This is a genomic window from Halobacillus sp. AWM4_238 (genome assembly GCF_056158265.1).
This window is the reverse complement of the sequence record NZ_JBSWSY010000002.1, coordinates 1851502-2312874: the sequence shown is the minus strand read 5'-3', so window position 1 is coordinate 2312874 and position 461373 is coordinate 1851502. Positions and strand designations below refer to the sequence as shown.

431 protein-coding genes, 1 tRNA gene, 3 rRNA genes, 1 other RNA gene, 1 pseudogene, 6 riboswitches and 2 other annotated features (1 of these 445 only partly in view) are annotated in these 461373 nt (G+C 43.5%); of the genes and pseudogenes, 333 read left to right on the top strand and 104 right to left on the bottom strand.

Annotation, left to right across the window (positions count from 1 at the left end):
* Nucleotides 1-250: the 5' portion of a cell wall-binding repeat-containing protein gene (locus tag ACXACN_RS11770; RefSeq protein ID WP_474964638.1), read on the bottom strand. It extends 1178 nt beyond the left edge of the window; only the first 250 of its 1428 coding nucleotides appear in the window; its start codon is at nt 248-250; its stop codon lies off the left edge, out of view.
* Nucleotides 251-713: 463 nt separating this feature from the next.
* Between ACXACN_RS11770 and ACXACN_RS11765 the strand changes: the two genes are divergently transcribed.
* The 5 genes from ACXACN_RS11765 to ACXACN_RS11745 all read left to right on the top strand — a co-directional run bounded on the left by ACXACN_RS11765 (nt 714) and on the right by ACXACN_RS11745 (nt 6826).
* Nucleotides 714-932, top strand: a complete 219-nt coding sequence (locus ACXACN_RS11765) for a hypothetical protein (RefSeq protein WP_474964636.1) — start codon at nt 714-716, stop codon at nt 930-932.
* Nucleotides 933-1645: 713 nt separating this feature from the next.
* A complete protein-coding gene (locus tag ACXACN_RS11760) occupies nt 1646-3280 on the top strand; it encodes a cell wall-binding repeat-containing protein (protein ID WP_474964635.1) in 1635 nt (544 codons plus the stop codon).
* A gap of 334 nt (nt 3281-3614) precedes the next feature.
* The gene (locus ACXACN_RS11755; protein WP_474964633.1) at nt 3615-4985 is read left to right on the top strand and encodes a hypothetical protein; all 1371 of its coding nucleotides are present in this window, start codon (nt 3615-3617) and stop codon (nt 4983-4985) included.
* 242 nt (nt 4986-5227) lie between these two features.
* Entirely contained in the window at nt 5228-6112 is an 885-nt protein-coding gene (locus tag ACXACN_RS11750) for an MORN repeat-containing protein (protein ID WP_474964632.1), read from the top strand.
* 261 nt (nt 6113-6373) lie between these two features.
* Complete coding sequence (locus ACXACN_RS11745) at nt 6374-6826, top strand: hypothetical protein (RefSeq protein WP_474964631.1); 453 nt, start codon at nt 6374-6376, stop codon at nt 6824-6826.
* A gap of 97 nt (nt 6827-6923) precedes the next feature.
* Here ACXACN_RS11745 and ACXACN_RS11740 read toward each other — a convergent pair whose 3' ends face one another.
* Nucleotides 6924-8336 carry an alanine/glycine:cation symporter family protein gene (locus tag ACXACN_RS11740; RefSeq protein ID WP_474964629.1) on the bottom strand — a complete coding sequence of 471 codons (1413 nt, stop codon included), beginning with the start codon at nt 8334-8336 and terminating at the stop codon, nt 6924-6926.
* A gap of 330 nt (nt 8337-8666) precedes the next feature.
* Here ACXACN_RS11740 and ACXACN_RS11735 point away from each other — a divergent pair.
* The 8 genes and pseudogenes from ACXACN_RS11735 to ACXACN_RS11700 all read left to right on the top strand — a co-directional run bounded on the left by ACXACN_RS11735 (nt 8667) and on the right by ACXACN_RS11700 (nt 16297).
* Nucleotides 8667-8872: pseudogene (locus ACXACN_RS11735) on the top strand (YrhK family protein).
* 258 nt (nt 8873-9130) lie between these two features.
* Complete coding sequence (locus ACXACN_RS11730) at nt 9131-10150, top strand: LacI family DNA-binding transcriptional regulator (protein ID WP_474964628.1); 1020 nt, start codon at nt 9131-9133, stop codon at nt 10148-10150.
* A gap of 122 nt (nt 10151-10272) precedes the next feature.
* Complete coding sequence (locus ACXACN_RS11725) at nt 10273-11037, top strand: sugar phosphate isomerase/epimerase family protein (RefSeq protein ID WP_474964626.1); 765 nt, start codon at nt 10273-10275, stop codon at nt 11035-11037.
* Between the two features lie 25 nt (nt 11038-11062).
* The gene (locus tag ACXACN_RS11720) at nt 11063-12331 is read left to right on the top strand and encodes an ABC transporter substrate-binding protein (RefSeq protein WP_474964625.1); all 1269 of its coding nucleotides are present in this window, start codon (nt 11063-11065) and stop codon (nt 12329-12331) included.
* A 45-nt stretch (nt 12332-12376) separates the two neighbouring features.
* Nucleotides 12377-13324, top strand: coding sequence for a carbohydrate ABC transporter permease (locus ACXACN_RS11715; RefSeq protein ID WP_474964624.1), 948 nt, complete (start codon nt 12377-12379; stop codon nt 13322-13324).
* Nucleotides 13321-14142: a carbohydrate ABC transporter permease gene (locus ACXACN_RS11710; RefSeq protein ID WP_474964622.1), complete on the top strand. Its 822-nt coding sequence runs from the start codon at nt 13321-13323 to the stop codon at nt 14140-14142. The genes ACXACN_RS11715 and ACXACN_RS11710 overlap by 4 nt, the downstream gene beginning before the upstream one ends.
* An 18-nt stretch (nt 14143-14160) precedes the next feature.
* Nucleotides 14161-15243 carry a Gfo/Idh/MocA family protein gene (locus tag ACXACN_RS11705; protein ID WP_474964621.1) on the top strand — a complete coding sequence of 361 codons (1083 nt, stop codon included), beginning with the start codon at nt 14161-14163 and terminating at the stop codon, nt 15241-15243.
* 4 nt (nt 15244-15247) lie between these two features.
* Nucleotides 15248-16297 carry a Gfo/Idh/MocA family protein gene (locus ACXACN_RS11700; protein WP_474964619.1) on the top strand — a complete coding sequence of 350 codons (1050 nt, stop codon included), beginning with the start codon at nt 15248-15250 and terminating at the stop codon, nt 16295-16297.
* A gap of 84 nt (nt 16298-16381) precedes the next feature.
* On the opposite strand, the gene ACXACN_RS11695 is transcribed toward ACXACN_RS11700, so the two are convergent.
* Together ACXACN_RS11695 and ACXACN_RS11690 are read right to left on the bottom strand one after the other, a co-directional pair.
* Nucleotides 16382-17254, bottom strand: a complete 873-nt coding sequence (locus ACXACN_RS11695; RefSeq protein ID WP_474964618.1) for a 5'-methylthioadenosine/S-adenosylhomocysteine nucleosidase — start codon at nt 17252-17254, stop codon at nt 16382-16384.
* Between the two features lie 153 nt (nt 17255-17407).
* A riboswitch (purine riboswitch) is annotated at nt 17408-17511 on the bottom strand.
* Nucleotides 17512-17952: 441 nt separating this feature from the next.
* The gene (locus tag ACXACN_RS11690; protein ID WP_474964616.1) at nt 17953-18330 is read right to left on the bottom strand and encodes a PilZ domain-containing protein; all 378 of its coding nucleotides are present in this window, start codon (nt 18328-18330) and stop codon (nt 17953-17955) included.
* 216 nt (nt 18331-18546) lie between these two features.
* Between ACXACN_RS11690 and ACXACN_RS11685 the strand changes: the two genes are divergently transcribed.
* Nucleotides 18547-19596 (top strand): lactonase family protein, encoded by a 1050-nt coding sequence (locus ACXACN_RS11685; RefSeq protein WP_474964615.1) that lies wholly within the window; start codon nt 18547-18549, stop codon nt 19594-19596.
* Between the two features lie 273 nt (nt 19597-19869).
* Here the strand turns inward: ACXACN_RS11685 and ACXACN_RS11680 are convergent, their stop codons facing one another.
* The 5 genes from ACXACN_RS11680 to ACXACN_RS11660 all read right to left on the bottom strand — a co-directional run bounded on the left by ACXACN_RS11680 (nt 19870) and on the right by ACXACN_RS11660 (nt 26518).
* A complete protein-coding gene (locus ACXACN_RS11680; RefSeq protein WP_474964613.1) occupies nt 19870-21396 on the bottom strand; it encodes an AbgT family transporter in 1527 nt (508 codons plus the stop codon).
* A 67-nt stretch (nt 21397-21463) separates the two neighbouring features.
* Entirely contained in the window at nt 21464-22771 is a 1308-nt protein-coding gene (locus ACXACN_RS11675; RefSeq protein WP_474964612.1) for a hypothetical protein, read from the bottom strand.
* Nucleotides 22768-24015 (bottom strand): M20 family metallo-hydrolase, encoded by a 1248-nt coding sequence (locus ACXACN_RS11670; protein WP_474964611.1) that lies wholly within the window; start codon nt 24013-24015, stop codon nt 22768-22770. The genes ACXACN_RS11675 and ACXACN_RS11670 overlap by 4 nt, the downstream gene beginning before the upstream one ends.
* Complete coding sequence (locus tag ACXACN_RS11665; protein ID WP_474964609.1) at nt 24012-25319, bottom strand: amidohydrolase; 1308 nt, start codon at nt 25317-25319, stop codon at nt 24012-24014. The genes ACXACN_RS11670 and ACXACN_RS11665 overlap by 4 nt, the downstream gene beginning before the upstream one ends.
* Nucleotides 25319-26518, bottom strand: coding sequence for a M20 metallopeptidase family protein (locus ACXACN_RS11660; protein WP_474964607.1), 1200 nt, complete (start codon nt 26516-26518; stop codon nt 25319-25321). Before ACXACN_RS11660 ends, ACXACN_RS11665 begins: the two co-directional genes overlap by 1 nt.
* Nucleotides 26519-26836: 318 nt before the next feature.
* Between ACXACN_RS11660 and ACXACN_RS11655 the strand changes: the two genes are divergently transcribed.
* The 4 genes from ACXACN_RS11655 (at nt 26837) to glpK (ACXACN_RS11640) (ending at nt 30460) form a co-directional block, all read left to right on the top strand.
* Nucleotides 26837-27457, top strand: coding sequence for a hypothetical protein (locus ACXACN_RS11655; protein WP_474964606.1), 621 nt, complete (start codon nt 26837-26839; stop codon nt 27455-27457).
* Between the two features lie 123 nt (nt 27458-27580).
* Nucleotides 27581-27745, top strand: coding sequence for a hypothetical protein (locus ACXACN_RS11650; RefSeq protein ID WP_474964605.1), 165 nt, complete (start codon nt 27581-27583; stop codon nt 27743-27745).
* A 363-nt stretch (nt 27746-28108) separates the two neighbouring features.
* Complete coding sequence (locus ACXACN_RS11645) at nt 28109-28939, top strand: MIP/aquaporin family protein (protein ID WP_474964603.1); 831 nt, start codon at nt 28109-28111, stop codon at nt 28937-28939.
* 27 nt (nt 28940-28966) lie between these two features.
* Nucleotides 28967-30460 carry a glycerol kinase GlpK gene (gene glpK, locus ACXACN_RS11640; protein WP_474964602.1) on the top strand — a complete coding sequence of 498 codons (1494 nt, stop codon included), beginning with the start codon at nt 28967-28969 and terminating at the stop codon, nt 30458-30460.
* Between the two features lie 95 nt (nt 30461-30555).
* Here the strand turns inward: glpK (ACXACN_RS11640) and ACXACN_RS11635 are convergent, their stop codons facing one another.
* Nucleotides 30556-32292, bottom strand: a complete 1737-nt coding sequence (locus ACXACN_RS11635) for an ABC transporter ATP-binding protein (protein WP_474964601.1) — start codon at nt 32290-32292, stop codon at nt 30556-30558.
* A gap of 127 nt (nt 32293-32419) precedes the next feature.
* Between ACXACN_RS11635 and ACXACN_RS11630 the strand changes: the two genes are divergently transcribed.
* The 14 genes from ACXACN_RS11630 (at nt 32420) to ACXACN_RS11565 (ending at nt 53510) form a co-directional block, all read left to right on the top strand.
* On the top strand, nt 32420-33349 hold the full coding sequence (locus ACXACN_RS11630; protein WP_474964599.1) for an aldo/keto reductase: 930 nt from the start codon (nt 32420-32422) through the stop codon (nt 33347-33349).
* A 278-nt stretch (nt 33350-33627) separates the two neighbouring features.
* A complete protein-coding gene (locus ACXACN_RS11625) occupies nt 33628-34272 on the top strand; it encodes a GntR family transcriptional regulator (protein WP_474964598.1) in 645 nt (214 codons plus the stop codon).
* Between the two features lie 17 nt (nt 34273-34289).
* Nucleotides 34290-35303: a DctP family TRAP transporter solute-binding subunit gene (locus ACXACN_RS11620; protein ID WP_474964596.1), complete on the top strand. Its 1014-nt coding sequence runs from the start codon at nt 34290-34292 to the stop codon at nt 35301-35303.
* 90 nt (nt 35304-35393) lie between these two features.
* Nucleotides 35394-35894 (top strand): TRAP transporter small permease, encoded by a 501-nt coding sequence (locus tag ACXACN_RS11615; RefSeq protein WP_474964594.1) that lies wholly within the window; start codon nt 35394-35396, stop codon nt 35892-35894.
* Nucleotides 35891-37177 (top strand): TRAP transporter large permease, encoded by a 1287-nt coding sequence (locus ACXACN_RS11610; protein ID WP_474964593.1) that lies wholly within the window; start codon nt 35891-35893, stop codon nt 37175-37177. Before ACXACN_RS11615 ends, ACXACN_RS11610 begins: the two co-directional genes overlap by 4 nt.
* 6 nt (nt 37178-37183) lie before the next feature.
* A complete protein-coding gene (locus ACXACN_RS11605) occupies nt 37184-38137 on the top strand; it encodes a D-2-hydroxyacid dehydrogenase (protein ID WP_474964591.1) in 954 nt (317 codons plus the stop codon).
* 16 nt (nt 38138-38153) lie between these two features.
* Nucleotides 38154-39860: a M20/M25/M40 family metallo-hydrolase gene (locus tag ACXACN_RS11600; RefSeq protein ID WP_474964590.1), complete on the top strand. Its 1707-nt coding sequence runs from the start codon at nt 38154-38156 to the stop codon at nt 39858-39860.
* A gap of 12 nt (nt 39861-39872) precedes the next feature.
* Nucleotides 39873-41150, top strand: coding sequence for an aspartate aminotransferase family protein (locus tag ACXACN_RS11595; RefSeq protein ID WP_474964589.1), 1278 nt, complete (start codon nt 39873-39875; stop codon nt 41148-41150).
* A 12-nt stretch (nt 41151-41162) separates the two neighbouring features.
* On the top strand, nt 41163-42593 hold the full coding sequence (locus ACXACN_RS11590; protein WP_474964587.1) for an NAD-dependent succinate-semialdehyde dehydrogenase: 1431 nt from the start codon (nt 41163-41165) through the stop codon (nt 42591-42593).
* A gap of 11 nt (nt 42594-42604) precedes the next feature.
* Nucleotides 42605-44008 carry an FAD-binding oxidoreductase gene (locus tag ACXACN_RS11585; RefSeq protein ID WP_474964586.1) on the top strand — a complete coding sequence of 468 codons (1404 nt, stop codon included), beginning with the start codon at nt 42605-42607 and terminating at the stop codon, nt 44006-44008.
* Nucleotides 44001-45332: a (Fe-S)-binding protein gene (locus tag ACXACN_RS11580; RefSeq protein ID WP_474964585.1), complete on the top strand. Its 1332-nt coding sequence runs from the start codon at nt 44001-44003 to the stop codon at nt 45330-45332. Before ACXACN_RS11585 ends, ACXACN_RS11580 begins: the two co-directional genes overlap by 8 nt.
* Nucleotides 45333-45425: 93 nt before the next feature.
* Entirely contained in the window at nt 45426-46544 is a 1119-nt protein-coding gene (locus ACXACN_RS11575) for a M20 peptidase aminoacylase family protein (protein ID WP_474964583.1), read from the top strand.
* Between the two features lie 484 nt (nt 46545-47028).
* The gene (locus tag ACXACN_RS11570; protein ID WP_474964582.1) at nt 47029-51000 is read left to right on the top strand and encodes a cell wall-binding repeat-containing protein; all 3972 of its coding nucleotides are present in this window, start codon (nt 47029-47031) and stop codon (nt 50998-51000) included.
* A gap of 32 nt (nt 51001-51032) precedes the next feature.
* Nucleotides 51033-53510, top strand: a complete 2478-nt coding sequence (locus ACXACN_RS11565; RefSeq protein ID WP_474964580.1) for a cell wall-binding repeat-containing protein — start codon at nt 51033-51035, stop codon at nt 53508-53510.
* A gap of 90 nt (nt 53511-53600) precedes the next feature.
* On the opposite strand, the gene ACXACN_RS11560 is transcribed toward ACXACN_RS11565, so the two are convergent.
* Complete coding sequence (locus tag ACXACN_RS11560; RefSeq protein WP_474964578.1) at nt 53601-56144, bottom strand: cell wall-binding repeat-containing protein; 2544 nt, start codon at nt 56142-56144, stop codon at nt 53601-53603.
* A 342-nt stretch (nt 56145-56486) separates the two neighbouring features.
* Here ACXACN_RS11560 and ACXACN_RS11555 point away from each other — a divergent pair, with 342 nt between their 5' ends.
* The 15 genes from ACXACN_RS11555 to ACXACN_RS11485 all read left to right on the top strand — a co-directional run bounded on the left by ACXACN_RS11555 (nt 56487) and on the right by ACXACN_RS11485 (nt 77073).
* A complete protein-coding gene (locus ACXACN_RS11555) occupies nt 56487-56996 on the top strand; it encodes a BsuPI-related putative proteinase inhibitor (RefSeq protein WP_474964576.1) in 510 nt (169 codons plus the stop codon).
* Nucleotides 56993-59056 (top strand): S8 family serine peptidase, encoded by a 2064-nt coding sequence (locus tag ACXACN_RS11550; protein ID WP_474964574.1) that lies wholly within the window; start codon nt 56993-56995, stop codon nt 59054-59056. The genes ACXACN_RS11555 and ACXACN_RS11550 overlap by 4 nt, the downstream gene beginning before the upstream one ends.
* A 315-nt stretch (nt 59057-59371) precedes the next feature.
* Nucleotides 59372-63613: a cell wall-binding repeat-containing protein gene (locus tag ACXACN_RS11545; protein WP_474966859.1), complete on the top strand. Its 4242-nt coding sequence runs from the start codon at nt 59372-59374 to the stop codon at nt 63611-63613.
* 375 nt (nt 63614-63988) lie between these two features.
* Nucleotides 63989-64936: a GNAT family N-acetyltransferase gene (locus ACXACN_RS11540; RefSeq protein ID WP_474964573.1), complete on the top strand. Its 948-nt coding sequence runs from the start codon at nt 63989-63991 to the stop codon at nt 64934-64936.
* 50 nt (nt 64937-64986) lie between these two features.
* Entirely contained in the window at nt 64987-66039 is a 1053-nt protein-coding gene (locus ACXACN_RS11535; RefSeq protein WP_474964571.1) for a hypothetical protein, read from the top strand.
* The gene (locus ACXACN_RS11530; RefSeq protein WP_474964570.1) at nt 66014-67177 is read left to right on the top strand and encodes a glycosyltransferase family 4 protein; all 1164 of its coding nucleotides are present in this window, start codon (nt 66014-66016) and stop codon (nt 67175-67177) included. Before ACXACN_RS11535 ends, ACXACN_RS11530 begins: the two co-directional genes overlap by 26 nt.
* A 207-nt stretch (nt 67178-67384) precedes the next feature.
* Nucleotides 67385-68161, top strand: a complete 777-nt coding sequence (locus ACXACN_RS11525; RefSeq protein ID WP_474964569.1) for a YveK family protein — start codon at nt 67385-67387, stop codon at nt 68159-68161.
* Nucleotides 68130-68834 carry a CpsD/CapB family tyrosine-protein kinase gene (locus ACXACN_RS11520; protein WP_474964567.1) on the top strand — a complete coding sequence of 235 codons (705 nt, stop codon included), beginning with the start codon at nt 68130-68132 and terminating at the stop codon, nt 68832-68834. The genes ACXACN_RS11525 and ACXACN_RS11520 overlap by 32 nt, the downstream gene beginning before the upstream one ends.
* A gap of 17 nt (nt 68835-68851) precedes the next feature.
* Nucleotides 68852-69616 carry a tyrosine-protein phosphatase gene (locus tag ACXACN_RS11515; protein ID WP_474964566.1) on the top strand — a complete coding sequence of 255 codons (765 nt, stop codon included), beginning with the start codon at nt 68852-68854 and terminating at the stop codon, nt 69614-69616.
* Between the two features lie 27 nt (nt 69617-69643).
* A complete protein-coding gene (locus ACXACN_RS11510; protein WP_474964564.1) occupies nt 69644-70903 on the top strand; it encodes a lipopolysaccharide biosynthesis protein in 1260 nt (419 codons plus the stop codon).
* Nucleotides 70900-72240: a hypothetical protein gene (locus tag ACXACN_RS11505; protein ID WP_474964563.1), complete on the top strand. Its 1341-nt coding sequence runs from the start codon at nt 70900-70902 to the stop codon at nt 72238-72240. The genes ACXACN_RS11510 and ACXACN_RS11505 overlap by 4 nt, the downstream gene beginning before the upstream one ends.
* Nucleotides 72241-72298: 58 nt before the next feature.
* Nucleotides 72299-72910, top strand: a complete 612-nt coding sequence (locus ACXACN_RS11500; RefSeq protein WP_474964561.1) for a sugar transferase — start codon at nt 72299-72301, stop codon at nt 72908-72910.
* 18 nt (nt 72911-72928) lie between these two features.
* The gene (locus ACXACN_RS11495; protein ID WP_474964560.1) at nt 72929-74014 is read left to right on the top strand and encodes a lipid II:glycine glycyltransferase FemX; all 1086 of its coding nucleotides are present in this window, start codon (nt 72929-72931) and stop codon (nt 74012-74014) included.
* 26 nt (nt 74015-74040) lie between these two features.
* A complete protein-coding gene (locus ACXACN_RS11490; RefSeq protein WP_474964559.1) occupies nt 74041-75216 on the top strand; it encodes a DegT/DnrJ/EryC1/StrS family aminotransferase in 1176 nt (391 codons plus the stop codon).
* Nucleotides 75217-75261: 45 nt separating this feature from the next.
* Nucleotides 75262-77073 carry a polysaccharide biosynthesis protein gene (locus tag ACXACN_RS11485; protein ID WP_474964557.1) on the top strand — a complete coding sequence of 604 codons (1812 nt, stop codon included), beginning with the start codon at nt 75262-75264 and terminating at the stop codon, nt 77071-77073.
* On the opposite strand, the gene ACXACN_RS11480 is transcribed toward ACXACN_RS11485, so the two are convergent.
* Complete coding sequence (locus ACXACN_RS11480) at nt 77026-77349, bottom strand: VanZ family protein (RefSeq protein WP_474964556.1); 324 nt, start codon at nt 77347-77349, stop codon at nt 77026-77028. The two genes, ACXACN_RS11485 and ACXACN_RS11480, sit on opposite strands and share 48 nt — an antisense overlap.
* Before the next feature lie 232 nt (nt 77350-77581).
* Between ACXACN_RS11480 and ACXACN_RS11475 the strand changes: the two genes are divergently transcribed.
* Nucleotides 77582-78523 (top strand): LCP family glycopolymer transferase, encoded by a 942-nt coding sequence (locus ACXACN_RS11475; protein ID WP_474964555.1) that lies wholly within the window; start codon nt 77582-77584, stop codon nt 78521-78523.
* A gap of 319 nt (nt 78524-78842) precedes the next feature.
* Here ACXACN_RS11475 and ACXACN_RS11470 read toward each other — a convergent pair whose 3' ends face one another.
* The 3 genes from ACXACN_RS11470 to ACXACN_RS11460 form a co-directional block, all read right to left on the bottom strand.
* Complete coding sequence (locus ACXACN_RS11470; protein ID WP_474964553.1) at nt 78843-80201, bottom strand: GntP family permease; 1359 nt, start codon at nt 80199-80201, stop codon at nt 78843-78845.
* Between the two features lie 17 nt (nt 80202-80218).
* The gene (locus tag ACXACN_RS11465; RefSeq protein ID WP_474964552.1) at nt 80219-81340 is read right to left on the bottom strand and encodes a glycerate kinase; all 1122 of its coding nucleotides are present in this window, start codon (nt 81338-81340) and stop codon (nt 80219-80221) included.
* A gap of 122 nt (nt 81341-81462) precedes the next feature.
* Nucleotides 81463-82509: a CdaR family transcriptional regulator gene (locus tag ACXACN_RS11460; RefSeq protein ID WP_474964551.1), complete on the bottom strand. Its 1047-nt coding sequence runs from the start codon at nt 82507-82509 to the stop codon at nt 81463-81465.
* A gap of 153 nt (nt 82510-82662) precedes the next feature.
* Between ACXACN_RS11460 and ACXACN_RS11455 the strand changes: the two genes are divergently transcribed.
* Complete coding sequence (locus tag ACXACN_RS11455; RefSeq protein ID WP_474964549.1) at nt 82663-83268, top strand: pyroglutamyl-peptidase I; 606 nt, start codon at nt 82663-82665, stop codon at nt 83266-83268.
* A 52-nt stretch (nt 83269-83320) separates the two neighbouring features.
* Here the strand turns inward: ACXACN_RS11455 and ACXACN_RS11450 are convergent, their stop codons facing one another.
* The 4 genes from ACXACN_RS11450 to ACXACN_RS11435 all read right to left on the bottom strand — a co-directional run bounded on the left by ACXACN_RS11450 (nt 83321) and on the right by ACXACN_RS11435 (nt 87614).
* A complete protein-coding gene (locus ACXACN_RS11450; RefSeq protein WP_474964548.1) occupies nt 83321-84520 on the bottom strand; it encodes a M14 family zinc carboxypeptidase in 1200 nt (399 codons plus the stop codon).
* Nucleotides 84521-84533: 13 nt separating this feature from the next.
* Entirely contained in the window at nt 84534-84692 is a 159-nt protein-coding gene (locus ACXACN_RS11445; RefSeq protein ID WP_474966858.1) for a M4 family metallopeptidase, read from the bottom strand.
* A gap of 435 nt (nt 84693-85127) precedes the next feature.
* The gene (gene ald, locus ACXACN_RS11440) at nt 85128-86258 is read right to left on the bottom strand and encodes an alanine dehydrogenase (protein ID WP_474964547.1); all 1131 of its coding nucleotides are present in this window, start codon (nt 86256-86258) and stop codon (nt 85128-85130) included.
* Nucleotides 86259-86363: 105 nt separating this feature from the next.
* Nucleotides 86364-87614 (bottom strand): PucR family transcriptional regulator, encoded by a 1251-nt coding sequence (locus ACXACN_RS11435; RefSeq protein ID WP_474964545.1) that lies wholly within the window; start codon nt 87612-87614, stop codon nt 86364-86366.
* 237 nt (nt 87615-87851) lie between these two features.
* Between ACXACN_RS11435 and ACXACN_RS11430 the strand changes: the two genes are divergently transcribed.
* The 12 genes from ACXACN_RS11430 (at nt 87852) to ACXACN_RS11375 (ending at nt 100613) form a co-directional block, all read left to right on the top strand.
* Entirely contained in the window at nt 87852-88928 is a 1077-nt protein-coding gene (locus ACXACN_RS11430) for a YkvI family membrane protein (RefSeq protein ID WP_474964544.1), read from the top strand.
* 129 nt (nt 88929-89057) lie between these two features.
* Entirely contained in the window at nt 89058-90707 is a 1650-nt protein-coding gene (locus tag ACXACN_RS11425; RefSeq protein ID WP_474964543.1) for a glycoside hydrolase family 13 protein, read from the top strand.
* 127 nt (nt 90708-90834) lie between these two features.
* Entirely contained in the window at nt 90835-91245 is a 411-nt protein-coding gene (locus tag ACXACN_RS11420) for a nuclease-related domain-containing protein (RefSeq protein WP_474964541.1), read from the top strand.
* Entirely contained in the window at nt 91190-91588 is a 399-nt protein-coding gene (locus ACXACN_RS11415) for a topoisomerase DNA-binding C4 zinc finger domain-containing protein (protein ID WP_474964540.1), read from the top strand. Before ACXACN_RS11420 ends, ACXACN_RS11415 begins: the two co-directional genes overlap by 56 nt.
* 247 nt (nt 91589-91835) lie before the next feature.
* The gene (locus ACXACN_RS11410) at nt 91836-92786 is read left to right on the top strand and encodes an N-acetylglucosamine kinase (protein ID WP_474964539.1); all 951 of its coding nucleotides are present in this window, start codon (nt 91836-91838) and stop codon (nt 92784-92786) included.
* Nucleotides 92787-92800: 14 nt separating this feature from the next.
* The gene (gene murQ, locus ACXACN_RS11405) at nt 92801-93703 is read left to right on the top strand and encodes an N-acetylmuramic acid 6-phosphate etherase (protein WP_474964537.1); all 903 of its coding nucleotides are present in this window, start codon (nt 92801-92803) and stop codon (nt 93701-93703) included.
* 60 nt (nt 93704-93763) lie between these two features.
* On the top strand, nt 93764-95137 hold the full coding sequence (locus ACXACN_RS11400) for an ABC transporter substrate-binding protein (protein WP_474964536.1): 1374 nt from the start codon (nt 93764-93766) through the stop codon (nt 95135-95137).
* A 146-nt stretch (nt 95138-95283) separates the two neighbouring features.
* On the top strand, nt 95284-96177 hold the full coding sequence (locus ACXACN_RS11395) for a carbohydrate ABC transporter permease (RefSeq protein WP_474964534.1): 894 nt from the start codon (nt 95284-95286) through the stop codon (nt 96175-96177).
* Nucleotides 96178-96196: 19 nt separating this feature from the next.
* Entirely contained in the window at nt 96197-97033 is an 837-nt protein-coding gene (locus tag ACXACN_RS11390; RefSeq protein ID WP_115893665.1) for a carbohydrate ABC transporter permease, read from the top strand.
* A gap of 14 nt (nt 97034-97047) precedes the next feature.
* Nucleotides 97048-97926, top strand: a complete 879-nt coding sequence (locus ACXACN_RS11385; RefSeq protein WP_474964533.1) for a MurR/RpiR family transcriptional regulator — start codon at nt 97048-97050, stop codon at nt 97924-97926.
* Nucleotides 97927-97939: 13 nt separating this feature from the next.
* Nucleotides 97940-99343 (top strand): FAD-binding oxidoreductase, encoded by a 1404-nt coding sequence (locus ACXACN_RS11380; RefSeq protein WP_474964532.1) that lies wholly within the window; start codon nt 97940-97942, stop codon nt 99341-99343.
* Nucleotides 99336-100613, top strand: coding sequence for a (Fe-S)-binding protein (locus ACXACN_RS11375; RefSeq protein ID WP_474964531.1), 1278 nt, complete (start codon nt 99336-99338; stop codon nt 100611-100613). The genes ACXACN_RS11380 and ACXACN_RS11375 overlap by 8 nt, the downstream gene beginning before the upstream one ends.
* Before the next feature lie 167 nt (nt 100614-100780).
* On the opposite strand, the gene ACXACN_RS11370 is transcribed toward ACXACN_RS11375, so the two are convergent.
* Nucleotides 100781-101731 (bottom strand): nuclease-related domain-containing protein, encoded by a 951-nt coding sequence (locus tag ACXACN_RS11370; protein ID WP_474964529.1) that lies wholly within the window; start codon nt 101729-101731, stop codon nt 100781-100783.
* 120 nt (nt 101732-101851) lie between these two features.
* On the opposite strand from ACXACN_RS11370, the gene ACXACN_RS11365 reads away from it, so the two are divergent.
* The 4 genes from ACXACN_RS11365 (at nt 101852) to ACXACN_RS11350 (ending at nt 105026) form a co-directional block, all read left to right on the top strand.
* Entirely contained in the window at nt 101852-102529 is a 678-nt protein-coding gene (locus ACXACN_RS11365; RefSeq protein WP_474964528.1) for a response regulator transcription factor, read from the top strand.
* On the top strand, nt 102526-103869 hold the full coding sequence (locus ACXACN_RS11360) for an ATP-binding protein (protein WP_474964527.1): 1344 nt from the start codon (nt 102526-102528) through the stop codon (nt 103867-103869). The genes ACXACN_RS11365 and ACXACN_RS11360 overlap by 4 nt, the downstream gene beginning before the upstream one ends.
* 25 nt (nt 103870-103894) lie before the next feature.
* Nucleotides 103895-104416, top strand: coding sequence for a PepSY domain-containing protein (locus ACXACN_RS11355; protein ID WP_474964525.1), 522 nt, complete (start codon nt 103895-103897; stop codon nt 104414-104416).
* A gap of 88 nt (nt 104417-104504) precedes the next feature.
* Entirely contained in the window at nt 104505-105026 is a 522-nt protein-coding gene (locus tag ACXACN_RS11350; protein ID WP_474964524.1) for a PepSY domain-containing protein, read from the top strand.
* 82 nt (nt 105027-105108) lie between these two features.
* Here ACXACN_RS11350 and ACXACN_RS11345 read toward each other — a convergent pair whose 3' ends face one another.
* The gene (locus ACXACN_RS11345) at nt 105109-105969 is read right to left on the bottom strand and encodes a GAF domain-containing protein (RefSeq protein ID WP_474964523.1); all 861 of its coding nucleotides are present in this window, start codon (nt 105967-105969) and stop codon (nt 105109-105111) included.
* Between the two features lie 271 nt (nt 105970-106240).
* On the opposite strand from ACXACN_RS11345, the gene ACXACN_RS11340 reads away from it, so the two are divergent.
* The 3 genes from ACXACN_RS11340 (at nt 106241) to ACXACN_RS11330 (ending at nt 108542) form a co-directional block, all read left to right on the top strand.
* The gene (locus ACXACN_RS11340) at nt 106241-107050 is read left to right on the top strand and encodes a glutamine ABC transporter substrate-binding protein (protein ID WP_474964522.1); all 810 of its coding nucleotides are present in this window, start codon (nt 106241-106243) and stop codon (nt 107048-107050) included.
* A 113-nt stretch (nt 107051-107163) separates the two neighbouring features.
* Nucleotides 107164-107820 (top strand): amino acid ABC transporter permease, encoded by a 657-nt coding sequence (locus tag ACXACN_RS11335; RefSeq protein ID WP_115822824.1) that lies wholly within the window; start codon nt 107164-107166, stop codon nt 107818-107820.
* Nucleotides 107820-108542, top strand: coding sequence for an amino acid ABC transporter ATP-binding protein (locus tag ACXACN_RS11330; protein WP_474964520.1), 723 nt, complete (start codon nt 107820-107822; stop codon nt 108540-108542). The genes ACXACN_RS11335 and ACXACN_RS11330 overlap by 1 nt, the downstream gene beginning before the upstream one ends.
* Nucleotides 108543-108579: 37 nt before the next feature.
* Here the strand turns inward: ACXACN_RS11330 and ACXACN_RS11325 are convergent, their stop codons facing one another.
* Entirely contained in the window at nt 108580-109545 is a 966-nt protein-coding gene (locus tag ACXACN_RS11325) for a sodium:calcium antiporter (RefSeq protein ID WP_474964519.1), read from the bottom strand.
* A 399-nt stretch (nt 109546-109944) separates the two neighbouring features.
* Entirely contained in the window at nt 109945-111138 is a 1194-nt protein-coding gene (locus tag ACXACN_RS11320) for a S8 family peptidase (protein ID WP_474964517.1), read from the bottom strand.
* A gap of 466 nt (nt 111139-111604) precedes the next feature.
* On the opposite strand from ACXACN_RS11320, the gene gvpQ reads away from it, so the two are divergent.
* The 16 genes from gvpQ (at nt 111605) to ACXACN_RS11240 (ending at nt 120946) form a co-directional block, all read left to right on the top strand.
* A complete protein-coding gene (gene gvpQ / locus ACXACN_RS11315; protein WP_474964516.1) occupies nt 111605-112135 on the top strand; it encodes a gas vesicle protein GvpQ in 531 nt (176 codons plus the stop codon).
* Between the two features lie 17 nt (nt 112136-112152).
* Nucleotides 112153-112440: a gas vesicle structural protein GvpA gene (gene gvpA, locus ACXACN_RS11310; RefSeq protein WP_474964514.1), complete on the top strand. Its 288-nt coding sequence runs from the start codon at nt 112153-112155 to the stop codon at nt 112438-112440.
* A gap of 95 nt (nt 112441-112535) precedes the next feature.
* Nucleotides 112536-112796: a gas vesicle protein GvpO gene (gene gvpO, locus ACXACN_RS11305; protein WP_474964513.1), complete on the top strand. Its 261-nt coding sequence runs from the start codon at nt 112536-112538 to the stop codon at nt 112794-112796.
* An 11-nt stretch (nt 112797-112807) separates the two neighbouring features.
* Complete coding sequence (gene gvpN / locus ACXACN_RS11300) at nt 112808-113713, top strand: gas vesicle protein GvpN (RefSeq protein WP_474964511.1); 906 nt, start codon at nt 112808-112810, stop codon at nt 113711-113713.
* 9 nt (nt 113714-113722) lie between these two features.
* A complete protein-coding gene (locus ACXACN_RS11295; protein WP_474964509.1) occupies nt 113723-114484 on the top strand; it encodes a GvpL/GvpF family gas vesicle protein in 762 nt (253 codons plus the stop codon).
* The gene (locus tag ACXACN_RS11290; RefSeq protein WP_115822815.1) at nt 114481-114735 is read left to right on the top strand and encodes a gas vesicle protein GvpG; all 255 of its coding nucleotides are present in this window, start codon (nt 114481-114483) and stop codon (nt 114733-114735) included. Before ACXACN_RS11295 ends, ACXACN_RS11290 begins: the two co-directional genes overlap by 4 nt.
* 12 nt (nt 114736-114747) lie before the next feature.
* Nucleotides 114748-115566, top strand: coding sequence for a GvpL/GvpF family gas vesicle protein (locus ACXACN_RS11285; RefSeq protein ID WP_474964508.1), 819 nt, complete (start codon nt 114748-114750; stop codon nt 115564-115566).
* Complete coding sequence (locus ACXACN_RS11280) at nt 115567-115815, top strand: gas vesicle protein (protein ID WP_474964507.1); 249 nt, start codon at nt 115567-115569, stop codon at nt 115813-115815.
* Nucleotides 115802-116101 carry a gas vesicle protein K gene (locus ACXACN_RS11275; protein WP_474964505.1) on the top strand — a complete coding sequence of 100 codons (300 nt, stop codon included), beginning with the start codon at nt 115802-115804 and terminating at the stop codon, nt 116099-116101. Before ACXACN_RS11280 ends, ACXACN_RS11275 begins: the two co-directional genes overlap by 14 nt.
* Nucleotides 116102-116116: 15 nt before the next feature.
* The gene (locus ACXACN_RS11270; RefSeq protein WP_474964504.1) at nt 116117-116431 is read left to right on the top strand and encodes a gas vesicle protein; all 315 of its coding nucleotides are present in this window, start codon (nt 116117-116119) and stop codon (nt 116429-116431) included.
* A 15-nt stretch (nt 116432-116446) separates the two neighbouring features.
* Nucleotides 116447-116920, top strand: a complete 474-nt coding sequence (locus ACXACN_RS11265; RefSeq protein ID WP_474964502.1) for a YtxH domain-containing protein — start codon at nt 116447-116449, stop codon at nt 116918-116920.
* A 27-nt stretch (nt 116921-116947) separates the two neighbouring features.
* On the top strand, nt 116948-117313 hold the full coding sequence (gene gvpU / locus ACXACN_RS11260; RefSeq protein ID WP_474964500.1) for a gas vesicle accessory protein GvpU: 366 nt from the start codon (nt 116948-116950) through the stop codon (nt 117311-117313).
* A gap of 268 nt (nt 117314-117581) precedes the next feature.
* Nucleotides 117582-119318, top strand: a complete 1737-nt coding sequence (locus tag ACXACN_RS11255) for a carbon starvation CstA family protein (RefSeq protein ID WP_474964499.1) — start codon at nt 117582-117584, stop codon at nt 119316-119318.
* 59 nt (nt 119319-119377) lie between these two features.
* Nucleotides 119378-119743, top strand: coding sequence for a hypothetical protein (locus ACXACN_RS11250; RefSeq protein WP_474964497.1), 366 nt, complete (start codon nt 119378-119380; stop codon nt 119741-119743).
* A complete protein-coding gene (locus ACXACN_RS11245) occupies nt 119722-119985 on the top strand; it encodes a cory-CC-star protein (protein WP_474964496.1) in 264 nt (87 codons plus the stop codon). Before ACXACN_RS11250 ends, ACXACN_RS11245 begins: the two co-directional genes overlap by 22 nt.
* A gap of 13 nt (nt 119986-119998) precedes the next feature.
* A complete protein-coding gene (locus ACXACN_RS11240) occupies nt 119999-120946 on the top strand; it encodes an ArsA family ATPase (RefSeq protein WP_474964494.1) in 948 nt (315 codons plus the stop codon).
* A gap of 73 nt (nt 120947-121019) precedes the next feature.
* Here ACXACN_RS11240 and ACXACN_RS11235 read toward each other — a convergent pair whose 3' ends face one another.
* Nucleotides 121020-122390 carry an MATE family efflux transporter gene (locus ACXACN_RS11235; RefSeq protein ID WP_474964492.1) on the bottom strand — a complete coding sequence of 457 codons (1371 nt, stop codon included), beginning with the start codon at nt 122388-122390 and terminating at the stop codon, nt 121020-121022.
* A gap of 17 nt (nt 122391-122407) precedes the next feature.
* The gene (locus tag ACXACN_RS11230; RefSeq protein ID WP_474964490.1) at nt 122408-124144 is read right to left on the bottom strand and encodes a glycoside hydrolase family 13 protein; all 1737 of its coding nucleotides are present in this window, start codon (nt 124142-124144) and stop codon (nt 122408-122410) included.
* A 262-nt stretch (nt 124145-124406) separates the two neighbouring features.
* Between ACXACN_RS11230 and ACXACN_RS11225 the strand changes: the two genes are divergently transcribed.
* The 6 genes from ACXACN_RS11225 to ACXACN_RS11200 all read left to right on the top strand — a co-directional run bounded on the left by ACXACN_RS11225 (nt 124407) and on the right by ACXACN_RS11200 (nt 131295).
* Entirely contained in the window at nt 124407-125705 is a 1299-nt protein-coding gene (locus ACXACN_RS11225) for an extracellular solute-binding protein (protein ID WP_474964489.1), read from the top strand.
* 96 nt (nt 125706-125801) lie between these two features.
* Complete coding sequence (locus ACXACN_RS11220) at nt 125802-127148, top strand: carbohydrate ABC transporter permease (protein WP_474964487.1); 1347 nt, start codon at nt 125802-125804, stop codon at nt 127146-127148.
* Between the two features lies 1 nt (nt 127149).
* On the top strand, nt 127150-127989 hold the full coding sequence (locus ACXACN_RS11215; protein WP_474964486.1) for a sugar ABC transporter permease: 840 nt from the start codon (nt 127150-127152) through the stop codon (nt 127987-127989).
* A 123-nt stretch (nt 127990-128112) separates the two neighbouring features.
* A complete protein-coding gene (locus ACXACN_RS11210) occupies nt 128113-129153 on the top strand; it encodes a LacI family DNA-binding transcriptional regulator (RefSeq protein WP_474964485.1) in 1041 nt (346 codons plus the stop codon).
* 395 nt (nt 129154-129548) lie between these two features.
* Nucleotides 129549-130562: an SEC-C metal-binding domain-containing protein gene (locus ACXACN_RS11205; protein ID WP_474964483.1), complete on the top strand. Its 1014-nt coding sequence runs from the start codon at nt 129549-129551 to the stop codon at nt 130560-130562.
* 271 nt (nt 130563-130833) lie between these two features.
* Entirely contained in the window at nt 130834-131295 is a 462-nt protein-coding gene (locus ACXACN_RS11200) for a hypothetical protein (RefSeq protein WP_474964482.1), read from the top strand.
* 38 nt (nt 131296-131333) lie between these two features.
* Here ACXACN_RS11200 and ACXACN_RS11195 read toward each other — a convergent pair whose 3' ends face one another.
* Complete coding sequence (locus ACXACN_RS11195; RefSeq protein ID WP_474964481.1) at nt 131334-134087, bottom strand: alpha-amylase family glycosyl hydrolase; 2754 nt, start codon at nt 134085-134087, stop codon at nt 131334-131336.
* Nucleotides 134088-134201: 114 nt separating this feature from the next.
* Nucleotides 134202-134795 carry a YdcF family protein gene (locus tag ACXACN_RS11190; RefSeq protein ID WP_474964479.1) on the bottom strand — a complete coding sequence of 198 codons (594 nt, stop codon included), beginning with the start codon at nt 134793-134795 and terminating at the stop codon, nt 134202-134204.
* Nucleotides 134796-134988: 193 nt separating this feature from the next.
* Between ACXACN_RS11190 and ACXACN_RS11185 the strand changes: the two genes are divergently transcribed.
* The gene (locus ACXACN_RS11185) at nt 134989-135198 is read left to right on the top strand and encodes a YkvS family protein (RefSeq protein WP_115822794.1); all 210 of its coding nucleotides are present in this window, start codon (nt 134989-134991) and stop codon (nt 135196-135198) included.
* 493 nt (nt 135199-135691) lie between these two features.
* Here ACXACN_RS11185 and ACXACN_RS11180 read toward each other — a convergent pair whose 3' ends face one another.
* Nucleotides 135692-136720, bottom strand: coding sequence for an LCP family protein (locus ACXACN_RS11180; protein WP_474964478.1), 1029 nt, complete (start codon nt 136718-136720; stop codon nt 135692-135694).
* 137 nt (nt 136721-136857) lie between these two features.
* Complete coding sequence (locus tag ACXACN_RS11175; protein ID WP_474964476.1) at nt 136858-138318, bottom strand: APC family permease; 1461 nt, start codon at nt 138316-138318, stop codon at nt 136858-136860.
* Nucleotides 138319-138557: 239 nt separating this feature from the next.
* On the opposite strand from ACXACN_RS11175, the gene ACXACN_RS11170 reads away from it, so the two are divergent.
* Nucleotides 138558-139604 carry a glycosyltransferase family 4 protein gene (locus ACXACN_RS11170; protein WP_474964475.1) on the top strand — a complete coding sequence of 349 codons (1047 nt, stop codon included), beginning with the start codon at nt 138558-138560 and terminating at the stop codon, nt 139602-139604.
* Nucleotides 139605-139637: 33 nt separating this feature from the next.
* Here the strand turns inward: ACXACN_RS11170 and ACXACN_RS11165 are convergent, their stop codons facing one another.
* On the bottom strand, nt 139638-140624 hold the full coding sequence (locus ACXACN_RS11165) for an LCP family protein (RefSeq protein ID WP_474964473.1): 987 nt from the start codon (nt 140622-140624) through the stop codon (nt 139638-139640).
* A gap of 18 nt (nt 140625-140642) precedes the next feature.
* On the bottom strand, nt 140643-141281 hold the full coding sequence (locus ACXACN_RS11160) for a YigZ family protein (RefSeq protein WP_474964472.1): 639 nt from the start codon (nt 141279-141281) through the stop codon (nt 140643-140645).
* Nucleotides 141282-141441: 160 nt separating this feature from the next.
* Between ACXACN_RS11160 and ACXACN_RS11155 the strand changes: the two genes are divergently transcribed.
* The 34 genes from ACXACN_RS11155 (at nt 141442) to ACXACN_RS10990 (ending at nt 174403) form a co-directional block, all read left to right on the top strand.
* Nucleotides 141442-142581 carry a sensor histidine kinase gene (locus tag ACXACN_RS11155; protein ID WP_474964470.1) on the top strand — a complete coding sequence of 380 codons (1140 nt, stop codon included), beginning with the start codon at nt 141442-141444 and terminating at the stop codon, nt 142579-142581.
* Nucleotides 142582-142748: 167 nt separating this feature from the next.
* Nucleotides 142749-143426: a response regulator gene (locus tag ACXACN_RS11150; RefSeq protein WP_474964468.1), complete on the top strand. Its 678-nt coding sequence runs from the start codon at nt 142749-142751 to the stop codon at nt 143424-143426.
* A gap of 290 nt (nt 143427-143716) precedes the next feature.
* Nucleotides 143717-144562, top strand: a complete 846-nt coding sequence (locus ACXACN_RS11145; RefSeq protein WP_474964467.1) for a DegV family protein — start codon at nt 143717-143719, stop codon at nt 144560-144562.
* A gap of 62 nt (nt 144563-144624) precedes the next feature.
* Complete coding sequence (locus ACXACN_RS11140; protein WP_474964466.1) at nt 144625-146040, top strand: ATP-dependent helicase ComFA; 1416 nt, start codon at nt 144625-144627, stop codon at nt 146038-146040.
* Complete coding sequence (locus ACXACN_RS11135; protein ID WP_474964464.1) at nt 146037-146702, top strand: phosphoribosyltransferase family protein; 666 nt, start codon at nt 146037-146039, stop codon at nt 146700-146702. Before ACXACN_RS11140 ends, ACXACN_RS11135 begins: the two co-directional genes overlap by 4 nt.
* 75 nt (nt 146703-146777) lie before the next feature.
* The gene (locus tag ACXACN_RS11130; protein ID WP_474964463.1) at nt 146778-147191 is read left to right on the top strand and encodes a TIGR03826 family flagellar region protein; all 414 of its coding nucleotides are present in this window, start codon (nt 146778-146780) and stop codon (nt 147189-147191) included.
* Nucleotides 147192-147277: 86 nt separating this feature from the next.
* Entirely contained in the window at nt 147278-147538 is a 261-nt protein-coding gene (gene flgM / locus ACXACN_RS11125; RefSeq protein ID WP_474964462.1) for a flagellar biosynthesis anti-sigma factor FlgM, read from the top strand.
* Between the two features lie 18 nt (nt 147539-147556).
* Nucleotides 147557-148048, top strand: coding sequence for a flagellar protein FlgN (locus ACXACN_RS11120; RefSeq protein WP_474964460.1), 492 nt, complete (start codon nt 147557-147559; stop codon nt 148046-148048).
* 18 nt (nt 148049-148066) lie between these two features.
* Complete coding sequence (gene flgK / locus ACXACN_RS11115) at nt 148067-149623, top strand: flagellar hook-associated protein FlgK (RefSeq protein ID WP_474964458.1); 1557 nt, start codon at nt 148067-148069, stop codon at nt 149621-149623.
* A gap of 11 nt (nt 149624-149634) precedes the next feature.
* Complete coding sequence (flgL, locus tag ACXACN_RS11110; RefSeq protein ID WP_474964457.1) at nt 149635-150528, top strand: flagellar hook-associated protein FlgL; 894 nt, start codon at nt 149635-149637, stop codon at nt 150526-150528.
* Between the two features lie 66 nt (nt 150529-150594).
* Complete coding sequence (locus ACXACN_RS11105) at nt 150595-151146, top strand: DUF6470 family protein (RefSeq protein WP_474964455.1); 552 nt, start codon at nt 150595-150597, stop codon at nt 151144-151146.
* Nucleotides 151147-151148: 2 nt separating this feature from the next.
* Nucleotides 151149-151595 carry a flagellar assembly protein FliW gene (gene fliW, locus ACXACN_RS11100; protein WP_474964454.1) on the top strand — a complete coding sequence of 149 codons (447 nt, stop codon included), beginning with the start codon at nt 151149-151151 and terminating at the stop codon, nt 151593-151595.
* Complete coding sequence (gene csrA, locus ACXACN_RS11095) at nt 151582-151809, top strand: carbon storage regulator CsrA (protein ID WP_474964452.1); 228 nt, start codon at nt 151582-151584, stop codon at nt 151807-151809. Before fliW ends, csrA begins: the two co-directional genes overlap by 14 nt.
* A gap of 122 nt (nt 151810-151931) precedes the next feature.
* Nucleotides 151932-153179 carry a flagellin N-terminal helical domain-containing protein gene (locus ACXACN_RS11090; RefSeq protein WP_474966856.1) on the top strand — a complete coding sequence of 416 codons (1248 nt, stop codon included), beginning with the start codon at nt 151932-151934 and terminating at the stop codon, nt 153177-153179.
* 498 nt (nt 153180-153677) lie between these two features.
* A complete protein-coding gene (flaG, locus tag ACXACN_RS11085) occupies nt 153678-154037 on the top strand; it encodes a flagellar protein FlaG (protein WP_474964450.1) in 360 nt (119 codons plus the stop codon).
* Between the two features lie 12 nt (nt 154038-154049).
* Nucleotides 154050-155591 carry a flagellar hook-associated protein 2 gene (locus ACXACN_RS11080; RefSeq protein WP_474964449.1) on the top strand — a complete coding sequence of 514 codons (1542 nt, stop codon included), beginning with the start codon at nt 154050-154052 and terminating at the stop codon, nt 155589-155591.
* 22 nt (nt 155592-155613) lie between these two features.
* Entirely contained in the window at nt 155614-156003 is a 390-nt protein-coding gene (gene fliS, locus ACXACN_RS11075; RefSeq protein WP_474964447.1) for a flagellar export chaperone FliS, read from the top strand.
* Complete coding sequence (gene fliT, locus ACXACN_RS11070) at nt 156003-156353, top strand: flagellar protein FliT (RefSeq protein ID WP_474964445.1); 351 nt, start codon at nt 156003-156005, stop codon at nt 156351-156353. Before fliS ends, fliT begins: the two co-directional genes overlap by 1 nt.
* 13 nt (nt 156354-156366) lie before the next feature.
* Complete coding sequence (locus ACXACN_RS11065) at nt 156367-156750, top strand: DUF8042 domain-containing protein (RefSeq protein WP_474964444.1); 384 nt, start codon at nt 156367-156369, stop codon at nt 156748-156750.
* A gap of 137 nt (nt 156751-156887) precedes the next feature.
* Nucleotides 156888-158294 carry a cell wall-binding repeat-containing protein gene (locus ACXACN_RS11060; RefSeq protein ID WP_474964443.1) on the top strand — a complete coding sequence of 469 codons (1407 nt, stop codon included), beginning with the start codon at nt 156888-156890 and terminating at the stop codon, nt 158292-158294.
* A gap of 208 nt (nt 158295-158502) precedes the next feature.
* Nucleotides 158503-159060, top strand: coding sequence for a ribosome hibernation-promoting factor, HPF/YfiA family (gene hpf, locus ACXACN_RS11055; protein WP_474964441.1), 558 nt, complete (start codon nt 158503-158505; stop codon nt 159058-159060).
* A gap of 195 nt (nt 159061-159255) precedes the next feature.
* Nucleotides 159256-159438: a hypothetical protein gene (locus ACXACN_RS11050; RefSeq protein WP_474964440.1), complete on the top strand. Its 183-nt coding sequence runs from the start codon at nt 159256-159258 to the stop codon at nt 159436-159438.
* A gap of 120 nt (nt 159439-159558) precedes the next feature.
* A complete protein-coding gene (secA, locus tag ACXACN_RS11045; RefSeq protein WP_474964439.1) occupies nt 159559-162072 on the top strand; it encodes a preprotein translocase subunit SecA in 2514 nt (837 codons plus the stop codon).
* Between the two features lie 68 nt (nt 162073-162140).
* A protein-coding gene (prfB, locus tag ACXACN_RS11040; RefSeq protein ID WP_474964438.1) for a peptide chain release factor 2 occupies nt 162141-163245 on the top strand; the annotation gives its coding sequence in 2 pieces (ribosomal slippage) (nt 162141-162212 and nt 162214-163245; 1104 coding nt in all).
* Between the two features lie 103 nt (nt 163246-163348).
* Entirely contained in the window at nt 163349-164230 is an 882-nt protein-coding gene (gene galU / locus ACXACN_RS11035; protein ID WP_474964436.1) for a UTP--glucose-1-phosphate uridylyltransferase GalU, read from the top strand.
* Nucleotides 164231-164457: 227 nt separating this feature from the next.
* Nucleotides 164458-165297 carry a YitT family protein gene (locus ACXACN_RS11030; RefSeq protein WP_474966855.1) on the top strand — a complete coding sequence of 280 codons (840 nt, stop codon included), beginning with the start codon at nt 164458-164460 and terminating at the stop codon, nt 165295-165297.
* Nucleotides 165298-165348: 51 nt separating this feature from the next.
* Entirely contained in the window at nt 165349-165759 is a 411-nt protein-coding gene (gene cccB, locus ACXACN_RS11025) for a cytochrome c551 (protein ID WP_474964435.1), read from the top strand.
* 226 nt (nt 165760-165985) lie between these two features.
* Nucleotides 165986-166672, top strand: coding sequence for a cell division ATP-binding protein FtsE (gene ftsE / locus ACXACN_RS11020; protein WP_474964434.1), 687 nt, complete (start codon nt 165986-165988; stop codon nt 166670-166672).
* Between the two features lie 497 nt (nt 166673-167169).
* A complete protein-coding gene (locus tag ACXACN_RS11015; RefSeq protein ID WP_474964432.1) occupies nt 167170-168669 on the top strand; it encodes a S41 family peptidase in 1500 nt (499 codons plus the stop codon).
* A gap of 110 nt (nt 168670-168779) precedes the next feature.
* Nucleotides 168780-169967 carry a PDZ domain-containing protein gene (locus ACXACN_RS11010; RefSeq protein ID WP_474964431.1) on the top strand — a complete coding sequence of 396 codons (1188 nt, stop codon included), beginning with the start codon at nt 168780-168782 and terminating at the stop codon, nt 169965-169967.
* A gap of 133 nt (nt 169968-170100) precedes the next feature.
* Nucleotides 170101-170283, top strand: coding sequence for a hypothetical protein (locus ACXACN_RS11005; protein ID WP_474964430.1), 183 nt, complete (start codon nt 170101-170103; stop codon nt 170281-170283).
* Between the two features lie 138 nt (nt 170284-170421).
* Nucleotides 170422-171078, top strand: coding sequence for a hypothetical protein (locus tag ACXACN_RS11000; RefSeq protein ID WP_474964428.1), 657 nt, complete (start codon nt 170422-170424; stop codon nt 171076-171078).
* A 252-nt stretch (nt 171079-171330) separates the two neighbouring features.
* Nucleotides 171331-172176, top strand: a complete 846-nt coding sequence (locus tag ACXACN_RS10995) for an ABC transporter ATP-binding protein (RefSeq protein WP_474964426.1) — start codon at nt 171331-171333, stop codon at nt 172174-172176.
* A 154-nt stretch (nt 172177-172330) separates the two neighbouring features.
* Nucleotides 172331-174403 carry a sensor domain-containing protein gene (locus tag ACXACN_RS10990; RefSeq protein WP_474964424.1) on the top strand — a complete coding sequence of 691 codons (2073 nt, stop codon included), beginning with the start codon at nt 172331-172333 and terminating at the stop codon, nt 174401-174403.
* 31 nt (nt 174404-174434) lie between these two features.
* On the opposite strand, the gene ACXACN_RS10985 is transcribed toward ACXACN_RS10990, so the two are convergent.
* Nucleotides 174435-175085: a haloacid dehalogenase type II gene (locus tag ACXACN_RS10985; RefSeq protein WP_474964423.1), complete on the bottom strand. Its 651-nt coding sequence runs from the start codon at nt 175083-175085 to the stop codon at nt 174435-174437.
* 75 nt (nt 175086-175160) lie between these two features.
* On the opposite strand from ACXACN_RS10985, the gene ACXACN_RS10980 reads away from it, so the two are divergent.
* Nucleotides 175161-175721, top strand: coding sequence for a zinc dependent phospholipase C family protein (locus ACXACN_RS10980; RefSeq protein WP_474964421.1), 561 nt, complete (start codon nt 175161-175163; stop codon nt 175719-175721).
* A 103-nt stretch (nt 175722-175824) separates the two neighbouring features.
* Nucleotides 175825-176712 carry a COX15/CtaA family protein gene (locus tag ACXACN_RS10975; protein ID WP_474964420.1) on the top strand — a complete coding sequence of 296 codons (888 nt, stop codon included), beginning with the start codon at nt 175825-175827 and terminating at the stop codon, nt 176710-176712.
* Between the two features lie 154 nt (nt 176713-176866).
* Here ACXACN_RS10975 and ACXACN_RS10970 read toward each other — a convergent pair whose 3' ends face one another.
* Entirely contained in the window at nt 176867-180070 is a 3204-nt protein-coding gene (locus ACXACN_RS10970; protein WP_474964419.1) for a DEAD/DEAH box helicase, read from the bottom strand.
* A gap of 316 nt (nt 180071-180386) precedes the next feature.
* Between ACXACN_RS10970 and ACXACN_RS10965 the strand changes: the two genes are divergently transcribed.
* The 35 genes from ACXACN_RS10965 to ACXACN_RS10795 all read left to right on the top strand — a co-directional run bounded on the left by ACXACN_RS10965 (nt 180387) and on the right by ACXACN_RS10795 (nt 217123).
* Nucleotides 180387-181976 (top strand): peptide chain release factor 3, encoded by a 1590-nt coding sequence (locus tag ACXACN_RS10965; protein ID WP_474964417.1) that lies wholly within the window; start codon nt 180387-180389, stop codon nt 181974-181976.
* A 215-nt stretch (nt 181977-182191) separates the two neighbouring features.
* On the top strand, nt 182192-184171 hold the full coding sequence (gene uvrB, locus ACXACN_RS10960; RefSeq protein ID WP_474964415.1) for an excinuclease ABC subunit UvrB: 1980 nt from the start codon (nt 182192-182194) through the stop codon (nt 184169-184171).
* A 7-nt stretch (nt 184172-184178) separates the two neighbouring features.
* Nucleotides 184179-187055, top strand: coding sequence for an excinuclease ABC subunit UvrA (gene uvrA / locus ACXACN_RS10955; RefSeq protein ID WP_474964413.1), 2877 nt, complete (start codon nt 184179-184181; stop codon nt 187053-187055).
* A gap of 66 nt (nt 187056-187121) precedes the next feature.
* The gene (locus ACXACN_RS10950) at nt 187122-187493 is read left to right on the top strand and encodes a YojF family protein (RefSeq protein ID WP_474964411.1); all 372 of its coding nucleotides are present in this window, start codon (nt 187122-187124) and stop codon (nt 187491-187493) included.
* Entirely contained in the window at nt 187486-188142 is a 657-nt protein-coding gene (gene bshB2 / locus ACXACN_RS10945; protein WP_474964409.1) for a bacillithiol biosynthesis deacetylase BshB2, read from the top strand. The genes ACXACN_RS10950 and bshB2 overlap by 8 nt, the downstream gene beginning before the upstream one ends.
* A gap of 100 nt (nt 188143-188242) precedes the next feature.
* A complete protein-coding gene (locus ACXACN_RS10940) occupies nt 188243-189274 on the top strand; it encodes a DUF4097 family beta strand repeat-containing protein (protein ID WP_474964407.1) in 1032 nt (343 codons plus the stop codon).
* Nucleotides 189275-189308: 34 nt separating this feature from the next.
* A complete protein-coding gene (locus tag ACXACN_RS10935) occupies nt 189309-189662 on the top strand; it encodes a phage holin family protein (protein ID WP_474964406.1) in 354 nt (117 codons plus the stop codon).
* A gap of 895 nt (nt 189663-190557) precedes the next feature.
* Nucleotides 190558-191490: an HPr(Ser) kinase/phosphatase gene (gene hprK / locus ACXACN_RS10930; protein ID WP_474964404.1), complete on the top strand. Its 933-nt coding sequence runs from the start codon at nt 190558-190560 to the stop codon at nt 191488-191490.
* Between the two features lie 15 nt (nt 191491-191505).
* Nucleotides 191506-192339 carry a prolipoprotein diacylglyceryl transferase gene (gene lgt / locus ACXACN_RS10925; RefSeq protein ID WP_474964403.1) on the top strand — a complete coding sequence of 278 codons (834 nt, stop codon included), beginning with the start codon at nt 191506-191508 and terminating at the stop codon, nt 192337-192339.
* Nucleotides 192340-192352: 13 nt separating this feature from the next.
* On the top strand, nt 192353-193309 hold the full coding sequence (locus tag ACXACN_RS10920; RefSeq protein WP_474964401.1) for a nucleoside recognition domain-containing protein: 957 nt from the start codon (nt 192353-192355) through the stop codon (nt 193307-193309).
* Complete coding sequence (gene ppaX, locus ACXACN_RS10915) at nt 193284-193922, top strand: pyrophosphatase PpaX (protein ID WP_474964400.1); 639 nt, start codon at nt 193284-193286, stop codon at nt 193920-193922. The genes ACXACN_RS10920 and ppaX overlap by 26 nt, the downstream gene beginning before the upstream one ends.
* Nucleotides 193923-193926: 4 nt before the next feature.
* On the top strand, nt 193927-194448 hold the full coding sequence (locus ACXACN_RS10910) for an acyltransferase (protein WP_474964399.1): 522 nt from the start codon (nt 193927-193929) through the stop codon (nt 194446-194448).
* Entirely contained in the window at nt 194445-195005 is a 561-nt protein-coding gene (locus ACXACN_RS10905) for a glycerol-3-phosphate responsive antiterminator (protein WP_474964397.1), read from the top strand. The genes ACXACN_RS10910 and ACXACN_RS10905 overlap by 4 nt, the downstream gene beginning before the upstream one ends.
* Before the next feature lie 108 nt (nt 195006-195113).
* A complete protein-coding gene (locus ACXACN_RS10900; RefSeq protein ID WP_474964395.1) occupies nt 195114-195932 on the top strand; it encodes an MIP/aquaporin family protein in 819 nt (272 codons plus the stop codon).
* Entirely contained in the window at nt 195929-197428 is a 1500-nt protein-coding gene (glpK, locus tag ACXACN_RS10895) for a glycerol kinase GlpK (RefSeq protein WP_474964393.1), read from the top strand. Before ACXACN_RS10900 ends, glpK (ACXACN_RS10895) begins: the two co-directional genes overlap by 4 nt.
* Nucleotides 197429-197660: 232 nt before the next feature.
* Nucleotides 197661-199328, top strand: a complete 1668-nt coding sequence (locus ACXACN_RS10890; RefSeq protein WP_474964392.1) for a glycerol-3-phosphate dehydrogenase/oxidase — start codon at nt 197661-197663, stop codon at nt 199326-199328.
* Between the two features lie 109 nt (nt 199329-199437).
* Entirely contained in the window at nt 199438-200256 is an 819-nt protein-coding gene (locus tag ACXACN_RS10885; protein ID WP_474964390.1) for a hypothetical protein, read from the top strand.
* Nucleotides 200257-200605: 349 nt separating this feature from the next.
* Complete coding sequence (locus ACXACN_RS10880) at nt 200606-200998, top strand: MerR family transcriptional regulator (protein WP_474964389.1); 393 nt, start codon at nt 200606-200608, stop codon at nt 200996-200998.
* Nucleotides 200995-202512 carry a class I adenylate-forming enzyme family protein gene (locus ACXACN_RS10875; RefSeq protein ID WP_474964387.1) on the top strand — a complete coding sequence of 506 codons (1518 nt, stop codon included), beginning with the start codon at nt 200995-200997 and terminating at the stop codon, nt 202510-202512. Before ACXACN_RS10880 ends, ACXACN_RS10875 begins: the two co-directional genes overlap by 4 nt.
* A gap of 12 nt (nt 202513-202524) precedes the next feature.
* Nucleotides 202525-204186, top strand: coding sequence for an acyl-CoA dehydrogenase family protein (locus ACXACN_RS10870; RefSeq protein ID WP_474964386.1), 1662 nt, complete (start codon nt 202525-202527; stop codon nt 204184-204186).
* A gap of 309 nt (nt 204187-204495) precedes the next feature.
* Nucleotides 204496-205680 carry an ATP phosphoribosyltransferase regulatory subunit gene (locus ACXACN_RS10865; protein WP_474964384.1) on the top strand — a complete coding sequence of 395 codons (1185 nt, stop codon included), beginning with the start codon at nt 204496-204498 and terminating at the stop codon, nt 205678-205680.
* Entirely contained in the window at nt 205673-206308 is a 636-nt protein-coding gene (gene hisG / locus ACXACN_RS10860) for an ATP phosphoribosyltransferase (RefSeq protein ID WP_474964382.1), read from the top strand. Before ACXACN_RS10865 ends, hisG begins: the two co-directional genes overlap by 8 nt.
* Complete coding sequence (gene hisD, locus ACXACN_RS10855) at nt 206308-207582, top strand: histidinol dehydrogenase (protein ID WP_474964380.1); 1275 nt, start codon at nt 206308-206310, stop codon at nt 207580-207582. The genes hisG and hisD overlap by 1 nt, the downstream gene beginning before the upstream one ends.
* Nucleotides 207579-208172, top strand: coding sequence for an imidazoleglycerol-phosphate dehydratase HisB (gene hisB / locus ACXACN_RS10850; protein ID WP_474964378.1), 594 nt, complete (start codon nt 207579-207581; stop codon nt 208170-208172). The genes hisD and hisB overlap by 4 nt, the downstream gene beginning before the upstream one ends.
* The gene (hisH, locus tag ACXACN_RS10845) at nt 208172-208801 is read left to right on the top strand and encodes an imidazole glycerol phosphate synthase subunit HisH (RefSeq protein WP_474964376.1); all 630 of its coding nucleotides are present in this window, start codon (nt 208172-208174) and stop codon (nt 208799-208801) included. Before hisB ends, hisH begins: the two co-directional genes overlap by 1 nt.
* A 12-nt stretch (nt 208802-208813) precedes the next feature.
* Nucleotides 208814-209545, top strand: a complete 732-nt coding sequence (gene hisA / locus ACXACN_RS10840; RefSeq protein ID WP_474964374.1) for a 1-(5-phosphoribosyl)-5-[(5-phosphoribosylamino)methylideneamino]imidazole-4-carboxamide isomerase — start codon at nt 208814-208816, stop codon at nt 209543-209545.
* Nucleotides 209546-210304, top strand: coding sequence for an imidazole glycerol phosphate synthase subunit HisF (hisF, locus tag ACXACN_RS10835; RefSeq protein WP_474964373.1), 759 nt, complete (start codon nt 209546-209548; stop codon nt 210302-210304).
* Entirely contained in the window at nt 210301-210924 is a 624-nt protein-coding gene (gene hisIE, locus ACXACN_RS10830) for a bifunctional phosphoribosyl-AMP cyclohydrolase/phosphoribosyl-ATP diphosphatase HisIE (RefSeq protein ID WP_474964371.1), read from the top strand. The genes hisF and hisIE overlap by 4 nt, the downstream gene beginning before the upstream one ends.
* A gap of 88 nt (nt 210925-211012) precedes the next feature.
* Nucleotides 211013-212029, top strand: a complete 1017-nt coding sequence (locus tag ACXACN_RS10825; protein ID WP_474964369.1) for a tetratricopeptide repeat protein — start codon at nt 211013-211015, stop codon at nt 212027-212029.
* Between the two features lie 117 nt (nt 212030-212146).
* Nucleotides 212147-213097 carry a thioredoxin-disulfide reductase gene (gene trxB, locus ACXACN_RS10820; RefSeq protein ID WP_474964368.1) on the top strand — a complete coding sequence of 317 codons (951 nt, stop codon included), beginning with the start codon at nt 212147-212149 and terminating at the stop codon, nt 213095-213097.
* 325 nt (nt 213098-213422) lie between these two features.
* Complete coding sequence (locus ACXACN_RS10815) at nt 213423-213890, top strand: NUDIX domain-containing protein (protein ID WP_474964366.1); 468 nt, start codon at nt 213423-213425, stop codon at nt 213888-213890.
* 16 nt (nt 213891-213906) lie between these two features.
* A complete protein-coding gene (gene rapZ, locus ACXACN_RS10810; RefSeq protein ID WP_474964364.1) occupies nt 213907-214791 on the top strand; it encodes an RNase adapter RapZ in 885 nt (294 codons plus the stop codon).
* A 3-nt stretch (nt 214792-214794) separates the two neighbouring features.
* Nucleotides 214795-215748 (top strand): gluconeogenesis factor YvcK family protein, encoded by a 954-nt coding sequence (locus tag ACXACN_RS10805; RefSeq protein WP_474964363.1) that lies wholly within the window; start codon nt 214795-214797, stop codon nt 215746-215748.
* A 33-nt stretch (nt 215749-215781) separates the two neighbouring features.
* Entirely contained in the window at nt 215782-216738 is a 957-nt protein-coding gene (gene whiA, locus ACXACN_RS10800) for a DNA-binding protein WhiA (protein ID WP_474964361.1), read from the top strand.
* A gap of 130 nt (nt 216739-216868) precedes the next feature.
* Entirely contained in the window at nt 216869-217123 is a 255-nt protein-coding gene (locus tag ACXACN_RS10795; RefSeq protein WP_146816853.1) for an HPr family phosphocarrier protein, read from the top strand.
* 100 nt (nt 217124-217223) lie between these two features.
* On the opposite strand, the gene clpP is transcribed toward ACXACN_RS10795, so the two are convergent.
* Entirely contained in the window at nt 217224-217811 is a 588-nt protein-coding gene (gene clpP / locus ACXACN_RS10790) for an ATP-dependent Clp endopeptidase proteolytic subunit ClpP (protein WP_474964360.1), read from the bottom strand.
* Between the two features lie 825 nt (nt 217812-218636).
* Here clpP and ACXACN_RS10785 point away from each other — a divergent pair.
* From ACXACN_RS10785 to ACXACN_RS10725, 13 genes are all read left to right on the top strand, one after another.
* Nucleotides 218637-218712: transfer RNA gene (locus tag ACXACN_RS10785), tRNA-Arg, on the top strand.
* 248 nt (nt 218713-218960) lie between these two features.
* Nucleotides 218961-219146 (top strand): SAP domain-containing protein, encoded by a 186-nt coding sequence (locus ACXACN_RS10780; protein WP_474964358.1) that lies wholly within the window; start codon nt 218961-218963, stop codon nt 219144-219146.
* 718 nt (nt 219147-219864) lie between these two features.
* Nucleotides 219865-221016 carry a restriction endonuclease gene (locus ACXACN_RS10775; RefSeq protein WP_474964357.1) on the top strand — a complete coding sequence of 384 codons (1152 nt, stop codon included), beginning with the start codon at nt 219865-219867 and terminating at the stop codon, nt 221014-221016.
* A gap of 503 nt (nt 221017-221519) precedes the next feature.
* On the top strand, nt 221520-221744 hold the full coding sequence (locus ACXACN_RS10770) for a hypothetical protein (protein ID WP_474964356.1): 225 nt from the start codon (nt 221520-221522) through the stop codon (nt 221742-221744).
* A gap of 233 nt (nt 221745-221977) precedes the next feature.
* Nucleotides 221978-222199, top strand: coding sequence for a glutaredoxin family protein (locus ACXACN_RS10765; RefSeq protein ID WP_474964354.1), 222 nt, complete (start codon nt 221978-221980; stop codon nt 222197-222199).
* A 152-nt stretch (nt 222200-222351) separates the two neighbouring features.
* Nucleotides 222352-223380 (top strand): sugar-binding transcriptional regulator, encoded by a 1029-nt coding sequence (locus tag ACXACN_RS10760; protein WP_474964353.1) that lies wholly within the window; start codon nt 222352-222354, stop codon nt 223378-223380.
* Nucleotides 223381-223418: 38 nt separating this feature from the next.
* Nucleotides 223419-224426 (top strand): type I glyceraldehyde-3-phosphate dehydrogenase, encoded by a 1008-nt coding sequence (gap, locus tag ACXACN_RS10755; protein WP_474964351.1) that lies wholly within the window; start codon nt 223419-223421, stop codon nt 224424-224426.
* A 179-nt stretch (nt 224427-224605) separates the two neighbouring features.
* On the top strand, nt 224606-225787 hold the full coding sequence (locus tag ACXACN_RS10750) for a phosphoglycerate kinase (protein WP_474964350.1): 1182 nt from the start codon (nt 224606-224608) through the stop codon (nt 225785-225787).
* Between the two features lie 19 nt (nt 225788-225806).
* Entirely contained in the window at nt 225807-226568 is a 762-nt protein-coding gene (gene tpiA / locus ACXACN_RS10745) for a triose-phosphate isomerase (protein ID WP_474964349.1), read from the top strand.
* Nucleotides 226561-228099, top strand: coding sequence for a 2,3-bisphosphoglycerate-independent phosphoglycerate mutase (gene gpmI / locus ACXACN_RS10740; RefSeq protein WP_474964347.1), 1539 nt, complete (start codon nt 226561-226563; stop codon nt 228097-228099). The genes tpiA and gpmI overlap by 8 nt, the downstream gene beginning before the upstream one ends.
* A gap of 13 nt (nt 228100-228112) precedes the next feature.
* A complete protein-coding gene (gene eno, locus ACXACN_RS10735; RefSeq protein ID WP_226591942.1) occupies nt 228113-229399 on the top strand; it encodes a phosphopyruvate hydratase in 1287 nt (428 codons plus the stop codon).
* Between the two features lie 91 nt (nt 229400-229490).
* Nucleotides 229491-230072, top strand: coding sequence for a YdcF family protein (locus ACXACN_RS10730; protein WP_474964346.1), 582 nt, complete (start codon nt 229491-229493; stop codon nt 230070-230072).
* 12 nt (nt 230073-230084) lie between these two features.
* On the top strand, nt 230085-230675 hold the full coding sequence (locus ACXACN_RS10725; RefSeq protein ID WP_474964344.1) for a nitroreductase family protein: 591 nt from the start codon (nt 230085-230087) through the stop codon (nt 230673-230675).
* Nucleotides 230676-230683: 8 nt separating this feature from the next.
* Here the strand turns inward: ACXACN_RS10725 and ytzI are convergent, their stop codons facing one another.
* The 6 genes from ytzI to ACXACN_RS10695 all read right to left on the bottom strand — a co-directional run bounded on the left by ytzI (nt 230684) and on the right by ACXACN_RS10695 (nt 236544).
* Nucleotides 230684-230845, bottom strand: a complete 162-nt coding sequence (gene ytzI, locus ACXACN_RS10720) for a YtzI protein (RefSeq protein ID WP_474964343.1) — start codon at nt 230843-230845, stop codon at nt 230684-230686.
* 81 nt (nt 230846-230926) lie between these two features.
* On the bottom strand, nt 230927-232645 hold the full coding sequence (gene ptsP / locus ACXACN_RS10715; protein ID WP_474964342.1) for a phosphoenolpyruvate--protein phosphotransferase: 1719 nt from the start codon (nt 232643-232645) through the stop codon (nt 230927-230929).
* Between the two features lie 4 nt (nt 232646-232649).
* Nucleotides 232650-232916 (bottom strand): phosphocarrier protein HPr, encoded by a 267-nt coding sequence (locus ACXACN_RS10710; RefSeq protein ID WP_474964340.1) that lies wholly within the window; start codon nt 232914-232916, stop codon nt 232650-232652.
* 53 nt (nt 232917-232969) lie between these two features.
* Entirely contained in the window at nt 232970-234868 is a 1899-nt protein-coding gene (locus ACXACN_RS10705) for a PTS fructose transporter subunit IIABC (RefSeq protein WP_474964339.1), read from the bottom strand.
* A 6-nt stretch (nt 234869-234874) separates the two neighbouring features.
* Nucleotides 234875-235798 carry a 1-phosphofructokinase gene (pfkB, locus tag ACXACN_RS10700; RefSeq protein WP_474964338.1) on the bottom strand — a complete coding sequence of 308 codons (924 nt, stop codon included), beginning with the start codon at nt 235796-235798 and terminating at the stop codon, nt 234875-234877.
* Nucleotides 235795-236544 carry a DeoR/GlpR family DNA-binding transcription regulator gene (locus ACXACN_RS10695; protein ID WP_474964336.1) on the bottom strand — a complete coding sequence of 250 codons (750 nt, stop codon included), beginning with the start codon at nt 236542-236544 and terminating at the stop codon, nt 235795-235797. Before ACXACN_RS10695 ends, pfkB begins: the two co-directional genes overlap by 4 nt.
* A 340-nt stretch (nt 236545-236884) precedes the next feature.
* On the opposite strand from ACXACN_RS10695, the gene secG reads away from it, so the two are divergent.
* From secG to rnr, 3 genes are all read left to right on the top strand, one after another.
* On the top strand, nt 236885-237118 hold the full coding sequence (gene secG / locus ACXACN_RS10690) for a preprotein translocase subunit SecG (RefSeq protein ID WP_474964335.1): 234 nt from the start codon (nt 236885-236887) through the stop codon (nt 237116-237118).
* Nucleotides 237119-237880: 762 nt separating this feature from the next.
* Complete coding sequence (locus ACXACN_RS10685) at nt 237881-238624, top strand: alpha/beta hydrolase (RefSeq protein ID WP_474964334.1); 744 nt, start codon at nt 237881-237883, stop codon at nt 238622-238624.
* Between the two features lie 39 nt (nt 238625-238663).
* Entirely contained in the window at nt 238664-240961 is a 2298-nt protein-coding gene (gene rnr / locus ACXACN_RS10680) for a ribonuclease R (protein ID WP_474964332.1), read from the top strand.
* Between the two features lie 42 nt (nt 240962-241003).
* Here rnr and ACXACN_RS10675 read toward each other — a convergent pair whose 3' ends face one another.
* Nucleotides 241004-241423, bottom strand: coding sequence for a Thoeris anti-defense Tad2 family protein (locus ACXACN_RS10675; RefSeq protein WP_474964331.1), 420 nt, complete (start codon nt 241421-241423; stop codon nt 241004-241006).
* A gap of 87 nt (nt 241424-241510) precedes the next feature.
* Nucleotides 241511-242383 carry a GNAT family N-acetyltransferase gene (locus tag ACXACN_RS10670; protein ID WP_474964330.1) on the bottom strand — a complete coding sequence of 291 codons (873 nt, stop codon included), beginning with the start codon at nt 242381-242383 and terminating at the stop codon, nt 241511-241513.
* Between the two features lie 157 nt (nt 242384-242540).
* Here ACXACN_RS10670 and smpB point away from each other — a divergent pair, with 157 nt between their 5' ends.
* From smpB to ACXACN_RS10655, 3 genes are all read left to right on the top strand, one after another.
* Entirely contained in the window at nt 242541-243005 is a 465-nt protein-coding gene (smpB, locus tag ACXACN_RS10665; protein ID WP_474964328.1) for an SsrA-binding protein SmpB, read from the top strand.
* A 97-nt stretch (nt 243006-243102) separates the two neighbouring features.
* Nucleotides 243103-243465: a transfer-messenger RNA gene (gene ssrA, locus ACXACN_RS10660) on the top strand.
* Nucleotides 243466-243821: 356 nt separating this feature from the next.
* On the top strand, nt 243822-244247 hold the full coding sequence (locus tag ACXACN_RS10655; protein WP_474964327.1) for a universal stress protein: 426 nt from the start codon (nt 243822-243824) through the stop codon (nt 244245-244247).
* A gap of 129 nt (nt 244248-244376) precedes the next feature.
* On the opposite strand, the gene ACXACN_RS10650 is transcribed toward ACXACN_RS10655, so the two are convergent.
* Entirely contained in the window at nt 244377-245318 is a 942-nt protein-coding gene (locus ACXACN_RS10650) for an arginine deiminase family protein (protein ID WP_474964326.1), read from the bottom strand.
* Between the two features lie 118 nt (nt 245319-245436).
* Here ACXACN_RS10650 and ACXACN_RS10645 point away from each other — a divergent pair, with 118 nt between their 5' ends.
* Nucleotides 245437-246753 (top strand): amino acid permease, encoded by a 1317-nt coding sequence (locus ACXACN_RS10645; protein ID WP_474964324.1) that lies wholly within the window; start codon nt 245437-245439, stop codon nt 246751-246753.
* On the opposite strand, the gene ACXACN_RS10640 is transcribed toward ACXACN_RS10645, so the two are convergent.
* The 3 genes from ACXACN_RS10640 to ACXACN_RS10630 form a co-directional block, all read right to left on the bottom strand.
* Complete coding sequence (locus tag ACXACN_RS10640) at nt 246742-247497, bottom strand: YqcI/YcgG family protein (protein ID WP_474964323.1); 756 nt, start codon at nt 247495-247497, stop codon at nt 246742-246744. The genes ACXACN_RS10645 and ACXACN_RS10640 overlap by 12 nt on opposite strands.
* A 61-nt stretch (nt 247498-247558) precedes the next feature.
* Nucleotides 247559-248176: a LysE family translocator gene (locus tag ACXACN_RS10635; protein WP_474964322.1), complete on the bottom strand. Its 618-nt coding sequence runs from the start codon at nt 248174-248176 to the stop codon at nt 247559-247561.
* Nucleotides 248177-248894: 718 nt separating this feature from the next.
* Nucleotides 248895-249521, bottom strand: a complete 627-nt coding sequence (locus tag ACXACN_RS10630) for a spore coat protein (RefSeq protein ID WP_474964320.1) — start codon at nt 249519-249521, stop codon at nt 248895-248897.
* Between the two features lie 360 nt (nt 249522-249881).
* On the opposite strand from ACXACN_RS10630, the gene ACXACN_RS10625 reads away from it, so the two are divergent.
* The gene (locus ACXACN_RS10625; RefSeq protein ID WP_474964319.1) at nt 249882-250487 is read left to right on the top strand and encodes a YpjP family protein; all 606 of its coding nucleotides are present in this window, start codon (nt 249882-249884) and stop codon (nt 250485-250487) included.
* Nucleotides 250488-250516: 29 nt separating this feature from the next.
* On the opposite strand, the gene ACXACN_RS10620 is transcribed toward ACXACN_RS10625, so the two are convergent.
* Nucleotides 250517-250888, bottom strand: coding sequence for a winged helix-turn-helix transcriptional regulator (locus ACXACN_RS10620; RefSeq protein ID WP_474964318.1), 372 nt, complete (start codon nt 250886-250888; stop codon nt 250517-250519).
* A gap of 152 nt (nt 250889-251040) precedes the next feature.
* On the opposite strand from ACXACN_RS10620, the gene ACXACN_RS10615 reads away from it, so the two are divergent.
* Both ACXACN_RS10615 and ACXACN_RS10610 read left to right on the top strand, forming a co-directional pair.
* Entirely contained in the window at nt 251041-252021 is a 981-nt protein-coding gene (locus ACXACN_RS10615; protein ID WP_474964316.1) for a zinc-binding dehydrogenase, read from the top strand.
* Nucleotides 252022-252037: 16 nt separating this feature from the next.
* Nucleotides 252038-252532, top strand: a complete 495-nt coding sequence (locus ACXACN_RS10610; protein ID WP_474964315.1) for a lactoylglutathione lyase family protein — start codon at nt 252038-252040, stop codon at nt 252530-252532.
* Between the two features lie 125 nt (nt 252533-252657).
* Here the strand turns inward: ACXACN_RS10610 and murB are convergent, their stop codons facing one another.
* Nucleotides 252658-253578 (bottom strand): UDP-N-acetylmuramate dehydrogenase, encoded by a 921-nt coding sequence (murB, locus tag ACXACN_RS10605; protein ID WP_474964314.1) that lies wholly within the window; start codon nt 253576-253578, stop codon nt 252658-252660.
* A 255-nt stretch (nt 253579-253833) separates the two neighbouring features.
* Here murB and ACXACN_RS10600 point away from each other — a divergent pair, with 255 nt between their 5' ends.
* The 3 genes from ACXACN_RS10600 (at nt 253834) to ACXACN_RS10590 (ending at nt 257076) form a co-directional block, all read left to right on the top strand.
* Complete coding sequence (locus ACXACN_RS10600) at nt 253834-253992, top strand: DUF1540 domain-containing protein (protein ID WP_089651397.1); 159 nt, start codon at nt 253834-253836, stop codon at nt 253990-253992.
* A 196-nt stretch (nt 253993-254188) separates the two neighbouring features.
* On the top strand, nt 254189-255889 hold the full coding sequence (gene ilvD, locus ACXACN_RS10595) for a dihydroxy-acid dehydratase (protein WP_474964312.1): 1701 nt from the start codon (nt 254189-254191) through the stop codon (nt 255887-255889).
* A 614-nt stretch (nt 255890-256503) separates the two neighbouring features.
* On the top strand, nt 256504-257076 hold the full coding sequence (locus ACXACN_RS10590) for a histidine phosphatase family protein (protein ID WP_474964311.1): 573 nt from the start codon (nt 256504-256506) through the stop codon (nt 257074-257076).
* 32 nt (nt 257077-257108) lie between these two features.
* Here the strand turns inward: ACXACN_RS10590 and ACXACN_RS10585 are convergent, their stop codons facing one another.
* The gene (locus ACXACN_RS10585) at nt 257109-257519 is read right to left on the bottom strand and encodes a VOC family protein (protein ID WP_474964310.1); all 411 of its coding nucleotides are present in this window, start codon (nt 257517-257519) and stop codon (nt 257109-257111) included.
* An 81-nt stretch (nt 257520-257600) separates the two neighbouring features.
* Nucleotides 257601-258140, bottom strand: a complete 540-nt coding sequence (locus ACXACN_RS10580) for a flavodoxin family protein (protein ID WP_474964308.1) — start codon at nt 258138-258140, stop codon at nt 257601-257603.
* A 108-nt stretch (nt 258141-258248) separates the two neighbouring features.
* Between ACXACN_RS10580 and ACXACN_RS10575 the strand changes: the two genes are divergently transcribed.
* The 4 genes from ACXACN_RS10575 (at nt 258249) to hpaB (ending at nt 264166) form a co-directional block, all read left to right on the top strand.
* A complete protein-coding gene (locus ACXACN_RS10575) occupies nt 258249-259130 on the top strand; it encodes a LysR family transcriptional regulator (protein WP_474964307.1) in 882 nt (293 codons plus the stop codon).
* A 413-nt stretch (nt 259131-259543) separates the two neighbouring features.
* Nucleotides 259544-261136 carry a malate synthase A gene (gene aceB, locus ACXACN_RS10570; RefSeq protein ID WP_474964306.1) on the top strand — a complete coding sequence of 531 codons (1593 nt, stop codon included), beginning with the start codon at nt 259544-259546 and terminating at the stop codon, nt 261134-261136.
* Nucleotides 261137-261149: 13 nt separating this feature from the next.
* Complete coding sequence (gene aceA, locus ACXACN_RS10565) at nt 261150-262442, top strand: isocitrate lyase (RefSeq protein WP_474964305.1); 1293 nt, start codon at nt 261150-261152, stop codon at nt 262440-262442.
* Nucleotides 262443-262726: 284 nt separating this feature from the next.
* Nucleotides 262727-264166, top strand: coding sequence for a 4-hydroxyphenylacetate 3-monooxygenase, oxygenase component (gene hpaB, locus ACXACN_RS10560; RefSeq protein ID WP_474964303.1), 1440 nt, complete (start codon nt 262727-262729; stop codon nt 264164-264166).
* Between the two features lie 11 nt (nt 264167-264177).
* On the opposite strand, the gene ACXACN_RS10555 is transcribed toward hpaB, so the two are convergent.
* Complete coding sequence (locus ACXACN_RS10555; RefSeq protein ID WP_167356006.1) at nt 264178-264315, bottom strand: hypothetical protein; 138 nt, start codon at nt 264313-264315, stop codon at nt 264178-264180.
* 126 nt (nt 264316-264441) lie between these two features.
* Here ACXACN_RS10555 and ACXACN_RS10550 point away from each other — a divergent pair, with 126 nt between their 5' ends.
* Nucleotides 264442-264648 carry a DUF4025 domain-containing protein gene (locus ACXACN_RS10550; RefSeq protein ID WP_474964302.1) on the top strand — a complete coding sequence of 69 codons (207 nt, stop codon included), beginning with the start codon at nt 264442-264444 and terminating at the stop codon, nt 264646-264648.
* Between the two features lie 2 nt (nt 264649-264650).
* Entirely contained in the window at nt 264651-264908 is a 258-nt protein-coding gene (locus ACXACN_RS10545) for a small, acid-soluble spore protein, alpha/beta type (protein ID WP_474966854.1), read from the top strand.
* 45 nt (nt 264909-264953) lie between these two features.
* On the opposite strand, the gene ACXACN_RS10540 is transcribed toward ACXACN_RS10545, so the two are convergent.
* Nucleotides 264954-265340 carry a hypothetical protein gene (locus tag ACXACN_RS10540; RefSeq protein WP_474964301.1) on the bottom strand — a complete coding sequence of 129 codons (387 nt, stop codon included), beginning with the start codon at nt 265338-265340 and terminating at the stop codon, nt 264954-264956.
* Between the two features lie 137 nt (nt 265341-265477).
* Between ACXACN_RS10540 and ACXACN_RS10535 the strand changes: the two genes are divergently transcribed.
* Nucleotides 265478-266074 carry a serine/threonine protein kinase gene (locus tag ACXACN_RS10535; RefSeq protein WP_474964300.1) on the top strand — a complete coding sequence of 199 codons (597 nt, stop codon included), beginning with the start codon at nt 265478-265480 and terminating at the stop codon, nt 266072-266074.
* A gap of 66 nt (nt 266075-266140) precedes the next feature.
* Nucleotides 266141-266380, top strand: coding sequence for a hypothetical protein (locus ACXACN_RS10530; protein WP_474964298.1), 240 nt, complete (start codon nt 266141-266143; stop codon nt 266378-266380).
* A gap of 37 nt (nt 266381-266417) precedes the next feature.
* On the opposite strand, the gene ACXACN_RS10525 is transcribed toward ACXACN_RS10530, so the two are convergent.
* On the bottom strand, nt 266418-267176 hold the full coding sequence (locus tag ACXACN_RS10525) for a TrmB family transcriptional regulator (protein ID WP_474964297.1): 759 nt from the start codon (nt 267174-267176) through the stop codon (nt 266418-266420).
* Nucleotides 267177-267893: 717 nt separating this feature from the next.
* On the opposite strand from ACXACN_RS10525, the gene ACXACN_RS10520 reads away from it, so the two are divergent.
* Nucleotides 267894-269066 carry an MFS transporter gene (locus ACXACN_RS10520; RefSeq protein ID WP_474966852.1) on the top strand — a complete coding sequence of 391 codons (1173 nt, stop codon included), beginning with the start codon at nt 267894-267896 and terminating at the stop codon, nt 269064-269066.
* A 37-nt stretch (nt 269067-269103) separates the two neighbouring features.
* Here the strand turns inward: ACXACN_RS10520 and ACXACN_RS10515 are convergent, their stop codons facing one another.
* Complete coding sequence (locus ACXACN_RS10515; RefSeq protein WP_474964295.1) at nt 269104-270846, bottom strand: glycoside hydrolase family 66 protein; 1743 nt, start codon at nt 270844-270846, stop codon at nt 269104-269106.
* Nucleotides 270847-270901: 55 nt separating this feature from the next.
* Complete coding sequence (locus tag ACXACN_RS10510) at nt 270902-273973, bottom strand: glycoside hydrolase family 31 protein (RefSeq protein ID WP_474964294.1); 3072 nt, start codon at nt 273971-273973, stop codon at nt 270902-270904.
* A 389-nt stretch (nt 273974-274362) separates the two neighbouring features.
* Here ACXACN_RS10510 and ACXACN_RS10505 point away from each other — a divergent pair, with 389 nt between their 5' ends.
* The 8 genes from ACXACN_RS10505 (at nt 274363) to copZ (ending at nt 279602) form a co-directional block, all read left to right on the top strand.
* Entirely contained in the window at nt 274363-274539 is a 177-nt protein-coding gene (locus tag ACXACN_RS10505; RefSeq protein ID WP_474964293.1) for a YfhD family protein, read from the top strand.
* Nucleotides 274540-274726: 187 nt separating this feature from the next.
* Entirely contained in the window at nt 274727-275638 is a 912-nt protein-coding gene (locus ACXACN_RS10500; protein WP_474964291.1) for a glycine betaine ABC transporter substrate-binding protein, read from the top strand.
* A 488-nt stretch (nt 275639-276126) separates the two neighbouring features.
* Nucleotides 276127-276933, top strand: a complete 807-nt coding sequence (locus ACXACN_RS10495) for a VLRF1 family aeRF1-type release factor (RefSeq protein ID WP_474964289.1) — start codon at nt 276127-276129, stop codon at nt 276931-276933.
* A gap of 244 nt (nt 276934-277177) precedes the next feature.
* Nucleotides 277178-277483, top strand: a complete 306-nt coding sequence (locus tag ACXACN_RS10490) for an antibiotic biosynthesis monooxygenase family protein (RefSeq protein ID WP_474964288.1) — start codon at nt 277178-277180, stop codon at nt 277481-277483.
* Nucleotides 277480-277848, top strand: coding sequence for a hypothetical protein (locus ACXACN_RS10485; RefSeq protein WP_474964287.1), 369 nt, complete (start codon nt 277480-277482; stop codon nt 277846-277848). The genes ACXACN_RS10490 and ACXACN_RS10485 overlap by 4 nt, the downstream gene beginning before the upstream one ends.
* Before the next feature lie 11 nt (nt 277849-277859).
* Nucleotides 277860-278513, top strand: a complete 654-nt coding sequence (locus tag ACXACN_RS10480) for a cobalamin B12-binding domain-containing protein (protein WP_474966851.1) — start codon at nt 277860-277862, stop codon at nt 278511-278513.
* Entirely contained in the window at nt 278500-279264 is a 765-nt protein-coding gene (locus tag ACXACN_RS10475) for an STAS domain-containing protein (RefSeq protein WP_474964285.1), read from the top strand. The genes ACXACN_RS10480 and ACXACN_RS10475 overlap by 14 nt, the downstream gene beginning before the upstream one ends.
* 131 nt (nt 279265-279395) lie before the next feature.
* Complete coding sequence (gene copZ / locus ACXACN_RS10470; RefSeq protein ID WP_474964284.1) at nt 279396-279602, top strand: copper chaperone CopZ; 207 nt, start codon at nt 279396-279398, stop codon at nt 279600-279602.
* A gap of 56 nt (nt 279603-279658) precedes the next feature.
* Here copZ and ACXACN_RS10465 read toward each other — a convergent pair whose 3' ends face one another.
* Together ACXACN_RS10465 and ACXACN_RS10460 are read right to left on the bottom strand one after the other, a co-directional pair.
* Nucleotides 279659-279988 (bottom strand): spore coat protein, encoded by a 330-nt coding sequence (locus ACXACN_RS10465; protein ID WP_474964282.1) that lies wholly within the window; start codon nt 279986-279988, stop codon nt 279659-279661.
* Nucleotides 279989-279999: 11 nt separating this feature from the next.
* Nucleotides 280000-280260 (bottom strand): hypothetical protein, encoded by a 261-nt coding sequence (locus tag ACXACN_RS10460; protein WP_474964281.1) that lies wholly within the window; start codon nt 280258-280260, stop codon nt 280000-280002.
* A 241-nt stretch (nt 280261-280501) separates the two neighbouring features.
* Here ACXACN_RS10460 and ACXACN_RS10455 point away from each other — a divergent pair, with 241 nt between their 5' ends.
* The 8 genes from ACXACN_RS10455 (at nt 280502) to ACXACN_RS10420 (ending at nt 289102) form a co-directional block, all read left to right on the top strand.
* Entirely contained in the window at nt 280502-281419 is a 918-nt protein-coding gene (locus ACXACN_RS10455; RefSeq protein ID WP_474964280.1) for a proline dehydrogenase family protein, read from the top strand.
* A 217-nt stretch (nt 281420-281636) separates the two neighbouring features.
* The gene (locus ACXACN_RS10450) at nt 281637-284036 is read left to right on the top strand and encodes a 3-hydroxyacyl-CoA dehydrogenase/enoyl-CoA hydratase family protein (RefSeq protein ID WP_474964278.1); all 2400 of its coding nucleotides are present in this window, start codon (nt 281637-281639) and stop codon (nt 284034-284036) included.
* Nucleotides 284037-284060: 24 nt separating this feature from the next.
* Nucleotides 284061-285236 (top strand): acetyl-CoA C-acetyltransferase, encoded by a 1176-nt coding sequence (locus ACXACN_RS10445; protein WP_474964277.1) that lies wholly within the window; start codon nt 284061-284063, stop codon nt 285234-285236.
* Nucleotides 285237-285255: 19 nt separating this feature from the next.
* Nucleotides 285256-287037, top strand: coding sequence for an acyl-CoA dehydrogenase family protein (locus tag ACXACN_RS10440; protein ID WP_474964276.1), 1782 nt, complete (start codon nt 285256-285258; stop codon nt 287035-287037).
* Between the two features lie 447 nt (nt 287038-287484).
* Entirely contained in the window at nt 287485-287844 is a 360-nt protein-coding gene (locus tag ACXACN_RS10435) for an arsenate reductase family protein (protein ID WP_474964274.1), read from the top strand.
* Between the two features lie 82 nt (nt 287845-287926).
* Nucleotides 287927-288310, top strand: a complete 384-nt coding sequence (gcvH, locus tag ACXACN_RS10430) for a glycine cleavage system protein GcvH (protein ID WP_474964273.1) — start codon at nt 287927-287929, stop codon at nt 288308-288310.
* A 122-nt stretch (nt 288311-288432) separates the two neighbouring features.
* Nucleotides 288433-288780: a toprim domain-containing protein gene (locus tag ACXACN_RS10425; RefSeq protein ID WP_474964271.1), complete on the top strand. Its 348-nt coding sequence runs from the start codon at nt 288433-288435 to the stop codon at nt 288778-288780.
* 10 nt (nt 288781-288790) lie between these two features.
* On the top strand, nt 288791-289102 hold the full coding sequence (locus ACXACN_RS10420) for a thioredoxin family protein (RefSeq protein ID WP_474964270.1): 312 nt from the start codon (nt 288791-288793) through the stop codon (nt 289100-289102).
* Between the two features lie 139 nt (nt 289103-289241).
* Here the strand turns inward: ACXACN_RS10420 and ACXACN_RS10415 are convergent, their stop codons facing one another.
* Entirely contained in the window at nt 289242-289670 is a 429-nt protein-coding gene (locus ACXACN_RS10415; RefSeq protein ID WP_474964269.1) for a TlpA family protein disulfide reductase, read from the bottom strand.
* An 85-nt stretch (nt 289671-289755) separates the two neighbouring features.
* Nucleotides 289756-289861: riboswitch (SAM riboswitch) on the top strand.
* Between the two features lie 211 nt (nt 289862-290072).
* A riboswitch (SAM riboswitch) is annotated at nt 290073-290181 on the top strand.
* Nucleotides 290182-290264: 83 nt separating this feature from the next.
* Between ACXACN_RS10415 and ACXACN_RS10410 the strand changes: the two genes are divergently transcribed.
* The 16 genes from ACXACN_RS10410 to ACXACN_RS10335 all read left to right on the top strand — a co-directional run bounded on the left by ACXACN_RS10410 (nt 290265) and on the right by ACXACN_RS10335 (nt 307034).
* Nucleotides 290265-291290, top strand: coding sequence for a methionine ABC transporter ATP-binding protein (locus ACXACN_RS10410; RefSeq protein WP_474964267.1), 1026 nt, complete (start codon nt 290265-290267; stop codon nt 291288-291290).
* Nucleotides 291283-291951, top strand: coding sequence for a methionine ABC transporter permease (locus tag ACXACN_RS10405; RefSeq protein WP_474964266.1), 669 nt, complete (start codon nt 291283-291285; stop codon nt 291949-291951). Before ACXACN_RS10410 ends, ACXACN_RS10405 begins: the two co-directional genes overlap by 8 nt.
* 26 nt (nt 291952-291977) lie before the next feature.
* Entirely contained in the window at nt 291978-292835 is an 858-nt protein-coding gene (locus tag ACXACN_RS10400) for a MetQ/NlpA family ABC transporter substrate-binding protein (RefSeq protein WP_474964265.1), read from the top strand.
* Nucleotides 292836-292901: 66 nt separating this feature from the next.
* Complete coding sequence (locus ACXACN_RS10395) at nt 292902-293267, top strand: carboxymuconolactone decarboxylase family protein (protein WP_474964263.1); 366 nt, start codon at nt 292902-292904, stop codon at nt 293265-293267.
* A gap of 226 nt (nt 293268-293493) precedes the next feature.
* A complete protein-coding gene (locus ACXACN_RS10390) occupies nt 293494-293634 on the top strand; it encodes a YuzK family famiily protein (RefSeq protein ID WP_474964262.1) in 141 nt (46 codons plus the stop codon).
* Between the two features lie 241 nt (nt 293635-293875).
* Nucleotides 293876-294655 carry a Fe-S cluster assembly ATPase SufC gene (gene sufC, locus ACXACN_RS10385; RefSeq protein WP_089654165.1) on the top strand — a complete coding sequence of 260 codons (780 nt, stop codon included), beginning with the start codon at nt 293876-293878 and terminating at the stop codon, nt 294653-294655.
* Between the two features lie 19 nt (nt 294656-294674).
* Nucleotides 294675-295982, top strand: coding sequence for a Fe-S cluster assembly protein SufD (gene sufD / locus ACXACN_RS10380; RefSeq protein ID WP_474964260.1), 1308 nt, complete (start codon nt 294675-294677; stop codon nt 295980-295982).
* The gene (locus tag ACXACN_RS10375; RefSeq protein WP_474964259.1) at nt 295982-297202 is read left to right on the top strand and encodes a cysteine desulfurase; all 1221 of its coding nucleotides are present in this window, start codon (nt 295982-295984) and stop codon (nt 297200-297202) included. The genes sufD and ACXACN_RS10375 overlap by 1 nt, the downstream gene beginning before the upstream one ends.
* Nucleotides 297192-297635 (top strand): Fe-S cluster assembly sulfur transfer protein SufU, encoded by a 444-nt coding sequence (gene sufU, locus ACXACN_RS10370; protein WP_474964257.1) that lies wholly within the window; start codon nt 297192-297194, stop codon nt 297633-297635. The genes ACXACN_RS10375 and sufU overlap by 11 nt, the downstream gene beginning before the upstream one ends.
* Nucleotides 297636-297665: 30 nt before the next feature.
* Nucleotides 297666-299063, top strand: a complete 1398-nt coding sequence (sufB, locus tag ACXACN_RS10365; protein ID WP_474964256.1) for a Fe-S cluster assembly protein SufB — start codon at nt 297666-297668, stop codon at nt 299061-299063.
* Nucleotides 299064-299953: 890 nt separating this feature from the next.
* On the top strand, nt 299954-300766 hold the full coding sequence (locus ACXACN_RS10360) for a sulfite exporter TauE/SafE family protein (RefSeq protein ID WP_474964255.1): 813 nt from the start codon (nt 299954-299956) through the stop codon (nt 300764-300766).
* Nucleotides 300767-300777: 11 nt separating this feature from the next.
* Entirely contained in the window at nt 300778-302163 is a 1386-nt protein-coding gene (locus tag ACXACN_RS10355) for a bifunctional metallophosphatase/5'-nucleotidase (protein ID WP_474964253.1), read from the top strand.
* Between the two features lie 136 nt (nt 302164-302299).
* Nucleotides 302300-303070: a sporulation protein YunB gene (gene yunB, locus ACXACN_RS10350; protein ID WP_146816690.1), complete on the top strand. Its 771-nt coding sequence runs from the start codon at nt 302300-302302 to the stop codon at nt 303068-303070.
* A 54-nt stretch (nt 303071-303124) separates the two neighbouring features.
* Nucleotides 303125-303308: riboswitch (Lysine riboswitch) on the top strand.
* Between the two features lie 135 nt (nt 303309-303443).
* Nucleotides 303444-305003 carry a Na+/H+ antiporter NhaC family protein gene (locus ACXACN_RS10345; RefSeq protein WP_474964252.1) on the top strand — a complete coding sequence of 520 codons (1560 nt, stop codon included), beginning with the start codon at nt 303444-303446 and terminating at the stop codon, nt 305001-305003.
* 404 nt (nt 305004-305407) lie between these two features.
* Nucleotides 305408-306934 carry a sodium-dependent transporter gene (locus ACXACN_RS10340; protein ID WP_474964251.1) on the top strand — a complete coding sequence of 509 codons (1527 nt, stop codon included), beginning with the start codon at nt 305408-305410 and terminating at the stop codon, nt 306932-306934.
* Between the two features lies 1 nt (nt 306935).
* Complete coding sequence (locus ACXACN_RS10335; protein WP_115822646.1) at nt 306936-307034, top strand: MetS family NSS transporter small subunit; 99 nt, start codon at nt 306936-306938, stop codon at nt 307032-307034.
* A gap of 35 nt (nt 307035-307069) precedes the next feature.
* On the opposite strand, the gene ACXACN_RS10330 is transcribed toward ACXACN_RS10335, so the two are convergent.
* Both ACXACN_RS10330 and ACXACN_RS10325 read right to left on the bottom strand, forming a co-directional pair.
* A complete protein-coding gene (locus ACXACN_RS10330) occupies nt 307070-307972 on the bottom strand; it encodes a M23 family metallopeptidase (protein WP_474966850.1) in 903 nt (300 codons plus the stop codon).
* Nucleotides 307973-308086: 114 nt separating this feature from the next.
* Nucleotides 308087-308716 (bottom strand): YhcN/YlaJ family sporulation lipoprotein, encoded by a 630-nt coding sequence (locus ACXACN_RS10325; protein ID WP_474964249.1) that lies wholly within the window; start codon nt 308714-308716, stop codon nt 308087-308089.
* 135 nt (nt 308717-308851) lie between these two features.
* Between ACXACN_RS10325 and ACXACN_RS10320 the strand changes: the two genes are divergently transcribed.
* Entirely contained in the window at nt 308852-309127 is a 276-nt protein-coding gene (locus ACXACN_RS10320; protein WP_474964247.1) for a YutD family protein, read from the top strand.
* Between the two features lie 45 nt (nt 309128-309172).
* Here ACXACN_RS10320 and ACXACN_RS10315 read toward each other — a convergent pair whose 3' ends face one another.
* Both ACXACN_RS10315 and ACXACN_RS10310 read right to left on the bottom strand, forming a co-directional pair.
* Nucleotides 309173-309460 (bottom strand): cytosolic protein, encoded by a 288-nt coding sequence (locus ACXACN_RS10315; protein ID WP_474964246.1) that lies wholly within the window; start codon nt 309458-309460, stop codon nt 309173-309175.
* 56 nt (nt 309461-309516) lie between these two features.
* Nucleotides 309517-309783, bottom strand: coding sequence for a DUF3055 domain-containing protein (locus ACXACN_RS10310; RefSeq protein WP_160911694.1), 267 nt, complete (start codon nt 309781-309783; stop codon nt 309517-309519).
* Nucleotides 309784-309949: 166 nt separating this feature from the next.
* Here ACXACN_RS10310 and ACXACN_RS10305 point away from each other — a divergent pair, with 166 nt between their 5' ends.
* Nucleotides 309950-310387, top strand: a complete 438-nt coding sequence (locus tag ACXACN_RS10305; RefSeq protein ID WP_474964245.1) for a DUF86 domain-containing protein — start codon at nt 309950-309952, stop codon at nt 310385-310387.
* Between the two features lie 14 nt (nt 310388-310401).
* Nucleotides 310402-311196, top strand: a complete 795-nt coding sequence (locus ACXACN_RS10300) for a TIGR01457 family HAD-type hydrolase (protein ID WP_474964244.1) — start codon at nt 310402-310404, stop codon at nt 311194-311196.
* Between the two features lie 33 nt (nt 311197-311229).
* On the opposite strand, the gene ACXACN_RS10295 is transcribed toward ACXACN_RS10300, so the two are convergent.
* Together ACXACN_RS10295 and ACXACN_RS10290 are read right to left on the bottom strand one after the other, a co-directional pair.
* Nucleotides 311230-312789: a hypothetical protein gene (locus ACXACN_RS10295; protein WP_474964242.1), complete on the bottom strand. Its 1560-nt coding sequence runs from the start codon at nt 312787-312789 to the stop codon at nt 311230-311232.
* A 281-nt stretch (nt 312790-313070) separates the two neighbouring features.
* On the bottom strand, nt 313071-313577 hold the full coding sequence (locus ACXACN_RS10290; RefSeq protein ID WP_474964241.1) for a phosphatidylglycerophosphatase A family protein: 507 nt from the start codon (nt 313575-313577) through the stop codon (nt 313071-313073).
* Nucleotides 313578-313763: 186 nt separating this feature from the next.
* On the opposite strand from ACXACN_RS10290, the gene ACXACN_RS10285 reads away from it, so the two are divergent.
* Entirely contained in the window at nt 313764-314729 is a 966-nt protein-coding gene (locus ACXACN_RS10285; RefSeq protein ID WP_474964239.1) for a 2-hydroxyacid dehydrogenase, read from the top strand.
* A gap of 681 nt (nt 314730-315410) precedes the next feature.
* Here ACXACN_RS10285 and ACXACN_RS10280 read toward each other — a convergent pair.
* Nucleotides 315411-315632 carry a NifU family protein gene (locus ACXACN_RS10280; protein WP_035511544.1) on the bottom strand — a complete coding sequence of 74 codons (222 nt, stop codon included), beginning with the start codon at nt 315630-315632 and terminating at the stop codon, nt 315411-315413.
* Nucleotides 315633-315798: 166 nt separating this feature from the next.
* Here ACXACN_RS10280 and ACXACN_RS10275 point away from each other — a divergent pair, with 166 nt between their 5' ends.
* The 3 genes from ACXACN_RS10275 (at nt 315799) to ACXACN_RS10265 (ending at nt 316926) form a co-directional block, all read left to right on the top strand.
* A complete protein-coding gene (locus ACXACN_RS10275; protein WP_474964238.1) occupies nt 315799-316137 on the top strand; it encodes a YuzD family protein in 339 nt (112 codons plus the stop codon).
* Nucleotides 316138-316205: 68 nt separating this feature from the next.
* Nucleotides 316206-316436: a YuzB family protein gene (locus tag ACXACN_RS10270; protein ID WP_474964237.1), complete on the top strand. Its 231-nt coding sequence runs from the start codon at nt 316206-316208 to the stop codon at nt 316434-316436.
* 130 nt (nt 316437-316566) lie between these two features.
* Nucleotides 316567-316926: a HesB/IscA family protein gene (locus tag ACXACN_RS10265; protein WP_160913082.1), complete on the top strand. Its 360-nt coding sequence runs from the start codon at nt 316567-316569 to the stop codon at nt 316924-316926.
* A gap of 96 nt (nt 316927-317022) precedes the next feature.
* Here ACXACN_RS10265 and ACXACN_RS10260 read toward each other — a convergent pair whose 3' ends face one another.
* Nucleotides 317023-318009 carry an NAD(P)/FAD-dependent oxidoreductase gene (locus tag ACXACN_RS10260; protein ID WP_474964235.1) on the bottom strand — a complete coding sequence of 329 codons (987 nt, stop codon included), beginning with the start codon at nt 318007-318009 and terminating at the stop codon, nt 317023-317025.
* Between the two features lie 296 nt (nt 318010-318305).
* Between ACXACN_RS10260 and ACXACN_RS10255 the strand changes: the two genes are divergently transcribed.
* The 3 genes from ACXACN_RS10255 (at nt 318306) to ACXACN_RS10245 (ending at nt 321293) form a co-directional block, all read left to right on the top strand.
* Nucleotides 318306-319526 (top strand): NAD(P)/FAD-dependent oxidoreductase, encoded by a 1221-nt coding sequence (locus ACXACN_RS10255; protein ID WP_474964234.1) that lies wholly within the window; start codon nt 318306-318308, stop codon nt 319524-319526.
* 656 nt (nt 319527-320182) lie between these two features.
* Complete coding sequence (locus ACXACN_RS10250) at nt 320183-320500, top strand: YuiB family protein (RefSeq protein ID WP_474964232.1); 318 nt, start codon at nt 320183-320185, stop codon at nt 320498-320500.
* A gap of 91 nt (nt 320501-320591) precedes the next feature.
* Complete coding sequence (locus tag ACXACN_RS10245; RefSeq protein ID WP_474964231.1) at nt 320592-321293, top strand: 3D domain-containing protein; 702 nt, start codon at nt 320592-320594, stop codon at nt 321291-321293.
* 42 nt (nt 321294-321335) lie between these two features.
* Here the strand turns inward: ACXACN_RS10245 and ACXACN_RS10240 are convergent, their stop codons facing one another.
* Nucleotides 321336-321812: a divergent PAP2 family protein gene (locus tag ACXACN_RS10240; protein ID WP_474966849.1), complete on the bottom strand. Its 477-nt coding sequence runs from the start codon at nt 321810-321812 to the stop codon at nt 321336-321338.
* A 282-nt stretch (nt 321813-322094) separates the two neighbouring features.
* Between ACXACN_RS10240 and ACXACN_RS10235 the strand changes: the two genes are divergently transcribed.
* Nucleotides 322095-323570 (top strand): leucyl aminopeptidase, encoded by a 1476-nt coding sequence (locus tag ACXACN_RS10235; RefSeq protein WP_474964230.1) that lies wholly within the window; start codon nt 322095-322097, stop codon nt 323568-323570.
* Between the two features lie 113 nt (nt 323571-323683).
* On the top strand, nt 323684-323911 hold the full coding sequence (locus ACXACN_RS10230; protein ID WP_474964228.1) for a hypothetical protein: 228 nt from the start codon (nt 323684-323686) through the stop codon (nt 323909-323911).
* 34 nt (nt 323912-323945) lie between these two features.
* On the opposite strand, the gene deoD is transcribed toward ACXACN_RS10230, so the two are convergent.
* A complete protein-coding gene (gene deoD / locus ACXACN_RS10225) occupies nt 323946-324656 on the bottom strand; it encodes a purine-nucleoside phosphorylase (protein WP_089654133.1) in 711 nt (236 codons plus the stop codon).
* 91 nt (nt 324657-324747) lie between these two features.
* Complete coding sequence (kapB, locus tag ACXACN_RS10220) at nt 324748-325128, bottom strand: kinase-associated lipoprotein KapB (protein ID WP_474964227.1); 381 nt, start codon at nt 325126-325128, stop codon at nt 324748-324750.
* A 125-nt stretch (nt 325129-325253) separates the two neighbouring features.
* On the opposite strand from kapB, the gene ACXACN_RS10215 reads away from it, so the two are divergent.
* A complete protein-coding gene (locus ACXACN_RS10215; RefSeq protein ID WP_474964226.1) occupies nt 325254-325448 on the top strand; it encodes a hypothetical protein in 195 nt (64 codons plus the stop codon).
* Nucleotides 325449-325504: 56 nt separating this feature from the next.
* Nucleotides 325505-326110, top strand: coding sequence for a superoxide dismutase family protein (locus ACXACN_RS10210; protein ID WP_474964225.1), 606 nt, complete (start codon nt 325505-325507; stop codon nt 326108-326110).
* Between the two features lie 27 nt (nt 326111-326137).
* Here ACXACN_RS10210 and ACXACN_RS10205 read toward each other — a convergent pair whose 3' ends face one another.
* Together ACXACN_RS10205 and ACXACN_RS10200 are read right to left on the bottom strand one after the other, a co-directional pair.
* Nucleotides 326138-327316 carry a MalY/PatB family protein gene (locus ACXACN_RS10205; RefSeq protein WP_474964223.1) on the bottom strand — a complete coding sequence of 393 codons (1179 nt, stop codon included), beginning with the start codon at nt 327314-327316 and terminating at the stop codon, nt 326138-326140.
* 770 nt (nt 327317-328086) lie between these two features.
* Complete coding sequence (locus ACXACN_RS10200; protein ID WP_474964222.1) at nt 328087-328443, bottom strand: helix-turn-helix domain-containing protein; 357 nt, start codon at nt 328441-328443, stop codon at nt 328087-328089.
* Between the two features lie 165 nt (nt 328444-328608).
* On the opposite strand from ACXACN_RS10200, the gene yugI reads away from it, so the two are divergent.
* Nucleotides 328609-328992: a S1 domain-containing post-transcriptional regulator GSP13 gene (gene yugI / locus ACXACN_RS10195; RefSeq protein ID WP_474964221.1), complete on the top strand. Its 384-nt coding sequence runs from the start codon at nt 328609-328611 to the stop codon at nt 328990-328992.
* 73 nt (nt 328993-329065) lie between these two features.
* Here yugI and ACXACN_RS10190 read toward each other — a convergent pair whose 3' ends face one another.
* A complete protein-coding gene (locus ACXACN_RS10190; protein WP_474964219.1) occupies nt 329066-329305 on the bottom strand; it encodes a DUF378 domain-containing protein in 240 nt (79 codons plus the stop codon).
* 138 nt (nt 329306-329443) lie between these two features.
* Here ACXACN_RS10190 and ACXACN_RS10185 point away from each other — a divergent pair, with 138 nt between their 5' ends.
* The 3 genes from ACXACN_RS10185 to ACXACN_RS10175 all read left to right on the top strand — a co-directional run bounded on the left by ACXACN_RS10185 (nt 329444) and on the right by ACXACN_RS10175 (nt 333247).
* On the top strand, nt 329444-330610 hold the full coding sequence (locus tag ACXACN_RS10185; protein WP_474964218.1) for an iron-containing alcohol dehydrogenase: 1167 nt from the start codon (nt 329444-329446) through the stop codon (nt 330608-330610).
* Nucleotides 330611-331396: 786 nt separating this feature from the next.
* Complete coding sequence (locus ACXACN_RS10180) at nt 331397-332746, top strand: glucose-6-phosphate isomerase (protein WP_474964216.1); 1350 nt, start codon at nt 331397-331399, stop codon at nt 332744-332746.
* A gap of 84 nt (nt 332747-332830) precedes the next feature.
* Nucleotides 332831-333247 carry a YugN-like family protein gene (locus ACXACN_RS10175; RefSeq protein ID WP_474964215.1) on the top strand — a complete coding sequence of 139 codons (417 nt, stop codon included), beginning with the start codon at nt 332831-332833 and terminating at the stop codon, nt 333245-333247.
* On the opposite strand, the gene ACXACN_RS10170 is transcribed toward ACXACN_RS10175, so the two are convergent.
* Nucleotides 333230-334228 (bottom strand): potassium channel family protein, encoded by a 999-nt coding sequence (locus ACXACN_RS10170; protein ID WP_474964213.1) that lies wholly within the window; start codon nt 334226-334228, stop codon nt 333230-333232. The two genes, ACXACN_RS10175 and ACXACN_RS10170, sit on opposite strands and share 18 nt — an antisense overlap.
* A 98-nt stretch (nt 334229-334326) precedes the next feature.
* The gene (locus tag ACXACN_RS10165; RefSeq protein WP_474964212.1) at nt 334327-334878 is read right to left on the bottom strand and encodes a thioredoxin family protein; all 552 of its coding nucleotides are present in this window, start codon (nt 334876-334878) and stop codon (nt 334327-334329) included.
* A gap of 118 nt (nt 334879-334996) precedes the next feature.
* Here ACXACN_RS10165 and ACXACN_RS10160 point away from each other — a divergent pair, with 118 nt between their 5' ends.
* Entirely contained in the window at nt 334997-336055 is a 1059-nt protein-coding gene (locus tag ACXACN_RS10160; protein ID WP_474964210.1) for a M20/M25/M40 family metallo-hydrolase, read from the top strand.
* Between the two features lie 105 nt (nt 336056-336160).
* Nucleotides 336161-336373: a hypothetical protein gene (locus ACXACN_RS10155; RefSeq protein ID WP_474964209.1), complete on the top strand. Its 213-nt coding sequence runs from the start codon at nt 336161-336163 to the stop codon at nt 336371-336373.
* Between the two features lie 155 nt (nt 336374-336528).
* Here the strand turns inward: ACXACN_RS10155 and ACXACN_RS10150 are convergent, their stop codons facing one another.
* Nucleotides 336529-336702 (bottom strand): hypothetical protein, encoded by a 174-nt coding sequence (locus ACXACN_RS10150; protein ID WP_474964208.1) that lies wholly within the window; start codon nt 336700-336702, stop codon nt 336529-336531.
* 157 nt (nt 336703-336859) lie between these two features.
* Here ACXACN_RS10150 and ACXACN_RS10145 point away from each other — a divergent pair, with 157 nt between their 5' ends.
* Nucleotides 336860-337129, top strand: coding sequence for a hypothetical protein (locus tag ACXACN_RS10145; protein WP_474964206.1), 270 nt, complete (start codon nt 336860-336862; stop codon nt 337127-337129).
* A gap of 134 nt (nt 337130-337263) precedes the next feature.
* Nucleotides 337264-337410: riboswitch (FMN riboswitch) on the top strand.
* Between the two features lie 150 nt (nt 337411-337560).
* Nucleotides 337561-338154 (top strand): ECF transporter S component, encoded by a 594-nt coding sequence (locus tag ACXACN_RS10140; protein ID WP_474964204.1) that lies wholly within the window; start codon nt 337561-337563, stop codon nt 338152-338154.
* 31 nt (nt 338155-338185) lie between these two features.
* On the opposite strand, the gene ACXACN_RS10135 is transcribed toward ACXACN_RS10140, so the two are convergent.
* The 3 genes from ACXACN_RS10135 to ACXACN_RS10125 form a co-directional block, all read right to left on the bottom strand.
* Complete coding sequence (locus tag ACXACN_RS10135) at nt 338186-338563, bottom strand: TraR/DksA C4-type zinc finger protein (protein ID WP_474964202.1); 378 nt, start codon at nt 338561-338563, stop codon at nt 338186-338188.
* A gap of 35 nt (nt 338564-338598) precedes the next feature.
* Nucleotides 338599-338994 carry a hotdog fold thioesterase gene (locus ACXACN_RS10130; RefSeq protein ID WP_474964200.1) on the bottom strand — a complete coding sequence of 132 codons (396 nt, stop codon included), beginning with the start codon at nt 338992-338994 and terminating at the stop codon, nt 338599-338601.
* A 715-nt stretch (nt 338995-339709) separates the two neighbouring features.
* Nucleotides 339710-340654, bottom strand: a complete 945-nt coding sequence (locus tag ACXACN_RS10125) for a 1,4-dihydroxy-2-naphthoate polyprenyltransferase (RefSeq protein ID WP_474964198.1) — start codon at nt 340652-340654, stop codon at nt 339710-339712.
* Nucleotides 340655-340882: 228 nt separating this feature from the next.
* Here ACXACN_RS10125 and ACXACN_RS10120 point away from each other — a divergent pair, with 228 nt between their 5' ends.
* From ACXACN_RS10120 to ACXACN_RS10090, 7 genes are all read left to right on the top strand, one after another.
* Nucleotides 340883-342286, top strand: a complete 1404-nt coding sequence (locus ACXACN_RS10120) for an isochorismate synthase (protein ID WP_474964196.1) — start codon at nt 340883-340885, stop codon at nt 342284-342286.
* Complete coding sequence (gene menD / locus ACXACN_RS10115) at nt 342274-344010, top strand: 2-succinyl-5-enolpyruvyl-6-hydroxy-3-cyclohexene-1-carboxylic-acid synthase (RefSeq protein ID WP_474964195.1); 1737 nt, start codon at nt 342274-342276, stop codon at nt 344008-344010. Before ACXACN_RS10120 ends, menD begins: the two co-directional genes overlap by 13 nt.
* The gene (menH, locus tag ACXACN_RS10110; RefSeq protein ID WP_474964193.1) at nt 344007-344804 is read left to right on the top strand and encodes a 2-succinyl-6-hydroxy-2,4-cyclohexadiene-1-carboxylate synthase; all 798 of its coding nucleotides are present in this window, start codon (nt 344007-344009) and stop codon (nt 344802-344804) included. The genes menD and menH overlap by 4 nt, the downstream gene beginning before the upstream one ends.
* Nucleotides 344805-344870: 66 nt before the next feature.
* Nucleotides 344871-345689: a 1,4-dihydroxy-2-naphthoyl-CoA synthase gene (gene menB / locus ACXACN_RS10105; RefSeq protein WP_089654878.1), complete on the top strand. Its 819-nt coding sequence runs from the start codon at nt 344871-344873 to the stop codon at nt 345687-345689.
* A 106-nt stretch (nt 345690-345795) separates the two neighbouring features.
* Complete coding sequence (locus ACXACN_RS10100; protein WP_474964192.1) at nt 345796-347250, top strand: o-succinylbenzoate--CoA ligase; 1455 nt, start codon at nt 345796-345798, stop codon at nt 347248-347250.
* Nucleotides 347247-348344 carry an o-succinylbenzoate synthase gene (gene menC / locus ACXACN_RS10095; protein ID WP_474964190.1) on the top strand — a complete coding sequence of 366 codons (1098 nt, stop codon included), beginning with the start codon at nt 347247-347249 and terminating at the stop codon, nt 348342-348344. Before ACXACN_RS10100 ends, menC begins: the two co-directional genes overlap by 4 nt.
* 62 nt (nt 348345-348406) lie before the next feature.
* A complete protein-coding gene (locus ACXACN_RS10090) occupies nt 348407-348718 on the top strand; it encodes a hydrolase (RefSeq protein ID WP_474964189.1) in 312 nt (103 codons plus the stop codon).
* A gap of 210 nt (nt 348719-348928) precedes the next feature.
* Here ACXACN_RS10090 and ACXACN_RS10085 read toward each other — a convergent pair whose 3' ends face one another.
* Entirely contained in the window at nt 348929-349156 is a 228-nt protein-coding gene (locus ACXACN_RS10085; RefSeq protein ID WP_474964187.1) for a hypothetical protein, read from the bottom strand.
* A 201-nt stretch (nt 349157-349357) separates the two neighbouring features.
* Between ACXACN_RS10085 and ytkD the strand changes: the two genes are divergently transcribed.
* Nucleotides 349358-349825, top strand: a complete 468-nt coding sequence (gene ytkD / locus ACXACN_RS10080) for an RNA deprotection pyrophosphohydrolase (RefSeq protein ID WP_474964185.1) — start codon at nt 349358-349360, stop codon at nt 349823-349825.
* A gap of 212 nt (nt 349826-350037) precedes the next feature.
* On the opposite strand, the gene pckA is transcribed toward ytkD, so the two are convergent.
* Nucleotides 350038-351630, bottom strand: coding sequence for a phosphoenolpyruvate carboxykinase (ATP) (pckA, locus tag ACXACN_RS10075; RefSeq protein WP_474964183.1), 1593 nt, complete (start codon nt 351628-351630; stop codon nt 350038-350040).
* Between the two features lie 891 nt (nt 351631-352521).
* Nucleotides 352522-352631: riboswitch (SAM riboswitch) on the top strand.
* A gap of 281 nt (nt 352632-352912) precedes the next feature.
* Here pckA and metK point away from each other — a divergent pair.
* The gene (gene metK / locus ACXACN_RS10070; protein WP_474964182.1) at nt 352913-354109 is read left to right on the top strand and encodes a methionine adenosyltransferase; all 1197 of its coding nucleotides are present in this window, start codon (nt 352913-352915) and stop codon (nt 354107-354109) included.
* 62 nt (nt 354110-354171) lie between these two features.
* Here metK and ACXACN_RS10065 read toward each other — a convergent pair whose 3' ends face one another.
* The gene (locus ACXACN_RS10065) at nt 354172-354684 is read right to left on the bottom strand and encodes a gamma carbonic anhydrase (protein ID WP_474964180.1); all 513 of its coding nucleotides are present in this window, start codon (nt 354682-354684) and stop codon (nt 354172-354174) included.
* Nucleotides 354685-354739: 55 nt separating this feature from the next.
* On the opposite strand from ACXACN_RS10065, the gene ACXACN_RS10060 reads away from it, so the two are divergent.
* Together ACXACN_RS10060 and ACXACN_RS10055 are read left to right on the top strand one after the other, a co-directional pair.
* Nucleotides 354740-355516: a lysophospholipase gene (locus tag ACXACN_RS10060; protein ID WP_474964178.1), complete on the top strand. Its 777-nt coding sequence runs from the start codon at nt 354740-354742 to the stop codon at nt 355514-355516.
* A 56-nt stretch (nt 355517-355572) separates the two neighbouring features.
* Nucleotides 355573-356613: a tetraprenyl-beta-curcumene synthase family protein gene (locus ACXACN_RS10055; protein ID WP_474966847.1), complete on the top strand. Its 1041-nt coding sequence runs from the start codon at nt 355573-355575 to the stop codon at nt 356611-356613.
* Between the two features lie 26 nt (nt 356614-356639).
* Here ACXACN_RS10055 and mnmM read toward each other — a convergent pair whose 3' ends face one another.
* The gene (gene mnmM / locus ACXACN_RS10050; protein ID WP_474964177.1) at nt 356640-357215 is read right to left on the bottom strand and encodes a tRNA 5-(aminomethyl)-2-thiouridylate-methyltransferase MnmM; all 576 of its coding nucleotides are present in this window, start codon (nt 357213-357215) and stop codon (nt 356640-356642) included.
* A 115-nt stretch (nt 357216-357330) separates the two neighbouring features.
* Nucleotides 357331-357546 (top strand) — a binding site (T-box leader).
* A 52-nt stretch (nt 357547-357598) separates the two neighbouring features.
* Here mnmM and leuS point away from each other — a divergent pair.
* The 7 genes from leuS (at nt 357599) to ACXACN_RS10015 (ending at nt 366513) form a co-directional block, all read left to right on the top strand.
* The gene (leuS, locus tag ACXACN_RS10045) at nt 357599-360013 is read left to right on the top strand and encodes a leucine--tRNA ligase (protein ID WP_474964175.1); all 2415 of its coding nucleotides are present in this window, start codon (nt 357599-357601) and stop codon (nt 360011-360013) included.
* Between the two features lie 121 nt (nt 360014-360134).
* Nucleotides 360135-360446, top strand: a complete 312-nt coding sequence (locus ACXACN_RS10040) for a rhodanese-like domain-containing protein (protein ID WP_474964173.1) — start codon at nt 360135-360137, stop codon at nt 360444-360446.
* 439 nt (nt 360447-360885) lie between these two features.
* A 16S ribosomal RNA gene (locus ACXACN_RS10035) occupies nt 360886-362450 on the top strand.
* A 171-nt stretch (nt 362451-362621) separates the two neighbouring features.
* A 23S ribosomal RNA gene (locus ACXACN_RS10030) occupies nt 362622-365537 on the top strand.
* Between the two features lie 89 nt (nt 365538-365626).
* A 5S ribosomal RNA gene (gene rrf, locus ACXACN_RS10025) occupies nt 365627-365740 on the top strand.
* Together the 16S, 23S and 5S rRNA genes form the textbook arrangement of a ribosomal RNA operon.
* Before the next feature lie 196 nt (nt 365741-365936).
* A complete protein-coding gene (locus ACXACN_RS10020; protein ID WP_474964171.1) occupies nt 365937-366206 on the top strand; it encodes a hypothetical protein in 270 nt (89 codons plus the stop codon).
* A 67-nt stretch (nt 366207-366273) separates the two neighbouring features.
* Nucleotides 366274-366513: a hypothetical protein gene (locus tag ACXACN_RS10015; RefSeq protein WP_474964169.1), complete on the top strand. Its 240-nt coding sequence runs from the start codon at nt 366274-366276 to the stop codon at nt 366511-366513.
* Nucleotides 366514-366656: 143 nt separating this feature from the next.
* On the opposite strand, the gene ACXACN_RS10010 is transcribed toward ACXACN_RS10015, so the two are convergent.
* On the bottom strand, nt 366657-367916 hold the full coding sequence (locus ACXACN_RS10010) for a BaiN/RdsA family NAD(P)/FAD-dependent oxidoreductase (RefSeq protein WP_474964167.1): 1260 nt from the start codon (nt 367914-367916) through the stop codon (nt 366657-366659).
* Between the two features lie 103 nt (nt 367917-368019).
* On the opposite strand from ACXACN_RS10010, the gene ACXACN_RS10005 reads away from it, so the two are divergent.
* Nucleotides 368020-369627, top strand: a complete 1608-nt coding sequence (locus ACXACN_RS10005) for a putative polysaccharide biosynthesis protein (RefSeq protein WP_474964165.1) — start codon at nt 368020-368022, stop codon at nt 369625-369627.
* Between the two features lie 18 nt (nt 369628-369645).
* Nucleotides 369646-370371: a pseudouridine synthase gene (locus ACXACN_RS10000; protein ID WP_474964163.1), complete on the top strand. Its 726-nt coding sequence runs from the start codon at nt 369646-369648 to the stop codon at nt 370369-370371.
* Nucleotides 370372-370438: 67 nt separating this feature from the next.
* Here the strand turns inward: ACXACN_RS10000 and ACXACN_RS09995 are convergent, their stop codons facing one another.
* Nucleotides 370439-370657, bottom strand: a complete 219-nt coding sequence (locus tag ACXACN_RS09995) for a DeoR family transcriptional regulator (RefSeq protein ID WP_474964161.1) — start codon at nt 370655-370657, stop codon at nt 370439-370441.
* A gap of 163 nt (nt 370658-370820) precedes the next feature.
* Between ACXACN_RS09995 and ACXACN_RS09990 the strand changes: the two genes are divergently transcribed.
* The 5 genes from ACXACN_RS09990 to ACXACN_RS09970 are packed head-to-tail and all read left to right on the top strand — an operon-like array spanning nt 370821 to nt 375888.
* Nucleotides 370821-371840, top strand: coding sequence for a potassium channel family protein (locus ACXACN_RS09990; protein WP_474964159.1), 1020 nt, complete (start codon nt 370821-370823; stop codon nt 371838-371840).
* Nucleotides 371841-371842: 2 nt separating this feature from the next.
* Nucleotides 371843-373216 carry a dipeptidase PepV gene (pepV, locus tag ACXACN_RS09985; RefSeq protein WP_474964158.1) on the top strand — a complete coding sequence of 458 codons (1374 nt, stop codon included), beginning with the start codon at nt 371843-371845 and terminating at the stop codon, nt 373214-373216.
* A 17-nt stretch (nt 373217-373233) separates the two neighbouring features.
* The gene (locus ACXACN_RS09980) at nt 373234-374415 is read left to right on the top strand and encodes an MFS transporter (protein WP_474964156.1); all 1182 of its coding nucleotides are present in this window, start codon (nt 373234-373236) and stop codon (nt 374413-374415) included.
* Nucleotides 374412-374969 carry an RNA 2',3'-cyclic phosphodiesterase gene (thpR, locus tag ACXACN_RS09975; protein ID WP_474964154.1) on the top strand — a complete coding sequence of 186 codons (558 nt, stop codon included), beginning with the start codon at nt 374412-374414 and terminating at the stop codon, nt 374967-374969. The genes ACXACN_RS09980 and thpR overlap by 4 nt, the downstream gene beginning before the upstream one ends.
* A gap of 1 nt (nt 374970) precedes the next feature.
* Nucleotides 374971-375888, top strand: coding sequence for a nuclease-related domain-containing protein (locus tag ACXACN_RS09970; protein WP_474964152.1), 918 nt, complete (start codon nt 374971-374973; stop codon nt 375886-375888).
* Here ACXACN_RS09970 and ACXACN_RS09965 read toward each other — a convergent pair.
* Complete coding sequence (locus ACXACN_RS09965) at nt 375875-376894, bottom strand: EAL domain-containing protein (RefSeq protein ID WP_474964151.1); 1020 nt, start codon at nt 376892-376894, stop codon at nt 375875-375877. The genes ACXACN_RS09970 and ACXACN_RS09965 overlap by 14 nt on opposite strands.
* Before the next feature lie 88 nt (nt 376895-376982).
* On the opposite strand from ACXACN_RS09965, the gene ACXACN_RS09960 reads away from it, so the two are divergent.
* Together ACXACN_RS09960 and ACXACN_RS09955 are read left to right on the top strand one after the other, a co-directional pair.
* A complete protein-coding gene (locus ACXACN_RS09960; RefSeq protein ID WP_474964149.1) occupies nt 376983-377912 on the top strand; it encodes a diacylglycerol/lipid kinase family protein in 930 nt (309 codons plus the stop codon).
* A gap of 158 nt (nt 377913-378070) precedes the next feature.
* The gene (locus tag ACXACN_RS09955; RefSeq protein ID WP_474966846.1) at nt 378071-378877 is read left to right on the top strand and encodes a phosphotransferase; all 807 of its coding nucleotides are present in this window, start codon (nt 378071-378073) and stop codon (nt 378875-378877) included.
* A 674-nt stretch (nt 378878-379551) separates the two neighbouring features.
* Here the strand turns inward: ACXACN_RS09955 and ACXACN_RS09950 are convergent.
* A complete protein-coding gene (locus tag ACXACN_RS09950) occupies nt 379552-379725 on the bottom strand; it encodes a hypothetical protein (protein WP_474964147.1) in 174 nt (57 codons plus the stop codon).
* A 261-nt stretch (nt 379726-379986) separates the two neighbouring features.
* On the opposite strand from ACXACN_RS09950, the gene trmB reads away from it, so the two are divergent.
* The gene (gene trmB / locus ACXACN_RS09945) at nt 379987-380631 is read left to right on the top strand and encodes a tRNA (guanosine(46)-N7)-methyltransferase TrmB (protein ID WP_474964145.1); all 645 of its coding nucleotides are present in this window, start codon (nt 379987-379989) and stop codon (nt 380629-380631) included.
* 69 nt (nt 380632-380700) lie between these two features.
* Nucleotides 380701-381555, top strand: coding sequence for a YtnP family quorum-quenching lactonase (locus tag ACXACN_RS09940; protein ID WP_474964143.1), 855 nt, complete (start codon nt 380701-380703; stop codon nt 381553-381555).
* Nucleotides 381556-381588: 33 nt separating this feature from the next.
* On the opposite strand, the gene ACXACN_RS09935 is transcribed toward ACXACN_RS09940, so the two are convergent.
* Entirely contained in the window at nt 381589-381906 is a 318-nt protein-coding gene (locus tag ACXACN_RS09935) for a PepSY domain-containing protein (protein WP_394218044.1), read from the bottom strand.
* A gap of 151 nt (nt 381907-382057) precedes the next feature.
* Between ACXACN_RS09935 and ACXACN_RS09930 the strand changes: the two genes are divergently transcribed.
* Both ACXACN_RS09930 and ACXACN_RS09925 read left to right on the top strand, forming a co-directional pair.
* Nucleotides 382058-383125: a M42 family metallopeptidase gene (locus ACXACN_RS09930; protein WP_474964142.1), complete on the top strand. Its 1068-nt coding sequence runs from the start codon at nt 382058-382060 to the stop codon at nt 383123-383125.
* A 148-nt stretch (nt 383126-383273) separates the two neighbouring features.
* Nucleotides 383274-383774 carry a DUF84 family protein gene (locus ACXACN_RS09925; RefSeq protein WP_474966845.1) on the top strand — a complete coding sequence of 167 codons (501 nt, stop codon included), beginning with the start codon at nt 383274-383276 and terminating at the stop codon, nt 383772-383774.
* 748 nt (nt 383775-384522) lie between these two features.
* Here the strand turns inward: ACXACN_RS09925 and ACXACN_RS09920 are convergent.
* A complete protein-coding gene (locus tag ACXACN_RS09920) occupies nt 384523-384963 on the bottom strand; it encodes a YtoQ family protein (RefSeq protein WP_474964140.1) in 441 nt (146 codons plus the stop codon).
* 92 nt (nt 384964-385055) lie between these two features.
* Nucleotides 385056-387215 (bottom strand): methyl-accepting chemotaxis protein, encoded by a 2160-nt coding sequence (locus ACXACN_RS09915; RefSeq protein ID WP_474964138.1) that lies wholly within the window; start codon nt 387213-387215, stop codon nt 385056-385058.
* A 191-nt stretch (nt 387216-387406) separates the two neighbouring features.
* Here ACXACN_RS09915 and ACXACN_RS09910 point away from each other — a divergent pair, with 191 nt between their 5' ends.
* The 14 genes from ACXACN_RS09910 to motS all read left to right on the top strand — a co-directional run bounded on the left by ACXACN_RS09910 (nt 387407) and on the right by motS (nt 402265).
* Nucleotides 387407-388435 (top strand): PTS sugar transporter subunit IIC, encoded by a 1029-nt coding sequence (locus ACXACN_RS09910; RefSeq protein WP_474964136.1) that lies wholly within the window; start codon nt 387407-387409, stop codon nt 388433-388435.
* Nucleotides 388436-388469: 34 nt separating this feature from the next.
* Nucleotides 388470-388787, top strand: coding sequence for a thioredoxin family protein (locus ACXACN_RS09905; RefSeq protein WP_474964134.1), 318 nt, complete (start codon nt 388470-388472; stop codon nt 388785-388787).
* A gap of 334 nt (nt 388788-389121) precedes the next feature.
* Nucleotides 389122-389940 (top strand): DUF1444 domain-containing protein, encoded by an 819-nt coding sequence (locus ACXACN_RS09900; RefSeq protein ID WP_474964132.1) that lies wholly within the window; start codon nt 389122-389124, stop codon nt 389938-389940.
* Nucleotides 389941-389943: 3 nt separating this feature from the next.
* On the top strand, nt 389944-390549 hold the full coding sequence (gene ytpR / locus ACXACN_RS09895; RefSeq protein WP_474964131.1) for a YtpR family tRNA-binding protein: 606 nt from the start codon (nt 389944-389946) through the stop codon (nt 390547-390549).
* A 152-nt stretch (nt 390550-390701) separates the two neighbouring features.
* On the top strand, nt 390702-393689 hold the full coding sequence (locus ACXACN_RS09890; RefSeq protein ID WP_474964129.1) for a DNA translocase FtsK: 2988 nt from the start codon (nt 390702-390704) through the stop codon (nt 393687-393689).
* A 106-nt stretch (nt 393690-393795) separates the two neighbouring features.
* Nucleotides 393796-394911, top strand: a complete 1116-nt coding sequence (locus tag ACXACN_RS09885; RefSeq protein ID WP_474964128.1) for a nicotinate phosphoribosyltransferase — start codon at nt 393796-393798, stop codon at nt 394909-394911.
* A gap of 197 nt (nt 394912-395108) precedes the next feature.
* On the top strand, nt 395109-396404 hold the full coding sequence (gene murC, locus ACXACN_RS09880) for a UDP-N-acetylmuramate--L-alanine ligase (protein ID WP_474964126.1): 1296 nt from the start codon (nt 395109-395111) through the stop codon (nt 396402-396404).
* Between the two features lie 418 nt (nt 396405-396822).
* Nucleotides 396823-397242, top strand: coding sequence for a DUF948 domain-containing protein (locus ACXACN_RS09875; RefSeq protein WP_474964124.1), 420 nt, complete (start codon nt 396823-396825; stop codon nt 397240-397242).
* A 14-nt stretch (nt 397243-397256) separates the two neighbouring features.
* A complete protein-coding gene (locus ACXACN_RS09870; protein WP_474964122.1) occupies nt 397257-397679 on the top strand; it encodes a YtxH domain-containing protein in 423 nt (140 codons plus the stop codon).
* A gap of 61 nt (nt 397680-397740) precedes the next feature.
* A complete protein-coding gene (gene ytxJ, locus ACXACN_RS09865; RefSeq protein WP_474964121.1) occupies nt 397741-398058 on the top strand; it encodes a bacillithiol system redox-active protein YtxJ in 318 nt (105 codons plus the stop codon).
* Nucleotides 398059-398255: 197 nt separating this feature from the next.
* Complete coding sequence (locus ACXACN_RS09860; protein ID WP_474964118.1) at nt 398256-399314, top strand: bifunctional 3-deoxy-7-phosphoheptulonate synthase/chorismate mutase; 1059 nt, start codon at nt 398256-398258, stop codon at nt 399312-399314.
* A 304-nt stretch (nt 399315-399618) separates the two neighbouring features.
* Nucleotides 399619-400617: a catabolite control protein A gene (ccpA, locus tag ACXACN_RS09855; RefSeq protein WP_474964116.1), complete on the top strand. Its 999-nt coding sequence runs from the start codon at nt 399619-399621 to the stop codon at nt 400615-400617.
* A gap of 51 nt (nt 400618-400668) precedes the next feature.
* A complete protein-coding gene (motP, locus tag ACXACN_RS09850) occupies nt 400669-401493 on the top strand; it encodes a flagellar motor protein MotP (protein ID WP_474964114.1) in 825 nt (274 codons plus the stop codon).
* The gene (gene motS / locus ACXACN_RS09845; protein ID WP_474964113.1) at nt 401483-402265 is read left to right on the top strand and encodes a flagellar motor protein MotS; all 783 of its coding nucleotides are present in this window, start codon (nt 401483-401485) and stop codon (nt 402263-402265) included. The genes motP and motS overlap by 11 nt, the downstream gene beginning before the upstream one ends.
* A gap of 38 nt (nt 402266-402303) precedes the next feature.
* On the opposite strand, the gene ACXACN_RS09840 is transcribed toward motS, so the two are convergent.
* From ACXACN_RS09840 to ACXACN_RS09825, 4 genes are all read right to left on the bottom strand, one after another.
* A complete protein-coding gene (locus ACXACN_RS09840; RefSeq protein WP_474964111.1) occupies nt 402304-403476 on the bottom strand; it encodes an acetoin utilization protein AcuC in 1173 nt (390 codons plus the stop codon).
* Nucleotides 403473-404120 (bottom strand): acetoin utilization AcuB family protein, encoded by a 648-nt coding sequence (locus ACXACN_RS09835; protein WP_474964110.1) that lies wholly within the window; start codon nt 404118-404120, stop codon nt 403473-403475. The genes ACXACN_RS09840 and ACXACN_RS09835 overlap by 4 nt, the downstream gene beginning before the upstream one ends.
* Before the next feature lie 4 nt (nt 404121-404124).
* Complete coding sequence (locus ACXACN_RS09830; protein WP_474964109.1) at nt 404125-404772, bottom strand: GNAT family N-acetyltransferase; 648 nt, start codon at nt 404770-404772, stop codon at nt 404125-404127.
* 137 nt (nt 404773-404909) lie between these two features.
* Complete coding sequence (locus ACXACN_RS09825; RefSeq protein ID WP_474964108.1) at nt 404910-408011, bottom strand: transglycosylase domain-containing protein; 3102 nt, start codon at nt 408009-408011, stop codon at nt 404910-404912.
* A 120-nt stretch (nt 408012-408131) separates the two neighbouring features.
* Nucleotides 408132-408339, top strand: a binding site (T-box leader).
* Between the two features lie 88 nt (nt 408340-408427).
* Between ACXACN_RS09825 and tyrS the strand changes: the two genes are divergently transcribed.
* Entirely contained in the window at nt 408428-409696 is a 1269-nt protein-coding gene (gene tyrS, locus ACXACN_RS09820; RefSeq protein ID WP_474964106.1) for a tyrosine--tRNA ligase, read from the top strand.
* 149 nt (nt 409697-409845) lie between these two features.
* On the opposite strand, the gene rpsD is transcribed toward tyrS, so the two are convergent.
* On the bottom strand, nt 409846-410448 hold the full coding sequence (gene rpsD, locus ACXACN_RS09815) for a 30S ribosomal protein S4 (RefSeq protein ID WP_160916284.1): 603 nt from the start codon (nt 410446-410448) through the stop codon (nt 409846-409848).
* 494 nt (nt 410449-410942) lie between these two features.
* Here rpsD and ACXACN_RS09810 point away from each other — a divergent pair, with 494 nt between their 5' ends.
* Complete coding sequence (locus tag ACXACN_RS09810; RefSeq protein WP_474964104.1) at nt 410943-412826, top strand: sensor domain-containing diguanylate cyclase; 1884 nt, start codon at nt 410943-410945, stop codon at nt 412824-412826.
* A gap of 43 nt (nt 412827-412869) precedes the next feature.
* Here the strand turns inward: ACXACN_RS09810 and ACXACN_RS09805 are convergent, their stop codons facing one another.
* Nucleotides 412870-413349 (bottom strand): GAF domain-containing protein, encoded by a 480-nt coding sequence (locus ACXACN_RS09805; RefSeq protein WP_474964102.1) that lies wholly within the window; start codon nt 413347-413349, stop codon nt 412870-412872.
* 123 nt (nt 413350-413472) lie between these two features.
* Here ACXACN_RS09805 and refZ point away from each other — a divergent pair, with 123 nt between their 5' ends.
* Nucleotides 413473-414072: a forespore capture DNA-binding protein RefZ gene (gene refZ / locus ACXACN_RS09800; RefSeq protein ID WP_474964100.1), complete on the top strand. Its 600-nt coding sequence runs from the start codon at nt 413473-413475 to the stop codon at nt 414070-414072.
* Here refZ and hisJ read toward each other — a convergent pair.
* Complete coding sequence (gene hisJ / locus ACXACN_RS09795) at nt 414050-414865, bottom strand: histidinol-phosphatase HisJ (RefSeq protein ID WP_474964098.1); 816 nt, start codon at nt 414863-414865, stop codon at nt 414050-414052. The two genes, refZ and hisJ, sit on opposite strands and share 23 nt — an antisense overlap.
* Nucleotides 414866-415024: 159 nt before the next feature.
* Here hisJ and ezrA point away from each other — a divergent pair, with 159 nt between their 5' ends.
* The 5 genes from ezrA (at nt 415025) to ACXACN_RS09770 (ending at nt 421333) form a co-directional block, all read left to right on the top strand.
* Nucleotides 415025-416716 (top strand): septation ring formation regulator EzrA, encoded by a 1692-nt coding sequence (ezrA, locus tag ACXACN_RS09790; protein WP_474964096.1) that lies wholly within the window; start codon nt 415025-415027, stop codon nt 416714-416716.
* A gap of 12 nt (nt 416717-416728) precedes the next feature.
* Complete coding sequence (locus tag ACXACN_RS09785) at nt 416729-417061, top strand: hypothetical protein (protein WP_474964094.1); 333 nt, start codon at nt 416729-416731, stop codon at nt 417059-417061.
* Between the two features lie 121 nt (nt 417062-417182).
* A complete protein-coding gene (locus tag ACXACN_RS09780; protein WP_474964092.1) occupies nt 417183-418322 on the top strand; it encodes a cysteine desulfurase family protein in 1140 nt (379 codons plus the stop codon).
* 5 nt (nt 418323-418327) lie between these two features.
* On the top strand, nt 418328-419539 hold the full coding sequence (gene thiI / locus ACXACN_RS09775; protein ID WP_474964090.1) for a tRNA uracil 4-sulfurtransferase ThiI: 1212 nt from the start codon (nt 418328-418330) through the stop codon (nt 419537-419539).
* Between the two features lie 204 nt (nt 419540-419743).
* Entirely contained in the window at nt 419744-421333 is a 1590-nt protein-coding gene (locus ACXACN_RS09770) for an amidohydrolase (RefSeq protein ID WP_474964088.1), read from the top strand.
* A 656-nt stretch (nt 421334-421989) separates the two neighbouring features.
* Here the strand turns inward: ACXACN_RS09770 and ACXACN_RS09765 are convergent.
* On the bottom strand, nt 421990-422793 hold the full coding sequence (locus tag ACXACN_RS09765) for an NAD kinase (RefSeq protein WP_474964087.1): 804 nt from the start codon (nt 422791-422793) through the stop codon (nt 421990-421992).
* 255 nt (nt 422794-423048) lie between these two features.
* Between ACXACN_RS09765 and ACXACN_RS09760 the strand changes: the two genes are divergently transcribed.
* From ACXACN_RS09760 to ACXACN_RS09745, 4 genes are all read left to right on the top strand, one after another.
* Nucleotides 423049-424041 (top strand): class I SAM-dependent methyltransferase, encoded by a 993-nt coding sequence (locus tag ACXACN_RS09760; protein WP_474964085.1) that lies wholly within the window; start codon nt 423049-423051, stop codon nt 424039-424041.
* A 123-nt stretch (nt 424042-424164) separates the two neighbouring features.
* Nucleotides 424165-425355, top strand: a complete 1191-nt coding sequence (locus ACXACN_RS09755) for an acetate kinase (RefSeq protein WP_474964084.1) — start codon at nt 424165-424167, stop codon at nt 425353-425355.
* A gap of 93 nt (nt 425356-425448) precedes the next feature.
* Complete coding sequence (locus ACXACN_RS09750) at nt 425449-426279, top strand: EcsC family protein (RefSeq protein WP_474964082.1); 831 nt, start codon at nt 425449-425451, stop codon at nt 426277-426279.
* Nucleotides 426280-426792: a MogA/MoaB family molybdenum cofactor biosynthesis protein gene (locus ACXACN_RS09745; RefSeq protein WP_474964080.1), complete on the top strand. Its 513-nt coding sequence runs from the start codon at nt 426280-426282 to the stop codon at nt 426790-426792.
* Nucleotides 426793-426815: 23 nt separating this feature from the next.
* Here ACXACN_RS09745 and ACXACN_RS09740 read toward each other — a convergent pair whose 3' ends face one another.
* Complete coding sequence (locus tag ACXACN_RS09740) at nt 426816-427280, bottom strand: universal stress protein (protein WP_474964079.1); 465 nt, start codon at nt 427278-427280, stop codon at nt 426816-426818.
* 273 nt (nt 427281-427553) lie between these two features.
* Entirely contained in the window at nt 427554-428864 is a 1311-nt protein-coding gene (locus tag ACXACN_RS09735; protein ID WP_474964077.1) for a purine-cytosine permease family protein, read from the bottom strand.
* A gap of 87 nt (nt 428865-428951) precedes the next feature.
* Here ACXACN_RS09735 and ACXACN_RS09730 point away from each other — a divergent pair, with 87 nt between their 5' ends.
* Complete coding sequence (locus ACXACN_RS09730; RefSeq protein WP_474964076.1) at nt 428952-429710, top strand: SDR family oxidoreductase; 759 nt, start codon at nt 428952-428954, stop codon at nt 429708-429710.
* Nucleotides 429711-429851: 141 nt separating this feature from the next.
* Nucleotides 429852-430970: an alanine dehydrogenase gene (gene ald / locus ACXACN_RS09725; protein WP_474964074.1), complete on the top strand. Its 1119-nt coding sequence runs from the start codon at nt 429852-429854 to the stop codon at nt 430968-430970.
* A 192-nt stretch (nt 430971-431162) separates the two neighbouring features.
* Here the strand turns inward: ald (ACXACN_RS09725) and ACXACN_RS09720 are convergent, their stop codons facing one another.
* A complete protein-coding gene (locus tag ACXACN_RS09720) occupies nt 431163-432131 on the bottom strand; it encodes a bile acid:sodium symporter family protein (RefSeq protein WP_474964073.1) in 969 nt (322 codons plus the stop codon).
* 222 nt (nt 432132-432353) lie between these two features.
* On the opposite strand from ACXACN_RS09720, the gene ACXACN_RS09715 reads away from it, so the two are divergent.
* The 7 genes from ACXACN_RS09715 (at nt 432354) to ACXACN_RS09685 (ending at nt 438579) form a co-directional block, all read left to right on the top strand.
* Complete coding sequence (locus tag ACXACN_RS09715) at nt 432354-432866, top strand: DUF4178 domain-containing protein (protein WP_474964071.1); 513 nt, start codon at nt 432354-432356, stop codon at nt 432864-432866.
* 12 nt (nt 432867-432878) lie between these two features.
* Nucleotides 432879-433550, top strand: a complete 672-nt coding sequence (locus tag ACXACN_RS09710; RefSeq protein WP_474964069.1) for a PspA/IM30 family protein — start codon at nt 432879-432881, stop codon at nt 433548-433550.
* Between the two features lie 146 nt (nt 433551-433696).
* The gene (locus ACXACN_RS09705; protein WP_474964067.1) at nt 433697-434365 is read left to right on the top strand and encodes a DUF4247 domain-containing protein; all 669 of its coding nucleotides are present in this window, start codon (nt 433697-433699) and stop codon (nt 434363-434365) included.
* Nucleotides 434366-434379: 14 nt separating this feature from the next.
* Nucleotides 434380-434775 carry a DUF350 domain-containing protein gene (locus ACXACN_RS09700; RefSeq protein WP_226591449.1) on the top strand — a complete coding sequence of 132 codons (396 nt, stop codon included), beginning with the start codon at nt 434380-434382 and terminating at the stop codon, nt 434773-434775.
* Nucleotides 434776-434859: 84 nt separating this feature from the next.
* Nucleotides 434860-436407, top strand: a complete 1548-nt coding sequence (locus tag ACXACN_RS09695) for a polyamine aminopropyltransferase (RefSeq protein ID WP_474964065.1) — start codon at nt 434860-434862, stop codon at nt 436405-436407.
* 31 nt (nt 436408-436438) lie between these two features.
* Nucleotides 436439-437119, top strand: a complete 681-nt coding sequence (locus ACXACN_RS09690) for a metal-dependent hydrolase (RefSeq protein ID WP_474964063.1) — start codon at nt 436439-436441, stop codon at nt 437117-437119.
* 146 nt (nt 437120-437265) lie between these two features.
* A complete protein-coding gene (locus tag ACXACN_RS09685; RefSeq protein ID WP_474964061.1) occupies nt 437266-438579 on the top strand; it encodes a DRTGG domain-containing protein in 1314 nt (437 codons plus the stop codon).
* Between the two features lie 38 nt (nt 438580-438617).
* Here the strand turns inward: ACXACN_RS09685 and ACXACN_RS09680 are convergent, their stop codons facing one another.
* Nucleotides 438618-438920, bottom strand: coding sequence for a YtpI family protein (locus ACXACN_RS09680; protein ID WP_474964059.1), 303 nt, complete (start codon nt 438918-438920; stop codon nt 438618-438620).
* A gap of 118 nt (nt 438921-439038) precedes the next feature.
* Here ACXACN_RS09680 and ACXACN_RS09675 point away from each other — a divergent pair, with 118 nt between their 5' ends.
* Entirely contained in the window at nt 439039-439998 is a 960-nt protein-coding gene (locus ACXACN_RS09675; RefSeq protein WP_474964058.1) for a DHH family phosphoesterase, read from the top strand.
* A 14-nt stretch (nt 439999-440012) separates the two neighbouring features.
* Here ACXACN_RS09675 and ytrI read toward each other — a convergent pair whose 3' ends face one another.
* Both ytrI and ACXACN_RS09665 read right to left on the bottom strand, forming a co-directional pair.
* On the bottom strand, nt 440013-440510 hold the full coding sequence (gene ytrI / locus ACXACN_RS09670) for a sporulation membrane protein YtrI (RefSeq protein ID WP_474964056.1): 498 nt from the start codon (nt 440508-440510) through the stop codon (nt 440013-440015).
* Complete coding sequence (locus ACXACN_RS09665) at nt 440510-440842, bottom strand: YtrH family sporulation protein (protein WP_474964054.1); 333 nt, start codon at nt 440840-440842, stop codon at nt 440510-440512. The genes ytrI and ACXACN_RS09665 overlap by 1 nt, the downstream gene beginning before the upstream one ends.
* A gap of 130 nt (nt 440843-440972) precedes the next feature.
* Here ACXACN_RS09665 and dnaE point away from each other — a divergent pair, with 130 nt between their 5' ends.
* The 8 genes from dnaE to ACXACN_RS09625 all read left to right on the top strand — a co-directional run bounded on the left by dnaE (nt 440973) and on the right by ACXACN_RS09625 (nt 451759).
* Nucleotides 440973-444326, top strand: coding sequence for a DNA polymerase III subunit alpha (gene dnaE / locus ACXACN_RS09660; RefSeq protein ID WP_474964052.1), 3354 nt, complete (start codon nt 440973-440975; stop codon nt 444324-444326).
* A 120-nt stretch (nt 444327-444446) separates the two neighbouring features.
* On the top strand, nt 444447-445685 hold the full coding sequence (gene ystJ, locus ACXACN_RS09655; RefSeq protein ID WP_474964050.1) for an NADP-dependent malic enzyme: 1239 nt from the start codon (nt 444447-444449) through the stop codon (nt 445683-445685).
* 80 nt (nt 445686-445765) lie between these two features.
* The gene (locus ACXACN_RS09650) at nt 445766-446362 is read left to right on the top strand and encodes a FadR/GntR family transcriptional regulator (protein ID WP_474964048.1); all 597 of its coding nucleotides are present in this window, start codon (nt 445766-445768) and stop codon (nt 446360-446362) included.
* A 103-nt stretch (nt 446363-446465) separates the two neighbouring features.
* Entirely contained in the window at nt 446466-447326 is an 861-nt protein-coding gene (gene accD, locus ACXACN_RS09645; protein WP_474964046.1) for an acetyl-CoA carboxylase, carboxyltransferase subunit beta, read from the top strand.
* Nucleotides 447323-448285, top strand: coding sequence for an acetyl-CoA carboxylase carboxyltransferase subunit alpha (locus ACXACN_RS09640; RefSeq protein WP_474964044.1), 963 nt, complete (start codon nt 447323-447325; stop codon nt 448283-448285). The genes accD and ACXACN_RS09640 overlap by 4 nt, the downstream gene beginning before the upstream one ends.
* A 221-nt stretch (nt 448286-448506) precedes the next feature.
* A complete protein-coding gene (gene pfkA, locus ACXACN_RS09635; RefSeq protein WP_474964043.1) occupies nt 448507-449466 on the top strand; it encodes a 6-phosphofructokinase in 960 nt (319 codons plus the stop codon).
* Between the two features lie 28 nt (nt 449467-449494).
* Nucleotides 449495-451258, top strand: coding sequence for a pyruvate kinase (gene pyk / locus ACXACN_RS09630; RefSeq protein WP_474964042.1), 1764 nt, complete (start codon nt 449495-449497; stop codon nt 451256-451258).
* 108 nt (nt 451259-451366) lie between these two features.
* Complete coding sequence (locus tag ACXACN_RS09625; RefSeq protein WP_474964040.1) at nt 451367-451759, top strand: FxsA family protein; 393 nt, start codon at nt 451367-451369, stop codon at nt 451757-451759.
* Between the two features lie 884 nt (nt 451760-452643).
* Here the strand turns inward: ACXACN_RS09625 and ytvI are convergent.
* Nucleotides 452644-453756, bottom strand: a complete 1113-nt coding sequence (gene ytvI, locus ACXACN_RS09620) for a sporulation integral membrane protein YtvI (RefSeq protein ID WP_474964038.1) — start codon at nt 453754-453756, stop codon at nt 452644-452646.
* A 267-nt stretch (nt 453757-454023) separates the two neighbouring features.
* On the opposite strand from ytvI, the gene citZ reads away from it, so the two are divergent.
* The 6 genes from citZ (at nt 454024) to pnpS (ending at nt 460759) form a co-directional block, all read left to right on the top strand.
* On the top strand, nt 454024-455142 hold the full coding sequence (citZ, locus tag ACXACN_RS09615) for a citrate synthase (RefSeq protein WP_474964037.1): 1119 nt from the start codon (nt 454024-454026) through the stop codon (nt 455140-455142).
* 110 nt (nt 455143-455252) lie between these two features.
* Entirely contained in the window at nt 455253-456527 is a 1275-nt protein-coding gene (gene icd / locus ACXACN_RS09610; protein ID WP_474964035.1) for an NADP-dependent isocitrate dehydrogenase, read from the top strand.
* A 23-nt stretch (nt 456528-456550) separates the two neighbouring features.
* A complete protein-coding gene (gene mdh, locus ACXACN_RS09605; RefSeq protein ID WP_474966843.1) occupies nt 456551-457489 on the top strand; it encodes a malate dehydrogenase in 939 nt (312 codons plus the stop codon).
* 75 nt (nt 457490-457564) lie between these two features.
* Nucleotides 457565-458041: a MaoC/PaaZ C-terminal domain-containing protein gene (locus ACXACN_RS09600; protein WP_474964033.1), complete on the top strand. Its 477-nt coding sequence runs from the start codon at nt 457565-457567 to the stop codon at nt 458039-458041.
* Between the two features lie 267 nt (nt 458042-458308).
* The gene (locus ACXACN_RS09595; RefSeq protein ID WP_474964031.1) at nt 458309-459004 is read left to right on the top strand and encodes a response regulator transcription factor; all 696 of its coding nucleotides are present in this window, start codon (nt 458309-458311) and stop codon (nt 459002-459004) included.
* On the top strand, nt 459005-460759 hold the full coding sequence (gene pnpS, locus ACXACN_RS09590; protein ID WP_474964029.1) for a two-component system histidine kinase PnpS: 1755 nt from the start codon (nt 459005-459007) through the stop codon (nt 460757-460759). It abuts the gene before it with no gap.
* The last annotated feature ends 614 nt before the right edge of the window (nt 460760-461373 follow it).

Sequence of the window (461373 nt, the reverse complement as noted above, 5' to 3'; positions counted from 1 at the left end):
TAGCGATGTCCTCTAGGGTAATCAGATTGGCTTGAGCCATTGTGTTATTCGGCTCTTCCTCTTCAAATTCTCCCCATTCATTATAGCCAAGCAGTTCCACTTCCTGCGCGTTAGGAACCTGCTTTTGTTTCTTGAAATCTTCCAAACTTTTAAATGATGTTTCGCTTGTTGCAAGGACTGGAGTGGTGATGATTGTAGACGTCAATAGAGCAGCAACTGTAAAACCGATGATTTTTTTCAACTGTTTCATTTTCCCCTTTACTTTTTTCTAGACTTAAGATTCACAGCAACATTTAACCGCTTCCTTTACCTCTCTCATCACCTTCCGTTCGAGTTCACTAAGAGGATTATAAACCAGCCTTCAAGGTAAATCTATTGATTTCTTTTGACAAATAATGACAACGAATAATCTGGCATTTTACACTACTAAATAATAGTGCCAAAGGGGCTGGCAATCTTTTTTTATCCGTTTTTTCATTACGTAAGTACTATATGGTGTAGTTCCAAAGTGAGTTTGTCTCGTTCCTCTTAAAAACTCTTTCTTGGAGCATCTGATCTTCTGTATGTGAGCAGGAATTTGGAAGGATGATGTAGTAAATAATATAGACAAGAATCTTTTATTCTTGTTTTCTTCCGTTCCTCACCTTTTAATGACTAAAAAGAGATTGTCGGGTGAAATGTGCACAAGACTATGAAGTTAAGGGGGCATACACATGGCAGAAGTTTCTTCAATGAAGCAAGCCGTAGATGTATTACGTAAAAAGGGACTTTCCAAGCGGGAGATCTTGTCGAATGTAGATAACAGTCATTTTCCGTTTGAGGATGAAGAAATTGTGATGACCTTTATTGATCTTCAGATTGAGTGTTCTTCTGATGAGGAATTTAACAAGTTGGTCGCTTATTTATATGGATTTAGCTCGAACGTATCATAGGTGGTTCCAATCACATTTTCAATAAATATCGGTCAGCCCCGATATCCGAGGTAACAACAATTAGAGAATCAGTTTTTAGTGAGTGGTATCGGACTGATTTTCTTACATGCCTATTTATACTAAGGAAGGTCAGCCCTGATTTCCAGGACTGACCTTCTTCAACTTTTTTGTTATGAATTTAAAGTGTATGAAAGGTGTAATCAAGGAAACCTTCACCATTAGGAGTAGTATAAGTAATCGCCTACATCCACACGTTTTCCAAATTCATTCGTATTTTAAAAGGTAAGACAATATGGATTTGGATGGGGGAGATTTGATCCCTTTTGGGAGGACAGGAAATAAAGAAATTTACGAGGCTATTCTAAAGTTTCATATGCACATAAGTAAGATGCAGAACGCAAGGTCAGGAGCAAAAATTGAGTACCATTATAATGTGGCGGTGTTGGCTCTGAATGATGCGCGTTCAAAAAAGAAGTTTGATGATCTTGGAGAGCGTAGCATCGTATTTCGATGCTACGTTTTCTTTTAATAGTAGGCTTACTCATCAAACACCTTTTACTTTTTTAGACAAAATAACTTACTCCATAACGATCCATAAAATATAAATCTTGAGAAATTTGCAGGATTAAAAGAAAAAGAGGCTAATTATATTAGGGAATGTTCTTTATTGGACTACATAACGTTCGTTAAAGAGCAAAAAAGGAGGGGACATGTTGGACCAAACAGTAATTGGTAGGAAAAAAATCCGGTTATTTGCCATTCTGTCACTTGTTTTCATGTTAGTAGCCCCGTCGTTCGCTTTTGCAGAGAAGGCCGACCATTCTGAGAAAGAGTGGAACTATGTCGCACTTGGAGACTCGTTAGCCTTTGGTATTCAATCAGACAGTACGGCAGGTATAAGTTATGCTGATTATATTGCTGAAGATTTAGAAAACATCTATCGGTTGGATTCTTTTACAAAGGAATTTGCTGTCCCGGGTTTAACGTCTGAAGGACAGTTAACTCAGCTGCAAACCGATTCAATGGCTCAGGCTGCTGTCAGTAATGCCGACCTCATTACTTTAACCATAGGAGCGAATGACTTTCTAGAAGTTCTTAAAAACAACCCGGAGGACTTAGAGGATCCTGAGGTTGTCAAAGCCATGCTTGAACATGTGAAGAACAACTATATAGGGATCATGGGGACAATTCGAACTTTGAACCCTGATGCCCAAGTTTTTGTGATGGGGTATTACAATCCTTTCTATGCTTACCCTGCTGAGCAGCAAGCAACTTTTATTCAGTTAATGACTGCTTTAAACCAGATCATTCAAGCCGTTGCTACCCAATCTGGTAGTGGTTACGTCCCAACCTTTGACGCCATAGCTGAAAATTATCCAAAATATTTACCAAATCCTCAGAACGTCCACCCAGGTCAAGAAGGATATGAGAGGATTGCGGAAGAATTCTGGCAATCCATCAAACCGATCATCCCTATCTCTTCTGAAAGAATTGCAGGACTGGACCGCTATGAAACAGCCGTGGAAATTTCCCAAAATGGATGGGATACATCAGAAACCATCTTCATCGCTCGTGGGGATGACTTCCCTGACGCACTTGCGGGAGCGCCATTAGCTTATCATATGGATGCACCGATCTTACTTACAGGTGCTACTCTTTCTTCCACCGTAAAAGATGAAATACTGAGATTGGGAGCAACTGAAGCGATCATTCTAGGAGGAGAAGGAGCCGTAACAACATATGTGGAAGACCAATTGAAAGGCATGGGTCTTGAAACAGAACGCATTGGAGGAAAAGACCGCTTTGAGACGGCAGCATACATTGGGGCTGTCTTAAACGGAGAGCCGGGCAAAGCGGTTGTAGCCAACGGACTGAACTTCCCGGATGCTTTATCCATTGCTTCTCATGCAGCAGAGAACGGCTACCCTATTTTATTAACTCGTCCAAACGAACTTCCTGAGGTTACGAAGACAGCATTATCAAGCTTTGATTCGAGCATCGTCGTCGGGGGAAGCACCGTTGTTTCTGATGCGGTCCTGCACGAACTTCCTGATGCTGTGCGCTACGGCGGTGAAAACCGTTACGAGACATCTGCGCAGATTGCGACTACGCTGAATCCTGCTGACAAAGCTTTCGTTGCAACAGGCGCTGATTTTGCCGATGCGCTTACAGGATCCGTCCTTGCAGCGAAGACCAATAGCACGTTCCTGCTTGTGCCTCCAACTAGAGTAGATGAATCCATTTTTGAAGCAGCTGAAATGCTCGGTATACGTCACTTCACCTTATTAGGTGGTACGGTGGCCATTGATGAAATGGTCGAAGAGGCATTACTTGAAGAAGTGCAATAAAGAATCAATGGGGAGAAGTATACATGATGTCCCCAATCTAAACGGCTAAGGTCTGAATATATGCGTGGCATCAAAATTTGTCATTGATGCCACGCTTTTTAAAAGTAGTGGTTAATTCACTATGTATAATCTTGATATTTCGCCTTGTTGAGGTTTGTTTCAACGAGAAATATTAATGTTGAATTGAGTTTGTTGGTTACTTCAATAGGATGATTTCTAGGTTGCTTTTCCTTAATGCCAAAACTTCAATAAATTGTCACAAAACAGTTCATAGTTAAATGGAACAGTCCGATAATAGTGTTAATATAAGAAAAAAGACTTAGGTGGGATGGATGTGGAGTACATATTATTTATTTTATTAATACTGAGTACAATGCTCTTTGTGCTTGGATTAATCGTTCCTAAATGGACACTTTTGGGAGAAAAGCACGGTAGGAAGAGAAAAAAAGTAATTAAATACCATGGATCATTGACGATCGTTTTCTTTATTTTGTTATTGGTGTCCATACCGACTCCAGATACAGGCAACGTAGAGGAAGCTAAATCGCAAAAAGAGCCTATCTTAGCTGATCAAGAACGTACAAATGATCAACTTGCGGAAGCAGATTCAAAAAAGGAATTAAAAGTAATTCCATCAAAGGTGTCAAAAGCAACGGACACAAATGACGAGGGTGAGGAGTCACAATTTCTGACCCGAGAAGATGCCATTATTTTGGCATCTGAACATTTTCCAGGTACAACATTCTCAAGCGATAAAGCGGCAGACATTGAGGCTGAGGGTGAAAGGTATTTCTTTTTGAATGGAGTGAGTGAACATTCACCAGCTTTCGAAATTTTTGCTCATGAAAAAAACGGCCAGTTGTATCAATATCTTGAAGGGAAAATGCAATTATTATCAGTAGAGTCTCTAGTAAATGAAGAAAGTGAACATCTAAAAGAGGGTGGTGAGCTTTTCATTGAGGTTAAGGATGTCTTTTATGAAACATATGGAGATAGGATATATGTAGAAGGAAAAACCAATCTCGAAGATGGAATTGAAGTGATTGTAGAAGCTACCCGCAAGTCTGATGACTTTTCTATGGAACCTTATGTGGCTACCATTCATGAGGGAGGATTTGTAGCTGAACTAGGGACTGCATCCTATATTATAAATGGAGAGTATAAAATTTCAATTCAGATTGTATCTAAAAACAACCCAGAACTCATTAATCAATATGGTGAATATGAACATCTTGTTGAGGCGTATTCATTGAAAAAATTGAAAATTGAGAAAAGTGGGTGGTTCAGTGGAAACTATACGATAGAGAATGATTCTTTCTACGAACTAGAAGTTATGGATGGCTGGACAGAAGAATCTATCATAAATCATGAAAACCAAGAGAAAATGGAGAGTGCGGTTTTCATAGAGTATCCTCAACTTGTTAAAAGTCCAGACCGTTATAAAGGGGAGTATGTAACCTATACAGGAGAAATTTCAACTCTCTACGAAAGTAGCTCATCTTCTTATATGGTTATTGCTGTCACAACTGATGAGTGGGGTTACAATTATATGGATACAATTGTTGCTGAATACACTGGATACACGGAATATGGAGAGGGGGATATCGTGACTGTTTTTGGACCTGTCAAAGGTACTGAGCACTTAGAAAATGCTTTCGGGGCAGTATCTATGCATCCTCTCATACAGTTGGACATCATCCAGTAAACAAGTAATGCCACAAGTTGAAGGCTCAAAGGAGAGAGAGGATGAAGTTTATATATTTCTTATTAAAATTACCATGGATTCTAATGAAATACTTTCTTCTGTTGATATGGTGTGGGATGAAGTACTCGTTTTTACTTTTGTGGTGGATTGTAAAATTACCATTTCGCATTTTTGGAGCTATATTTGGTAAAGGGTTCTTTTTTATTTTTTGGGAAGATTGATTTGAAGGAAGGAGGGATGAAATGGAACTTTTTTTCACAATTGTGTTATTGATGTCAGTATTAGGGCTTTCCATTGGTTTAGTAAAGCCTAAGTGGATAGTGTTATGGCACAGGTCACAGGGAAGAACACGAAAAAAGGTCTTATTAGAAGTAGGCTTGATTATTTTAGGAAGTATAATCATACTTTTTGGTCTGATCTTCAGTTGGATATTATCTCTGATTATTCTCATTCTTGCCGTTGGAACTATTGTGTTGATTAGTATGTTGATTGGGTTTGTTTGTCCTTCAGTCATACGGACATTAGGAAAAAGAACGAGGAAGAATATAGCTATTCAATACACAGGTTTTCTAATTCTGTTACTAACTTCATTCGTTTCTGTCACTTACGTTGGCGTGTCTATTGTTGAAGACGATGAAGAAATCATTTTAGGAAAATATGTTGGAGATCGTTCTCAGGGGTTGAAGAGTGGGCAAGGACATTTATTTAATCAATCCTCCTATTATGAAGGTCATTGGGCAGATGATCAGAGGAGCGGTTTTGGTAAAGAAGTAGTCGACTTAGGGTTATTAGCCTATTTTGAATATGAAGGTCAATGGAAAAACAATCAGGAGCATGGAAAAGGAAAAGGGATCATAAAGGTTCTGTGGATGTCCACAGAATACGAAGGAGAATGGAGAAATGGGAAACGCGAAGGATATGGGAAATTTATTGATAGAAATGGGAATACATATCAAGGAGAATGGGTAAATGGTTCTCCTGAAGGTAAAGGTGAAATGACATTATCAAATGGTGAAACATATAGAGGAGAAGTATCCGGTTTTCAAAGACACGGTTTCGGTAAGGCTGTGTTGGAAGGTGGAGAAGTAAAAGAGGGCGAATGGATCGAGGGAGAGTTTGTGGAATAAAGATTCTGACCCAATTAATATACTATTGGTCATCTCTGGGGGTGAATCGAAAACTCATGGGTGACTTGCATTTTACAAAGAAAGATAGCTTGTTTGAACAAGGGGGTTGGAATGATAAAAGGATCCATGAATTCCATTTGAAGTGAATACATGAAAGGTTGTTGAGGACATACTAGCATATGAATCCAGATGGTTGGATACATATGCTTTTTTGTTTGTCTTTCAAAATTTACACTAGCATGAACGGGATGTGGACAAGGGATGAAAACTGTTTTCTGCTATTACAGAAAGTCTATAAACTTTGGAAATTCATGGTCTCCGGTCCAACGCATTGTTCACCAGGATAAAGTGTTGTTTGATTACTGTTCTTCTAATAACTTGACTGTCCTTAAAAGGTTCAGTGATTTAGGGTATTTAGGTTCACCCTTTCAACGCCCTGAATTGCTTCAGATCAGAAAAATAATAGATAAGCCTAAGAATAAAGCCGATGTACTTTTGTTTTATAGTATTGCAGGCTTGAGAACAGAGATGAAATCGAACGCTGAACTTCTTTTAGAAGTGGTGGAAATCATAGGGAAGATACATTTTTATAGAGAAGGACTGACGCTGGATCATAAGAGGTTCGAGCTGTACTTGAAGGGTGCTGTGAACAGTGAATTGTATAGCGGTGACCAGAATATGTTTCCTCACACGGGTAAGATAGAGGAAGCTTGAAGAAACTTTAAATACATTGGATTATAAGGAAAGCAAATTCTTGTACTAGTAAGTAAAAGAACAACCTGCCATTAGACAGGTTGTTCTTTTCGTTTTGTCAGCTTGCTTTACGTGTGTACTTATACTGATGGATGTAATCATTAAAGTAGTTGTTCGTTTCATTCACAATCACTTTATAAAGAAGCAGTAAGGCGATCAAGTTCGGAATCATCATCAAGGCATTGGCCATATTCGCAAACGCCCAAACAAGATCAAGCTGCATAACGGCACCCATAAAGGTCGCGGTGATGTATATGAACCGGTATGGAATGATGTAGCGAAGGCCAAGCAGGTATTCAAAACACTTCTCTCCGTACATGTACCAGCCGACGATGGTTGAAAAGCCGAAGAAGATCACCGAAAAGGCTACGATGTATTCTCCTATAGTTCCTAAAGCATGCCCGAATGCAGCACTCGTGAGCGCGCCACCGTCAAGGCCGGTCGCGTGTTGAACACCCGAAATCGCTCCACCAGATGGATCCCAGAATCCCGTCATGATCAGCACAAGCCCTGTCATCGTACAGACGACGATGGTTACGATGAATGTACCTGTCATCGATACAAGCGCTTGTTTTACTGGATGATCGGTTTTGGCATTTCCTGCGATCAATGCGGCTGTACCTAATCCAGCTTCGTTAGAGAAGATGCCGCGTGATACACCGCTTCTGACGGCTTCCATCACGACAACACCTGCAAATCCTCCAGCTGCAGAAACGGGACTGAATGCGTATTGGAAGATCATTTCAAAAGCGGGGAGGATGGCTTCGTAATTGGCGATGATGATAAATAAAGCTCCGCCAATATATAGAAAGGCCATGATTGGAACAAAGAATCCTGCTACAGTACTGATCCTCTGGATGCCTCCGAAAATAATCAGTCCCGTCAGCACTGCAAGAACCGCCCCTGTAAACCACCCATTAATATGAAAGCTTTCATCCATCACATCAGAAATGGTGTTGGATTGCACACTGTTCCCAATCCCTAAGGCAGCAAAAGCCCCGAAAAATGCAAAGGCAACGGCTAGCCATTTCCACTTGCTGCCTATGCCTCGTTCCACATAATACATCGGTCCACCGGAATACTCTCCGTTTTCATTTTTCACCCGATACTTCATCGCAAGGAGGGCTTCAGAGTATTTGGTCGCCATGCCCAACAGGCCGACCACCCACATCCAGAAAATCGCTCCGGGTCCACCAAGCGTCAAAGCAGTGGCGACACCTGCGATATTCCCGTTTCCGATGGTCGCTGATAGCGCTGTCATTAAAGTTTTAAAATTACTAATATCCCCTTGGGAATCCTGTGATGATTCGGTTTTTTCCTCTTTCGTAAAAGCAAGTTTAAAAGCATAGAATAGCTTGCTGAACTGCAACCCTTTTAACATGATGGTCAGAAACAATCCTGTTCCGAATAACAGGATCAAACTCGGGGTTCCCCATAATACATCATTGATCTGGTTCAATACGTCTAGCATCATTATCCTCCTAATCCTGGTGTGCAAGTTTATGTATGTGGTCTTTTACAATGTCCATGTTCTACCCTATCACGTTTTCATCTATAAACGTTCGTTGAAACAACAGAATATAAGCGCTTACATTTGTGCATAATGAACAAGTGTAAGCTGAAAATCCAATCAATTATTTTTTAGAAAAGCAAATGAAGAATTTGTCGGTATAAAACGAGTAAGGAGAGGAAATGAATTTTAATAGGAGGTGAGAGGGTGTCAAACCAAAGGTCAGACAAACAGAAATACATCGATCATCATGTAGGGAAACATGATGTCTTTTTTTAAAAAACGTACGACATTCTTTACACGATCAATGACGTTCTTCTAGGTATCTGGTTTCTAATTGGTAGTATCTTTTTTATTTCGACATGAAAACCTTGGGCGTGACGCTCTTTGTCCTCGGAAGTACACAAATGCTCATTCGACCGACGATACGGCTTGTTCATTACTTTCATATGCGGAAGGAATATGGAAATCAGTATGAGAAAACCCGTGGTTCATGATAGTCTATATACGAAACTTAGAAAAGATCTATTTTCTAAGTTTAAAGAGCTGTAGAATAGTACAGCATCCATGTCTGATTGTGGATGCTGCACTATTCTTGGGGATTTGCAACCTTTGGTGTCAGTGAAAAATGCCATGTAAGACTGCATGTGAATGACTTTAGTATAAAAAAACCTAAATAGTCTTGCAATTCAGAAATATATGCTATAAACTGAATGTAATCGATTACATTGGTGGTAAGAACAGGAGAATTAGATATGCCAAAGATGAGTGATGTAGCAAAATTAGCTGGTGTTTCAACCGCAACGGTATCGAGGGTTCTGCGAACACCGGATACTGTAACTCCAAGTACGAAGGAGAAAGTACTGGATGCTATTAATCAATTGAACTATCAACCGAATATGCTGGCCAGGCATTTTCGACGAACAGAAACAAACACGATTTTGGTTCTAGTTCCCAACATTAGTAACACCGTTTTCTCTGAAATTGTCGGGGGGATTGAAGAAGAAGCAGCAAAAAATGGCTACCGTGTACTGCTTCGTAATACCAATAATCAATTGGAAAATGAATATGCGTCCATTGAACACTTGAAGCAAAGACAAGTCGATGGCATGATTATGCTTTCCCCTAAATTAGATGAGGAAACCTTGATTGAAATCAGCCAACAATACCCGATTGTACTGGCGACAGCGCACTTGGAAACCCCTACGATCCCATTTGTATCCATCGACAACGTAGGAAGCAGCGAAAAAGCAACGGAGCATTTAATACGTCTCGGGCATCGAAAGATCGCTCATATTTCTGGACCTACGTATTCATTAATTTCTAGAAATCGTCATGAAGGCTATCAAAATGCAATGAAGAAACACGGGCTGAATCCGGAAGATAAGTTTGTACGAGAAGGAGAATTTACTTACGAGTCTGGCTATGAACACATGTTGGATTTGCTTTCTCAAAAGGAAGTGCCGACCGCAGTGTACGCAGCGAGTGACGATATGGCTATCGGGGCAATCAATGCTGCGAATGAACTCGGGGTGAAGGTTCCTGAAGATCTTGCAGTCGTTGGATTTGATAATATTAAGTTTGCTTCGATGTTCAATCCTTCGTTGACGACGATTGCTCAGCCATTACATGGAATGGGAGAGAGGTCGATGGAGCTTCTTTTGAAAAAGCTGACCGGCGAAGCAATTTCTCAGACTGAACATGTTCTCCCGGATGAATTAATCATTCGTGATTCTTGCGGGGCTAAGCACAAAGAAAAATTGCTACACATGTGAAAAAATTTTAAGTAACAATGTAATCGATTACAAAAAGTGTGTGTTAGGGAAAGAGGTGGAGAGATGTTTACTTTATCACAAAATGTAATCGATTACATTCATAATAAAAGGAGTGGTCGCTGATGACAAACATACCTGTTGCGCTTCAAATGTTTACATTACGAAAAGAGAGTGAGAAGGACTTCAAAGGTGTATTGGAAAAAGTCGCGGAAATTGGGTTTGATGGAGTGGAATTTGCCGGGTATGGTGGATTTCAACCAACAGAACTCAAGCGTTTGATTGATCATTTAGACTTGAAAGCAGCTTCCAGTCATATCCCTCTCCCTTCATTAGAAAACGAACTGGAAAAAGTGATTGAAACCCAAAAGATTCTTGGGAGTTCACACATTGTATGCCCGCATTTGCCACCGGAAAGAAGAACGGATGAAGACTACCATCATCTTGTATCCATCTTGAATGAAGCAGGGAGGAAGTCCTCTGAAGAAGGAATCTCGTTATCCTACCACAACCATGATTTTGAACTATATCCAATGAAAGATGGAAGGACACCGTTGGAATTTCTCCTCTCAGAAACAAACCCTGAATGGGTGAAAGCGGAGTTTGATATTTATTGGTTAACGAAAGCTGGAGAGTCCCCTCGATTGTGGTTGGATCAATATAAAGGCCGCACTCCTCTCGTCCATTTGAAAGACATGACGACAGATGGGGAACAGTTTTTTGCAGAATTAGGAACAGGCGGAGTAGATATCGAAGGTGTTTTAGAGAAAGGCGCAGCGAACGAAGTGGAATGGTGGGTCGTGGAACAGGACCAGTCGAAAGGTTCTGCCGTGGATAGCATACAAAAGAGTTTTCGTTATCTACAAAGTCAAAACGTTACATCTATTTAATTTCAAGTAAAAAGGAGAGGTTACTTTGAAAAAATTATGTAGTTTGATGATGATTGGCTTGATCCTTGTATTAGCAGCATGTGGAGGCGAATCTTCTAGCACTGCAGGTGGAAGTGAGAAGAAGGTTCTTGAATTTTGGCATATCGATCCAGGTGAAAAAGAAAAAATCTATGAAGAAGCCGTAGAGAGATTTGAAGAAAAACATCCGGATGTGGATGTCAAAGTATTAAGAATCCCGAATGATGCCTATAAACAAAAGCTTTCCGTTGCGATGTCTGGTGGGAACCCTCCCGATGTCTTCCATAGCTGGGGAGGCGGTTGGTTGAAACAGTTTGTCGATCAAGACAAAGTGATGGATCTTACGGAAGGTATCGAACCATCTAACTTCAATGAACTGGCCCTTGCAAATGGGACCTTTGATGACAAGGTTTACGGGCTCCCATTAGGACTTTCCATTGATGTCGTTTTCTATAATAAAGAAATCTTTGAAGAGTATGGTCTGGAAGAGCCGGAAACGTATGAAGAATGGCTGACGATCATTGATACATTGAATGAAAATGAAATTATTCCGATTGCTTTGGCTAATAAGACTAAATGGCCGGGTGCGTATTACCTGATGAACTTTGCAAGTCGTATTGCGGGTCCAGAGCTTTTTGACAGCGCTTTTAATCGTGAAGGGAAAGGATTCGATGATGAAGCGTATGTACAAGCTGGAGAGTACATACAGGAAATGGTGGAGAAAGATGCCTTCAATGAAGGGTTTAACGGTGTTCCTTACGATGAAGGGACAGGCAGACAGCTCCTGTACTCTGGGCAGGCAGCCATGATGGATATGACCATCTCCTTCTTGAACAATGTCCGAAGTGAAGCGCCCGATTTTGAAGAAAAATTGGATTTCTTCGTCTTCCCGAAAGTTGAAGGCGGCCAAGGGGACCAAACACACGTAGGGGCAGCAACAGGCCCGGTCTGGTCCGCAGCGAAAAACACAGAACATCCAGAACTTGTGAAGGAACTGATCCAAGAACTGACCAGTGAAGAAACGGCACGGAATTATACGGATCGGACTGGCTCGCTGACTGCTGTAAAAGGAGTCGTTCCATCCGATGAATTCACGAGTGAGTTCTATGAAGTTGTCGAGCAGGCCACACATTTACAAATGCCTTATGACCAGACACTTCCACCGGAACTTGCTGAGCTTCACAAAGATACCACACAAGCGATTTTTGGATTGGATATGACACCAGAAGAAGCGGCGAAAAAGATGGAGGAAAAGGCACAGGAAGAGCTGGAATAAAGGAGGGGGATTTCCCCTCCTCTTATCAATGAAAGGAGAGGTCATGTGCAAACACTTGTGAATAAAATGGCGCGAGCACGAACAGTGTCCAAGTCAAAGACAAAAAGTACGAACGTCAAGTTCAGAGATATACTCACCATCCTGCTTTTCATTGCTCCTGCTTTCATCGTTTATGCGGTGTATGTTCTCTATCCGATTTTCTCCACATTCCGATATAGTCTTCACCAATGGGATGGTATGAGTGAGATGACGTTTGTGGGTTTAGCCAATTACATTCAATTGTTTCAGGATGCTGTCTTTTGGACGTCATTGACCAATAACGCCTGGGTTGTGATCGTATCGGTCTTTGTACAAATTCCCTTAGGACTCTTGATGGCATTAATGTTATTTGCCCCAATCAAAGGCATTCGTTTTATGAGCAGTGTTTACTTTTTCCCTTTTCTTATGTCAACGGTCGCAATTGGACTATTATGGGTCCTCATGTATGACCCGATCAACGGAATTATCAATCAACTCGTGACACTCTTAGGCTTTGAAAGTGTCTCCTGGTTAAGTCAGGCAGATACTGCTATGTTTGCCGTCCTGCTTGTCGTCGTTTGGCAGTTCGCCCCTTTCTATATGATTCTGTTCAAAGCGGCGATTGTCGGCATTCCGGAAGATTTGTATGAAGCGGCGAAAATGGATGGAGCGAATGCGTTAACGAAATTTATTCATATTACTCTCCCTATGCTTATGCCTACGATCGTGAGCTCATCGATTTTAGCAATTGTTGGTTCATTAAAAGCTTTCGACATCTTTTATATTATGACTGGTGGTGGTCCGAACCATGGTACGGAGTTGATGGGAACGTATATGTTCAAACAAGCCTTTATCAATTTCAACATGGGCTATGCAAGCGCCATTGCTTTCCTAATGTTTTTTATCGCTCTAGTTGTAACAATCATCATTCAAATGTTGGACTTCTATCGTAAAAAGAAAGGAGCGTATTCATGACAGCTACATTCAAGAAAATCCCCCTGTATGTAATTGCTTTGCTTCTGCTCGTTTTCACAGGTTTCCCTTTTCTTTATATGCTGTCGACGGCATTGAAGGATCAGACAAGCTTTTTTGAAGCTCCATTTTCTTTCTTTACTTCATTTAATCTTGAAAATTTTGCTTCAGTTTTCGAAATGGGATTAACCCGCTATTTTTTTAACAGTATCTTGATCAGCTTCCTTGCAGTCATCATTGTCATGTTCATTGCGTCCCTAGCTAGTTATCCATTAAGCCGTATGAAATTCAAATTCAACCGTGTGTTATTTCTGATTTTTATCTCTGGGATGATGCTCCCGATTCATGCTACATTGATTCCCATTTTTAAATTGACGGAAAACATTGGTCTCTACGATACCCTGTGGGCTCTGCTTGGTCCATACATTGCCTTTAGTTTACCGATCTCTATCTTTATTTTGACACAGTTCATGCAGGAAATCCCGAAGTCGCTCGAAGAAGCCGCAAAGATGGATGGTTGTACGCATTTCGGTGTGTTCTGGCGCGTTATTCTCCCGATGCTTACTCCTGCTTTGATGACCGTGTTGATCTATAACTTCATCCACTTATGGAATGAATTTATTTTTGCATTGGTGCTCATTTCCAGTCCTGAAAGTATGACTCTTCCTCTTGGACTCCAGGACTTCAGAGGCGAATTTTCTGTCAACATTCCAGGTCTTATGGCAGCGTTAACGCTTGCTAGTCTGCCAATCCTTATGATTTATCTTTTTTCTCAGGAAAAAGTGGTCAAAGGACTGGCTGGAGGAGCAGTAAAAGAATAGCAAAGAGAGGTGTTTTTAGTGAAATCCCTTAACATTGGTGTCGTCGGGTGCGGTCACATCAGCGATATCTATTTTAAAAATTGTGCGGACCATCCGACTTTTAATATAGTCGCATGTGCTGATCTTGACGGAAACCTAGCGAAAAATAAAGCAGATCTCTACCACCTATCACACGTTTCCGTTGAAGAAATGATGAACCGGCTGGATATCGATCTGATTGTTAACTTAACTCCCCCAGCGGCTCATGCTGAAGTCACTCTAAAAGCTTTAAATCATAACAAGCACGTGTATAGTGAAAAACCATTGGCTGTTGATTTAAAAGACGGTCGCAAAATAATAGACTTAGCAGAAGAGAAAAACTTACAAGTTGGTGTAGCACCGGACACTTTCCTTGGCGCAGGCATTCAAACATGCCAGGACTTGATTACAGGAGGCGCAATTGGAAAACCAATAGCAGGATCTGCGTTTTTGCTTAAACTAGGCCCTGAACGCTGGCACGAAAACCCGGAGTTCTTTTATCAAAAGGGCGGAGGTCCTCTTTTCGATATGGGTCCCTATTATCTAACAACTCTTGTTCAATTGTTGGGCTCGATACAATCCGTCATGGCGATCGCTATAAGGAATCCAGCGGAAAGAAGAATACTTAGAGGTGCAAAAAAGGGAACCAAGCTGAACGTGGAGACACCGACGCATTACTCCGGAATCTTGCAATTTGAAGAAGGTCCTGTTGTAACGATGACGATGAGTTTTGATGTACCTGCGACCGACACGCCGTTAATTGAAATTTATGGAGAAACGGGCACGTTGAAAGTGCCGGACCCTAATACCTTTGGTGGTCCTGTACTTATGAAGAAAAAGGAAAACGATCAGTGGACGGAGGTAGAGCTCACCCACCCGTTCTCACACAACAGTAGAGGACTAGGAATCGCTGAAATGGTGGACGCCATTCAGCATCAAACGCTTTTAAAAGCCAATGGTCGTCAAGCATTGCATGTGCTGGAAGCAATGCATGCTTTCCACGAATCATCGGCATCAGGAAAACAAGTACAATTACAAAGTTCTGAACGGCAATCAACCTTACTCGAATCGAAAGGGTGGTAACTGTATGGGAAATTTAAAAATAGGTGTCATTGGTTGTGGAAGTATTGCTCAGAAACGCCATTTACCTGAATACCAGGCAAACGAAAATGTAGATATTGTGGCGGTATGTGATGTGGTTGAAAGTAGAGCAGAAAAAATGGCGCAAAAATATGGTGCCAAAGCTTACACCGACTATAAAGAGGTTTTAAAACTGGAAGAAGTCGATGCGATTAGCGTCTGTCTGCCCAACTACTTACACGCACCAGTTACAATTGACGCTTTAAACGAAGGGAAACACGTGCTTTGCGAAAAACCAATGGCTGTCTCTTTAGAAGAAGCTCAGGCTATGAACCAAGCTGCCAAGTGGAATCAGAAAACCTTAATGATCGCCCACAACCAACGTTTCGTCTCTTCGCACCAAAAGGCGAAAAAAATCATTGAAAACGGCGACTTGGGCAAAATTCACAGCTTTCGAACGACTTTTGGACACGGTGGACCTGAAAAATGGAGCATTGACGGAGCGTCCAGCTGGTTTTTTGAGAAGGAGAAAGCATTCGTGGGGGCCATGGGTGACCTCGGTGTACATAAGGCGGACCTCATCCGGTATTTGTTAGGCGACGTTTCTGAAGTTGGGGCTTTCGTCCAAACCACCGCCAAAGAAGATACAGACGTTGATGACAATGCTGTCTGCATTTTAAAAATGGATTCAGGATTGATTGGTACCTTAACAGCTAGTTGGTCTTACGTCTCAGGCAACGATAACTCTACCGTGATTTATGGAGAAAAAGGTATGCTGGAGCTGGAAAACGATCCAGATTCCTCGCTGAAAGTCACCTATAACAATGGAGAAAGTGTTCACTATCGTTTAGATAAAATTCAAACAAATGAAGCAGGGGGACAAACTACCACCCACGTGATTGATCACTTTGTTGAATCGGTTTTGATTAAACGTCCGCCTTTAATTACAGGGGAAGAAGGGATGAAGTCATTGCAGGTGATTTTGTCCGCTTTGGAAGCGAATGAAACGAAACGGATTAAAAAAGTATCAAGTGAAGGTGTTTCTTCCGGTACCTGAACCTATTTTAGATGGACTCTTGGATATCTTGGTTTAAACACTAAAAACAAAGCGCAACCCATGGTTAGGTTGCGCTTAACTTGTTTATTTAGTTCCCTTGGAAATATACTCTTTGACAACTTCATAAACATAATCCTGGTTCGCTTCTGCTGTATCAGGATTGTATTCTCCGCCATTCACTTTATTATTGGATAACGTACGAATGCCAAGGTAAGGAACGTCATAGGCTTTGGCGATCTGCGCACCGGCTGCCCCTTCCATTTCCTCTACAGAAGTTCCGAAGTTCTCATGGAACCACTGGATGCGGTCGACTTCATTGTTCCATACGTCTGCAGAACCAATCGTACCTTCAACAACTTTACCTTCTTCATGCGTATCTTTAACGGCTTTCGCAGCTTCTAACAGTCCTTTGTCTCCTTCAAAATAACGGATGTTTTCAGCGTCAGGGTCTTCTCCGGCACTGCCTTCTGATGCCATAAGGTCCATAGGAATCCATTCTTTCGGAGCGATGCCTTCTTCATCTTCTCTGTGTCCTGTTTTCAAAGAACCGATGTTGACCGTTCTCTCACCCAGGACGATATCGAACACATGCAGGTCAGGATCGTGACCGCCTGATGTTCCTTGGTTGATGATAGCAGCAGGATCGAATTTCTCTATCGCAATCGCTGTAGCAGCGGCTGTATTTTCCATACCTTTTCCTGTCTTCATGACAATAACAGGGTAGTCCTCGACTTTACCTTTATAAAAGAGGAAGTTTCCAGATGTTTCTTCTTCTACATCTTCAAGCTTTGCTGCGAAATTTTCTGCTTCAATAGGCATTGGTCCCTGGATCAAGATGGGCTGCTGTTCGTTTTCCTCAGCAGATGCTTCTCCTTCTGTAGAACCTTGGCACCCGGCCAGGAAAGAAAAAATTAGAGTGATGAATAGTAAGAATGCAATGTTTCGAGTGTTTTTCATGAGTAGCTCTCCCTTGATGTAGTACTCAATCACATCGTTGTCCTGCGTTTATCCCAAATAAAAAAGCCTAGAAAGTAAACGTTCTACCTTCTAGACTACAAAAAGTTAAAGCATAGATTAGCGGCATCGCTAAAATGGCTGCATCTGTCCTGCAGCTGTATGACTTCAACTCGTAGTCTAGTTCTTTCAATGGGAACCAGGTAGAAACGCTCAGACCTTATTACTGAGAATATACGAGTACGTTATGTAATTGGCTGTGGTGTAACTATAGCAAACTTGATAGGAATAAACAAGGTAAAATCGAACATATATTTAAATTTAATAGATAACGTTCGGTATTTAAGGTATTAATTTGATTCTTATGGTGTAATTAACATTATTTTACATAATAAAACCGAATGAAGGCATTGTGCTTGGTGAGTGTTTGATCCTGACTGAAGATATGTTCCATTGACGGACTTCAGTGAATGACTCCTGTGCGAAATGGATGGAGTAAGAAAGGAAAAAGTAGGAGATAAAGGGTTGATGAATCAATGCTCAGGAGAAAGCGCAGGGTATCAAGATCTCGTTAACCCTGCGCTTATTTTTCCAACAGATAAATGCGTGCATTCTGCGGAGGGTCTTACGTGATTAAATGCGAAGAAGTTTATTTGGTTTTATGTATGTTCATGGTGTGAGGAGGCGTAGAAAGGCAGAGGTTACGCTTCTTTGATATTCCCTTGGGTGGAGGCGTAAACTTTGAGTGCTTCAACCAACCTTTTCCTTTCGTCTTCTTCTACGTCCATATGGATCCCATAATTAAATCCGACGACTTTTTTCTTCCAAACAATCGATCCGGGGAGTTGGAAGTGTTCTTCATTTAGATGGAAGCTGATGAATAATCGAACTTCATGTTCCTCACCGTAGGGAAGGTCCAGGTTTGAATTCAACTTCATCCCTTGTGGGCTGATATTGATAATCCTTGCCTCTCCTTGAGAAGTAGTCACCTCTTTTTTGCCTACTTTTTTAATGCGGAAGAAGGCATCAAGTGGTTTTTTGAACTCATAACGGAAGTAATCTTTTCTTCTATATCTCATGCTCGTCGTCCCTCCCAGTGTGTTCATTTTCTCTTTTGTATGATTATCATACTTTTCTAAGGCTGGTATGACAAGAGAAGGATGTAGCATAAGGAGAGTGATATCCGGGTATGGGGGAAGGAAGTGATTTTAGAAGCGGGTCAGTTTATGAGATAATGATGGAGGACAGGCAATAGGAATAAGCAATTACATACCACCGATAAAGGAGTTTTTTAAATGGCAAAGTATGTTGGATATGTTGGAACTTATACGAAACAGGATAGTAAAGGTGTATATCAATTCACGCTGGATACAGACAATAAAAAGTTGGAAGATGTTACATTAGCTGCTGAACTCGAGAACCCGACGTATGTGACGGTGAGTGACGATCACAAGAATTTATATGCGGTTTCAAAAGAAGGAGAAAACGGCGGCGTTACCGCTTTCTCTATCCAAGGGGATACAGGTGAGCTGACAAAATTAAATAGTCAAACCGGTGCAGGCTCCCCGCCGTGTCACGTGAGCGTTGACCATGATAAAAACACGGTGGTAACAGCGAATTATCATACAAAAAATATCGTCTCTTACTTAACAAATGAAGATGGCTCTTTGAACCCAGCTACTGCAGAGATCGAACATGAGGGTACGGGTCCACATGAGCGTCAGGAAAAACCACACATGCATTATGCAGGCTTCACACCGGACGAAATGTATGTCATTGCGATTGACCTTGGAAGTGACCGGGTGATCACCTATGCCGCTGATCAAGGTGAATTAACGCAGGTGCAGGTGTTGAACACGGCTCCTGGAAGCGGTCCAAGACACATCACTTTCCATCCGAACCAAAAGTACGCCTACGTGATGACAGAACTGAGTTCAGAAGTCCTTGTGCTTCACTATGATGAGAAGGATGGAAGTTTCACAGAACAACAATCGATCAAAACCATTCCGCAAGATTTCAACGAAACGAATGACGGAAGTGCGATCCACATCTCTTCCGACGGACAATTTGTTTACGCTGGAAATCGCGGACACAACTCTGTTGCGTCCTATAAAGTGGATCAGGATACGGGTCAGCTAACCTTTGTTGAATGGACGTCGACAGAAGGAAATTGGCCGCGTGACTTTGTGCTCGATCCTTCTGAGGAATTTCTGATTGCGACGAATCAGAAGTCTAACACGATGACGTTGTTTGAAAGAGACAAAGAGACAGGGAAACTCACACTCGTTCAATCGGATGTACATGTTCCTGAACCTGTTTGTGTGAAGTTTATGGATAAACAATAATGAATCACCGAAAGGAAGAGGGAAGCTTTGGGGAGTGGAGACCAGTTCTTCATCTTCACCAGGGGTCCAGAAACGGCCTCACAAACCAATGCCTCTCGTTTTCCTTCGGATAAATTAAAGAGACCAGGATAGCAGCAGAGGCTGCTATCCTGGATTTTTATCGGTTCCTGTGCATGAGGAGGTATGACCATTTTTTTTAAATGGTCGTCTATCTTTTTGTATAGAAAAAAGATGGCTCCGTATAAGAAGCCATCTTTCATAATTACAGGTGGTTTAGTTGATATACATGCCTACACCAGGACCAAATGGAATGCCTAGAAGTGCAAAGGCAAGTAATAGAACAATCCAGACACTCAAGAAGATCAAAGCATAAGGAAGCATGAGTGCAATTAAAGTACCAAGGCCGGCTTTCTTATCATATTCTTTCATGAACGCAAGAACGATGATGATGTAGGGGTTCATCGGTGTAATGATGTTTGTTGATGAATCCGCAATACGATAAGCCGCTTGGATGAAGGCCGGGTGATAGTCTAATAGATAGAACATTTTCAGGAAGATGGGTGCTTCCAGCGCCCACTGGGCAGATCCACTGAAAATGAACATGTTCATCACTGCAGTCAATAGAACGAAGCCAATGATAACAGGAATGCCCGTCATATTTATGGAGCCTAGGAAATTCGCTCCGCTGACGGCAATCCATGTACCGATGTTTGTCCAATCAAAGTAAGCGATAAACTGTGCGGCAGCGAAGATCAAGACGATAAATCCTGACATTTCTTTGATCGCTTCGCCCATATACCCGGAGATATCACGTGTCGAAGTGATTTTCTTCACCGTCACTCCATAAGCCACGCCAATCGTAATGAAGAATAATAGGATGATAGGGACAATTCCACTTAAGAATGGGGATGGAATGATTCCGCCTTCTTCGTTTCTTAGAGCTGATCCAGGAATAACAATCGCGATAATCAATAGCGCAATAAATCCAAGAGCCGCGAACACGGCATTTCTGAAGCCACGTTTTTCAAGTTTTGTACTTTCCTCTAGTTCCGTACCGCCTTCTCCTTCATATTTTCCTAGGCGGGGTTCTACAATTTTCTCTGTAATCAATGCACCCGTGACAGATAAAACGACAACGGAGGCAATCATGAAGTACCAGTTATCTACAGGTGTAACGACAATATTAGAATCAAGGCTTTCCATGACTTCTGTGGAAATTCCAGAAAGCAATGCATCGGTTCCTGCAATGATAATGTTTGCTGTAAAACCAGAGCCTACACCAGCAAAACCGGCAGCAAGTCCTGCTAATGGGTGACGGCCGAGTGTATAGAAGACCATGGCAGCAAGTGGTGGAACGATAACGAACGCAGCATCTGAAGCTAAGTTACCTAAAATACCTACGAAAATAACCGCATAAGTGATTAATGATTTCGGTGCTTTTAAAATTGTACTCTTAATCGCTGTTTCTAATAAACCGACTTTATTAGCCAAGCCAATACCAAGCATCATGGCCAACACGAGGCCGAGCGGCTTGAATCCAGTGAAGTTTTCGAGCATCGAAGTAAGAATATACTGTAAACCTTCACCTGAAACTAAACTTTTGATTGGGATTTCTTCCCCAGTACCAGGCTGGGTTGTCGTGACTCCGAAAAGGGAAATGATCCAGGAACCTATGATGGTAAAGACAGACAGGTAAACAAACAGCATGAATGGATCGGGCAGTTTATTTCCTACTTTTTCTACACCGTTTAACAACCTGGAAAAACCTTTTGCTTTCTTCGTTGAGCTTTGTTCGCTCATGTTCATCATCCTTTCTATATTTAGGAAATATTCCTTTATTGTTCCGTAAAAAGGGGAGGAGGAGGATTTATTCCTCCTTGACGAAGCGATACACCTTTCTTGGTCTTCCGCGTTCGCCTGACTGTCGTTCACCCGCTTGTTCTACAATGTGGACGCGTTCTAATTCAGTCAGGATCCTCCGGCCATTCCGCTCGGTACTTTTCAACCAGCGGGATAAGTCTTGAGAAGAGAAATGATCGCGGTGATACTGTTTGGAATAAGCCAACAGCTTGGAAATCACCCCTGGACTTAAGTTCGCTTCTTTCATCTTGCTTTGCAGGGTATGACCAATTTCGGTCGTATGATAACTCAATGTCTTTTGTTGTTGTTTTAGTGAGATGGATTGATCTTCATCGACAATAAGGAGCAGTGGTTCTTGTTCTTCTTTGATATGACGGAATCCGATTCGGACATGGTTTTCAGCCTGAGAAACGGTTTCACCGAATCCGATGGACACGCGGGCAGTTAAGCTGGTTTGGAGGCGGATGTCTTCAATGAGTGTGAAAAGATCAGCTTCCGATTCTTCGCTTAATTCACCGCGTGTCGTAAAGATGAAAAATAGTCCATCTCCAAGCTGCATGACAGATCCGTTTGTTTTTTCTGCAAAGGAGAGCAATTGACGACGCACATCGAGCTCTTGATATTTCGTTTTGAATGAGTAGTAGTTTTCTTCTGAGTGGGAGGTGTTCATCTTGACACGACAGCCGATGATAGCCACTTGTGAATTGCGGAAATGTTTGGATTGGGCACGCTCCTCTAAGAACTGAATGATCATTTTAATGGATAGATAAGAGGGGGTCACCCGAAAAACAGGGATGTTCTTTTCTTTTAATTCTTTATAGACGGACTTGATTGAAGTGATGACGACTTCTGTTTTCCCTTGTTCATACAACTGAGTATGAAAATCTGTCAGTTCATCTGTATGACGGACTTTTTCAAAGGGAAAGTTTTCGTATTCCAGTGCGTCCAGTTGGTAATAGGATAAGATCTTATCAAATTCCTCATGGGCAATTGTATCGATGCTGACTTTTCGGTAAACATGGTTCGTCGTCAGTTGGGCCTCCAGTAAAATACCGAAAAAGCTCGAGCCGTGAAGGGGAGGGTAAGCACTCTCCTCTTCTGTAATCAAGCCATTTTCTATAGCGTAGGTGTGGTTGAGGACCCCTGAGAAGAACCATTGGTCGACTTCGTGTCTGTGCTCTTTAAGGATATCTGTGACGTCCGAGAGCTTTTCGTAAGCAAAAGGGTAGAACGTAATCTGCTTGAATTCCTCGGCAACATACATAATCTGTTCGACAGAATCTTTCGGGCCGATGACGCCAATTTTTGTTTTCATTGATGGTCCCCCGCAACGGTTTCCATGTAAGCGGCCAGCACGTTTGTCCCTTTATTCAAATCCTCGATGGATGCAAATTCTTTAGGGTGGTGACTGATTCCGTCCCGGCAAGGAATGAAAATAAGTCCTGAAGGCCAGCGTGTCGCCATGTTCATCACATCATGACCGGCTCCACTGTCCATGGCATGAACACGGTAGCCTGCGTTCTCCGTAATCTCCTGAAGCTGTTCTTGAATGGAAGAATCGAGATGAATCGAATCATTATCAACGAGAGTGTGGACATGAATGGTTACATCGTTGGATGATTGAATCGTTTCACAATAGCTTCGGATTTGATCAGCGAGACTTCTTTTTAGGTCATCATCTACGCTCCGAATGTCGATCCCTAATTGAACTTCTCCTGGAATGACATTCATGACGTTCGGGGAAAGTTTTACTGTACTCGTGGTTGCGACAATCGGTGTCGGCTGTACATCATTCAGTTCTCGTGCTTGTTCTTCCACATACGTGATGATGGGAGCAGCAGCAACAAAGGCATCGGCACGATTGTTCATCGGGGTCGTCCCTGTATGGTTGGCCATCCCTTTAACAGTGACCTGCAACCTTACAGGGCAAGCCACTCCGCGGACGATCCCGATCTCTGCCTCGTTGTCTTCGATTTGGGTCCCTTGTTCGATGTGTAATTCAAGGAAACTCTCTAGATCGTTCGGTGACTTTTCTGCTTGATGGATGTCGTCCCAGGATAAACCGTACGTCTCAACTGCTTCTTTCACAGACACTCCGTCACCATCCACGACACGACCGAGTTCGTCTTTTTCAATCATGCCGGCTGTCGCCTTGCTTCCAATGGTCGAAACGCCGAAACGGGCCGATTCTTCGGAGGCGAAACAGACAATATCGATGTTTTTCTCTGGTTGGAAGCCCTTATCTTTCAAACGTTTGACGGCAGCAAGTCCTGTCAATACACCTGCAGCTCCATCATACCCACCGCCATTACTGACGGTATCCAGGTGGGACCCGACGGCGATAGCTGGTGCATCCTCTTTGCTTGCCTTCCATCTTGCCCACAGGTTTCCGGCCTCGTCTTGAGTTACATCAAGATTCAGTTCATTGGCGACGCTGATAAACGCTTCGTGTGCCTGTTTTTCTCCATCGGTATAACTGAGTCTGGTGAATCCGTTCTCTTCATCCATACTTTCGGTTACATTGAGTTGTAATAATTTTTCTTCTAACCATTGCTTCATTGGACATTTCCTCCTTTTAAGACGTGAGCATAGGCAGCGAGTGCGACAGGTAGTACGTTTTCTTCAAAATCAAAGGTAGGAGAATGGTGGTTGGATGGCAGAGATGTACCAAACAACATGTACGTTGCTTTCCCTCCATGTTCCTGAACTGCATTCATCATAAAACTGGCATCCTCGGATCCTGAAACAAAAGCAACAGGATCTATTTGATTGATCAAGGAACTTTCATGACAGTGTTGTTCAATGAAGGGGATCAAGGATTCATCACACTGCATTTGTTCGGTTTCTCCGACAAATTCGATATCGACACTTACGTCATATAACGAAGCGCAGGATTGGATGATGCGCTTGGCTTCGTTTTGCATGAATGCGTTAATCGACTTCGATTCTCCCCGTGTCTCCAGCTCCATGTATCCGCGGTCAGCAATAATGTTGCGACCGCTACCCGCTAGGAGTTTCCCTACATTGACCCTGCTGATGCCTTCACTATGCCGGGGAATGGCATGTAGTTGAGTAGCAGCTGTAGCAGCCGCCAGCAAAGCGTTCCGTCCATCTTCAGGCTTCATCCCTGCATGGGAAGATTGTCCGCGGAAGGTCACGTTCCATTTGGAGGACGCAAGAAAGCCTTGCGTCGTTGAGGCAATGGTACCTACAGGAAGGGAGTTGATTCCGATATGACCGGAGTAAAATTGGTCGATTTCATCCAGCCATCCTTGATCGACCATCGCTTTCGCTCCTCGACCACCTTCTTCAGCTGGCTGGAACAAGAGAGTGAACTTTCCTTTCAACTGCTCCTGAAAATGGGAGATCAGATGCGCAAGTCCAAGACCGATGGTTGTATGGCCGTCATGTCCACAAGCGTGCATCACTCCTTCGTATTGGCTACGAAACTGCTGCTCGTAAGGAAAGTGTTCTCCGTCAGTTGCTTCCAAAATCGGAAGGGCATCGATATCAAAACGAAAAGCGAGGTGGGGGCCGTCTTTTCCAGTATCCCACTGTGCAACCACACCGGTATGACCTCCTGCCATTCGATCAATCCATTCAGTGGGGACGCCATTTTCATGGGCTCGCTTTTCTGCTTTTTGAAAATCATGATGTTCCGGAATCCCATATCTGGACTCGCTTTTGACTGCTTCTTTTCCAATATGGGTGATGAAACCGAGTTTTTCTACTTCCTTGCCGATTTTGTACGTGGTTTGATATTCAAGAAATCCGAGCTCAGGCTTTTGATGAAGCTCCCGTCGCCATGACGTTAATTCCGGCTCAAGTTCTTGAATGAACGAATCGATTGCATCAATCACCATTATCCCTCCTGATTGGATAAAGAATGTAACGTGTCTAGAGCAACTTCCGCTAAGAAGCGGCTTCCCATAGGAAGGGCTCTTTCATCTAATTGGAATCCAGGGTCATGAAGCGGCTTTTGCTCGGATGCCTGCTCAATTTGTGTTCCAAGCCACAGGAAAGCACCTGGATATTGAAGTAAGAAACGAGAGAAATCTTCTCCAGCAAGAGCAGGCTCGACTTCAGGTGTCGCATGCTCTCCGAAAAGCCTTTGAGCTGTTTTGCGAGCTTGCTTTGCATATTCAGGTGTGTTGATGGTAGCCGGATAGCCGTCCAAGTATTCAATATCAATGTCCGCATCAAATGCATCTGCGGTTTGATTGAGGATTGTGTGGAAACGGTCTTTAATTTTTTGTTTCACTTCAGGCTTGTAAGTTCGAATAGTTCCTTCAATGGTCACCTCTTTGGGAATGACGTTGTAGCGGTGACCACCTTCGATTCTGCCGATGGTAACTACAGCGGAATCTAATGGATTGATGTTACGGCTGACAATGGTTTGAAGGCTTGAAATCATTTGATTTGCAATGATGATCGCATCGTTTCCTTCGTGAGGCATGCTTGCGTGTCCGCCTCTTCCAGTAACTTTTACAGTGAAGCGATCGGAGGCGCCCATCATTTCCTTGTCACGAATTCCCATCTCGCCTACAGGCAATCCTGGCCACACATGTTGTCCATAAATCACGTCCGGTTTGTACTCAGCGAATACGCCATCTTCCATCATAGGACCTGACCCTCCGACGGGAGATGCTTCTTCTGCTGGTTGAAATACGAGAAGAACCGTTCCTTCCATCTGGTCTTCCACCTGCTTGAGCGCATACCCAGCCCCAAGGAGCATTGCTGTGTGGGCATCGTGACCGCAGGCATGCATCTTTCCATCTGCTTTGGAAACGAAGGCGTGATCATTCGTCTCTTGTATAGGAAGGGCATCCATATCGGCTCTTAAAGCAACGGTTTTCCCCGGCTTCTTTCCTTTAAGGATTCCGAGTACCCCTGTTTTGGCAAACCCATTTTTATAAGAGATGCCATATTCCATAAGCTTCTCTTTTACTAGAGCAGAGGTATTTACTTCTTCCCCGCTCAATTCTGGATATTTATGCAATTGTCTTCGGATTTGATAGATGTCATTTTCAATTTCATTGATGTATGATTGTAAGGTTTCCAAAAAGGACACCCCTTCATTTATATTTTGGACATTGTCCTTAAATGTTCCGTTATTTATGTACTATAACAAAACTTTCATGAAAATGCACGATGACTTGTGAAATTTTCTGATTTTTATCTTTGTTCTTTCTTACTTTCCGGTTACTGGATTTCTAGCGCATGGTACGGGCATGTACGCTTAAAAGCTGCTTTCATCCATAGTCTTCGTCCTGAATTGAAGGGGGGAGTAAAGGTGATCATGTTTGAAGAATGATAAAGATGGGTATCTGGGATACATTTCAGACTGCTGTTATTTATGGAAGGAAAGGTAGGTGAAAAGATGAATTTACGGCAAGTTTTATTTTTAGCTGGATGGATGGTTTTTATCGTGTATGCACTCTTCCTTGCTCCTGATGGAAACTTAGGATACTTAGATCAATTGATTACTATGGATGAACCAGATCCTTTTCTTTTGATGGTTTTCAGCTTTCTTGGCATTTACCCACTCGTTTTTGTTGCTTTGATGATCGGGGAAGATCGCAGTCGTCTTCCATTATGGCCCTTCCTTTTGGGGATGTTCATGCTGGGAGCTTTTGCTTTGATGCCTTATTTTTTCTTGTCAAAAGCAACGGATAAAAATAAACAGAGGATTCCGGGCAAGTTGGTGAAGGTCTTCCATACTCGCTTTTTCATTTTTGTTCTTATAGCGGTTACTGCCATTCTATTAGGGTATGGAATGTTCGAGGGGGATTTTTCTTTCTATATGGGTGCGTTCGAAACGTCTAACTTTGTACACGTCATGACCATTGATTTTATCGTGCTTACCTTATTGTCCGCGTTCGTCATCCACTGGAAGGAGCGCAGGGGAGGCAGAGCTAATCAGCGACACTGGATCGGAGTGATTCCTCTATTCGGAGCGCTTGTCTATCTGCTATGGAAGAAGGAAGAGAAATCTGTATAATAAATTTTGTGTGTTTGGATGTTTGAAAACTCAAAAGGCTGGGTAATTAAATTCTATGCAATCATAAACCGTCATTTTTCTACAATTTTACAAAATTCTCGAGTTTATGAAAGGAGAACGAAAATGAGAGAAGATATGATAAGAGTGTTGGATCAAAGGGATTTGCTTGTCAAAGAAAATCAGAGACTTCAGGAAGAATTGGAAATAGAGCGAAATAAGGTTCAGCAGATGAAAAAAGAACAGACACAACAAAAAAATAAACGTGCTCTATCATCGATGGGTGCATAAAAAATAAAGCGCTACTGTTAAAGCAGTGGCGCTTTATTTTTATGTATTGCACGTAGTGGTGTATGGTTTCACGTTCCACTATTCGTTCCATTCTTGCTAGTATTATAGAATTTGTCCTTATTTAAGAACGCATAAGAAGATGGTGTGATGAAGTTTTTATCTATTAACTTAGATAGAAAAGTCTTCTAAATAGGTTATTGACACCGCTTACATAGTGTCATATAATAAGCTACAACAAGTTAAGTATGTGATGGAGATTTGGAGACTCACACGTTTGCCGGACGTTTATCGTTCAGGCTTTTTGTGTGGGTCTTCTTTTTTGTGCATATACTTCCTGAATCTCTTAAAAAAGGAGTGTTACGTATGTCAGAGTTTGTCGCGGAACTGATTGGTACCATGATTTTAATTATCTTTGGTGGCGGTGTAGTTGGTGGCGTTGTATTAAAGAATTCAAAGGCAGAAGGAGCTGGCTGGGTGGTCATCACAATTGCCTGGGGTCTTGCCGTTACGATGGCAGTCTATGCTGTCGGTGGATTCTCCGGAGCGCACATCAACCCAGCGGTTACATTAGGATTGGCGTCCATCGGAGATTTCCCATGGTCCAAGGTACCGCTTTATATTACAGCTCAGATGATTGGTGCAATGATCGGGGCGGGCATTGTTTTTCTTAACTATCTGCCTCACTGGAGAGCTACGAAAGATCAAGGCGCAAAGCTGGCAGTTTTTTCTACAGACCCAGCCATTCGCAGTCCTTTTTCCAACTTAGTAAGTGAAATGATTGGGACATTTGTCCTTCTTATGGGACTATTATTCATTGGTGCTAATGAATTCACGGAAGGTTTGAATCCACTTATAGTGGGTGCGCTCATTGTAGCGATCGGGATGTCCATCGGAGGAACAACCGGTTATGCCATTAACCCTGCGCGTGATTTGGGGCCAAGAATTGCCCATGCCCTTCTTCCGATTCCAGGAAAAGGGGGTTCAGATTGGAGCTACGCCTGGATTCCTGTCGTAGGACCGATTTTAGGTGGGATCTATGGAGCTCTCTTCTACAGAGCGATCTTCATGCAGGAATTGTCCATCGCTTTTTGGGTACTGTCTGTGTTCGTCGCGTTCATCCTTATTGGTGCTGCAAGTTCTGAACTGAAAAAAGAACAAACCTACAGCGACAAATTAGAAAATAAAGTGAGCTAATTAAATTTATATAAGGAGATGTTTGATATGGAAAACCAATACATTCTTTCAATTGACCAGGGGACAACGAGCTCTCGAGCGATTCTTTTCAATAAAACGGGGAAAATTGTAGAGACAGCTCAAAAAGAATTTGAGCAGTTCTTTCCAAAACCGGGCTGGGTGGAACACGATGCGAATGAAATCTGGACTTCTGTCCTTGCTTGTATTGCGGACGTATTAAGAAAATCTGATGTAAGTGCGCATCAAATCGCAGGAATTGGCATTACCAATCAGCGTGAAACAGCTGTCGTATGGGATAAGAATACAGGAAAGCCGATTTACAAAGCTGTCGTCTGGCAGTCCCGTCAGACAGAAGACATTTGTAAAGAGCTTCGAGCGGCTGGTCACAATGACCTTTTCCGTGAGAAAACCGGGTTGCTGTTAGATCCATATTTCTCTGGAACAAAAGTAAAATGGATGTTAGACAACGTTGAAGGAGCAAGAGAGAAGGCGGAGAATGGAGACCTTTTATTCGGAACCATTGATACATGGCTTGTGTACAAGCTATCTGGAGGGAAGGCTCATATTACGGACTACTCTAACGCCTCCCGGACATTGATGTACAACATTTATGACTTAAAGTGGGATGAAGAACTCCTGGACATTCTAGGTGTCCCAGCGTCTATGCTTCCAGAAGTAAAACCATCATCAGAAATTTATGCTCATACCGTTGATTATCATTTCTTCGGTCAGGAAATTCCTATTGCAGGGGTCGCAGGTGACCAACAAGCCGCTCTATTCGGCCAAGCCTGTTTTGAAAAAGGGATGGCGAAAAATACGTACGGCACAGGCTGCTTCATGCTGATGAACACAGGAGAAGAAGGTGTAGCTTCTGACCACGGTCTTTTGACAACGCTTGCATGGGGCCTTGATGGAAAAGTCGAATATGCCCTTGAGGGAAGCATTTTTGTTGCTGGATCAGCAATTCAATGGTTGAGAGATGGGTTGAAGATGATTGAGGATGCTCCACAAACAGAAGCCCTCGCCACATCTGTAGATTCGTCCGATGGGGTATACTTAGTTCCGGCCTTTGTTGGGCTTGGAACACCATACTGGGATAGTGATGCAAGAGGCGCGATGTTCGGGCTGACACGTGGCACAACGAAAGAACATTTCGTCCGCGCAACGTTAGAATCTCTCGCTTATCAAACGAAAGATGTCCTGGATGCGATGATCGCTGATTCAGGAATTGATTTGAAAGCCCTTCGTGTAGATGGTGGCGCAGTAAAAAACAATTTCCTGATGCAGTTCCAAAGTGATATTTTAGGCGTACCGGTGGAACGCCCGGTCGTTCAGGAAACTACTGCTTTAGGTTCAGCCTTTTTGGCAGGATTAGCGGTTGGTTATTGGAAAGATAAAGAAGAAATCAAACAGCAATCGGAAAATGACCGAACTTTTACGGCTGAGATGAATGAAGAAGAGCAGCAAGAGCTCTACAAAGGCTGGCAGAAGGCAGTCGAAGCGACAAGACAGTTTAAATAATTTAAAAGTGAAGAGAGCGTCCTTTTATGGAGGACGCTCTCTTTTTAATTCGTATTCATAAAAAGGAGTCTAATCATGTTGAATGAAGAACGCCTCTAACTGGTTCCTACATCAGTCCTTAGCTGTTGTCTGGCAAAATCACGATAGAGCGTGTGCTTTTGGAACAACTCCTCATGGGAACCGATGCCTGTCACTTTTCCTTTTTCCAAGAAAACGATTTGGTCTGCATCGACAATCGTGGAGAGTCGATGGGCGATGACAAGTGTCGTGCGTCCTTTCATGAGATTCTTCAAGGCTTGTTGAACAACGATTTCTGATTGACTGTCGAGACTCGAAGTGGCCTCATCCAGCATAAGGATTTCAGGATCTCTGAGAAGGGCGCGCGCAATGGCGATCCGTTGCCTTTGTCCGCCGGATAATTTGATGCCTCGCTCCCCAACTTCCGTTTCATATCCTTGGGAAAGCAATTCGATAAACGTATCCGCATAAGCCATTTTCGCAGCGGCGCGTATTTTTTCTATAGGGATGTCCCCTTCCAACCCATAGGTCAAGTTGTCCATGATGGTCCCGGCATACAGAGGGCTTTCCTGAGAGACGTAGCCGATCATGGTACGCCAGGATTTCAGGTTGTACGTTGAGATTGGTTCTTCGGCGTATAGAATATTTCCGCTAGAAGGGGAGTAAAACTGTTCAATCAGAGAAAACATGGTCGTCTTCCCACTTCCACTAGGACCGACAATCGCTGTTACGGACCCTTTCTTCGCTGTAAAGGAAACCTCCTCTAAAATCGGTTCTTCAGGCTGGTAGTTGAAAGATACGCCCTGCACAACGAGGTTGTGATCGAATGACTTTACCTCTCTTCCACCCTGCAGATCTTCCCCATCCAATGATAGGATCGAAAGCACTTTTTCCGTTGCCCCGACCGTCTTTTGGAATTGAGTTGTGAACACAACAATCTGTGTGATCGGCATGATGATTTGGAACAGATAAATGAAGAAAGCGGCAAGTTCCCCTGGCGTCATCGCACCTGAAGTGACCCGGACACCACCGAAACCGATGATCAAAACAAGGACCACAATGATCAGCGAAGAAACGAGTGGCGACATCAATGCCTGAATGACACCTTCCCGTAAGCCGAGAGCATACAGCTTTTTGATCCCTGACTTTCCTTCGCTCCACTCCCGCTCTTCAGCATTCGAAGCTTTTACGAGTCGAATTTCCGAGATGACCCGGGTCAAATGTGCAGAAAATCCGGCCGTTTCTTTTTGCAGATTCCGTGAGATGTTTGCCATCTTTTTTCCAATTGGAATGAGAAAAAGCAGGGCTAGCGGAATAATGGAAAACATGACGAGCGTTAACGGCCAGTCCAAGTAAAAGAGAATCACAATCGCACCGACCACGGAAATGATGCCGGTGATAAAACCTGTAAAATGCTCGGTGATCAAGTTTTTGATGACGCCTGTATCGTTGGTCATTCGACTGACCGCATCGCCGGTCTCGTGCGAATCATAGTACGAAACAGGAAGCACGAGGAGTTTTTTCCATAACTGCTCCCGCAAAGAAGCAATGATGTGCTGTCCGACTTTGGCAAGGAAATAGACAGACACACCTCCAGCCAAAGCCTGGATAAAGAAAGCGATAACGATGCCTGCAATCACGGTTGTATTTAAGTCATTCAAGTCAAAGTTGTCGATCAATCGGCTGGCAAGTAACGGAATAGCAAGCCCCGCCATTGTTGTTAATAAACTTAAAAATAATGCGACGGAAAAGATCAGTTTTGGTGGATGGGTCGCACGGATCAAATGTAAGAGTTGTTTCCATTTCGGCTGCATAGGGAGTCATCACCTTTGGTTATATAAGATAGTCCTATTATATCGTATGCGGTCGGCTGTATGGTTTCTTCCTGCTCACGTTGTGGAATGTACATAACACCAACCAATAAAAAGGGGACATGGATCTATGCATAGACAAACACGACTGGGAAAATCAGAACTCAACGTTAACCCGATCGGTCTTGGAACCAATGCCGTCGGGGGTCACAACCTTTACCCGAACCTGGATGAAGAAGCAGGAAAAGATGTCGTGCGGACAGCACTGAACCATGGAATGAATTTTTTGGACACGGCATTCATCTATGGTCCTGAACGGTCGGAAGAGCTGGTCGGAGAAGTGATGAAGGAATACAAACGTGATGACATCGTTCTTGCTACGAAAGGTGCGCACCAGTTCAAAGGGGAAGATGTCGTTTTTAACAATGCACCAGATTTCTTGAAGAAATCCGTAGAGGATAGTTTGCAGCGTCTCCAAACCGATTATATCGACTTGTACTACATTCACTTTCCCGATGAAGATACACCAAAAGACGAAGCGGTCGGCGCCTTGAAAGAGTTGAAAGACGAAGGAAAAATTCGATCGATCGGCGTTTCCAACTTTTCAGTAGCTCAGTTGAAGGAAGCGAATCAGGATGGTTATGTGGATGTTATTCAAAGCGAATACAACCTGTTCAAACGCGAAGCGGAAAAGGAGATGCTTCCTTATACAGCTGAACATCAGATTTCCTTCGTTCCATACTTTCCATTTGCTTCTGGACTTCTGGCAGGGAAGTATGATGAACATACGACGTTTGATGATTTCCGCACGAAGAATCCACTTTTTCAAGGAGAACATTTCAAACGGAATTTAGAGAAGGTGGAGAAGCTGCGGCCTATAGCGGAAGAGAAGCATGTGAAGATTCCGCATATCGTTTTAGCGTGGTATTTGAACCAGCCATCAATTGATGCAGTTATTCCTGGAGCAAAGCGCACCGAGCAGGTCGTCGACAACTTGAAGACACTTGATGTGGAGTTGACGGATGAAGAGTGGAGGCAGATCGACCAGGTATTTTCTTGAATGTCCATCGATTATCACTTCAATGACCATTATAGGAATTAGGAAATGACTAGTAACATGAGAAAGAGTGTACCCGTTGGTGGTGCACTCTTTTTTGTATTCCTAAATATTAATCGATGGATTTTGATAGAGAATGAGAGTATCAAAACACTTCCTGTTTAAATTTTCAGAAAAGTGTTGACATTCAGTCATTTAAACAGGACAATAGGACTTAAGATTTCTGTATACAGTATACAGAATACGAGATACAGAATACTGAAACGATGGAGGAAGGTTTCGTGGAAAGAATTGCTCGTAAAGAAACATTGATGGAACAAGCCTACAAGGCGATAAAAGCTTCCATTATCAACAATGAAGTGGTTCCGGGAGATTACTTAACCGAAGATAAGATTGCTTCGAAGCTCGGGATCAGCCGGACGCCCATCCGGGAGGCTTTAAAGAAGTTAGCCTTTGAAGGGCTTGTGGAGGTGAATAAGGGAAGTAAGGCACGGGTCAGTTCGGTTTCACCGGAGAATGCCCATGATTTTATGCTCGTGCGAGAGCGATTGGAGTCGATGGCGGCAGGATTGGCTTGCCACTTGGCCACCGAAGAAGATGTGAAAGAGCTGCGCCGGTTGACGGACATGCAGCGTGCATCCATTGATGAACAGAATTTTCATAAGTTCATTGATTTGGATTATGCGTTCCACTCGTACATTGCAGAAGTGTCCGGAAACAAGAAACTGAAAGAATTCATCGAGAACTTGAACAGTCAGATTCAGCGTTTTCTAATCTTGACGAGCACGCTCACGGATAGTGCGATTGGCGCGGTGGAAGAACATTATGATGTCATTGATGCCTTTGAAAAAAAAGATCAGAAACAGGCAGAACTTGCCATGGAGACACACATTCAACAAGTCACGAAAAGAATTATCAATCATTAAGGGGAGGCCTTTATAAAATGAAAAAATGGTTATTGCCGATTGCTGGTTTGTTAGTATCTTCTGCGTTGGTAGGGTGTAGCAGTGATGAAGCGAGTTCAGAGGGCGAGGATACATACGAGATTCAAGTCGCCCACCTCGTCAGTGAAGAACAATCAACACACGTAGCATTGGAATCATTCATTGAGCGTGTCGAGGAACGCTCGGATGGACAACTTCAGATTGAAGCTTATCCGAACGGATCGTTATATGCTTCAGATCGTGAAGCTATTGAGGCGGTACAAATGGGGAACCTTGAGATGACGATCCCTGCCGTTGCTCCTCTTTCCGGTTTCAACAGTAAATTCATGGTGTTTGATCTTCCGTTCCTTTTCAAAACAAAAGAAGCCGCTTATTCTGCGCTTGACGGGGAACTTGGGAATTCTTTGTTGAAAGATTTGGAAGATGAAGGGTTCAAGGGTCTTGCTTTCGGTGAGAATGGCTTCCGTCATATTCTCAATAATGAAGGTCCGATTGAAACCCCTAGTGATTTGGAAGGGTTGAAGCTGAGAACAATGGAAAACCCTGTCCACACGGATACATTCAATGCCTTAGGTGCAAATGCTTCTCCATTTGCCTTTGGTGAACTTTATACCTCTTTGCAGCAAGGTACTTACGATGCGATGGAAAGTCCCGTATCCCTTGTCTACACAAACAAATTCTACGAAGTCCAGGATTATTTGACCGTCAGTGGCCACTTCTATGCCGCTACGATTCTACTTATGAACAAAGATTTTATGGACAGCCTCCCAGAAGAACTACAGACGATCCTCCAAGAAGAAGCAGAAACCTACAGAGAAGAACAACGTAAACTCGCAAGTGAGCAAGATGAACAATTCCTGAAAGAATTGCAGGAAAATGAAGGGTTGAACGTCAATGAGTTGACTCCGGAACAGAAGGATCAGTTCATTCAGGCGACTCAATCCGTCTATGACGAATATGAAGATGAAATTGGTGCTGACTTGATCGAACAGGCGAAAGCAGCGAACGAATAAAAAGAGAGAGCGGTGGGGTGATGAGCCTCACCGGGCTCTTTTCATTTATTCAAAAACGGAAAGAGGCGTGATTATCAAAGGAGAGACACGATGAAGACATTTATAGATGAAAGGTTAGAAGAAATACTTATTGTCATCACGATGGCCTTAATGGTACTTCTCATTTTTTATCAAGTAGTATCGCGTTACGTGTTTAATGACTCGATGAGCTGGACAGAAGAATTGGCTCGTTACATACATATTTGGCAGGTGTGGATTGCGGCAAGCTTTGCGGTTCGCAAAGGCAAACACATTAAAGTGGAGATGTTCAAAGATCTGCTGCCCCCGCTCTATCGAAGAATCATAGACTTCATTGCCCTTGGTCTTTGGTTCTTTGTTGCGGTGACGCTTGCCTATGTCGGGAGCGATGTAATTCTCAGCTTGATTGAGCAAGGACAAGTATCCCCGGCGATGAGGGTCCCGATGTGGTGGGCGTATCTTGCAATTCCCGTAGGTGGTTTGTTGATGTCCATCCGTTTGATTCAACAATTCATCCTCCTCATCAAGAATCCGAATCGAGACTACTCCTCTTCGGAAGGTGAACAATTATGACGATATTAATCTTATTTGGTACGTTGTTTCTATTTATCATCATCAATGTTCCGATTGCGATTGCTCTCGGGTTGTCATCGATCTTTACGATTTTATTTACAACCAACATGAATTTGACGATTGTCGCCCAGCGAGCCTTTACCTCGCTCGACTCCTTTCCATTAATGGCCATCCCGTTTTTTATGCTGGCAGGGATCTTAATGGGAAAAGGGGGAGTGTCCAAGCGGATTTTAAACTTCGCCAGTGCGCTCGTCGGTTGGATTGTCGGTGGACTGGCGATGGTCACGGTTGTAGCGTGTATGTTTTTCTCCGCCATTTCAGGATCTGGGCCGGCAACGGTTGCCGCTATTGGTTCATTCATGATTCCGGAAATGAAGCGCAGAAATTATGGGGAAGGGTTCGCTTCTGCCATTACGGCCGCTTCCGGTTCCATAGGGGTCATTATCCCGCCTAGTATTCCCTTCGTTCTGTACGGGGTTGTCGGAAGTGTTTCTGTCGGAAGCATGTTCTTAGCAGGAATCATCCCGGGAATTATCATCGGAATATGTCTGCTTGCGATTTCGTACGTCATTTCAAAAAAGAATGATTACAAACCGGCTGTTGAATCCTTTTCATTCAAGGATGTTGTTCGCACGTTTTGGGAAGCGAAGTGGGCGTTGCTCATTCCTTTCATCATTCTTGGCGGGATTTACGGAAGCGTTTTCTCGCCCACGGAAGCAGCCGTAGTGGCCGTCGTTTATGCCATCGTCGTCGGTCTGTTCGTTTACAGGGAACTCAGCTGGAAAGATGTCTATGACGCGCTGTCTGAGGCAGCCGTTATTAACGGGGCAACGATGATTATCATCGGCTTGTCCATTTCGTTTTCTTTCCTTATGACGTCAGAACGTGTTCCGATGACGATTGCCGAGTTCTTGACGAATTTGTCACAGAATCCGTTTGTCATTCTGCTTTTGATTAACATTTTACTTCTGATTGTCGGAGCGTTCATTGATACGATTTCCGCGCTTGTTGTTCTGGCACCGATTCTGTTGCCGGTGGTCACGGCGCTTGGTGTTGATCCTGTCCACTTCGGTGTGGTGTTGGTCGCGAACCTTGCGATTGGGTTTATTACCCCACCTGTAGGCGTCAACTTATTCGTTGCTTCAAATATAAGCGGAACAAGAATTGAGAGCATTTCTAAAGCGATTCTGCCAATCTTGTTGGTCTTGATTGTGTCGCTCTTAATCATTACCTTTGTTCCTTCCTTATCTCTATATCTACCAGAACTTTATGATGGGAGGTAAACGGACATGATCGTAAGTACTTCAGATGAATGGAGACAAACCCATGTAGAAAGCTGGCAGCGGGAGAACAATGAAGACGTTCTCATTTATTCGTGTCTCGATGACGTCCCTCAAGATGTCCGCAAAGAAACGGATGTTTTGATTACCTTCGGAAATGATTTGACGAAAGAGAATATCCACCATTTTGAGTCATTGAAATGGATCCAGCTGTTAAGCGCAGGCTTAGAAGATCTTCCTTTTGAAGAATTACGGGGTAAGCAGCTGTTGATTACAAATGCCAGAGGTGTTCACTGCCGGTCTATGAAGGAATACGTGATCGGGGCGATGCTCCATTTTGAAAAACACTTCCACCGCTTCCTGCAGTTAAAGGAAAACCGGGTCTGGGAACGAGAGACCTTGGTCGGTGAATTGGTCGACCGCAGGGTCCTGGTCTTCGGTACAGGCACGATTGGATGCGAAATTGGGCAAGCCGCTCAATTTTTCGGGATGAGGATCGATGGGGTGAACACAAAGGGGAGCTTTAAGGAACCTTTTGAACGGGTGTACACGATGGAGGAAGGGCTTGATCGGCTTGGTGAATACGATTATGTCCTTTCGGTTCTTCCCTACACACCGTCAACGAAAAACATTTTCTCTCATGAAAAGCTCGGTCGTCTCCATCACGAGGCTGTATTTATGAACCTGGGTCGTGGAGGTGTCGTTGATGAAGAGGCGCTTGCTGCTTATTTGAAGCAGGAGAAAATAAAAGGCGCGGTGCTGGATGTCTTCGTTGAAGAGCCCCTCCCCCGTGACCATGTTTTTTGGGAATTGCCTAACTTGTTGTTAACTCCTCACATGTCAGCGAAATCGGATCATTATATGACGAGGTGTATGGAGATCTTTTTGGAGAATTATCGCAAATTCACAGGAAACGAACAGCATCGAATGAGAAATCTCGTCGACCTGGCCAAATACTATTAAAGGAAGGAGCGTTCCTATGAATCTATCTTCTCATGCAGATGCGCTGGAACCGAAGAGTCCGGAAACTCTCTACAACGAAATCCGCGACCTCCAGGATGCAGACAAGATCGAGCGATTGACGAAGGCTTTCGTACATATTCCAAGCATTAACGGTACCTCAGGAGAAGTCACAATCGCGGAGTATCTGGAAGCGTTCATTCGAACGATTCCCTATTTTAAAGAACGTCCAGAATCTGTATGGACACAACCGCTGCACAACGATTCTCTAGGAAGAAAAAATGTGTACGCGATCATTCGGAATCCGAAGTATGAAGAAACGGTACTTTATCACTCCCACATGGACACGGTGGGCATCGATGATTTTGGGAAATTGAAGGGGCTTGCGTACAATCCGGATCAACTGAAAGAACATTTTGCCAAACATGCCCCAACGCCTGAAGTTCGTAGTCACGCACGAAGTGGCGATTGGATGTTCGGGCGCGGTTCTGTGGATATGAAAAGTGGGATTGCTGTTCACTTAGTGAACCTTATCCATTTTTCCCAGCGGGCGGAGGAGCTTGAGGGAAATATTCTCCTTATGCTGAATCCCATTGAAGAAAACGAGCACACCGGGATCATAGACTCGGTGGGGGAGCTTCAGCGTCTCCAAGAAGATTGGAAGTTGGAGTTGAAGGTTGCCATCAACAATGATTTTGTAACGGAGCTGTACCCTGGGGACCCGAACTACTACATGTATACCGGGGCTATCGGAAAATTGCTTCCGTGTTTCTCTATATACGGGCGGGAAGCCCACGTTGGGGAAACGCTGACAGGGGTCGATCCAACGTTGATTTCAGCAGAGATCAACCGGCGCATCAACAACAATATGGAATTTTCAGAGCGGATCAGTGGTGAACATATGCTTCCACCGACCTGTCTGCATCAGCGTGATCAGAAAGATTTCTATAATGTACAGACGCCTCTCGCCAGCCGGCTCTACTTCAATTATTTCATCTATGAATCTTCACCAGATGAAGTGATGGCGAAGCTCGTTTCCAAAACGGCTGAAGCCTGTGCGTCCACACAAAGGCATATGGAGAAGCAGTACCAAACGTTTTTAAATACGGGGAACTACCCGGACCACGAAGGACTCAGCTGGGATGTTTCCATTTATACGTATGAAGAATATGTCCGTCACCTTGAAGGACAGGGGATCGATGTCAAAACTTTCATTAAGGAGCTCGATTACTCTCAGGAGACGATGGACAAAAGGGAAATCGCCTTCCATGTCGTAGAAAGCTTACAAAGTATCGACCCTGACAAACACCCTAAAGTCGTCATATTCTTTGCACCGCCTTACTGCCCGCACAATTTTTTGCGGGAAGAGGTCGATAGTGAAAAGAGAATCATAGATGTGCTTCGAGAAGTAACGGACCAAAACAGGGAACAGGTGGAAGGAACTTTTGCCGTCAAAAAGTTCTTTCCGTTCTTATCGGACAGCAGTTACTTATCGCTGCACGATTCAGAGGAAGAAGTGCAGGCCTTGATTGATAACTTTCCAGAGTATCATGAAATCTATCCGGTACCGATCCAGGAGATTCGTAAGTTGAATATCCCATCCATCAACATGGGTGTCTATGGAAAGGATGCGCACAAATATACGGAACGCGTGTATAAACCCTACACGTTCAAAACGTTACCGCAGTTGACTCGTCAGGTTACGGAGAAAATTTTTCAAAACTAGGAGGTACGACCAATGGTGCAAATGACAAAAAGCTTATATGAACGTGCGAGTGAAGTAACGCCACCGACAGCTTCCCGGGCAACGACATTAGGAATGGTGAAAGCCGAAGGCCATTATTTATTCAGTGAGGATGGAACGAAGTATTTGGATTTTGCGAGTGGTGTAGCCGTGACGAACGTTGGTCACAACCACCCGAAAGTCGTGGAAGCAGCCAAAGCACAGCTCGATGAAATGATCCATGGCGGACACAATGTCGTCTACTACCCGTCGTATGTGAAGCTTGCGGAGAAGCTGAACGAGTTGAACGGTGGAGATCAGATGGTGTATTTCAGCAACAGCGGGGCCGAAGCGAATGAAGGCGCGATTAAACTTGCGAAAAAAGTGACGAAACGTCCAGCGGTGATCTCCTTCAAACGAGGCTTCCATGGTCGTACGATTGCGGCAACGTCCATTACCGCTTCGAACGCGGCGTACCGTAAGGATTATGAAGGGCTGCTTCCGAGTGTCTACTATGCCGACTACCCTTATGCTTACCAGACGGGACTTTCAGAAGAAGCGGAAGTCGAGCGCTGCCTCGCACAACTGCAGGAACTGTTCGATTTCCAAGTCCATCCTGAGAGTGTTGCTGCGATCATTCTCGAGCCTGTTCAAGGCGAAGGCGGATATATCGTTCCACCGAAGAGCTTCCTGGAAAAACTTCGTACCCTTTGTGATGAGCATGGCATCCTTCTTATTTTTGACGAAATTCAAACGGGTTTCGGACGTACGGGTGAAATGTTCGCCTATCAGCATTTCGGTGTAAAACCAGACATTTTAACGCTTGCGAAAGGGATTGCAGCAGGCTTCCCACTCAGTGCGATTGTGGCACCGAAAAAAATCATGGAACAGTGGCCGGCCGGCACCCACGGAGGGACCTACGGAGGAAACCCTGTAGCATGTGCTGCGTCTCTTGCTTCGATCGACATTTTAGAAAAAGAAGGTTTGCCAAATGCCAAAAATCAAGGCGCTTACTTCAAGGAAGCTCTCATCCAATTGAAAGAACGGGTGAAAGGGATCGGAGATGTTCGAGGTGTCGGACTGATGCTTGCCATCGAACTTCGTAAAGAAGATGGTTCTCCAGATTCCGATATGCTTTCTAAAATCAGAACAGAAGCATTGAATGAAGGTATCATTCTACTGGGTTGTGGAACGAAGAAGAATGTCCTGCGTTTCATTCCACCAACAACAGTTAAGCGTGAAGAAATTGATCGAGTGATCAACGTCGTTGAACAAGTTTTGACGGAAAAATAGGAGGGACCTTTCATGTTATATATCGATGGAGAATGGACAAACAGCCAGTCGGGAGAACTGTTGGATGTCACGAACCCTGCGACAGGAGAAGTGATTCAACAAGTGGCGAAAGGCGGATCCGAAGATTCTTTACAGGCCATTGATGCCGCCGATCGTTCGTTTTCAGGATGGAAGAAGTTGACCGCCAAAGAGCGCGGTGCCTATCTTGTGAAGGCAGCAAACATCCTGCGGGAACAAGCGGATGAACTTGCAGAAACCGTTACAAAAGAAATGGGCAAACCGTTGAATGAATCGAAAGGCGAAGTGAATCTTGCGATCGATTATTTGGACTGGTACGCCGAAGAAGCCAAGCGGGTGTATGGAGAGACGATCCCGGCTTCTCATCCTTCCAAGCGTCTGCACGTATTCAAAGAACCTGTCGGGGTGACCGCAGCCGTCACGCCTTGGAATTTTCCGGTGGCGATGATCACGAGAAAAATCGCCCCGGCACTCGCGGCCGGCTGTCCGGTCGTCGTCAAGCCTGCTTCCGCTACGCCTTTGTCTGCGATGAAAGTGTTTCAAGCTTTCCATGAAGCAGGACTACCTAAGGGCGTCGCCAACTTGATCATTGGTTCAGCTTCCAAAGTAGTCGGTGAAATGACGAAGAGCCCGAAAGTGAAGAAGATTACGTTTACCGGTTCCACGGAAGTCGGTAAAAAGTTGATCCGTGATTCGGCAGAGACGGTTAAAAAAGTATCGATGGAGCTCGGAGGTCACGCGCCTTTTGTCGTTTTTGAGGATGCGGACTTGGATCTCGCTGTCGAAAGTGTTGTAGGCAGTAAGTTCCGTAATGCCGGACAGACTTGTATATGTACCAACCGGATCTATGTGCAGGATACAATCGCCGAAGAGTTTTCCAAACGTTTTGTTGAGAAAGTCCAGGTCCTTTCGATTGGAAATGGATTGGACGATGGAATTGAAATCGGTCCACTAATTGACGGAGGTGCCGTAGAAAAGGTCGAAGAACAAATCAAAGATGCGACAGAAAAAGGAGCCGTCGTTTTATGTGGTGGCCAGCGAGTGAATGCAGCTGGACAAGAAGGCGGCAGCTTCTTTGAACCGACAGTGTTAGGGGACGCAACAGATGACATGGTCATTACAAAAGAAGAGACGTTCGGCCCTGTCGCTCCTATCTACACATTTTCTTCAGAGGAAGAAGCCATCAAACGGGCGAACCATCCGGAATACGGGCTGGCCGCTTATGCATTTACAAAAGATATCTCCCGCTCTTACCGACTAATGGAAGGTTTGGAATACGGCATTATCGGTCTGAATGATCCGATTCCGACTACCGCTCAAGCACCTTTCGGGGGAATGAAAGAAAGTGGGACCGGACGTGAAGGCGGACGTCAGGGGATCGAGGAATACCTGGAAGATAAATTTGTTTCCATCGGGAATATATAGGAGGAAAAAACATGGAGAAGTGGATGGAAGTACTGTCAGAGAAAATCCCCAGTCAGCAGCTGATTGCCGACCTGGCCGGACGCTACAGTTACAGCTTCGACGCCTCTTTCGGTGAACATCTTCCGGAACTGGTCGTGCAGGCGAAGAACCGGGAGCAGGTCATTCATGTGATGAAGGTAGCGAACGACTTCCACATTCCAGTTTATCCAAGAGGACAAGGGACTTGCTTAAGCGGCGGTCCCTTGCCTGTTCATGGGGGGATCGTTCTTGATCTGTCCCAGTGGCCTGAAGAGCTGGAGGTAGCCGTTGAAGACCTTACGGTGACGGTTTCCCCCAGTGTGTTGACAGCGAGGATTAATGAAGAAGCTGAAAAGCATGGACTGATGTATCCCCCGGATCCAAGCAGTGCCCATGTGGCAACCATCGGTGGAAATCTGGCAGAGAATTCAGGAGGACCAAGAGGGCTGAAGTACGGAGTGACGAAAGATTACGTGCTTGGACTTGAGCTGGTCACCCCGGAAGGCGAAGTGATCCGAACAGGAGGAAAGACGATCAAGAATGTCACTGGTTTTGACTTGACCAAACTGATTGTTGGATCTGAAGGGACCTTAGGAGTAATCACACAAGCGACCTTGAAGCTCGTCCCTAAACCGTTGGCGAAACGGACAATGATGGTGGAGTTTGCTGATGTGCGCACAGCTGGGGCAGCTATTTCACGTACGCTGACCACCGGCATCTTACCTTCCAAGCTTGAGATCATGGATCAGGCCTGTATTGTCGCGGTAGAAAACTTCAGGCCATCAGGGCTTCCGCAACAAGCAGAAGCGATCGTCATCGTTGAACTGGATGGGCATCCGGAAACGTTGAAGATCGAAATGGATTCGCTTCATGAAATTATGACCACCATTGGAGCAACCGGGATCACCGTGCCGCAAACTCCAGAAGAAGAGGCAGTGATTTGGTTTGCTCGTAAACAAGTGTCGCCTGCGATTGCTAAGATCAAGCCTACCAAAGTATCCGAAGATGCCACGGTACCAAGAAGCAAAATTCCCGATATGATGGACCGATTGGCACAAATCAAAGAGAAATACCATCTGTCTCTTGTTGTATTCGGCCACGCCGGCGATGGCAACCTGCATCCAAACATCCTTTGTGACAAAAAGGATAAGGAAGAAATGAAGCGCGTGGAGCAGGCCGTGAAGGAAATATTTGAAGCGGCGGTCGATTTAGGAGGGACCCTTTCAGGCGAGCACGGCATCGGCACGATGAAAGCTCCGTTCATGGAATACGAACTAGGCGCTATAGGCTTGGATATGATGAAACGCATTAAAGATAGCTGGGATCCGAATGGCATTATGAATCCTGGCAAAATATTTCCGGAAAAAGACCAGAAGCTGGTGCTGACGGATGGATAATCTTAAGCAGCTTCAGCAAAAACTCAGCTATGATCAAACCTTTGATTGTGTCCAGTGTGGCTATTGCCTTCCTGCCTGTCCAACCTATGAAACGATGGAGCGGGAGACTCATTCTCCAAGAGGACGGATCAACCTTGTAAAAATGGTCGCAGAAAATAAAGCTTCCATTAAAGACTTGGAGGACCCCATTGAGAAATGCCTCGGATGCATGGCTTGTACGACCGTTTGTCCTACGAACGTTCAATACGGCCAAATCTTAGAAAGTGCGAAAGAAGTTATCGAAGAGAACAGATCTAAGGGACCATTACAAAAGAAGACAGAGGACTTCCTTTTCCGTACGTTCTTCCCTTCTAGTAAATGGATGGACACCTTAGGGAAAGCAACCTGGTTTTATCAAAAGTCCGGAATCCAGCGTTTAGCCAAGCTGATGAAGCTCACCGAGGCTGCTCCTCTTCATTTAAGTGTGTTTGAAAAAGTCATACCCGAACAACCATCACCGAATAGACGGAACGAGCGGGTGAAGCGGTACATAAGGAACCGTCCAGCCAAAGCAAAGGTTGCCTTTTTTACCGGCTGTGTCATGGATGGTGTCTTCTTTGAAACCAATCAGAAAACGATTGAACTGATGTTGAGAAGTGGTCTTGAAGTCGTACTCCCTGAAGAGCAGACCTGTTGCGGTGCGCTTCATGCTCATTCAGGAAAAGTGGAAGAATCCAAAGAGCTGGCAAAGAGAAACATTGCTGCTTTTGAAGAGGAAGAGATCGATTATATCGTTAACAATGCGGGCGGGTGCGGCGCATGCCTTATTGAATATCATCATCTTTTCGAGGAAGGATCAGAATGGTACAACAGAGCTCTAGTCTTTACAGAGAAAGTGAAAGACATTTCAGAAGTGCTTGTCGAGGTGGACGGTCTGGATTTCCAAGAACCCGTAAATCAAACGATTACTTACCAACCATCCTGCCACATGACGAATGTGCAGAAGGTAACCTCTCCGCCGTTGGAGCTGTTGGGTAAAATCCCTGGACTGACTTTCAAGAAACTGGATCGTCCTGAATTTTGCTGCGGATCAGCCGGGATTTACAACATGGTGAACTATGACGAGTCGATGAAAATCCTTGATGTGAAGATGAACGATGTGTGTTCAAAGAATCCTGACACAGTCATAACGACCAATCCAGGCTGCTTGCTGCAAATGAAAGTTGGTATTGAGCGAGAGGGGAAAGCGGAGGAGATGTCTGCGGTTCACTTGGTAGATTTATTACTTCAAGCGAATCCAAGAAGCAAAGAGAGTTCAATAGCATCTGAGGTTGTTCATAAATAAACCAGAGCGGGAGAAATCTTTGCTCTGGTTTCATTTTTTATTAAGATGGAACAAAAGGAATTGACCATACACTGTTTTTAAAGGAGTAAAGCTATGGCGAAAACGAATCGACCGAACGTGCAGGAAATCTTTGAGCATCTTCATCAACATCCAGAAGTGAGTTGGAAGGAAACAGCGACGACGGATTATATCGCGTCTTTGCTTGAGGGAACGAGCGCGAGAGTCCAACGGTTTGATGATTGCACAGGCTTAGTAGCGGATCTCGGTCAAGGCGAACCTCAAGTAGCTGTTCGTGCAGACATAGATGCCCTGTGGCAGGAAGTGGGAGGGGAATTCAAAGCCAATCATTCCTGCGGTCACGATGCCCATATGGCCATTGTTTTGAACACTTTGTTTAAGTTAGAGGAACGAGAGGACTTCAAAGGGAGCGTCCGCTTCATTTTTCAGCCGGCAGAAGAGAAAATTGAAGGTGCTTTGAAGATGATTGATCAAGGAGTCATAGACGCTGTGGAGTCCCTCTATGGTTTACATCTCAGGCCGGTTCAGGAGCTTCGGACGGGTGAGTATGCACCAGGTATCCAGCATGGTGCTGTCCGCTTCCTTGAAGGTGAAATTAAAGGAGAAGATGCCCACGGAGCCCGTCCGCATTTAAATACGAATGCGATTGAGCTGGGGTCAAAGCTGGTACAAATGGTGAATGCGATTCATTTAGACCCCAAGGTTCCCTACTCGGCGAAGCTGACTTCTTTCCATAGTGGTGGAAGTAGCACAAACATCATTCCAGGGAACGCTACTTTTTCTATCGACTTACGTGCACAGACCAATGAAGTGATGGCACAACTGTACTCAAAAATCGAAACGGTCGTGGACTGTCTTTCGAATCTTCATGATTCAGAGATTCAATTGAAAGTGACCTCTGATGTCCCGGCGGCCATCCTTAACCAAGAAAGTATACAATTCATGGAACAGGCCATTCAAAATATAAAAGGCAAGGAGCATGTGAAGCCTGTCATACAAACGACAGGTGGAGATGATTTTCATTATTATTCCATTAAAAAGCCTGAACTCAAAGCGACGATGCTAGCTGTTGGATGCGATTTGCAGCCGGGTCTCCATCACCCCAATATGACCTTTGATCGAACGGTTTTAGAAGAAGCTTCAGATATTCTTGTTGAAACCGTTCTGCAAGATAACCGCACCTATAACAGGTAAAGAAGGTGTGGCTTAGCTCAGGTATTTTTGTGGAATAGTAGAACACAGCGTTCACAGGAAGAGGGTGATATCCGCGATTTCTTATAAGAAGCACGTGATGGTCCATACCCTTATTGCCGCTGGGTTTCTCTTGTTCTTCTTTATCGTTGACCGGTTTATTTATGCCATTGATGGATATATTCCGCTTATTCTCATATTGTATTTGGCCAGCCTTACTGTGAATAGATATGTAGGTCATTTTATTCATAGAGAAAAATGAACGAGGACCACGAAATCCATGCATTGGTTTCGTGGTTTTTTTAAGGAAAATGGATGGGGGTCCATACTTTTTCATGGCTGAATTTATTAAACTACAATTGTAAGCGTTTACTTTTTATTTAGCAAAGATTTACACAATTAACACAAATGAGACAAAATTTCCTATATAATGGAGGGTGTTGAGGAATTATGTAGAAATATAAATAATATTGGGAGGTTATCTCTTTTGAGAAAGAAAAACTTCGTACGTGGCGTCAGCTCTGTCGTTGTCGGTTCAATGGTTCTTGGGATGTTCTCTGTCCCCGCTTCTCCGGTAAAAGCAGAGCCTACATCTGCCGAGACTATGCTCATCTCAGAGTATATTGAAGGAAGTTCCAGGAATAAAGCTCTTGAGTTATTCAATGGTACAGGAAGTCCTATAGACTTATCTCAATACTCTCTTGTTCAGTACAACAATGGGGATACAAATCCTACATATACGCTGCCATTGGAAGGAACACTTGCTGATGGGGAGACCTTTGTCGTTGCTAACCAGAGTGCGGACCAGGCGATTCTTGACGCTGCTGATTTAAGCACAGGGGACAGCGTGGTCAATTTCAACGGGAACGACGTCCTTGTTCTGAAAAAAGGGGAGCAGGTAATTGATTCGATTGGTCAGATTGGTACCAGTTCAGACTTTGCCAAAGACGTGACCCTGACGAGAAAAGCTGATGCCCTTGCAGGAGATACAAATCCTGACGACGCTTTTGATCCAAATGCATCTTACGTCAATCAGGGAACCGATGTATTTTCCTACCTTGGTCAATTCCCAGACGAAGCCTCTGAAGAGAAACCCGCGGATCCCGTTGAACTTTCCAGTATTGCTGATGCTAGAAATTCCGAAGAAGGTACGGTTGTCAAAGTAAAAGGGATCGCTACCGCAGCCTTTGTAGCTGGTGACAAAACGAACGTATACATACAAGACGATACAGGCGGCATTGTCGTTCGGACATCCCAAAATGTCATGATTGGTGATGAGTTTACAGCAGAGGGCTCCTTGGGGTCTTTTTATGGTCTTGAACAAATCCAGACGGAAGATATTGAGATCACAGAAAAAAATAAGGGAGTTCCAAATGCTCTTCAAGTCGATGCCTCTGATTTCAGCAAGGGATCTGGTGAAGCGATCGAAGGAGAGTTCGTTGAACTGACAGATGTGGAAATTACCGGTGAAGCGGACCGCGGAGATTATTCGGCTGTGTCCGGCGGTAATAAATTCCTTATTTCTCCTAATGAAGGCAATGTCGATGTTCAAGTAGGAAAGACGTATGAACGATTCCGTGGTGTCGTGACCTACAGCTTTGGTGAATATCGTTTAATCCCTCGCGAACAAAGCGATGTCATTGAAAAGATTTTCTCAGTCACAGCCTCATCGGCATCCGGCAACTTTGCTAAAGGTTCCGAAGTTACGCTAAGCACCGCTCAGCCTGATGCTTCCATTCATTATACGATAGATGGATCAGAGCCAACGAGTGCGAGCCAAGTCTATGAATCTCCGATTACGATCAACGAAGATACGACTATTAAAGCTGTCGTCATTAAAAAGGGTGGAGAAACGAGCGAAGTCTATACGTTCTCCTATGATGTGCTGAAGGCTGTTGATTCATTGAAGATCCATGATATTCAAGGGTCCTCCCATACCTCTCCATATGAAGGGATGAATGTAGAAAAGGTCACCGGAGTTGTTACAGCTTTGGATGGTTCTTATGGGTACTACATTCAAGAACCAAGCCCTGATAACGACGTAGCAACATCCGAGGGGATCTATGTTTATGACAAAAACTCTGGTGTGAGTATCGGAGATGAAGTTTCTGTAGATGGTGTTGTCAAAGAATGGCGCGAAGATGGATTTGATGATGCGGATGATCTATTGACCACCCAAATTACGGCTTCTGATTCTACAATTCTATCGTCAGGCAATGACCTGCCGGCAACGACTGTCCTTGGTGAAGACCGGATCCAGCCAAAAGTGACGATTGAAGACGATGGAATGGAAAACTTTGATCCTGAGACAGACGGGCTTGATTTTTATGAAAGCCTTGAAGGTATGCGGATTGAAATGAAAGATGCACACGTCTCATCTCCACCAAAATACGATGAAGTGGCTGTCTACGTAGATACCAACGAAGGACAAGCGCTGACAGATGCAGGCGGCTTGTTACTGACTGAAGAAGATGCAAACCCTGAGCGCGTTCTGTTGGATGTGGATGGATATGACGTCAACGTCAAAGTCGGAGATCAGCTGGATGGGTCTGTCACTGGGATCGTCAGCTACGACTACAGCAATTTCAAGGTTCGTACGACTGGAGATTTCCCGGCCATCATTGATGGTGGAACAGAAAGGGAAACGACAGACCTTGCTGTTGAGGAAGCGAAGTTGAACGTAGCCACGTACAACATGGAAAACTTCTCAGCAGAAACTTCTGACGACAAAGTAAATCGTATTGCAGAATCTATGGTCAATAACTTGAAGCAGCCGGACATCGTTGGGTTGGTTGAAGTCCAGGATAACAATGGTCCGACAGACGACGGAACTGTTGAGGCGGATCAGTCTTATCAGAAGTTAATTGATGCTATTGAAGCGAATGGTGGCCCAACGTACGAATATACAGATATTGCCCCTCAGGATAAAACAGATGGCGGCCAGCCGGGAGGAAACATCCGTGTCGGATTCATTTACAATCCGGAACGTGTGTCTCTCGTTGATAAACCAAGTGGAGATGCGACGACAGGCGTTGAAGTTTCTTCAGAAGGACTGAACCTGAACCCGGGTCGGATCGATCCGATGAATGAAGCCTTTGAAGATTCTCGTAAAGCCTTAGTCGCAGAGTTTGAATTCAATGGACAAAAGGTGATGTTGGTCACCAACCACTTCAATTCCAAAGGTGGGGACGATTCGCTATTCGGGGCGAACCACCCGAGAGAGCTTGGAAGTGAAGTGCAGCGTCTGAAGCAGGCCCAGGTACTCAATGATTTTGTCGATGAATACGAAGAAAAAGTAGAAGATGCGAACATCGTTGTCATGGGTGATTTGAATGACTTTGAATTCTCTGACCCGATCCAAACCTTAAAAGGAGATGTTCTTACGAATTTAACGGAAGAACTTCCTCTAGAGGAGCGGTATTCCTACAACTACCAGGGGAATTCTCAGGTTCTCGATCATATTTTGGTCAACAACTCTCTTGCGGAACAAACAAAGATTGATAGTGTCAATATCAATGCGGACTTTTCAGAAGCGGATGGCCGCGCAAGTGACCACGATCCAATGCTTGCTCAAATTGAATTCGGAACAGATGTTGAACGGATCTCAGGAGTCGACCGTTACGAAACAGCCATTGAAGTTTCGAAGAAAGGCTGGGATCAGGCCGACACCGTTGTCATAGCGAGAGGAGACTCTTTCCCGGATGCTTTGGCGGGAGCACCACTTGCTTATAAACTGGATGCCCCGATTTTATTGACGAAATCAAACACCCTTCTGTCTAAGGTGAAAGCTGAAATTGAGAGACTAGGTGCGAAGCATGCTGTGATTTTGGGTGGAGATGGAGCGATCTCCGATTATGTGAGTTACCAGTTAGAAGGAGAAGGGTTGTCTGTTGAACGGATCTCCGGAAGTGACCGCTATGAAACAGCGGCCAACATTGCTGCCCGCCTGGACGGTTCACCAGAGAAGGCGATCGTAGCGGATGGAAGAAATTATCCAGATGCTATATCAGGTGCTTCTTATGCCGCAGAGAATGGCTATCCTGTCTTATTGACGAAGTCGAAGAAACTGCCATCAGAAACGAAACTGGCTTTGTCTGACATTGAAGAAACGGTTGTTCTTGGCGGAACGAATGCGATTAGTGAAAAAGTGCTGAAAGGTCTACCGAATCCAACGCGCTACCATGGATCGGACCGTTATGGGACATCAGCAGAGATTGCGGCGAAATTGGTTGGCGATACAGACTCTGCCTTCATCGCTACAGGCCGGGAATTTGCGGATGCTTTAACGGGATCTGTACTTGCAGCGAAAATGAAAGCGCCGATGCTTCTTGTGAAGCCGGATGATCTCCCAGATGAAATGGAAGCTCTAATCCAAGAACAGAAATACACAAACTTCCATGTTCTTGGTGGCACAAATGCCGTAAGTGATGAAGTGAAGAACGAGCTTGATGACGAATAAAAAAACTTTGAAACTGTGAAAGGATGTTTTTAATGAAACTAGTAAAACCACTTGCAACTGTAGCTGCATCAGGGGCGATTGCTCTTGGTACGTTGGCTTTCCCTTCCGGGGAAGTCAAAGCAGCTGATGGAGATTTTGATTTGACGATTATGCACAGCAATGACACTCATGCTCACTTGGAAAACGTGCCAAAGAAGGTTTCCCTTGTAGAACAACTTCGTGCTGAGCGTGAGAATTCCGTATTACTGGATGCGGGTGACGTGTTTTCAGGTACGCTTTTCTACAATGAATTCAAAGGTCTTGCCGACCTACAATTCATGAACATGATGGAGTATGATGCGATGGTTCCAGGTAACCACGAGTTTGATGATGGCACAGAGCCCCTTGCTGATTTTGTTAAAGAAGCCGAATTTCCAATTGTTAGTGCGAACATTGACTACAGCAAAGATGTTAGTCTGAAGGATCTGTTCAAAGATGAAATTGGTAAGCCGGGTGAAGGCGGAAACATCTATCCAGCTTCCATTATTGACGTGGATGGAGAGAAGGTTGGTGTATTCGGACTAACGACAGAAGAAACTGCTTTTCTATCAAACCCAGGAGAAGACATTGAATTCCAAGATTACTTGCAAAAAGCAGAAGATACAGTGACGATGCTTGAAGGAGAAGGCGTCAACAAGATTGTTGCTCTTACTCATATCGGTGTCACTTACGATCGTACACTTGCCGAATCAGTCGAAGGTATTGATGTCGTTGTAGGTGCTCATAGTCATACGACAGTAGAAGAAACAGAGGTTTTGAATGATGGTGAAGGTGACGAACCTACCCTTGTTGTACAAGCAGGAGAATATAACGAATACTTAGGTGACCTTCAAGTTTCTTTCGATGATCAAGGTGTCCTTCAAGAATGGGACGGAAAGCTGATCGATATTGAAGAAGCAGATGTAGAGCCGAATGCAGAAGCGCAAGCATTACTTGAAAAGTTCCAAGAGCCTCTTGAAGAGCTTAAGAACGAAGTGGTAGGAGAAACGACGGTTGCTTTAAATGGAGAGCGTAGTGACGTACGTCAAGGCGAGACCAACCTTGGGAACTTAATCACAGATTCCATGCTTGCAAAAGCGAAAAAAGTGCTACCTGAAACAAGCATTGCGATTCAAAACGGTGGAGGGATTCGTGCATCCATCGATGAGGGCGAGATCACTATGGGTGAAGTCTTGACGACGATGCCTTTTGGTAACCAGCTTGTCACTTTGGAATTAACCGGTGAGCAGCTTAAGGCAGCTCTTGAAAATGGAGTGAGCGATTTAGAGAACATGGGTGGACGTTTCGCTCAGGTTTCCGGTTTGAAGTACACGTTTGATCGTAACCAGCCTGCAGGTGACCGCATTGTCGACGTGCAGACGAAAACAGATGATGGGTATAAGGCTCTTGACATGAACGGTACGTATACAGTGGCAACAAACGCCTTCATCGCTGATGGTGGAGATGGCTACGAAACTTTTGCTGAAGCGAAAGCAAACGGAAAAATGAAAGAACTTTTCTTCGTTGATTATGAAGTCTTCAATGAATACTTAGAGGAACAAGGGACGGTTTCTCCAGAAGTTGAAGGACGGATCATTGATCAAGTCGCTGAAGAATCGAATGATGTGGAACGCATCTATGGTCAGGATCGTTACGAGACTGCTATTGAGATCTCCAAGGAAGGCTGGGAGCAAGCCGATACGGTTGTCATCGCGAGAGGAGATCAGTTTGCGGATGCCTTGGCTGGTGCACCTTTAGCTTATAAACAAGACGCACCAATTCTTCTTACGAAATCCAATAAACTTGATTCCAGAGTGAAAGAAGAGATTGAGCGCCTGGGTGCTACGAAAGCAATCGTCTTAGGTGGAACGGGTGCCATTTCCAACTATGTAAAATATCAGCTGGAAGGTTTAGACCTTGATGTTGAGCGTATTTCAGGGAAAAACCGTTATGCTACCGCTGCAAGTATTGCTGCAAGACTTGGAGGCAACCCTGATAACGTGATTGTTGCTGATGGCCGTAATTACCCTGATGCCCTGGCTGTAGCTTCTTATGCAGCTAAAGAAGGATACCCGATTCTTCTTTCTCAGACAGATAAGTTGCCTGGCATTACGAAGACAGCCCTTGGTGGATTTGATCAGAGCATTATTGTCGGTGGAACGAATGCCATTTCTGAAAAAGTAGAATCCATGCTACCTGAACCAACACGGTATAAAGGTGCAACACGCTATGAAACAGCTGCTGTTATTGCTAAAGATTTGATGGGAAGTAAAGAGAATGCTTTTGTTGCTACTGGAACAAACTTTGCAGATGCGCTTGCAGGTTCTGTTCTTGCAGCGAAGCATGATGCATCCATGCTTCTTGTGAAAGAAGACCAACTTCCTCATGTTACAAAAGAAGTAATCGAGGAAATGGGACTTCGTAACTTCCACGTCCTTGGCGGTACAGGAGCTGTCAACGAAGACGTAGAAAAAGAGCTCAAAGAGAAGTAATTGTTGTAAAAGGAAGGAGCCACCGCTATATGTAGCGGTGGCTCCTTTTTTCTTATCCCTGCCTTTTCATTTGGTTCACACAACCCACATCTAGTCTGAAGTCAATTGCATTAAATGGGCACCGACTTCTTCATTTACCGCGCCAAATCCACCCAGGATGGTGTAGGATCGGGGTTGATGTTGATCAATGAATTTCGCCATTTCCTCAGGAATTTCATCTGTTCGTACAAGGAGGATTGGTTGTTCACGATTGGCTGCCAGGACAGACCCTGTTAATGCATCTGCAAATGCCTGACCGGTGACCACAAAAACTTCATCGGTATTCATTTGAAGACCTTCCAAAATGTCAACAGCTGTCGCATAACGGTTGCTTCCAGAGAAACGAACGGCATTCGGTAAGTCTTTAAGAATTTCCTCACTTACCACCCCTTGCCCCCCGACAACAAAAGCTTGATCCACACGCTCCGCAATCGGACGGATTTCTTCTGGCAAAGCCTTCGTTCTTGTTAATAAAATTGGATAGCCTTTTTGTGCTGCATAAGGAGCAGAAGCCAGGGCATCAGGGAAGTTTTGACCATAAGAAATGAAAGCTTTTTCGAATGACGGTCGTCCTTGTAGCTTGAGAAGCTCTTTGGCGATTTCAGCAGAGGTTTGATAACGGTCTGTTCCTGAGATCCTTGTGACTTGCATCCCCATCTGCTTTAATTCACTTTCCACATCTGTATGAACGGCCCCTGTTCCACCGAGGATGTAAACTTGTTTTGCTCCCAGCCTGTCTATTTCGTCTTTCGTTTCATCAATAAGGTCATTCGAACGTGTCAATAAAACGGGAGCATTCAGCTCATAGGCGAGTGGAGCTCCTGAGAGCGCATCAGGAAAGTCATGGCCCTGGGCCAGAACGATGGCATCGGCACCGTTGGCAAACCCTTCTTTTGATATTTCAATGGCTGTTTCATAACGGTTCTTCCCATAAATCCTTGCTGGTTGATCGAACTGCCGCTTCACATCCAGTGTATAAGCTGTTCTGGACCAGTTTGCATAATAATCACTTACACCAAAATAATAGTTTCCTTCCTCTGCGTAAAAGGAGAAGGTTTCCGGCTCACCTTCGTAACGACTGTCGATCGTGTATAGGTCATAGATTATACCGTCGATTTCTTGAAACACGTGAATGACAGAGTCGATATGCTTCTCCGGATGAGAAAGGGAGATGGAAAGTTCTCCTGGATCAGTCATTGTAAAGGAATACAAATCATTGTCATTTGGAAAGTTGAACTTCTCATTATAGGTACCGGTCTTAATTTTCTTCGCACCATCCACCGACCATGTGGATGTGTCTCTGCCCATATCAGAAAGAGATGTCTGGAGTGACTGGTGGCCATCGACTTGGCCAAAGCCGACATAGGGGTGGGATTCCTGACTGTAAATCTGTTTCGCTCCATTTTGTAGAGCAAATTCTACTTGTATGGGACTCCAATCCGGATGTTTTGTTTTGATCAAGGATGCCATACCACTCACAATCGGAGCTGAGAAGGAGGTCCCGTCACCAATTCCGTAACCACCAAAATGATCGGTACTCGCAATATCTACTCCAGGAGCTGCCAGGTCAATATGTGGACCATAATTGCTGAAGGACGCCACAGTCGTTGAACTTCCGGTTGTATCTGTTGCTCCTACTGCAATTACCCATGGGTATCCGGCAGGAAAGGAAAACGCGGAGATGTCATCATTTCCTGAAGCAGCAACCAGAACAATTCCTGCTTGATGAGCCTGCAGAAGAACTTCTCCAAGAAGTGGATCGGGTGTATATCCACCAAAACTCATGTTGATCACATCGACATTTTTGTCCATCGCATATTGGACACCGTGAATGATGGCCGTCGTAGATAAGCCGTCATTTGTACCAACTTTAATCGGCTCAATGGTCACCTTGGGAGAAACACCAATGACTCCTTTTGAGTTCGCATTCGCGGCGATGATTCCTGTCACGTGTGTCCCGTGACCAACTTCATCGGATCGGACAGGTCCTGAGGCGACCCCGTCAAAACCTTCTGTCAAACGGTTGGTCAAATCCTCATGAGAAGGGTTAATGCCGGAGTCCATGACGGCAACTTTCACCTGACTTTCCCCTCTAGTAATCTCCCAGGCCCTTTCCATTCCTATTTCACTCAGGTACGGTTGGTGACTCTTGTATAAAGGATCACTCGGCACATAACTATGTTGATAGATTTGATCCGGCGAAGCGGTAGCTACTCCTGGTAGCTGTTGAATGGCGGAGAGTTCTTTATGATAATCCAATGAAGTAGGAATCCTGACAGTCATCCATCGATCAGGGGCTATCTTCTCTAACACATCGGTGTCTACAATCTCGTATTTATGTAAGTCGAGAGTGACCCCGGTATCTACTTTTTTAATCATAACTTGTCTATCATTGATCCGGTCTAAAGGAATCGGTTTGGCGGATTGGGATGTCACTTTTTTCGGTTTGAATTGAGCTCTCATGTTTTCTTCTTCATGTTGGAAACTCTCAATTTTTTCAGGTGCAGGTTGAGCAAAAACGGAGGAAGGATTATGGGAAACAGACAGAATGGAGAAGAAGATCAGCGTGACAATTACTTTCATTAAATTCTTCATTGTTCGTCCCCTCTTCTATTAGAATTGGTAAGCCTATAGAGTATATTCCCTAATATACATAAAATTCCAAATGGTTTCCATCTTTTTTTTAGGGAAACCAATCCAGGGATTCATAGAATAAGTGTTTGAGATTATGTCAGATACTCACATTTATAAACGATCGACTGTTTATTTATAATGAACCGTCCACACTTTCTATGCGCGGGGCGAGAAATCGATCTCGCCATTAACTTGATGATTCATACAGGACCCTCACTGAGAAGATGGTCACAAAAGTAACTTCATATATTTAAAAATCTTTCATTTGAGTGTAAACTGTAAGAAAATGAGAGGGGGGAAGATTTGGCGAAAATATGGAGTTTCTTGTCACTTATACTCATAATCGGCGCGGCAATCTGGTGGGTAAATGCTTCCTATATGAACCCTCAACAGCGTTCTCAAACGGAAACAACCAGCTCCAGCACCCCGGTATCCCAGGATACTAAGAAAGAGGCTTATGCTACTTTGGAGTGGAAAGGGGATAACCGTTTCGAGTACACCATTCATAATGGAACGGAACAGCCGATCACTCTACCCTTCCGTTCTGGCCAACGATATGAATACTATGTGAAAGATCAGAAGGGGCACCGGATAGACACGTATTCAGAAGGCAAAATGTTTACCCAGGAAGTTACAGAGAAAACGATCCAACCTGGAGAAACCTATAAAGAGAAGATTATGATCTCCTCACCTCCACCAGGCTCCTATACCTTAGAGGTGGAGTCAGCATCCTCATATCAAAATAAATTTAAGCAAACGGTTAAATTCAAGGTAGAAGATCAAGACCATAAAAAAGGGGAAGAAACAACATGAAGCTTTATCAATACCCAGCTATTCTGCTGATCCTTTTAGGATCTGTTTTTTTTGCTTTCACAACAGCTGCACAAGCAGAGGCTGACCAGGTGAATATCATCGTGAAATATAAAGACAAAGTCACTACGTCCTCTCAGTCATCTTCTTTTCCGGTAGAAGTTATCCAGACATCTAAGGGTCAGGTCCAAAAGAAAGTGGACGCTCTAAAGAAAGATCCTCACATTGAATACATAGAAATGGATACGAAAGTTTACGCCCAAGGCCAGGTGCCGGATGACCCTTTTTACGTTAAACAAGAACGTACCCTTGAAGCGATTCACGCTCCTGCTGCTTGGAAGGAATTCCATGACGAAAAACGTAGTGAAGATACAGTCGTTGCGGTCATTGATTCTGGTGTTCAGTTGCAACACCCGGATTTGAAGGGGCAACTCTTAGAAGGAAAGAATTTTGTAGATCCCGAACAGCCACCGGAAGATCAATATGGACATGGAACCCATGTCGCAGGGTTGGTCAGTGCGATCACGAATAATCAGGAAGGCGTGGCTTCGGTCTCCCAGGGGGAAGCGAAAATACTCCCTGTGAAAATCATGGAGCAGAATGAAGGGAATGTGTCGGACCTGATTGATGGCATTATGTATGCGGTGGAAGAAGGAGCAGATGTCATCAATTTAAGCCTCGGTACCTATTCCTATAAGTTTGGGCTGGCAGATGCGATCCAATATGCTCAAGAGCAGGGTGTGCTCGTCGTTTCAGCTGCCGGGAACGATAACCGCAATCAGACTTTATATCCAGCAGCACTCGAAGGGGTAGTGGCTGTTGGTAGTTATGACATAGAGAAACAAACAAAGTCCTCCTTCTCCAATTATGGATCAGATGTCGATGTGGTCACACCAGGTGATGACATTTGGAGTACGTATAAACAAGATAGCTACAAAGCTATGGAAGGAACTAGTATGTCCACGGGACATGTAAGTTCACTAGCAGCTTTGTTGATGGAAGACTCTCCCTTCTTAACAGGTGAACAAGTCGGGAGATTGATTCAAGCTTCCTCTACAAAGTTGAATGATGATTATGTTTTAGGGGATGGAATCATCCATGCCGGCAACACACTGCAAAATGTGGAACAATACCAAAGGTTATCAGGTTCCACTTCAGTTGAAACCTCTGTCGAAGTCTCTCAAAGAGGTTGGAATGGTTTAGAGGAAAAGGAACTTTCCATTGATGGAAAGAAAGTGAAAGGAAAGTTTGCTATTCTGGCGACCGCAAAGGATTTCCCTGACAGCTTAGCTGCATCGCCGCTGGCTTCATATTTAAACAGTCCTGTGCTGCTTGAACTGAAGCAGGAAGTCTCTCCTGCCATATTAAAAGAACTGAAAAGGTTGGGTGCGACGGATGTGCTACTGATCGGGGGGACGAATGCTCTTTCAGAAGAGGTGGAACCTTCGCTGTCATCTAAGGGGTACCACACACATCGGATTTCCGGGGAAGATCGATACCAAACCGCTGTTTCTGTTAATCAGTTGATCCCTTTTGATACGAACAAAGCTTTCGTCGTTTCTGGACAAGAATTCCCTGATGCTCTTTCTGCTTCCGGGTACAGTGCGATGAATGGCTATCCGGTGCTTTATGTGCGACAGGACCGGATTCCGAACTCGGTGATGGACTATATGAAAACAGAAGGAATAACGAAAAATTATATTGTAGGCGGCACTGTTCCTATCTCCAAGGAAGTAGAGAATAACCTGCCAGATGCGAGCCCTCTCAGGGTAGCTGGAGAAAACCGTTATGAGACGAATTATGAAATGCATCGGACCTTTGGCAATGATGATGCCAGGAAGATCTATTTTGTAACCGGGCGTAACTTCCCTGATGCGATGGCAGCGGCACCTCTAGCCGTTCAATCACAAAGCCCTGTAGTGATTACTAACGAAAACCAAGGGGCCATGACGAGTAAAAGTATTCATTTGTTTGACCGTAGGCACGATTATCAAATTGTAGGTGGAACCGTTCCAATCTCTGCGCCTTATGCATGGAGGATTGACCAGATTTTCCACCAGTAAAAACGAATCCACAACTCATTCACCCTTTAACCTTTAGTAGAGGGAAAAAAATGCAGATAAAAGAGCAGAAAGACCTGGTGATATCAGGTCTTTCTGCTCTTTTTCTGTCTTAAAAAAGGTCTGACGTATTCATTTATCATTCAGAGAACCTAAGTATTAAAAATTATCTAAATTGAATGAATATTCATTGACGGCACCTTCACTATAACGTACAATAAAAATGTAAATTTTTGAAATTGTTTGTTAAAAAAGGAGGTTCGGGTCTTAGTAGAATTGCACCGATTCATAGAAAAAATTGGGAGGTCATACACTTTGGTGTCTAACAAAAAGAACAAAAAGAATGCTAAGAAAAAAGCCTTATGTGTGTTTGCAAGTGCTGCCATAGTCGCTTCTTCTTTCGCTGGAATTAGTACATATAGTCCAGGAGCCGTTCAAGCTGAATCAAGCGTTGTGAAGAAGTTCAACACTCTATTAAACTATAACGAAGTGGTTTCTCTTGCCAACAATGAAGAAGCTGTTCAGGAGCTTGTCATTATTGGTAACGGAAAGACTGATGCGACCAAGCAACTTGAAAAGCTTGGAGTGACAGTCAAACAAAATCATAAGAACTACGGATATCTCGCTGATGTCCCTACAAATAAAATCTTTGATGTCGTGAAATTGGACGCTGTCCGTACAGTGGGAGACAATGCGGAGTTGAAGCTTGCCCCTCCTCCTGAAGATGCTGAATCAAAAGGACAAGGCGATGTCGATACGGAAAGTACGGTAAGCCCTGATCAGTTGGAAACGCATCCTGCTGCAGGTGTCGATGATTTCCATGGGAAATTTGATGGGGAAGGCACAACCGTTGCCATTATCGATTCCGGACCAGACCCAGGGCATGAATCCTTTACCGATCTCCCTGAGGTAGAAGAAGGTGAAGATCCGAAAGAAGAATTTGCAGAGACCAGGAAATTCGGAGAATCAAAGATTGTTAACGTAAGAGATTACACAATCTCTAACTACTGGACCTTTGAGGTAGGAGCCGCTTATCCTGTAGAAGAAAGATATCAGGAATTTATTGAAGGTGCGGAGGTTAACTACTTATCTGAAGGAGATGTCCTTTTCACGGCTTTGACTGAAGAGGAGAAGGCTGCGATGGGTATCACTGAAGAAGGCACGGCCTATTACGGTCAGACTCACTTCAATGCTGCTGCTGACCTGAATGCTGATGGTGGAGAAGATCAAGATAACTTTGCCGTTATCCTGATTGGGGACACTGTATATGTCGATACGGACTATGATGGTGAATTCTCTGATGAAACAGGCTATAAAGAAGGACAAGCAGGTACCTTTGATGTGGATGTAAGCGATGATGTGGTCGGTGCAAACTTCCGTGTTAACGACCTGGATCATATTAAGGATACGACAGGTGTCCGTACAGTTAACTTGTTTACTGACTTTAATGGTCACGGTTCCCACGTGGCAGGGATTACAGCTGCCAATGGTCCTCTAAGAGATAATGCAACAGGAGCCGTAGCTGGTGAAGGTGTTGCACCTGAAGCTGACCTCGTTGGTATGCGAGTGTTTGAAGAAGAAGGTGGCGCTTATACATGGAGCATCCAAACCGCTATGATCGATGCGGCTCTTCCTGAAGACAAAGGTGGGTTCAATGCAGATGTAGCCAACCTGAGCCTTGGTTCATTGCCTGATTTGAACATCGGTGAAGGAAGCTATGGAGAGCTCATGAATGTCCTAAGTGATGATTATGATATCGTCTTCGTTACTTCCGCAGGAAATAGCGGACCTGGTATTGACACCGTAGGTTCACCAGGGGATGTCGGTAGTGTCATCTCCGTAGGGGCATACATCAACTCTGATATGTGGGCCAAAGAGTATGGAAGCTATCCATATGGCAAGGATGCAGAAGGAAATCCTCTTGATGGAGAAGGCCTATGGTATTTCTCCTCTGTAGGACCTAACGAACTAGGAAATCAGAAACCGGATGTTGTAGCACCTGGTTCCGCACTTGCTGCGTATCCAGCCCACTATTTCAATGACAGGGAAGGTGCATACGCAGTCCTTCAAGGAACAAGTATGTCTGCACCATATGTTGCAGGTGCCGTTGCTTTGCTTAAATCCGCTGCATTGAAAGATCGTATGCCGTTTGATTACGAGCTGGCTAAAGAGGCATTGGTTCAAACATCAAGAGAACTTGATGGGTATGACCGTGCTCAGCAAGGGGCTGGATTGATCGATGTACCAGCAGCGTATGAGTATATGCGTGAAAACTTTGTTAATGAGGTCAAGGATGTAGAAGTAACCGTTTACCACGGAGAGAAAGTCGCTGGAGGACCGGGACTCTATGTTCGTAACAAAGATATCCCTGAAACAGTCGAAGTACTTGTGGAAAACCCTTCAGATGAAGAGAAAAATCTAGAAATCTCAGCCAGCCATGATTGGTTCACACCTTCCGTTAGTGAATTGACTCTCGGAGCAGGGGAGCACAAATACATTACTGTAAGTTACGATGCTTCCAAGCTTGAAATGGGTGTGAATGCAGGGAATCTGATTTTCAATGATCCGTCCACTCCTTATGTAGAAGCAAGAAGTGCGCAGACGATCATGACCGGATATGAGTTCAACGAAGACAATAAACACCGCTTCCGCGCGACAGATGAAGTTCAATCTTCTCAAACGAAAGGGTACACGTTTGATGTGGAAGCCGGATTAAGTGAGTTGCGTTTCTCATTGAATGCATTGGCTGAGAATGGCGATTATGAAGGTCGCGTCCGTATGCTGGTCTTCAATCCAGATGGAACTCAAGTCAATGACTATGTGGGTTATGCTGGATATGGATCCAACGGCTTAGAAGTGGAGGACTTTGTTGTTCCATCTCCTGAGCCAGGCGTATGGGAAGTCCATGTTTATGGAACAACCGCTCCTGAAGAAGGAAAAGAAGTCAATGAATACACGTTTGAAGCTGTAGCACAGGATGTGGTAGCTAGCCCGGGACGTATTGATCTTGGCAAAGTGTCTACTTCCCAGAAATTTGATGAAGAAGTGACTTTCACCAACTACTTGAAAGATTCTGCTGAGGTTAAGTTTGAAACAGTAGGATTCTCAGGACCTATTTCAAAAACAATCACTGGTGAAGTAACCCAGGATTCCGCTGACATTCCGAATGATGGAGACTTAATCGATGTCAAAATCGAAAACAACGTTTCCCTCAGTGTCGATGTAGCACCAGAAACATCTGCGGATTTGGATCTGTTCCTATTTAACGAAGATGGAGACATGGTGGCTTCAAGTGCAACAGCTTCTGATAGTGAAGCTTTCTCTGTCACAGGTCTTCCTGATGGAAACTACCAAATCGCTGTAGATTATTTCGGTGATGGTTCTGGTACTGTCAATTACACGCTGAACATGACAGAAGAAAAAGTACAATCCTATGATTCTAGTGAAGAAACAGAAGGATCCGTATCTACAGATGCTGGCAAGACTACAATTGGAGTAGGAGAATCTGTTGATATTCCAGTTTCTATCACAACACCGGATGAGCCAATCAAAGGGTATGCGGCATTGTATATGATAGATGCCAATACGGATGAAGTGCTGGATCTTGTACCGATTACCACGGATGCTGATGTCGTAGACGTGCTTTCTGGTCCGACGCGTACAGAGACAGCCATTGAAATTTCCAAGGATCTTTACCCTGATGGTGGAGCCGAAACAGTCATCGTTACGACTGGATACGACTTCCCGGATGCATTGTCAGCTGGACCTTTAGCATCTGCGACGAATGCACCGATTATTCCGGTTAACAGCAAAGGGATGCTGGATGATAATGCCCTTGAGGAAATCGAACGCCTTGGTGCTGAAAATGTTTATGTCCTGGGTGGAACAGGCGCTGTGAAACCTGAAGTATTCACTCAGTTGAACTCGATCAGCATTGCAGCCGATAATATCAAACGTCTTTCTGACGACACTCGTTACGGCACAAACCTTGAGATTGTCAAAGAGTTGCAAAGCGAGTTTGGTTTCGAAGGGAATGGCGTATTCCTGGCTACTGGTAAAAACTATGCGGATGCGTTAAGTGCAGCATCTCTTGCAGGTGCAAACGGTATGCCGATTGTTCTTACAAATGGTAAAGAACTTTCTGATGAAGCTCTTGAAGTACTGGAAAACGAGGATGTGTACATCGCTGGTGGTACAAGCGTCGTTTCTGATGACGTCTTAGCTCAAGCGAAAGAAGTAGCGTTGTCTGTGGAAAGACTTTCTGGTCCGAATCGTTACGGCACGCTTGTAGAATTGCTGAAAGAATTTGGTCACAATACAGACCATCTTTATGCAGCAAGCGGAAGTAACTACCCAGACGCCCTGGCAGCTGCTCCTCTTGTGACTGGCAATGACGGCTTGCTTCTATTGGTAGATGATGAAAGATTACCGAAAGAAGTCGACGCTTACCTTACGAAGTACGTGTACACGAACGATGTTTCTTCTGTGACCGTACTTGGTGGCGATGGAGCTGTGAGCCCTGAAGTAAGAGAAGCTCTTCAGAAGAAAGTAACAGAATAAGTTTTGTTGAAAGAGCCGTTCTTTTAAGAACGGCTCTTTTATTTCATCCCTTTTATGTAAGAGTTGATTTCCTCAGATCACCAGGTGGGGGACGGTTAGAGATTTGGTCATTGAATTATGAATGAAGGGTTTGATTGTGATGTAGAAGTAGGTTTGGGCTATAGTCTTTAGATCCCAGACACCTGCGTCTTTTGTGTTTACTTATCTTAAGAAATCGTCAGTTTCATACATGAAAACACTTTATTTATTTATCTAACACGTTTATACTATACATAAGTTCTTTATAATGAACAAAAAGTAAAGAAGGTTCGTTTTCTGATCCTAAAGAGGTATTGTAGGACATTGTAAGGAGGAAAAGGCATGAGGAGTATCTACATGCATGATAAATGGGGGATGGTTCAGGAGCCGAAAGAACATGGGAAGGCTCATGTGTTCGTTTTTGAGAAAGATAATCTGAAAATCAAATACCCGTTCATTAAACGAAAAGCAGGTAGGGTTGATGGAGAAGAATACTACGATCTTGTGACGCCAAGAGGGGAATGCGGGCCCTGGATTGAAGGTGATGGGGGAGTTGACCGACAGGAGCTTGTTCATTGTTTCAATGAAGCATTTTCTACCTATTGTAAAAGGGAGAAGATTGTAGCGGAATATATTCGTTTCAGCGCGTGGGACCCGGAGGTATCACTTTTTACCCCGCTTTATAACACTCGGTTTTACGGTTATGTATTCTGTAATGACCTTTCCATTGACTTTTTTAATGAAGAATATAAAGCTACCAAGCGTAGAAACGTAAGAAAAGCAAGGAAGAATGGAGTAGATATTGTTTTTGACGATACTCCGAATTCGATCGACGACTTTATGAACCTGTACACGTATACAGAAGAGAAGTACGCCGTATCCGACTACCATAAACTGGGCAGGGATTTTATCGAAGGGTACTGCCGGATGCTTCCAGATGAAACGGTTTTTGCGAAGGCGATTTATGACGGAAAAGTGATTTCAGCCAGTCTGCTTCTGTTAGGTGAGGATATTGCTCACTATCACTTTGGTGCCAATCATCCGGACTATCGCTCCATTCAAGCGAACAGTCTGCTATTCTATCAATCTTCTCTTTATGCCAGAGGTCAGGGGAAAAAGTATTTCGATCTGGGGACAGCGATCGCTGGGAGTCCACTTCACAAGTATAAGGAGGATATGGCTATAGGATATCCATCGACCTTAGCTACTTGTGTAAGAAACGAAGAAATCTATAATCGCCTTATAGAGCTTGCGGGCGGCCCAAGGAAAAATTATTTCCCGGCTTATCGTCGAGGTGTTGTATAAATATACACCCTCTCGTTCGTTATATAGAAATATACGTAAAGGTGTGGATGATGGACTTGTATTATTTTGAGGTTGTAAAAAATTTGCTTGCTGTCAAATGTAATGTCCGTGATTTTTCATGGTCGTTCGGGTCCGCGATGCCTCTTGTCGATAAGGAAGATTATAAGAATTGCAGGATTCAACTGGACGTTCACATTGGAGACTTTGACCATCCCAAAACCGTTGATCATCAATCCCAATACCACTTTTTTTCGAGCCTCCCGGAAGAGAATGGGCTGGTGTACATCAGGGATTTCCTTTTCGGAAGCCAGTTGAAATGGAAACTGGTGAACGGGAATTCTCGGCAGCCGAAAATGTATATCAATCGTGCCTATTTCAGGTATGTGAAATATCGTTTTATGAACATTCATTCCGCCCCTGATCTCCTTGTGGATCTGACGACATTCTTACTGCTGAGAGAAGGTTTTGCCCCCGTATATGCCTCTTCTTTTCAATGGCAGGGGAGGACATCATTAGCATTCGCGCCACCAAATACCGGGAAAACACTCACTTGTCTGAAGGCGTGTGCGGATTCTGATGCGATGTATATTTCGGAAGATATGGCCTTGACGGATGGGAAGAATGTATATGCTATGCCCTGGACCTGTTCTTTTCGGTCTTATGGGAAACAAGCTTGCTGGAATGATAAATTCAAGAAATTTTTTCCTTTTCAAGAGCTTTTTCGAAAGGGAAAGCCATCCTTGGTGGAAGCACTCGCACAAAACAATCGCGTCCTTCATGAATCCGTAAACCATAACCTGATTATCCTCGAGCGTAGTCCCGTTTCTCAAGTCGATGATCTTTGCCCGGAAGAAGCGCTTAGAAAGATTCAAAACCTGAATCGTTATGGTTTTTATTATATGAAATCTCCCATGCTTATGGCCTATACTTATTTTTATCCTGAATTCACGATTGAGGAAGCAGAGAAAGTAGAAAAAATGATCCTGAGACGTTTAGTAGAAAACGCAGCGAGAACCATCACAGTCTCAGATGCTAACGCAGGAAACTTTTTGAATTTAATTCAAGGAGAGATCAAAAATGAAAAAAGAAAAAAGATCTCCTAAAGTCCTTCATGTAGCTACCGTTCCTGAGTTTTTATTTTTTCTCGACAAGCAGCTCGGTTACATGAACAACAATGGTTTTGAAGTACACGTGATGTCTTCACCCGGAGAAGACTTTGATACATTTATAAAAACAGAGGGAGTCATCCCCCATGAGGTTTCGATTGAGCGTGAGATATCTCTGCTGAGGGACATAAGATCTTTATGGAACATATGGAAGGTCCTGCGAAGAGAGAAATTCGATATTGTTCATGCCCATACGCCAAAAGCGGGCCTTCTAGGGATGGTGGCGGCTCTTTTATCGGGAGTAAAGGTGAGAATCTATCATATGCATGGATTGACGTATACAACCAGAAAAGGCTGGAAGAGAAAGCTGCTCTACTATAGTGAAAAGTTATCATGTTTCCTTTCCTATAAAACTTACGCCGTCAGCCCTTCGTTAAAAAGGTTTGTCGTTGAGGAGAAAATCATACCCGATCATAAAATCGGGCTGATCAAAAACGGATCCATCAACGGTTTGGATGTTCAACATCGTTTTAATCGCACGTTATATCCAGAGTCTAAAGTACAAAACATCCACGGCATACGGAAAGAGGATTATGTGTTGGGATTTGTCGGTAGAATCGTAAGGGAAAAAGGGGTCATCGAACTCTTTGATCTTTATAACCATTTGAAGCAGGACTATCCCAATGTAAAACTTCTTATAGTCGGCAAAATGGAGAAAAAGGAAGAACTTCCTAATGAGTTGCTGCATCAGCTGTACAACGATAAATCAATCACCTACGTAGGTTCGGTCGATAATCCAGCCCCTTACTATTCTTTAATGGATGTCCTTGTTCTGCCTACGTATCGCGAGGGGTTTGGATTAGTAGCTATTGAGGCGATGGCGATGGGTGTTCCTGTCATTGCCAGTGCAGTCCTTGGTTGTGTGGACACAGTAGAAAACGGGAAAAACGGATTTCTTGTTCCTGTCAAAGATGTTGAGCAGATGGTCGAAAAGGTTGAATACTATATGGAAAATAAAGAGGATCGAAAAAGGCATGGGGATTACGGGAGAGAAAGCGTGAAGCAGAAATATGAACAGACGTCCATTTGGAGAGATCAGATTAAAGACTATCGGAATTTTCTAGAACGGATTTGAGTGTGTGTTCTTTATTGAGAAACTATGAAATCGACAGATAAGAGAATATAATTGAAGGAAATCTTCACTTAATGTCAATGTATGTCTCAAAACGAACATTGATTCTCTTCGTACAACTACTATAATGAGTGAAAAGCTCATGGACTGGAAGATATTTTTTTACACTCTTGTTCTTTTTTGAGAACTGAAGGGAAGGTGATGAGAAGAATGGACCGGTCATTCAGAGATGTGTTCCTGCTTATGAAAAAAAGGTTATGGCTTATTTTCGCAGCTATCGTTTTGTCTGTCCTGGCCACGGCTATCCTGAGTTTCTATATCATACAACCAAAATACGAAGCGACATCTCAATTTATCGTAAATTCCGACCTTGAACCTCAGGCGTCCCTGGCGGATGTGAACATCAACAACATCCGTACAAATGTGGAATTGATTAATACGTACAATGTTGTTATTAAAAGTCCAGCTGTTCTGGATAAAGTGATCCAGGAACTGGGTATATCTTTAGAAACAGAAGAATTGGCTTCCAAGATGAGTGTGACCAGTGCCGAGGATTCTCAAGTCGTTGCAGTCACAGTCACTGATGAAAACCAGGCTCAGGCAGCCCGCATCGCCAATGCTACGGTGGACGTTTTTAAAGGGGAGATCACGTATCTCATGAAAGTGGATAACGTCCGTACGTTATCGGTTGCGAAAGTAGACAATAATCCAATCCCTGTAAATCTGAATCCAATGTTGAATATGGCGATCGGCGTCTTTCTTGGGTTGATTCTCGGTGTTGCGATCGCACTTTTGAAGGAGTACATGGACTTATCCGTTCGAACGAAACGTGACTTGGAGGAAAACATTGATATTCCGGTTGTAGGAATCATATCCACCATTGACGAGAAAGACGTTTTAAAGAAGGAACGTTCAAAGTCTGCTACAACCGATCAACACAAAGGAGGGCGTCTCCATGTGGTTAAGAAAAAAGAAAAAATTGTCTAATCAGAAGGGTCGCACTCTCATTACACAAAGAAACCCGCGTTCTCCGATTTCAGAACAGTATCGGGCGGTAAGGACCGATATGCAAATTGCCTCAGCTCAAAAAGAAATCAAGTCCCTTGTCGTTACATCAGCTAATCCATCAGAAGGAAAATCACTGACGATATCCAATCTGGCCATTACATTTGCTCAGCAGGGCAAGAAAGTGCTTTTAATTGATGCTGATTTAAGGATGCCGACACTGCAGTATACATTCAGACTTGATAACCACGTTGGACTCAGTAGTGTCTTGACAGGTGAATACCAATTACACAAACAGGTGATCCGCACCAGCGATATCCCCGGATTGGATTTGCTTCCTTCAGGACCTGTACCGGAAAACCCCTCAGAATTGCTTGCATCGGACATGATGAAGAAGCTTTTACGCGTCTGTTCTGCACATTATGACATGGTCATGATGGATACCGCGCCGTTGCTTGCTGTCACAGATGCACAGATATTAGCCAATTTATCTGATGGAGCCTTATTGGTTACACGAAGCAAGAAGACACATGTGGAATCTGTACAAAAAGCGGTCGATTTGCTTAAACAGTGCAGGGTTCATTATTTAGGAGCCATTTTAAATGATGTGAAACAAAAGAAATCAGATCACTATTACTATTACGGTTCTAAATAAAGGAAAGGGTGAAGGAAATGATCGATTTACACAGTCATATTTTACCGGGACTCGATGATGGGGCAGCCACGATGGAAGAGAGTATTGAAATGGCGAAAGCAGCGGTTGAACAAGGCATCGATACCATTGTTGCGACACCGCACCATTTTCACACAAGGTATCATAATCCGAAACCACTTGTTCTTCAGAAAACGGCACAATTGAATGATGAACTTTTTCAACAAGGGATCCAGCTCACCGTACTTCCTGGTCAGGAAATAAGAGTAAACGGAGACGTGGATGCTTTTGAAGCAGACGATGTGCTTACTATCAATCAAAAGAGTGGCTACGTGTTTTTAGAACTCCCGAGTCATGATGTTCCACACTTCGCAAAGAAAATGATTTACGATATCCAACTGCTTGGTTATAAGCCGATCATCGTACACCCGGAAAGGAACAAAGTCCTTCGTCAACAACCTGATCAGCTTTACAATTTTGTGAGAAATGGAGCCATCACTCAAGTAACAGCGGCCAGTGTCGCAGGGAAGTTTGGGAGGGAAGTGCAGAAGTTCTCTTATCAGATGATCGAGTTTAATCTCACGCACCTGGTAGCTTCTGATGCACACGATACGAAGAAACGCGGGTTCTTTATGAAAGAGGCTTACAACAAAATTCAAAAGAAGTTTGGTACCGATATGATGTATCAATTCATGGAGAACGCTCATGTCATACTCGATGGAGAAATGGTTTATACAGACCCGCCTGAGCGCATTCGAACGAAGAAACGTCTTGGGCTTCTCTAACTAACACGAAGGATAGAGGTTCAATCTATGGAAAAAGCGCTGCAAGTAGGGTTGAAGAAGCCGTTATCAATGAAAATGAACTCCATCTGGAACGTGAGTGGAGTCGTTTTATATACGTTGTCTCAATGGGGAATATTAGTAATTATTGCAAAAATAGGTACACCCTCGATGGTAGGGATGTTCACACTGGGCTTAGCTTTGACAGCTCCGATCATGATGATGATGCGTTTCAATCTGAGAGTGGCCGTTGCTTCAGACAGGGAAGATGAATATAAGTTCAGTGAATATTTCACATCAAGGATCCTCACGACCTTGCTTTTTCTATTCGTGATGTTCATCGTTTCTCTCTTTTATCTCAGCAACATCTACACATTCATGATCATTGTATTGCTCAGTGTAGCGCGTTCGATTGATTCTATCAGTGATATTCTACATGGACAGTGGCAAAAAGAAGGAAGACTTGATCTTTCTGCAAAGTCGATGATGGCAAAAGGCGCGCTCTCTTTTCTCTTGTTCACGGGCTTCATGTATGTATTTCAAAGTCTAGTGATTGCAACGATTGGCATGATTTCAGGGTGGCTGATCGTCCTTCTGGTGTATGAGTTCCCAAGCGTGCGTCGTTTCGCAACCATCCGATTTTTGTGGAACCAAAACGTTCAACGGTCTATTTTTATTATGACTCTGCCACTGGGCCTTGCCCTTTTGGTAGACTCCCTTGTTGCTAATATTCCGAGGTATTTTCTTGAAGCCATGCACGGGGTGGACGCTCTCGGTTTTTACGCGGCCATCATCTATATCATTCACGCGGGTGGAAACGTCATTTATGCCATCAGCAATGCGGTCATTTCTCCGCTGTCTGCTGATTATCAGAAGAAGAGGATCAAGAGTTTCTTGAAGACGTTGCTTTTCTTACTATCCGGTTTACTCGTATTGGGAGTCGCAGCCATTTTCACCGTAATGTCCACCGGTGAATTTCTTTTGACGCTTCTTTATACAGAAGAATACGCATCTTATCATACGCTGTTTATCCTTTTAACGATTGCCGGAATCATTAAGTATATGAGTAAGTTTATCGAGACGGCATTATTTGCAACCAGAAGATTCAACATCCAGCCCTATATCAATGGTGTCGGATTATTATTAATCTTAGTCTTCTCCTTCTTGCTCATCCCAGACTATGGCGTCCATGGAGCAGCCTATGCGCTGATCATTGCTGAACTCATTCAAATGGTTGTGAGAACAGTGATCTTGGGAGTCTTTTTAAGAAAGGTGGAGGGAAGTCAATGAGGCTCATTTGGTTGGTCTTTATTTCAGAATTGCTGCTCTACTACCTGTTCAAGCCTATGATTCCCGAAGCGGAATACGTACCGATGGTCTTTTTATCCATTCACCTTCTCATCGTCCTATTCGTCATATCAAGCTTTGAAAGAAAGGTGGCCGGTCTTTTACTCCTCGCTTTTGCCATACGGGTGTCCTTCATGTTTTGGGATATTTATGCAAGATCCATCTACATTCTGCCGCATAGCGGATCGGACACGGAAGGATTCCTTGCTTCTGGGTTGCAGGTGGGCAGAGATTTATCCCTAGTCTTTCAAGATATTTATGGTGGGTTGTATACAAAGATTTTAGGGGTTTTATTTTTCCTAGGTCCTGAAGATCGTGTGATGGGGCAATACGTCAATGTGCTTTTGGGGCTGACAGCCATTCTGGTTTTATTGAAAATCTTTGAAGAATGTCAGGTGCGATCTTCTATTCAAATCGGAAGTTTGTGGGTGGTCGCTCTGTTTCCGACAGGGGTCATTTTTTCCGGCATCCTCCTAAGAGAAGCATTAATCAGTACGCTTGTGATTGTTTCGTTCTACTATTGCCTGAAATGGTACAAAACGAATCATACAGAACAAATGTTGTTAGCCGTCGGTCTTCTATTGATTGGCGCAACGCTTCATTCGGGAGTCATTGGAGTAGTTGTCGGATATGTTTTTCTGTTCATTTTCTACAATCACTCAAAAAAAGCGCTGGTATTCTCGCCAAGGTCCGTCGTTCCATTTTCATTGTTCAGCCTTTCCTTACTCTCGTTGATGGTGTTGCCGTTACAAAACATTCCTTTCTTAGGGAAATTCGCTTTTTACATGAATCGGGACAGAGGGTTGTATGAAATGGCTTCAGGCGGTGAAGGCGAGGGCGCTGGAGGATCTGCTTACTTGACGGGGCTCAGTATTGATACCCCGTGGGAAATGATGGCCTATGCTCCAGTGAAAATGTTCTATTTTATGACATCCCCGTTGCCGTGGGGATGGCGTGGTTTTTCAGACGTTGCTTCATTTTCCTATGATGGGGTCGTTTATCTGGGTTTCATGCTTTTCCTGGTTTTCAAGTTCCGGGATCATATCAAGTCTCATCCACTCTTGTTGGCTGGATTCATTATGATCATGGCTACGGTGTTCGTTTTTGGAATTGGTGTAGATAATGCCGGGACATCGATGCGCCACCGCTTCAAAATCTTTTATCTGGTCATTTTGTTATCAGGTTTAGTCATGAATCAACTGGATAAGGTAAAAGCTCCTGTAACTAAATTCCGATCAAGCATGAGGGATTTAACGTCTATGAAGGATACCAGTGTGTAGGTTCGTTCTTTATAAAGAATGGAAGTGGTTTAAAAAGTACGTGAGGAGTGGATCGAAAATGAAAAGGTTGTTTGACATCATTTTTTCTCTTATCATGCTGGCTGTTTTTTCTGTCATCATGGTGGTCGTCTCCTTGTTGATCCGTTGGAAAATGGGAGCACCGATCTTATTTAAGCAAGAAAGAATCGGTTACAAGGAAAGGCCTTTTTCCATTTACAAGTTCAGGACCATGCTGGATGAAACGGACGAACATGGAAGAGTGTTGGGTGAAGAAGAACGAATGACCAAACTGGGAGTCTGGATCCGCCGGTACAGTTTGGATGAGCTTCCACAGCTATTTAACATTCTAAAAGGAGATATGAGTTTGATCGGTCCGAGACCCTTGCTTCCGGAATATCTTCCTTATTATACAGACATCGAGCGGATGCGCCATCAAGTGAAACCTGGAATTACGGGACTGGCCCAAGTGGAAGGGCGCAATTATTTATCCTGGGATCAACGGTTTGAATTGGATGTCTATTATGTCAAAAATCGCTCTGCTGCTTTTGATACAGAAATCTTCTTCCGAACCGTTGGGAAAGTGCTAAAAACCGATGAGATTGAAGAGTTTCCTGGACAGAGTATGTTGGATTTTGATGTGGAACGCAAGAGTAAACAAAACCGCCAATGAAGAAACGGAGGGCTCAACATGGGAAGTCATGTTTATAAAGCAGATGACCGTAAGATTTGGCACGATTATTTGAAACAGGTCAATGACAAAGACATTTATTTTACTCCTGAATACGGAAAATTGCACGAGTTGAATGGGGAAGGCGAAGCAACTCTCTTCATCTATGAAGAGGGAAAAGACTTCATTTATTATCCTTTTTTGAAGCGGAAGCTTAGCGAATTGCCGCACTTGAACTTGAACGCAAATCTCTTTGGAGAGGTGTACGATATAACGAGCCCATACGGGTATGGAGGTCCCATCTCCAATATAGCTGATGGAAAGAGGAAGGTGGAGTTGTTCAAAGGCTTTTCGGAAGCTTTTGACCATTATTGTCAGACTGAAAGAATTGTTACAGAATTTGTTCGTTTTCATCCGTTACTTGGAAATCATGAAGACTATCGATCATTGGAATCGATCTACCTTCGTAATACGATTCATATTGACCTTACAAAAGATGAGGAGGATATTTGGGCTCATTATGACAGCCCCAATCGAAACCGTATCCGCAAGGCAAGAAAACATGGACTCGAAGTGATCCACAAGCCTTTACATCATCGTAAAGATTTCCTGCGCATTTACTATGCCACGATGGATAAAAACAAAGCTCAGGCCTATTACTACTTTTCAGAGCAATACTTTCAAAATAAAGCCGACCTGCTTGGAGAGAAGGCCGAACTCTTTGAGGTCCTGTACCGGGGACAGACGATTTTCTCAGGAATTTTTATGAGATATGGAGATTTTCTCCATTACGACCTTGTCGGTTCCGACCTCAACTATTTGAAGATATGCCCGAACAATTTTGTCATTGACTATGCAGCCAGATGGGCAAAAGAAAGAGGATTGAAATCTCTTCATCTTGGCGGGGGGTACTCGGGTGAGGATAACTTGTTCAAGTTTAAGAAGAGGTTCAACAAACAAGGAGAACGTCCATTTTATATCGGAAAAAGAATACACAATGAAGAGCTCTATCAAGTGCTGACGGAAGGGATGGAAGAAAGAAATGGCTTCTTTCCTGCCTACAGAGATCCTTCTGTTATAGATAATAAAGCGACTGTCGTCGGTTAAGCACACCTCATGGAGGAGGGAACCTAATGGAAAAAGTACCGAATAAGATTTATTTATCTGCCCCACATATGACAGGCAAGGAAACAGAATATATGAATCAAGCCATTGCTTCCAACTGGATTGCCCCCCTTGGTCCGAATGTCGATGCTTTTGAAAAAGCGGTGTCAGAATACGTTGGAGTGAAACGTGCACTGGCATTAAGCTCAGGGACAGCAGCCATCCATTTGGCCTTACGGGTGCTAGGGGTGAGGGAAGGGGATACCGTCTTCTGCCCGAGTTTCACTTTTGTAGCGACAGCCAATCCGATTCTTTATGAAAAAGCAGAGCCTATATTCATTGATTCAGAAAGAGACACGTGGAACATGTCTCCAGGAGCTCTAAAAAAGGCGTTTTTTGACGCTGATCGCAAGGGCCATCTGCCTAAGGCAGTCATTGTCGTTAACCTTTATGGGCAAAATGCCAAAATGGATGAAATCCTGGCTATTTGTGATTCTTATGGAGTGCCGGTCATAGAAGATGCAGCCGAATCACTGGGGGCTGTTTATAAAGGGAGAAAGAGTGGATCAATGGGGAAATTCGGAATCTATTCTTTCAATGGAAACAAAATCATTACCACGTCAGGTGGCGGTATGCTTGTTTCGGATGATGAGGAAGCCATTCAAAAAGCAAAATTCCTCTCCACTCAGGCGAAGGATCCGGCTCCTTATTATCATCATCATGAACAAGGATACAATTACAGGATGAGTAACTTGCTTGCAGGCGTGGGTCTCGCGCAAATGGAAGTATTGGATGAAAGAATTGCCCAAAAAAATCGTGTATACGACCGCTATGTGAAGGAATTCGAGGGGCTGCCAGGGTTTTCGTTTGTCCCGGAATATCCAAATGCTACGCATACCCATTGGCTGACGACTGTCCTTTTGGAAGATGAGTTTCCAATCTCCCCTCTTGATGTGGTCGATGCCCTTGCTCTAGAAAACATTGAAGCCCGTCCGGTATGGAAGCCGCTCCATACTCAGCCTCTTTTTGCAGGTTGCCGCTATTACACACATGAGGAAAACGTAAGCGTAAGTGATGAACTTTTTGACAGAGGGTTGTGTTTACCCTCAGGCACCAACATGACAGAAGGAGAATTTGAAAGAGTCATTGATGCCCTTCAAGCATTTGTAGGAGTAAGTCAAATGAAGAAAAGTGTAAACTTATAACCTTTCGTTCTTTAATAAGAACGAAAGGTAAAGGGGGATGAGATCATGAGTAAGCCAAAACGAATGCTATGGTTCGGTATGCTGGATTCCATCATCGTATTTACGGCGAGTTACATCAGTATCCTATTAATGTTTCCGTCTTCTCCTGTCTTTTCAGAACAGATGTATCTGTTGTCGGCCATTCTAGTAGGTTCCCACCTCTCTTTTGCTGCATATTATAAAATTTATGTGCGTGCGTGGGAATATGCCAGCGTGGAAGAAGTCATGGTGCTTGTGAAATCCGTGACTTTCTCTGTCATCGTGGCTGCTTCGCTACAATTCTTACTAGCAGCGGATGTCTATTTCCGCGTTCTAGCTTCCACGTGGATGCTGCAAGTATTATTCATCTGTGCCTCAAGGTATTCTATGAGACTCTACCACGACCGGAAGCACAAACCATTAAATGAAGGCAAACGTACATTGATTATCGGCGCAGGTACAGCTGGAACCTTAGTGGCTAGACAACTCGGACAAAAAGGGGATTGTGATTTGAAGCCGGTTGCTTTCCTTGACGATGACCTGCGGAAACATCACCTTCATATCTTCAACATCCCTGTTGTGGGAGGAATCGGTGATCTGGCGGATCAAGTGAAAGATTTGAACATCGAACAGATCATCATCGCTATTCCTTCCCTGAGTAAAAAAGAGTCGAAGGTCATTCATGCGGCTTGTCTCGCTACTGGGGTTGAAACGAGAATGGTTCCGATGTATGAAGACCTTGTTACCGGACGCTTACGTTTTGATGAGATGAAGAAAGTGGATGTGCACCATTTACTGGGGCGCCCACCCGTTGATCTGGAAACACAGTCGATGGCAGAGATGATTGAAGGATGTACCGTCCTTGTGACGGGAGCAGGAGGATCGATCGGCTCAGAAATTTGCCGTCAAGTCGCGAAATTTCATCCATCCACTGTTATTCTGCTTGGTCATGGAGAGAACAGCATTTATACCATTCATAGAGAAATGATAAAGAATGCAGGGCAAGAGATTCAATGGCATACAGAAATTGCAGATATTAAAGACCGTGACCGCATGATTGAAATCATGAGTTCCTATCAACCGGACGTCGTCATTCACGCGGCTGCCCACAAACACGTTCCATTAATGGAAAAGAACCCTGTCGAAGCGATTACGAATAATATTTTCGGCACCAAACATGTAGCAGAAGCAGCTGATTTATGTGGCGTCCATACCTTTGTCATGATTTCATCCGACAAAGCCGTCAACCCAACGAGCGTGATGGGGGCGACGAAACGCATTGCAGAGATGGTGATCCAGGATTTAGATAAGAAGAGTTCTACCCGTTTTGTAGCGGTCCGCTTTGGGAACGTTCTCGGTAGCCGCGGGAGTGTCATCCCTCATTTTCTCGATCAAATCAAGGAAGGCGGACCCGTGACCGTAACGGATCCAGCGATGACCCGCTATTTTATGACGATTCCTGAAGCATCGAGACTCGTGTTGCAGGCAGGAGCCCTAGCTCGTGGAGGGGAAGTGTTTGTTCTCGACATGGGTGAACCTGTGAAGATCATAGATCTCGCTCGTAACCTCATTCAACTATCCGGGTTTACAGAAAAGGAAATCGGCATTCAATTTACAGGGGTTCGTCCTGGTGAAAAGCTTTACGAGGAACTGTTAAATGAAAACGAAGTCCATGATAAAGCGGTACACCCACGCATTTACGTCGGCAAAACCGTAGAGTTCGACTTGAATGAAGTGCTTCAAAGGGTCGAAGACGCGGTTAGTAAAGGTCGCGATTTCCAGAGAGAAGTGCTATTGAGCGTCGCTACGAGACCAACGTCTGCTGTTGCTGCTGTCTAAAGTTTCTTTCTTTGAGAACTTGCGGAGGGTGATGATGGTGTACGTAGACCAGACGCCCACCCAATTTTTTACCAGATCAATGACCGTAAAGGATCGTCCATCAACGAATAGTTGATGCACTTCATCAACCAACCCATAAAAAGAGGCAAAAATAGCCGCAAGGAGATTGGTCACTTTCGTGAAGCGGTTATGGACTTGGAGGGCGAGTACGATCAAAACGTAGAGAATGGCGAACTCGATGAGATGCAGGCTTTCCAGGAATGTTCCCAGTGTCATATCAACCACTCCTTGATTGTTTCAATTGAGAGACTCGATTGAATCCATATGAGGATCATGTACAGGATGGGCAACAAAGTGAATAAGGTTTTTCTCATCAGTGACATCTCCTTCGTTAAATTCTTTAGTAGTATGGGAGATTTTGAGAGATTTTATAATTATAGAATTGTAAGTCTTTGACTCTCGCTATATAATAGAATGAAATGCTGATATAAGGTGGAGAGATTTGTAGATGAAACGAACGGATAAACACAAGAAGAAAAAAATGCGATGGTGGAAAGTGTCGCTTGTATTGCTGGTATTGTTATTGATTCCCGCAGGTGTATATAGTTACTCCCTTTACAGCGGGGCGAAGAACACCGTGGACTCTAAGATGCACAAAGAAGTCGCTTCCATTGATCACGAACTGACAGAGAAAAAAACGAAGCAAAAAGAACCGCTCAACATTTTATTGATGGGCGTTGATGAAAGAGCCGGAGATTCCGGTCGTTCAGATGCATTGATGGTCTTGTCTGTCGATCCGAACAACAATCGCAGCCAAATCATAAGCATTCCTCGTGACACACGCACAGAGATGGTCGGCAACTCATCTCATTCAGGAAACCTGGACAAAATCAATCATGCTTACGCCTTTGGTGGAGCGGATATGGCCATCCAGACGGTCGAGAACTTCCTTGATATTAACTTAGACTATTATGTACAAGTGAATATGGAAGGATTGGAAGAAATGGTCGATGCCGTTGGAGGCATTACCATCCAAAACGATATCGAATGGTATGGAAAGGACAATTTCCATTATAAAAAAGGTGAATTGACCATGAATGGGGAAGAAGCCCTCGGTTATGTTCGCATGCGATATGATGACCCAAGAGGGGATCTTGGTCGTAACGAACGTCAGCGTAAAGTCATCCAGGGCATTGTAGATAAAGGGATGAATGTAGGGTCTATCAGTAGAATTGGTGAAGTGATGGACGTGCTTGGAAAGAATGTTTCTACCAATATGGACTTCAGTACGATGCAGGATCTGATGAAGAACTATAGTAGCGCCAGAGAGAATTTGTCTACCTATCAGATGACGGGTACAGGCACTAAGATCAATGGCATTTATTATTTAGAAGTTCCTGATCAGGAAGTACAGGATGTCCGGGAAATGATTCTTGACTATAATTCGTAAGCTGCTCTTTCATAGAGCAGCTTTTTTTATGCAAAATTCGATGAGAAGCAAAGAAAGTGTGTTATTCCCTGGGAAATACGCGTCGGAATTTGTGAAATAATCTCAAGTAAGTTTATGTTTATCTGTGTCCATACTGTAACTAAAGAGGTGATGGTATGGAGCATTATGAGGGGAACTTTTTCAAAGGTCTATTATGGGCGAGTCTTTTGTCTCTACCGATTTGGGGATTGATTGGTATGGTTGTTTATCTAGTTTGGTAGGAAAGATAAATACGATAAAAAAGGTGGTCACCTCTCATTTGAGAGATGACCACCTTCTTTTATACTAAAATAAACCAGAGGATGGAGGTGACAATGATGGCTGTCGTCCCTTGCAGGAGTGTTCCCATCGTTTGAGCTTTGTAGGCTTGTGTGATGGACATGCCACTGAACTCTTTGACGACCCAGAAATAGCTGTCGTTCACGTGGGAGACGACCATCGCGCCTGCACCAACGGCCATGACGACGAGTGCCAGTGGTACCGCTCCTTCGATTCCGATTTGCGGAAGAAGAGGTGCGATTAATGTTGATGTAATGACAATGGCTGCTGTGGACGATCCTTGTGCACTCTTCAAGGCGGCTGCGATGATGAATGGAATGAAGATGAACACGGCTCCGACAGCCACTTCATTCCCTGCGATTCCTTTAATAAGGTCAGCGATGCTTGTTGAACTGATCACAGATCCGAATGCTCCGCCAGCCCCTGTGATCAATAGGATCGGAGCTGCTTCCTTAATTCCGATTCCGACCCATTGGGTGAGGGTTTCCTCATCAAACTTTGGCAGGAGGGAGAATGCGAACAAAACACCTACAAGAAGAGCGACAACTGGTGATCCGAGAAATAGGAAGAATGAAAATACTGGACCTTCCCATCCTGCGAAAGTGATCACAGAGCTGAATCCGATCAATAGAATAGGAACGAGTATAGGAGCAAATGATTTTGCAGCCGATGGCATATCACCAAAACTGCTGACGACCTCGTCGTAATCATACAGAGCATCATCTTCACTCTGATCAATATGAATGTTAGCGCCGGCTTTGACAGCCCAAAGGTATCCAATTAGGATCGCAGGGATGGCGACGATGATTCCAAATAAGATGACCGTTCCTAAATAGTTCTGGGCACCAATATTTCCTGCTGCTGCGATAGGTCCTGGTGTAGGCGGCACGAGGGTGTGGGTCGCGAACAGGCCGGTAGATAAAGCGATGGCCATGGATGCGACGGTCACTTTCGTTTTATTTGCAAGCGCTTTCTTTAATGACGATAAAATGACGTATCCGGAGTCACAGAAAACAGGGATACTGACAATACTGCCGATTGCGCTCATGGCAAGCTGAGGTCTCTTTTCTCCGACGATTCTTAAGACGACTTCTGCCATACGTAAAGCGGCACCCGATTTTTCTAAAATGACACCAATGATCGTACCAAATACGATGACAAGCCCGATGCCTCCCATCAAGCCTCCAAATCCTCCATTGACCGCCGCTACGACATCTCCAAGCGGCATACCGGATAAAATTCCGATAGCAAAGGCTGAAATCAAGAGGGAAAGGAAAGGGTGGAGGTTGAATTTCGCTGTAGCTACAATGACGAATAAAACACCAAGTAAAATAATAAGTACAAGTCCGAATCCGTCCATAGACATTTCACTCCTTTTTATTGTTTCGTGAGTAATCGTGCAATTTGTTTCGTTGTCTCAAATAAATACGCATCTGCATTCTTCAGGCACTCCTCTAGTGAAGAAGGACCTGGGGCTATAGAAAAACAACTCGTAAATCTCTCATTCAAAGCAGTATAGTCTCCATCCAGACTTCCTGAGATGAGGATAACGGGCGTTTGCTTTTTTTGCGCCAGTTCGGCTACATACCCTGGTGCTTTACCATAAAGCGTTTGTTCATCGCTTTGTCCTTCACCTGTAATGACAAAATCAGCATTACGAATGGTATCTTGAAGCTGGATCGCTTCGCCGACTAACTTTGCCCCCGATTCAAGCTTGGCACCGATGGTTAGAAAAGCAAAACCGAGACCACCAGCTGAACCGGCCCCAGGTGTGTTCATGATGTTTTCACCCAGATCTTGTTCAATGAGTTTTCCATAATGGCCTAAGGCATGATCGTATGCTTTCACTTGCTGTTCTGTCGCCCCTTTTTGCGGCCCATATATATGACTTGCTCCTTTAGGTCCCGTCAGTGGATTATCTACATCAGAAGCGACGCGGATGGTGATATCTTTCAGGCGTGAGTCCATCTTGGACATGTCCACTTTTTCGACGTCGTGCAGATCTTTTCCATATATGCCAGTTTCCTGCCCATATTCATCAAATGCTTTCATTCCTAAGGCCTGCAGCATACCAAGTCCACCATCGTTGGTAGAGCTCCCGCCAATGGCTACGATGAAGTTGGTGCATCCCTCATCTAAAGCATGCGTAATGGCCTGCCCGATGCCATAGCTTGTCGTGTGATCGGGATTGCGTTTTTCTGTTGGCACGAGCGGTAAGCCGGCAATAACTGCTCCTTCGATGACAGCTCGGTGATCGTCCAGTTTTACATACCAGCTCTCCTTCTCTTCACCTAAGGGTCCTTTGCAGGAAAAGGTGATCTTTTCGTGAGAGACAGCTGCAGAGAATACGTCTAATGTGCCCTCTCCACCGTCAGCCATTGGCTTCATAATCGTTTCCACATCGGGATTGACCGAGTGAAAAGCTTTTTTCATGGTTTCAGCAACCTGAATGGAAGATAAACTTCCTTTATAGGAATCCGGGGCGAAAACGACCTTCATCATTTTCCCTCCTTTTATTTTTTGGTTACCTTCTATTCAACAGGAAATAGGGTTTGATAACAATTGGTGAGTTGTACAAAATATCAGAAAAATGTAAGCGTGTTCTTGTGCAAATGCACAAATCAATGCTTGATTAAAATTGCTTGTAGAATAATCGCATCTTTGAAATGACGGGCATCCAGTCCAACTTTTTTATATATTTGATCCAAGCGGTAAAGGAGAGTATTACGATGAATGTGCAACTCTTCAGCCGTCCGGTTCATTTTCAAGTCGTTGTTGAAAAAAGAATGGAGTGTTCTCAAATAAGGTGCTTCTAAACGGTTCAGGCGATTGGCATACAGTTCCGAAATGTCTTTGTACGTTTCAGTGGCAATGCTTGAAAGCAGGCGTTCCATCTTCAGGGACTTACTATGAATAATGGTTCCGTTTTTTCCTGCGATGTCGATGGACTGTTTTGCCTGTTGGAAAGATGCATAAATCCCTTTGGCGCCGTACCCTGGTTCCCCTACAGCTGCAGGACCCTCTGTTTTTATGAGGGGAACACGCTCTTGAAAGGGTACAGGCATGACGACTACATTTTCTTGAAAAGGGAGAATGAACAGCGGTTGCAGTTTCAGCTGTTCGGTCTGTCTGCGGATGTCCTCCGTCAAATCATGAGGGGATTCGTCTTGAAAAACGAGCACTTGCCATGTTTTTTTGAGGTCTGTTCGTAAAGAGTAGCTCGCTTCTTTTTCTAAATCATTGGTTTCCCGATCCGTCATGAGCTGATGAAACCAATGGCTCCACTGTCTTTCCTGATAGAAACTCTGTTTTTGGATGTAGATTTGTTCCAGAGCAATTTCAACAGACCCTTGAGTCATTCCAGCGGCTTGGTAAACTTGATCCGGATCTCCTGTCAAACCGACAACACCAGCAAGTTCTCCTCTATGAAAAATAGGAAGATTAACTCCTGGCTTCGTGTTAGAAAACTGATCCGCCACTTCTTTTGTCATTTGTAGAGGTTCCAGCGTTTCTATGACTTTTTGCGCTCCACCATGAATTTGGTTGATGCGATTGGCATCTGTGCTCGCCACAATTTTACCCGTGGGATCCATGAGATTGATGGCCACGTCGATATATCTGGAAAGACGATGGATGATTTCTTGTCCTAGTTGATCCGTAAGTTCCATGTCGGTTCCCTCCTTTTTCTATTATTCTATCAGAATGAGATTTTGGCTTATGTCTGATGATAAACAAATCGTTAAGGTTTAGAATGGTTGCTAAGGAGAGGTAACTAAAGTCAGAGAAGGCACGTGACTATTGAAAAACAAGGAGGAGTATAAGTGAAAAAACTATTACTTACTGGTTTTGAGCCTTTTTTACATTACTCGATCAATCCCACTCAGGAAATGGTAAAGGCATTAGATGGAGCTAGGATTGGTTCGTATTCGATCGAAGGGAGAGTCCTTCCTGTAGATTATCATAAATCGGGGGACAATTTGGTTTCCTATATCAAAGAAGTTCAGCCGGATGCCGTCATATTACTGGGACTTGCTGCAGGGAGATATAAAATGACGCCGGAGAGAATGGCGATCAACTGGAATGAAAGTAAGGAAGAAGATAACGAAGGAAATCAACCTGAAGGAGATAGGATTGATGGTGAAGGACCGGATGGATTGTTTTCTACCTTGCCTATTCAAGCGTTCGTCGATGTGTTGAATGAGAAAGGGTATCCAGCTGAAATCTCCAACACAGCAGGCACTTACTTGTGTAATCATGTGATGTATAGAGGGGTGTATTACTTCCGAAAAGAAAGCAGAGAGGTTCCAACCGGTTTCATTCACATGCCGGCATCTCATGAGCTCGCTATCCAGCATGGAGATCTCCCAAGTTGGTCTCAAGAAGATTTAACGAATGCCGTGAAAGAAATGATCCGGTTGCTTCCATAGTTAACGATAGAAAAAGCGAGGAGTCTGGATAAGACTCCTCGCTCTATTTGAATTATAAACTTGGACTGTAAGCTGTGTCAGGAATTTCTTCATATTCTTCAGGGTTTATACGATCAACCGTGTCTTCAGCTACGCCTTCAATAATACCTCTTAACCCGGTCTCTACGGCTTTCACGAACATGCCTTTTTTCTTCTGTCCCAGGCTCTGTGTTTGACCCGTCACTTCAAAGAGGACCGTGCCACTGCCGTTAAGAGCAAATGAACCTAACGCTGTTCCTGGAAGATCCAGTCCCTGTCTGTATAGAGTAATGTTATCAAATGGTGAGTTCCCCATCTCCTGCAGGGCATCGTAGGCCGCTACGTTCAACTGTCGTGAATAATCGAAATCATAGGTATCTGCATACTCCGAGTACTTCGCTCCTTCCTGTGAATCAGGGTTAGGAACAAATTGGCCAGAAAGGGACAATGTGACTGGGTCACTCGTGCCATCCACATAATAGAGTCCTTGGTGGTGGAGGTCTACAAACACATCCACCTTGCCGAATTCATCCTGCAAGTTTTTATAAACATCACGGACGGTTTGAGCTTCTGGTGTGATGAACCAGCCGGGCTCGGAGGAAGAGCCAGGGATATCTTTCGCTTCCGGGATATAATCCAAATCAGGATTGAAGTCGCGGTTCACATCAAATCCTGGATTGGCTGCGTAATCGTCCCCCTGAATGTTGGGGGCGGTATAGTAATTCCATGTCGGACCTCCGGCCTCAGCCAGTTGAGGGAAGTCTTCAACGACTTCTGACCAGGACATGTCATTTCCGCGCCTGTCGAGCTCCGAAGCATCAGGGTTGATTTTTGGCAGAGTTACAAGTGTAACCTCTTCTCTAATCTTTTGTGCGTGAGGAGAATTGTTTGAACCCAAGTAGCTTAATAGATTCAAGATGGCCTCTGTTCCTGTTTTTTCATTTCCGTGGATTTCACTTTCAATGAGAATGACTTTGTCCCCTTTACCGACACGCGCTTGATAAATATCAAGTCCTTTATTGGATTGACCAACAACATCGACTTGTACGGTTCCTTGGCTGGACTTCTCGATCTGCTCTAATTTCTTCGTCAACTGATCATAGTCTGTCCAACCTGAGCTGTTGTAGGTTTGTTGCTCAGGTGTACCGGGATGGTTGCCTGCTGCAAACGTAGGGATCGCAAAACTAGATGCCAATACGAGTGAACTAGCGACTGCAAATACTTGTTTTTTCATAAGAATATCCTCCTTATTCTGTAATTCCTACTTGATTGAACCCGTCTTCTGTAGCTTGAGTTTCTTGACTATTTTCTCCGTAAAGGTCTACAGCTGATTGGATGAGCGATTTTCTTGCATGACTGAAGTCAGATTCAGGCTGCAGGTAGACGGTTAATGCACGGTAGTAGATTTGGCCGAGCTTTTCTTTTCCAACCTGGGTGAATAACTTGTCTTGAAAAGCCGCGTAGTTCCATGTGTGCTACGGTTCACATGAATAGTTCGGATTTCAGCACGGGCATTGGAATGATGTGTTTTCTCCTCATAACCAGCCTTCTACTAAGAATTTATCCAATTATAGGGAATAGAGGGTTAATTATACAGAGTATATCGAACTGTTTGTATATTCTGAAAATAATGTCGAATAGAGGTTATGTATAAGACTTTAATCATGGGTCATAGACTCAAACACCGTCACACGAACATTTCGAGTAACGAAATAGGTTGCAACTATAGAACTATTTGAGGTTGATTTTAATTGGGAATATTTGTATGACCTGGTGCGTAAATATATGGAAGTTTGCTTCAATAAAAAAGCTCCTCCACGTCAGTGGAGGAGCGGGTTGGTTTATGCGTGAATCAATGTTTGGAGAGCTTCTTTTACTGGTTTGTAATCATAATCAAGATCACGGGCTACGGCTTCATAAGTTAGGTGGCCGTTTGCTGTGTTGACACCTGCTTCGATCGCTTTATTATCTTCTACCGCTTTGTTTACACCTTTTGATGCGATTTGCAATGCGTAAGGGATCGTTACGTTCGTAAGCGCGATTGTCGATGTGCGCGGTACCGCACCTGGGATGTTAGCAACAGCATAATGAAGCACCCCGTGCTTTTCATAAATAGGATCATCATGTGTTGTGATGTGGTCGACGGTTTCGAAGTTTCCGCCCTGGTCGATGGCAACATCAACGATGACTGACCCATCTTTCATTTCTTTAACCATGTCTTCTGTCACAAGTTTCGGTGCTTTTGCTCCTGGAATCAAAACAGCACCGATGACTAGATCTGCTTCTTTCACTGCTTCTGCAATGTTGAATGGATTGGACATCAACGTTTGGATGTCTGCACCGAACTGGTCATCCAGCTCGCGAAGGCGGTTTGGATTCAAGTCCAGTACCGTTACGTGTGCACCAAGGCCAATCGCGATCTTTGCTGCGTTGGTTCCTACAATACCTCCGCCAATGATGACAACTTTTCCTCGGGAAACGCCGGGAACTCCGCTAAGCAGGATTCCTTTTCCACCGAAGGATTTTTCAAGGTATTGAGCGCCGACTTGTGTAGCCATGCGTCCGGCTACTTCACTCATTGGAGTAAGAAGTGGCAGTTTGTTATCGACGGCAACCGTTTCATAGGCAATTGCAGTCACTTCGTTTTCCACTAACGCTTTCGTTAGTTCTGGTTCCGCTGCAAGGTGAAGGTATGTGAACAGAATGAGTCCTTTACGGAAGTATCCGTATTCAGATGGAAGGGGTTCCTTCACTTTCATGACCATTTCTGAATTCGACCAAATATCGGAAGCGGTTTCAACAATCTCAGCACCAGCATCACGATATTCTTGGTCGGTAAAGTTACTGCCTGTTCCGGCCTGGGTTTCGATGCGGATCGTGTGTCCAGCTTTCATGAGATTGATGACACCTGAAGGCGTAATCGCTACGCGGTTTTCGTTGTTTTTTATTTCTCTTGGAATTCCGATAATCATGGGGAACGTCCACCTTTCAAATTGAATGTACTCAAAGTATAGCTCGCATGCGTTTATTTTTGTTTAGTTGAAAGTGAAAAAATAAACAGGAGGATTTGTGTAAAATCACAAATCCTCCTGTTCGTTTTCATGAATCAATAAATCAAGGTAAAGCATCGTCTTCTGGCTCATATCTTTGAAGTCGATGTTGCCGATTTCTTTGATCCTTTTCAGGCGGTAATTCAACGTATTGGTATGAATGTGCATGTGAGCGGCGGCCTGGTGGACATTGCTGTTTTTCTCAAGAAAAACTTTCAACGTTTCAAGCAGCATGGAATTATTTTTTTCATCATACGTTCGGATATTCCTCAGAGCATCGTTCTTATAGTTTTCCCGTTTTTGAAGGGAGGACAGTTCATTTAGAAATTGGTAGACACCTAAGTCTTGATAGTTGTCGACATGCTGAAGCCCTTCACCGTACTGTTCTTTCAATTCCAATACCTTTAGGGCCTGCTTGTAACTGTCACTGATCAGTGTAGGTGAGTCATAAATCAGTCCGAAAGCTCCTTTTAAATCTTCAAAATGCAGACGCTCTTTCATCTTTTGTGTGAATTCACGAATGAAGGCCTGATTCATTTCATTCGCATCTTCTTTATTATCTGTGCGCACGAGGAGAATGAGCTGCTGGTCATCAAAGATCCGGTTCACGACCCGGTTTTGATGAAGCGTTTCGGTTAAGTAGTAGGCATGGCGCTCTACAGCTTGACTCATTTCTTCCGTAAACTCGAACACAGCGACACAAAGCTGTCCCTGTAAATTCATATGATACTTCTTAGCGAGGCGTTTGATTTCAGCCTGGTTCTGAAGGGAGCCCGTCAGCAACTGCCAGAAAAACTCTTTTCGGTTTTCCTCCGTCTTTTTCTTTTTCGCCTGTTGTCTCAACAAATGGTGGCTGACCCACTGGGCGGCTTCTTTCATTTCTTCTAAATGTTCAGCTGTCACAGAAACATCGTTCGTCTGCGCCCAGATGAACCCTAGGATTTCGTTGTTTTTACGAACCGAGATCGCTAATCGGTGACCAAGTCCGATCGCATCAATTTTTTTCACAATGAGCGGCTGGTCGTTTTCGAAAAGTTTGGCCATGATGCCTTGTTTCCATAACCCATTGATGACATGCTCAGGTACTTTACGTCTCATGATCGTCGCGGTTCTCGCTTCGTCGACATTTTTTTCGTGTTTGCTGTAAGACACGATACGGTGGTTGGCATCTTCAATGGTTACCGGACATCCTAAGGTTTCCGCAATGCTGTCGGCAAGCCCCTCGGGGGAATCGATGTAATCTTTATATGAATAGTTCAAGTGTGATGAATGTTTCATAGCGGTACTCCTTATGGTGTGAATACCCTTATATTATCATTGATTATCGTATAGAAACATCCATTTTCCCTATTGAAGTTTTTGTTATTTTGAACGAATATTAATGAAGGAATTTGTCGAATTACCCAAACATTGGAAAGCGCATTCATGATACGCTGAGGCTGCTCCTTTTATATGAAAGCGTTTAACTAAAACAAGGGACTTCGAAACACTTCAGTACATAAGGAGGATTTTTTCGTGAAAAAAGTATTTAAAATTGCAAGCGCTTTTATAGGGATTATCGTCGGTGCGGGCTTTGCATCAGGACAGGAAATTCTTCAATACTTTACGAGTTTCGGCTATTTAGGAACGATTGGGACGATCCTCTCAACGGCTCTGTTCGCGTATATGGGCATGATGCTTGTTAAGCTTGGGACGCGGACACAGGCCACTTCACATAAGGAAGCGGTCTATAAAGTCAGTGGAAACAAGTGGCTTGGACGGATCGTTGATTACGTCATCATTCTGACGTTGTTTGGTGTCGGGGTGGTCATGATTGCCGGAGCGGGTTCAATTCCAAGTCAGCAATTCGGATTACCACCGCTCGTTGGTGTCCTTTTCATGAGTGTAATCGTGATGGCAACCATCATGATGAATGTAGATAAAGTCGTCAATGTCATTGGCAGTATTACGCCGTTTTTAATCATAACCGTTTTAATTATATCGGGCTACAGCTTATTCACGATGGACCAGTCCTTCAGTGATTTGAACGCCGTTGCCGTGGACCAGCCATCGGCATTGTCCAATTGGTTCATTTCCGCCATCAATTATGTTTCCTTTAATGTGGCGGTCGGTGCGTCAATGGCCTTGTTGATGGGAGGAAATGAGAAAGACGAGCGAACATCCGCGCTCGGCGGACTTCTCGGAGGATTAGGTCTTGGGATTATGATTGTGATTAGTCACCTGGCTATTTTCTCGCAAGTCGATGAGGTTGCCTCGTACGAAATGCCGCTACTGGCCCTTGTCGATAACCATTCGCCGGTATTAGGAATGTTCTACTCGGTTGTTTTGTTCGGTATGGTTTTCAATACAGCTGTCAGCATGTTCTTCTCCTTTGCTGCTCGTTATACCGAAGTAGGGACAAGCCAGCATAAGAAGTTTGTTCTGATTACAGGAGTGATTGCATTTGGACTCAGCTTTGTAGGATTCACAGAACTTGTCGCGTTCTTCTATCCGTTGATCGGCTACATGGGTCTGTTCCTCATCGGCGCGCTGGTCACAGCTCCATTCCGACTGAAAAAAGAACACAAAAATTCAGAGCGCTTATCCGCCTAAATGAAAAGACCACCTTTAAAGGTGGTCTTTTTCCATTATCTGTATGACCTGGTACAACAAATAATGGAAGTATCCCCCGGTTTTGCGTTATGTTATATATGAGAAGGTTTTCATAAGGGAGTGGAAGAGATGAATAATCAAGAGTGGTGGAAGAAGAGTGTCGTCTATCAAATTTATCCGAAGAGTTTCAATGATACGAACGGGGATGGGATTGGTGATATTCCTGGCATCATAGAAAAGCTGGATTATTTGAAAGAGCTGGGAGTGGACGTTCTCTGGTTGTCTCCGATCTATGATTCTCCACAAGAGGATAATGGCTATGATATTCGCAACTATCGTCAAGTGGATGAGCTTTTTGGAAGTATGGAAGATTTAGAGCAATTGTTGGAGGAAGCTCACAAAAGAGACTTGAAGTTGGTCATGGATCTCGTCGTCAATCATACCTCTGATGAACACGCATGGTTTGTAGAGTCTTCGAAAAGCAAAGATAATACGTATCGCGATTATTACATATGGAAAGACGGCAAGGAAAACGGGGAGCCACCGACAAACTGGAGCTCTGTTTTCGGGGGACCTGCCTGGGCGTATGATGAAACAACAGGACAGTATTATCTGCATATTTTTGCGAAAAAGCAGCCTGATTTGAACTGGGAAAATCCGAAGCTTCGTGAAGATGTGTACGATATGATGAAGTTTTGGCTGGATAAAGGAATGGACGGGTTCCGTATGGATGTCATCAACTTTATCTCGAAACATCCGGATTATCCGGAAGGGGAGCATGGGGATGGCAGCCCTTATTTCATGAATGGCCCGCGTGTTCATGAATTCTTACAGGAAATGAATCAGGAAGTTCTATCAAACTATGATGTGATGACTGTCGGTGAAATGCCAGGCGCTTCTCCAGAAGATGCGAAGCGCTATACAGATCCTGCGAACGACGAATTGAATATGATTTTCACATTTGAACATATGGATTTGGATTCGAACGGGGATAAGTGGAACTGGACAGATTTGAACCTTGTCGACTTGAAGAAAAACTTTGAAAAGTGGCAGACGTCTCTCCATGGGGTAGGCTGGAACAGCTTGTACTGGAACAACCATGACCAGCCGCGTATCGTGTCGCGCTTTGGTGATGACGGAGAGTATCGTGTGAAGTCGGCGAAAATGCTTGCGACCTGCCTGCATATGATGCAGGGCACTCCATACATTTACCAAGGAGAAGAGCTTGGAATGACGAACGTTCGTTTTGAAACGCTTGACGAATACCGCGATATTGAACTTTTGAATATGTATGAAGAGAAGAAGGAACAAGGGTGGTCCCATGAAGATCTGATGAAAGCCATCTACGTGAAAGGCCGTGACAACGCACGGACCCCGATGCAGTGGGATAGTACGGCCAATGGTGGCTTTACAGACGGAACTCCGTGGATTCAAGTGAATCCAAATTATACGGAGATCAATGCGAGCCGTGCGTTGGAGGATAACAACTCCGTGTTTTATTTCTATCAACAGTTGATTCGTTTGAGAAAAGAAATGGAGACGATCACAGATGGACGTTTTGAACTGTTGATTAAAGAAGATCCAAACGTATTCGCTTATAAGCGAGTCAGTGAAGAAGGAAGTCTTCTTGTCGTCTGTAACTTTTCTTCAGAAGAAGTGGCAGTAGAGGAAGAAATAGTGGAGGAGATCGAAGGGAAGCCTGTTGTGATTACGAACGAAAATGAAATCACAGATCGCCGACATTTAGCCCCTTATGAGGGTACGGTTTATAGCATTTAATGGTAAAATTAGCCACACCAGGTCATCCATATTCTGGATGACCTGGTGTGGTATTTTTTTACATAATGGAATGAACGGTCGATATAACTAATGGAAATCGAACGTCAGGCTTTTGGGAGGAGATTTTTTGTTTATTGTTGTTGTGCTTTTGGTTGTGATGTTTTTGAGTGGATCCCTTGCTACTCCAGTAGTTAAAGGGAAAATAGGGGAAGCGAAAGTTTCTTTTTTGCTGAAGCGACTGGACGAGAAGGAGTACCATGTTCTCAATGACCTGCTTCTGAAGACGGAAAGGGGAACCACTCAAATTGATCACGTCGTCGTGTCCATCTACGGCGTTTTTGTGATTGAAACGAAAAATTATAAGGGTTGGATTTATGGTGATGAAAAACGTAAAACGTGGACACAGGTGATTTATAAGAGGAAGCAGAGATTCATGAATCCTATTCATCAAAATTATGGTCATCTGAAAGGGCTGGGAAGAAGTGCTCGGGAAGACTTATACGCACCCTTTCTGTTCGATCATATCTTTCAGCTCTAAAGCGACGCTAAAAGATATTGCTGTTGCTTCCCCTCTCGTTCATGTTGTGAATACCTTTCACCTATTGAATACCATCAAAATGTATGATGAGAGGCTGATTTCAAACGCACATATGAAAGGGATCATTTATAAGTTAAACCACTATAATATCGACGATAAACAAATGAGAGAGAACCACATCCATACGATCAAAGAGAAGCAGGAACGGAAACGTCAACAAGTAAAAGAGATGAAATGCCCGGATTGTGGTGGGAAACTGATCGACCGTATTGGAAAACACGGTGCGTATAAAGGGTGTATGAACTTTCCCGAGTGTCGCTTCACCTATGACCGTTCATCGTGAAACAGAGTATGGAAATAAATGGTGTACCAGGTCATCCATATTCTGGATATCCTGGTGTGGGATTTTTTTCACGAAGGAAAGGAATGCCGATCTAATGAGGGCAAAAGAAATGACAGGCATTTGAAGGAAATTCTGTTTTCTTCATTATTTAGGTATTTTGAAATATTATTACACTTTTTTAAAACGTATGTTGACACAATAATTCAAAAATTCTATAATGAAGCCAACAAAGGTTTGGAGGAAGTCCATGAAGTATGTGATTGGAATTGACGGTGGAGGGACGAAAACGACGTGCTTGTTCCTTGAGGCAAATCAACGTACATACTCGGAACAACCTAAAGTCATTTACGGACCTGGAACAAATCCTCATTCGATTGGTTTTGAGGAAGCAGGTCGCCGATTGAAAGCACTTATGGAAAAAGGATTACAAACATTCAACTTAGATTCTGCACAAATCATTGGCATTGGCTTCGGACTTGCTGGAATTGGAAGACCAGAAGACGAAGAACAAATGGAGAAGATTGCGCAGAATATTTTTTTGAGTTTAAAGTTTTCTGAAAATTTAAACTTTCGCGTGGGTTCTGACAGCCGGGCTGCGCTTAAAGGAGCACTGTCTCCTAAAGAAAAGTCCGGCATCCTCGTAATCTCGGGAACAGGTTCCAATGCTATGGGTGTCGACCGTGATGGAACCATCTATAAATGTGGAGGCTGGGGTCATTTGATCGGGGATGAAGGCAGTGGCTATGATCTTTCTATGAAAGCGTTATCTTCTATATGTAAAGCAGAGGATGGACGCGGGGAGGAAACGGTCCTGACACCGCTCATTTTAGAGAAGTTGGAGCTTCGTAAAACGGAGGATCTTATCCGTTACATATATGGGAATGCTCATGAGAAGCATGAAATCGCGAAGTTTGCTGGGTGTGTCATGGAAGCGTCAGATCGGGGTGATGCGGTTGCGGTGAAACTTTTACAGGAAGCCGCCGATCAACTCGTCCTGCATGCCGTAAGCATCGCTTCTAACGGTTTTGAACCGGATACAACCATTACTGCGGCAGGGTCGATTTTCATGCATTCCAAAGTTCTGAAACAGCATTTCATCCAACAGATAGAAATGAAAGGCCTGGGAAGATTCAAAGAGCCTTATGCTCCGCCAGAATTTGGAGCAGCCATGATGGCAATCCCGGAAAATGATGAATAAAGGTGGTTCCGACGATGACGAATTCATTGACGTTCCTTACAACAGAGCAGCGAAATGAACGAACAAAAAACATGGATGAAATGACCACATCAGAAATATTGAAAGTCATGAATGAAGAAGATCGAAAAGTTGCAGAAGCCGTCAAACGGGTTTTGCCAGCCATTACGAAAGCGGTCGATCATATTTCCGCTTCATTGAAAAAAGGAGGCCGCCTTTTTTATGTAGGGGCAGGTACGAGTGGCAGGCTCGGTATTTTGGATGCGTCGGAGTGTCCACCAACCTTTTTAGTGGATCCAACGATCGTCCAGGCTGTCATGGCAGGAGGCGGGAACGCTTTTACAAAGGCGAAAGAGAATTCAGAAGACGACGCGGATCAAGGGGAAAACGATTTGAAAGCAAAACAACTCACCGCAAACGATGTTGTCGTAGGGATTACGGCTAGCGGACGAACGCCTTATCCGATCGGAGCTCTCAAGCACGCGCGTTCCATGGGGGCTTATACAATCTCCCTATCTTGCAACCGTCATTCGGAAATCAGTGATTATGCCGAGTGTCCGATTGAAGTCGTCGTCGGGCCGGAAGTTTTGACGGGTTCTACTCGCTTGAAAGCAGCGACCGCCCACAAGATGGTCTTGAATATGATGAGTACGACAGCCATGGTCAAACTCGGAAAGGTATACGAGAATTTGATGGTGGATGTCCATGCGAGCAACCACAAATTGAGAGAACGCGCCAAGAGCATTTTGATGGAGTGTACATCAGCGTCTTATGAAGAAGCGGAAGAAACGTTGAAAAAAGCAAAGCTTCAAGTCAAGCCGGCGATTGTCATGCTGAAGCGAAGCGTTTCTTATGAGGAAGCAAAACAAATGCTTCAAGCAAATGACGGCAATTTGAGAAAGGCCATGAATGAATCTTAATGATTTGAAGACCATTCTGCATGGTTTCAAATATATTTTTCAATCAAAAAGGGGGAGCTTATGTTGAGCATGTGGCGGAAAACATCTGCTTGGTTGATGATGGCTGTTTTGGTTGCTTTCTTGTTATTGGTCGGTTGTGCACCAGGAGCAGGGACGGAAGAAACAGATAGCGAAGGCACAAAAGAAGAGTCCAGTTCTGAAGGGTCTTCGGAGTCCGGTGAAGTTTCAGGAGAACTTGAGATTCAGTACTTTGTCGGGGGTTATGGAGATTCGTGGTGGAAAGAAGTCATCGGTGATTTCCAGGAGGAATACCCGGATGTCACAATCACCGAACATGCAGGGCCGAACATCAATGAAGAATTGAGATCGCGCTGGGTATCGGATGATCCACCTGATGTCGTTTACATTGATGGTGCCGGCTCCAGTGAAACACAAATGGTTGAAGATGGTCAGCTCATGAACTTGACCGAGTGGTTGAGTGGCGTGGAGCTTGAGGATGGCTCCGCTCTAGGTGAGAGTTTCATCGTAGATCCTGCTACATACGATGGAGAGATCTATAGCTTACCACTCGTCTTTGATACGTGGGGCACATGGTATGACAATGCTTGGTTTGAAGAGAACAATTGGGATGTACCGAAAGACTTCCCTGGTTTCATGGATACGATGAGTCAAATTAAAGAAGAGGAAGGCATTGAACCATTCGTTACGACAGGGCAATATCCTTACTACTTCTTGCGCGGGATGCTTTACCCTGCCTTTGGTGCAGCCGGTGGAGACGAGTTACTTAATGACGTGATTACAGGGAAAGAAGGCGCATGGACAAGCGAACCTGTCCTTAATGTCATGAAAAAAGTCGAGCAGATGCAGCAGGAAGGGATGATTGATTCAGGGTTTGGTGCACTGAACCATACACAGTCGCAAATGAACTTCCTGCTTCATGACAATGCGTTCATCCCGGTCGGCTTCTGGCTGCCGAACGAAATGGCGAACGATACGCCGGAAGACTTCCAATATGGATTCATTCCTTCTCCGATGCAGGATGAAGGCGAACCGTATGCGATTGTTCCAGACCTACGTCCACTTGCCATTGCGGAAAAAGCAGAAAACCCTGAAGCGGCGAAAGCTTTCGTCGAGTTCGTGTTCACAAAAGAATACGCGAAAAGTTTCTCTGAACATACGGGAGCGATCATGAACTTGCAAGGAGTGGATCTTGCCTCAAGTGAGGAAGTGCCTGCTTTCTTGATTGATGCAAACCAGATGATCAACGATCCTGAACAGGTTCAGATCTATCAGAAACCTCATCCGATGAGTTCAGAGCTTGAGACGCCGATCAGCAACTCGCTCGTATCGTTGATGCTCGGAAACATTACGGCTGAAGAGTTCGTTGAAGAAGCAGAAAAAGCGGCCGCGGAATACCGCAGCAGTTTGGAGTAAAGGGCAAATGGAATGTGGAGACTCCTTCTTCGCATTCCATTTTTCTTAAAAAAGCATAGGCCGATCAACAGAGGGAACGTTTTCCTGCTGTTGCTTGACTTATGCTTGCAACAAAGTATTCAAACTAGAAAAAGAGGTGGTTGTCAGTGGTCCAATCCCGTCGACAGCGGAACATGTTTCTTGCCTTTTGTCTTGTTCCGACGTTCCTATTGTTCGCCGTTTTTACGTTGTACCCACTATTCAATGGTCTTTATTATTCTTTTTTTAAATGGTCGGGGGCCTCGTCGCTTGCCGAATTCGTAGGTTTTGAAAACTATCGCAGGTTGTTCAGTGATGAAATCATTCCTAGGACGATCTGGCATGATTACTTCCTCGTCATTACAAAAGTAATCGGCATCATGATCCTTTCTACTTTTTTTGCGGTCGCTCTAACCCAAATGAAAATCAAAGAAGCGCCGTTTTACCGGATCGTCTTCTTTTTTCCGAATATCATGTCTGTCGTTGTCATCGGGATTTTGTGGATGTTTATTTATAATCCCAGCCTGGGTCTTGTAAACTCTGGTCTTGAGTTGATTGGTCTTGAGAGTTGGACGCAACCATGGCTCGGGAGTGAAGACTGGGCATTGCCAAGTCTTGTTCTGCCTTCGGTGTGGGCAGGGATCGGTTTGTTCATGCTCATGCTGATGGGTGGTATCTCGAATATATCGAAAAGTTATTATGAAGCAGCAGAAATTGACGGAGCCACCGAGTGGCAGCAGTTTTGGAAAGTGACCTTACCGCTGATCTGGCCACAAATCAAGATCTCTATTTTGTACATCATCATTACTACGTTGAACGGATCTTTCATCATTGTCCAGGTGATGACCAAAGGTGGACCGAACAATTCGACACACGTGATGGGCTCCTACTTATATGAACAGGCTTTTGTTAAATACAACTTCGGATACGGGGCGACGATCGGGGTAATGATTTTGATTCTGTCTCTCTTGACCGTGTTGATCATGCAGTTCCTGATGAGAAGAGAGAAAGTGGAGTACTAACAGACAGGAGGGGAATAGAGTGCAAAAAGGGAGTATTTTTTCAAGAACGATTGTACGTATTCCGTTGATCATTTGGTCTTTGGCCGTTTTGTATCCGATCTTCTGGATGGTATTGGGAGCATTCAAATCCAATGCCGAAATCTATGCCAATCCATGGGGGCTGCCGGAATCGTTCAGTTTCAGTAATTTTGTGAACGCTTGGAGTAATTACAATATTGATACGAGTGTATTCAACAGTTTCATTGTGACTGGTCTTGGGGCGACACTGACCTTAGCGATGGCGATTCCTACTTCATATGCTTTAGAGCGCATGCGTTTTCGCGGCAACCGTTTGCTGTTCACGCTCTACATTTCAGCCATGATGATTCCGATGGTGCTTGGCTGGATTCCGTTGTTCTTTTTATTGATGCAGCTGAATCTTCTTGATAACATTTTCGGGCTCAGTATCGTTTATGCGGTCAGCCAACTGCCGTTCAGTATTTTCGTTTTGACGAGTTTCATGGCAACGATTCCAAAATCACTCGAAGAAGCTGCAGCGATCGATGGGATGTCGCCCTATGGCATCCTGTGGAAAATCATCACGCCACTTTCGACAACAGGGATCATTACCGTTACGATTATGAATATGATCCAGTTTTGGAATGAATATTTTATGGCGCTCATTTTCCTGCAAACGGAGGAAAACTATACGCTAGCTTTGGCGATCGATTATATTAGTAATGAAACCCAGTACACAAATGCGTGGGGAACGCTGTTTGCGAGCCTCGTCATTGCCATCGTCCCTGTGATCGTTTTGTATGCGATCTTCCAACGTCGCATCGTCAAAGGGATGACTGAAGGCGCCATAAAAGGATAAGTGTGGTGATAGGTATGAAAAATTCTCTCACAGGCGGACTCGTCATTTTAAACGAAATGAAAGAGAAGTTACCGCCTTCTGAAAAAAAGATCGCTGAATTTATTTTGGATCAACCTCATGAAGCGATCCACTGTACGGCAACACAGCTCGGTGAACTGAGCAACACGAGCAGCGCGGCTGTCATTCGCTTATGCAAGTCGCTCGGTTTGAAAGGGTTGCAGGAATTGAAATTGAGAATTTCCGGCGATCTGCAAAAGAAACCTGAAGTGCGATACCGGGACATTCAGCCAGGAGAGCCTTCTGATTCGATCGTTGAAAAAGTAACAAGCAACAGTTTGCGGGCAATTCGGGAAACGACGGAAATGGTGGATTACCGGACGTTGTCGGATGCTGTGAAGCTGTTGAATGAAGCAGGAGCCATCCACTTTTTCGGCGTGGGTGCGTCGGGAATTATTGCCCAGGATGCCCAGCAGAAATTTTTACGCATGAACAAGCCGACCTCTGCTTTTACAGATATGCACAATGCTGCGATGAACATTGCCAATGTGACAGAGAACGATGTCGTATTCGGAATTTCTTTTTCCGGTGAAACATACGAAACAGCAAAGATTATGGAAATTGCCAAGAAAAAAGGAGCACGCACGATTAGCCTGACGCGTTATGGACAGTCGTCCGTTACGGAACATGCTGATGTTTCTTTGTACATTTCAGCCTCAAGGGAGATCCCTGCACCGTTTCGAAGCGGAGCCACATCTTCCCGTCTTGCCCAGCTACATATGATTGACATTCTTTTTGTCAACGTCGTCACAGAACAGTGGGACAAGGCTTCGGAGTATTTTCATGAAATTACCGATGTCATGGATTTATTGAAAGGGAAGAAATCGAAGGGTTAAGGAGGAATAGCAGATGGAGAAGTGGTTGGAGGAGCTGCAATCTTTGCTACAGGAAGGGCAAGTGTTAACGTCATTGGCCGACCGACACAGTTACAGTTTTGATGCTTCTTTTGGGGAACACCTGCCGGATGCTGTCGTGCAGGTGAAAGAGAAAAAGCAAGTCGCCGATGTATTGAAACTTGCCAATCGCTACAAAGTCCCCGTTCACCCGAGGGGTTCCGGCACTTGCCTGAGTGGCGGGCCCCTGCCTGTTCACGGTGGAATCGTTCTGGATATGTCTCAATTCCCAGCGGTAATTGATCTCAGTCCGCGTGATTTAACGGTAAAAGTAACGCCGAGTGTGTTGACTGGAAATATCAATAAAGCGGCAGAAGAACACGGGCTGATGTACGCACCGGATCCAAGCAGTGCTCATGTGGCGACGATTGGCGGCAATCTTGCAGAAAACTCCGGGGGTCCACGTGGATTGAAGTACGGAGTGACGAAAGACCATGTGCTTGGGTTAGAGGTCGTGACTCCTGAAGGCGAACTCATTAAGACCGGTGGCCAGACAATCAAAAATGTGACGGGCATTGATTTGACGAAGTTGATCGTTGGCTCGGAAGGAACCCTCGGAGTCATCGTAGGTGCTACGTTGAAGCTGATGCCAAAGCCACCTGCTGTGCAGACGATCATGGTTGCTTTTGACGAAGTGCGAAAAGCAGGGGAAGCGATTTCCCAGACGCTGACGTCAGGAATTTTGCCAGCGAAGATGGAGTTCATGGATCAAGCCTGTATCGTAGCCGTCGAAAACTTCCAGCCGGTCGGACTGCCTGTCGATGCGGCTGCTGTCATTATCATTGAACTCGATGGACACCCGGAAACGCTTCGTGTCGAGCGGGGTTTGATTGAGGAGATCATGAAAGAGATGGGCGCAAAAGAGGTTATTGTTCCGAAAAGTGACGAGGAAGCTGCGAAGCTCTGGCATGCGCGCAAACAGGTGTCGCCGGCGATTGCGAAGATTAAGCCGACGAAGGTGTCTGAGGATGCGACCGTTCCAAGAAGTAAAATTCCGGACTTTATGGATCGATTGGAGATCATTAAAGAAAAGTATGGGTTAGAAGTGGTCGCCTTTGGTCACGCAGGTGATGGTAATCTGCACCCGAATATCTTATGTGATAAGCGAAATGTAGAAGAAATGAAGCTTGTTGAACAAGCCGTGGAGGATATGTTTGAAGCCGCTCTTGAGCTTGGTGGTACGCTGTCCGGTGAGCATGGCATAGGGACGATGAAGGCCCCGTTTATGGAGCTTGAACTCGGGGAAGTCGGTCTTGATATGATGAAGCGGATCAAAGACAGCTGGGATCCGAACGGAATTTTGAACCCAGGCAAAGTTTTTCCTGAAAAAGGGCAGAAGTTGGTGCTGCATCATGACTAGTTCACTGAAGGAACGCTTGAACTATGACAAGACGTTCGACTGTGTTCAGTGCGGCTACTGTCTTCCTGCCTGCCCGACGTATGAAACGATGGAAAAAGAAACCCATTCGCCAAGAGGGCGGATCAACCTCGTGAAAATGGTAGCGGAAGGGAAGGCATCTGTGGAGGATTTGAAGGAGCCGATTGAGAAGTGCCTCGGCTGTATGGCCTGTACGACCGTATGTCCGACCAACGTTCAATATGGCGAGATTTTTGAAGGTGCCAAGCGGGTGATTGATGAGGAAAAACCGCGCGGCGTCGTGGAAGATTTTCTTTTTCAGTCGTTCTTCCCTTCTTCTAAATGGATGAACACGTTAGGAAATGCGACTTGGCTTTATCAGAAAAGCGGTCTGCAGAAGGTTTCCCAGCGGTTTGGATTGACGAAAAGAGCGCCGCTTCACATCCATGAATTTGAAGCCATTTTACCGAGTATGCTTCCACCGAAGAAACGCCAGGCGCGCGCAGACCGATATGTACGGAAGCGACCGGCTGCGGCGAAGGTCGGATTTTTTAAAGGGTGCGTAATGGACAGCGTGTTTTTTGAAACGAATCAGAATACGGTGGAGCTTCTGGTTCGCAGTGGCGCGGAGGTCGTTTTCCCAGAAGCCCAAACGTGCTGTGGTGCTCTTCATGCACACACCGGAAAAGTCGATCAGTCGGTTGAGCTTGCAAAGCGAAACATTGAAGCTTTTGAGGAAGAAGGCTTTGATTATATCGTGAACAACGCCGGCGGTTGTGGCGCGCGGTTGGTCGAATATGCACATCTGTTTGAAGAAGGAACATCGTGGCACCAGCGTGCAGAGCGGTTTGTGTCGCGGGTGAAGGATATTTCAGAAGTGCTTGTGGAGCTTGACGGTCTCGTTTTTGAAAAAGAGCTGGGGAGAACCGTTACCTATCAACCATCCTGCCATTTACGGAACGTGCAGAAGGTGACGAGTGAACCGTTGGAATTGATTCGCCGCATTCCTGGGGTGGAATTGCGTGAGCTCGAACGACCGGAGTTCTGCTGTGGGTCGGCGGGCGTTTATAATATCGTAAACTATGAAGATGCGATGGATATTCTGGATGTAAAAATGCAGGATGTATGTGGCACGGGTGCGGACGGTGTCGTGACGTCCAATCCCGGTTGTCATTTGCAGATGAAGCTTGGTGTGGAGCGGGAAGGCTTGGGTATGGAAGCTGTGCATTTGGTAGATTTATTGATGAAGGCTGATCCTAGGCCTAATTGGTGAGGCGATCTCTTGATGAGGTCGTCTTTTTTTGAGGTTTGTGCGGGAGTGTCGGGAGCGTGGTATCAGTGGGTTTGGGCGTTTTATCAGTGGGTTTAGTCGTTTTATCGGTGGGTTTTAGTAATTTATCGGTGACTTTCGACTATTTATCAGTGGGTTGAGCTGATTTATCAGTATCTTAGGTAATAGACTCTAGATTTTTTGGAACCTTCATATCTCAAACACTCTTTTTTGAGTATTCCTTGAGCAATTGTAGGGGATTTGATGAAAAAAAATCCTCTCAAATCTCTATTGGTAATCTTAGACCCGTACAGCAAACAGTAATCTCGTAAAGCGGCGTGATGGGCTTCCTTATCTTTGTGACCACATCCAATACATGTCCATTTTCCATATTCCCAAATCATGGCTAAACGTTGGCACCGTGGGCAGAACACGCCTTTTTGAATATCGGAATCTTTGATCGATAATTCTTCTACATAATTGTACTCGAACGGGGCGTCTGATTTTAATATCTCTCTGCTTAAGAGGTCAAAAACAGAGTTTGAAAGCTTTTCACCGGTATGGTTGCGTTCAATCTCTTCCACTTTTTCAGGTAAAGCTTCCGTACGGATCACGATATCGAGGGAAGGGTCATCTGTATTTATTGAGGTTCCAGGATGGCTGTTGGCAACGAGGCAGTAAATAGGAAGGTCAGGCAACCCCTTTATAAGAAGCCACTGCTCTAGCTGCCTTCGATGACGGCGGACTTGTAAAACGGGATCAGAAAAGGTCTGTGGCCCTTCATCCCACGTCCTGGTTAGGAAGTTGAACCTTTGGTTATAAAACAGTTCTCCCCCAATGTTCTTGGCTTCAATAATCAATAGCCATCGATTCGTTAATATTAAGCAATCGATTTGAAAATGGTGGGTGCCGTCATGGAGACGAAGGTGATGGAAAATGTGGTAGTGGTCGGGAAGATAGGTGAGTGGGAAGTTGAGGGCGAGTTCTCCTTTGTGGCCGGAGAGTCGTTTTTTTAATTGTTCTTTAACTTTTAGGATTGCCGGGTGGTTTTCGTGAAGCCGTCGTTCTATTGCCTGTAGTTGTTCAATGTCTCTTGGAAATGTTCGTTCCTTAATAATCATGGCATTCGTCCTTTCTATTATTATAGTAAGACAAAAGGGGCTGATTTTCTATCAAATCTTTCAACTCGCAGACTACCTATATGCTAAAATACAGGCAACAAAACAAAAGAGGGATGAGCATTGAGTACACCTAATATTTTAGTCGTTGAAGATGAAAAAAAGATTGCCCGGGTATTGGAGCTGGAACTCGAATACGAAGGTTATCAAGTGACGAAAGCTCATGATGGTATGGAAGGGTTACGGCTTTATCGTGAAAAAGAATGGTACTTGCTCCTTCTTGATATTATGCTTCCGGAATTAAGTGGAACGAATCTCCTTAAACGGATTCGTGCAGCAGATGAGGACACACCTGTCATTATGCTGACTGCGAAGGACACGATAGGTGATAAAGTGACGGGGCTCGATCTTGGGGCTAATGATTATGTAACGAAACCATTCGATATCGAAGAGCTGCTTGCAAGGATACGAGTAGCTTTACGTACGAAGTCTGCCCCTCAACGATTGAAGATTGCGAACCTTTCTGTAAATGAAAAGACACATGAAGTCTACCGGGGGGAAGATTTCATAGAGTTGACGGCCAAGGAGTTTTCCCTTTTAGTCTTTCTCATGAAAAATAAGCGTCAAGTGCTCAACAGGGAACAGCTGCTTGAAGGGGTATGGGGCTATGACCATTACGGTGATACAAATATCGTTGATGTGTATATCCGTTACCTTCGCAACAAAATGGATAAACAATACGAGCCGAAGCTGATTCATACCGTCAGGGGAGTCGGCTACGTGCTGAAGGATCCGCGATGAAGCTCGGTCATCGGATACAAGTTTATACGACAGGCCTGTTCATCATCCTTCTCGTGCTGATTAGTGCGGCCATTTATTTCTCTTTCAGCAAAATTGTCTACGACAGTGATGTGGATCAAACGAGACTTGAAGCTGAGCGTATTGTGACAGGAATGAATGAGCGTTCTGGAGATTCGTTGTCCGCAGACGTCTTAAGGGCATATGTTCCTGCCAATGGAATGATACGGCTGGTCCTTCCGGATGGGACATTAGAGGTCACCTTAACGGGAGGAGAGCGGAGAAATCTTATCCAACAAGCTTATCCATATGAAGTAGGGGAAGAAGCGGAAGTACGGACTTATGACGGTGTTCCTTATGCTTTTGTTTCCATTCCCATTGTGTGGATGAATGGTGAGGTAGTTTCCTTCCAGCTGACGAGAAGTCTAGAGGCGACCGCAGAGAATTTAATGATTCTCAGAATTGTGCTTGTCATTGTTACCATTCTCGCCATGATTCCATTTTTCCTCTCTTCAAGACTCTTAAGCAGTCTAATTGTCAATCCGATCCGTTCTTTGATTCAAACCATGCAGCAAATCAGAAAGAGCGGTCAATTTAAACAGATTTCGTATGATGAAAAGTCGAAAGATGAATTAGCACAGATGACGGGTACATTTAACAAGATGATGGCTCAACTTGAAGAGAACCATCAAAAGCAGGAACAGTTTGTTTCAAATGCTTCCCATGAGTTGAAGACCCCTTTAACTGTGATTGAGTCCTATGCGAGTCTATTGAAAAGACGTGGAAAGCAGGATAAAGAACTTTTCCAGGAGTCAGTTTCAGCCATTCATTCGGAAGCTAAACGGATGCATGAACTGACAGAACAGCTTCTTATACTTGCACGGAAAAAGGAACACTGGAATTTAAAAACTGAATCCATCGACCTGTGCAGGTTACTGCAGAAAACGGCCACTTCCTTTGAGAAAGCTTACCAACGGAAAGTGGAACTTCACTGTACTTCAGCTGTTCAATTAACAACCGATGAACAAAAATTAAAGCAATTGCTTTATATTTTTATGGATAATGCCCGTAAGTACAGTGAAGAGCCGATTGAAATGAATGTCGAGATGACAGCAAACCATCTGATCATCCGTGTAATAGATAGAGGAATCGGGATGTCGCAAGAAGATCTTGAGAGAGTGTTTGACCGCTTTTATCAAGTCGAAGAATCAAGGACGGAAGGATATGGATTAGGTCTTTCACTAGCGGAAGAGTTAGCTCATGCCCTTAATGCTGACATCCATCTTTCCAGTGAAAAAGAAAAGGGGACGACAGCTTCGATTCTATTCCCACTATCCGAGTGAGTATGAAAAAAGAGGAGGGAAATTTATGACTAACCGTGTGAAATGGATCGTTTCCTTAAGTCTGCTCACTCTTTTGATATTCCTTGGGTGGCAGTGGGTCCATTTGAAACTAAGTGCTGAACCTTTCTCTCAGTCAGATATTCGTGAAAAAGTACAAACGCAGTACAATGGTGAAATAACAGATATAACCTTGATGGAAGAGTATTACCTGGCAACTATCGAATTAAATGAAGGCGTTTATGAAGTGGCTGTCTTAAAAAAGGATGGCCGTATTTCTGATATTAGGCCGATAGAAAAATATAACGACAACGAGTCTACAACACCATCTCATCATCCCTCTGAGGATGATGAAAAGCCAATCACAGAAGAAGAGGCTAAGGCCGCGGCCTTGAATGAATTGGAAGGGGAAGTGGATGACATCGACTTTAAATTAGAAGGAGATCCTTCCTTTTACCTTGTAGAAATCGAACGATCGGGAGGGGATGAAGCAATCGTGCAAATTCATGGCCTTACAGGTGAAATTATGTCCATCACTTGGGACGATTGATTTCTCATCAAATTCTCATTTTCAACTTCATTTATTCTCATCAGCACAGGATATAGTGAGGGTAGAACAATAAAGAGGAGGAAGATAAATGAAGAAAACATGGCTGATAGGCAGCATTGTAGGCGTAGTCGTATTAGGTGGCGCTTTTGGAGTAAATGCTGTTTCAGGGAATGATCAATTTTCTGAAAGTGATGTGGAGCTTTCTCAGAAAGAGGCAGAGACCGCTGCTAAAGCAGAAGTAAACGGTTTGACAATTGAAAAGGTAGAAAAGGATAAAGAAGACGGAACGAATGTATATGAGATTGAAGGTCAGACAGAAAATGGTAAAGAAGCGGAAGTGGAAGTAGATGCCAATACAGGTGAAGTCTTGGAAGTAGAGTTTAACGATGAAGATTTTACAGAAGGGTCAGCTGAAAATATGAAAGTGACAAAAGAAGAAGCTGAAAAAACCGCTAAAGAAAAAGCCTCAGGTAGTGAAATGAAAGAAATGGAAATTGAAGATGGCCATTATGAGTTTGAATTCAAGGATGAGCAATTTGAATATGAGGTCATAGTTCATGGCCAAACGGGGAACATTGTGGAGTTTGAGAAAGAAAAAATAGAGGAATAGTATATAAACCGAATGCCCCGGCAATGATCGCCGGGGCATAAATGGTTATAAATGATTTCAAATAGATAAATGTAATAGAAAATTAATGACTTTCTACTAATTGGAAACCAATGGTTGAGAGAGCCGTCTTCAGATTAGAAACGGTCTTAGGTTTATTTGATGTTAACACATTTGTTTCTATTTCTTTATGAGCTACTTCCGGAGTGATTCCCGTTAAGATCGTATCGATGCCCATCACTTGTAAGGCGTGAAGGAGCTTTGGCAGCATTTCTGAGAAAAATTGGTCCCGAACAACTAATCCAGATAGATCAAGGACGAAATGGTCAATGTCCTGCTCTTTTCCATATGAAAGGATGTCCTGCATAAGTTTGTCTGCCCGTTCTTCGTCCACGATTCCCTGGATAGGGACGACAGAGACCCCTTCTGTAATCGGGATAATCGGTACATTCATCAATCCCATATTGTATTGGGTTTGATCAAGGTCAATCATATGGGACAGGACGGAGGCAATGGTTTGCAGGAATTCAATATCTTCTTCACTGAAGTGCCTTTCCTCTTTATCCATCACACAGAGTGTCCCGAACAGATTCCCTTTTAAGTCTGTTAAAGTGACGCCAAGATACCCTTTTACCTGCAGGTCGGCAGAAGCTTTCAAATCCTTTGTGCGTTCGTCTTCCAATAGGTTGTTCGTGGTGAGGACATGGTCTCGGTTATTAATAATATGCCTGCAGTAACTCTCTTCATAGTCAATGGTGTAATCCTCAGGAACGACTTCTTCTTTTTTATTTAAGGAACTCAGTACAGTCATGGATTCCTTATCCCTCATGGCTACAAAAGCGGTCTGGACATTCAGTCTTTGTGTAACCACATCAAAAATTTTCTGAGCGGCAGATTTCAAGGAATAATATTGTCCTGACCGCAATAGATGTTGTTGATCCGACATGAAAAACCCTTCCTTTATACAAGATTAGGAACTACCCCTATCATACCCTATTTCCCTTTTGGAGCTGGGATTAATCATAAATCTTCATAGAATTTTGTCGCAATTCATAGTAAATCAGAAGAAAAGAAAGAAAATGTTAGCAATTATTCAAAAATGTTCATAGAACCGCCTTTTTCCCTTTAAAAGAGGCTCATATATATTATTCAGAAAATTTTCAAGAGTAGTAATTTTTGAGATAATAGAAGTCACATAATAAAAGGGGGAAAAATGAATGAAGGCAAAATGGTACTTATTCATTATGGTTTTAACTTTAAGTATGCTACTTGCTGCCTGTGGCAGTGATAGTGAGACAGGCTCTTCGGGAGATTCTGGTGATTCCGGAGGAGAAACGTATACGGTCGCGACCGATAACAACTTCGTTCCTTTTGAATTCATGAACGAGGAAACAGGGGAAATGGAAGGGTTCGATATTGATTTGATCAAAGCGATTGCAGATGAAGCAGGGTTCAACATTGAAATTGAATCTATGAAATTTGACGGTGTTGTTGCTGGTATGCAGTCCGGCCGCTATGACATCGGAATTGCTGGTATGACCATTACGGATGAGCGTAAAGAAACCATTAATTTTTCTGATCCTTATTATGATGCTGGACTGATGCTTGCGGTCAGTGCAGATAACGATGAAATCCAGTCTGAAGATGACCTTGCTGGTAAGAAAGTAGGGACTCGTTCTGGTACGACAAGTGAAACGTACATCAGAGAAAACCACCCGGATGCCGAGTTGATCACATTCCCGGGAATTGTTGAGGCATACATGGATCTTGAGTCTGGTCGGTTGGATGCGGTTATGTATGACGTTCCGAACGTTCAGTACTATGTAGCAAATGATTCTGAAGGATTGAAAACGGCCGGAGATATTTTACAGGGTGAGCAATATGGCATTGCTTTTCCAAAGGATTCTGAACTTGTGAGCGATGTGAATGAAGCATTGCAAACTTTGATTGATAATGGGACGTACGATGACATCTACGAAGAATGGTTCGGTGAGCGGAAGTATGGCACTGAATCTTCTGAGTCATAGAGAAAAGCTGATCCGAAAAGCGTAACAAGTGATTGGCTTGTTGCGCTTTTTTCATGAATTGAATACTGGCATGAACCATTACATCATTCAAAACACAAGGAGCGAATACATATATGGAGTTCATTACGGAGTCGCACTATTTTCGTGTCATGCCTTTTTTGCTAGAAGGATTGGTATGGACACTACTCATCACCTTCGTCGGCTTGATTTTCGGGTTTGTGCTCGGGGCTGTCTTCGGTTTTGCACGCTTGTCGAAAAATAAGATCATTTACGGACTTGCGACGGTCTATGTAGAAGCCGTCCGCGGGACACCAATCTTAGCTCAAATTTTGTTCATCTATTTTGGACTGTCTGATCTAACCGGAATCAATATTGATAAAATTACTGCTTCGATCATAGCAATTGCGATTAATGCAGGTGCTTACATAGCGGAAATCGTGCGGGGAGCCGTTTACTCAATTGATAAAGGACAGGAAGAGGCGGGACGTTCGATTGGTCTTACAAGGAACCAGACGATGCGTTACATCATCTGGCCGCAAGCGTTTAGAAGGATGATTCCACCGCTTGGAAACCAATTTGTCATCAGTTTGAAAGATACATCTCTTTTCTCTGTTATTGCTGTCGGGGAATTGCTCTACATGGGACAGCAGTATTACGGAATGACGTTCCAGGCTTTCCAGGCGTTGACGATGGTTTGTGTGATGTATTTGATCATCACGGTACCAACAGCGGTGTACTTGAGACGAGTTGAAAGGAGACTGGATGTGTAATGATAAACGTCAAAGATTTGCATAAATCATTCGGTTCCAACGAAGTGTTGAAAGGAATCAATGCTGAAATCAAAGAAAAAGAAGTGGTTTGTGTGATCGGACCATCGGGTTCTGGGAAAAGTACTTTTCTACGCTGTTTGAACCTGCTTGAGGAAGTCACTTCCGGAGAGGTAATTATTCAAGGAGACAATCTGACTGATCCAAAAATCAATATCAACGATGTCCGCTCCCGTGTCGGGATGGTCTTTCAGCACTTTAACCTTTTCCCGCATAAGACGGTGCTCGAGAACATAACCATTGGTCCGATTAAAGTGAAGAAAATGAAAAAAGCGGAAGCGGAAAAAGTGGCCAGGCCGCTTCTTGAGAAAGTCGGTTTGAGTGAAAAAGCGGATGCCTATCCTGAAAGTCTTTCAGGTGGACAGAAACAGCGTGTAGCGATTGCCCGCTCGCTTGCGATGGAACCGAGCATCATGCTGTTTGATGAGCCGACCTCAGCGCTTGACCCTGAACTTGTCGGAGACGTGCTGGCCGTTATGAAAGAGTTGGCACAGGAAGGGATGACGATGGTGGTCGTCACCCACGAGATGGGATTTGCCCGGGAAGTCGGCGATCGCGTCCTGTTCATGGATGAAGGGATCATTATGGAAGAAGATGTACCCGACAACCTATTCGGAAATCCACAAAACCCTAGAACAAAAGAGTTCTTAAGTAAAGTGTTATAGAAAAACTCCGCAGACATGATGTCTGCGGAGTTTTTCATTAAAAAAGAAAGTAAGATGATACGAAATACATGGCTGCGATCAGAAGTGAAGGTGCTGCATAAAAAGCAAGGCGATCCACCTTTTTCCTTGCCATCATAAATATCGTCAACAGCAGCATCCCTATGAATAATAGGGCGATGGGGAGGTTGCTGCCAGTTGTCGCATTCAAGATCGGACCTTTTTGATAAAAGAGGTCTGTGATGGCCAGCAGCTGCAAGTTGAACAAGTTACTTCCTAAAATGGAGCCTACAGCCATATCATAATTCCCCATTTTAAATGCCACGAGGACGGTGACGAGCTCAGGCAGAGAAGTTGATGCAGCAATCAAAAAGCTACCGACAAAGCTTGAACTCATTCCTGTTTGCTGAGCCAGCTGGTCCCCTGTGATGGAAAGGGCACTTCCGGCAGCGAAAACAACAATCGCGCTGATGGCGAAACCAATGCTTGCTGCTCTTAAGGAAACATCTTTTCCTGTGGCTGCCGCTTCGTCCATTTCTTCTGGTTCGTCATTTTCAAAGAATCGCACTGTCAGAATATACAAACCGACGAGGATGAACATTTCGATTCCAATATTGAAAAGGGATAGGGAAGAACTCGTGACGAGCGAGACTACGATGACTAACGAAAAAATAATTCCGGCAATGGCAGACGGAAGATGCTGCTTTTGGTCAATCCTGTTGAACATTTTTTGCTTGCGGTACATAAGATCAACAACCGCCAGAATCAAAACATTAAACACGTTACTGCCTAGCATGTTTCCTACTGCAATGTCCGGGTTGTCGATATATACGGCTGTTAAACTTGTGGTCAGCTCAGGTAAGGATGTAGCCCCCGCAATCAGGAACGTTCCGACGACAGCACCACTCAATTTAGACTTTTGACTGATGACATCTCCGTAGCGGTTCAGTTGTACGGCAGCAAGTACGACCACAATGGCTGAGATGGCGAAAATTAATAAGTTCATTTTTTTCCTCCTCTAGATGGAGCCAATAAAAAAAGACCTTGGCCCTTTTTCACGTGCAGGCCAAGGTCTTGCGTACTATGGTCATAGTTTGGTGAACCGAGTGTTCGCACACTGAAATGACGATTCACCAACCGCGTTATACGGTCGCTACTCCCCTTGTTACTATTAATATAGCTAATTCCATTGAAAACGTCAATAAAATAGTCTTCTACCCAAATCAACGGCCTGGAATGAATTTATCAGTGGGTTTGGAGCTTTTATCAGTGAGTTTTAAGATGGTATCGGTGACTTTAGAAGATTTATCGGTTAGTTTGACACTTTTATCAGTGACTTCGATGATTTTATCAGTACAATCTGGATACATAGAAAAAAGCGGCCAACCGGCCGCTTTTTTTTAGATTAATAGTTTACAGCGTCGTAAGAGTTAATGAGACCATGTTCGAAGTAATAGCCTGTTCCGGAAATCGGATCAGCCGTCTGCTCAATCGCCGCGCGAATGTTGCTGTTGGAGCGTCCTTGAGACGCAAGCAAACCAGCTAGTCCAGCGACGTGAGGGGAAGCCATGGATGTTCCGGACATGTAGGCATACCCATTGTTTGGAACAGTGGAAGCGATGTTAACTCCTGGTGCTGTCACGTCAACCCATGTTCCGAAGTTGGAGAAGGAGGCTTTATTGTTGTTGCTATCTACCGCACCTACGGCGATGACGTTTTCATAGGAAGCCGGTTCGAATGTTATAGGAACTCCGTTATTCCCTGCTGCAGCGATGACAACAGAACCTTTGTTCCAAGCATAATTGACCGCATCTTCAAGCGTTTGCGTGTCACAGTTACACCCAAGTGAGAGATTAATAACTTCCGCACCTGCGTCCGCAGAGTAACGGATGGCATCAGCGATGTCATTTAAAGAACCGCTCCCGTTTTCATCAAGAGCGCGTACAGCAAGGATCTTTGTGTCAGGAGCCATTCCAGCGACACCAGCGCCGTTGTTCGTCTCTGCTGCTGCGGTACCTGCGACGTGTGTTCCGTGGTTGTTCATATCCATTGGATCGTAATCATCATCAACGAAGTCATAGCCTTTGATTGTTTTGCCATCAAGGTCTGGATGATTGTAGTCGACCCCAGAGTCGATGATGGCAATTTCCTGGCTGCTGCTTCCGCGTGTAATATCCCATGCGGCTTCTGTCCCTGTGTTCTGCGGCCCGTACTGGTATCCACTATAGTATGTATCGTTTGGTGTCCAGGAGGCTTCAAAAACATAGTTTGGTTCTGCGTATTCAACAAGAGGGTTTTTGTTGAGCGCTTTTACTACGGCTTCTACGTTTCCGACCTTAAGTACTTTTACTTTTGAATCTACAAAAGAACGCTTATCAGCAATCTCGTCTGCTCCTAAACGCTTCAGCATTTGACTCTTCAAATCTTTTCCGCTTTTAAACTTGACGACAACTTCTCCTTTAACAAATTCTTCTTTTTTTTCTTGAACCTCTACTTTGTCCAAGGACTCTAGTTTGGAGTCAGCGAACGCCTGCCCGGTTGTCGGCAGGATGGCTAATGTGGCGGCAATTGAAAGGGTTGCGAGTTTTTTGAACTTCAAAACAATTCCTCCTTAAAAGTTTATACTCTAGTAATTCTAAGGTTTTCGCCGTTTCCCTTCAAAATACGGGTTGGGATAGTTGGTGTGATTAAAGGCATTTAAAGGATATTTTTCGGACGTATATTCCCAAGTTGCTGATTGAAAAAGAGGTCTTGGGAATTATGCAAATGTCATAAGGTGGATATTCATGGGAGATATTTGTCAAGGGAGCACTTACAGTAAATGTTTTGTAAAAGATTGTAAAAGGAGGTGTGGTTGGTATTTTTAATAAAAATGTCATGTTTGTAAAGATAAAAATGTCCATACTATTCCGTAGTCTTATAGATTCAGAGCTCTTGTAAAATTGGATGTATTTCTTACCATTTTTCAGACTTTTTAGCAACGGAAGGGTTTTATGTAGCTTTTCTTGGGAAGTAAAGGTACAACCAGCCAAAAATTATTGTTGAAAAGTAATGGGGTGGTGTGGATGTCTCATTTACAAAAAGATAAGAAGAAAGACAAATCCGTTCTTGATCAAGTAGAAGGAGGTTTTAAAAAAACAGCGGATGCCATAAAGGAAAAATTGCCGAACCCGGTATCAAAAATCATCCGGAAAGCAGATGATCCTCAAGAGGCCACCGAACATGCCAAGGATGAAATGAGTGATCAAGCAGGCGATTTCTTCAGGGAGCAACTTGAAAAACAGATGCAGTCCAAAATCGCAGGGATGAAGGAAGAGCTTCAGAAGAAAACTTCAGCCAATGCGGATCACGTTCATGCAAAAGCGAAGGAAGCGAAGCAGAACGTTCAGGAACATCTGCTTGAATTCAAAGAAAAACTGGGGGCTGTCAGGGAATCTGGTGAGCAGGTGCAGCGTTCTATGAAAGGAAGCAGCTCTTCAGGAAGAGTGAAAGGCGCAAATGATCTAAAAGGTGTTTCGTATATCAAAAGTTCGGCTTCCATCAAAGGTCCGAAAGATATCAAAGGGATATCCAGTATCAAAACATATCACTCATAATGAAAGGAGATTAGAAAATGACGATTCAAAAATCAACAGATAGTTCTAGTCTTGCAGAAGTGGTTGACCGCATATTGGACAAAGGGATTGTCATCGACGCGTTTGCCCGTGTTTCAGTCGTAGGGATTGAATTGATTACGGTAGAAGCAAGAGTCGTGATTGCTAGTGTGGATACATGGCTCAGGTATGCAGAAGCTGTCGGCTTGTTACGTGATGAGGTAGAAGAGGAAGGCATCGGAGGGCGTCTGGGAGAAGAAGGTTCCTCTGAGCGTTCATCTAATGAACGAGGAGAATTCAGCATATAAGCTGACGTAGTCTTTTTATGAAAAGAGGCAGGGGGAGATCTTTTTATCCCCTCCTGCCCCCATATAAGAAATTGACAAGAGAGGGATCCGTCGCTATGAAGGTCTTGAATGAAGTCACCGATTTTTTCAATGAAAATATTGCCCCGCCACATAAAATTATCTCCGCACGAAAGAAAGGTGAGGAGTGGCGGGTGTTGGTCGAAGTGATTGAAGAAAAGGAATATATGAAAAAGTATGCGAGAGATCAAATGGTCGGGTTATATGAAGTTTTCCTGGATGAAAGCAATGAGGTTACAGGCTTCTCGCGCTTAAGTCTCCGATACCGCAGCGACATTGAAGAACAGGTCGAGCAGTAGGAGGTGGGCTGGTGAGTGTACTGAAACAAAGCAGTGAACGTCGTACTCCCAATAAAGATGTTTATGACCAACCCTTTTTCAAAAGCTTGATCCGTCGTTCCTTGAATTATCTCTCTGCCGGTTATCCTGTTCATTACACCGGTCCTTCAGGAATCGGGAAAACGACGCTCGCCATTCACGTGGCAAAGCGGAGGAAGCGTCCGGTAACGCTGATTACAGGTAACAATGACTTGACCAATGACGATTTGATTGGTGCATATAAAGGGTACAGTCGCAAGAAGCTGAATGACAATTTTGTAAAGACCGTGAGGAAGATCGAAGAGAATGTGACGGAAGATTGGGTGAGCGGTCATCTTTATGAAGCAGTGAAACATGGACATACCGTCGTTTATGACGAGTTCACAAGGTCAAGTCCAGATACGAATAACTTGTTTCTATCTGTGCTCGAAGAAAAAATTCTGCCCTTGTATGGGACGAAAAGCAAAGATTCACATCAGAGGGTTCATCCGGATTTCAGAATCATTTTCACAAGCAATCCGGCTGAGTACATCGGTGTGTATAACACGCAGGATGCGCTGATGGATCGGATGATTTCCATTCCGTTGAATGCTCTCAGTTTGGAAGCTGAAGTAGCGATTGTGGTGGAGAGAACGAAAATTAAGCAGAACAAAGCAGAAGCGATTGTTCGTTTTGTCAGAGATGTAAAGGAGTCGACGGATGAAAAGAAGGGACCTTTGACTCTGAGAGCCTCGATTATGATTGCTGATATCGCTGAAAAAACAAGCGTCCGTGTGGATGGAAAAGATGAAGCCTTCCAGAACCTGTGTCTGGATATGACTTATTTTTCCGTATTATCGAAGGTTGAGGATGAGGAGAAAGCAAAGAAACTCATTCTCGAGCATTGCAAAAAAGTTTAGGAGGTACTTATGGCTGAAGAAATGGGAGTTTATGTGTTTTGTTGTATTCAAACGAGAGAGGAGAAAAGTTTCGGAACCATCGAATTTGAAGGGGAAGAAAAAGAAATCTTCACGGTCCATTATGAGGATGCGGCTATGGTAGCTGTAGAAGCACCGATTAAAATTTATCATCCGAAGAAAAAGGCACTCATGACCCATCAGCAAGTGATTTCGAGAGTCATGGAAACAGAGAGTTCTGTCGTGCCTATCAGTTTCGGTAATGTTTTTAATACGAAAGAAGATACACAAGTGCTTGCCGAAAACCTTTACCCTCAGCTGGAGAAGCTGTTTGTAGAAGTTCACAATAAAATTGAAATTGGCTTGAAGGTTATTGGAAAAAGAGAATGGCTGGAAGAGCAGATCAACCAAAACGATCGAGTGAAAAGGAAAAAAGAAACGGTGGCGAACAAATCAGAAGCAGCCGGCTATTTTGATCGGATTCAGCTCGGGGAGATGGCTCGTGATTTCTTCACCTCCATTCAGAAAGAAATCGAAACTTCTATTCATGCTCCATTGGATCAATTGGCAGAAGCCTCTCAAGTGAACGAGACGCTTGGTGAGAAGATGCTTTTGAATGGCGCTTATTTAATCGACCGAGAAAACGAAGAGGCATTTGATAAGAAAGTCAATGAGCTGCATGAACGATGGAAGCAATTTGTGGACTTTAAATATACAGGGCCGTGGGCTGCGTATAACTTTATCAACATCAAGTTGAAAGTAGAAGCCTCGTGATCCAGAAGCTATTCACTTCGCCCATCCATTTAATAAAAAAAGTCGGTGAGCATGTAAAAGAAGAAGTGGATAAGGAAATGTATGATCTTGAGCATATTCAGAAGAAACTGATTCAACTGCAAATGATGTATGAATTGGAAGAGATTTCAGAAGAGCATTATGAGGAACAAGAAGAAGAGCTGCTTATCCGCTATGAGATCGCCAAAAAGCGGGAGATGGAGCAATGGGAGAGTATGACGAAAAGGAAGTAAGGGGTTTTTACGATGGAAAGGATCCTATATTTGTATGGCATCACGCTTGAAGAAGAAGTAAGCCATGATGCATTTTCTGATCAGAAGGGGATTGATGGGAAAGATCACCTCGAAGTTCTGAATTATGGCTGGTGTTCAGCAATTGTTAGTCAGGTTGAGGACGATGAGTTTGGAGAAGAGGCACTGGAAGCGAAAACGAAGCAGATGGAGTGGGTGCAGGAGAAAGCTTATCGGCATCATGAAATTTTACTCAGCTTGAAGGATGCTGTCACTTTGATTCCGATGAAGTTTTGTACCCTCTTCCAGAATGAAGACAGCCTGGAAAAGAAGGTAAATGCACACAAAAATGAGTGGCTGACACTTTTGGAAAAATTAAAAGGCAAAGAAGAATGGAACGTGAAAATCTATAATCACCCCGAACGCTTAAGAGAACAAGTGGCGGACCATCATCCTGAGATCCAAAAGAAGAAAGATGAAATCTCACAGATGTCCAAAGGAATGCAATATTTGCAGAAGAAAAAACTCGACCAGTCCATTCAGCAGCAGGTCGGATACGAGCAGCAAAAATACGTGAAGCAATTACATAGTGATTGGGAGGCGCTATGTGAAGACACAGCAGAGAAAAAAATCTGGAATAAGAATGTCACCGGAAAAGAAGCGGAAATGTGTTGGAATGGCGCCTACTTGATAGGAATGGAAAACGTAGAAACGTTCTTGAAGGAAGTCACAACAGCGAATGAACAAGGAGAAAAAGCAGGCTGGGTGATTGAGGTGACAGGGCCGTGGCCTCCTTATCACTTTTCATCACTCTCAAAAAGTGAGGTGGGATGAGTGTCCTATCGAGAAAACTTTGAAAATCAGGAAATCGCTCTGATTGATCTATTGGATACCGTCCTCGATAAAGGAGTCGCCATTAAGGGGGATATCATCATTTCCATCGCAGGCATAGATCTTGTGTATGTAGATTTGAAAGTATTGATTTCTTCTGTGGAAACCCTTGTTCAGTCCAGCCTGGATGACTCCTTGAACTCAAAAACGATGGACAGAGAGAAGGAGGCATTGGAGCGTGTCACAAAATAATTTGGAAGAGCAGCCTTTTAAAAGCGGACGGGTAAATTTAGACCCGGACGGTGCCGAGCAAGGTCTTGCCCAACTCGTCTTAACTGTAATCGAACTGCTGCGTCAACTCGTCGAAAGACAAGCCATTCGCCGCGTGGACGGGGGGACGTTGTCGGAAGAGCAGATCGAGCAGCTCGGCGTGGCCCTTATGAACCTCGAGGTGAAAATGGACGAACTGAAAGAAATTTTTGAACTGGATGATGAAGATCTCAACATCGATTTAGGCCCTTTAGGCAATTTGTTATAAAAGGAGGCATCATAGATGTCCATCGAACACCCGACTCAATCCAACAGCATTGTGGATGTGTTAGAAACCGTTTTGGACAAAGGGGTCGTCATCGCTGGAGATATCAGGGTGGGACTTGCGGATGTAGAGCTTTTGACGATCAAAATCCGCCTCATCGTTGCTTCGGTCGATAAAGCGAAAGAGATTGGCATGGACTGGTGGGAAACGGATCCGTATTTGAATTCAAAAGCTGCTCAATCGAACACGGAAGCATTGGAGAAAGAGAACGAAGAACTGCAAAAACGCATCGAACAACTCGAGAAAACGATGCAGGAAGTCTATCAAAAATAAAAGGAGAGAAAAAAGATGAGCGAATCTAAAACACAATTGACCAATCCGACAAATGAAGGAAATGAGCAGGAGAAAAAACAAAGCAAGAGTGGTCAGCGGGTGACCCGAGCGATTGTTGGAGGAGTACTCGGGGCTGCTGCAGGACTTTTGATAAACCCTAAAAGCAAAGGGGAACAAAAAGAAACGGTGAAGAAAAAAGCACAACAAGCCGGCGAACGGTTGAAAGATCTGAAAAACCAAACGAAAGATAAAACAAAAGAAGCGGTTGGCCGAGTGAAGAACAAAGGGAAAAAGAACGCTGATAAAGAAGAGGGAAACGAAGAAACACCATCTTTGGAAGGAGCGGATCTTTCTCAGAAACAACTCCAATCCCCGGACGATGAAGCAGCTGCCACACAGGAAAAACAAGAAGCTGTAAACGATGAAGAAGATGATGATCAGACACCAGGGAAAACGACATTGATTGTGAACGACGATACCACTAAGTAGGAATGCAGAAAGAAGGGAAGAGGATGCATGGATGATATTCTACGAAACTTCGTAAAAGCAGCGAACGAAGGGGGTTTTTCCCTTGATCTTACGTTGAACGTCAAAGGTGTTTTAGTTACAGGAACGACCGTTTCTGCGAAAAAGTACCTGCAATCCTTGAGCCGGACATTTGAAGACGGCAATGAGGTGTCTCAGGAGCTGAGTGAAAAATTGTCCCGAGCCAGCGAAACGAATTTTTCACAGGAGGATATACACTTCATCCACTTGGAAGATGCGCAAGTGTACAATGGCGATGCGCACCCTACTCCTTCTGAAGAAAGTTTTTACTGGCGTGGAAAGCTTGAGGAAGTGGATGGCTTTTTTCTGGGAAAGATTGATGCTTCGGAAAAGTGACTTCCTGCTTTCATGTACCCATCATAAATCGATTTTTTAAAAATAGTCCGAGAGCTGTCATAGATTGTTGAGCTTCATGGTCTTTAATCCCGTTTTTTAAAATTTGAAAATAGCTACATGTAGTAGAGGGAAGCAAAAGCTTCTCTCTTTTTAGTGGTTTTTATTTTCAGAAAAATCTGTATATGCCATTGAATTCCAAATGGGAAGTAATATATAATACACTTAAATGTAAACGCATACATAATTTTGTAGATTGAGGAGGGTTTTTGTGAGTGGGATTTGGTTAGCTGTTGTGGGAGGCCTCGTCTTTTTTTTAGGTTATCGGTATTATTCAAAGTTCATTGCTGAAAAAATCTATCGTCTTGATCCAAACTATGTCACACCCGCCCATCAGTATAAGGATGGTGTCGATTTTGTCCCTACGAATAAATTCGTTTTGTGGGGGCATCACTTCACTTCGGTTGCAGGAGCGGCTCCTATTGTCGGTCCGGCGATTGCTGTGTACTGGGGCTGGCTGCCGGCTGTTCTTTGGGTATTGTTAGGTACTGTATTTGCTGCCGGGGTTCATGATTTCGGTACGCTCGTGTTGTCGGTGAGAAATAAAGGACAATCCATCGGTACCCTTGCGAGTAAGTTAATTGGTCAAAAAGCGAAAGTGTTGTTTTTATTTATCATTCTATTGCTTGTATTAATGGTAAACGCGGTCTTCGCCTGGGTGATTGCGAATCTATTTATTTCATTCCCAGCGAGCGTCCTATCTGTTTTCATTCAAATTCCACTAGCTATTTGGATCGGTTACAGTGTGTATAAAAAGCAAGGCAACATGTTGCTTCCATCCATTGTGGCGCTTGCAGTCATGTACTTCACGGCTATTGTAGCGAGCTATGTGCCTGTTTTACAAATCGACTTAGTCCGCTATTTTGGTGGCGAAGGTGCTTCAACATTATTTGGTTTGAATGCCACATCCATGGCCTTCTTCGTTTGGATTGTCGTGTTGATGGTATATGTGTATATCGCTTCTACATTGCCTGTTTGGAAGCTGTTGCAGCCGAGAGATTATATCAACTCGCACCAATTGATTGTAGGTCTTGGTCTTCTATATTTGGGATTGCTTTTTACAAACCCTGAAATTACGGCACCTGTAACTAATGCTTCAGCCGACACGTCCTGGTTCCCCTTGCTGTTTATTACGATTGCCTGTGGAGCGATTTCCGGCTTTCACGGTCTTGTATCGTCCGGAACGTCTTCAAAGCAGCTGAATAAAGAGACAGACGCCCGCTTTGTTGGGTACTTGGGCTCTGTCGGTGAAGGAGCTTTAGCGCTTGTCGCGATCATTGCTGTTGTTACCTTTTTCCCGACAGCTGAGGAATTCACAGCTACTTACAGCGGATTTGCCGCGGCGAGTGGTGCAGGACTTGGCGTCTTCATCCAGGGCGCTGGGCAACTGGCTTCCGGTCTCGGTATTCCTGCTTCTGTTGCTGCAACCATTGTTTCTGTCATCGTCGTCAGTTTTGCCGCAACTACGTTGGATTCTTCCGTCCGTTTGATGCGTTATATCATTGCAGAGCTTGGCACGGAATATAAGGTCACGCCACTAACAAAAACGCATGTGGCCACAACAGTTGCTGTCGTTTCCAGCGCAGCTCTCACGTTGATTCCTCAAGGTCCGAAAGGGTTCGGTTCGGGTGGATACTTGCTATGGCCTTTATTCGGAACTTCCAACCAGCTTCTGGCAGGAATCAGTTTACTGCTCGTTTCGATTTGGCTGAAACGTCAAGGGCGCAATTATTTGCCTACGATCATTCCAATGGTCTTCCTCATGTTTATGACACTATGGGCCATGATCACCCAGGTCGTAACCGAGTGGGCACCATGGAATGAAGGCAGCGACTGGATGCTGTTTACCTTCGGTGCCATTATTCTCGTTTTCACCTTCTGGATTCTCATAACAGCCGTTTCTGCGATCACAAGTAATCGTGACGATTCCATTGAGAAAAGTGCGTAATTAAAAAAGGAAGCCGGCGTCGTCGGCTTTCTTTTTTCCTTGAAAGGAGGATGGACACCATGAAAGAAATCATGATTATTCGTCCTGAGAAAGAAATAGGCATGGGATGTTGTGGAGGCATATGCAGCGATGACGATGGGGTGATCAACATGAAAGATGAATTCAAACACCATGACGAGGACCGGGAAAAGCTGGGGCAGTGGTACAGAGACATGGAAAGTAAAGGCGCTCAAGTCGATTTTGTGGATCCGAGAAACCTCCTGGCCATCCTTGTTTATTTTGTGAGACATGTCAGACGGGGAAATGTATCCATTGGGAGTGCTCTACGGTCGATTTTCTTCCGCATGCGTTACAATAGCTTGTTCGTTGACGGGACATGGATCGAAAATGAGGAGGGAGAGGCATGGAGAAAAAGTTTTCAATAAAACGGTTGATCGAATTCTATGATGAAGTGCTAAGCCTCCCTCACAAACAGGAAATTGCCAGGGAGCTGAGGGATGAGGATGATCTTTTTTTGCTCCTTGTGTATTCAGACATGTTAGGAATTCCGAACCCGGCTTTTTATTATACGTTAGAGCTGTATCCGCACATTATTGAAAAGTTTCACGATTGGCATCTTCGTATGGGGATGGAAAAGTCTCCACTGGATGGCATTCGTTGTTGTTAGAGGAGGAAGAATAATGGAAGGTTTGCAAAAGAATAAAGTCATCTTTGTTGGTGGCAAAGGGGGAGTAGGGAAGTCGACATCCTCAGCTGCGCTTGCCGTCGCGTTTGCCAAAGAAGGGCATCGCACACTTGTGGTATCTACGGACCCTGCCCATAACCTTGGTGATATTTTTCATGAAAAAGTCAATCATGAGAAGACGGCATTAATGGAAAACTTATGGGGAATTGAAATCGATCCACTCCAAGAATCGAAACGGTACATTGCAGGTGTGAAGGATAATCTCGAGGGTTTAGTTAAATCCAAAATGGTGGAGGAAGTCCACAGGCAGATCGATATGGCGAGTGCATCTCCGGGAGCGGATGAAGCGGCTTTATTCGACCGTTTGATTTCTATCATTCTTGAAGAGGCGGAACACTTTGATAAGATCGTGTTTGATACCGCTCCGACGGGACACACCATTCGTTTACTGACGTTACCTGAGCTCATGAGTGTTTGGATCGACGGAATGCTTGAGCGCAGGAAAAAGATCAATGACAATTACACGCAGCTGTTGAATGATGGCGATCCTGTTGATGATCCGATTTACGATGTGCTGCAGCGCAGGAAAGAAAAATTTGCTGCTGTGAGGGAAGTGATCCTCGATCCTGTTCAGTCTGGATTTGTTTTTGTTTTGATTCCGGAACGGCTCCCGATACTTGAAACAGAACAGGCGATCCGTAAATTACAGCAGCATAATTTGAGGGTAAAGACCTTAATCATCAACAAAGTATTGCCAGATTATGCAGATGGTGAATTTCTTGCAAAGAGACGGAAACAGGAAGAAACGTATTTGGAGGAAATAAGAAGGAAATTCAAGGAACAGCACCTCATCCAAATTCCTTTATTTGAAGAAGACGTGTCCGACATGAACAAACTAAAAACCTTCTCAAGCAACCTGAGTGAAGGAGTAAAGGCACAGTGATGCTTTAATTTCCATTATCTGTATGACCTGGTGCACCAAAAATATCCAATTTAAATAAAAAAAAAGCGCGCAGTCAGTTTGTTTTTGCATGACTGTGCGCTTTATCGTTTGTGTGGATAAACGATTTGTTCATCCATATTCTTGATTTCCATCTGCGCAGCATAAGGATGCCGCGCAGCCATTCATCGACGATGAACCCGATCCAGATTCCCATCAGTCCATAAGCCAAGTGGAGGCCGAATATCCAGGCGAGGGTCACTTGAATTCCCCACATCGACAGAATTCCGACGATGACAGGATAGCGTACATCGCCGGCTCCTCTCAGTGAGTTGATGACGACAAGGTTGAAGGCCCGCCCCGGCTCTAGTAGAACCGTTAGAAGTAATAAGGTTCCTCCCGTGGCGATAATGGTTGGATCGTCTGTGAATAGTCCCAGCAGAAAATTGCTGGAAAAGTAGAACAGGACGGCAACGGATAAGGAGATGACGATCGCTAACTTCAAGCTTCGAATACATTGCCGGTACGCTTTTTCTGTCTCTTCTGCACCAATATGATGACCGATCAAGATCTGCGTTCCTTGTCCGATGGCGATGGAGCATAAAAATATGAACATCATCAAGTTTTGGGCGTACACTTTCGTCGTGATCGCGGTCGCTCCCAGTTGGGCTACAAAATAAGTGATGACCATCTGACTGGCATTGTAGGAAAGCTGTTCCCCCGCGGACGGTACCCCGATATGGAGCAGGTTTTTAAGGTGTTCTCTTTCATAATGGTAAAAAGAACGCCAGGGCAGATCTCCAGATATACGCTTGATGAGGAGGAGAAGCAGCACGAGAAAACCGAATGCTCTCGAAATCGCTGTTACATAGGCGACCCCTTCGACGCCAAATACAGGAAGACCGAATGGACCGAAAATGACAAAGTAGTTGCCGATGACATTCAAAATATTCATGCCGATCGTGACATACATCGGGTCTTTCGTATGTCCATAGCTTCTAAGTAAAGCCCCGATGGTCATAAGCATCGCCTGTACAAAAATGAGTCCGCCGACAATATTCATGTATCCTTTGGCGTCCGCCATCAAAGAGACAGGCAAGTCCATGATATTCAGGATCTGTTCGCTGAATACAAAGAGACCAAGGCTAAGAAGAAGGGAAAACCATAAGTTGACGCTGAGTGAAGTGACGGTTATGCTTCCCGCTTCTTTCTTTTGCTCGGCTCCGAGGTTTTGCGCAACTAAAATCGCCGCTCCTGTTGCCACGAACCCGAACATGACGATGACAACAGATAAGATTTGATTGGAGACTCCGACGGCGGCTACGGCATCGTCGGAGTATTGACTGAGCATGAGTGTGTCGGCGTTGCCCATTAACATGTGAAGCAGAACTTCAATAAAGATCGGCCATGTGAGGGCGAACAGTGTCATTTTTTTAGCTTGAGTCATGGAAAGACTCCTCTACATTACTTTTTCTCCAAAATCAAATAGCCAGATGCACTTAACGTTGCTGCTTCTTTATTTACTGTAGAGTTCTGATCACGGTCAATGATTCTTGTTGATGTGACATCCTCTATAGAAATGGAATCAGAGGTTAGGTTGATCAAGAACAATAAGGACTGCTCGTCTGATTTCTTTTCATAAGCCAGGATGTTATTCCCGTAATCGACGAAAGAGAACCGTCCTTCATTACCAAATGCGGGTTCTGATTTTCGAAGGTCGATCAGTTTTTGAATGAAGTGGAACAACTCATGATCTTGATCTTCTTCTTCCCATATCATGCATTTGCGGCAGCCAGGGTCTTCCCCGCCTGTCATCCCAATCTCATCTCCGTAATAGATGCAAGGCGTGCCTTCATAGGAAAGCTGGAACAGGTACATCAACTTCGCCGCTTTTTTATCGCCATCTGCATAAGTCAAAACTCTAGGGGTGTCGTGGCTGTCAAGCAAGTTGAATGCGACTTCATTGACTGATACAGGATACATATGCTGGACATGGGACAATACATTCTTGAATTGCTCGAGCGTTATCTTTTTCTTTGCAAAAAAGTCGATGACCGCGTTTGTGAACGGATAGTTCATGACCGCATCGAATTGATCGCCTTGAAGCCATGGCATCGAGTCATGCCAAATTTCACCAAGGATGTAAGCGTCTGCTTTGGCTTCCTTGACGGTTTGGCGGAACTCCCGCCAAAAGGCATGGTCCACTTCATTCGCGACATCCAGTCGCCACCCGTCGATATCAAACTCTTCAATCCAATAGCGCGCCACTTTCAGAAGGTAATCTTTAACCTCAGGGTTCTCTGTATTGAGCTTTGGCATGCTCGATACATAGGCGAACGTATCGTAGTTCGGGACAGGATCTGTGATGACTTTTTCTTCCCTTAAATGAAACCAGTCCGCATAATCAGAATCGGATCCTTTTTTCAATACGTCTTGAAAAGGTTCGAAGTAGTAACCGCTGTGATTGAAAACAGCGTCCAACATGACACGGATGCCCCGTTGATGACACTCTTTCACAAGCTTGCGGAACGTTTCTTTATCCCCAAATTGAGGGTCGATCTCCATGTAGTCGATCGTATCGTATTTATGGTTGGAATGAGCCTTGAAAATCGGTGTGAAGTAAATACCGTTGATGCCGAGTTTCTCCAAGTGATCAAGGTGATCCACGACGCCCTGGAAATCTCCTCCGAAAAAGCTTGTAGGGGTAGGGTCTACGCTTCCCCACGGCAAGGTCCCCTCAGGATCGAGAGAAGAATCTCCATTGGCGAACCGTTCTGGGAAAATTTGATACCATACCGTATCTTTCACCCATTCCGGAGCCTGGAAGACATCGATACTATTCAAGAAAGGGAAACAAAAATGGTATGCCGTATCATCTAAGGGCACCTCATCGTAAAAGCCTTTTTCGGTGTAGACCGTCTCTTCTTTTCCATCTTGTAGTAAAAAGGAGTAACGGAGCCTGCGGAAAGGAGGTTCCACCGTGACAAACCAATAATCGAAAAGTTCATCGGAACCGGACTTTTCCATCGACTTTTGTTCCGTTTGCCAACGTCCATCCGCCCAATCGTAAGGATCCCCGTGAATAAGCTGGACACGATCGATATCCTCTTTTTTTGTACGTAAGCGAATGTGGATGGTCTTTGCATCATACGCGTAAGCATAGTTATTCTTCGGTCTGTGGTAGACAGCTTCTTTGAACATGATCATCATCCTTTCTGAACAATCGTTTGCACATATTTATACGTTTCTACTAAATAAAACTATAGAAGATAGATAGGGAAGTCAACGGATATGTGAAAGCGTTAACGTAGATTTTATAAATATTGACAAATATTTTCATAATTTTATAAGAAAACGCTTGCAAATCTATTTTTAGTTTGTATAATAAGAATCAAGATGTGTGCAATCGGTTTCACAGGATTGCCGATCATATCCATTAGGAAACTATTAGGGGGAGTTAAGCATGAAAAAGTGGTTGAGTTTGTTGTTTATCGCTTTTCTTACAGTTGCGATGCTGGCTGCGTGTGCACCGGATCGTGAAGAGGAAGCGAGTGGAGATTCAGGAAGTGATGACACGTCATCTGAAACATCTGAAGATGGCATGCCGGAGAAACCTGAAAAACTAGTCGTTTGGGAAGATAAAGATAAAGGTGTTGGCCTTGAGCCTGCCATTGCTAGTTTCGAAGAGGAGCATGGCATTGAAGTTGAATTCAAAGAGTTGGATATGGCGACGAAAATGGGAGAACAGCTTCGTCTTGACGGACCAGCTGGGACAGGCCCAGACGTTTTGACATTGCCACATGACCAAATTGGTCAGTTCGCAATTGAAGGTCTGCTTGCTCCAATTGAAGTGGACAGTTCTGTGACAGATCTTTATACAGAAGCTTCTATCCAAGCACAAACATACGATGGAAACCTTTACGGACTTCCAAAGTCTACAGAAACTCCGGTTTTCATTTATAACAAAGAACATATGACAGAAGTACCGGAAAACTTCGAAGATCTATTCGAGTTCTCCAAAGAATTTAATAATGGCGATCAGTACGGCTTCTTAGCTCTATGGGATAACTTCTACTTCGGTAACTCTGTCCTTGCTGGTTACGGTGGATATGTATTCGGTGAAGAAGGCGGAGCATTGAACCCTCAAGACCTTGGTTTGAGTAACGAAGGCGCTGTTGAAGGTGCTCAGTACATTCAAAAATGGTATGAGGAAGTCTTCCCATCCGGCATCATTGGTGAAAGTGGCGGTTCTGCGAAAGATGGACTTTTCCAAGAAGGTAACGTTGCTTCTATGATGGACGGCCCATGGGCTTACCAAGCTTTGAACGAAGCAGGAATCGACTATGGTGTGGCACCACTCCCGAAGCTTCCTAATGGGGAGTACCCACAAACATTCGTTGGTGTGAAAGGCTGGCACATGTCTGCTGCTTCTGAAAACAAAGAGTGGGCGACAGAGTTGATCAAGTGGATCACTAACGAAGAGAACGCGAAAATCCGTTATGAAGAAACGAATGAAATTCCTCCAGTGATATCATTGATCGAGGATCCGATCATTGCGGATAACGAAAAAGCACGTGCCGTTGCTGTTCAATCTGAGCGCGCCGTTCCAATGCCGAACATCCCACAAATGGGAGAAGTTTGGGAGCCGATGGCACAAGCTCTGCAAGTTGTAGCTACAGGTAAAGCTCAACCAGAAGAAGCATTGACGGAAGCACAGGAAACAATCAAAACACAAATTGAGTTGAATCACTCAGGAAACTAAGATCGGGCAGAGCCATACCCATCTGTCGGGTATGGCTTTTCCTTATCAATGAGAAGTCTTATAAAAAGTGCTGGATAGATAGAAAGGAGATTGAACATGGGGGAACGTCAACCGAAGTCCAACTATGAGGGAAAAGGCCATGGTCCATCCAAGAAAAATAAGAAACAAGATCCTCAAGGGACGAATCACCGTAAGATTGCTTTAGCGCTCTCGATTATTCCTGGTTTTGGACAGTTTTATAACAAACAGTGGCTGAAAGGTTCTGCTTTTTTCATTTTAATGGCCTCTTTTTTCATAGCCTTTTCCGACTTGTTACAATTCGGATTTTGGGGTCTGATTACGCTTGGAACCGATCCCAGTTATGACCATTCCATCGTTTTGCTGGTAGAGGGCATACTGACTTTGATCGTCACTATTTTGGGATTAGGCGTCTATGCGTTTAACTTAAGAGATGCTTTTAAAGTGGGAAAACAAAGAGACCTGAATGAAGCACCGAACTCGATTAGGCAACAATATCAAAACCTGGTAGGTGGGGGCTTCCCTTACTTGATGATGACACCGGGCTTTCTATTACTCGTGTTTGTCGTCATTTTTCCGATCTTATTCGTTGTTCTACTATCCTTTACAAACTATGATTTGTATCACTCACCGCCTGCGAACCTCGTAGACTGGGTGGGCTTCCAGAACTTCATCGAGATTTTCAATATTCCAATCTGGCGTGACACGTTCTTCAGTGTATTGGCCTGGACGGTTATTTGGACGTTTGGAGCGACGACACTGCAAATTGCTCTCGGTATTTTCCTAGCCGTATTGATGAACCAAAAGGGCATCGTTCTTCAGAAGACGATCCGTACAATTTTCATTCTGCCTTGGGCCGTTCCGGCTTTCGTATCCATCCTCGTTTTTGCAGGAATGTTCAACGAAACGTTTGGTACGATTAACCGCGATATTTTGGCTGTATTTGGACTTGGGGATATCCCATGGCTCACAAATCCGACCTATACGAAGATCGCTTTGATCATGATTCAGACGTGGCTTGGGTTCCCGTTCATTTTTGCGATGGTTACGGGTGTTTTGCAGTCGATTCCAAATGAATTGTATGAAGCAGCGGATGTGGATGGCGCATCGATTTTCCAGAAATTCAAAGGCATTACGCTTCCGCTCGTGTTGTATGCAACAGCACCTATCATGATTACTCAGTACACATTTAACTTCAACAACTTTAACGTCATCTTCCTCTTCAATGGAGGAGGTCCAGCCGTTCCAAACCAGAATGCGGGCGGAACAGATATTTTGATTTCCTGGATCTACAACTTGACGATGACATCTGCCCAATACGGAAAAGCGGCAGCGATTACGATGATCCTGTCCTTGATTGTCATTACCGTAGCTTTGTGGCAGTTCAGAAGAACGAAATCATTCCAAGAAGAGGATATGATGTGATATGAAAAATAACAAACGCGTGTTACAGCTGACGTTTTCGTACATTGTGATTTTGGCGATGGTCGCGATTATCCTATACCCGATTCTTTGGATTGTCGGATCATCCTTTAACCCGGGGAACAGTTTATCAGGTTCTTCCATCTTTCCGAGCAATGCAACGTTGAAACACTATAAAGAGTTGTTCGACCCGTCACAAAGTGACTATTTGATCTGGTATTGGAATACGATTAAGATTTGTGTCTTGACGATGCTATTCTCCGTTGCACTCGTATGTATGACCGCCTACTCTTTCTCAAGGTTCCGTTTTGTCGGTCGTAAAAATGGGTTGATGACATTTTTGATTCTGCAAATGATTCCGAACTTTGCAGCTTTGATTGCCATCTATGCACTGGCGAACCTGACAGGGTTGCTTGACACCCACCTTGCGTTGATTCTCGTTTACACAGGTGGAGCGATTCCGATGAATACGTACTTGATGAAAGGGTATTTGGATACGATTCCGAAAGAGCTGGACGAATCGGCTCGTATGGACGGCGCAGGAAACTTCCGTATTTTCTGGCAAATCGTTATGCCGCTTGCAAAGCCGATGATTGCCGTCATCTGTCTGTTTACGTTTATTACGCCATTCACAGACTTTATCCTGGCTCGGATCCTTCTTCGTTCAGAAGATAAATTCACACTTGCGGTTGGACTTTATGAAATGATTGCCGATCAATTTGGGAATGAATTCACATTGTTCGCTGCTGGATCTGTATTGATTGCTGTACCGATTTCTTTGCTGTTCTTGTCCTTGCAGAAATATTTCGTTACTGGATTGACAGCAGGGGGTACGAAGGGATAACCTTGAAGACATATGTATGGAAGGAGAAGCGGAGCAGCCCTCCGGTTCTCCTTTTTTTATTAGAAAAGTTGAAAGCGTCCTCATGATATAATGGACATAGTATGTAAATAGAAGGTGAAAGTTATGGCAGTAACCATTAAAGAAGTGGCCAAAGCGGCAGGAGTAGCTCCATCAACCGTGTCCCGTGTCATCGCAGACCATCCTAGAATCAGCCCAGCTACGAAAAAACGAGTGAAAAAAGCCATGAAAGATATGGGGTACCACCCAAATGCCAATGCACGGAACCTCGCGAACCGGTCGACGCAATCGCTCGGTGTCGTCATGCCTTCCAGTGCAGACAAAGCCCTGCAAAACCCGTTCTTCCCGGAGGTTCTGCGTGGCATCAGTGCGGTGGCTCATGAGCTTGATTACTCTATGCTTTTATGTACAGGAGAAACGGATGAAGAAATGCTTGAAGCTGTCAAACGCATGGTGTTCAGCAATCGGACAGACGGCATCATCCTCCTTTATTCACAAGTGGATGACCCGATCATGGAATTTTTATTAGAACAGAATTTTCCTTTTGTTATCGTCGGTAAACCGGCGGCACGTGTGGATGAAATTACGCACGTGGATAATGATAACATCCGGGCCGGCAAAGAAATTACCAACCATCTGATTGAAATTGGTCACGAATGTATTGCGTTTATCGGTGGTTCCGAGGATCGTATCGTAACGATTGATCGCATGCGCGGGTATGAACTGGCCCTGAAAGAAGCTGGATTGCCGTACTTGGATGAGTACCGTATTCATACAGAATTCTTGAAGTCAGGTGGACGCCACGCCGTTCATGAGTTGTTTGCTCTACCAGAACCCCCGACAGGCATTGTTATTGCCGATGACCTGATGAGTATCGGTGTTGTGAATATGCTTGAAGAATTCGGAAAACGTGTGCCGGATGATATCTCGATCGTCAGTTTCAACAATGTGTACTTATCAGAAATTACGCGTCCCCCACTGACGACTGTCGATATTCATATTCATGGACTAGGCAGTCAGGCGGCTAAATGCTTGATTGAAAAAGTGAAAAACAAAGAGGAACCAGCGAAAAGGATCATCGTCCCTTTCGATATCAAATATCGCTCCTCCACAAAAGAAGTAAATAAACCACAGTTGGAAGGCTAACCTTCCAGCTGTGGCTTTTTTGCGCTGTGAAGTCGTTTGGAATTGTAAGGAAATGTAAGACCTGGTCACCCAGGAACCAGGTCTTACATTTTATACCATTTAATTCTTTGTTGGTGCGCCCATAGTCTATCTCGTAAGTGTAGGAATAAGCACGCTTCTACCTGGCGTCATTCCTAAAAGAAATCATTGTATCTTCTTATATCCTGAGTGGCTCAAGAAGAGATGTATAAGTTGTTTTTTACACCCATATTTTGTAAGACCAGGTCATCCAAATCTTGGATGACCTGGTCTGTATATAATTTCCTCCTTCTTTTTTCCTTGTTTTTTTGCATGTTGGCGCAATCTTCGGTACTCTAGTAGAGTTGAACGTTTATGAATTAAGAGAGGGATTTACTATGAGTAAGGTAAAACGAAATGACCCATGTCCATGCGGGAGTGGGAAAAAATATAAAAAATGCTGCATGAACAAGACCGACGAAGGTGTGGGATCTACAAGCCTTCATGAAGAGTTGAAAAGCCACTACAGCCACTTTATGGCCTATGTGAACCGGAACTATCCGAATGTTACACCTAACGAAGAGCGCGAAACACAAGAGGAAGAAGTAGAAGCGGCTTTCCGTATGGTACAAGGTGTTTTTATGGAACAACAAGAAGACGGATCCACGCTCTACGATGAATTCTTTGAAAAGAAGCAGGACAAAATCGTCCGTCCAGCGACTCTTGCTTCGATGGAAGCATGGAAGTCACCACTGGCTAGTGTTTTCCACGTCCAGGAGATACAGTCTGAGCAAACGGTCATGGTGGAGGATGTTTGGAGCGGTCTAACGTATGAAGTGAAGCGAGACGGTATTCCATTGAAGGAAGAAAACTATGCACACATGCCATACGTGATTGGAGTCGTATTGAAGTGGGGACCGATTTTCAATTTCGTTCCGCTGGCTATTCCAAACTATGAAGAGTCTTACCAAACCTTCAAGCAGAACGTAGAGGAAAAATACCAGCAAGCTGGATATGAGTCGATTCATGCCTACATGCAGGAAACGCTTATTGAACAGTTGAGAAACTGGATGTACATGAACGTTTCTGAAGAATCCGCAGAGGAGCAAGAATTGCAAGAACAAGAGACTGCGAAAGATGAAGTGCTCGATCTTGTCGATGATGAGCTGAAAACTGAACCAACCTTTGAACGGTTGCGTGAAGCTTGGCTGTCTTATAAACAAGAAGAAGAGCCGACGTTCCGTAAACCGGAAGTCGTTTCTGCAGCGCTTGAGCATATCTATCGTACGTCTGAAGAATTCCGCACAGAACCTGAGAAGGTGACGAAAAAAGCGGTGGCAACGAAATATGATGTCAGTCCAAGCAGCATGAGCAAGCGAATCACTCAGCTTAAAGAGTATATCGAAGGTTAATTTTTTCAAGGCTTAGAGCCCTAGGGTTCTAAGCTTTTTTTTGTAAAGTTACCGATAAAGTTCTTTAAGCAACTGATAAAAGGTGAAAAGTCACTGATAAAATGCAAAAACCCATCGATAAAATACCAAAACCCACCGATAAATAGTAGAAAGTCACTGATAAAATCCCTCTTACACTCCAGCATGAATGACAAAATGAAGGATGAAACTCTTCCTATCCGTTTTTCTTTTTTAACCCCCGTATGCATAAGGTAAAAGGGGAGGGGATTACATGAAGCGCAGCCGTTCACCGATGGTAGTCATTCTACTCCTTAGCGTCATTCTTATCCTTGCCATTGTCCTCACCATCTTCTTCATTACAAGACCCAGCCAGCGAGCAGAAAATACGATCGAACAATTTTATTTGCATGAACAACAAGGCAATTTTGCTGAATCATGGGGGCTGTTTCATTCTCAAATGAAAGAAAAATTCTCAAAAGGGCACTACATACAAGACCGGGCGCACGTGTTCATGAACCATTTCGGTGTGGAAAGCTTTGAATTTGTCATCGGTGATCTGAAAAAACAGAAACAGTGGACGATGGAGAAAGGGTCAAAACCTTTAAGTCCGGTCTATTTTGCGACTGTCATTCAAACGTATAAGGGGAAGTATGGACTCTTCCGTCTGCATCAAGAAGTGTATGTGGCAGAGGAAAAAGGGAAGTGGAAGATCTTGTGGGACTATAACAAATAAAGAAAAGCTTCCTACCAAAGAGTAGGAAGCTTTTCATGTCATGCGGCTTCATTCGCGGCTTTGAGCTGTTCCACCGTCACTTTGTATTCGTTTTGAGGGTCGAAGATAAAGAGATAGTCTCCATCTGTTTCAGCGGTGAAGCGGAGGTTGTCCCCTTCGAGCCATTCGCCGTCCCGCACGAATTTATACTCCACTGTGTCCCCTGCTTTCAATTCAACCGGTGCACTTTTCCAAAGGGCATCCTCCGTGTCAAATGTCAGCATGGTGGCATCACTGGACCAGTCGAAGGGTTCAGAACCACGCAACACAACTTTGTTGTATTTCTTTTCTTCTGAAGGCTCCTCGTAGCGGAGCTTTCCTTTGACATCATAAATCTCAATAGAACCGGCTTCAATCGTCATTTCTAAACGGCCTTTACGACTCTTCAGCTTTTCGTCATGTAGGAGAGATTTTAGTTTTACTTTGTTCGGAGTCTGCTGGTTGTAAAGGTTGATGATATCGAGCTTTCGGTCTTTTTCCCCTAGATTCATGACGACAAGGACTTTGTCCCTTTTTACAGAACGTTCGAATACGAGGACGTCATCATCAGAGTAGATGATCTTGAAATCCCCTTTCGTTAAGGCTGGTTGCTCGTTTCTTATCTCAATCAACGCTTCGTAGTGAGAGAGGACATCCTCATTTTGCTTGTCTTCATCCCAAATCATCATTTCTCGGTAGTAGCGGTCTTTCCACTCGTTCACCTTGGTATGGTCACCACTCTGGGACAAGCCGACCTCATCCCCATAGTAAATGATTGGTGCACCAGGTAAGGTGAATTGTAACGCCGCTGCGTTTTTCAGTGTTTCTTCATTTCCATCTGCTTCAAACAAAAAGCGTGGCACATCGTGGCTATCTAAAAAGGTAGCTGCGACGAATTCGTCGCCATAGGTTCCGAAAGTCTTCTCAAGCGATGAAGCTAGTACGTTGACTGAACCATCTTGAATGAATGCATTGGTCATGGCTGAATGCGTTTCAAAATCAATGGCTCCATCCAACTTACCTTTGTAGGAAGAGATGGTATCCAGATTGTCCCACACTTCTCCGAATATGAACGCATCTTCATCCAGTGATTTGACTTTGTGACGGAAATCGACCCAGAAGCTTTGGCTTGGACCTTTGGCATAATCCAGGCGGAAGCCGTCGACCCCAATTTCGTTCATCCAGAACGGGACTACCTCATTCAGCATGTATTCGCGTGTTTCAAGGTGATCGTTGTTCAACTCAGGCAGTTCTTTGATGCCATAAAACGTATCATATTCATCCGGGTAATTTGTGAAGGTGTACCAGTCATAGTAAGGACTGTCGGGACCTTTTTCTAACGCATCCTGGAAAAAGTCGTGCTGATCGGATGTATGGTTCGGAACGAGATCATAAACGACTTTCATATCGTTATCATGTGCTTCTTCCACCAGTTCTTTCATGAGCTCGTTGCTGCCAAAACGAGGATCGATGTTCATGAAGTCTGTCGGATGATACCCATGAGAATAAGGTCCTTCATAAATGGGTGAAATCCAAAGAGTATTCACACCAAGATCCTCAATGTAGTCGATCTTTTCAAGGACACCTTGAAGGTCTCCCCCCATCCAGCCTTTCAACTGTTCATCGTACTTCTGATCAGGATTCACAGACGTATTGTTCTCCTCACTTCCATCGCGGAAACGATCGACGAACACTTGATAGATGACGGCTTCTTTCGCCCATTCAGGAGATTCATAGGTGTCAACATAATAGGCAAATTCAGTCGCTTCTTCAGAACTCAATCCATTGTTATCGGCAAATTGAGAGCCGTCACTGTTGGAGTTCCACACATCAAGTTTATACTTTACACGTGTCTCTTTTTTCTGAGCAGGGATGACGCCTTCCATGACGGACGTTTTCAATCCATCTGCACTTTCTGATGTCGATGTCACCTGTAAGGGTACCGTCTGTCCTTGAGCAGCTTCTCCTCGTTTTCCATTTGGAGTGGTACCGTCTGTCGTGAAGTAAATCGCTCCCTGGTCGATCGGACCAAAATGTTCGACTTCGACTTTAACGTTTACATCGTCACGATGACTTGGGACGTATGGGGTATGGTTATAGTCGTGTGTAACGGATTGAGCGACAGGGATTTTCTTCCATTGGGTAACTGTATCCTTTTTAGTTTCACCCGCGGTCGTTAGTGTTGTGGTGCGTGGTTCAGAAAGGTCTTCTTTATAAGACTCACCGGCAAGACTGTAAAAATAGGAAACTTCTTCACCGGCATCCCCTACAATTTTAGCCGTGTACGTCTGGTTTGATGCTTTCTTCATAGGAGCGGCTGTATAATGGAAGTCATTTTTGCTTGAAGCGATTGTAGGGGTGACCCATTCTGGTGTTCCCTCAGGGACTGTGAGCTCAAGCTCCACGCTCGCTTCGTAAGTATCAGCAAGACGAACATCAACGGTGCGCTCGTCTTCAGGGTGAAAAGCAAAAATGTATTCGGCATCCTGTGGAGCGGTGAACGTCAAGTTTGCTCCTGGCATCCATTTTCCATCATAAACAAACTTGAATTCGGTCACTTTTCCTCCTTCTAAAGCGATCGGGCTGCTGAGCCAGACCCCTTCATCCGACTTGTAAGTAAGAGGATTGTCATTTGAACTCCAATCTAAGGTTTCTGCATTTCCTCGTAATACAACCTCTTCGTATGTTTTGGCATCCGCATATGCAACCGGTTGCGCAAAAGACAAAAATAAAAGTACCAATCCGATTAGCCAAATCCAACGTTTTTTAATCAAACGTATCCCGTCCTTTCAAAGGTATAAGTGAAATCGCTTTCATGTTAAAGGAGTTATAAAAGATTGTCTATAGGGCAATAGGATTAAATGTCAGAAAAGAAAGAAAAGTTCTGATTACTCCAACAGTAAACGGAACCAATAGATACCTAATTTTACATATTCGCCGAACGTCAATTTTTTCTCATGTTCCGTCATTCCATCCGAAGGATCAAAGGAAGAGGAGGCAAAGGAATAATCCAACTCTATTTCGTTGTCGTAAATGTCATTGAATGTCATCTTCGTACGTCTGGAGTGGAAATCACTTGTGACAACAACGGCAGAATCAAAACCTTCTTCCTGCATAATATCTTTCGAAAGTGTTGCATTTTCATATGTACTGGTAGCAGAAGGCTCTTCGAAAATGACGTCTTGAGGGACCCCTCTATCCCTGGCGTCTTCCGGTGTTGTTCCATTTTCCCTGGAATTCGTCAAAATCAGATGACTGGCATAACCTTGATTATAAAGGTCAGCTGCATGGGCAAGACGGTCCTCACTTCCGCTCAGCACGATGATCGCATCATATTCTTTAGAAGAGTTCAAAGAACCTTCAACCATGAGGAACTTCGGACCCAGAAGAACTGGAATGATCACTGCCGCTGATAAGAATAGAATGAATAGTAAAAAGGACAAGAGGATGATTTTTTTCATTTTCTTTATATCAGATGTCATAAAGAACCTCCAAAATTTGTATAAAGTCATAGACTAGTATATATCTCCTCAGAAAATTTTGAAACCTATGATTGTTTTACTTGTATAATCTTGTCGAATTTAGTAACATATATTGTAAAAGTTTTGTTTGAATTGTTTGTTAAATTATTGTAAAGTTTATTCAAAATACGAGGAAGAGAAAGGGTAGAGAGATATGGTACAACCTGATGATCGCATTGCCACTCCAGGGCAAATTGTAACTTTCGAGAGAAATGATATCATTTTCAAAGGCAAAGTCATTCCGAGTCAATGTCAACAATCGGTTATCGTAGATTTGACGATTATGGATAACTTAGATGAAATCGATTTCGAATACGACAGGACGGTTGTGGCTCATACCAATTATCGTATTATTGAAGAATGAATGTGAAGACCTTTTCTCTAGGAGAAAGGGTCTTTTTTTCTTTTTTATCTAGTCCGTTGTGCTGTTTTCATTGGGGTGTATCTCTTATAAACTGAAAGAAAAAGAATAGGTGTACGGATCAAGGAGGGTATTACGAAAGGATGCATTCATTTGGGATTGACTAAGATTATATTAGATCATCTGGAATTTTCCATTAAGGCGCGCTACAGTGTGAGAATAGATAAAACCATTGTAGTAGAGCCGTTGATTCGAATTACAGAAGATACATTTCATTGTTTTGTTCATGATGAGCCGGTCATTCACTGTATTTCCATACATAATTCAGACACCCCCACTCCCTTAACTTACAGGGGCCCATACAAGCTTGATCGGACGAATGGTCTGCTCATATTCAGACTCTGTTCATAGCTACGCTCTAAGTTCATAGGGCTGATCATAATAAAACACCAGCTTCTCTTTAGCAGAAGCTGGTGTTTATTATACTGAGAATGGTTCAGGAAGATAAGGAATCCTCTTCAGAGGGTTCTTCATTTATTTTCAAAGCAGTCTTTATTTTATCTGACAGTTCATTCACACTTCCGTCATAAGGAACAAAATAAAAGAGACCGTCTTCCAATCGTTTGTTTTCTCCTTCAAGTGTCAACGTCTGAGTAGAAGGGTCTTTCGATGAAAAAGCTTGCTGAAAGGCGAAAGCTTCCTTCACGGAAAGATTCGTCTGGACATTTTTACTGACGACATCAGCAAATTCATCTGCTTTAAAAATATTTCCCGGGGAGAGAGCTTCTTCTATACTTGCTTTAATGAATTGCCGTTGTCTTTCATCTCTTGGGTATTCGATGGCCACGTCCCGCTTTCTCATTCTTACAAAAGCAAGAGCTTCTTCTCCATCCATTTTCGTTTCCCCTTTGGTAAACTCAATTCTTTTGTCGTATTTCAGGTGGCTACGCTCCCAGAATCCTTCTTTAACATCTACGGTTACGCCACCCAGCACATCCACAATCTCAGCAAATCCTTCGAAATTGACCGAAGCGTATTTATCGATGGGGACGTCTAAATACTCTTCGATGGTTTCAATCGTCAACTTCTCAGCGCCATAGCCTGTGATTTCACCGAGGGTGTACGCTGCATTGATTTTGTGGGAGCCCGCATACTTTTCCCCGACCTTACTTGCAGGGATGTCTACCTTTAAGTCTCTCGGAATACTTGTCATTGTCATATCTTTCGTATCCGGATCAATGGTCAGAACAATTTGAGTATCTGCTCTTCCTGCCTGTCCATCCGAGGAATAATCTTCGACCCCAAGAAGAAGTATGGAAATCGGTTCGTCTCCGATATCAACTGCTTCTTCACGTAAATCCGATTTTTCACCTCGATCAAGACCTTCATAAGATGCTGTATATACTTGCGACACATAGTAGAAAATTCCACCGATGGTCAATCCGAACAAAAGAAGAAGCATGAATGCGATGCGTCGTTTCTGTTTCTTTTTGCGTCTACGAACGCGAATGATTCGTTTAGCCAATGTTTGTCACCTCTATTTTAACCTCTCAGCTTTTCATTCTACCACATATGAAAACAACCCAATGACCTCGGTCTTTTGTTGTGGAAAATGTAAAAGGATTGACATAAACGCATCATTATTTTTCGCCCATGTTTCGGTTATATTTCTTCTTTTTCAAGGATGAGATAATTCATTTCTTTACGATCGATTTCACGGTAACGTTTATAGTTGAACTGATAAAAGATCAAGCCGATAAGAATCCAAACAGCCAAAGCGATGTAGGACTCTCTTCCAAGGGACGCAGGAGACCATGGGATTAAGAGAAGAGCTAAGAAACATAAAGAACTGAGCATTCCGATCAGGGATAAAAACTTCCTGAACGGGTCATAGGTTGCCTTTTGATCAGGCTCATCTGGATGCTTCTTCCAGCGGAAGAACTTAAAGGCGGTAGCCGTGCAAAAGAAGTAAGCAATAGCAACCCCGGTAGAAGACATGTCTACAACCCATAACAATGCTTCGCGACCGAACCATGGAGCAATGAGACAAACGAACATCGTAAATAAAATTCCGATATAGGGCGTCTTGTGTTTAGGATGAAGTCTTCTGAATAGATCAGGAAGGATCCGGGCCCTCCCCATGGCGAATGTTAATCGACTGGCAGATATATAAAACCCGTTAAGTCCAGTGAAAATGCCCATACATACAGATGCTGCGATAAGCCAGACGCCTATTCTCCCCAAATAACTTTGAATCGCATCTCCTGTTCCCCACACGGATTGGGTCTGTTCGATCTGTTGTAACAGCTCCTGCCAGGGCATGGTACTTGCCGTAATAAGGATCATAGAGCTGTAAGCCAACCCTGCGGCTAACAAAGACCAAATAATTAATCGAAATGCTTTTTGTGGAGCGAAATCAAACTCTTCAGCGGCTTGAGGGATGTTATCAAAACCAACATAAGCGAAAGGTGCAATCGCTAATATGGTGACAATGGATGCGATGACTGTTTTGTCAGGTGAAAAAGGTGGCGTAATATAGGTAATGCTTGGCCCTTCCGTCCAAATAGCTCCAAGGGCTAATAAAACAATGCCTAAAATCAAAATGAGACTGAAAACAAATTGGGTTTGTCCTGAAAAACTAGCCCCTCGAATGTTCAATAAAGCAAAGACGATTAAGGCAGCGCTTGCGATGGCTACTTGGAAAATGGAGACATCGTACCCGGCCACATTGTACATATTTCCTGTTTGAATGAAGGAGGGGAATAAGAACTTTGCTAGTAAAGCTAAAGCAGACGCGTTGAGAGCGACGATACAGATGTATCCTAACGTGAGAAACCAGCCAGCCACAAAGGCGTATGTCCGTCCAAACCCAATATAAGCATAGGCGAATTCACCACCGGTCACTGGGAATTTTTCAATTAGAAAACCGTAACTAACTCCAATGATCATCATCAATACAGCTCCAAGGGAAAGTCCGATCACAACACCCATGGGCCCCGCTTGGCCAATCCAATCGGTCGGAAGGACGAAAGCTCCCCAACCAATGGCAGAACCAAAGGCAATCGCCCACACCCAGTGTGGCTTTAATGACTTTTCTAATTTCCTTCTTTCTCTCGTGGCCATATCATGATCCTCCCAAGTACAAAACAAATATCACCTTTACTTACGCAAAGGTTTTACAATCTTCAAAAAAGGCTAATCAAAAAGTAATCAAATCGTTACATGAAATCGGCTGTTCTTGTGATATAATTTTTCACGGTTAATATGGTGCTTTTCCATAGGAACTATGCATGGGAAAATGGTATTTAATATCAGCTTTTATTTCATTCGGAGAGGATATAATAAACCTGAGGAGGGTCTTTATGGAGTATAAGGCCTTGTTATTTTGCTTGATCGTTGCGGTCATCATTACGCCGTTAGTCAAGAAATTAGCAATTAAAATTGGTGCAACGGATCAACCGAACCACCGTAAAGTACACAAAAATATCATGCCACGCCTTGGTGGATTAGCGATATATATAAGCTTTGCTCTCGGTATTTTATTCTTCTTTCCCGAAAGTAACTACACCTGGCCCGTCTTAATCGGTGCTACCGTCATCATCATAACCGGGGTGTTGGATGATCTGACGGAGCTATCAGCCAAACTGAAATTGTTGGGTCAATTGCTGGCAGCGATCATTGTCGTCATGGGTGGAGTTCAAGTTGATTTCATCAATTTACCTTTTGGAGGAGAGCTTGATTTAGGTTATTTAAGCATCCCGATCACTATTTTGTGGATTCTTGCGATTACCAATGCGATCAACCTCATTGATGGTTTGGATGGATTAGCAGCAGGCGTTTCAGCGATTGCTCTATTGACGATCTCCGGAATGGCGATCACGATGGGGAATGTATTCGTTGTTTTTGCAGGGTTGATGATGTTAGGAAGTACACTTGGATTTCTGGTGTATAATTTCTATCCAGCCAAAATCTTCATGGGCGATACGGGAGCTTTATTTTTAGGCTTTATGATTAGTGTGCTCGCCCTGCTTGGATTTAAAAATGTCACCTTGTTTTCTTTTGTGATTCCGATCATCATTCTTGGTGTTCCTATATCGGACACGTTATTTGCGATTGTCCGCAGGGTCATTCAAAGAAAGCCTTTATCTGCGCCTGATAAATCTCACCTGCACCATTGCTTGATCAACCTTGGATACAGTCACCCGGAATCGGTTCTTATGATCTACGCGGTTAGTGCCCTGTTCAGTTTAGCGGCAGTCATCTTTTCGCAGGCCACCATATACGGGGCTATATCTGTTATCGCTCTTTTAGCGGTTATGATTGAATTAATCGTTGAAATAACAGGATTGGTCGGAAAAGAGTACAGACCATTATTGAACATGCTTAACGGCAATAAATCGAAGCAATAAAAAAAGCTGTTCCAGGATCCTGGAGCAGCTTTTTTACATGGAATTTTCTTCATCCTCTTCACTTGCAATCGGATTGGGGAGTTCAAGATGGTTCTTTAATTCATCGGAAGTGGCTGCTAACTGCTCTTGAGCAAGTTGGTAATACCAGCCGCGATCGGTAAAACCACCTTCTCCCTGCAGTTGCATCTTATCAAAGGTGAAATTGTCTCTTTGGAGAAAATAATCTTTAAACTGAATCATTTCATCAAACGTTAAATTGGTCTTCATATTGGCGCTGATGGATGATAAAATTCCATCCATATTGTTCAACCCTTTGGCTGAGACCGTTTCGCGAAAGATTTGCTGGATGATTTCCATCTGGCGCTCACCCCTGGCTAAGTCGCTGTCATATTTTCTCGTCCGGGCCAAAGCCAGCGCTTCTTCTCCGTTAATCAGCTGCTTGCCTTCGGTTAATTGTATGGCACCTGCCTGGTCTGAACTGTTCTGTTCGTTGATGTCAAACGGGACATCATACGTGATCCCGCCAATAGAATCTACAATTTCAACGAAGGAGTTAAAATTCAGCCGCACAAAATAATCGACCGGAACATCCAGCATCCGTTCCACGGTTTCTACCGTTCCATCAATTCCACCGAAGGCGTGGGCGTGGGCAATTTTATCTTTATACCCCACGGCAGGAATATACGTAAGAGAGTCTCTTGGAATGTTCAACATTTTGATGGATTTATCATCCTCATTGAAAGTGGCAAGAACCAATGCGTCCGATCTGGAAGCTGCGCTCGACCTTTGGTCACTGTCATCGATGCCAATAAATAAAACAGAAGTATGATCTTTAGCCGGGGTGACTTCTGTAGCCCGTTTGTCCGATTTTTCTCCACGTTCAAGCCCTTGATGGGATTCTGTGGCTGTCTCTTTTACTTGGTCTGTTAAGTAAGCAGCATAACCGGTTGCAATACCGATACCAACTAGAAGAACAAATAGGAAGGACCAGATGAAGATATATCTTTTACGGCGCTTCATATTCGAAAGCTCCTTTTATTAAAGTGTGACGTCGAACTCTACATAGGAAGCGTTCCCTTGTACAATGGATGCCTGACCACTCGTCAGATTTGTGATCCAATCTTCGCATTCCTTTTCTAGTCCGCTTTCTACATATATTATTAGTTCCACATTTTCTAGGTAATTAACCCCTTCCAATGTGTAATTCGAGTTTCTGACCTCGTTTTCCACTTTACCAAGGAGATGATAATCAATGGTTACTTTGATTTCCTTCATCAGCTGCCGTTTGACGACGCCGGTTGTGTTAATCGCTTCTGAAGCTGTTGATCCATAGGCACGAATTAGTCCACCCGCCCCAAGTTTTATGCCGCCAAAGTAACGGGTCACGACGACAGCCGTGTCTTTCAACCCTCTTTTTTTCAACACTTCCAGCATTGGAACGCCGGCTGTGCCGCTTGGTTCTCCATCATCGTTCGCTTTTTGTATCAGGTCATTTTCCCCAATCATGTAGGCCGAGCAGTTGTGGGTCGCGTCATGGTGCTTCTTTTTGATGTGTGCGATGAAATCCTGGGCTTCTTCTTCGGTTTCGCAGCGTTTCACATATCCGATGAAGCGGGACTTCTGGATTGTCACTTCTTCTGATCCTTCTGGTTTTACGGTATAATAGCTTTCTAACATGGTCTTAAAAACCTCCTAAGGTTTTATTATATCGAGGGGGAAAACAATCGGCAAACGGTTGAATTTCTGTTCATTATTTTACATTTTCACTGAAAAACACCCCCATAAATGGACATGGGACTTACGAATGAGTATGTGAATATTGATGGAGGGACTTATGATGAGTGTACAAAAGAGTGGGGATATCGCCCTTGATCATATCATTGATGAAATGGTCGATACTGTCACCAACAGTAAGGATGAAATCTTCCAGATTGGTGAAGAGTCCCGCAATGAATTTGAGAAGTTGAACAGTGAACTAGCTGACACAAAAAAACAAGTCATCTCCCTGATTGATGAAGGGGACAAACTTGAACAGAAAGTCCGTTTTTCAAGGGTGCGCTTATCAGAAGTCAGCAAACAGTTCCAGACGTATTCAGAAGAAGAAATCCGTAAAGTGTATGAACAAACTCATGAACTTCAAATGGAGTTATCCATGAAACGCGAAAAAGAAAAGCAACTGCGTGAGCGAAGGGATGATTTAGAGAGAAGACTTCGCAACCTGGAAGAGACGATCGGTCGTGCAGAAGCTCTTGGCGGTAAGATTTCTGTTGTTCTCAATTATTTGACAGAAGACTTCAAGCACGTCAGCGATGCGCTTGAAGACGCCAAAGAAAAGCAGGAGTTCGGCCTGCAGATCATTGAAGCACAAGAAGAAGAGCGGCGGCGACTATCGAGAGAGATCCATGATGGTCCTGCGCAAATGCTCGCAAATGTCATGCTCCGGTCTGACCTTGTCAACCGCACCTATCGTGAGCGGGGTGTGGAAGAGGCCATGCAGGAAGTGAAAAGCGTGCGAGCGCTTGTCCGTTCTGCTTTATATGAGGTCAGAAAAATCATATATGATCTGCGTCCGATGGCCTTAGACGACCTTGGCCTGATTCCAACGCTGAAGAAGTATTTAGCAACCATTGAAGATTACAATGAAAACATTCACATCTCTTTTGCCTCGTTTGGAAAAGAACGACGTTTAGAAACAAAGTATGAAGTGGCTCTTTTCCGCCTGGTACAGGAATCCGTACAAAATGCGGTCAAACATGCAGAACCGAAAGAAATCAAAGTGAAAGTGGAACTGAAGCCGAATGCAGTCATGATCGTCGTTAAAGATGATGGAAAAGGCTTCGACACGACGCAAAAGAAAGAAAAGTCTTTCGGTCTGGTCGGAATGAGGGAGCGCGTCGATATGTTGGACGGCGAACTCAACATCGATTCAAGTTTAGGAGAAGGGACGATTGTCACGATTCATTTACCAATAAATTGATAATTCAATGAAAAACTATGTAAATGGACGTGAATCGTTTATAATAGAAAATAGGATTAGGGTAGACTTTCATTTCTAAAAAAAGAGAAAAACAAAGATAGAGAGATAAAGAATAGGTTAGGGGTACGAAAACCCATTCTATGTATGAGAAACAGGAGGAAATGACCATGACGACCAGAATAGTCCTAATTGATGATCATAAATTATTCCGTGAAGGCGTAAAGAGAATTTTAGACTTTGAATCAAGTTTTGAAGTTGTAGCTGAAGGTGACGATGGGGATACAGCCGTTCACCTTATTGAAGAGCATATGCCTGATGTTGTCCTTATGGATATTAACATGCCTAGCATGAATGGGGTAGAAGCGACAGCTGAAATCACGAAGCGTTATCCAGATATGAAAGTCATCATTCTATCGATTCACGATGATGAGAACTACGTCACACATGCGCTGAAGACAGGAGCCCAAGGATATCTTCTTAAAGAGATGGATTCTGATGCCTTGATAGATGCGATTAAAGTGGTTAGTGCCGGAGGGTCCTACTTGCACCCGAAAGTAACACACAACTTGGTAGCTGAGTATCGTCGTCTTGCAGATAGCAAAGGTGGACATGCTTATCGTACGATTGAATATCGCAAGCCGCTGCATCTTCTTACACGCCGCGAATGTGAAGTGCTGCAACTGTTGGCGGACGGAAACAGCAACCGAGGCGTAGCTGAAGCTCTCTATATTAGTGAAAAGACAGTGAAAAACCATGTCAGTAACATCCTGCAGAAAATGAACGTCAATGACCGTACCCAGGCTGTAGTCACAGCGATTAAAAACGGTTGGGTAGAAGTCATCTAAATAAAAATGATTGAAAAGATTAGGGCTGTTTTTCTAAGGTGCAGAAATGTACCCCTTAGAAAAACAGCCCTTTTTCGTGTGTGGAATTGCTGAGTTTTGGGATTTTTTGGAGTGCCAAGTCATCCAGATTCTGGATGACTTGGCACTCCAAAAAAAGACATACGGACAACTGTTTTCGCATTAGTTGGTGCATTGTGGGTAGGGTTCATGTAAAATAGAAAGAGAGAATACCGGAAATTATTTTACATATATTCATAGAAAATGATTATGAAGACAAGGAGTTGGATCGGATGAAAACAGCGGTAATCACAGATAGCACAGCTTATCTTCCGAGAGATGTACGAAAAGCCAACAACATACATATGGTCCCGTTGAACGTGATATTTGGTCATGAATCCTATCAGGAAGAAGTCGATATTAACGCGGATGATTTCTACGATATGGTTAAAGAAGGAGGAGAACTTCCAAAAACTTCTCAGCCTTCCATCGGCATCATGACAAAGAAGCTGGAAGAGCTCGCTCAAGATTATGATGCCGTCATTTCTATTCACTTATCCAGCGGCATCAGTGGAACGTACCAGGCGATGGTTACTGCTGGTGAAATGGTCGAAGAAGTGGATGTCCACGTGTTCGATTCAGAAATCAGCTGCCACATGCAGGGCTATTATGCACTGGAAGCTGCTGAATTAGCGAACAATGGAGCAACACCGGATCAAATCATCAGCCGTTTGAATGAAATGAAGACATCCATGAGCGCGTACTTCATGGTCGATGATCTCAGTCACCTCCAAAGAGGGGGACGCCTCAACGGTGCCCAAGCTTTCGTGGGCAGCCTCCTGCAAGTGAAGCCTGTGCTTCATTTTGTAGACACAAAAATTGTCCCTTATGAAAAAATTCGTACCCGCAAGAAAGCAATCAAGAAGATCCTTTCGCTTTTTGAGGAAAAGGTCCAAGAAGGCGGAACGTACAAAGCCTGCCTGATTCATGCCAACCGACCTGAAGAAGCGGCGGAGTTAAAAAAAGAATTGGAAGCGAAATTCGACAACGTTGAGGTCGTCCTCAGTTATTTCGGTCCCGTAATCGGTACTCACCTTGGTGAAGGAGCGATGGGCCTTGGCTGGTACCGCCAATCCTAAAAAGAAAGGAGCCTGTTTGTGAGACTCAAACAGGCTCTACTTTTCTATAGGATGGTGTTCTTATGTTCAAAGAGGTTAAGAAATACCTTCAAGAAGACTTCACCTGGATCCCTCATGAAAATCCCCCTCACAGTTACTCTCTACTTACTGGAAAACTCCTTCTCCGTCATGAAATCCCTTATGAAGATGAAACCGTAGATCAGCTGGTAAGGCACTCCTTTTTAACAAAAGTAACAAGCATTGAATCCTATTTCTGGGGCCATCGTTGCCGGCGTTGTGGAAACACAAAGTCCTACCTTTTTGCAAGAATGCCACATGCGCCATGTGGTCAAACCTGTTTGTATTGTCGCTCCTGCATTCAAATGGGGAGGGTGATGGAATGTGAACCCTTGTATTATGGGAGTACTGGCTTCCCGTGGTCTGTCTACGAACACCCTTGCCAGTGGAACGGTAAATTGACCGTCCATCAACAAAAAGCTGCAGACGAACTCGTGACCCTCGTACAAAGTGGGAAGGGTGAAAAATTAGTATGGGCGGTTTGTGGTGCCGGAAAAACAGAAATTCTGTTTCCTGCCCTGACAGAAGCACTGAAAAACGGGAAACGCATATGTCTTGCTACGCCTCGAACGGATGTTGTCAGAGAATTGCTCCCCCGCTTACAACAGTCTTTTCCGGAAGTGAAGATACAGGCGCTATATGGAGATAGCCCAGACAAAGCTGCCGATGCCTCTTTTATCATCGCCACGACCCACCAGCTGCTTCGCTTTGCTCATGCATTTGATGTGATGATCATTGATGAGGTGGATGCTTTCCCTTTTCATAACGATGCCTCTCTTCACTATGCCAGTAAGCGGGCAGCGAAACCGGAGGCTTCTATCATTTATTTGACCGCCACCCCAAGAAAAAAGCAGAAGAGAAGAATGCGTTCGAAGGACCTTCCTGTCGTATTCATTCCAAGACGCTTTCACGGCCATCCCCTTCCTGTCCCTCAGCTAAAGCTGAACCCTCCTCTCCACCGTTATTTGAAAGAAGGAGAGCTCCCTCCAAAGATCCTCCAGCAAATCTCTCAGCAACAGCAGACACCGAGACAACTGCTCCTTTTTCTTCCCTCGATCCAAATCGCCGAACAGATTGCCGTCTATTTGAAGGAACAGAACTACGAGGTTCAATCTGTGCATGCGGAAGACAGTCAAAGGGCAGAGAAGATTCAGGCGTTCAGAGATAAAGAATACCGAGTGCTTATAACAACGACAATTTTAGAACGGGGAGTGACGTTTCCCTCTGTTGATGTTTTTGTCATCGACGCAGGGCATGTGGTCTTTGATGAAGCAGCCCTCGTCCAGATTGCGGGAAGAGCTGGGAGGAGCTCAGACGACCCAACAGGAGATGTGATTTTTTATCATATTGGAAAATCGGATGAGATGCTGGATGCTGTGGATTCGATCCGATACATGAATAAGTTAGGACGAAAGCTATGAGATGTGTGGTCTGTCATGTTGATACCATTCCCGATGTCACATGGAGTACGTTTTGGAAACCACCGGATGTGAAAAGGTTATGCAGTGAATGTGAGGACCAAATGGATAAAATCAACGCTCCTTTTTGCCCCCGTTGCCATCGTCCAGACCATGAAGGCGTGTGTCAGGACTGTCAAAAATGGGATAAAACACATGCTGATTTATTGGAGCGAAATGTTTCTGTTTTTCCATACAACGACTTCAACAAAGAGCTCGTCGCACGTTGGAAGTATAGAGGAGATTATGAGTTGACGGAGGCTGTCAGGGAACACGTACAAAAGGTGTGGGTAGATTCGGATTTTAAAGGGAAGCGGGTTCTTAGCGTTCCCCTAAGCGGTGAGCGTCTCATTGAGCGTGGTTTCAACCAATCTGAAGCGATCATCAATGCCTTAGGTGAAGAACCCCTCTCTTTATTTGAGCGAACTCATAGTGAGAAGCAGTCGAAAAAAGGTCGAAAGGACCGTATGCAATCGGAGAACCCCTTCCGTCTCCTGCAGCCAATAACAGATCCCGTGGTCATTGTCGATGACATTTACACAACAGGAAGGACCATCCGGCATATGGCTTCGGTGTTGAAAAAACAAGGGTGTTCATCTGTTTCTTCTTTTACAATCTTCCGCTGAATGGGTGATAGGACTTTTGAATCTCTCTTTTTGTGCCGATATAATAGATAAATAGGGAATATGGAGGGCGATGAAATGGGAGAAGTAGCGAATTGCTCACGTTGTCATGGACTTTTTCTAAAAGGGGCAAGCACTGTGTGTCCTGAGTGTAAGAAACAGGAAGAAAAGGAGTTTCAAACGGTTTATGCGTTTATAAGAAAAAAACAAAACCGTACAGCAACTGTGGAAGAAATTGAAACAGGAACAGGGGTTTCCGAAAAGCAAATCCGGAAATTTGTCAAAGAAAAGCGGCTTCATCCTGCTCACTTTCCGAATGTTCAGTACGCTTGTGAGAAGTGCGGAGCCCTCATAAGAGAAGACCGGATATGCAGTGATTGTAAAGATTCGATTCAAAAAGGTCTCGATGTACAAGAACGTAATGAATCTTTAGAAAGAAGAAAAAACGAATTGGAACATAGAAAAGCAAACAGGACTTATTATTCACGGTGAAATGAATCATAAGCATGATTTATATTTTCATTAAGGTTGTCGATATAATGAATAATAGATAACCGGTAGGAAATGAGGTGACAGAATTGAAAATTAACGGACCAAATCATACGAACTTAAATCCTTATCAAAAACAAATAAACAAACAGACAGAAGCCGGACCGAAAAGACAGATGACAGATAAGGTTGAGATTTCCGAGACTGCCAAACAGATGCAGGAATCCGGGAAGACCGATTCTGTAAGGAGTAAGCTGGTCGAACAAATGAAAGCCAATGTTGATCAAGGAAACTATCAAATAGATACCAAGGCAACAGCTAAAAAGATGTTGGATTTTTGGTCGAAGTAAACATAGAGGAGAATCATCATGACGATCATTCCGGTCATCAATCATATGAATCAGCTTCAGCAGCTGCATGAAAGTTTATTGTCTTTGTCCAGAAAAAAAACAGAGGCATTGAAAACGAATGACGTTACAAGCATTCAACAGCTGTTGCTCCAAGAAAAGAAGCACGTTCATGCGATTGATAAAATTGAAAAACAACGAGAAGGGGCTGTAGCTCAGTGGGCAACGGAAAAGGACCTTTCTCCACGTGAGCGGACGGTGTCCGAACTTATAGAACTTCTCGATGGAGAAGAAAAAGGCATGCTCCAAAACGCGTATGAAGGTTTGATCCTCGTGTTAGCTGACCTGAAGCAACAGGAGCAGTTGAACAGGGAACTGACTCAGCAGTCTCTTCAGTTCATCAACATGTCGCTCGACCTTCTTCAGCCTTCCATTCAATCAGTGAATTACGGAGGAAACGAGCAGAGCAACAGTGGAACGGCTAAACGTTCCATTTTTGATTCAAAAGCATAAAGCAGAGGAGTAACCATCATGGGATCAACGTTTCACGGATTGGAAGTAGCGAAGCGCGGGCTTTTCACGCAACAATCCGCTTTATATACGACAGGACATAATATTGCCAATGCGAATACAGAAGGGTACACGAGGCAGCGCGTCAATTTTGAACAGACAGGACCCTATCCCCCGGCTTCACGAAACCGTCCGGATATCCCCGGCCAGGTAGGGAGTGGTGTCAAAGCGGGTTCGATTGAAAGAGTACGTGTCGAGTACCTTGATTTTCAGTATCGTGGAGAAAATAGCAAGGCCGGCTATTATGAAACGCGTTCATCTGCGTTAGGACGTCTGGAAGCAGTTATGAATGAGCCCTCTGATGATGGTCTTGCACGGACGATGGACCGCTTTTGGGAATCTCTTCAGGACTTGTCTGTGAACCCTGAAGATTCTGGAGCTCGCTCTGTTGTCCGTCAACGAGGAGAAGCGGTAGCCGAAACATTCAATTTCTTATCCAACACGCTAAATGCTCAGCAGAAGGATATTAAAAGAGAGACAGGAGTAACGGTCAAAGAAATCAATTCTTTAGCCAATCAGGTCAATCGGGTCAACCAACAAATTGCCGAGGTCGAACCACACGGGATGGTCCCCAATGATTTGTATGATGAACGCGACCGTTTGCTGGATCAGTTATCAGAGCATGTCAACATTGATGTTAAGTACGAAGATGCGCCATCTTCCGCTGACCCATTGGCGATGGGGAAAGCAACAGTCAAGATCGTTGATGCTGATGGGAAACCTTTAGTCCCTGAGGCCGTCCTAGTTGATGGAACAGCTAACACGGTGAATGAAATGAGTGTCCAATATAAAGACGGGGGTTCACTAGCTAACGGTATTCAACTAGGTGATGCTGCTCCTTATTCTGTTGAAGGCTTTTCTTCTCATGGAAAGTTGAAAGGTTTGATTGAATCCGGAGGGTACATGAAAGACGGAGAGGCAAAAGGCACGTATCAACAAATGCTCTCGGACCTTGACCGTATGGCCACAGGTTTCGCGCGTTCCTTCAATGACATTCATAAGCAAGGAGAGTCGTTGAACACCATCAGCGGAGATACTACAGAAGTGCCGAATTTCTTTGATATCGGTGGTGGAGACCCTGCCGCAGGGGAAGTTGTCGAGGGCCTTGCAGGTACATTGAGGATTTCCGATGAGATTAGAGCGGATGGAGATCACATTGCCGCCGCTACTCTAAAGCAAGCCGGTAACGGTGAAAATGCTCTAGCTCTTTCAGAAGTGCAAAACAATGCGAATGGCGAGTATTTCGGTGAAGAGACTTCTATGAACAGTTTCTACGAATCCATGATCGGTACAATGGCCGTTGAAACGCAAGAGGCGGAACGAATGTCCAGCAATGCAGGTACATTAAAAGCGTCTGTAAATGAACAGCGCCAGTCTGTCAGTTCCGTATCTCTTGATGAAGAGATGTCGAATATGATCAAATTTCAGCACGCGTACAACGCTGCCGCACGAAATATAACCGTCGTCGACGAAATGCTCGATAAAATCATCAATCAGATGGGACGAGTGGGAAGGTAGGTGAATGAATTATGCGCGTAACGCAATCGATGCTAACGAACAACATGCTGCGTAATTTGAGTAACAGCTACGGCAATATGGGGAAATATCAGGATCAGTTGTCTACAGGGAAAAAGATTTCCCGTCCTTCTCAAGATCCGGTTGTTGCGATGAAAGGGATTAACTATCGCCAGCAAGTGACGGAGGTTGAACAGTTTCAACGGAATATTTCTGAAGTTCACAATTGGATGGACAACAGTGACTCTGCTTTGGATAAAGCTACACAGGCGATGCAGCGTGTGCGAGAACTCACAGTTCAAGGGAGTAATGATACGTATGAAGCAGGACAGCGAGAAAATATTGCAAAAGAAATCCGCCAGCTTAAAGAGCACCTTGGATCAATAGCGAACACGAAGGTGAACGATAAGTACATATTCAACGGCAGCAATACGACGAAACCGCCATTTGAGGATTTAGATGCTTTGGAAAATACCGTGATTTCTCCAGCAACTGCGGAGGATGAAGTGAGGATTGAGGTATCTTCCGGTGTTAAACTTCAAACGAACGTTTTGCCTGGTCGTGTCTTCAATCAAGATTTGTTCAAAGACCTTAACGATTTTGCCCAAGCTTTGGAAGGGGATACTTCTAAAGGGGATTTAGGTGATTTCCTTGGGAAGTTTGATAACCATATAGGGAATATTGTCAATGAACGTGCTGATTTAGGCGCACGAATGAACCGAGTTGAATTGGTGGAAGATCGCTTGGAGACACAGAAGATTAGTGCAACGAAAATGATGTCAGACAATGAAGATGCTGATATTGAGAAAGTGATTACCGATTTGAAGACCCAGGAAAGTATCCACAGAGCGGCCATGGGGGTCGGGTCCAGAATCATTCAACCCACGCTGATGGATTTTTTAAGATAAAGACTGTTTCTTAAGAGACAGTCTTGTTTTTCTTTAAATAACCTCTTGAGAAAGTGAGGATTCACGATGAACATCCCCAAGCTGCAAATAAAATCGACACCCGGACAGACCGGGCTGTCCATCCAAAAGCCGGAACAGACAATCCGGCAGTTTAAAGCTGAACAATCCATCCAACAACCGAAAGCAGAAATGGATGTGCGGCAGAAGCCAGGAAAGTTGACCATCGACCAAACGAACGCCTGGCATAACCTTGATTTAAAAAGTGTGATGGTGCGAAGTAAAGAACTCGTAAGCATTGCAAAAAATCATTGGATGGAGGGATTGGCTCGTGTTTCTCAGGAGGGCGATGAGATGATGCGGATCGAAAACGGAGGAAATCCAATTGCTGATCAAGCCAAACGCAATGCAGGCTTTGATTTTACGATCCAGCCAGGCGGCAAGCCAACTTATGAGCTAGTGGATATCCAGTATCAGCCTGAAGCGGCTCAGATCGATGTTCAGCGCCGTGATCCGATTATAGAAACGAAGAAGCGAGACCCCGAGCACCATTACCAGCCGGGGCGAGTGGATGTAACTATGGAACACTATCCTGAGTTGAAGATTGATTGGAAGGTGTAAAAATGAAAATCGAAACAAAGTACTTTGGTGAGTTAGAAGTGGAAGAAAAGGATTGTATCGAGTTCCCGAATGGGTTACCAGGGTTTGAAAGCTATCAATCTTTTGTGCTCCTGCCCGTGGACGATTTAGGCAGCTTTTTTGCGTTACAATCGGTGGAAGAAGCAGGGGTGTCTTTAGTCGTTACAAACCCTTACCTTTTTTATAAGAGTTATGAATTTGACATCAATCCTGAAGATTTAGAGATACAAGGTCAAGACGATATCGCTGTCTATAATGTCGTTACTCTCCAAGATCCATTTGAAAAATCTACATTGAACCTTCAGGCGCCTATTGTCATGAATACCAAGCAGCGTAAAGCAAAACAGTTAATTTTGAATCAATCAGATTATCATACGAAGCATCCTTTAATTGCTAACGTAAAAGGCGGTGAGTCTCATGCTCGTCCTTAATCGCAAAGAAGGAGAATCAATCCGGGTAGGAGATGATATTACGATTACCGTCGTCGGTGTGGAAGGTGGACAGGTGAAACTGGGGGTCGAAGCACCTAAGAGTTTGGGGATCCATCGTCAGGAAGTGTACTTGGCCATTGAGAAAGAGAATGAGGAAGCGGCGAATGTGTCGGAGAATCTGTTGAATCTCTTAAAAAATGCAAAAAAAGATTAAAACCTACATGAAGTCGGTCGATATAAGTAATGTAAAACATTACAAATGTCGGCCGGCTTTGTTTTGTACTAGAGGATCACACAAGGATGTGGGATCACTTATTTCAAGGAGGAATTTTTAAAATGAGAATTAATCATAATATTGCTGCACTTAACACATACCGTCAGATGGGTTCAGCAAACCAAGCTAATCAAAATTCTATGGAGAAATTATCATCTGGTCTTCGTATCAACAACGCTTCAGATGATGCAGCGGGTCTTGCAATCTCTGAGAAAATGCGTGGACAAATTCGCGGATTGGATATGGCAGCTAAGAACTCTCAAGACGCAACTTCTATGATTCAAACAGCAGAAGGTGGGCTTAATGAAACTCATTCTATTTTACAACGTATGCGTGAGTTAGCAGTCCAATCATCAAACGATACAAATACATCAGAAGACCGCCAAAATATTCAGGATGAGATTAATCAATTAGGTGAAGAAATCCAACGTATTGGGGAACAAACTGAGTTTAACAAAAAGAGCCTATTAAATGGGGATATTTCAGATGCAGGTACTGCAACTGCTCACGAAACTACTAACTCGATGGAAGGTACTATGGTTACTGCTACTACTTTAGATGCAGTTAAAGATTCAGATGGTAATAGTGTGGGGATTGCCGATGGAGATACAATTACAGCTACTTGGTCTGTAAACGGAACACAACACTCAACATCCCTGGCTTTATCATCGGCTGGAGACGCAGGAACTGAAACATTAGGTACTCTGGCTACCGCACTCTCTGATGCCTCAAACTCCTTTGCTATTGTTGATGGTAGCAATACTTTTACTGCTACAGCTCAAACCGCCGGTAAAACGAATCAAATCAATGGGTTATCGATTGAAGTGAAAAGTGCTGCTGGTGTTCGAAAAGAGGCAGCATCTAACGCTCTCTCTAACTTCCAAACATCAACGGAGGCTGACGATGTTTCTAACAATGATTCTCAAACATTCCAAATAGGTGCTAATGAAGGTCAAACAATTAGCCTTGGAATTGAAGATATGCGTGCAGATGCGCTGGGTGTGCGTAATCTTCAAGTAGGTACACAAAGTCAAGCGGCTACGGCTGTTAGTGTAATTGATGAGGCAATCTCTACAGTATCAGAAGAACGTTCGAAGTTAGGTGCAACACAAAACCGTCTAGATCATACAATTAATAACTTGCAGACATCTTCTGAAAACCTAACTGCAGCGGAATCTCGCATTCGTGATGTAGATATGGCAAAAGAAATGATGAATCAAACAAAACAAAGTATTCTTTCTCAAGCTTCTCAAGCGATGCTTGCAAAAGCAAATCAACAACCTCAAGGAGTTCTTCAACTTCTACGATAATAATAAACACAGAAAGGACCTCAATACTGAGGTCCTTTTTTAAGGAAATAATATCTGTTGGCGTTCTTGAAAATTTGGATTAAACCAAACAAGGAAAGGGGAAGAGGTGGAAATGGTGACATGTACCTGAGGGATGCGTTCATATCTGACGTATAAAGCATACTTTTGTAAAGCGATGGGTTCATACAAGAATTAAATAATCAAACAATGCCATCAAGGATTTGGCTTTCCATGGATTGATCGCCTTCGTTTGGAGGTATTACTGAATCAATATTAAGAAATTTCAAAAGGAATTTCAAGTAGGATAAGGAGTAGGAGAGTTTTCCCCCAAAACCATTGACTTAAAACCCGTTTGTAAGTAACTAGCTTTATTGTTCATCGTTAACTACTTAACTACTAATGTGTTTCCAAAACTCTCTTCATGAATATTTTAATTTCCTCAACAAAAATATCTTCCATCCGATATAAAAAGAAACTACATAAAAAAGGGAGTTGTTGATGGTGAACCTAAATAGAATTTCATCTCACTCACAACTCCTGCAGAGAAATCAAGAACAACGTGGTGTCCATTCATCGGTTCAGGAGAAAACAAATAAAAACGAAATTTCAAATCGTGAACTCTCTATTTCAGATCAGAAAAAAAAATTAAAAAAAGCGACTGAGAATATGAATGAAATATTGAAAAAGCTGGATACCTCACTCCGTTTTCAATTCCATGAAAAGCTAGAAGAATATTATGTAACTCTAGTTGACAATCAAACAGACCAGATTATTAAAGAAATACCGCCAAGAAAAATGCTGGATTTATACGCTTCAATCATAGAATCCATGGGTATTATGGTGGATGAAAAAATCTAAGTAGGTGAGAAGATGAGTGATATGCGAATCGGGGGCTTAGCTTCCGGCATGGATATTGATAAGCTTGTCAATGATTTGATGCGAGCGGAACGGCAGCCGTTAAATAAGATGGAGCAGGACCGTGAGTGGCTGACGTGGCAGCGAGATGCGTATCGGGATGTGAATAAGCAGCTGAGCGAGCTGGATACGCTCGCTTTTGATATGAAATTGCAACGGACGTTCAATTCTAAGAGCGTGACCTCCTCCTATCCTGCCGTTTCAGCGACCGCCACTGCATCAGCTGGAAATGGTGACTATACACTCAGCGTGGAACAGGTAGCGACTTCGGCGTATAACTACAGCAGAAGTCCGATTACAACAGATGGGAAAACGCTGGACCCTAACGCCAACCTAAGTACTCAGACAGGAAACTTCAAACACGGACTAACGCTTGGAGAAACGTTTTCGATTACAACTTACAATGAAGATGGTTCAAAGAATACCCAGTCGTTTGATGTGACCGGTGATAAATCGTTGAATGACATCCTGTCAGAGATTAGTGATTCTGATTTAGGTGTTCGTGCCTTTTACGATAAGAACGCAGATCAAGTGATGATTGAACGTACAGTGACGGGTAACTTCAACCAGGATGAAAATGAGTTTTTAGGAGCTGAAATCGGCTTTGATGGAAATGCGAAATTTCTATCGACTACTCTAGATATTAAAAATGGTGATAATTCCTCTGGGACTTGGAAGTTGAATGAAGAAGGCGGAGAAAATGCTCAATTCACATATAATAACGGATTGAAAATTACATCGCACTCGAATCAATATACTTTGAACGGGGTCAACTTCCAGTTCAATGATGTCACAAATGGAAATATCAAAGTGAATGTCTCAAACAACGTTGACGATGCCGTAGATAAAATTGTTGCATTTGTTGATAAATACAACAAGGTCATTGAAGACCTCAACGGAAAGACAGATGAAAAGAGATACCGTGATTTCCCTCCTTTAACAGAAAAGCAGAAAGAAGATATGGAAGAGCGGGAAATCGAGTTGTGGGAAGAGAAAGCGAAAAGCGGCATGCTCCGCAATGACTCAGTTATTGAAAGCGGATTGAATCAGATGCGGACAAATTGGTATACACCGATTGAGAATGACGGTGCCTTCAGTATGATGTCTGAGATTGGAATTACGACCTCCTCGAACTATAGAGATGGAGGCAAACTTTTCATCGACGAAGATGATTTACGGACAGCTCTCAGTCAAGATCCAGCGTCTGTTCACAAGTTATTTTCCGGAACTGATGCCAATCCTGGTGTTGCTCGCCGTTTGGAAGAAACCATTGATAACACCGTCCAGTCGATTGAGAAGAAAGCTGGGAAATCCACCACCGTGGATAGCAGCTTTTTACTTGGGCGGAGGATTGAGGATTTGAACAAAGAGATGGATGATTTTGAAGATCGATTGATTCAAATTGAAGATAGGTACTGGCGTGAGTTCGGTGCGATGGAAAAAGCAATTCAAAGAATGAACCAGCAATCTGCTTATATTATGCAGAACTTCGGTTAATGGAAAAGGGAGTGTCGGCTAGATGTCTATTCAAGCCTATCAAAATAATTCAGTAGAAACAGCTTCGCCTGGCGAATTGACGTTGATGCTTTATAATGGTTGCATCAAGTTCATTAAAGTGGCCCGGAAGTCTATGGAGAGTCAGGAAATTGAGAAGAAGAACACCAACATCCAAAAAGCTCAGAAAATCATTCAGGAACTGATGGTGACGATGGATCAGCAGTATAGCATCACCCAAGAGATTATGCCATTGTATGATTACATGAACCGTCGGTTGATGGAAGCGAACATGGCTAATGATGTGGAGATTTTGGATGAAGTCCAAGGCCTTGTTGAGGAATTCAGGGATACGTGGAAGCAGGTCATACTGCAAGCACGGAAATCCCAATATGGACAAGGTGGCAACGCTTGATGGCTGATTGGCCTGATTTTTTGTCAATCACAAAGGAACTGGATGAGCTTGTCCATCGCTCTATACACGAAAAGAATCGTGCTGCTATTATAGAACAAGTGGATGTTCTTCTCGAAAAGAGGGAAGCGATGCTTGAGCACTTGTCTCAACCGACCGAGGAGGAAAAGGAGATGGTTCAGGAAGTCATCTGTCGTGACTTGAAAGTGAACCAGAAGCTTGAGTTTCTTTTTGACGGATTGAAGCGTGATATGCGCAATGCAAAGAAACAGAAATCCAGCAAGCAACGCTATGTCAACCCTTACCAGAGCGTTTCGGGTTATGATGGAACGTATGTAGACCATAAAAAGTAGAATAGGTGATTTTTTGTCAGAACTTACAGCAGAACAACATGAAATGCTAGAGCGGTATGATGAGCTGTTAAGTACCATTAGTGAAGGGCTCAAATATTTAGAGGATCATATGAAAACAGAAGAAACTCCAATGGCGAAACAGGTGTTTCAGGACGTGCTTCTTAGCTTGGAACAAATCAGCCGCAGCCATGATCAGATGGAGGTACTTTTTAACGGGAATGAAGATCTTCAAACTTTAATCCTTGATTTTCATGGAATCGTCAATCATCTGCAAGGGTGGTTCAATCACGAAACTGCACAAGAAAGACATCAGTTGTTGGTTGAGCATGTGCTCCCTGCATTTGAAAGTTGGCGTACTCGGATGGAAGTATTCGTGAAACCTTATATTGCCCACTAAAAGAAGCATCCATGAGGGATGTTTCTTTTTTATGGTAGATTTTGAGATTAATCTCCTATATAATCCCACAATGGATGGGGTTATGAATCATTGGTACGTTAACCCTCTACCTTTACATAGGAAAGGAGATCGAATAGATGTTGAAAATGACAGGGGTGGCCGCAACCTTATTGTTATCGGCTGGTGTACTTATGAATCCTCTAGGAGAAGTGTCTGCAGAGATGGATGATGATTCGAAGCGTTCTATACATACGGATCGTGTAACTTTAGAGGCGAGTAACGTGGAAGATCTTGAGGAGGAAGAGCCAAATGACTCTATCGATGCAGCAAATTCACTGGCACAGAATAAGTGGGCGCAAGGGTATTTAACAGATGAAGATGAAGACTATTTCACATTCGAAATCAATGGGGATCACCGAGTTGAATTCCATTTGATGTTATATTCTATGGTGGATGGTGCTTATAACACAGAGATGGATTTAGACGCGGAATTGTATGATGCCGATGGAAAGGTAGTCGCCGGCTACTCAGAATATAACAGTGAATATGGATATACTGGTGGATTCTTTTTAGATCCAGGAACCTATTATGTGAAAGTTATTGACGAAGCCAATTTGGATAATGGGATTCCCTATACGTTAGCTTCCGATGTGGCTGAAAAATATCCGAGAATCAATCGTTATTGGGGAGTAGATCGCTATTGGACGGCTGCAAATATAGCAAGGCAGGACAGCAGCCGGCTCCCTTCCAAAAATGTCGTTCTGGCAACAGGACAGGACTTCCCTGACGCTCTTGCAGGTGCACCGCTTGCGGAACATCTGGATGCTCCTATTTTGTTAACGCGAAAAGAAAGATTGCCGGATATAACAGAACAGGTTTTATCGACATTGGATGCTGAACATGTCACCATCCTTGGAGGCACAGGCGCGATTTCCGGAGACGTAGAAGATTATATCAAGGATGAACTGAACCTTGATGTTGAACGGATTTCTGGAAAGAATCGTTACGAAACGTCGGTAGCCATTGCTGAACATCTACCTCCATCCGATGAGGCGGTGGTTGCTTATGGCGGGAATTTTCCAGATGCTCTATCAATTGCTCCTGCTGCCGCCGGAAAAGCAATGCCGATTCTATTGACGAAGAAAGAAAGTATACCAGCAGCCACAAAGAGCGTCCTCAGTCATTACAATCAGACGTATGTCGTTGGCGGGACAGGTGTCGTTAGTGATCAGGTGTACCGTCAGCTTCCAAATGCGGATCGTATTTCAGGGAAAGATCGCTATGCGACTTCCTTAGCCGTTGCGAAGTACTTCAATATGGAGACGCAGTCCGTAAGTCTTGCCACAGGTTCAAACTTCGCAGATGCGTTAGCAGGGTCTGTACATGCAGTGAAAGAGCCATTGCTGCTGACACCAAAAAGTAAGCTCGATGAAGAAGTGAAGCAGTATTTCACCGATCATCAAACGACATACTTCCAAATCTTTGGTGGAGAAGCTGCTGTTGGTGAAGGTGTAGAGGAAGATATTTTGTCCATATACGAATAAATGTTAAGGAGCCTATTTTACACGGGCTCCTTTTTTATTTAGTAAATTGACAAAATACTATCCAGAAAAGGCCTTCCTTTCTATTCAATGAGACATTTCCCAACAATTACCGACACAAATTAGACAAAATTTTTCGAAAGTTTATGCAGGAAAGGCTGTGGGTATGATAGAATATATATCACATAAGGATGAAAGGAGGACACTTCTAATGCTACAATACAACATTCGTGGTGAAAACTTGGAAGTGACGGATTCTATTAAAGAATATGTGGAGAAAAAGGTGAGCAAGCTTGAACGCTACTTTGACACTCCGCCGTCTTCCGAGGTACACGTTAATCTAAGTGTCTATAATGATGAGCAGACTATCGAGGTCACAATCCCAATGAAGAATCTACTTCTTCGTGCTGAGGAACACAACACAGATCTATACGCTGCCATCGACCTTGTGGTAGATAAATTGGAACGACAAATTCGCAAGCATAAAACGAAGGTGAATCGTAAGTTCCGACAAGAGGGTGCTCCGAAATACGTCTTTGCCGAGCTTGAGCGTGAAGCTCAGCAGCAAACACAAACGCTTGATGATGATTTTGATGTTGAAATTGTAAAAACGAAGCGTTTTGATTTGAAACCAATGGATAGTGAAGAAGCAGCATTGCAAATGGATATGCTTGGACACAACTTCTTCGTCTTTACAAACGCGAATACAGATGAAACGAACATCGTTTATAAACGTCGTGACGGCCGTTATGGTTTGATCGAAACTTGATTGTTTGATAGAAAGTGCGCCTCTGCTTCTGCAGGGGCGTTTTTTAGTTTTTATAACTAAAGTACGGGCCAAAAAAAAGAAATTTTGCTAGAGGAAAAAGGAGTTTTAACCTTAAAGTGAAGCAGAAAATGGATTTTTATAGATTCGCTCTTTTTTGAAAGGTGTCGTATAAAGGATACATCAGGAGGTGATGGAATGAACAGCCAGGAATGTGAGTACATTTATAAGCGCTTGAACCAGCAGGAAGAAACGATTGCGCAGCTTGTGGAAATCATCGGGACGACGAATCGTCGCATTACAGATTTGGACCGCAGGCAGCTCGGAGTGGAACACCAGATGATCCGCGAACGTCCCCTTTCTTTTACACCCTCTACATAATTTTTCATCGGTGTCCGTGGTCCTATGTCTCTGATTGTCAGGCCGCTTCTCTTAGTGTTATGATGATAGAGGATTAAACTATTCAACCGAAGATCGGAATTCAATAGAGGAGCGGTTGCAATGCTTGGTACTTTAAAGAAAATTTTTGGCGATGATAATACACGTCAATTGAAGCGATTGGATAAAATCGCAGATGACATTGAAGCGATGGAATCGCAAATCGAAAAATTGTCTGATGATGAGTTAAAAAATAAGACAGAAGAATTTAAAGAACGCTATCAGAATGGCGAAGACCTAGATAATATGTTAGTTGAAGCTTTCGCAGTCGTACGCGAAGCTTCTAAACGTGTGCTTGAGATGCGCCCGTTCCGGGTACAGCTTTTGGGTGCGATTGCCCTTCACCAGGGAAATATCGCCGAGATGAAAACCGGTGAAGGTAAGACACTTGCCTCTACGATGCCGGCATACTTGAACGCGATTACTGGAAAAGGCGTTCACGTCATCACGGTCAACGATTATTTGGCGAGCCGTGACGCGACTGAAATGGGTGAGCTTTTCCAATTCCTTGGACTGACTGTCGGATTGAATTCAAACGGCATGTCTAAAGATGAAAAGCGTGAAGCCTACCTAGCCGATATCACATATGGAACGAACAACGAGTTCGGTTTCGATTATCTGCGCGACAACATGGTGCTTTATAAGGAGCAGATGGTTCAGCGTCCGCTTCACTTCGCAATCATTGACGAGGTCGACTCAATCTTGATTGACGAAGCACGTACACCATTGATCATCAGTGGCTCGGCTGCAAAATCCGCCGACCTTTATCAGGGAGCAAACTCTTTTGTCCGCTTGCTTGCGAAGGATGAAGAATACACGTATGACGAAAAAACGAAAAACGTTCAATTGACAGAAGAAGGAATCAACAAGGCTGAGCGCTTCTTCAAGATCGAGAACTTGTTCGACCTTTCCAACGTATCCTTGATTCACCACATCAACCAGGCGCTTAAGGCGCATACGTCGATGCAGAAGGATACCGATTATGTTGTAGAAGATGGCGAAGTAGTTATCGTCGACCAGTTCACCGGTCGTCTGATGAAAGGGCGCCGTTACAGTGATGGCTTGCACCAGGCGATTGAAGCCAAAGAAGGGCTTGAAATCCAGAACGAAAGCCAGACGCTTGCTTCCATTACGTTCCAGAACCTTTTCCGTATGTATGAAAAGCTTTCCGGTATGACCGGTACAGCGAAGACAGAGGAAGAGGAATTCCTGAACATTTATAATATGCGCGTCGTCGTTATTCCGACGAACCGTGATATCATCCGTGATGACAAGCCGGATCTCGTTTATAAAACGATGGATGGCAAGTTCAAAGCCGTTGTAGAGGACATTAAGGAGCGCCATGAAAATGGACAGCCGGTGCTTGTTGGTACCGTAGCGGTTGAAACCTCTGAAATCATTTCCCGTTATTTGAACAAAGCGGGCGTGCCGCATAATGTCTTGAACGCGAAGAACCACTTCCGGGAAGCGGAAATCATTGAGAACGCGGGTCAAAAAGGCGCGGTAACGATTGCAACGAACATGGCCGGTCGTGGTACGGATATCAAACTCGGGGAAGGTGTCCGCGAAGCAGGCGGCCTAGCTGTTATTGGTACAGAACGTCACGAATCCCGCCGGATCGATAACCAGTTACGTGGTCGTTCCGGTCGTCAAGGAGATCCGGGAATGTCCCAGTTCTACCTTGCGACAGATGACGAACTGATGCGTCGTTTCGCATCTGACAACATTCGCAGCATGATGGACCGTCTCGGTATGGACGACTCTCAACCGATCGAAAGTAAGATGATCTCCCGCGCTGTTGAATCTGCACAAAAACGTGTAGAAGGTAACAACTTCGATGCGCGTAAGACGATCCTTTCTTATGATGATGTTCTTCGTCAGCAGCGTGAGGTCATTTACAAGCAGCGCTATGATGTACTCACGTCCGAAAACTTGCGTGAAATCATTGAACAAATGATTCAGCGTACCGTTTCTCAAACGGTGGCTACACACACAAGTGAGGAAGAAGAGGAAAACTGGGAACTTGAAAACCTCGTCGAATACCTGCGTGCGAACCTGCTGCATGAAGGCGATGTAACGGTGGATGACTTGAAAGGAAAAGATCCTCAGGAAATGGAGGAGCTGATCCTTGAAAAGATCAAAGAGCGTTATAACGAGAAAGAAGAAGAACTTACACCTGAACAGATGCGTGAATTTGAAAAAGTCATCCTGCTTCGTACGGTCGACCAGAAGTGGATGGATCACATCGATCAGATGGACCAGCTGCGTCAGGGAATCCACCTGCGTGCTTATGGTCAAAATGATCCGCTTCGTGAATATAATTTCGAAGGCTTCCGTATGTTTGAACAGATGGTTGCCAATATTGATGAAGAGGTTTCCCGCTATGTCATGAAGGCACAAATCCGCAACAACCTGCAGCGTCAAGAGGTTGCTCAAGGGGCGCAGGCCGTCTCCGGCGGCAGCGAAAATAAACAGCCGAAGAAAAAGACCCCGCTCGTGAAAAAGGACAATGTTGGTCGTAACGATCCATGTCCTTGCGGAAGCGGGAAGAAATATAAAAATTGTCACGGAAAATAAGAGGTTGAGGCACTCTCTTTCAAGAGGGTGTCTTCCCTTGTGTAAAGAATCCTATAGGAGTGATTGATATGGATATGGCAGAAATCCGCCATGCATTGGATAATACAGCTAATCGATTAGCGGACTTCAGGGGGTCTCTTTGACGTCGATCAAAGAAAAACCCGTATTGCAGAACTAGAAGAACAAATGACAGAGCCAGGCTTCTGGGACGACCAGAATACAGCTCAAAAAGTCATTGATGAAGTGAATGGACTGAAAGGATTGGTCCATACACTTGAAGAGCATGAGGAATCCCATGAGAACCTTGAAGTTTCTTATGAGCTTGTCAAAGAAGAAGATGATGAGGAATTGCGCGAGGATCTCGAACAGGAAGTGCAGCAGCTGAAGAAAGATCTTGATCAGTTCGAACTGAACATCCTGTTGAGTGAGCCATACGACAAGAACAACGCGATTCTTGAACTTCACCCAGGTGCCGGTGGTACCGAGTCCCAAGACTGGGCGAGCATGCTGCTTCGTATGTACACGCGCTGGGCAGAGAAAAAAGGTTTTTCTGTTCAGACGATGGACTATCTCCCAGGTGATGAAGCAGGCGTGAAGAGTGTGACGCTTCTTATTAAAGGACACAATGCGTACGGTTATTTGAAAGCGGAAAAAGGCGTACACCGCCTTGTCAGAATTTCTCCTTTCGATTCATCCGGCCGCCGTCACACGTCATTCGTATCCTGTGAAGTCATGCCAGAGTTCAACGATGAAATTGAAATCGATGTTCGTACGGAAGATTTGAAAATTGATACGTACCGCTCCAGTGGTGCCGGTGGTCAGCACGTCAACACGACAGACTCTGCCGTCCGAATTACCCACTTGCCGACAAATACGGTCGTGACGTGTCAGTCCGAACGTTCCCAGATCAAAAACCGCGAACAGGCGATGAAAATGTTGAAGGCGAAGCTTTATCAGCTGGAGATCGAACGTCAACAGCAGCAGCTTGATGATATCCGCGGGGAGCAAAAAGAAATCGGGTGGGGAAGCCAAATCCGTTCTTATGTGTTCCACCCTTATTCCATGGTCAAAGACCATCGTACAAATGAAGAGGTTGGGAACACCCAAGGCGTAATGGATGGCGACCTTGATAAATTCATCAACTCTTACCTCCGTTCTAAAATGGATGAATAATTCGAAAGACCCTTACTACGGTGAGGGTCTTTATTTTTTCTGTTCACTTTTACGTATTTTTGCTACTATTAAGTTAAATTACATACAAAGGGGCGAATAGAGAATGAAGGTGAAAAAAGCGATTATTCCTGCAGCAGGACTTGGCACACGTTTTTTACCCGCAACGAAGGCGATGCCGAAAGAAATGCTTCCGGTCGTCGATAAGCCGACGATTCAATATATCGTGGAAGAAGCCATTCAATCCGGTATTGAGGATATTATCATCGTAACAGGAAAAGGGAAACGTGCGATTGAGGACCACTTTGATCATGCGTTTGAGCTTGAGGATAATCTTTATAAAAAAGGAAAGCTTGATCTGTTAGAGGAAGTACAACAATCCGCTGAAGTCGACATTCATTATATTCGTCAGAAAGAACCCAAGGGACTTGGACATGCCGTATGGTGTGCACGCAAGTTTATCGGAGATGAACCATTTGCTGTGCTGCTAGGGGATGACATCGTGCGCTCGGATGAACCTTGCCTGAAGCAGTTGATCGACCAGTATGAGGAAACACAATCGTCCGTTATTGGTGTCAAACAAGTGCCGGAAGACGAAACGGATCGCTACGGAATCATTGCACCTGAGAAACAAGAAGGCAGACGCTATCAAGTGAAGCATTTTGTTGAAAAGCCTGCTGCTGGTGAAGCGCCGTCAAACTTAGCGATAATCGGCAGGTATGTTTTTGCACCTGAAATTATGGATCTACTTGCAACGCAAGATGAGGGAAGAGGCGGAGAAATCCAGTTAACTGATGCTATCGAGCGTTTGAACTTGGATCAGCCTGTTTACGGCTATGAGTTCGAAGGAGAGCGTTTTGATGTCGGAGATCAGCTCGGATTTATAAAAACGACCCTCGCTATTGCGATGGAACGGGAAAATATGCGGGACGATGTTCTTGCTTTATTAGCGGAGATTATGGAAAAACAAGAATCAATGAAATCATAGAAGCCAGCGGCGGGTCTTAGGACTCGCCGCTTTTCGTATAGAAGTGCCTCGCAAGTAAAAGCTAATAGGAATACGACATCTTGCTCCTTTACCGTGTTAACACGTTATTTTACTCTCATTTACAGGAGTTTTCCCTAGTGTTATACTCCTTACGGTTTATGGAGAACGATACATAGGGAGAGTCGAACAGCATGATGATGATGGCAAAAAAATATCGACGGGAGCCGATGCCACCGGCACTCAGGCAAGCACTGGATTATGGCTTGGTCATTCTTGGATCTTTTTTCGTAGCATTAGCTTTCAATTTATTCTTATTACCTAATAATATTGCCTCTGGAGGGGTTGCGGGTGTCAGTACGATCACAAAAGGCGTGTTTGGCTGGGAACCGGGCGTCGTCCAGTGGGTGTTGAACATTCCTTTGTTCATCATGGGTGTTATGATATTAGGGAAAAACTTCGGTTTGAAATCATTTGTAGGGACCGTTACCCTGCCTTTGTTTGTCCTTTTATCAAGTGATATGGCACCAGCGACACCCAACCCTTTACTTGGCGCGATTTTCGGAGGAATGGGAGTCGGACTTGGACTTGGCATCGTTTTTAGAGGACGGGCATCGACAGGCGGCATTGACTTAGCTGCTCAAGTTCTGCACAAATTCACCCACCTGCCGCTTGGGGTAAGTGTCGCCTTACTGGACGGGATGATTGTGCTGACGTCGGCCATTGTTTTCTCGCTTGAAGAAGGGTTGTATGCGTTGATTGGATTATTTGCGACCAGTCGGACGATCGATTTTGTACAAGTAGGTTTGAACACGTCGAAAAACGTGATGATCATTACCGAGGATGTCGATGAAGTGCGCTCCGCCATTTTCGAACAAATCGACCGTGGCGTTACCGTGTTGAGTGGTGCTGGCGGCTATACAGACCGGGAGCGGAGGGTCGTCATGTGTGTCGTCCAGCAAAATGAATTCATCAAATTGACACAAACCGTAAAAACGGTTGATCCAGGGGCGTTTGTCGTTGCGATGAATGCCACCGAGGTGCTAGGAGAGGGTTTCAAAACCTCGTGACTCGGTTATAATATCTCTATATCTCATCAAAATACGAGAGGGGATACAGAAATGAAACAATTATTATCTGCTTTATTTTTAGCACTGATCCTCGTCTTGAGCGCCTGTGGGGGCGGCGGAGACGAAGGAGCGACAGATGACAACACGAACGATGAAACGACAGAAGAACAAACGGGTGAAGATGCGGGAGAAGGCACAGAAGAAGGCACGTCAGACAGTGGTGACGGCGAGACCGTCGATACAGCTGCAGCTGAAAAAGTGTACCAAGGCAATTGCGCCAGCTGCCACGGCGGTGAACTTGGCGGTGGAATGGGACCAGCGCTTACTGAAGTAGGTTCCAAGTATTCGGCTGATGAAATTGTAGACATCATTAAAAACGGTAAAGGCGGCATGCCGGCTCAAGGTCAAGTGTCAGATGACGATGCCCAGCTTGTAGCCAGTTGGCTTGCGACAATGAAATAAGTACTTAGTGCAAAGCCTGGTTAAGCAACCAGGCTTTTTTTGTCCCCATAAAGATTATCCTATGTTGTGTTTTCAACCTCATCTCACGTGTGAGAGCCTTTACATGAAAAACAATTGTAATAATTTCATGTCTAAATAGATCGAAAATTAATGTTATAATGTATGTGTTTGTAGACAAGAGAGAAGACAACTGACTTAACATTATGAGAGATACAGGTGATTTTATATGATTAAGATGCAAGGAGTATATAAAACTTATCCAAATGGCGTCACAGCTTTAAATGGCTTGGATATTAGAATTGACCAGGGAGAATTCGTCTATGTCGTAGGGCCGAGTGGTGCTGGTAAATCAACATTTACGAAGTTGATCTACAGAGAAGAAAAGCCGACGACAGGAACGGTTCTCGTAAACGATATGGACACATCAACAATGAAACAGCGTCGCATTCCAATGCTGCGCCGTCAGATTGGTGTCGTTTATCAGGACTTCCGTCTATTACCTACGCTTACTGTTTATGAAAACGTAGCGTTTGCGCTTGAAGTGATTGAAGAAAACCCACAAAACATCCGTCGTCGTGTGATGGACGTGCTCGACCAAGTTCGTTTGAAAAACAAAGCACGCTTCCTTCCAGATGAGCTTTCTGGAGGAGAGCAGCAGCGTGTATCCATTGCCCGGGCTATCGTCAATCATCCGAAAGTGTTGATTGCTGATGAGCCGACAGGGAACCTGGACCCGGAGACCTCCTGGGAGATCATGCACATTCTCGAAGAAATCAACACAGCGGGGACAACCGTTTTAATGGCGACCCACAGTCAGGAAATCGTCAACACGATCCGAAAGCGTGTCATCGCGATTGAAGACGGCATGGTCGTTCGTGACCAAAGCAATGGAGAATATGGATACGAAATGTAAATGCATGAAGACTGTCTCGGTATGGAGATGGTCTTTTCTTTTTTGGTGAAGCCCGGCGACTGTTTTCTTCTTCTCGGTGCCTTTCTGGTGCCAGGCACTGGCAAGCACTGGCAAGCACTCCTACTGTACCTGGCACTGAATCATGGTTCATTGGTTCCAGGTACGCCACAATTTTCTGTTGTACCCGGTACCCCCAGTGCGAACTCTGTACCTGGAACCAAAGACTTGGAACCAAAGACTTAGAACCAAACATGTGGTACCGCCGATCGGATTCTCATATCTGGAACCACACAGAAGGCATCCGAAAAAATCCTATCATTCTCCCATCTCCTGCAATTACTGGTAGATAGATAGGTGGGGATGTCCTATAATGAAATGGACATGCTATAGTCATTCCTGGCATATGTTAACTCAAGGAATAATCGTTGATTTACGTTGAAGGCGCTTTTTTGCTAGTATAGAGGCAACATGAATATAAAAATAGAAGGGTGAATGCGATGAATATAAAACCGCGCTACGTTGCGCTGTTGATGGCGCTAGCGGTCCTATTTGGAGCGGCAGGCTCTTACATAGGAATAGAGTACTTCGCTGACGGCACGAACGGACAGGCACAATCCGAACAGTACGCAGATAAAGATGCCGAGAACTTTGGGAGTCTGTCAGAAGAGGAACAAAAGGCATTCATACAAAGCATGTCTGGCAACACTGATTTAAAAAAAGTGGAGCAGGCATTCAGTACGATCAAAGAAAATTATGTGGAAGATGTAGATAAAGACACCCTGGTAGAAGGGGCCATCCAGGGCATGCTGGACACCCTTGAGGATCCGTACAGTGTGTATATGGACCCTGAAACGATGGAGCAGTTCAACCAGACGATCGAATCTTCTTTCCAGGGTATCGGTGCGGAAGTGAGCATGGTCAATGATAAAGTGACAATCGTCGCACCCATCAAAGGTTCCCCTGCTGAAGAAGCGGGCTTGAAGCCGAATGATCAAATTTTAAAAGTGGATGGCGACAGTGTCGAAGGTCTTGACCTTTATGAAGCTGTTCTGAAGATCCGTGGGGAAAAAGGGACGGAAGTGACACTGCAAATCGACCGCCCAGGGGTCAGTGAACCGCTGAACATCGATATCACCCGGGATGATATTCCATTAGAAACAGTGTACACCAATACAAGAGAAGTCGATGGTAAAAAAGCCGGTATCATCGAAATCACTTCTTTTTCTGAGAAGACCTCCGATGAGTTCCATGAAGCGTTAGAGAAGCTTGAAAAGGATGGGATGGACGGCCTTGTCATTGATGTGCGCGGAAACCCTGGTGGTTTGTTCACAGACGTTCAGGAGATATTGAAAGAGTTCATTCCAAAAGATAAGCCGATTGTCCAGGTCGAAGATCGAAAAGGAGAGAAGACGCGCTATTTCTCTGAAAATGATGAGAAAAAGCCGTATCCGATTACCGTTTTGATGGATGAAGGAAGTGCATCCGCTTCTGAAATCCTTGCTGCGACGATGCAGGAAGCTGGCGGCTATGATCTTGTCGGAACGAAGAGTTTCGGTAAAGGAACTGTTCAACAGGCGTTACCAATGGGCGATGGCAGTACAATCAAGCTGACCTTGTTCAAGTGGTTGACGCCGGATGGCAACTGGATTCATGAAAAAGGAATCGAACCGACAGTAAAAGTGAAGCAGCCGGAATATTTTTACACGAACCCGGTAGAAGTGGAAGAGCCATTCCAATACAATGACAATGATGAAAAAGTGAAAAACATCCAAGTTATGTTGAAAGGTCTCGGGCATGATCCTGGCCGAACGGACGGTTATTTCAGTAAAGAAACAGAAGCTGCCGTCCAAGCGTTCCAGGAAGAAGCGGGTCTTGAAGCGACAGGAGTCGTTGACGAGAAGACCGGCGGTAAGCTTGAAGAAGCTATCATTAAAGAAGTGAGAGACGAAAAGAACGACGAACAAATGCAAAAAGCGGTCGAGGTCTTGTTTCAATAAGCAGGAATTTGCCGCTCGATGACGAAATATATCCGTAGTCTGGGACTGCGGATTTTTTCGTTATGAGTGATCGACAACAGAGAGCGACACGACTTGAAAGGAGAATCATGTTGGACGTTTGGTTGATGGAATTTGCAAAAGGGGTGGGGATGATGTTCACCCTCCCGTTTTTATACATAGCTTTAGGAATGATCTTCCTCTTATCTGGAAAGCGTGTGAAAGAGGAACGAGCAGCCTTCGGTACGAGAATCTTTGATCGTTTTACCGAGTGGAAAGGAACGTGGGGGACGGCCCTCCTAAGCGGCCTCCTTTTATCAGGGTTGGCCGTTGGTGGAGGAATGGTCTTCAGTTATCCTTTGCTTCTTCTCTTCGCAGGGATTCTGTTGATTGTCAGTTTAACCGGGCGTCTAAGTTGGTACTCGCCCGCATATACACTTGGCTTAAGTTATTTAGTCTTGCTTGTCATCCCTTACCTGCCTGAGTCCGTCCGTGGATACGACTGGGTAGGCACACTTCAGGATACGCCTCTCCAGACACTGGCGGTCGTGATGGCTGTTCTTTTACTAACCGAATCGATTCTGATGCTGCGCACAACCGGTGCTCCAACGTATCCTGAACGGTTGAAAGGGACGCGTGGCATGTGGATCGGTCAGCACCGATCAAGAAGGGTGACCATCGTTCCATTTCTAGCGTTGCTGCCAGGGGGAATGATCGAGCCGTTTGCGCCATGGTGGCCGCTTCTGTCGTTTGGTGAAGATACATACGGGCTCATCCTCATACCTTTTGTCATGGGATGGGAATGGAAAGCACGCGGCCAGTCCCCGGTGTCCGCAGCTAAAACGATGGGCCGGCACGTTTTTCTTTTAGCCATCGTTGTACTAGGGATTTCTGTCGGAAGCATTTTCGTTGATGCCCTTTCCCTAGCGGCTGCGATGATTGGTTTCGTTGGACGTGAGCTCATATTCGTCCTGCACCGGATTCGTGAAGAGAAGACTCCGTTCTTTTCTTGTGCGAAAAGAGGCATACGTATTCTTGGCGTAATCCCAGGAGGGCCCGCTGATCAGATGGGGCTTACACCTGGTGAAGTCATAGAACGTGTGAATACGATTCCTGTACGTACGGAGAATCAATTTTATGAAGCGCTGCAAAATTCAGGAGCGTTTACGAAAATGGAAGTGCGTGATGAACGGGGAGAAAACCGCTACGTGCAGCGGGCGATGTATGAAGGAGAACACTACGAACTTGGACTCGTTTTCGTTGAACCGGCCACTCATGAGGCATCGGTAGGATTTTTCTAAATTCATTCTCTCTTGCAAAGTTTGCCTATAGTCACTAATAGATTCTGTTTGAAAATGAAGGGTGCTTTTTCCAATATATGTTTACTACCTCCTCCTCTGGGTAATGAAAAGAAAGCCTTCAAGGAGGAGACCTATGAACTCAAAATTGAAGTTAGCCATCTTTGTTGTCTGTGCGTTAGCTATGATCGGGTTTTTAATTTATGACTTCGCCGCAGGGCATGTGGGTTATCGGACAGTCAAAGGGGTTGGAGTTGTCATCATTATCGGGTATATCGTGTATACCTACTTTTCCAGTAACCGAGAAAGTGAATTGTAAAATGCTCATTTCATAGCCGGAAAAGCGCGTTTAGGAGAGACTCTAGCGGAGTCTCTTTTTTTACATAAAACAATTGAAGGCCTGATTTTACAAGCGGTTATTGGGGGTTGACTAGAAGTTTATGAAGGAGTGGGTTTCTTGGCAACGCTACACATTTTGAATGGTGAAGAAATGAAAAAGTCTTTCCAACGGACAAACCGTCTAGAAAGTGAGCCGATGATTCCTTTCAATGAAGCGATGTGTGCCGGTTCCCCCTGTGAAACGATCTTTTCGAAAGAATTTATAAAAAACAGGGCTGTGACGCACGGCGTTTCTGAGAATGAATACAGACGAACCACAGTAGAGCATCTCGAGGAGGTCTTTCATGAGGAGCGGGATCATCTCAAGTTATGGTTTGATGAAGACATGTTCTGCCAAATCAATCTCCTTACTTTACTGGCATGGCTGGACCAAATCGGCTATGAAGGGGAAGTCGAACTCTGTTTAGTCACTCAACAATTTGAGCCGATCCGTACGTACTCGCTTCAGGTCAAAGGGTTCCATTCAATGTATAAACAGGTCCTCATAAACAGGGATTTTCCTTCCCATGTTCCCTTCCAGTCACTTGAAAAAGGCATACACTTATTTTTTCGTTACAGGGACAAGGACAGTGAACTTGTGACGTTCATCAAGAGTCACCCTGGGGTACCTGAGGAGAAGCTTGTTGAGTGGATGATCGGGACGTTTCAGGCATATGGATTAGGTGATGTTCAATATTTGCAATTAATCAGGAGTGTACGAGCTTCCCATCTATAACTTGAAAAAGTAGTCTCCATGGCTGTAGAACTCGTGGACTGCATGTCCTCTCCATCAGCTGGTGACCGGTTCTCATTCCTCGTCATGATGCATAGACTTTTCACAGTCCAGTGATGAAAATGATTCTCAAATTCATTGACAGCAGGTGTATGAGCCCATAAACTAGAGAGTAGAGAAAATCTATAGAATTCGTGATTTTTCGTGTAGCTCCAACAGCGATAGATTTCGTGAGACATAAAGGAGAGGTCAGATATGGATACCCTGTTGGCAAATAATTTAACCCTAGGCTATGGAGATTCCATCATCATAGATTCATTGGATATAACGATCCCGAAAGGTGAAGTCACCGTACTCATTGGTGGAAACGGTTGCGGTAAATCTACTTTGCTTCGTTCGATGGCTCGTTTATTACGTCCAAAATCAGGAGAAGTTGTGCTGGATAGTGCGGATATTTCTAAGATGCGTACGAAAGATGTGGCGAAGAAGATGGCGATTCTTCCGCAAAGCCCCACAACGCCTGAAGGTCTCAGCGTCTATCAGCTAGTCAAACAAGGCCGTTATCCTTATCAAGGGTTCGCAAAACGCTGGTCGGACGAAGATGAGAAGGCTGTCACGCGTGCGCTTGAAGATACGAACTTGATGGAGTTGAAAGACCGAGCGGTTGATTCTCTATCTGGTGGGCAGCGTCAACGGGCGTGGATTGCGATGACACTTGCTCAGGATACAGATATTCTCCTCTTGGATGAACCGACGACTTATTTAGATATGACGCACCAGATTGAAATTTTAGATTTACTCTTTGATCTCAATAAGGACAATGGACGTACCGTTGTCATGGTGCTTCACGACATTAACCTGGCGAGCCGCTATGCGGATCATATTATCGCCGTGAAGGATAAAACGGTTTTCGCACAAGGAAAACCGGAGGATGTCGTGACTTGTGACATGATGCAGCATGTATTTGAAATGTTATGTGATGTCAGAGAGGATCCTCTTTTCGGAACACCGATGTGTATTCCTCATGGAAAAGGGCGCTGTTTGATCAAACAAGCACAGGCAGAAGCTCAGGCTCAGCAAAAACAAACCCAAACGGTATAATCTCAAAAAGCAATGTGCGCGGCGCATTGCTTTTTTTTTATATCTGGAAAGGATTTCTGACTTTTTGGTAGAAAGATACATAGAGAAGCAGGAACGAAACATGATAACATGGTTTACATGTGTAAATACGATTTGATGATTGAGGGGATAATCCATGGAACGGGTGAAGGAATGGATGGATCAGGGAATCATAGCAGGGATTGCTGGCCGCATTCCCCACGAACATTTGTTACATATGCTGATGGATGGAATCTCTGACTATATCTTTTTTATGGAAGTTGTCGGGAAGAGACGTTTTAAATATGTTTATATGAATGAATCAGCCCAAAACCATTCCCCGATCAGAGGAGCGGGATGGGAAGGGAAATACATCGAGGATCTTTTGGGTGAGGAACAAGCCGGAAATTTGATTGAAGCTTATCAAACAGTAGTAGAGAAAAAAGAAGCGCTCACCTACGAAGATGAAGTGACTATTCATGGAAAACTTTTTAGAGGACATTCTGTGCTGACACCAACGTTGGGGGAATCAGGAGAGGTGACCCATATTGTCGGCATAACCAGGAACATCACGGAGGTCATTGATAAAGAACGGGACCTCAGTCGGATCAATGCCATGTACCGTTCCCTGATGAAGGATACGACAGATGCGATTTTAATCGTCGATACCGACGGACATATTTTAGAAGCGAACCGTGCATTAGAAGAACTTTATGGGTACACGAAAGAAGAAATGCAGGCCTCTTCGTTCCCTTTTGTCCCTTCCAATAGAAGAGAAGAAGCGCAGGAACTGATTCGTAAAGGAATGGAAAGAGCGATCGCCCGGTATGAGACTGTGCGCAAAAGAAAAGACGGGAAGCTTGTGGACGTGTCAATCAGTATATCTCCAATTCAAAACGAAAATGGTGAAACGATCGGCATCAGTTCGATTGTCAGAGATGTCTCAAAAGATAAGGCCGCCCAGCGGAAGTTGGAAGCGAGCCGGTCCCGCTATCGTTCGTTGTTCAAACATAACCCGCAGCCCATCTTGACGCTTACTTTCCAGGGGCTGATTAAGAAAGTGAATACAGCAACCTTGAGACTCTTGAGAACAGAGGAAAACGAATTGTTGCAAACGTCCATCGTCGATTGGGTTCCACAAGAGCAGAGAAACTGGTTGAGGCAGCAGCTGTTAGAATCCTTTTTCCAAAAAGGCACCCGGTTTGAAACGAGTTTTTGGATGGACGGAGAGGAACGTGTTCTGCGCGTTTCTTTAGTCCCGATTATCAATGAGGGTCAAAAAGAAGGAATTTATGCCATTCTTGAAGATCGGACGGAACAGGTAAGGGCCCATGAAGCTTTAAGACAGAGTGAAGAAAAATTCCGTTTAATTGCGGATCATTCCAATGATTTGATTTCCGTTTTCTCACCTATGGGGGACTTGGTTTATGCGTCACCATCTCAAACGAACTTTTTTGGTCGTGATCCCCATGAGATGTCTTCAGAGGAGCTTGTCCAGCAGATTGAGCTTGATGACCTGAAGAACTTGTCAAAGGCATTTAAGTGGAGCGAAAAGACTAAAGAGGCCTTTACAATTTCATTGAAATTGACGAGCAAGAGTGGTGAGCCTGTCTGGTTTGAGTGCAGAGGGACGCCGGTTGTCAGTGAGCACAAAAAGGTGAGCCATTTCGTCATTGTGGCACGTGATATTTCTGAGCAGAAAATTTATGAAGAGAAGCTGGAGCGCTTCGCTTTTTACGATTATTTGACGGACCTGCCGAACCGGAGGCTGTTTGAAGATCGGGTGGAGCAGGCCATTGCTAAGTCTGAACGTTCCGGTGAATCATTCGCACTCCTATATTTAGATGGGGATGGTTTTAAACGCATCAACGACGAATACGGCCATGAAATCGGGGATGAATTTTTGTGCAGTGTTGGGAAGCGGATGAAGGAATGTATCCGATCAGGCGATTCTGTCGGGAGAATCGGTGGAGATGAATTTGCGATTCTTCTTGACAACATCATGGATCGCGATCATATCTATCAAGTAGCGATGCGCGCGCTAGAAAAATTGAGAGAGCCTTATATTGTCAAAGGAGAGGAGATCCGTACCTCTTTTTCAATCGGTGTCGCCTGTTATCCGGAAGATGGACGGACATTGGATGACCTTTTCCGTTCAGCCGACCAGGCCCTTTACAGAGGGAAGCGAGATGGGAAGGATCAGGTGCGTCTATATGAGCATCCTTGCTAAAAGACGGAGCCCCGATGGGACTCCGTCTTTTTTAGTCAGGGATTTCATTGAGATTACTGATGATGTGCGTCGGGTTGATTCCAAGCTCCGGCCATTTTTGTTGCTTGCGGTTCACCCAAGCGGTGTGGAAGCCATAAGAAGCTGCTCCCGTAATGTCCCAGGGATTACTCGAGAAGAAGAGGATTTCTTCTTTATCGAAGCCTAACTGTTCGTGTGCGTAGCTGTAGGCATTCGGGTGAGGCTTGTAAACCTCCACATCATCAGCGCTAAGTAGATCAAAGTCTTCATTCAGCTGATTATGTTCTAACAGAGGTTCAAGCATGGAACGTGTTCCATTGGAGAAAATGGTGAACGTTTTGTCTTGATGACTCTCTTTTAGTGAAGTAACTTCATCGTAAGGGATGAGCTGTTCATATTCCTTCATCAAATCTTCCACAATATCTGGTTTCACATCCACGTCACTGTACGCTAGTGCATCTAAAAGCGCCCACCGGGTGATGTCGGTGAATGGTTTGTATCCTTGAATCAACTGCCTGACGAGGAAATAGTGAACCTGCCGGCTTCGCCATTCTTCACTTACTTTGGGACCTTGATCAGGAAAAAATTGATGGATTTTTTTCATGACGCTATGGACATCAAATAATGTTCCATACGCATCGAAAACATAGGCTTTATAAGTCATAGGTTCATGCTCCTTTCCATTGATTAGGTTCCCCACGGTGATGAGAGGTAAACAAGAAGTTAGGGGAGAGAGAAAATGAATACACTGCACCATGGATATTGGACATTTTTTGCAACACGGAAACAACGATTCACCGGATGGTTTATCTACGGAAGTCTTTCACCGGATATCGTGTATTATGTCATGTTTATCTATTTAAGTATAAAAAGACAGGCTTGGCAAGTCGTGGACGATGCCGATCCGATGCGGTCGTTATTTGGTTTGGTCTATGATTTGTTTGAGCATCCTGTCGTTTTTATTTTGCGACTTGCAGGTCATTCCTTGTTTGTGTGGGGAGTCTGCTTTGTCATTGTTTTAATATGGAAAGGAAGAAAGTTAACCAAGTGGACCGCTTTCTGCTACGGATGGCTCGGGCATGTAATTCTTGATATTTTAACCCACAATGATGATGCCGTCCCTATGTTCTACCCTGTTAGCAGCTATACGTTTAAAAGTCCCGTTTCCTATTGGGATGATGATCATTACGCGAACATTTTTTCGTTGGTTAATACCTTCTTGATTGCCGCTTCTCTCTTATATTTGCTCATTAGAAAAATGAAGGATAAACGCCGTTCACAAAAAGTTCATGACTCATGACGGCGCTTTCCTTTCTCTATCATCCAAAATTCATGATATGATTTACTTAGGAAACAAACAATATTCATGACATCATGATCATAGATAGAGAAAGGGTAAGACGATGAAGAAATTTTCTATACTAACTACGTTCGTTACGTTTCTCGCGTTGATTCTTGGAAACCTTGTCGTTGCGACAGATTCCGGGGATGCGTGTGGGACGACGTGGCCGGTCTGTAACGGGAAGATCTTTCCTGATATTACGGACTATCACGTCATTATAGAGTATTCTCACCGTTTGATGGTCCCGTTGCTTATTTTGCTTACCGCCATCAATGCTGTAGGTGCGATCTATAAATACCGCAAAAACAAATCTGTATTCATTTTAGCTATTTTAAGTTTGGGACTGCTTGTCTTTCAGTCCATTGTTGGAGGATTGAACGTCCTTTTAGGGACTCCACCTGGGTTCACGACATTCGACGTTACATTCAGTCAGATGCTGTTAATTGTGCTTGTGTTATTGAGTTACAGTCTTCATGAAAAGAAAATCGAGCTGAACCGGACAAGTTGGGCCTCAGTATCGATGAGCTACCGTGCTTTTCTGTTTGGGTACATCGCCTATATTGCACAAGTGATTCTCGGGGCATTCTTTAAACACAGCCGGGCAAGCAATGTCATGATGGACATTCCAGCAATGGAGTACTTGATTACAAGCGAATCTGTCGCAAATGCCGTGTATTCTTTACACTGGGTAGCAACCTTTGTTGTCATTGTCGCAGCCATTTGGTTTGTTATCTATGCTTCAAGGTTCCAATACCATATCGCGTTGTCCTGGGCTTATTTAATCTCCATTCTACTGAATGCCGTCGTAGGATTTATTATCGTCGTTACAGGAAACGTCGTCCTCGCTTCATCGATGCACATGCTCCTTTCCACCGTTACGATGGTCATTGGCGCATGCATCCTGGGAGGTTACTGGTTTAAACTGCAAAAGAAAACAGTGAAAGCATAAAAAGAAAGCTGCCGTTCTGGTAGCTTTCTTTTTTTATGCTGGATGGAGTTTGATGGAAATTTCTGTATGACCTGGTCTGGAACGAAGTTCCAGACCAGGTCATACAGAAAATCCCAATTCACTAAAAGAAAAAGAGCCGTTTGGGAACGGCTCTTTATTGGAAGAGTTGCTTAATTTCTTCTTCGCTTAGGGAGGTCAGCATGGATTCTCCCGGTTGGATGATTTGGTCGACGAGGTCGCGCTTTTTCTGTTGAAGCTGGTAGATGCGCTCTTCGATCGTCCCTTCAGAAATCATCCGTATCACTTGCACCACTTTTTCTTGGCCGATGCGGTGTGCACGGCCAGCTGCTTGCTCTTCAATGGCTGGGTTCCACCAGAGGTCGTAGAGGATGACGGTGTCTGCTCCTGTGAGGTTCAGTCCCGTTCCTCCCGCTTTCAGGGAGATGAAGAACGCATCTTTTTCTCCTTCGTTAAAAGCTTCGACCATTTCCATTCGTTTTTCGGATTTCGTGCTGCCATCTAAATAGAAAGCCTGTAGTCCTTCTTTGGCAAGTTCATCGTGCATCTTTGTCAACATGCTTGAAAACTGAGAAAAGATCAACAGTCGGTGCCCGCTTTCTTTCAGCTCCCGAGTTAGTTCTTTCAATTGTTCAAGCTTCCCTGACTGCCCATCGTAGTTTTCTAGGAACAAGCCGGGGTGACAACAAATTTGACGTAATCGTGTCAGTCCAGCAAGAATCTCGAGCTTGCCTCGCTGGATGCCTTTAGTGGCAATCGTTTCTTGAATATCGTTTTGAATTCTCTCCAAGTAGGCGAGGTACACTTCTTTCTGTTCACGGGTCAGCTCTGAGTATTGGACGGTGTCAATCTTATCAGGCAGCTCATCCAGTACCTCAGTTTTCATCCGACGCAAAATGAACGGACGCGTCATGAGAGAGATTTTTTCAGGTTTCAATTGCAAGAACTTTTTCTTACTTGTGAAAAATCCGGGCATGATGGTACGGAACAAAGACCAGAGCTCCTGCAAGGAATTTTCAATAGGTGTGCCACTCAAGGCGAAACGATGTCGCGATTTGATTGATCGAACAGCCACTGCTGTTTTGGTCGTCTCATTTTTAATCGCTTGCGATTCATCAAGGACCATCGCGTGAAAGGTCTGCTCTTCATAAGAAGCGATATCCTGTCTGAGCAACGGGTAAGATGTAATCCATACATCCTTTTTCCCTGCTTCATTCAGCGCTTCCAGTCTTGTTGTTGGGTCTCCCGTTAAAATTTGTACCGATAATAGAGGAGCAAATTTTTCGAGCTCCTTTTTCCAATTGTAGACAAGGGATGCCGGAGCGACGATAATGGCTGGGTTTGTCATGTTCCCTTTCATCTTTTCATCTAACAAAAAGGTGATCGTTTGAATGGTCTTGCCTAACCCCATATCATCCGCAAGCACCCCGCCTAAACCGTAATGGCTGAGCATCTTCATCCACCTGAAGCCAGTCAATTGGTACGGTCTTAAATCCGCCTGCAGGCCAGCCGGAGGATCGATTTCAAAGGATTGAGGTGATTTCAACCGATCTACAAGCTCTTGGAAAAGCTGATTCCTTTCTGATTCACCTGGATTCAGAGCATCTTCCACTTGCAAGCTTCGTGCTGTTGAAACTTGAAAATGGTTGTCTTCCAAATCTTTTGTACTCAAGTCTAGGTCATCAACAAGTCTCTGAAAACGGTCGAAGGATTCACTCGTCAAGGCCATGAGTGCACCATCAGATAAGCGGTAATACTTTTTGCGTTCGATGACGGCTTTAAGAGCTTCTGTGACGTCATGATCACTAATGCCATCAATGGTGAAATTGATATCCAGCCAATTCCCCTCACTTTCGAGTTCAACCGATGCTTCCAGTTCGAGTGGTCGATCTTCCACAAGGGAACGGACAGAAGAGGAAAGATAGACGTGACTATGGTCTTTCAGCTTTGGCAAGTAGTGATAAAGGAATTGATCCAGCTTGTTCTCGTCTTCGATGTAGACCATCTCTCCATCAAATTTGAACTCGGCAAGCTCAATGACCTGCATGATCTCTTGCTCTGTCTGCCGATCCCGTCTGACAATCGTTTGATTGCTCAATGGCTGTTCGTTAAACGGATCAATCGTCAAGTCACCATAATGGAACTTCACATCGATCGTGAGTGTCCATTGTTGAAAATCCAAGTAAGTTTTAGCAACAAGCGACTCTTGCACAATTTTTTCTTGAGCAGCACGATCAAGTTGAACATCTGCGATGGTCTCCAGTTCGGGCAGAACATACGATACAATCCCCTCCATATCCTGATGGCTTACCGTGTGGTTGCCATTTGAATTGTATGGAAGAATCGTGTAAAGCGTTTGAAGGACCTCTTCCTTTTGAGCATCGACAGGATAAAAGGTCCCTTGCTTGTAGAGAAGATGATAATCAGATAGATAGTCGTAATCTTTCAAATGGTTCATGTGCATATGAAAGTGGCCGCGTTCCTCTGAAACATAAAAAGAGAGGTCTGGAAACTCCTCTTCAAAATGGACGGGTCCGACGTTGTCCCCTCGCTCAATGACCTCAGCCTGCTGCTTTTCCAAAAGTGGAAGCAGCTGAGTAGCAAGAGTAGGAGACACTTTCAAAACTTTCGGCTCGGCCGAATTCCACTGTTGTTCATAGAATTGCTCTTGTTCATAAGCAAGCTGTAAGAGTCTTAGAATTTCTTTGTCATCATCAGAAAAAGAGTGTTCTGCCGGATCGTACGTGAACTTTTTTGTGATCCGGTACGCTTGATCTTTACGGATATGATCAAGCAAATCGCGAATATTTTTAATGACATAAGGATAGTTCTCTCCAAGTTTCAATTCCAAGCCGAGACTTTTAGAGCCGAGAATCGATTGGAGGTGAAGGTAATATTGGATTTGAAGAGGCTTCTTCAAATCCTGTGCCCCTCTATTTTCCTGACGCTGTCTGAAAGCTTCGAACAAGCTTACAGCAAACATCCTGTCCTGGTTCGTCAACCCGGACTGGGATTTGCGCCCTTTTTCCGCAAGCTTCGGCGCCAGATCCTCAAGAGTCTTTTCACGGATTGCAATAAGCACGGCGGCAATATGTTTACACGTGTAGTAGGTGGAATAAGCCGCACACTCACACGTAGCTTCGACATCTTCGTCTTCAAAAAAGAAAACGCGGACTTCATAGTCGTGTGTACCTGCAACGACCGCCCGCCATGAGCGAATCGCGCTATTATGAGAAAGGCCATAAACTTTCCCACGATCGAAGTATTGCTTCCCGCGTGTGTAAAAAGTCTGGCCGGTAATTTTCTTTATATCATTCGGTTGTAATAAGTAACTCTGCATAACTGGCATCCTTACTATCGTTTTTATCCCATTATAACAGGTTTGAACACCTAAAGAGAACGAGAGGGATTAGGAAGATCTGTATGACCAGGTCATCCATATTCTGGATGACCTGGTACACCAGTATTTGGAAGGTGTTCGTTTTTGTGATTGATTTTACATGTGGGTTATGCTAACTTTCAAAGTATAATCAAAAAATTCGACGAAGGCGCTTGAGTGTGTGAGCGCTTTTTTTATGGAGTGAATCTGCCAATGTAAAACGTATATCCTACCCAACCTAATGTATTGAAATTCTGAATAAACGGAGGATATCACGATGAGTCAAATACAAAATGAAATGAAAAAGCGCCGTACGTTTGCTATTATCTCCCACCCGGACGCCGGTAAAACAACGATGACGGAGAAAATGCTATTATTCGGAAACTTGATCCGATCTGCAGGTACGGTAAAAGGGAAAAAGTCTGGGAAATTTGCCACGTCCGACTGGATGGAAATCGAAAAACAACGAGGAATTTCCGTCACGTCCAGTGTGATGAACTTCCCTTATAAAGATTATCAAGTAAACATTTTGGATACACCCGGACACGAAGACTTCAGTGAAGACACGTACCGCACATTGACGGCTGTTGACAGTGTTGTCATGGTGATCGATGGTACCAAAGGGATTGAGGCGCAGACACTCAAGTTATTTAAAGTTTGTAAAATGCGCGGCATTCCGATTTTCACATTTATCAACAAAATGGACCGCGAAGGCCGTGAGCCGTTGGAGTTGATGGAAGAAATCGAAGAAACGTTGAATATTGAAACCTATCCTATGACATGGCCGGCAGGGATGGGCAAACGCTTCTTAGGCGTTTTCGATCGTGAAAACGATCAATTCGTTCATTACACGGGTAATGAAGAAGAAGAATATATTCCGTACAGTGAACTCGAACAGCATCCTGAATTGACAGAGAATGCAACTTTCCAGGAAGCGGAAGAAGAAATGGAAATGGTAGCTGAAGCTGGAGATACGTTTGATATGGAAAAAGTGATGCGCGGAGATCAGACGCCTGTCTTCTTCGGTAGTGCTCTTGCTCCATTCGGTGTTGAAACCTTCTTCAATTCTTTCATTGATATGGCGCCTGAACCGGCACCGAGAAAATCGACAGAAGGAATCGTTTCACCAGATCATGAAGAATTCTCTGGTTTCATCTTTAAGATTCAAGCAAACATGAATCCGCAGCACCGTGACCGAATCGCCTTTGTCAGAATTTGCTCCGGCAAATTTGAGCGTGGGATGAACGTTACGCTTTCTCGGACTGGAAAGTCGTTCAAGCTGGCACAATCCCAGCAGTTTGTGGCTTCTTCCCGTGGAACCGTTGAGGAAGGATATGCTGGGGATATTATCGGAATCTATGATCCGAACGTCTACCGAATCGGAGACACCATTGTGACCGGTAAGTCCAATTTCGAATACGATGAGCTTCCACAATTCCCTCCTGAATTGTTTAAGAAAGTAACGGCGAAGAACGTCATGAAATCCAAGCAGTTCCGAAAAGGGTTGGAGCAGCTTGTCCAAGAAGGTGCCATTCAGTTGTTCAAGCGCTATCGATTTGAAGATTATATCATTGGAGCGGTCGGTGAACTTCAATATGAAGTCTTTGAATATCGCATGAAGAACGAATACAATGTGGACATTGAACTCACTCCTCTAGGTGAGCGCATCCCTCGCTGGTTGAAAGAAGATCAGGTGGATGAGTCACTGTTTGATGAGCGAAACATGCTGGCAGAGGATCGAGAAGGCAATCCGCTTGTCCTCTTCAAGAACGACTTCTCACTTAGATGGTTCAAAGATAAAAATCCAGACATCGAATTGATTGACCTGTTTGAAGTGAACGAATATAATCAAACTCTCAATTCTTAATCAGCTAAGCACTTTGCATGATGCAAAGTGCTTTTTCTGTACGATCAAATGGAATATACTGGATGACCTGGTGTGGCATTTTATGCCACACCAGGTCATCCAGTAATTGACAGTGCACACTAGGATGCGAATGTTTGTTCGTTCGATGTTAGAATGGTAAACTGTTGTGGTAAACTAAAAAGTACGATTATAGACAATGAACGGAGGTTTTCGTCGTGGAGGAGAAGTTTGAATTAGTTTCACAGTTTTCACCTCAAGGGGATCAACCGCGAGCGATTGAAGAGCTTGTTCAAGGAATTGAACGAGGAGATAAGCATCAGACGTTGCTCGGGGCTACAGGTACAGGAAAAACATTTACGATGTCCAATGTCATTGAGCGAGTGAATAAACCGACACTGATCATCGCGCATAACAAAACACTTGCTGGACAGCTATATAGTGAGTTCAAAGAATTTTTCCCAAACAATGCTGTCGAATATTTCGTCAGTTACTACGACTATTATCAGCCAGAAGCTTATGTGCCTTCTTCAGATACGTTTATTGAAAAAGATGCGAGCATCAATGATGAGATTGATAAATTGCGACACTCGGCGACTTCTGCACTTTTTGAGCGGAACGATGTCATCATCGTTGCTAGTGTTTCCTGTATCTATGGCCTCGGTTCTCCCGACGAATACCGCAGCCAGGTACTTTCTATTAGAACGGGAATGGAAAAAGACCGTGATGAGCTATTAAGGAATCTTGTAGATATTCAATATGCAAGAAATGATATCGACTTTCAGCGTGGTACATTCCGAGTCCGGGGAGATTCCGTTGAGATCATCCCTGCCTCAAGAGAAGAACATGCGATGCGTGTAGAATTTTTTGGAGATGAAATCGACCGTATCCGTGAAGTTGATGTACTGACAGGGGAAGTGGTTGGGGATCGAGATCACGTTGCTATCTTCCCTGCTTCACACTTCGTGACCCGTGAAGAAAAGCTGAAAAAAGCGATCAAAAATATTGAAAAAGAGTTAGAAGCCCGCCTGAAGGAATTGAGGGATCAGGATAAACTGCTGGAAGCCCAACGTCTGGAACAACGGACGAATTATGATCTGGAAATGATGAACGAAATGGGCTTTTGTTCAGGAATCGAAAACTACTCCAGACACCTGACTTTTAGAGATGAAGGGGCAACACCGTATACGTTGCTGGATTATTTTCCTGACGATTTCCTTTTGATGGTGGATGAGTCTCACGTCACTCTTCCACAGGTCAGAGGAATGTACAACGGGGACAGAGCACGAAAACAAGTACTGGTGGACCACGGTTTCCGCTTGCCTTCAGCAATGGACAACCGGCCGCTTATGTTTCCTGAATTTGAAGAACATATCAATCAAAATGTTTATGTGTCGGCGACGCCTGGGCCTTATGAGATTGAACATACACCAAAAATGATTGAACAGATTATCCGACCTACAGGACTTCTGGATCCGGAAATCGACGTCCGTCCGATTCATGGTCAAATTGATGACCTTGTGGGAGAAATCAATAAACGAAAAGATCAGAATGAACGTGTCCTCGTCACAACATTAACGAAGAAAATGTCTGAGGATCTAACCGATTATCTGAAAGACTTAGGAATTAAGGTTGCTTATTTACACTCTGAGATCAAGACATTGGAACGTATTGAAATCATTCGTGACCTCAGGGTCGGAAAATATGATGTCATTGTTGGAATCAACTTGCTTCGTGAAGGATTGGATATCCCGGAAGTGTCTCTCGTTACCATTCTGGATGCAGACAAGGAAGGATTCTTACGGTCCGACCGCTCCCTCATCCAGACGATTGGCCGGGCGGCGCGAAATGAGAATGGTCGAGTAATTATGTATGCGGATAAGATGACGAAGTCCATGCAGTTTGCGATTGATGAAACTTACAGACGTCGTGAAAAACAAATCGCGTATAACGAAGAGCATGGAATCACACCGCAAACGATTAGAAAAGAAGTTCGTGACGTCATTAAAGCGACGAACGTTGCTGAAGACGAAGCGGGATATGATACAGGTAAGAAACCTTCAGAAATGACGAAGAAAGAACGCCAGGAAATGATCGACAACTTGGAAACCGAAATGAAACAAGCCGCACGCGATCTCGACTTCGAACGGGCAGCCGAACTGCGTGATGTGCTGTTGGAATTAAAAGCGGAGGGATGAGAAGAGTATGGTCAGTAAACATATCAGTATTAGAGGAGCTCGGGCTCACAATTTAAAGAATATCGATATCGACATCCCGAAAAACAAACTGGTCGTCATGACCGGTTTGTCCGGTTCGGGAAAGTCTTCTTTGGCCTTCGATACGATTTATGCGGAAGGGCAAAGACGCTATGTTGAATCACTAAGTGCTTATGCACGACAGTTTTTAGGACAGATGGACAAACCCGACGTGGATTCCATAGAAGGACTTTCCCCGGCCATATCCATAGACCAGAAAACAACGAGCCGTAACCCACGTTCAACCGTAGGTACAGTCACAGAGATTTATGACTACCTGCGTCTTTTGTTCGCTCGCATCGGTCGCCCGACTTGTCCGAAGCACGGGGTGGAAATCAGCTCACAAACGGTTCAGCAGATGGTTGACCGCGTCATGGAATATCCGGAAAGGACCAAACTCCAAATCCTTGCCCCTGTGGTATCTGGTAGAAAAGGCGAACACGCCAAAGTCTTTGAACAGCTCCAAAAAGAAGGATACATCCGTTTAAGGGTGAACGGGGAAATGCGCGAAATTTCCGAGGAAATAAATCTCGAGAAAAATAAAAAACACTCGATTGAGGTCGTCATTGATCGTATCGTCGTGAAAGAAGGCGTTGAAGGCAGACTTTCAGACTCTATTGAAACAGCTCTTAAACTTGGCGGTGGCCACACGATTGTGGATGTGATCGGTGAAGAAGAGCTGATGTTCAGTGAACACCATGCATGTCCAATCTGTGGTTTTTCTGTTAGTGAATTGGAGCCGAGGATGTTTTCATTCAACAGCCCTTATGGTGCTTGTAACCGTTGTGACGGTCTAGGGACACAGCTTGAGGTTGACATCGACCTTGTCATTCCTGATTGGGGCCGATCGCTTAACGAACATGCAATTGCGGCATGGGAACCGCAAAGTTCCCAATACTATCCGCAGCTTTTGAAAAGTGTTTCCGATCATTACGGAATCGATATGGATAAACCATTTCGTGATTTGCCAGAAGAGCATAAAGAAAAAGTTCTCTATGGCAGTGGTGAGGATAAGATCTACTTCCGCTATGAGAATGACTTTGGAAAAGTAAGGGAAAGCGATATTTTCTTCGAAGGTGTCATCCCGAACATTGCTCGTCGTTATCGCGAAACAAGCTCTGATTACATCCGTGAACAGATGGAAAAATACATGGCTCAAAAACCATGTCCGAAATGTAAAGGAAATCGATTGAACGAAGAAGCTCTCGCGGTCTTAATTGACGGAAAACATATCGGGATCACTACCGATTATTCCGTAACAGAAGCGAAAGAGTTCTTCGAAGCCCTGGAGTTGACGGAAAAAGAAGAAACGATTGCCCGCATGATTCTAAAAGAAATTTGCGAACGTCTCAGCTTCTTAGCAAACGTGGGTCTCGATTACTTGACCCTCTCGCGTTCTGCAGGGACATTGTCCGGGGGTGAAGCTCAGCGTATTCGACTGGCGACGCAAATCGGTTCAGCACTTACTGGGGTTTTATATGTACTTGATGAGCCGTCCATTGGCCTTCACCAGCGTGATAATGATCGATTAATCAACACACTTAAACGGATGCGTGACCTTGATAATACGTTAATTGTTGTTGAGCATGATGAAGACACGATGCTTGCTGCCGACTACCTGATCGACATTGGACCAGGAGCTGGGGCACATGGCGGAGACATTGTCACTCAAGGTACGCCGAAGCAAGTAATGAAAAGTCGCAAATCCTTGACGGGTCAATATCTGTCAGGCAAAAAGTTCATTCCACTTCCAGCAGAACGTCGGAAGGCGGATGATCGCTTCTTGAAAATAATCGGGGCGGAAGAAAACAACCTCAAAAAAGTCGATGCTGATATTCCACTCGGAGTATTTACCGCCGTAACAGGCGTTTCAGGTTCTGGAAAGAGTACACTGATTAATGAGATTTTGTATAAGTCCCTTTCAATGAAGCTTCATAATGGTAAACAAAAACCAGGAAAGCATAAAACGATTGAAGGTATGGAAAACCTGGATAAAGTGATTGATATTGACCAATCACCGATCGGTCGTACACCACGTTCCAATCCTGCTACTTATACCGGTGTGTTTGATGATATCCGTGATGTTTTCGCTCAAACCAATGAAGCGAAGATCCGTGGTTATAAGAAAGGCCGGTTCAGTTTCAACGTGAAGGGTGGACGTTGTGAGGCTTGCCGTGGCGATGGAATCATCAAAATTGAAATGCACTTCCTGCCTGACGTTTATGTTCCTTGTGAAGTTTGTGATGGGAAAAGGTATAACCGTGAAACGCTGGAAGTGAAGTATAAAGGAAAGAGCATCGCTGATGTCTTAGGGATGACAATCGAGGAAGCGCTCGACTTCTTTGCGAACATTCCTAAGATTAAGCGAAAGCTTCAAACCGTTGCTGATGTCGGACTTGAATATATTAAACTTGGTCAGCCGGCCACCACTCTATCTGGAGGAGAGGCCCAGCGAGTGAAACTTGCAAGTGAACTTCATCGGAGATCGAATGGCAAATCCTTTTATATTTTGGATGAGCCAACCACCGGTCTTCATGTGGATGACATTTCAAGGTTACTGAAAGTCCTACAAAGACTCGTAGATAACGGGGATTCCGTTTTGATTATTGAGCATAACCTGGATGTCATCAAAGAAGCAGACCATATCATCGATCTCGGACCAGAAGGCGGAGAGAACGGTGGAAGGATCATTGCAAGCGGCACACCAGAGCATGTCTCAGAGCAGGAAGTTTCCTATACTGGTCGTTATTTGAAGCCCGTTCTAGAACGGGACAGGGCACGGATGGATAAGAAAATGAATGCCCGTGAAAAAGTAGGAAACAAGTAGATCTTTTGACGCTTGTCCCTAAATTGAGTATCGTTAAACAAGAATCGTTTGACGGGAGGAATACGAGTGGATGCCATTCAACAAAAAGTTGTTCAAGATAAAATCGATCAACTAGCAAATAAAGAAATCTATGTACACTTGGAAACAACAAATGGAGCTTATGCAAGCCACTTCGATGAGAATGCCTACAATGTCGGCGCCTTCATCCGAAATGCACAGGTCTCCTATCAACACGGGAAAATTGTCAGCACCGGAGGGTCTTACCGCGTCGGTCTAAAACTTGATTTGGGCTGGGTGTATGCTGAAGGTTTGACGGATTATGAAATCGATGAGAAAAATCGACTGCTGATGGCAGGACATGACCGTGAAGGACGTTTGATGGTTGCTCTTGAAATCAGCGAAACACCCTTCTCACATGAGGCGGATCCTGATGAGTAAAGAGAGAGTAGTTGTCATTTTCCCTCATCCGGATGATGAATCGTTCGGAGCATCTGGTACGATTTCCAAATTCCGTGATGAAGGAGTACCAGTTACCTATCTATGTGGTACCTTAGGGGAGATGGGCCGAAACATGGGCAATCCTGTATTCGCTAATCGCGAGACGCTTTCTTCTTTCCGTAAAAAGGAGCTGGCTGAAGCAGCCAAACAGTTGGATATAGACGTTGAAATGCTTGGATATAGGGACAAAACATTAGAGTTTGAGCCTCGACACCAAGTGGCAGAGCACCTGAGAGAACGGATCGAAGCGTTAGAAGCTACCCTTGTGATTACTCATTACCCAGGGTACGCAGTTCATCCGGACCATGATGCTCTCGGTGCCGCAGTTATCGAGGCTGTGGAAAAACTTGCCGAGGAGAAACGCCCTCAAGTTTGGATGCACGCCATTTCCAATCATGCTGAACAAGATTTAGGTAAGCCGCAAATTACGACAGACATCAGACCATACTGGGAAAGAAAATTGGCGGCCATTAAAGCCCACCTATCCCAGGCCGATGGAATGATGAGTTTGATTGAGGATCATGATCAGACATCTGAACAATTAGAACGGCTGAAAACAGAGCGCTTTTACACTTACAACTATCAATGAGCTTTTACACCTGAGAAACGCACCACGTTTTCTCAGGTGTTTTTTGTTTTTGAACCCTTTTGTTAGGGAAAAACGTAAGAGATAAAAAGGAGCTGATCTTATGAATGAAGAACGTATGAAAATTCTACAGATGATTGAAAAAGGAACCATTTCTGCAGAAGAAGGCGCGAAGTTATTAGAAGCCGTAGAAGATTCTCCTCTAAAAGATTCGGAGCAACGCGAGAAATCTAAATACGGAATAAGAAATTTCCTGGATGATGCTATGGAAAAGATAAAAAATGCTGATTTCGATTTGTCTTTTGGAGAATACGTTGAATTCACCGATGATACGGTCCTACCTAAAGAGGAATTTCATGATGCCGATCTTTCTATATCCAACGGCTCTTTAAAAGTTCACACGTGGCATGAGGATGAAGTGAAAGCTTCCTATCAGGTGAAAGTTTATCAAGTAGAAACAGATGAAGAAGCAAGAACAAGGTTTCAAGATGAATCAGAAGTGCGAATTAAAAATGGCCTCCTGCGTATCGCCAGTCCATCGAAGAAGATAAAAATGAATGTTGATTTATACATCCCAAATAAAAAGTACGAATTCATTAAATCACAATTAACGAATGGAAATATGGACCTTGAGAACATCAATAGTGATCATTTTCAAATGAAAACATCAAATGGAGCTGTCAAAGCGAAGCAGCTTTCAGGTGAGACATGTAAAATACAGACGGGAAACGGCACGATTGATTTGCAGGAGAGCACGTTCGAAGAGTGTGAAACCGACACGATTAATGGAGCCATTACTCTCTCAGGAGATATTGGAAAAGCGGATGCTTCAACGGTTAGCAGTGGTATAGTTGTAGACTATAATGGTTCGAAAGCACACACAGGTTTTTATAAGACTACGACTGGAAAAATACAAGTGTCTCTTCCTACAGAAAAGAAAGTGGATGGTGTGTTGAGAACGAACTTCGGTCAAATTCATTGTGAACTGGACAATTACAAAATTTTAAAAGACCGAAAAGATGTTGCCAACAAAATGTTGGAATTCGAGGCGTACGAACAATTCGAAAATGCATACCATATAGAAGCAGAGACGAAGACGGGTTCTGTCACCATACAACCTCCTGTCCAGCTCTGAGAAGAGACCGATTGACGAAAGGCAGGGTGAAAATATGAGGAATTGGTTGATACACATTGTCGTCAACGCGATCGCCATTATCGCGGTCGGAGCTCTCTTTAATTCCGTAATGATCGACGGCGTCGGAGGTGCATTGCTGGCGGCACTTATTTTATCGGTTCTCAATGCCATCGTAAGGCCGATTTTAGTTGTTTTGACTTTACCAATCACCATCTTATCGCTCGGACTATTCCTATTCATCATCAACGCCATTACGTTGTGGCTGACGGATGCTCTCCTGGGAAGTACCTTCGATATTGACGGCTTTGGCATGACCATCGTAGCCGCCATGATCATTTCTCTGATCAACCTTGTTTTGAACAGCTTAATCAAGGATATGAAAAAATAACTCCCGTACCGTATGAGCCCCCTCATACGGTATTTTTTGTTCCCCATCCCTCACTATAGCTCCCGATTGTGGAAGACCCTGTTTCGAGACGTTTGCTGAGTGGATGGGGCTGCGGGGAATAGCTCGCTTTCCGCGGGAGCGCGGTGAGCACACACCGCGCATCCTTAAAGGAAGCCTTGTCTAGTTGAAATAATGAATGACAATTCCTGGCCATGGATACGGGGTCAGGGAAACGACGATTTGCAGTGTTTTGGATCAGTCAGTAGAAAGACACACACGTTTGTGTCTCCATCCGGTTTTCATGCGGACGTTTCCCAGACCCTGTTTCCACGCTTTATTTGTGCAGGACTTTTGGTAAATACGACTCTAAAATGTCGTGGGTGAGCAGGTCTTTATTATAGAACTCGTCAAGTTACGGTTAGAGGCGATTTCGAGAACCTCATATAGCAAAGGGGCGGAGGGAAACGGTGAGACTCCTACCTTAAGTGTGCAGGCGCCTTGATCAGCGGCGTATGGACTGGACTGAGCTGGCGGAGATAAAGGAAACACGAAGAACGGAGTGATTCGATGTTGACTTATCGTACAGAAGCGAGGGAAGTCTCACTAGCCGCTAGGCGCCGGAACCGGATATCTACGAGGAAGTGCGTGGTAGATGAGACCCCGCAGAGCGTTAGCTCGAGGAGGCTCATCACTCGCCCACGGAAAGCGAACCTTTTCCCGGAGCCCCCCCACTAAAGTCTCGAAATCGAGTCTTACAGAATCCTGCCAGATTGTTGAAGAAAAAGGTGTGATTTTCGCAAGTGACAAGGAGGTGAAAAACCTGCCTATCCAAGATTTATTGAAAACATGCTACAATAGGGGACAGTGATTGATGAAAGAGGAGGTTGATGGACAAATGAGCAAGGTCCGAACACAAGATTTGTTAGAACAATTTGCGCTTGAACTTGTTGCCGGTGCTGACGGCGTCCACCGTGAAATACATATGAGTGATATTTCTCGTCCTGGAGTAGAAATGACAGGGTATTTCAAGTTTTATCCGAAAGATCGTTTGCAGCTGCTTGGCAAAACTGAACTCTCTTACTTTAATGAACTGACAAAAGAACAGAGAAGAGAGCGAGCAGAAAAGCTATGTACAGATGTGACACCTGGAATCGTTATTACCCGGGGAATGGATATTCCTGATGAACTTAGTGAAGCCGCTAATGAGGCGGGCGTTCCGCTAATGTTGTCGCCATACAAAACGACAAGAGTGATTAGCCGCCTGACGAACTATTTGGAATCCAAGTTTGCTCCATTTACAGCCATCCATGGTGTGCTTGTCGACATTTACGGGATTGGTGTTTTGATCACTGGTCAAAGTGGAGTGGGTAAAAGTGAGACCGCTTTGGAACTCGTAAAGCGCGGGCACCGTCTTGTGGCTGATGATAGTGTTGAAATCCGACAAGAGGATTATGACACATTAATCGGGAACAGTCCCCCGCTGATTGAGCACCTTTTGGAGATTCGTGGATTAGGTATTATCAATGTGATGACATTGTTCGGTGCAGGAGCTGTTCGAAGCTATAAACGGATCACGCTTGTCATCAACCTTGAACTATGGGACAAGAACAAACAATATGACCGTCTTGGATTAGAAGAAGAAACGATGAAGATCATGGATGTCCAGGTTCCGAAAGCGACGATTCCGGTTCGTCCTGGTCGTAACCTTGCCGTTATCATAGAAGTTGCGGCCATGAACTTCCGTTTGAAGCGCATGGGCGTCAATGCTGCTGAAGAGTTTTCAGAGCGTTTGACGAAGGTCATCGACCAAGATCAAACGCAAGAGTAAAGGAGGAAACCACTGATGATGTGTACACCTGAACCGTTGAACCCGGTCTTCCTCCAATTAGGTCCAATTTCAATATACTGGTATGGCTTAATTATTGCTACAGGAGCTTTTCTTGGGCTTTGGATAGCAACGCGAGAGACGGAACGCCTCGGTTTGAAAAAAGATTACATGGTCGATATTGTTGTATTTGCGATTCCGGCAGCCATTGTGTGTGCCAGGCTGTATTATGTCATTTTTGAATGGGATCGGTATGCTGGTGGACCTTGGTGGAAAGTTTTCGCTGTCTGGGAAGGCGGCATCGCCATTCACGGAGCCTTGATTGGATCTGTATTGACCGCTTATATTTACACGAAATTGAAAGGATTGTCCTTCTGGATGATGGCGGATATTGCTGCACCGAGTATTATTCTTGGGCAGGCGATCGGGCGCTGGGGGAACTTTATGAACCAGGAAGCCCATGGTGGTCCGGTATCTGAGTCCTTTTACAATAACTTTATGCAGTATTTGCCTGGATTCATTAATCAACAAATGTGTATAGATGGTACGCTGTATCATCCGACCTTTTTATATGAATCCTTATGGAATATTATTGGCTTTGTTTTGCTATTAATCTTGCGTCATAAATTTAACCCTCGCCGGGGAGAAGTGTTCTTAAGCTATGTGATCTGGTATTCTGTCGGGCGTTTCTATATTGAAGCGATGCGTACAGATAGTCTGTATCTGTTCGGCGAGATCCGTACAGCACAATTTATTTCGATGGTGCTTGTCGTCGTTGCCGTCGTTGCGATCATCTATCGCAGAAAGAAAGGCATGGCGAATAAATATTATAACGGAAAGAAAGTAAAATAAGGGAGCAGGTAGCATGAAGGGGATTTTACAACGCGGAAGTAAAAAGGGAATGGAACTGACGTGGACGCTCGGGAAAGTCATCTTTCCAGTCACGTTGATTGTCACAATCCTTCAATACACGCCAGTTCTCCCATGGGTGATGGAGAAACTGGCACCTTTGATGGGGTGGATTGGACTGTCTGGTGAAGCGGCTGTTCCTCTTGTTGTCGGTAACTTCTTAAATCTTTATGCAGGCATTGCCGCGATCATTTCCTTTGAATTTACGGTAAAAGAAGTGTTCATTCTCGCCGTCATGCTGTCCTTTTCCCATAACTTACTGATTGAATCGACCGTCGCAAAAAGGGTAGGCGTGAGTTGGTGGTTCGTGGCCGGAGTCCGGTTGAGTCTCGCATTGGTTTCGGCTGCTCTCATCAACCTTTTCTGGAAAGGTGGAGGCGAAACTGCGAAATACGGGTTTACTCCTGAAAAGACAGTCGACCCGAATGGATGGACGGAAATTATTTTTCAGGGCGTACAAACGGCCTTCATGGGGATTGTGCAGCTGGCATTGATTGTGATCCCTTTAATGATTTTTATGCAATACCTCCGGGAGAAAGGCTGGCTTGACCTTTTTTCTGGTTGGGTAGCACCTGCCACTCGATTTCTTGGGATGGAACGCAACACCTCCATGACACTTGTAGCAGGACTCACGATCGGGCTCGCTTACGGTGCAGGCTTAATGATTCAAGCCGTTGAAGAGGACGGCGTTTCCAGGAAAGATATGTATTTAGCTATTCTCTTTCTCGTCTCCTGTCACGCGGTCGTTGAGGATACGCTGATCTTCATTCCACTCGGCATTCCTATATGGCCATTGCTTTTGATCCGTCTATTGACGGCGATTGTGTTAACAGCTGCCGTCGGCTTCGTTTGGAACAGACTACAACAGAAAAGAAAGGATCCTTCCAATGAGCATACGTACCATTCTCTTTGATTTAGATGGGACGTTGATCGATACGAACGAATTGATCATCGCTTCTTTTACTCATACGATTGAACAATATTCTGACCGCTCTTATGAGCGTGAAGAGATTCTTGACTTCATTGGTCCTCCACTGAGGGAGAGCTTGCACAAAGTGAATCCTGACAAAGTGGAGGAAATGGTTGAGACTTACCGCAAACATAACATTGAAAACCATAACCGCTACGTAAAAGCCTATGAAGGTGTGGTTGAAACGATCGACACGCTGAAAGAACAAGGATACAAATTAGGCATTGTGACGACGAAGATGAGAAACACCGTTCACATGGGTCTTGAATTGACAAATCTGGATGGGAAATTTGAAACGGTCGTTACGCTGGATGATGTCACAAATGCAAAGCCACACCCTGAACCGATTGTGAAGGCTTTGAACCTTTTGGATTCACAAGCTTCTGAAGCGATCATGGTCGGAGACAACACGCATGACATTGAAGCAGGACAGAATGCAGGAACAAGAACAGCCGGTGTAGCCTGGACAGTAAAAGGAAGAAAAGTCCTGGACGACTTGAATCCTGATTACATGCTTGATAATATGCGTGATTTATTAAAGATTACAGGAGGATGACTCTATGAGGAAAACGGAACGCTACCCGGTCAAAGGAGCCAATTCACTTTGGCATATTTATAAGACGGTCCCGTTTTTCAAAGTGGTCAAAAACTTCATCGTTATTCAAATGGCCCGGTACACTCCGTTTCTTTCTATGAAGAATTGGTTGTACCGGACTTTTCTCCATATGAGGGTCGGCGATCAAACAGCGTTCGCTTTGATGGTCATGGTGGATATTATGTTTCCTGAAAAAATCAAGGTAGGTCGGAACTCGGTGATCGGTTACAATACAACGATTCTGGCTCATGAATATTTGATTGAGGAGTACCGTCTTGGAGATGTTGTCATCGGAAATGAAGTATTGATCGGAGCGAACTCGACCATTCTTCCCGGGATCACAATCGGTGATCGTGCTGTTGTCTCTGCCGGAACTTTGGTGCATAAAGATGTTCCTGCAGGTGCCTTTGTGGGAGGAAACCCGATGCAGCTCATCTACACGAAAGAACAAATGGAAGAACGGAGAAAGAACGGGGGAGAAGAATGACGTTGACACAGTCGGTTCTACCTGCAGTGAAAAAAATCAAAGAATTTGAAGCCTTGTTAGAGAGTGATACGGATTATATCATTCTTCTGGAGAGCCGGTTAGGTCTTTTAAGAAAACTCGTAAAAATCGGACAAAAGGCTGGTAAGAAAGTTTTTGTCCATGTAGACTTGATTCAAGGTTTAAAAGCGGATGATTATGGCATGGAATACATAGGTCAGGAAGTCAAGCCAGATGGCGTGATATCCACAAGAGCTCATGTCATTCAACAAGCGAAAAAGTATCATCTCCTTTCTGTACAGCGGTTGTTTCTGATCGATAGCCAGGCCATTGAACACAACGTGAAAATCATTCGTAAAACGGCTCCGGATTTTGTTGAAGTTTTACCAGGCGTTTTACCGGGAATGATAAAAGAGATCAAAGAGCACATTGGCATACCTGTCATTGCTGGAGGCTTGATTCGTTCAAAGGAAGAAGTGGATCAAGCGCTTGCCTCGGGTGCTTCTGCAGTCTCTACTTCACGTTCTGAATTATGGCGGTTTAACAGCAAGAATACATAATCACCTTTCGTGAAGAGGCTGACGGATATCCACACAATGATTAGATCAAGCTAATGGTTGTGTGGTTTTTTGTACGTCAATTGTGGTACACAGAAAGGAGATCACATCATGACTGAATTCATGGGTGAGCTAATTGGCACCATGATCCTCATCATTTTCGGTGGGGGTGTTATTGCTGGTGCAAATTTAAAAGCAACAAAAGCACAAGGGAACTGGGTGCTGATTACTATTGCCTGGGGACTTGCTGTAGCTATGGGTGTGTATGCTGTAGGAAGAGTGACAGGGGCTCATATCAACCCTGCCGTTACGCTTGGACTTGCAACGGTTGGAGATTTTCCCTGGAGCAAAGTTCCCATGTACATTACCGCCCAGATGGCTGGTGCATTCCTTGGAGCTGTCATCGTTTTCTTTCATTACCTTCCCCACTGGAAGGATACAGAAGATCAGTTGGCGATCAAATCGATCTTTTGTACAGACCCTGCCATCCGCAGTCCGATATCAAACCTTGTCAGTGAGATCATCGGCACATTCGTATTAGTGATGGGAATCCTGTTTATCGGCGCCAATGACTTTACACAGGGATTGAATCCCCTCATTGTCGGTCTTTTGATCGTAGCCATCGGGATGTCCCTCGGTGCAACAACGGGTTATGCCATTAACCCCGCCCGTGATTTAGGTCCGCGATTGGCACATGCTTTGTTACCGATTCCTGGAAAAGGAGACTCGGATTGGGGATACTCATGGATCCCTGTTTTAGGTCCGATCATCGGGGGCGTTTATGGCGGGTTGTTTTACCAGGCCATATTCGAAGCGAATGCAAATGGCTGGTTCTGGACGGGCACCGTCGTCATATTGCTTATTTTATTGTCCTCCATGCGTGTGGAGCTGAGAAAAGTTCATAATTCTGAAAAAGGAGTGGAATCATGAAGCAGTACATTTTATCCATTGATCAGGGTACAACAAGTTCGAGAGCCATTTTGTTTAATCATGAAGGGAAGATTGTAGAGACAGCCCAAAAGGAATTCGAGCAGCATTTTCCTAAGCCGGGTTGGGTAGAGCATGATGCCAACGAAATTTGGACGTCTGTCCTTGCGTGTATTGCCGATGTTCTAAGAAAATCGGATGTTGAAGCAAGTCAGGTCGCAGGCATCGGAATCACGAACCAACGTGAAACCACAGTCGTTTGGGACAAAAACACGGGCAAACCGATTTATAAAGCGATCGTCTGGCAGTCCCGTCAAACGCAAAGCATTTGCAATGAGCTGAAAGAACAAGGATTGGAAGATACATTCAGAGATAAAACCGGCCTTTTACTCGATCCCTATTTTGCAGGAACAAAGGTGAAATGGATTTTAGATCATGTGGACGGAGCCAGAGAAAAAGCGGAAAACGGCGACCTTATGTTTGGAACGATTGATACTTGGCTTGTGTATAAGCTTTCTGGACAAAAAACACATGTGACAGACTATTCCAACGCTTCACGTACATTGATGTACAACATCCATAACTTGGAGTGGGATAACGAACTGCTGGATCTATTAGATGTACCGAAAAGCATGCTGCCGGAGGTGAAGCCTTCGTCTGAAGTTTATGCACATACCGTTGATTATCATTTTTACGGTAAAGAAGTTCCAATTGCCGGAATCGCCGGTGATCAGCAGGCGGCTCTGTTTGGGCAGGCATGTTTTGAAAAGGGCATGGGTAAGAACACATATGGAACTGGTGGTTTCATGCTATTGAACACAGGAGAAGAAGCCGTTAAGTCAGATCATGGACTGTTGACTACACTAGCCTGGGGGATTGATGGTAAAGTCGAATATGCTCTTGAAGGAAGTATTTTCGTATCAGGCTCTGCCATTCAGTGGCTGCGTGATGGTTTGCAAATGGTTGATTCTTCCCAGCAGAGTGAAGAAATCGCCGGTCAAGTTAAGTCTACGGACGGAGTGTATGTTGTACCTGCATTCGTTGGTCTTGGCACGCCTTATTGGGACAGCGAAGCTCGTGGAGCTGTCTTCGGGATTACTCGTGGAACGACAAAAGCTCACTTTGTACGTGCAACACTCGAATCTCTTGCTTACCAAACGAAAGATGTCGTGGATGCGATGGTCGAAGATTCAGGCATTGAAGTGAAAAAACTTCGTGTGGACGGAGGCGCTGTCAAAAACAACCTCCTGATGCAGTTCCAGAGTGACTTGCTTGATGTGACGGTCGAACGTCCAGAGGTCAATGAAACAACAGCACTTGGTGCAGCCTATCTCGCAGGGCTTGCTGTCGGCTTCTGGGAAGATCGACAAGAAATTGCGAACCAATGGAAAGTAGAACGAGAATTCGAACCAAGTATGAATGAGGAGAAAAGTAAGAAACTATACAAAGGCTGGCAAAAAGCTGTGGAAGCGACAAGGGTATTCAAGCAAGAAGAATAATTCCTTGAAAACATCTCCCTCTCTGATATAATTAGGGTACAAGTTAATGAAATCGGTCGGAGATACGGAGAGACCACGAAGCTTTATGCAATCCGCATAAGAGTTTTCGTGGTCTCTTTTTTTATGACATGGTAGAGCATTCGATAATTAATTCCACACATATTCTATGCTGGAATAGGGAATACCCGTATCAGACCACGAATTAGAAGACAACGGAAGAAGGAGAGATAATATGCAATCATTTTCTAGTTATGAAAGACAAGATCAGTTCAACCGTTTAACCCAGGAAGAGTGGGACGTTCTGGTCATTGGTGGCGGGATCACAGGTTCTGGAATCGCTCTTGATGCAGCAAGCCGCGGCATGAAGACGGCGGTCGTGGAAATGCAGGATTATGCAGCGGGTACATCCAGCCGTTCAACAAAACTCGTCCATGGCGGTTTGAGATATTTAAAACAGTTTGAAGTGAAAATGGTCGCTGAAGTTGGGAAAGAACGAGAGATTGTTTATGAAAATGGTCCCCACGTCACGACACCCGAGTGGATGATGCTTCCATTCCATGAAGGCGGAAACTTTGGTCCGTTTTCAACCAATGTCGGCCTTCGTGTCTATGATTATCTTGCAGGCGTGAAAAAATCAGAGCGTCGTACGATGATGAGTGCAGAGGAAGCCATCGAACGTGAACCACTTGTGAAAAGGGAAGGTTTGAAAGGGGCAGGGTATTACGTTGAATACAAAACAGATGATGCCCGCCTTACATTAGAAGTAATGAAGAAAGCTGTTGAGTATGGCGCATGCTCTACCAACTATGCCAAAGTGGTGGATTTCATCTACGATGACAATGGTTCCATAGTTGGCGCGAAAGTGGAAGATACTGTGTCAGGAGAACAGTATCACGTCAAAGCGAAGAAAATCGTCAATGCGGGTGGCCCTTGGGTCGATGAACTGCGTGAAATTGATGGTTCGAAAAAAGGCAAAACTCTTCAACTGACCAAAGGTGTTCACCTTGTCTTTGATGAATCCGTCTTTCCTTTACGACAAGCGATTTATTTTGACAGTCCAGATGGTCGGATGATCTTCGCCATTCCACGTGATGGCAAGACTTATGTGGGGACAACCGATACGACCTACGATCAGGAAATTGCTCACCCGACCATGACGGAAGACGATCGTGATTACATTTTGAATGCCATGAAGACAATGTTCCCAACGGTTGATGTTACCGCGGATGATGTAGAGTCAAGCTGGGCAGGACTCCGTCCACTCGTTCATGAAGAAGGGAAAGATCCATCTGAGATTTCCCGTAAAGACGAAATCTTCGTTTCGGACTCCGGTCTGATTTCCATGGCTGGTGGTAAGCTTACCGGATATCGTAAAATGGCACAAACCGCTGTTAATATTGTGCGTGATCAGTTGATGGAAGAGTACGGCATCCGTTACTCTGACTCTGAAACGAAACATATGCCGATCTCCGGTGGCGAAGTTGGAGGTTCCAAAGGCTTTAAGAAATTCAAAGAAGAGCGTGTTCAAATCGGTGAATCTTTAGGGTTAAGCCAAGAAGATGCCGATAAATTGATCCAGCTTTACGGTGCGAATGTGGATAAAGTCTTCCATAACTTTAAAGATCGTAAAGAAGAAGCGAAAAAAGAAAACGTCGATCCAATGGTCTTCGCCCAGCTCGCCTATGCTTTAGAAGAAGAGATGACGTACAAACCTGTTGACTTCTTCATCCGTCGAACAGCCGCTCTATTCTTTAATATTCAATGGGTGCGCGATCATAAAACATCTGTCATTGATTATATGGCGAAAGCCCTTAACTATAGTGATCAACAAAAGCAAGAATATACCGAACAGCTCGATCAACTATTAGAAGAGGCAGTCACTCCAATCGAATACGTATAAACAACAAAGACTTCTCCTTCACTGGGGAAGTCTTTTTTTCATCTTCATGTAACTTACGCTGTTCTCATTCGTACTTATACTAAAGTCATTTTTATTAGGGGGAACGGAAATGTCACTTGTTCAAAGCATGATTTATCAAGATGCGAGAAGGCAATTATGGACCGGAACAATCCTATCGTTTATATCTGTGGTCTTTATCCTAGGAATGCTCACATTGAACCCTAGCAGTTTTATATTGTCAGTCGTGTACGCAGCCCTATTCGGGTTTAGTGGAGCTGGACTTCTGAAAACAGGATATTCCGATCTCCAAAAATCCAAAACTGTATTGGATTTTGAACAGGATCCCACGCAAGAATCAATAGACAGGGTACCTGGACGGATGTACATGGGGCAAAAAGCGCTCAAAACCTTCCGAGCTGAACTTTTTGATATGGATGGAGAGAGCTATGGAGAAATTCAAGAGAACATCCAATGGAAACATAAAGCTCTAGCCATGTTCACCGCCCTGTTTTCCTATGACCAGCTCAGACCCGCAGACTTCACTCTTAAAAATAAGAATGGTGATGTGCTCTATCAGGTTGAGAAAAAAGGTGGTTTTAAGTGGAGAGGCTACATCCAACATAAAGAAGGAGCTTATGTAGCTTACACGAAGCAAACAAAAAATAAAACGACCGGGCAAATCATCACTCGATACATAGAAACGGACGAGTGCCGATGGAGTGCGGAAGGGGATGAATTCATTGGTCATTTTAAAATCAAGGATCATGAAGGAAAGGTATGGGCAATCATAAAAAGAGGAGCCATTCCTCGAGAAGCGGCCGATCGATTCTCGCAGATGCCGGGGTATTTGGTTGAATGGACGATCCGTGACAACATCCCGGCCTCCCTCCTCGCTTTCCTATTCCTCCTCCAGTCGAAAGACAGATAAGTCCCTGTCCTATTAAATGATATGGCAGGATTGTGGAAGACTTGATTTCGAGACTTTTGTTGAGTGGATGGGGCTGCGGGGAATGACTCGCTTTCCGCGGGAGCGCGGTGAGCCTCCCCGCAGGAGTCTCGCCATTCCCCACCGCCCCTAACGCTCAACCAGGCAACGAACCCGGGGAGCATCACGAAACTGAGGCTCCCACAATGGGAAGCTTTACATGAAGAAAGCACCTTTTTAGTAAGGTGCTCTTTTTTATAAAAAAATTTCCATATTTTTATAGTTGAACTTAACGTTAACGTTAATGGTATAGTTAAATTGTTAGAATTTTCATTCATTGGAAGGAGATCGAATGACGGGACGTTTATCTATCCAACAAGTGGCCGAGAAATTTGAAGTTACCCAGCGGACCATCCGGTACTATGAAGAACTTGGGCTGATCAGACCTTCCCGCAATTCAGGGGGGCACCGCACTTATTCTCCAAAGGATCTGACCAGGCTCGGGCTTGTTTTTCGTGGGAAAAAGTATGGCTTCCAGCTCGATGAAATCAAAGAAATGATCCACCTTTTCGACCAGGACCCCTCAGGAGTCCGCCAACTCGAACGAACGCTTGCCTATGGGAAAGGAAAATTGCAGGAGGTGGACGACCGGATTCGAGAGTTGGGACAGTTGAGGACAGAAATGAGTCAGTGGCTTGATAAATTCGAAGAAGAATTAAAGGAACGGAGAGGAGATCCTGTATGAATCTTTCTGAGTTGTTAGCTTATCAGTCTCGAAAATACCCGGACAAAGAAGGGATTGTTACACCTGGAGAACGTCTGACTTATCAAGAGTGGGACAGTCAGGTGAACCAGTTCGCCAGAGGTTTGATGAGGTTAGGTATTCAGGCGGGAGATAAGGTGATCATCCATATGCCGAATACGAAAGAATTCGTCATCAGTTACTTTGCCATTCATCGGCTGGGAGCCATTGTTGTCCCGATAAATGCCAGGTTGGTAAAGAATGAAGTTGCCTACATTTACGACCACAGTGATGCTGTTGCACTCATCACCCATGATTTGCTCATTGCTCAAGTGAGAGGACTTGCTGATGAAAGAGACGGCACCTTTATAAAGACAGGAAATGCAGAAGGAGTCTGGCACTCGTTTCCTGACATTCTAGCTAAAGAAGAACCGCTTGAAATGGTGAATGAAGCACATGAAGACGAGGAAGCTTCGATTCTCTATACATCAGGAACTACAGGGCAGCCCAAGGGCGTTGTCTTTACCCATAAGAATATATTGACGGTATCGTCGATGATGGCCGTAGAGCTGGAAATGAAGCCATCCAGCCGTATGCTTCACATGATGCCATTCAGTCATTCCGCTCCACTTCATCTATTTCTAACCGGGGGCACGTTCGTCGGTGCCACTCATATCATTGCTCCTACGTTTACTCCTGATTTATTGTTAGAGCTTGCTTCGACTGAGCGGGCCTCACACTTTTTCGGTGCCCCTGTCGCCTATTTAATGACGGCTAAACATCCAAAAGTGAAAGAAACAGATTTGAGCTGGGTGAAGTTTTGGACATACGGAGGTGCTCCTTTGTCTAAAAAAGAAGTCCAATTTGTGAGGGAGCAGTTTCAAACGGATAGTCTTTGCTGTTTATATGGCCTGACAGAAGCAGGGCCGAGCGGGACGTTGCTATTTCCGCAAGAACATGATGATAAGGCCGGCAGTGTAGGGAAACGGGCGGCGCTCCACTGTGAAGTGCGGGTTGTTGACGAGCATGGACAAAAAGTCGGAAACGGTCAAGTTGGCGAAATTGCTCTTAAAGGCGAAGGAATGATGAAGGGCTATTATAAAGATGAAGAAAAAACTGCGGCTACCTTCAAGGATGGCTGGCTGCTGACAGGTGATATGGGAGAAATGGATGAAGATGGCTACCTGTGGGTCATCGATCGGAAAAAGGATATGATCATATCTGGTGGCGTCAATATCTATCCTCGCGAAGTAGAAGAGCTTTTGTTACAACACCCTGATATTGAAGATGTGGCGGTTGTAGGAGTCCCGCATCCAGATTGGGGTGAGACCGTCAAAGCGCACATCGTCCAAACAGGCCTGATCACCGATGTAGAAAAGGAATGCCGACGCTTCTTACAGGAACACTTGGCGGATTATAAAATTCCGAAGCTCTATGAAGAAATGGCGGAGCTTCCGAGGAACGCGACGGGTAAATTATTGAAGCATCGTTTGCGTGAGCAGGCGCGTCAAGTGTAGGGAGGTGTAAAAGTGAATTTTTACGAAAGAGATGTGAATCTTCAAGATCTCCTAAAGGAAGCATGGGATGAGCCTTTTTACCATTGGGCAGATGAACGACTCCGTTTTTTTGGCGGCAAATGTGCGAAGGACATTGATGAACGGGCGGTTCATACTGATCGTGAGGGTCAACCGAAGTTGATCAAGTATGACAAGATGGGCAATGACATTTCAGAAGTTTGGCTGAACGAAGGGTATAAAAAGACGCTCGAAGAAACGTATGGCGAAGGAATCGTCGGATATCTTCATAAGGATATCCCTGAGCTAGGACAAAAAGGGGACTACATGTACTCTTATGCCCAAGGCTACCTTCTTTCACAGTCAGAGCCTGGGTTTTACTGTCCGGTAACGTTAACGATGGCTACGGCGTACTTGATTGATCATTATGCGGATGACCAATTGAAAGCAACGTATTTGCCTCATGTGTTATCAACGGGGGAAGTGGAGCTGTATGAAGGGGCAACTTTTCTCACGGAACGCCAAGGTGGTTCAGATGTGGGGGCCAACGAAGTGAAAGCTGTCAGGGAAGGTGACCACTACAGAATTCACGGCGAAAAGTATTTTGCCAGCAATGCTGGTGCCTGTGGAGTAGCTATGGTTCTTGCCCGTACAGAAGACGCGCCTTCTGGGACGAGAGGTCTCAGTTTGTTTCTCGTACCTTGGAGGAATGAAGATGGAAGTTTAAATGGCATTCAAATTCGTAGACTGAAAGATAAACTTGGCGTCCGAGCTGTTCCATCCGCTGAAGTTGAATTTGTAGGTGCAAAAGCATTCATGATAGGAGAGGCAGATCGTGGATTCTACTATATGATGGAAGCTTTGAATCTTTCGCGCGTCTGTAATGCGGTCGCTTCTATCGGAATTATGCGGCGTTCTTTAACAGAAGCTCAAGACTATGCCAATAAAAGGAATGCGTTCGGCAATAAGTTGATCGACTATCCGATGGTGAAAGATACGCTCGTCTTTATGACGGTTAAGCAGGAAGTGGAGACAAGGGCGGTTTTCGATCTGATCCAAGCCTTTGAACGAGTGGCTCGTACACCGGAAGAACCACGAATACAAGAACATATCCTGAACCGCGTTAAGATCGCCATTATGAAAAAGGAAACAGCTGAACAGGCCGTCCATTTCGCACACGAAGCCATTGAGATGCACGGAGGAAATGGTTACATTGAAGACTTTGTCACACCTCGCCTTTTGAGAGATGCCCAAGTGTTGACCGTTTGGGAAGGAACGGCGAATATTCTCGGGCTTGAGGTATTGAAACTATTCAACAAATACCAAGGTCATGATCTATTCGTGCAGCATATCCAAGAGCGGTTGGAGAAAGTACAGAATAAAGGGAACGAACACAAATGGGTGAAAGAAGAGGTGCTGAAATTCATCCCATATACTGATGAGGTATTAAAGCAGCCGGCCGAGGTGCAAACCTATTACAGTAAATCTCTGGCTGAAAAAATGGCTTTGCTTTATGAAGCCGTTGTTGCTCTTGAGATGATGGATAAGGGCGAAAGGTTCGAAAAAGTAGGGAAACTGTTCATCCATAAGCAATTGAAAAAAGAAGAGCCGAGTGCAGAACCTCTTGCTCTTCGCTACGCCGATGAGATCCTCCATTTGAATAAAGCTTTAACCTGAATATACGGGCGCACACTTTTGTGCGTCTGTTTTTTTTGTGGGAAAACTATATCTCTCCAGTTAGCGAAACTTCATATCTTCTAACGTGCATTCAATGTCCCCTAACAGTTGTTTAATGTCCTTTAACGTCCTCCGCCGCGGTTTCATTGTCCACGATTTAATAAGGTATCCCTAAGAGTCCGTATTTATGAAACGGTTTCTGCTATGATAAGAAGGGGAACAAGGCTATTGAGTTTCTTCATTGACGCTCTATCTTTATCGTGTTAGCATATTAGCAAGCTAAAGGATTTGGAGAAAGGATGAATTCCATTGGTCAAACGCCTGATGTTTGAAAAACCATTGGGAATGCGGGACACGCTTCCCTTTTTTTATAACCAAAAATCGAAAGCACGCCAGCAATTATCGAATGCGATTCTTTCCTTCGGATATTCGTTCATGGATACTCCGATCATGGAATATCACGAGACCGTAGGCAAAGTAAGTGCCACTTTGGATCAACAATTGTTCAAGCTTTTGGACCAGCAGGGACACACACTCGTATTGAGACCGGACATGACGGCGCCGATTGCAAGGGTAGCTGCTTCTCAGTTGAAGGACGCTGAATTTCCGCTTCGTCTCGCTTATGAAGGACCAGTGTTCCGTGCTCAGCAGACCGAAGGCGGGAAGCCGGCTCAATTTGAACAGGTCGGAACGGAATTGATTGGCGACCACTCCTCTTATGGAGATGCGGAAGTCATCGCCCTTCTCGTCGAATCATTGAAACAGACGGGGCTTGATGATTTTGTCATTACCGTGGGTCACATTGGTTATGTGAAAGCCTTTTTCACTGATTTACTCGGAGATGATGAAGATACGATTGAATATCTTTTAAATTATTTATACCGCAAAAATTATGTAGGCTACCGGGAAGCGGTGAAGGAGCTTTCTGTTCCGAAGGATAAGAAAGATGCACTCCTTCAACTGCTCTCTCTGAAAGGCGGCGAAAAAATTTTTGAAAGCAGCCGTTCACTTGCACGGAATCAAGCATGCATGCAGGCGGTTAATGAATTGAAGCAATTGTACCGTCTTCTGCAACAGTATGAGGTGGAAAAATATATTCACTTTGATCTGAACTTGATCAGTCACATGGATTATTACACAGGGATCCTGTTCGAAGGATATGCGCCAAACCTTGGGGCTCTTCTATGTAACGGAGGCCGCTATGATACCCTGCTGCCTTCTTTCCAACTCAGTGCATCGGCGACTGGTTTTGCCGTCCATTTGGAACGCCTTGTAGAAGCACTGAATGAACAGGAGTCTGATGATGGCCGAATCGGTGTCATCGTCGATGATGATAGTTACAGTCAAGGACTGAAGGAAGCGAAACGCCATCGTGAGGATGGACAGGCAGTCCTTTTGCAACACGTGGACCAAATTCCGGACTTGCAGGCTTTTAAAGCCGAATTGTCAGAAACGATCGATTTAACAATAGGCGGAGGTGAGCGTGATGAGTAAGCCGTTGACCATTGCCATGCCGAAGGGCCGTATTTACGAAGAAGCGGCTGAACTGATGAAAAGAGCTGGCTACGAGCTGGAAGCGGACATGGATGAGTCAAGAAAGTTGATTTTGGAGTTTCCTGAACAGAACATTCGCGTCATGATGGCCAAACCGATGGATGTCGTCACTTATGTGGAATATGGAGCCGCAGATATCGGGATTGCCGGCAAAGATGTCCTGTTGGAACAGGACCGGGATGTATACGAAGTGCTGGACTTGAAAATCAGCCCTTGTTACGTAGCTGTAGCCGGATTGCCTGATCAACCGCTAAGCCGGATTGCTCCAAAAATCGCTACGAAATATCCGCGGGTCGCTTCTGATTATTTCCGTGAGCAGGGCGAACAGATCGAGATCATTCCTTTGAATGGATCGATTGAGCTTGCACCATTGATCGGACTGGCAGACCGGATTGTCGATATTGTATCGACAGGTCGTACATTGAAGGAAAACGGGCTGGTCGAGTATGAAAAGATTACAGATATTACATCGCGTTTAATTGTGAATCCGGTCAGTTACCGGTTGAAGAGCACAGAGATAGAGGAAATGGTGAGCAAATTAAGTGAAGTGATGGAAGGGGAGCGCTGATGAGGATCATTAACAAATCGGACTTGAAATCATTGAAGCGTTCCGTTGATCAAGGAACGGAAGAACAACGAAAAGCTGTTCAGGACATTATTACACAGGTGAAGAGCCGAGGGGACGAGGCCGTTAAAGAATATACAGAGCGTTTCGATCAAGCTACGTTGGGAACCTTTAAAGTTTCTAAAGAAGAGTTTGAACAAGCGTATGCCTCCCTGGATGGTGAGTTCGTTCAAATCTTACAGGAAGCAGCGGATAACATCCGTGCTTTTCACGAGAAACAAAAGACTACTTCCTGGTTTGACAGCTCGAAAGACGGCACGATCCTAGGCCAAAAAATCACGCCGATTGATGCAGCAGGAGTTTACGTACCAGGTGGAACGGCCGCGTATCCTTCATCCGTCTTTATGAATGTAATTCCAGCACAAGTGGCTGGTGTGGAACGTGTCGTCATGGTCACCCCTCCAGGACCAGACGGTAAAGTACCGGATGGCGTCCTTCTTGCTGCGCAGATCCTTGGCGTTGAAGATGTGTTCAAAGTAGGGGGAGCACAGGCTATTGCCGCTCTTGCTTACGGAACAGAAACGATTCCTTCCGTTGATAAGATTACCGGACCTGGTAATGTATTCGTAGCCCTTGCGAAAAGAGAAGTTTTCGGGGACGTCGACATTGATATGATCGCCGGGCCAAGTGAGATTGCCATTCTTGCAGATGATACTGCTCGTGCAGAAGAAATTGCTGCCGATCTTCTATCACAAGCCGAACACGATGCCCGTTCTTCAAGCGTGCTCGTAACTACGAGTGATGCGCTTGCTGAGGCAGTTGAAAAAGAGGTGCAGGCCCAACTGGAGTCCCTGCCCCGTGCTGATATTGCAAGAAAGAGTGTAGAAGACTATGGCATGATCGTACTTTGTGAGTCATGGACAGAAGCAGTCGACACCATTAATGAAATTGCCCCCGAACACCTTGAAATTGTCACCGAAGATCCTTTTCAGGAGCTCGGGAAGATAAAGCATGCAGGAGCGATTTTTCTCGGTCCGTACAGCAGTGAACCTGTCGGGGATTATTTTGCTGGACCGAACCACGTTCTGCCAACGAATGGAACGGCGCGTTTCTCAAGCCCTCTCAACGTTGATGACTTTGTAAAGAAATCCAGTGTGATTTCATACAGCAGACAAGCGCTTGAATCGAATGTCGATAAGATTGCCCGGTTTGCCAGGTTGGAAGGGTTAGAAGCCCACGCGCGTGCAGTAGAGACACGGAAGGAGCGATGGAAATGACAAATACGAGAACGGCAAGAATTGAACGGAAAACGAGGGAAACAGACATTCAACTTGCACTCGGAATCGATGGAGGGGGAAAAGCGGACTTGGATGTCCAGGTTCCTTTTCTTTCTCACATGTTGGAATTATTTACAAAGCATGGCCTATTTGATTTATCCGTTGTCGGCCGTGGCGATGTGGAAGTGGATGATCACCACTTAACCGAAGATATCGGAATCTGCCTCGGGCAGGCGTTGCGAGAAGCGGTAGGAGATAAATACGGCATGAAACGATATGGTTCCATGACTCTGCCGATGGATGAGACGCTTGTCACCGTAGCTGTTGATTTGAGTGACCGCCCACACCTGGAGTGGCGTGCAGAGCTTCCAAAAGATCGCGTTGGTACGTTCGACACGGAAAACGTCCACGAATTTTTCTGGAAGCTAGCGGTAGAAGCTCGGATGAACCTACATATCGTCTTACATCATGGGCATAACACCCATCATATCATTGAGGCGATGTTCAAAGCCTTCGCACGTGCTTTGGATGAAGCGACTCAAATCGATCCACGTGTCAAAGGAGTTCCAAGTACGAAAGGAAGTTTATAATGATAGGCATCATCGATTATGGAATGGGCAATTTATTCAGTGTCTCAAAGGCGCTTGAACGACTTGGCGTAGACTATAAAATCGGGGACCGTCCTCAGGCTTTGGGAGGCTGTGATGGCTATATCCTTCCTGGTGTCGGTGCTTTTCCAGATGCAATGAAAGCCCTCAAAGAGCATGGATTCATTGATTTTATTAAACAAACAGTGGCTGAAGGAATCCCTGTCTACGGGATTTGTCTCGGTATGCAGCTTTTGTTCGAGAGCAGTGAAGAAGGCGGACTTACAGAAGGGTTGGGCTTATTTCCTGGCACCATTTCCCGCTTTCCGGGGATGGACGAACAAGGCCGTTCTTATAAAGTTCCGCACATGGGATGGAACCAGCTTGAGATCCATCAGCCGGACAAACCTCTGATGACAGACGTGAACGAAGACCACGTCTACTTTGTCCACTCTTTTGTTGTGAAAACGGATGAGCCATCTATTTTATATGCAACGTCTGATTATCATATGGAAGTGCCCGCAATCATTGGAAAAGAAAACCTTGTAGCCAGCCAGTTCCACCCGGAGAAAAGTGGGACAGCTGGTATGCAGTTGTTAGAGAACTTTTGTAAAGTAATGTGCAAACAGTGAGGAGTTTTAACGATGAGCTTTACGATTTATCCAGCGATTGATATGCGTGATGGGAAATGTGTACGTCTTGAACAAGGCGATTTTGATAAAGAAACCGTCTATGGAGAGAACCCTTTTGAAGTGGCAAAGGAATTCGCTGAGGCTGGGGCTTCATGGATCCATATGGTCGACCTTGATGGAGCGAAACAAGGTTCCAAGCAAAACGCGGAGCATGTACTGCGTGTGGCGAAAGAATTGAATTGCCGCGTACAGATTGGCGGAGGCATCCGTTCGGAAGGTGATGTTCGTTTTTACTTGGATGAGGGTGTCGATCGTGTCATCATCGGTTCTCTTGCTGTACGAGATGTGGAAGCTACGAAACAACTTCTAGCAACCTATGGAGAGAGGATTGCGATTGGTCTGGATGCACGTGATGGCTTTGTATCAACAGCCGGATGGTTGGAACAATCAGAAGTGAAAGCTGTTGATTTAGGAAAAGATCTCGCTTCCGCGGGTGCGAAAACCTTCATTTATACAGATATTGCAAAAGACGGCATGCTTTCTGGTCCGAATACGAAGGAAATCGTCCGGTTGGCTGAAGAAACAGGTGTCGATGTGATTGCATCTGGTGGAATCAAAGGCCTTGAAGATCTTGTCGAGCTGAAAGAATATAAGGATCGCAATGTGATTGGTTCCATTGTTGGAAAAGCCTTGTACACGAACCAATTCACTTTCAAAGAAGCGCTAGACCTGGAGGTGGACTAAATGCTGTCAAAGCGAATCATTCCCTGCTTGGATGTGAAGGAAGGCCGTGTTGTTAAAGGGATCCAGTTCGTAGATATACGCGATGCCGGCGACCCTGTGGAACTGGCAAAAGTATACGACGAACAAGGGGCAGATGAGCTTGTATTTCTTGATATCTCCGCAAGCCACGAAGGAAAGGAAACGATGATTGATGTCGTCCGTTCGGTTGCTTCTGAACTTGCGATTCCTTTTACAGTCGGCGGCGGCATTCGGACGCTTGAGGATATTAAAACAACACTACGTAACGGAGCGGATAAAGTTTCCCTGAACTCATCCGCTGTAAAAAGGCCGGCCTTGATTACTGAAGGTGCGGATTATTTCGGAAGTCAGTGCATCGTAGTGGCGATTGATGCGAAGTATGATGAAGATTCAGCGAACTGGCGTGTTTATACACACGGAGGACGGACGCCCACCGATTGGCTCGTAACAGATTGGGCCAAGGAGGCAGTCAAACTTGGAGCGGGAGAGATACTGCTTACGTCTATGAATCAAGATGGTGAAAAAACAGGCTTTGACCTGCCATTATTAAAAGCTGTTCAAGAGGTTGTGAGTGTTCCAGTCATCGCTTCCGGTGGGGCTGGGTCAAGTGAACATTTTTATGACGTATTCACGGAAGCCGAGGCAGATGCTGCGCTCGCTGCATCCATTTTTCACTATAAAGAAACGTCCGTACAAAATGTGAAAGCGTATTTGAAGGAAAAAGGAGTGCCTGTCCGATGAATATAGAGGAAGTGAAGTTCGATGAACAAGGTCTCGTTCCAGCGATCGTACAAGATGCCAAGTCCAAAGCTGTTCTGACCTTAGCCTATATGAACGAAGAATCTTTGAGAAAAACGTTGGAAATCGGCGAAACGGTTTTTTACAGCCGTTCTCGTCAAGAGTTATGGCACAAAGGAGAGACATCGGGAAACACGCAGGAAGTCAGCAGCATCCATTATGATTGTGATCAGGATGCGTTGCTTGTCCAAGTACTTCCATCTGGTCCTGCCTGCCATAAAGGGGATTATAGTTGCTTTTCTGAAGAACTGACTGAAACGGAAAGCAAACCGAAAGAGAACCGCTATCAGATTCTGGACGAGCTTCAAACCGTCCTCGCAGAAAGGAAAGCCACCCTCCCTGAAGGGTCTTATACTTCCTCTCTGTTCCAGGAAGGTGTCGACCGAATTGCGAAGAAGATTGGTGAGGAAGCTGGCGAAGTCATCATTGCTGCAAAAAATGATGACCCAGAAGAAATCGCCTTGGAATCCGCGGATCTATTGTTTCACCTCCTTTTAATTCTGACTGATCGTCAAGTCCCGCTCGATCATGTGCTGGATGTTCTGGAGAAACGTCATTCCTGATGGATTACATTTTCCTCCTATTTCTCTGCAAGCATTTATGTTATACTGCATAATTAGTGAGATTTGAAACGGAAATAGGGGGACAGTCATGACGACAACACTTAAAGGAACTACAGCACAACAGGATACGAACATCATCCCATTTGTACCTACAGGTTCATTTTATTTTTCTCATGGGATTCAAGCTTTTCAAAAGCGTCGTTTCAGTGCTGCTGTCAAGTGGCTGAAAAAAGCGATTGAAGCTTCTCCCGAGGAACCATTATACCCATGCCAACTTTCTGTTGTTTATACGGAAGTTGGCTCTTATCATGCCGCCAATCAGGTACTGATCGAGGTATTGGCTGAACACGGCAAGGAATATGTAGATTGTTACTATTTGATGGCGAATAATTACGCACATCTCGGTCTTCTTAGTGATGCCAAAAAATACGTAGACACCTATCTGGAACAACCTGGGGACGGCGAATTTGAAGATGCAGCCAAACAATTGAGAGATATGTTGGATTCTTTAGAGGAAGAAGATGAAGACGACGACTGGGCTTTTGAAGATGAAGATGAGCTGATTATCTATCAAGAGACCGCTTTTTATCATTTAGAACATGAAGAGTGGGAAGATGCTTTGAGTGTCCTTGATGAAATGATGGAGCTTTTCCCAGAGTTCAAAATGGCTAGACACCGATACGCGTATGCTTTGTTTATGAATGGAGATCATGAGGAAGCGATTCAGTTTGAAAAAGAGAACTTGGAGAAAGAACCGGCCAACATCCATTGTGATGTGAACCTGGCCACCTTTTATCTGAATCAGGGCTTGACGGAAGAAGCGGATTTCCACATTGAACGTCTCCGCAATGTATTTCCTATGCATGAACAACAAAAACTAGCAGTAGCTGAAACTCTTGCGAGAGCCGGTTATTACCAAGAAGCAGTCGAACGGTTTAAATCGCTTCGAGATAAGCAGGTTACACGCCGGAGGGTTTACTACAAGTGGTACAGCATCTCTGTTTATCAAACGGGAAATCCATCCAAGGCGTTACAGCTATGGGAGAAAGGCTGCAAGCAATTTCCCAAGATGGGGGAAGAAGGCGGTCCCTGGGAACAAGAGTAGGTGAATATGCATTTCTATCATGCGTAAGCACATTAATGGACGGTTATCGTATGATTTACTATGATATGTACATGAATTGCAACTGAGATTATTTGGATTCATAAGGAGTGAAGATCGATGAGTGAAGAACGCATTTATGATGTCATTATTGCCGGAGCAGGTCCTGCAGGGATGACAGCAGCCGTATATACCTCCCGGGCTAACTTGGATACGCTTATGATTGAGCGTGGAATCCCTGGTGGACAGATGGCAAATACAGAAGATGTTGAGAACTACCCAGGCTTTGAAAGTATTCTTGGACCTGATTTATCCAATAAAATGTTCGATCACGCGAAGAAATTCGGTGCAGAATATGCCTATGGCGACATCAAAGAAGTCGTAGATGGCAAGGAATACAAGACGGTCAAAGCTGGAAATAAAGAATATAAAGCACGTGCCGTCATTGTAACAACAGGTGCACAATATAAAGAACTTGGCGTGCCGGGTGAAAAAGAACTCGGAGGCCGTGGCGTATCTTATTGCGCGGTTTGTGACGGTGCATTCTTCCGTGATAAAGAACTAGTCGTTGTAGGTGGAGGAGATTCTGCTGTTGAAGAAGGTGTCTACCTTACCCGCTTTGCAAGCAAAGTAACGATTGTTCACCGTCGTGATGAATTACGCGCGCAAAAGATCCTTCAAGATCGCGCTTTTGACAACGACAAAATCGACTTCATCTGGGACACCGTTGTTAAATCCATCAACGAAAAAGATGGAAAAGTAGGTAGTGTCACGCTTCACAACAAGAAAACAGATGAAGAATACGAGTTCGATACCAATGGTACATTCATCTATATCGGAATGATTCCATTGTCCAAACCATTCGAAAGCCTTGGCATCACGAATGAACAAGGGTATATCGAAACAGATGAGAACATGGAAACGAAAGTACCGGGGGTATTCGCTGCCGGAGACATTCGTGAAAAAGAATTGCGTCAGATCGTGACAGCAACTGGCGATGGAAGTATCGCCGCACAATCCGTCCAGCACTATATTGAAAATCTTTTAGAGGAACTGAAGGTCGTCAATTAAAAAGAAACACCATTTTAACTCGGGTGTAATCCCTGTGAAATATTTTCCTGTTACGATGGAACTGATTAATTGACCCCCTTTTAATAGATTAATCTCTATGAGGCACAGGTGCTCGTCACCTGTGCTTTTTTTGTTTTATACTTGGACAATCTTTTTAATACATCCTCATTCTCTGTGGACAAAAGCAGCGAATCGACCTTATCTATTAAGTTTAAAGGAAACTGTTTTCATTAACGGCTGTGGAACATAATATTGTAGCAACCTGTGTATTCATTGTATAATGGGTGGAGATGCCCTCTAGAAAGAAAATGAGGTGACCATAACGATGCAGCGTGTAGCAAATTGTATTTTGAGAGTGAATGATACCGTTTTAATGTTAAAAAAACCACGTAGAGGCTGGTATGTTGCCCCTGGCGGAAAGATGGAAGCCGGAGAAAATATTAAAGATTCCGTCGTCCGAGAGTTTAAAGAAGAGACGGGTCTTTCTATTGAAAACCCAGAGCTCCGCGGTTCTTTTACATTCGTCATGCGTGAAAAAGAAAAAACCTCTCATGAATGGATGATGTTTACTTTTTACAGTACCAGCTATTCAGGGGATTTACTTGATGAAAGTGAAGAAGGTGAACTGGAATGGGTTCCGGTTGGAGAAGTTCTTCAAAAGCCGATGGCAGAGGGAGATCGGAGAATTTTTGAGCACATCCTAAGTAGCGATGAGCAAGTATATGGAACATTCGTATATACGACGGACTTCCGCTTGATCGATCAAGATTTGGATCCGTCACGACCTGACTAATGGGGAGCGATGAAACATGCCAGTAAATGCCAACGATACTCAGTTAGTAATCATCACAGGAATGTCAGGGGCAGGGAAAACCGTAGCTGTTCAAAGCTTTGAAGATCTCGGTTTTTTTTGTGTCGATAATTTACCACCGGCCCTGCTTCCGAAGTTTCTTGAACTGATGAAAGATTCCAGCAACAATATCCAGAATGTGGCTTTAGTGATGGACTTACGAGGACGAGAATTTTTCGATGCGCTGTTTGATTCTCTTGACCGTCTCGGGAAAGAGGAATGGCTGCAAGAACACATTCTGTTCCTTGATGCAGAAGATCAGGCCCTTGTTTCCCGTTATAAGGAAACCCGAAGATCTCATCCTCTCGCTAAAGAAGGGTTGCCGCTTGAAGGGATTCGTAGAGAGAGAAAAATGCTGGATGAACTGAGAGGCCGTTCGCAGACAATCATTGACACAACTTCATTGAAACCAAAAGAACTGCGGGAACGAATCATCGAAAAATATCGTCAAAAGGAACAACAGGTCTTTTCCATTCAGATGGTTTCCTTCGGATTTAAGTATGGTGTTCCTATTGATGCCGACTTGATGTTCGATGTCCGTTTCCTGCCGAACCCGCACTATGTGGAACATATGCGTCCGTTGACGGGGTTAAACACGGAAGTATCTTCTTATGTGTTTAAGTGGACAGATACACAGAAATTCCTTGAGAAATTGAAGGACTTGCTCCACTTCATGCTTCCTCAATACAAACGTGAAGGAAAAAGTCAGCTAGTCATCGCTGTCGGATGTACAGGCGGTCAGCATCGTTCTGTCGCACTTGCTGAGCATTTATCAGAATACTTCTCTACGGATTTCGTGACCCATGTCACACACAGAGACATTGATAAAAGAAAGGGTTTGTAACGGATGGATCATAAGACCAAGCCGCGTGTCGTCGTAGTAGGTGGCGGGACCGGGATGCCTGTGCTTTTGCGCGGGTTAAAAAATTTACCGATAGACCTGTCAGCCATTGTAACGGTTGCTGATGACGGTGGAAGCTCCGGCCGCTTACGAGACGAGATGGCTATCCCTGCTCCAGGGGATATCAGGAATGTCGTGGCTGCCCTGTCAGATGCAGAACCCATGCTCCTTGAGCTTTTTCAGCATCGATTTGCAGCTGGTAACGGCCTGTCCGGTCATTCTATGGGCAACCTTTTACTGGCTGCAATGGCTTCCATGACAGGAGATTTTTATAAAGGGATTAAAGAAATCTCCAGAGTACTGAATGTGCGTGGTCATATCTATCCAATTGCCAATCATTCCATGAACCTCCACGCGGAGATGGAAGATGGAACGGTTGTTACCGGTGAGTCAAGTATTCCGAAACAGAACAAAAAAATAAAAAGGGTGTTTGTCAGCCCTACGCCGGTCCAGCCACTGCCAGAAGCCGTTGATGCGATCAAATCCGCGGATTTGATCGTCATCTCTCCGGGAAGTCTTTACACAAGCATATTACCGAATATTATTATTCCGGAAATCGGGCAGGCTTTGAAGGATACAAAAGCGATTGTCACGTATATATGCAATGTGATGACACAGGAGGGGGAAACTTCTGGTTACACAGCAGCCGATCATATCCAGGCGTTATTTGATCATATTGGTGAAGGTGTGTTACAGTCAGTGATTGTGCATAATCAACCGATTGATCAAGGGGTTAGGGCTGCCTATGCAGAAGAAAATGCCGAGCCCGTCTTGTACGATATTGACAGAATTAAATCCATGGGATTGAAAGTTATAGAAGAAGATATCATCGACCATAGCAAGCCTATGTTACGTCATGATACAGAGAAATTAGCAAAGTTATTGCACTCCATGCTTTAGGTGTTGCGTGGTAGGTAGAAGGGGGTGTACACCATGTCATTTGCATCAGAGATTAAAAAAGAATTAACGAATGTAGAAGCAGATCCATGCTGCATGGAATCGGAATTGGCTGCACTTGTCCGTATGAACGGGACATTTTCCCTTTCCAATCGTGAGTACATTCTCGATGTACAAACTGAGAATGCGGCGATCGCCAGAAGAATCTACACGTTAATCAAAAAACTTTATCCCTACCCGGTAGAACTCTTAGTTCGAAAGAAAATGAGGCTGAAGAAGAACAATGTCTATATTGTGAGGATGACGGAGAAAGCGAAGGTCGTGCTTGAAGATCTTGAAATCTTAAAAGGACCTCTATCCATAAATCCAGACATCCCACAAAAGTATTTGAATGATACGTGTTGTAAAAGAGCTTATTTAAGAGGGGCATTTCTTGCTGGAGGTTCCGTCAACAATCCAGAAACTTCTTCCTATCATTTGGAGATTTATTCTGCTGATGAGGAACACAACGAGGCGTTGTGTAAGCTAATGAATAGTTTCGGGTTGCACGCAAGGACACTCAGTCGTAAGAAAGGATACATCACCTACTTGAAAGAAGCGGATAAAATCACGGAACTTATCAGCAATATTGGAGCACACCAGGCCCTTTTTAAGTTTGAAGATGTGAGGATTGTCCGAGATATGAGAAACTCCGTCAATCGACTCGTCAATTGCGAGACTGCAAACTTAAATAAGACGATTGGTGCAGCTTTTCGCCAAGTGGAAAACATAAAGTTCATTAAACGGACCGTAGGTTTAGAAGCACTCCCGGATAAATTGCAGGAAATTGCATCGTTGAGATTGCAGCATCAGGAGGTTTCATTAAAAGAGCTTGGTGAGTATGTATCTGGCGGGTCGATTAGTAAATCAGGCATCAATCACCGCCTGCGTAAAATTGATGAGTTCGCTGATAAAGTAAGAAAAGGTGAAGTCACAGAAAACACAAGAAATTAATGTTTCCGTAACAAATTCATGCTATAATGAAATACAATTATAAACGCTTTCTAAACGAGGGCGTTCTTTTTTCTCAGTGTTGAATCCGCTTACAAAAAAGTTGAAATATAGAATGAGAGGAGAATGACAGGTGATTGAAAGGACGATAACGATCGAGCTTGAAACAGGTTTACAGGCAAGACCGGCCGCACAGTTCGTACAAGAAGCGAACAAGTTCACCGCAGATGTTTTCATCGAAAAAGGTGAGAAACGTGTAAATGCAAAAAGTATCATGGGGCTGATGAGTCTTGCTGTCGGGACTGATGAAGAGATTAAGTTGATTGCCGATGGTTCTGATGAAGAAGAGGCTGTTCAGGTGCTCACGGACTTTGTGAAGAATGATTAATCAGTACTTATGTGAAAAAATGAACGTTCTCTAATAAGGGAACGTTCTCATACACCATTAAAAAAATCCGCTGTGTCATCACAGCGGATTTTGCTTTTTCTTATTTATCGTTTTTCTCCATAACCTTATCAATCAAACCATAATCAACCGCTTCATAGGCAGACATGAAGTTATCGCGATCCGTGTCGCGTTCGATAACTTCCATCGGCTGTCCAGTACGCTCAGCAAGAATCTGATTCAGCTTCTCACGCATTTTAATGATACGCTTCGCATGAATTTCGATATCTGAAGCCTGACCTTGTGTTCCACCAAGTGGTTGGTGAATCATGACTTCACTGTTAGGCAAAGCATAACGCTTACCTGGTTCCCCAGCGTTCAGCAGGAATGCGCCCATAGAGGCTGCCATACCTGTGCAGATCGTGGATACGTTCGGTTTGATGAACTGCATGGTATCATAAATTGCCATACCTGCTGTGATCGACCCACCAGGAGAGTTGATGTATAGGGAAATATCCTTTTCTGGATCGTCAGCCGCAAGGAAAAGCAACTGAGCAACAACGGAGTTAGAGATGTTGTCATCAATCGGGCTTCCCAGCATGATGATCCGGTCTTTAAGTAAGCGGGAATAAATATCATAGGCACGTTCTCCGCGGTTTGTCTGTTCAATAACTGTAGGGACTAAATTCATTTGAAATTCCTCCTTAACATCAAATTAATAATGATGGAATACATTCATCATACCTATAAGGTCAATAAAGGTCAAACAAAAACAATCGCCTTTTTCACCTTAATTTCAGCAGGGATTTTACCCCTTTTTAAGTATGAGAAATCGTTGTTCTTATTCGTTCTATGTGAAGTGTACCAATTCCTTCTACCATCATACCCTAAATTTACCTATATAAACGTCCAAACTTATAATTAAGCTACATGGCAGGATGGTGAAGAATCAGTTTCGAGATGTCTGTTAGAGTTTAGGCTGCGGGAAAAGGTTCGCTTTCCATGGGGCGGGCGCTGAGCCTCCTCGGACTACGTCCTGTGGGGTCTCAGCTGTCCCGCAAATCCCATAGGAGTCTCACCGTTTCCCTCCGCCCCTTTACCATATGAGTCTCTCGAAACTATTTCTGAGAGAAATAGCATTAGCACTTTAAGGGAAGTAGTTAGATATAAACTATATTAGCGAGTATTACAAAGCATGAAAGCTTGATGCATATTGCTTATTTGCATTAATTACAGTAGTGGAAGACGTACCGTATTGTTATAAGGGTTCGTTTCTCTCACTATAGCTATGGGGTGGTTGAGAAGCTGCAAGACTACCGAGGAAATCGATTGGCTGGCGAGACCCCGCAGAGCTTTAGCTGTCTTGTCTCTATCACTATCGACGCCCATTTAGGAGAACGAACCCCTGTTATATCGAACTGGATCTTCCACGATGACGTGGACTTTTGAAAGACCAGAAAAAATGGGTTGCGTTTTTTATTGATTCTCATTATAATATTAAATGCATGTCGCTTTTGCGCCCGTAGCTCAGTTGGATAGAGCGGTAGATTCCGGTTCTACGTCAGTCGGGGGTTCGAATCCTCTCGGGCGCGCTAAACTGAATAAACGTCGGTATGACAGCGGGGTGACTCGGCCTATTGAACGTTTTTCGCTCCGTTGGTTGAGCGAAGAGACACGAAATAGTCCAAGCGCCCTCTGATGGTAGCACGGTAATTCGTGTGACATTTAGCCGACCGTTTACGTAACCTCTCGATTTCTTATCGATATGATATCGGGAGGTTTTTTTTATGCGCAAAATTAGACGGAAAGACGTTGTGGGGCTATTTGATATCTTAAAGAAGTGTATATAACGGAGTGTTCGCAAATAGTTTCTCTCACATCCTTTACAATTCCGGAGTTAAAAGCGGTTTTGAAGTCGAAGCAGCTGAAGGTCGGCGGTAAGAAAGCGGATATCTTATTACGATGGTATCGGAAAACTTCTCGGAGGCGGAGGTTATATCGTTCGTTGGCGATAAAACCGTCTTGAACAACGCTCCCAAAGGCAAAGAAGCGTTAAACGAGTTCTATTACATCTTTCTGGCACACCGCAATCTTTCAATGGTTGGTGCTTAACACGCTGCAAGTGCGATAAGGCACGTTAAGAAATTTGACTATAATTCTCCTAACGGTGAAAAATCGCTTGGCGCTAGTTAGATACCTATTGATAAACGGGTTTCCATCGTATAAACCCGTTAAAGGATTAGCGGAAAGCATGGAAATGAGAGATAAGGAACTACGGGATATGTTCGATTACACATGGGGGGGGGAACCGCGGAGAGTAACCGTACAACCACCTTACTAAAACCAAGTGTTTTCGATGCATTCAACTTACTATTGGAAAGAACGAAAAGGAACTCGAGGCTCTATACATTCACGCTTACAACCGATTAAATGAGGAACATGATGACGACTCTTTCTACAGAGTATTCGGTGTGCACTTTCCGTTCGACCATAACGAAAGGTTCAATACAGAATAACGGTGGGACAACGTAGCCTCGCTTTTTCTTTGCTATAAAAAGGAAATCAACGGAAAGTATCGAATAATATCTCGATTCCAGTATTTAACCTGGCGGTGAGCTTGTATGTTTCCTTTTACAACAGATGAATAAATTCGAACGACTTACTAGATTAGATTTTTAGTATAGGAGATATTAATGTAAAATTCAGGATAAGGTAAAAGTCATTATTAACAAGGAGGGGGAGTATTGGTTGATAACGAGTTGCTCACAAAAACAAAGATGTCAGAGCGGATGGGATGGTCGGAATCTAATGGCAGGCGTTGGGTTAAGAACTTCAGAGAGTACATTCCAACTGTAAAAACTAAGAACAGGGTCATGTACAATAATGAATCACTTAGAGTTATGAAATTCTTAAAGAGAATGCATGAAGCTGGTCTGAACATTCCGGAAATTAAGCAAATCTTAAGTGAAGAAGGACTGCCTAAATCAGCGTCTGCAGAGCAAAGATTACTTGAAGATTACAAAGTCGTACGAAACCACAAAGAATACGATCGAAGCATAGTGTCCACAATTCCTTCGTCAGGACAAATGATGGTTCCGTATTTGATGATGATTAAGGATGGAAAAGCTTATTCTGCTAATGAAATAACAGAGATGTTGGTTGATTACTTCCGGTTATCTGAAGAACAGCGGTTTATGAGATATGAAAATAACTCAGATATTATCTTACTATCAAGAATCAGGAATGTTAGGTACAGTTTGAAGAAAGAGGATTACATAGAGGAAATAAATAAATTGACCTATCGTATTACAGATAGCGGGTTAGAGTTGTTAGACGAAGGTAGCAGTGAAATCGAAGAAGAAATTGAAGAATTGGAAAAGGTTGTAGACCCTTTAACTGTAGTAAGAGATAAGGTCGAGGATTTAAAGAGTGAGTTAGCTGATAGTTTGCTGAAGAAACTTAGAAGTGTTCATTGGATGAAGTTTGAGGACATTGTAGTTGAGCTTTTGACAGAAATGGGTTACGGAGACGGACAAGTTACTCAAAGGAATAACGATGAAGGTTTAGATGGGGTGATTAAGGAAGATAAGTTGGGTCTAGACAATATTTATGTTCAGGCTAAGAGATATGCTGCTAGCAATTCCGTAGGACGTGACGTAGTTCAAAGTTTCTCAGGTGCTTTAGATGGAAAAGGTGCTAGAAAAGGAGTTTTCATTACTACCTCGTATTTCACTGAGGGAGCTAGGAAGTATGCGGAGAGGCTTGAAACTAAAAAAATCATTCTTCTTGATGGATTTGAACTGTCAAAACTGTTGATTGCTCATGATGTAGGGGTTGACATTAACCACACGTTTGTAGTGAAAGCAATCGATTATGACTATTTCAAGGATGAGTAATCAGGTGAATTAGACCATAGTAGATAGTTCTTGAACCACGTCCCCCCTGGCGATATAATCGACTTACAGAACATAATCGTCCTCTATTAACGCTGACTTCGTGTCCTCGTTATTTCGATTCGGATGGTTGAGCGTTGAGAAATCGTGAGGTAGTGCGTTTTGCGAGCGTTTGGATCCCGTGTAGATTCCCGGTAGATTCCGGTTCTAAGTCAGTAGGGGGTTCGAATCCTATCGGGCGAGCTAAAAATAGAAGGACCTTCCTTATATGTAAGGGGGGGCCTTTTTTTACTCGAATATCATTATATTAATATAGGAAATCTCATGAAAAATCCTAAGCAGTTACATGGGTGTTATCTATATATTGTTTAGACAGAAATCTCACAGGAGTTATACGAACATTTATTCGGTTTATTATCGTTATGTAGTTTCTTTTTGCCCTAATCATGTGTTATGATTGAAGAAATAAAGTCAGACTTTTCGCTTTATTTAGAAGAGGGGTATTTATGACAAACCTAATCCGTTATAAAATGTTGTCGACTGAAGAAGTGTCTGAAGACAGGCGGATTCACGTGTTCGATATGCAAGAACAGCAAAAGTTATCCTTCAACTATGCGTCTCTGAAACGCACACCTGAAAATTATGTAGGGGAAGAGTTAGCTCACTTTTTGGATAAACGGAAGTTGAAAATCGATAATGGTTTTTATGATAAAAAAGGACATGCTTCCTAGAGCGTGTCCTTTTTTTGATTTCAAATTCAGTCAGCATGGATCTCTATCTGATAAATGGGGAGTAGCAGACGGTTTGTTGAGGTCATATATTAATAAGGAAAGGGGCTTGCCTTCCCTGTAAACGTTATCGAGCTAATCGGAACACTTGTAGAATCTCCTGTAAGATCTTTCTTGATGGATGTGGGCTGCTATCCTTTGGTATGATGATTAGGCAAGGTCAGGGAGGGTGATCTATGTCTGAAGTCATTTTATATGTAAAAGAAAACTGTGGATTATGTGAAGAGGTTAAGGATCTTCTGTCGTTGTTTGATGTCCAAGTCGTATTGGTTGATATTGAAAGTGACCCAGGACTTTTGGATAAATATATGCTTGAAGTACCCGTTCTGAAAATCGGTGGCGAAGAGCTGGATTATCGTCAGATTGATTACTTTGAACTAATGAAGCGTTTACAATGAAAAACGTCTAGTTTTTTGCTTGCACGTAGACAACCCCACTGTTAATATAAAAATTGAAATGAGATATTTTTTTGCTCCTAGCGGGACATAATATGACTAGCCGGGACGTTATACATCCCAGTTAGCAGCATTTCAAAGAAGGGGCTTTTTCCATGAGAGCGTTCATCGACTTACAAAAAAAATTATTCCCGGATGTCCTGGACGTTATTCAGCGCCGATATCAGCTGTTGTATCATATCCAGATTATGCAGCCTGTGGGCCGAAGAGGGTTAGCTGAAAGTGTTGAGCTGGCTGAGCGTACGGTCCGAAGTGAAGTAGACTTTCTGAATAAACAAGGGGCTGTAGAGATTACCTCAAGAGGGATGCACTTAAGTTATGAAGGGCAGAACATTCTTGAACAGTTGGCTGAGTTTATTAAAGAGGTCTCTGGGATTAAGGTTTTAGAACAACAATTAAAGGATAAATTAAATTTAGACCATGTGGTTGTTGTTCCAGGTGATAGCGATGAGCTTAATTGGGTAAAACAAGAGATGGGAAAAGCATGTGTCCAGTATTTGAAAGAACATATGTCGCCGGATCAGGTGATTGCCATTACAGGCGGAACAACGATGGCATCCGTCGCACAAGTGATGACACCGCTGTCTGGAGCTGATCAGTGCTTGTACGTACCTGCGCGTGGAGGCTTAGGTGAAAGGGTTGAAAACCAAGCCAATACGATATGCGCAGAAATGGCGAAAAAAGCCAGGGGTGATTATCGTCTTTTATATGTACCCGATCCTCTCAGTGAGGAATCCTATCAGACGATAAAAGAAGAACCTTCCATTAAAGAAGTGTTGGACATCATCCGGAATGCTGAAATCGTCATTCACGGAGTCGGCGATGCACTTACGATGGCAGAACGGAGAAAGACCTCTCCTGAACAATTGGAGTTAATCAAAAAGCACAACGCCGTTGGCGAAGCGTTTGGTTATTATTTCAATGTCGAGGGTGAGATCGTTCACAAAGTTCGTACAGTTGGTCTTCAACTCGAAGATCTGAAGCGTGCGAATCATGTCATCGCTGTTGCTGGAGGCCGCTCAAAAGCACAAGCCATCTCATCTTATTTCCAACCGGGTCAGAGTAATGTCCTGATCACTGATGAAGGTGCAGCCCAAGAGTTAATAAGGGATTTATCCCTTTAAATAAATATGATTTTAATCATCCTAAGGAGGAATTTTGCATGACAGTAAGAATTGGTATTAACGGATTTGGACGTATTGGACGTAATGTTTTCCGTGCTGCTTTGAACAACAATGATGTTGAGGTAGTAGCGGTTAACGACTTGACAGATGCAAACATGCTTGCACACTTGCTTCAATACGATACTGTACACGGTAAGCTTGAGGAAGAAGTGACAACAAACGGTGACAACCTTATCGTTGGCGGAAAAGAAATCAAAGTACTTTCCGAAAAAGATCCAGCTCAACTTGGTTGGGGAGATCTTGGTGTAGATATCGTTATCGAATCTACAGGTCGTTTCACTCAGCGTGACGATGCGAAGAAACACTTGGATGCAGGTGCTAAGAAAGTTGTTATCTCTGCTCCAGCGAAGCAAGAAGACCTTACAGTCGTTATGGGTGTAAACGAAGATCAGTACGACAAAGATTCTCACCACGTTATCTCTAACGCTTCTTGCACAACGAACTGCTTGGCTCCATACGCTAAGGTTCTTGACGAGAAGTTCGGTCTTAAGCGCGGTATGATGACAACTGTTCACTCTTACACAAACGATCAGCAGATCCTTGATCTTCCACACAAAGATTACCGTCGTGCGCGTGCAGCTGCAGAAAACATCATCCCTACAACTACAGGTGCTGCACAAGCCGTTGCAAAAGTTCTTCCACACCTTGATGGTAAGCTTAGCGGTATGGCTATGCGTGTACCAACATCTAACGTTTCCATCGTAGACTTGGTTGCAGAGCTTGATAAAGATGTAACAGCTGAAGAAGTGAACGAAGCTCTTCGTGCAGAAGCTGAAGGTAACCTTAAAGGAATCCTTGGTTACAGTGACGAGCCACTTGTTTCTACTGACTACAATGGCAACACGCACTCTTCAATCATCGATGGTCTTTCTACACTTATCCTTGAAAACAACATGGTTAAAATCGTTTCTTGGTATGACAACGAAACTGGTTACTCCAACCGTTGTGTAGACTTGGCTGTTTACCTTAAAAACCAAGGCTTGTAATATCTGAGCCAAATTAGAAAATACTATGAAAAAGCTGGAAAGGAGGAGGTCTCAGGTCCTCCTCCTTTATCCATGTTTTTTCGCATCCTGCTAATCGGCGTTTCTGCACAATGAAACTGTGGAAACGTACATAAGGGCAGGCGATGAACCTGACCACAAACCAAGGAGGTTGTCATTCTATGAATAAGAAAACAATCCGCGATGTTGAAGTGAACGGGAAAACTGTTTTTTGCCGTGTCGACTTCAACGTACCGATGAGCGAGGGAGAGGTCACAGACGACACTCGAATTAGAGCTGCCCTCCCTACAATCAAGCACCTGACTGGAAACGGTGCGAAAGTCATTCTTGCCAGTCACCTTGGACGTCCAAAAGGGGAAGTAGTCGAAGACCTTCGTCTTGATCCTGTAGCTAAGCGTCTAAGTGATGTACTTGGACAAACCGTTACAAAAACGGATGAAGTCCACGGCAGCGAAGTAAACAAAGCCATTTCTGATATGGAAAACGGCGATGTCCTTCTCATTGAGAACGTGCGCTTCCACCCTGGTGAGGAAAAGAATGATGCGGAATTAGCCAAAGCTTTTGCAGACATGGCTGACCTCTACGTAAACGATGCATTTGGTGCTGCCCACCGTGCTCATGCTTCTACAGCAGGTGTTGCTGAGCATATCCCTGCTGTTGCTGGTTTCTTAATGGAGAAAGAAATCAATGTTCTAGGTAAGGCTCTTTCTAATCCGGAACGTCCATTTACAGCCATCATCGGTGGTGCAAAAGTAAAAGATAAGATCGGTGTCATCGACAACCTGATCGACAAAGTCGATAACTTGATCATCGGTGGAGGTCTTGCCTACACATTTGTAAAAGCGCAAGGTCATGAGATCGGCAAATCGCTGCTAGAAGAAGATAAAATCGATCTAGCCAAAGAATATATGAAGAAAGCAGAAGAGAAAGGTGTCAACTTCCTCATGCCTGATGATGTTGTTGTTGCTGATGATTTCTCTGATTCTGCAAACAAAGAAGAAGTCGGAATCGACAGCATTCCATCTGACTGGGAAGCTCTGGATATCGGCCCGAAAACAAGAGAGAAATATGCAAAAGTCATCAAAGATTCTAAATTGGTCATCTGGAACGGACCTATGGGCGTCTTTGAAATCGAATCTTTTGCTAACGGTACAAAAGCTGTAGCGAATGCCCTTTCTGAAACAGATGGCTACACGGTCATCGGTGGAGGCGACTCTGCAGCAGCCGTTGAGAAATTCGGATACGCAAATGACATGGACCACGTTTCCACAGGCGGCGGTGCTTCCTTGGAATTCATGGAAGGTAAAGATCTTCCTGGTGTATCCTTGTTGAACGATAAATAAAAAGGAGAGGTGAAACCCTATGCGTAAAAAAGTAATCGCTGGTAACTGGAAAATGAATAAAAACCACCGTGAAGCGGAAGATTTTATTCAAACAGCTAAAAACGAAGTTCCTTCCTCTGAGCAGGTAGAATCGGTTGTTTGTGCTCCGTTCCCTTTTCTACAAAAATTGGTAGAAGAAACAGAAGGCACAAGTCTTAAAATCGGTGCTCAAAACATGCACTTTGAAGAGAGCGGTGCGTTTACTGGTGAAGTAAGCCCGGTTATGCTTAAAGAGCTTGGCGTTTCTTACGTCGTACTTGGCCACTCCGAGCGTCGTGAAATCTTCAAGGAAACAGATGAAGAGGTAAACAAAAAAGTTCATGCTGCATTCAACCACGACTTGACTCCAATCGTTTGTGTAGGGGAATCTCTTGAACAACGTGAAGCGAACGAAACGATGAACGTTGTTGAAACACAAGTGAAAAAAGCATTGAACGGTTTGACGAATGACCAGTGTGCAGAGACGATCATTGCTTATGAGCCGATCTGGGCTATTGGTACAGGTCGTACTGCGACATCTGAACAAGCGAATGAAGTATGCACACACATCCGTAAAGTCGTCAGTGAATATGTAAGTGCAGATGCCGCTGAAGCTGTCCGCATTCAATATGGTGGTAGTGTGAAGCCGGCAAACGTTGATGAACTACTATCTCAGTCCGACATTGATGGTGCTCTAGTAGGTGGAGCCAGCCTTGAAGCTGATTCTTTCCTAAAACTAGTGGAGGCAGGTAAGAATGAGTAAGCAAAACCTTGCTGCCTTAATCATCCTTGACGGCTATGCTCTTCGTGATGAAGAGAAAGGCAATGCTGTCAAACAAGCGAACACACCAAACTTTGATCGTTACTGGAACCAATTCCCGCATTCTCAATTAACGGCAAGCGGGGAAGCTGTCGGACTGCCAGAAGGTCAAATGGGTAACTCTGAAGTCGGTCACTTGAATATCGGCGCAGGTCGTGTCGTCTATCAAAGCCTGACAAGAATCAACCTTTCTATCCGTGAAGGGGACTTCTTCGAAAATGAAGTGTTGCTGACCGCGGTTCGTGAAGCAAAGGCGAAAGATAAAGCCCTTCACATTTTCGGCCTGTTATCTGATGGTGGTATTCATAGTCACATCGACCATATGATTGCCACTTTGAAGCTTGCGAAAGAAGAAGGACTTGAAAAAGTTTTCATCCACGCTTTTCTAGATGGGCGTGATGTAGGTCAGCAATCGGCTAAGACTTATATCAAGCAAACACAAGAAGCCATTGAAGAGGTGGGCGTTGGTCAAATCGCTACCCTTTCTGGACGTTACTATGCGATGGACCGTGATAATCGCTGGGAACGTGTGAAGAAAGCCTATGATGCGATCGCCTTTGGTGAGGGTCCGACGTACAAGGATCCAATCAAAGCGATCGACGATTCTTACGAGCAGGACGTGTACGATGAATTTGTTGAGCCTGTTGTTCTAACAGATGACGACAATAACCCGCTGGGAACCGTTGAAGATGAAGACAGTGTCATTTTCTTCAACTTCCGTCCTGATCGTGCCATCCAACTTTCCAGAACGTTTGCAAACGACGATTTTGATGGTTATGAACGTGGTGAAAACGCACCGAAAAACCTTCACTTTGTTGGAATGACACAATACAGCGACCAGGTCAGAAGCAAGATCGCTTTTCCTCCGAACGACTTGAAGAATACCGTCGGGGAAGTCCTTGCTGACAATGACATGAAGCAATTGCGTATTGCTGAAACAGAAAAGTATCCACACGTGACGTTCTTCATGAGCGGCGGCCGCGAAAAAGAATTCGAAGGGGAAGAGCGCATCCTCATCGATTCTCCAAAAGTCGCAACGTATGATCTGCAACCAGAAATGAGCGCTTATGAAGTAACAGATGCTCTTCTAGGTGAACTAGACGCAGAGAAACACAACGCAATCATTCTAAACTTCGCCAATCCTGATATGGTTGGACACTCAGGGAAACTTGAGCCAACGATTAAAGCGATTGAAGCTGTAGACGAATGTTTAGGTAAAATCGTTGATAAGATCCACGAAAAAGGTGGACATGCGATTATAACGGCTGACCATGGAAACTCTGATGAGGTGACGACCTTGGATGGAGACGCCATGACTGCTCATACGACAAACCCTGTACCCGTCATCGTGACGAAGGATGGGGCAGAACTCCGTGATGGAGGAATCCTTGGTGATCTTTCACCAACATTGCTAGAACTTTTAAATGTTGAACAACCTGAAGAAATGACAGGAAAATCACTAATTAAAAAATAAGGGAGAGATATTCATGCCTTACATTACTGACGTATATGCACGTGAAGTCCTTGACTCTCGTGGTAACCCGACTGTTGAAGTAGAAGTTTATACAGAATCCGGAGCTTTCGGTACAGCACTTGTTCCAAGTGGTGCTTCTACTGGTGAATACGAAGCGGTAGAACTTCGTGATGGTGACAAAGAACGTTACCTTGGCAAAGGTGTACAAAACGCTGTTGATAACGTAAACGAAAAAATCGCTCCAAACCTTCTGGGTATGGACGTAACTCAACAAGTCATCATCGACCAAATGATGAGAGAACTTGATGGTACAGAAAACAAAGGAAACCTAGGTGCGAACGCAATCCTTGGTGTATCCATGGCTGTTGCTCACGCGGCTGCAGACGTTGTAGGTCTTCCACTTTACAAGTATCTTGGAGGATTCACAGCAGCTACGCTTCCAACACCAATGATGAACATTGTAAACGGTGGAGAGCACGCGGATAACAACGTAGACATCCAGGAATTCATGATTATGCCTGTTGGCGCTCCGACATTCAAAGAAGCGCTTCGCATGGGTGCTGAGATTTTCCACGCTCTTAAGAAAGTACTTGGCGGCAAAGGCTATAACACGGCTGTAGGTGACGAAGGCGGATTCGCTCCTGACCTTGGTTCAAACGAAGAAGCTCTATCTACAATCATCGAAGCGATCGAAGCGGCTGGTTACAAGCCAGGTGAAGAAGTGCAGCTAGCAATGGACGTAGCCTCTTCTGAAATTTATGAAGATGGCAAGTACAACCTGAAAGGTGAAGGTGTCGTACGTACGTCTGAAGAAATGGTTGATTGGTATGAAGAGCTTGTGAACAAGTATCCAATCGTTTCCATCGAAGATGGTCTTGACGAAAACGACTGGGAAGGAACGAAACTTCTTACAGATCGTATCGGAGACCGCGTACAGCTTGTCGGTGACGACTTGTTTGTAACAAACACAGAGAAGCTAAGCCGTGCGATTGAAGAAGGCGTTGGCAACTCCATCCTAATCAAAGTGAACCAAATCGGTACACTTACTGAAACATTTGAAGCAATCGAAATGGCGAAGCGCGCAGGTTACACAGCTGTTATCTCTCACCGTTCTGGTGAAACTGAAGATGCTACAATCGCGGATATCGCTGTTGCGACAAACGCAGGTCAAATTAAAACAGGTGCTCCATCCCGTACCGACCGCGTAGCGAAGTACAACCAGCTTCTTCGTATTGAAGACCAGCTGCTTGGAACGGCTACTTACGCTGGTAAGAAAGCATTCTACAACTTGAATAAATAATTTATAAAAGAAGCCTCTCTGATGATTCAGAGAGGCTTTTTTCTATGATATGATGGAGCATATATTCAAAGGAGTAGGAGAACCAGCCCGTATGAAAACATTCATTCAAATTATTTTAGTTCTGATGGTAGGCTATGCTTTATACACGGGGTATTCCGTGTGGACCTATGGGGATGAGGAAGTCTCGAAAGCCGATGCGGCCATTGTTCTCGGTGCCGCCCAGTGGAATGGAAAACCAAGCCCTGTTTTTGAGGGGCGCTTGAAGCAGGGAATTGAATTGTATAAAGAAGGACACGTGGAATACTTGATTCTCACAGGTGGTAAAAGTGAACGTGCCACTTCCTCTGAAGCACAAGTAGGAAAGAACTATGCGATGGAGCATGGAGTAAAAGAGGAAGACATTTTGTATGAGGATCAATCACTAATCACCGAAGATAACTTGAGTAATGCAAAAGATGTTAGTGACGAAAAAGGCATTCACTCTTTTTTTATTGTCAGTGACCAATTCCATTTGAAAAGAGCTGTAGCCATGGCGGAACATCTGGATATGAAAGTGGAAGGTGTCCCTACTCAATATTCGGCTTATAAAAGTATGGAAACGAAGGTTCCTTTTTTCTTGCGAGAATGGGGCTATTGGATGGGACAACCTGTGACAAAGTTGATCATGTTGTGAGGTGTACAGGAGATGGAATTGTTAGAAGTAGTCCGGAACCGCCGTTCGATTCATGAATACAAAGAGGAGAAGGTAGATAAGGAAGCACTGGAACGCATTTTTTCTGAAGCTTCATGGGCGCCTAATCACCGGATGAAAGAACCTTGGCTAATACGGTTGTACCAGGGTCTAGGGAAAGAAGCGTATGCCGAGTCCGTTATGGAAAGTTATCGAAGGCAAGGGTTCTTTGAAGGTTATGATGTTGAAAAAACCCATCGATTACAGGAAGGAATTCGGGATTTTTTATTGAACATCCCTCACCATGCTTTAATCTATATGGAAAGAGATAAGGATATACGGAAATATGAAGAAGATTACGCTGCTGTGTGTGCTTATATACAGAACGTTCAGCTTTTGGCATGGGAAGCAGGGATAGGTGTTCTTTGGACAACGAGTCCCTACTTACATGATAAACAATTTTCGTATGATATAGGACTAGACAGCCAGCGTTTTAAACTGGTCTCCGTGTTACAGATGGGATACCCTAAACGGATCCCGAATCCCAAAGTACGGACACCCATTCACCAAAAAATTGACATCTATGATGGAAATGAAAAAAACTGACGCTTGAATTAAGCGTCAGCTTTTTTATGTTCATCTTTATGATGGTCTTCGTCTGGTAATGGGTCAACGCTGTGTTTGTAATCGTAGCCTTTAGAGACAGCCATGCCAAACATGGCGGCAATCCCCAAAACAATCGCGATACATACGATCATGATCACAGTAAATGTCATGGAAACACATCTCTTTCTTATCTAGATCCAGCCGAAAGTGAATCGGCACACACTTATTGTCCCATACTCATCGAGCGAATACTACTTCGATTGTGTCTTTTCTTTGACGAATTCGACGACTTCTTCAGCAGTACCCATAGAAAGAATGTCTTCTTTATAAGACATCCATTCCTTCCTGGACAGATCTCTAATCTGCGTACGGGCAGGCAGGATGGATGTGGCACTCATACTGAATTCATCCAAACCAAGTCCTAGTAGAAGTGGGATGGCAATTTCATCTCCTGCCATTTCCCCACACATGCCAGCCCATTTGCCTTCCGCATGTGCTGCTTCAATTACATTGTTGACGAGGTTAAGGATGGCCGGGTTGTACGGCTGGTACAAGTATGATACGCGTTCGTTCATACGGTCAGCGGCCATGGTATATTGAATCAGGTCATTGGTACCGATACTGAAGAAATCGACTTCTTTAGCGAACTGACGAGCAATGACTGCTGTTGCAGGAATCTCAACCATCATTCCGACTTCGATTTCGTCTGAAACTTCGTGACCTTCTTCTTTTAGGTTTGCACGCTCTTCGTCCAGGATTGCTTTCGCTTGACGGAATTCTTCCAGCGTAGCAATCATCGGGAACATGATTTTCAAGTTTCCGTGGACGCTTGCACGTAGCAATGCACGTAGCTGAACGCGGAAGATATCGTCACGCTCCAGGCAAAGACGAATCGCACGGTAACCTAGGAATGGGTTCATTTCTTCAGGAAGATCCAAGTAGTCAAGCTCCTTGTCTCCACCGATGTCCAGTGTACGTACGACAACTGGCTTGTCTCCCATTTGCTTCAACACAGAAGAGTAAGCATCAAACTGCTCTTCCTCTGTCGGAAGTTGGCTTTTGCCCATATAAAGGAACTCTGTACGGTAAAGTCCGACACCTTCGCCGCCGTTGTTTAAAACACCTTCGACGTCGTCAGGTGTACCGATGTTTGCTACCAGCTCCACGTGATCGCCTTCAGAAGTGACGGTCGCTTCATCTTTCAGCTTCGCCCACTCTTGTTTCTGCTTCTCAAAATCGTCCTGCTTTTGCTTATACTCCGCAACTTGATCTTCGCTTGGATCAATGATGACATCCCCATTGATTCCGTCAACGATGATCATGGTATCCTTCTCAGCCTGAGAAGTGATATTTTTCGTTCCGACTACTGCAGGGATCTCAAGAGAACGAGCCATGATAGCCGAGTGAGATGTGCGTCCACCAATGTCAGTTGTGAACCCTTTTACGTATTGTTTGTTCAATTGAGCGGTATCAGAAGGTGTCAAATCGTCTGCAACGATGACCACTTCTTCATTGATTAGGGCAGGATCCGGGAATGTCACACCAAGGAGGTGAGCCATGACACGCTTTGTTACGTCCTGGATGTCTGCGGCACGTTCGCGCATGTACTCATTATCCATTCCTTTGAACATGTCGATGAACATGTTCGCTGTCTCAGAAAGAGCCGCTTCTGCGTTAACGTTTTCACTTTTGATCTTATCTTCGATCGGTTGGATCAATTCTGGATCGCTCAACACCAAAAGGTGAGCAGAAAAGATTTCTGCGTGTTCGTCCCCTAGTGATTTTCTCGTATGTTCCTTAATTTTTTCAAGCTCTGATTTTGATACATCAAGAGCCTCATGTAGGCGTTTGACTTCTTGTTCCGGCTGTTCAATATCTTTCTTATCAAAAGAAAGGTCCGGAGCTTCCAAGCGGTACACTTTTGCAATCGCAATCCCGCTAGAAGCTGCAATCCCTTGAAGCTGTGTCATTCTGTTATTCCCCCAAGCCTTCGTTCTTCATTGTCTTTTCCAAATGGTCAACCGCTTCTTGTTCGTCACTGCCTTCTGCTGTGATTTTAACTTCAGCGTCTGCAGGAATCCCAAGACTCATGATTCCCATGATGGATTTAAGATTTACGGATTTTTCTTTGTAATGTAGGTTAATTTCAGACTCGTACTTACCTGCATTCTGTACAAGTACTGTTGCTGGACGAGCGTGAACACCGTCGGATGATGTTATTTTAAATGTTTTCTCTACCATTATAATTCCTCCTTAACATACTCTTGTTTATGGATTACCCTAACTTTATTATTTTAAGCCTTTTGGAGGTCTTTTTTCAAGAATCCTACAACAATTGCTGAAAGAATTGTGCCGGCAATGATTGCCACTAGATAAAGCACGATTTGCAGAAACCCGCCTTCGACGAGTGGGGTAACGATTATGCCACCGTGCGGCGCGCGCAGACCGATTCCGAATAACATAGTCAGCATACCCGTCAATGCACTACCAGCCACCATTGAAGGGATAACGCGGGCAGGGTCTGCGGCGGCAAATGGAATGGCTCCTTCAGTGATGAAGAACAATCCAAGCGGATAAGCGGCTTTTCCGGTTTCACGCTCTTGCTTCGTAAATTTATTCTTGAAAAGGGTCGTGGCTAAGCCCATCGCAAGGGGTGGTACCATGCCACCAGCCATCGCAGCTGCTATAAATGTATAGTTCCCTGCATCAAGAGCTGCAATCCCAAAGGTATAGGCGGCCTTGTTCACTGGCCCGCCCATATCAACGGCCATCATTCCTCCGACAATTAAGCCGAGCAGGGCAAGGTTTGATCCACTCATGTTTTCAAGAAATCCGAATAACGCTGTGTAAACACTTGTCAGTGCTGGGTTGATCAGTAACATGATCATTCCTGTACCGAAAATTGCAAGGACAGGATAGAAAAGAACGGTTTTCATCCCATCTAAAATGGCAGGTAAACCTTGCAACCATTTTTTAATGAGTAACGTCAAATAACCAGCTAAGAAGCCTGCAATCAAGCCGCCAAGGAACCCTGACCCGTTTGTTGCATTTTCATTGGCGGTTTGTGTGATCGCAATCAGTCCACCAACCATTCCTGGGGCAAATCCAGGTCTATCCGCAATGCTGGAAGCAATAAAACCTGCAAGCACTGGAACGAGGAGGTAGAAAGCATTCCCTCCACCAATAATGCTCAGCATCTCTGCAAAGCGGTTGTACTCCTCATGTGTTGGATCGGCAGAATTGATGCCCCAGAAGAAGGAAATCGCAATCAAAATTCCTCCACCAACGACGAAAGGAAGCATGTTCGATACACCGTTCATCAAGTGTTTATAGAATCCTGTTCGCTGTCCTTTCTCCTGAGATCCTTCTTTTTTCTCTCCAGTGCCTTGGTAGATCGGAGCATCTTTTTGGGTTGCTTTTTCAATCAATTCCTTTGGTTCATGAATCGCTTTGGCGACAGGCACTTCAATGACCGGCTTCCCTTGGAATGGTTCCATTTCAACTTTTGTATCCGCAGCAACGATAATCGCATCAGCTTCTGAAATATCCTCGCTCGTCAGGCGGTTTTTAACCCCGCTGGAACCGTTCGTCTGAACTTTGATGTTCACACCCATCTCCTTCGCCGTAGCTTTCAATTTATCCGCCGCCATATACGTATGGGCAATTCCTGTTGGGCAGGCGGTAACTGCAAGGATTTTGCCAGAGCTTTGTTCAGCTGTTTCTTCCTCGTCCTCATCTTCTGCTTCTTTTGCGTTAATCGCTTCAATTACATCGGATTCCGTTTTAGCTTCTTCCAATTGTTGACGGAATTTGTTATCCATTAAAAAGGAAGAAAGTCGAGAGAGCGTTTCCAAATGAGTGTTGTTAGCGCCTTCAGAAGCGGCAATCATGAAGAAGAGGTTCGTTGGCTGCCCGTCCAAGGATTCATAATTCAATCCTTCTGCCGACCTGCCAAATGCGATGGCAGGATCTTTTACAGCAGAAGTTTTTGCGTGCGGAATGGCGATTCCTTCTCCAATCCCTGTGGTGCTTTGCTGTTCACGAGCCTCAATGGCCTGTTTGAAATCATCGCGATCATTCAGCTTACCGGCACGATCCAATTGACCGACAAGCTCATCAATCGCCTCTGGCTTGGAAGAGGCGGACATATTTAATACGATGGTTTCTTTCGTCAGTAAATCTGTGATTTTCATCGTGTTTCACTCCCCTTTGTTTATCGTGGAAATGTGGATTTCTGTGAGCAACCGTTCTACATCTTCTTTTTGGCAAAGGTCATCCTGAAAGGCTGTGGCACTCCCTGAAGCCACGCCATAACGGAAAGCGTGTTCAATCGGTTCCCCTTTTTCCAATCCAGCTAGAAAACCAGAGACAACGGAATCTCCCGCACCAACAGAGTTCTTCACATGACCTTTAGGTACATTGGCAAATAGATCCTGCTCTTTACCGACATAAACAGCGCCTGCTCCTCCCATAGATACAATGACGTGTTCAACCCCTTTTTCGATCAGCTTCCTGCCGTAATGAGCCGCTTTCTCCTTTGTGTCTATGTCTACCTGGAAAAGCTCGCCCAATTCATGATGGTTCGGCTTTAACAAGAAGAGGGGATGTCCGAGCAATTGCTCCAGTGCTTTTCCGGATGTATCTGCGACGACTTTTGCTCCATTTTCAGCACAGATAGAAGCGATCGTCATGTAAAAATCGGACGGCAGGGAGGAGGGAAGACTGCCGGCAAGAACGAGCGTGTCTCCACTGGAGAGGCTCCTCACTTGCCCTAAAAGCTTTTCTTGTAACAGTACGGAAATCTCAGGTCCAGGGCCGTTGATTTCTGTTTCACTCGTACTTTTCAGTTTCACGTTCACTCTTGTTTTTTGAGCCGTGTCTATAAAAGCATGATCAATGGCTTCTCGATCAAGAAATTGTTGAACATATGCACCCGTAAAGCCGCCAATATATCCGAGAGCATTCGTTTTGACACCGAGGCGGGCCATGACGCGAGAAACATTAATGCCTTTTCCTCCAGGATAATAAGACGTTTCTTTTGCCCGGTTTAAAGTCCCGGCCTCAAATGCATCAACATTCATGATGTAGTCGATGGAAGGATTTAATGTACACGTGTAAATCATGTTGTCACAACCTTTACGTTCGTTTTCTTGCGATAGTCTTCAAGTGATAGCCCATCGCCGTTTGTAATGATGTCTGCTTCTGAAAGGTCAGAAAACTTCATGAAAGCGACATTTTCGAACTTGGAATGATCAGCAAGGACATAACGATTTTTTGATAAGGTCAACGTCATCTGTTTGATGGCCGCTTCTTCAGGGTCCGGTGTGGTGTATCCATCCTTTACAGTGACACCGTTCGCCCCCATAAAGCACTGATCGAAGCGGTATTGTTGAAGATTTTGGATCGCACCCGCGCCGACGACCGCCCCTGTCTGGTGTTTGACTAGACCACCAAGGACATAGGTTTTGATCTGGTGGGAGTTTAAGGCATCCAGGTGACTTAATCCATTCGTTACGACGATGATGTTTTTCTCTTTAAGAAAAGGAATCATTTCATAAGTCGTCGATCCAGCATCGATGAATATACAATCCCCCTCCTGGACGAGAGAAGCTGCAAATTGAGCGATTGCCTGTTTTTCGCTATGGAACTTTGTAACTTTTTCTCCCATGGTCGGTTCCTCACTCGCGGAGCTTCTTAACGATGCTCCTCCATGCACCCGCCTCAGGAGACCTTGTTCCTCCAGTTGATCCAAGTCACGACGGATGGTCGACTCTGATGCACCTGTTACTTCAACTAAGCGCTTAATTTTTGATATGTGATCGTTTTTGACTGTTTTTAATATAAGCTCCTGGCGTTCTGGTGTAAGCATGTTCCTACACTCCTTGCTTGAGATCTATCTTCATAATAAAAGAAAACCCTTACAAAAATCAACCATATTCTTTCAAAAATAATCAAAAACAATCATAAGGGGTGAGTTGATAAGAAGGCGGGCAGGTTTAGGGCAAGCAACTCTCCGGACTGTGCACACTCAAATAATCGTATAGCGTTCATCTTTCAATTAACTTCAAAGGATTCAAGAAATGTTTTTTTGCTTGTACTGCAGCCCGTTTAAAACCCACCTAAGAAGATAGAATAAGCTTGCTGATGCAAGGCATTTATGCTACATTTAAACTAGTTATCTGTACGTTTTTAGGAGGTGTGGGCACATCATGGAAACACTTGCAATTACTTTACTAACCATCAACACGATTGCAATGATCGTCCTTGTACTATTGCAATCCGGAAAAAGTGCCGGTCTTTCAGGAGCGATTTCTGGCGGAGCGGAGCAACTATTTGGGAAGCAGAAAGCACGGGGAATTGACGCAGTGTTGCACAAAGCAACCATTGTAACAGGCGTTCTCTTCTTTGTATTAGCTTTCTTAACTGCATATATCCTCGGTTAATCAAAAAAACTGCGCTTCATAAACGAAGCGCAGTTTTTTTGTGCTCTTTTATTCAGATCTTAATCCTGCACAATAGCTCCCTTTTCTTGAAGACTCAGTTTCGAGACTTTTGATGAGTGGATGGGGGCTGCTGGGAATAGCTCGCTTTCCGCGGGAGCGCGGTGAGCCTCCTCGGACTGCGTCCTGTGGGGTCTCACCCTGCACTTTTTTCCCGCAGGAGTCTCGCCATTCCCCTCCGCCCCTTTGCCATATTAGTATCTCGAAACTCCTTCCAGAATAAGCAGCTTTCTAACGAAATGGGAGTTGGCGAATCCAACTACAAACAAGCAGTCATCTGTACTATAAAGCTTGCTATGAAGCGTTTTTTAACTGGATAGCAGTGTTCATGGAAAACGCTCCATTCGTATAGGTGGGTTCGTTTTTCTTATCTCTCTAATGGGGTGGTTGGGAAGCTGCGAGACTCCCGCGGGAATGGATTGGCTGGCGAGACCCCGCAGAGCTTTAGCTCGAGGAGGCTTGCCGCCATCCCCGCAGGAAAGCGAGTGGCTTCCCAACCACCCCTGACGCTCAACTCAGCAACGAACCCCGAACCATCTCGAAATCAAGTCTTCCACAATTCTGCCATATAGCTGAAGAACAGGGGGATAAGGTGATTTAGGTTCAAAATGTGCCAGGGGAACTTAATTTTGGTAAAATAGAATACATTGCCCTTTCGAATGAAATCTTAAAAACAGGACATAGATGAAGTAAGGAGAGAATGACATGAAAATTAAACAACCTCAGCCATTTACGTTTGAGGAAGGAGAACGTGCGGTATTATTACTACATGGTTTTACTGGTCACTCCGCTGATGTGCGGATGCTTGGCCGGTTCTTACAAAAGCACGGCTATACGACCCATGCACCTATTTACGCTGGTCATGGACAAGAGTTAGAGGCATTGATCGAGGCAAGACCTGAAGACTGGTGGGCAGATGTTCAGAATGCATTGAACCATTTGCGCGAATTAGGGTATGAAAAAATCGCTGTCGCAGGGTTATCCCTTGGAGGCGTTCTAGGTCTGAAACTTGCGTATTCAGAACCGATCAAAGGAATCATTACGATGTGTTCTCCGATGTTCTTTGACAATGAAAAACAGTTAACGCAAGGCTTTGAATTCAAAGCTAGACAGTATAAACAACTGGAAGGAAAAGATAAAGAAACCATCGACCGCGAAGTAGAGGAGCTTCTAAATGAATCGGAAGAGATGTTCAAGCAGCTGGGCGGATTTATTACAGAGGTTCATGATGAAGTGGATCAAATTTACACCCCTACCTTCGTAGTACAAGCAGAAAATGATGAAATGATTAACACAGAAAGTGCAAACTATATATATGAACAAGTAGAAGCCGATCAAAAAGATATTAAATGGTACAAAAACTCTGGTCACGTGATCACAATGGATAAGGAAAAAGAGCAGCTGCACGAAGATGTCCTCGCTTTCCTTGAGTCTCTGGACTGGTCATAACGCCGGAGCTTGTCCTTCATTTAAGAGGAGGTAAGACAATTGAGTATAGAGTTAAAACAGCAAATATTAGACTTTTTCAAAGAAACAGCATCAAAACCACTATCTGTACAAGAGCTTGAAGAGACATTGGAATTAGGAAGTTCTGATGAATTCAAGGACCTCATGAAGGGTTTGAATGAGCTTGAAGAAGAGGGGGAACTTGTGCGGACGCGTAAAAACCGCTTTGGTCTTCCGGAGAAGATGAACCTGATTCGTGGACGTATTCAAATGCATGCCAAAGGGTTCGCTTTTCTGATCCCAGATGAAGAAGATAAAGATGACGTGTATATTCATCATTCTGATCTTCATTCAGCGATGAACAATGATAAAGTCCTTGTTCGTATTGAAAAAAGGAAAGAGGATGGTACAAGGCCTGAAGGGGCTGTCATCCGTATTCTGGAGAGAGCAACGACACGTGTCGTCGGGACATACGAATCCAGCCGTAATTTTGGTTTTGTTATAGCTGATGACAAGCGGATTCCCAATGATATTTTTATTCCTAAGAGTCAGAACAACGGGGCGATCGACGGACATAAAGTCATCGTAAACATCACAAAGTTCCCGGAAGACCGCATGAGTGCTGAAGGGGAAATCGTCGAAATTTTAGGGCACAAAAATGACCCGGGAATTGATATCATCTCCATTATTTACAAACATGGCATCAAGGTGGACTTTCCTGAGGAAGTGCTGCAGCAAGCAGCTGACACACCAGATGAAATTCATCCGGATGAGATTAACAACCGCCGTGATCTGCGTGATGAAATGATCGTGACGATTGATGGAGCGGACGCGAAAGACCTTGATGATGCCGTCATGGTCAAGAAGCTTGATAATGGCAACTATAAGCTTGGCGTTTCCATTGCAGATGTTACCTACTATGTGGATGAGGGCTCACCAATTGATCAGGAAGCCAGGGAACGTGCGACGAGTGTGTACTTAGTCGATCGTGTGATTCCGATGATCCCACATCGTCTATCCAACGGAATTTGTTCTCTTAACCCACAGGTGGATCGTCTGACCTTGACCTGTGAAATGGAAATCAACAGTCACGGTGAAGTTGTAAACCACGAAATTTTCCAAAGTGTCATTAAGACGAATGAACGAATGACCTATAAAGATGTGAACAGCATTTTGCAGGACGAAGATCCTGATTTGATCAAGAAATATGAAGAGCTTGTGCCGATGTTTAGAGAGATGGAGAAGCTCGCTAGTATTTTAAGAGGAAAAAGAATGGGACGCGGCGCTATTGATTTTGATTTTAAAGAAGCTGGCGTTATCGTTGATGAAGAAGGAAAAGCGGTCGATGTCCGCTTGCGTGAGCGTTCTGTAGCTGAACGACTTATTGAAGAATTTATGTTAGCTGCCAACGAAACTGTAGCTGAACATTTCCATTGGATGGATGTTCCGTTCATTCACCGTATTCACCAGGACCCGGATGAAGATAAGCTTCAAAACTTCTTTGAGTTCGTTGCCAATATGGGATACTCGGTCAAAGGAACGGCTGATAATGTTCATCCACAGGCTTTGCAGAAAGTGTTAGAAGAAGTCAAAGGCACACAGGAAGATATGATCATTTCAAAATTGATGCTGCGTTCTATGCAACAGGCGAAGTATGACCCTCAAGGGCTTGGTCACTTCGGACTTGCAACTGACTTCTACACGCACTTCACTTCTCCAATCCGCCGGTATCCAGACTTGATCGTCCACCGTCTCATTCGGACTTACTTGGTTGAGGAAAAGCTGGACTATAAGACAAGGAAGCATTGGAAAGATCAAATGCCTGAGATTGCCCGCCATTCTTCTGAAATGGAAAGAGCCGCGGTTGATGCGGAACGGGAAACGGATGATTTGAAAAAAGCAGAATTCATGCAGGATAAAATCGGAGAGGAATATGAGGGTGTCATCAGCTCTGTGACCAGTTTCGGAATGTTCGTCGAACTGCCGAACACGGTTGAAGGATTGGTACACGTAAGTACATTGACAGACGATTATTATCATTACCATGAAAAACAATATGCCATGATTGGTGAACGGACAGGGAATGTTTATCGAATCGGTGATGAAGTAACCATCAAGGTAACGAATGTCAACATCGAAGAACGAGTGGTTGATTTTGAAATTGATGGAATGAAACCGAGGAAGGAACGGAAACGTCCAGAGCGTCCGGAGCGTCCGAAACAAATCAAATCCAAAAGGCCGGACCGGAAAAAAGAGAAAAAGAAAAACAAACAAAAAGGCAACAAACCTTTTTACAGAAACAAAGGTGTTCCTAAAAAAGGAAGCAAAAAGAAAAAATAAGAAAAAACGCGCGAAATCATTCGCGCGTTTTTTAGTGAGGTTTTAGGCACTGATTGTATTTTGTACGGTAGCTACATCTTGTTCATTCAAATAGCGGGCAGAATTCGTAAGGTCCAGATTAACGAAACGGGACCACTGGGATAGTTCATCTTCTTCCACGAGGTGGTTGTTCATAATGCTGCCTGCGTTTTCAGAACAGATGTGGTAGGAAACGAATAATTTGCCCTGCATCAATTCGCGATCGTGGGAGACAGAAACGATCGTCCATTGATCTTTATTTGTTTGTTCCCAATCCAATGCGAGTGCATCCTCTGTCGTTAAGGAATAGAACGTTGGTTCATTATGATCAAAGAAAACAATTTTTCCTTTTTCATCTTTTACAATATATCCGGAGTTCTTCCATGTATGACGTTCCAAAGCATGACCTTCATCTAACAGCTGTACGGCTTCCATAAAGTTCATAGTCTTTAATCCTTTCTTGCGTTAAAATTTTTCCTTAGAGGATTCTAAATACTATGAACGAGCTTGTCAATATATGCGGAAGAATTTTTATAATTGCGCCTTTTTCCAAGAGCCATAAAGGATCCATGGTTCCTGCACATCGTAGGCGGTCAGTTCAGGAATGTTCTTAAATCCCTGATCGGAAAAATCGATCCAGCACCCGTCATTATCCGGGTTGTATTTCCAATGATGGAGGATGGTTTCAAACAATCCAGGTTGATCATAATGGTCGTCCCAGAAGTATTTGACATGAGAGTAATCGTATTTTTTTGTATCATTTTTGATGATCACGAACCGATTCTGATCGGGACTTTCAAAAAAGGAAGATTCCTGTAAATATTCATCTGTGAAAAGAGCCTCGTCAAAAGGGAAGGGGTAATAGCATTCGTATGGGAATGTCCCTAATGGGTTTTCTTTCAATCCGGTCAGCAGCTCACGCTTCTCTTTCAAACCATGGACAGGTTTCCAGACAGGTCCGTGGGTGTGTCCTGTTAACAAGTCAGGTCGCTTTAAAGTCAGGTAGTGAATAATCGGACCTTGATCAATCCCGAGTTTTTCAAGAACGCGTCTGGCAGGTAAATTACCAAGGTGTGTATTAGCACCGATCCAGCGTACCTTTGAATCCCTTTTCAATTGATCTACAACGGGTTTGAGCAATTCAGTGGCGTTGCCTTTCATATGGAAGCGCCGATCGCTTCGCAGCCGGCCGAGCATTGCAAATTTATCCTGTCCAAATAAGCTGTAGCCGCCAACAGCAAGCATTTGTCCATTTTGAAAAAGTCCGAAGAGTTCATGACTGTCCGAAGTGATCAGTCGATCAAAAATCCGTACCACATAGTCGTCCTCAATCCCTGTATCCATTTCTTTGAGGGCGGGATAGTCTTCCATCGTTAATGGTTTTACATTCATGACTTGTTCCATAGGTCTGATCTCCTTTATCAAGCATGTGCCACTTTATATTCTCACAGGCTGGCTGAAAAAGTCTATTCAAAGCGTTCACCCTTCATCCGCTTGATATCAATTGGAAATGACTATGAGTTTTGGTACAATAAAGGGACGCAACAGAGGAGGAAAACGTATGCCAAGAGGACACGGAAAAACGTTAGCTCAAAATAAAAAAGCCCGTCATGATTTCGCGATCGAAGAAACATTTGAAGCAGGAATCGTTTTGCAGGGTACAGAAATTAAATCAATCCGTAATGGGCGTTTGAACTTGAAAGACAGTTTTGCCCGCATCAATAAAGGAGAAGTGTATCTACACAATATGCATATCTCTCCATACGAGCAGGGGAATATTTACAACCACGAACCAACACGTGCACGTAAACTGCTGCTGCACCGAAAGGAAATCAACCAGCTGATTGGTCAAACCCAGCAAAAAGGGTATTCTTTAGTTCCATTAAAAGTCTATATTAAAAACGGTGTGGCTAAAGTGCTCCTTGGAGTGGGTCGAGGGAAGAAAAAGTATGATAAGCGTGAGGATCTGAAGCGTAAACAGCAGAAGCGTGAAATCGACCGTGCCATTAAGGACAGCCTTCGCTAACGTACACCCCTTGAAAAAAATTATATTTCTGCTATAATAGTATTTGTCGTCAACGCGACAAGGATGAACAGCTTGACTGTTATCACTTAATCCTAACGGGGACGTTACGGATTCGACGGGGATAGGTCGAGCTCGGGTTGCGAGTCGAGCGACGCCTCGTAAAACCGTCATTTGCCTAAATATAACTGGCGAATCTAACGAAAACCTAGCTGTAGCTGCGTAAGTAGTCTATAGCTGATCCTTCCTGGCATCGCCCATGTGCTAGATGAAGGGTCTCAAACTAAAGTGGGCTACGCGTTTTTCCACCGCCTGAGGAAAAACGAAGAGAACAATCAGGCTAGCTCCTCAGAAGCCTGTTGGTAGGCTGAAGAGGCAGTGAATGATAATATATCAACTACGCTCGTAGAAGCCCGAGTGTCGATATCTCCGGACGTGGGTTCGACTCCCACCGTCTCCACCAATACATACATTGGTGGTTTTTTTATGCTTTATTTTAGGAGCATGAATCCGCACTTATCGTTGTATCTTTTTTCATTGCCTTACCTGGATCCTGCAGGATTATACAAAGGTTCCTTTCTCCACGGCTTTAATATGAATAAATAATATTTTTCTATTTATAACAGAATTATTTTGGTAAAATAAGAGTAAGATATCCTTTAGAATCATTAGGGAAGTAACCGATTTGTTGTTCCTTGGAGAAGGGTGTCAAGTATCCAAAGTGTAAGTGGGTAAACCCTTTTTAACATTAAATGAAAGCGTTTTCTTAATTTATTATGCAATTGCAGTATTAAATTTTCTTTCTAGGGGGGAATTCTAATGACGCAAAAGATTTTAGTGCCGGTTGATGGTTCAGATTTTTCGATGAGAGCTTTAAAACATGCAATGAAATTAGCAAAAGCGATGGGGGCCGAGATTCTTCTTCTAAATGTCCAATATAACTACAATTCACCAAATATTAATCGGTTTGTAAGCAAAGAACAGGTGCATAAATACCAGCAAGAGAACGCCAAAGAAGTCATTGATGACGCCCTTAAAGCAGTTGAAAATTCTGAGGTACCCGTACACACGAAAATCAGAATCGGTTCACCTGATTATGAAATCGCAAAAGAAGCAAAAGAATCGAATGTTTCCAGTATCGTAATGGGGTCTCGTGGTTTGGGGCCTATAAGAAGTAAGATTCTAGGAAGCGTTAGTTATAATGTTTTGCATGTAGCGTCTTGTCCAGTAATGATGGTGAAATAAGTAAAAAACTAGAAGCTGAAGGCAATGACACATGAGCTTTTTTTTACATTGTGAATAAATTTTTATGAAATGAATCGAAGGCCTGGTCTCCTAATGTTGGGGGCTGGGCCTTCGACTCATTTTCCGTTGCTATCCTCGTTCAATAGGCAAGGTCATACAGCGAATCCCGCCTCCCCCTGCTTCCAACTCATCAACATCAACTTCAATCAGCCGCTTTTTTTTCAATCGATCATGGTGGAAGATTTTTTTATGCGCTTTTGTGCTGATCAACAATGTTTCGGGATTCAGGTTTAAAAAGTTGATGTCCGCTACTGTGTGTTTCACTTCATCGGTCCAAATGATATCAAATCCGTGTCGGTGAAGGAAATCGCGGAACATGACATACGAGTTTTCCTTTGCAGATAAGACCTCGACAGGAAAGTAGCGAGTATAACTCTTGGCTAAAGCGATTCTCTCTCCTGCAATATTAAAGTTCATATCCAGATGCATCGTATCACCGCGGCGGGGCAGGTCAATGACACCAATTTCTGAAAAACCGAGAGGGATTAGTTTTTCTGATAGGGCTTTTGCGCTTTCATAGCTTGACCGCATACCGACATTGATTAAGACGGCATCTTTGCTTAATACGAATACGTCTCCGTTTTCAAGTGCGTTGGCGGGGTCGTTGTCATGAATAGAATAATGATCTTGATCAAACCATTGTTCAAAAAGTCTATGGGCGTGGACATATTCTGGTCTTCTCATTGTTGTGCCCGCTTCACCCGGAATCACTTTTTTTCCGAATACACAAGCGAGGTCTCGAACAAAAACCCGGTTGACTAACTGTTCATGGAAAGTTTTCTCTTCATCGTTGAGAAAAGTAGAATAATCAACCACGTGGACCCCCTCGTTACTCATAGCATCGACCATGTTGTTGAAACAGTGCTTCATTTTATCTCTATGTGCTGTCTTTTCCCACCGAAGGTCTGTTGCTGTTTGTTTATCCGGCACGTCCATGACAGTTGGGGTACAAACGATCACACTCTTCAATTCGTCGTATTCATTCCAGCAATTGGGGGTCAATGTAATCATGGGTGCCACTCTCCTTTACCGTCTCTTGATACTTTCTCCTCAACGGAAAAAAACATTCTTGCTTTCACACATATTCCTGAAGAAAGATTTCAAACTAAATGGAGGAGGAGGGGTGAGAATGGTTGAAGTACATAAAAAAGGCAAATTATCCTGGTGGCAGCTGTCATTTATAGGAATTGGATGTATTATCGGTACAGGATTTTTTCTAGGATCGAGCATTGCCATTGAAAAAGCGGGACCGGCCGTTTTGATTGCTTATCTCGTTGCAGGGACCGGGACATATATCGTATTCCGTTCTCTAGCGGCCATGACAGCAGACCATCCGGAAAAAGGATCGTTTCGGACATATGCCAAGCAAGCCTTTGGTCCATGGGCTGGGTTCAGTAATGGATGGGTTTACTGGTCTTCAGAGATGTTGATTATGGGAAGTCAGTTGACGGCCCTCGCCATCTTTGCTCAGTTCTGGTTTGAAAGAATACCGTTGTGGACCTTAGCCTGTGTCTTTGCCATACTTGGTCTTTTGGTCATTTGGCTCGGTGTAAGACAAGTCGAGCGAATGGAAAATGTCTTTGGATTGATTAAGATTTCTGCCATCCTCATGTTCGTACTCATTGCCATTCTAGCTATGACTGGGGTCATCGGAAAAGGAGAACCCCAAACGATGACAAGTCCGCTTTCATCCTTTTTTGAGGGAGAGTGGTCCGGACTTTGGATAGCTCTGCTTTATGCGTTTTATGCATTTGGAGGGATTGAAGTGATGGGGTTGATGGCCAATGAATTGAAAGATCCGAAAGATGCACCGAAGTCAGGGACGATGATGCTTATCGTGTTGACTGGTGTTTACGTGGCCGCGTTTTATTTCGTCATCAAACTTACGTCATGGAAGAACATCTCGACAGAGGAAAGTCCTTTTCTTACAGCCTTGACGGAGTATTCCCTCCCATGGGTGCCGAATGTTTTTAACAGCGTGTTGATCATTGCCGGCTTCTCCACCATGGTTGCTTCTCTTTATGCCGTAACAACCATGTTGATGGCTTTGAGTGAAGAAGGAGATGCACCGGGAATATTTGCAGAAAAGCAGGAAGGGAAAGTATCCAAGCCTGCTTTTATACTGACAATCATGGTCGTTGCTTTATCCATTATTCTTGCTGTCCTCCTACCTGACCGGATTTTTGAATATGTAACGACTGCGGCAGGACTCATGCTTTTGTACAATTGGGCTTTTATCTTATTGTCCTACAGGAAATTGATGGTGAAAGGAAAAAAAGGAACGGTGCTCGTCTTCGTTGGGATCAGCTTGATTGTAATGGCTGTCACCGGTACATGGATCGACTCCATGACACGAGTCGGTTTTTTTGTGAGCTTGTCCTTTCTAGTCCTTATCGCAATCGCTACATGGATGAAACAAAAGAAAACACCCCAATCAGGGGCGTAAACTTTTCCACTTGTTCTTTAAGGCTGTGAAAGGGCATTTAGACAAGGTTGATTCATCATCTTTTAGGAAGTATTGTTTCCACTCATGGTTGTCGTGCTGGCCGTACCACTTTAATGCAGGGTGAGGGGGTATGCCGTCGTATTCGACTAAACGAGTACGAATCGCCTTTTTGATCTTTCTGCCAAATGGAGTAGAATCGTTGATTTCGTCAAATACCCAACGGGGTTGAAAAGCGAGCAGGAGACAAGGGAAACGGCGGCTGTTCCTGATGTCGTGGGCAGGGGTCGCACAGAAAGCGAAGTACGGTTCTCCATCGAAACAAAATTCCCAAGCTGGGTTCTCAGGATCATTTGGGATGTCTTCAGGCCAAGGACTGGGGTCTTTTTTGTGTGTATCATTCAGCATCGTCCAGAAAATCTCTTCATACTCATCCATGGTTGTTTGCTGCTCCAAAAGAGCTCGAGTATCACAAAAGACAACCAGGGAAGCGTAATTCCCTGTCTCTCTGGAAATCTCTCCATACTCTTTCAATAAACAAGCTAACTGACCTGTACTCTGATCGGTACGTGGGTCGTCCACAAACCCGTAACGCAGCATATTTTTCATAAACCCTTGAATTCCAGGAACACACGGATAAGGATTTTCACGTTGAATCATCATACTCGAAAATTGCTCATAAGCCTCATGTTTCCAGAGGTCGAGGTCATTCACGTGGTTCTCTATATCTTCTTTGGTGTACAACATAAAAATTTCCCTCCTAGGATACATCCATATCCTATTGGAGAGAGCAGATATAGGTGACTGTCTACCCGACAAACATCTTCATTGCTTGATAGCCAAAATATAGTCCAAACCCGATTAACATGAGACCGGACAGAACCGAAACTCCTCTCAGTACACTCCCCGTCATCCATCTTCTAGCACCAGAAGCCGCTCCAGCCATCGTCAAATCCCATAACATGATGCCGATAAAAATACCTCCGCTGTAAATAAGTAGTTGGGTCTGCTCATATTGAGAAGATATTTGGGCTAAAATCGATCCGTAAATGCCAATCCAGAAAAGAATGTTCAGTGGGTTGGATAAAGCCATCAGGAATCCCGTTCGGAAAGCTTTCTTTTTTGTGGATGAATAAGAGCGGTCCATGTCTTTAGTGTGAGAGGCTGTTATACTCTCAACACCTGTATAAATCAGGACGAAAGCTCCGAAAGACCAAAGGAACGTTTTTACGAGAGGGAGTTCCACGTATTGAGCGAGACCGAGATAAATCAGCAGCATAAACAAAGCATCTGCACACATGGCTCCCACTCCCACGAGCCAGGCATGCCAAAAGCCATAGCGAATCCCCTTGTCCAATTGAGCTGCATTGATGGGGCCGATCGGAGCGGATAGGGATAGGCCTAATAGAATATAACTGAATAGCAAGATGTACTGCCTCCTTTATAGGTGCATGTCCCTATACTATATTAAAAAGCGGCTTATTGTATTAACGAAATCACCAATCACCTTAATAATGCTCCCTTTTTTTGAAGGGTCAGTTTCGAGATTTTTGTTGAGTGGATGGGGGCTACGGGGAATAGCTCGCTTTCCGCGGGAGCGCGGTGAGCACACACCGCGCTTCCATAAAGGAATCCTTGTCTAGTTGAGACAATGAATGACAATTCCTGGCCATGGATACGGGGTCAGGCAAACGACGATTTGCAGTGTTTTGGATGAGTCAGTAGAATGACACACACGTTATTGTCTCCATCCGGTTTTCATGCGGACGTTTCCCAGACCCTATTTCCTCGCTTTTATTCGTGCAGGACCTTTGGTTTAAACAGCTCTATAACGGCGTGGGTGGGCAGGTCTTCAGGACAGAACTCGTCAGGTCTCGGTTAGGGGGGATTTCGAGAACCTCATATAGTAAAGGGGCGGAGGGAAACGGTGAGACTCCTGTGGGAAGTGCGTGGTAGATGAGACCCCGCAGAGCGTTAGCTCAAGGAGGCTCATCACTCGCCCACGGAAAGCAAACCTTTTCCCGGAGCCCTAAACCCGCACAAAAGTCTGGAAATCGAGTCTTTCAGAATCCTACCATATAGTTTAAGAAGTATTGCATTAAACAAATAAGGACGCCTGCTGGGAAGCGGGCGTCCTTGTTGGTTTAGTGGGGCATGTTTCCTTGTGGTACAGTAGTATAGCTCTGTAACATTTGGGTCATATCTTGTTGTTGCAACTGTGGTACCTGGTAGTAACCATGCTTGTTCTGGTAAAGGAAAATCTCATAACTCATCTCGATAAAGTTCGGGACGCTGTCTGCAATAACACGGCGCAGGACAGGGTTCGTCATTTCAAGAGCTGTCATAGACAACAATGTCGCGAGCGTTTTCGTTTGTCCGAGCATATAAGCAGAAAGCCCCTTATCTGCGAGATCACTGACCGATTGGTTCGGTTTTTTTGGCTGACCAGGCTTGATTCCGTAAACGACTTCGTTGCTTTGCTGCATTTTATATTGCTGAGTAGCTTGGGCTGGATCCTGACCTGTGCTGAAACTCTGGACAATCGTATTGTACATCTGCGTTACAAATGCATGTTGACGTTGTTGAATGCTTTGTAGTTCAGGGTCCTGGATGTGCTGGGCATACATTTGATATTGGTCAAGCATGTTGATTAAACTTGCAATGACTTCATGAGCATCAAATAACTCATGACCTCCATGGTTTTTATTCACCATATTTGGCGGCATTTGCTGTCCTTGTTGGTTTTGGTTCTGACCTTGATTTGGATTCATATTTTTTCTCCTCCTTTTTCATCTTTTAAGTTTTCCTTTTTTTCTTTTTTCATGTACATGGAAAGCAAACCACTAGCGTGTGAAAGGAAAAGGAGGGAGCCTCCAAACGGGAATGTAGTTATAAACGTTGGAATCCATCTGGGGCAATAAGGAGAGTTCCTTGAGTGGATCAAATGTTGCTTATATCTGGAAGGTTTGAGCGTGTGAAAGACAGGGCTGTTTTTTCCTTCATGAGAATTTGGAGAATAGTTATCAACGATTCCAAGGTCTCAATCTGGAAACGGTTTCTTTTTACTTATGGACAACCTGAGTGAACGTGTTAAAATAAAAGCATCCTGAAGCAGAGGGAGATCGTCTGAAATGAAGCCGCTAATGAGAAAAGTATTTGTTGTACTTATATCCGTCATGACTTTAGGTCTTTATGTGCCACCGATGCAAATCGATACAGATGCAGCGGATAAAAGAGAGTTGTCTGCTGATCGGCACGTTCAAGAATCATCTCATTCTTCAAAGACAGAGGAATTCGAAATTACCCCTCCATCATCTGTAGAACCTCTGACAACAGATGATTGGATTGAAACCATAACTGAACAAGCAAAGACTCAGACACTTACGAAAATGGGCCCTCGAATTATTGAAAAAGTAGATGAGGACATGACTACGACGATTTTACCCAAAATTGAAGAGGTCATGGGAGAGATCCTTGCTTCTGCAGGGGAAAACGAAGTTCCTTATTATGAAATTACCGAAGATCCGTCTCCGGGATATGGGGAAAGAATTTTTAATATCCAAAACAAACATACAGACGAAGAAATCGCTCGATTTCATGTGAGAAGAGACAAGCGTCCAGGCGAAGGGTATTGGTTTAACTTCCATTACCATTTGCAGGAGGACGACTTTGTAAAACACCATGAGCTTGGCGAGATCTTTTGGGAAAAAAATACGCCACCGAAATGGATGTCCTAAAAAGAAAGCGACCTATAACAGGTCGCTTTTTATTTTTGCATGAAATCACGGCCTGTCCAACAGCTGTTCATCTGAATCCCTTCTTTTTCTGCGTATTCATCACCCCATTGGCACATTCCGTATAGGACAGGTTGAATTTTGCGGCCGAAGTCAGTTGTAGCGTAGACAACTCTTGGAGGAACTTCTTCATAAACCGTGCGTTTAACAAGTCCATGTTCCTCAAGTTCTCTCAATTGTTGTGTCAGCATTTTCTTTGTGATCTCAGGGATGGTCTTCCTCAATTCATTAAACCTCTTATCGCCTTCATTGAGATGCCAAAGCAACAAGACTTTCCATTTTCCACCGATCAGATCAATCACTAAATTAATGGCGCACTGGTATTCTGATTGCAGCTCTTTCATCGTGTTTCCCTCATTTCTAATTACGGATAGGTTACCCTTTAGTAACTCAGTTACTGAAAAGTGCCTTCTTGTTTCTTCCTTAACCTCTCGTTAGTATATAGTATATCGTTTCACTTGTTGAAGGAAACTGTTTAGAGAGGGGAGGATGACTGATGAAAGCACTACTTTTACAAGATAAAAATCAATGGAAAGAAATGAAGGTTGAAGAAGTAGAAAAACCTCGTCCCAAAAAAGGGGAAGTTCTCGTTGAGGTTCATGCTGCTGGTTTGAACCCTGTTGATTATAAGACAGCAACAAATGGCCATCCGAGTTGGGTTTATCCTCATATCCTTGGTCTTGACGCTGCAGGTACAATTGTCGAGCTTGGAGAGGGTGTGACTGAGTGGGAAGAAGGAGATCGAGTGGTCTACCATGGCGACTTGATGAAAAGTGGGGCGTATGCTCAATATGCAATCACTACGGCTCATACGATCTCACGAATTCCTGAGGGCATCAGCTTTGAAGAAGCAGCTGCCTTGCCTACAGCTGGTTACACGGCTTATCAAGCCATTCACCGGAAGCTTCCCTTGGATCAGTTGAACACCATTTTGATCCACGCAGGAGCTGGAGGAGTTGGAGGATTTGGTATTCAACTTGCAAAAGCGGTTGGGAAAACAGTTATTACAACAGCATCGGCCCACAATCACGACCATGTCCGTCGATTAGGCGCAGACTTTGTTATTGATTACCGTAAGGAAGATGTTCATCAAAAAGTACAGGAAATTACAGAAGGTAAAGGTGTCGATGCCGTCATTGACGCAGTAAGTCGCGATCATGCCACAGCATCTTTGGAGGACCTTGCTTTTATGGGGCATCTTGTTTACATCGCAGGGGCACCCGACTTTGCCAAAGTGAAGCCATTTACTAAGGTCGTTTCCTACCATGAGATTGCTTTAGGGGCAACCCATCAAGCAGATGTGGAGTCCCAAAAAGATCTTGCTGTTATAGGAGATGAGATGTTGAGAATGATGGAAGAAGGTAAAGTTTCTTCCCTACTGGAGGAAACGATTTCCTTGGAAGCAGTTCCTCAAGCGCTGGAGCGTCTGTCTGAACGTCATGTGAAAGGTAAAATCGTAGCGAAGATAGATGAATAAAAAGGAGTTTTGAATCATGTACCCATACCCAAGAAGTTTTTCACATATAGGTTTGTCTGTACCAAATTTAGAGAAAGCGATCGAGTTCTATACAGAGTTATTTGGGTGGTATGTCCTCATGGAACCATCAGAAGTGCAGAATGATGACACACCCGTTGGTCAAATGTGCCGGGACGTTTTCGGCAATGACTGGGAAAAATTCAGAATTGCCCACCTTTCTACGGGTGATAAAATTGGTATTGAACTTTTTGAATTCCCACATCAAGAAGAGCCGGAAAACAACTTCGAATATTGGAAAACAGGCATCTTCCACTTCTGTATACAAGACCCGAATATTGAAGACGTTGTGGAGAAAGTGAAGGCTAAAGGCGGGAAACAGCGCATGCCTATTCGTGAATATTACCCGGGAGAAAAACCGTACAAGATGGTTTACGTAGAAGATCCTTTCGGAAATGTTTTCGAAATTTACACCCATAGTTATGAGTTAACCTATTCTAAAGGTGCTTATTAAGTAAAAATCAATGCTAAGTAGTTTTTCATAAGGAAGTCCGATTCCAAAAGTAAAACAAAAGCTTCCAACCCAAGTAGATTTAAAGGACAATCAGAAAGAGCCTGCGCATGGCGCAGGCTCTCTTTTTAATCTTTATCATCACCAATGATTCGAACTTCTCTTTCTAAATCGACTCCGAATTTCTCTTTCACCGTTTTTTGAACGTGTTCAATCAAAGAGATGTAATCAGAGGTTGTTGCATTGTCTTTGTTAATGATAAACCCTGCATGTTTTTTAGAAACCTCTGCACCACCTATGTTGGTCCCTTGAAGATCGCTGTCTTGAATCAGCTTTCCGGCAAAATATCCTGGTGGACGTTTAAAGACACTCCCACATGAAGGGTATTCAAGTGGCTGCTTAGACTCACGCTTGAACGTCAAGTCGTCCATCACTTCTTTAATGTCTTCGTATTTCGCAGGTTTCAGGTGGAAGGTGGCTTCTACTACGATATCTCCATTATCCGGGATGTTACTTGTTCGATAATCAAGATCAAGTTCAGCTGCGAGACGCTTTACGAGATTCCCGTGTTTATCTACCACATACGCGTAATCGAGTACATCTTTAATTTCTCCACCATAAGCACCCGCATTCATGTATAATGCACCGCCTACAGTTCCAGGAATTCCGCACGCGAACTCTAGTCCGGATAAGTGTTTATCTAGAGCATATCGAGAGGCATCAATGATCCGGGCACCGCTCTGTGCGACCACTGTGTTGCCTTCTGAATGAATAGTATCCAGGTGTTTTAAGTTAATGACGATTCCACGAATACCGCCGTCCTTAATAATTAAGTTGGATCCATTCCCTAGCAAAGTGAAAGGAATATTGTCTTCATTTGAAAGCTTCACGACATTTTGTATTTCTTCGTAGGATGTTGGAGTTATAAAAAAGTCGGCTTTTCCACCAAGCTTTGTGTACAAATGGTCTTTCAACATTTCGTCCACTTTAACATTTTCCTCTTTGACGAGTTCCAACAATTTATTATAGATCTTTTGTTTTTTATTCATAAACACCAGTCCTATTATAAGTTGATTATATTCTGATTGGACCTCAACCAGTCTTTCCAACGATCTCTCTTCTTACAATTTATGAAGGAACGTAGGAAAAGTTCATTTTAGACTTTTACAATCACCCTTCCTATTCTATCACAAATCGCAATAGTCATTGTGTAGGATTTTGCTTATGACCTTTATGGGGAGGACTGACACGAATATTCAATGCCTTATCAGTAGAAAATAACGGATATAGGGAGGTGTTAGAGGATGGCACTGGATGTAAAATGTGAAGTTCGAAACTGTGTTCATAACAATGATGGAATCTCCTGCGGAGCGGATGAGATTTTCGTCGTCAGTCATAAAGGTAAAAAAGCGAGCCACAGTGAAGAAACGGATTGTAAAACATTTGAACCCGCAAATGTGTAAGATTTTCCCTATAATCAAGGTCTGCTTTTCAGCAGGCCTTTTTTTCATTTTTTTCTCTTTATGAAAGCGTTTTAATTATAAGGAATCTTTATTATATTCAGAAAAATCATTGCTATGATCCTTACTTGTTAGTATCATCATGGTAAGTTATTTCATTTACGAAATGAATCGACCATTTTTAAAAGGGGTGTTTGGGATGGAAAGAACGAGAAAAGATTTAAGAATAAGGAGTAAAGACATCAGTGAAGGCGTCAATCGAGTCCCGAACCGCTCGATGTTGAGAGCTGTTGGTTTTACAGACGAAGATTTCAAAAAACCGATGATTGGAATTGCCAGTACGTGGAGTGAGGTTACCCCATGTAATGTACATATCGATAAGCTTGCTCAAGAAGCGAAAAGTGGAGCCGATGAAAATGGCGGAGCACCGATGATCTTCAATACGATTACCGTAGCGGATGGGATCGCAATGGGACACGAAGGGATGTTTTATTCCCTTCCAAGCCGTGAAGTGATTGCAGATTCCATTGAAACCGTCACAAATGCTGAAAGATTGGATGGTTTGGTTGCTATCGGCGGTTGCGACAAAACGACACCAGGCTGTTTAATTTCCATTGGGCGTTTGAACATTCCTTCGGTGTACGTGTATGGAGGAACGATTCAACCAGGAAAGCTTGATGGAGAGGACATTGACATTGTGTCGTCTTTTGAAGCTGTAGGAAAGTATCATGAAGGGCAAATAGACGATGAACAGCTTCACAGAGTGGAATGCCATGCATGTCCTGGAGCTGGTGCTTGTGGCGGAATGTACACAGCGAATACGATGGCTTCTGCTGTAGAAGCCTTAGGGATGAGCATTCCTGGATCTTCCTCTACACCAGCGGTTAACGATTATAAAGAGATTGAATGTAAACAAGCAGGTGAGCTTGTTATTGAACTGCTCGAAAAAGAGATTTACCCTCGCGACATCATGACAAAAGAAGCATTTGAAAATGCGATCACCGTCGTGATGGCCCTGGGTGGGTCTACAAATGCATTCCTCCACCTCCTTGCCATGGCGCATTCTGCAGGAGTGGATTTGACACTTGATGACTTTGAGCGCATCAGACAGGAAGTCCCTCACATTGCAGATATGAAGCCGAGTGGGAAATATGTCATGCAGGACTTGTATGAAAGTGGCGGCGTTCCAGCTGTAATGAAGTTACTTCTAGAGGAAGGTTTATTGCACGGGGATTGTTTGACAGTGACGGGCAAAACGGTTGCAGAGAACTTGGCGGAAGTCCCTTCACTTAAAGAAGGGCAAAAGGTCATTGTTCCTTTTGATCAGCCAATCAAAGAAAAGGGACCCCTCGTCGTTTTGAAAGGAAACCTTGCTCCAGAAGGCGCTGTGGCTAAAATGTCCGGACAGAAGATCAGCCGTTTCGAAGGGCCTGCTCGGGTGTACAATAGTGAAGATGAAGCAACGGAAGCCATCGTTAACGATGAAATCAAAGAAGGTGATGTGCTCGTCGTACGAAACGTAGGTCCAAAAGGAGGACCTGGCATGCCGGAAATGCTTTCCATTACAGCTATGATTGTAGGGAAAGGATTAGGAGGAAAAGTTGCTTTGCTTACGGATGGTCGTTTCTCAGGCGGGTCACATGGGTTCGTCATCGGGCACGTCGCTCCTGAAGCAGTCGTTGGAGGACCAATCGGGTTACTCCAAGAAGGAGACACCATCACGATCGATAGTGATACGCAGCAAATTAACTTTGAAGTAAGCGAAGAAGAATATGAGCGCAGAAAGCGTGAATGGAAACGTCCTGAGCCTAAACATAAGAGAGGTGTACTGGCGAAGTATGCCAGACTCGTATCCTCTTCTTCCAAAGGCGCCGTTACAGATTTGGATCTTGAAGAATAGAAGACGTATTATGAAAAGCCCGGACTCGTGTTCCGGGCTTTTCTCATTAATCCCCCACTTCCACTAAAGCTCCCGTTTGTGGAAGACTCAGTTTGGAGATGTTCCAGGGGCTCGTTGCCTGGTTGAGCGTCAGGGGTGGCTGGGAAGCAACTCGCTTTCCTGCGGGGATGGCGGCAAGCCTCCTCGGACTTTGTCCTGTGGGGTCTAGCCAGCCAATCCATTCCCGCGGGAGTCTCGCAGCTTCCCAACCACCCCTTTCATAGTAAGGAGAAACGAACCCCTATACCTAGAAGAAGTGTCTCCCATTTCCCTCCTAAGGCAGGCATAAAGCGCTCTGTATCAAGCTTATAAAATTTGAATGCCTGCTGTGGAGAGGTTATATGATCCACTTTCCTCAGTTATTCAAGCTGATTGTTCCAGAAGTGATTTCGAGAATCTTCCATGGCAAAGGGGCGGAGCGAACCTTTTCCCGGAGCCCCTAACTCCCTCGAAAATCTCCAAATCAAGTCTTATAGAAACCTGCCATTATGTGTAAGAAGGGTTGTATAAAAAAACTGTGTATAAAGGAGATCATCATATGGTTGTAGAAGTGGGAGGAGGGAGGTGGATGAGAGATGACCAAGGTTGCATTGATTAGACATGGAAGTACTGCATGGAATAAAGAAAAAAGAGCGCAAGGAAGCTCGGATATTCCGTTGGATGAAGAAGGAAAGTCCGATGCGAGAAAATTAGCCGAACGACTACATAAGGAAACGTGGGATGTTCTTTATTCAAGCCCTCTGAAGAGAGCAAAGCAGACAGCGGAAATCATCAGTGCACAAGTAGGGTTGGACATTCAATTTGACTCTCGTCTGGAAGAAGCCAGTGGTGGTCAGATTGAAGGGACAACAGAACCTGAAAGAATCGAAAAATGGGGAGAGGACTGGCGTTCCCTGGACTTAGGCATGGAAAGACCTGAGAGTGTTGTTTTCAGGGGGATGTCGTTTATGGATGATGTTCTAAAAACACATGCAGGGAAGAAAATCATTGTTGTTAGTCACGGTGCCTTAATCAGTCATGTGTTGAGGGAAATGGATAGTGATAACGTGAGGGATGAACATATGAAGAACACGTCTTTATCAGAGGTTCATTTTAGGGAAGACCAATGGTTTTGTGACCGATTTAATTGTACGATCCATTTGGATTAACAAAAGCGGCTCAAAGGTGAGCCGCTTTTATATTATTCTTTCGAGTAGTTTAAATCCCATGTGATTCCGAAAGGGTCATTCACTTTTGCATACGTAGCTCCCCAAAAGGTATCCTGTAGTTCCATTAATACGTTCCCGCCGTCTTTTAGTCGGTCGTAATAGGTTTGAATCTCGTCGGAACTATCACATTCAATGACTAGCGCAATATTGTTGCCTGTCTTAACGCTTTGATCTGCAAAGGAATCAGAGACCATAAAGAACAAGTCGTCTTTTTTAAATCGTGCGTGCATGACTCGATCGTCCATTTCCTTAGGGGTTTCAAAATCTGCTTCACCGAAGGTTTGGAGGTTGGTAATTTCTCCTTCGAAGACTTGCTTGTAATAGTCCAGGGCTTCTTTTGCATTACCGTTAAACGTAAAATAAGGGGTTGCTTGATGCTTCATAAAAGTGAACACTCCTTTAGAAATTTTTTGTGCACAATTATTATACCCTATCCATGAACAACTGACAAGAACACCTGTTCGTTAATTTTTGAAGCTTTGGTTCCAGGACTTCATTTTATCTAAAGCCAGTCTATCATGATTAATTTCTCCAGGCTTAACAGCATTCCCTATCACATAATCTTCGAACGACATCCCTACAAAATCAAAAATATGGCCGAATTGTTGAATTAAAGGTAATCCGGTTACATATGGATTGCTTCCGCCTGTAGTGATGACATAGGCTTTCTTTCCACGGACCTGTTCTTTGAAGTTGAAACGATCATCACGCATATACTGGGACCAGCGATCAAAGAACAATTTCATGTGGGAGGTCATGCCAAACCAGTAAATAGGAGTTACAAAAATAACTAGATCATGAGCCAAAAATTCATGTAGCAAGGTTTCATAATCGTCTTCAACTGGGGAGAAACCTTCATCCGTATGACGCATATCTATGATTGGATTAATTTTGTAGTCACTTAGACGTACTTGAGTATGCTCAATTCCTTCCGTCGCTTGTTCCACAAGGTACTCTGAATTCCCGTTCTCTCTTGAACTTCCTAATATTGTCAATATCTTCATTGTTTCCTGCCTCCTTTGCTTCTGGAATGAGTATATCATTGAACAGGTCATCATAGTTATCTATACTTATCAATAATGACTATTGTAAATAATGATAGAGGTGTATCGATGGATTTGTCCTATTTTTATACATTTAAAGAAGTGGCCAAGTGGGGGAGCTATACTCGCACCGGGGAAGAACTCGGTTATGCTCAATCCAGTGTGACCACGCAGATAAAAAAACTGGAAGATTACTATGGGGTGAGATTTTTTGAGCGTGCTGGGCAGACCATGCGTTTAACTCAATCTGGAGAACAGCTTTTATATTATGTCGATCAAGTGATCGATTTAATGGAAGAAGCGGAAAGTAAGCTTTCCGACAGTGTTCAAATGCGAGGGACTGTAAGGATCGGAGCGGTTGAATCCTTAGCGGCTTATTTTATATCGAAATCATTGAAAGCCTTTAAAGAACAAAACCCTGATTTGCGAATTCAATTGGAATCCGGATTGTGTCCAAACCTGAAAAATGGTGTGTTAGAAAGTCACTATGATCTCGCTGTTGTTCTTGATGAAGAAGTAAAGCATCCTCTTCTGGAAACTTTCCTTCTGCGCGAGGAAGAAATGGTAATGGTTTCGTCTAGTAAGCATCCTCTTGTCGGAAAGGAGAAAATGGACTTGCGACGCATTGAGGATGAAACGCTTATTCTGACAGAAAAAGATTGTTCTTACAGAAATATGCTCGAAAGCCTATTAAAAAGACGCGGGGTAGAACCTCGTTCGATCATTTCATTTACAAGTCTTGAAGCCATCAAACAATGTGTGATTGACGAGCTCGGAATCGCGATGCTTCCGAAAATGACCGTAGACAGAGAACTTGAAAATGGAAGTCTATGTGCGTTGGACTTTGACCATGAAGAATTGTCCTTATACATCCAAATAATCCATCATAAAAAGAAATGGTTATCTCCATCGCTGGAGAAATTTATTCAATTGCTTTATGAAAAGAGATGAAGACGCTGTGAACTGTATTAAAACAGGATAATTAGATAGAGATTGAATTATTCAAGGATCCAACAAAATTTTTAAAGGCGCTGAACCTTATGGCAGCGCCTTTTGCATACCCATCAAATGCCTAAATTGAAAAAACTTTCAGAAAACGGTTGCAATTTCTGCCCTCTCACAGTAAACTGTACCATAACAGATAAACAAAATAATTTCTGTTATAACAAAGGAGGAGCTAAAATGAAAAAACAACAAACTGTCCCTTGTCCGCAATGTGGTTCGAAAATCGAAGGTCATACTTACAATTACATGATGGAATGTGATCGCTGCCTTTCTAAAAAAGATGAATAATTTTTTGTCATAACTGTTATATATCAGTTGGTTAATAATTAAGTTAGTATACAACAGAGGGTGGCGATTTCATGGAAACCAAATTGTCTGGAATACAAATTTACGGTCCGATGCACGATGGTTTTGGAGAAATACTATCAGATGAGGCATTATCTTTCCTCATTCAGTTGCATGAAACATTCAATGACAGAAAAAAGCAGTTACTTGAAGATCGAGAAGATACTCAAAGGAAAATCGATCAAGGTGAGCGGCCAAATTTCCTCAAAGAGACAGAACATATCAGAAATGCGGATTGGACGATATCCCCTATACCTGACGATCTTAAGGATCGTCGGGTAGAAATTACGGGGCCTGTGGATCGCAAGATGGTCATCAATGGTCTCAATTCCGGAGCAAAAGTATTCATGGCTGATTTTGAGGATGCGAATTCTCCGACATGGCTGAATACCATTCATGGCCAGATCAATTTGAGAGATGCTGTGAGAAGGAGCATTCGTTTTGAAAATCCAAAGGGTAAAGTGTACGAGTTAAATGAAAAAACGGCTGTCCTCAAAGTACGTCCTCGCGGATGGCATTTAGATGAAAAGCACATGACTTATAATCAGGAACGGCTTTCAGGAAGTCTTGTAGACTTCGGCCTCTATTTTTTTCACAATGCTAAAGATCTAATTGCAAATGGTTCGGGTCCGTATTTTTACTTACCGAAGATTGAAAACCATCGGGAAGCGAAGTTGTGGAACGATGTGTTCGTCTTTGCTCAAGACTATATGAACATCCCCCAAGGAACGGTAAAAGCGACCGTTTTAATTGAAACGATTTTAGCCGCCTTTGAGATGGATGAAATTCTTTATGAATTAAGAAATCATTCGGCTGGGTTGAACTGTGGCCGATGGGATTATATATTCAGCTACTTGAAGAAGTTCCGTCATGATGAAACATTTTTATTGCCTGACCGTGCCGATGTGACGATGACTGTTCCGTTTATGAGGGCCTACTCCAAGTTGACGATTCAAACTTGTCATAAACGTAAGGCTCATGCCATGGGGGGAATGGCTGCCCAGATTCCAGTGAAAAATGATAAAGGGAAGAACGACGCTGCCTTTGAAAAGGTACGTGCTGATAAGGAGCGTGAAGTGAAAGATGGGCACGACGGGACATGGGTCGCCCACCCGGGTATGGTCAAGACAGCGATGGATATTTTTGACAAACATATGCCTAAGGAGAATCAGATAGATAAAAATCAAGCGTCTGTCTCCTATCGTGCTGAGCAATTGCTGGAAGTACCAAATGGGTCGATTACAGAACAAGGGTTAAGAACAAATATAAATGTAGGGATACAATATATGGCATCCTGGCTGGATGGAAGAGGGGCAGCACCGATTCATCATTTGATGGAGGATGCGGCAACCGCGGAAATCTCAAGAGCACAAGTGTGGCAATGGATCAGACATCCTAGAGGAGTATTAAAGGATGGCAGAGAAATTACCATGGAGCTTTATGAGTCGTTGAAAGAAGAAGAGATCGAAGCGATACGCTGGGAAGTTGGAGAGAGTGCTTTTGAAAAAGGTTCCTATATAGAAGCCGCTCAGTTGTTTGACCAACTGATTCGAAACGATGAGTTCGCTGAGTTTTTAACTTTAGAAGCTTATAACCATTTATCTTAAGGGGGATTTCATAATGAATGAACGTGTAGAAAAGTTGCGTCAACAGTGGCAGGATGAAAGTCGATGGAACGGGGTGCAAAGACCCTATGAGGCTGAAGAGGTCATTCGGTTAAGAGGGTCCATGGATATTCAGCATACGTTAGCGGAAAAAGGAGCCGAAAAGCTTTGGAAATTGATGAATGAAGAAGATTACGTCCATGCGCTGGGTGCTTTGACGGGAAACCAAGCGATGCAGCAGGTGAAAGCAGGATTGAAAGCTATCTATTTGAGTGGTTGGCAAGTGGCCGCTGATGCCAACCTCTCCGGAAACATGTATCCCGATCAAAGCCTATATCCAGCCAACAGCGTACCTCAAGTAGTGAAGAGAATCAATCAAGCCTTACAAAGAGCGGACCAAATTCATCACATGGAAGGTAAAGAAGACATTGACTGGTTTGCACCTATTGTCGCAGATGCAGAAGCCGGTTTTGGTGGTCAGTTGAATGTTTTTGAGTTGATGAAAGGTATGATCGAAGCGGGTGCGGCAGCTGTTCACTTCGAAGATCAGCTTTCTTCAGAGAAAAAATGTGGTCACCTTGGAGGTAAGGTTCTTTTACCGACACAGACGGCTGTTCGAAACCTGATCTCCGCAAGGTTTGCTGCCGATGTCATGGGAACGCCGACCATCATCATTGCGAGAACCGATGCGAATGCGGCTGATTTAATCACAAGTGATGTGGATCCGTATGATGCTTCGTTCATTACTGGAGAGCGGACAGCTGAAGGCTTCTTCAAAACAAGAGCTGGTTTGGATCAAGCGATTGCACGCGGTTTGGCTTATGCGCCTTATGCTGACCTTGTTTGGTGTGAAACATCGGAGCCTAACTTGGATGAAGCGCGCCGTTTTGCAGAAGCCATTCATGAGCAATACCCTGGAAAGCTATTGGCTTATAACTGCTCACCTTCATTCAATTGGAAGAAGAAGCTTGATGATCAAACGATTGCAAACTTCCAACGTGAGCTAGGTAACATGGGATACAAGTTCCAATTTGTTACTTTGGCAGGTTTCCATGCCTTAAACCACGGCATGTTCGAACTTGCCCGTCAATATAAAGATCGTGGCATGGAAGCTTATTCTGAACTCCAACAGGCAGAATTCGCTAGTGAAGCTTACGGGTATTCTGCAACACGACATCAGCGTGAGGTTGGAACGGGGTATTTTGATGAAGTCGCTCAAGTGATATCAGGTGGAACATCTTCAACGACTGCATTGAAGGGCTCCACAGAGACCGAACAATTTGATTCAGAAACGGTCAGCCCAACCTGAATGGTGTACGATCCAAAAGTAACGTCTGGAGTCTGAAGCTCCAGGCGTTTTTTTCTACAGGATTCTTAGAATTTACTACTTCTATCTTCTTCTCCCCGTTCCAACCACCATCACCAAACGTTAAATCCCCAATACGGGCTCATGCCCAATTAAGTGTTGAAATAAGAATATGGAAGCGTTTTTCGTTGTAAGGGTTATCATGTCCTCGTAGCACAATTTTCCAGTAATTTAATATGGTATGATATCAGTTATTTTTAGTGATTGTGAAAATCAGGAGTGATATCATGCCGGTAAATTCAGGAGAAGAATATAAAAAACGGATTGATGAGATGAACGCTGAAGTTTGGGTGGCCGGCAATCGAATCACGGGCGCCATTTCTGAACATCCTGCTTTCAAAGGGATCATCCGTAGTCAGGCAGAACTCTACGACCTACAATGTGAGCATCAAGAAGACATGACTTTTTCCTCTGAAACGACAGGGAACCGGTTAGGGTTGTCGTATTTAATCCCAAGAACGAAAGGGGATTTAGAGAGAAGGAGGAAAATGATCCAGCGTTGGGCCCTTCATTCAGGCGGAGTGATGGGAAGAAGCCCGGATTACATGAATACCGTACTTGCGGCTTTCGCTGCATCCATTGATGTGTTGGACGGAGAAGAGAATTGTTATCCAGACCGGCTTCTTAGGTTTTATGAATATGCTCGAGAGAATGATTTGTCGTTTACCCATACTTTCATTAATCCACAAAGCAATCGTTCAAAATTAGCTTTTTTAGAAGAGGATGTCACGAACGCCCGAATTGTGGATCGCACTAACCAAGGGTTGATCATCAAAGGAGCAAAACTTCTGGCAACACAAGGTGGAATAACCGATGAGATCATCGTTTTTTCCGCTCCTGGTGCACAGGATAATGCGCACGCCTACTGTTTTTCCATTCCAAGCAATACCAAAGGTTTAAAGTTTATTTGTAGAGAATCGTTCGCTAATCAAGGAACCTCTTTTGATTATCCATTATCCTCCAGGTTTGAAGAGATGGATACCATCGTTATTTTTGAGGATGTTCTCGTTCCATGGGATCGAGTCTTTATACACGATAATATCCGTGCTGCCACACGTTTGTATGTTCAGGGGAAATTCGTTCCTTTTACGCTACATCAGATCGTTTCCAGGCAAACGATTAAAACTGAATTTTTATTAGGGATTGCTCAAGGAATTGTCGATACCATTCAAATTGGTGAGTACCAACATGTTCAAAGTAAAGTAGTGGAAATAGTGAAGGGCCTGGAAGTTATGAAGGCGCTCATCATCAAATCGGAACAGGAAGCGGCTGTGGACTCTTCAGGTATAATGGTCCCTGCTAAACAACCATTATATGTGGCTGTGAACCAATTCCAAGAATGCTACCCGAGGTTCGCTGAGATCCTTCAGATTCTCGGTGCCAGTGGGATGATGTCGATTCCACAAAAGGCGGATTTCGATGGAGAAGTCGGAGAGAAGCTGGATCACTTTCTGCAAGGGGTCGAAGTGAAAGGGGAAGATCGAGTATCCCTTTTTCGGTTAGCCTGGGATTTGACAATGAGCAGTTTCGGTTCCAGACAAACGCTTTATGAACGGTTTTTCTTTGGAGATCCTGTACGACTCTCGCAAGCCATTTATCAACTATATGATAAAAACAAAGCGTTGGAATTCACTCAACCTTTCTTATCGAAAAAAGCTGACAAATAAATGTCAGCTTTTTACCGTTTAGCATTCGCTTTTTTTGCTTTTTGTTCTAACTGAGAACGAGGTTGCTGATCAGCGACATCTTCAGAAAGTCCCTGAGGATTTACAGTGTTGCCTGCATTTCTTTTGAATGCATTGCTTTTCTTACTCATAAGCACACCTCCTATCGCTTATTTTGGAGTAATCCGTGGTTTTTATCCATGTTTTCAATAGGCAAAAGCTTACAACGAATGGGTTTGTTAAACATGTAAAAGCTAAGCGCAAAGGAGGGCTTATGTATGAAGCAAAAGCAAAACCAGCCGAATCGTAATCACAAACAAGAAATGGATGACTATAATTCCCAAGGCTTAGCCATTACGCAAGAGCAAGTATCCGACACGCTCACGGAGGGTACGTACGATGCCAAAATTGACGAAGTGGATGAGAACGGTCAATTGATCAGCCATAAAGGTGAGCCAATAACAAAAGAAAAGAAGCGTGACTAGTGATGGCTCGAAGGAGTAAACTGCTTGTTCCAGAAGCAAGGGCAGGACTCGATCAGATGAAAGCTGAACTCCTCAAGTCTTCCTCTCCTGAACAGACAAAATATGAAGTGGCAAAAGAACAAGGAATACCATTAAAGAGAGGCGACAATGGTGATTTGTCTACGAGAGATGCAGGAAAGATCGGTGGGCAAATCGGAGGACGCATGGTAAAAGAATTAATTCGCAGAGCTCAACAACAGATGGAACAAGGGCAAAAGTAAGAGGCGCAGAATAGCGCCTCTTTTTTATAACACGGGTCATTATGCTTATTCTTTATTCGCTACCAAGTGTTTGGGATGCATCATTACCAATTGATCGAGTTCATTTTTATGATATAGAAAGTCTGCTTTATTTTTAAAAATAAGGGCTTGATCGATTTGGTGTTGATGCACAAGGACCGCTAATTCTATATCCATTTCTGTATAAAGTGAACGGTCTTCATACTTCTCATCGATAAATGGAATAGACATATAAAAAGGATCGGTATCATTCTTTTTAACTGCGATGTACCAGCCTGCATGGTCTACATAAAAGGGATCATCAAGGATGTGAAGATGATCGCCATGGTTAAATTCAATTATTTCATGACACGTACATTCTTGGTTGCCTTTTTCGTATGTGAACGTTTGTAGAACGGTTAAGGTATTCTCCATAGCCATTCTCCTTTCAGGGTGTTAAAACAATAATAGTTGATAATGATTATCAATGTCAAACAAAAATTCACTTCTTTTTCTGATAATTTTGGTATAATGATATAAATAAAATGGCTTTTTCATAGAGGAGAATCTTTATGGGATCTATCAAAGATTTGGTTGGAAAAGTACAGTTTGATGGGGATCGCGTCATCGTTGTACCTCAAGAATTACAGTGGATTGGTCAAGGGAGAAGTGCTGTGGTCTACCGTTTAAAGGAAACTGACATAGCCATAAAGGTTTTTTATCCAGGTTATGAGGACCTTGCACATATTGAAGGGGAAGTTTACGAGAAACTGAACAACCATGAGTTTTTTCCAGCCTTTTATGAAAAAGGCGAAGGATATTTGACGATGGAGTACGTGGAAGGGATTACTTTTTATGATTGCCTTGTCAATGGGGTTGCGATTACAGAAGAGATGGTCCAGCGTGTTGATGAGGCGCTTGAATTTGCCTGTCGTTTGGGTTTTAACCCTTCGGATACTCACTTGAAAAACATTCTGCTTACTTCAGATGGCGAAGTGAAAGTCATTGATGTGGTTCGTTTCACGCAGGAGTTTGATTGTCCGCATTGGCGTGACCTGAAAAAAGCCTATGAAACCTTTTACCAGCGCAGGTATGTCCCCAAAAAAATTCCGCGGTTTTTTATAGAGTTTATTATACGACTGTATCGTAAGCGTTTATTGCCGATTTAAACGATTCTGTTGTTTGATCATCCATTTTTCTGGGAAAACCTTGAATGAGAAAGGTGGAATGTAGACATGACACAGCATCGTTTAAGTGAAGTCGAAGTCGGTAAAAATTACAAAGCGAAAGAATTGGACAGTTTCGTATCCACGACAGATGTTATTGTTTTGTCCAACAATGAATCACAACTTTTCACAGATCCTGAAAGGGAATATAAAGTGGTGCACGCATTTGATGGGTTATTTGAACATTCCTCTGAAGATGGAGAGAAATATTTCCGTGATAAGAAAGCCTATGTTGTAGAAAAGGTATAAAAAAGGCGTCCTTAGGGGCGCCTTTTTTACTTCAACGTCAGTATCTTAATTTCATGAGAATTTCCTTGATTTCTTCATCCTCCATGAGTACATCCTCATACTTTTTCGTAATTTCAGTCAATGCCACATCATGATAGAAGAATTCAGTAAAGAATTTCACTAATGGTTTGGATAAGGTATGGATGCCATGGGTTGCTTCCCCCTCCACACCCGCAAATAAAATTTCACACCCATCAATAATAATGAGTTTGTGTCTTTCAAGTGCATCGTGTTTGACGTCGGGCAATAGAACATGGGCATGGAGCTTTCCTGTTTCCAGCTCACCCACAGAAAGAAGTTCAACCTTAACACCCTGGTTCTTTTTTTCTTCAAGAAGAGGCAGGAGAGGAGACAATTCGTCACTCCATCCGGTAAGAAGAACTTCTTTTTTCGCATTCTGAATCCGCTCTTCTAATAATGACATGATGGACGCATCATTTTGTATGGTCCATACGCGTTCATCCGATTCATGAAGTTTAAACGTTGTATTTTTCATTTCGTCTATATTGGCTTGGAATTCCGTCGTCAGCTTTTTCACCGTCGTTTCCATTGATAGAGCGGTATAAAGTTTTTTTCTTTGTTGAAAAGAGGTGAGAATCAAACCTTTTTCTACAAGGCGCTGCAGCACTTCATAGATCTTCGACTTTGGGACTTGTGAGTATTTGACGATGGAGGTAGCATCCAAAGGCTCTTCGCTAGCCGTCAACACTTCAAATACTTGACTTTCATATTGAGTAAATCCGAATTTTTGTAACATCACGTACCTCGCTTTTTTATGGAAAGGGATTTAATTAATCGAATTGGATATAATTGCAGGATTCTGTAAGACTCGATTTCGAGACTTTATGGGGTTCGTTTGCTATGTGAGGAGTCAGGGGCGATTCCGCATTTGAACACTTTCCTGTGGGGGAGTGTCGAGCTTCCTGGGCTACCGCCGATCTCCTTTCTCCCACGGGAGTCTCGCAGCTTACCAACCATCCCATTCTATAATGAGAGAAACGAACCCCTATACCAAGAAGGAGCATCTTCCACCATCACTACCTATAGAAATAAAGCACAATAACAAGCGTTTATGAGCTCTATCCAAACGGTGGAGGGATTGGATAGAGCTCACAATACATATAGAAAACGCCTAATTCTGCAAGTGGTTCGAGAATCTTATATAGCAAAGGGGCGGAGGGGAATGGCGAGACTCCTGCGGGAAAAAAGTGCAGGGTGAGACCCCACAGGACGCAGTCCGAGGAGGCTCACCGCGCTCCCGCGGAAAGCGAGTTATTCCCCGCAGCCCCATCCACTCAACAAAAATCTTGAAACCGAGTCTTCAAGAAAAGGGAGCTATAATTAAATAGACTTTTTTCTATGCTTTAGGTTTAGAATACATGGAGGATTGAAAAACGTAAACATTTCCTCTTGTTTTATCCTTTTTAAATGGTTACCATTGTAGTGGTAACCTAATAGAGAGGGTCATGCAATGATGAATAAAAAAGTATATTTGTTAGCTCTAGTTGCTTTTGTTGTCGGAACCGTTGAATTGATTATTGGTGGGATTTTAGACCTTGTTGCTGATGATCTAGGGGTTACCCTTGGTCAAGCGGGTCTATTGATTACTATTTTTTCTTTAGTATTTGCAGTGGCATCTCCAATTTTACTTACGGCAACCGCTCGGTTTGACCGGAAGAAATTGATGCTTGTCACATTAATTATTTTCTTTCTTGGAAACATGCTCGCCTATTTGAGCCCGAATTATTCCACAATCATGCTGGCAAGGGTGTTAACAGCGGCAAGTGGGTCATTGCTTGTTGTTCTTGCTGTGACGATTGCTTCTGCGATCGTTTCAAAAGAGTACAGAGGAAGAGCGATTGGTACCATATTTATGGGGATCAGTGGTTCTCTTGTTCTTGGAGTACCCATTGGGCTGACGATTGGGAACAGCTTTGGGTGGAGAGCCCCCTTTCTACTCATAAGTGTCCTGACTCTCTTATCAGTTGTGGCTGTTTGGGTTTCGTTAGGGAATATTGCTCCGAAACCTGTCATTTCTGTTAAAGAGCAGTTACGGACGTTAAAAAATAAAAAGATTTTCTCTGCACAGTTGACCTCGTTCTTGTTTTTGACCGGTCACCTGGCCTTGTATGCGTATCTCACCCCTTTTCTTAAGTCAGAAATGGGGATGAACGGGACCTGGGTGAGTATCGTTTACTTCATCTTTGGTGTCGCTGCCGTCATGGGAGGAGGAGTCGGAGGATTTTTGTCAGATAAATTCGGATCTGAGAAAAGTATTCTTGGGATTATCCTCGTCTTTGCGGTGGCTATCTTCACAATCCCACACGTCACCTTTTCTCTTCCGTTATTCTTGATGGTGATGGTGATTTGGAGTGCTTTGAGCTGGGCCGTGACGCCTGCACAACAAAATTATCTAATCTCCTCAGCTCCTGAAACGTCAGATATTCAGCAAAGCTTGAACAACTCTGCGTTGCACTTTGGAATTGCTTTCGGTTCTTCGATCGGTGGCATTGTCATCGAGCAGAGTTCGGTTATTCATAACGCAACGGTTGGAGGATTTTTCGTGCTGCTTGCATTGGCCAGTGCATATTTTTCAATTACTCGTGGACGACAAACGTATAAACAAGAAGCGATGCAACAATCATAATAAAACCCCACCGACTGAGGTGGGGTTTTCGTTATGCCTATTTATACTCAATAGCAATCATATCCCAATATTCCAAATGGGGAAGTGTGAAAGACAATTGACCATCCTTTTGCTTAAATTCAAGAGTCTTGGGTACACCTTTCTTCCAATCAGGGGAAGCCATCCAAACCTTTTCCACCTTGCGCTTTTCGTCCATTTGGATCGGGACGTTGTTTATGGTTTCTGGCTTCTTTTGTGTACCTTGCGGATCTCGCCAATTCATATGCTCAACATCAGTAAAGTTAAGAAGCTGAACAATCTTTTTGTTGTTTGTTTTCTTACTGAACGCGTAAATGGCCCCTTTCTCCGGTTGAGAGGAGAAAGTTGCTTTATCAGAAGTTAGGACGAGTTCATCGGGAGAAAGCTCATCCCCACGTAAGAGATTTTGATATCCGACCATAAAATCGTAGTAATGAACGAGTCGCTCTTTTAACTCTTTTGTCATTGTTAGATGATCGTTTGGAAAATACTCCTTCGCCAGCATATGTTCTCCGAGTTCAATGTGAGCTCCACCGTGAGCAAAGATTAGTGCATCTGTGAAAAGGACGCCGGGGAGGTTAAACACACCCTCCTGATTTGCACGGTCGTAGTTCATGTATGCAGCTAATACTGTATTCTTGTTCCAGTTTTGTTTGTTTTCGATCAGGATGTCTTTTAGTTGCCCATAGGTTGTGATTGGGTCCCAAACTTCCGTATACAGAAAAGGAACACCAGCATTGGAAATTTCCTCTTGGCCATATTGATTGACCGCATTCATGATGGAAGAATGGTCCGGAAATTCTGCCTTCACAGCTTCTAGAAAGTGTTGATAGCTTTGTTTCATTGATATTGGAAGACCTGAAGCCTTGTAAAGATCTCCACGGTTCCCCAATTGATCGATATGCCAACCATCAAATGGAAGAGCCTGATAGACGATCTGTTGTCTTTGAAAGATATAGTCCTGCCATTCCGAGTTACTTGGGTTGGTTAAGAAAATATCGCTCTTCCAGCTGTCAGGAAGGGGATGGCGATCCACTTTGTCTGCATTTTTGTCTTTATACACGTACCAGTCAGAAAGAACACCGTCCTGCTCCGCTCCTGACAGAGTTCCATATAGTAAATTGTACGCCATCGCCTGCATGCCTTTTTGATGAGCTAAATCAATATAATGATCGATGGTTTGGAAATCTACAGGCTCACTAGCGATGTTAGACCAACTGTCCAGTGGTTTTCCATGGTTCATTTTTAAAGGCTGATGGTGCTCGTCATGCCAATCGTAGAATTGAAGAGCATTGATATGATATCGGCTCAACCGGTTTATAACCGCCTGCTGCTCCTTTTCTTCCATCGTGTGAAATTTAGATAAGAACCCATATCGGGGAAAGGCTGTCCAGGAAGAGGAAACATCAACAGCAATTGTCTTCCCTGCACTCTTGTCGTTGGAAGGCTTCACTTCAACCAAATACCCCTGGTGGTCCCTATTAGGGGGAGTCCAGGTCCATTCTAGCCATTGGCCTTCTTGTTCAACGGTTGTGCTTTCAATGACTCTCCCTTTGTAATAATAGTGAACGACAAAAGAGTTGTGACTCTCGTCATTCATCTTTGCTCTGAATTCAACACGTTCTCCAGGATTGTATTTCGATTGGTCTTTGGAAAGTTGCTTGATTTCAACTGGAGATTCTGTTTTGTCATTCCATAAAGCAATGATCAGCAAAGTTTGCAATAAGAGTACAATCATTAATAGAAGGAATTTTTTGTTCATAAAAACCAACCTTTATGAGAAATGGCTAGCAGAAAGACTGCTAGCCATTTGAGAATTATTTAAACTGATTAAAGAAAGAGAAGTGGAATCTGTCTTTGAAAAATTGGAAGAAAATCGAATATAGTTCCTGTTGTCTTTCTTTTTTAGATTTTTCTTCTTCTGATTGATCATTTTTACTCTCTTCTTGATCTTCATTACGTTCGCCTTGGCGTTCATCTTGATCGTCGCGCTCTTCGTCATCATTTTCATCGCGATCGTCTTCACGCTCATCTTGATCGTCGCGCTCTTCGTCATCATCTTCATTGCGATCGTCTTCACGCTCATCTTGATCGTCGCGCTCTTCGTCATCATTTTCATTGCGATCGTCTTCACGCTCATCTTGATCGTCGCGCTCTTCGTCATCATCTTCATCGCGATCGTCGTCACGTTCATCTTGATCGTCGCGCTCTTCGTCATCATCTTCATCGCGATCGTCGTCACGTTCATCTTGATCGTCGCGCTCTTCGTCATCATCTTCATCACGTTCGTCGTCACGTTCATCTTGATCGTCACGCTCATCATCATCGTGATCAGAGTTACCGTTTTTCTTTCCAACGAAGGAAATTTTCACTTTATGTTTTTCATCTGCTGGAACATTTACATATAGCGTTTGGTTTTCTTCGTCATAGTAGAAGGACTCCTGTGTGGATTTTACTTCCTCTACAGAGTTGACTTCCTTATATTTCGACCTAGCCGCACGTACACGTTTCGGAGCTTCTTCGCCATTAAGCTTCAATGTATAAGATTCTAAGTCAGAATCGTACCCTGTAGCTTTTTCTTTTTTCTTGAATACAATGTGTTTTCCTCTACGTTTGACTTTCAGATCAGTCACATTGTACTCGCCATCTTTGTAATCTAATGTTGCGCCATCATCCTCATAGAAAGAGTAGGTCGCTTTTTTGTTCAAGTAGGTATCTAGAACAAGATTTTCAAGCGGCTTTTCACCTGTATATTGTTGAACTTCACGTGTAGGGATCATCGAATCCTTTTTAATGTAGATCGGAAGGTGATCCAGCTGTGCTTCAGTAGTGATCGTCTGACCTCCGTCAAACTCTTGGCCTGTCCAATAGTCAACCCACGTTTCTCCTTCTGGCAGGTAAACGTCACGTTCGGTTTGTCCTTGTTTAACAACTGGGGCGAGCATCATTTCTTTTCCGAACATGAATTGATCACTTATGTTATAAGTGTTCTCATCATCCTGGAATTGATAAACGAGCGGTTGCTGAACAGGTGTCCCTTGTTCGGAAGCGTCGATAAACGCATTGTAAAGGTAAGGCATCAGTTGATAGCGCATTTCGATGTATTTTTTACTGATGTCTTCCACTTCTTGGCCGAATTCCCATGGCTCTTGTGCTTGTGTTTTACCGTCTGCTTTTTTGTCACTATCATAGTGGACACGAGAGAATGGTAGGAAGGCTCCTACTTCCATCCAGCGGGCAAACATTTCGGCATCAGGACGCCCTGCGAATCCACCGATGTCGTTACCAACAAATGGAACACCAGAAAGTCCTACGTTCATGTTCATTGGTAGGGACATCTCTAAGTGATCCCATTCACTAACATTGTCGCCTGTCCAAAGAGCTGCATAGCGTTGAGAACCTGCGTACATATCACGTGTCAATACGAATGGACGCTCATTCGGTTTGTACATTTCAAAAGCATCGTATGTAGCTTCAGCCTCATCGTGCCCATAAAGGTTATGGTACTCTGCGTGGGTCCGCTTGTTCTCTCCTTCACCAAACGTTACATCCAATGGCATCGTGTGGTAAGGGCCATCGAATACTGCTGGTTCGTTCATATCATTCCAAACTCCATCGATGCCTTTATCGAAGAGAATGTCGTGCTTACTAGCCCACCAGTCACGGACCTCTTCTTTTGAAAAGTCAGGGAACATTGAATCTCCAGGCCAAACTTCACCTACAAAGTTTGTTCCATCAGGGTTCTTAGCCCAGTAGTCGTTGGCTGTTCCTTCATCGTACATGAAGTAGCCAGGGTCTTTTTTGACAGCAGGATCATTGATTGTGATCTTCTTAAAGTTCATGTCATCCAGCTTTTGGTGCAAGTCCTTGTCACCGAATTTATCGGACCATGTGAAAACACGGTATTCATCCATATAATCGATATCAAAGTGCATCGTGTCTACTGGAATCTCTTTTTCACGATACGTTTCAGCTACACGCTCGATATCTTCAGCTGAATATTCCCATTTGGATTGATGCAATCCGAGCGTCCACTTGGCCGGCTTGTCCATTTTACCTGTTAACTCTGTGTAACGATCGAGCACATCTTCAATTTCAGGTCCATACATGAAGTAATAGTTCAATGTACCGCCATCTGCGTAGAAGTAATAATAATCGTCACTTTCACTTGCCATTTCGAAATAAGAACGGTTCGTGTTATCAAAGAACATCCCGTATGCTTTCTCATTTTTCAGTCCGATGAAGAAGGGGATGGATGTGTATAAGTATTTTGTATCTGTGTTATATGCATAAGCGTCTGTGTTGAACATTCCGATGCTTTCTCCACGCTGGTTCACGTCAAGGCCAGATTGTTCACCAAATCCGTAAAAAGCTTCATCATCTGTCGTCTTTTTATATACGTAAGGCTTTTCGCCGTCATAACCGGATCCGTTCTGCATGTAATCTTCGTTGATTACGTTTCCTTCTTTATCTAGGAATTTAATACCAAAAGGCTCTTTTTTAATTTTGATCGTGATTTCGTCAGTGGTGAGGGTAGTTTCGCCATCCTCTTCAGAAACTTCAAAAGAAGGGGTCTCCCAATCTTTTTTACTGATCGCTTCTGAGAAATACTCTTCTTCACCTTCTTTTAAAATGGAAACTTTCGCCATGTCTTCAGAAAAAAGACGGATAAAAGCGGTTTGATCAGAGGATAAATCGAGCTTCACTCCATTTTCAAGCTGTTCCACACCTTCTACCTGAAGTTGTTTTTTTACAGCCTCCTGGTTCAGCTCTTGATCAGGGTGGGGTTGTGTTACCGCTAGTACGTTCGGTGCTTGTGCTGCCAATACCGTAGCCGCAATAGCCGTAGTAGTAACTAAGCGGGAGATTTTTTTGGATGGTTTGTACATGTTAGCTTTTCACCTCGTTGGATTTTATTTACGTCAACCGGTTGCGCTCATCTAATGTATACCGTGAGTGGAATCATGACAATTAACTTTTGTGGAATATTTTACATGTGCCTAAAGGACTATTGTGTTGATGAGAAGGGGTATGGAAGCGTTTGATATTATTTTTGTAAGAGTTTCCAAAAAAAGTGAGATTCCAACCAAAGGTTCATCCTTTACGTTTCCTTAACAAATGTGGGGACTTTAGGTTCTTTTTATGTAAAAAGTGTGAAAACCCCCAAAAAGAGATCATTTAAACCGAATTTATCGGCATTTAACAGCCTTGCCTTAAGAATATTTTTGGTGAATCGAAAAATACTACCATTGTTCCAACTGAAAAGGAGGGGAAGAACATGGGTAGAGACGAACACCGTAAAAACAAAGGGAAACAAAAGCGAAAGTTACCTCAAACGCCTAAAAACCAGAAAAACATTGATGTTGAGTTTTCTGAAGAACTAGCGGATCGCGAAGATAAGATCGCTCAACAAAGAGCAGAAGCTGCAGACCGCCGCGCTCACAAAAGACGATAAGTATTAAATATAGCCACACCAGGTCATCCAATATTTGGATGACCTGGTGTGGAATAATCATACAGAAGTACATTCTATACAGTTTGAATTGTTTGAACTTTTATTGCTTTATGGTATAATTTCAAATTGTGCTGAAATCATGGATCACATAGTAATGAAACAAATACTTAGAGGAGGTCATTTAGGTATGAACCAATGGCGTAAATGGTTACCGGCTGTATTGCTTGGTATTCTCTTAACTCTAGCTGCTTGTGGTGGCGAGTCAGGGGAAGACGCATCAAACGGTAACGAAAATGATGGAGAAAACGCAGAAACATCCGAAGAAAAAGGTACTGTACGAATTGGTATGAACAACTGGGCTGAGAACGTTGCCGTATCAAATATGTGGAAACTTGTTCTTGAAGAAAAAGGCTATACTGTAGAACTGGAACAAGTGGAAAAAGGTTTCTTATATGAAGCATTGTCCAGTGGTGACTTAGATATTGGTATGGAAATCTGGCTTCCAAACACAGACAAAGCCTTTTATGAAAAGTATAAAGAAGATATCGACTGGCGTGAAACTTGGTATGAAGGAACAAAATTAGGACTTGCTGTACCAAAGTATATGGAAGATGTTAATTCAATTGAAGATTTGAAAGGCTCTGATGCATTTTCTGACAAGCAGATTGTAGGAATTGATGCAGGAGCAAGTATTATGTCTCTGACAGAAGAAGTCCTCAATGAATACGACCTGGATTATACACTTGCAGCTTCTTCAGAACCAACAATGATCACAGAGTTGAAGAGTTCTATGGAAAGTGAAGAACCTATTGTTGCTACTCTATGGAAGCCACACTGGGTATTTTCTGAAATGGATCTGAAATTCTTGGAAGACCCTAAAAACGTTTATGGAGATTCCGAAAATATCTCCTATGCCGCGCGTAAAGGATTGGAAGAGGATCAGCCTCAAGTCGTTAAATGGTTTGACAATTTTATGTTAAACGACGATGAGCTTGGTAGCCTTATGGCTAGCATCAATGAAGCTGGCGATGCACAAGAAGGAGCTCAGAAGTGGATTGATGAGCATCAGGACCTTATTGACGAATGGACAACAGAATAAAACACATAAGATACTAAAGACCCGCTCTTCAGAGCGGGTCTTTTTTTCATTTTCTAGTTCATCCTGTATGAGCCCATATTTCACCTGTTATTCATCGGTAGCGGGCTTTGTGTCGTCGCTCCTCACGTAAAATGAGCGAATGAATTCCTATCCCAATTGATAAACCAATATAGGTGGAAACCAAGGCAATGGGGAAAAGAAATAAAACGCAGTAAGAACCATTGGGAACACAAAAGAATAAATGAACAAAAGTCCTGTGTTAATTAAAAATATCCATCTTCTTTGAGGTTTGGGATAACAAAGTTTAACGATCAATCCTATGATAACGGAGAAATAGAAAAGAGCGATTTGAACGGGATTTGAAACAGCTGAAACGGAAAATAATAGAGAAAGAGCAATGACCTCTACAAAATGAGTTTAAGCACTCCTTAATCAGGAAACATACAGAGTAGATTCGATTTACAATTCTTGAAAGGAGTCGCTGTTTTATGGACTTAAATAAAGAAATAAAAAAACTAGAGGCAGTACATTTAGAAAAACCACAAAAAGTATTTACGATGTATCTAAACACCGACCCTTCCGACCCGGATCAACAAGGGGGAGAATGGAAAATCCATTTAAAAAATGGATTGAATAATTTTGAATCCTATCTCCAGGAGGATGGCGATTCGGATGAAAAGAGAAACTATTGGGCAGTTAAAGAGAAAGTGGAGCAATTTATAGAAGAAAATGAACAAAACTTCGCTAAAAGTGTTGTCTTATTTGCTACAGGCGACGATACGGTTTGGTTCGCTGAGCGTTTCCAAATGCCTGTGAAGACAGAATTCTATTGGGAAGAAGCGCCTGTTCTGGATCAATTGAAAGAGATGCAGAACAAGTTTCCTAAAACAGGGGTCGTCTTAACTCAGAAAAATCAAATCAAATTGATTGATGCAGAACTTGGAACACTGAAAGATACACAGTTGTTTGAACTAGATTTAGACACTGAGGATTGGAGACAGCATCAAGGGCCTCACCGTGCTCAGCCATCCATGGGATCTGGTGGTGCTAAGACATCCAAGAGAGATCAATTTCAGGAGCGCTTCGATGCCAACCGATATCGTTGGTACAAGAGTGTAGCCCCGAAAATTGACAAGCTAGCTAAAGATTATGGCTGGGAGCGTTTCTATCTTGTCGGTGATAAAGAAGAGCTGAAAGACCTGCAGGACAATATGAATAAAGAAGCGAATGATATGGTCAACAAAAACCTTCTGGATCATGAAGAAATGCAAGTACTTGATGAAGTCGTTCAATAATGTGAGAAAGGTGCTGGTGTTAAAGCCAGCGCCTTTTTTTGTGAACAGATGTAGGTTGTGTAAAGCACCTTTCGGTTGTGGAAAATTGGTTTCCTGATCAGACTTTTCTTGAAATTATCGTAAATTCCACATTCCTTTTGACTTTATGTTCATAAGTTAGAGGAGATTCTTAACATTATACATAACAGAAAAAGGTATGATAAAATATTATTTAATGAAAATAACTCAGAATGGGGAATTATACATGTTCGTGGTAGATTCAATGGTGAAGGTACCAGACCATAAAGCTGATGAATTAATTCATATTTATAGAAATAGATCACGTCTTGTAGATCAAGCGGATGGTTTTATTTCCTTTCAACTGCTACAGAATGACAGAAAACCTGGGGAGCTGACTGTCCATTTGGAATGGGAATCTAAAGAAGCCTATTTGAAATGGGCTCGTAGTGAGCAGTTCAAGAAAATTCATGAATTAGAAAAAGAATACCCTGATCAGGAACTTCAAGGCATCGTTCCAAAGGTTTCTAAGTACGAGGTGGTTGCAACGTGAACAAATCGGAGCAAAGCCGCATCGTTCAATCCGTAGCAGATGAAATTTATGAGGCTTATCCCTTCCTTTGGGAAAAGTTCGGTCAGAATGGAAGGGATCGTACAGAAGAAGATAACTTTCATCATTTAGATCATTTAGAAGCGGCCTATGAAATGAAGAGTGTCTACTTTTTTATAGATTATACGAAGTGGCTCCATACAGTTCTGACCTCCAGGGAAGTTCCCACCTCACTAATCATTGATAATTTTGAACGCCTTGTACGCTTGCTGAATGACATGGATGTAGTAGACGAGGACGAGAAACAGTGTTTTATTAACTATTTGAACGAGGCTTTACAACATTTGCATACACTTTCAAAGAGGTGAATACTTTGGACGTGCAACACGAAAATCTAGCCCACTATTTCCTTCAAGGAGATGAACAAGGGGCAACAGAATATATTAATACTTTATTAGAAAAATATCCGAGAGCTTATCTATATGAAGATATCATTACTCCTGCTATGTATTATATCGGAGAACTGTGGGAGAAAAATGACATATCCGTTGCAGATGAACATTTGGCTACGGCCACTTGTGATTTTGTACTTTCAAAATTGGATTCGGGAAACGGTCATGTTAGTAGGAAACACCAAAAAAAGTACAAAGCTATGTTATTCGGTGTAGAAGAGGAGCAGCATTACATAGGTTTGAAAATGGTGGCTGACACGTTTAAAGACCATGGTTGGCGCGTGCGTTATCTGGGTCCGGATCTTCCATTAAAACATTCGATCACCCAAATTGAAACGTACCGACCGGATGTCATAGGAATTTCAGCGTCTTTACCTTATCGCTTAAAAACAATTAAAAGTTTGTTGGATCGGTTCTCTCAATTCGGTTGGAAGCCTCTGATTATGGTAGGCGGAAGAATCGTGAAGAATTACGACTTGAAAGAGTTTGAGTCTGATCAAGTGATGGTTATCAAGGATCTGAATCATCTGAAACGGTGGTTCAATGAGGGAAGGGAAGAAACGATCAATGAAACGAGTTGAACGCAGCTTTCCTCTACCACACTTTATCATCAACAAAAATTTTAGAATTGAATCCTTATCAGAGGAAGCTATAGAAATGTTTGGTGAAGTGCACAGTCTTTTAGATTTCATAGACGAAGGCAGCTTATCGAAATTTAAAAAGTGCGTGACCCCGGATATTCATAAACTCTCTTTAGAAATCGCCATTAAACCAATAGAGGAAAAGAAAAATCCCGTTACATGCGATATGCATGTGAAATGGAAAAATGATTTGCACGCAGAAGTGTTAATTATTCCAAAGGATGAACAGTTATCAAAGGTCACCGAAACAATGAATCAGCTACGATCACGATTGAATGATACGAACTTTCAGCTTCTTGAGGAAAAAGAAAAACTGGAAGAGGCCGTCCAACATGGGAATCGACTTTCCGCTCCTTTTATTCAATTAACTGAAGAAACGGCACTCATCCCGCTTTTTGGTTCAATTACCGCAGATAAAATGTACACCGTGGAAGAACCTTTGCTTCGAGCCATCCAAGAGGGAGAAATGGACAGGATTTTGTTTGATTTTACTGCCGTAGGACGAATTGATGAGGATGGGGCTCAATTATTAAAAAACTTGATGAAGTCTTTATGTTATATGGGATCACAAGTCGTGATTACGGGTGTCCGTCCAGAGCAGGTGAATCGTATACAATCGGTTCACTTTTCATCAGAAATTACGTTTATACACTCCCTGCATCAAGCACTAAAAAAGTATTGCCGGTTTTAAAGTTGCCCGCTCCTTTAAAGGAAGCGGGTTTTTTTGTTCGATGATTATTCTTTTTGATAAAAATACGTTAATCAACCAACTTTTCGTGGAATAGTTCATCAAGAGATATTATTGGGAAAGGTGGTAAGATCATGGAGATGACTTTAGAAGTAAATGGTATGACTTGCAATCACTGCGAGCAGTCTGTGAAGGGTGCTCTTCAGGAATTGGAAGGGGTGCATGGAGTAGAAGTTGATCTGGATAGTGGGAAAGTAAACATCGCCTACGACGAAGCCTATGTTAGCAAACATATGATGAAAGAAGCCGTAGAGGCTCAAGGGTATGAGCCAGTAGGCTAAGAAAAAAGAAGCCCGGAATTCCGGGCTTCTTTTTTTGACTCTTCAGATCGTAATCCTTACTGGATGTTGTAGGGCAATTGAGTCTTATACCCTGTGAATTGTTGATACGTTTGGTCAACTTTTTGCTTTTCTGCCTGCTCAAGCGCGTACCACCCGTTCTTAAACATGAGGTTGTATAAATTGCGTTGACAGTCCTGCGTTTCCTTGAATATGGTAGCAAGATCCTGATAGATGTTTTGGTTGCTCGCTTCATTTAATGCGATGTTGTAAGAAGCGGTCATGTACTTTTCTGTTGTTAACTGATCATTCACAAAGTCCCGCTCATTCATTTGTGGGGTTTTAGGTACATTTGTTTCAGGATTTTGTATTTTTTGAGTCTGGTTCATGATGGTCCTCCTCAGTTGGTTGTTTGAGATTGTGAATTCAAATGTTTGAGCAGCTTATCATAATGACGCTGGTGCATTTGACCAGCCTCTTCCAAAGCGGCCTGTATTTCAGGTGTTTGACAATTCTGCGCAAAAAAATGAGCTTTTTTACAGGCATTCAAATTCCAAGACAGCATATCAGCAAGATAAAGCTGATCTTTCGTGCTTACGATGTTAGGTACCTGAGACATGGGTTGGGATTGTTGCATGGATGATTGATTTTGTTGTGGCATCACGTTTCCTCCTTCTTTTTTCATTTGTTATTATGGCCCTCATCTTTATTTCTATAAGAAAAATCATGGCTCCCATATGAGCGAGGAAATCCATTGGTGAAAGAGATGGGAGTCTGTCGAAAGAAACATTATTTTTTCCCTATTTTATTTAATCAATGATAAAATAGTAGTATGTTAACGATTACAAGTTAGAAAAATCAGAATTATTTTTGAGCGGGAACAAGGTTTAGGGGGTTGGAGAATGGAACGGATACTCAGAAACTTTTTTCTGTTTTTATCAAAAAATCGCTTTTTTACTAAGTTGGCAAAAAGATATGGCTTGCGTTTCGGTGCAGGAAAGTTCGTAGCGGGTGAAACGGTTCCTGATGCTGTCCAAACAATCAAAGAACTGAATGAAAAAGGCATGGCTGTGACCATCGATCATTTAGGGGAATTTATCGATAGTGAATCAGAGGCAAGGGAAGCAGCGGAGGGATGTATAAAAGCAATTGAAGCCATTTCAGAACATCAATTGGATTCCCAGCTTTCTCTGAAATTAACTTCTATGGGTCTGGATATATCTGAAGACCTTGTTATGGAAAATATGCGTAGGATCCTTGATGTCGCTCAAGAAAAAGATGTATTTGTTACCATTGATATGGAAGATTATGAAAGATGCGAAAAGACGCTAGAGATTTTTAAACAACTGCGTGAAGAGTATGAACATATCGGGACCGTTTTACAGTCCTATTTGTACCGGACAGTAGAGGATGTAAAAGAACTCGATCGATTCAACCCGAACTTACGACTAGTGAAAGGCGCGTATAAAGAATCGCCAAAGGTCGCTTTTCCTGATAAGAAAGATGTAGATGAAAATCTGAAGAAAATCATACGCATTCATTTGCTGAATGGAAATTACACCGCTGTAGCCAGCCATGATGATGCGATGATTGAGTACACTAAATCCCTGGTAGAAGAAAATAACCTATCCAAAGATCTGTTTGAATTTCAGATGCTTTATGGCATTCGAGTCGAAAGGCAGGAAGAGTTAGTGAGAGAAGGGTATAAAATGCGCGTGTACGTACCGTATGGGAATGACTGGTACGGTTACTTTATGAGAAGGCTTGCGGAAAGGCCTGCTAACGTTGCATTTGTTTTAAAAGGTGTGTTCGGAAAATAATCAAATGCCCGCATGTATGCGGGCATCCTTTAAGGGAATCGTGCATAGGATACAGGAACCAGAAAAATCCAAGGCAAGATTTCACAGAATTATGGAGAAAAGGATTGCGAAATGTCTGAAAATATTTTATATTATACATAGATACGAATTAGCCGTACTTATTTTTTTGGCTGTAAAATGAATGAGTATTCATTCAAATGAGATAGGGGGAAATGAAATGAAACACAAGATCAAGCGAGCGGCCGTCCTTGGATCAGGAGTTATGGGCGCAGGGATCGCTGCACATTTAGCGAATGTAGGAATTCCTACGTTGATGATGGATATCGTCCCTCGCGAATTAACGGATGCAGAAGCAAAAAAAGGACTGACACTGGAAGATGCGGTTGTTAGAAACCGTGTGGCTAGTGAAAATAAAAAAGCTCTTCTTAAACAAAAGCCATCACCTTTGACGAGCAAACAAAATCTTAATCTAATTGAAGTCGGGAACTTCACAGATGATATGGAACGCTTATCCGAAGTGGATTGGATCATCGAAGTAGTGGTTGAGAACCTTGATATCAAGAAAAAGGTTCTAGCGGACGTCGACCGACATAGAAAGAAAGGCTCATTTGTAAGTTCCAATACTTCTGGAATTTCCATCGAAGCCATGTCTGAAGATTGCAGCGATGATTTTAAAGCTCATCTTCTGGGCACTCACTTCTTTAACCCGCCACGTTATTTGAAGTTGTTAGAAGTGATTCCGACGAAGCATACCAGTCCAGAAGTTCTCCATTTCATGAAAGAATTTGGAGAAGATGTATTAGGTAAAGGGGTTGTTGAAGCGAAGGATACCCCAAACTTCATTGCTAACCGAATTGGAACGTACGGTCTATTGGTGACGGTTCAGCAGATGCTTGATAAGGGATACTCCATCGGAGAAGTGGATTCTGTTACCGGTCCGATGATTGGCCGTCCGAAGAGTGCGACTTTCCGTACCCTTGATGTTGTTGGATTGGATACGTTTATCCATGTGGCTAACAATGTATACGACCAAGTCGAAGGCGATGAAAAGAAAGCTTTCGAAGTCCCTTCTTTCATGAAAAACATGCTGGAGAAAGGCTGGCTTGGGTCGAAGAGTGGGCAGGGCTTCTTTCTAAAACAAAAAGGTGAAAAAGGAAGCGAGATCCTGCAGCTCAACCCTGAATCCCTTGAATATGAAACGCGAGGAAAGTTAAAAACAAAGGCCACTGAAATGGCCAAACAAGAGAAAGGCCCACAGCGAAAATTAAAAACGCTCGTACATGCGGAAGGAGATCGTGCAGGAGACCTGGTCTGGTCAGTTGTCAAACCTGTTCTTCTTTACTCAGCAGAACTGTATGGTGAAATTGCTGATGATGTCCCATCTATAGATGAGGCCATGCGATGGGGATTTGGCTGGGAACTCGGTCCATTTGAGATGTGGGACAGCATTGGAGTGAAAGCTTCTGTCGAGCGTATGAAGAAAGAAGGCGAGACAATTCCGACATGGGTAGAAAAGATGTTGGAAAATGGAATCGAAACGTTTTACAAGAAAGAAAATGGAAACGTTTACTTCTATCATGCAGGAGAATACAAACAGCAGAATTTCAATGAAAAGGTCATTAACCTCAAACGCTTGAAAGAAGAGCGCGAGGTTATTAAGAAGAATGCCGGAGCTAGTTTAATCGATCTAGGGGATGGGGTTGCTGGATTGGAGTTTCATTCCAGAAGCAATGCTATTGGGCTTGATATCATTCAAATGATTAATTTTGCCATTGATCATGTAGATGAAAATTTCGAAGGTCTTGTCATTGGAAACCAGGCGAAAAACTTCTGTGTAGGTGCGAACCTTGGAATGATCCTTATGGAAGCGCAAGATTTTAACTTTTTCGAGATTGAGATGGTCGTGAAAAGTTTCCAGGATAGCATGATGAAAATGAAATATTCGGATATACCAGTCGTTGCGGCACCATTTGGAATGACCCTTGGAGGTGGAGCGGAAGTTTGTCTCCCTGCCGATGCGATTCAGGCTTCACAGGAAACCTATATGGGACTTGTAGAAGCTGGTGTCGGTCTGATTCCTGGTGGTGGTGGAAATAAAGAGCTGTACATGAAGCACTTGAGGAATATCCCAGAAGGTGTAGATTTTGACTTACAAAAGGTTTCAAACAGTGTGTTTGAAAAAATCGCTATGGCGAAAGTTTCCACATCAGGGGAGGAAGCGAAAGAGAATGGTTTCTTAGACCAACAGGATGCCATCAGTGTAAATGGAGATCACCTTCTTCACGATGCGAAACAGAAAGTGCTGGGGTTAGCGAGGTCAGGCTACCAGGCTCCTAAGCGCACGAAAATACCTGTCGTCGGAGAGCAAGGTTATGCAACGATGGTTCTAGGAGCCAAATCATTAGCGCTTAGTGGATATGCGACGGAACACGACCTTAAAATCGCTGAAAAACTAGCTTTTGTCCTATCGGGAGGAAAGTTGAAAGAAGGAACACTCGTGGATGAGCAGTATTTATTAGATCTTGAACGTGAAGCCTTTTTAAGCCTTGTCGGTGAACCAAAGTCCCAAGCTCGTATGCAGCACATGTTAATGAAAGGCAAACCGCTACGCAATTAATATAACCAAAGAGGGGGAAGAGTCGTGAAAGAAGCAGTTATCGTATCAGGAGCTCGAACACCAGTCGGTCGGGCGAAGAAAGGGTCACTTGCCCATACGCGTCCCGATGATCTGGCCGCTTTGACTATAAAAGAAACGTTAAAAAGAGCCAACAATTATGAGGGGAACATCGATGATGTCATTATCGGGTGTGCAATGCCTGAAGCAGAACAAGGAATGAACATGGCAAGGAACATCGCTGGACTTGCGGGACTCCATCATAAAGTGCCAGCGATTACAATCAACCGTTATTGTTCTTCTGGTTTGCAAAGTATCGCTTATGCCGCAGAAAAAATCATGCTTGGCCACAGTGATACAGCCATTGCGGGCGGAGCGGAGTCCATGAGTCTCATCCCTATGGGAGGTCATGTCATCAAACCGAATATTCAGTTGGTCGAAAACGCTCCTGAGTATTATATGTCCATGGGGCATACCGCTGAAGAAGTCGCGAATCGTTTTGAGATATCAAGAGCAGATCAGGATGCATTTGCGGTTCAGAGTCATGAACGTGCAGCCAGAGCGATTCAGGAAGGGAAGTTCGAAGAGGAAATCGTTCCAGTTGAAGTGACAAACCGTGAGCTTGGTGAAGACAATAAAGTAAAAGAAACAAAATCCCTATTCTCTATGGATGAAGGGGTTCGTGCAGGTACGACACCTGATGTGCTTGGTAAGCTAAAACCTGCCTTTTCAACAAGAGGTTCTGTGACAGCGGGGAACTCTTCGCAAATGAGTGACGGTGCAGCAGCAGTTATGGTGATGGACCGTGAAAAAGCAGAAGCTGAAGGGCTTACCCCGTTAGTTAAATTCCGCTCCTTTGCAGTAGCGGGAGTGGAGCCTGAGATCATGGGAGTAGGACCAATTGAAGCTGTTCCAAAAGCTTTGCGAATGGCTGGTCTTACTTTATCCGACATTGGGCTATTTGAATTGAATGAAGCCTTTGCTTCTCAATCCCTAAGAGTCATTCGTGAACTTGGATTGGATGAAGATAAAGTAAACGTAAACGGTGGGGCCATTGCCTTGGGCCACCCGCTAGGATGTACAGGAACAAAGCTTACATTGAGTTTGATCCATGAAATGAAACGTAGAAATGAGCAATTCGGTGTAGTGACCATGTGTATTGGTGGCGGTATGGGAGCCGCTGGAGTATTTGAATTAATTTAACTCGGGGAGGAACTGGAAGATGAGCGATTTAAAAGAGATGATTAAAGGCGGAGGCTTCATTGTCGAAGATTTGGGTGCAGAAGATGTCATTACACCGGAAGATTTTACGGATGAACATTTGATGATTGCAAAAACAGCAGAAGATTTTGTCCTAGGAGAGGTTGTTCCAAAGATTGAAAATCTTGAAAACCACGAATTCGAGCATTCCGTTGCGCTATTGAAGCAGGCGGGTGAATTGGGATTGTTAGGTGCTGATGTACCAGAAGAGTATGGTGGTTTGCAGTTAGATAAGATTAGCTCTTCATTGATTACAGAGAAGTTTTCCCGGGCGGGAGGCTTTTCCGTTACTCATGGTGCTCACGTAGGAATCGGATCCCTTCCTATCGTTTTCTTTGGTAATGAAGATCAAAAACAAAAATACCTTCCTTTGCTTGCTACAGGAGAAAAAATTGCAGCCTATGCTCTGACAGAGCCTGGTTCAGGTTCCGATGCACTTGGAGCAAAAACGACAGCCAAGTTAAATGATGCAGGTACGCATTATATTCTAAATGGAGAAAAACAGTGGATTACGAACTCTGCGTTCGCTGATGTGTTCGTCGTCTATGCAAAAATCGATGGAGATAAATTCACAGCGTTTATTGTGGAGCGTGATTACCCAGGTGTATCTACCGGCCCAGAAGAGAAGAAGATGGGAATTAAGAGCTCTTCCACTCGTACTTTGATTCTAGAAGATGCGGAAGTGCCTGTAGAGAATGTTCTTGGAGAAGTTGGCCGTGGTCACGTCATCGCCTTCAACATTCTTAACGTGGGTCGATATAAACTGGCTATTGGTGGTGTAGGTGGATCAAAGCGTGCAATCGAACTTTCTGTTAAGTATGCGAAGGATCGTAAACAGTTCAAGACTCCTATTGCAAGCTTTCCATTGATACAAGAAAAAATTGGTTCCGTAGCAGCCAATACTTATGCGAATGAGAGTTCCGTCTACCGTACAGTAGGTTTATTCGAACAAAGCATGGGTAAATTGTCAGATGAAGAACTGAAAGATGGCGCTGCTGTTGCTAAAGTTATTGCAGAATATGCCATTGAATGCTCATTGAACAAAGTGTTCGGTACAGAGCTCCTTGACTTTGCCGTAGACGAAGCTGTACAAATCCATGGGGGATACGGGTTCATGGCAGAATACGAAGTAGAAAGAATGTACCGCGATTCCCGAATCAACAGAATCTTTGAAGGAACGAATGAAATCAACCGAATGATCGTCCCAGGTACTTTGTTGAAGAAAGCGATGAAAGGCGAATTACCTTTGCTTCAAAAAGCTCAAACCCTTCAAGAAGAAATCATGATGATGATGCCAGAGGAACCAGGCGATGAAGTTCTCGAACAAGAGAAATATTTACTGAAGAACGCGAAGAAGATTGGTCTCCTTGCCGCAGGACTTGCCGCACAGAAATACGGAGAGAAACTGGAAAATGAACAAGAACTCCTTGTGAATATCGCTGATATTGTAGGCGAGATTTACAATATGGAATCTGCCGTCCTCCGTACTGAGAAAGCCATCAATAAAACAGGTGAAGAGAAGAACAAGCAGAAACTTCTTTATACCCAGGTATATGTCCAGGAAGCCTTCAACCGAATCGAGGCGCATGCAAAAGAAACATTGATTGCAGCCGAAAAAGGGGATTCTTTACGAATGATGCTCGGTGCCATGCGTAAACTGACACGCCATACACCGATCAACGTCATTCCTAAGAAGCGCGAAATCGCGAAAACGTTGATTGCAGCCGAAAAATACACGGTTTAATAATATTAGTAGATGTGGCACAGGGCCTGCACTTTCGAAAACGCGAAGGTGCAGGCCTTCGTTTTGACCTCTTCTTATAAAACGTTATGACAGGATTGTGGAAGCCTTAGTTTTGAGATGATTTGCAAGCGGTTGTTGAGTTTTATCCATACGATGGAATTTTTGTGTAATAGCTCCTAATACGTATAGAACGAGCCTAGTTCTGGAAGTGGTTTCGAGATACTTATATGGCAAAGGGGCGGAGGCTCACCGCGCTCCCGCGGAAAGCGAGCTATTCCCCTCAGCCCCATTCACTCAACAATAGTATCGAAACTGAGTCTTTTACAATCGGGAGCTGTGATGGAAGAGTTTTATGTAAGGATTGTGAAGACAATAATAGAAATAAATGAAATCTTTACCTTCGTTGTGATAAAATATTAGACAACAAGAAAGAAGGAGGGTGTGTAAATGTCTTTAACCTTCTATTGGTACCCGAATTGCGGTACGTGCAAGAAAGCAAAAAAATGGTTGGATGATGAAGGGCTTGACTACGAATCTGTACATATTGTCAATACTCCCCCTTCAGAAGAAGAGTTGAAAAACTTGATAACTACTAGTGGCAAGCCTGTAAAAAAATTCTTCAACACTAGTGGGAAAAAGTATAGAGAATTGAATATGAAGGAAAAGCTAAAAGAAGCAGAAGAAGGCGAAATGATTGAATGGCTTGCATCTGATGGGATGCTGATTAAACGGCCCATCCTTACTGATGGAGAAAAAACAACGGTAGGGTTCAAGCAGGATGAATTTGAAAACGTTTGGACTCCGTGAGCACATTATTGGGAATAGAAGCCTATAGCTTTTATGTTTATACTTGTTGTTAAACTAAATTAATTTTTTGGAGGTAATGGAAATGAGCGTACCTAAAGATCTGCGTTATTCTGAAGAGCACGAATGGGTAAAAGAAGAAGGAGAAAAAGTAAGAGTCGGTATTACTGAATTTGCTCAGTCAGAACTTGGGGATATCGTATTCGTAGAACTTCCAGAAGTCGGGGATGAACTAGAAGCGGATGAGCCATTTGGTAGCGTAGAATCCGTTAAGACTGTCTCTGAACTTTACGCCCCTCTAAGTGGTAAAGTTGTTGAAGTAAACGAAGACCTGGAAGACAGCCCGGAGTTTGTCAATGAATCGCCTTACGATAAAGCTTGGATGGTTGTAGTCGAACCAACGGACAACTCTAAAATCAACGACTTGATGACCCCGGAAGAATATGAAGCAATGATTGATGAAGACTAAAGATAGTGCATTGGACAGGCAGGGCTTTGTAAAACCTTGTCTGACATGATCACGTTTGATCTTAATCATGTTCAGACCATGCCTGATTGGCATGGTCTGTTTCTATATAGTAGGTGATGAAGATGGATGGAGAACGAATCGTCATTGTTGAAGGAATCACGGATAAAAAGAAGTTGAACAAAGTCCTTGATGAAGAAATTGAAATTATTTGTACCCATGGAACTCTAGGTATTGAGCGAATGGAAGAAATGATCCTTGACCATAACTTAGATGATCGAACTGTATATATTCTAGTGGATGAAGATGACTCCGGCTACAAGCTGAGAAAGCAATTGATGGAAGAACTTCCTCACGCCGAGCACATCTATATAGATAAGGCCTTCAGGGAAGTGGCTGCTACACCGGAAGCTGAACTAGCAAGAGCCCTACTTAGTAGACATTTCAACGTCAAGTCGATTTATTTAATATAGGAGGATACATGTGGAGGAAATAAAGACAACAAATGTGAAAGAGCTCATGGAAACTCCACATACAGCCCTAATTTTCATCCATAGCCCTTTTTGTGCAACTTGCCATTTAGCACGTCAAATGCTTACAACGCTCGAGGCTGTATTCAATAAAGAAGTTTTTAAGGAAATGAATGCTTCTCTACACCCGGAGTTGATGCAACAGTATAAGATTAAAAGCGTTCCATGTCTGCTGGTGATGAGGGAAGGGGAAATAGAAGAAAAGATTTACGCTTTTCACTCTGTTTCCTATATGTATGAGAAAGTGGTTGGTTTTGTTGAATAGTGTTTGTATTTCCCAGGAAATGACCACCATTGTTGAATAAATAAATGCTCTTTCTTATTTGGATAGGATCTAACAGTTAAAGAGAAACAAAGAAGACAGCAAAGACGTCTCAACGTCCATGCTGTCTTTTTTATGCACTTCATATGATTTCTCCCAGTTTGCTTACAATATCTAAAAAGGAGGACTGATCGCCAAAATTCGCATGGACCTCACCTTGTTGGTTAATGATGATGGTGGAAGGGACACCATCACAATGATACAAGTCATAGACATAGCGTCCATCATCAGAAAGTGTAGGTTGTGTTAAGAACTTTTCGAAGTATTCCATTCCTTCCTCACTCTTCCGTTCCCTTCCGGTTACATTTATCGTCATCATTTTTACTTTGTCATGATCCATCGTTTTAAACAATTGCTCTTTCCTAGGTAAGTCTTTCCCGCAATCTGGACACCAGGAAGCCCAGAAGGTCAAGACGATAACTTTTCCTAAATCTTCTTCAAGTCTGTAACTGGAAGAGTGGTCGTTAATGTATGGCAGTTCAAATAAAGGGGCTTGTTTACTCAATGTCATTCTCCTTTTTACTGGCGGAATGTTATGGATTGACGCTCATTTAAATCCCATGCTAACATAATTACTAATTTCATATCGACATCTTCACTTATTCAGAGTGGCGGAGGGACTGGCCCGACGATGCCCGGCAACCGGCAGGTAACCTGCACGGTGCTAATTCCTGCGAAGTCTTTGACTTTGATAGATGAGAATTGTAAAAGCGATGAATCTCTTCTATTAAAGAAGGGATTTTTTTCATTTATGGACGTACTTGTGTGGAAGAATTAAGCATTTCTTTTCTATTTTTGAATTTTATTTTTCTGAACAATCTGTTTTATCAGTTGACACAAAATTCGTACGATGCTAAAATCCACTTTGTACTACTTAAACGAGTTAAAGTGATAATAATTTAATAAATAAAATCTCTTATCCAGAGTGGCGGAGGGACTGGCCCGATGATGCCCGGCAACCGGCAAGACTGTCTTGCTCAGGTGCCAATTCCTGCAAAGTATAAATCTTTGACAGATGAGAGAACAGATTTTCAGGTAAGATTAAAAAACGCCATTCTGTTCTCATGACAGGGTGGCGTTTTTTTGAAAGTGGAGGGAAAGCAGCATGATTTCAATTAAAGGACTATCAAAGATATTCCACACAAAAGATCAAGATGTACGAGCAGTGGATGATTTAAGTCTTAACATAAACAAAGGAGAAATTTATGGAGTAATCGGCTATAGTGGAGCCGGTAAGAGTACATTTATTCGTTTATTGAACCGCTTGGAAGATCCTACAGAAGGAAGTATTCACGTCGATGATCAAGAACTGACGGCTTTAAGCAAAGGGAAGTTAAGATTAGCGAGACAAGAGATAGGGATGATTTTCCAACATTTCAATTTGCTATGGTCGCGAACAGTTCATGATAATATTGCTTTTCCATTGGAGGTTGCTGGAATCCCTAAAGCAGAGAGGCAAAAGCGTGTCGAAGAGTTGATAGAATTGGTCGGGTTAAAGGGCCGGGGCGGTTCTTATCCATCCCAACTGAGCGGCGGGCAAAAGCAGAGAGTCGGAATAGCCAGAGCTCTTGCAAACAATCCTAAAGTTCTCTTATGTGATGAAGCTACATCCGCGTTGGACCCAGAGACGACGGACTCGATTCTTGATCTTCTAGTGGATATTAACGAAAAACTTGGCCTTACAATCGTTCTAATTACACACGAAATGCATGTTATTCGCAAAATTTGTCATCAGGTGGCTGTTATGGAAGAAGGGAAAATTGTTGAACAAGGCGATGTGTTGGATGTCTTCCTACATCCTCAAAAAGCAGTCACGAAGAAGTTTGTGGATCAGGTAATGGGTGACCCGGAAAAAGAAACATCCTTGCAATTGATCAAAGATCATTATCAGTCAGGAAAAATTATACGTCTTCACTTTGTGGGAGAAAGTACAAATCAGGCACTGATTAGTGATTTATCAAGAAAGTTTGAAATTAATGTCAACATACTACATGGTAAGATTACGCAAACGCAAAAGGGTGCATATGGGACAATGTTCGTTCAGTTTGATGGAGAACAAAAAGAAATCGAACGAGCCATTGATTATATTGAATCAACATCGGTAGAAGTGGAGGTGAATCCACATGTTTAATGAATGGTTCCCGAATGTACGAATGGAAGATATGATTACCGCTACTAATGAAACCCTTTATATGACGCTTGTATCTGTTGCTGGAACCTTCGTTTTAGGTTTGCTGTTAGGTCTCCTTCTTTATTTGACTGGGCCTGGGGGGCTCTGGGCAAACAAGACATTGAACTGGATCACTGCTTCTATCGTTAACATATTTAGAGCCATTCCGTTTATCATACTCATCTTATTATTGTTCCCGTTTACAGACTTTCTTCTAGGGACGATCCGAGGGCCACAAGCAGCGTTGCCCGCACTGATTATTGGCGGTGCTCCATTCTACGCCCGTCTGGTGGAAATTGCTTTGAAAGAAGTCGATAAAGGAGTCGTAGAAGCAGCAAAATCTATGGGAGCTAAATATTCGACAATTATTTTTAAAGTGTTGCTTCCGGAATCGATGCCAGCTCTTATTTCCGGAATTACAGTAACCGCGATTGCGTTAATTGGATACACAGCTGTAGCCGGTGCAATCGGCTCCGGTGGTCTTGGTGATTTTGCCTATTTTTATGGGTTCCAAAGAAGCAATTTTGACGTTGTATTTATTTGTACGATCTTAATCATTTTAATTGTGTTTATTTTCCAATTCATCGGAGATGCTATCTCACGGAAATTGGATAAAAGATAAAATATAAAAAAAGGGAGAGAATGAAAATGAAAAAAATATGGACGGGTTTATCTGCACTACTGCTTATACTAGTGCTCGCAGCATGCGGGACTTCAAATGAAGAAGAAAGTGCCTCAGGATCAGAAAGTGAAGAAGGTGGAACAAAAGAAATTAAAGTAGGGGCGACTAGTGTTCCACATGCTGAAGTTCTTGAGAAGGCGAAACCTATGCTTGAAGAAGAAGGAATCACGCTTGAGATCGAAGAATATCAGGATTATATTTTACCAAACCAGGACTTAGATGAAGGCCGCATTGATGCGAACTATTTCCAAACGATTCCTTATATGGAAATTCAAGAGGAAGAGAAAGGCTATGACTTTGCAAACCTTGGGGGAATCCATATTGAGCCGATCGGTGTTTATTCCCAAAAGTATGAAAGCCTTGAAAAAGTTGAAGAAGGCACAACTCTAGTCATGAGTCGTTCTGTATCCACACACGGTCGTATCCTCTCGCTCTTGGAGAAAGAGGGATTGATTAAACTAGATGAAAATGTTGAGAAAGTAGATGCTACTGTACAGGATATTGTAGAAAACCCTAAAAACATCGAATTTGATACAGGAGTAGATGCAGCCAATCTTCCACAAGTGTATCAACGTGAAGAAAACGTACTTGTTGCAATTAACACAAACTATGCGATTGAGGCTGGGTTGTCTCCTAGTGAAGATTCAATTATTCTCGAGGAATCTGACTCTCCTTATGTGAACGTTGTGGCTGCGAATAGTGAAGATAAAGAGAATGAAGCCTTAAATACACTTGTTGAAGTTCTTCGTTCTGAAGAGATCGTCAACTTCATTAAAGAAGAATACGATGGTGCTGTTGTGCCAGTCTCAAGTGATGCAGAATAACGGATAAAATAAGTGACTGCGGTTTATACTAACCGCAGTCACTTATTTTTACTGGGAGGTTTTCATATGCAAGAGCAAAATATGACGTGGACGCAAACGTATTTACATGATTATAAAGAAGGAATGGGCGCCTTCAGAGAGCATATGCCGCAAGTTTCTCATAAGTTTGATGAATTTACGCAGGAATGTTTCAAAGCAGGGGAATTGTCGAAAAAAGATAAACAACTGATGGCCTTAGGGATCAGTATCGTTGCACAGGACGAGTACTGCATGATTTACCACACGAAAGGGTGCGTTGACCAGGGAGCAACGGAAAAAGAAATTTTGGAAGCTTGTGGTGTTGCCGCAGCCTTTGGTGGTGGAGCAGCTTTAAGCCAGGCTGTCACTCTGGTTCAGGATGCATACATGGATTTGACGACAACGATTAACTGATCCAATTATTAGGAAATCAGAGGATTTCGGATGTATTTTATATACTCAATTGCGGTAAACGCTTACATCAACAAAGAAGATTCTTTTTGCATGAATTTAGAGGGCCACGGGGGTTTATTTGTGTATAATATTTGTGGTATTTTAAATTGTGTAAATAATCTGAAAGGGTTGATTCGTTATTAGTGACGATCTAAATTTGAATTACACTGCTGATATGGAGAAAGCCATGCACCAATCCCATAACATGAGTTATGCGGAGTACAGCAGAAAGTTGGATACACGCCTGAAAGTAGAAGAAAAACGCCAACGTGAATTCGAAGAGAGTCAAAAAATGATTGCCCAGGTCGACCGTCAATTGCATAAATAACTCATAAGATGATTGAATGAATCAGGTGTGTTTAGCCACCTGATTTTTTCATGTTATAATACACATGAAAAATGTAGAAATTTGGTTTTCGTATGTCCATTCTCTTGGCTTCTGGTAAAGGGAAAAAGTTGATAACAAGCACTAAATGATATAAGATTGTAATGAGAATAAATTGAGAATAGTTCTTTGTTTCCGATCAACTTGGACATTCTATAAAAATAGATACTGGAGGTATTCATTTATGGCAGGATCAACTTTAGAAATTAAAGATCTTCACGTAGAAATCGAAGGTCAGGAAATCCTTAAAGGTGTTAATTTAACAATCAACGGTGGAGAATTCCACGCTGTTATGGGACCGAACGGAACTGGTAAATCTACACTAGCTTCCGCAATCATGGGTCACCCTAAATATGAAGTAACAAAAGGTGAAGTTTTGCTAGACGGCGAAAACGTCCTTGAAATGGAAGTGGACGAGCGCGCTCAAGCAGGTCTATTCCTTGCTATGCAATATCCTAGTGAGATCAGTGGTGTAACAAACTCTGATTTCTTGCGTTCTTCTATTAACGCTCACCGTGAAGAAGGCGATGAAATCTCTCTAATGAAGTTCATCAAAGAGATGGACGCTAAGATGGATACGCTTGATATGGATAAAAATATGGCACAGCGTTATCTAAATGAAGGTTTCTCCGGCGGTGAGAAAAAGCGTAACGAGATCCTACAATTAATGATGATCCAACCAGCGATTGCTATCTTGGACGAAATCGATTCAGGACTTGATATCGATGCATTGAAAGTCGTTGCAAAAGGAATCAATGAAATGCGTAACGATGCTTTCGGTTGCTTGATCATCACTCACTACCAGCGTCTATTGAACTACATCACTCCTGATAAAGTACACGTTATGATGCAAGGACGTGTTGTCAAATCTGGTGGACCAGAACTTTCCCAGCGTCTTGAAGCGGAAGGTTATGACTGGATTAAACAGGAACTTGGCATCGAAGACGAAACCGTTAACGCGTAATTAAGATAGGAGGGTAATCATGACAGTAGAAGTCTCACTACCATATGACAAAGAGTATATCTCACAATTCTCCCAAGGGCAGAACGAGCCTGAATGGATGAAGAACCTTCGTCTTAGCGCCCTGGAGAAATCGGAATCGTTACCGCTTCCGAAGCCAGATAAAACGAATATCTCCAAATGGAACTTCACAGAGTTCGACCATCACGTATCCGGTGATCGTATCGATTCTCTTGATGAACTTCCAGTTGAAATTAAAGATTTCTTAGATGAAGAGAAAGAACAGCAAAACCTGGTCATTCAGCGTAACCACACAGTGGCGTACGGAACCATTGACCAAAAATTGAAAGATCAAGGCGTTATTTTTACAGATATCGGCACGGCAGTTAGAGAGCACAGTGATTTGGTAGAGAAGTATTATATGAATGATGCCGTTCACATGGACGAGCACCGTTTAACTGCACTTCATGCAGCTCTTATGAACGGAGGGGTTTTCCTTTACGTTCCTAAAAACGTGCAAATAGAGGATCCTATTCAGGCGATTTTCTGGCAGGAAGATCCAAAGGCTTCTATGATCAACCACATTCTAGTCGTGGCGGAAGAGAATAGTTCTGTCACTTATGTAGAGAACTATATCTCTCACAACAAAGAAGAAAAAACTTCCGCAAACATTGTAGCAGAAGTCATTGCTAAAGATGGAGCGAAAGTATCCTTCGGAGCGGTCGACAACTTTGAAGCAGGTACAACCGTATATGCCAATCGTCGTGGTGTCGCTTACCGTGACTCCGTCATTGAATGGGCTCTTGGTCAGATGAACGAAGGGGATACTGTTTCTGAGAACATCACTCATTTAATTGGTGACAACTCACACTCGAATGCAAAAACAGTTGCTATTGGACGTGGAAAACAGAAACAAAACTTCACAGCAAATATTACACACTTCGGAAAAGGTTCTGACGGTTATATCCTTCAACACGGAGTAATGAAGGATAAAGCTTCTGCCATTTTCAACGGAATTGGCAAGATTGAGCATGGCGCGAGTAAGTCTAATGCCGAGCAGGAGTCACGTGTTCTTATGCTGAGCAGCGATGCACGTGGAGATGCAAACCCGATTCTTCTGATTGATGAAGATGATGTAACAGCAGGTCACGCAGCATCTGTTGGACGTGTGGACCCAATCCAATTGTATTACCTGATGAGTCGTGGAATATCCAAGTTTGAAGCGGAGCGTCTAATCATTCATGGATTCCTTGCTCCTGTAGTAAATCAACTGCCTGTTGAAGCTGTTAAACGTCAGTTGCAACAAGTAATTGAAAGGAAAGTATATTAATGGATGTAAAAGCAATACGCGACGAATTTCCGATTCTTCACCAGGAAGTAAATGGACATCCGCTCGTGTATTTGGATTCATCGGCGACTTCTCAAAAGCCAATAAAGGTGATTGAAAAGCTTGATGAATACTATCGCGGTTACAACTCTAATGTCCATAGAGGTGTTCACACGCTTGGCACGAAAGCGACAGACGAGTATGAAGGCGCACGTGAAAAAGTAAGACGCTTTATCAATGCGTCCAGTACTCAAGAAGTGATCTTCACACGAGGCACAACCACAGCTATCAATACCGTTGCAGCAAGTTACGGCCGTGCGAACTTGAGTGAAGGGGATGAAGTTGTCATCACTCCAATGGAACACCACAGCAACATTATCCCTTGGCAGCAAATTGTTAAGGAAACAGGAGCTACGTTGAAGTATATCCCCTTGCAATCTGATGGTACGATTCTTTTGGAAGATGTGCAGAAAACGGTAACTTCCAAAACAAAAATTGTTGCTGTTATGCATGTGTCGAATGTGCTTGGAACCATCAACTCTGTGAAAGAAATTGCTCAAATTGCTCATAACCAAGGAGCAGTTATGCTTGTTGATGGAGCTCAAAGTGCTCCGCATATGAAAATCGATGTGCAAGATTTGGACGCAGATTTTTATGCGTTTTCAGGCCACAAGATGTGCGGCCCTACAGGAATTGGGGTTCTTTATGGTAAAAAAGCTCTCTTAGAAAAGATGGAGCCTGTCGAATTTGGTGGGGAAATGATCGATTTTGTTAATCTTTATGATTCGACATGGAAGGAACTGCCTTGGAAGTTCGAAGGTGGTACACCCATTATCGCAGGAGCTGTCGGTTTAGGTGCAGCCATTGATTTTCTTACGGATATCGGATTGGATGAGATTAAAGAGCATGAAGAGAAGCTGGCGTCTTATGCCATGCAAGAAATGAACAAAGTGGATGGCATGAAGATATACGGCCCAGAGCATCGGGCAGGTCTTGTTACGTTCAACCTTGCCGACGTTCACCCTCACGATCTTGCCACGGTATTGGATGCTGAGGGAATTGCAGTCCGTGCAGGGCACCATTGCGCTCAGCCTTTAATGCGCTGGCTGGAAGTTTCGGCTACGGCAAGAGCAAGCTTCTACTTGTATAATAATGAAGAAGATATTGATCGACTTGTTGCAGGATTAAAAACAACAAAGGAGTATTTTGGCGATGTCTTTTAATAACCTAGATACACTTTATCGTCAAGTCATCATGGATCATTATAAAAATCCGCGCAACCGTGGTTCCATCGAAGGAAACCCTATGACTGTAGATATGAACAACCCTACATGTGGGGATCGTATTCAGCTGCAACTGCTGGTCGACGATGGCATTGTGAAGGATGCTAAATTCGATGGTGAAGGCTGTTCCATCAGTCTATCCTCAGCCTCCATGATGACACAGGCAATCAAAGGAAAGCCAGTTGACGATGCACTGAAAATGTCTGAGCTTTTTTCTGACCTGATGCAGGGGAAAGATATTGACGAAGGTGATGTAGACCTTGGAGATATTGAAGCCTTGCAAGGAGTTTCCAAGTTCCCTGCTCGTATCAAATGTGCGACGCTCGCTTGGAAAGCAATGGAAAAGGGTGTAGATGTAGAGAAGGAAGACTAAGCTTTTCTATACCAAAAGGAGGTATACAACATGGCCAAAAAAGCGCCAGAAGTGGGAGAGTATCAATACGGTTTCCACGAAAAAGATGTTTCGATTTTCCGTACGCAAAAAGGTTTGACGAAAGAAGTCGTTGAACAGATCTCCAACTATAAAGAAGAACCGAAATGGATGCTGGACTTCCGTTTGAAGTCTTTGGATCAATTCTATAAAATGCCGATGCCTCAGTGGGGCGGCGATCTATCTGAACTTAATTTTGACGATATCACTTATTATGTGAAGCCATCTGAACGTTCAGAGCGCTCTTGGGATGAAGTTCCAGAAGAAATTAAAAATACATTCGACCGTCTGGGCATACCTGAAGCTGAGCAGAAATACCTTGCTGGTGTTTCCGCACAGTATGAATCTGAGGTCGTTTATCACAACATGGAGAAAGACCTTGAAGAATTAGGTGTTATTTTCAAGGACACGGACTCCGCGCTTAAAGAGAACGAAGATCTATTCAAAGAGTACTTCGGTAAGGTTATTCCGCCGTCCGATAACAAATTTGCCGCATTGAACTCAGCGGTTTGGTCCGGAGGTTCTTTCATTTATGTACCGAAAGATACGAAAGTAGAAACGCCTCTTCAAGCGTACTTCCGTATCAACTCTGAGAACATGGGTCAATTCGAGCGTACGTTGATCATTGCTGACGAAGGCTCTTCTGTTCACTATGTGGAAGGCTGTACAGCACCAACGTATTCTTCAAGTTCTCTACACAGTGCCGTTGTTGAAATCTTCGTTAAAGATAACGCTTATTGCCGTTATACAACGATTCAAAACTGGGCGAATAACGTGTACAACCTTGTAACGAAACGTGCAGTTGCAGAGTCAAACGCTACAATGGAATGGGTCGACGGAAACCTTGGTTCCAAATTGACGATGAAGTATCCTGCTGTCCTTCTTAAAGGTGAAGGAGCTCGAGGCATGACGCTTTCCATCGCGCTAGCTGGTAAAGGTCAGCACCAGGATGCTGGGGCGAAAATGCACCACCTGGCACCGAACACTTCTTCTACGATTGTTTCTAAATCCATCTCTAAACATGGTGGTAAAGTAACGTATCGCGGAATTGTTCAATTCGGTCGTAAAGCCGAAGGTGCTCGTTCCAACGTTGAGTGTGACACGCTCATCATGGATAATGAGTCCACATCCGATACGATTCCTTACAACGAAATCATGAACGAGAACATCTCTCTTGAGCACGAGGCGAAAGTTTCTAAAGTGTCTGAAGAGCAGTTGTTCTACTTGATGAGCCGTGGTATTTCTGAAGAAGAAGCTACAGAAATGATCGTCATGGGCTTCATTGAACCATTCACAAAAGAGCTCCCAATGGAGTATGCCGTAGAAATGAACCGCCTAATCAAATTTGAAATGGAAGGTTCCATCGGTTAATAATAGAAAAAAAGCCGTGCAGATCTCATCTGCACGGCTTTTTCATCGTGGACTCTTAAATCGATGCTAATGCGTAGGTATTAAAGAATATGGCAGGATTGTGGAAGGCTCGGTTTCGAGATATTTTCGGGGTTCGTTGCTGAATTGAGCGTTAGGGGTGGTTGGGAAGCCACTCGTCTAGCTCCATCGCCCAGACACTCGCGTCATAAGCAGAACAGCAAAGGAATGGAGGGCACATTCCGTTGCTGTTCTGCTTATGCCAGTCGTGTCAACCAGGGCGATTCCGCATTTGAACACTTTTTTTTGGTGATTGAGGCAAGCCAGCTAAAGCTCTGCGGGGGCTCGCCAGCCAATCCATTCCCGAGGGAGTCTCGCAGCTTCCCAACCACCCCATTCGATTATGTGAGAAACGAACCCCTATACCAGGAAGGTGTATCTTCCACCATCACTATCTATAGCAAGAAAGGGCTCTATTACAAGCGGTTATGAGCACTAGCCATTCGATGGAATTTGTAATATAGTTCCCCATACGTATAGATAGCACCTAATTCTGGAAGTGGTTTCGAGATACCTATATTGTAAAGGGGCGGAGGGGAATGGGGAGACTCCTGCGGGAAAAAAGTGCAGGGTGAGACCCCACAGGACGCACTCCGAGGAGGCTCACCGCGCTCCCGCGGAAAGCGAGCTATGCCCTGCAGCCCCAACCTGCTCATCAAACATCTCGAAACTGATCCTTCTAGAAAAAGGAGTTTTTTTATTTTTAATAGTGGGAATTAACAGACCCTATTTGTTATAAGGGGCTGTTTGATCCTCCAGTGAAGGCAAGATGTTTTATGAATACAAAACATGATACTATAATATTATCTATTAAGAGTTAAGGAAGATTCGATATGTTTTTGATTATGTTTGCGATCGGTTTAATCACAGCCCTGGTTGGCAGTGTGGCTGGGCTTGGAGGAGGCGTCATCTTAGTTCCAGTTCTCCTATTTTTAGGTGATCATTCTGCTTCCTTCGATTGGGTGAACCCTCAGGCGATCGTGGGGATTTCTTTAGTTGTGATGATATTTACGGGGATGTCTTCAGCCATCTCATACATGAAGCACCATCGAGTGGATACAGGAATCGGACTCGTTCTTTTGTGTGGCAGTATCCCAGGAGGCATCTTAGGCTCCTGGCTGAATCAATTTTTCGAGACAGATGGTTTTTCTCTTTTCTTTGGAATTGTTATGATTGCGGTTTCTTTACTGTTTTTCATTCCGAGAAGACCCTCAGGTCACTCCTTATTTAAAACAGGTAAGTCTAGAGAGAAAACCGTGAACGGAAAAGTTTATACGTACCGGATGCCTTTTTGGGTTGGATTTCTTCTATCGTTTTGCGTAGGGATGTTATCTGGTTTACTGGGCATAGGTGGAGGATCTTTAATGGTTCCAGCTATGATTTTATTATTGAACATACCCCCTCACATTGCGACTGCGACTTCTATGTTTATGATATTTTTTGCAAGCATAACAAGCTCTGCAACACACGTTCTTTTAGGGCATGTGGATTGGAGTCATACGCTCTGGTTTATACCAGGGGCCTATGTAGGAGGAACGCTTGGGGCATGGGTCAATCGACGGCTTGATGGACAAGTAGTGGAAAGGTTCCTGAGAGTGCTGCTCGTATTGATTGGCGTACGTTTAATATGGCAAGGTTTAGCGTGAGGAGACTGATGATGAAGGAAAAATTATACTTTTATTATACAAGCGATCTGCACAGTCACTTTGAAAATTGGCCACAAATCGTCGGGTATTTTAATGAACAGAAAAAGAAACATGAAAAAAAAGGAGAAGAGTATTGGCTTTTTGACAACGGAGATCATGTTGATCGTTTCCATCCAATCGCTGAGGGCTTGATGGGAAAGGGCAATGTTGAACTATTGAATGAAGCTGGATATGATGTGGCTACCATCGGTAATAATGAAGGGATTACTTTAGCGAGTGAGGATCTTCATACCCTATACGATCATGCGACGTTTCGTGTCGTTTGTGCAAATTTGGATTGTAAGAGTTCTTCTTCACCTGCCTGGTTAAAGCCTTACCACATTCTTGAGTCCAAACAGGGAACGAAAATTGGCGTCATAGGGTTGACTGCACCCTTCCAGGCATTCTACCAGCAACTGGGTTGGGAGGTGCTCTCTCCTTTCGATATTTTGGATGAGGTGATGGAAGAGTTGAGAAAGTCCACCGATATTATTATCCTACTTTCTCACCTTGGTATTAATGAAGACGAAGAAATTGCCAGACGATATTCAGATATTGATATTATCATCGGGGGACACACCCACCATCTCTTTAAAAATGGTGAATATATTGATGGGGCCTTGTTGACGGCAGCAGGAAAACACGGGACGCACCTTGGTGAGGTGGCTGTTGAATGGAACATTGATACTCGTCACTTGGAAAAGAAAGAGGCCTATGCCGTCCCGACCGAACATATGAAAAAAGATGTTGCAGTAACGAAAAAAGTCCAGGATATACGGTCTAAAGCTGTTCATGAACTTGGAACCCCTGTGGCCTATCTTCAAGAACCTCTGCATATTGCCTGGTTTCAAAACACCCCGCTTATGAGCCGTTTGACTGAACAATTACGTTTATGGACGTCGGCAGATATAGCGATGTTAAACGCAGGTGTGCTTCTTGATCACTTATCCGCTGGAGAAATCACGTATGAGGATATTCATCGCATCTGTCCCCACCCGATGAATCCATGTCTTGTGGAATTGAAAGGTGATGAGCTGATGGAAGTGATCCGAGCTGCTCATACGAAAGAACTTACAGAAATAAGGCTGAAAGGTTTTGGTTTCAGGGGTGAAGTGATCGGCAAGATGATTTTTGCAGGCATCGACATAGAATTGGAAATGGATGATGATGGAGAAGAACGTGTTAAGCGTGTCACCTTGTCTGGAGAGCCGCTTGATTACGATCGGACGTATCAGTTTGCTACAGCCGATACCTTCACATTTGGCCGTTTCTTTCCTGAAATTGCCTATGCCAAAACAAAGAAATATTTTATGCCGGAATTATTGCGAGATCTTTTATCTGAAGCACTTAAGTCCTAATACTTGGAGCTACCTTTGCAGGTAGCTATTTGTCCAAAGAATTGAATATTATGATCGCAAATTGTCATCTGACATCGGTAAGTTGATGCTTAAACCCTCCTTTTCTTTCATATAGATAGATGAGGAGGGTTGTTCTATGCCAAAAAAGAGTGCGACTACTGGCTCCACGATCGGAAAAAGGATTGTGCTTAGTCTGCTGTTTTTCGCCCTTTTCACAGCGTTAAGCCTCTGGTTTATTAACCGAGGCGTGACTCCTGCGCTTGTTGAAATTGCTGAAACAAAAGCTCAGCAGCTGGCTAGGGATGCCATTAATGAAGCGGTCAGCAAGACAATCGCTGAAGATTTACAATTTAATGACCTCGTGAATATGGAGAAGGATAATCAAGGAAACATTGTTTATATGGGATGGAACTCTGTAGTGGTGAACCGCGCGTTACGTGATACGACTATTCGCGTTCAAAACTTTTTAAAAAGGATGGAGCTTGGCGAGCTTCCTATGGAGGATACTTCATTAGAGCCGAATATAGATCCTGATCGAACGCAGGAAGAGTTAGGTGAACAGCCAGCCACACTTATTGAACTCCCTATTGGTGTAGCGACAAACAATAGCTTATTAGCCAACCTTGGTCCAAAAGTTCCTGTTCAATTAAGAGTGATTGGAGACGTTCAATCTGAAGTCGATATTAAGATGACAGAGTATGGGATTAACGCGGCATTATTTGAACTGACGATTCATTTTGAAGTGAATGTACGAATCGTCATCCCGTTTTCTACAGAAACGACGGTCGTAACCAACAATATCCCGATTGATCAAGCTACCATCCTTGGAAAAGTCCCAAATTTCTACGGAGGTATGGGAGGAGAAGGCGATCCATCATTTTCTTATCCTATGGACCCCTTGCAATAAATGCTTAGTATTGTTAAAATGGCTGAGAATTGAATATGCGTGACCTTATCAGATCGGTGAGGTAGAGGTGCAAACACCATCAGTAATCAATGGGAGCGAGACAAGCGACGATCATTGGTGGAAGGGGTTGTTTGCCGAAGTGTTTTGTAGTTCGTCATGCTATAGGACGCTGGTGTATATCTGAACAAGAGATACACTGTCATGCATGCTTTTGGGTGCATGGGGCGCTACTGATCGAAATGGAGGATAATCAAATTGCCACTTACAAAGGCAATGGTAGGTTATTTTCTATCATTGTCTTTTTTTATTCCTCATTTTTATCCGCAGTAGCCTTCCAATCCCGTTACATCAAGATTTACGGAGGGGAAACAACATGGAAGGAACCATCTATTCTTTAATTCCAGCAGTATTAATGTTAATCCTTGTTCTGCTGACAAGGAAAGTGATCCTATCTTTAGGAATCGGGATCATCGTAGGAGCATTCCTGCTCACACAAATGGATATCGGCGGAGGACTAGCGTTAATCTGGTCAATTTTCGCCAGCATTTTCGTCAGTGAAGGCGCACTGAATATGGGCAACATTTATTTGTTATCATTTTTATTCTTACTAGGAATTACGACCGCCTTCATGACAGCTTCAGGAGGAAGTCGTGCCTTTGGACGTTGGGCAGTCGAGCGCATTCGCACAAGGAAAGGTGCAACGCTTGTTCCGGCTCTCCTAGGAATCATCATTTTTATTGATGATTACTTCAATGCGCTGGCCGTAGGACAAGTGGCTCGTCCTGTAACCGATCGGTATAAAGTATCCCGAGCAAAATTGGCGTATTATATCGATTCTACATCGGCTCCGATCACTGTCATTTCACCGATTTCCAGTTGGGGAGCTTATATTATTGGGACAATTGGAAGTATCCTAGCTGCCAATGAAATTACACAGTACCAGGCTTTCGAAGCTTTCGTGTTAATGATTCCGGCAAATCTGTATGTATTTGCAGCATTGTTACTTGTGTTCTTGACCATTTACTTAAGGTTGGATTTTGGTCCAATGAAAGTTCATGAAAAGCGAGCCATTGAAAAAGGAGAATTAAACAACCCGGAAAGAGGGGATGTTCCTGGTGATTTGAATGATGAATTCAAAGAGCATAACCATGGCAAGATCTCTCATTTGATATGGCCAATCGTTGCTCTCGTTATCGGTACGGTTGTAACCATGGTCTTTACAGGAATGCAAAATACGGAAGGCAGCGTTAATCTTCTTTCCATTTTTGCCAACACTAATGTAAATATCTCATTGTTTACAGGTGGAGTCGTTTCTGTTGTGGTTGCGCTTGTTCTGTACATTAGCCAACCGAAGCCGAAGTCGGGCATTCCTCTAGTCTTTGGACAAGGCATGAAAGCTATGTTACCAGCGATTTACATCCTGGTGTTTGCCTGGATGATTGGTGACATCATCGGTCAGCTTCAAACCGGGGAATATTTAGCCCAGCAGTTCACTCAAGCAGAGATTGACCTTGCGTACCTGCCTTTGATTATCTTCTTGTTGTCAGGATTTATGGCATTATCAACAGGTACCTCTTGGGGAACATTCGGAATTATGCTTCCGATTGCAGGAGAAATCGCGGCCGTTTCCGATCCTACAATGATCTTACCAGCACTCTCAGCCGTGCTCGCGGGGTCTGTGTTTGGTGACCACTGTTCACCAATATCGGATACGACGATTCTTTCCTCGACAGGGGCGGGATCAAACCATATCGATCACGTTCTCACACAGCTACCCTATGCTATTATTGCGGCGGTGGCTGCCTCGATCGGCTATGTGATTTTAGGTCTCACTGGCGGTGTCTGGATGCCACTACTGCTGACATTGATTATTGTCGCAGTAACAGCTCTTATTATTCATAAGTTCAATCACAGCCAACCCACTGAGAAGTAATAGAAGAGTATGGAACCTGTATGGTTCCATACTCTTTTTTTATCTTATTTATGGGATGAGAAAGCGCAAATATCCGTGTTTGTACGAGGACCTACAAGGGCTATCAGACTTCAGGGAAGGGCAACACTTCACTTTCGTGGAGGATTTTTAGGCGATCAAAATACACCAATGAAAGAGACGGCCCCTAGTTCATTTATCTTAAAAGAGTCCCCTCTTAATCGTATATTTCCATATAATGGTGAATAATTTTACTCATGACTTTCATCTCACCTTCCAATATCTGAAAATTTAAAAATTATTTTGACAAGCCTGACATTGGTGGTTATAATTTAAGCAGAATAATCAGAAAAATAAAAAATTACAAACATCTTGTTTGAAGGTGTTAACTCAGGGAGGTCTTTCGCATGGAGAATCGTGCACAATGGGGAACACGAGCCGGTTTTATACTGGCAGCTGTTGGGTCAGCCATCGGTTTAGGTAACATCTGGCGTTTCCCAGCAGTAGCTTATGAAAATGGTGGCGGGGCATTTTTTATTCCTTATTTATTTGCCCTACTGACAGCTGGTATTCCGTTGCTTGTCATGGAATTTACAATCGGACACAAATTTAGGGGCTCAGCGCCGCTTTCATTCTTCAGAATGAATCGTAAAACGGAATGGCTGGGCTGGTGGGCTGTACTTGTAGCCTTCGTTATTTCGACTTATTATGCAGTCATTATTGCCTGGGCAATTTCTTACAGCTTCTTCGCATTCAACCTTTCATGGGGTGAGGATACAGAGGGCTTCTTGTTTAGCGATTATTTGCAATTATCCGTAGATCCTGGTCAGACAGGAAGCCTTGTACCTGGTGTTCTTATTCCACTCCTGATTGTTTGGTTGATTACATTAGGTGTCCTTTTCAAAGGAGTCAAAAAAGGAATTGAAGTAGCTAACAAAATCTTTATCCCGACATTGGTTGTCCTATTTCTGATTATTGTTATCCGGGCGATCACTCTTCCGGGGGCGGCAGAAGGACTTCAAACTTTCTTTGCTCCAGACTTTAGTGCCATTACAAATAGTTCTGTCTGGGTAGCCGCTTATGGGCAAATTTTCTTCAGTTTATCAATCGCCTTTGCGATTATGATTACGTACTCCAGTTACCTACCGAAAAAATCGGATTTAACGAACAATGCGTTCATTGCTGGATTCGGTAATTCAAGTTTTGAACTACTAGCTGGTATAGGAGTATTCGGTGCATTAGGATTCATGGCTTCTCAGAGCGGAGTTCCTGTGAGTGAAGTCGTAAGTGGCGGGGTAGGACTTGCGTTTGTTGTATTCCCACAAATTATCAATGAATTCCCTGCATTGAATGGACTATTCGGATTCCTATTCTTTGCATCACTTGTGTTGGCTGGTCTGTCTTCACTTATTTCCATATCAGAGACTTATGTCGCTGCTATCAGTGAAAAGTTTGGACTATCTAGGAAAGTTGCTGTAGGACTAGGTGGTGGACTTGCTGCCGTCATTTCCCTTCTTTTCGCTACACAAGGAGGACTTTATCTCCTGGATGCAGCTGATTATTTCATCAACCAATTTGGAGTGGCTTTTGTCGGTTTAGTCGAAGTATTGGTTATTGCGTGGTTCCTACGTAACCTCAATGATTTCCAATCTCATGCTAACGGCATATCTGATCTCCGTCTTGGTGGATGGTGGAAGATCTGTCTTGGTCTCATCACACCAATCGTACTTGGATTAATGATGTTCGGATTATTCAAGAAGAACCTTCTTAAAGAATTCGACACAGAAACAGGGAATTACGAAGGGTATGCAGATGGTTTCATCTTATTCGGAGGCTGGTTCGTGGCAGCATTCGCCATAGTCTTGGGCTTCTTGCTGACACTGAAACGATGGGATTCAAAAGCCGTTGAAGAGGTCAAGAAGGAGGTAAGCTAATATGACTGCTGGTGCAGTAACAATGATGATTATAGGGATGCTGGTCATATGGGGCGGCCTAGCTGCCAGTATTACCAACGCCGTTAAAAAGTCTAAATAACAAGAAAAAGCGTCGCACTCTAAAGTGCGGCGCTTTTAATTTTTCGTCATTCTTTCCCATTTTCTCAGAAACGGGTAAGGGTCAAACGACCATTCATTTTTACCGTTGTCCTGGTACATGCCATAGTGAAGGTGCGGTGGGAATTTCCCAGACGTTCCAGGAGGACCATATCCAGAAGCCCCTACGGACCCGATAACATCGCCCGGTTGTACGATGTCGCCTACTTTGATTTCATCTGAAAAGCTATTCAAATGAGCGTAATAGTGGTAGATATTATAAATATCCCGAATCCCAATTCGCCATCCACCGAACTTGTTCCACCCTTTCATTTCCACAACACCATAGGTGGTGGACTTAACGGGTACACCATAATTGGCAAAAATGTCCGTGCCTTCGTGAATACGTCTTCCTCCGAACCCTCGAGCATCTCCCCATGTGCTTCTATAGCTGTAATTCGCCTGAAGCGGGAGAGGGAAGTCGCGGTTGGTCAAATTAACGGTCTGAAATTTCTTAAATACTCTTGCTGTGTTCATAATGGTTTGAACAGTAAGGTCTCTCTTGTAATAATTCCAAAGGGCAATTTTAATGTCTTCTCTTGTGGTCCCGTAGGATTTTAAATAGGTACCTATGGAGTACAGCACGTCTTCATCATTATCCAACTGGACCTTCTGATCACCATTTCCATCTGACCCCCAGCCGTCAGGGAAGAGTGTTGATGGCATTTCTCCAGCAGACCCAGTCCAGAACATCGGATCTGCTTCAATAGCCGTGACCCGGCCTTCTTCAGGATCATCATGAACCTGCCTCTCATACTGATCGATGGCGGCGAGATATTCCCAGGGAATATCAGTGATAGCTGAGGTTTTCTTGTATAAAGCCATGCGCGAATCGGTCTCTTCATCGGCTTGTATAGTGCCTCCGGAGAAAATCATGCACATGCTGAGACATAAGATCATTGAACCGATGTATTTCATAAACTCACCTTCAATGTTTTGATATCTATAGCATGGGACAGGCAAGCTTTTGTTATGAATGGAAAAATAGGGGTGAGGCTAGTTCTCCATCCCGGTTTCCTCTTCTGTATTCATATTGGGTCCAACCTTAGGTTGGTTAGGATTGGTTTCATCTACTTTTCCTTGAGGCGATTTTTCCATTTTTTTAATGATGCTGTCGATTGTACTATTATACCCCTGATCATACACTGTAGAGTTGCTCAAGCTTTGAATGTCTCCGAAAGATGCAGGGTTGTCTGAGACGTAGACATGGTAAAAGCTTGGAACTAAAGAATAAGCCGTTTTTTGAACCATATCCGCAGCTGATTCTCGATCCATATCATCTGCTTTTCTGTATGCGACAAGCACTTCATTATCCGTTACTACTGTTGCGACATCGTCGAATTGATCATATCGAAGAATCATGCGGGAAATCATATCTGCCATTTCCTCTCGATTGACTTTGATTTCACGGTGCTCCTCAGCATCTTGATTTAATTGATCTTTGTTGAATCGTACATAACCCACTTGCCCATCTTTTGGCTTTTCATTATATCCATCCATGGCATTGCCATTGATTGTGTCGTCATCCATCATATTTTTTGCATGTTCTTCTTTTGCTTCCTGACATCCGGCAACGATGAGTGTTATAAGAGATAGAAGGGTAAAGATTCTCCATAGTTTTTTCAACATAGTTCCTCCTTAAAATAATGGTTTATTATGTTTAGATTGAGCAGTTTTATCGGAAACATACTTTTTGTCTCTGTTGTATTTCCTAACATGCGAAAAAATGTGATACACTGAAAAAGGATAGAGGTGAGACAAATGATTGAGCTGGCTGGGAAAACATATGATATCCTGGAGGACTATCAAGAAGGCTTTCAACAGGAAGAAGTAGAGGGTCGTTTTAGTGATATCCTGAATAAATATGATTTTATCGTTGGAGATTGGGGTTATGGTCAATTACGTTTGAAAGGGTTTTATGATGATCAAAATTCCAAAGCAACGTTTGATACAAAAATCAGTACGCTGGAAGATTATTTGTATGAATACTGTAACTTTGGTTGTTCCTACTTTGTACTGAAAAGAATTCGTCAATAAGAAACGGCGCGCAAACCATCGCACGCCGTTTTTTTTAATTTCTTCTTAATGAATTTCCTCAGAGGGCTTTACATTTTCCCCTTTTTCATCATGCGTAGGGTGAGCACCATCTTCCTGTCTGGGAAGGTCCTGGTGAAGGCCTTTGTTTTCATAGTTAAAAGCGCTGTAATAACGCTGGTCTTCTGTCCATGGCGCGCTTTTATCATTCGTTACAGGTTCATACTTGTTTCGTGGTGCCCCATAAGGCCCTTCAGGAAGTTGTTCTGGAGTCAAGTAATTACGCTGGGCTTCGACATTAGCAAAATCCGAATACTTACGTTTTTCTTTACCCATAAAAAAACCTCCTTCCGCATTATTTTTTGCAGTTGGAGGTTTTTTTATGCTTATACTTAGAGCAAGTCTGGAAGGTAATTCCTTAGTTCTTCAGCTTCCATGGCGCTTAGTTGAAACATATGCTCTAAATGGCCAATTTCGTTAATATTCTCATGATCAAGCAATGCTTGCCGATTTTTAGGCAAATTGATGACCATCGTTTGGTTTTGGAAATAATCAGCCTTCATAAGGGCAAGTTCAAAGCGATGACTGCCTGCTGTGAAGGAAACAAATCGGGTACTTGTATTTTGAGTGACGTCTTCAAGAAGCGGACGTTGTGCCATGATGTAATCATCTCCTATTCATTGTTTTTTTAATCCGCTGCGAAAAACTTTAGCATTAGTATGCCCAACTTATAAGAAATAAATGACTTATAATCACGAAGCGTGAGGTGAAGCGTTTTATGGTATCATGGGTTAAAAAGGTCATTATTTGTGGGAGGTTATCAACATGTATTTTGTGAATCGAGAAAAAATTGAAGAGATTTTATCATACATGGAGAAAATACAAGAGGAACTGGCTGAACACTCTTATGAGCGTTTTGCAGACCAGCTTCTTTTAGAGCGGATGACACACTTAAATATAGAAGCCATTATTGATGTCGGTAATATGATGATCGATGGTTTTATCATGAGAGATCCAGGGAGTTATGAAGACATCATTGACATCCTTACAGATGAGAAAGTGTTACCAGAAGATGAACAGGAAGCCTACAAGCAATTTGTTCAACTTAGAAAAATGATTATACAACAATATACGGAAGTGGATCATGAGCATATCGTAAACGTATGGCAGGAGCAAAAACATTCGTTACAAGCTTTCCCGAATCGTGTGCGTAAGTACTTGGATGATGAGCTTGGCCCCGTGTCCGCTTTTTCTAAAAACTGAGGAGTGGTATAGGTATGAGTGATAAGGATTATAAAGGCTATCTCATCGATCTCGATGGCACCATGTACAAAGGTGCTCAACGAATTGAAGGGGCGTGTGAATTCGTTGAACACTTAATAGCGAAAGACCTTCCATTTTTGTATTTGACCAATAACTCTTCAAAAACCGTTCGTCAAATTTCTGAGAAGCTTAATCAGATTGGAGTCCGGGCTAAGCCTGAGCAAGTTTATACGAGTAGTCTTGCAACAGCAGAATATATAAGCAGCCAAAAAGAAAAAGCCCGTGTTTTTGCTATTGGGGAAGAAGGATTATTCGACGCATTGCGTCAAGAGGGACTAGAATTGGTGAAAGAGGAAGCGGACTTTGTGGTCATTGGTATTGACCGGGAAATTAATTATGAAAAGCTGGCCTTAGCTTGCTTAGAAGTGAGGAAAGGAGCTGCCTTCATAAGTACGAATGGAGATATTGCAATTCCCACGGAGCGTGGCCTTGTGCCAGGAAACGGAGCTTTAACATCCGTGGTTGCAGTAAGTACCGGTGTGGACCCTGTGTTTGTAGGTAAACCTGAACCGTTAATTATGTCCCGGGCCTTAAAGCGTTTAGGTTTTAACAAAGAGGATGTCTTAATGGTGGGGGACAATTACAACACAGATATTAAAGCCGGAATGACAGCTGGATTGGATACTTTAATGGTGGAAACAGGGTTAAGTACATTTGAAGAGATTAAAGAGAAGGAGCATCAACCGACGTACAAAAGCAAGGACTTGTTCCAGTGGTTAAAGATGTTGAATGCAAATACGGAGAAATAGAAAGCCGACCAGCACATCGCTGGTCGGTTTTTTCTACATGAGATAAGGTCCAAAAAAGACGGTGATGAAGAGGATGTGCATGCCAATGAAATAGGTTAACTGGATAGGGTTAGACCAATCTCTCGAACGTGCGCCTGCCTTTAAGATCCCGTAGGCAATGACGGCAAACCCAACGAGAAACAGAATCGGGCTGCCGGGAAAGCTTAAGTACTCGGGAGCTCTAGCGAGAAGGGCTTCTGAAAACATGGGGTCCCGGACCAATATGGCTGCACCAAGATATATGAGCATCCCTGTATAGAGAACCCATGAATGGTCTTGGTCAAGGGCGTCACCCTTAGAGAACATAATAAAAATCATAAATATCAATGGCCATAAGAACCAGAATGTAGATATAATCAGAGCAAATAAACCAGAAGAGAGCATCCCGATGGTTTTTCCTGATGCAAGAAGCAAACCTTGTTTTGTCACCTGATCTGCGCGATCAATCACTTCAGGTGTACTTGAAGCCATCAATAACTGATGATCTTCTCCTCCATTGTCCACCCATAAGACCGTTTGTTCATTTATGAGAACTGGAAAATTAGATAAGGATGGTGTATTACTTAATCGTGTAACTGTTGTCGTGCCACTTTCACTGAGGGTGGCTTGGTAAATGTTAAATTGTGTTCCAGGTCGGAAAAGCGTTTCTGTCCAACCGCTGGCCTTAAACAGGAGGGCTGGTCCCTGTTCCGTATTTTGAATACTGAGATCCGTGATTTCTCTCAATTCATTTGTTGAGTTTGGATCTTGAAAGTTCACTTTGGTCAGACTGGGATTTTCTCCAAATAGAGCCTCGGCGTAATAATAAAAGTTTTTCATTTTGCCAGACTGACTTTGTTTTTGGACCGTTGTCACAAGCAATTGGTAACTGGTATCTTTCGTTGTAAATTGAATATCCGTGACTTCTTCGGATTCTTTGACTGAGAAGGATGCTTCTCCAAGTGGATTTATACTGTTTTGTTCCACCTGGTAATAAGTCAATAAATTCCCGGATGAAGACACTTCCTCTGTCAACAAGTATGTACCGCTCTTTGTTTCTTCCATATGGACAGAGGCTTTCGGATTATCGAGAGATAGAAGTTTTTCACTAACAAGTTCATTCACATCAAAGCTGTAAATGTTATCTTCATTCCTGTAAAAGACTCTGCTCTTTAGAGGGTAAAAAGCTTGAAGATCTGTAATTTTATCCCCAGTCGCTTGATTATACAAGCTGTAATAATCAGCATAGATTACGTTGTCTTCACCTATGTAGAATTGTGTGAATTTATCAACAGGAATGTCGTAAGAATTTTGCTCCTTTAATTCATACTGCTCATTATAAATGTTTTGTTGAATCCCATCCGATGTAAGAAAAGAAATAGCCGGGTTCCCTTCGTAAGTGTCTGTATTGGGCGCACGCAAAACTGGTGTTGTGCCAATATTAAGTGCGCGGCTCCATTTCTCATCCGGCGGTTCTGTGACTTTTTGGTAATTTTGAGAAAACAACAAGGCTACAGCTACTAGAACGATAATCGTAGGAAGCAGCCAAACCAATTTTCCTCTCCAACTTTTCATTCGTTGCATCTCCTTCCTTTTTTTGTATCTTCCTGTTATACGTAACTTAGATTATAAAGGTTTCAGAAAAATAAAAATACGGCATGAAAAGAAGTCTGAAAAATTATGTATCAAATATTTTAGTTCTCGTTTAAACGAGATTCACGGGTGGGCGTTGTTGTATAGGAAGGGAGTGGGGAGCTTTTCTTTAAGAAGTTTGGAGGAAAAAAAGTAGCTCAAAAGGAAGGTACGGAAAAAGCGCACTCTTCATTGAACTACTTTTAGCTTACGTGATTCATTTTTTAAACTTCAGGATCTCCAGCAATGGTGTGGGCAAGTCTGCTGGATGCGGCGGCAGCAATGGCACCGACTATGTCATCCAAGAAAGTATGACATTCCCCTGATGATTTATCATTCAACTTTTGTAAAATACCTGGTTTTTGTTTATCGATATAGCCATAATTGGTAAAACCGATGGATCCGTACACATTCACGATGGAAAAGGCAATAATTTCATCGATTCCATATAGGCTTTCGTCTACTTCAATGGTCGACTGCAATGGTTCTTCAAGCATTTTTTGTTCTGCTAACCGATCCATTTGAATCCCAGTAATGACTGCATTTTGTACTTCGCGCTTTGTCAGTACCTTATTCACATTGAAGCGGCAGTCGTCCATAGATAGTTCATCATGGTATTTAGACTGTAAGTAATAGACGAGGTCAGCAATGTCATCAATGGTGACCCCTCTTTCCACCAGCCAATCCCTTGCTGTTTTTTCAAGAGTGGATACTTTTCTTTCTTCTGCCATAGTGAAAACCTCCCTGCTCATCATGACTTGCTCTGTACCATACCCGCGTTTATTATTGCACAAACGAGCGGGGTTATGTTCATTATATCAAAACTTCTCCGTTAAGGTGCAAAAGTCTACAAGGTTGGAAAATCTCAATGGTCATTTGGTATGATAACTAATAAGAAATGGAGGGGGGTTCACTCATTGACAAAACCAACAGTTTTTATTACTCGTCGTCTTCCAGATGAAGTCGTAACACCATATAAAGAACACTTGGATATTGAGATGTGGCCAAGTGAAGAAAAACCTGTAGAACGTCAAGTGCTGATTGAGAAAACAAAATCTTCTCATGGTTTACTGACCATGTTGACTGAAAAGGTAGATGAACAACTTCTTCGACAATCCAATCATCTTTCCATCGTAGCGAATATGGCCGTCGGCTATGATAATATCGATGTCAATGCCGCTGATCATCTAAATATTGCTGTGACCAATACCCCTGATGTACTAACAGAAACAACAGCTGATCTCACATTTGGTTTAATGATGGCCACAGCCAGGAGAATGATTGAGGCAAGCCAATACATAAAAGACAACAATTGGAATCATTGGTCTCCGTTGATGTTAGCGGGTACGGATATTCACGGGAAAACGATCGGTATCGTCGGTATGGGGAGAATTGGAGAAGCGGTTGCAAGGAGAGCCAGGGGTTTCGGAATGAATGTACTTTATTATAATCGTTCTCGTAAACCAAAGGCTGAAGAATGCCTCGGTGCGAGCTATGCGAATTTCGAGACGTTGCTTGAACAAGCTGATTATGTTGTGTGTTTAACCCCTTTGACCGATGAGACCAAAAACATGTTTAATAAAGATGCTTTCAATAGGATGAAACAAGAGGCTTTCTTCATCAATGCTTCCAGAGGGGCTACGGTAGATGAAGATGCGTTATATGAGGCAATCATAAATAAAGAAATTGCTGGAGCGGGGCTTGATGTATTTGAACAAGAACCGATTTCCTCAGACCATCCCTTGCTTTCATGCCCTGAAGTGGTTTGTCTGCCGCATATCGGATCAGCTACGAAGGAAACCAGATATAAGATGATGAGACTCAGCCTGGATAATCTCGTTAACCACTTTCAAGGCAAACCATTAATCTCACCTATTAAATGATGCCTGTTTATTAAGGAATATGGCAGGTTTCTGTAAGACTTGATTTCGAGACTTTTGTGCTGTAGGTAGGGGCTGCGGGGAATAGCTCGCTTTCCGCGGGAGCGCGGTGAGCCTCCTCAGGCTAACGCCTTGCGGGGTCTCACCAAGCACTTTTTTCCCGCAGGAGTCTCGCCATTCCCCTCCGCCCCTTTGCCATGGGAGACTCTCGAAATCACTCCTGGAAGAATCAGCTTGTAAGATTGAATAAAGAAGAGAATATTAACCTCCCGACGTCGGGTATTCAGGACCTAAAAGCTCGATCCATTGCGCGTCATGACTGCGTAGAAGGGAAGAGTGTCCTCTACTATATTGGTGTTAGGTATAATGATTAACACCCTCCTCTCCTTGTAGGTAAAGCAGCTTATCTTGGGAAGGGGTTTCGAGATCCTCTTATGGTCAAGGGGCGGAGGGAAACGGTGAGACTCCTATGGGACGTGTGGGACAGGTGAGACCCCGGAAGGCGTAGCCTGAGGAGGCTCACCGCCCGCCCCATGGAAAGCGAACCTTTTCCCGGAGCCCCTAGAATCACACAAACGTCTCGAAACTGAGTCTTCCATAAAAGGGAGCTTTTGTTGAATATGGATGAGGGAGGATTATAAAAAAAGAGCCGCTCCATTTGGGCGGCTCTTTCGGTTAGGTGTATTAAAATACTTGCTCAACTTCGTAAATGCCTGGTACTTCTTGTGCAAGAGCTCTTTCGATTCCTGCTTTCAAAGTGATAGTGGAACTTGGACAGTTTCCGCAAGCACCCATGAGTCGCAGGCGGACGATTCCGTCTTCAACATCGACAAGCTCGACGTCCCCACCGTCACGTAGTAAAAATGGGCGAAGTTTATTGAGTACCTCTTGAACCTGTTCATGCATGTTCAATCTTCCCCTTTCTTAAGTATCATTATAAAACGAAATGGCTAAAAAATCTATGGTTGTCTGAGTCTCTGTCCATTAATATTGAGAACTATTATCATTTTATCTTTTTTCTTTTCTTTTGTAAAATAGAAAAAAACGTAACATCATAAGGGAGAGAATACGGATGGGGAAACAGCAAAAGGTGCGGGTAGACGTCTATGGAGCCGAAGTGAAATGTGCCAGCTGTGTCAATGCACCTGGTTCTAGAGAAACATTTGAGTGGCTTCAGGCAGCGATTGGAAGGAAGTATCACGATTCAAGGGTGACCTACCATTACTATGATATCCATGAAGAACGTGAGGGTGGAGCTGATCACCCTATTATCCAACAACTTTTAGATGAAGAACTGTTTTATCCTCTGGTCCTCGTTGAAGATGAAGTGGTTGGGGAAGGAAACCCGAGGTTGAAAAAAATATACCAGGCTTTGGATAAGCATGGGTTAGAGACTAAGGAAAATGCATAGCAGATATGATGGACGGTATGATATGATTAGGGGCAGATAGGGTTTCATCCCATATAGAGGTGAAGCGGATGAATCCATTAATTGAATTTTGTATTAACAACTTGGTCAGTGGATCGCAAGAAGCAAAAGAAACGCTTGAGAAGGATCCTGATCTTGATGTAGTCGATTATGGTTGTTTAAGAAACTGTGGACTATGTTCCCAGATGTTATATGCAGTAGTAGAAGGAGAACGTATCATGGCCGACACACCTGACGAATTGGTCGATAAGATTTATGAACATTTGGATGAAACCCTATAAACGGTGTAGCCATGGGAGTAAAAAGGTATCCTTAATGCAAGGGTGCCTTTTGTTTACGAATACGGGATGTTTGATAAAAAGTTCCGCCATTTAGTATACTGACGATAAGAAGAGAAAGGAGAGGCTTGGTATGATTCTGAATATCACAGAAGCCGCAAGTCACCAAATCAAAGAGATGATGAAAGAAGAAGAAGGAGACGTTCGTCTTCGTTTCGGTGTAAAAGGTGGAGGCTGCAGTGGATTGTCTTATGCCATGGGCTTCGAAGATGACATCAATGAGGAACTTGATCTTGTAGAGGAGTCTAGTGGGATCCCGGTAGTCATTAACCGACAGGACGCCGCTATTGTTGAAGGTACGACGATCGACTTCAAGCAGAATATGATGGGTGGCGGTTTTACCATTGATAACCCGAATGCCATTGTTTCCTGTGGTTGTGGATCTTCATTTAAAACGGCAACAAACGCTGGGACGCCAGATCCCAATTGTTAATAACAAACCTTTCTGTGTACACAGAAAGGTTTTTTTCTTGTTTTGGATATAAAAAAGGAAGAAGCCCTGTTGTTGAAGGGCTTCTTCCTTTTCGTTTTATGAAAACATGCTCGTTGAGTGTTTTGGTTGAACACGAGCACCTGGGTCGATATATGCTTTGGCATTGTTGACGGCTGTTGGGCCTTCACCAAAACCGGAAGCAATCAGTTTCACTTTACCAGGATATGTGCAAATATCTCCGGCTGCATAAATGCCTTTAATATTTGTTTCCATTTTAGAATTGACGACGATGCTGTTCTTTTCAATTTCAAGTTCCCAATCTTTGATCGGACCGAGGGAGGAAATGAAGCCGTAGTTTACGATCACATCGTCAACGTCGATGGTTTCTACCCGTTCACCTTTTACCTCTTTTAATTCCACCTGCTCAATGCGATCTTCGCCAATCATTTTTTCAGGGGTGAAAGGGGTCATGATCCTGACGTTCGACTCATTTAGTTGTGACACACTATGTTCGTGCGCTCTGAATTTATCTCTTCTATGGACGAGTGTTACTTGTTCAGCGATTGGCTCAAGCATGAGTGCCCAGTCAACTGCAGAGTCTCCGCCTCCAGCAATCATGACTTTTTTGTCGCGGAATTTGTCCATATTGCTGACGTGGTAATGGAGGTTTGTTTCTTCGAAGCGTTCGGTGTTTTCAATTTTCAACTTTCTTGGTTGGAAGGCACCGTTACCTGCTGTGATAATAATAGTCTTCGTGTAGTGAACGTCCTTGTCTGTCGTCAGTTTAATGGTTTCGTCATCCATTCTTTCTACAGAAACCACTTCCTGATTTAAAGAAATCGTAGGATTGAACATCATCGCTTGTTCCTCTAAATTGTCGACAAGTTCCTGTGCTCGTACTTTTGGAAATCCGGCAACATCGAAAATGTATTTCTCAGGGTAGAGAGCTGTAAGCTGGCCTCCCAGATGAGGAAGGCTTTCAATGATGTTTACACTTGCTTCGCGCATTCCACCATAGAATGCGGTAAATAAACCGACCGGCCCACCACCGATAACCGTTATATCATATATTTTTTCACTCATAATAAACCTCCTGATGAAAATTTCACTAAAATACATTCTATCATAAAAAATTTTCTGATGGGAACAATGGGGGTATGTAAACCTTTTCAAAAAGGTAATTGATCGATAATTCCGATAAAGGGCTTTTGGGTTGAAAATGATAAGAAAAACGACTAAGATGAAAATAGACCATATTGTAAGAATTTGTGACAATTTTCACCTGAAACGATCTCAGGTTTTTTTTCATGTTTTCTTGTGTGAAACTTGTCACAAGCATTAGCCAACGGATCATTATTAAGAGATGGAAGTGATTAATCATGAGGAACCCTAACATTGTGATTCTCGGTGCCGGTTATGGCGGGATCATGACAGCAGTGAAGTTACAAAAAAGCCTAGGTGCAAATGATGCAAATGTGACACTTGTTAATAAGCACAGTTACCATTACCAAACAACTTGGTTGCATGAAAATGCTGCAGGTACCTTACACCATGACCGCACACGCATCCAAATTAGCGATGTTGTCAATACGAGTAAGGTGAATTTTGTACAAGATACCGTGACGGATATCCAGCCTGAAGAAAAGAAAGTATTGCTTGAAAACGGGGAGCTTTCTTACGATTACCTAGTTATTGGACTTGGTTTCGAGGCAGCTACGTTCGGAATTTCCGGGTTGAAAGAGAATGCTTTCACCATTAACAGCATCAACAGTGCGCGTTTAATTCGTCAGCACATTGAATATAACTTCGCAAAATATAATAATGAAGCGGAGAAAAAACAAGAACGCTTGAACATCGTCGTAGGTGGGGCTGGATTCACAGGGATCGAATTCGTAGGTGAGCTTGCGAACCGTGTGCCTGAACTTTGCAAAGAATATGACATCCCACGTGAAAACGTGCGTATTATTAACGTGGAAGCTGCTCCAACAGCACTCCCAGGGTTCGATCCTGAACTTGTAGAGTACGCGATGAATTCCTTGGAAGCGCGAGGCGTCGAATTTAAAATCGGAGCGATGATTAAAGAAGTCACTGAAAACAAGCTCGTTTTCGAAAAAGACGAGCAGCGTGAAGAAATTGAAACAAACACGGTTGTATGGGCTGCTGGTGTACGTGGTAATTCTCTCGTAGAAAAAGCAGGGTTCGAAGCAAACCGTGGACGTATCCCAGTTGGAGATGATTTGCGACCAGGAGGTTATGGCGATGTCTTCATTATTGGGGACTGTGCTTTGATTATGAACGAGGAAACAGGACGTCCTTATCCCCCAACAGCGCAGATTGCCATTCAGCAAGCTGAACAAACAGCAGCGAATATCACTCGTCTTGTAAGAGGAGAAGATCATCTTGAGCCATTTGAGCCGGACTTAAAAGGGACCGTAGCCTCTCTTGGTCACGATGATGCGATAGGTGTAGTCTTTGACGATAAGAAATTGTTCGGTTGGTCAGCGACAGCGATGAAGAAAATCATCGATAACCGCTATCTTCTCAAACTAGGTGGCATTCCACTTGTCCTTAAAAAAGGTAAACTAAACTTCTTCCATTAATACTATGAAAAGCGAAAGCAACCCCACTGCTTTCGCTTTTTTATGTTGAATTTTAATTACTGCTCTTCAAGATAAACTCCCTTTAGTTGAAGACTCAGTTTCGAGACTTTTGTTGAGTGGGTGGGGCTGCGGGGAATAGCTCGCTTTCCGCGGGAGCGCGGTGAGCCTCCTCGGACTGCGTCCTGTGGGGTCTCACCCTGCACTTTTTTCCCGCAGGAGTCTCGCCATTCCCCTCCGCCCCAAGGATAGAGCTCATAACCGCTTGTTATAGACCGCTTTCTTACAATAGGTAGTGGTGGAAGATGCTCCTTCCTGGTATAGGGGTTCGTTACTCACAATATCAAATGGGGTGGTTGGGCAGCAGCGAGACTCCCGTGGGAGAAAGGAGATCGGCGAGATCCCGCAGGGCGGTAGCCCGAGGAAGCTCGCCACTCCCCCACAGGAAAGCGAGTTGCTTCCCAACCACCCCTGACGCTCAACTCAGCAACGAACCCCGAAACATCCCGAAAGTGAGTCTTCCACAATCCTGCCAGTTTGTTTAGTAGTAAGTGAGGGATTGGAAGGAGGGGGAGCCTCTTGCGCTTTTTATGTAACCGTTATAGAATGAGGTTTGGATTCGTTTGTGTTTCGTTGAACATACATAGGGGGAAACGTTAGTGAATATCGTGCAGTTCATCGTGTCAATGTTGTTATTTTTTGTGCTATTCTTCGGAATCTCATTCTTATTGAATATGATTTTACGTTCTTCGTGGTTAATGGCTTTCGTTTATCCAGTCATCGTGCTATTGATCGTTGATGACTTTACCTGGACAAAATACTTTTCAGCTCCAGGGACCGCGTTTCCTACAGTGTTTGAACAAATATCCAACCTGAAACTTGTAGATATTGTCATTTTAGCGAGTGGATTCGTCGGTACCATAGTGGCTGGCATTGTTATTAAGAAATTACGTAAAAGTGGTTATCAAATGTTTTAAAATGGAACAGCTAATCGTACATTGTGCGATTGGCTGTTTTTTCGTAGAGCGGAGATGAGGGCGCGTTTGAATAAAAAAATGGAGCTTGGACATGATTACACCTAGAGGTGATTTCATGAACAAACGGACGAAGTCTATCTTTTTTATTCTTCTGTTCAGCTTTGCTCTTTATAGTACGTTTACGAATGTAACAAACCTATCGCTCTCAGACTTTGACGAATGGATGGCATCTAAATGGCGGAAGGAATCTTTAGATGGGGAGATTCTTCTTCAAAAAGAACAAGATTTTTCTGAGAAAAGCTTAAAAATAAAAAATGCTCCACAGACCCATGTATCCAGTGCTGTCATTGAAGCGGTGGAATTGTTGGAGGATACCATTGATTTCAGTCAATACCCAAGCCGTGAAGTTGTAGCGACTGGTTATACAGCGGGGTATGAGTCAACAGGTAAAACCCCAGATCACCCTGGGTATGGAGTAACGTATTCAGGTGTAAATGTGAAGCGCGATTTATACTCTACCATTGCTGCTGATTTAAATACTTTTCCGTTAGGGACCGTACTGTTTATTCCTGGTTACGGGTATGGAGTGGTTGCAGATATTGGCGGGGCAATCAAAGGGAACAAACTTGATCTTTATTTCCCGACGGTGAATGACGTTTACAATCAATGGGGAAAACAAACCCTAGAAGTTTATGTGGTGGAAGAGGGGAACGGACGACTATCTGAAGAAGATTTAAAGAAGTTGAACGAGGATGAATCGTTGCAGGTATTTCGGTCACAGATGACTCAGTAAAAAATCTCTTCCGTGGTAAGAACCAGGAAGAGATTTTTTTATTTAATAGAAGAAGGAATGAAGAAGAAAGGTGAGCAGAATACCAGTGAGTCCGCCGAAGAAAACCTCAATAGGCTGGTGACCCAAAAGTTCTTTTAGTTCTTCTTTCTTTTGATAGCCTTCTTTTTGCTGCCAGCTCTTGGCTTCACTTACAAATCGGTTAAAATCGTTTAGTAAAATATTCAACATAATGGCTTGTTCCCCAGTTTGACGCCTTACTCCTGTACTATCAAACATGACGATAATACTGAAAACACAGGCAATAGCAAATACGGATGAGCCGAATCCTTGTTCAATCCCAACCCCTGTGGCAAGCGCGGTAACTGCTGCGGAGTGACTGCTGGGCATGCCGCCTGTACTGAAAGCCAGGCTGGTATTCAATTGTCTGGAAGCTATAAATTGAATTGGTATTTTGATTACTTGGGCGAAAAAAATAGCAGCAATTGACGCCCAAAGGGGGAAGTTTTGCACTAAATCTATTAGCATCATGACATCCTTTCTGATCTTTCGGGGAATAGAAATGACAATCTATGTAGTTGTTCATTCATACAATCAAGCATGGGTGAACAGGATCAAGTGCATACAAAATCGATGGATATGTCCTTTTATGTAACGTTCATATGGTGATGGAGCAAGGTCATTATACCATATGTTTTATGGGCCGAGATAGTTATATTCATGTTAAGTTAAGAAAGAAGAGCGAATCTTTTTCGTGAGGAACCATGGTGAAATTGTGTATACTTAATTTGGAGGTGTATCATTATGTATACTGTAACGAACGAATGGCAAGATGCAGAAACCTTGCTGGTCGGTCTTTTTGAAGAAAAAGAGATCAACGATCCGATCATCGCTAAAGTGAAACATTCATGTGGAGTCGATCTTGGTGCCTACATAGAGGCTGGACATTTATCAATGGAGAGAAATAAACTGGATAAGGTTCTAGTCATGAATGAAAGTCATTTGAAAAGTATTTATGTTATTGGACTTGGTTCATCACATATATTGGATGAGAACAAATACCGTAAAGCATGCGGTCGTGTATTTCAAAGCTTAATTAAAGCCGGAGTGTCGTCCGTGACTATTTTACTTGAAAGTGTTATTCCTGCTGGAGGAGACTTCGAGCAGTACTCCTCTCTTCTTTCAGAAGCTATGCTGACGTCAACGTACCGTCTCCCTTCTTTTAAAACCAATCAAAAAGAACCAGTCGACATCAACGAACTCATTGTTTGGACAGAACATGAGGAGAAGGCTGTCCTTCAATCTTTATATAGAGGACAAGCCTTTGGTGATGGAGTGAATACGGCAAGGTATTTGGTCCATCTGCCTGCGAATATTCTGACAGCTTCTGAAATGGCAGAGTTCGCTACAACGATGGCAGAAGACTATCAATTTGAGTTAAGCATCCTAGAAAAAGAAGATATGGAAGAACTGGGAATGGGAGCTTTATTGGCTGTTAATCAAGGATCAATAGAACCCCCTAAAATGATTGTGCTCAAGTATAAGGGATTAGAAGAATGGAAAGATGTCACAGCCCTCGTTGGAAAAGGAATTACGTATGACACTGGTGGCTATTCGATTAAACCAAAAACCGGAATGCCGGGAATGAAGGGGGACATGGGAGGAGCAGCAGCTGTTCTCGGCGCTATGGAGACTATTGGTCAATTGAAGCCGAAGAAAAACGTGATTGCTGTGATTCCATCTTCCGATAATATGATCTCTGGCGATGCGTTCAAGCCGGATGATGTCATTACATCTATGAGTGGTTTAACAATTGAAGTGTTGAACACAGATGCAGAAGGCCGCCTTGCGCTTGCTGACGGGGTCACATACGCGCAGAGTCAGGGAGCGGATCGAGTTATTGATGTTGCTACTCTGACAGGAGGCGTCGTAACAGCACTCGGATCCTGGATGACAGGGGCTATGACAAATGATGAACGTTTCTATAAAGATGTTGAGGAGGCAGGGAAATCAGTAGGAGAACCGATGTGGCTGCTGCCTTACAATGATGATTATAAAGCACAAGTGCGAAAAAGTGTGATAGCTGATTTAAATAACTCACCGACGAGAAAAGCCCATGCAATTATGGGGGGAGCGTTTGTCGGTGCCTTCGTTGAAAAAGTACCATGGGTCCATTTGGATATTGCCGGTACGTCCGTGGCTGAAGGGGCTCATGAGTTGGGTCCAAAAGGTCCGACAGGGGTCATGTCGAAAACGTTAGCCCAGTATATTGTAAGATAATAGTAAAACCTCCCGGGTCCGGGAGGTTTTTTTATGTAAGATAAGTTTAGACCCTGCACCTCAAAGCAAGGGACGTATACCATATAGGGAGGTTAAGAGCAGGGGGCTGGGAGATGTTCCTACTTACGTCGTTGTACCTTAAAATGCGGGCCTTGTCACGCAGGCGTGCAATCCTAAAAAAGATAAAAAAGAGTGAAGGGACCGTTCTTTTTATTTATACAGGGAATGAGGCTTATTTCGGAAAACTGGAAAGGGTATGGGAGGGGGAAGTTGCTATTACAATTGGGGACCGGATCTATGCTGTGAATATCAATGAAATTGAGGGAATAGGGCCAAAATGAAAGCACCCACTACATTGGTAGGGGTGCTTTTTCATTAGTCTTGAATCGCTGCTTCTAGAGCGACTTCGATCATTTCGTTGAATGTCGTTTGGCGTTCTTCTGCTGTCGTTTCTTCACCAGTCAGGATATGGTCACTAACTGTCAAAACGGATAGAGCCTGACGGTTGTATTTGGCTGCTAACGTGTAAAGAGCTGTGGTTTCCATTTCTACAGCGAGCACGTTATACTTCGCAAGTAGGTTGAAAAGATCCATCGCTTGATCACGGTAAAAGCTATCACTAGTAAAGACGTTTCCGACTTTTAGCTTCAAGCCCTTTTCTGTTCCCGCATCGTACGCGTTCTTCAGCAGATTGAAATCAGCCGTCGGTGCAAAGTCAATGCCACCGAAGACCATGCGGTTCATTTGTGAATCCGTTGTGGACGTTGATGCAAGGATGACATCACGCACTTTCACATCGCTTTGCAATGCTCCACATGAGCCAACGCGAATCAGTTTTTGAACGCCGTAGCTTTCCATCAATTCATTGATGTATATGGAGATGGATGGAACACCCATGCCTGTTCCCTGCACGGAAATTCTTTCTCCTTTATAAGTACCTGTATAACCGTACATGCCTCGTACTTCGTTATAGCATGTCGCATCTTCTAAAAAGTTTTCTGCAATGTATTTCGCTCGTAGCGGATCACCGGGAAGAAGGATCTTGTCTGCAATATCTCCAGGTTTCGCCCCAATATGTGTTGTCATGGATATGACCTCCTCCATTACTTTTGACTATATAAAATTACCATACCCTTGAATAGAAAACAAATACGAAAAAGCGCTGTCATTTGTTCTTTTATCCGAAATATTGTTTTTCTAAATCATCCAGCTGATTTTTCGCGCTCTGGTTGAATTCCGTTTCTCTTCTTTCAAGCTTTGCTTTAAGAACATTGACCGCTTCTTTCAGTGACTCTTCATATGAAGGAATGTCCCCCTCAAAGGGCTTAACGGCTTCTTTTTGTACATTCGCTTTTTCATTGTAGCTTAGAGCTTTCCGCTGATGGAAAAAGACTTCTTCTGTTTTACCAGGGTTATGAAGATCCCCTTGCATCGGGTGCTTATCAACAGCCAGTACCTTTACAAGATAAAAGCGGTTTCGGTCTTCTACGACCTCACCGATGTAAACGCCTGTTTTATAATGGGCTTTTACGATTGAACCGTCTGGAAATTCTGACATCCTCTCACTCCTCTTCCATTGCTTTCTCTATTGTAACAAAAATTGAAATTGTGAAGATATCGTGAAGCTCTTCATGGAAGTGGGGGATTTTTGATATACTGCATTATAGAAGGATGTGTTGCCTTATGATGGAATTTCTTTATTTTCCTCAAGATAAATCAGAGTATATTCCAGCGATCATCATGTTAATGCTTTTTATTGTCTTTGCCGCGATCACAATGATTTGGTTCATTAAAGTTTCTCAAAAAGAAGAACAGAAAGTAGACCAAGCCTACAAAGTAGACGAGCATGTAAATAATCAAAGTGAAAAGCCACGTTAGGGATAAGCCTGACGTGGCTTTTGTTATATTTTTATGAACCGGTGGAGATACTATCCATGGAGTATTTCATGGAACGGAGGATTTATATGAGAGTTTCAACCGGGTTATTCATAGCGTTGCTATTCCTTTTAGCTGGATGTACGGGGGAAGAACGTTCTCCGTTGAAAACATCGATCTATAATGCCGATAATGATAAAATCGGGACGGCAACATTCACCGAACAGCCGGAAGGTGTCGAGGTGAAATTGAAAGTAGAAGGACTCGAGCCGGGAATGCACGCGGTTCATATTCATGAGTTTCCGAAATGTGAAGCTCCTGATTTCAAGAGTGCAGGAAATCATTTCAACCCCCTTTCCAAAGAACATGGTCTTATGAATCCAAAAGGAGCTCACGTTGGGGATATGCCCAATGTCGAAGCGGACCAAAGTGGTATGGTCGACACTAAGTTAATGTTGCCAGAAGCTAAACTGAAAGAAGGGCAGAAGTCTTTGCTGAGAGATGAAGGGACTTCCATCGTGCTTCATAGTGGGCAGGATGATGGGATGACACAACCCGCTGGGGACTCTGGGGAACGAATTGCATGTGGGAAAATTACTCTGAAAGCGGACGAAGATGAAACAAGTGACCCAACAGAACCAGATAAGAAGCAAGAAGGAAATTAAAAAAGGTCTCCCTTAAAGGGGACCTTTTTATTGTTCTCGTGCTTTCGCAGCGTCGATTATACGGGTAACGCCATCTTCGATGATTGATTTTGGCGCGGCTATGTTGAGGCGCATGAACCCTTCACCTTCTTCGCCAAAAGAAACTCCATCATTTAATCCGACTTTCGCTTCCTTTTGCATGAAAGTCTTTAACTGACGTTGGTTCAACTCCAACTTCCTACAATCCACCCATAGAAGGTAGGTGCCTTCTGCTGGGAAAACACGGATCAAAGATGTTTCCTTATGAAAGCGGTCCATGACGTAATCCCGATGGTCTTCTAATACATTCATCAATCCTCTCAACCATTCTTCCCCATGCTGATAGGCCGCTTCCATGGCTGTCAGACCTAATGTATTCAACATCATCATGCCTTGGTTTTTAAACTGACGGTCGATTTTTTTCTTGTCTGCCTCAAGCGGGGTGACCACATAAGATGCCTGAAGCCCTGCCAGGTTGAACGTCTTAGTTGGGGATAAGCAGGTGATGGTTTGCTTGGAAGCTGCTTCTGACAAACTCGCTATAGGAACGTGAACGTTTCCTTGATAGATCAAATCGGCGTGAATTTCATCGGCAATCACTTTTACGTCATGCTTTAAACAGATGTCCATCATTTTTTCCAGTTCTGCTTTTTTCCACACCCTTCCTACTGGATTGTGAGGATTGCAAAGGATAAACATTGCTATGTGATTCTCTTTTATCTTCTTTTCAAAATCATCAAAATCAATCTCGTATTGCTCTCCGTTCAATTGCAGTGGGTTTTTCACCACGTGTCGTCCGTGGTCTTTGATGACGCTGTAAAAGGGAGGGTAGACAGGAGTCTGGATAAGGATATGATCCCCAATTTCAGTTAGTGACTGGATAATCATATGCAAAGATGGTATAACTCCAGGACTATAAGAGATCCAGTCCGGATCTACGTTCCATTGGTGTTGGTTTTCAAGCCAGTTTGTAATGCTTTCTTTGACTTTGCCGTCAGGAATCGTGTAGCCGAATATCCCGTGTTCTACTCTTTCTTTTAATGCATCTGTCACGGCTGATGGAGTCTTGAAGTCCATATCGGCGACCCACATCGGCAGTACTTCTTTATCTTGATAAAGATCTTCCGCCATATCCCATTTGACGGACCTTGTTCCTTTTCTTGATACGACTTCTTCAAAACGTTCCATTGCATTTCCTCCCATACTCCATTTTGTTATCTATCTTACCCGAATCAGACGGTTGAATGAAAATATGTTGTTTATTCAAATAAATGGCAGGTTTCTATAAGACTTGATTTCGAGACTTTTGCGGGAGTTACGGGGCTCCGGGAAAAGGTTCGCTTTCCGTGGGCGAGTGATGAGCCTCCTCGAGCTAACGCTCTGCGGGGTCTCATCTACCACGCACTTCCCACAGGAGTCTCACCGTTTCCCTCCGCCCCTCGGCCATGGAAGATTCTCGAAACCACACCTAAAAGATAAGCTTTTATCATTAACAATAGTGGATTATATAAACCGCTCCATAGAACGTAAAACCTTGATGCAGTACGCTTTATACTTCTAACAGTGGGATAGTGGAAGACAATCCAACATGGTAAAGGGGTTCGTTCTCTCCTACATCAAATGGGGTGGTTGGGAAGCTACGAGGCTCCCGTGGGAGAAAGGAGATCGGCGAGATCCCACAGGGCATTAGCCCGAGGAAGCTCGCCACTCCCCCACAGGAAAGCGAGTTGCTTCCCAACCCCCCCTGACGCCCAACACGGCAAACGAAACCCGGGAACATCTCGAAACTGAGTATTCCGCTAAAGGGAGCTTTTGTGGAATGAATAATGGGTTTTAACGGAGTGAAAAAGTCCAAAAAAAAAGCAAAGCGAACGTTCGCTCTGCTTACACAGGGGGAATACGAGAAAGTCTTACGTTATTCAATATAACCATCTTTCATAGTTTATAAACCTATTTTTTTATTTTTTTTGTTGATTTAAATCATAGAGAAGGTTCATTGCCCGAAGGACGTCTTGTTCTGAGAAGTCACGAGCTTTTTTAAGTAAGAGTTTTGAACGTTTTACGCCGACCTCTTGTATCAGTGATTGTAACTCTTCATCAATTACTGAGGAGTTTTCTTCATGGTTTTCTAACAACTCAGAGGCAGGGATATCAAGGACTGTTGAAATTTTTAGGATTGTATCCAATTCAGGAATTCGTTCGTCAGTTTCATAGCTTTCGAGAGTATGGACCCCTATCCTGGCTTTCAAAGCCAGTTCTTCCTTTGTAAAGTTTTTCAACTCACGGTATCTTCGAATGTTATTACCAGTAGACATAAACATACCTCCTCTGTTCTTACCTATATTATACCACTTTATTGGAAGGTGAATTTTAAACATTTTGAGAAGTTTAAGTTTACTTTGCTAAATGGTCTCTTTTGTGGTAAAATCATTTATTGCGTGAAAAGAAGCGAATAATAAATAAATCAGGAGTTGTATAGCATGTCAGATAAGTTTCAAGAAGGTCAAGTATTAGAAGGTAAAGTTACAGGAATTCAGCCATACGGTGCATTCGTTGCGCTAGATGAGCAAGTACAAGGTCTTGTACACATTTCAGAAGTGACTCACGGTTACGTAAAAGATATTAACGAGCACCTTTCAGAAGGTGACGAAGTTCAAGTGAAAATCTTGAATATCGATGAAAAGAGCAACAAATACTCTCTTTCTATCCGTGCGACACAAGAAGCTCCAAAAGCAACACGTCGCCCTCGCAAGCAAGCAGCTGCACCGAAGCAAGAAGAGTCAACAGCTGGTTTCAACACGCTTAAAGACAAGTTGGAAGATTGGATTAAGCAATCTGACGACCGCGAGAAATTCCGTAAATAAGCTGGATTGAAGAAGGACCTGCTCCATAGAACAGGTCCTTTTTTTATGGTTGCCTTTATTTTTTCAGACATGGTTATTCCACCTGATCAGTTGCTGGAGACTCCTCGTGCTCGGCCACCGGTGAGAAATAAAGGGATATGACAATAAGTCCGCTAATACCGACAAGTGTATAGATGACCCGCGCCAGCCATGCTCCTTGTTCACCACCACCGAACAGTCCAGCGACAAGGTCGTATTGGAATAATCCAATCAACCCCCAGTTTATTGCTCCCACAATGACTAGAAGAAGTGCTACACGATTTAACCAATTCATCCAAAACACCTCCTTTCATTCGTTCTCTCATAGCTTGAACACAGGGGGAAATATTATTCAATTGCATATCTTTTGAGAATGCCTCAAAAATCGGGGATAATACCATCGTACGCTTAGTTTAGAAAGGGGAATTTTCTAATGGATGCATTTACGTTTCATAATCCAACGAAATTAATATTCGGTAAAGATCAAATCAGTCAATTACCTTCTCAGCTACCTACAGATACTAAAAAAGTGCTGGTCGTCTATGGTGGAGGAAGTATTAAGAGAAATGGTGTCTATGACCAAGTGATGAGTCAGTTGAATGAAGCGGGTGTCGAAGTTCAGGAGCTTTCTGGAGTAGAGCCTAACCCTAAATTGACGACTGTAGAAAAAGGAGTCCAGATTTGTAAGGAAGAAAACATCGATTTTCTTCTTGCTGTAGGGGGAGGAAGTGTCATTGATTGCACAAAAACCATTGCAGCTGGTGCTAAATATGATGGAGCTCCTTGGGATCTGGTTACAAGAAAAGCGAAACCAGAATCAGCTCTTCCATTTGGAACAGTGCTGACTCTTGCTGCTACAGGATCCGAAATGAATGCAGGAGCTGTCATAACAAATTGGGAAACCAATGAAAAATACGGGTGGGGAGCAGCCCCATTAACAAACCCGACATTCTCGATCCTTGATCCTGCCTACACGGCGAGTGTTCCGAAAGATCAAACGATCTATGGAATTGTTGATATGATGACACACTTATTTGAACAATACTTCCATAATCCGACACAGTCACCTGTGCAAGATGAGATGGTAGAAGGGGTATTGAGAACGGTGATCGAAACAGCCCCTCAGCTGCTTGAAAACCTTGATTCACTGGAGCATAGAGAAACGATCTTGTATTCGGGTACCGTTGCACTGAATGGTATGCTTCAAATGGGGTACCGTGGGGATTGGGCGAGTCACAATATAGAACATGCGGTATCTGCTGTCTATGACATCCCACATGCCGGCGGACTGGCGATCTTATTCCCTAACTGGATGAAACACAACATGGAAGTCAACGAACAACGATTTGCTCGTCTGGCTACAAAAGTGTTCGGTGTCAACCCTGAAGGGAAAGGCGATAAAGAAGTCGCTGAAGAGGGCATCCAAGCTCTTCGTTCCTTCTGGAGTTCTATCGGAGCACCAGAAACATTGGCTGATTATGAAATTGGCGACGAAAAATTCGACATCATCGTCGATCGTGCAATGAAACGAGGACCATTTGGTAACTTCAATCAACTGCATGAAGAAGACGTTCAGAAAATCTTGGAGATGTCCAAATAGAAGAAACGCTAAAGTCGGAGGACCCCCTCCGACTTTTTTTATATACCTCAGCCCCAACCGCTTATTCAACTAAATGGCAGGTTTCTATAAGGCTTGATTTCGAGACTTTTGTGCTGTGGATAGGGGCTACGGGGAATAGCTCGCTTTCCGCGGGAGCGCGGTGAGCCTCCTCGGACTGCGTCCTGTGGGGTCTCACCCTGCACTTTTTTCCCGCAGGAGTCTCGCCATTCCCCTCCGCCCCTTTGCCATATAAGTATCTCGAAACCACTTTCAGAATTAGGCGCTTCCTATACGTATTGGGAGCTATAACACATATCTCCATCGTATGAATAGTGATCATAACCGCTTGTTATAGAGCGTTTTCTTATTATAGGTAGTGATGGTGAAAGGTGCTTCTTCCTGGTATAGGGGTTCGTTTCTCACATGATCGAATGGGGTGGTTGGGAAGCTGCGAGACTCCCGTGGGAGAAAGGAGATCGGCGAGATCCCACAGGGCATTAGCCCGAGGAAGCTCGCCACTCCCCCACAGGAAAGCGAGTTGCTTCCCAACCACCCCTGACACCCAACGCGGTTAACGAACCCCGGTTATGTCAAAACTGAGTCTTCCACAAACGGGAGCTTTTGTTGAGTTCGTTGGTTACTGAGAGATGTATGATGACATAATTTATCAATTTCATGAAAGTTTGCTATGTATCCGTTTACAATTTAGCGATTGCTTGATTTGAAGGTAAGGTTTCGATAAAGTGAAATTGGTTAAGCAAAAAATGACGATTGGGAGGGTCATAAATGACACATGTTCGTTTTGATTACGAAAAAGCTCTACCGTTCTTTGGTGAGCATGAACTAGAATATATGCAAGGAGCCGTATCCCTTGCCCATCAATCTCTCCATGAAAAAACTGGAGCAGGAAATGACTTTTTAGGATGGTTGGATTTACCAGAGGATTACGATAAAGAGGAGTTCGCTCGCATTAAGCAATCCGCTGAAAAGATCAAATCAGACTCCGATGTATTACTGGTGATCGGAATTGGTGGATCGTACTTAGGGGCACGTGCTGCGCTTGAAATGTTGAACCACAGCTTTTACAATGAGCTGTCTTCGCAAGACCGCAACACTCCACAGGTGTTCTTCGTGGGAAACAGCATCAGTGCACCATATATGAATGAACTTTTTGATGTACTTAAGAATAAAGATGTATCCATCAATGTCATCTCGAAGAGTGGGACGACAACAGAGCCTGCAATTGCTTTCCGTATCTTCCGTAAGTTCCTTGAAGAGAAGTATGGGGTAGAAGAAGCGCGTAAACGTATTTATGCAACGACAGACAAAGAAAAAGGGGCGCTTAAGACGCTGGCTAACGAACAAGGCTACGAGTCTTTCGTCGTACCTGACGATGTGGGCGGTCGTTATTCTGTGTTGACTGCAGTTGGTCTTCTTCCAATTGCGGCAAGCGGCATTGACATTGATGAAATGATGAAAGGTGCTCAAGCTGCACAGAGTGAGTTGAGCACGGAGAAGTTATCTGAGAACCCTGCGTATCAGTACGCAGCCGTTAGAAATGTTCTTTACAACAAAGGTAAAACAATTGAAATGCTCGTGAACTATGAGCCATCTCTTCAATATTTTGCAGAGTGGTGGAAGCAGTTGTTCGGTGAAAGTGAAGGAAAAGACCAAAAAGGAATTTTCCCAGCTTCAGCAAACTTCTCCACGGATTTGCACTCTCTTGGACAATATGTACAGGAAGGGCGCCGTGACCTGTTTGAAACGGTCTTACATGTAGAAACACCATCCTCAGATATTACTATTGAAGAAGATGGTCAGAACTTGGACGGACTCAATTACCTTGCAGGTGGAACAGTCGATGAGGTAAATGAAAAAGCCTATCTTGGTACAATGCTTGCACATACAGACGGCGATGTGCCAAACTTGATCTTGCACCTGCCTAAGCGTGATGCTTTTACGTTCGGCTATTTGGTTTACTTCTTTGAAAAAGCATGTGCCATCAGTGGTTATCTGTTAGGTGTGAATCCGTTTGATCAGCCAGGCGTAGAGGCGTATAAAGTGAACATGTTCGCCCTTCTAGGCAAGCCAGGATTCGAAAAAGAAAAAGAAGAACTTGAAAAACGTTTGAAATAAAAAAGAGAAGCTCAGGTCATCCAAAAAATGGATGACCTGAGCTTTTTTCGTTTGGGCATAGTAAGAAATAAAGGAGTGATGACAGTGATTCCATTATCTTCACCGATTACAGGGCAGGTCTACACGTATAACGATGTGGAAAGCGAACTGAAGGCACTCGGGTTTAAGCTTTCCGACAACTGGGACTATGAACATGGATATTTTGATTATAAGATTGATGATCATGTCGGATACCAGTTCATACGTCTTCCATTCGTCGTAACCTCTGGCTCATTGGACGCCCCTGGTGATTATGCCATGATTGAAATGAAGGAACCGTTCTTACTTTCACATAAATACAATCCGGGCCTCGATGACAACGTCAAAGAAGGAAACTTCCGTGCGATTTTCGATCAGTTTCAAGAGCCGGTGGATAAAGATGCTACTTTTCCTGAAGAACATGTAAATAAGGGAAGAGAGTTGCTTGCTCAAGTGGAACAAGTCTTACTTTCGAAGGGGTGAAAAAACAACAAGTACGTCTCCCTCTTCCAATACAATGTCAGGGTGAAGGTCGAAGGAGAGATCTTCCCCTTTTTTTATGCCGATGATTTGATAGTGCTCTTTCAGATAATGTTCAAATGCCTTGAGCATAGGTTTGCCAATGAGTTCACTGCAAATTTGTTCTTCATGAAATTGACGTTCTGTCAACAAGTTAAGAAGAAGTTCGAAAGGTTTGACGGGATCGTTGCGATAGAGCTCCTGGTAAAAGAGGCTGCTCATGAAGTCATTAGAACGGATGATTGTGTTGGCACCTGCTCGTTCTGCATTGATTTTTTGCTTTTCAGTCAATACTTCAGCGATGATGAACAATCCTGGGTGATGCCCTTTTAACGAGACAATCTGATGTATAACGGTTTGATCGGACTGCTCTTCTTCCATAGATGGATCAGCGGTTATAATTGCCATCCTTGCTTCACTCACATTGGCATGTTCAAGTGTCTCTTCGTTTGTTGCACTTCCGTTAATGAAATGTACACTGGATAAACGCTGATAAAATTGGTTCATCGTCCGGTCGATGAGAACGATTCTTTCCTGAAGGTTTTGTTCTTCCAACATGTCTAACAAGTGCCGTGTCCGTTCATTCCAGCCAACTAAGATTAAGTGATCGCTTCCTTTGTACGGGACTTTTCCCTCCGATAAATCCGTTTCATGTTTAACTGTTGATGCGGAAAGGGTGGCCATATAGAAGGTCACAAGTCCCCCGCCTGAGAGTATTAGAAGAATCGCGATAATTTTTCCTGATGTACTCAAAGGGACATAATCACCATAACCAACAGTGGCACCAGTTACAAAGGCCCACCAAAGACCATCAAAAAATGTAGGGAAATTTTGCGGTTCGATGATATGGATGATCATTCCGAATAATGTCATGATAAACAATACGGTCGTTAATAACCGCAAAAACAGCGGCATTTGAAAGTATAGGCGGATTAAGGATTGCATGCCATACGCCCCTTTTTTATCCTCAGTATGGCTCTTCCTGTCTTTCTTCAAACACAAAAGGACTTCCTTAGCAATGAGGAAGTCCTTTTTATATCATATTAGGATATTTTTTTCTTTAAATCTTTATAAACACACGACCAGAAGTCACGATTATCACGGTAGGCTTTTGTAATAAATGTGAGCATCTCTTTCCTTTTTTCATTAAAATCATCAGCCTTTTGGTCAGGCAGATTCTTTAAAGAATCATCTATGAAGGCTTGTATTTCAGGAGCTCGAGGTCCCCATGTTCCCACTTCATCTCCGTTCGAATCGATTAAAATAATTTTAGGAATGGACCTTGACCGTCCGTTCGTCAAATATTGATCCATTAACTCTAAGTTTTCATCACGTAAAAGGAAGTGAACAGGGATATGGCCATTCTCTGCAATTTTTAAGAAAATCGGCAGGTTCAGCATCGCATCTCCACACCAATCCTCCGTAAGAACGATGGCACGTAATTTCTTATCTTGAACTTTTTCGAACAAGGGCTCATCTTCAACAGGGATTTGAAAATTTTCGTATATATAAATGAAGTCTTTCTGATGGGTATGCATGTGATCTACGTAAGTCTGGGGCGACATCCCTTTGTTAAACCAGTTTTCTAAATTCATTACAATTCCTCCTCTACAAACTCCTACAAGGTCATTTTCCCTCATTAAGGTCAGAATAAGCGTCTAATTATTATGGAATTCTTTATTTTTGGTATGATAAAAGAAAAGGGGGATGAATATGGAAAAAGAACGATTGAATTTTTTAATGGAATTATTGAACACACCTTCTCCATCCAGTATGGAAATGGAAATACAAAAAAGATGGATTAAAGAAATGCGCCCGTTTGCTGATGAAATCAAAACGGACCACTCCGGAAATGCCATTGCAGTATTGAATCCTGATGCGGAATTTAAAATTTTATTAGCCGGGCACTGTGATGAAATAGCCCTTGTCATCAATCGGATCGATGAACAAGGTTTTCTGCATTTTGACAAAATGGGAGGCATCAATCCAAAAGCAGCGGTAGGGATGAAGGTTAGAATCCTTGGATATGCAAAGGAATTGACAGGAGTTATTGGAGTAAATGCCCAACACCATGGTGGATTGAAGGGTGACTTCGGTTTAGATGACCTTTTTATTGATTGTGGAGCCAAATCCAAAGAAGAAATGGAACAACTTGTACAAATCGGTGATCTAGCTGTTTACAAAAGAGAGCCTGAGCTGTTGATGGATCGATACATAGCAGGCCGTGGTTTGGATAACCGTACAGGACAATTTATTGTTGGGGAAGTATTGAGAAGACTATCGAAAGAGGATCTTCAAGTGGGGGTCTATGCAGCAAGCACTGTCAATGAGGAGACCAACATGGGAGGAGCTTATTTCGCTGCTGCTGGTATTGAACCAACGATGGCCATTGCGTGCGATGTGACGTTTGCGACCGACTACCCAGGAGTCAATAAGAACAAACATGGAGATGTCCGGTTGGACGGTGGTCCAGTACTAGCTAAAGGTGCGCCGATTAACCGGAAGATTAACAAACTTTTGGAAAACACGGCTAAATCCCTTGAGATGGAAGTCCAGTATGAGCTTACACCTAGAATGACGGGGACGGATGCTGATAAGATGAGACTAACAGGTAAAGGAGTCCCAGTCAGTCTTGTATCCCTGCCTCTTCGTTATATGCACTCTCCGGTAGAAACCGTCAGTATTCAGGACATTGAGGAAGAAATCTCCTTAATGGTAGAAATGATAAAAAACATGACAGGCCGGGAGAGTCTGAATCCGCTAGAAGATTAAATGATCCAGCACTGCACCGAGGGAACTTCCCTCGGTGTTTCGTTTATTTATAGCATAATTGGAGAGAATAGCAGATATAATCTTCTATATTAAGGAGTGATCTGCATGGATCGGGAAGTACTGCATCAACAAATTATGACGTTGAAAGGGAAGATTTGTGCCGGGCAGTTACAGTTGCATGGATATGATGAATACATTCTCATGCAACTTGATAAGGTGAAAGATAGTGAAGATGGTCTCGTCGATGTATCCACTGTTTCTTCAACTCTCCGTCTGTTTATCGATGCGACAGAAAAAATGCAGTCACCATCAGCATAAAAAAACAAGGTGCTAGCATGCACCTTGTTTTTTTAGTGCTTTTCAAAACAGAGGTCAAGGTGAACAAGGGCAATCTTTGAAGATTAGATTTGTGGGAAGTGAACTGAATATAAGGGGAAAAAAAGGAAGCCAGAAAAGTTGGCTTCCTTTTTTTATTAATTATTTTTCGGAAGAGCGTTTTGTAAATTTTGTGCGACTTGGCTGTTTTGGACATTTTGCCCCACTTGCTGCATGCCGCCATTACGATTCATTCTATTGATCCCATACATAGCGGCAGCACCTATAGCCCCGGCTGTGCCTAAGGCTACCCATGAATTTCGTCTTCCCATATGATCATCATTCCTTTTTAAGTGATGGTTTGAAAGGAGTTACACGACTATCTTGCCTCATTAGGTGAATTTTATGATTGATGATTTCATCCTTTCATGTGTATGAATTTTTAAAGCATGTAAATAGTAAGGGGGAATAAATCAAGGAGGTGAGGAGATGAAAAAACGGTTAACAATCATAATGGTGTTGTTATTTACTTCCCTTTTGACTGCATGTGCTGGAGTCAATGATAATGAGCCAGAAGATGTAAATTATCAACCCACACGCTATGATCAAGATGATCAAAGAAATCGCATGGACCGTGATGATGAAATGAGACGTGATTTAGAAGAACCTATTGACTACGATGAACAGGAACCGGATCTTGGAGAGGAACCTTCTGAACAAAGGCGAGAAAATGATCGACGAATGAATACGCGGGAATAGTCCTTTTAGATAGTAGGAAAATACTTATAGAGTATTTTCCTTTTTTTTCTTTATTCTTACCTCATTCGCCATGAAACATTAAACTTGCGGGATCCCAGCTTTTTGTATAAAATAAGTGTACAATAACATATCGATTCCATCTTCGGGGCAGGGTGCAATTCCCGACCGACGGTAAGAAGAACGTGGATTCTTCAAGTCCGTGACCCGCACGGTTCAACCATGCGGTGGACCTGGTGAAAGTCCGGGACCGACAGTTACAGTCTGGATGGGAGAAGATGTCAAACGGAACAGGTAGTCTAAACACCTACCTTTATTTCCTTATGGACACGTCTGCCCTTAGCCCGAGAGCTACAGGGTTATTTTTATGTGTTTATAGGCCGTTTACCTTCATCTGGGATGTGAATCGATGAGAAGATGAAGGAGGAGAGATGATGAACGCTTACACAGGGCAATCATCAAAACTGCAAAAGTTAGTTATTCTGGCATTACTTGGTACAATATCTATGGTGTTAATGTTTTTGAAATTTCCGCTTCCTTTTTTACCCCCTTACCTAAAAGTGGATTTTAGTGATATACCAGCTCTTTTAGCTGCAATTTTATTTTCTCCGCTTGCAGGTATTGTCGTGGAAGCATTGAAGAACGGTCTATATATGATTTTTACCGGAGTTTCTGATCCCATCGGGGTCGTAGCGAATTTCTTTGCTGGTGTGCTCTTTATTGTTCCTGTTGCGCTAATCTACCGCAGAGGAAAGACGATGAAATCACTTGTCTTAGGTTTGGTTTTTGGTTCCGTCTTCATGGCAGTGATTATGAGTGTTTTGAATTATTTCCTCATCCTCCCTGCGTACAGCTGGTTCATGGGATGGGAGACAATGAGTACAGATGTGAAATGGATGACGATCGTTGCGGGGATTCTTCCGTTCAATGTGATTAAAGGAGCCATTGCTGGATCCTTATTCATGATGTTGTTTGTAAAAATGAAGGACTGGATTGAGCAGAAAAGTGTTCGTCAATCGGCAGCATAGAAAAAGCGAGGGGAGAGCCCCTCGCTTTTTTTTAATGATTTTTTTCGCTTTCAATTTCTTCTACTTTATAACGTGCCGTTGGCATGGCTTCAAGACGTTCAACTGGAATGGGCTCTCCCGATTTTTCACTTAATCCATAACGTCCTTCTTCCATACGCTTCAATGCATCTTCGACTTCCATCAATTTCTCACGAGCTTGTTCATAGAAAGTTTGTTCTTTCGCTCTTTCAAATTGATCGGTACCTTGATCACCAGGATGATCGGCTACACTTGATATTTCACCGGTCTGGTCATTTTCGTAATCTTCTTTAGCTTGATCTTCTTTGTATTCTTCCATCTGTGCTTCTGCTTCTTCTTTCATTTGTAAAAGGCGATCCTTGAACTTTTGTTTTTGTTCGTCATTCAACATTGTATAGAAACTCCTTTCAACTAAGACCATTGGTTTTACTTTTTTAACGGAACGACTCCTACCGTGCATCGGGATAAACACAGCAACTCTTCCGCTTCATTAACAATCTGAATCTCCCATACCATCGTGTTTTTTCCGATGTGGGCTGGAGTTGCTGTTCCTGTTACATATCCATCACGGGTACTTTTGATGTGATTAGCATTGATTTCGACACCAAATACTTGTTGTTGATCGGTGTCTATGTTTAAAAACGCTCCGATACTTGCTGCACTCTCAGCTAACGCGACACTCGCTCCCCCATGCAGAAATCCCATGGGTTGATGTGTACGATGGTCGACAGGCATACGAATTTGTACCTTGTTCGGATCTGCCGTCAAAACTTCCATCCCTAATGCTTCCATCAATGTATTCTTCATCATAGCTTTGTTCATGTTCATCCCGTCCTTTTTGTATTATTCCCATTGTAAAAATGGTCAAACCTTCATGTTACGAACTAAAATCATAAACGACTTGTTCAACTATCTGGCAGGATTGTGGAAGACTCAGGTTCGAGACTATCCGGGGTTCGTTGCTGAGTTGAGCGTCAGGGGTGGTTGGGAAGCCACTCGCTATCCTGCGGGGATGACAGCAAGCCTCCTCGTGCTTCGCACTGCGGGGTCTCGCCAGCCAATCCATTCCCGCGGGAGTCTCGCAGCTTCCCAACCACCCCATTCCATATATTAGAGAAACGAACCCACGCACACGTATGGAGGGTTTTCAAAAATCACTGATTCCTAACTGAAAAGCGCTATATAGCACGCGTTAGAATACAAATGGCTCTTTTCTTTAAGTTAAATCGACCAAATCCTATTAAGCAGAAAAACTGCTTATTCTGGAAGTGGTTTCGAGATACTTATAAGGCAAAGGGGCGGAGGGGAATGGCGAGACTCCTGCGGGAAAAAGTGCAGGGTGAGACCCCACAGGACGCAGTCCGAGGAGGCTCACCGCGCTCCCGCGGAAAGCGAGTCATTCCCCGCAGCCCCCATCCACTCAACAGAAGTCTCGAAACTAAGTCTTCAAGAAAAGGGAGCTTTAGTGGAAACAAAAAAGGATGGTGGGGACCATCCTTTTTTGTTTCTCCTGATGTGTTTTTTCTGGTTCTCTCTTTTAGGAAAGAGGGAAGTTAAGGTGTAATAGCAAGGATAGACCTAAGAGAAAACCATAGATGGTGTTCGTCTGGGCCGTTGCTTTCATGGCTGGCATCATTTCGAGTGGTTGAGTTTTTCCTATAAATCCCTGAATGGCTTTTGCTGCTTTTATTACACTAAAGAAGGTAATTAATGACCATAAAGGCAGGGTGCCTAAAATGATGAGTAGGCCTGTCCAAATAAAGGCCGTTGCAAAAAGTAAGCTTATGAAGATAATGGACCCTTTGTGGCCGAAAAGTATAGCGAGTGTTTTCCTGCCATTTTCGGCATCGCCGACTCGATCCCTGATATTGTTGGCTAATAAGATGGTACCGACAAAGATGGCGACAGGAACGGAAACGATGATTACTTCAGAGGTGATCGTCAGGGTTTGAATGAAATAGCTGATTCCAATAATGATGGTCCCCATGAAAAAGCCTGCTGTGATTTCACCGAATGGGGTATACGCAATCGGTAAAGGGCCACCTGTGTAAAGATAGCCAAACAACATGGAAACCAATCCGATGACAGCAATCCACCAGCTTGACGATGCACAAATATAAATACCCAGCACTCCTGCTAGTATAAAGAATAGATAGGCTAATGAGAGTACGGTTTTCGGGCTGATTCCGTCACGGACAATGGTTCCCCCGATCCCGACCGAATTTTCATTATCTAAACCTCGCTTGTAATCGTAATACTCATTAAACATATTTGTAGCTGCTTGAATGAGGATGGAGGCGAGCAACATGGCAGCAAATAACCAAAAATTGATCGTTTGTTCCGTAGCAGCAAGCATCGTCCCGACAAAAACAGGGACAAAGGCAGCGGTCAGTGTGTGGGGGCGCAGCAAACGCCACCACACTTGGAAACCTTCGCGTTCATTCAAGGAAGCTTTCATGTTTTGGTTTTGAACAGAGCTCATTGGTGTTCTCTCCCTTGTGATTATACTCTTGTTATGATAACAGTTTAATTTTAGGGAAACCGCCCATGAGTGTCAATCAATGTAAGAAAATGTTGGTTTTAAAGCAAGATTCCTTGAGTCAAGAGAAAAAAGAGAATAAAATAGAGAGTGATGCATGCACACAAAAGCATCCTTTTGCTTTGTGTAGTGAGAGTAGCTAATGTCCCTTAAAGAATGGGAGGAATATATATGCTTCATACGAAGACCCCTCATATAGAAGAAATGATCGGGGAAGCTCTTCAGAAAGCACATCATCTTGGGGAACCTCTTTTTATTAGTATCGTTGAACATATAGATAATCAAGATCCTTTTCAATTTTTTGATTTGGGGCAGCGTATTGATCAACACCGCTCGTTTTGGCAGAGTGCTGAAAATGATTTGACTATGGTCGGAGTAGGAAAGGCCAGTCAATTGTATGCAAAAAGCAAACAACGTTTTCGTGAAGTCCAATCCCTATGGAAGCATCTGCAGGAAAATGCGATGGTGCATGATGATTACAATAAAAAAGGTACTGGAATGGTGGCTCTTGGCGGGTTCAGTTTCGACCCTGAACAAAATGAAGATCCACCGTGGGAATCTTTCCCTGACAGTCAAATGACGATTCCTGCTTTTTTGCTAACGAAAGTGGATGGGGAATCTTATTTAACCATTAATGCCTTAATCTTTCCTGAAGATCATCAACAGCAGATCGCGAATCAAATACAAGATCATCGAGATATTCTTTTTAGGGAAGAGGAGATTGCCGGTTCGTTACCGGTCATTGATCAAACCTTTGAGGTTGCTCCTGAGTCTTGGAAAGAATCCGTAAAAAAAGCGACGGAAGATATTCTGGCAGGGTTGATGGAAAAAGTTGTCCTTGCAAGAGAACTACGCGTTACGTTCAAAGAGGACGTGCAGATCACCCCTATTCTGAGAGCATTGGCTGACACTCAGCCAAACAGCTATATTTTTTGTTACGAATGTGAAGGGGATCACTTTATCGGTGCGACACCTGAGAGGCTTGCGAAAGTGGATGACAGGGAGCTAGTCTCTACTTGTCTTGCAGGGACCATCCCACGTGGCAGGACTGAGCAAGAAGATAATAGGCTTGGGGAAGAGCTGCTTAACGATCCTAAAAATCTTCAGGAGCATCAGTTTGTCGTTGAAATGATTAAAGATGCGGTAGAAGCTTGCAGCAGCCAAGTAGAGGTACCGATTGGCCCCGTCCTTTATCCACTCCGGAACCTCCAGCATTTATACACCCCAGTGAAAGCCGTATTGGATCAAGGCTACACGTTGCTTGACGTGATTGAAAAGCTCCATCCTACTCCGGCTCTCGGAGGAATGCCGCAACAAGTTTCAGTCGAATACATTCGTACGCATGAAACGTTGAACAGAGGCTGGTATGCTGGTCCAATCGGTTGGTTCGATGCACAGGATAACGGTGAGTTTGCTGTAGCGATTCGTTCGGCTCTCATCCAGCAAAAAGAAGCTTCTTTGTTTGCAGGGTGTGGAGTAGTGGAAGATTCAGATCCAGAAGCGGAATATGCAGAAACAGCTGTGAAATTAAAACCTATGTTGAATGTATTGGGAGGATCAGAATGGGACATGTAGAAGCATTATCGAGATATGTGACTCATTTTGTAGACCAACTCGTGTTTTCGGGTGTCGAACATGTCGTCATATCACCAGGGTCGCGGTCTACTCCATTAGCCATGACTTTTGCTGAGCATTCTGAGGTGAATCACTGGGTTCACCTTGATGAACGCTCAGCAGCTTTTTTTGCGTTGGGAATTGCCAAGCAGAAGCAAAGGCCAGTTGCACTTGTTTGTACATCCGGCACGGCAGCTGCGAACTATTATCCGGCAATCATCGAGGCTTTCTACAGTCGAGTACCACTCGTCGTGTTGACCGCTGACAGGCCGCATGAGTTGAGAGAAGTGGGCGCCCCTCAAGCCATTAATCAAATTCAGATGTTTGGCCATTATGTGAAATGGTATCAGGATCTGGCTTTACCGGAAGAAGACAACTTCTTTTATGCGAGACAGCAGGCAGCGAGAGCAGTGGAAGAAGCGTATGCCGGGCAAGGACCTGTCCATTTGAATTTTCCATTTCGTGAGCCACTGATTCCGAACTTTCAATTGGAAGGTGCATGGCGTGGAGACATTCAACCGATCCCTAAAGCTGAAAGAGGAAGTTTATCTATGCGGGATGAAGCGTTAAAGCAACTATTTGAACGGCTTGCACGAGGGGAAAAAGGATTGCTTGTCGTAGGTCCGCAGACCAATCCTCAAATGGCTGAAGCTGTTGCAGGCCTTGCCTCACGCCTCGGGGTTCCCGTTTTCGCCGACCCTTTATCGCAGCTGCGCACAGGTGGTCATGACAAAAGGAATATTATTGAAAATTATGGGGCTCTTCTAAAGTCACATGCGATTAAGGAGCGCTTTGTCCCTGATTATATTGTAAGGTTCGGTGCTATGCCGGTTTCTAAAGCGTACTTGAAATGGATCCAGGAATATAAAGATCAAATCGATCATTATGTTGTGGATGAGCAACGAGAATTTCGGGAGCCAGCCGGCATTCAGACAACATTTATTTGGAGTGAGCCGGTCAAACTGTGTGAACGCTTAGCTGAATTCATGCCTGAAGGAAATGTAGAAACATCGTGGCTTTCAAGCTGGCAGCAGATGAATGTTTTAGCAAAAAATGAAATGCTCCTTGAACCTGGGGAATCGCTCAATGAAGGACATGCTGTCGTTTATTTGGCAGAAACGGTCCCGGATGGTTCCAATTTCTTTGTGGGGAATAGTATGCCAATCCGAGATGTCGACAGTTTCTTCATGGCTTCACCAAAGAATGTGCAGGTGATGGCTAATAGAGGAGCGAACGGGATTGACGGTGTGATCAGTACAGCGATTGGAGTTGCAGCCACTGGGAAGCAAACGACATTATTGTTAGGGGATATATCCTTCTTCCATGACATGAATGGGCTTTGGATGGCAAAGAATAAGAACATTCCTTTAACGATTGTTGTGATTAACAATGATGGAGGAGGCATCTTTTCTTATTTGCCCCAATCCAATCATCCGGATCATTTTGAAGAACTCTTCGGGACTCCTTTAGGGCTTGATCTCCAGCCTGCCATCGAAATGTATGGAGGGACACACAGACAAGTGACGACTTGGGAGTCTTACAAGCGTGCTTTAGCAGATAGCTATGCTAGTCCAGGGTTAAACGTCGTTGAAGTGGTGACGAGCCGTGAGGATCATGTAGCTTTTCATAAAGAGCGCTGGGCGAATGTAGAAAGAGCGGTTCAAGAATGGAGCGACCGTTTATGAGGATGAAAGTGAACGGAAGAGAATATTGGGTCGAGGATGAGGGGGAAGGACACCCCCTCATCCTGCTGCACGGGTTTACGGGGCGTACTTCAACCTTTGACTTGATCACTTCCCGTTTTGAAAAGTCCTACCGCTTATTAAAAGTGGACTTGCCAGGTCACGGAGAGACAGGTTCCATTGGCATTGTAACGATGGAACGCTTTTGCCGGGATCTCAAAGCTATGCTTGATCAGTGGGGGTTGGAAAAGGTGTCCCTGCTTGGGTATTCTCTGGGAGGAAGAACCGCTTTATCTTTTGCTATGCTCTACCCTGAATATGTTGATCGATTAATTCTCGAAAGTGCGTCTCCGGGGTTACCTACAACAGAAGAACAGCTCGCAAGACAAGCAAAAGATAAAGGATTATCAGAAAAAGTGATGGAAGAAGGAATCGAATCCTTCATAAACTTTTGGGGAAGTCTACCACTTTTTGATTCGCAACAATCTCTTCCTTATGATGTGAAAAACGCATTAAGAGAAGAACGGCTAAGTCAGACGGCTAAAGGTCTATCTGAATCGCTTTTAGGAATGGGGACAGGTCATCAGCCCTCTTGGTGGAATCAGTTATCGACACTCAGGTGCCCCGTCTTATTAGTAACCGGAGAGGAAGACGAAAAGTTCGTAACCATCAATAGAAATATGGCTGAACGCTTCTCTCAGGCCACTCATCAAGTGGTCAAAGGTGCCGGTCATACCGTTCACCTTGAGAATCCTGGAATTTTTGCTAAAATTGTAGATGGCTTCATGATAAAATGATACATGCATGAAAGCGTTTTTTCATGAGGGATGTTGGAAATGGAAATAGAAAAAGGAGGAAATATGATGTCTTTTGATTGGGTTAGTGAACGCGAATACGAAGATATTATGTATGAAAGATTTGAAGGGATTGCTAAAATTACGATCAACCGCCCGGAAGTTCGTAATGCCTTCCGTCCACAAACGGTGCATGAGTTAATTGATGCTTTTGCTTATGCTCGTGATGATTCTAGAATCGGGGTTATTGTTCTTGCAGGAGCTGGAGATGATGCTTTCTGTGCTGGTGGAGACCAGAAAGTACGTGGCCATGGTGGATATGTAGGGGATGACCATATTCCTCGTTTGAATGTACTTGATTTGCAGCGTTTGATCCGTGTCATTCCAAAGCCAGTGGTTGCTATGGTTTCCGGATATGCTATCGGTGGTGGACATGTTTTACATATCGTTTGCGATTTAACGATTGCTGCTGATAACGCCATCTTCGGCCAAACAGGTCCAAAAGTGGGTAGCTTTGATGCTGGATATGGTGCAGGGTTGCTTGCTCGTATCGTTGGTCATAAGAAAGCCCGTGAAATTTGGTACTTATGCCGTCAGTATTCTGCGAGAGAAGCAGAGGAAATGGGTCTTGTGAACACGGTTGTACCATTGGAAGATCTTGAAGCTGAGACCGTGCAATGGGGTCGTGAAATGCTTGAGAAGTCTCCAACAGCTCTACGTTTCTTGAAAGCTTCTTTCAATGCCGATACAGATGGTTTAGCTGGTCTTCAACAAATGGGTGGAGACGCAACATTGTTGTATTACACAACGGAGGAAGCGAAAGAAGGACGCGACGCCTTCAAGGAGAAGAGAAAGCCTGACTTTGATCAGTTCCCTCGTTTCCCTTGATTCTCCTCTAAATATGAAACTATGTGTGAAGGGGCATCCTGTTGATAGGATGTCCCCTTTTTATCATTGGAGCAGCAAAATAGAACGACGTAAAGGAAGGGTGGAAATGGGCGAACGTATTCCTCATTGGTTAGATAAACAAGCAACTTTATTTCCAGAGCGTATAGCAATCGAAACAGCAGATGGTGAGAGGGTCAGTTTTTCTGAATTACGGGAAAAAAGCCGGTGTGTAGCCTATGCTCTTATGGAAAACGGGGTCAAACGGAACGACCACGTGGCATTACTTGCGAGCAACAGTACGATGTACGCCGTTTTCATTCACGCGATCAGTTATGTTGGAGCAGTTGCTGTCCTATTAAATACGAGATTGACTCCCTCAGAAATTCGATACCAGCTTTCAGATGCTCACGTTTTACATTTTTATGCGGATGGAAGCAACATGCGTTGTGCTAGAGAGTCGGCATCAGAGGTCGGGCTTGCTGTGCGGGATCTTGACCATATAAAAGGTCAAGAAGGAAAATCCGGCCAGCTTCAAACTGATTTCAATCTGGATGATGTTTATACGATGATGTATACATCAGGAACAACAGGTAACCCAAAAGCTGTCATGCACACGTACGGCAACCATTGGCACAGCGCCGTCGCATCAGCATTGAATTTAGGCGTTCACGATAGAGACAAGTGGTTAAATTGTTTGCCTTTGTTTCATGTTGGCGGCTTCTCCATCTTGATGAAAAGTGTTGTTTACGGCATGCCCATCATGCTTTTTGAGAAATTTGATGCCAAACAGGTTCATGAAGCCATTATGGATAAAGGAATTACTCATGTGTCTGTCGTTACGGTCATGTTGCAGCGTTTACTAGAGGTGCTTGGTGACGATACGTACCCTGAATACTTCCGGTGTATGCTTCTAGGTGGTGGGCCTGTTCCAGAAGTTTTACTGAAAAAGACATCTGCAAAAAAGATCCCTGTATTCCAAACCTATGGAATGACAGAGACATCTTCCCAAATCGCCACCCTTAGCCCTGAATTCGCTTTTTCAAAACTCGGCTCAGCTGGAAAGGCACTCAGTTCTGCGCAATTGTATATAGACAGCAAAGAAAAAGGAGAAGTTGGAGAAATCATCGTTCGTGGTCCGATGGTGTCCAAAGGTTACTACAACCGACCGGCCAGGGAGTGCGCGTACTTGCGCACTGGGGATCTAGGCTTTGAAGATGAAGATGGATTTTTGTATGTCGTGGACCGAGTGAAAGATGTCATTATCTCAGGTGGGGAAAACATTTATCCAGCAGAAGTGGAGAGTGTGTTATCATCCGTGCCTGGTGTGCGGGAAGCGGGTGTGGCCGGTCGTTCCGATGAACAATGGGGAGAGGTTCCTGCAGCGTACATTGTAACAGAAGAAGGTGCTAACTTGACGGAAAAAGAAGTTATAGACTGGTGCAGGACAAGGTTGGCGAATTATAAGTGTCCAAAAGAAGTACATTGGATCGATGAACTCCCGAGGAATGCTTCAAACAAACTATTACGGAGACGATTGGCCAAACAAGGAGAAGACGAATGAGAATTCACACGGTTCGTTTAAGAAAAGTGTCCCTTCCACTCAAAAGTCCTTTTGTTACACACCAGGCTGAACTAAAAGTACGTCCTCTTATCATTGTAGAGGTACACGATGAAGAAGGACGTGTCGGCTATGGAGAGGTGACGGCATTTCCTGATCCTTCTTACACCTACGAAACGATCGACACAGCTTGGCTCATTCTAGAGAATTACTTAATTCCTTCACTGTTAGATAATGGAGCGGATCACCCTTCTGATTTTGCAGAACAAAATAAAGACATACAAGGTCATCCTATGGCAAAAGCAGGTCTGGAAGCGGGCCTGTGGGATTTGTATGGGAAACAAAAAGGGAAAAGCCTCTCTGAACTTTTGGGAGGTACCCGCTCCTCTGTAAGCGCGGGGGCAGTGATCAGTCTGGGGAACTCTTTGGAACAGGATGTGGCCATGCTGAAAGAACAAGGGTTTCAAAGATACAAATTAAAAGTTGTGAAAGGAAGAGAAAAAGAAGCAATCGATACCATTCAAAAAATCGATCCGGACCTTCCTATCATGATTGATGCTAACGGCCAATACACTGCAGATGATCGGAACCACTTATATTCATTAGATGACTTTGGGTTAACCATGATGGAACAGCCCTTTCCTGCTGGAGATTTTTATGAGCATCGACAATTACAAAAGGAAATGAAAACGCCCATCTGCTTGGATGAGTCCATTATGTCTTTTCATGATGCAGTACAGGCGGTTGAACTGGGAAGTTGTCGCGTAATTAATATAAAAATCAGCCGTGTCGGTGGGTTAACCGCAGCGAAACAAATTCATGACTTCTGTCAATCCCGAGGGATCCCAGTATGGTGCGGAGGGATGGTTGAGTCGGGAATTTCGAAAGCGCATAACCTTGCGTTAGCCTCTCTGCCAAACTTCACGATTCCAGGCGATTTGTCTGGTTCTACCAGGTATTTTCATAAAGATCTGATACATCCTGAAATTGTGATGCGTGGAGGAGCCATTGAGGTCCCAAAGGAAGCGGGAATAGGGATGGGCGTCGATGAAAATTACTTAGAAGAAGTGACGCATGTTATGAAGTCGTTCTCTTAACTTCCTCCAACTGTAATAGGTTGCCCTTCCGTGGTTCACACTAGGGAAGAGGAGGTTGAGTGATGGAAAAGGATAAGTACTATATCAATATGGGAACAAGAGAAATCTCTTTGAATCACGATGGGAACAATGATGACTTCACCATTTACGCGACAGAGGAAGAAGTGAAAGCTTTAAGAGAAGTCTTTGATGTGATCTATAATGCCGATGCTGAATCTTTTTGGCGGTCCCACGTTCCGTTTAACCCCTATCATAATGATCATGCGAATGATGAAGCAGACGTCGGTATAAAAAAAGCGTTTCAAAAGATTTATGATCTTGGAGATGAAACGACCAAGCATCATATCACAGAGATGGGAGTCCTGAATGATTGATGGATCCGCTTCTTGAAAGAGAAGCGGTCCTTCGTATCACGTCAGAACAAGCCGGGTATATCTACCGTGGGCTCTTCTGTATCCCCCACCTCCGTTTGGAATGTAAAAATATAAATGACCTACTTTAGCTGTTAATTCAAGGCTTGCAAGCGAATAGTCAAACGTCTTCAGATTAAATCGAATTTTTGAAGGAATGCACAAACACAAGCTTTACTTTGGGTAGCCCTGTCCCATAGATTCAATGGTCTGGTGAAAAGGCTCCTCCTTCTTGATGATTTGTTCTGTCTTGGTTTTTACCGCATACCTTTGTAAATCTTTGTTCACCTCAAAAGCTTCCGTTATAAATTCTTCGATATTCCTTGCTTCTGCACTTCCAAAAGCAATCAGAGTAGTAATAGAAAACAGACAAATTATTGTTGTATCGGAACGTTTCCGCAATTATAGATCCCCATTCCTTTTAGCTTTCTTTCTAATGAGCTGAATGGGATTATATTCTTCATATTTCTGTGAATTTCTCCAATATATTCAGGAAAGGAAGAAGTTTGCTTGCTGCCGGTTTGTATTTAGCGCTGCTTGTGGTACGATTTAAACAGGTAAAAGAAAGAACGTATATCAAGGATTAAAGGCAGTTGAGCAGACATGAAAACATTTTATGATTATTACCACAACCCTGTCCGGTTATCTTTTGAAGATCATCCTTTTTCCGAGACACCGAAACATGTGTGGGTGATATGCCGATACAAGGATCAATGGCTGCTCACCAAGCATAAAGATCGCGGTCTCGAATTTCCAGGTGGAAAAGTAGAAGAGGGGGAGTCAGCAGAAGACGCCGCTTTTCGAGAAGTTAGAGAAGAGACAGGGGCCATTATTTCCGATTTATCTTATATTGGTCAATACCATGTAGAAGGTAAAGGGGGAACGGTCATTAAGAATGTGTACTATGCAATGATTGAATCGATTGACGATCAGGATCATTATTTTGAGACACATGGTCCTGTACTGTTCCGTCATCTCCCGCGTAATTTAAAATCGAATGATCGTTTCAGTTTCATGATGAAAGATGAAGTGTTACCGGAGTGCTTGAAAAAGGTAGAAAAGTTTAACTAAACTTTTCTACCTTTTTTCTTGTGTTTATTCAACAATCTGGCAGGATTCTGTAAGACTCTATTTCAAGATGTTTGTGTGCGTTTAGGGGCTACGGGAAAAGGTTCGCTTTCCGTGGGCGAGTGATGAGCCTCCTCGAGCTGGAGTGGATAGAGAAGGCCCCGCTGGATGTCCAGCGGGGCCTTCTTATATATGAGGAGATGAGGAAACGATAGTTATGACCTGTGGTAGGTCGGTCCTGCTTTTTTGATTTCTTCGCTAGCATAGGTGAATTTCTTGAAGTTTTCGTGGAACTTGTTAGCTAATGACTTGGCACTCTGGTCATAGGCTTCAGCATCTGCCCAAGTTTTTCTTGGGAATAGAACTTCATCTGGCACACCAGGGCAGTGGGTAGGGATATTCAAGCCGAAAAATGGATCTTGATAGGTGTCAGCGGAGCTTAACTCCCCTTCTAAAGCGGCATGGATTATGGATCTTGTATAAGACAATTTGATTCTTTGACCTTCTCCGTAAGACCCTCCTGACCAACCTGTGTTGACCAAATAAACGTCTGCATTGAACTGGTCGATTTTTTCGCCAAGCATCTCTGCATAAGTGGAAGGTGGAAGTGGAAGGAACGGTGAACCGAAGCAAGCGGAAAAAGTGGCTTGTGGTTCTGTAATCCCTCGTTCCGTCCCGGCAAGTTTACTCGTGTACCCACTCAAGAAATGATACATGGCCTGCTCTTTGGTCAATTTACTAATTGGCGGAAGGACGCCAGTGGCATCAGCCGTTAGAAAGATAATGGCGTTCGGATGCCCGGCAATACTTGGTTGTACGATATTGTCGATATGCTCTAATGGATAAGCGGCTCTTGTATTTTCTGTCAGACTTGTGTCGTTGTAGTCAGGCTGATGAGTTTGTGGGTCCAGCACGACATTTTCCAGAACAGAACCAAAGTGAATGGCGTCAAAGATTTGAGGTTCCTTTTCGTGAGAAAGGTTAATGCATTTCGCGTAACAGCCACCCTCTATATTAAAGATTCCGTAGTTTGACCATGCATGCTCATCATCACCAATCAACCTGCGTTGGGGATCGGCGGATAATGTTGTTTTTCCTGTTCCTGAAAGGCCGAAGAATAATGCTACATCTCCTTCCTTTCCTACGTTTGCTGAACAGTGCATAGGCAGGACATTCTTCTCGGGAAGGATATAGTTCATGACGGAGAAAATGGACTTTTTAATTTCTCCCGCATATTCCGTTCCACCGATTAATACGATTCGGTGTTTAAAAGATATCATGATGAAAGCTTCTGAATTCGTTCCATCAATTTCTGGATTAGCTTTGAAGGTTGGAGCTGACACAACAGTAAACTCTGCTTCATGATTATCTATTTCTTTTTCATCCGGTCGAATGAACATCTGCTGTGCGAAAAGATTGTGCCAGGCGAACTCTGTAAGTACTTGAAGAGGCAGACGATAGCGTTCATCCGCTCCTGCATAGCCTTTAAATACAAATAGTTCATTCCGTTCTTTTAAGTAATCCAATACTTTATGATATAGTTTTACAAATGTTTGATCATCGATGGGCTGGTTGACAGCTCCCCATTGAACTTTATCTTTCGTCACATCATCCTGAACGATGAATTTATCTTTCGGAGATCTACCCGTATAAGTACCCGTCGTTGCCTGGATGGCCCCTTTTTCTGTCAGGGTACCTTCATTGCGGTATAGAATCATTTCCACTAAGTGTGGAACAGATAGCTGATGGTGGACATGTTCTTGGGCAAGTAATAGATTCAGTTCAGACATTTGATTAATGGTACTCATATGCGCCGACCCGCCTTTGCATTTAATTATGATCAACCTAATGTGAGATTAGTATAACACATTGAATTCATTCGTCCATACTGTACATGAAAAAGCTTACATTTTATTTATTCTGAATAATCAATCATAAAACCTACCCATTTGTACAAGAATCTGGCAGGATTCTGTAAGACTTGATTTCGAGACTTTTGTTAAGTTGATGGGGGCTGCGGGGAATGACTCGCTTTCCGCGGGAGCGCGGTGAGCCTCCTCGGACTACGTCCTGTGGGGTCTCACCAAGCACTCTCTTCCCGCAGGAGTCTCGCCATTCCCCTCCGCCCCTTTGCCATGGAAGTCTCTCTAAATCACTTCTGGAAAAATCAGCATGTATAATTGAATAAAGAGAAGAATATTAACACTTCCACGTCGGGTACTCAGGACGTAAAAGCTCGATCCATAGCGCTTCATACCTTCGTAGGAAGGGTGTTCTTTATTACATCGGTGTTGCTGGCATATGGAAGTTAACATCCTCCACTCCTTGTAGGTAAGCAGCTTAGTCCGGAAGTAGTTTCGAGATCCTCTTAAGGTCAAGGGGCGGATGGAAACGGTGAGACTCTTATGGGACGTGTGGGACAGGTGAGACCCAGGAAGGCCTAGCCTGAGGAGGCTCACCGCCCGCCCCATGGAAAGCGAACTGTTTCTCGGAGACCCTAAAATCTTACAAACATCTCGAAACTGAATCTTCCACAAACGGGAGCTTGTATGGATTAACTAGTTTTTGTTTTTTTTATTGAAAAAAGTGTTCTAATACTATATGTTCATTTCCTTTAAACGTTTACGAATAGGTTGGAAGAGATGGAATTCAATTGACATTAAAAAGCGTTTTCGATACGATAACGAAGAACGGATACTCTCTTATCCAGAGTTGGTGGAGGGACAGGCCCTTTGAAACCCAGCAACCGTCATGGACATGACACGGTGCTAACCTGAAGCAAGGAGTGATGCTCCTTGGACGATAAGAGCGAAAGGAAGCAGCCCCTTTCCTCGAATAGGAAAGGCTTTTTCTTTTTTTAAGGCACTTTTACCAACAGGTGGATGAGTTTTACCGACCTTCCCAGAATGAACCTGCCTTTTAATAAGAAATATTCGAACAGGTAACCCTGTGGATATTCCTATGTAAATGCTCCATTGGTTGTGAAAAGAGGCAACATGCAACATATATGAAACTTATAATAGTTTCTGCACATACTGGTAAAGAGTTCCGTCTAATACTTTGTACTTACAGAAGGAGGAGTTTTTAAGAATGCCTGCAAACCGCCGGTTATTCACATCAGAATCTGTTACGGAGGGACACCCGGACAAAATTTGTGATCAGATTTCTGATGCGATTTTAGATGAAATTTTAAAAAACGACCCTAACGCGAGGGTTGCATGTGAGACAACAGTGACAACGGGACTTGTACTGGTTTCCGGTGAGATTAGTACAAATACTTATGTAGATATTCCATCCATCGTCCGTCAGACGATTAAAGATATCGGTTACACTCGTGCTAAATACGGGTTTGATGCAGATACGTGTGCTGTTCTGACAGCGATTGATGAGCAGTCTCCTGATATTGCAGGTGGCGTGGATGTCGCTCTAGAATCCCGCGAAGGGAAAATGAGTGATGATGAGATTGAATCGATTGGTGCAGGAGACCAGGGATTGATGTTTGGTTTTGCTAACAATGAAACCAAAGAGTTGATGCCTCTGCCAATCTCCTTAGCTCATAAACTATCTAAACGGCTATCGGACGTAAGAAACGATGGGACACTCGATTATCTTCGTCCAGATGGGAAGACGCAAGTGACGGTAGAGTACGATGAGAACGATCAGCCAGTGCGTGTCGACACGATTGTTATTTCTACCCAGCACGCAGAAGAAGTGACGCTTAAGCAGATCCAGGAAGATTTGAAAAAGCATGTCATTGAGCCGATTGTACCTGAAGGATATATTGATGAAGCAACGAAATATTTTATTAACCCGACTGGACGTTTTGTTATTGGTGGTCCACAAGGGGATGCCGGGCTAACCGGAAGAAAGATCATCGTGGACACATATGGGGGTTATGCTCGACATGGCGGGGGAGCTTTCAGTGGTAAAGACGCTACGAAAGTGGACCGCTCTGCTGCATATGCTGCTCGTTATGTTGCGAAGAATATCGTAGCTGCAGGACTTGCCGATTCTGTAGAAGTTCAGCTTGCTTACGCGATCGGGGTTGCTCAGCCTGTTTCCATCGCCATTAACACAAACGGAACAGGTACAGTTTCTGAGGAGCAGCTAGTAGAAGCTGTACGTGACCTGTTCGACTTACGTCCAGCAGGCATCATTAAAATGTTGGATCTGCGTCGTCCGATCTATCGCCAAACGGCTGCTTATGGCCATTTCGGCCGTACAGATGTGGAGTTCCCTTGGGAGCGCACAGATAAAGCAGAAGAATTGAAGGCACGCTGCCAATAAGAAGAAAAAACCGTTCCAAACCTTTGTTTGGAACGGTTTTTTTGATTGGACGGGCACAACCATTATCCTCGTTGTTCTTTATAATATTGTCCTTTTTCTACATAGCTGTTTCTTATACGGTTCAGTTCCTTTATATCCTCTTCATTCAGTTCTCTTATGACTTTGGCAGGACGACCGAAGGCGAGAGTATTTGGAGGGATCACTTTCCCTGGAGGGACAAGGCTCCCGGCACCGATGAACGCTTGTTCTCCAATAACAGCACCATCCAGAATAAGAGACCCCATGCCGATCAGTGCGTTTTGTTTTACATGAGCAGAATGAAGCGTGACCTGATGACCAACGGTGACCCCATCTTCAATAATTAAAGGTTGGTCGGGACTTTGATGCAAGAGACTCAAATCTTGGATGTTGGTATTCTTGCCAATATGTACGGGAGCAACATCTCCCCTGATGACAGTCTTGAACCAAACACTGGCGTTTTCTTCAATGGTTACATCCCCTGTGATCACAGCGTCCTCTGCAATGTAGGCGGTCGGATGTATGTCAGGTATCTTTCCTTTATATTCGCAAATCATGAAAAACCCCCTTATACTATTATTGATAGTATAGCAGAAGAAAAGAGGGGAAATTGTGAAGAAAGTAGAATCAGTTAATGATCGTGCTACGGTTGTGCTCGTTCATGGAGCCTTTGAACACTCAGGGCGGTATCATGGACTGGTGGACCAACTACAAAAGGATGGGTTCTCTGTTATTTATGGAGATCTGCCAGGTCAAGGGCGCTCCTCAGGAAAGAGGGGGCATATTCGCTCGTTTGAGGATTATGTTAATACCATTATGATGTGGATCCAACAAGCAGACCCCAACAAAAAAATCTTTTTGATGGGGCATAGTATGGGTGGCCTTGCCGTTGTAAGGACGATGGAGATCGCACAACCGAATGTAGATGGTGTCATTCTTTCTTCTCCTGCATTAGGACTTTTGAAAAAGGCGAGTCTCCCCTTGGAAGTCCTTTCCTCTATTTTAAACACGTTCATTCCATCATTAAGAATTAAGGCCCCGCAGGATCCCGAATATATCACTCGTAATAAGGACAAAATTATAGAGTTTCAACAAGATCCTTTGATTATAGATAAAGTCTCTGTTCGCTGGTATCGTGAGTTTCAAAAAGCGACGAGAGAGGCGTTTTCTGATATCGAGCGTTTTCCTGATCTGCCATTACTAATGATGCAGGCCGAAGAAGATTATATGGTGAAGATCGAGAGCACAGCCGAATGGTTCGGTAAAGTTCCGGTAAAAGAAAAAAGGTATAAACAGTGGCCGGGCCTCTATCATGAAATATATAATGAGCCTGAATGGAAAGATGTCTATCAGCACACGCTATCCTTTTTAGAGGATCATCTAAAGTAAATCGGTGAGGAGGATTTCTTTTGACACGTGCAGTCCCAGGTAATGCCGTCTTTTTGATGTACAGAGTATACCGAAATATTTTTCCCGCTGTTCACAACGAATTATCTTACTGGATCGAGAAGGCGAAATCGATTCCTAACGAAGAACTTAGAAGTCAGGCTTTGGCAAGCATAGAAGAAAAGACGTTTCACTGTGAAGGTGGATCGATCTACTCCGTCCTTTCACGGGGCAACGATAAACAAACCATCCGCTTCATCGTTGCTTATCAAACCATTAGTGATTACTTGGACAACCTCTGTGATCGTAGCACCTCCATGGACCCGGACGATTTCCGCATGTTGCATGAATCAATGATTGACGCGCTAACTCCGGGGAATCCATTACAGGACTATTACCAATACCGGGAGGAGCAGGATGATGGAGGGTACCTTCATGACCTAGTGAGGACATGCCAGCAAGTTCTTTCAGAAGCGGAAGATTACCCAACCGTTAAGCAGCAAGCGGTAAAGTTAGGGAAGTTGTATGGGGATTTGCAAGTGCATAAGCATGTGATTGAAAATGAAAGGATTCCCAGACTGCAAAATTGGTTCAAACGCTATCAAGAGGAATGGCCAGAACTGAGCTGGTATGAGTTTTCGGCGTGTACAGGATCTACCTTAGGGATTTTTTGTCTTGTTTCCTATACGTTGAGTGGAAAGATGAACCCATCGTTATCCAATCAGATTGAAAGAAGTTATTTTCCTTATATGCAGGGATTACATATCTTGCTCGATTATTACATTGATCAAGAGGAAGATAAAAAAGAGGGGGATTTGAATTTTTGTTCTTACTACGACCATGAAGATGAAATGAAGAGACGTTTCAGGTACTTTGTTGAAAGGACGCACGAGGAAATCCAAAGGCTTCCAGATGCACCCTTTCACCAGATGATCCATGAAGGTCTTGTTGGTATGTATTTAGCTGATCGTAAAGTAGGCAGGCTTTCCAATGCTAAAGGCTTTGTGAAAGAGATGTTGAAAGTGAGTGGCAAAAAAGCAACATTCTTTTATTACAATACAAAGATGTACCATAAATTAAAGCCTGGTCGGGAGTTATAAGCGACCAGGCTTTTGTGTATGAATTTTTAAGAGAGCTTCTCGATCGCTAAGATAAATGGGGGAGTTCTCTTTTTATTAATGAATCCGTAATGAAGGACTTGGTAGAGCTTAGAATCCAACTCAGACACATAGTCCACAATGGCGTCTTTTTCTTCGGTTCCCCCGGGGTGTCCATGGTAAACAACGAGAACGATCACTCCGCCTTTTTTCAGAGTAGCCAGCACGTTTTCAACGGACTCGATGGTTCCTTCAGGTTTAGTGACTACACTTTTATCGCTGCCTGGCAGATATCCTAAATTGTATATAGCAGCGGATATATTGGTTAGGTGTTCGTCTTGTAGGTATTTTTGAACGTGCGCATGGGAATCATGGATAAGGGTTGTATGGTTTGCAAATCCATGCTTAACTAAACGCTCCTGAGTGTTGGAGATGGCTTTTTCCTGTACATCAAAGGCGTAAACATGACCTCTCTCTCCGACCAGTTCTGCTAGAAAAGTCGTGTCATGGCCATTGCCGCATGTTCCGTCTATGACGGCATCTCCAGGTTCTATTGTTTTTTTCATCAATGAATGGGCATAGTCTAAAATTCGTTCTATTGTCATGAGGCATCCTCCCATAGTGTTGTTCTTTAGTATTGTAGCACGAATAGAACGCTTATGTAGATGAGCGTATGCCGCTTGACAAAGCTGATTTCATTCATTAATATACGGTTATAATAGGATGACGTTGAAAAGGAGTAGTAGTGATTTTTTCAAGTGATAGAGAGGCAGCGGCTGGTGGAAGCTGTCCTTGAAGATTACGAACTCGCCTTGGATGTCGCAGAAGTGAACAAACAGTAGTTTCTGCCGGTGTGGTCGCCGTTATTGACGTCAAGTTGAACACATTAGTGTTAATTTGGGTGGTACCGCGGGAATCAAGCCTCTCGTCCCATATTGGGATGAGGGGCTTTTTATATTTTTTAGAGAGATTATGAGGAGGTAATGAAATGGCTTTTGATCATAAGACCATTGAAAAGAAATGGCAGAAATACTGGCTTGAAGAGAAGACATTCAAGACAGACAGCTATTCAGACAAAAATAAATTCTATGCGTTGGATATGTTCCCCTATCCATCTGGTGCAGGTTTACACGTAGGGCACCCGGAAGGATACACAGCTACAGATATCCTTTCCCGTATGAAGCGTATGCAAGGATATGAAGTGCTGCATCCGATTGGTTGGGACGCTTTCGGTCTTCCAGCAGAACAATATGCACTGGATACAGGAAATGACCCTGAAGAATTTACAAAACAAAACATCGACACGTTCCGTCGTCAAATACAGGAATTAGGTTTCTCCTATGATTGGGATCGTGAAGTGAATACAACAGATCCTGGTTATTATAAATGGACACAATGGATCTTTTTGAAACTCTATGAAAAAGGTCTCGCCTATATCGATGAAGTAGCGGTGAACTGGTGTCCGGCTTTAGGGACTGTACTCGCTAACGAAGAAGTCATAGACGGGCGAAGTGAACGAGGGGATCACCCGGTCGAACGTCGTCCGATGAAACAGTGGATGCTGAAAATCACGGCTTATGCAGATCGTCTTCTAGAAGACCTGGAAGATTTGGATTGGCCGGAAAGTATAAAAGATATGCAAAGAAATTGGATTGGAAAATCAGAAGGCGCAGAGGTGACTTTTGACATTGATGGTTTCGATCAATCCTTTGATGTCTTTACAACTCGTCCAGATACGTTGTTTGGAGCAACCTATGCCGTTGTTGCGCCTGAACACCCACTGGTCGATGTTATCGTCACTTCTGAACAGAAGGATGCGGTAGCCGAATATATCGAAAAAGCTCAGAACAAGAGTGATCTTGAGCGTACGGACTTGGCTAAAGATAAATCAGGTGTCTTCACTGGTGCTTATGCGATCAATCCAATCAATGGGGAGAAACTCCCGATCTGGGTAGCTGATTATGTACTGATGAGCTACGGCAGTGGGGCCATCATGGCGGTTCCTGCCCATGATGAAAGAGACTTTGAATTTGCTCAGAAATTTGATCTTCCAATCATTCCGGTTGTAGAAGGAGGAAATGTAGAGGAAGAAGCGTACACAGGAGATGGTCAACACATCAATTCTGACTTCCTGAACGGACTTGGGAAAAATGAAGCCATTACAAAAGCCATCCAGTGGCTTGAAGAAAACAGGAAAGGCAAGCAACAAACCACCTACCGACTTCGTGACTGGCTCTTCAGCCGTCAACGCTATTGGGGTGAGCCTATCCCTGTCATTCACTGGGAAGACGGGTCGATTACAGCAGTCAAAGAAGAAGAACTTCCTGTCAAACTTCCGAAGACTACAGAAATCAGACCGTCCGGTACAGGGGAGTCCCCGCTAGCAAATATTGATGAATGGGTCAATGTCGTGGATCCTGAAACAGGGATGAAGGGACGCAGAGAAACCAATACCATGCCTCAATGGGCGGGTAGCTGCTGGTATTACCTGCGTTATATTGATGCCAATAATGAAGAAACATTCGCGGATTACGAAGCATTGAAAAAATGGCTTCCTGTTGATGTTTATATTGGTGGTGCGGAGCACGCAGTACTTCACTTGTTGTATGCACGCTTCTGGCACAAAGTCCTTTACGATGCAGGAGTCGTGCCAACGAAAGAACCATTCCAAAAGCTATTCAACCAAGGCATGATCCTTGGAGAAAATAATGAAAAAATGAGTAAGTCCAAAGGGAATGTCGTCAATCCTGATGATATCGTCCACTCTCACGGAGCAGACACTCTGAGACTTTATGAAATGTTTATGGGGCCACTAGATGCTTCCGTGGCATGGTCTGAGAACGGTTTAGATGGTGCGCGTCGATTCCTTGATCGTGTATGGCGATTGTTCGTTACCGAAGGCGAATTGTCTGAATCCGTCAAACATAATACTGACGATAACACGTTGGAGAAGGTCTACCATGAAACCGTGAAAAAAGTGACGGAGAACTTCGAAGCGCTTCGGTTTAATACAGGTATTTCTCAAATGATGGTCTTCATCAATGATGGGTATAAAGCAGAAGTCTTACCGAAAGAGTATGTAGAAGGATTTGTTAAACTTCTCTCTCCTGTCGCTCCACACCTTGCAGAAGAACTTTGGCAAAAGCTTGGTCACTCAGAAACGATCAGCTATCAGCCTTGGCCGAAGTTTGATGAATCCAAACTCGTTGAAGATGAAGTGGAAATCGTTGTTCAGATTATGGGTAAAGTGCGTGCGAAAATGATGGTGAATAAAGAAGCTTCTAAAGAAGATCTCGAGAAGCAGGCACTTGAAAATGACGACGTCAAGCAGTGGCTGGAAGGTAAGACAATAAGGAAAGTTATTGCAGTACCAGGAAAGCTGGTTAACATTGTAGCGAATTAAATGGTTTGAAAGCGCCCTGTTCTTTAGAGCAGGGTGCTTTATTTGTAGTGGTCATATGCCTTGACTTTCATTAACAGTAAATTAGAATAAATGTGCAAACGATTAATATGGAGGGATAACCATGAATCAAATCAAAGAAATCACACCTCAACAAGTGGAAGAGAAAATAAACAATAACGATGACTTTACCCTGATCGATGTTAGAGAAGATGAAGAAGTAGCTCAAGGAATGGTGCCGAATGCTAAGCACATACGCCTTGGGGATATTCCTGAAAAAATAGAGAACCTTCCTAAAGATCAAGAGTATGTCATGATTTGCCGATCCGGTCGCCGTAGCATGAACGCAGCGGAGTTCATGAAAGAAAAAGGATTCGGGAACGTCCAAAACATGGAGGGCGGCATGTTGAAGTGGGAAGGTGAGCTCGTCTTTTAACAAGTCGGGTGTATGCGGTAAGCTCTTCAAATGATGTTTGTTGTGACGCTTCTATATTATGTAGACCTTTATAGTCCTACACAAAAGCCCTTTCCACAAGAAGGGGCTTTTAATTTTCTCTCTCCATGCTGCAGAGAAAAATTCATTCAAATAAATTCTATAAAACTATTGACGGTGGATTGAATGCGGTGTATTATAGGTAACGTTGCTTATTCAGCAGCGCAGAAAACATATCAACAAAAGATTTAATTCAACAAATTCTATTAAAACTATTGACGAGACATAGTCGATTATGCTAGAATTTGATTACTGTCGGGTGAGGCAGTACTTGATCTTTGAAAACTGAACGAACCAACCAGTACGTCAAAACATTTCTTCTTTATTGAAGAAATTTGAAACAAGCACATTCGGTGTGCAAATGAGCAAGTCAAACTTAACTTTTATGGAGAGTTTGATCCTGGCTCAGGACGAACGCTGGCGGCGTGCCTAATACATGCAAGTCGAGCGCGGGAAGCGAGTGGATCCCTTCGGGGTGAAGCTCGTGGAACGAGCGGCGGACGGGTGAGTAACACGTGGGCAACCTGCCTGTAAGATCGGAATAACCCCGGGAAACCGGGGCTAATGCCGGGTAATACTTTCTTTCGCATGAAGGAAAGTTGAAAGATGGCTTCTTGCTATCACTTACAGATGGGCCCGCGGCGCATTAGCTAGTTGGTGAGGTAACGGCTCACCAAGGCGACGATGCGTAGCCGACCTGAGAGGGTGATCGGCCACACTGGGACTGAGACACGGCCCAGACTCCTACGGGAGGCAGCAGTAGGGAATCTTCCGCAATGGACGAAAGTCTGACGGAGCAACGCCGCGTGAACGATGAAGGTCTTCGGATCGTAAAGTTCTGTTGTTAGGGAAGAACAAGTACCGTGCGAATAGAGCGGTACCTTGACGGTACCTAACGAGGAAGCCCCGGCTAACTACGTGCCAGCAGCCGCGGTAATACGTAGGGGGCAAGCGTTGTCCGGAATTATTGGGCGTAAAGCGCGCGCAGGCGGTTCCTTAAGTCTGATGTGAAAGCCCACGGCTCAACCGTGGAGGGTCATTGGAAACTGGGGAACTTGAGGACAGAAGAGGAGAGTGGAATTCCACGTGTAGCGGTGAAATGCGTAGATATGTGGAGGAACACCAGTGGCGAAGGCGACTCTCTGGTCTGTTTCTGACGCTGAGGTGCGAAAGCGTGGGTAGCAAACAGGATTAGATACCCTGGTAGTCCACGCCGTAAACGATGAGTGCTAGGTGTTAGGGGGCTTCCACCCCTTAGTGCTGAAGTTAACGCATTAAGCACTCCGCCTGGGGAGTACGGCCGCAAGGCTGAAACTCAAAGGAATTGACGGGGGCCCGCACAAGCGGTGGAGCATGTGGTTTAATTCGAAGCAACGCGAAGAACCTTACCAGGTCTTGACATCCTTGGACAACCCTAGAGATAGGGCTTTCCCTTCGGGGACCAAGTGACAGGTGGTGCATGGTTGTCGTCAGCTCGTGTCGTGAGATGTTGGGTTAAGTCCCGCAACGAGCGCAACCCCTAATCTTAGTTGCCAGCATTTAGTTGGGCACTCTAAGGTGACTGCCGGTGACAAACCGGAGGAAGGCGGGGATGACGTCAAATCATCATGCCCCTTATGACCTGGGCTACACACGTGCTACAATGGATGGTACAAAGGGCAGCGAAGCCGCGAGGTGTAGCAAATCCCATAAAACCATTCTCAGTTCGGATTGCAGGCTGCAACTCGCCTGCATGAAGCCGGAATCGCTAGTAATCGCGGATCAGCATGCCGCGGTGAATACGTTCCCGGGCCTTGTACACACCGCCCGTCACACCACGAGAGTTGGCAACACCCGAAGTCGGTGAGGTAACCTTTTTGGAGCCAGCCGCCGAAGGTGGGGCCAATGATTGGGGTGAAGTCGTAACAAGGTAGCCGTATCGGAAGGTGCGGCTGGATCACCTCCTTTCTAAGGATATAACGGAAACGTACTGTGTTGGTTGTTCAGTTTTGAGAGATCAAACGATCTTTCAACTTGTGAACCTTGAAAACTGGATAAGGAATCATTGTCTTCATCTAACGATGAGACATTTGATGACAAGACATCTAATTGAAATTGTAAACGTCTTTTCACGACGATAGTTAAGTGAATAAGGGCGCACGGTGGATGCCTTGGTACTAGGAGCCGATGAAGGACGGGACTAACACCGATATGCTCCGGCGAGCCGTAAGTAGGCTTTGACCCGGAGATTTCCGAATGGGGAAACCCACTGTTCGTAATGGAACAGTATCCTATACTGAATACATAGGTATAGGCAGGCACACCCGGGGAACTGAAACATCTAAGTACCCGGAGGAAGAGAAAGCAAACGCGATTTCCTGAGTAGCGGCGAGCGAAACGGAATCAGCCCAAACCAGAAAGCTTGCTTTCTGGGGTTGTAGGACACTCCATTGGAGTTATCAAGGAGGAAGATAGACGAATCGACCTGGAAAGGTCAGCCAGAGCAGGTAACAGCCCTGTAGTCAAAATCTTTCTCCCTCCGGAGTGGATCCTGAGTACGGCGGAACACGAGGAATTCCGTCGGAATCCGGGAGGACCATCTCCCAAGGCTAAATACTCCCTAGTGACCGATAGTGAACCAGTACCGTGAGGGAAAGGTGAAAAGCACCCCGGAAGGGGAGTGAAAGAGAACCTGAAACCGTGTGCCTACAAGTAGTCGGAGCCCGTTAATGGGTGACGGCGTGCCTTTTGTAGAATGAACCGGCGAGTTACGACCGTATGCGAGGTTAAGCAGTAGAAGCGGAGCCGCAGCGAAAGCGAGTCTGAATAGGGCGAGTGAGTATGCGGTCGTAGACCCGAAACCGTGTGATCTACCCATGTCCAGGGTGAAGGTCAGGTAACACTGACTGGAGGCCCGAACCCACGTAAGTTGAAAATTACGGGGATGAGGTGTGGGTAGGGGTGAAATGCCAATCGAACACGGAGATAGCTGGTTCTCTCCGAAATAGCTTTAGGGCTAGCCTCAGAATAGAAAGTCATGGAGGTAGAGCACTGATTGGACGAGGGGCCCCTATCGGGTTACCGAATTCAGTCAAACTCCGAATGCCATAGACTTTGTTCTGGGAGTCAGACCGTGGGTGATAAGGTTCATGGTCGAGAGGGAAACAGCCCAGACCGCCAGCTAAGGTCCCAAAGTGTGTGTTAAGTGGAAAAGGATGTGGAGTTGCTTAGACAACCAGGATGTTGGCTTAGAAGCAGCCATCATTCAAAGAGTGCGTAATAGCTCACTGGTCGAGTGACTCTGCGCCGAAAATGTACCGGGGCTAAACACACCACCGAAGCTGCGGATTGATCTTATGATCAGTGGTAGGAGAGCGTTCTAAGGGCCGTGAAGTCAGACCGTAAGGACTGGTGGAGCGCTTAGAAGTGAGAATGCCGGTATGAGTAGCGAAAAAAGAGTGAGAATCTCTTTCACCGAATGCCTAAGGTTTCCTGAGGAAGGCTCGTCCTCTCAGGGTTAGTCGGGACCTAAGCCGAGGCCGAAAGGCGTAGGCGATGGACAACAGGTTGATATTCCTGTACCACCTCCTTTCCGTTTGAACGACGGGGGGACGCAGGAGGATAAGGAGAGCGCGCCACTGGATGTGCGCGTCCAAGCAGTGAGACGGTCGGATAGGCAAATCCGTCCGGCAACGTCAAGCTGTGATGGGGAGGGAAATAAAGTACCGAAGCTCCTGAGTTCACACTGCCAAGAAAATCCTCTAGTGAGGAAAGAGGTGCCCGTACCGCAAACCGACACAGGTAGGCGAGGAGAGGATCCTAAGGTGAGCGGGAGAACTCTCGTTAAGGAACTCGGCAAAATGACCCCGTAACTTCGGGAGAAGGGGTGCTCCTCTGCCGAGGAGCCGCAGTGAAAAGGCCCAAGCGACTGTTTACCAAAAACACAGGTCTCTGCGAAGCCGTAAGGCGAAGTATAGGGGCTGACACCTGCCCGGTGCTGGAAGGTTAAGGGGATGCGTTAGCTTATGCGAAGCGTTGAACCGAAGCCCCAGTAAACGGCGGCCGTAACTATAACGGTCCTAAGGTAGCGAAATTCCTTGTCGGGTAAGTTCCGACCCGCACGAAAGGTGCAACGACTTGGGCACTGTCTCAACGAGAGACCCGGTGAAATTATACTATGTGTGAAGATGCACATTACCCGCGACAGGACGGAAAGACCCCGTGGAGCTTTACTGTAGCCTGATATTGAATGTTGGTACAGCTTGTACAGGATAGGTAGGAGCCTTGGAAGCCGGAGCGCTAGCTTCGGTGGAGGCGCTGGTGGGATACTACCCTGGCTGTACGGACATTCTAACCCAGGACCGTGATCCGGTCCGGAGACAGTGTCAGGTGGGCAGTTTGACTGGGGCGGTCGCCTCCCAAAAGGTAACGGAGGCGCCCAAAGGTTCCCTCAGAATGGTTGGAAATCATTCGCAGAGTGTAAAGGCACAAGGGAGCTTGACTGCGAGACCTACAAGTCGAGCAGGGACGAAAGTCGGGCTTAGTGATCCGGCGGTTCCGCATGGAAGGGCCGTCGCTCAACGGATAAAAGCTACCCCGGGGATAACAGGCTTATCTCCCCCAAGAGTCCACATCGACGGGGAGGTTTGGCACCTCGATGTCGGCTCATCGCATCCTGGGGCTGTAGTCGGTCCCAAGGGTTGGGCTGTTCGCCCATTAAAGCGGTACGCGAGCTGGGTTCAGAACGTCGTGAGACAGTTCGGTCCCTATCCGTCGTGGGCGTTGGAAATTTGAAAGGAGCTGTCCTTAGTACGAGAGGACCGGGATGGACACACCGCTGGTGTACCAGTTGTTCCGCCAGGAGCATCGCTGGGTAGCTACGTGTGGTCGGGATAAGTGCTGAAAGCATCTAAGCATGAAGCCCCCCTTGAGATGAGATTTCCCTTACCTATAAGGTAATAAGATCCCTCAGAGACGATGAGGTTGATAGGTCCGAGGTGGAAGCGTGGTGACACGTGGAGCTGACGGATACTAATGGATCGATGACTTATCTATCTAATTTCAATTAGTCGTGAAATACGTTCCTTTTTCAAAAAGATGTTTCCTTATCTAGTTTTGAGGGTTTACCTCAATCTTTATATTGATGTGGTGGTGAAGGCGAAGAGGTCACACCTGTTCCCATGCCGAACACAGCAGTTAAGCTCTTCAGCGCCGATGGTAGTCGGGTTTACCCCCGTGAGAGTAGGACGCCGCCACGTCATTAGACAACCCTTCAGGAATTTTCCTGAAGGGTTATTTATTTGATAGATTTCCTTTCAACATTTGATAGAATAATAGTATACATAGTTTTAACATTTTCCATCATAGTCTTTTTGCCAAGGCCCCATTTCAACCGATGTCACTCGGGCTGAAATGGTGATTGACGGTTTATTTCTGAATGGAAGGGTGTAAAAGATGGCAGAATTGGTTAGAAAAAGGAATACGTTTTGGAACTGGAAATATGCAGTGATGTTTTTATTAATCCCGATTGGCTTTTATTTGGTATCTTTAAAAGAGGAAATCAGTTTTCTTCAACATGTCTTTTTCGTAGGGATTATCGTTTGGCTGGCGTTTGTTGGAGTCTTTGGGATCACCAACCGTTTCGAAAGGCTGAAAGTGTATGGCTTCTTATACTTATCTAGTAGTCTTCTTTTCGCTTATTTAGGACTTGTATTTATTTGGTAGAAGATATTGAGTATCCGACTATTCCTCGTTATACTGAGAGGGAGAATGTATGTTCGGAGGGAACCCTATGCAATTAGTGCGTTGGAGCTACTCGAGAAGAAAGATGGTCCGAGGGTATTTTGATAAATTTCCTCATTCGACCGTTTATTTTAGACGAATTCGTAGGTTTTATATTGTGTATATGGTGGATTGGGATGAGACCGATCCTTTTGTTTCTCAGGAAGATCGTGAGGAAATGCAGTATTTGATCAATGAGGAATTAGGCAGACTGAAAGAATATGAACAAAGAAAGTCGAGAAAGGGATAACCCTCTCTCGACTTTTTTACTTCAAAATTACTATTGGTGCCCTCTTATCTTAGGGAATCCATTTCAAAACCGTGTTGGGGAGGATTAAGCTCTTGTTCCGCTTTTATCCCCAAACCCATAAACGATAAGGGTGCCTGCACTATTTAAGCCATAGCTTCCCAAGCTGCGTGCATACCTGCGACTCTTCCGGTTACCATAGCAGATGTGATATTGTATCCCCCTGTGTAGCCGTGAATATCAAGGATCTCCCCGCAGAAGTAGAGGCGGTCCATAAGCTTGGATTGCATCGTATTCGGTACAATTTCTTTAATCGAAACACCGCCCCCAGTAACGAAGGCTTTTTCAATCGGCTGGGAGTCATGAACATGAACATGAAAATTCTTAAGCATGTGCGTGAAATCCCGTAATTTCTCATTTGAGATGTTGGCAGATTTCTCGTCAGGAGCTATGTTGGATTGCTCAAGAGCGAAATCAAGCAGTCGTTCTGGTACTAAGCCCTTCATAACATTTCGGAAGGTTTTCTTAGCGTGTTCTTCCATCATCTTCTGGAAGTTTTCAAGTAGGACGTTTTCTTTCTCATCTGGAAGAGCATCAATTTCAATGGTCACAGGTCGGTGGCCTTTCATGAACTCTTTCACGACATATTGAGAGCACCTTAAAATAGCAGGGCCTGATAAGCCAAAGTGAGTGAACAACATGTCCATACGGTGGGTGACAATTTTCTTATTTTTTTCATTTAACACAGAAACATCAACATCTCTGAGTGAGAGACCTTGCAACGTCTTCTGCTTAATAAATGGATCCTTGGAAAGAAGGGGGACCTCAGTCGGGAATAGCTCGGTAATGGTATGTCCCGCTTTTTTTGCCCATGCGTATCCATCCCCCGTGGAGCCGGTATGAGGCACAGCTTTCCCTCCTACAGCGAGGATCAGGGAACGGGTCACAATCTTTTCCTCTGATTTTAAAATGACTTCATGTTCATTTTCCCCGTAATGGATCGCCTCCACCGGGGTTTCTGTCCGAACTTCAATATTCAATTCTTTCATACGGTCCAAAAGGGCTTGGACCACATCTTTGGCCTTGTTGCTGACTGGAAACATTCTTCCGTGATCTTCTTCTTTCAGTGCTACACCGAGTCCTTCGAAGAAATCGATGATGTCATAATTGTTAAATACTGAGAAAGGGCTGTATAGAAACTTCCCATTCCCAGGAATATGTTTGATGACTTCATCTTCGGGGAGTCGGTTGGTGACGTTACACCGTCCTCCTCCGGATATGGCAAGCTTTTTTCCTAGCTTTTTTCCTTTATCGATCAATAGCGTGTCGACACCTTGCTCGGCTGCCGCAATTGCAGCCATAAGTCCTGAAGGGCCTCCGCCTATGACAGTTACTTGATAAGTCATGGATGTCTTCCTTTCTTAGGTCATTCGTTCCTTGTTCTTCCTTTATCTATGATAAAATAGATGAGGTCGATTCTACAATAAAATTGAAGGTGAAAAGCGAATTATGTCAAAGATACTTAAAGGTACGATGTTATTAACGGCCGGAACATTTTTGTCAAAGTTTCTAGGAATGATTTATACCGTTCCGTTTGAAAATATGGTAGGTACAGAAGGAACTGATTTATTTTCAATCGCCTATGTCCCCTACAGTATATTACTTAGTCTTTCCAGTATGGGGGTACCTGTAGCTGTCTCCAAGTTTGTGTCAAAGTATAACTCTTTGGGAGACTATGAAACAGGAAGAAAGATGTTAAAAGCCGGTTTGACGCTTATGTCCATTACTGGTGTAATGGCATTCTTAATTTTATTCTTTTCTGCAGAACAGGTGGCTGCGTGGACGGTTGGTGAAAACTCTGACCGCCTTGGACATGCCACAATGGTCATACAAATGGTCAGCTTTGCATTGCTAGTCATCCCGCCGATGAGTATTACTAGAGGATTCTTCCAAGGACATGAATCCATGGCGCCTACAGCCGTATCGCAGGTGATTGAACAAATTGTAAGGATTGTGTTCTTGCTTACGTCTGTATTTATTATCGTTCAAGTTCTAGAAGGGACAACTCCCCAAGCCGTCGGTTTTGCAACCTTTGCTGCATTCATTGGTGGAATTGCTTCTTGTATTGTCCTTTATTGGTATTGGAGAAAAAGAAAACCGTTTTTGGATCGGCAGTTAGAGGCTCAGGAGTACACGTATGGACTATCCAATAAGGAAATGTTCAAAGAGTTGTTCGCCTATGCAGGACCATTCATTTTAGTGGGAATTGCTACACCGCTCTATCAGCTTGTTGATCAGTTTACATTAGAAAAAGCCATCAAAGCTTCTGGTTTGGAGTATGAAAATGCTTTTTCCATCATTAATTTCTTGAGTCATAAATTGATCATGATCCCGGTTACGTTAGGACTTGGATTATCCTTAGCTCTTTTACCGGCTATTACCCAGGCTTTTACTAAAAATGAGATGAACCGTTTGAATCATCAGATCAACCAGGCATTGCAAATTGTAGCCTTGTTAATCATCCCCGCTGTCGTGGGTCTCTCAGTCGTCGCTTATGAGGCCTATGGCACATTCTATGGGGTGGATGAGCTTGCATACCGAGGAAGTCTATTACGCTGGTATGCTCCTGTAGGATTGTTCCTTGCGTTGTACACCGTAACCTCATCCATTCTACAAGGCATCAACAAACAGAACTTTGCTGTCATAAGTCTTGGAACAGGCATACTGTTAAAGGTTGGGTTGAACTGGTGGCTTATTCAACTATTTGGAGCAAGAGGCGCGATCCTAGCAACAGGTATCGGGGTTGCTGCAGCTGTCATTCTCAACTTTTGGCGGATTTTCACTTCCATTGAATTTTCCTACCAACAGTTGTTTAAGAGAACGTTGCTCGTTCTAATTTTGACTACAATTATGGCTGTCGTTGTGCTGTTTTTCAAATGGTTACTTGGCTTCCTTCTAGAACCTATGGAAAGCAGATTGGATGCTTTGATTGTTCTCGTCTTAAGTATTGGAGCTGGAGGTCTTGTTTACCTGTGGTTAACCTATCAGACGACATTGCTTGAGCGTATCTTAGGTGGACGAGTTCGTGTACTGGATAGATTTTTGAAAAGAGGATAATAAGGAGGTTTTTCCAAAATGAGAATCGATAAGCTCTTAGCCAATATGGGATATGGCACAAGAAAAGAAGTGAAAACCCTTTTAAAGGGTGGAAACGTACGAATTAATGGCAACCCTGAAAAAAGTCCGAAAACCCACGTAAATCCTAATGAAGATCTGGTTACGGTGATGGGGGAAGAAGTAGAATATAGAGAGTACATTTATTTGATGATGAACAAGCCAGGGGATCTGATTTCTGCGACTGAAGATGCTCATGATCCAACGGTCATTGATATCCTTCAGCCTGAGGACCAGGTTTTTGACCCGTTTCCTGTTGGCAGGTTAGATAAGGATACAGAGGGATTATTGTTAATTACGAATGATGGTCAGCTTAATCATCGTCTAACCTCCCCAAAAAAAGATGTCGGCAAAACTTATTACGCTGTCATCGATGGAAGAGTTACAGATGAAGATGTGAAGAAATTCTCTGAAGGAGTCGTCTTGGATGATGGGTATCATACCAAGCCCGGCAGGCTGGTCATTCTTGAATCCGGCGACGTTTCAGAAATAGAATTGACGATAACAGAAGGGAAGTTCCACCAGGTGAAACGCATGTTTGAAGCGGTAGATAAGAGAGTGACCTACCTTAAACGTGTGATGATGGGAGAGCTTAAGCTCGACAGTGAATTAGACCTTGGGGAGTATAGAGAGCTGACAGATGAAGAAATAAACTACTTGATGGAAATTACAAACTTAGAACAATAGTCAACTATGAATAATAATCAAAAAAACACCCGGAACTTTTTCCGGGTGTCATCTATATCCTCATCTTCTATGATATTTTGACTTTCTTTTCAGTGATTGTCCATTTTCCACGGTTCGGACTTGATACAAGCCCGTTGTATTCCAAAATGCTTAAGTCCCTCTGCATGGTACGGTCTGTAATACCGAACTCGTCTGCTAACTCATTTGTCGATACTGTCCCTCGGTCTCTAATATAGAGGTAAACAGCTTTGATCCGATTGAGCATGCGGGATGATGGATGATTCAAAAAACCACTCCTTAATCGTCATTGTATGGAACTTGTGGTGCATGTGAATCTCTGAAGTTGGTTTCATTCTACAATAATGTGACCGAACGTGCTACAAGAATCGTTTTAATTTACAGATTATTCATCTAATTTACATAATATTTAAAGTTGGGAGGCTAAAGCGATGATGTTACTTCGGAAATTATTCTTAAAAATGGTGAAAATAAACAACACAGTCCTGTTTACTGCCAGCGCTCTTCTCATTCTATCCTCTAGTATTCTAATCGTTGTTGTAGAAAATGATACATTTCCGACTTTTTTTGATGGCTTCTGGTGGGTGATGACAACGGTCACGACTGTCGGTTATGGGGATTACTATCCGGTGACTGTGGCAGGGCGTTCCATCGCGATACTATTATATGTCATAGGTATTGGACTTATTGGTATTGCTATTGGGAAAATTATTGATGGGTTAGCCATTTTTCGAAAAAAAAGATTGGAAGGTGATATTGTGTATAAAGAGAGCGGTCATTTCGTCATTATTGGATGGTCCCAAAAGGCTCATTATGCGGTAAAGGAAATGCTGGAAACAAATAAGGAATGCAATATCGTCATCATCGATCAGTTAAAGGAAGCTCCGTTACTAACGGAAAATATCCATTACATAAAAGGCGAAGCTTCAGACGGAGAAACGTTAGAAAAGGCAAATATCTCTCAAGCAAAAGCAGTCCTCATTTTTGCAGATGAGCGTATGGGGAATGAACAGATGACAGATGGGAAAACACTCTTAATTGCGTCTTCTATTGAAACGGTAGCTCCGAATGTCCATACGATTGCAGAAATCATGGAAGAAAAACACGTGAAAAATTTCAAACATGCTCATATTGATGAGTTCATCGTTTCCAATGAAACGATTTCTTCTCTAGCCGTTCGTTCAGCTTTCAGAAAAGGTGTCTCCGGCATCTATGGTCAATTACTTAAGAGATCCGTTGGCGAAGACTTGTACTTTATTCCTAAGAAACGCAGTTGGAGAACATACCGAGATGCGTTTCAGTCTTTACTTGATGAAGGTGCAACGTTAATCGCAGATCGAAATGACCTAACTATCAATCGCAAATTAGATGAATCTATCCCAGATGGGGCAGAGTTATATGCCGTATGTGACAAGCAGACCTATGAAAAAATTTCAAGTAAAGGAGAATGATTGTGAACTTCGATGCCTTGAGTAAAAGTTACGAAAAGGAATATTTAGAAAAAGCGACCGAGTTGTTGAAAATTCCGAGTGTTTTTGAGGAAGATCGGGAGTATCCCTATGGTAAACCAATTCATGATGCCTTAGAAAGAATGCTGATGATTGGGGAGGACGATGGATTTGTCACTAAAAATGTAGATGGACAAGGCGGCCACATCGAATTTGGGGAAGGTGATGAAATCATAGGAGTTCTTGGTCATTTGGATGTTGTCCCGGCAGGAGCCGGCTGGACCTCTCCACCTTTTGAACCCACCGTAAGAGATGGCAAATTATACGCAAGAGGTGCCCAGGATGATAAAGGCCCTGTCATGGCTGCCTATATCGCTATGAAACTTCTAAAAGAACAAGGATTTAAACCTAAGAAAAAAATACGGTTAATTCTTGGTACAGACGAAGAACGAGACTGGAAAGGAATCGACTATTATTTCCAGAAGGAGACGATGCCTTCTTTAGGTTTCACCCCTGATGCATCCTTTCCGGTCATCCATGCTGAAAAAGGGTTGTTGGACAGCTACATCACCTATCCAGTGCCTTTAAATGATGGAGAAACGAAGGTGCGTGAAGTCCATGGGGGTGACCGGTTAAATATGGTCCCTGATGAAGCAACAGCAAGGATTGATTCAACCCTGAACATAGATCAAGTTTTCAATAAATATATAGCCAAGCACAAGCTTGAGGGGACTGTAGAGGGTAAAGATGGACAGTATGAAGTGAAAGTGAAAGGGAACGCCGTGCATGCAAGCAAACCAGAACAAGGACGGAATGCCATTACCGAGTTATTACGTTTCCTACAAACCCTTCCATTAGATGGTGAGTACCAACAATTTATTCAAAGGACGTATAGCGCTTTTGTGGGTACAGATGGGGAAGGTTTGAACGTAAAGCAAAGAGATGAGGTATCCGGAGCTCTCACTTCAAACCTCGGTTCGATAGCAATGGATGAGCGTACATGTAAGCTTGGTTTCAATCTCAGGTATCCTGTGAGTGCAGATTATAAAGAGATTGATCAGAAACTAAGAGATGTCGCTGAAAGAGAGCAAGGCACGTATGAAGTCTATGACCACCTGGAATCGATTCATCTTGAGAAGGACCATCCGTTTGTAACGACATTACTATCTGTTTATAACAAAGTCACAGGTGAAGAAGCTGAAGCAAAAGCGATGGGAGGAGCGACTTATGCGAGAGCCCTTGAATCAGGAGTCGCTTTTGGAGCCATGTTTGGTGACAGCCCCGACACAGCTCACCAAAAAGACGAACATGTTAGAATTTCAGATATGATCAAAGCTATTGAGATTTACGCCGAAAGTTTGTACGAATTGACAAGATAAAGAAAGAGGAACCCATCATGCCCGAAAACTCCACGGAGAAAACGTACCGGTTCATTCAGCTGTTTTATTTTTTCACTTTTTTTGCGTTCGGTTCGATTTTTCCCCTACTTTCCGTTTTTTTAGAGAAGGAAAAAGGGCTGAGTCATACCCAAATCGGGATCGTCATCGCAGCTCTCCCCCTTGTCACCATCTTTGTACAACCGATTTGGGGAATGCTGAGTGACTTTACTAGAAATCCGAAGCGGCTATTAATGATTGCTTCCATTTTTGCTTCCTTAATGGGAATTTTCTATCCCTTTTTACAGTTGTTCCCCATCCTCCTGCTTGGCATCATTGGTATCGCGTTGTTTCAGTCAGGGATTGTTCCTTTGTCTGACAGCTTATCACTGAATTTTGTACAGCGTAATGGAAAGGAGTATGGCAACATTCGGCTGTGGGGAGCGATCGGGTTTGCTGTCGCTGTTTTCATTTTAGGAAGATTGACAGAAGTGACAGGTTCGATGAACTGGATTTTTTATTCTTTTTCATTAGGACTGCTCCTGGCGTTGATTACGCTTTATGAATTTCCCAAGCGCGCGGATGAAGTGACAGTTTCCTTCAGCGAAGGATTGAAGACATTGATTAAAGAAAAGCCTTTTTTGCTATTTCTTGTATCCAACTTTCTCATCTTCGGTCCTGTCTTAGCGAATAACTATTATTTTGGTACGTTTATTTTAGCTGTGGGGGGAACACTTTCAGGTGTAGGGCTTGCTTTTTTGTTTGCCGCAGGAAGTGAAGCTCCCTTCATGAAGTTCGCCCAATCGGTCATCAACCGTTTTGGGGTTGTATTTATTATTATTTTCAGTGCATCTGTCTCTTGTCTAAGGTGGTTGCTTTATTATTTTGAACCCTCTAGTACAGTGGTTTACGTAACAACGATTGCCCAGGGGGTCTCCGTAGGACTCTACATTCCTGCTGCTCTTATTCTTGTTCGGGAACTAGCTCCCGATAATGTAAGGGCTACGGCTGTAGGATTATATTCAGCTGTAGGGAACGGTCTTGGGAACGCTTGTTTTACTTTCGCCGGGGGAATGGTGATTGATCTTTTTAGTGTTTCTTTTATGTATGGAGTGTTTTCTTTCATGACTTTTATAGGGATTATTATTCTTATCTTCGTTCATAAAATGGTTCAACCTGTTAGAAAGGGTGTTATGGCATGAGTCATTATTTTATTGGCATAGAAGTTGATTCTGAGATTAGTGAAAAATTGATGAGCTGGCAATCCATTTTGAAGGAAACCATGAACTATAAAGATTGGACGGAAAAAGAGGATTTGCATATCACAATTAAGTTTCTTGGGAGTTGTTCCGATGAAAGGATTGAAAGTTATATCCACCGGTTAAAAGATGAAAGTTGGCCTTCTGAGTTTTCTTTAACTGTGGGCCCCGCCGGAGGATTTGGTGATAAAGAGCGACCGAGAGTTTTTCATTCACAAGTGGAAAAGGCACCTCCTTTGTTGGAAATGCAAAAAAAAGTGGAAAGGGTTGGAGAGGAGTGCGGTTTTCAAAAGGAGAACCGTCCCTATCACCCCCACATTACAGTAGCAAAAAAGCAGGCGGAGGGGATTTCTCCATTAATAACGGCTCAGGAAGAGTCGGTTTTCTTTGATACGTACCAGATGGTTGTTAGTGAATTTTCCATTTTCCGAATCCACCCTGGAAGACATCCAAAGTATGAAAAAGTTTCAACAATAAAAGGTGGTCCGAAGGTTTAATATGGCACAACTGATTAAATTAAATGATTATATATCTAGATACGAAACGAATATCTATCAGTACCCAAGCCAATATGTAAAATTGAAAAATGACCATTGGAGTAAAATGAAAAAACGTTTTGAACAGGGGTGGTTTGAAGAGGCGAAGGAAGAAGAATTAGCAAGAGAAGAAGAGGAACAAAAAGGGTTCAGGAAATTTTTTAAAAAGAAAACAAGTGGAGAAGTTGAAGAAACCTGGGGAAGTCAAGTGACAAGTAAAGCTCTTCCTTCCTCAAAGGAAGAATTGAAACAATACTATTTGGATGGTTTAATTCCATTCCAGCTGAAATGGGCGACAACCACGTTAAGAGAAAAGTCGTTTCTTGACCGTTCATATAAAGATAATGCTGATTTGAAATATTTTTTACAACGGTTACCTGATACTTTCCTGCTCATGTTTGAACCTGTTGTGCAAATGAAACAAGCAGAGGTGGAGATTGACCATCTGCTTATTGGTCCATATGGAATTGAAATGGTCTCCATTCTCTCTTCCCCAACTGGACAATGGATTCATCCTACCACGGAAAAAAGTTGGTATATTGAAAAGGAGGGAGTGAAAAGTAAAGTGCTGAATCCGATGCACTCCCTTCGAAGAACAGAAACATTTGTAAGAAGTGTTCTGAAAAAATACCAACTGGACTTTCCGTACAGAAAAGTCGTCATATCTAAAGAAATGCCATTTGCTTCGGGAACCGTTCCTTATCAAACCGACTGGGTGGGTAGCGATCGTTATGACGCATGGCTGCAAGAGAAAAGAGCGGTAAGATCTCCGTTGAAACACAATCAATTAAAGATAGCAGAAGCTATGTTGAAACATTGCAGAACGGTGGCTGTTAAACGTCCGGAATGGGACTTGGAAGAAAGCTTTACGGAAGAATAAGATCTTTTTCAGGGGCAGGCTGAGGCTTTCCGATGAAGTACCCCTGGCCAAAATCAACACCTAATTCCTGAAGCCATGCCCATTCTTCCAGCGTTTCGATCCCTTCAGCTAGAACGTGGATGTTCAATCGTTTTGCTCGTTCCATAACGTCATATAAGAACGCTTGATTGTGCGTATCCGAATGACAATCGCGTATGTATGATCGGTCAATCTTCAAATAATCCGGTCGAAGCAAACGGAGCATTTCCAAGGTGCTGTAACCAGAACCGACATCATCCAATGCCACCTTCATTCCTGATGCCTTATACGTTTCCAAGATGGATTTTAAATGGTCCACATCTTCGATTTTTTCTGTTTCAACGACTTCAAAAACAAGGTCTTCTGGATTAATGTTAAATTCTTTAACGATTTGAAATGTATGCTTTAAGCAGAATTCCGGTACATAAATCGTGGATGGTAAAAAGTTAATGAAAATTTTGTCCCCTGCATTCAGGTGGTTTGATTTTGCCCTCACTGCACTTCTCCGTGCTTTTTGGTCAAGCATGGACTGTAGACCAGAGCGGCTGGCATATGAAAATAATTCACGAGGGGGTACAACTTGCCCTTTTGTCCGTAGTAACGACTCATAGCCGTAGACGCGATTGCTCTTCATATCAACGATCGGTTGTAAATGCGATTGGAAATGACCGGAATGAATCAATTTGGCTAATTCAGGATGCTGTAGTCTTTCATACAAATGTCGAACAGATATCGGAAATGAATGTGAGTTTTCGGTATTGAGAATATGTACCCAATAATCTGGAAGTGAATTACTGAACCCGTCCACCAAAGCAAGTTTCAATTCTTCTTTACTATGATAAGCATAAACCTTAGCTTCAGCACTTTCATACATGAAACGGAGGTTAAGTCCTTTCCCCTCCTGAAGGGTATATTTGGAGTTCATCACTAAAGCCCCTTGCTCCGGGATGTATACGGAAGTACCACAATATTGACAATCTTTACCCAAAAAATCCTCCTCCTTTTTTACTAATAGTATACTAGAATAATAGAAAAATTGTATAATGATATGATTATATAGGTGGGAGGAATGTCTTATGTACATAATGATTGTCAATCCAGCAGCTGGTAATGGCAGTGCCATAAACCTGTTCCATCGCATAAAAAAAGATCCGTTCTATAAGAAAATGAATTGCCGTTCCTTCTTTACCGAAGGACCAGGACATGCGGAAAAACTGGCGCTTCAGGTGACAAAAATCCATCATGAGTCACTCAGGGGACTAATTGTCCTTGGAGGGGATGGAACCCTTCATGAAGTGGTGAACGGAATAAGGCATTATTCTAAGACACCGGTTTGTTTTATTCCAGCGGGTTCTGGGAATGACTTTGCCAGAGGTATATCGTTGAAGAAGCGGGGACTGAAGTTGTTTCAATCGTATATGAAAAACTCACGAAAATCAGAGGTTCTTCTTGCAAACTACAGCCTTAACAACCATCGAAGTTTTGGAAAACGTACGTTTATGAACAGTATCGGTTTCGGACTAGATGGTGTAGTGGTAGCGGCAGCCAATCAGTCAAAATACCGCTCATGGACAAGAAGACTCCACATAACCAAACTTACTTATCCTCTTGCTCTCATTCGATCCATATCAAAGGCCCAACCTATCCAAATTAAGCTTTCTCTTGACGGGAAACAAATGAATATCCATCAAGCCATGATGGTAACCATAACCAATCACCCTTATTATGGTGGTGGGATGAAGATTGCCCCAAAGGCAAAGATCAATAATAAAAGCTTATCCATCCTTGTAGTCAAACCAATTTCTAAAAAGAAGCTGCTGACCATGTTTATCAGCGTATTTTTAGGTCTACATACTAAGATGAAGGAAGTGGAAGAATGGAAAGCATCCTCTGTACATATAACTTCGGGACAACCGCTTCCTTTTCAAGTAGATGGTCAAAGTGGCAGTTGTTTGGAGTGCAGCATCAAGAAAGCGGAATCATCGACAACATTCTACTTGGATTGATAGATATCTCTTGAAAGTTGACAGAGTGATGGGTTAATCTAAAATAAGGTAACTGTTGAATCGGTATCATGAAAATTTTGGCTCATTACCAAAGTACGATATACTAGGACAACAAACAAAGACGTGATTCAATCACAAGAGGATTTGAGGAATTGAAGGTGAAATGGTTGGAACATATTCTTGGTAGTAATTGGACGATAACACCAGCAGGCGGTTCGACAGGAGAAGCCTACTACGCTCAGACCGAAGGAAAACGTTTATTCCTAAAACGTAATTCTTCCCCCTTTTTAGCCGTATTATCTGCTGAAGGTATTGTGCCAAAGCTTGTTTGGACCAAACGGTTGGAGAACGGAGATGTAATTACAGCACAGGAATGGCTGGAAGGGCGCGAACTAAAACCAGAGGAAATGAAGCATAAACGTGTGGCAAGCCTTCTTAGCAAAATCCACCATTCTACAGAACTTCTTGATATGCTCATGAGGCTCGGTAAGCATCCGTTAACACCAGATGAAGTACTAAAAGATATTAAGGATAACCAAAAGATTCTGGATCAAGTCGATCCACGAATCGAAATTCATCAAGCCATCAAGTTTTTAGAAAAACACGCACACCAGGTCCACCATGATGTTCACGTCGTATGTCATTGCGATACAAACCATAACAATTGGTTGTTGTCTTCCAAAGACCAGTTGTACCTTATTGATTGGGATAACGCTATGGTCGCTGATCCAGCACTTGATCTTGGAATGCTATTGTACAATTACATTCCTGAAGATCACTGGAATGTATGGTTAAAAGAATATGGAATCTATCCAGATTCTCATATGTTTGAACGAATGAAGTGGTATTCTGTATCCCAGGCGTTGGCTTTCATACAATGGCACCAAATGAGAGGCGAATACGATGAAGCTTCCATTCGGACAGTAAAGCTGAAAAAAATTATGAAAAAGCACGAAATCATATAAAAAAGTTCCATCTGAGCTAATAATCAGATGGAACTTTTTCATTTCCTCCTTATTAAACTTAATGGCAGGATTCTTGAATACTCAGGTTCGAGATGTTTCGGGGTTCGTTTGCCATGTGCTGAGTTAGGGGTGGCTGGGAAGCTACTCGTCTACCATGGCGGTTCCGCCATTTGAACACTTTCCTGTGGGGGAGTGGCGAGCTTCCTCGGGCTATCGCCCTGCGGGATCTCGCCGATCTCCTTTCTCCCACGGGAGTCTCGCAGCTTCCCAACCACCACATACGATTATGTGAGAAACGAACCCCTATACCAGGAAGGAGCATCTTCCTCAATACTACCAGAGCACTCTATAACAAAAGGTTGTGAGCACGATCCATACGATGGAGATATGTGTTATAGCTACCAATACGAATAGTAAGCTCCTAATTCTGAAAGTGGTTTCGAGACACTTATATGGCAAAGGGGCGGAGGGGAATGGCGAGACTCCTGCGGGAAAAAAGTGCTTGGTGAGACCCCGCAAGGCGTTAGCCTGAGGAGGCTCACCGCGCTCCCGCGGAAAGCGAGTCATTCCCCGCAGCCCCTAAAACCTCTCACAAACATCTCGAAACTGAGTCTTCCACTAAAGGGAGCGATAGTGAAGAGGGAGGGTTTGGTGTAAAGGAAAAAAACCGCTGCTTAGGCAACGGTTTTTTCTGTAGCTGGTGTATATTTAAGTTTCTTTTCTTTAACTTCAGCACTCATCATTTCGGATAACTTTTCAAAAGGGTATATAAATAGTGCATAACCTGCGAATAGGACAGAGAAAACAGCCAATACAGTCAGTTCAATCGTTTTAGAGATCATTTTCATAATTTCGATCATCACTCCTGTTTATTTAATAATGCACGATTCTAATGGTATATCAGTAAGCGCTTACAACCCAACCCCCTAAAACTTTCATAATTCCAGAAGAATCGGTAATAATCATGTTGGTGAATGATTAGCTCATGCATCGTCTTAGATTGACGACTTAGATCTGTTTTTCCTCCTGTACCAAAGAAAACGAGAAAAATTTTTATTTTTAACAGCTTCGTGGTAACATTTTATCGATAAGAAGGAGGAATCCAATACATGCGTTTAAGAAATAAACCATGGGCTGATGACTTTTTGAGGGAGAAGGATGAAGTTGTCGTCCAACAGCCATTTGAAATGAGAGGGAAATGGAAGGAGCTGTTTGATAATCAGGAACAGCCCCTGCATTTAGAAATAGGTTCAGGTAAAGGTCAGTTTATCGCTGGTATGGGGAAACAGCATCAGGATATTAATTTTATCGGCTTGGAATTTGTAAAGAGTGTGATTGTTGGAGCGGTCAAGAAAGTCCTGGCAGCTGAAACGACGAATGTCCGTATGGTCAACGAAAATGCCAAAGACTTAAGGGACTTGTTTGAAGATAATGAAGTGGATCACATTTACTTAAACTTTTCAGATCCCTGGCCGAAGAATAAACATGAAAAACGCCGGTTGACTTTCCATACGTTCTTGGAACAGTATAAAGCCGTGTTGAAGGATAAAGGGCAAGTGACTTTAAAGACAGACAACAAAGGTCTATTTGAGTATTCCCTCGTCAGCTTTTCTAATTTTGGAATGATCCTGGAAGATGTATCTGTCGACTTGCATGCAGATGAAGATCCTTTAAACGTAGAGACAGAATATGAGGAAAAGTTCTCTGCAAAAGGACAGTCGATTTATCGTTGCACGGCACGATTCCCCGAATGATAACGTTTTCATTAGCTCTAGTTCCTATGGTAAACTAGAGCTATCTTTGTTATTGGGAGGAGATTTCCGGTGGAAACCCTGAAAATTGGACGAGCTTCTTTGACATGGTTGGATGGTGGAGTGACCCACATGGATGGAGGGGCCATGTTCGGAGTGGTTCCGAAACCCTTATGGAGCAATAAGTATCCCGTAAATGAAAAAAATCAAATTGAATTGCGAACTGACCCGATCCTTCTAGAAATAGATGGGAAGAAGATGCTTATCGATTCAGGAATAGGAAATGAAAAGATGACGGAGAAACAGAAGCGGAATTTTGGAGTCTGGGAAGAGTCATCCGTTCTTCATTGTTTAGAGAGGTTAAACATTAAGCCTGCTGATATCGACGCATTGCTAATGACTCATTTGCATTTTGATCATGCGTGCGGGATGACACAATGGGAAGGGGAAGGGCTTGTTCCTACTTTTCCTAACGCTACCATTTACACAAGCGAAGTAGAATGGACTGAAATGCGTCATCCGAACATGAGGTCAAAGAATACGTATTGGTCGTCGAATTGGGAAGCTGTAGAAGGAATGGTACATACATTTAAAGATTCCCTGGAAGTGCTGCCTGGTTTGAAGATGATTCATACAAGTGGTCATAGTGATGGGCATTCGATCATTGTCTTTGAAGATGGTGAAGATGTGTTCATTCATATGGCAGACCTCATGCCTACTCATGCTCACCAGAATCCACTGTGGGCCCTTGCTTATGATGATTATCCTGTAACTTCTGTGCATGAAAAACAAAAGTGGATGGATTATGGTTATCAGCGGCGTGCCTGGTATATCTTTTACCATGATGCATTATACAGAGCTTTGAAGTTTGATGAGAGTGGTCAGGTTCTCGACAAGCTAAAGGAAAAAGAACATCACTATGAATAAAAAATACCCTCGAATGCGAGGGTATTTTTGTGTTTAAGCTGTGGTTTCAGCAACGTCAACAATCGTTCCTGTTTCCGTATCGATGTAAAATTCAAATTGAGATGTTTCCCCGTCCTGGTTTTTTGAAATTCCTCCACGGTACACATCGTAATTAATTCCGTTTTTGTTCAATTCTTCCGGCTTCATGTAAATCCATGACCCACTGATCGGTCCTTGCTTTTTAAAAGCTTCTTTAGCAATTTTTAATGCTTTTTCAGGAGTCACTCCTTGGCCATTATTTAATTGCTCTTTTACTACGTAGCCTGCCAATGCTCCTACACCAGCTGCTAGTGCGACTTTTTTCCAGTTCATCAACCAATCACCTCACAACTTATTTCTAATCTTCAGTATACTAAATATTCCCGATAAAAGGAAATCAAAACGTATAATCATGACTCATTTGTAGAAACGTTTTCAAAATTCCGTTAAACTATGGAAAGAAGGAAAAAAAGGAGATGTACATATGAACCAAGAAACGCAAAATCTTTTTAAAACATTGACCGAACTCCCAGGCGCTCCCGGGAATGAACACCTTGTCCGTCAGTTCATGCGGCAGGAACTTGAAAAGTACTCAGATGAGATCATCCAGGATCGTTTGGGTGGCGTTTTTGGATTGAAGAATGGTAAAGGCCCTACAGTCATGGTAGCAGGTCATATGGATGAAGTAGGATTTATGGTTACTCAAATTACGGATAACGGCATGCTTCGTTTCCAAACCCTTGGTGGGTGGTGGAATCAGGTTATGCTTGCCCAGCGGGTACAAGTTATGACAGAGAGAGGACCTGTAGTAGGAGTGATTGGTTCGATTCCTCCTCATAACTTAACACCTGAACAACGGAAGAAGCCTATGGAAATTAAAAATATGCTTATTGATATCGGTGCAGATGATAAAGAAGATGCCAAGGAAATCGGTATAAAACCAGGACAGCCGATTGTGCCGATTTGTCCGTTTACTCCGATGGCTAATGAAAAGAAAGTCCTGGCAAAAGCATGGGATAACCGTTATGGCTGCGGACTTTCCATCGAGCTTTTAAAAGAGCTGCAAGGTGAAAAAGTCCCGAATAAGCTTTACTCAGGGGCTACCGTACAAGAAGAAGTCGGACTACGAGGCGCCCAGGTAGCCGCTAATATGATCAAACCGGACATTTTTTATGCGTTAGATGCCTCCCCAGCGAATGATATGAGCGGAGATAAGAAGGAGTTTGGCCAGTTAGGGAAAGGAGCCCTTCTTAGAATTTTAGATCGTTCGATGGTCACCCATAGAGGAATACGTGAATTTATTCTTGATACTGCAGAAACCCATGATATACCTTATCAGTATTTTGTTTCTCAAGGAGGAACTGATGCAGGAAGAGTCCACATGGCGAATGACGGAGTCCCTTCCGCAGTAGTAGGCGTATGTTCTCGTTACATCCATACATCCTCTTCCATTATCCATGTGGATGACTATGCAGCAGCGAAAGAGCTTCTGGTACAACTCGTTAAAACAACTGATCAAAACACTGTGGACCAAATTAGAAGAAATGTGTAACCCAACTAGAAGTTATTGCCGGCTGATTTCAGCCGGCGTTACTTTATGCTAGAATGAGTGAACAGGTCCCATTCCTCTTGTATGAAGAATTGAATCAAGAGAGATAATGGCAATAAACGGCTAGAGAAGGAGAAAGGTGCTCGCTATGCTGAAAATTTATGTGGGATCCAAAAACCCTACAAAAATTGAATCCGTAAAAAGTGTATTCCCAGATATGGAAATTATCGGAATGGAAGTGGAGTCCAAAGTTGCTGCTCAACCTTTTTCTGATGAAGAGACATTAGAAGGGGCGATCAACCGTGCGAGGGAATGTGCATCTCAAAACAAAGCCCACATTGGTATTGGACTTGAAGGTGGAGTCATGGAAATTGAAGATGACCTATACTTGTGTAATTGGGGCGCATTGGTAGACAACAAAGAGAACGTCTACACCGCAAGTGGTGCTCGCATTCTCCTCCCTGATGAAATTAAAGCAGGGTTGGAAAAGGGAAAAGAGCTTGGAGAAGTCATGGATGAATTCACGGATAAACACGATGTAAGAAAAAATGAAGGCGCCATCGGCATTTTTACGAACGGTGTTATTCACAGGGAAGAAATGTTCACCCACGTTGTAAAATTACTAAAAGGACAGTGGTCCTACGATCAATAAGAAAAGGATGCATCTAAATCAGATGCATCCTTTTCTTATATCATAGTACTTATTGAATATAAGCTCCCGTTTCTTGAAGACTTAGCTTCGAGATGTTTCCGGAGTTCGTTGCCTAGTTGAGCGTAAGGGGTGGCCGGGAAGCAACTCGTCTAGCTCCATCGCCCAGACACTCGCGTCATAAGCAGAACAGCAAAGGAATGAAAAGCACATTCCGTTGCTGTTCTGCTTATGCCAGTCGTGTCTACCAGGGCGATTCCGCATTTGAACACTTTCCTGTGGGGGAGTGGCGAGCTTCCTCGGGCTAATGCCCTGCGGGATCTCTACGATCTCCTTTCTCCCACGGGAGTCTCGCAGCTTCCCAACCACCCCTTTCATTGTAAGGAGAAACGAACCCCTATACCAGGAAGGAGAATCTTCCACCATCACTAGCTATAGTAAGAAAACGCTCTATAAAAAGCAGTTTTGAGAACGATCCATTCGAAGGAGATATGCGTAATAGCCCCCAACGTATAGTAAGAGCCTAATTCTGAAAGTGGTTTGAAGAAACTTATATGGCAAAGGGGCGGAGGGGAATGGCGAGACTCCTGCGGGAAAAAAGTGCTTGGTGAGACCCCACAGGACGCAGTCCGAGGAGGCTCACCGCGCTCCCGCGGAAAGCGAGCTATTCCCCGCAGCCCCATCCACTGAACAAAAGTCTCGAAATCAAGTCTTCCACAATCCTGCCATTATCTTTAATGCTGTTAGAAGTTTATTCGTATAAGTAGGTGAGGACTTCTAGGGCTTGATCTAGAGTCTCGACGGTTACATCGGCTTGGTTGGATAATTCCTTTAGTGGGTGAACGAGAGATTCAGGTCTTACTAAAATTAACGGCTTTCCTGCCTGGATGGCAGCACCTGCATCCATGGCTGTATTCCATTGTTTGTATGACTCACCAAAATAAGCAATGACGGCGTCAGATTTTTGGAGTAAGACACGTGTTCTGAAATTATTTACGCTGGATGCAGCGTCATCGCGATAGACTTTATTTGGCTGCTCCCCTAGAATATTTTCCCCGATATCATCAGACCGTGCATGATCCTCTTGAGGCCCGACAAAATGGATGGACAACTTTTCTTTTTCTGCCTTTTTTCTTATATCATTTCGCCAATCATCATGAATCTGACCTGCTAGATAAATCGTTAATTCCATTGGTTCATCCTCCTTAAATTTCCCTTTCCACTAGTATGTAAGATGGGAAAAAGGAAGTCCAGCAAATCAACTTTAGCTGGACTTCCTTGTGTTTAGGAAGAAAGTCTTTCTTCTTCATATATAGATTCATCTTCTCTAAAAGAGTCAGTATTTGGACGATCTTTGATATCTCTTGTTTCAAATTGTTCTTCCGCATTCTTCAATCCATTGTTAATGAGACCTTTCTGATTTATACCTTCTTGAGTGTCAACCAAATCTTCCCCAAATGCTGGATTTTCATTTATATTGAACTGGCTGACTTCAGCAGATAATTCTTGAGAAAGTCCCTGCAGGTCTGTAGCTGATTGATGGACTTTTTCAATCGATGTTAATTGGTTTTCACTAGAAGCGGCCACTTCCTCTGCGGTAGCTACTGCTTCTTCTGAGATGACACTAATACTGTGCAATCTTTCTTTCACTTCTTCATTTACTTGGTCCACTCCATCAACTGCTTTATTTACTTCCTGAATCTGCTTATTCATCGATTGTACATGGGAGGCGATCCGGTCAAAAGCACTTCTCGTTTGGATGACTGCTTCATCCTGCGAGGATTGGAAATGTTTAAATTTTTCTGCTTCATCAGAAAGAGTCGTCATTTGGGAAGACATGGCTGTGACCATGTCTTGAATGCTTCCAGCTTCCCTTTTTGAGCGTTCGGCTAACTTTCTTACTTCGTCGGCAACTACAGCGAAACCTCTTCCTGCTTCACCAGCTCTTGCTGATTCAATCGCTGCATTTAAGGCTAAAAGATTTGTACTATCCGCAATCCCTTCAATTGTTGTGACTACTTTATTTACTTCATCGGATCTTTTGGAAGCATTCTGTACTTCTATTGTCATATGTGAAGCTAGTTCGATGAAATCTCTAGATGTCTTTTCTAAGTCTGCGACTGTTTGTAAGCCGGCATGGCCTTCTGTTTCTGCTTCTATCAAATTTGATTCTATTTTTCCAGTTGCTACTTTTGTATCCGCAATCGCTGCAGAAACTTGCTGGATGAATTGATGAGTTTCATCAATTTGTTGAGCTTGAGCTTGAGAACCGTCAGCTACTTGACTTATGGCTTCGTTCACTTCTTCTGCTTGATTTGCCGTTTGATCAGATATAGAAGCCAGACTCTCAGATGAAGTATTGAGGACACCTGTGGCTTGAAGTACCTTATGTACGGACTGTTCCATTCTGTCAGCCATATGGTTGAACTGTAGACCTAACTCAGCCATTTCATCTTTGGAAGTCAGATCCACACGATGAGACAAATCGCCTTCACCAATAATTGTGGCACTTTCCTTGAGTCTGTCGATGGATTTTTTTATGGAGCGAATTAAGAAAAAGCCTGTAATCAAAATGAAGAATATAATGGTCCCGCCAATCATAGCGAGTGCTGTGATCAACCATTGCTGACGCTGACTCTGGTCCTCAAGCATGGACGCATTCAATTCATCTGCTGTGGTCTTGACGAGATCCACTTGACTAGAAACATCCTGTGCAATCGTTTCAAAGGAAGATCGGATGGAGTTTGCCTGTGTGAAAGTATTATCCATAGAGTTAATCGTCTGTTCATATTTCAACAGGTTCCGGTTTAAGCTGGAAGATTGTTCGGTACTTAAATCCATTCCCTTTATCATGTCGTTGAAATTTTGAGCGCTGGATTTGAATTCGGACAAATGTTCAGCATTTGGATCGTTAATGTAATTTCTTTCGCTTACCTTCATAGCCAGTAATGAGTTTTTCAATGGATTACTATTTACAGACTCAATCACACCGTTGAATTGTTCGTAAGACGTTTGTATGTGTTGATGTAGCCCTTCATCTTCAGAAAAACCAACTAATTTGTACATATTAACTAATGGACCCAATTCTTCTTCATATTGAACGGCTTTCTTAGTGATATCCATGAATTTCCTTTCAATTTCAGGGAAACTCTTATACAATGTGGCAAAGTTAGTCGATGTCTCTTTTACTGCTTGGATAGCGGCTGCTGTAGACTCCCCTTGTTCAGCACTCGGGTCATGAAAAAACTCTTGTTGCTCAACCAACGTTTTAGACATTAAGTAATTGATTTCTTGACTGTCCGCGAGTGCTTGTTGGATCTCTTTCGTTTGTTGGGCCATCTCTTTTTGTTCTTGAAAGAAATATGTAGAAAAACCAAAGATAGCAAACGTTCCAACAATCGCTACGATTAATAGAAAACGCATCCGACCTCTAATCGACTTCATTCGACTCCTCCTTTTAAATATTCGCAAATTTCTCTATATACTGATTTATTATAGAACTAATGATCTAGTAAAACAATAGGGGGTACTGTGAATAGAGGGGGTCTTTTGGCTTATCTTAATTGTGTGAAAGTGTATTTACACCTGTTAGAAATGGGTGTATTATAGTTTTGGTCATATCAGGAGGTTGAGCTATGCTTACTTTTTTAAATAGAAAAGGAGTCCAATTGTCTTTTCACGCTTATTTTGTCACAGCATTGAGCTATATGGCATTGGGGCTTTTTTCTTCGTTAATTATTGGACTAATTATTAAAACGATTGGCGAACAGACAGATATTATCATTCTTTCTCAATCTTTTATCGAGATGGGTACTTTTGCAATGGATACAAAAATATGGGGCGGAGCAATTGGAGCGGCTATCGCATATGGTTTGAAAGCACCCCCTCTTGTCATTTTTGCAGCTTTATTCAGTGGAGCCTCTGGTGCAGAGCTGGGGGGGCCTGCGGGAAGTTTTATTGCAGCTTTATTAGCGACGGAATTCGGTAAGATCGTTAGTAAAGAAACGAAAATAGATATTATTCTAACTCCTTTTGTTACCATCATTGTGGGCTATGCTGTGGGAGCAGCTATCGGGGCACCGATAGGACGCTTTATGACAGGGGTAGGAAGCATCATTAATTGGGCAACACAACAACAACCGATCATTATGGGAGTTCTTGTGGCTGTGTTAATGGGATTGGCTTTGACAGCTCCTATCTCCAGTCTAGCCATTGCATTAATGCTCAATTTAGATGGAGTAGCAGCTGGAGCTGCTACCGTAGGCTGTGCAGCACAGATGATTGGTTTTGCGACGATTAGCTATAGAGACAACGGGTTTGGCGGAGCTCTGGCGCAAGGCATAGGCACATCTATGCTTCAAATTGCGAACGTGGTGAAGAAGCCTCTGATTATTCTTCCTCCAACGATTGCAGGGGCTGTTTTAGCTCCTATAGCAACCGTATGGTTAAGTGTAGAAAACAATGCTGCCGGTTCAGGAATGGGGACAAGCGGATTTGTCGGTCAAATCATGACCTTTGAGTCCATGGGTTTTTCCTGGGAAATCTTTTGGGTTATTATCATTTTTCACTTTATAGGCCCAGCCCTGATCAGTTTTATCGTTGCGTTTTGGTTCCGTAGAAAAGGGTGGATTCAGCCAGGTGATATGATTATTCAATACGATTGATGGTGTGCTAGAATAACAGTGGAGGTGACCTGGAATGATTACATTAGAATCAGATCAACAAATGAAAGAACTTCAAAATAATGAATCTGTCATTTTCTTATTTTCTGCAGATTGGTGTCCGGATTGCAGAGTAATTGAACCATTCCTTCCAGAGTTGGAGGAAAAGTACTCAGCTTGGAAATTTGTATATGTCGATCGCGATCAATTCATCCACATCTGTGCAGAAAACGATGTATTCGGCATTCCGAGTTTTCTAGCTTTCAAAAACGGTGAAGAAGTCGGCCGTTTTGTCAGTAAGGACCGAAAAACAAAAGAAGAGATTGAAGAATTCATTAACAAAATTGACCAATAAAAAGAAACAGGCCGCGCCAAAGCGCGGCCTGTTTCTTTTTATTATTCTAATTACATCACTATAGCTCCCAATTGTGGAAGACTCAGTTTCGAGATGTTCCCCGGGTTCGTTGCCTGGTTGAGCGTTAGGGGGGGCTGGAAAGCGAGTCATTCCCCGCAGCCCCAACCACTCAACAAACATCTCGAAATCGAGTCTTCAAGAAACCTGCCAATTAGTTGAATAGCGTTGTGCTTTTGTTATGTAGGGTGAAATGTGTATAATAGAAAACGATGTAGTTTGAAGAAACGAAAATAATTAACAAATTCTTTCTTCCCATAATAAAGGAGGAAAAAAGATGAAGATGACAAGTATTAAAATGAAGAAAAAACTTGAAGAACGTCTCGCGAACGACGAATGGAAGACGACATTTAATAGAGATAAAGATACATTCCGTGTCGAGTGGAGCAACTCAGGAAAAGGAATTACGATTACATTGCCTAACGTAATTTCGAAGTACGAAGCACGTGGGGAAGAAGCTATTGATGAGCTCGAAGACCATGTGAAAGAAGCTCTCCGAGTCATGAATGAAGATCACAAGCTGACGGGGAAAGAGCAGCACATTTTCCCTGTTATAAGAGCCGCATCTTTTCCGACAGAAACGGAACAAGGGAAAAAGTTGATTTATGTTGACCATACGGCTGAAACGCGGATCTATTATGCTCTTGATTTAGGCAAATCTTATCAATTGATTGATGAGAAAATGTTAGAAAATGAGGGCTGGTCTTTAGAAAGGATCAAGGAAGTGGCTGGTTTTAATGTGCGTTCTCTTCCAGTTGAAATGAAGAAAGACACCGTATATGGAAATGACTTTTATTTCCATTCAGCGCGGGATGGGTATGATGCAAGTCGCATTCTAAATGAAGCCCTCCTTGAAAAGCTGAAAGCCGAATGTAAAGGCGAGCTTGCAATCAGCATCCCTCACCAGGACGTCATTATATTTGCAGATGTCCAAAATTCAGAAGGATATGATATATTAGCTCAGATGGCAATGAAATTCTTTGCAGAAGGAACGGTTCCCGTTACCTCCTTATCGTTTTTATATGAGGATAAACAGCTCGAACCGATCTTCATTCTGGCTCAAAAGAAACCGAAAAAAGACCGAGAGGAAGAGTAGAACATGGATGTATTTTACAATAAGCAAGGTATTGGCGATGTCCTGATCATTCCAATTAAAGAAGGAGACCGTGATACCTTTAAACAGGAAGCCTACGGAGATGTAGTGAAAATAACGGATAGCAAAGACGGCTCTTTGCTAGGCTACAATATATTCAATGCTTCTAAATATTTCAACATCGATGGACAGGGGAAAATGCGTTTGACCGAAGAGATGCTATCCCCAATTAAAGATCTGTTCACAAAAAATCAGTTGGACGATGTTCTGGACTTCGATTTGAGTCCTAAGTTCGTTGTTGGATATGTGAAGGAAAAAGATGGACATGAGAACGCTGATAAACTGAGTGTTTGTCAAGTAGATGTTGGAGAAGAAACATTGCAGATCGTCTGTGGTGCTCCGAACATCGACCAGGGACAAAAAGTCGTCGTTGCTAAAGTAGGAGCGGTCATGCCTAGCGGTATGAAAATAAAAGATGCAGAGTTGAGAGGCGTTCCTTCATCTGGCATGATTTGTTCCGCTAAAGAATTGAATTTACCGGATGCACCAAAAGAAAAAGGGATTTTAGTTCTTGACGAAGATGCTGTTATCGGGCAGCCTTTTGAAGTTTAATCAGGATAAAGATAAGCAAAGTAGCCCAGCTGCTTTGCTTTTTTGATTCAAAAGTCATTTTTAAAGGGATTGTAAACCAACCAATGCCTCAAACCTGTTAAAATAGGGATAATCCTATAAGTGATTTATAAACTGAAAAGAGAGTGAACGTAATGTGGAAAGACATTAAAAATAAGATGAAAAAATGGTTGGATACAGAAGAGAAAAATGACCAGGAGCCGTTACATAATAAAGAAGAAAGAAATGACGTAAACGCTAAAACAAAAATGACGTACCGCTATCCGAAACAAGGGGAATTTCGTTTTCCTGTCATTCCCGATACACCAGGGAAAGCTCAAGATGAAAATGGAAGTTACCAACGTCCTCGACGTAAGAAAACAGTGGATAAACAGGAACCAGCGGAGGGAATACAGCAAAGGCAGAAACGCCCTAGGAAAGAAAAGGAACCGGAGGAGTTGCCGGAAACGTCATCCATTCCTTTCACACCGACCGATGTTCCATCGCCTATTTATGGCTACCAAGCAAGACAACTGACAAAAGGCTTGGAAAGGTTGGAGTATGCCGTAGAAGAACAACAAGCACAGCCAGAATTCTTTACCGATTCCAATGATGAAAAGCAGTGGCAGGAATTACGGAAGCGGATGAGAGCACGTGTCGATGAAGAAAACTCCAGGCCAGAACCCAGTTCTAAACGACCTAAGATTCTTGACCGGGAAGAGGCAGCCACTACAGAATTCACCTTTTCTGAGGAAACAAAGGAAAAGCAGAAAAGTGAGGACCGAAATGACTTTAGACCAAAGATATCAAAAGGGTATACGGGGCTTACTTTCGCCGAAGATGAGGAGAATCAACAAGTTGATGATAATCCAAATGGATCTTCACTTGAGGAAGAAGCAAATGACGATCAAACGGTCAAAAACAACCTCACTTTAGAAACAGGAAAAGAGGAAGAACACAAAGAGGTTGAAAGAGAAGAAGTTAGACAAGAAAACCTCTCAGAATCCTTACAAGAAGCTATTCAAAGAGGAGAAGAATCCTTAGACATGAAAGAGGCTAACGACCTTGAAGAAGGTGAGGACTCCACTTCTGAAGTTTCTACTAGTCATAAAGAAACGAATGGCAATCAGGAAAATTCCGTTTTAGAGAATGAATTCACACATAGAGAACAGTATGGATTTGATAATGACAATGAAGATATGAAGAAAGATCAAGAAGAATCTGATACAAGTACAGAAGGTGTAAAGGGGATTTTCGGTGGTGAGGACCATGAACCTTCTGAGACTTTAGATTCTTATGAACAAACGGACGAACATGATCCACTAGCTAGTCATCAAGAAGAATCTCTCTCATCTCATAGGGAAGAGAAGACTCTTGAAAAAGAAAGCGATGAACAACCGAAATCCAAAGGTTCTGAAGAGGGTGGCTTAATCTCATCTGAAACTTCCGAGGAAAAAACGCCAATGTATCAACAAGCAGAAGTGGAAAAACCTAAGAGGGAAGAACAAGAGCCATTAATAAATCAAACAGAAAACAAAAGGGATTCAAATAACAGTCAACCTGTAAAGACTAACGAAGGTCGAAAACGTAGTGTGCCTTTTAATGTCCTTATGACGCCAAGGGACAAAAGAAATCGAGATCAGGATAAAAAACAAAACAGACAACAGGAGAAGTCTGAACCACAAAAAGGTGAATCCGTAACCATCGATGAGAAAAAAGAAAGCAGGAGAACAGAGTATCATACACCACTTCACTTGCTTGAAGATCCGGTTCGTCCTACGTCTCTAGATGATAGTTGGATTACAGAACAGATGGAGCTCCTTGAAACGACACTCAGACACTTCCATGTGCGTGCTAAAGTTGTAAATGCAATGAAAGGCCCAACCGTCACAAGATTTGAAGTGCAGCCGGAGCCAGGGGTTAAGGTTAGTAAAATTACAAACTTGTCCGATGATATCAAACTTAGTATGGCTGCCAGAGATATTAGAATTGAGGCACCAATTCCAGGGAAACAAGCGGTGGGAATCGAAATTCCAAATAAGCAATCCATGATGGTCGGTTTGCAGGAAATTTTTGAGTCGGACGCTTTCCAAAAGGACGATTCTCCTTTGAGTGTCGGTTTAGGCTTGGATATCGGTGGAGATTCCATCGTTACGAACCTTAAGAAAATGCCTCATGGATTAATTGCTGGCGCTACGGGCTCAGGAAAGAGTGTGTGTATCAATACCATCTTGATCAGCCTCTTATATAAAGCCCACCATGAAGATGTGAAATTTTTGCTCATCGATCCAAAAATGGTTGAACTTGCACCTTATAATGATCTTCCACACCTTGTGTCCCCAGTAATTACAGACGTTAAAGCGGCTACAACCGCATTGAAGTGGGCTGTCAAAGAAATGGAAGACCGTTATGAGAAGTTTGTAGAAGAAGGCGTGCGTGACGTTGAACGATACAATGAAAAAATGAAGAAGCAGCAGAGAGATTCTGAAAAGCTTCCTTACCTAGTTATTGTCATTGATGAACTGGCTGACCTAATGATGGTGTCCCCACAAGATGTCGAAGATGCTATTTGCCGCATTGCACAAAAAGCAAGAGCATGTGGTATCCACTTGCTGTTAGCAACCCAGCGTCCATCTGTTGATGTCATTACCGGGTTGATCAAAGCGAACATACCGACAAGAATTGCTTTTAGTGTTTCATCCCAAGTGGATTCGAGAACAATCATTGATTCAGGCGGGGCTGAAAAACTCCTTGGCAGGGGGGACATGCTGTTTGTTGAGAATGGTTCAGGGCAGCCGGTTCGGATCCAGGGAGCTTTCGTCTCTGATGATGAGATTGAAAGGGTAACCCATTATGTTAAGAAGATTGCTCCGCCTCAATACCTCTTCCACCAAGAAGAGTTGATGAAGCAGGTTTCAACGGAAGAAGAAACCGATGTTTTATTTGACGAAGCGGTAGATTTTGTAGTCGAGCAGAACGGTGCGAGTGCTTCCCTCATTCAACGCCGGTTCAAAGTAGGGTATAATCGTGCGGCCAGATTAATTGACCAAATGGAAGCGTATGGGATTATATCCGAACAAAAAGGTAGCAAGCCGCGAGACATTTTATTAACGAGGCAGCAAATTGAAGAAATGATGGAGTGAATCCATCATTTCGGCAAAAACCTTGTGCAAAACTTCTCAATTTTATATGATTAACAATGAATGAAAATGAGAGTGATCATGACCTCTATGTTTAAGGAGTTAAGCCATGAAGGAAATAGCACTGAAGTTGAATGGCGAAATCAGCCGATTAACAAATAAGACGTTTAAGTTTGATGAACGTGTAGAGGAAGGCTGGTTTTCTGCTGTTTACTTTTTAAAGACAAGAGATATTGTAGAAAATCATTTACCTGATAATAAAGTAACGATGCAATTCTTTCAAAAGGATCATGCAGTATTATGTGGAACCGATGAAGTCATTGCATTAATTCATACGTTCGCCGAGCACCCGGAAGAGCTTGAAATTCATTCTCTGAAAGACGGAGATAAGATCAGTCCTTATGAAACGGTACTTACAGTGACAGGACCTTATCAGTATTTTGGGTTCTTAGAAGGGATCATTGACGGGATATTGGCGAGAAGAACTTCTGTCGCCACCAATGTGTATAATGTCGTCAAAGCAGCTCGTTCATCCGGGAAGCAAAAGCCAATCATTTTTATGGGTGATCGTGATGATCACTTCACGCAGCAATCGGGAGACGGGTATTCTGCCTTCATCGGTGGCTCTACTGCTCAAGCGACGCATGCGATGAATGAATGGTGGGGGAAGGAAGGCATGGGAACTATGCCTCATGCCCTTATCCAGATGTTTAAAGGAGACGTTGTAGCCGCTACGAAAGCTTACCATCAACAATTTCCAAATGACCAGCTGATGGCTCTAGTGGATTACAACAATGATGTCATTACAGATTCTCTGAAGGTCGCTCGGGAATTTGGCGATGTATTAAAAGGTGTCCGTCTGGATACTTCGCGTAACTTAGTGGACAAATACTTCTTAAGAAATCAGCATCTGATGGGTACTTTTGACCCTAGGGGAGTGAATCCTGAGTTGATTTTCGCCCTTAGACGTGCCCTGGATCAAGAAGGGTACAAGCATGTGAAAATTGTTGTCAGCGGAGGATTTACGAAAGAAAGAATCCGGGCATTTGAAGAAAAGAAAGTACCTGTAGATATGTATGGCGTCGGCGGGAGTTTGTTGAAAATCGGAATAGGTTTTACTGGGGACAATGTATTAATTGATGGTGAACCAGAAGCGAAAGAAGGTAGAAGGTACAAGCATAATCCACGCCTGGAATATGTTGAATATACTGGAGCAGAGGAATGATCGCTTGAGAAAGGCACGGACGACGTTTGTTTGTGCCTTTTGATTGGGTCATATTTACTTTTTCTGCAGTCCATTCCGTGATATGATTAGGAAATGCAAATGCATGGTTTTCTTATATGCAACTTTAAATCGCATATCCATGAATATTACATATACTATACTTAAAGTGACCCACTTTATTTTGGAGGTTCTTGTTTATGACAACTTACCATTTCATTGGTATCAAAGGAACAGGAATGAGTTCGCTTGCCCAGATTCTTCATGATTCTGGTGAGAAGGTTCAAGGATCAGATGTTGAAAAACGTTTTTTCACTCAAGAAGTTTTAGAATCTAAGAATATAGAAATATTGCCGTTTTCAAAGGGAAACATTCAAGAAGGATTGACGATTATTGCCGGAAATGCTTTTAGTGATGATCATGAGGAAATTCTAGAAGCAAAAGAGCAGGGGTTGTCATTTTATCGCTATCATGAATTTCTGGGAGAGTGGCTGCAAAACTATACCAGTATTGCAGTTACGGGAGCTCACGGCAAAACCTCAACGACCGGGTTATTGGCTCATGTCTTATCCGAAAACTACCCAACTTCGTATCTTATTGGAGATGGTACAGGGAAGGGCCATGAAAATGGTCAGTATTTTGCTTTTGAGGCATGTGAATATCGACGTCACTTTCTTTCATACGAACCGGATTATGCCATCATGACCAATATTGATTTTGATCACCCTGATTATTTCAGTAGTGTCGATGATGTATTCCAGGCTTTTCAGGAAATGGCGAAACAAGTGAAAAAGGGAATCATTGCTTGTGGAGACGATGAGCATCTTCAACACATTCAAGCAAACGTACCGGTTCTGTATTATGGACTGGCAGATACCAATGATTTCCAAGCTCAGAACATAACCGAAACCTCAGAAGGTACTTCTTTTGATGTTTTTGTAAGGAACAATTATTATGATACCTTTACCATTCCTCAGTTTGGCAACCACACGGTATTGAATGCGTTAAGTGTCATAGCGTTGTGTCACTATGAAAACATGCAGCCAGAGGAAATAAAGAAGCTTGCTACTTTTAAGGGTGTCAAACGAAGGTTTACAGAAAAACAGTGGCATGATCAGATATTAGTAGATGATTATGCACACCATCCAATCGAGATTACCGCTACGATCGAGACCGCTCGTAAAAAGTATAAGGACCGTCCTGTAGTCGCTATCTTTCAACCTCATACATTCACAAGAACGAAAACGTTCCTAAATGAATTTGCAGAAAGTCTGAACGAAGCGGATGAAGTCTATCTTTGCGATATCTTTGGCTCCGCACGAGAAAATGAAGGGAAGTTGACCATCAATCATTTGCAAGAACTGATCCCGGACTCTCGTGTATTACAATTGGAGGAAGTTGAACAACTCTCAGCGCATGACAATGGTGTTCTATTGTTTATGGGAGCGGGAGACATTCAAAAATTCCAAGAAGCTTATGAAAAACACAGTGAGTAAAAAAACATGCGGCTTGTAACAAAGTCGCATGTTTTTTTACTCTAAGAGAATGTTCTGGAGGGTCAACTGGCCGACTTATTGGACTGAATTCTGTTCCTTAAGGACTCGGTTTCTTATTTATATTATCCACTGTCGGAAGATTTTCACCGTGAGGAATTTTCGTAATTTAGAGCGGCTACACCTAAATACAACCGTCTCGGAAAAGCAACGGTTTAGAACTTTTCTCTTACTAAAAAGATATTTTTATAGAAGGAAAAATGGAAAAGGAAACTTTTTTGAACAAATAGCCCAAATGTTGAAGGATTTTGGAGATTGAATAGCGAATTAGTCCATTTATAGAAGCCACCACGTTTAGAAATGCCCGTTTAGGGAATAAACTAAACTGTGTTGATTACATAAGAAGGAGTGTGCAGGGGGAATGATTATTATTCTGTACATTGCTGCATTGATTGCAGCAGTGGCTTTTGCTGTTCTTGTCATATTTCTGGCGAGGACACTCACGGCCGTGCGCCGTACAATGAACAACGTTGCTGACACACTTGAGGGTGTGGAGAAGCAAATGGAAGGAATCACCCTAGAGACAACCGAGCTCTTGAATAAAACCAATAAATTGGCTGAAGATGTCGGAGAAAAGTCACAGAAGTTGAATACTTTAGTAGACGGAGTCAAAGGTATTGGTGACACAGTTCAAGAGTTCAATCAGTCCATTCGGTCTGTATCCAAAGGGCTAACCCAGTCAGCCCAGGATAACACGGATACAGCAGCTCAAGCCATGAAATGGGGGCAAGTTGCCATCAATTTATGGAAAAAAGCGAAGAAAGAAGAGACTAAATCTTAAGGAGGAATTCAGTTATGGGTCAAAAAAATCAACAAAATGGAAATGGAAAAGATTTCGTACTAGGTTCCTTAATTGGTGGGCTCGTTGGAGCTGCCGTAGCCTTACTGTTCGCACCAAAGTCCGGACGTGAACTTAGAGAAAATATCAACAGCAGCTCTAGTGAATGGAAAGAGCGTGCAGGCGAATGGAAAGACGTCGCTTATGAAAAAAGCGGGGAGTGGAAAGAGAAAGCCGTAGAATCTTCCTCTCAGCTTTCTAAAAACGTAACAGAAAAATCACAGCAGTTCAGTGGAGCTGTAAAAGATAAAGTGAAGGGCTTCCGTACTAACGAAGAAGATGAAGCAGAAAAAGCAGCTCAAGAAGTAGCAGAAGCTATTGAAGAAGCTGCACAAGAGCTTGAAAAGCAACAAGATTCCACGACATCATCTAATTTATAATGAAAAGTGAGATGAAGGTTGAACGGCAACCTTCATCTTTTCTGTTGAAGGAGGACTAAACTTGAATAAAGAAGTAATTAAAAACAATGACGAATTTATCAACACCCTGGAAGCTAATCAGGAGTTTTTTTTACTAAAACATAGTCTAACCTGCCCGATCAGTTCAGCTGCTCAGCAGCAATTCGATCGTTTTGCTGAAGAGACATCTGTGCCATGCTTTATTCTTTATGTACAGGAATCAAGAGGATTATCTAACCATATTGCTGAATTCACAGGAATCCGTCACGAGTCTCCTCAAGTCATTCAATTTCAAGAAGGAGAAGCTGTTTGGCATGACAGTCATTCGGCAATTACAAAAGAAAGATTATTAGGAGTATAGTTTCCACAAGGCCTGCGAAAAAACAGGCCTTTTTTTGTTTCGCTCACCACCTTTCAGGCAAACTTTTACATAAAGAATTTCATAAAAACCTTTTCTTAGGGGTGACATCTGTCTAAATATTAGCTATAATTGTCCCTAATTCTTTAAGTAATTATCCATTTCATAACATTAAAATTCTTTGTAGGGGGACGAACATAATGAGTAATCAAAATCTTGACCAATTACGTAGCCAATTAGATGAGGTTAATTTACAGCTTCTGAATTTAATCAATAAACGCGGTGATCTGGTAAAGGAAATTGGTCAAATCAAAGAGCAGCAAGGGATGAACCGCTTCGATCCAGTAAGGGAAAGAGCAATGCTCAATCAGCTGTCTCAACATAATAAGGGTCCTTTCGAGGATTCAACAATCGTTCACTTATTCAAAGAAATATTCAAAGCAGCCTTGGAGCTTCAAGAAGATGATCACAGGAAAGCCCTTCTTGTATCCAGGAAGAAGAAACCTGAAGACACTGTTGTAGAAATTAAAGGAGAGAAGGTAGGAAGTGGAGCACCTTCCTTCATTATGGGACCTTGTTCCGTAGAAAGTTATGAACAAGTGTCAACGGTCGCAAAAGCTGTGAAAGACCAGGGTCTTAAACTATTGCGTGGAGGTGCTTTCAAACCGAGAACGTCTCCTTACGACTTCCAGGGTCTGGGTATCGAAGGTTTGAAAATGCTCAAGCAAGCAGCTGACGAACAAGATTTGGCAGTCGTCAGTGAGATTGTAAACCCTGCGGATCTTGAAGAAGCGTTGGATTACTTGGATGTCATTCAAATCGGAGCACGCAACATGCAGAACTTTGAACTTCTTAAAGCAGCGGGTTCTGTGAATAAGCCAGTCCTATTAAAAAGAGGAATGTCTGCTACAATCTCTGAATTCATTAATGCAGCAGAATACATCATCTCGAGAGGAAACGAAAATATTATCCTCTGTGAGCGTGGCATTCGAACGTACGAGAAAGCCACAAGAAACACCCTTGACATCTCTGCTGTCCCAATTTTGAAGCAGGAAACTCACTTGCCTGTCATGGTGGATGTCACGCACTCTACCGGACGACGTGACCTACTGCTTCCAGCTGCAAAAGCTGCTCTAGCCATCGGTGCTGATGGTGTTATGGCGGAGGTTCACCCAGATCCAGCTGTTGCCCTGTCAGATTCAGCACAACAAATGGATATTCCTACCTTCCATTCTTTCATGGAAGAATTAAAAAAGTAATTTAAAGCCTCAAATGTAACGAGTACGATAGTAGGCAAATCAAATGATAAAAAGAGTTAGGCTGGTTACCCCGCCTAACTTTTTTTGTGTTTTTCAGGAACACTCATAGGACGATTCTGTGGATGACTTATTTATGGAGTTTTACTATATCTTATCCTTTTGCAGCGAAACCGCTATCCGTTATAATATTTAGGGTATAATAATACTGAGAAAAACTACGAATATTGCGCGGGTAAGCGATTTATCGTATGATTATCCTATTGAACAAAAATGAACGCTTGGATTTGATGAAGGAGGATGCATGATGAATGTAACAATATATGATGTAGCAAGAGAGGCAAATGTTTCGATGGCAACGGTATCAAGGGTGGTTAATGGAAACCCGAATGTAAAACCGGCCACCCGGAAAAAAGTACATGATGCCATTGAAAGACTGGGGTACCGACCGAACGCTGTTGCTCGTGGATTAGCAAGTAAGAAAACAACGACCGTTGGAGTGATCATCCCTGATATCTCCAGTATTTTCTTTGCCGAGCTAGCGCGTGGAATTGAAGATATCGCGACCATGTACAATTACAATATTATTTTGAGTAACTCCGATCAGAATAAAGATAAAGAACTTCACTTAATCAATGCCATGTTAGGGAAACAAGTAGATGGCCTGATCTTCATGGGCGGAGATATTACAGAAGATCACATCCGTGAATTCAAAACATCTTCTGTACCAATTGCTCTTGCTGCCACAGTGGATCAGACAAAAGAAACCCCATCTGTAAATATTAATTATGAAGAAGCGGCTTATGATGCAACAAAGCTTTTGCTTGAGAACAACAAACAAATCGCATTTATCTCAGGACCTGAAGATACGGTCATTAATACTGAAAAAGTAGAAGGGTTCAAGCGTGCCATGAAAGAAAGTGGTGAAGACCAGCCAGAAAAGTGGATGGTTACAGGAGATTATTCCTACGATTCTGGACTTGAAGCACTTGAACAGATTGTAGAGATGGACAGCCAGCCAACGGCTATTTTCGTTTCTTCAGATGAGATGGCTCTTGGTGTTATACACGGGGCACAAGACCGCGGCATTCGTGTTCCAGAGGATATGGAAGTCTTCGGGTTCGATAATACTCGTCTAGCTACCATGGTCCGTCCTACGCTATCTACAGTGGTACAGCCTATGTATGATATTGGTGCTGTGGCTATGCGTCTACTCACGAAGTTCATGAATAAAGAAGAAGTGGAAGAGCAGAACGTTATTTTACCGCATAGAATTATCGAAAGAAACTCAACTCAGCAGAAATAGTACCGATATATGTACTATAAGGTACTTGTTCGAAACTGAGGAGAGAGTGGAATGACAAAAAAAGATTTATTGACTCCCATCGGAATCACAATCGGTTTTGCCATGGTCATGTTTGGGATCATGGCAAACGCTGGTTTTGGAGGATTCAAGTCATTTATTCAAGTGTCTTCGATCTTTATCGTCCTTGGGGGACTTGCAGCAGCGATTCTAGTAAACTTCAATATGAATGAAGTGAAGCTGACTTTCCGAGTGATGAAAGAGGCTTTTAATAAAAATGACATGAATTTGAGAGAGTTGATTGCTTTATTCGTAAGCTTATCTGAGAAAGCAAGGAGAGAAGGCTTACTTGCTCTTGAGACAGAATTGGAAGAAGTGGAAGATCCTTTTATTAAAAAGGGAATCCTTCTTGCTGTAGATGGAATAGAACCTGAAGTCATCAACGACATTATGAACGCAGAGATTGTGGCTGTTGAAGAGCGCCATCAAAAAGGCAGAGCCATTATTGAAAAAGCAGGGGAATACGCACCTGCATGGGGGATGATTGGTACTTTGATTGGTCTTGTTCTAATGTTGAACACTCTTTCTTCTCCAGAGACTCTCGGTCCAAAAATGGCTGTCGCATTACTGACTACTTTTTACGGTACATTACTGGCAAACCTCGTATTCATTCCGATGGCAGGTAAGCTGGAAAATAAAACCGACCAGGAAATTTTCACAATGCAAGTCATCATTGAAGGTGTCATCGGTGTTCAGTCAGGGCAAAACCCGAAAATTCTTGAGGAAAAATTAAGTGCTTTCTTACCCAAAGATGATAAAAAATCTGCTGATACAGAGCAAGAAGATGAAGCTCTGGGGGGAGCAGCTAATGAAGCGTAGGAGGCAAAAGGGGAAAAAAGAAGGTGCACCGAAATGGATGACTACATATGCCGATATGATCACCTTAGTCCTGGTGTTTTTTATTCTTTTATTTTCCATGTCCCAGATCAATCTAGTTAAATTTGAGGCTATAGCTGATTCTTTTCGCAACCGGATGATTTTTGATTTTTATCCATCCGCGGTAGAAAGTGATTACCCTACAGAACAAACAAAGGTCCAAGAAAATGGGGAAATGAATAATGAGTTTGAGACACCTGCGGATGAACAGGATAATAGGACTGAACAAGAAGAAAAAGTGGAAGACCTTGAGAATCTGAAGCGGGAAGTCGATGAATATTTAAAGGAAAACGAGCTCAGTGATATCATTGCTGCCACTCAAACAGAAAGGGGCGTTGTTCTTGTATTAGAAGAACAATTGCTGTTTGAAACGAGCCGTGCTGAGATTTTGGATGGGGCTAAACCTTTTTTAATGAAAGTCGGAACCTTGTTAACGAAGATACCTAATTTCGTCAAAGTAGAAGGTCATACCGATAATCGGCAGATCAACACGTATCGTTATCCTTCAAACTGGGAATTGTCCGGTGCGAGAGCAAGCAGCGTCATTCGCTATATCATTGCAAACACTAAAGGGTTAGATCCCAAGCGTTTTACTGCTGTCGCTTATGGGGAAACCAGGCCTGTAGCACCGAATGATTCGGAAGAAAATTGGAGTAAGAACCGAAGGGTTGAAATTGTAATCCTGGATCCGGATTATGAGAGCCCCTCTACTTAACAGAAGCCACTACTTCATAAGTAGTGGCTTTTTTTTATTCACATCGAATTGAATTTTTTTTGGTTGTAGATTAATTGTAAAGCTTTCTCTAAAACCTTTTTATTCTTTTCTGTTATTTCTTTACGGCGTGGGATGGGTTTACATGCCCCTGGGGGATCATGCCATGTATCAATCAATGTCACTGGAGATTCCTTTTGCCACTTTTGAACCCATTCCACTGGCAAGGGTCCTTGAAAAGGAGTTTGATCGTTCATTACTTTCCAGATTTGTGACCAGGCACGTGGAACCACTCTCCAGATGTCATATCCACCCCCTCCGAGGGCAACCCATTTTCCTTCGCAGTATTCGTGAGCGAGTTCATGAGCCAATTTAGGAATGGCTTCATAAATTTTCATAGTAGAGCACAAATGAGTCAAAGGGTCAAAATGGTGGGCATCCGCGCCATTTTGAGTGACAATGACATCTGGTCTGAAGAAATCCACAATCTCTCTGAAAGCGGATTCATAAACATTTAAGAAAGATTCGTCCTCCGTAAAGGCATCAATAGGTATATTGAATGAGTATCCGTAGCCTTCTTTGAGTCCGCGTTCATTTACATTCCCAGTCCCAGGGAAGAGGTAGCGCCCGGTTTCATGTATAGAAAAAGTGCATACGTTCGGATCATCATAAAAAGCCCATTGGACACCATCCCCGTGGTGTGCATCGGTATCTACATACAAGACTTTAGCTTTATACTTCTCTCGAATGTATTTAATTCCTACCGATCCATCGTTATAGATGCAAAACCCGGAAGCTTTACGTTCAAATCCGTGGTGCAAGCCACCGCCAAGATTCAATGCGTGCTGTACTTTTCCTTCCATGACTGCATCTATAGCAGATAAGGTACTCCCGACCAATAATTGAGAAGCTTTATGCATGCCTTTAAAAATCGGAGTATCTTCAGTACCTATCCCGTATTCCATCCCCTCATCTTCTGTCAATAACCCTTGCCCTGCTTTCTTGACAGCTTCGATATACTTTTTACTGTGCGCCAGAGCCAATTCCTTTTCAGTAGCCAAACGTGGAGCAATCATGTCCTTGTCGGATAACGCACCTGCAGATTCCAACAACTCTTTTGTCATAACTACACGTTGTTGATTGAAAGGGTGATCGTCACGAAAGCGGTAGTTTGTAAATTCTTCGGAGTACACAAACCCAGCTTGACATGTCATGATGGGATCCCTGGCATTTGAGGCCATAATACTTCGTAGCCTTCGGTTTTTAAGTCTTCAATCGTAGGCAGGGGATTCATCGTCTGAATTCTTACGACAATGATTTTGTATTTAGGGTCAGGCTTATAAGGATAAATGAGGACGGAACTAATATTCACTTTTCTTTTACCAAAAACTTGAGTGACCTGCGGGAGTATTCCTGGTTTGTTTACTACTTTCACTTCAATTTGTGAACTTTGAACGTGCGTGCCGGTCAGTTGTATGAGCGTGTACAGCATATCTTTCTCAGTAATGATTCCGACCAGTTTTTCATCCCTAGTCACGGGAACGCAGGCTATTTCCTGTTCATAAAAGATTGAGGCCACTTCTTCTACAAAGTCCAGCGGGTGAACCGTTGTTACGGGTGAGGTCATGATGGAACGTATGGGGTTTTTAAGCTCTTCATGAATGGTTTCCTTGTCGAATATTGAAGGACTTGCATCTCTAACATCACGGTCAGAGACGATTCCTATGACTTCATTTTCTTCATTTACTATCGGGATATGACGAATGTGATATTCGTGAAGCAGTTTCAGTGCTTTTTCAATGGTTTCTTCAGGCGAAAGTGTAATGACTTTTTCTTTCATGATTTCTTCCACTAACATTTAACTACCTCCTCGTCTGTCGGTATTGATGTCTGGTTAAGAACCGTAGTCGATCAAATTGCTCTACAGATTGCTCGGGAACATGCTGGCCAATTTTCACCATCAGACAGTTCGCTGGATGGGATATGATTTCAGGATCATCAGTAGGAGAAGGAGTGAGACCGCCTGCTGCCATCATTTTTTCCATGACTTTCCGGTAATTCCAAATGTTCAGTCCTGTTCCTTTGAGATCCCAATGCCAATAATATTCGGTGGAAATGATGATGTAGTTTTCCATATACTCATCCATCATAGATACTTTTAAGAGGCGTGAGCCAATCCGATAGCCTCTGAACTTTGGAATGACTTCTATGGCCCCAAGCTCTATGAGATCTTCCATACTTCCTTCTGACCATCTTTCAAGAGGATCTGGGTGCAAGTAGGTCACATACCCGATAATCTCTTCATTGTGTCTTGCTATAATGATGCGCCCTTCTTCGAAGTCTGCGATTCCTTTGATCGCCTCAAATTGCTTTTCTGGAGGACGAAAAGCCGTCAAACCTTCGTGGAATGTGTACTTCTCAAGATCTTCTGAGGGCAATGGACCTTCAACGATGACAGGTCCATGTTCTGTGTCAAATGCCTCGTAATGATAGGTTTTTTCGTGATTCATTCAGCCACCACCTGTCATAGATTAATAGATTATTTTGCTAATTTCCTCCATTATACATGAAACCCTACAAACTTTTCATGGGAATAGAAAAATCCGACCGGCTAGCCGATCGGATTTTAATCATTGTGAAGATTTTATTATGCGTCGGATTCATCTTCTGAATCCGAATCATTTCCCCCTGAATTTTCTCCAGAACCAGAGTCTTCTCCTGAGTCATCGTCTCCGGAACCATTGTCTTCTGAATCATCGTTCCCACTTGAATCTTCATCATTAGAATTTCCTTCGCCGGAGTTACTTTCTCCAGAATCATCTTCGTCTGTGTCACTTGAGTTTCCGTCCCCTTCATTGGAGTTGGAAGAACCATCGCCACCTTCAGAATTATCTCCACCATCATTTGTAGAAGAATCTTCATCGTTAGAAGGTTCGGGTTCGCCAGGATTACCTACCGTTGTTGTTCCGGACAACTCTGAAGATTCCCCGAAATAATCAACGGCTCTTACAGCATAGATCCCGCTTTTTCCTGAGAAACCGAGGGAGTTGTCTGTCGTATTTCCGACAAACTTAAATGATCCTCCTGGTGTAGAAGCGCGATAGACACGGTATCCTACAACATCGCTGCTGGACGAAGGTGTCCAGGAAATTGAAGATCCGCTGGCGCTCACAGAACTTGGTGGAGCGGGTGCCTGTCCATCATTATCAATAGAAGAGGCGGTAGATCCTATACTCTCTGTTGAAGGTAGAGCTACTTTGGACCATGCACCTGAGTTTGGTAACAGTTCTCTTAACACTTCAGAACTCGTGTATCCATTTTCTTCTAAGAATTCAGGGGCAAGTGTAACCCCGCCACCATCGATGATGAATTCGCCAGGTGTATTTGGACCTGCTACAACAAGTTGATCTTTGACACGTACAAAATCACCGCTGATCAAGCTGTCATCTACTTTTGTTGGTGCATGGTCTGCATCATATAGATCTTTCTTTGCAAGACCGATAGAAGAACAGAGGTCTGATGCAAGCAATCCTGATGTAGCGCAATAGGAACGTGTCACCAAACCACCAGGGCTTTGGAAATCATCAGAAGGAATCATCAGTTCAGGACGTAATTCGGAGACGGCATTGACGACGTCTGCCCATAATCCTTGAGTCCGCTGGTTATAATTTAAGTTCTGCATGTTTCCTTCAGCGAAACCTGTCCACATGCCGACTGTGACATTAGGGTTTGTTGCTACAAACCAGGAGTCTCGGGTTGATTGGGAGGTACCAGTTTTTCCAGCCCAGTCAACACCTCGATTGTATAGCATACCGCGTACTCTTGACCCTGTTCCGTATTCCAATACATCACGCATGACATCAATGGTTAGGTAAGCGGCCTGTGGGCTATATACTTCTGTTTCTTCTACTTGATGTTCGTAGATTTTCTCTCCATCTTTCGTTTCAATCTTTTCAATCATATATGCATCTACGAATTTACCCATGTTTCCGAAAGTCGCATAGGCATTTACGTTTTGTTCTACTGTTATTCCTTTAGTTAAGCCTCCAAGAGCCATGGATTCAGCTTCGTAATCATTATAAACTTTGCCATTTATTGTGACATTTTTTAATAAATTTTCTTTCATACCCATTTTCTCAAGATAGTTCTCAACCGGGTTCTTATCTTTAATTTTGTTATATTGCTTTACTGCTGGTACGTTGTAAGATTGGGCTAAAGCATATCTTGCAGATACAAAACCACGGTGATTCCTTGAAAAGTTTCTTACTTCTTTATATGGTGGAGCTTCATAATTGTAAGGAACATCTGCAATGACTGAGCCTGGTTGGGCTTCTCCCATGTCAAAACTTGGACCATAAACTAGTAATGGTTTCATTGTACTACCATTTGAGCGGGCAGCCTGAGTTGCGTGGTTCATGTTTTCTTTCTCAAAGTCATAACCGCCTATGAAACCATGAATTCTACCGGTTGAATTTTCTATGATGACACTTCCTAATTGAAGGGGAGATTTTACTTTAATTTCTTTTCCTTCTTCATCGTAGGCCGTTTTCTGACCAATAGGCCAATTTCCGTCCTTATAGGAGTCTCTTACTTTCTGCATAGCGTCATAAACTTCTTTGTCTAGTGTGGTATGAATCTGGTAACCGCCGGAAGAGAGTTCGCGCTCTGCCATGGTGTCATATTCTTCTGTTAGTTCTTCATCTTCTTCAAGGTCTTCTTCAGTATGACCGTTTTCTTTCATTAAGTGCTCTTTAATTAGTTCTTTTGCTCTGCTTTGGACTTCCTGGTTAATCGCAGGATAAGTACCTAGGACAGTAGCTTTTGGATCTGTAAGTGTTTCTTCATTGATCTGAAACTTCATTGCTTCCTCATACTCGGCCTCAGTAATATACCCGGCTTCATGCATCCGCTCCAGAACTTCATGCATGCGGTCGATTCCCGCTTCTAAATTCTCTGGTTCTTTAATCGTTCCGTCATTATAAAAAGGGGTATATCCGAAAGGGGATTGAGGCAATCCTGCAATATAAGCGGATTGTGCTAAGGACAAGTCTTTAGCATCCACACCAAAAATCCCTTGAGCGGCTGTTTGGACACCTGCGACATTTTGTCCATTCGCATTTCTTCCAAAAGGCACAATGTTTAAATAAGCTTCCAAAATTTCATCTTTATCTAGGAATCGTTCAATCCTCAAAGCGAGGAGCATTTCTTTCGCTTTACGCTCGAATGATACTTCGTTCGTCAAGATCTGGTTTTTGACCAGTTGCTGGGTCAAAGTACTTCCACCTGTTTTTACGGAGGAGTTCGTCACTTCTTGAACGACAGCTCGCATAACCGCTTTTGGAACGACACCTTTGTGTTCCCCGAAATATTCATCCTCTGTTGCGATGACGGCATTTTTTAGATCTTCACTGACCTGATCCAATTGGACTTCCTCACGATAGAGGTCCGACCTGACATCCCCGATCTCTGTTTCATCACTGAATAACATGGTCGAGGTCTCTGAATAGTTATAAATCGTTTCTTTCATTTGCTCTTCACTTCTAACCTCTTCATCTTTCACAAGAGAAGCGAAATAGCCGGCACCTACACCACCTGCGAAGAATAACCCGATAACACCGATGATGATAAAAAATAAGATGACGTTCCAAACGACATCATAGGTGATCCGGCCATTTTTCTGGAGGGTGCCATTCTGCCATAAAGCACGTATATCCAGCTTATTTCGCCCGTTTTCCGGTTTATTAGACATGATAATACCTCCTAAAAAATCCACCAATATTATAACACACCGGAGGGAGATAGGATATCGTTCTACTCCTGGTTTATTGCTTTTTGGTTTGTGTTGTGATAAATATATACATAGATGAATATATGTGCGTGGAAGGACTGGAGTAAAAAACAATTCCCTGTTTCAGAGAGCCGGCGGTGGGTGAGAGTCGGTACATAGTTGTTTTTGAATTACGACCTGGAGCATTCTTCTGGTATCAATCAGAAGACGGTTAAATGCCGTTATCGATCGGAGTGGCACATGACAGGAGTGTGCAACAAGGGTGGTACCGCGAGACCTCGTCCCTTTTTACAGGGGGTGAGGTCTTTTTTGTTTTCAGAAAATTCATCTCTAAGACCTTAGCACAAGTTTACTTATAAAGATTGAGGAGTGATCCAATGGATATTTTGAAGGATTTGCAACAACGTGGTTTGATCAATCAGATGACAGACGAAGAGGGTTTGAAAAAGCACCTGGAAACGACACAAGTAACGCTTTACTGTGGCTTTGATCCGACAGCTGACAGCCTTCATATTGGACATCTGCTTCCTGTTCTCATGTTGAAGAGATTCCAACAAGCAGGACACCGTCCCATTGCCCTTGTGGGTGGGGGCACAGGCATGATTGGTGACCCGAGTGGCCGATCTAGTGAGAGACAACTGAACAGCGCAGAGGTCGTTCACGGGTACAGTGAGAGCATCAAGGAGCAACTAGCGAAGATCCTTAATTTTGATGAGGGAGAAAATGCAGCAGTTGCCCGTAATAACCATGAGTGGCTGTCGCAAATGACGATCATTGATTTCCTGCGAGATACAGGGAAACATTTTGGGATCAACTATATGCTGGCAAAGGATTCCGTAGAATCCCGTATTGAACAGGGCATCAGTTATACTGAATTCTCGTACATGATTTTGCAGTCCCTTGATTTCCAACAGTTGTATAGAAAAGAGAATTGTACACTTCAAATTGGTGGAAGCGATCAGTGGGGGAACATCACTGCAGGGCTTGAATTGCTGAGAAGAGAAGCTGCTGGAGAAGAAGAAGTGGAAGCCTATGGTTTGACTGTACCTTTGATTACGAAAGCGGATGGGTCGAAGTTTGGGAAGACAGCTGGTGGAGCAATCTGGCTTGATCCAGAGAAAACGTCCCCGTACGAATTCTATCAGTTCTGGATCAACGCAGATGATCGTGATGTGATCCGTTTCTTGAAGTATTTCACGTTCCTGAGTTTAGAAGAAATTGCTGAACTGGAAAAAGAAGTAGAGCATCAACCAGAAAAACGTGTGGCTCAACGCCGTCTAGCTGAAGAAATGACCAAACTCGTCCATGATGAGGAAGCATTAAAACAAGCCGAGCGCATTTCTGCTGCGTTGTTCAGTGGCGATATTAAAGCTTTATCAGGTGCTGAAATTGAACAAGGGTTCAAAGATGTCCCTACCTACACGTCTGAAGAGAAAGAGCCGCAGCTGCTGGATCTTCTTGTTACTGCAGGCATTTCTTCTTCCAAGCGTCAGGCTCGGGAAGACATTGGTAATGGTGCCGTTTATATAAACGGAGAGCGGAATCAGGACCTCAAACATACGATTAGTGAGGAAGACCGTATTGAGGATCGTTTTACTATCATCCGTCGTGGTAAGAAAAAGTATTTCTTGATTAAGTTCCAATAATAATAGCAAGGAGGCAGACCTGATGGGTCTGCCTCTTTGCTTATATGGGGTGGAAAAGACCCCTTCATTATTTTATTGCATAAAAAAGCACCGTTGGATTGTTTACACAATCCAACGGTGCTTTTGTTGTAGATCTGCAAAAGCAGATATTAACGAGAGTAGAATTCAACGATAAGAGCTTCGTTGATTTCAGAAGGAAGCTCAGAACGCTCAGGGAAACGAGTGTACGTTCCTTCACGCTTGTCTTCGTCGAAAGTAAGGTATTCTGGTACGAAGTTGTTTACTTCGATCGCTTCTTCTACGACGTTAAGCTTTTGAGATTTTTCACGAAGGCTGATCATTTGACCAGGAGCTACGCGGTAAGATGGGATATCAACGCGTCCACCATCTACAGTTACGTGACCGTGAGTAACTAGCTGACGAGCTTGGTTGCGCGTACGAGCTAGACCTAGACGGTAAACGATATTATCCAAACGGGATTCAAGAAGGATCATGAAGTTTTCACCGTGGATCCCTTTCATGTTACCCGCTTCTTCAAACAAACGACGGAATTGACGCTCAGTCAAACCGTACATGAAACGAAGCTTCTGCTTCTCTTGTAGTTGAAGACCGAATTCGGATAGTTTTTTACGTTGATTTGGACCATGTTGTCCAGGAGCGTAAGGGCGCTTTTCAAGCTCCTTACCAGTTCCGCTTAAAGAAATACCATAACGACGTGATTTTTTCCAGGTTGGACCTGTATAACGTGCCATAGGAATTTCCTCCTTTTTATTTTATTTTGCATAAAATAAAAACAGTGTGTCCCTTCGGTCATTGCTCATTATGTTTTCATGCACCTTCGCCCCAGCAGCAGAGAGTTACACGATGCACCTCAAGTAAGAGGAACAAAATGGTGACAATGGTGGTTCACATAGGCTGCCATTTATTTTACACAACGAATATTGTAATCTTATTAGAGGTGGAAGTCAAGGGGTAATTCGAAAATGATATAGTGGTTGGAGAGGATAGGAGAAAAACCTGACATTCCTTTGTACTGTTCCTAATCTTATATTCTTGAAAAGTTCCTTATTATTCTCCATTCAGAGTTTTTTCAGAAACAATAAAAGTGTGAGGACTCTAGGTAAACAAAAGATATTTTTAAATCGAATAGAAACAAATATATTTTTCCATAATTTCACTCGTTTTTATGATTAAAGTAATGGTACAATGTACTCAAATCGTTTGTTAGGGAAGATAGGTGAATCGCATGGTTGTCCAATCCCTCATGAAAAAGAGAGTTGAAAAGCTACAAAGCCAACTGTACCAATATTTTTTCTCAGAATCACCTTATACGTATGAGCATTTTATTGTCAACCTGACTGATGAAATAAAAGAATTTACTGAAGCCTCTTGTTGTGGGATTTACTTGCTGGATGAGTGGAAAGGTCGTTTTCAATTGCATTCAAAGGATCCGTCTATAAAAGAATCATGGAGAAGCCACTTTCCTCTGGATGATTCGTACACCCAAACGGCAAAAGAACCAGACGTTTATCAAATGGTCAGTGTAATGAACACGCGTTCTTCTGCAAGAGTCACTCCTCTACACTCTGGTCGTACGGTCTTTGGATTCGTTGTACTCGAGGGGCCTTCTCTTGTCCAAATGGAAGAGGAATGGTTACGTGCAATTGGTACAGAAGTTACGAAATTTATAAAAAAGGTCGAGGGTTTTTACACCTCCATGGAGGAAGAGAAGAAATACGAGTTGTTATATAAAGTCACGTCTCATTTCCATTCCTCTATTGATACGGATGGAGTGTTGAAAGAGATCATAGAAACTCTAAGAAAAACCTATCCAGATTTTCAATACTATTTACTTTTGTCAAATGATTATACAATAGATAACCATTTGCCTGTTCGTGAGCTGATCTACGACATGGATCTTGAATCAAGTGCAAGTACGCAAGCTTATTTAACAGGAGAAGTTCAAATCGAAGATCATTTGGTAGAAAAGCGCTCTTTTCTATTTGCTCCTCTAAAAGGAAAACAAGGGGTCTATGGGGTATTAAAAGTCGTCACCCCAGGGTATTTGTATTTTCCAAAGAGAGATGTCGAATTTTTCGTTTTTATTGCAAACACAGCTGGGAAGGCTTTAGAAAACGCCCAGTTATACCAGCAATCAAGAAAGTTAAACAGTGATCTACAATTAATTAACTCTACTTCACAAAAACTCAATTCTACTATGCGATTAACAGAAAAAATAAGGTACATGGCGTATAAAATTCAACAGTTCTTTCATGCGGATGAAGTAGGTTTTGTCACGTATGAAGAACTTTCAAGTCATACCGTTCTTGAGGGGAGTACAGACTATTTTGTTTCTCCAGAATCTAACACGCTTGTCGAATATGTGAAGAAGTCCGTCTCTCATCAAGAGGGACCACTCTTGATGGGTGATCTGGAAGCGGAGCCGATTGAACATGCGCTGCCATACCGCTCATTGATGGCCGTACCGATGAAAGATCATGAACACTTTAGCGGTCTGACCATTGTCCTCCATAGAGATGCCTATTATTTTTCCTTTGAGTCATTTAAACTTCTACAGTCCCTTGCTGCCCATTCAACGCTCGCGTTCGCGAATTCAATCCTGAGAGAAGAATTGGAGAAGGCGGTCATCACTGATTATCTAACCAAATTACATTCCAGGGTGCATTTGGACAGTTGTGTGGAACAACATGTCAAGCAGGATGCGAATGGAAGCTTGATCCTCTTTGATATTGATAATTTCAAGAATATCAATGATACCTACGGACACCAGGTAGGGGACGAGGTTATTTGTCAGGTGGCGGATATTATTAAATCCGTAATTGGAGATAAGGGTCTTGCGGCTCGGTGGGGTGGGGAGGAACTCGCTGTCTATCTTCCGCTGCTGCCATCTGAAAACGCCCATGATCTAACAGAAATGATCCGCGAAAAGATTGCTAAGTCGACTTCCCCAGCCGTAACAGTTTCCTGTGGGATTGCTCCATGGAAGTCAGAGTGGCTTCGGCCGAACAGGAAACAAATTGTTCAGCAGGCAGATCAAGCTTTATATAAAGCAAAAAGTTCTGGGAGAAACAGAATTGTAACGGCTCATCCCATTAAAGAAAGAGGCTGAAAAAGAAGCCGCTGGTGTAATCAACATCCCAGCGGCTTCTTTTTCAGATATATCTTTGTAACATTTGTACGAATTCGACTAGTTTCTCCTCATCTACTTCATCGAATCTACCCTTAGAAGGGCTGTCGATGTCAAGGACACCAAAGATTTCATCACCTTTTACGATCGGGACGACAATTTCAGATTGACTTGCTGCATCACAAGCAATGTGGCCGGGGAACGCATGGACATCTTCAATCCGTTGAACTTTGTTCTCGGCTACTGCAGTACCGCAAACCCCTTTGCCTGAGGGGATGCGAACACAGGCTGGTAGCCCCTGGAAAGGTCCGAGTACAAGCTGACTTTCTTTCCACAAATAAAAACCGACCCAATTCACATCATCTAAGAACTGGTTGAGGAGAGAGGATGCATTGGACAAGTTTGCGATTTGGTCTGGTTCGTCCTCAATGAGTGCTTTTAATTGTTTAATGACGAGATCGTAATTTTCTGTTTTTGTACCTGTATAGGAATTTGTTTGAAACATCAATAAACCTCCTGAGCTTATAGTTTTCGACAAAAAACAATATTTTCTGTCGGTATTTGGTGGACGATTGCAAGCAGGAAATCCACCAAATAGAGAGAATCTTTTTCCTGAGGGGGAAAAATAATGAGCCGACCAAACGTAACGCGTGACAAAGTGCTAGATGTAGCCTGCCGCCTTTTTTACAGCCAGGGTTTCAATGGAACATCTGTCCGGGATATCGCGAAGGCAGCGAATGTCAATGTCTCGTTGATCCATTACTACTTTAAGAGCAAACAAGGCCTTTTTGAATCGCTCGCTGTCAGCTATTTTGAACCTTATCTTGAAATGCTGGAGAACGAGCAACCCTCGGAAGGCGACTATCGTCTAAACGAATTAGTGAAAAAGATTCTACATTACAAACAGATCCATTATCAACTATCCTGTTTGTTAAATAGGGAGTTGACGTTGAACACAACGTTCGCCAGAGAAATGCTCGTCACTTATTTGGCGAAAGAGAATCATTTACTTACTCAGATTCTCTTCCGTAAAAATTCTCATATTGAAGTAACGTTCAAAGAAAAGTTATGTCTGCTGCAACTGAAAGGTCTGTTAAATGCTCCGTTCATGATGCCGCATGAGTTTAAGGACCCTTTCATTACAGACGCTTCTCTTAATCACTTTGTAGAAGTGTATAGTGGACTCATGAATGATCACAGGTCGGTCAAGGAGCTTGCTCGAGCTTGAGAATCCGTGTGTCCATACAGTTGTATCCTTGTCCAAGTCCAGATGCCGTGTGAGCATCAGAACCATAAATTAAATGTATGCCCATAGAGGAGGCTTGTCGAGCCATTTGTAGTGGCGGGTAAGTCTCTTTGCAATGCTCTTTTACTACACCTGCCCCATTATAATCCAGGCTATATCCTTGCCCTTTTACGACTTCAAGGAACGCTTGGGCCCACTTTTCCCATTTTTCCGGTGCAGGGTAGAGGTTTTGAAACTTCTTCACAAGTGTCATATGCCCGATGCGGTTCGGTTTGTATGCTCCCAAATCACTGAGAACTGACTGTGTGAGCGTGTTGTAATAGGATAGGTAAAGTTGTTCAATTCCACCGAAATCTTTCATGGCTTTTTTATACATGTCCGGGCTGTAATCGATACAGTACCACTGTTTTTTCCCTTTTAAGAAATGAACAGATAGGATGCTGTCATCAAGCGAAGGTCCATAGGTATTTAGAAAGCCCTCCACCTCTTTTTCAAACCCTGCGATATAGTCCACTTCAAATCCTGTTTGAATGCGAATTTCATTTTTGTATGCTGTTTTTAGCTGGTCAATCTCCTTTAAGTATTCTTCCACATGTCGGAAAGACATGCCGCTATCCTTTTCCGGGACGGGGTCTTCAAATGATGGGGGAAGCGGTGCGTGTTCAGTGAATGTCATGGACTGATAGCCACATTTTATAGCTTGTTCAATATAGCTTTTAAGGGTGTCTGAAGAACCATGTGGGCAGTACGGTGAATGGATATGACCATCAAACATAATTGTCTCTCCTCTGCACTTGAAATTTTTGTCAATATGATAATAAATTTGAAATATTTTAGCCAAAAGGATGTTTTACATGGTATCATTATAAACAACTAAATCACAATTCGGAACGTAATACATCCGTATGGCACGTTTATTGTAAGGAGGCTATTTATGAAGTACGTCATCGGGGCTATTTTACTACTCATTGCATTGTTCATCATAGGGCTGATTTGGCGGAAAAAGGTCTATGATGAAGTGGATCGCTTGGAAGGTTGGAAGATGGATATCATGAACCGGCGCGTGACCGAAGAATTATCCAAGGTGAAAAGTTTAAACCTTTCTGGTGAGACACAGGAAAAGTTCGAAGCGTGGCGGTCTCGTTGGGATCAAATTTTGACCAAGGAGCTGCCTGAATTGGAGGAAGACCTTTTCGATGCAGAAGAAGCGGCGGATCGCTATCGTTTTAAACGCGTGAAAGTCGTCTTGGCAAACACAGAGAAAAAGTTAGTAGCCATTGAGGAAGACATCAAAATGATGCTTCAAGAATTAGAAAACCTCCTTGACTCTGAAAAGCAAAGCCGTTTGGAAATTGAAACGATGGAGCCTGAGCTGAAAGAATTGACCAAGCTTCTCATTCAGAACCGTCATCAATATGGAAAAGCCGTGCGGATCTTTGAAAAAAGGGTAGGGGAATTGAAGGACAAGCTGAATGAATATGAACAATTAACCGAGCAAGGCGATTACATCGAAGCCAACACCCTTGTTCAAACAATACGTCTAGAGACCACACAATTGCAGGAGGATGTCCAACATTTTCCTGATCGTTTAAAACAGGTGAAAATCGAATTACCTGAGCAGTTGAAAGAGCTGAAAAGCGGTGTGGAAGAGATGAAGACGGAAGGGTACCGGGTTTCTCATTTCGAATTTCTTCCGGAGTTACATAAATACGAGCGGTCTTTGGAGGAAATGCTCCTGCAAATGGAGCAGGGAGACCAATCAGGATTGGAAGACGGATTAGAAGAAATACAGACGAGAATCCAGGAAATGTATCAGCTTCTAGAAAGAGAAGCCGTGGCTCATCATTATGTGGAAAAGCAATTTGTGCCGCTTAAAGCTCAGTTGGATGAGTTGGAATACGTTTTGGCAGACACGGAACGGGAATTAGAGGAAATACAACAAACGTACCAAGTCGAGGAAGGACATTTGGAGTCCCATAGAAGCTTAAGAAAATGGTTTACTCAAATGAGTAAACGTGTAACGAGCCTCGATTTAAGACGATCAGACGGGGAAACTTCTTACGCCCTTCTCCGTGAAGAGGTAGAAGACACGGAAAAACAACTGAAAGAGCTCGAAGAACAGCATGGGTATTTCCAAGAGCGTGTACAAAACCTCAGGAAAGATGAACGGGAAGCTAAACAGAAATTGACGAAGATGGAAAGCCTGCTATTAGATACCCATCGTCGATTGAAGAGGAGCAACATCCCTGGCATTCCTACTTCTATCTATGAGGATATGAAAGCCGCGAGCTTCAAAGTGGATGAAGTATTTCAAAGTCTTGAAGCCCAACCGCTCGATATGGGCGTAGTGAATGAAAAGTTGGATGAGGCCATGGTTATGACAGAACAGTTGAGTCAAGATGCTGAAAAGGTCATGGAAACAGCACAGCTTGCAGAACGAGTGATTCAATGCGGCAATCGTTATCGAAGCAAATATCCAATCTTAGCAGCCAAACTTCTTGAAGCAGAGGAAAAGTTCAGGTCCTATCACTATGATCAAGCCCTGACCCTAGCTACAGAAGCCATTAAAGAAGTGGATCCAGCCGCTCTTGCAAAGATTGATAAAGAGGAAGAAGTCTTCGTTTAGGAAGTGTTTCATTTGAAAAAGCGAACCATCATCGGATTAATTTCGGGAAACGTTCTCATATGGACAAGTGTTTTGGTCGTTTTTTTTCTGAATTTGGATGCAAAGGATTTCAAAAGTGAGGAACATGGTTTTACGAGGTCCATCCATACAGAAAGTAAAAGCTGGAATAATCAATTAGCCACTGATATTTTTGAAAAGAACATAACAGTGGAAAATGAAGCTCGAACGATCATTGGTGAAACAGCGTTAACTAAATCCTGGATAAACGATGTTCGTAACGACGGAAAACTTAGTATCGACACTCTCCTTGAAACTCTAGAATTAGATGACAGTGACAATAGTTAGAAAGAAGAGCACCTGCTTAAAGGCGGGTGCTCTTTTATTGTTCATTAATCAGGAGTTTCCTTTGACTTCGTGTTATGATAAAATAATGAGCTGCAATTCGATAATAAAGGAGTCAGAGCCCATGATTTACCTAGATAACAGTGCCACTACTCATCCGCACCACGAGGTGTTGGAGAGTTTTCAAAAGGTCGCAGACCAATATTTTGCTAATCCCTCATCGGTTCATCGTTTCGGAAGTGAAGCTGAGCGGCTTTTGGATCGGTCAAGAAAGCAAGCGGGCCAACTATTGAGCGTTGATCCCCGGGAAGTTGTTTTCACCTCCGGGGGGACCGAAGGGAACAATATGGCGATCAAAGGGATAGCGCTTCAACATCAAAGCAGAGGGAAACACCTCGTTACGACGGTGATTGAACATCCTTCTGTGATGGAAGCATTCAAGGCACTGGAGACATTGGGTTTTGAAGTCACTTATATAAATGTTGATCAGAACGGGAAAGTTAATCCCGAAGATATTAAACAAGCCTTAAGGGATGATACGATTCTTGTCAGCGTGATGAGTGTAAACAATGAGCTTGGTACTATTCAGCCTGTTAAAAGGATCGGGGAAATACTTAAGGCTTATCCTAAAGTATTCTTTCATGTCGACCATGTACAAGGGTTAGGGAAAATAGAGTTGCCCGTCAAAGAGTGGGGCATTGATCTTTGTACCCTTTCCGGCCACAAAATCCATGGGTTGAAAGGGACTGGTGCACTCCTTATGCAAAAACATGTGCGTATTTTCCCTCTCTTGCATGGAGGAAGTCAAGAAGCAGAAGTCCGGGCAGGAACAGAAAATTTACCCGGTACCGTAGCCTTTGTGAAAGCTCTTCGATTGCTTCATGAAGATCAGGAACAAAAGGTAGAGCACTTAAATAATATGAGGAAGGCATTGTGGGACGGACTCCAAAGTCGGGATTACTGTAAAATCAATTCACCAGAAGACGGGTCTCCCCACATCGTGAATTTTTCCATTCCAGGATATAAACCCGAAGTGATCATTCATGCGCTGGGGGAAGAAGGAATATTCATTTCCACCAAATCTGCTTGTTCTTCCAAACATCCCGATGTTAGTGCTGTACTCAAGGCATGTAATCTGGATTATGAGCGGACAACTTCTGCCTTGCGTGTCAGTTTTTCTATAAGGAATGAAAGAAATGAAATCGATCTGCTCTTGAAAAAATTAGATCAAACAGTTGAACATTTACAAGCTACGATGGGGTGAAGAAAATGAATTTCGATCGAATTATGATACGATATGGTGAAATGGCATTAAAAGGGAAGAACAGACGGGCATTTGAACAAAAACTCCAAAGTAATATTGCCGTCAAGTTAAAAAAATATCCAAAAACAACAATAAAAAAGACACAGGGACGCATGTTTGTTCTACTAAATGGGGAAGATCCTCATGAAGTAATGAGAGAATGCCAGGAAGTATTCGGTATTCACAGCCTTAGTTTCGCTGTGAAAGTGGAAAAAGAAGAAGAGGAAATGAAAGGTGCCGTCAAGTTGGCATTTGACGATGCAAGGAATGCTCGCACATTCAAGATCTCCTCAAAGCGTACGGACAAAAGTTTCCCAGTACCTTCTCAAGAACTCAACCCTTTATTAGGGGGACATATTCTTCGTCAAACAGAAGGTGTAAAGGTTGATGTGCATAACCCGGATGTAGAAATTAAAGTAGAAGTTCGTCATGAAGGAGTTTATGTCACGGCCCAGGATTACCCAGGAGCAGGTGGGTTGCCTGTTGGTACGACTGGGAAAAGCTTGTTGATGCTTTCAGGCGGAATCGATAGTCCTGTTGCTGGTTATTTGACGATGAAACGTGGAGTTGAAATCGAAGCGATTCATTTTCATTCTCCTCCTTATACCAGTGAGCGGGCGAAACAAAAAGTCATCGATCTTGCTCAAGAATTATCCAAATTCGGAACAAAAGTGAAGATCCATGTCATTCCCTTCACAGCCATTCAACAAAAAATTCATCGTGAAATGCCAGAAGGTTACAGCATGACTATCATGCGCCGTATGATGATGCGAATCAGTGAGCAAGTAGCTGCCAAGAACGACCTTCTTTCGATCACGACTGGAGAAAGTCTAGGACAAGTAGCCAGTCAGACGATGGAAAGCATGAATACGATTAATGAGGTTACCAATTATCCAATTATCAGGCCACTTGTTTCTATGGACAAATTGGAGATCATCGATATTTCCAGAAAGATAAGAACGTATGAGATTTCCATTCGTCCTTTTGAAGATTGTTGTACGGTTTTCGTGCCCAAAGCACCTAAGACAAAGCCGACAAGAAAGAATGCGAATTATTATGAATCCAATTCAGACTTCACCCATGATATAGAAAAAGCATTGGAAGAATCGTATGTCATTGAAGTCTCCCCTGACCACCAACTAGGCCAAAAAGACGACGATTTCGATGATTTGCTGTAAATTATTCAACCTCTGACCTCAAAGGTCAGGGGTTTTTATTTTCCAGGAAATCATAGATTCGTTAAAGATGAACGTACAGCAACTCGACAATTCGTACTCAGGAAATCAGACAACCCCTGTTTGCTTTCAATGGCTCGTACTTCATTTCTTTCCGCATATCGATTATGGTATAGATAAAAGGATGAAAGAGGGAGCGTGCTAAAAGTGAAGCTTTGGTATGGTGGGAAGATCTATACGATGAAAAAGGAAGGCGAATGGGTGGAAGCAATCGTGACTTCCGAGGGAAAAGTGAAAGCCGTTGGCGATACCCAGCGTTTATATCAAACCTATAAAGACCAAATCACAGAAGAACACGATTTAAAAGGGGCGGTAATGTACCCCGGATTTACCGATAGCCACTTACACATCATCGGGCACGGAGAACGTTTAATGAGGCTTGATCTTTCGTTTATGAAATCTGCCGAGGAAGTCAAACAAGCTTTGCAACAGCATACAGAACAATTACCCCCTGGAGAGTGGATCATTGGTGACGGTTGGAATGAAAACCAATGGGAAGAAAAGCGAATCATACATAAAGATGAGCTTGATGAAATTTCTTCTGAACACCCGATGATGCTGACCAGGGTGTGCCGACATGCTTTGTTAGCTAACTCAAAAGCGATGAATATGGCTGAAATAAAGAAAAACACTCCAGATCCGCAGGGAGGAGTAATCGTAAGAGATGATCAAGGAGAAGCGACGGGGTACTTCCATGATCAGGCACAGGAACTTATTAAAGATGCCATGCCAGAGGTCACTCCTGAATATCTAAGGAAAGCCACGGACTTAGCGGTTAAGGATATGCATTCTTTTGGTCTTGTAGGCGGCCATAGTGAAGATTTGAATTACTACGGTGGGTTTAAGAAAACGTATGATGCCTTCCTTCATGTCATTGATGGAAAAATAACAAAATTCAGGGCCCACCTTCTTATTCATCACGGTGTCATAGAACAGGTAGATCAAGAAAATCTAGGATTCAAAAAAGGAACAAATTTTGTAGAATTGGGGGCTTTGAAAATCTTCTCTGATGGAGCGTTAGGAGGAAGGACCGCATGGTTAAAAGATGCCTATGCAGATGATCCGGAAAACCGAGGAGTAGCCATTCATACCAATGAAGAGCTTGATCAGCTCGTGAAAGAAGCAAGAAAAAGGGAGATGCCAGTGGCTGTCCACGCAATCGGTGATGGAGCCGTAGAAGCTGTGGCAAACGCTATTGCATCAAATCCTCTGAATAATGGCGAACGAGATCGCATCATTCATGCGCAAATACTAAGTCCTGCGTTAATTCATCAGTTACAGCGCTTAAATGTTGTATTGGATATTCAACCCACATTTGTTGCCTCTGACTTTCCGTGGGTTATTGAACGTTTAGGGAATTTGAGGTTGAAGAACTCCTACTCCTGGAAAACGCTGCTGGATGCAGGGATTAAGTGTGCCGGAGGATCGGATGCCCCCATTGAAGAAATCAATCCGCTGCTTGGAATCCGAGCCGCAGTCGACAGGAGAGCCACTTATGATCACGCCGTCTATCAAGCGGAAGAAAAGCTTACAGTCTATGAAGCGATATCCCTTTATACGAAAGGGAGTGCCCAAGCCATTCACAAGGAGAATGAACAAGGAATGATTCAGGAAGGGTATCTCGCTGACTTTACGGTGTTAGATCGGGATCTTTTTGCTCTTAAATCCCATGAACTTGCAGACGCAACCGTCACCATGACCGTGGTAGACGAAGAAATCGTCTACCAACGCTCCTGATCGCGCTTTTCATTACAAGTTATTCAACAAAATGGCAGGAATGTGGAAGACTCACTTTCGCGATGTTTCGGGGTTCGTTGCTGAGTTGAGCGTCAAGGGTGGTTGGGAAGCAACTCGCTTTCCTGTGGGGGAGTGGCGAGCTTCCTCGGGCGGTCTGCCGCACTAAGGGATCTCGCCGATCTCCTTTCTCCCACGGGAGTCTCGCTGCTTCCCAACCACCCCTTTTGATATTGTGAGTAACGAACCCCTATACTAGGAAGGAGCATCTTCCACCACTACCTATTGTAAGAAAGCGGTCTATAACAAGCGGTTATGAGCTCTATCCATACGACGGAGGCTTTGTGTTACAACTCCTAATACGTATAGAACGCACCTAATACTGGAAGTAGTTTCGAGATCCTCCTATGTCCAAGGGGCGGAAGGGAATGGCGAGACTCCTGCGGGAAAAAAGTGCAGGGTGAGACCCCACAGGACGCAGTCCGAGGAGGCTCACCGCGCTCCCGCGGAAAGCGAGCTATTCCCCGCAGCCCCCACCCACTCAACAAAAGTCTCGAAACTGAGTCTTCAACTAAAGGGAGCTTTTGTGAAACTGGCTCTCAAGCTGAAAAAAGGAACTTCCAATTTGTTGGAAGTTCCTTTTTGGGTAGTGCCAAACTTTATAGGAACGTACGTTTAACGCGGTCCCAGTACGTATTGTTTTTAAGTTTGACGGTCTTAATGACATTGTCACTAAGGTTGATGGTGACATCGTGAATATTACGAACGGAAAAGGCTTCGTTATCCATCCCTATAATCGGATAGTCGTTTCCATCTTGGCGGACTTTGAGCTTTAATGACCGTTCTCCACTTAGAATGAAAGAAGATCCGAGTGTGCGGTAGCGGTTATTGTTAAGGGAAGCAAGTTCACTGATCTGGAAACACGGAAGTTTCGGATCCACAACCGCACCATTAATGGATTTATTGTAAGCTGTGCTTCCAGTAGGAGTGGCAATAATTAAGCCGTCACCGCGGAAGGTTTCAAAATGCAAATCGTCGATATGAACATCAATGACGATGGACTTAATCAACGTTGAGCGAACACTGCATTCATTTAAGCACATGAAAGTGGATTCGTCATTGATCGTTGTTTCGATGACTGGGAAGCGGCGTACTTCAACTTCTGAGTTCGTCATCGCATCTATCATTTCATCATGATCATCGATGTCAAAGTCACAGTAAAGCCCTGCTTCATGCCCTGTCCGGATTCCTACATAAAGGCAGTCTTGGCGGAAATCCGTTTTACGGACAGCCTGTAAGAAGGTGCCATCGCCGCCTACAGCGATGATGATGTTCGCATCTCTGGAATCTTCAACGATATGGAAATGGTTGTCGCGGGCGAGTTGAAATAAAGACTCCAATTTATCATTTAATTCTTCGGTCTGCTGATAAAAAAAGTATAAGTTTCTTCGTTGGTCGTTCATCTAGCATCCTCCTCATATGTATAGCTTGATGTCATTTTATCATTTCATCGTTGAAACCGCACACAATTTTCAAACAAATCGGGAAAGTTTAACATTGTTGAATTGATGGGTGGAATTCGATATGGTGGATATAGATGAAAACGTAAACGAAGGTTGGCGCATCATGTTTATCTCAAACAGCTGCGCCAATTTCTTTTGAGATTCGATGACGTGTACCAAGTGTAAACGAATGATTATATTTTAAGGAGAATGATTATGAAGCAGGAACAAGTGGAAAAACTATTTCAATGGATCGATGATACTTCGACGGTCATATCCGAAGACTTGAATATTACCTATTTAGAAGCCATTGCTGAGACAATGGATGTTCTATTTAATGGACAGCCTTTTGATGACATGGGAGAATCTTTACAAACTTTTCTTACGAATGAACTTCTTAAAGTGAAAAAAGAAGAGTTTGAAAAGGAAGAAATAAGAAAAGCTGTTCAACTAGCCATTCTTAAAGGAATGAAAGGGGCTACTCAACAGCAGCATTTGATCACACCAGATTCTGTGGCCATGTTCATGGGGTATTTAGCTTCCAAATTGTTTGAAGGAAAAGAAAGCTTAAAGCTTTTCGACCCCGCTTCTGGTAGCGGAAATTTAATCACTTCTGTCATGAACCAGCTTGAAATGCCGCTTCAAGCATATGCCAGTGAAGTAGATCCGACGCTCATCCAACTGGCTGTTGCTAATGCCAATCTTCAAAAGAATGAAATTGAATTCTTCCATCAGGACAGCCTGGCCCCTTTCCTAATGGAGCCCGTCGATTTTGTACTGGCTGATCTTCCGGTCGGTTATTATCCTGACGATGCTCAAGCAGCAAGATATAAGCTGAAAGCGGAGGAAGGCTTGTCCTACGCTCATCATTTGTTTATTGAACAAGGATTGAATTATACAAAAGACGGCGGCTTCCTTATGTTCATCGTGCCGAACTTCCTCTTCGAAAGTGAGCAGTCCAAGGCGCTTAACGCGTTCTTGCGCGAACACGCTCATATCGTGGGGATGCTTCAACTTTCAGATAGCTTATTTAAAGATGAAAAGCATGGAAAGAGCATTTTGATCTTACAGAAGAAAGGTCAAAAAACGAAAGCGCCGAAGCAAGCTTTGTTGGCTAAGCTTCCTTCTTTCAAGAATCCGAATGGGATGGCTGATATTCTAACTCAGATGAATCAATGGTTTGATGAATATAAAAGAGAACAATTGTGAGAAAATAACGAATATAACAAGTAAACGTTATCATCGCTCAACGACCTTGAAATCGTTGAAAACGGGTGATTAAATAGTAGTGGTAGAAAATTACGAACCTATATTTTAAGGGGATGAGCAACGTTGAGTAATAAAATTCTTGCTATAAATGCAGGTAGTTCATCACTGAAATTCCAATTGATTGAAATGCCTGAAGAAACTGTAATTACCAAAGGTCTAGTCGAGCGCATCGGCTTGAATGATGCTGTATTTACGATTGAAGTGAATGATGAAAAAGATGAAACCGTAACAGATATCCCTGATCATGGAGAAGCGGTTACGATGCTTCTTGATAAGCTGACAGCCAATGGAATCATCGATTCACTCGATGAAATCAATGGCGTCGGTCACCGTGTCGTTCACGGAGGCGAACGCTTCAGCGAATCGGTCCTCATCACCGATGAAGTCATTAAAGAAATCGAGCAAGTATCCGATCTAGCTCCTTTGCATAACCCTGCAAACTTGACTGGAATCAATGCTTTCCGTGAAGTTCTTCCGAACGTACCTCACGTAGCTGTCTTTGACACGGCGTTCCACCAATCCATGCCGGAACAGTCTTATCTGTACAGCCTGCCATATGAGTATTACGAAGATTATGGTATCCGTAAGTATGGTTTCCATGGGACTTCTCACAAGTATGTGTCTGAGCGTGCTGCAGAGATGCTCGGACGCCCGGTCGAGGAACTACGTCTCCTGTCCTGCCACCTAGGTAACGGTGCGAGTATCGCGGCCATTGAAGGCGGAAAGTCCATCGATACATCAATGGGCTTCACACCACTGGCTGGGGTTACCATGGGGACTCGCTCTGGTAACATCGATCCTGCATTGATTCCATTCATTATGGAGAAAACAGGTAAAACAGCGAACGAAGTCATGAATGTATTGAACAAAGAAAGTGGTATGCTTGCTCTTTCTGGTTTCTCAAGTGATTTGAGAGACATTGAAAAGCGTTCAGAAGAAGGGGACGAGCGTGCGGAGCTCGCTCTTGAAGTTTTTGCAGCTCGTATCCACAAATATATCGGTTCTTATGCTGCGCGTATGCATGGCATTGACGGTATTATCTTTACTGCTGGCGTTGGTGAGAATAGTGTTTCCATGCGTGAGCGCGTGCTGAAAGGACTTGAGTTCATGGGTGTTTATTGGGACCCTGCACTTAATAAAGTCCGTGGAAAAGAAGCGTTTGTAAACTATCCTCATTCCCCAGTGAAAGTCATGATCATTCCTACAAATGAAGAAGTCATGATTGCCCGCGACACTGTTGAAAAAGGACTATAAGAAGAAAAGCAATCGTACCATAGGTGCGATTGCTTTTTTTTTAGCTTTCAGTCTACAATATATGGTAAGGAACAAAGACGAGGAGGGAGCGCTTTGTCACATCAACGAATACGTGCGGATTTAAAAACATGGTTGGATCAATATCAGAAATATCAGCCCAATGATTTTGAAATGGTTTATGATCACTGGGTGCAACAAAGTATGATGAATGTGGATCCTCAAGTGAAAAAAGCATTTTTCTCAAAATTAGATGCCTGGTTTTTTCATACCCATGCTTTTTTACAAGGAACATCATATCAATATGAGGCCAGAGAGCGAATTCTTACAGTGGGAAGAATTTTTTCCAATCAGATTGAAAAAATTGAAGATATGGAAAAAGAGCTGACTGTTGAACAGTTGACCTACATAGCTGAACAACAAATGGCTAGGGGACGACTGTATTCATTCGCTCAAGGTGGTTTAACAGGCGCCGGAGGCTGGCTTTTCTTAGGAATGGATTATCCGTTGATGATGCTAATGAATATTAGAGCGATACAACTTATTGGTTTAACGTTTGGTCATGAGATGAACCACCCCTACGAAATGATGATCTCCCTCAAAGTTTTTCATGCCGCTACCTTACCGAAAAGACTGAAAGCAAGCGCCTGGAATGAGTTAATTGAAGAAGTGAAAACGAAAGAACACCCGTATATTTTCGCAGGCGAGGATCAATTGACGGATGAAGGTTGGATGGAACAACCGATGAAACAATGTTTTAAATCGTTATTTATTCTCATGTTCAGGAAAAAACTTATTCAAGGTTTACCATTTATAAGTATCGCAATCGGGGCTTATTCGAACTATCATTTAACAAAACAAGTGACAGAGTTCGCTATGAAATTTTATCAATATCGTCACCTTATGAATAAGGAAGGAGCGTCTTGATTGGCCTTAGAAGACCATAAAGCAGGTGCCGGTAATCCTATTCCTTGCCTGGTACTTACAGTGAGTGACACACGTACGGAAGAGACAGATAAAAGTGGAAAGCTGATGATCGATAAGCTCATGAACGAAGGACATACCGTGGGTGAATACCGTATCGTAAAAGACGAACAAAATCTTATCCGTGATTCTCTTAATCGAGCTGTAAATAATCCCGAGATCCATGCGGTTTTGATTAATGGTGGAACTGGAATCGCTAAACGGGATGTAACGATTGAAGTGGTCGAAGAAATACTTGATAAGGAAATGCCTGGATTCGGGGAAATTTTCAGGATGCTTAGCTACACAGAAGATATCGGATCGGCTGCTATCTTATCCCGGGCGATTGCTGGTGTAACTGGACGAACAGTTGTTTTTTCAACACCTGGTTCATCGGGGGCGGTCAAACTTGCGATGGAACGATTAATCCTTCCAGAACTTCCTCACATTGTAGGAGAGTTGAATAAAGACAAATAAAAGAGCCCTTGTACGGGGCTCTTTTATTTGTCTGGGCTTTCTTTTGCATCATCTGGTCGAACAACGAGGACATCACAGGAAGCGTATCTTGTTATGTGTTCGGACACACTACCGATAAAGAAACGTTCCATCGCATTTAACCCTGTTGCACCACAAATGATGAGGTCAGCCTTATACTTCGGAGCGACATCTTTAGCAATTTTAACTTTTGGAGAACCATATTCAATGTCTACAATTACATTTTTGACACCGGCTTTTTGTGCTTTTTCCTGGTAGTTATTTAGTAACTCCGTCGCATATTGCTCAGCACGGATCGCAAGGGAACGATCATATGCTTCGACCGTCGCAAAAGCCCGTGTATCCACCACGTGAGCTAACACCAATTTCGCTTCATTCCGGTTCGCAATATCAATGGCTTTATTAAAGGCCACTTCAGCTGTAACAGAACCATCCACTGCCACTACAATGTCTTTGTATTCAAAAGTCATGCTGGATGCCCCCTCTCTTTACTATATCTATAGTATATCACGCCTGTTTATTGGATAGACGACCGTTTTGTACATAATACTGACAATTTTGCGAAAACTAAAAAGGGAGGTGGGCACATGAAAAAACCAAAGAATCCAATGGAGAGAGAAAAGGAAATGGAGCAGGAACAACGTATGATGCAATCGATGAATGAGAGTTACCAGTCAGGGAGTAAGAATAAGGACAAACATTAATAAAAAGCCCAGCAGCCTTAGGCTGTTGGGCTGCTTTAGTTATATTCTTTTCATAAGTAGTGGGTACAGAGTAAAGATGACAACAAAGGTAATAAATCCTGGAGACCATTCATCAGGAAGAAAGAAATAAAGTGCACTACCTCCGACTATAGTGGCCATAGCCAAGCTGTTCACATAACCTGGTTTCGTTAAAAGACTCAGATCTTCTTTGCTCAAATGGTTTCGTTTCACGATTAAATAATCACTGCATATGACAGCGGAGATAGGAATGATCAAGCCCCCAAGTAAAGAGATGAATGATTCCGCCTCGTTTACAAGGGCTGGGAAACCACTAAGGAACACCCCTGATGATCCGAAAACGACAGCAGCTTGAACTCTGGACAGTTTTGGGAAGGTATTCAGTAGGCTGAACCCGCCTGTATATGCATTACTGACATTAATGCTGATCATAGAAATGAGGGCAGTTCCTGTAATGATCGCTATCAGAAGCGGGGAGTTTATCTGGTCCGTGGATGACACATAAGGGTTGAGATCGTCAAACAGATAAGCGGATGCACATCCAATGACAGCTGTAAGAAAGAAGCCGATACCATTTCCTACAAATAACCCATAAAAACCATGAGAAGGAGATTTGGCATACCTTGTCATGTCCGCTGATGCACTTACTCCTGATACATACTGAACAAAAGCAAGACTTGCAAAGAATAACATAGAGGAGAAAGACCCTTCCAAACCTCCATGTTGAAGCATCATCAGTGAATCACGTCCTTGGTTTGTAGTAAAGTAAACATACAAGATTGTTGCTTCACCGATGAGGAGCAATGGCAAGAAGTAGCTCATGGCTTGTTTTACCGCATCAAAACCTATGATCGCAAGTGTAACCATAAGGATAGAGAATGGTATGGAATAAACCCAAAACGGGAGATCTATGCCCGTTAAACGTAAGATAAGTTGCTGGATGACATAAGTACCGCCGATGGTTTGTACACTAAACCAATAAAGAGAAGTGAGACTTCTTATTGGTGCAGATAAATAACGGGTGCCGTTAACTCCAAGAATTGTACGTAGTGCATACTGAGCTGGAATGCCAAGTCTAGCACCAGGTAAAGATAAAAAGGACACGAGTAAGAAGCCGAGGAGTGCTCCGATACTTGTAGAAATAACCCCTGCCCAAAAGGAAAGCCCACCTTCCAATACAGCTAATGCGGGGACAAGAAAATTCCCGGCATTAGCAGCAATGGCAATCTGTATGAAAGCAAAACGGTACCAGGGGGTGTCCTGTTTTTCTGCGGGAACAGCTTCTAAACCATATTGTTCAACCATATGTTTCCTTGGTGCAAAAGCTTTCAAGACATTCACGTCCTTTCTGACCCAATCATTGTACAGAAAGGGAACACAAGTGTAAATAATAATAGAATTTCAGGGAGGTTTGGAAAGATGAAACATGCGTTGATTACAGCAGGAACTAAGGGGCTTGGAAGAAAAGTAGCCGAGCACATGCTGAAACAAAATCATTCCATTACCGTTACATATAGAACTGATGAAGATAAAGCTCTTACGTTGTTTGATGATTTTCCTGGGGATCATGATAGGATCCAGATCCTACAGGCGGACGTTACTGTGAAAGAAGATATTCACCGGCTCGTAGAAAAAACGATCGAGCGATTCGGCAGGGTGGATTATTTGATCAACAATGCAGGGCCGTATATCTTTGAGCGAAAAAAACTGATGGACTACACCGAAGAGGAGTGGGATTCGATGATCCGAGGGAATCTGGATGCTGTGTTTCATCTGATGAAAGCCACCGTACCTCATATGCGAAAGCAAAATTTCGGGCGAATCATTAATTACGGGTTCCAAGGGGCGCAATCGGCGTCAGGATGGATCTATCGTTCTGCTTTTGCTGCAGCAAAAGTTGGATTAGTATCACTAACTAAGACTATTGCTTATGAAGAAGCGGAATATGGAATCACTTCAAATATGATTTGTCCTGGCAACATTATAGGAGATTGGAAGGAGTCTTCCATTCTTGTAAGTAGAAGATATAAAGACGAAGAAACACCAATCGGACGGCCGGGCACAGGGGAAGATGTAGCGCGGACCATTGATTTCTTATGTCAGGAAGACTCGGATATGATCACAGGGACCATTTACGAAGTCACCGGAGGATTGGATGTCATTCATAGACATCGATAAGGATCTTAGAAAGGGAAATCTTCATCACTCTGTAAAGATTTGTTACAATGAAAAGGCTTTCGTGAATATTAGGGATAGGCAGCAGAACCATAAACAGAAGAAGCAGCATACATGTATGGAGATCAAGGAGGTTGAGTTGCGGTGAAAATAGGCGTACCTAAAGAAGTTAAAAATAATGAAAATCGTATAGCGATGACACCTGCAGGGGTCGTCAGCTTAACTAATGCAGGACATGAAGTGTTTGTTGAAACAGGCGGGGGACTAGGGTCAGGATTTACGGATGATCAGTATAGAGAAGCGGGAGCTACGATCGTTGAATCAGCGCAGGAAGCCTGGAGCCAAGAAATGGTCATGAAAGTGAAAGAACCCGTTAGAGAAGAATTTGACTATTTTTATGAAGGATTAATTTTGTTTACTTACTTACACTTGGCGCCGGAACCTGAATTGACGAAAGCTCTTATTAATAAAAAAGTCACTTCCATTGCTTATGAGACTGTCCAACTGCCGAGTGGGTCGTTACCACTCTTAACACCAATGAGTGAAGTAGCAGGAAGAATGGCTTCCCAAATTGGGGCTCAATACCTTGAAAAATCGAAAGGTGGAAAAGGAATCCTCCTAGGTGGAATCCCTGGTGTTCAACGTGGAAGAGTGACGATCATTGGTGGTGGGGTTGTCGGGACGAATGCAGCTAAAATTGCTATGGGTCTGGGAGCGGATGTGACAATCATTGACCTTAACCCTGAACGTTTGCGCCAACTTGATGATATTTTTGGTTCTGCTATCAATACGCTGATGTCGAACCCGCTAAATATCCAAGAGGCCTTGGAAGAGTCTGATCTTGTTATTGGAGCTGTGCTTATTCCAGGTGCCAAAGCTCCAAGTCTTGTAACAGAAGATATGGTCAAATCAATGAAAGAAGGCTCTGTAATTGTTGATGTAGCCATCGACCAGGGAGGCATCTTTGAAACAAGCGATCGAATCACAACTCATGACAATCCTACCTATGAAAAGCATGGGGTGCTTCACTACGCCGTAGCAAACATGCCGGGAGCCGTTCCGAGGACTTCTACGATCGGGTTAACGAATGTAACGGTTCCTTATGCTCTTCAACTAGCAAATAAGGGGTTTGTGAACGCGTGTCAGGATAATGAGGCGCTTTATAAAGGTCTTAATACCCTTGGTGGACATGTTACTTACAAAGCAGTTGCAGAAGCTCAAGGTCTTGAATTTACAGATGCACGGGAGCTTTTTAATACGTGAGGATTACGAGAAGCGTGGACTTACCGTCCGCGTTTTTTCTTCTTCCATCAATCATTTCAATACTGAGAAACCGAATTGAGATTTTGTGAGAGAATGGAAGAGCTTGGTTCGCTTCTCACCCCACCTTCCTCTCACATGATAAAAACCTCCAATCTATGTCTTCAAAAATAGATACGTTGTAAAAGTGTCCGGTTAAGCGGATTTGATATGATTCTGGTCTGTACCTTTCGTGTCTTTATCCTTCTGTTTTCTAAAGAAGGTTGCCAGGATGGGGCCGGAAATGTTGTGCCAGACACTGAAAATGGCACTGGGTACAGCGGCGAGCGGATTGAAATGAACAGCTGCAAGTGAGGCTCCAAGGCCTGAGTTTTGCATACCCACCTCAATGGAAATGGCCCGTTGTTTGGCCGGTTCCATGTTAAACATTTTCCCTAATCCATACCCAGCCAAGTAACCCAGCAGGTTATGAACGACTATGATTGCAAATATAACAGCACCTGTTTCGGCAATCTGAGATTGATTGACACTTACAACAGCAGCAACGATGGCTACGATACTAATAACTGATATGAGTGGAAGGGCTTTGACTGTTGCTTGCACTTTTTTCTTGAAAAGGGCTTGGACAATCAGGCCGAGAATGATAGGCACGAGAACCACCTTAACGATTGAGACAAAAAGAGCTCCTGCAGAAACGGGTAGCCACTGGCTTGCAAACACCCAAACGAGTAAAGGGGTGAAAAGAGGGGCCAACAATGTGGATACGGCTGTAATTGACACGGAGAGAGCCGTGTCCCCTTTGGAGAGATAGGTCATGACATTTGATGAAGTCCCTCCAGGGCAGCATCCCACAAGAATGACACCAACAGCTACTTCAGGTGAAACCGGAAGGATGGTTACTAAGAGAAAAGCGAGAAGCGGCATAAGAGTAAACTGTGCCCCTACACCGATGGCAACATCTTTTGGTCTTGTGAACACTTCCTGGAAGTCTTTTTTAGAAAGAGTCAATCCCTTCCCAAACATGATGATCCCTAATAAGGGAACAATATAGGGAGCGATCCAAGTAAACCCTTCTGGAAGAAAAAAAGATAAGGCCGCAAAAAGGAGGACCCAGACAGCGAAGGTGCTGCCTGCAAATTGACTTACTTTTTCTAATGCTTTCATTTGTTTCAACTCCTTATGTAAAAGATATTTTCTGATTATACGCTCTTTTCAGAAAAAACAAAGGTTCATCGAATAGAAAAAAATGAAAAAAAGCAAGAAAAGTCCAAGGATTTGAGATTCTTTTGAATCCTGCGTAAAATAAAAAGAAAAAGGTGAAACCTTTGATCGATACAACACGTACATACAGGTACACAGGGTCATAGTTGAAGGAGAGGTGAAGATTTGGGTTTCTTTTCTAGATTGTTTTCAAAGAATGAGAAGCAGGCACCAGAAGTGAAAGAACGAACACCGTTGAATATCCAAGTCGGTGACATTGTCACATACGATCTTGTGGATTACGAAGTTGTTGGGAAAATCACCTACCGGGACGGTGGTTACGAGTGGTTCTCTTATCAGTTATTAGAAGGGGATCAAACGAAATGGCTCGCTGCTGAAATGGATGATGAGCTGGAGTTAGGAATGTATGAGACAGTTAAACTTCCTGTGTCCTTACCCTTCCCTAAGGAATTGGACTATGAGGGTCAAACCTTCTTTAAAGATGAAGAAGGAGAAGCGCGCGTAACCGGGGAAGGCAGAAGCAAAAACATCAATGGACGTACTTCCCGGTATGCGGAGTATATTTCTGAAGATGAAGAAACTTATGTCAGTCTTGAATCCTGGGGCAGTGAAGTAGAAGCAAGTGTCGGGTATGACATCGAAGCGTATGAGATTAAAATCCTAGCAGGTTCAAAATAAGGAGGAATTCAAATGTTTAAATTTTTTAAACGTGTTAAAACAGTCGTAGGTTCAGAGTTGAACTCGATGTTAGATAAAGCCGAAGATCCAGTGAAAATGCTCGATCAATTCATGCGTGATATGGAGAATGACATTCGTGAAGCTGAAAGTGCAGTAGCGAAGCAGATTGCGAATGAGAAAATGTTGAAACGTAAGTATGATGACTCTCAAGCTCTTGTTGATAAACGCATGCAGCAAGCAGAAAAAGCGATAGAGGCAGGAAATGAAGATTTGGCTCGTCGTGCACTCGAAGATAAGAAGAACCATCAGGATCAAGCCGATCAATTAAAGGCTTCCTGGGAACGTGCCCAACAGGATGCGAATAGCCTTCGTCAAAAACTAGATGAAATGAAAAAGGAATACCAGGAAATGAAGCTTAAGAAAGATTCATTGAAAGCACGTGCCGAGTCAGCAAAAACACGCACGAAAATGAATCGAACGATGTCCAACATCGGCGGAGATGAGTCACGCCAAGGATTCGAACGTATGGAAGAAAAGGTTATGCACTATGAAGCAGAAGCCGAAACGAGTGAGGATATGTCTTCAGAGAGCCGCTCCCTGGATGATGAATTCGAAGACTTGGATAACAAAGATAGCGTAGACAGTGAATTAGAAGCATTGAAGAAAAAGATGAACAAAGAGTAATCTCTGGTCCAACATTCGTGCCTGGCCAAGTGGTCAGGCACAGTTGTTTTACGGGCTGGAAAAATAACAAAGTCCAAGTTTTGGATGGTCTGTAATCGTCCGATCACTGCGACTTGGACCTTTGTTTTGAGGAAGGAGGATGTATGTTGAAAGATTATGCAGGGATCATAGTCGTAGGAATCATTGCCTTTTTCTTATTGTTCAATGTATTCGGCGGAAATGACGAAAGAGGAATGTCAGGTTCTTATACCGAAAATACATATGGAGAGCTCCCTTCAGAACCTGATCGGTCACAGATTATCAGTGGAATAGAAAATTCTGAAACCACCAATATTGAATCACTCGTCGAGGACAATTTCCCTCTATTGGATACAGTCCGGTCTGATCAAGGCATCTCTAAGATTTATATGACAAAGGAATTGACGTTGACCGAGGTATCTGATTCTTTGACCTCAGCTATACCTCCGGAAGAAATCAGTGAAAGGCAGGAAAATAAGCAAGCGCTTATTTATCCTGACCATTTTGTGATCCTCCAGGAAAGTACGGAGGAACCAGGGGTCATTACCATTGAACTTGCATCGGATGATTTTGTGAGAAATCATTATTCTCCCGGCTTCTTTAGTGGTTTATTTTTAGGATCTATTCTTAACCGTTCTTTGGGGTCCAACGACTGGTATGATCGCCGTAGGGCGAACTGTCAACAAACAGGGAACTGTTATGGTGGATATGGGATGTACGGGAATTACAACTCAGGTGGAACCACTTCTATGAGAGGGTCAACAAACCGCGGTGGAGGACCTGGGACAGGAAAATAAAGGAGGTTATCATGATGGAACCATTTTTGGCTACTTTAGGCTATTTTGTGATGGCGATTGTGATTGTTGTGATTGGGTTGGTTATTTTTGAATGGTTAACCAGACAGTATAAGGATTGGGAAGAGGTAAAGCAGGGAAATCAAGCCGTAGCTATGTCCATTGCAGGAAAAATTATCGGCATTTGTATTGTTTTATCCTTCGCAATCTACCATAGTTTTACGGTATGGGATACATTAATATGGGGAGCGTACGGAGTTGTTCTTCAAATGATCGCCTACCTTTTATTTGAATTGTTCACACGCAAGTTTTCCGTTGAAACGAAACTGAAGGAAAATAATACTGCGGTCGGAATCATCACGATGGGTGTATCGATCGGATTAGCCTTCGTTATTGGTGCGTCGATTACATAAAGGCGTTTGAACAACTGAGAGAAGCCACTATGAACCATTCTCATAGTGGCTTTTTAACATACAAGTGTAAGTGGAGTGAACGAAGTGGAAGCGAATATTAGAAAGAGTCATTTTATTTATTGGGCCTCAGGCATTGTTTCCATATGCGGCATTATATTTGAAGTCTTATTCGGTGCCCTCGGATCTTACATTCTCGGAGATGGTGTGAAACAGTATACATTGACGATCAGCTTGTTCCTTACCGGGATGGGGATCGGTGCGAGTATAAGTGAGCGGGTCATGAAGCAGCTGATTGTCACGTTCATATGGATTGAATTTATGGTGGCCTTAATTGGAGGATTTTCAAGCTTTACTATGTTTGGAATGACCGCTTTTGCTCCTGCTGGGACGGATGCTCTATTTCTCTATCTCGTTACATTTACCATTGGAGCCCTGACTGGTCTTGAGTTGCCGATTCTCATTAGAAAAGCAAATGAAATAGGTGTAGAGCTTAATCGAAGTACAGCCAGGGTACTATTTTCCGATTATGCCGGGGGACTGATCGGGGGTCTCCTTTTCGCTTTTTATCTTAGACCCCAAATGGGCATGGTGAAGAGTGCTTTTTTTGTGGCTTGCATTAATTTAGCTGTTGCCGTTTTAGTCTTGTATTTATTCCGCTCTGAAATTAAGTCTTTTTCTGTCCATTTGACAGGAGCCATCGTCATTGGAACGCTTCTGATAGGTGGATTGTTTTTTGGAGAGGAAATGGCTTTCTCTTTCGAACAGAAGCTCTATAAAGACCCGATCATCCATATGGAAGAGAGTGCTTATCAGCGGATCGTACTCACAAAGGAGCAGGGAGACACACGTCTATTTCTAAATGGATCGTTGCAGTTCAGTTCAACCGATGAACACCGTTACCATGAAACACTGGTCCATCCTCCTGTCGCTTTTTCTGATAAGCAGGAAGATGTCCTGATCCTTGGTGGGGGAGATGGAATTGCTGCTAAAGAGTTATTGAAGTATCAAGAGGTCAAAGAAATTACCCTCGTTGACCTAGACCCTGCTGTCACCGATCTAGCACAAACCAATTTTCATTTGCTGCAGGTCAACGAAGGAGCTCTCGATGATTCCAGGGTTTCTGTATTAAATCAAGACGCATTCAAATTCTTAGAGAATGCGGATCAATTTTATGATGTGATCATCATCGACCTTCCTGATCCGAACAACGAAAGCTTGAACAAACTCTATACACGAGAGTTTTATTCTTTAGTAAGGAATCACCTGGCACCTGGAGGAGCAGCGATGATTCAGGCAACGAGCCCGCTTTTTGCGACAGAAGTATATTGGACAATTGATGAAACGATTACATCCACAGGATTGTACTCAGAGAATTTTCACGTAGATGTCCCGAGTTTCGGGAACTGGGGGTTCATTTTGGCTACTCGTGAACCAGTGGCGATTGAAGAGGTGCAATTCAATGTAAAAACTGAATTTTTAACAGGGGAAGTTTTTCAATCCATGACAGTGTTTGGAAAAGATGAAGATAGGGAAATCTTGAATGGGGAAGGCCAAGTGGTCAAGTTGGTACCCAATACTTTAATCAATCCACACCTCATTCAGAAATACGAACAAGCTTGGCGAAATTATTAAATAATCAATGCTTACAAAAGGAGTGTTATGAATGAAAGTTTCTTATCATGGTCATGCGGTTGTGAAAGTTGAAGCAAATGGAAAGACAATCCTGTTTGATCCGTTCATTTCTGACAACGGGATTACAGACCTGGATGCTGATCAAGTAAAAGCAGATGTCATATTGCTCACACATGGTCACAACGATCACGTTGGCGATACGTTTGACATTGCGAAAAGAAATGATGCTCAAGTCATCGCTCCGTTTGAGTTAGCAACTTACCTTGGAAATAAGGGGCTGAACGCCCACCCTATGTATATTGGTGGAGGGCATGAATTTGATTTTGGACATGTGAAATTCACGCAAGCCTTTCATGGCTCTTCCTATCAAGAAGAAGATGGAACGATTGTTTATACAGGGATGCCTACTGGAATTTTACTGACGATTGGTGGGAAAACCATTTACCACGCCGGAGATACCGGGTTGTTCTCTGATATGAAAATGATTGGAGAACGGAATGACATCGATCTTGCTTTCCTGCCTATCGGCGACAACTTTACGATGGGGCCATCAGACGCGCTCGTCGCTGCTGAATGGATCCAAGCGAAACAGGTCGTGCCCGTTCACTACAACACCTTTGATTTAATTGCTCAGGACGGCGATGCGTTTGCGCAGGAAGTAAAACCTGGTAAAGGAACTGCCTTAAAGCCGGGAGAATCCATCGAGCTTTAATAATCAGGTATTCAAAGCCGTTTGTCTACTCCATGACAAACGGCTTTTTCTGAAACTTCAGGAAGAAATTGCGGATCATCTGTATCAACTGTATAATAACAATTATAAGAAATTGGATTAGTACAGTTAGAAAGTTTGGTGGGCGTATGGCAACAAAACATGAACAGATCCTGGAGCACATTGAATCCTTGGCAGTCGGCAGTAAGATTTCTGTCAGAAGAATAGCGAAAGCTTTGAATGTCAGTGAGGGTACAGCTTACAGGGCAATCAAAGAAGCGGAGAATCAGGATCTTGTCAGCACGATGGAACGTGTCGGGACCATCAGAATTGAAAAAAAGAAAAAAGAGAACATAGAAAAGCTGACATTTGCTGAAATCGTAAATGTCGTCGATGGTCAAGTACTCGGAGGACGTGAAGGTTTATATAAGACCTTGAGTAAATTCGTCATAGGCGCTATGAAGCTTGAAGCTATGATGCGATATACGGAAGCGGGTTCGCTTCTTATTGTAGGAAACCGCACGAATGCGCATGAGCTTGCCGTCAAGGAAGGCGCAGCTGTGCTGATTACGGGTGGATTCGATACGAGTGATACGGTCAAAAAGCTTGCTGATGAAAAGAAGCTTCCCGTCATCTCCACCAGTTATGATACATTTACCGTCGCAACGATGATTAATCGAGCCATTTATGATCAGTTAATAAAAAAAGAAATTGTGCTTGTGGATGATATTTATACTTCCTATGATGAATCAAAGTTCTTGCAATCAACGGATGCGGTGGTCCGCTGGCATGAATTTAACTCAGCGACGAGCCATAGCCGCTACCCGGTTGTAGATCACCAGAATCGTGTAGTCGGCATTGTAACTTCCAGAGATGTGATTGGAAAGGATAAAGATACGCGTATTGATAAGGTGATGACCCGTAACCCGATGACCGTACATGCCAAAACCTCTCTTGCCAACGCCGCCCATGTCATGGTTTGGGAAGGGATTGAGCTGATGCCCGTTGTCGATCCTTCCCACAAACTTCAGGGAATCATATCCCGTCAGGATGTGTTGAAAGCTCTGCAACATATCCAGAGGCAGCCTCAAGTAGGGGAAACCATTGATGATCTTGCGACAAATCGAATGGAAGTCATTGAAGAGGATGATTCAAATCCTGTCTGGCAAACGAAAGTGACGCCACAAATGACGAATCCACTAGGAACGATGTCCTACGGTGTATTCATTTCTTTAATCACGGAAGCCTCCAGCAGGTTATTAAGGAAATATAAAAAAGGCGACCTTGTGGTTGAGAATATCTCTGTTTACTTCATCAAGCCTGTCCAAATTGAAAGTGACATTGAAGTGCGACCACAAATTCTTGAGGTAGGCAGAAAATTTGCAAAAGTAGACATCGAAGTTCACCATGAAAAATCAATCGTTGGGAAGGCTCTTCTTATGGCCCAATTGATTGACCGATAAAAAAAGTCGCTGAGCAACAGCGACTTTTTCTTCGACATTCATGATTGAGGACTTGTCCGGTGTTTTTTAAATTCTGCCTGGTAATGCTTGCTTGCTTTCCACCCTAGCTGGGCTTGGAAAACACCAAGGGCAATGAATACGAGTCCTACGAAGAGGGAGAGTTTGGTTTGGTAGAATACATATTGATTGATACCAAAAAAGAAAATGAAACTTCCCAAAAATAACTTTGATTTACTGTTTAAGTATTCTTGGGTAAGAGGGTCATTAGAACGGACAATCATCACTTTGTAATAAATGTAAAGAACAAAAGAGACTAATATAAGGATGGGAAAGATAATCATTTGATCGACTCCTGCGTTTGAATTTCCCTTTTATTGTAGCTTGTTTTTCATGAAAAGGCTACCTGAACAAAAAAATCTATGATTAAATGATACCCCATGCATAAGAGGAGGACCCTTTATGAGTAAACAGGACATTATGAAAGCAATCAAGGATCACGACGTTATCATCATCCATCGTCACGTCCGTCCAGACCCGGATGCCTATGGATCACAGGCTGGATTAGCAACATTGATTCAAGCCACTTATCCCAAAAAACAAGTGTGGATGACCGGTACAAGCGAACCTTCCCTTGAATTCCTAACTTCGATGGATGAAGTGCCAGATGAAGCTTTTAAGGGAGCACTGACCATTGTTTGTGATACCGCCAACCAGGCACGTATCGATGATCAACGGTATGATCAGGGAGAGCAGTTAATAAAAATTGATCACCACCCGGAAGTTGACACTTATGGAGATATCCAATGGGTAGATACGACCGCTAGTTCCACGTCAGAAATGATCTATCAAATGTATTCAGAATTTGTAGAAGAAGGCCTGGTCCTTACTGACGAGGCGGCACGTCTTCTCTATGCGGGAATTGTCGGGGATACGGGGCGTTTCCTTTTTCCAAGTACGACGAAACAAACATTGTCTTATGCAGCTGACCTTGTGAACTATGAGTTCGATCGATCTTCATTATATAATGAAATGTATAAGACTCCTGTTCACGTTGCAAAGCTGAAAGGTTACGTTATGCAAAACTTCACGGTGCATGAAGCAGGCTATTCAACGATCCGTCTGGATCGTAAAACGTTGGATGAATTTAACGTTTCTCCTTCAGAAACGAGTCAGCTCGTAGGCTTGCTTGGGGACATAGAAGGGATGCTTGCATGGGCATTTTTTGTAGAGGAAGATGATACCATTCGTGTGCGTCTGCGTTCAAAAGGCCCGGTGATTAACGGCATTGCTGCCAATCATAATGGAGGCGGACACCCAATGGCCTCAGGTGCTTCTGCATCTTCTTGGGAAGAGACTGCTGAAATTGCTAAAGAACTTGAATTGGAATGTCTGAAATACAAAAAAGAGCAGGCTGAATAAGCCTGCTCGTATTCTTATCTTTTTAATTTTATTTCGAGGTGCAAGGTCATCGTTTCAGCAACAACTAGTCTTGTTACTTTCAACTCATATGTGAAATCATCGACCACGTAATTTTTATTTTCAATGGTCGAGATGATGAGATCCACTTGACCAGCCACAATGGACACATCTTTACCGGATACGCTTACGAGTTGATCTTTGACTAAAGCGTTCAGCTGGTGTTGCGTCAAAAGGTCGACGGCCAGTTTTTTGGCATTGGTAAAAACGACGTTTATTTCTTTGACACTCATGGGCTTCCCTTCTGAACCCTGGTCTTGGTTGTTCAAGAGAGCCTCATATTTTGTTTCCCATTCACTCAATTGTGCCGTCATTTCTATGTGTTCTTCAGTGTATTTTTGCTGCAATTGGCCATGGACGTAAATGAAAAATGCATAACCAATCACCGCTCCTAAAACAAGACCTGCAAAAAAACGTCTCCATTCCTTGTTTTTATGGTAGGCAGGAAAGTGCATTACGTCACCTCATCACCTAGTAACCATTCAAAAAGAAGCAGGGCTGCTTTCACTCCACCCATGGCTGCAATAATAATCATCACCTGCCTGAAGATATCAAAAGTAGATCCATCAAAAATTCCTTTTTCGAAATTGCTTATCGCGTCAAATGTTCCGCCAATGGCTGCAACGATGGCCCAGATCCTCAGCGCTTTAGCAATCCGAAACATGGATGTCAAGACGGCTTCCCCTGTCAATAAACTTCCTATACTTCCAATGATCGTTCCTCCGACAATCACTCCGAATGCGATAAAGAAGCATTGAATCATGGATACGACTAAACGATCTTCCATCTTGTCCCTCTTTTCGCTGACTGAAAATAGTCTCTTATCTAACCATTATTCTTTTCTCCCTCTCTTTATGCAGGAGGCTTTCATCCATTCCTCATAGTAGCTATAATTTACTTGAAAGAAGGTGTACGAAATGACGTTTACCCATTTGAATGTGCAATCAGGGTATAGCTTGATGAACAGTACGATTAAAATCAAGGATTTAGTGCGAACAGTAAAAGAATCCGGATTTGGTGCTGTTGCTCTTACAGATCAGGATACGATGAGCGGAGCGGTCTCGTTTTATGAAGAATGTAAAAAGGAGGGTGTAAAACCAATCATTGGCCTTAAGACGACAATCATGGATCAGTCATTCTCCTTTCCAATGATTCTGTTGGCGGAAACAACAAAGGGATACCACAACCTGCTTGAAATTAGTACCCTCGTTCAAACGAAAAAGGAAAACATGACACTTGAGGAGTTGGCGATGTATAAAGATGGATTGATTTTTATCCAAATGACCTCAAGTACTCCGTGGGCCGAGTCCATCGCTAATCGTATGACTGACAACATAGAACCGTCCAGAGAGCGGTGGGTAGATCTCTTAGGTCAAAAGCGGTTGTACCTGAGTATACAGGATCGTGATCTCCATTCGGAACGCCAATTACATACGCCTTTAAGAGAATGGGTGAGTAGAAACGGGATGAAGGTTGTTGCCATCGGTGACGTGCGTTATTTGAATCGGGGAGATGCGGATGCTTTCCAATGTTTGCGAGCCATAAACGAAGGGGCTCGCTATAGTCCTGAAAACAATGACCATCATCACTACCTAAAATCTCAAGAAGAAATGGAGCGTTTTTTTGGAGAATGGTGGCCTGAATCACTTGAAGCAACGAACGAAATTGCAGATGCGTGCCAGGTAAATCTGGAATTGAACAAACAATTGCTTCCTGCCTACCCTTCTCCTGAGAATAAAGGTTCAGATGAATATTTGCGTCAACTTTGCGAATCCTCATTGCCTGAAAAATACGACTCAAAGAATCGCGATCAAGCGATAGAGAGACTGGAACATGAATTGTCTATCATAGCCTCCATGGGTTTTAGCGATTATTTCTTGATCGTTTGGGATTTCATCAGTTATGCAAGGGAAAACGGCATTCATGCCGGACCAGGTCGTGGTTCAGCCGCAGGGTCCATCGTCTCTTATTTGCTGGGAATCACCCAGGTCGATCCATTGGAGTATCGTTTGCTATTTGAACGTTTCCTCAACCCGGAAAGGATTTCGATGCCGGATATCGATATCGATTTTCCGGACCATCGTAGAGACGAGGTCATTTCCTATGTAGCTGAGAAATATGGAAGTGATCATGTGGCTCAAATCTGTACATTTGGTACGTTTGCTGCAAGAAGTGTGTTGAGAGAGTTGTTTAAGGTATTAAAAATAGATGAAAGTGATGCTTCATTTATTCTTCATCAGATTCCGAAAACGAACACAACATCACTCGTCGATGTCGTAAAAAAATCAGAGGAGTTAAAAGAGTACATCAGAAACTCCGACCAATTAAAATTGTTGTTCCGAGTAGCTACGAAGCTAGAAGGGCTTCCACGGCACGTATCCACACACGCAGCAGGTGTCGTATTAAGCGAAGAACCACTTGTAAACTACACGGCCCTTTTAAAAGGTCAAGGTCCTGTTTCATTGACCCAATATGCTATGGGGGACCTTGAAAAAGTGGGTCTCTTGAAAATTGACTTTCTCGGACTGCGGAATCTCTCCTTCCTAGAAAGAATGGAACGGAAAGTGAAACGGTATCGTCAAAAAGATTTTTCAATCACACATATTCCGTTAGATGACTCTCAAACCTTCCATCTGTTACAGGAGGGAAGAACGAATGGTGTTTTCCAATTAGAGTCCCAAGGGATGAAAAATGTGCTCCATCGTTTAAAACCAAGTCATTTTGAAGATGTGGTCGCGGTTAACGCTCTTTACAGGCCCGGGCCAATGGAATACATTCCTTTATATATTGAAAGAAAGCATGGAAAAAAAAGTATAGAGTATCCTCATCCTGACTTGAAACCTATTCTTGCCCATACGTTCGGGGTGTTGGTTTATCAAGAACAAATCATGGAAGTTGCTCGTCGTGTGGCAGGGTATTCTTTAGGAGAAGCGGATCTATTAAGGCGCGCGGTAAGCAAAAAGCAAGCGGATGTTTTAGAAGAGGAGCGGATGACGTTTGTTCAAGGGTGTAAGTCTAAAGGCTATGTTGATTCCATTGCTCACCAGTTGTTCGATTGGATTGTCAAGTTCTCAAACTATGGATTTAACAGAAGCCATGCGGTTGCTTACAGCATAATTTCATACAGGTTAGCCTACATGAAGGCCCATTACCCCTCTTATTTCATGGCAGAATTGATGAATGCTCATCTGGGTGATCATGAAAAAATGACCCTGTATATTCGTGAAGCCAGAGATATGAACGTAAAAGTCAAAGCTCCTTCTGTGAATAGAAGTCAAGCTCTTAATCATGATGATACAGGAGAAATCAGAATCGGCATGACGGCTGTGAAAGGTGTCGGCTACCAAGCTGCTCAAGCGATTATGGAGGAGAGAATGAAAGGACCCTATCTAAATCTCAATGATTTTTGCTTGCGCGTTGATGGTAAGGTTGTTTCAAGAAAGGTCATTGAATCCTTGGTTTTAGCAGGGGGATTCGATGATTTGCATCAAAATAGAGCCAGTGTTCTTGCTAGTATTGATCAAGCTTTAGAACAGGGAGAACTTTTCAAGGAATTTCAAGACCAACCAGGATTCTTTGGTAATGAGTTGGATATGGAGATGGTGGATGTAGATCCATTCCCTCCTTTGAAACGGTTATCGATGGAGAAAGAGGTATTAGGTACCTACATGTCTCAACACCCATTAGGACATCAGAGGGAGAACCTTCAAGAGAAAGGAATCCTTTCAATTAGAGAAGCTCATCATTTTACTAAGAAACAAGTCGAGCTTGCCGCTGTTATCGATGGGATTCGAGAAATACGTACGAAACGTGGCGATCCTATGGCGTTTTTGACCATTAGTGATGAAACCTCTGAGATGGATGCCGTGCTTTTTCCGGAGGCCTACCGCAAGATAAAAGTCTGGGTCAAGGAAGAGATGCTTGTCCATGTAATAGGGAAAGTTGATGAAAGAAAAGGTCAGAAACAACTAATCATTAACGATGCCGAGCCATTAGGTATAGATGAATTCACGAAAGAAAGGAAACAACGACTTTTTATTAAGGTAACAAAAGAACACGAACAATATTCTATAGAAAAATTGAGGAAGCTTGCTGAGTATTTCCCGGGTAATACACCAATCTTCATTTTTCGATCAGAAGATCGAGTGACTTACAAGCTGGATGAAGTGTATTGTCTCGACGTGAATGATGTTTCGATGGGTAAATTGAATGACTTTTTTGGAGAGTCATCCGTAGCGGTCAGAACGGTAAAAGACGAAGAAGAGAAATAAATACTCAGTCCGGATTTTTGTATTTCTTTACACTCTATATTCATCTGTTATAATTAAGAGGTTAATGGTGGTCAGACCACCAGGGTCGGTTCACTATAAGTTAAAAAGGAGAGTGTCGTCGTGTCGAATTTAAGAGATGAAGCTTTGCACATACACCGTGTCAATAAAGGGAAACTTGAAACCCATTCGAAAGTTCCTGTCAGAAATGCTAGAGACTTGAGCCTTGCCTATTCCCCCGGAGTAGCAGAGCCTTGTAAGGAGATTTATGATCATAAAGATACGGTGTACGATTATACAATGAAAGGCAATATGGTAGCCGTCGTAAGTGATGGATCAGCTGTTCTTGGTCTGGGGAATATTGGTCCTGAAGCTGCCCTGCCTGTCATGGAAGGTAAAGCTGCTTTGTTTAAAAGTTTTGCAGGTGTAGATGCATTCCCGATTTGTTTGAACACACGTGACATTGATCAGATCGTTCAAACAGTAAAATTGATGGAACCTACATTCGGCGGCGTAAATCTGGAAGATATCGCAGCACCTAACTGCTTCATCATCGAAGATCGACTGAAGAAAGAGACGAATATTCCAATTTTTCATGATGACCAACATGGTACAGCAATCGTTACAGTAGCGGGTCTTATGAATGCATTGAAAGTAACGGGGAAATCTTTCTCCGAAATTAAAGTAGTCGCAAACGGAGCCGGAGCCGCAGGAATTGCCATTATTAAATTGCTCTATCATTTCGGTGTGCGTGATATCATCATGTGCGATTCCAAAGGAGCTATTTTTGAAGGCCGCGATTACGGAATGAACGATGTGAAAGACGAAATTGCTAAAATTACGAATAAAGACCGTACAGAAGGGAATCTTGAAGAGGTCATGGAAGGAGCGGATGTGTTTATTGGTGTATCCGTAGGTGGATTGCTTTCCAAAGAGACCGTTTCTAAAATGAATGATGATTCTATCATTTTTGCCATGGCCAACCCTGAACCGGAAATTATGCCAGAAGATGCGAAAGAAGCAGGGGCACGAGTCATCGGAACAGGCCGCTCAGATTTCCCTAATCAGGTGAATAATGTGCTGGCATTCCCAGGGATCTTTCGAGGTGCATTGGACGTAAGAGCGACAAGAATAAATGAGAAAATGAAAATTGCTGCAGCAGAAGCCATTGCTTCCTTGGTAAGTGAGGATGAATTGAGTGAAGACTATGTAATTCCTGCTCCATTCGATCCACGAGTGGCCCCTGCTGTTGCTGCAAGTGTAGCAAAAGCGGCTATGGAGTCTGGTGTAGCTCGTCATCATGTAGATCCAGAAGAGGTAGCAGAAAAAACCAGACAACTGACATTAATTGATGAAGATTGATATGAGAGGGGGAAGCCCTTGGGTTTCTCCCTCTACATAACTTGATTGTGGTTAGAGATGAAAAGAGGTGTCCGAGTACCGTGGCCCAGGAGCAGCGAGGAAAAGTTTATGAAGGCGTTCTTCAACAGTTGAAATCATACATTGCTGAACACCGGTTGAAGCCTGGAGATAAACTCCCTTCAGAACGAGAGTTAAGTGAGCAATTGAATGTAGGCAGGTCCTCTATCCGAGAAGCCTTCCGGGCGATGGAGCTTTTAGGGTTGATTGAAACAAGAAGGGGAGAGGGCACCTATATGAGAGCCTATCGTCCTTATCATATGGTCGAATTGCTTTCAAATTTCTTACTTAATGAATCGAGAACCAAGAGTGAATTGATGACGGCTAAACAAATGATAGAAAAAGAAGTGCTTCTATTGTTAAATGGAAATTTAGAGAGCCGTAAATTAAGCGAATTAAGGGCAATCATCAAGGACTATTCAGACGCTCAAAGGCACCAGAAGGTATTTGAGTATTTGTTTAGCCTTTGTGATCAACCTCTTCTTCTGTCTATGTGGCAATTCATCTCAGGATTTACCCACACCTTCCATGATGTAAGCTATTCTGATGAATGGTATGAAGAAATGGTAACCATCTTGGAAGAAGAAGATACAATGAGAATCATACGTGTATTTCAATAATGGTATCGTGTCGAATCTAATTCGACAGAATGAGTGATATTATGAAATGGAATAGATGTATATTGAATAAGAAAGGAAGCTTTGTCCCAAAGGAGGAATCACCTTGCTAAGAGACTTTTTCAGCAAGAAAAAAAGATACGCATCCATTCCCAGCCAAGAAGCAAAGCAGGATGTACCAGAAGGTTTGATGCAGAAATGCCCAAACTGCCAAAAAATTTTTTATAGAAAAGAATTGAATCGAAATATGAATGTTTGCCCTCACTGCGATCATCATCATCGCCTTAGTGCGTACGAACGCATCCAACATTTGTTTGATGAGGAATCCTTTGTTGAGTGGGACAAGCACATGATTTCCAATAATCCCTTAAACTTTCCTGAATATGAAGAAAAACTGGAAAAGGACCGACAAAAGTCTGATTTGAATGAGGCGGTTGTCACAGGAAAGGCGAAAATGAATGGCATGGAGACAGCTGTTGCAGTCATGGATGCCCGTTTCCGAATGGGAAGCATGGGATCGGTGGTAGGTGAAAAAATTACAAATGCCATCGAGAACGCCAGAAAAGAAAAAATGCCATTTATCATATTCACAGCATCCGGCGGGGCAAGGATGCAGGAGGGTGTACTGAGCCTTATGCAGATGGGGAAAACATCTGTCGCTCTCCAGCGCCTTCATGCAGATGGGGGTCTGTTCATCTCAGTCATGACCCACCCGACAACAGGTGGCGTTTCAGCAAGCTTTGCATCACTAGGAGATTATAATTTCGCTGAGCCTGGGGCATTGATCGGTTTCGCTGGTCGGAGAATCATAGAACAGACGATTCGTGAAAAGCTGCCAGATGATTTCCAGACCGCTGAATTTCTTCTAGAGCACGGCCAACTGGATAGAGTCATACACCGTCATGACATGAAAAAAACGCTAACGACTGTTCTTGATCTTCATAAAGTGGGAGGTGGCCAAACATGAAGCACGTGCTCGAATTCGAAAAACCGGTTATTGAATTAAAAGAAAAGATCTCTGATTTAAAACGGCTGACTGAAAACAGTGAAATGGATCTAAGCGATGAAATCGTTACGTTAGAAAAACGGTTGGAAAGACTAGAGACAGATGTGTATGACCGTATGGCGCCATGGGATCGTGTGCAAATGGCACGTCACCCTGAGAGACCGACGACTCTTGATTATATTGAATATCTTTTCACAGATTTTCTTGAACTACACGGAGACCGCAATTTCGGGGACGATGCCGCCATTGTTTCTGGAATCGCAAAGTTCAAAGATCAACCCGTAACCGTGATTGGTCACCAACGAGGGAAAGATACAAAAGAAAACATTCGTCGTAATTTCGGTATGCCGCACCCAGAGGGGTACAGAAAAGCGCTTCGTTTAATGAAACAGGCAGAAAAATTCAAAAGACCAATCATTACATTCATTGATACAAAAGGAGCCTACCCAGGAAAAGCAGCAGAGGAAAGAGGTCAAAGTGAAGCCATCGCCAGAAACTTAATGGAAATGGCCGGTCTTACAGTCCCGGTCATTTGTATCGTGATTGGTGAAGGAGGCAGCGGCGGTGCACTAGGTCTTGGCATCGGGGATCGTATCTTCATGCTCGAGAATTCTACTTATTCCGTCATTTCCCCTGAAGGGGCTTCCTCTATTTTATGGAAGGATGCAGGCCTTGCTCAAGAAGCAGCGGAGTCCATGAAAATCACATCCTATGATTTGAAGAAACTAAATGTGATTGATGGTGTGGTTCCAGAGGTAAGAGGTGGAGCACACAGGGATATCCAGGCCCAGGCGCAAGAAATTGAGAAAATCATTTCCGACTCGCTAGAATCACTGAGCGCTCTCAAGGTCGAGGATTTATTAGAAAAACGTTTCTTAAAGTATAAAAATATTGGCGATTACACGTATCTTGATTTATAATAGGATGGTTGAAAATAATATATGTCCGTAAAGAAAGGTCGCACATGGGTGCGACTTTTCGCATCTTAACAGGATGGTAACGCTATCATTGATGGATGGAATGTTGAAGTTTTATTAATTGTATAGACTAGAGGATAGGCTATCCTTATAAAAATAGACGGAGGTTTCGATTCATCTTTGGTTGGGGACAACATAACTAGAAAACTTTAGAGGTGATGAGAATGAAGAAAATCGGAGTACTTACTAGTGGCGGCGACGCTCCAGGAATGAATGCAGCGATTCGTTCAGTTGTTCGTAAAGCAATTTATCACGGCTTGGAAGTTTACGGAATTAAGTATGGCTACCAAGGTTTAATTGATGGTGACATTGAAAAGATGGAACTTGGCTCTGTTGGGGATATCATTCAGCGAGGGGGTACAAAACTATATTCTGCTCGTTGTGAAGAATTCAAAACAGAAGAAGGTCAACTAAAAGGGATCGAACAAATGAAAAAACATGGCATTGAGGGCTTGATAGCCATCGGTGGTGATGGTACCTTTATGGGGGCAAAAAAAATAACGGAAAAAGGATACCCATGCATTGGTGTACCAGGTACAATCGACAATGATATTCCTGGAACTGATTTCACAATCGGATTTGACACAGCCTTAAATACGATCATTGATGCGATTGATAAGATACGTGACACGGCTACATCCCATGAACGCACATTTATTATCGAAGTGATGGGACGTAATGCCGGAGATCTTGCTCTTTGGGCAGGACTTGCCGACGGGGCTGAAAGTATCATCATTCCAGAAGCTGAGGATGAATTTGAGGACATCATCGACCGCTTGAAACGCGGACATGACCGAGGCAAGAAACACAGCATCATCATCGTAGCAGAAGGTGTTGGAAGTGGTGTGGATCTCGGTCACAAAATAGATGAGGCTGCTGGTTTAGAATCACGTGTGACCGTTCTTGGTCATACCCAGCGAGGTGGTTCTCCAAGTGCTGCCGACCGTGTGCTTGCAAGTCGTCTGGGCGCATATGCCGTGGACTTATTGTTGAATGGACATGCCGGCCGTATGGTAGGTATACAGCAGAACAAATTGGTGGATCATGATATTGTAGAAATCCTGAACACGAAGCACAAGATCGACCTTGATATGTATCGTCTTTCCAAAGAACTATCTATATAATGTAAGAGGCACTTGAGGAGGAAATAAAATGTTTAGAAAAACAAAGATCGTTAGTACAATCGGACCTGCATCTGAGTCTGTAGAAAAGTTGACCCAGCTGATTGAAGCAGGGATGAATGTCGCTCGTTTGAATTTCTCTCACGGAGATTTTGAAGAGCACGGAGCTAGAATTAACAATATCCGTGAAGCTTCTAAAGCGACGGGAAAAACTGTAGCTATTCTACTTGATACAAAAGGCCCTGAAATTCGTACAGGAACACTAAAAGATGGAGAAGCTTATTTGGAAAAAGGCTCTACAACTTATGTTTCTATGGATGAAATTGAAGGAAGTGCAGAACGGTTCTCGGTCACTTACCCTGGTTTGATTAATGATGTACACCCAGGCTCTAAGATCTTGTTGGATGACGGTCTTGTCGAACTGCAAGTAGAAGAAATCGACAAAGAGAAAAATGAGATTAAGACGACTGTTTTGAACAATGGCCCATTAAAGAATAAAAAAGGCGTCAACGTTCCTAACGTAAGTGTTAACTTGCCTGGAATTACAGAAAAAGATGCAAAGGATATCGAGTTCGGAATCGAACAAGGGGTTGACTTTATCGCTGCTTCTTTTGTACGTCGTGCATCAGATGTCCTTGAAATTAAAGAACTTCTTGAAAAGCATAAAGCCAGCCATATTCAAATCATTCCAAAAATTGAAAACCAAGAAGGTGTCGATAATATCGATGATATTCTTGAAGTCAGTGATGGATTGATGGTTGCCCGTGGTGACCTTGGTGTTGAAATTCCAGCAGAAGATGTACCTCTTGTACAGAAGCGCTTGATTCGTAAATGTAATGAAGCAGGGAAACCTGTCATTACAGCTACTCAAATGCTTGACTCAATGCAACGTAACCCTCGTCCAACACGAGCGGAAGCGTCTGATGTTGCGAACGCCATCTTTGATGGTACGGATGCCATTATGCTTTCCGGTGAAACAGCAGCAGGAGATTACCCTGTAGAAGCCGTTCAAACGATGCATAATATTGCAAGCAAAACAGAAACAGGCTTAAATCACATGGCTCTTTTACAAGAACGTTCCAAGCATAGCGATATGACGATCACGGATGCGATCAGTCAATCGGTTACGCATACGGCAATTAACTTGAATGCAGCAGCTATCGTAACACCTACAGAAAGTGGACATACCGCTCGCATGATTTCTAAGTATCGTCCGAAAGCTCCGATCGTAGCCATTACTTCTGATGATGAAGTAAACCGCAAGCTCTCCCTCGTATGGGGAGTCTATGCCGTCATGGGTCCACGTGCTTATTCTACGGATGATATGCTTGACGTTGCTGTTGAACGCAGTCTTGCTTCCGGTCTTGCCATCCGTGGCGACCGCGTAGTAATCACAGGTGGTGTACCCGTTGGCGAGAGTGGTACGACGAACTTGATGAAGGTTCATGTAATCGGAGATGTGCTTGTTAAAGGCCAAGGTGTTGGCCAGAAGAGTGCATATGGACGTGCCATCGTAGCTAAAAATGCACAAGAAGCCATCGACCGTGTCGAAGAAGGGGATATCCTGGTCACACAAGGAACAGACCGTGACATGATGCCAGCGATTGAAAAAGCTGCCGGCATCATCACCCTTGAAGGAGGGCTTACTTCTCACGCAGCTGTCGTAGGATTGAGTCTTGGTATTCCAGTGATCGTTGGTGTTAATGATGCTCTTGAATTAATTAAAGATGGAGCTGACATTACAATCGATAGTTCACGTGGGGATATTTACGAAGGTCACGCAAGTGTATTGTAAGAAATAAATGGAATGAAAAAGACAGGGGAGTTTATACTTCTCTGTCTTTTCTTTTATTGTATTCGTAGAACAGGTATAATAGAGGAAATGGAAAGAAGGGAAGATGCTATGTTTCGTTGGTTATTGCTTTTTATTTTAGTAGTGCCCGCATTAGAAATTGGTGTGCTCATATGGACAGGAAACTTAGTTGGACCTATATGGGTTATTCTTTTAATAATACTGACCGGCGTTTTGGGTGCATGGTTGGCAAAAAAGCAGGGATTAGAAACGATTAGGAACTTCCAACAATCTGTACAGTATGGACAAATGCCCCAAGATACACTTCTGGATGGTGCTTGTATACTTGTCGGTGGAGCTGTTCTGCTTACCCCTGGATTCATAACAGATGCGATTGGCTTTTTACTGTTGTTTCCAGCTACCAGATTCCCAATTAAACGCTTCATTCGAAATATGATTCAAAAAGCGATGCAAAAAGGAACGATAACCATTTATAGAAAATAAACGCAAACTCAGAGATTCATTTCTCTGAGTTTTTTTATGCAGCTCATCCTTACTATCCGGCTTTATATAAGCTCCCGATTGTGGAAGACTCAGTTTCGAGACGTTTGTGTGATTCTAGGGGCTCCGGGAAAAGGTTCGTCTAGCTCCATCGTCCAGACACTCGCGTCATAAGCAAAAGAGCAAAGGAATGAAAAATCGCATTCCGTTGCTCTTTTGCTTATGCCAGTCGTGTCTACCAGGACGATTCCGCATTTGAACACTTTCCATGGGGCGGGCGGTGAGCCTCCTCAGGCTACGCCTTCCGGGGTCTCACCTGTCCCACACGTCCCTTTTTAAATATCCGGTTCCGGCACTTAGCGGCTAGTGAGACTTCCCTCGCTTCTGTACGATAAGTCAACATCGAATCACTTCGTTCTTCGTGTTTCCTTTATCTCCGCCAGCTCAGTCCATACGCCGCTGATCAAGGTGCCTCCACACTTAAAACAGGAGTCTCTCCGTTTCCCTCCGCCCCTTGACTATAAGAGGTTCTCGAAACTACTTCCGGGATAAGCTGCTTTACCCACAAGGAGTGGATGATGTTAATTTCCATGGATACTATTCTGAATACGAAGCGTGGTATAGAGCTCATTATGCCTGCAACACCAATGCAGGAGAGGAAACTCTTCCCTCCTACGCATCGATGGAGCGCTATGTATCGATCTTTTACGTCCTGAATACCAGACGTGGAGTGGTAAATACTCTCCTCTTCATTCAATCATACAAGAAGATCCTTCCAGAAGTGATTTCGAGAGTCATTCCCCGCAGCCCCTACCCATAACACAAAAGTCTCAAAACTGAGTCTTCCACAAAACTGCCATTTATTTTAATAACTAGGGAAGCTTTTGTTATGGTTTTCCTGTGATAAATGTCCAAATTTCTTTGGTTACTCCTGTTTTATTAAATGTTTGAATCGTCATGAGGATTAAGGGACTGATCAGCATACCTAAAGGGCCAAACAGTTGAAAACCAAGGAAGAGACTGACAAGAAGGATGATCGGGGGCACACCGAATTGATCAGCCAGCAATTTTGGTTCCATCGTTTGTCTAGTGAGCAGGACGACTATATAGAGGATGGATAAACAGATGGTCATCATGAATTCTCCTGTGAGAAATTGATAGATGATCCACGGAATAAAGATAATGCCTGTCCCTACATAGGGGATGAAATCGACAAGAGCGGCAAGGAATGTTATGGTCAAAGGGTAAGGGGCATCAATTAAAAGTAAACCTGTAGCAATGATTGAAGTTGAAATCGTGACCAGCATGCACTGTGCACGAATCAGCCCTTTAATGGTGTGAACAAATTCCCCCCTGAAGATGAAAATGCGTTCAGTCATGGCGTCAGGAAATACATGTTTTAAGAACGTCATAATGATATTCCAGTCTTTACATATAAAGAAAGTAGCAAGCAGGGTGATGAATATAAAGGCGAACGAAGAGGGGAGCTCTGCAAGGAAGTGTCCTGTAGCTTCAAGAGCACTGTTTAACAAAGATAGGCTTGTCTCACTGAACTTTTCCTGAGCTAATATAAAGTATTTTTCCAATGCCTGCTGTTGATCTAGACTTAATTTATCAGTGAACGCTTCGCCTTTTGATAACAAGGGACTCATGAGGTTCATAAATGACTGGGTTAAGTACTCTGTTAGTATAGTAAAGTGACCAGGAACTCCAGATGCAAAATACTGCACACCTCGAATGATCTCTGCCACCAATAAAGTCACGAGCCCTCCTGCCAGCCCGCCGAAAATAAATAAAACAAGTAAAATAGCCATAACTCTTGGAATTCGCAGGTGTTTATTCAGCAATTGAATGAAGGGTTGGATAAAAGCAGACAGTAGAAGAGCAAAAATAAAAGGTTGCAAGTATATCCAGGAATAATAAGTGAAAAATATTAAAATGAATGCCATAAAGATGACAAATAGTGATCGTAGAAATACTTGTAATATTTGGTTCTCCACATCGTCCACCTCCCCTTTATAGAAATGGGTCTCAACGGTAATCAGGCAGGGGTAAAGTAATAACAACAAACGTATAATTTTAATAATTATGTAGGAATATTCGATAAAATACACCAAAATTAAACGGTTTCAATTCACATTCTCTTCAGAATACTTTATAATTGTCTGTGGGGTAGTTTTCCTATAAAGGTAAAAAAGCAAATAGTAAAGCGTTTTCTTATTTTTTAATTGTAAGGAAAATGGAATTTTTTGAAAGGGAGAGATTGTATGTCATCATCAACTAAAGGTCTTGAAGGAATTACAGCAACTGAATCATCCATAAGTTCTATCATCGACGATAAACTGACATATGTCGGATACGATATCGATGACCTGGCCAATAACTCCAGTTTTGAAGAGGTTGTCTATCTTCTCTGGAATCAAAAGCTACCAAATAAAAAAGAATTGGATGCTTTCAAGGAAGAACTTATTTCAAATATGGACATTCCGACTGAGGTTGTCGATCATCTGAAGTCTTATGACCTATCAACTGTTCACCCTATGGCAGCTTTGCGTACAGCTGTTTCTATGCTGGGACTCTATGATCCTGAGTCTGATGTCATGGAGGAAGAAGCGAACAAACGTAAAGCGCTGCGTTTACAAGCGAAAATTCCTACCGTTGTAACTGCTTTTGCTCGCATCCGTAAAGGAGAAGATCCGGTATCACCTAAAAAAGATTTAAGCTTTGCAGGAAATTTCCTTTATATGCTTAACGGAAAAGACCCGGAAGATTTAGAAGTAGAAGCATTTAATAAAGCACTTGTCCTTCATGCAGATCACGAGCTGAATGCTTCTACATTTACAGCACGTGTCTGCGTGGCTACTCTCTCTGATGTTTATTCAGGAGTGACGGCTGCAATTGGAGCATTAAAAGGTCCATTGCACGGTGGTGCGAATGAACGCGTCATGAAAATGCTGACGGAAATCGGCAGCGTAGAGAACGCGATTCCGGCTATCGAGAAAAAATTAGAGAATAAAGAGAAAATCATGGGTATGGGACACCGTGTCTATCGCTCAGGGGATCCCCGTGCCAAACATCTAAAAGAGATGTCCCGTGAATTGACAGGACTGACAGGTCACTCCAAATACTATGAAATGTCGATTAAAATTGAAGACTATATCAAAGAAAACAAAGGTCTTCCTGCGAATGTGGACTTTTATTCAGCTTCTGTCTATCATAGCCTTGGAATCGATCACGATATTTTCACACCGATCTTTGCGGTTTCCCGTGTGTCCGGGTGGTTGGCGCATATCTTAGAGCAGTACTCCAACAATCGTCTCATTCGTCCCCGTGCGGAATACGTAGGACCTAAAGGCCAAAGCTATACACCAATTGAGGATCGATAAGAGTGCAGCCGGTACGCCGGCAAGCCTCCCTTTTTATTCAACCTATTTTAACGTATGATAGAAGAGGATGATCCATCCATATTTCTTACAAAATATTAGGAGGGTTTATTGTGACACAAGCACAAAAAATTACAGTAGAACAAAACGGATCACTAAATGTACCAGAACGTCCGGTTATTCCTTACATAGAAGGAGATGGAATCGGTCCAGATATTTGGGCAGCCGCAAGCCGCGTCATCGAAGCTGCTGTTGATAAAGCATACAATAGTGAGAAATCTATCGAGTGGAAGGAAGTACTTGCAGGTCAAAAAGCCTATGATCAAACGGGTGAATGGCTTCCAGAAGCGACTCTAGATACGATTAGAGATTATAAGATTGCAATCAAAGGTCCTTTGACGACTCCAATTGGCGGGGGAATCCGTTCGTTGAATGTAGCTCTTCGTCAAGAGCTGGATTTGTTTACATGCCTGCGTCCAGTACGTTACTTCGAAGGTGTACCTTCTCCGGTTAAGCGCCCAGAAGATACAGACATGGCAATCTTCCGTGAGAACACTGAAGATATTTATGCGGGTATCGAGTGGCAAAAAGGAACACCAGAAGTGAAGAAAGTAATCGACTTCCTTCAAAACGAAATGGGTGTACATAACATTCGTTTCCCTGAAACTTCCGGAATCGGAATTAAGCCGGTATCCGAAGAAGGTACGAAGCGTTTGGTTCGTGCAGCCATTGATTATGCACTGAACGAAGGACGTAAGAACGTCACGCTCGTACACAAAGGAAACATTATGAAGTTTACTGAAGGTTCCTTCAAGGCTTGGGGTTATGAAGTTGCTGAAGAGGAGTATGGTGACAAAGTATTCACTTGGGCTGAATATGACCGTATTGTAGAAAAAGAAGGAAAAGATGCTGCGAATAAAGCTCAAGACGCTGCTGAAGCTGAAGGTAAGATCATCGTTAAAGATGCGATTGCAGATATCTTCCTTCAACAGATTCTTACTCGTCCAAAAGAGTTCGATGTAGTTGCAACGATGAACCTGAATGGAGACTACATTTCTGATGCATTGGCTGCACAAGTGGGTGGAATCGGGATTGCTCCAGGTGCGAACATCAACTTTGAAACAGGACACGCGATCTTCGAAGCGACACATGGTACTGCGCCTAAGTACGCAGGTATGGATAAAGTGAACCCATCTTCCGTTATTCTTTCCGGTGTGCTTATGCTTGAGCACCTTGGCTGGAGAGAAGCAGCTGACTTGATCACGAAGTCTATGGATAAGACGATCGGAAGTAAAGTTGTTACTTATGACTTCGCTCGTATGATGGAAGGCGCTACAGAAGTTAAATGCTCTGAGTTCGGTGACGAACTTATTAAGAATATGGACTAATCAATAAGGGAGAGTGGGTCATGATGGCTATTCGTAGAAACAAAATATCAGTGATCGGTGCTGGTTTTACTGGTGCTACGACTGCGCTTATGCTCGCACAAAAAGAGCTCGGAGATGTTGTACTCGTTGATGTGCCTGATATGGAAGATCCAACGAAAGGGAAAGCTCTTGATATGTTGGAAGCGAGTCCTGTTCAGGGATTTGATGCGAAGGTTACTGGCACTTCTGATTATAAGGACACAAGAGATTCAGACCTTGTCATCATCACTGCAGGAATTGCCCGTAAGCCTGGAATGAGTCGTGATGATCTAGTCAATACAAACTCAAAAATCATGAAGAGTGTGACGAAAGAAATCGTCAAGAACTCTCCTGATTGCTTTATTGTTGTGTTGACGAACCCTGTTGATGCCATGACGTATTCTGTATTTCAGGAGGCTGGACTACCTAAGAATCGTGTCATTGGACAGTCCGGTGTTCTGGATACAGCGCGCTTCCGCACATTCGTTGCAGAAGAGCTAAATGTGTCGATCAAAGATGTGACTGGTTTTGTTCTTGGTGGTCACGGAGATGATATGGTACCTCTCACACGCTATTCTTTCGCAGGCGGGATCCCATTGGAAAAACTAATTTCCGAAGAGCGTTTAGATGTGATCGTAGAAAGAACGCGTAAAGGTGGAGGAGAAATCGTCGGCCTTCTTGGGAATGGAAGTGCCTATTATGCTCCCGCTGCTTCGTTAGTTCAAATGGCAGAAGCGATACTGAAAGATCAGCGTCGTATACTTCCGTCTATTGCTTACCTGGAAGGGGAATATGGATATGATGGGATCTATCTAGGGGTTCCTACTATTCTTGGAGGAAATGGAATTGAAGAGGTCATTGAACTTGAGCTCACAGAAGAAGAAAAACAGCAATTGGATAAATCAGCGGATTCTGTTAAAAATGTGTTGAATGTATTAAAATAAAGATGAAGGGATTCGGGGAAAACCCTCGGATCCCTTTTTTAAACTTTTAAGAAAACGTTTACAAGAGGTGAGGATATGTTAGGCAAAAAGAGAAAGCTTGGAAAGAAAATCAATGATATAAAATCCGGGGAACAATTCACAACTTCTTTTTCAGTGGAAGATCGTGATCTACTTATGTATTTAGGATTGACGGATGATGCCAATCCTTTATATATTCAGCATGATTACGCGTCCCAAACTCCTTTTAAGCGCCCAGTGGTTCCGACAGTTATGGTGTTTGGTATGATCACTTCCATTGTTTCTATGCATTTGCCTGGTCCAGGAAGTCATATCATCCAACAGAATTTAGAATATCCTAAACCTGTCTATCATTATGGAGATGTTCGTTTTCATGCTGAAGTGACAGCGATCCATAAGGAAGAACATCAAGTTGAACTTCAGGTGGTAGGATATGATGAAGAAGGCGACGAGGTGGTGAAAGGGACTCTAATTGTTCAACCCCCTTATGAACCTGATTCTATGAATGCCATTTCTCTTGAAAACTTTTATTAATTAATAAGTCGACTAGCATTCACTTATGGCCACAAGCCGCTGGGACTCCAACGAGACTAGCGGCCTTTTTCTTCTATTCAATAATCTTCCTAGGATCCTCGGTCCCTCCCTTCTTATCATCCCCTGAGATGAAACACGATAAAGGCATCCTTTGGATGAAATAGAGCTTGTTGTCTATATTAAGATTAAGTAAAAATGGTAAAGATCCGTATTCAAATTGTAAACTTCATTGTATGATGAAGGTAACTTGTAGTAGAGGTGATGGCATTGCAACAAAAAATTTTAATCGTAGACGATGAAGAATCAATCGTAACTTTATTAAAATATAATATTGATCAAGCCGGATATGAGACGGACGTGGCCTATAATGGTACGGATGCTCTTGAAAAAGCATCGAAAGATGATTTTGATCTGATCGTACTTGACGTCATGCTTCCAGGGATGGATGGTATGGAAGTGTGTAAGAAATTAAGGCAAATGCAAGTGAATACTCCCGTCCTTATGCTGACAGCTAAAGATGATGAATTTGATAAGGTTCTTGGTCTAGAGCTTGGTGCTGATGACTACTTAACAAAACCATTCAGTCCTAGAGAGGTCGTAGCAAGAATTAAAGCGATTTTGAGAAGGATGGTTCGTGAAAATGTTGTCCATGATCAGAAGGTCATACAAATTGCTGATCTATCCATTTACCCTGAACAGTATGAGGCAACAATTAAGGAAGAGCCATTAACGTTTACGCCAAAAGAATTTGAGTTGCTTCTCTACCTTGCTCAAAACTTAGGCCGAGTTCTTTCCAGAGACCAACTATTGAGTGCCGTTTGGAATTATGACTTTGCTGGGGACACACGCATTGTCGATGTCCATGTGAGCCATTTACGTGAAAAAATCGAACCCGAGACGAAAAAGCCGGTGTATATCAAAACGATACGAGGGCTGGGATATAAGATGGAGGAACCTAAATAAATGGCCTCCAACACTAGGCCACTAATGACCTATACGGTTTTGGTGGTCATTGTCATGTTCGGGTTGGGCATTATTCTTGCGCAACTGACCCGTGGATATTTTATTAATATATTTGAACAACGTGTCGAGTTAGAAAGTCAATATTTTATCACGTATTTGGATCGGTTTACGGAAGATCGGGAAGTAAGTCAGGAAGAGTTATATAACTTTAGTGATCAGCTGAATACGGGCATGATATTCATTTCAGATTCCGGAGAAAGAATCATTGATACAGTAGATGCTGTCCCTGTCATAAGTAAAGGTGAAAAACAGGAAGTGATTTCTAGGGTTGAAGGTGGGGCTTCCGAGATCAATGAAGGACAGATGATTGATGATATCTTCTATTACCCTGTTAATAATAGCGTAGATGATATAAATGGGACACTGATTCTTCTATCACCTGTTGAAGCCTTGACCAATATTACAAAGAATATATGGCTTTTGATCGGTTTTACGTTACTTCTTGGACTTTTAGTCATTTTTGTTATTGGATTCAATGTATTCTCTAAATACATCCGTCCGATTCGATCCGCCGCTAATGTCGCTACAGAACTTGCGAAAGGAAATTACAAAGCAAGAACGTACGAAGGTCATTTTGGCGAAGCAGGACAGCTCAGTCAGTCCATAAATATTTTGGCTAGAAATTTGCAGGAAATGACGAGTACGAAAGGAATGCAGGAAAATCAGCTGGAAGCCGTTATTAATAATATGGGAAATGGATTGGTGTTGATTGATGAAAAGGGGTACATTCTCCTTTTGAATCGTGCTTTTTTAGAAACATTCAAGGGAGAGCAGAAAGATTTTATCGGTCATTTGTACCACGATGCCATCCCTTACACGACCATTCATGAAACGGTGAAAAAGATATATATGTTTGAAGAAACAGTCAGCGAAACGTTTGTTCTTCCGGTTAATATTGACCGAAAGCATTTAGAAGTAACCGGTGCCCCGATTTTCAGTGAAGATCAGAAATGGAGAGGCGTTGTTTTGGTTTTTCATGATATTTCTGAGTTGAAGCAGTTGGAACAAATGAGAAAAGACTTTGTAGCAAATGTGTCTCATGAATTGAAAACACCAATCACCTCTATACGTGGCTTTTCAGAAACACTGCTTGATGGGGCGATGAAAGATGAAAAGATGCTCGAACAGTTCTTACAAATCATTTTGAAAGAAAGTGGCCGTTTACAATCTTTGATTCAGGACCTTTTGGAATTATCCAAACTTGAAAGGGATGACTTTTTGTTAAACGTGGAACAGATTGAAGTCCAGCGTTTATTAAATGACCTCCTCCCTATTGTGGAACAACATGCCGAGCAAAAACAGGTGAAACTTCACGCTTCTGTAGAAGGGAACACCTGGATTCAAGGCGATTCCAGCCGTTTGAAACAAGTGTTTATGAACTTGCTTACAAATGCCATCAACTATTCTGGTGACGATGGACAAGTGACATTGGAATTTCAAGAATCAGAAGAACATGTGACAATCAGAATCACGGATAATGGAGTGGGAATACCTGAGGAAGAAATATCACGTATTTTTGAAAGGTTCTATCGTGTGGATAAAGCGAGAAGTAGGAACTCAGGAGGCACGGGTCTCGGTCTTGCTATAGTAAAACACATTGTAGAAGCTCATGAAGGCACCATTCACGTAGAGAGTGAAGTGGATGTCGGAACGACCTTTAATGTCCGGATTCCGAAGAAGTTTACGGAAAATTAATATTTTATTAAATTAAGGTTAACAATACTTCGTTAGAATACCTTTGAAACCCTTTCATCCAAGGTGTTTTCTCTTTTTGGCAGAAGCTTCCCTCGCTTCTGCCTTTTTTTGTTTAGATTTAGTAATAATCATGTAAAAATACACCTTCCTATCTTCCTCATTCAATACAACTCCCTTACTAAATGTTCCACTACATGGCAGGATTGTGGAAGACTCAGCCTCGAGACTTTCTGGGGTTCATTTGCTATGGGAGGCGTCAGGGGTGGCTGGGAAGCTACTCGTCTAGCTCCATCGCCCAGACACTCGCGTCATAAGCAGAACAGCAAAGGAATGAAAGGGCACATTCCTTTGCTGTTCTGCTTATGCCAGTCGTGTCTACCAGGGCGATTCCGCATTTGAACACTTTCCTGTGAGGGAGTGGCGAGCTTCCTCGGGCGGTCTTCCGCACTAAGGGATCTCGCCGGTCTCCTTTCTCCCACGGGAGTCTCGCAGCTTCCCAACCACCCCATTCGATATTGTGAGAAACGAACCCCTATACCAAGAAGGAGCATCTTCCACCATCACTACCTATTGTAAGAAAGTGCTCTATAACAAGTGGTTATGAGCTCTATCCA

What these genes read in the sequence shown, in the direction of transcription:
- ACXACN_RS09680 (WP_474964059.1), bottom strand. Translation starts at nt 438,920, where the DNA reads ATGATTATCTTTCCCATCCTTATATTAGTCTCTTTTGTTCTTTACATT.
- ACXACN_RS11670 (WP_474964611.1), bottom strand. Translation starts at nt 24,015, where the DNA reads ATGAAGCAATGGTTAGAAGAAAAATTATTACAACTCAATGTAACCGAA.
- clpP (WP_474964360.1), bottom strand. Translation starts at nt 217,811, where the DNA reads ATGAATTTAGTCCCTACAGTTATTGAACAGACAAACCGCGGAGAACGT.
- gvpQ (WP_474964516.1), top strand. Translation starts at nt 111,605, where the DNA reads ATGTCTCATTTACAAAAAGATAAGAAGAAAGACAAATCCGTTCTTGAT.
- ACXACN_RS10710 (WP_474964340.1), bottom strand. Translation starts at nt 232,916, where the DNA reads ATGGTAGAGAAAACATTTAAAATAACATCATCCGACGGTGTTCACGCT.
- ACXACN_RS09930 (WP_474964142.1), top strand. Translation starts at nt 382,058, where the DNA reads ATGAACCAAGAAACGCAAAATCTTTTTAAAACATTGACCGAACTCCCA.
- ACXACN_RS11765 (WP_474964636.1), top strand. Translation starts at nt 714, where the DNA reads ATGGCAGAAGTTTCTTCAATGAAGCAAGCCGTAGATGTATTACGTAAA.
- ACXACN_RS09810 (WP_474964104.1), top strand. Translation starts at nt 410,943, where the DNA reads ATGGTTGTCCAATCCCTCATGAAAAAGAGAGTTGAAAAGCTACAAAGC.
- ACXACN_RS11225 (WP_474964489.1), top strand. Translation starts at nt 124,407, where the DNA reads ATGAAAAAGTGGTTGAGTTTGTTGTTTATCGCTTTTCTTACAGTTGCG.
- ACXACN_RS10310 (WP_160911694.1), bottom strand. Translation starts at nt 309,783, where the DNA reads ATGGCACAACGTCCGCTTCTTGAAGACGTCACTCAAAATACAAGTACC.
- ACXACN_RS10040 (WP_474964173.1), top strand. Translation starts at nt 360,135, where the DNA reads ATGAATCAAATCAAAGAAATCACACCTCAACAAGTGGAAGAGAAAATA.
- ACXACN_RS11210 (WP_474964485.1), top strand. Translation starts at nt 128,113, where the DNA reads ATGGCAGTAACCATTAAAGAAGTGGCCAAAGCGGCAGGAGTAGCTCCA.
- ACXACN_RS11295 (WP_474964509.1), top strand. Translation starts at nt 113,723, where the DNA reads ATGGCTGAAGAAATGGGAGTTTATGTGTTTTGTTGTATTCAAACGAGA.
- ACXACN_RS10120 (WP_474964196.1), top strand. Translation starts at nt 340,883, where the DNA reads ATGCTTCATACGAAGACCCCTCATATAGAAGAAATGATCGGGGAAGCT.
- ACXACN_RS09700 (WP_226591449.1), top strand. Translation starts at nt 434,380, where the DNA reads ATGGAACCATTTTTGGCTACTTTAGGCTATTTTGTGATGGCGATTGTG.
- ACXACN_RS10965 (WP_474964417.1), top strand. Translation starts at nt 180,387, where the DNA reads ATGAGTCAAATACAAAATGAAATGAAAAAGCGCCGTACGTTTGCTATT.
- ACXACN_RS10940 (WP_474964407.1), top strand. Translation starts at nt 188,243, where the DNA reads ATGAATGAAGAACGTATGAAAATTCTACAGATGATTGAAAAAGGAACC.
- gvpO (WP_474964513.1), top strand. Translation starts at nt 112,536, where the DNA reads ATGAAGGTCTTGAATGAAGTCACCGATTTTTTCAATGAAAATATTGCC.
- ACXACN_RS10145 (WP_474964206.1), top strand. Translation starts at nt 336,860, where the DNA reads ATGAAAAAACGGTTAACAATCATAATGGTGTTGTTATTTACTTCCCTT.
- hisA (WP_474964374.1), top strand. Translation starts at nt 208,814, where the DNA reads ATGAGCTTTACGATTTATCCAGCGATTGATATGCGTGATGGGAAATGT.
- ACXACN_RS09600 (WP_474964033.1), top strand. Translation starts at nt 457,565, where the DNA reads ATGTTAGGCAAAAAGAGAAAGCTTGGAAAGAAAATCAATGATATAAAA.
- uvrA (WP_474964413.1), top strand. Translation starts at nt 184,179, where the DNA reads ATGGTCAGTAAACATATCAGTATTAGAGGAGCTCGGGCTCACAATTTA.
- ACXACN_RS10230 (WP_474964228.1), top strand. Translation starts at nt 323,684, where the DNA reads ATGTTCCTACTTACGTCGTTGTACCTTAAAATGCGGGCCTTGTCACGC.
- ACXACN_RS10935 (WP_474964406.1), top strand. Translation starts at nt 189,309, where the DNA reads ATGAGGAATTGGTTGATACACATTGTCGTCAACGCGATCGCCATTATC.
- ACXACN_RS10905 (WP_474964397.1), top strand. Translation starts at nt 194,445, where the DNA reads ATGACGTTGACACAGTCGGTTCTACCTGCAGTGAAAAAAATCAAAGAA.
- ACXACN_RS10010 (WP_474964167.1), bottom strand. Translation starts at nt 367,916, where the DNA reads ATGACTTATCAAGTAACTGTCATAGGCGGAGGCCCTTCAGGACTTATG.
- ACXACN_RS11090 (WP_474966856.1), top strand. Translation starts at nt 151,932, where the DNA reads ATGAGAATTAATCATAATATTGCTGCACTTAACACATACCGTCAGATG.
- ACXACN_RS09875 (WP_474964124.1), top strand. Translation starts at nt 396,823, where the DNA reads ATGATTATTATTCTGTACATTGCTGCATTGATTGCAGCAGTGGCTTTT.
- ACXACN_RS09990 (WP_474964159.1), top strand. Translation starts at nt 370,821, where the DNA reads ATGATGTTACTTCGGAAATTATTCTTAAAAATGGTGAAAATAAACAAC.
- flgL (WP_474964457.1), top strand. Translation starts at nt 149,635, where the DNA reads ATGCGCGTAACGCAATCGATGCTAACGAACAACATGCTGCGTAATTTG.
- ACXACN_RS10555 (WP_167356006.1), bottom strand. Translation starts at nt 264,315, where the DNA reads ATGAGTAAGAAAAGCAATGCATTCAAAAGAAATGCAGGCAACACTGTA.
- ACXACN_RS10345 (WP_474964252.1), top strand. Translation starts at nt 303,444, where the DNA reads ATGGAAGGAACCATCTATTCTTTAATTCCAGCAGTATTAATGTTAATC.
- ACXACN_RS10265 (WP_160913082.1), top strand. Translation starts at nt 316,567, where the DNA reads ATGATTCTGAATATCACAGAAGCCGCAAGTCACCAAATCAAAGAGATG.
- ACXACN_RS11730 (WP_474964628.1), top strand. Translation starts at nt 9,131, where the DNA reads ATGCCAAAGATGAGTGATGTAGCAAAATTAGCTGGTGTTTCAACCGCA.
- ACXACN_RS10535 (WP_474964300.1), top strand. Translation starts at nt 265,478, where the DNA reads ATGGGATCTATCAAAGATTTGGTTGGAAAAGTACAGTTTGATGGGGAT.
- ACXACN_RS11215 (WP_474964486.1), top strand. Translation starts at nt 127,150, where the DNA reads ATGAAAAATAACAAACGCGTGTTACAGCTGACGTTTTCGTACATTGTG.
- ACXACN_RS10995 (WP_474964426.1), top strand. Translation starts at nt 171,331, where the DNA reads ATGGATACCCTGTTGGCAAATAATTTAACCCTAGGCTATGGAGATTCC.
- ACXACN_RS11680 (WP_474964613.1), bottom strand. Translation starts at nt 21,396, where the DNA reads ATGAGCGAACAAAGCTCAACGAAGAAAGCAAAAGGTTTTTCCAGGTTG.
- deoD (WP_089654133.1), bottom strand. Translation starts at nt 324,656, where the DNA reads ATGACAACACATATTGGGGCGAAACCTGGAGATATTGCAGACAAGATC.
- ACXACN_RS10100 (WP_474964192.1), top strand. Translation starts at nt 345,796, where the DNA reads ATGGGCGAACGTATTCCTCATTGGTTAGATAAACAAGCAACTTTATTT.
- ACXACN_RS10330 (WP_474966850.1), bottom strand. Translation starts at nt 307,972, where the DNA reads ATGTGCATGATTTTCTCCGGAGGCACTATACAAGCCGATGAAGAGACC.
- sufB (WP_474964256.1), top strand. Translation starts at nt 297,666, where the DNA reads ATGGCCAAAAAAGCGCCAGAAGTGGGAGAGTATCAATACGGTTTCCAC.
- glpK (WP_474964393.1), top strand. Translation starts at nt 195,929, where the DNA reads ATGAAGCAGTACATTTTATCCATTGATCAGGGTACAACAAGTTCGAGA.
- ACXACN_RS11370 (WP_474964529.1), bottom strand. Translation starts at nt 101,731, where the DNA reads ATGATTATTAAGGAACGAACATTTCCAAGAGACATTGAACAACTACAG.
- ACXACN_RS10900 (WP_474964395.1), top strand. Translation starts at nt 195,114, where the DNA reads ATGACTGAATTCATGGGTGAGCTAATTGGCACCATGATCCTCATCATT.
- ACXACN_RS11540 (WP_474964573.1), top strand. Translation starts at nt 63,989, where the DNA reads ATGCATGATAAATGGGGGATGGTTCAGGAGCCGAAAGAACATGGGAAG.
- ACXACN_RS10400 (WP_474964265.1), top strand. Translation starts at nt 291,978, where the DNA reads ATGAAAAAAATATGGACGGGTTTATCTGCACTACTGCTTATACTAGTG.
- ACXACN_RS10505 (WP_474964293.1), top strand. Translation starts at nt 274,363, where the DNA reads ATGGGTAGAGACGAACACCGTAAAAACAAAGGGAAACAAAAGCGAAAG.
- ACXACN_RS10125 (WP_474964198.1), bottom strand. Translation starts at nt 340,654, where the DNA reads ATGAGCTCTGTTCAAAACCAAAACATGAAAGCTTCCTTGAATGAACGC.
- ACXACN_RS10765 (WP_474964354.1), top strand. Translation starts at nt 221,978, where the DNA reads ATGTCTGAAGTCATTTTATATGTAAAAGAAAACTGTGGATTATGTGAA.
- hpaB (WP_474964303.1), top strand. Translation starts at nt 262,727, where the DNA reads ATGCCGGTAAATTCAGGAGAAGAATATAAAAAACGGATTGATGAGATG.
- ACXACN_RS09980 (WP_474964156.1), top strand. Translation starts at nt 373,234, where the DNA reads ATGCCCGAAAACTCCACGGAGAAAACGTACCGGTTCATTCAGCTGTTT.
- ACXACN_RS10880 (WP_474964389.1), top strand. Translation starts at nt 200,606, where the DNA reads ATGACGGGACGTTTATCTATCCAACAAGTGGCCGAGAAATTTGAAGTT.
- glpK (WP_474964602.1), top strand. Translation starts at nt 28,967, where the DNA reads ATGGAAAACCAATACATTCTTTCAATTGACCAGGGGACAACGAGCTCT.
- ACXACN_RS11410 (WP_474964539.1), top strand. Translation starts at nt 91,836, where the DNA reads ATGAAGTATGTGATTGGAATTGACGGTGGAGGGACGAAAACGACGTGC.
- ACXACN_RS10300 (WP_474964244.1), top strand. Translation starts at nt 310,402, where the DNA reads ATGAGTGATAAGGATTATAAAGGCTATCTCATCGATCTCGATGGCACC.
- copZ (WP_474964284.1), top strand. Translation starts at nt 279,396, where the DNA reads ATGGAGATGACTTTAGAAGTAAATGGTATGACTTGCAATCACTGCGAG.
- ACXACN_RS09910 (WP_474964136.1), top strand. Translation starts at nt 387,407, where the DNA reads ATGCTTACTTTTTTAAATAGAAAAGGAGTCCAATTGTCTTTTCACGCT.
- ACXACN_RS10650 (WP_474964326.1), bottom strand. Translation starts at nt 245,318, where the DNA reads ATGATTACATTGACCCCCAATTGCTGGAATGAATACGACGAATTGAAG.
- ACXACN_RS10090 (WP_474964189.1), top strand. Translation starts at nt 348,407, where the DNA reads ATGGAAAAGGATAAGTACTATATCAATATGGGAACAAGAGAAATCTCT.
- gap (WP_474964351.1), top strand. Translation starts at nt 223,419, where the DNA reads ATGACAGTAAGAATTGGTATTAACGGATTTGGACGTATTGGACGTAAT.
- ACXACN_RS11245 (WP_474964496.1), top strand. Translation starts at nt 119,722, where the DNA reads ATGGAGAAAAAGTTTTCAATAAAACGGTTGATCGAATTCTATGATGAA.
- ACXACN_RS10000 (WP_474964163.1), top strand. Translation starts at nt 369,646, where the DNA reads ATGAGAATCGATAAGCTCTTAGCCAATATGGGATATGGCACAAGAAAA.
- ACXACN_RS11150 (WP_474964468.1), top strand. Translation starts at nt 142,749, where the DNA reads ATGACGACCAGAATAGTCCTAATTGATGATCATAAATTATTCCGTGAA.
- mdh (WP_474966843.1), top strand. Translation starts at nt 456,551, where the DNA reads ATGGCTATTCGTAGAAACAAAATATCAGTGATCGGTGCTGGTTTTACT.
- ACXACN_RS10405 (WP_474964266.1), top strand. Translation starts at nt 291,283, where the DNA reads ATGTTTAATGAATGGTTCCCGAATGTACGAATGGAAGATATGATTACC.
- hisH (WP_474964376.1), top strand. Translation starts at nt 208,172, where the DNA reads ATGATAGGCATCATCGATTATGGAATGGGCAATTTATTCAGTGTCTCA.
- ACXACN_RS11030 (WP_474966855.1), top strand. Translation starts at nt 164,458, where the DNA reads ATGCCACCGGCACTCAGGCAAGCACTGGATTATGGCTTGGTCATTCTT.
- ACXACN_RS09625 (WP_474964040.1), top strand. Translation starts at nt 451,367, where the DNA reads ATGTTTCGTTGGTTATTGCTTTTTATTTTAGTAGTGCCCGCATTAGAA.
- ACXACN_RS11130 (WP_474964463.1), top strand. Translation starts at nt 146,778, where the DNA reads ATGGGAGAAGTAGCGAATTGCTCACGTTGTCATGGACTTTTTCTAAAA.
- ACXACN_RS11530 (WP_474964570.1), top strand. Translation starts at nt 66,014, where the DNA reads ATGAAAAAAGAAAAAAGATCTCCTAAAGTCCTTCATGTAGCTACCGTT.
- ACXACN_RS10585 (WP_474964310.1), bottom strand. Translation starts at nt 257,519, where the DNA reads ATGAAGCATCAAGCAACCCCTTATTTTACGTTTAACGGTAATGCAAAA.
- ACXACN_RS09835 (WP_474964110.1), bottom strand. Translation starts at nt 404,120, where the DNA reads ATGTTAGTGGAAGAAATCATGAAAGAAAAAGTCATTACACTTTCGCCT.
- ACXACN_RS11685 (WP_474964615.1), top strand. Translation starts at nt 18,547, where the DNA reads ATGGCAAAGTATGTTGGATATGTTGGAACTTATACGAAACAGGATAGT.
- ACXACN_RS09885 (WP_474964128.1), top strand. Translation starts at nt 393,796, where the DNA reads ATGAAGGAAATAGCACTGAAGTTGAATGGCGAAATCAGCCGATTAACA.
- ACXACN_RS09870 (WP_474964122.1), top strand. Translation starts at nt 397,257, where the DNA reads ATGGGTCAAAAAAATCAACAAAATGGAAATGGAAAAGATTTCGTACTA.
- ACXACN_RS10140 (WP_474964204.1), top strand. Translation starts at nt 337,561, where the DNA reads ATGAACGCTTACACAGGGCAATCATCAAAACTGCAAAAGTTAGTTATT.
- ACXACN_RS10990 (WP_474964424.1), top strand. Translation starts at nt 172,331, where the DNA reads ATGGAACGGGTGAAGGAATGGATGGATCAGGGAATCATAGCAGGGATT.
- ACXACN_RS11695 (WP_474964618.1), bottom strand. Translation starts at nt 17,254, where the DNA reads ATGAAAAACACTCGAAACATTGCATTCTTACTATTCATCACTCTAATT.
- ACXACN_RS10540 (WP_474964301.1), bottom strand. Translation starts at nt 265,340, where the DNA reads ATGGAGAATACCTTAACCGTTCTACAAACGTTCACATACGAAAAAGGC.
- ACXACN_RS11375 (WP_474964531.1), top strand. Translation starts at nt 99,336, where the DNA reads ATGACTAGTTCACTGAAGGAACGCTTGAACTATGACAAGACGTTCGAC.
- flgK (WP_474964458.1), top strand. Translation starts at nt 148,067, where the DNA reads ATGGGATCAACGTTTCACGGATTGGAAGTAGCGAAGCGCGGGCTTTTC.
- ACXACN_RS11700 (WP_474964619.1), top strand. Translation starts at nt 15,248, where the DNA reads ATGGGAAATTTAAAAATAGGTGTCATTGGTTGTGGAAGTATTGCTCAG.
- ACXACN_RS10440 (WP_474964276.1), top strand. Translation starts at nt 285,256, where the DNA reads ATGAGCGATTTAAAAGAGATGATTAAAGGCGGAGGCTTCATTGTCGAA.
- ACXACN_RS11060 (WP_474964443.1), top strand. Translation starts at nt 156,888, where the DNA reads ATGTTGAAAATGACAGGGGTGGCCGCAACCTTATTGTTATCGGCTGGT.
- ACXACN_RS10275 (WP_474964238.1), top strand. Translation starts at nt 315,799, where the DNA reads ATGGGGAAACAGCAAAAGGTGCGGGTAGACGTCTATGGAGCCGAAGTG.
- ACXACN_RS10760 (WP_474964353.1), top strand. Translation starts at nt 222,352, where the DNA reads ATGAGAGCGTTCATCGACTTACAAAAAAAATTATTCCCGGATGTCCTG.
- ACXACN_RS09905 (WP_474964134.1), top strand. Translation starts at nt 388,470, where the DNA reads ATGATTACATTAGAATCAGATCAACAAATGAAAGAACTTCAAAATAAT.
- gcvH (WP_474964273.1), top strand. Translation starts at nt 287,927, where the DNA reads ATGAGCGTACCTAAAGATCTGCGTTATTCTGAAGAGCACGAATGGGTA.
- ezrA (WP_474964096.1), top strand. Translation starts at nt 415,025, where the DNA reads ATGAAGTACGTCATCGGGGCTATTTTACTACTCATTGCATTGTTCATC.
- ACXACN_RS10180 (WP_474964216.1), top strand. Translation starts at nt 331,397, where the DNA reads ATGACACATGTTCGTTTTGATTACGAAAAAGCTCTACCGTTCTTTGGT.
- ACXACN_RS09935 (WP_394218044.1), bottom strand. Translation starts at nt 381,906, where the DNA reads ATGAACTGGAAAAAAGTCGCACTAGCAGCTGGTGTAGGAGCATTGGCA.
- ACXACN_RS11510 (WP_474964564.1), top strand. Translation starts at nt 69,644, where the DNA reads ATGGAAAAAGCGCTGCAAGTAGGGTTGAAGAAGCCGTTATCAATGAAA.
- yugI (WP_474964221.1), top strand. Translation starts at nt 328,609, where the DNA reads ATGTCAGATAAGTTTCAAGAAGGTCAAGTATTAGAAGGTAAAGTTACA.
- ACXACN_RS11205 (WP_474964483.1), top strand. Translation starts at nt 129,549, where the DNA reads ATGAGTAAGGTAAAACGAAATGACCCATGTCCATGCGGGAGTGGGAAA.
- fliW (WP_474964454.1), top strand. Translation starts at nt 151,149, where the DNA reads ATGAAAATCGAAACAAAGTACTTTGGTGAGTTAGAAGTGGAAGAAAAG.
- ACXACN_RS10495 (WP_474964289.1), top strand. Translation starts at nt 276,127, where the DNA reads ATGGACTTAAATAAAGAAATAAAAAAACTAGAGGCAGTACATTTAGAA.
- ACXACN_RS11330 (WP_474964520.1), top strand. Translation starts at nt 107,820, where the DNA reads ATGATAAACGTCAAAGATTTGCATAAATCATTCGGTTCCAACGAAGTG.
- ACXACN_RS10655 (WP_474964327.1), top strand. Translation starts at nt 243,822, where the DNA reads ATGACGCAAAAGATTTTAGTGCCGGTTGATGGTTCAGATTTTTCGATG.
- bshB2 (WP_474964409.1), top strand. Translation starts at nt 187,486, where the DNA reads ATGAGTAAAGAGAGAGTAGTTGTCATTTTCCCTCATCCGGATGATGAA.
- ACXACN_RS10215 (WP_474964226.1), top strand. Translation starts at nt 325,254, where the DNA reads ATGATGGAATTTCTTTATTTTCCTCAAGATAAATCAGAGTATATTCCA.
- ACXACN_RS09950 (WP_474964147.1), bottom strand. Translation starts at nt 379,725, where the DNA reads ATGAAAATGATCTCTAAAACGATTGAACTGACTGTATTGGCTGTTTTC.
- ftsE (WP_474964434.1), top strand. Translation starts at nt 165,986, where the DNA reads ATGATTAAGATGCAAGGAGTATATAAAACTTATCCAAATGGCGTCACA.
- ACXACN_RS11475 (WP_474964555.1), top strand. Translation starts at nt 77,582, where the DNA reads ATGAAACGAACGGATAAACACAAGAAGAAAAAAATGCGATGGTGGAAA.
- ACXACN_RS11230 (WP_474964490.1), bottom strand. Translation starts at nt 124,144, where the DNA reads ATGTTCAAAGAAGCTGTCTACCACAGACCGAAGAATAACTATGCTTAC.
- menH (WP_474964193.1), top strand. Translation starts at nt 344,007, where the DNA reads ATGAGGATGAAAGTGAACGGAAGAGAATATTGGGTCGAGGATGAGGGG.
- murQ (WP_474964537.1), top strand. Translation starts at nt 92,801, where the DNA reads ATGACGAATTCATTGACGTTCCTTACAACAGAGCAGCGAAATGAACGA.
- ACXACN_RS11105 (WP_474964455.1), top strand. Translation starts at nt 150,595, where the DNA reads ATGAACATCCCCAAGCTGCAAATAAAATCGACACCCGGACAGACCGGG.
- ACXACN_RS11380 (WP_474964532.1), top strand. Translation starts at nt 97,940, where the DNA reads ATGGAGAAGTGGTTGGAGGAGCTGCAATCTTTGCTACAGGAAGGGCAA.
- ACXACN_RS09805 (WP_474964102.1), bottom strand. Translation starts at nt 413,349, where the DNA reads ATGTTTCAAACAAATTCCTATACAGGTACAAAAACAGAAAATTACGAT.
- ACXACN_RS10910 (WP_474964399.1), top strand. Translation starts at nt 193,927, where the DNA reads ATGAGGAAAACGGAACGCTACCCGGTCAAAGGAGCCAATTCACTTTGG.
- ACXACN_RS11005 (WP_474964430.1), top strand. Translation starts at nt 170,101, where the DNA reads ATGAACTCAAAATTGAAGTTAGCCATCTTTGTTGTCTGTGCGTTAGCT.
- yunB (WP_146816690.1), top strand. Translation starts at nt 302,300, where the DNA reads ATGCCAAAAAAGAGTGCGACTACTGGCTCCACGATCGGAAAAAGGATT.
- pckA (WP_474964183.1), bottom strand. Translation starts at nt 351,630, where the DNA reads ATGAGTACCATTAATCAAATGTCTGAACTGAATCTATTACTTGCCCAA.
- ACXACN_RS09900 (WP_474964132.1), top strand. Translation starts at nt 389,122, where the DNA reads ATGAAGATGACAAGTATTAAAATGAAGAAAAAACTTGAAGAACGTCTC.
- ACXACN_RS10725 (WP_474964344.1), top strand. Translation starts at nt 230,085, where the DNA reads ATGGAATTGTTAGAAGTAGTCCGGAACCGCCGTTCGATTCATGAATAC.
- rapZ (WP_474964364.1), top strand. Translation starts at nt 213,907, where the DNA reads ATGCCAGTAAATGCCAACGATACTCAGTTAGTAATCATCACAGGAATG.
- ACXACN_RS10770 (WP_474964356.1), top strand. Translation starts at nt 221,520, where the DNA reads ATGACAAACCTAATCCGTTATAAAATGTTGTCGACTGAAGAAGTGTCT.
- ilvD (WP_474964312.1), top strand. Translation starts at nt 254,189, where the DNA reads ATGGAAAGAACGAGAAAAGATTTAAGAATAAGGAGTAAAGACATCAGT.
- ACXACN_RS11200 (WP_474964482.1), top strand. Translation starts at nt 130,834, where the DNA reads ATGAAGCGCAGCCGTTCACCGATGGTAGTCATTCTACTCCTTAGCGTC.
- ACXACN_RS11740 (WP_474964629.1), bottom strand. Translation starts at nt 8,336, where the DNA reads ATGCTAGACGTATTGAACCAGATCAATGATGTATTATGGGGAACCCCG.
- murB (WP_474964314.1), bottom strand. Translation starts at nt 253,578, where the DNA reads ATGAATAAAAAACAAAAGATCTATAATAAATTGTTGGAACTCGTCAAA.
- ACXACN_RS11240 (WP_474964494.1), top strand. Translation starts at nt 119,999, where the DNA reads ATGGAAGGTTTGCAAAAGAATAAAGTCATCTTTGTTGGTGGCAAAGGG.
- ACXACN_RS10985 (WP_474964423.1), bottom strand. Translation starts at nt 175,085, where the DNA reads ATGACTTATAAAGCCTATGTTTTCGATGCGTATGGAACATTATTTGAT.
- ACXACN_RS09710 (WP_474964069.1), top strand. Translation starts at nt 432,879, where the DNA reads ATGTTTAAATTTTTTAAACGTGTTAAAACAGTCGTAGGTTCAGAGTTG.
- hisB (WP_474964378.1), top strand. Translation starts at nt 207,579, where the DNA reads ATGACAAATACGAGAACGGCAAGAATTGAACGGAAAACGAGGGAAACA.
- ACXACN_RS10640 (WP_474964323.1), bottom strand. Translation starts at nt 247,497, where the DNA reads ATGTTGTACACCAAAGAAGATATAGAGAACCACGTGAATGACCTCGAC.
- ACXACN_RS11235 (WP_474964492.1), bottom strand. Translation starts at nt 122,390, where the DNA reads ATGACTCAAGCTAAAAAAATGACACTGTTCGCCCTCACATGGCCGATC.
- ytzI (WP_474964343.1), bottom strand. Translation starts at nt 230,845, where the DNA reads ATGACATTTACTGTGATCATGATCGTATGTATCGCGATTGTTTTGGGG.
- ACXACN_RS10465 (WP_474964282.1), bottom strand. Translation starts at nt 279,988, where the DNA reads ATGAACCAGACTCAAAAAATACAAAATCCTGAAACAAATGTACCTAAA.
- ACXACN_RS11635 (WP_474964601.1), bottom strand. Translation starts at nt 32,292, where the DNA reads ATGCAGCCGAAATGGAAACAACTCTTACATTTGATCCGTGCGACCCAT.
- ACXACN_RS11710 (WP_474964622.1), top strand. Translation starts at nt 13,321, where the DNA reads ATGACAGCTACATTCAAGAAAATCCCCCTGTATGTAATTGCTTTGCTT.
- ACXACN_RS11165 (WP_474964473.1), bottom strand. Translation starts at nt 140,624, where the DNA reads ATGAAGCGCCGTAAAAGATATATCTTCATCTGGTCCTTCCTATTTGTT.
- ACXACN_RS10695 (WP_474964336.1), bottom strand. Translation starts at nt 236,544, where the DNA reads ATGCTTACACCAGAACGCCAGGAGCTTATATTAAAAACAGTCAAAAAC.
- ACXACN_RS11525 (WP_474964569.1), top strand. Translation starts at nt 67,385, where the DNA reads ATGGACCGGTCATTCAGAGATGTGTTCCTGCTTATGAAAAAAAGGTTA.
- gvpA (WP_474964514.1), top strand. Translation starts at nt 112,153, where the DNA reads ATGACGATTCAAAAATCAACAGATAGTTCTAGTCTTGCAGAAGTGGTT.
- ACXACN_RS11350 (WP_474964524.1), top strand. Translation starts at nt 104,505, where the DNA reads ATGAAGAAAACATGGCTGATAGGCAGCATTGTAGGCGTAGTCGTATTA.
- ACXACN_RS10205 (WP_474964223.1), bottom strand. Translation starts at nt 327,316, where the DNA reads ATGGAACGTTTTGAAGAAGTCGTATCAAGAAAAGGAACAAGGTCCGTC.
- ACXACN_RS11355 (WP_474964525.1), top strand. Translation starts at nt 103,895, where the DNA reads ATGACTAACCGTGTGAAATGGATCGTTTCCTTAAGTCTGCTCACTCTT.
- ACXACN_RS11560 (WP_474964578.1), bottom strand. Translation starts at nt 56,144, where the DNA reads ATGAAGAATTTAATGAAAGTAATTGTCACGCTGATCTTCTTCTCCATT.
- menC (WP_474964190.1), top strand. Translation starts at nt 347,247, where the DNA reads ATGAGAATTCACACGGTTCGTTTAAGAAAAGTGTCCCTTCCACTCAAA.
- ACXACN_RS10825 (WP_474964369.1), top strand. Translation starts at nt 211,013, where the DNA reads ATGACGACAACACTTAAAGGAACTACAGCACAACAGGATACGAACATC.
- ACXACN_RS10625 (WP_474964319.1), top strand. Translation starts at nt 249,882, where the DNA reads ATGAAGCCGCTAATGAGAAAAGTATTTGTTGTACTTATATCCGTCATG.
- ACXACN_RS09740 (WP_474964079.1), bottom strand. Translation starts at nt 427,280, where the DNA reads ATGACTTTTGAATACAAAGACATTGTAGTGGCAGTGGATGGTTCTGTT.
- ACXACN_RS09860 (WP_474964118.1), top strand. Translation starts at nt 398,256, where the DNA reads ATGAGTAATCAAAATCTTGACCAATTACGTAGCCAATTAGATGAGGTT.
- ACXACN_RS10260 (WP_474964235.1), bottom strand. Translation starts at nt 318,009, where the DNA reads ATGAGTGAAAAAATATATGATATAACGGTTATCGGTGGTGGGCCGGTC.
- ACXACN_RS10165 (WP_474964212.1), bottom strand. Translation starts at nt 334,878, where the DNA reads ATGAATTTAGAAAACTGGTTTAACAAAGGGATGTCGCCCCAGACTTAC.
- ACXACN_RS11585 (WP_474964586.1), top strand. Translation starts at nt 42,605, where the DNA reads ATGGAGAAGTGGATGGAAGTACTGTCAGAGAAAATCCCCAGTCAGCAG.
- ACXACN_RS10500 (WP_474964291.1), top strand. Translation starts at nt 274,727, where the DNA reads ATGAACCAATGGCGTAAATGGTTACCGGCTGTATTGCTTGGTATTCTC.
- ACXACN_RS11265 (WP_474964502.1), top strand. Translation starts at nt 116,447, where the DNA reads ATGAGCGAATCTAAAACACAATTGACCAATCCGACAAATGAAGGAAAT.
- ACXACN_RS11630 (WP_474964599.1), top strand. Translation starts at nt 32,420, where the DNA reads ATGCATAGACAAACACGACTGGGAAAATCAGAACTCAACGTTAACCCG.
- ACXACN_RS11345 (WP_474964523.1), bottom strand. Translation starts at nt 105,969, where the DNA reads ATGTCGGATCAACAACATCTATTGCGGTCAGGACAATATTATTCCTTG.
- ACXACN_RS11050 (WP_474964440.1), top strand. Translation starts at nt 159,256, where the DNA reads ATGAACAGCCAGGAATGTGAGTACATTTATAAGCGCTTGAACCAGCAG.
- ACXACN_RS10355 (WP_474964253.1), top strand. Translation starts at nt 300,778, where the DNA reads ATGAAGGAAAAATTATACTTTTATTATACAAGCGATCTGCACAGTCAC.
- ytpR (WP_474964131.1), top strand. Translation starts at nt 389,944, where the DNA reads ATGGATGTATTTTACAATAAGCAAGGTATTGGCGATGTCCTGATCATT.
- ACXACN_RS09730 (WP_474964076.1), top strand. Translation starts at nt 428,952, where the DNA reads ATGAAACATGCGTTGATTACAGCAGGAACTAAGGGGCTTGGAAGAAAA.
- ACXACN_RS11575 (WP_474964583.1), top strand. Translation starts at nt 45,426, where the DNA reads ATGGCGAAAACGAATCGACCGAACGTGCAGGAAATCTTTGAGCATCTT.
- ACXACN_RS10335 (WP_115822646.1), top strand. Translation starts at nt 306,936, where the DNA reads ATGACTGCTGGTGCAGTAACAATGATGATTATAGGGATGCTGGTCATA.
- ACXACN_RS11120 (WP_474964460.1), top strand. Translation starts at nt 147,557, where the DNA reads ATGACGATCATTCCGGTCATCAATCATATGAATCAGCTTCAGCAGCTG.
- fliT (WP_474964445.1), top strand. Translation starts at nt 156,003, where the DNA reads ATGGCTGATTGGCCTGATTTTTTGTCAATCACAAAGGAACTGGATGAG.
- ACXACN_RS11550 (WP_474964574.1), top strand. Translation starts at nt 56,993, where the DNA reads ATGAAGCTTTATCAATACCCAGCTATTCTGCTGATCCTTTTAGGATCT.
- ACXACN_RS11135 (WP_474964464.1), top strand. Translation starts at nt 146,037, where the DNA reads ATGAGATGTGTGGTCTGTCATGTTGATACCATTCCCGATGTCACATGG.
- ACXACN_RS10435 (WP_474964274.1), top strand. Translation starts at nt 287,485, where the DNA reads ATGTCTTTAACCTTCTATTGGTACCCGAATTGCGGTACGTGCAAGAAA.
- murC (WP_474964126.1), top strand. Translation starts at nt 395,109, where the DNA reads ATGACAACTTACCATTTCATTGGTATCAAAGGAACAGGAATGAGTTCG.
- ccpA (WP_474964116.1), top strand. Translation starts at nt 399,619, where the DNA reads ATGAATGTAACAATATATGATGTAGCAAGAGAGGCAAATGTTTCGATG.
- hisIE (WP_474964371.1), top strand. Translation starts at nt 210,301, where the DNA reads ATGAATATAGAGGAAGTGAAGTTCGATGAACAAGGTCTCGTTCCAGCG.
- hisJ (WP_474964098.1), bottom strand. Translation starts at nt 414,865, where the DNA reads ATGTTTGATGGTCATATCCATTCACCGTACTGCCCACATGGTTCTTCA.
- ACXACN_RS11505 (WP_474964563.1), top strand. Translation starts at nt 70,900, where the DNA reads ATGAGGCTCATTTGGTTGGTCTTTATTTCAGAATTGCTGCTCTACTAC.
- hisG (WP_474964382.1), top strand. Translation starts at nt 205,673, where the DNA reads ATGAGTAAGCCGTTGACCATTGCCATGCCGAAGGGCCGTATTTACGAA.
- flaG (WP_474964450.1), top strand. Translation starts at nt 153,678, where the DNA reads ATGGTGAACCTAAATAGAATTTCATCTCACTCACAACTCCTGCAGAGA.
- ACXACN_RS10245 (WP_474964231.1), top strand. Translation starts at nt 320,592, where the DNA reads ATGATTACACCTAGAGGTGATTTCATGAACAAACGGACGAAGTCTATC.
- ACXACN_RS10975 (WP_474964420.1), top strand. Translation starts at nt 175,825, where the DNA reads ATGAAGAAATTTTCTATACTAACTACGTTCGTTACGTTTCTCGCGTTG.
- pfkB (WP_474964338.1), bottom strand. Translation starts at nt 235,798, where the DNA reads ATGATTTACACGTGTACATTAAATCCTTCCATCGACTACATCATGAAT.
- trmB (WP_474964145.1), top strand. Translation starts at nt 379,987, where the DNA reads ATGCGTTTAAGAAATAAACCATGGGCTGATGACTTTTTGAGGGAGAAG.
- ACXACN_RS10750 (WP_474964350.1), top strand. Translation starts at nt 224,606, where the DNA reads ATGAATAAGAAAACAATCCGCGATGTTGAAGTGAACGGGAAAACTGTT.
- secA (WP_474964439.1), top strand. Translation starts at nt 159,559, where the DNA reads ATGCTTGGTACTTTAAAGAAAATTTTTGGCGATGATAATACACGTCAA.
- motP (WP_474964114.1), top strand. Translation starts at nt 400,669, where the DNA reads ATGACAAAAAAAGATTTATTGACTCCCATCGGAATCACAATCGGTTTT.
- ACXACN_RS09890 (WP_474964129.1), top strand. Translation starts at nt 390,702, where the DNA reads ATGTGGAAAGACATTAAAAATAAGATGAAAAAATGGTTGGATACAGAA.
- ACXACN_RS10190 (WP_474964219.1), bottom strand. Translation starts at nt 329,305, where the DNA reads ATGAATTGGTTAAATCGTGTAGCACTTCTTCTAGTCATTGTGGGAGCA.
- ACXACN_RS11500 (WP_474964561.1), top strand. Translation starts at nt 72,299, where the DNA reads ATGAAAAGGTTGTTTGACATCATTTTTTCTCTTATCATGCTGGCTGTT.
- ACXACN_RS10890 (WP_474964392.1), top strand. Translation starts at nt 197,661, where the DNA reads ATGCAATCATTTTCTAGTTATGAAAGACAAGATCAGTTCAACCGTTTA.
- ACXACN_RS10685 (WP_474964334.1), top strand. Translation starts at nt 237,881, where the DNA reads ATGAAAATTAAACAACCTCAGCCATTTACGTTTGAGGAAGGAGAACGT.
- ACXACN_RS09685 (WP_474964061.1), top strand. Translation starts at nt 437,266, where the DNA reads ATGGCAACAAAACATGAACAGATCCTGGAGCACATTGAATCCTTGGCA.
- ACXACN_RS09825 (WP_474964108.1), bottom strand. Translation starts at nt 408,011, where the DNA reads ATGTCTAATAAACCGGAAAACGGGCGAAATAAGCTGGATATACGTGCT.
- ACXACN_RS11675 (WP_474964612.1), bottom strand. Translation starts at nt 22,771, where the DNA reads ATGAAAACAAAAATTGGCGTCATCGGCCCGAAAGATTCTGTCGAACAG.
- ACXACN_RS11620 (WP_474964596.1), top strand. Translation starts at nt 34,290, where the DNA reads ATGAAAAAATGGTTATTGCCGATTGCTGGTTTGTTAGTATCTTCTGCG.
- eno (WP_226591942.1), top strand. Translation starts at nt 228,113, where the DNA reads ATGCCTTACATTACTGACGTATATGCACGTGAAGTCCTTGACTCTCGT.
- ACXACN_RS11140 (WP_474964466.1), top strand. Translation starts at nt 144,625, where the DNA reads ATGTTCAAAGAGGTTAAGAAATACCTTCAAGAAGACTTCACCTGGATC.
- gvpU (WP_474964500.1), top strand. Translation starts at nt 116,948, where the DNA reads ATGGATGATATTCTACGAAACTTCGTAAAAGCAGCGAACGAAGGGGGT.
- ACXACN_RS11385 (WP_474964533.1), top strand. Translation starts at nt 97,048, where the DNA reads ATGAAAAATTCTCTCACAGGCGGACTCGTCATTTTAAACGAAATGAAA.
- thpR (WP_474964154.1), top strand. Translation starts at nt 374,412, where the DNA reads ATGAGTCATTATTTTATTGGCATAGAAGTTGATTCTGAGATTAGTGAA.
- ACXACN_RS11480 (WP_474964556.1), bottom strand. Translation starts at nt 77,349, where the DNA reads ATGACACTGGGAACATTCCTGGAAAGCCTGCATCTCATCGAGTTCGCC.
- ACXACN_RS11615 (WP_474964594.1), top strand. Translation starts at nt 35,394, where the DNA reads ATGAAGACATTTATAGATGAAAGGTTAGAAGAAATACTTATTGTCATC.
- ACXACN_RS10290 (WP_474964241.1), bottom strand. Translation starts at nt 313,577, where the DNA reads ATGGCAGAAGAAAGAAAAGTATCCACTCTTGAAAAAACAGCAAGGGAT.
- ACXACN_RS09830 (WP_474964109.1), bottom strand. Translation starts at nt 404,772, where the DNA reads ATGAATCACGAAAAAACCTATCATTACGAGGCATTTGACACAGAACAT.
- aceA (WP_474964305.1), top strand. Translation starts at nt 261,150, where the DNA reads ATGAATGAACGTGTAGAAAAGTTGCGTCAACAGTGGCAGGATGAAAGT.
- trxB (WP_474964368.1), top strand. Translation starts at nt 212,147, where the DNA reads ATGAGTGAAGAACGCATTTATGATGTCATTATTGCCGGAGCAGGTCCT.
- hisF (WP_474964373.1), top strand. Translation starts at nt 209,546, where the DNA reads ATGCTGTCAAAGCGAATCATTCCCTGCTTGGATGTGAAGGAAGGCCGT.
- ACXACN_RS09915 (WP_474964138.1), bottom strand. Translation starts at nt 387,215, where the DNA reads ATGAAGTCGATTAGAGGTCGGATGCGTTTTCTATTAATCGTAGCGATT.
- ACXACN_RS10920 (WP_474964401.1), top strand. Translation starts at nt 192,353, where the DNA reads ATGAAGGGGATTTTACAACGCGGAAGTAAAAAGGGAATGGAACTGACG.
- ACXACN_RS10455 (WP_474964280.1), top strand. Translation starts at nt 280,502, where the DNA reads ATGGAACGGATACTCAGAAACTTTTTTCTGTTTTTATCAAAAAATCGC.
- ACXACN_RS10280 (WP_035511544.1), bottom strand. Translation starts at nt 315,632, where the DNA reads ATGCATGAACAGGTTCAAGAGGTACTCAATAAACTTCGCCCATTTTTA.
- ACXACN_RS09690 (WP_474964063.1), top strand. Translation starts at nt 436,439, where the DNA reads ATGAAAGTTTCTTATCATGGTCATGCGGTTGTGAAAGTTGAAGCAAAT.
- ACXACN_RS11690 (WP_474964616.1), bottom strand. Translation starts at nt 18,330, where the DNA reads ATGAGATATAGAAGAAAAGATTACTTCCGTTATGAGTTCAAAAAACCA.
- sufC (WP_089654165.1), top strand. Translation starts at nt 293,876, where the DNA reads ATGGCAGGATCAACTTTAGAAATTAAAGATCTTCACGTAGAAATCGAA.
- ACXACN_RS11495 (WP_474964560.1), top strand. Translation starts at nt 72,929, where the DNA reads ATGGGAAGTCATGTTTATAAAGCAGATGACCGTAAGATTTGGCACGAT.
- gpmI (WP_474964347.1), top strand. Translation starts at nt 226,561, where the DNA reads ATGAGTAAGCAAAACCTTGCTGCCTTAATCATCCTTGACGGCTATGCT.
- ACXACN_RS11605 (WP_474964591.1), top strand. Translation starts at nt 37,184, where the DNA reads ATGATCGTAAGTACTTCAGATGAATGGAGACAAACCCATGTAGAAAGC.
- ACXACN_RS11335 (WP_115822824.1), top strand. Translation starts at nt 107,164, where the DNA reads ATGGAGTTCATTACGGAGTCGCACTATTTTCGTGTCATGCCTTTTTTG.
- secG (WP_474964335.1), top strand. Translation starts at nt 236,885, where the DNA reads ATGGAAACACTTGCAATTACTTTACTAACCATCAACACGATTGCAATG.
- ACXACN_RS11160 (WP_474964472.1), bottom strand. Translation starts at nt 141,281, where the DNA reads ATGTTAGAAAGCTATTATACCGTAAAACCAGAAGGATCAGAAGAAGTG.
- pfkA (WP_474964043.1), top strand. Translation starts at nt 448,507, where the DNA reads ATGAAGAAAATCGGAGTACTTACTAGTGGCGGCGACGCTCCAGGAATG.
- ACXACN_RS10015 (WP_474964169.1), top strand. Translation starts at nt 366,274, where the DNA reads ATGCAATTAGTGCGTTGGAGCTACTCGAGAAGAAAGATGGTCCGAGGG.
- motS (WP_474964113.1), top strand. Translation starts at nt 401,483, where the DNA reads ATGAAGCGTAGGAGGCAAAAGGGGAAAAAAGAAGGTGCACCGAAATGG.
- pyk (WP_474964042.1), top strand. Translation starts at nt 449,495, where the DNA reads ATGTTTAGAAAAACAAAGATCGTTAGTACAATCGGACCTGCATCTGAG.
- leuS (WP_474964175.1), top strand. Translation starts at nt 357,599, where the DNA reads ATGGCTTTTGATCATAAGACCATTGAAAAGAAATGGCAGAAATACTGG.
- tpiA (WP_474964349.1), top strand. Translation starts at nt 225,807, where the DNA reads ATGCGTAAAAAAGTAATCGCTGGTAACTGGAAAATGAATAAAAACCAC.
- ACXACN_RS10320 (WP_474964247.1), top strand. Translation starts at nt 308,852, where the DNA reads ATGATTGAGCTGGCTGGGAAAACATATGATATCCTGGAGGACTATCAA.
- ACXACN_RS10610 (WP_474964315.1), top strand. Translation starts at nt 252,038, where the DNA reads ATGTACCCATACCCAAGAAGTTTTTCACATATAGGTTTGTCTGTACCA.
- rpsD (WP_160916284.1), bottom strand. Translation starts at nt 410,448, where the DNA reads ATGGCACGTTATACAGGTCCAACCTGGAAAAAATCACGTCGTTATGGT.
- ppaX (WP_474964400.1), top strand. Translation starts at nt 193,284, where the DNA reads ATGAGCATACGTACCATTCTCTTTGATTTAGATGGGACGTTGATCGAT.
- ACXACN_RS10450 (WP_474964278.1), top strand. Translation starts at nt 281,637, where the DNA reads ATGAAACACAAGATCAAGCGAGCGGCCGTCCTTGGATCAGGAGTTATG.
- thiI (WP_474964090.1), top strand. Translation starts at nt 418,328, where the DNA reads ATGAATTTCGATCGAATTATGATACGATATGGTGAAATGGCATTAAAA.
- ACXACN_RS10065 (WP_474964180.1), bottom strand. Translation starts at nt 354,684, where the DNA reads ATGATTTGCGAATATAAAGGAAAGATACCTGACATACATCCGACCGCC.
- ACXACN_RS10005 (WP_474964165.1), top strand. Translation starts at nt 368,020, where the DNA reads ATGTCAAAGATACTTAAAGGTACGATGTTATTAACGGCCGGAACATTT.
- ACXACN_RS11665 (WP_474964609.1), bottom strand. Translation starts at nt 25,319, where the DNA reads ATGGTGATTGATGCAATCGATTCGTTCATTCAAGAACTTGAGCCGGAA.
- ACXACN_RS10530 (WP_474964298.1), top strand. Translation starts at nt 266,141, where the DNA reads ATGACACAGCATCGTTTAAGTGAAGTCGAAGTCGGTAAAAATTACAAA.
- ACXACN_RS10395 (WP_474964263.1), top strand. Translation starts at nt 292,902, where the DNA reads ATGCAAGAGCAAAATATGACGTGGACGCAAACGTATTTACATGATTAT.
- ACXACN_RS10705 (WP_474964339.1), bottom strand. Translation starts at nt 234,868, where the DNA reads ATGAAAATCACAGATTTACTGACGAAAGAAACCATCGTATTAAATATG.
- ACXACN_RS10390 (WP_474964262.1), top strand. Translation starts at nt 293,494, where the DNA reads ATGCACCAATCCCATAACATGAGTTATGCGGAGTACAGCAGAAAGTTG.
- ACXACN_RS10185 (WP_474964218.1), top strand. Translation starts at nt 329,444, where the DNA reads ATGGATGCATTTACGTTTCATAATCCAACGAAATTAATATTCGGTAAA.
- ACXACN_RS11250 (WP_474964497.1), top strand. Translation starts at nt 119,378, where the DNA reads ATGAAAGAAATCATGATTATTCGTCCTGAGAAAGAAATAGGCATGGGA.
- ACXACN_RS09675 (WP_474964058.1), top strand. Translation starts at nt 439,039, where the DNA reads ATGAGTAAACAGGACATTATGAAAGCAATCAAGGATCACGACGTTATC.
- lgt (WP_474964403.1), top strand. Translation starts at nt 191,506, where the DNA reads ATGATGTGTACACCTGAACCGTTGAACCCGGTCTTCCTCCAATTAGGT.
- ACXACN_RS10600 (WP_089651397.1), top strand. Translation starts at nt 253,834, where the DNA reads ATGGCACTGGATGTAAAATGTGAAGTTCGAAACTGTGTTCATAACAAT.
- ptsP (WP_474964342.1), bottom strand. Translation starts at nt 232,645, where the DNA reads ATGACACAGCTTCAAGGGATTGCAGCTTCTAGCGGGATTGCGATTGCA.
- ACXACN_RS09780 (WP_474964092.1), top strand. Translation starts at nt 417,183, where the DNA reads ATGATTTACCTAGATAACAGTGCCACTACTCATCCGCACCACGAGGTG.
- ACXACN_RS09640 (WP_474964044.1), top strand. Translation starts at nt 447,323, where the DNA reads ATGAAGCACGTGCTCGAATTCGAAAAACCGGTTATTGAATTAAAAGAA.
- ACXACN_RS11520 (WP_474964567.1), top strand. Translation starts at nt 68,130, where the DNA reads ATGTGGTTAAGAAAAAAGAAAAAATTGTCTAATCAGAAGGGTCGCACT.
- ACXACN_RS10315 (WP_474964246.1), bottom strand. Translation starts at nt 309,460, where the DNA reads ATGGGTAAAGAAAAACGTAAGTATTCGGATTTTGCTAATGTCGAAGCC.
- ACXACN_RS11535 (WP_474964571.1), top strand. Translation starts at nt 64,987, where the DNA reads ATGGACTTGTATTATTTTGAGGTTGTAAAAAATTTGCTTGCTGTCAAA.
- ACXACN_RS11340 (WP_474964522.1), top strand. Translation starts at nt 106,241, where the DNA reads ATGAAGGCAAAATGGTACTTATTCATTATGGTTTTAACTTTAAGTATG.
- ACXACN_RS11170 (WP_474964475.1), top strand. Translation starts at nt 138,558, where the DNA reads ATGGAGTATAAGGCCTTGTTATTTTGCTTGATCGTTGCGGTCATCATT.
- ACXACN_RS10020 (WP_474964171.1), top strand. Translation starts at nt 365,937, where the DNA reads ATGGCAGAATTGGTTAGAAAAAGGAATACGTTTTGGAACTGGAAATAT.
- ACXACN_RS10645 (WP_474964324.1), top strand. Translation starts at nt 245,437, where the DNA reads ATGGTTGAAGTACATAAAAAAGGCAAATTATCCTGGTGGCAGCTGTCA.
- ACXACN_RS11490 (WP_474964559.1), top strand. Translation starts at nt 74,041, where the DNA reads ATGGAAAAAGTACCGAATAAGATTTATTTATCTGCCCCACATATGACA.
- ACXACN_RS10235 (WP_474964230.1), top strand. Translation starts at nt 322,095, where the DNA reads ATGTATACTGTAACGAACGAATGGCAAGATGCAGAAACCTTGCTGGTC.
- ACXACN_RS11485 (WP_474964557.1), top strand. Translation starts at nt 75,262, where the DNA reads ATGAGTAAGCCAAAACGAATGCTATGGTTCGGTATGCTGGATTCCATC.
- sufU (WP_474964257.1), top strand. Translation starts at nt 297,192, where the DNA reads ATGTCTTTTAATAACCTAGATACACTTTATCGTCAAGTCATCATGGAT.
- hpf (WP_474964441.1), top strand. Translation starts at nt 158,503, where the DNA reads ATGCTACAATACAACATTCGTGGTGAAAACTTGGAAGTGACGGATTCT.
- ACXACN_RS09665 (WP_474964054.1), bottom strand. Translation starts at nt 440,842, where the DNA reads ATGGAAGATCGTTTAGTCGTATCCATGATTCAATGCTTCTTTATCGCA.
- ACXACN_RS10055 (WP_474966847.1), top strand. Translation starts at nt 355,573, where the DNA reads ATGTACAGAGTATACCGAAATATTTTTCCCGCTGTTCACAACGAATTA.
- ACXACN_RS11450 (WP_474964548.1), bottom strand. Translation starts at nt 84,520, where the DNA reads ATGAAAAAACAAGTATTTGCAGTCGCTAGTTCACTCGTATTGGCATCT.
- ACXACN_RS11750 (WP_474964632.1), top strand. Translation starts at nt 5,228, where the DNA reads ATGGAACTTTTTTTCACAATTGTGTTATTGATGTCAGTATTAGGGCTT.
- ACXACN_RS10255 (WP_474964234.1), top strand. Translation starts at nt 318,306, where the DNA reads ATGAGGAACCCTAACATTGTGATTCTCGGTGCCGGTTATGGCGGGATC.
- menD (WP_474964195.1), top strand. Translation starts at nt 342,274, where the DNA reads ATGGGACATGTAGAAGCATTATCGAGATATGTGACTCATTTTGTAGAC.
- ACXACN_RS10305 (WP_474964245.1), top strand. Translation starts at nt 309,950, where the DNA reads ATGTATTTTGTGAATCGAGAAAAAATTGAAGAGATTTTATCATACATG.
- ACXACN_RS10130 (WP_474964200.1), bottom strand. Translation starts at nt 338,994, where the DNA reads ATGAACAAAGCTATGATGAAGAATACATTGATGGAAGCATTAGGGATG.
- ACXACN_RS11595 (WP_474964589.1), top strand. Translation starts at nt 39,873, where the DNA reads ATGGTGCAAATGACAAAAAGCTTATATGAACGTGCGAGTGAAGTAACG.
- mnmM (WP_474964177.1), bottom strand. Translation starts at nt 357,215, where the DNA reads ATGACAATAGAACGAATTTTAGACTATGCCCATTCATTGATGAAAAAA.
- menB (WP_089654878.1), top strand. Translation starts at nt 344,871, where the DNA reads ATGTCTTTTGATTGGGTTAGTGAACGCGAATACGAAGATATTATGTAT.
- ACXACN_RS10170 (WP_474964213.1), bottom strand. Translation starts at nt 334,228, where the DNA reads ATGCAATCCTTAATCCGCCTATACTTTCAAATGCCGCTGTTTTTGCGG.
- ACXACN_RS10520 (WP_474966852.1), top strand. Translation starts at nt 267,894, where the DNA reads ATGAATAAAAAAGTATATTTGTTAGCTCTAGTTGCTTTTGTTGTCGGA.
- ACXACN_RS10580 (WP_474964308.1), bottom strand. Translation starts at nt 258,140, where the DNA reads ATGAAGATATTGACAATATTAGGAAGTTCAAGAGAGAACGGGAATTCA.
- ACXACN_RS10525 (WP_474964297.1), bottom strand. Translation starts at nt 267,176, where the DNA reads ATGTTACAAAAATTCGGATTTACTCAATATGAAAGTCAAGTATTTGAA.
- ACXACN_RS10970 (WP_474964419.1), bottom strand. Translation starts at nt 180,070, where the DNA reads ATGCAGAGTTACTTATTACAACCGAATGATATAAAGAAAATTACCGGC.
- ACXACN_RS10490 (WP_474964288.1), top strand. Translation starts at nt 277,178, where the DNA reads ATGTTCGTGGTAGATTCAATGGTGAAGGTACCAGACCATAAAGCTGAT.
- ACXACN_RS11270 (WP_474964504.1), top strand. Translation starts at nt 116,117, where the DNA reads ATGTCCATCGAACACCCGACTCAATCCAACAGCATTGTGGATGTGTTA.
- ACXACN_RS11360 (WP_474964527.1), top strand. Translation starts at nt 102,526, where the DNA reads ATGAAGCTCGGTCATCGGATACAAGTTTATACGACAGGCCTGTTCATC.
- csrA (WP_474964452.1), top strand. Translation starts at nt 151,582, where the DNA reads ATGCTCGTCCTTAATCGCAAAGAAGGAGAATCAATCCGGGTAGGAGAT.
- ACXACN_RS11185 (WP_115822794.1), top strand. Translation starts at nt 134,989, where the DNA reads ATGGTACAACCTGATGATCGCATTGCCACTCCAGGGCAAATTGTAACT.
- ACXACN_RS10155 (WP_474964209.1), top strand. Translation starts at nt 336,161, where the DNA reads ATGGATCGGGAAGTACTGCATCAACAAATTATGACGTTGAAAGGGAAG.
- ytkD (WP_474964185.1), top strand. Translation starts at nt 349,358, where the DNA reads ATGAAAACATTTTATGATTATTACCACAACCCTGTCCGGTTATCTTTT.
- ACXACN_RS09840 (WP_474964111.1), bottom strand. Translation starts at nt 403,476, where the DNA reads ATGACATGTCAAGCTGGGTTTGTGTACTCCGAAGAATTTACAAACTAC.
- ACXACN_RS10510 (WP_474964294.1), bottom strand. Translation starts at nt 273,973, where the DNA reads ATGTACAAACCATCCAAAAAAATCTCCCGCTTAGTTACTACTACGGCT.
- ACXACN_RS10515 (WP_474964295.1), bottom strand. Translation starts at nt 270,846, where the DNA reads ATGAACAAAAAATTCCTTCTATTAATGATTGTACTCTTATTGCAAACT.
- ACXACN_RS10375 (WP_474964259.1), top strand. Translation starts at nt 295,982, where the DNA reads ATGGATGTAAAAGCAATACGCGACGAATTTCCGATTCTTCACCAGGAA.
- galU (WP_474964436.1), top strand. Translation starts at nt 163,349, where the DNA reads ATGAAGGTGAAAAAAGCGATTATTCCTGCAGCAGGACTTGGCACACGT.
- ACXACN_RS10675 (WP_474964331.1), bottom strand. Translation starts at nt 241,423, where the DNA reads ATGAACTTTATGGAAGCCGTACAGCTGTTAGATGAAGGTCATGCTTTG.
- sufD (WP_474964260.1), top strand. Translation starts at nt 294,675, where the DNA reads ATGACAGTAGAAGTCTCACTACCATATGACAAAGAGTATATCTCACAA.
- ACXACN_RS10270 (WP_474964237.1), top strand. Translation starts at nt 316,206, where the DNA reads ATGAATCCATTAATTGAATTTTGTATTAACAACTTGGTCAGTGGATCG.
- smpB (WP_474964328.1), top strand. Translation starts at nt 242,541, where the DNA reads ATGCCAAGAGGACACGGAAAAACGTTAGCTCAAAATAAAAAAGCCCGT.
- cccB (WP_474964435.1), top strand. Translation starts at nt 165,349, where the DNA reads ATGAAACAATTATTATCTGCTTTATTTTTAGCACTGATCCTCGTCTTG.
- ACXACN_RS10575 (WP_474964307.1), top strand. Translation starts at nt 258,249, where the DNA reads ATGGATTTGTCCTATTTTTATACATTTAAAGAAGTGGCCAAGTGGGGG.
- ACXACN_RS10815 (WP_474964366.1), top strand. Translation starts at nt 213,423, where the DNA reads ATGCAGCGTGTAGCAAATTGTATTTTGAGAGTGAATGATACCGTTTTA.
- ACXACN_RS11565 (WP_474964580.1), top strand. Translation starts at nt 51,033, where the DNA reads ATGAAACTAGTAAAACCACTTGCAACTGTAGCTGCATCAGGGGCGATT.
- ACXACN_RS10460 (WP_474964281.1), bottom strand. Translation starts at nt 280,260, where the DNA reads ATGCCACAACAAAATCAATCATCCATGCAACAATCCCAACCCATGTCT.
- ACXACN_RS10200 (WP_474964222.1), bottom strand. Translation starts at nt 328,443, where the DNA reads ATGTCTACTGGTAATAACATTCGAAGATACCGTGAGTTGAAAAACTTT.
- ACXACN_RS11400 (WP_474964536.1), top strand. Translation starts at nt 93,764, where the DNA reads ATGTTGAGCATGTGGCGGAAAACATCTGCTTGGTTGATGATGGCTGTT.
- ACXACN_RS09765 (WP_474964087.1), bottom strand. Translation starts at nt 422,793, where the DNA reads ATGAACGACCAACGAAGAAACTTATACTTTTTTTATCAGCAGACCGAA.
- ACXACN_RS11515 (WP_474964566.1), top strand. Translation starts at nt 68,852, where the DNA reads ATGATCGATTTACACAGTCATATTTTACCGGGACTCGATGATGGGGCA.
- ytrI (WP_474964056.1), bottom strand. Translation starts at nt 440,510, where the DNA reads ATGCACTTTCCTGCCTACCATAAAAACAAGGAATGGAGACGTTTTTTT.
- ACXACN_RS10415 (WP_474964269.1), bottom strand. Translation starts at nt 289,670, where the DNA reads ATGACATTGAGTAAACAAGCCCCTTTATTTGAACTGCCATACATTAAC.
- ACXACN_RS10425 (WP_474964271.1), top strand. Translation starts at nt 288,433, where the DNA reads ATGGATGGAGAACGAATCGTCATTGTTGAAGGAATCACGGATAAAAAG.
- ACXACN_RS11220 (WP_474964487.1), top strand. Translation starts at nt 125,802, where the DNA reads ATGGGGGAACGTCAACCGAAGTCCAACTATGAGGGAAAAGGCCATGGT.
- ACXACN_RS11745 (WP_474964631.1), top strand. Translation starts at nt 6,374, where the DNA reads ATGAAAACTGTTTTCTGCTATTACAGAAAGTCTATAAACTTTGGAAAT.
- ACXACN_RS10730 (WP_474964346.1), top strand. Translation starts at nt 229,491, where the DNA reads ATGAAAACATTCATTCAAATTATTTTAGTTCTGATGGTAGGCTATGCT.
- ACXACN_RS11285 (WP_474964508.1), top strand. Translation starts at nt 114,748, where the DNA reads ATGGAAAGGATCCTATATTTGTATGGCATCACGCTTGAAGAAGAAGTA.
- ACXACN_RS11725 (WP_474964626.1), top strand. Translation starts at nt 10,273, where the DNA reads ATGACAAACATACCTGTTGCGCTTCAAATGTTTACATTACGAAAAGAG.
- citZ (WP_474964037.1), top strand. Translation starts at nt 454,024, where the DNA reads ATGTCATCATCAACTAAAGGTCTTGAAGGAATTACAGCAACTGAATCA.
- ACXACN_RS10875 (WP_474964387.1), top strand. Translation starts at nt 200,995, where the DNA reads ATGAATCTTTCTGAGTTGTTAGCTTATCAGTCTCGAAAATACCCGGAC.
- ACXACN_RS11590 (WP_474964587.1), top strand. Translation starts at nt 41,163, where the DNA reads ATGTTATATATCGATGGAGAATGGACAAACAGCCAGTCGGGAGAACTG.
- hprK (WP_474964404.1), top strand. Translation starts at nt 190,558, where the DNA reads ATGAGCAAGGTCCGAACACAAGATTTGTTAGAACAATTTGCGCTTGAA.
- ACXACN_RS11645 (WP_474964603.1), top strand. Translation starts at nt 28,109, where the DNA reads ATGTCAGAGTTTGTCGCGGAACTGATTGGTACCATGATTTTAATTATC.
- dnaE (WP_474964052.1), top strand. Translation starts at nt 440,973, where the DNA reads ATGACGTTTACCCATTTGAATGTGCAATCAGGGTATAGCTTGATGAAC.
- ACXACN_RS11325 (WP_474964519.1), bottom strand. Translation starts at nt 109,545, where the DNA reads ATGAACTTATTAATTTTCGCCATCTCAGCCATTGTGGTCGTACTTGCT.
- kapB (WP_474964227.1), bottom strand. Translation starts at nt 325,128, where the DNA reads ATGTCAGAATTTCCAGACGGTTCAATCGTAAAAGCCCATTATAAAACA.
- ACXACN_RS11190 (WP_474964479.1), bottom strand. Translation starts at nt 134,795, where the DNA reads ATGACATCTGATATAAAGAAAATGAAAAAAATCATCCTCTTGTCCTTT.
- ACXACN_RS11650 (WP_474964605.1), top strand. Translation starts at nt 27,581, where the DNA reads ATGAGAGAAGATATGATAAGAGTGTTGGATCAAAGGGATTTGCTTGTC.
- ACXACN_RS11465 (WP_474964552.1), bottom strand. Translation starts at nt 81,340, where the DNA reads ATGAAGGTCGTTTTCGCCCCGGATTCCTATAAAGGAAGTTTATCTTCC.
- ACXACN_RS10630 (WP_474964320.1), bottom strand. Translation starts at nt 249,521, where the DNA reads ATGAATCCAAATCAAGGTCAGAACCAAAACCAACAAGGACAGCAAATG.
- ACXACN_RS10615 (WP_474964316.1), top strand. Translation starts at nt 251,041, where the DNA reads ATGAAAGCACTACTTTTACAAGATAAAAATCAATGGAAAGAAATGAAG.
- ACXACN_RS09960 (WP_474964149.1), top strand. Translation starts at nt 376,983, where the DNA reads ATGTACATAATGATTGTCAATCCAGCAGCTGGTAATGGCAGTGCCATA.
- ACXACN_RS11425 (WP_474964543.1), top strand. Translation starts at nt 89,058, where the DNA reads ATGAATAATCAAGAGTGGTGGAAGAAGAGTGTCGTCTATCAAATTTAT.
- fliS (WP_474964447.1), top strand. Translation starts at nt 155,614, where the DNA reads ATGTCTATTCAAGCCTATCAAAATAATTCAGTAGAAACAGCTTCGCCT.
- ACXACN_RS11080 (WP_474964449.1), top strand. Translation starts at nt 154,050, where the DNA reads ATGAGTGATATGCGAATCGGGGGCTTAGCTTCCGGCATGGATATTGAT.
- ACXACN_RS10150 (WP_474964208.1), bottom strand. Translation starts at nt 336,702, where the DNA reads ATGGGAAGACGAAATTCATGGGTAGCCTTAGGCACAGCCGGGGCTATA.
- whiA (WP_474964361.1), top strand. Translation starts at nt 215,782, where the DNA reads ATGTCATTTGCATCAGAGATTAAAAAAGAATTAACGAATGTAGAAGCA.
- metK (WP_474964182.1), top strand. Translation starts at nt 352,913, where the DNA reads ATGCCTGCAAACCGCCGGTTATTCACATCAGAATCTGTTACGGAGGGA.
- ACXACN_RS10670 (WP_474964330.1), bottom strand. Translation starts at nt 242,383, where the DNA reads ATGGAACAAGTCATGAATGTAAAACCATTAACGATGGAAGACTATCCC.
- ACXACN_RS10210 (WP_474964225.1), top strand. Translation starts at nt 325,505, where the DNA reads ATGGAGTATTTCATGGAACGGAGGATTTATATGAGAGTTTCAACCGGG.
- ACXACN_RS10360 (WP_474964255.1), top strand. Translation starts at nt 299,954, where the DNA reads ATGTTTTTGATTATGTTTGCGATCGGTTTAATCACAGCCCTGGTTGGC.
- refZ (WP_474964100.1), top strand. Translation starts at nt 413,473, where the DNA reads ATGAGCCGACCAAACGTAACGCGTGACAAAGTGCTAGATGTAGCCTGC.
- hisD (WP_474964380.1), top strand. Translation starts at nt 206,308, where the DNA reads ATGAGGATCATTAACAAATCGGACTTGAAATCATTGAAGCGTTCCGTT.
- ACXACN_RS10475 (WP_474964285.1), top strand. Translation starts at nt 278,500, where the DNA reads ATGAAACGAGTTGAACGCAGCTTTCCTCTACCACACTTTATCATCAAC.
- ACXACN_RS10980 (WP_474964421.1), top strand. Translation starts at nt 175,161, where the DNA reads ATGAATACACTGCACCATGGATATTGGACATTTTTTGCAACACGGAAA.
- ACXACN_RS11470 (WP_474964553.1), bottom strand. Translation starts at nt 80,201, where the DNA reads ATGGACGGATTCGGACTTGTACTTATTATTTTACTTGGTGTTTTATTC.
- ACXACN_RS11655 (WP_474964606.1), top strand. Translation starts at nt 26,837, where the DNA reads ATGAATTTACGGCAAGTTTTATTTTTAGCTGGATGGATGGTTTTTATC.
- ACXACN_RS11145 (WP_474964467.1), top strand. Translation starts at nt 143,717, where the DNA reads ATGAAAACAGCGGTAATCACAGATAGCACAGCTTATCTTCCGAGAGAT.
- ACXACN_RS10295 (WP_474964242.1), bottom strand. Translation starts at nt 312,789, where the DNA reads ATGAAAAGTTGGAGAGGAAAATTGGTTTGGCTGCTTCCTACGATTATC.
- tyrS (WP_474964106.1), top strand. Translation starts at nt 408,428, where the DNA reads ATGGATATTTTGAAGGATTTGCAACAACGTGGTTTGATCAATCAGATG.
- ACXACN_RS11580 (WP_474964585.1), top strand. Translation starts at nt 44,001, where the DNA reads ATGGATAATCTTAAGCAGCTTCAGCAAAAACTCAGCTATGATCAAACC.
- ACXACN_RS10620 (WP_474964318.1), bottom strand. Translation starts at nt 250,888, where the DNA reads ATGAAAGAGCTGCAATCAGAATACCAGTGCGCCATTAATTTAGTGATT.
- ACXACN_RS11015 (WP_474964432.1), top strand. Translation starts at nt 167,170, where the DNA reads ATGAATATAAAACCGCGCTACGTTGCGCTGTTGATGGCGCTAGCGGTC.
- ACXACN_RS11460 (WP_474964551.1), bottom strand. Translation starts at nt 82,509, where the DNA reads ATGGAACTTACGGATCAACTAGGACAAGAAATCATCCATCGTCTTTCC.
- ACXACN_RS10160 (WP_474964210.1), top strand. Translation starts at nt 334,997, where the DNA reads ATGGAAAAAGAACGATTGAATTTTTTAATGGAATTATTGAACACACCT.
- aceB (WP_474964306.1), top strand. Translation starts at nt 259,544, where the DNA reads ATGGAAACCAAATTGTCTGGAATACAAATTTACGGTCCGATGCACGAT.
- ACXACN_RS11155 (WP_474964470.1), top strand. Translation starts at nt 141,442, where the DNA reads ATGAGTGTACAAAAGAGTGGGGATATCGCCCTTGATCATATCATTGAT.
- pnpS (WP_474964029.1), top strand. Translation starts at nt 459,005, where the DNA reads ATGGCCTCCAACACTAGGCCACTAATGACCTATACGGTTTTGGTGGTC.
- ACXACN_RS10885 (WP_474964390.1), top strand. Translation starts at nt 199,438, where the DNA reads ATGTCACTTGTTCAAAGCATGATTTATCAAGATGCGAGAAGGCAATTA.
- ACXACN_RS11610 (WP_474964593.1), top strand. Translation starts at nt 35,891, where the DNA reads ATGACGATATTAATCTTATTTGGTACGTTGTTTCTATTTATCATCATC.
- ACXACN_RS11600 (WP_474964590.1), top strand. Translation starts at nt 38,154, where the DNA reads ATGAATCTATCTTCTCATGCAGATGCGCTGGAACCGAAGAGTCCGGAA.
- ACXACN_RS10340 (WP_474964251.1), top strand. Translation starts at nt 305,408, where the DNA reads ATGGAGAATCGTGCACAATGGGGAACACGAGCCGGTTTTATACTGGCA.
- ACXACN_RS09920 (WP_474964140.1), bottom strand. Translation starts at nt 384,963, where the DNA reads ATGGAATTAACGATTTATCTAGCAGGTCAGATTCATGATGATTGGCGA.
- ACXACN_RS10410 (WP_474964267.1), top strand. Translation starts at nt 290,265, where the DNA reads ATGATTTCAATTAAAGGACTATCAAAGATATTCCACACAAAAGATCAA.
- ACXACN_RS10135 (WP_474964202.1), bottom strand. Translation starts at nt 338,563, where the DNA reads ATGTTGAATGACGAACAAAAACAAAAGTTCAAGGATCGCCTTTTACAA.
- ACXACN_RS09760 (WP_474964085.1), top strand. Translation starts at nt 423,049, where the DNA reads ATGAAGCAGGAACAAGTGGAAAAACTATTTCAATGGATCGATGATACT.
- ACXACN_RS11175 (WP_474964476.1), bottom strand. Translation starts at nt 138,318, where the DNA reads ATGGCCACGAGAGAAAGAAGGAAATTAGAAAAGTCATTAAAGCCACAC.
- ACXACN_RS10590 (WP_474964311.1), top strand. Translation starts at nt 256,504, where the DNA reads ATGACCAAGGTTGCATTGATTAGACATGGAAGTACTGCATGGAATAAA.
- ACXACN_RS09720 (WP_474964073.1), bottom strand. Translation starts at nt 432,131, where the DNA reads ATGAAAGCATTAGAAAAAGTAAGTCAATTTGCAGGCAGCACCTTCGCT.
- ald (WP_474964547.1), bottom strand. Translation starts at nt 86,258, where the DNA reads ATGATTATCGGAATTCCAAGAGAAATAAAAAACAACGAAAACCGCGTA.
- ACXACN_RS10545 (WP_474966854.1), top strand. Translation starts at nt 264,651, where the DNA reads ATGGCTCGAAGGAGTAAACTGCTTGTTCCAGAAGCAAGGGCAGGACTC.
- ACXACN_RS10805 (WP_474964363.1), top strand. Translation starts at nt 214,795, where the DNA reads ATGGATCATAAGACCAAGCCGCGTGTCGTCGTAGTAGGTGGCGGGACC.
- ACXACN_RS11435 (WP_474964545.1), bottom strand. Translation starts at nt 87,614, where the DNA reads ATGAAACATTCATCACACTTGAACTATTCATATAAAGATTACATCGAT.
- ACXACN_RS09970 (WP_474964152.1), top strand. Translation starts at nt 374,971, where the DNA reads ATGGCACAACTGATTAAATTAAATGATTATATATCTAGATACGAAACG.
- ACXACN_RS10550 (WP_474964302.1), top strand. Translation starts at nt 264,442, where the DNA reads ATGAAGCAAAAGCAAAACCAGCCGAATCGTAATCACAAACAAGAAATG.